Origin of the sequence: Streptomyces sp. 71268, from assembly GCF_029392895.1 — a bacterium.
Lineage (GTDB): Bacteria > Actinomycetota > Actinomycetes > Streptomycetales > Streptomycetaceae > Streptomyces.
The window spans coordinates 1-461,373 of record NZ_CP114200.1 but is presented as its reverse complement, the minus strand read 5'-3'; the positions used below and the strand labels follow the sequence as shown (position 1 = coordinate 461,373).

The following is a 461,373-nucleotide window of genomic DNA, read 5'->3' as shown; positions in this document are numbered from 1 at the left end:
CCCACCTTCCGGCTCCGCCGCACCCGCATGGTGCGGGCGTCGACGGCGACCAGGGTGGAACTCCCGCGGGCGCCGACGAACAGCGTCTCCTCGTCCGTGCTCAGGCAACTGCTCTCCGGTAGCTGCCCAGGCGTCACGAGGACCGGGGTAACCGCAGCGTCGTACGGCCTGACCAGGCTCACCGTGTGCGACAACAGACCGGTGACATAAGCCCGTTCACCGTCGCGGGTGAGGGAGAAGAGGTGGGTCTTCACCCCGTGTGTCGGCACCGCCCTGGTGGGCGCCCGGTCGGTGGCCGGATCGTCGAATCCGAGCAGCACCGCCTTCTCCTCGCTGAGCGCGTACAACCGGTCCCGGTCGTCGATGCCCATGCCGTGGACGCGGTTGTAGGGGCGGATGTCGATGGTCCGGGACAGGGACCGCTCGTGGAGGTCGACCACGAAGACGGCGGCGCCGCCCTCGCCGATGGTGGAGGCCATGCGGACGCCGTAGTGCCCGACGTAGGCGTAGCGCCGCCGCGAGTCGACGACCATCTCATGGGGGTAGTCGGGCAGTTGGACGGAGCCCAGGCGCCGGCCCGACGTGACGTCGTAGAAGCTGACCGCGTGGCTGCTCTTCTCCACCACCAGCAGCACGTCACTCCGGGCGGCGGTCCCGGAGGCGCCCGCGGCGGACTTCGGCAGGCCACTGGCGAGCGCGCCGCCGCCCGCCGCCTTGACCACCGTACGACGTGCCACCACGTCTCCACCTCGTTTCCTCGACTCCGAACACTGTGACCCCACCAGCCTCTGCGAGGACCCCGCTCCCCGTGGCGTGTGACGCAGGTCATATGTGCCACTCGATCGGTTCGCGCGACAACGCGAGGCATGGCGGGGGCATCGCCCGCGGACCCGGCCGCGTGCACGTGAGGGGCGACCGACCCGAGGCTGGGAGAGGTCGCCGCCAACGACCAGGCCGGCTCCCTCCGGGCTCGGTGTCAGTCGCCGTCGGTAGTGTCCCGCGTATGGACAACGTTGAACTGAGCGACGCCGTAGCGGACTTCGCGGGTCTCGTCGGTCGCGTCGAGGAGACCGGCGAGCGGGTGTGTGTCGTCGACGGCGGGGAGCCGACGAGTGTGCTCCTTCCGGCGGCGGAACTCGCCGAACTGGAACACTTCGCCCAACGGGACCACGGCGGAGCGCGACACCGACCCAGGTCCGGATCGGGACAGGGGCACCCGTTCGGGCCGGACCCGCAGGGCCCGTACATCCGGTACGTGCACGTCGACGGGGGGCGGATGACCTTCGTGCGGGACCGGGTGGTCGTGGCCGAGCTGAGGTCCGTGGCGGAGGTCGACTGGCTGGAGGACAGGGCGCGCATGGCCCGCCAGGGCTACATGCCCCCGAAGCAGGCGGCCGCGTTCGAGGAGTTCCTCGCCCGCCAGGGCCCGGTGGGCGACGGCATGGCGTGGATCGCCGGCAGTTGGCGCGAGCAACAGCCCTTCACGGAACTCGTCTTCATCAAGGGGTCGTCCGCCGAGGACGTCGCCCTCGCCTACGGGGCCGACGCGCAGGACGTAGCCGACGGGCTGCTGCTCCACCAGGTCGAGGAGCGCGACGCACGGGAGGGCACCGACGACCTCACCCGCGTGCTGGCCTTCGGGGAGGAGAACGGCTGGACGTGGCTGGGCTACCACGACTTCGACGATGCCTTTTCGCGCTCTCTCGACCCGCCCCCCGAGCAGGAGATCACGCTTCGCGCGACCATGGGCAAGGCCATCTACACCTTCGACTACCGCGAGGACGGGGTGTACCAGAACCCCTTGCCCGTCGAGGACGGCGCCGAAGACCAGCGGGACATGTACGAACTCATCTGGTACACCCCGGGCGAGGCGCCGTTCGCCCCGGAAGCGCCGCTGTCCTTCCTCAACCTTCACCTCCGCATCGCGGAGAAGGCGGGCAACTGGACGGACAACATCGCGCTGTTCTTCGAAGGCCTGGAGCGAGCCTTCGGCCTCACCCTGCCCCGAGACGCGATCACCTCCGGAAACGTACGCTGCGCCCGACCGGCCCGCCGCTGAACCCGGGACCCGAACCAGCGCCGTCGCGTTCCCTCGTGTCACGGACACTTCACGTACCTGCCAACTCATCCGGAGGGTAACGGGACAGGCAGACAGGCACTACGGGCCGCCGGCGTGGCCGTCACCGCGGCCACCGCGCTCGTGGCGGTACGTCAGTTACGACAACGGCGCGCACTGGAAGAAGCTGGCCGTCAGTGCCGGCAAGGTGTCGGTGAAGAACCCGGGCGCGGGCAAGACCGTCTCGTTCCGGGCCCAGGCCACCGACAAGCAGGGCAACACCGTGTGCCAGACCATCCACGAGGCGTACCGCACGCGGTAACCCCCTCCCACACGACGGCCCGCCGGTCAGCGTCACCCCGGTGGGCCGTCGCCGTACGCCCGCCCACGCCACCGACGCGGGCGAGGGCCAGGCAGCGGTCCACGGCAGAGGCCGGGTACCGGTACCGGCCGGGTCGGGCCGGGCGCGGAAGGAGCAACCGCCGGTGTCGCCCCGCCCCTGGCGCCCCCGATGCCTTTCGAGGAGCGAGGGTGGAGACATGGAACAGGAGACACTGGGCGGGATCTTCACCCGGAGGTTCGGACCCCCGCCGCGCGCGGGCGCCCCCGCCACGCTGCTGGTGCACGGGCTGGGGCTCTCGGGGCGCTACTTCGTGCCGCTCGCGGAGCGGTTGGCCGCGCACGGGAGGACGGTGCTCGTACCGGACCTGCCGGGCAACGCGCGGTCGCGGGACGCCGCGCGCGGCGCCTCCAGCCCGGAGCGGGCCGCCGCTGACCTGGCGCGCTGGCACCGGCGCCTGGCCCTGGGCCCGAGCCTGGTGGTGGCCAACTCGGTCGGCTGCCAGGTGGCCGCGGCCCTCGCCGCCCGCGCGCCCGGCCTGGTGCGCCACCTGGTGCTGACCGGCCCCGCGCTCGAACCGGGGACGTCCGGCTGGCGGCTGTGCGGCCGGCTGCTCGCCGACGCGCCACGGGAGCCCCTCTCGCTCCTCGTCGTGGCCGCGAGCGACTACCTGGTCACCGGCCCGCTGCGGATCGCCGGCTCCTTCCGGTACGCGCTGCGGGACGCCGCCGCGTCCTTCGAGGCCAATCTGCGCCGCGTCAGCGCGCCGACCCTGGTTCTGCGGGGCACGGGAGACACCATCGCCTCGGGCCCCTGGGCGCGGCACGTGGCCCGCACCGTGGTGGACGGGCGCGCGGTGGAGGTCCCGGGGGCCGCGCACGCGGCCCACTACAGCGCTCCGGACGCCGTCGCCGAGCGGATCGAATCCTTCACCACGGAGGTACGCGCGTGAAACCGTCGCGGGCGCCCGGCCCCTCGCCCTGGCTACGGCTGCTGCCCGACATCTCATCCGAGCGTCGCGGGTTCGTCCTGGCCTGGTGGGGCTTCGCCCTCACGTTCGGCGGAATGCGCCTGCTGACCTGGCTCATCCACATCGAGGTGGCCGGGCTCGGTGACGTACAGACCGGCGGGGTGCACATCCACCACTACGTGTGGGGCATTCTGCTGCTCGCGGTGGTGGGGGCAGCCGGCCTTGTCGCACGCTCGGCGCGGGCACGCGCCTGGATGGGACTCGCCTACGGGATCGGGCTGGCCCTCGTCGTGGACGAGGCGGCGCTGCTGCTCAGCCTGGAGGACGTGTACTGGGACACCACGGGCGGGATCAGCATCGCCCTGGCCATCGCCGTGATCGCCGTGGCGGGCAGCGTCCTCGCGGCGACGCGCGAGGGCCGCGACGCGGACGAGTCGGACGTCGGGTGAGCGAGCCGCGCCGGGCACCGCCCGCGACAGCCCTCAGTCGTGGCGGTGGTAGCGGGCGAACACCTTCTGGGGCGCCTTCGCCATGGCCAGGGCGATGGTGAAGAGGTCGAAGCCCGTACCGCCAGCTCGGGGAGAACGCGCGCGGGGTCGAGGATGCTGTGGTCGGCCGCCGCGGCGACCCGGCGCGGACTTCGGGTGTTTCGAGGCAGCCCGCACGGTCCGCGTCGGCCCGGACGTTGACGTACGCCATGGCGATCACGCAGCCGAGGCGGTGCCCCCCTTGGAGCGCGGAGCCGGTCGTGGAAGACCCGCTACTGCCGCAGCACAAGCGGCGCCGGGTGGAAGCCGCGCAGAAGGTCCTGCCGAAGGAGGCGAGGGTGGCCCGGTGACTCGGACACTCTTCGCTCGCGGTCACCCTCGGTTACTATGCTCACTTCATGCCGGAAGCGGGCAGCAAGGGGCGCGGCACCATCGACGGTCTGCTGGGGGAGCGGGAAAGGCCGGCTCGCCAGCCGAAACTCCCCAGAGCCTCCCCAGCCGTTGACCGGTGATTCCTGCCCTACGCCCCGGAGAAGTCGTCTGTGGATGCAAGGCTGAAGAGATGGGTGGCCTGGGAAAGTGTTGGAAGAGGTCGTAGCGACCCGCTATGTCACGCCCCTGCGTGAGGGTGGGTCGCTGCCCGGGATCGTCGAGGCCGACGATCTCGGTACGTACGTCATGAAGTTCACCGGCGCGGGGCAGGGGCGCAAGACGCTGATCGCCGAGGTCATCTGCGGCCAGCTCGGCAGGCGGCTCGGGCTGCGGGTGCCGGAACTGGTGCGGATGCAGCTTGACCCGGTGATCGGCCTGGGCGAGCCGGACGAGGAGGTGCAGGAACTCCTCAAGGCCAGTGGCGGACTGAACCTGGGCATGGACTACCTGCCCGGCTCGATCGGCTTCGACCCGCTCGCCTTCGCGGTCGACCCCCTGGACGCCGGGCGAGTGGTGTGGTTCGACGCGCTGATCAACAACGTCGACCGCTCCTGGCGCAACCCCAACCTGCTGGTCTGGCACGGCGAGCTGTGGCTCATCGACCACGGCGCGACCATGATCTGGCACCACAACTGGCCCACCGCCGCCCAGGCCGCTACCAGGCCGTACGACGCGTCCGACCACGTGCTCGCACCGTTCGACCCGGACATCGCGGCGGCGGCCAAGACGCTCGCCCCCAAGGTCACCCGGGAACTGCTGACCGAGGTCGCCGCGGACGTACCCGACGAGTGGCTGGTCGACGAGCCGGGGTTCGAGGGGCCGGACGGGCCCGATCGGCTGCGCGCCGCGTACGTGGAGCGACTGCTCGACCGGGTGGCTGCCACCCATGAGCGGATCAAGCTCGGCCCGCCCACGACGCAGCGCCCCACCCAGGCGCCCGCGTGGCTCCGGGTCTGGGCCGAGGGGAAGGCGGCGAAGTGAGCGGTCTGCACAACGGACGTGATGTCTTCGAGTACGCGGTGCTGCGCGTGGTGCCCAGGATGGAGCGCGGCGAGCTGATCAACGCGGGGGTGGTCCTGTACTGCCACGCGCGGTCGCTGGTCGCCGCGCGGACCCATCTCGACGAGGGCCGGCTGCGGGCGCTCGACCCGACGGCGGACGTGGCGGGCGTACGGGCCGCGCTCAACGCCGTCGAGGGCGTCTGCCACGGCGGCCCGGAGGCCGGACAGGCGGCGGGTGACGCGGCCGGGCGTCGGTTCCGGTGGCTGGTGGCCCCGCGCAGCACGGTGGTGCAGCCGGGCCCCGTACACACCGGGCTGACCACGGACGCGGAGGCGGAGGTCGAGCGGCTGCTCGACCTGCTGGTGCGTTGATCGTAGGTCCCGTTGACAGGTGGTGGCCCGGCTTCTAGCGTCTCGTCTGCTGAAGCTACTAAGCGGTTGCTCAGTCCTTGGTCGGGGTGCCGGCGCCGGACGCGGGCGACGCTTTCCGAAGGCGAGGAGAACCCGCATGTCCACCACCGAACAGCGCGTTGCCATCGTGACCGGCGCGGCTCGCGGCATCGGCGCGGCCACGGCCGTGCGGCTGGCCGCCGAGGGCCGCGCCGTCGCCGTGCTCGACCTGGACGAGGCGGCCTGTCAGGGCACCGTCGACGCCATCACGGCGGCGGGCGGCACGGCGCTCGCCGTGAGCTGTGACGTCGCCGACGCCGACCAGGTACGGGCCGCGGTGGCGCGGGTGGCCACGGAACTCGGCGCTCCGGTGATCCTGGTGAACAACGCGGGCGTGCTCCGGGACAACCTGTTGTTCAAGATGAGCGAGTCCGACTGGGACACGGTCGTCAACGTCCACCTGCGGGGGGCGTTCCTGATGTCGCGGGCGTGCCAGAAGCACATGGTGGACGCGGCGTTCGGGCGCATCGTCAACCTCTCCAGCAGCTCCGCGCTCGGCAACCGTGGCCAGGCCAACTACGCGGCGGTCAAGGCCGGCCTCCAGGGCTTCACCAAGACCCTCGCCATCGAGCTGGGCAAGTTCGGCGTCACCGCCAACGCCGTCGCCCCCGGCTTCATCGCCACCGACATGACCGCCGCGACGGCCGAGCGCGTGGGCATGGGTTTCGATGACTTCAAGGCCGCGGCGGCCTCGCAGATCCCGGTGCAGCGGGTGGGCGAGCCGGACGACATCGCCAACGCCATCGCCTTCTTCACCGGCGAGCAGGCCGGGTTCGTCTCGGGCCAGGTCCTGTACGTGGCCGGCGGCCCGCTCAACTGACGCGCAGGTGGCACCAGAACGCGAGGGAGGACAGCTCATGACGACAGCGAACAGCGAGAAGGTCGCCCTGATCACGGGCGGCAGCCGGGGCATCGGCTACGGCGTGGCCGAGGCTCTGGTGGCCCGCGGCCACCGGGTGTGCGTCACCGGGCGGGGCGAGGACGCGCTCACGGCGGCCGTGGAGGCGTTGAGCGCAGCGGCCCCCGACGGCGAGGGCCGGGTGATCGGCGTCGCCGGCAAGGCGCACGACGAGGCTCACCAGGCGGTGGCCGTTGAGCGTGTGATGGAGACGTTCGGCCGCGTCGACTTCCTGGTCAACAACGCCGGCACGAATCCGGTCTTCGGCCCCATCGCCGAACTGGACCTCGGGGTCGCGCGCAAGGTCTTCGAGACCAACGTGGTCTCGGCCCTCGGCTTCGCCCAGCGCACCTACCGGGCCTGGCAGAAGGAGAACGGCGGCGCGATCGTGAACATCGCCTCCATCGCCGGCGTCGCCCCCTCTCCCTTCATCGGCGCCTACGGCATGAGCAAGGCCGCGATGATCAACCTGACGGTGCAACTCGCGCACGAGATGGCACCGCTGGTGCGGGTGAACTCGATCGCCCCCGCGGTCGTCAAGACGAAGTTCGCCGCGAGCCTGTACGAGGGGCGCGAGGAGGAGGCCGCCGCGGCCTACCCGCTGGGCCGGCTCGGCGTACCACGGGACATCGGGGGCGCCGCCGCCTTCCTGCTGTCGGACGAGTCGGCGTGGATCACCGGCCAGAACCTGATCGTGGACGGCGGCCTGTTCCTGAACGCCGGCGTCTGACGCCCACGGCGTCCCGGGCGCGCCACCCGCGCGCCCGGGACGGCGGGTTGGGAGCACGGGGCGGCTCCACCGGCTCCGACGGCTCGCGTGGGGTCCGGCGGGGGCGCGACGGCTCGGGGACGGGCGCGGGGGCGTGCGGCGTGCGGCGGCCGTTGTCAGTGGTCGGGGGTACGTTCGTATCCGTCAAGCACGAACGGACCGGAGGAAGACCCAAGTGACCGACATGCTGCCCGAGTCCTGGCAGGACGCTCTGGGCGACGAACTGCACAAGCCGTACTTCGCGCGGCTCACCGAGTTCGTCGAGGAGGAGCGGGCCCGGGGCCCGGTGTACCCGCCGCGCGAGGAGGTCTTCGCGGCGCTGGACGCCACACCGTACGACCAGGTGAAGGTGCTGATACTCGGTCAGGACCCGTACCACGGCGAGGGCCAGGGACACGGGCTGTGCTTCTCGGTGCGGCCGGGCGTGAAGACCCCGCCCTCGCTGCGGAACATCTACAAGGAGATGCAGGCCGAGTTGGGCCACCCCGTTCCGGACAACGGCTATCTGATGCCCTGGGCCCGGCAGGGCGTGCTGCTGCTGAACGCGGTGTTGACGGTGCGCTCGGGTGAGGCCAACTCCCACAAGGGCCAGGGTTGGGAGACCTTCACGGACGCGGTGATCCGGGCCGTGGACGCCCGGCCGGACCCGGCCGTGTTCGTGCTGTGGGGGAACTACGCGAAGAAGAAGCTGCCGCTGATCGACACCGAGCGGCACGCGGTGGTGCAGGGCGCCCACCCGTCGCCGCTGTCGGCCCGGAAGTTCTTCGGCTCCCGACCCTTCACGCAGATCAACGACGCCGTCGCGGCGCAGGGTCACGAGCCGATCGACTGGCGGATACCCGACCTCGGCGCGTAGTCACGCCGGTCGGGCCCGCCGACGGGCGAGCCGGGGCGCGGCCGTCGGGAGGGGCGGGGCGCGACCGTCGGCGGAGGCGGGGGCAGGTCAGTGACTGTGTGCCCGCCTACCGGCCCGGCCAGGTCGTTGCGCCCGGGTGTCGCCCGGCCGGCCCGGGGTGGTTGCCCGGCCCCGCTACCGGCGGGCCGGGCCCCCGCCCCCCTCATCGCGAGCCGCGCGCCCGCGCGTCGTACGTTCGGCGCCGTGCCCGGGGCGTACGCCGCCCGGGTCGTATCCGGGCCGGTCCCGTCCGCCCGCTGGCGCCTGAGCCGTATTCCCGGTGGCTGCGGCTAGCGTCGGGGCCGACCAGGGGGACGGCGGAAGGACTGATGGGAGGCGGGCCATGGTGGCCAAGCGGCAGGAGGAGGCGTCGCCGGACGCCGTGCTGACCCGGATCGGACAGGCGGTCATGCTGCACCGGGGCGGAGACCGTGAGGAGGCGCGGAACCGGCTCGGGGAGCTGTGGCAGGAACTGGGTGTGGAGGACGACACGCTGCACCACTGCACGCTGGCGCACTACCTGGCCGACACCCAGGACGACCCGGCCGACGAGTTGGCCTGGGACCTGCGGGCCCTGGCCGTCGCCGACCGGCTGATGCGGGACCACGACGCATGGGCCGAGCACGACGGTGCGGCAGCCGAGCCGGTCGCGGAGGGTGCGGAGCGCGCGGCGCGATCCGGGCGGCCACCGCTACGGGAGCAGCCGTGTTCGCCGGGGGACGACGGCGAGGAGGCGGGGGAGCCGGGCGCCACCGAGGCCGCGGAGACCAGCCGGCGACGGGCGGTGGCGGCGGTGCGTGGCCTGTATCCGGCACTGCACCTCAACCTCGCGGCGGACTACGCCAAGCTCGGCCGCCCGGACGCGGCTCGCGCCCAGCTCGACCTGGCCAAGGCGACGTCCGGGGCGCTGAGCGACGACTCGTACGGCAAGGGGGTACGCACGGCGATCGGACGCCTGGCGCTGCGGCTGACGGACACCTCGGGCGAGCCCGCGCCGCCGCCCGGCCAGCACCCCTGGGCGTAGGGCACGCGGCGGCGACTTCGGGCCACCGGGCGCCGACGCGGCGGGCTGCCATGGCCGAGGCGACGCGGCCGGTCGGCGCTACTCGCCGGTGGCGCCGTCGATGCGCTCGCGGATGAGGTCCGCGTGGCCGTTGTGCCGGGCGTACTCCTCGATCATGTGGACGTAGATCCAACGCAGGCTGTACAGCTCCCCCCGGCGCTCCCCGGTGTCGTCGAGGGTGCGTCCGGCGGCCACCTCCCGGGCCCGCTCTATCTCGGCGCGCCAGGTGGCGATGTCGGTCGCGAAGTCGGCCTCGGTCAGGTCGAAGTCGCCGTCGTACTTCTCGTCGGTCCAGTACAGCGGCGGGGCGTCCGTCCCGCCGAGGACGCGGCGGAACCACGTGCGCTCGACGTCGGTCATGTGCCGCACGAGGCCGAGCAGCGAGAGGGGCGAGGGCGGCGTGGACGCCTCGCGCACCTGGGCCTCGGTCAGGCCCTCGCACTTCATGGCCAGCGTCTCGCGGTGGTAGTCGAGCCACGCTTCGAGCATGCGGCGCTCCTCCGCGATCAGCGGGGGTTCGCGACGGGTCGTCGCAGTGGCCACGGGGGCGGTGGAGGTGTTCTCGGGCAGGGTCATGGCGGACATCATGGTCCGCCCACTGGCCACGGGCCACGCATTATCCGGCTGCCGCGCTCCTGCAGGGGCCGCGCGGGCGAGGCAAGCCGCTGGTAAGCGTAGCGGCGCCGACACGTATGCTGCCCGCGCGGAGCAACAGACAGCTCAGACACAACAAGCGTCACAGACACACGGACATCAGAAACACCGCGAGCACCACAGACAGCACCGCACAGAGAGAACCGCACGAGCACCGCGCCGCCGCCGTGGCAGGCGGCCCCGGCACGCGGGCGCACACAAGGCGCGCGGTGGGCGCGCCAACGAGGAGGACCCGTGAAGGTCGGTTGCATTGGGCTGGGAGACATCGCGCGCAAGGCGTACCTGCCGGTCATCGCCGCCCAACCGGGCGTCGAACCGCACCTTTCGACGCGTACCCCGGCCACCCTGCACAGCGTCGGGGACGCGCTGCGCATCCCCGAGTCGCAGCGCCACACGGACCTCGACTCCCTGTTGGCCGCCGGCCTCGACGCGGCGTTCGTGCACGCTCCGACCGCCGCGCACGCCGAGATCGTCACACGCCTCGTCGACGCGGGCGTGCCCACATACGTGGACAAGCCGATCGCCTACGACCTGGCCGACTGCCAGCGGGTGGTCGAACTGGCGGCGGAGCGCGAGGTGAGCCTGATGGTGGGCTTCAACCGGCGGTACGCGCCCGGGTACGCGCAGTGCGTCGACCACCCGCGCGATCTGATCCTGATGCAGAAGAACCGGGTCGGCCTCGCCGAGGACCCGCGCACGCTGGTGTTCGACGACTTCGTCCACGTCGTCGACACGCTGCGGTTCCTGGCCCCCGGACCCATCGAGCACGTCGACGTCCGCGCGAAGATCCGCGACGGGCTGATGCACCACGTGCTGCTCCAGCTCTCCGGGGACGGCTTCTCGGCCGTCGGCACGATGAACCGGATGAGCGGCTCGACCGAGGAGATCCTGGAGATCTCCGGTCAGGGCGCCAAGCGCCAGGTGCTCAACCTGGCCGAGGTGATCGACCACAAGGGACAGCCCAGCGTGCGCCGCCGGGGTGACTGGGTGCCGGTGGCCCAGCAGCGGGGGATCGAGCAGATCACGCTGACCTTCCTGGACGCCGTACGCGAGGGGCGGCTGCTCGACGCGCAGGACGCCCTGCGCACGCACGAGTTGTGCGAGCGCGTGGTCACGGAAGTGCTCACCGCCTGACGCGCGCGGCGGGCCGGCTCTGCCCGACGCGTGCGGCGGGCCGGCTCCGCTGCCCCGCGTCGCGGGCCGACTCCGCCGACTGTCCTCCGCCGGCTCTGCCCCCGTCCTCGTCCTCGTCCCCGCCCCCGACCCCGGCTCCGACTGCGGGGCCGGCGCCCCGCCGACGCTCAGGAGCCCACCGGGCTGCCCCTGTCCCGGCGCTCGGGTGCCGGGTCCACGGAGCGACCGGCGCGGGTGCGCCGGTGGTGCGCCCGGCCGCCCGTTGCCACCGCGGCCACCAGCAGCGCCGCGACCGCCCCGTACGCCGGCCAGTCGCCGTACCGCACGTACGGACTGGTGCCCGAGGCCAGCGGGACGTCGTAGACGGCCGCCGCGCTGCGCCGGGTGCCGAGCCGGCCGCCGACGGGCGTGCCGCGCGGGCCGAAGACGGCGCTGACGCCGGTCAGCGTGGCGTGCGTGGTGGGGCGCCAGGTCTCGGCGGCGCGCAGCGCGGCCAGCGCGGCGTGCTGTTCGGGGGCCCAACTGTGCTGGAAGGAGGAGGTGGCGGACTGCGCGACCAGGAGCTGCGCCCCGTCGCGGACCAGTCGCCGGCTCATGTCGGGGAAGGCCGACTCGAAACACACCAGTGGCCCGAGCCGGAGCCCGCCGGCGCTCGAGGGAGCGGGCGCCGCGCCGGCTCCCGCGCCCGCGTGGCGGGCGGCTGGGCGCCCAGCGCTCACGCCCGGCACGCGCATCACCACCGAGCGCGCCCCGCGCCTGCGATCCTCGTTCGCCGCCTGGCCGATCGAGGTGGCCCAGCCGAGGACGGAACGGGCCGGGACGTACTCGCCGAAGGGGACCAGCCGCATCTTGTCGTAGCGGTCGCCGGTCGGCCCCCGCCGGCCCACCAGTACCGAACTCTTGTAGACGCCGGGCTGGCCGGCCTGCTTGGCGTCCACGTTGACCAGCAGCTCAGCGCCCACGTCACGGGACAGGGCCGCCAGCCGTCGCCGCAGGTCAGGCCGCTCGCGCAGGTCGCTGCCGACGCTTGACTCCCCCCATACGACCAGTCTTACGCCGCGCCCGGCCAACCCCCGGGTCAGTTCCTCCTGGCGGTCGAAGCGACGGTTGCTGCCGTCGATCATGCCGGGCTGCACGACGGCGACGCGTACCGTGCCCGCTGGCCGCGGCGCCGGCGACCAGGCCCACACCCCGGCGACGCCCGTGGCACAGCCGGCCAGCCCCGCGACGGCGACCCTGCGGGCCCCGGGCAGTGCCAGGAGGACGACCAGCCCGGTGTTCACCGCGACGACCAGCAGGCTGGCCAGCCAGACGCCGCCGATCGACACCAGCCGCAGCGCGGGCTCGACCTGCCACTGACTGGCCCCCAGCAACCCCCACGGCCCCCCGAGGTACTGCCAGGACCTGATCAGCTCCACCAGCAGCCAGCCGGCGGGCAGCAGCACCAGCGCGCCGGCCGCCCGCCGCCCGCCCGCCGCACCGGGGCCGAGCAGCCGGCGCACCAGCCACCCCCACGGCGCCCACAGCAACCCGAGCCCGACCGCCACGACCACGATGAACACGTGCAGGAGCGGCAGCAGCCAGTGGTGCACCGCCAGCAGGAAGCCGGCGCCGCCCAGCCAGCCCTCGCACGCCGCCCGGCGGCCCGTGGGCGCCGAACGGATGAGCAGCAGCCAGGGCACCAGGGCGCCGTAGGCCAGCCACCACAGACCGGGGGCGGGGAACGCCAGCGCGGGCAGCGCCCCGGCCGCCGGGGCCGCGACCGTACGGCCCCAACGCGAGGCGAGGAAGGAGTGTGCGCGGGCCCGTGGCATCAACACCTCGCGGGTCTCTCGTCCGGCCGGGGCACCAGTGTGCGCGCGGAGCCGGTCGCGCACCCGGCGAACGTCGCGCCCCTACCCGGCCCGGGGTGCGGAACCCGCACGGGCCGGACGGGCCCGGGCTCCGCCGGCGTCGAAGGCCCCGGTGCCGGTGAGGGGCGGGACGCCGCACGATGGCGGTACGGACCGGAACCGGTGCGCGGACGGGTGTCCGGGCGCCGCACAGGAGGGAGTTGACCGCATGTTGCCTCTCGAGGGCATCACCGTAGTCTCGCTCGAACAGGCGGTGGCCGCCCCGTACGCCACCCGGCAGTTGGCCGATCTGGGCGCCCGGGTGATCAAGGTGGAGCGGCCCGGCGGTGGGGACTTCGCGCGCGACTACGACCGCGAGGTCATGGGCCAGTCGGCGTACTTCGTGTGGTGCAACCGGGGCAAGGAGAGCGTGGTGCTCGACCTCAAGGACGCCACCGACCGGGCCCTGTTCGACCGGTTGCTGGAAGCCGCCGACATCTTCGTGCAGAACCTCGGGCCCGGCGCCGCCGACCGGCTCGGCCTCGGTGCCGACGCGCTCCGCGAGCGCTGGCCACGACTGATCGTCTGCGGCATCTCCGGCTACGGGGACCGTGGCCCCTACCGCGACCGGAAGGCGTTCGACCTGCTGGTGCAGTGCGAGACCGGGTTGGTGGCGGCGACCGGTACGGAGGCGGCGCCCGCCCGCGCCGGGATCTCCGTCGCCGACATCGCGGCGGCCATGTACGCGTACACCGGCGTGCTCACGGCGCTGTACGAGCGCGAGCGCACCGGCCGTGGCAGCGCCTTCGACGTCGCGATGCTCGACGCGCTCGGCGAGTGGATGGGGCAGCCGCTGTTCCACGGGACGTACGGGGCGGGCCCATTGCCGCGCAGCGGCGCCCGGCACCCCTCGATCGCCCCGTACGGGCCCTACCGGGCGGGCGACGGCCGCGAGGTGTTCCTGTGCGTGCAGAGCGACCGGGACTGGGTTGAGCTGTGCGCGCGGGTCCTGGGACGGCCCGACCTGACCCGCGATCCCAGGTTCACCGACAATCCGCTGCGCCGCGCGCACGACGCGGAGCTGACCGAGGTGCTGCACGCGGCCTTCGCCGACCTGACCGCCGACGAACTGCTGGCCCGGCTCGACGCGGCGGGCATCGCCAACGCGCGGTTGCGCGGCGTGCCCGAGTTCGCCGAGCACCCGCAGTTGGCCGCCCGCGACCGGTGGCGCGCCTTCGACACGCCGGCGGGGCCACTGCGCGGACTGCTGCCGCCGGTCACGGTGCGCGGACGGGAGGCGCGCATGGGCGCGGTGCCGGCGCTCGGCGCGCACACGGAGGCGGTCCGGGCGGAGTTCGGGCAGCGGTGAGCGCGGGGTCCGAGCGGGGCGGCGCGGGCGTACGTCGGGCGACCTCGGTGCGCCGCCCGGCGCCCGGGCGCGTCTCTTACCCTCGGTAGTACGCCAGGTAGTACCCCGACGCGTCGAGGGAGAGCCGCATGACCGAGCGCAAGCCACCCGGTGTCGACTTCGAGAGCTTTGTCGACAAGCAGATTCGGGAGGCCGCCGAACGGGGCGAGTTCGAGCGGTTGCCCGGCTTCGGCAAGCCCCTCGACCGTCCGGACGCGCCCTACGACGAGTCCTGGTGGATCAAGGAGAAGATGGCCCGCGAGCAGCTCTCGTTCCTGCCGCCGAGCCTGGCCCTGCGCAAGGAGGCCGAGGACGCGCGGGAGGCGGCGACGAAGGCACCATCCGAGCGGATGGCCCGGCGCATCGTCGAGGAGATCAACGAGAAGATCCGCGCGGCGCTGGCCCGCCCGCCGGAGGGCCCGCCGCTCAACCTCGTGCCGTACGACGTCGAGGACGTGGTGGCGAGCTGGCGCGCCGGGCGTGAGCACCGGACTCCCTGACCGCCGCGTTGCCGAACCGCCCGCGCCCCTCACCGCCCGTGCCCTCATCCCGTCGTGCGCCCGTACGGGCGCGGGCGCACGACGCCCCGTCCGCGGCCTGACGGCGCGGGCGGGGCGTGGGTGGAGCGGGCGGGAGGGGGACCTCGATACGGGCGTCGGACCCGGCCCCCACCGCTGGCCGCGGCCGGCTACGGCACCTAGTCGCCCGACTCGCCCGCGTGCGGGCTCAGGACGTCGAAGCCGACGAGGGCGAAGAGGACCAGGCCGAGCAGCACGCGGTAGTACACGAACGGCATGAAGCTCTTCGTCGAGATGAACCGCATGAACCAGGCGATGACCGCGTACCCCACGACGAACGCGATGACCGTCGCGAAGATCGTCGGGCCCCAGGACACGTGGCCCTGGCCGGCGTCCTTCAGCTCGAACGCGCCCGAGGCCAGCACGGCGGGGATGGCCAGCAGGAACGAGTAGCGGGCCGCGGCCTCGCGGGTGTAGCCGAGGAAGAGGCCACCGCTGATGGTCGCGCCGGACCGGGAGACGCCGGGCACCAGCGCCATGGCCTGGCAGATGCCGTACAGCAGGCCGTCCCGCGTGGTCAGCTCGTCCAGGCCCTTGCGGTGCTTGACCGCCCGGTGCCGGCCACCCGTCTCGTCACGGGCCGCCAGCCGGTCCGCTATGGCGAGCACGATGCCGAGCACCACCAGCGTCGTCGCGATCAGCCGCAGGTCGCGGAACGGGCCGTCGATCGCGTCCTGGAGCGTCAGGCCGAGCACGCCGATGGGGATCGATCCGACGATGACCAGCCAGCCCATCTTGGCGTCGTGGTCGGAGCGTAGCCGCTTGTTGAACAGCGACCGGCACCAGGCGGAGACGATCCGCGCGATGTCCTTGCGGAAGTAGATGATCACCGCGGCCTCGGTGCCGATCTGGGTGATCGCGGTGAAGGCCGGACCCGGATCGTTCCATCCGGCGAACGCCGCCGTCAGCCGCAGATGGGCACTGGAGGAGATCGGCAGAAACTCGGTCAAGCCCTGGACGAGTCCGAGGATGAAGGATTCAAACCAAGACATCGATATCTATGCCATCCAAATGCTGATCACGTTCTGACCAGCAAGGATGCGGGTCAAGGGCGGTTTCTGGGCAGGCGTGCGACGCGCGTGCGCGGGCGCGGTCATGCGGGCGTTGGTCTGGCCGGACTCATGCTGGCTTTCGCTGAGTGAGCTGACGGGACACCGGTGGGGCTGCGCGGCCGGCAGGGTCACGGCCCGACCACGATCATCCACCAGTCAGGGGGCAGCGTAGCGTCCGTTCATGAAGGCGTGGACAGAGCCCTCTGCTCCCCGCTCCCGCGAGCGGTCACGCGCCCGGCGCCGTGGCGGCCCTGGGCGCGTTCTCCCGCACCTCGCGGGCCTCCTCCCGCGCCGCGGACGCCTCGGGTGCCGGCGCGGGGCGGCCGCGCAGCTTCGCTCGCTTGCGCCAGGCGACCAGCACGGCGGCCAGCCCGGTGACGGCGATGAAGGCCATCGAGATGAGGAAGACGGGCGAGGTGGGCGTCGAGGCGCGGCTGCCCGCGATGACGTAGGCGGCCGTGTTCGGCACGCTGCCAAGCCCCGTCGCCAGCAGGAACGGCAGCCAGCCCATCCGGGAGATCGCCGCGCAGTAGTTCGCGGCGGCAAAAGGGACGCCCGGGAACAAGCGTAGCGCCAGCATCGAACGGAAGCCGTGGTCGCTCAGTTGCCGGTCGGCCATCGCCAACGGGCGGGCCCGCAGCAGTGGTCGTAGCGCCTCCTGTCCAAGGAGTCGGCCCAGGCCGAAGGCGATGCCCGCGCCGAGCACGGTCCCGGCCACCGCCGCCGGCAGCCCCGCCTGGCTGCCGAACAGGGCCCCGGCCGCGAGGTTCAGCAGCGGTCTCGGCACCAGGGCCGAGGTGCACAGCCCGTACGCGGCCGCGAACACCACCACGGCGGTCGCCCCCGACATATGGGGTGGCCAGCCGTCGCGTATCAGTCGCTGCGGTTCGAGGACGAGCACCGCCGTGCTCGCGCTGACCAGGAGCAGGATGAGCAGGCCGAGCCTGGCGCGCGGGGACAGCAACGCCCGGGCGCACCACGCGAGGCGGCGAGGAGACTGCGCGGCAGGTTCGAACACCGCTGGAGCGTAACCGACGTCGGTGTGTCCCGGGTGTCCCGTGAACGCCACCGAAGAAAACCCGAGGGGCCGGAACGACCCCGCGACCCGGCCCGCCATGGGGCGTCTGGGACACGAGGGCCGTCAGTTGTCAGCGAGGCCATCGGGGTGACGAGGGAACGGGGCCGGCAGTGCGAGGGGGCGGCGCGAGGGGCTGGGCGCCCGGGGGCCGCGGGGCGGCCCGGGCCCTCGGGGCCGCGGAACGCGGGATGTCCCCTTGGCCGCGCGGCCGAGCTGGGAAAACCGCTCGACCGGGCCCGGGGCGAGGGACATGATCAGGCCCATGGTCCGGTATGCCCCGCACGCGCTCGTGGCCGCAGCCGCGTACGTCGTCGGAGCTGCCCTCACCCCCCTCCCAGCCGCCCCGCCCACGCCCACGGGCGGCGTACGAAGCTGACCCTCCCCGACGATCTCTGTGGACCCCGCAGCGGGAGGGTTGGTCCGGCACAGGGGTCCGCGCCAGCCGACTGATCCGTCCGCCGCATCGCCAGCCCGCCTCCCGCGCCACGCCCGTCCCCGCCCGCCGCGCCCGGCACGCCTCGGGGCACGCCCGTGGCGCGGGCGCACGGGCCCAACGAACCGGTCGCGGGCCGCTTACGGCGTACCGCGTCGCTCCTCCCACCGGGCCCGACACCTCGGGCCCCCTCCGTTCCACGAAAGGAACCCATGTCCACGCAGACGCCCGTGCTCGCCAAGCCGCACCTCAACATCGCCACCCTGGGCCACGCCCGCCACGGCAAGACCACGCTCACCGAGGCCATCACGCGCGTGCTCGGCGCGCGGACCGCCTCCGACGTCGCACCGCCCGCGCGCAGCGACCGCGCGCTGGACGCCGCGGCGCGCGGCGCGCTCAAGAGCACGCGCGTCGAGTACGAGACCGGTACCCGCCACTACGCCCACCGGGACATGCCCGGCGAAGCCGCCGCCGTCGAGCACGTGATCAGCGGGGCGGCGCAGCTCGACGGGGCGATCCTCGTCGTCTCGGCCCTCGCCGGCGTCCAGGCCCAGACCGTCGAGCACGTGCTCATCGCCCGACAACTCGGCGTCGAACACCTCGTCGTCGCCCTCAGCCAGGTGGACGCCGGTGAGGAGGCGACGATGGAGCGCGCCGAGCGGGAGATCCGCGCGCTGTTGGACGCGCACGGCTACCCGGTCGGCACCACGCCCGTCATCCGGGTCTCGGCGCTCCGGGCGCTGGAGGGCGCCCCGAGGTGGATCGGCACCATCGAGGCGCTGCTGGACGCGGTGGACACCGTGGTGCCCACGCCGGAGCGCCACCCTGGCGAGCCGTTCCTGCTACCGGTGGACCACGCGCTGCCGCGCGCCGGCGAGGGCTCGGTGATCTCCGGGACCATCGAACGCGGCACGGTGCGCAGCGGGGACCGGGTGCAGGTCGTCGGCCCCGACGTCGAGATGGCGGTGGCCGGCCTGGAGATCTTCGGCAGACGGCTGAGCCGGGCCGAGGCGGGCGACCCCGTCGCGCTGTTGCTGCGCGGCGTCCCGCACGCCGTGCCGCGCCGGGGCGACCTGGCCGCCGCCCCCGGCAGCCTGACGCCGCGGCGCCGGTTCACGGCGCACGTCCACGTCCTCCCGGGGGCGCGCGGCGGGCGGGCCGAGCCGTTCGCGACCGGGTACCGCCCGGAGTTCTTCCTGCGGACGACCCACGTCCTCGGCGCGATCAACACGCCGGGAGCGCGCGCGGCCCGCCCCGGCGACACCCTCACGCTGGGGGTCGAGCTGAGCCGCGCCACCCCCGTCCAACCTGACCTGCGCTTCGTCATCCGGGACGGCGGCCGGACAGTGGGCGCGGGCACGGTGCTCACGATCGAGGGCTGAGCGCCGGCGCGCGGGCCGCCCACGCGCCGGCGCCCTCGGCCCCGCTCCGTGGTTCCACGGGCACCATGGCTCCGTCGTCCCCGTGAGCCACGGAGCGAGGCGCGCTGGTACGGGGCGGCGCGGGCACGGCCGCACAATGGGGGAGTGGACGACCGGATACCCGTGAGCCGTGCCGTGGACTTCGGCGCCGCCAAGCTGCTGCCCGACGTGGACCGCCCGCACGGCTGGCTGCTGACCGTGGACGACGCCCCGCAGTCGTACGTGGACCTCGCCGACCCGCTGCACCTGGAGTTCGAGTACGCGCGACGGCTCGGCCACGTGCTGGACACGGCCGGCCGGGGCGACGCGGAGCCGGCCGCCGCGCTGGACGTGCTGCACCTCGGTGGCGGGGCGCTGACGCTGCCGCGTTACGTCGCCGCCACCCGGCCCGGCTCGCGCCAGCGGGTGGTCGAGGCCGACCGGGCGCTGCTCGGTCTCGTCGCCGAGGTACTGCCGCTGGACCTGGACCACGCGGTCGAGGTGGTGGCGGCCGACGCGCGCGAGGCGCTCGAGCGGGCCGACGACGCGTCGGCCGACGTGATCGTCGCCGACGTCTTCGGCGGCTCGCGGGTGCCCGCGCACCTGACCTCCGTCGAGTACGCCCGGCAGGCCGCCCGCGTCCTGCGCCCCGACGGGCGGTACGCGGCCAACGTGGCGGACGGGGCACCGTTCGACTTCCTGCGCTCCCAGGTCGCGACGCTGGCCGCCGTCTTCGCTCACGTGTGCCTGATCGCCGAGCCCGGGGTGCTGCGGGGCCGTCGGTTCGGCAACGCGATCCTGGTGGCCGGCGACCGACCGCTGCCGCACGCCGCGCTCGCCCGCCGCGCCGCCGCCGACCCCTTTCCCGCGCGGGTCGCCGACGGCGCCGCGCTGGAGCGCCTGGTGGCCGGGGCCGAACCGGTGTGGGACGCGGCGGCGACGCCCTCGCCCGTGCCGCCGAGCGGGGCGTTCAGTATCAGTTGAGCGCCGGGCGCCCGTCCGCGCCCGCCCCCTCCGTACCCTGGTCCTCCGCCGGGCCGGCGACCGGGGTGGCGCCCGGTGGCATTGCCGGCGCGGGGGCCGTGGCGGCGGGCCGGGGAGCGTCGGTGCGGCGCTGGAGTCGGCGTACGTCCGGCACCAGGAGCACCGCGGCCGTCAGCAGCACGACCAGGGCCGCGCAACCCCACAGCGCGGCGGAGCGGCCGACCAGGTGCTCGGTCGGGCCGGCGAGCGCCGTGGCCACCGGGAGCATGGCCACCGACCCGAACCAGTCGTACGCCGAGACCCGCGAGAACCTGTCCTCCGGGATCTCCTGATGCAGCGTCATCATCCAGCAGACCCCGAAGACCTCCACGGTGACCCCGCTCAGAAACATGATCGAGGCAAGGCCCACCATCGGCAGCGGCACGGCAAGCGCGGCCGACGGCAGGGCGAGCGGAAAGACGCACACGGTGCCGACCAGCAGCATGCGACGCGGGCGCCAACGGGTCATCAGCAACCCGCCGACCAACGTGCCGGCCCCGAACGCGGCCAGCGCGACGCCCCAGGGCCTGGCCCCGCCCAGATGGTCCTCGGCGACCTGCGGTCCGTACACCGACTGCGCCGCCGCGACCACGGCGTTGACCACCGCGAACTGCCCCACGATGCTCCACAGCCACGGCCGTCCCGCGACCTCGCGCCACCCCTCGGCCAACTCGCGCAGCAGCCCGCCCCCGGGTGCGCGGGCGGGCGCGCCGCTGACGTCGAGGAACGCCCGCAGCGCGCCGGCGAGGGCGAACGCGGCGGCGTCGATGGCCAGCACCCACCCCGGTCCGACGGCGGTGATCAACACGCCGCCCAGCGCCGCGCCGCCGATGTTCGCGCCGTTGACGCCCATCCGGAAGAACGCGAACGCCCGGCTGGCCTGCTCCCCGGTGACCGAGCTGAGCACCATCCCCTCGGCCGCGGGGGCGAAGAACGCCTGGCCGGTGCCGCCCACTCCGGCGAGCACGGCCATCTGCCACAGTGCCGCGTCACCGGTCAGCACCAGGGCCGCGAAGGCGCCCTGGGACAGGCAGTTCAGGGTGTTCGCGGCCACCATCACCCGGTGCCGGGGCAGCCGGTCCGCGACGGCCCCGCCGATCAGCAGGAACAGCACGAGGGGGGCGGTACGGGCGGCGGCGACCAGACCCACGTCGGTGCCGTCGCCACCCGCGTCCAGAACCGCGAACGCCGCCGCGATGAGGGCCCCGGAGTTCCCGAGGCCCGTCACCACGGCGGCGGTCGTGAGGAGCGTGTAGTTGCGTCCGGTCCAGGCCGGGCGGCGGTGCGGGGTGGCGGGGGGAGTGGTCACAGGCGGACTATTCCCGGGGGTGGGTCCCCCTGCCAATCCGTTTACCGGCGACCCGTCGTACGGGCGCGGTCAGCCGTTCGACTTGAGCGGGCGCAGCGTGCTCTTGATCTTCTCGATGGTCTCGTTCGGCAACTCGTCCTTGACGCCGGTCGCGGCGTGCAGGACCCACAGCGCGTAGTCGCCGTTGACGTCGGTGTAGGCCACCGTGAAGGACTTGCCGTCACTGGAGCACTTGTCGGTCTTCTTCACGCCGGTGACCGTCGCGGAGGCGGCGTAACCCTTGAGCCCGTGGTCGCTCTGGAACGGCTTGGCCTTGGTGACCTTGCGCTGGCCGGTCTGCTTCTGGTCGTAGCCGGCGAACACCCAGTTCTCGGCCTCGATCTCGGCCGCGCTCGCCTCGCTCTTGGCGCCCAGCGCGCCCTTGGTGCCGACGCCGCCGAGGTCGCTGGTGTCCGGGCGGGTGCTGCCCTCGACCTTGACCGAGCACGCGTCCTGCTTGTACTTGGCCGGGCTGGACATGATGACGAGCGGCTTGCCCTTGTCGCTCTCGAAGCCGACCGACAGGCCCGCCGACTCGACCTTCCAGTCCGCGGTGTCCGGGACGTCGAAGGCCACGTGCCGCTTGGCGCTGATGACCGTCTTCCAACCCGGGATCACGGGCTTGGCGGCGGGGTCGCCGCTGCGCGGGTTGTCCGAGCCGCCACGCGGGTTGTCGGGCCCGCCGCTCGGCGCCTGTGAGCCCCCCGGCTGCTGGGACGGGGCGGAGGCCGACGGCTTGGGCGACTCCTTCGCGCTGTCCTTCTTGTCGTCCCCGTCGTCGCCGGAGAAGATCACCACGCCGGCGACGGCGGCGGCGGCCACCACGGCCAACGCCGTGACGATCGCGATGGCCTTCTTCCGCTTGTCACCGCCGCCCTGCGGGGGCTGCGGGGCGCCCGGCCCGGCCGGCGCGTTCCACGCCTGCGGCGGCGGGGTCTGCTGCGGATAGCCCGGCTGCTGGTAGGCGCCCTGGTGCGGGGCTCCGGGCGGCCCGGGTTGCGCGCCGGGCGGCGGCACCGGCTGCTGGTACGGGTTGGGTTGCCCCGGCGCCGGGGTCTGGTACGGACCCGGTTGCCCCGGCGGTCCGGTCTGCTGGTACCCCGGCTGTTGGTACGGGTTCTGGTCCTGCGGGTTCTGCTCGCCCCCGGGCGGCTGCTGTCCTGGCCACATGGCGAGTAACCATAGAGGGGCCGTCTGCGGGCTGCTACGTCCGCCCTTCCCACAAGTTCCTACCCGCTGGTAACTTTCGGGCATGTCAGAGACCATGCCGTCGATCGGCGAGATGCTCACGGCCAGCGTGCCGATGGTTCGTACGCTCCGTCTCGAATTCGTCGAGACGAGCGCCGAGCGCGCCGTCCTGCGCCTGCCGGACCAGCCCGACTACCACAACCACATCCAGGGGCCGCACGCCGGCGCGATGTTCACCCTGGCCGAGTCCGCGAGCGGGGCGATCGTGATGGCCGCCTTCGGCGACCAGCTCTCGCGTGCGGTGCCGCTCGCCGTACGGGCCGAGATCGGGTACAAGAAGGTCGCCAAGGGCGTCGTCACCGCGACCGCGGAGCTCGGACGCCCGATCGCCGACGTGGTCGCCGAGTTGGACGCCGGCGGGCGGCCCGAGTTCCCGGTGCGCGTCGAGATCACCCGCGAGGACGGCGCCGTCAGCGGCGAGATGTCGATCACCTGGACGCTCCGCCCGAACGCCTGATGGGCGCCCGCGACCGGGCCACCGCCAGCCAGCGGCGTGGCGGCGGCCCGGCACGCCGATACCGCGCGCCCCCTCAGCGCCCGCCCCGGGTGACGGTCGCTGACGCGCCCGGGACGCGCGCCGTCGCCAGCGCGAAGGCCAGGGCGACGATGGCGACCCCGCAGGCGACGGCGCACACGGTGCCCACGCCGGTGGGCAGGGTGGCGCCGCCGACCAGGGTGCCGAGGCCGATGCCCAGATAGATGCAGGAAGAGTTGAGCGAGACCGCCAGGGGCGCCTCTCTCGGGGCCGCCGCGATCAGGCGGCGCTGCTGCGCCGGGGTCTGGCACCACGTACTCGCCCCCCAGCCGACCATCACGAGGCCGACCAGGGCGGACGGCGGGGAGTGGGCCGAGGCCAGCCAGCCGAGCCCGCCCAGCGAGATCGCCATGGTGAGGTACCCGGCCGTCAGAACGCGGGTCGATCCCCAGCGGTCGGTGCCGAACCCGGAGGCGAAGTTGCCGAGCACCGCGCCGAGCCCGTACAGGAAGAGCATCCACACGTGCCGGGAGTCGGCCACGCCCACCGCGCCCAACGCCTCCACGCTGTACGCGTACACGGTGTAGCTGGCTCCCATGCCGAACACGGTCAGCGGCAGCACGGCCAGCACGGCGGGTTGGCGAAGGGCCGTCAGGCGGGCGCGGAGCGGGACCCGGGGGCTGCCGGGCAGCGACGGCATGATCCGGGCGACGCCGGCCGCGACCGCCAGGCACAGGGCGGCCACCAGGCCGAGCGCCCAGCGCCAGCCGAGCGCCCCGCTGGCCACCTGGCCCAGCGGCACGCCCAGGGCGGTGGCGACGGTGAGCCCGCCGACGACCACCGCCAGCGAACGGGCGCGGAGTTCGGGCCGCACCAGCGCCGCGCTGGCCGCGCCGGCGCCCGGCGTGTACGCGGCGGCGCCTGCGGCGGCCAGGACGCGGGAGAGGATCAGCGTCCGGAAGTCGGGGGCGAGCGAGGAGCCCAGATTGGCGAGGCCGAGCAGGATCAGGGCGCCGACCAGCAGGGTTCGCCGCGACAGCGGCGCGGTCAGCGTGGCCAGTACGGGCGACAGCACGGCGTAGGCGGCGGCGAACACCGTGATCGACTGTCCGGCGGTGGCCGTCGAGACGTGCAGCGAGCGGGCCATGTCCGGGAGGAAGCCGGCGACCACGAAGGCGTCGGTCCCGACGGCGAAGGTGCCGAGCGCCAGGACGAACGTGGCGGCGAGGCCGCCCCCGGCCCGCGTCGCCTCGGCGGCGGGCCTGCCCGCGGCCGTAACCGGGACATCAGACATCCAGATTCTCCCTGTGGGTGTGCGCCGCGCGACAGGTCGTCGGCGTGTGGCTGGGTGGTGGGTGGTGGCGGGTGGTTGGCGCCGTGGGCGGTTGGGCCGTCGGGTGCGGAACGTCGGCGCGGGTGGCGGTAGGGGCGTCGCGTGCCGCGATGCCTCCGGGTGCGGGGGTGGGGCGGCGAAACGGGGTGAGGGCGGGCGGAGTTGGCGGCCGCGAACGCCTCACCTCGCAACCTGGATATTACACATCCTGATTCGGCTGGGGTGTGGTTCCCGGAAGCTGGTGTGGTTCCCGGGGAGAGACGCCGCGTTGGCGTGTGTGGGTTCGAAGTGCGGGCCCATCGCTGGCGGGCCCGCGCTCCGGTCGGGTCAGGGTTGCTGGAAGAGCTGGCTGAGAACGCGTCGTGCCAGGGCTTCGAGGTCGCCATCCGTGGTGGTGGGCAGGGCGCCGCTGAGCCACAGGGCGGCGAAGCCGTGCGCGACGGACCACGCGGCGAGTTGGGTCGCCTCGGTGTCCTCGTCGCGCGGGTGGCTCGGGCGGGCCGAGAGGGCGGTGGTCAGCGCGCGGTCGGCCCGCTCGCGCGCGGCGGCCACCTCCGGGTCGTCGGGGTGGTACAGGCCGGGCTGGAACATGACCTCGAAGTGCGCCCGGTGCTCGATGGCGAAGCGCACATAGGCCACGCCGCTGTCCAGCAGGTCCCCGCCGGCGGCGCCGAGCGCGTCGGCCAACATGGCGTACCCCTCGGCGGCGAGTGCCGTGAGGAGCCCCGCCTTGTCGCCGAAGTGGTGCGCGGGCGCGGCGTGCGATACGCCCGCGCGGCGCGCCAGGTCGCGCAGGCTCAGCGCCGTCGGGCCCTTGTCGGCGATGGCCGCGGCGGTGGCCGTGAGCAGGGCGCGGCGCAGGTCTCCGTGGTGATACGACCGTTCCGTCATGTCCCCACCCTATCTTTCCATTGACAAGATGGGGTGCCCCGGACGCATCTTGACAGTGGAAAGTTCGACCGATGGAGGCCATCATGGAACCGTTCGTGGCCCTGGTCGTCGGGTTCTGCGCGGCGCGCCTGGCCGGCTTGCTCGGAGTGTCGGCGCTCGACGCCTGGTACCCCGCACTGTGCGTGGGGCTCGCGGTGATGTTCCTGTTCACCGCGCTCGCCCACTTCCACCCGGCGCCGCGGGCCGACCTCATCGCCATGGTCCCGCGCCCCGACCTGCTGGTCACGCTCACGGGTGGGCTGGAGATCGCCGGCGCGATCGGGCTGCTGGTCCCGGCGTTGTCGCGATGGGCGGCGGCCGGCCTCGCCCTGCTGATGATCGCCCTGTTCCCGGCCAACGTCTCCGCCGCCCGCCGCCAGGTGGCCCAGGGCGATCCGCTCGGCCGGCGCACCCTCTTCCAGGCCGTCTACGTCGGGGCCGCGACGCTCGTGGCGCTGTGAGGGACCCACGGGCGGGCAGCCCGACCGACGGCGTACGCCCCCGCGGGAGGGGGCGTACGCCGTCCGTCGGCCGAGCCACGGCGGCCCGCGCGTGCGCGAGGGACGACAGGCGGCCCGGGGGCCCGGCGGTCGCCGCCGTGGTGGTGGCGCGCTATCGGGCGGCGTCGGTGTCAGTGGGGGCGGGCCCACCCAGGGCGGCGGCGTGCTGGCGCGCGAGGTCGACGTACACCTCGGAGTTGGCCCGCATGCCCGCGCGCTCCTCGTCCGTCAGCGGGCGTCGGACCTTGGCCGGTACGCCGGCGACGAGCGAGCCGGGCGGCACCCGCATCCCCTGCGGGACCAGCGCCTGGGCGGCCACGAGAGAACCGGCGCCGACCACGGCCCCGTTCAGCACCGTGGCGCCCATGCCGATCAGGCAGTCGTCCTCGACGGTGCAGCCGTGCAGCACGGCGTTGTGGCCCACCGTCACGCGCTCGCCGACCGTCACCGGGAAGCCGGGGTCCACGTGCACGGTGCAGTTGTCCTGCACGTTGCTGCCCGCGCCCAGGGAGATGGGGCCGCAGTCGGCCCGCAGCACCGCGTTGTACCAGACGCTCGAACCGGCCCCCAGCGTCACCTCGCCCAGCACCACCGACGACGGCGCGACGAACACCTCCGCGCCCACCCGCGGTGCCTTGCCGCCGAACGCCGCGATCAGTGCCTGCTGTGCCATCGGGATCTCCTCCACGGGACTCGGTGCGCGAACACCGCACGGTATCCGCGCGCCGACGTGAAGATCCACGGGGCTGGGCGCTCCGCCGCGCGGGCTGCGGCGGAGCGTCGACCCGGGACGGGCGGCCTACGCGGGAGGGGCGTCCGGTGCGGTGGGGGTGGGCTCCTTCGGCCGGTCGCGGACCGAGGTGACCGTGAACAGCCCGCCGTCCGGGTCCCGCAGGGTCGCCTCGTACCCGTGCGCGCCGACCCGTGGCGGCTGCACCACCGAGCCGCCGCCGGCGACCGCGGCCTTCATCGACGTGTCCACGTCCGAGCAGGGGAAGTACACGTGCCAGCGGGGTCGGATGCTCGGGTCGGGGGCCTCCTCGATGGCGCCGCCGCGCAGCCCGGCCACGGCGTGCGTCCCGTCGCTGACCAGTACCTGGCCCTGCGTGTAGTCCACCTCGCACCCCGCCTCGCCGGGCACGGCCCAGCGCAACACCTCCCCGTAGAAGATGGCGGCCGCGAACGCGTCGCGAGTGCGTAGTTCGAGCCAGGCCGGGGCGCTGCCACGCCCCACCGCCCAGTGCAGGACCGTCCCCTCCCAGATCCCGAAGACCGCCCCGTCGAGGTCGGCGGCGAGCGCCGCGCGGCCGTGCGCGAAGCGCAGCGGGCCGACCGCGACCGTGGCCCCGCGCTCGCGGACGCGGGCCGTCACGTCGTCGGCGCTGGCGACCGCGAAGTACGGCGTCCAGGAGACGGGCACGTGCAGGGTGTGGGCGAGCGCGCCGAGCCCGGCGACCGGGCGGCCGTCGAACAGCGCGACCGAGAACTCGCCGCCCAGCATGCCGGGTTGGTACGTCCAGCCGAGGACGGCGCTGTAGAAGTCCTGGGCGGCTGTGAGGTCACGGGCCATCAGGCTCACCCAGCACGGGGCGCCCGGCACCGCGTGTCGGGCGGCCGGCTCGTGCGCGGAGACCGACATGAGATTCTCGCCTCACTCCCGTCCCCGATGGACCTGCCCCGGGGACCCGCTCGCTGTGACCATCGCCCGCCCCGTCGGTCACCTTGCCAGTTCGGCCCGGGGGACGCATGTCGGCTCGCCCGTACGCCGCAGCCGTCCCGCCGGCCCGCCACGGTGCCACCCGCCCTGGCGCCGGGACCCGGGCGCGGCGGCGCTCGGCGGGGGAGGTGAGCACGCCGCGCCCGGACCGCACGAGTGCCCCGGGGTGCCGGGTTCAGTCCGGCGGGCGCCGGCGAAACGAGCCGGGGCGCCGACGCCGGAGCGCGCGGGCGCGCGACCCACGGCGCGGGCGGGGCGCGCGCCGTGGCGGTGCCCCGCGCCGACGCCCGGCGGCCCGGCCCCGGACCCGGCCGCCGCGTCCGCGAAGCGTCGAGGGGGCCGGCCTGGGCACCGTCGCTACTGGTGAGTACGGTAGGCGGGTGCCCCTCCATCGACACGTGTTCTCCTCGCTCGACGCCTGGCGGCGCCGCGCGGCCTCACGCGCGGTGCACCGCGGCTGGCGCTGGATGCAGCAGACCGGCGCGGTGACCGCCGAGCGCCCCGGGCCCTACCGGTTCCGGCGGATCGGCCCCGGCACCCGGCTGGCGTTCCCGCTGGGCACGGTGTTCGGCGAGGGCTGGATCGAACTGGGCGACCACTGCGTCATCGGCGAGGGGGTCACCCTGGCCGCCGGCATGCTGCCGGGGCTCGACCTGGGCCCGGACCCGGTGCTGCGGGTGGGGCACGGCGTGGTGCTCGGACGGGGCACGCACGTGGTGGCGTCGGTGCCGGTGGAGTTCGGGCGGGACGTCTTCTGCGGCCCGTACGTCTACGTCACCAGCGACAACCACGCCTACGACGACCCCGCCCAGCCCATCGGCAAGCAGTGGCCGCGCAGCGCCCCGGTCAGCATCGGCGCCGGGAGTTGGCTCGGCGCCGGCGCCGTGGTCCTGCCCGGCGCCCGTCTCGGCCGCAACGTGGTGGTCGCGGCCGGCGCGGTGGTACGCGGCGAGGTGCCCGACCACGCGGTGGTGGCCGGCGCGCCGGCCAAGATCGTGCGCCGCTGGGACGCGGAGGCGGGCTGGCAGCCGCCGCTGCGCACACCGGCCCCGATGCCGGTCCCCGAGGGGGTTACGCACGAGCAACTGCTGGCGCTCGGCGTCCTGCCGCCGCAGCCCGCGCCGCCCGACGCACGGGACGTGCCGGCCGACCGCTGAGCGTCCGCCCGGCACCGACGGGCCGCCGGCCACCGGCTCGGCCCACCGGTGCGCGTCGGGGTCGGTCGCGGCATGAGGCGACCTGGGAGGGGCCGGGCTCCGCGCTCGGCGACGGGCTCGCTCTTCCGGGGCGGTCGACCGGGCGCGCGGTGGAGCGGGGGTGGCCGGGGTGGGTTCGCCGCCATCTGCCGCTGCCACGGGGGCTGTTAGCTTGATGCGCATGAGCATGCGCACGCCCCACGAGGCGTTCACCGAAGTCCGCCCCGCGACCGAATGTCTGGATCTGCTGGTGCCGCCCGTCGCCGACGCGGTGCGCGGCTGGAGCGGCCCGGTGCCCGTCGACGAGGTGCGATACGTGGACACCGACCCGGCCGTCGCCGACACGGCCACGCTCGTGGAGACCCACGGGCCCTGGCTCCTTGAGTTCTCCGCGAACTGCGTCATCGTGGCGGGCAAGCGCGGCGGGGCGGTCACGCTCGCCGCCTGCGTGGTGCCCTCCGCCACCCGCGTCGACGTCAACGGCGTCGCACGGCGGGAACTCGACGCGCGCAAGGCGTCCTTCGCCGCCCGGGAGACGGCGATCGGCGCGACGGGCATGGAGTTCGGCGGCATCACCCCGGTGGGGCTGCCCGCCGACTGGCCGCTTCTGGTGGACGCGGCCGTCGCCGACATCCCGTACGTGTTGCTGGGCAGCGGGAGCCGGCGGGGCAAGCTCATCGTGCCGGGCAAAGCGCTGCCCGGGCTGCCCGGCGCGCGGGTGCTGGAGGGGCTCGGCGGCTGAGCGCGAGGCGCGCGGGCCCGCGGCGGCACCGGCCCGGCGGGCCCGCCACCACGGTGCCCGCTCGGCCCGGCCCGGCGTCCCCGTACGCGCGCCGCCGCCCCGTACCAGGGAACCCGACCCGTACGCACGGTCCCCGCCCGTGCGCGCGCCGCCGCCCCCGCGCTCAGCTCAGCCGGGGGATCTCGATCGCCGGGCAGCGGTCCATGACCATGGCGAGGCCCGCGGCGCGCGTGCGCGCGTACGCCTCCGGGTCGATGACGCCGAGTTGGAACCAGACCGCCTTGGCGCCGATGGCCACCGCCTCGTCCGCGACCGGGCCCGCGAGCCGGGAGTTGACGAAGACGTCGACGACGTCGACCGGGAAGGGGATGTCGGCCAGCGTCGCGTACCCCCGCTCGCCGTGCACCGTCTCCGCCTTGGGGTGGACCGGAACCACGCGCTTGCCGAACCGCTGCAACACCCGGGCCACGCCGAAGGCCGCCCGGTCCTCGTTGGCGGACAGGCCCACCACGGCCCAGGTGTCGCCGGACTCCCGCAGGATCGTGCGAACCGTCTCATCGTCTGCGTACATGTCCGCTCAACCACCCCCACCCACCAGCCATTCCCCGGCCGCGCCCGCGCGCGCCGTCGCGGGGGCGCCCCCAGGCCGGGCGACCCCCGCGCGCGTCCGCCCGCCCCGGCGGGGGCGGACGGCGGGCGCGACATAGGCTGGCGAGATGGCTGAGCAGTACCGCACGGTGGCCCGCGAGGGCGTGCACGAGATCGAGATCAACAAGTCCCGCTTCCGCTGCGCGCTGGCGCCCGCGGCGACCGAGCGGGAGGCGCAGGAGTTCGTCGAGCGCGTCCGCCGCGAACACTCCACCGCCACCCACAACTGCTTCGCCTACGTCATCGGCGCCGACGGCGGTGTCCAGCGGGCCAGCGACGACGGGGAGCCGGGCGGCACCGCCGGCGTGCCGATGCTCCAGATGCTGGTGCGCCGCGAGGTGCGGTACGTCGCCGCCGTCGTCACCCGCTACTACGGCGGGGTCAAGCTGGGCGCCGGCGGGCTGATCCGGGCCTACGGCGGCGTGGTGGGGGAGGCCCTGGACGTTCTCGGCACCGTGGTGCGCCAGCGGTACCGACTCGTCACCGTCGTCACCGACCACCAGCGGGCCGGGAAGCTGGAGAACGACCTGCGCGCCATGGGGCGCGCGGTGCGCGAGGTGCGCTACGGCGAGGGCGTGACCATCGAGGTCGGGCTGCCGGGCGCCGATCTCGAGGCGTTCCGCGCCTGGCTCGCGGACAGCACGGCGGGCACCGCGCGCCTGGAGATCGGCGACGAGGTGTACGGCACGGCCCCCGGCGCCTGAACCGTCCCGGCCCCGGCCCCGCCGGCCCGTCCCGGCCCACCGTCCTGCCTCATCGGCCGCTCCCGCCCGCCGCCCCGCGCCACTCGCCCGCCCCGCACCCGCCGTCAGGCCGTACGCTTGCGGCTGCCCTCCCGGCACGCACGCCCGGCGCGGGTGAAAAGCTGAGCCCCGCAGGGAACCGGTGACCGGTCACGCGGCGTCGGTCACGCGGTGGCGCGATGGGGCCGCCGCCGGGTGGCGGAGCCGTACCGGGCCCGGGGCGGGGCGGACGAAGGGAACGAGATGCGGGGCGGGGCGAACACGTGAGAATGCTGCACACGTCGGACTGGCACCTGGGACGCTCCTTCCACCGCGTGAGCATGCTCCAGGCCCAGCGCGACTTCATCCAGCACCTGGTGCGCACCGTCCACGAGCGGGAGGTGGAGGCGGTCCTCGTCGCGGGGGACGTCTACGACCGCGCGGTGCCGCCACTGGCCGCGATCGAGCTGTTCGACGACGCGCTGCACCAGCTCGCCCACTGCGGCGTCCCCACCATCCTGATCTCCGGCAACCACGATTCCGCGCGCCGCCTCGGCGTCGCCTCCGGCCTGATCCGGCAGGCCGGCATCCACCTGCGCACCGACCCGGCGCAGTGCGGGACGCCCATCCTGCTGCCCGACGCGCACGGCGACGTCGCCTTCTACGGACTGCCCTACCTGGAGCCCCACCTCGCGCGCGCCGCCGTGGGCGCCGACCGAGCCCGGCACACGGCCGTGCTCGGCGCGGCCATGGACCGGGTACGCGCCGACCTGGCCACGCGCCCCGCCGGCACCCGCTCCGTCGTGCTCGCCCACGCCTTCGTCGCCGGCGGCGCGGGCAGCGACAGCGAGCGCGACATCACCGTCGGCGGCGTGGCCGCCGTGCCCACGGCAGTCTTCGACGGCGTGGACTACGTGGCCCTCGGCCACCTGCACGGCTGCCAGCGGATCACGGAGCGGGTGCGCTACTCGGGCTCCCCGCTGGCCTACTCGTTCTCCGAGGCCAACCACCGCAAGTCCATGTGGCTCATCGACCTCGACGCCGCCGGCGACGTACACGCCGAACGCCTCGACTGCCCGGTGCCGCGCCCGCTGGCCCGTATCGCCGGCCGCCTCGACGACCTGCTCACCGACCCCCGATACGAGCCGCACGAGGACTCCTGGGTGGAGGCCACCCTCACCGACCCGGCCCGTCCGCGCGAACCCATGGCCCGCCTCGCCCGCCGCTTCCCGCACGTCCTCAGCCTCGCCTTCGCGCCCGAGCGCACCGAGGAGGCGGCGCACGCCTCGTACGCCCAGCGGCTGCGTGGCCGCACCGACCAGCAGATCGCGGAGGACTTCGTGACCCATGTGCGCGCCGGCCGGGCCGTGGACCCCGAGGAGCGCGTGGTGCTCAGCGACGCGTTCGACGAGGTACGCGCGGCGGCCGGGCACGAGCACCCGGGCCCGGGTGCCGACGACGGCGCCCCCGACGACGGCGCCGGGGCCCACGGCCGGCGCCCCCGGGTGCCCGGCATGCGCGCGGCCGGCGCCGGGCGGACTCGCCCGGGCGGCGACGGGGCCGCGGAGGTCGCCCGATGAGGCTGCACCGGCTCTCCGTCACCGCCTTCGGTCCCTTCGGCGGCACCCACGAGGTCGACTTCGACGCCCTGTCGGCCGCCGGCCTGTTCCTGCTGCACGGGCCGACCGGCGCGGGCAAGACCTCGATCCTGGACGCCGTCTGCTACGCGCTGTACGGGGCCGTCCCCGGCGCCCGCCAGGGCAGCACGCTCAGCCTGCGCAGCCACCACGCCGACCCGCACACCCCCACCAGCGTGCTGCTCGAACTCACCGTCGCCGACCGGCGGTTGGAGATCACCCGGCACCCGGAGCAACTACGCCCGAAGAAGCGCGGCGACGGCATGACCCGGGACAAGGCGCAGACGCTCCTGCGCGAACAGGTCACGACCGGGCCCAACGGGCCGGAGTGGAAGGCGCTGAGCCGCTCCCACCAGGAGGTCGGCGAGGAGATCGGCCAGTTGCTCGGCATGAGCCGGGAACAGTTCTGCCAGGTGGTGCTGCTCCCGCAGGGCGACTTCGCGCGCTTCCTGCGCGCCGACGACCAGGCGCGCGGCCAGCTCCTCGGCAAGCTCTTCGACACCGGCCGCTTCGCCGCCGTCGAGGACCGACTCGCCGAACTGCGGCGCACCACCCAGCGGCGGGTGGTCAGCGGCGACGAGGACCTCCTGCGCCTCGCCCACCGGATCGCCCAGGAGGCCGGCGACAACCCCGACACCCGCGAGCGCCCGCTGCCCGACCTCACCCCCGGCGAACCCGGCCTCGCGGCCGCCGTGTTGGAGTGGGCCGCCATCGCCCGCAGTGGCGCCCGCGAGCGGCGGGACGTGGCGCTCGCGGCCGTACGCGCCGCCGAGGACGCGCACCAGGCGGCCGGCCGGCGTGCCGAGGAGGCCGCCGAACTCGACCGGCTCCAGCGCCGGTACGCGCGGGCCCGGGCCAGGGCCGCGGAGCTGGCCGAGCGGGCCCCCGAGCGCGAACAGGACCGCGAGCGACTGCGGCGCGCCCGCGACGCCGAGGTCGTGGCGCCCGCGCTGGACCTGTGCCAGGCCGCCGAGCGCGACCTGCGCGCGGCCCGCGGCGCCGAGGAGCGCTGCCGCGCCCCGCTCCCGCCCCACCTGGCCACCGCCGACCGTGACCAGCTCGCCGCGCTGGAGCGCGAACTACGCGAGGAACTGGGCCAGTTGGCGGCGGCGCGCCGAGTGGAGCGCCGGGTGCTGGACATCGACGCCGAACTGGCCGGGCTCGATCGGGACGCCCGGGCCGACGAGGACGCCATCGCCGAGGCGGCGGACTGGATCGCCGGCTGGAGCGAGCGCCGCCTCGCCCACCAGCGGCGCGTCGACGCCTGCCAGGAGGCCGCGGCCCGGGCCGACCAGCTCGCCGCGCGCGTCGAGCCCGCCGTACGCGCCCGCGACGCGGCCGAGCTGCGCGACCGGCTCACCGGGCGCGTCGAGGCGCTGCGCGCCGAACGGCTGCGCGCCGCCGAGCACTCCGCCGCCGCCCGCGACCACTGGCTCGACCTCAAGGAACGCCGGCTGCGCGGCATCGCCGCCGAACTCGCCGCCGCGCTGCGCCCCGGCCAGCCGTGCGCGGTCTGCGGCAGCAGCGCGCACCCCGCCCCGGCCCAGGCGGGCGACGACCACGTGGACCGGGCGGCCGAGGAGGCGGCGCAGGCCGCCCACCAGGAGGCCGAGGCGCTGCGTGAGGAGGCCGACGGCCAGCTCGGCGCGGCCCGCGCCGAGCTGGCCGCCGCCACCGCGAGCGCCGGCGACACCCCGGCCGCCGAACTCGCCCACGCCGTACGCGAACTCCAGGACGAGCACGCCACGGCGCGGGCGGTGGGCGCCGAGACGCACGCCGCGCGCGAGGAGTTGGCGCACGCGGAGCGCGAGTACGAGCGGCGCCGGGCCCAGCGTGAGGACGCCGAACGCCGGGTCGCGGCCCGCACCTCCCGCCGCGAGGCGCTGTCCGGCGAACTCGAATCATTGACGGCGCAGTTGACCGAGGCCACGCGCGGGGCGGCCTCCGTCGCCGCCCGCGCGGACCGCTTGGAGCGCCAGGTGACGCAGCTCGCCGACGCGGTGGAGGCGGCGGCCGCCAGTGAGTCGGCGGCGCGGCGGCTGAGCGAGGCGCGCGAGCGCCTGGCGGACGCCGCCCAGCGCGCGGGCTTCCCGACCCCACGGGAAGCGGCCGACGCCGTACTCGACGCCGCCCGGCGCGAGGCCCTGCAACGGGCGCTCGACCAGTGGCAGGCCGAGGAGACCGCGGTCACCGCCGAACTGGCCGACCCGGCACTCCAGGCCGCGGCCGGACGCCCGGCCGCCGACCTCGCGGAGGCCGAGGCCGCCGTCGAGGCGGCCACCCACACCCTGCGCGGCGCGTCCGCGCGCGAGACCGCGGCCCGCGAGCGGTGCGGTCAACTCGACCAGCTCTCCACCCAGGCGGCCCGCGCGGCCCGCGCCCTCGGCCCGCTGCGGGCCGAGTACGAGCGGGTGGCCGCGCTGGCCTCCCTCACCGCCGGCACCTCCGCGGAGAACGAGCGCAAGATGCGCCTGGAGTCCTACGTGCTCGCCGCCCGGCTGGAGCAGGTCGCCGCCGCGGCGAGCGCGCGCCTGGAGTACATGTCCGGCGGGCGCTACACGCTGGTGCACTCCGACGCCCGCACCAGCGGTCGCGGCCGGGCCGGGCTCGGCCTGCACGTCATCGACGCCTGGACGGGCCACGGCCGGGACACCGCGACCCTGTCGGGCGGCGAGACCTTCTTCGCCTCGCTGGCCTTGGCCCTGGGCCTGGCCGACGTGGTCACCGACGAGGCGGGCGGGGTGCGCCTGGACACCCTCTTCATCGACGAGGGGTTCGGCAGCCTGGACGAGCAGACCCTGGACGAGGTGCTCGACGTGCTCGACTCGCTCCGCGAGCGGGACCGCACGGTGGGCATCGTCAGCCACGTCGCCGACCTGCGCCAGCGCGTTCCGGCCCAACTGGAGGTCGTCAAGGGCCGCGCGGGCTCGGCCGTGCGGCACCGCCTCGGCGTCTAGGCGCCGTGACGCGCGGGCGGCCGGGCGCCGTCGGGCGCCCGGCCGCCCGCGCGTCGATCGCTCCCCACGTGGTCCGCCGCTCACCGCGCGTCGGGGGTCACGGTGCCGGCGGCACGCGGCTCACAGCGCGGACAGCTCGGCCACCAGGTCGTCCAGGCCGAGCGAGCCCTGGGACAGGGCCGCCATATGCCACTTCTTGGCGTCGAACGCGTCGCCGTGCGCCGCGCGGGCGGCGTCCCGGCCCTGGAGCCAGGCGCGCTCACCGAGCTTGTAGCCGATCGCCTGGCCCGGAATGCCGAGGTAGCGGACCAGCTCGCTCTCCACGAAGTCGGCCGGCCGGCCGCTGTGCAGCCCGAAGAACTCCTGGGCCAGCTCCGGGGTCCAGCGCTCACCCGGGTGGAACGGGGAGTGGTCCGGGATCTCCAGCTCCAGGTGCATGCCGATGTCCACGATGACCCGCGTCGAACGCATCATCTGCGCGTCCAGGTAGCCGAGCCGGCGCTCGGCGTCGGTCAGGTAGCCCAGCTCGTCCATCAGCCGCTCCGCGTACAGGGCCCAGCCCTCGCAGTTGGCGCTGACCTGCCCCACCGTGGCCTGGTAGCGCGAGAGCTGGTCGGCCACGTGGACCCACTGGGCCAACTGGAGGTGATGGCCCGGCACGCCCTCGTGGTACCAGGTGGTGACCAGGTCGTAGAGGGGGAACCGGGTCTCGCCCATGGTCGGCAGCCAGGTGCGCCCCGGGCGCGAGAAGTCCATGGAGGGCGCCGTGTAGTAGGGCGCGGCGGCGGAGCCGGGCGGCGCGAGCATCGACTCGACCCGCTTGATCCGGTCGGCCAGCTCGAAGTGGGTGCCGTCGAGGGCCGCGATGGTCTCGTCCATCAGCTCCTGCAACCACACCCGGGTCTCCTCGGGGCCCTCGATCGCCGCCCCGTGGGTGTCCAGGTGGCGCAGCGCCTCCCAGGGGGTGGCCCCGGGAAGGATCTTGGCCGCCTCGACGCGCATCTCCTCGTGGATGCGGTGGTACTCGGACCAGCCGTACGCGTACGCCTCGTCCAGGTCCAGGTCCGCGCCGTTCCACTGGCGTGACCAGCGCTGGTAGCGCTCGCGGCCCACGACGTTGGGCGCCCCCGCGATGCCCGGCTGGTACACGTCCCGCAGCCAGTCGCGCAGCACGACCAGCGCGCCGGTGGCCGCCGCCGCCGAGGCGTCCAACTCCGCGCGGAGCGCGGCCGGGCCCTTGCGGGTGAACTCGCTGAACCACCCGCCGTCGGTGCCGATCCACTCGCCCAGCTGGCCGATGACGGTGGAGACCTGGCGCGGCCCGCCGGGCAACTGCCGCTCGAGCCCGGTGGCGAGGGAGGTGCGGTAGCCCTCCAGGGCCTCCGGGACGACGCGCAGCCGGGCCGCGATGTCGGCCCAGTGTGCCTCGGTGTCGGTGGGCATCAGGGTGAAGCACTCGCGGACCGAGTGCAGCGGCGAGGAGAGGTTGCTGACGGCGCGCAGGTGCTCCTGGGCCTCGTGGACGGCGAGCCCCGCCGTCAGGCGCTCGCGCAGCAGCCGCCCGCAGCGGCGCTCCGCGTCGCTGTCGGCGCCGGGCCGGCGCTCGGCCTCGGCGAGGCGGGCCAGCGTGTCGCGGGCCAGCTCCGCCAGCGCCTCGTGGCCGGCCGGGGAGAAGTCGGGGAGCCGCGGGGCGCTCTCCGGCACACCGAGGTAGGTGCCGGTGATCGGGTCGAGAGCGACGAGGGCGTCGACGTAGGCGTCGGCGACCTGGCGCGGCAACGGTGAAGTGAGGATCTCGGACATGGGCTCATCCTCGTACGCCGAACGCCGCCGCGTCACTAGCGATCCGGGGAACGTTCCTGACCGGGAGGGCACCCGCGCCGGCCCCCCCGGTCCCACCCGCCTGCCCGGGCGGGCCGGGTCGAGCGGCGGCCCGGCACGCGGTGGCCGGGCCGCGCCGGGAGCTAGCCGCCCTCGCCGCGCGGGCCCGCGGACAGCGCCGCGGCGGCGAGCTGGGCCGTGATGACCAGCGTCCCCTCCTCGACCTGGTAGTCGAGCGGCAGCCCGAGGCCGCGCATGGCCGCGACCATTCCGGTGTTGGCCGCCTGGGTGACCGCGTAGACGTACGCGCAGTCGGTCTCGGCCGCCATCTCCACCAACTGCCGCAGCAGCCGGGCCCCGATGCCGCGGCGCTGCCAGGCGTCCTCCACGAGCAGCGCGACCTCGGTCTCCTCGCCGTCCCACAGCAGGTGCCCGAGGGCCACCAGGCGCCCGGAGGCGGTCTGCACGGCGAGCGTACGGCCGTAGCGCGGGCTGAGCAGGTGCTCCAGGTAGCGGTCGGCGTCGGCGACCGGGCCGTGGTAGCGCATGGCCAGCGTCGCGGGCGAGCACCGGTCGTGCAGCGCGCGGGCGGCCTCAAGGTCGCCGAGGTCGGCGCGGCGCACGGTGATCTCGTTGCCCTCGGGCAGCGTGACCACGTCCTGGCTGGGCGGGACGCGCGGGCCGAGCCGGGAGTCCAGCTCGATCAGTGCCCGGGCGCGGGCGAACTCCGTCGGCGTGAACGGCAGGTGCGGGCGCTCGATGGTGACCGAGCCACCCGACGGGTCGGGCAGTCGCATGAGGGTGTCCTCCAGCACGCCGTCGGCCGGTACCTCGTCCGCGGCCGAGCGCCGCCCGAACGGGGGGTTGGCCGGCTGCGAGCGGATGGTGCAGCGGCCCAGCAACTGCCGCAGCGCCACCGGCAGCTCCGCCGCGTCCAGGGCGGTCCGGGTGGCCAGGCCGAGGACCCGGGTCGGGCCGTCCACCAGGTCGTGCGCGTCCGCCCGCTCCACCCAGGTGTCGCGCCCGCCGCCGGCGCCGGCGGCGGCGCTGAGCACCTCCGCGCTCAGCCCGGCCGGCGTGCGCACCAACATCTCGTCCACGGTGCCGTCGGTGAGCGGGTGGGCCTGGAGCGAGAGGATGTCCACTCGTTGCGCGGCCAGCGCCGCGCACAGCGCCGCGAGGCTGCCGGGGCGGTCCCGTACGGTCGTGCGCATCCGCCACAGCGCCGTGGAGTCCCCGCCGTCCGCCGCGGAGCGGGACGGGGTGCCCTCCGGCGCCGTGGCGTCGGTATCGCTCGCGGGACCGGCGGGCGGGGCGTGACTATGCCGGGCGCGGCTCCAGGTCAGGTCGTGGCCGGCGACGCGCTCCGCCAGGCGCTGCCGCCACGTCCGCCGGGTCCGGGCACTCCTGGTCAAGGTCGTGTCACTCATAGCTCCACTCTGCGCGAGCGGTGTTGCGCGGTCACGAACGGTGTGTGACTGATGAGTTAAGGGCGGCTCTGGGCTGCTATCGCCCGATTCTGTCCACTGCTCAAACACCTGATGTCCCCGTCCGTCCCTCGTCGCTTTCCGCGCGTCGTCCCTGTGTCGTGCCGCCGCCGGTGGCGGGCCCTACTGTCCGACCCGGCCCGGCTGCAACACCTTGGTGAAGAGGACGGCGCCGCCCTCTTCCCGCAGCCGGACGGTCAGTTCCGCACTGCCGCCGTCGATCTCCACCTCGCCGTAATACTGACCGCCTTCGGCCGGCGAGACGTTCGGCTTGGCCGGAGCTTTGACGAAGGCTTGCTCGGGACCGAACGTGCCGTCCAGCCCGACGGCCGGGAAGCCGCCCGCGTGCAGCGGCCCGGACACGAACTCCCAGAACGGCTCGAAGTCCGTGAACGCGGCCCGCGTTGGTACGTACCGCTGCGCCGATGTGTAGTGAACGTCGGCCGTCAGCCACACAGTTCCCGTGACACGGCGGTGTTTGATGTACCGCAGCAACTCGGCGATCTGGAGCTCGCGACCCAGCGGAGCGCCCGGGTCGCCCTGCGCGACCGCCTCGAAGTTCGTCCCCCCGTCGGCGACCACGAGCCCCAGCGGCATGTCCGAGGCGATCACCTTCCAGACCGCGCGCGAGCGGGAGAGCTCGCGCTTGAGCCAGGCGAGCTGCTCGGCACCCAGGATGCCCACGGCGTCGTCGGGCTGCCGACCCGGCGAGTTGGCGTTGCGATAGGTGCGCATGTCCAGGACGAACACGTCGAGCAGCGGCCCGTGCCGCAGTACCCGGTAGACCCGGCCGGCCCCGTCCGGGCGCAGCGTCGAGATGGGGAAGTACTCGCTCCAGGCCCGCCGGGCCCGCGCGGCCAGCACGTCCACGTTCTTCTCGGTGTACCGGTCGTCGTCCAGGATCTGCCCCGGGTACCAGTTGTTGCGCACCTCGTGGTCGTCCCACTGGGTGATCGAGGGCACCTGCGCGTTGAAGTCCCGCAGGTGCGCGTCGAGCAGGTTGTACCGGAAGTTGCCCCGGTACTCCTTCAGCGTCTCGGCGACCTTCGACTTCTCCTCGGTGGTGATGTTCCGCCAGACGCGGCCGTCGGGCAGCGTGACGGTGGGCGGAATCGGGTTGTCCGCGTAGATGCTGTCGCCGCTGCACAGGAAGAAGTCCGGATCGAGCCGGCGCATCTCGGAGAAGATCGGGAAGCCGCCCCGGTCCGGGTTGATGCCCCAGCCCTGCCCGGCCAGGTCCCCCGACCACAGGAACCGCACGTCGCGGCGGCGCGCGGGGGCCGTGCGGAAGGTGCCGTGGATCGGCTCGCCGGTACGCCTGGGGTCGTGCGGGTCGGCGAGCGTGATCCGGTAGTGGATCTGCTCCCCGGGCGGCAGGCCGTGCAGCGCGGTGCGGCCGGTGAAGTCGGTGCCCGGGCCCACGAGCGGGCCGCGCCAGCGGCGCGTGCGCCGGAAGGAGCCGGTCGCCGAGGTCTCCACGATCATCCGAGCCGGACGGTCCGAGCGCACCCACACCAGGCCCGACGACGCCGTGACGTCCCCGACCTGCGTGCCCCAGCGGGCCTGCGGGCGGCCGGACCGTATCAGCGCCGGCGCCGCTGTCGCCGCCGATGCCGGCAGGGCCAGCGCGGCGGAGGCGACCGCCGATCCACGCAGCACCGTGCGGCGCCCGATCGCGTTCCCGGGGTCCCGGCTCATGCGTAACCTCCTGCTATTCCCAATCCGCGCGCACTTCACGCCTGTCACCGCAGTATCGCCCTCGGATTCCTGGGCAATACGGACGGAGCCCCAACGGGAGGTGAACAACTGGTCAGTCCATGGGGCGATGGCCGGCCACCGCCCCGCGACGCGCCCGACCCATTGGACCGCCCCGCGGCGGTCCGTGGGGCGCTGTGACAGGACGCGGACGGATCGCGTACCGAACCCGTACGCGGCGGCGCGCGGCTCCCGCGCCCACGGCGCGAACGGGGCGGGCCCGGTGGCGCCGGGCGCCGGTGTCGCGCGGGGCCCGGTGGCGTCAGCGCCCGGGGTGACGCAACTGCCGTACGGCGGCGGCGATCCGGCTCGGCGACAGGTGCGCGTAGCCGAGCACGAGGCGCACCCCGGGGCGGGCGTGCTGCTCCGGCGCGGTGCCACACGCGTACGCGTCCAACGGGGCGAGCGCCACCCCCGCGCGCTCGGCCCGGGCCAGGAACGACTCCTTGGGGCCGTACCGCTCGGGCAGGTGGGCGATGACGTGCAGCCCCGCCGCGATGCCGGTCACCCGGGTGCCGGGGAAGTGCTCGGCCAGCGCCGTCACCAGCGCGTCCCGCCGCTCCCGGTAGGCGCGTTGGCAGCGGCGCAGTTGCCGGTCGTAGTCGCCCCGTTCGATCAGATCGGCGAACAGCGCCTGGTCGAAGACGGGATGGCCGAGGTCCATCGTCCGCTTGCGCTCCACCACCTCGTCCACCAGCGGCCGTGGCACCACCATCCAACCGAGTCGCAGCCCCGGCGCCAGGGACTTGCTGACCGAACCGGTGTACACCACCCGCGCCGGGTCGAGCCCCTGAAGCGCGCCCACCGGCGCCCTGTCGTAGCGGAAGTCCCCGTCGTAGTCGTCCTCGACGAGCAATCCGTCGACGGTCCGGGCCCAGTCGAGCAGGCCGGACCGGCGGCGGGCCGAGTAGGCGATCCCGGAGGGGAACTGGTGCGAGGGCGTCAGGACCGCGCAGCGCGCCCCGGTGGCGGCCAGCTCTGCCGGGTCGATGCCCTCGGCTCCCACCGCCAACGGCACAACGTCCACCCCGACCGCCGCGAACAGCCCCCGATAGGCGGCGGTGCCCGGGTCCTCAAGGGCCACCCGCGGGCGGCCCCGGCCCCAAGCCGGGGTCTCGGCGGTGCCCCGTACGTCGCCCACCGCATCGGCGGCGGCCCCGGCCCACCGGTCGCCGCCCGCGCCGCCGCGAGCCGGGGCCGGCGCGGCGCCCGCCGCCAGCAGCGGGCCGTCACCCCGCCCCGCGAGCACCGCGCCGACCAGGGTCAACGCCTGCGCCACACCCGAACAGACGACGATCCGCTCCGGGTCGGCCACCACCCCTCGCCGCCGGGTGAGCAGCCCGGCCAGCGCCTCCCGCAACTCGGGCAGGCCGCGCGGGTCGGGGTAGCCGAGCGCCTCGTGCGGCAGCCTCGCCAACGCCCTGCGGTGCGCCGCCGTCCACGCCGCGCGCGGGAACAGCGACAGGTCGGGGGTGCCGGGCAGGAACCCGGTCGCCGGCTCACGGGCGTCGGCGGGCCGCTCCCGCCCGGCGGGCACGGCGCAGCGCACGGCCCCGCTGACCCAGGTGCCCGCCCCCTGGCCGCTGCGCAGATAGCCCTCGGCGGTCAACTGCTCGTACGCGGCGGTGATCAGACCGCGCGAGACCCCCAGGTCGGCGGCGAGCTCGCGGCTCGCCGGCAGCCGGGTGCCGCCCGCGATCCGCCCCGAGGTGATCGCCTCGCGCAGCGCGCGTTGCAGGGCCCGGCCGCGCTGCCGCGCCGGCAGAGCGACGCTGGGCAGCAACAACTCCCAGGCAGGCGTGGCCGTACGAGGGGCCCGGGCGGTGTCGGGGCCGGCGCCGCCTGAGGGCGCGGCGCGGTCGGCGGGCGCCCCGTGCGCGGTGGCGGGAGACGAAGTGGTCTGCGAATCACTCATCGGATTGGACCCTAAGACGTACCGCCGCACTGCCTAGCGTCGCCCCCATGGATCACAGCGACTCCGCACACCAGCGGCGCGGCGCCCTGCTCGCCGCCCTCGCCTGCACGCTGGTCGGCGCCTCCTTCACCGCCAACAGCGTGCTCAACGACTTCCCACACGCCGGCGGCCAGGCCATCCGCTACGGCCTCGCCAGCCTCCTGCTGTTCCCGCTCGTCGGGCGCCGTGGCCTCGCGCCGCTGCGGACGCTCGGCTGGCGCGGGTGGGGATGGCTGGCGGGGCTGGCCGGGGTCGGCATGGTCGGCTTCAACCTGGCGGTGCTCGCGGCCGAGCGCACCTCCGAACCCGCCGTGCCCGGCGTCTTCGTGGGCTGCGCCCCCGTGGTGATCGCCGTGATCGTCCCGGCGCTGGACGGCCGGCGCCCCGCCCGCGCGGTGCTGTGCGGCGCCCTGTTGGTCGCGGCGGGCGCCTTCACGGTCCAGGGCTGGGGCCGGGCGGACCTGCCGGGCATCGCCTGGTCGGTGGCGGCGCTCGGCGGCGAGGTGGTCTTCGCGCTCGCCGCGCTGCCGGTGCTGCGCACCGTGGGCCCCGTCCTGCTGTCGGCCGCCGCCTCGGCCATCGGGGCCGTGGAGGCCCTGGCGCTCGCGGTCCTCATGGACGGCCGGGGGTGGCTGCGGATGCCCGACGCGGGGGAGGGGGCGGCGCTGCTGTGGCAGACCCTGGTCGTCACGGTGATCGGCTTCGTCTGCTGGTACCGGGGGATGCAACGGATCGGCCCGGAGCGCGCCACCCTCTTCTCCGGCCTGATCCCGGTCGCCGCCGCGATCACGGCGCCGGCTGTGGGCGCCGGCGGTTACGGCCTCGCGCAGGCGGCCGGCAGCCTGCTCGTCGGCACCGGCGTCGCCGTCGGCTCCGGCGCCTTCGGCACACGGTCGCGCGGGCGGCGGCGCGAGCGGCTCGTCGCCTCCGGCGCGCCCGATACGCCCGACGTCGCGGCGGACGCCCCCGCGCCCGCGCGACCAGGTGCGGAGGGCGGCTCCGTCGGCACGGCCACCGGGCCGGAGCCGGGCCCGGCCGGCGCCCGTGCCAAGACCCCGCCACCCGGGCGCGTGCCCCGCGCCGCACAGCCCGGCCCGGCCGACGGCGCTCCGTGTGGCGCCGGCCCGCGCGAGGGCTGACCACCACCGGGGCGGCGGCCGGCCGCCGCACCTGCGGCGCGGCGTGCGCCGGGCCGCCCCGCGCGCCTCTGAGGAGCGAGCCCCGGCGTCAGGGCGCGGAACTCAACGCGCCGGCGCCACCCGCCGCTCGGCTGGCCGCCGCGTCCGTTGCGGGGGCACCGGCGGTGGCGGTCGCTGTGGCGGTGGCGGTGGCGTCCAGGATGACCCGGGAGACCAGCGCCGGATCGTCGTTCATCGGCACGTGACCGCAGCGTGGCAGGCGGATGAGCCGGGCCCCCGGGATGACGCGCTTGGCGCGGAGCCCCTGCTGGGGCAGCAGGACCCGGTCGGCGGTGCCCCAGGCGATGGTGACGGGTATGTCGGGCAGGTCGTCGGCGAAGCGCACCGCACGCCCGGCGGCCAGTGTGGGTGCGAACCCCGCGCCCTCGCGCATCGCCCGAGCCTCGGCTACCACGCGCTCCGGCGCGCGCTTGCCAGGTCGGGCGTAGACGGCGCCGACCAGCGCGGCCCGGCCCGCCGGCGTCCGCGCCACTCGGGCGACGAAGGAGTCCGACATGGCGCGGGCGCTGCGGTGCATCACGCGGAGCACGCCGAAGCCGTAGCGCCGCTCGGCCTCGTTCCAGAACCCGGCTGGGGAGAGCGCGGTGACGGTGCGCGCGTGGCCGATGCGGCCCAGTTCGAGCGCCATGAGCCCGCCCAGGGAGTTGCCCACCACGTGCGGTCGCTCCACGCCCAACTCCCGGAAGAGCTGGGCCAGCACGGGTACCACGCCGCCCAGGTCGTAGCCGACGCCGGCGGGCAGTGGCGCCGACGCGCCGAAGCCCGGCAGGTCGACGGCGATCACCTCGCGCTCCGCGGCGAGGATGCCGAGCACCGGCTCCCAGGCCTGCCAGTGGTGCGCGACTCCGTGCAGCAGGACCACCGGCGGCCCAGCGCCCCGCCGCTCGTACGAGATGTCGAGGGGCACGGTGCCGGTGGCGGTGTCATGGGCGAAGGAGATCGTTTCGGCCATGGGGACTCCGTTTCTTCCGCGGCGGGAGTTGCTGGACAGAATGTCAGCAAGGGTTACCGCTGGGTAGACCCCGGGCGGGTGGAATCGCCACCGCACCCCCACGGGCGCCACCGACCGGGGCCGTGGGCTGCCTCGGGGGCTCGTAGGGCCGGCCTCCACCGCCCGCGTGTCACGCGCGCCGTGCGGGGAACCCGAGCCGAACACGGGGGAAGACCCATCGCACAGCGCGACCCGGTCGGGCGTCCGTCGGACGCCGGGCCCCGAGGAAGCCTCATGAACGCTCACGAGAACAAGACCGGCCCGCTCCACGACGACGAGCTGAAGAAGCGCATGCAGGGCGAGCTGAAGGGCGGCCACTCCACTCGCGCCCAGGAGGAGCTCGAACCCGAGCCGCCGGGCGAGGACCAGCCCGCCGTCAGCCGCTCGCCGTACACCGCGCGCTCCGGGGCGACGCCGCCCGGCATGACCCCCGAGGACGTCGAACTCCGCACGGAACTGGCCCAGCACCTGGGGCGGAGCGTCTACCCGGCCGACCGCGCGAAGGTGCTCGACACGCTGCGCGAGCACCACGCGCCGGATCGACTCATCGACACGGCGGCCGAGCTGCCCGACGGCAAGCGGTACGGCAACGTCCAGGAGATCATGCGGACGCTCGGCCGCGCCGACGACTGACGGGCGACCAGGCCCCGGCAGGCCGCGAGGTCACAGCCCCCCGGCGACGCGCAGGACCGCACCACTGGTGTACGAGGCATCGGGCGAGAGCAGCCACGCGATGGCGCCGGCGATCTCGTCCGGTTCACCGGGGCGACCCATCGGCACCCGGTCCGCCGCGCGCCACGGCCGCTCCGGGTCGCCCATCGAGGCGTGGATGTCGGTGACGGTCATGCCCGGCTGTACGGAGTTGACCCGGATGCCCTCCGCGGCCAGTTCCTTGGACAGGCCCACCGTCATCGCGTCAACGGCGGCCTTGCTCGCCGCGTAGTGCACGTACTCGCCGGGGCTGCCCGTGGTGGCGCTGGATGAGGAGACGTTGACGATGGCACCGCCCGCGCCGCCGTGCCGGGTGGACATCTCGCGGGCGGCCCGGCGGGCGCACAGGAGCGCGCCGGTCACGTTGACGTCGATGACCCGTCGCATGGCCTCGGGCGATGTCTCCGTGAAGCGGCCGAGCAGGCCCGTGATTCCGGCGTTGTTCACCAGCCCGGTGACGGCGCCCAGCTCCGCGCGTGCCGTGTCGAACAGCGCGTCGACCTGCTCGGCGTCGCTCGTGTCGGCCCGTACGGTCACGCACCGCACGCCCTCCGCGCGGACCTTGGCCGCCGTCGCGTCGGCGGCGTCCGTGGCGCGCTCGAAGCCGATGGCGATGTGGTGCCCCGCCCGCGCCAGCCGTACGGCGACGGCCGCGCCGATGCCCCTGCTGCCGCCCGTTACCACCGTGACCTGGTCCATCGCTCGCTCCTTGGCTCAACTCCGCGCGCGCACCACCCCGCGCGGGAGGCCGTCGCGCACAGGCGTGCGCGGCGGCCCGGCGACGGGGCGATCCGGCCCGATCGGGCCGTGCGGTGCGATGATCCGACGCTACCCGAGGCCCGCCCCGGGGCCCGGCTCGGGGAGGCCGCCCAGGGTGCCGGCCGATCGCCGCCCCGGCCGCCCGGGGAGACACGGCGCGTCCGTAGGGGGCGGGGCGGGGCGTACGGGCGCGCTGTCGTTAGCTCTGAGAAACCTCTGAAACGCGCCGATCGGCCCCGTGCCGCCCGGTCGAGCCGGCACGGTGCGGGCATGCGATCACGGTGGAGACGACGGTGGCGGCCGACCCGGGGCAGCGCGACGGTGGCCGGCGCGGTGCTGGTCGGCGTGCTCTTGGTACTGGTCTACAGCCCGGTGGGCCGGTGGCTGGTGCGATGGACGTGCGGCCCCGAGTGGTCCCGCATGGACGGCGCCGCGCGGTCGGCGGCGCTCGGGCAGTTCCGGCTGGCCGCCGTCCAGAGCGTGGGGGTGCTCGGCGCCGGGGCGGCGTTGGTCTTCACCGGCTTCAGCTACCGGCTCTCCCGGCACGGTCAGGTCACCGACCGCTTCACCAAGGCCGTCGAACGGCTCGGGGCACCCGAGATCCACGTCCGCCTGGGCGGGGTGCTGGCGCTGGAGCGCTTCGTGCGGGACTCGCCGGCGGAGGCCGCCCACGCCGCGTCCATCCTCAACACCTTCATCCGCGAACGGGCCCCGCGTGTGCGGGCCCCCGAGGAGGGCGCCGCGGCCCTGCGGGCCACCCTCGGCCGCCGCCCGCCAGGCACCCTCGCCGCCCGACGGCTGCACGCGGCGCCGGAGGCCGACGTGCGGGCGGCGCTCACGGCGCTGACCCACCCCGCGTCCCGGCGCCACGTTCCGCCGGACACCGTGATCGACCTCAGCTACCTGAACCTCGCCTACGCCGACCTGCCGCACGCGGACCTCAGGGGCGCCCGGCTCGTACACACCGACCTCACCGGCGTCCGGGCGCCCGGCGCGAACCTCAACGGCGCCTGGTTGCCGCACGCCAAGCTCGCGGAGGCCGAACTCGACGGCGCGCGCCTGGACTACGCCCAACTCGACCACGCCGACCTCAGCGACGCCCGGCTCGACCGCGCCAACCTCGCCCACGCCTGGCTCCCCGGGGCCGACCTCAGCGGCGCCCGGCTCAACGACGCCGACCTCAGCCGTACCCAGTTGGTCAGAACCGACCTCACCGGCGCCGAGTTGAACGAGGCCGACCTGACGGGTGCCTATCTGCACGGGGCGCGGATGGCGGGAGCGAGGTTGTGGGACGCGAACCTCACCGGGGCCCAGGTGATCGGCGACCTCGCCCACGCCGTGCTGGGTGGCGCCAACCTCACCGACGCCGTGCTGTCCCACGTGGACCTGCGGAACACGTTGGTGGAGGCCGAGCAGGTCGTGGCGGCCCGCCCGCTCGACGTACGGCTGTCGCCGGAACTGGCCGCCGACCCGCGCGTCGCGGCTCGCCTGGCCACCGTGGCGACGTGGACCTACTCGTTCGTCCGCGGAAGTGTCACGGTCGACTGCCGTCCGGTTCCGTCGCGCCGCACGGCGGGCGCCACGGTCGGCAGCCGGTTGGCGTTCGAGCGGACCGTCCTCGGCGTCGAACTCTCCCCGTGAGCCGCCGGAGGGCGGGCCGAGCGCGAGGGGTGCCCCCGCCGTCGTCCCGCCCTCCGCTCGGTGGACCGCCCGGCTGGGCGCCGGGCGGTCCGCACGTGCTGCCGCTGGTCAGAAGATCTGCGCGTACTGGTTCCAGCCGGCGTTGCCGATCTTGGTCTTCTTCTGATACGGGGCGGACGCCTTGCCCGTGCCCTTGTACAGCCACAGGGCGCCGGCCGTGTCGCGGGCGAGCAGGTCGGTGCGACCGTCACCGTTGACGTCCCCGGTGGAGACGAGGTGGTTGAAGGCGTTCCAGCCGGGGCCGATCTTGCTGCGGGTGGCGAACGGCTTGGCGACGTCCCCCGTGCCCTTGTAGAGCCAGAGCCCGCCGGAGCGGTCACGGGCCACGATGTCGGGGCGGCCGTCACCGGTCAGGTCGTGCTGGCCGGCGAGCTGGGTGTACTGGTTCCAGCCCGGCCCGACCTTCTTGCGGGCGGACAGGGTGCCGTCGGACTTGGCCGGGTGCAGCCACAGCGTGCCGCCGCCGTCCCGGGTCAGGAGGTCCGACCGCGACGTGCCGCCGAGGTCGCCGGGCGAGAACAGGGCGTTGTACTTGTCCCAGCCCCGCCCGAGGTCGCGCTCGACGCCGTTGCTGTCGGAGTACACGAGCGTGCCGTCGTAGACCCGCGCGTACAGGCCGGCCGACGCGCCGTTGCTGTGCATGTCGACCTGGGAGGCGGCGTTGACACCCGCCCAGCTCTCCTCGAAGCGCTCGCGCGGGTCCAGGCCCCCGCGGCCGTTGGGCCAGTACCAGTACAGGACGCCGGACCGGGTGACGGCCGTCACCGGCAGCAACGGGGCGGCCGAGCGGGCGGCGCGGGCGGACGGCTTGGTGTCCGGGGCGGCGGCGACGGACGAGGTCGCCTCCTGGACCGCGGCGGGCACGGGCGCCGGGTCGTGGGTGGCCGCTGACGCGGTGGTGCCGGTCAGGGCGGTGGCCGTCAGCACGGTCGCGAGGCCCGTCAGGGCCCGACCGGCGCGATGGCCGAAGCGGTAGGTCACGTGGGCTTCCCCCCAAGGAAGGTGACAAGAGCCGAGGGCGCTGACGCCCTCGGCGGTTGCGATATCGCCTTGATCTTCACACGAAACCCACATGTGTCAACTTCTTAACGCCCAAGGAGGTTTCAAAGTGGCCATGTCCCACAAGGCGCGCTACATCGGCGAATTGGGCGTCCGAAGCAGGTGGCCGACGACCTCGTCGGCCTGGCGTACGACGTTGTTCAGGTGGTTGGCGAACGGGATGCGCAGGTGGGTGCCCACACCCACGATCCACACCCGCTCCGGCGCGGCGTCCGGGGCGGCGCGCACGTGGAGGTCGGCCGCGAGGTGGTCAAGGGCGGTGGCCGAGGCGGGCGGCGACTCCAGGTGCAGCGTGTTGGTGGCACCGTCCCAGTACGGCTGCGGCGGGTGGAAGCCGGTGGCGTTGACGACGTGGTCGTACTCCCGCACGGTGGAGTCGGGCCACCGCACGCGCCAGCGCCCGCCAGCGTACGAGACGGCGCGCGGGTAGCCGGCGGCCACGCGCAGCCGCCCGGCGTCGCAGTGCGCCACCAGCCGGCGGGCGTTGACCAGCGCCAGCGCGGTGACGTAGCGGTTGACGAACGGCGCGAAGCGGGCCATGAGCGCGCGCCGCCGCCCGTCGGACAGCGTGCCGCCCAGCGCGATGGCGGCGTCTATCAGCGGGGCACACACCCGAGCCCAGTGGCAGGCGCCGGCCTCGGCGAGCGCCGTCTCCTCGCGCAACCGCCGTACGGGGTCGGCGGCCGTGGAGGTCTGCCGTCGCCAGGGGAGCGGCGAGACCGACCGGACCGCCTCCACCGTGTGGCGCAGGAGCCGATCGCCCAGGAGCGGGTCGGCGGGGTCGAGGTCGGCGACCCGCTCCAGCGCCGGGAGGGCGTGCGGGGGAGCGGCCAGCGCGGTACGCACCGCGGGCAGTTGGCCCGACGGCGAGGTCAGCGTGGTCTGGTGGCCGTCCCGGCACAGCAGCAGCGCGGCGTCGACGGCGCTCTGGTGCGTGCCCAACACCAGGACCCGGCGCGGGCGCCGGCCCAGCGCCTCGCGCAGCCGGGTGCTCGGGTACGGGCTGTCCAGATAGCGGGGGTGGTCCTGCCAGGCGGCGAAGCCGTCCGGGACGCGGGGACGGCGCACGCCGGTGCAGATGACCACGTCGTCGGCGGGGACACTCCGGCCGTCGGACAGCAGCACCCGATAGCCGTCGGCCCGTACCTCCAGCGCGCGGGCCGTGGCCGACAACCGGTCCACGTCGACGCCGTGCGCGGCGGCCCGCGCGCGGGCCTCGGCCGAGCGGGCGTGGCAGTAGTCGGCCATCCACGACCTCGGCACGCACTCCTCGGCCCGCCCCGTCCAGCCGCGCTGCCGCAGGTGGTCCTCGAAGTCCCGCGGGCGCCGCGCGCGCACGGAGTTGAGGTCCACCGCGCTGTTGCACATCAGCAGCGGATCGCTGTCGCCGAAGGCCAACCCCCAGCCCATCGGGCGGGGGTCCACCACGCGTACGGACCGCACGGCACGCGCCCCGGCCCCACCCGAGACCGAGGCGCGCGAGAGCGCGTCGACCAACTGCACCAGCACGCTGGTGCCGGCCGCCCCGCCACCGACGATCACCACGTCCCGGCCGACGGACGAGTCCGCCCCGCGCCGGCCCACGCCGGCCGCCCCGACGTCAGGAACAACCGCGTCCACCGCTGGGCACTCCCTTCCACGCCGCTGACGCCGCGAGCGGAACGCCGGGCCGGTCGCCCGCCGCCGAACAGGCCACGGACCGTCCCCCGAGCCCCGTCCGGTCCGCCACCATCCTGCCCGGACGCCGTCTCGGGTGGGGCGCGGTGGACGGGTGTGGCGTGGAGTACGCGACCGGTTGGCCGACGAACGCCGGTGTTCCGGGGCCGGTCGGGCCGGGCGGGCCGCGTGGGCAGGAGGGATCGAGTGGGTCGGGTGGGTCGGACGGGCCGGGCGAGCGGATACGGGTCGGGCGGCGGAGCGGGCGGCGTGTCAACTGTCGTTGTGGTCCGTGGCGCTGGTGGGGCCACGCGCTCGGCTCCAGGGGCGTCCCGCGCGCGGGCCAGAGCTGTGAAGCAGCGGTGAAAGCCGTGTGGAGGCGGCGTCCCCGGTCTCGCTTATGCTGCGGACGGATGATCAGGCGGAGTCGGGGGGCGCGGCATGTTGGGCAAGCTGTTCGGCAGGAGCGCGGAGAGACCGGCGGATCCGCACGCCCTTCCCGCCCCGCGCGGGCGGCGGAGCCAGGTGTACACCCTGCGCGCGCTCGGGGACGCGCGCGTACTGGCCCTGGTGGAGGCGGCGCGGGCGGGGGACTGGCCGGCGCTTACGGCGACGCTGCCCCTCGTCGACCTCGGCCACAACCATCAGGTCCTCCTCGAACTGGCCCAGGTGGATGGCGTACAGGACTGGATCGGCCAGGCCATCGAGGACGACCCGGAACACCGCGCGTCGGCCCTGCTCATCGCCGGGGCGCGGTATGTCGCCTGGGGCTGGGAGGCACGCACCACCGACCTCGCCGTGAACGTCACGCCGGAACAGTGGCGTACCTTCGTCCGGCGGCTGCGTATCGCCGAGGAGTACCTCCTGGAAGCCGTCGGGTTACGGCCGGACTGGGTCACCCCCTGGGGCCGCCTCCTCGCCCTGGGGCGGGGAATGTCGCTGGGTGCCGAGGTCAACGGGGCCCGGCTGGCGGACGCCCTGCACCTCGACCCGCTGGACCTGGAGACCCACCTTGAGTGGCTGTCACACCTGCAACCCCGTTGGGGCGGCGCCCCCGGCCAGGCGCTGGCCTTCGCCCGTGACGCGCTCGCCCGTGCTCCGCGGGGGCACCGTCTCGGTTGCGTGATCGCCATGGCGCACATCCAGGACTGGGTCGAGGCGGACGACGGGAGGTGCCTCGAAACCCCCGAGATCCAGGACGAGTTGCGGCGCGCCGTCGACCACAGCATCCTCCACCCCGCCTACGCGTTCCGCCCGGGCTGGCAGTACGACTTCAACGTCTTCGCCATGGCCCTGGCGCTGGCTGACGAGCGGCACACCATCCGGCGCGTCTTCCGGACGCTCGACGGCGCCTACACGGTCCGGCCCTGGAGCTACCTTGCCGAGCCCGAGAAGGAGTTCACCCGCCACCACCGCCGCGCCTGACCAGCCGCCGTACCCCGTACCCCGAGCGCGGCATCTCGCAGCGCGGCGGCGCGATGTCGGCACGTACGGTCCGACCGTCACCCGAACGCACCCGCAACCGCTGCCAGGAGGCGGTCAGCCCGGCGTCGTAGGGCGGCCCCGCCCCGGTTTCCCAGGCGCCCCAGAGACGCGGCGGGACGCGGACCGGCCCCGGCGGCGGCGCCAGCGGCAGTGGTCGGCCACCGGCCCGCCGCCCAGTCCCCCGAACGGCGCAGCCCGCGAGGCGTCCCGCGCGGCATATGTCAGAGCGGAGGTATTTCCCCGACGGGCGAGAGGAGTCCTCGATGCGCTCCACCCAGGTGATCGGCCGGATGGCGGCTGACCTGCCGCGCAGGCCCCGCGCCGGGCCGCTCGGGGCCCCCGCGCCCGGCGCCCGTCCCGCCCCCGCCACGGGCGGCGCGCAGCGGGAGCGGGAGGGCGAGGACGATCCGTACGCCGTCGACGACGACGTGGTCGGGGCCGTCAACCGGGAGCTTGAGCGGCTGCTCGCGGCCGGCCTGGCCCGCTGCCGCGACCTGGACCCGGTCTTCGCCGACGACATCGCCGAGCGGGTCGCGCGCTTCACCACGCGGGGCGGGCGCCGCATCCGCTCCCGCCTCGTGTGGTGGGCCCTGCGCGCGTGCGGTGGCGGGGGAGCGGGGCGGGTGGGGGCGGGACTCCGGCTGGCCGCCGCGCTCGAACTCATCCAGACCTGCGCGCTCGTCCACGACGACCTGATGGACGCCGCCCCGGTGCGCCGCGGCCATCCCTCGCTCCACGCCGACGTGACGCACCAGTACGCGGGCGCCGCGCCGGGCCCCGCGGCGCGGCAACTCGGCGCGTCGGCCGCCGTGCTCGCCGGCGACCTGGCCCTGGTCTGGGCGGACGACACGGTCGCGGACCTCCTGCTGGACCCCCACCTCCCGCCGCACACCGCGCGCCGGCTGCACGACGTGTGGCGCGACATGCGCACCGAGATGGTGGCCGGCCAGTACCTGGACGTGCAGGGTCAGGCCACCGCCGCGCTCAGCCCGACCCGCGCGCTCCGCGCCGCCCGCCTCAAGAGCGCCCGGTACACCGTCGAACGCCCGCTGCACCTCGGCGCGGTCCTGGCCGGCGCGGACAACGCCACCACCCGGGCGCTGTGCCGCGCCGGACGCCGCGCCGGACTGGCCTTCCAGCTCCGGGACGATCTGGACGACCTGTTCGCCGACCCGCGCGCCACCGGAAAGCCGACCGGCGGCGACGTACGGCAGGGCAAGCCCACCTACCTGCTGGCCGTCGCCCACGCCCTGGCCGCCAGGGCCGGGGACCGCGCCGCGCTCGACCTGCTGGAGCACGCCGTGGGCCGCACCGACCTCACCGGTGCCGAACTGGACGGCCTGCGGGCACGGCTCGTCGCCATCGGCGCCCGCGACCTGGTCCAGGCGAAGATCACGCGGCTCGCCCGGCAGTCCCAGCGCCACCTGGGCGCGGCCGACCTGGAACCGTACGCGGCGGCCCGGTTGCGCCACCTGCTCGCCGAGACCACCGGCACCCCACCCGACGCCCCCGCACCACCGGACCGGCCGCCCGCGTCGCCCCCCGCCGACCCGGAGCAGCCGCCGCCCGCCGGCCAGGAACAGGAACCACCCACGGGCCAGGAGCAGGCACCACCCACGGGTCCGGAGCAGGAACCGCCCACGGGCCAGGAGCCGGCACCACCCACGGGCCCGGAGTAGGAGGGAACCCGGTGACCCGGACCATCGCCGGACCCACCGACCACCGAACCCACCGACCACGTTGTGGTGGCCGGCGCGGCCTGGCCGGCCTCGCCACCGCCCCGCACCCGCCGCACCCGGCCTACCGCGCCCGCTTCGCCGACGACGACACCCTCGACGTGCCCACCGACGCCGAGCCGATGGAGGCGGAGGTCGAACGGTTCGCCGGGCCGGCCGACGCGGCGGGTTGCCGGCGACGCCGCCAGTGACGGGAAAGTGCCACCACGCCGAGGGGCGCCGGGAGTTGAGGCCGACCGGGCGCTTCCCCGGCTGAACCGTCCGACACCGGCCGCCCGCGATGGCGGCAGCGGTGGCAGGCAGTGGAAACGGCAGTGACAGCGCCAGCGACGGTGCGAACGCGAGGCGGCCCGACTCGGCTCGGCTCGGCCCCTCCTGGCCGCGACGGGATGGCGCTCGAACGCCGCCCGTGGCTCACATCGTGGAACGCTCGGGGATTGGTCTTGACCAAGCCAGCCAGTCGTCCTATCGTCACACCCATACTGAAACAACCTTTAATAAAGAAGCGCGCATAACTTCGGCCCGCGAGACGGGCCGGCCGAGCCCGCGGGGCGGGGTGTCGGTTCGTAGGGCGGGGTGATCGCACCGCGGCGCGCTTGGCTCAGCGGGGACGCGCGGCCGGTGCGAGACCGGCCCGGACACGGCGAACGTGGAGGACAAGGGTGGGGACCACGCAGCTTGAGACGGTGCCGGAGCCGAAGTACTGGCACTTGAAGACGGTGCTGAGCAACGCGCTTGACTCGGAGTTCGCGGTGGGCGAGATCCTGCCCAACGAGCGCGACCTGGCGGCGCGGTTCGGCGTCGCGCGCGCCACGCTCCGACAGGCCCTGGAACAACTGGAGTTGGAGGGCCGCCTCCAGCGCCGCCGTGGCGTCGGCACCACCGTCGCCCCGCCCCGCATGGGCGTGGCCGTCGGCGACAGCCGGCACGCCTGGCCCGGCGCGGTCGCCGACCCGTGGCAGACGCTGGGCAGCGCGTCGGGCGACGTGCCCGCCGCCGTGGTGCGGCTGCTGGCGCCCGCGACGGGCGAGGCCGTGTACACGGTGCGGCGCGCGCTCACCACCGACGGCCAGCCCGTCGCGGCCGAGCTGCTGTACGTGCCGGCCAGCTCCGTCCCTGAGCTGACGGGCGACGAGAGCGCCGCGAGCGCGCCCGGTAGCCCGACGGCCCTCCCCGCCGGGGGCGCGGCCCGGGCGCGCTCGGTCCTCCGCGAGCTGCACCGGCTGGAACTCGACGGCCAGGAGCGCACGGTGGAACTCGGCTCGGCCCGCGCGGACGACGCCAGGGCTCTGGACCGGCTGCCCGGCGCCCCGGTCCTCGTCGTGACCACCCGGTACCTGTCGGCGGGCCGGACGGCGGCCGTCAGCGTGGCGACCTACCGCGCCGACACCTGCCGCCTGACCTTCGGCGACGCGACGCCCGACCTGCTGGCGAGCTGAACCCCGCGTCCCCGGCCGGCCGCCGCGACGGAGCCCGAGCGCCGCGCGCGGCCCGGCCGGCGACCGCGCGCGGGGCCACGCACGGCGTTGAGGTACCCGCGAGCGCTGATCCGTGGGCCGAGCTGACGTACCCGCGAAGGCTGACTCGTCGGCGGGCCTGACGCCCCGCACATCCGACGCGTACCCGGGGCCGGTTCCGGGGCCCGCACGGCTGGCCCCGCAACCGGGCCGCTAGCGACGGGCGGTGACCGTGCTCTCCACCGCGAACAGTTGCTCCTCCACATGGTCGAGCGCCAGCCGGAGCGCGCCCGTCGCGATAGCCGCCTCGCCGAGAATGGACTGTTCCACCAGGGGCGGGCGCAGGCAGTAGCGGGCGAGTTCCGTACGCAGCGGGTCCAGCACCCCGTCCAGCCCGGCGGCCCAGCCGCCCACCACGACCAGCTCCGGGTCGAGCGCGAGCACCAGCGCCGTCACGTCGTGCACCAGGCGCCGGATGAACCGCGACACGGCCGCCCGCGCCCCGGCGTCGCCCGCCCTGGCCAGCGCGAACACGCGGGCCACCTGCTCCTCGTCCAGCGGGTGCAGCGGCTCCCCGGTGGTGGACAGGACCTCCTCCGGCGGCGCCTCGCCGCCCAACAGGTGCAGCGCCCCGATCTCGCCGGCCGCGCCGCCGAAGCCGCGGTGCAGCCGGCCACCGATCAGCGCGCCGGCCCCGGGGCTCAGCCCGGCCAGGACGAAGACGACGTCGTCGGAGCGGGTCGCGGCGCCCTGCCAGTGCTCGGCGACGGCCGCCGTGTTCGCGTCGTTCTCCACCAGGACCGGGCAGCGGAACGAGCGGCGCAGCCGGTCGCCCAGCGGCAGCCCGGTCCAGCCGGGCAGCGCGGTGCTGAGCGCCACGTTGCCCTCGGCGTCCACGATGCCGGGGCTGCCCACGCCGACCGCGCGCAGCGAACTGCGCGCCACGCCCGCGCGCTTCAGCAGGTCGGCCACGGCCCCGCGCATCCGCTCCAGCCGCTCGTCGGCCGAGGCCGTCACGGTGACCTCCCGGGACACCGAGCCGAGCAGCCGGCCGTCGAGGTCGGACAGGAGCGCCGAGACGCGGTGCGGGCCGATCTCGATGCCGCACAGGTGCCCCGCCTCCGCGCGGAAGCGGAACCTGCGCGCCGGGCGTCCCTGCCGGCGGGCCTCGCCCTCCTCGGCGGGCGTCTCCACCACCAGACCGCTGTCCGTCAGCCCCTCGACCACTCCCTCGACCGTCGGGCGCGAAAGCCCGGTGACCCGAACCAGATCCGTGAGGGTCGCGGACTCCACGGTCCGCAGCGCGTGCAGCACCACGGCGGAGTTGATCCGCCGCAGCAGTGACGGGTCCCCGCCGGTGAGCCGCCCCAATCCGGTCTCCCTACCTGTGCGTGTTTGCCGGATCGTATCTGTTGACGCCTCTCCCGGCGACCTCTCCAGCGGCGCCACAATCAGCCATCTCACCCGCCACTGGGCCCACTCGCGTGCCAGGCGGCGGCCGGGGCGGCTCAACGCGGCGCGACGAACCCCGACTCGTACGCGGCGATCACCGCCTGGGTGCGGTCGCGGGCGCCGAGCTTGCCGAGCACCGCGCTGACGTGCGTCTTGACCGTCTCGATGCCCACCACCAGACGCCCGGCGATCTCCGCGTTGGACAGGCCGCGCGCCATCAGCCGCAGCACCTCCTCCTCGCGGGCCGTCAGCGCGGCGCGCTCCATGGTCGCGCGGGCGCGAGCGTTGCCGTGCGCCGCCGCCAGCGACCGCACGGCGGCGGGGAACAGCAGCGAGTCGCCCGCGGCCACCAGCCGCACCGCGTGCACGATCTCGGCCGGCCGGGCGCGCTTGAGCAGGAAGCCGTCGGCTCCCGCGCGCAGCGCCTCGTAGACGTACTCGTCGTTCTCGAACGTCGTCACCACGAGGATCTTCGGCGGATCCGGCACCGAGCGCAGCACGGCCCGCGTCGCCTCGATGCCGTCGAGCAGCGGCATCCGCACGTCCATCGCGACCACGTCCGGGCGCAACTCGCGCACCAGGGGCAGCACCGCGGCACCGTCCGCGGCCTCGCCGACCACCTCGATGTCCGGTTGCGCGCTGAGAATCGCGTGCAGCCCGGCCCGTACGAGCTGTTCGTCGTCGACGAGGAGGACGGTCACCGGCATGCGAACACCCTAGTCCGCGGGTTCGACCGACCCCGCTCGCCCCTCACGGGAGCCGGTCCAGCGGCAGCCGTACGTACACCCGCCACCGGCCGTCCGCCGGCCCGGTGTGCGCCTCGCCACCGAGCAGCGCGGCCCGCTCCCGGATGCCGCGCAGCCCGCTGCCGCCGCCCGAACCGCCGGTCCGGGCGGCGTCCGCCGCCGGCAGCGGGTTGCGGATGTCCAGTTCGAGTTCCGCGTCCCGGGCCGCGACGCGCAGCGCGACCGGCACCGGGCCGGCGTGCCGCAGCGCGTTGGTCAGCGCCTCCTGCACGATGCGGTAGCCCTCCCGCGACAGCGGCCCCGGCACCCGCTCGACGGCCCCGGTCACCTCGGCGTCCACCGGAGCGCCGGCCGCCCGGGCCGACTCGACGAGCCGCTCCAGCTCGGTGAGCGCCGGGCGGCGGGGCGCGTTCGCCGAGTCCGGGTCGTCCTGCCGCAGCAGCCGCAGCACCCGTTCCAGGTCCTCAAGGGCCCGCCGACCGGTGTCCTCGATGGCCGCGAGCGCGCGCTCGGTGAACTGTGCCGAGCCCGCCGCGCGCGCCGCCCCCGCCTGCACCACGGCGACGGTGAGCGCGTGGCCGATCGAGTCGTGCAACTCCCTGGCCAGCCGGTTGTGTTCCAGCAAGCGCTCCGTACGCTCCTCCAGCGCCGCCAGCCGCTCCTCGCTCGACGGCGCCAGCAGCCAGCGCGCCGCCTGCGCCACCGCGGCCCCCACGCCCACCACCAGCGCGGCCAGTGCGACCACCGGCAGTGGCGTCAACAGCACCCACCACCCACCTGGCCCGGTGACCAGCCGCACCGAAAGCCCCGGCAACCACACCGTCGCCACCAGCACCGCCGTCCCCGCCAACACCCGCACCAGCAGCCACAGCGCGGTGTGGCCGCGCTCGGCCCAACCGCGCGCGGGCGCCACCGAGATGCCCGGGTCGGCCGGCCCCGGCGCGCGCCGCCCGCCCGGCGAGTCCCGCCGCCCCGCCCCATCCCCGCTCCGGGAGCCGCCCTCGCCGGAGGTGGCCGACGGCCGGCCGGGGACGAGCATCAGCCGGGCCTGCAGGCCCTCGGCCGACCGCACCGCCGGGACCAGGCTCAGCGCGAGCAGGATCGGCACGGGCAGCACCAGGAAGCCGGCCCAGCTCAACGGGCCCGCCGCCGAGGTGCCGGGAAAGACGAACAGGCAGATGGACGCGAAGACCCCACTGACGAGCAGATGCAGCCAGCGCGTGTAGGTCTCGGCCCGCGCCAACGGCCTGAACAGGGCGTTCATCAGGTTCACCGGCACATCCTGCCAGCGCGAGGCGCCCGCCGAATCCCCCGCCAGGGGGAGGAGCGACCCGCGCGCGGGGGAGGCACCGGATGCCGCCCAGCCGGCAGCGTGGCGGCATGACCTCGATCGACGTACGGGACCTGCGCAAGGACTACGGCCCCATCCGCGCCGTGGACGACGTCACCTTCACCGTCCAACCCGGACGGGTCACCGGTTTCCTCGGGCCCAACGGCGCCGGCAAATCCACCACCCTGCGCATCGCCCTCGGCCTGGACCGGCCCACCGCTGGCCAGGTGACCATCGGCGGCCGGCCCTACCGCTCGGCGCCCAGGCCGCTGCGGCTGGCCGGCGCGCTGCTGGACGCCGGGGCCGCGCTCGGCGCCCGTACCGCCCGGGACCACCTGCGCTGCCTCGCGTACAGCAACGACATCCCGCACCGGCGGATCGCCGAGGTGCTCGCCGAGACCGGACTCGATGCCGTCGCGCGGCGCCGCGTGGGCACCTTCTCGCTCGGCATGCGGCAGCGGCTCGGAGTCGCCGCCGCGCTGCTCGGCGATCCGCCCGTGCTGATGCTGGACGAGCCGACCAACGGCCTCGACCCCGAGGGCATCGTGTGGATACGGGAGTTGCTGCGCCGCCTGGCCGCCGACGGGCGCACCGTGCTGGTCTCCAGCCATCTGATGGGGGAGACCGCCCGCACCGCGGACCACCTCGTCGTCCTCGGCCGCGGCCGGCTGCTCGCCGACACCCCGATGACCGCCTTCATCGCCGCGCACAGCAGCCCGCGGGCGTACCTGCGCACCACCGAACCCGAGCGGCTGCGCGACGTGTTGGCCTCGGTGGGGCTCGCCGGCGCGCCGGACGGCGACGGGCGCTGGTGTCTGCCGGACATCACGGCGGCCCGCGTCGGCGAACTCGCGGCGGCCGGCGGCGTACCGCTGCTCGAACTCACCGACGGACAGGTCTCGTTGGAAGAGGCGTACCTGCGTCTGACGGCCGACGCCACACAGTACGCCGCCGCCCGCAACCCCGCGACGGGAGGCTGAACCATGAACGTCACCTCGGTACTGCGCTCGGAATGGGCCAAGGTCCACACCGTGCGCGCCACCCTCATCGCCCTCGCCTGCGTCCCGCTGGCCACCGCCGGCTTCTCGGCCCTGGCGTGCGCCAGCCACGAACCGGGCGACGGCGCGGCCGACTTCGACCCGGTCCACTCCTCCTACTTCGGCCTGGGCTTCGGGCAACTGGCCGCGCTCTGCTTCGGCGTGCTGGTCGTCACGGGCGAGTACAAGGGCGGCGCCCTGCGGATGTCGTTGGCGGCGGTGCCGCGCCGCGGGCTGTTCTACGGCTGCAAGCTCGCCGTCGTCGGCGGTCTCGGGCTCGCGGTGGGCACCGCGACCGGCCTCGTCTCGTTCCTGGCCGGTCAGGCGCTGCTCGGCGAGTACGGAGTGGGCCTCGGCGCCCCGGGCGCGCTGCGCGCCGTCCTCGGCTGCGGGCTCTACCTCGGCCTGATCACCGTGCTGGCCACGGGCGTCGCCACCGTGCTCCGCGGCCCGGTGGCCGCCCTCGGCCTGCTGGTCCCGCTGCTCACCTTCGTCCAACCCGTGCTGGGCACCAGCTCGCCGGTGTTCCGGGTGACCCGGTTCCTGCCGGACGCGGCCGGCCAGGGCGTCCTACACACCACCCCCTGGGCGGGGCTCGGCCCCTGGTCGGGCCTCGCGGTCCTGGCCGGCTGGACCCTGCTCCTGGCGGCGGCGGGTTGGCGGGCCCTGGAGCGGCGGGACGCCTGAGCCCGCCCGGAGCGCGGCGTACGACAGCCGGCCGCGTGCCCCCGCTGACAGGTGGGCGGCGGGGCGCGGTCGGGCTCAGTCGCTCGCGGCGGCGCGCAGCCGGCCGTACTCCTCGGCCATGGTCTCCAGGCTCCAGTGCGCGTTCAGGCCACTCGGGTTGGGCAGCACCCACACCCGGGTGTCGCCCAACGAGGCGTCCTGCGGGCCGACTTGGGCCTTGCGGTCGTCGAAGGCCACCCGGTAGGCGGTGACGCCGACGACCGCGAGCCACGCCGGCCGCAGGCGGGCCACCTTCTCGCGCAGTATCCGCCCACCCTCGCGGTACTCGTCGGCGCCCAGCTCGTCGGCGCGCGCACTGGCCCGGGCCACCACGTTGGTGATGCCGAGCCCGTACGTCAGCAAGTCCCGCTCCTCGTCCGGGCGCAGCCGCCGTGGCGTGAACCCGGAGGCGTGCAGGACCGGCCAGAACCGGTTGCCCGGGCGGGCGAAGTGGTGGCCGGTCGCCGCCGACATCAGCCCCGGGTTGATGCCGCAGAACAGGACGCGCAGCCCCGGCGCGACCACGTCGGGCACGACGCGGTCGCGGGCGGCGGCCAACTCCTCGGGACTCACGCGGCGGCCGGCGGGGCTCAGAGGATCGACCCCGGCGCGTACCCGGCGGCCTCCGGGTACCGCCTGGTGATCTCCTCGACGCGGGCCACCACCGAGGCCACCTGGTCCGCGGCGGCACCGGTGAACGAGAGCTTGTCGGCCATCAGGGCGTCCAGCGCGGCCCGGTCCAGCGGAAGGCGCTCGTCCGCCGCGAGGGTGTCCAACAGCTCGTTGCGCTCGGCGCCCCGCTCGCGCATGGCCAGCGCCGCCGCCACCGCGTTCTCCTTGATCGCCTCGTGCGCCTCCTCACGGCCCACGCCCGCCCGCACGGCCCCCATCAGCACCTTGGTGGTGGCCAGGAAGGGCAGGTAGCGGTCGAGTTCGCGGGCGACGACGGCCGGGAAGGCGCCGAACTCGTCCAGCACCGTCAGGAACGTCTCCAGCAGGCCGTCCAGCGCGAAGAAGGCGTCCGGCAGCGCGACGCGGCGCACCACCGAGCACGACACGTCGCCCTCGTTCCACTGGTCGCCCGCCAGCTCGCCGGTCATCGACGCGTAGCCGCGCAGGATCACCGTCAGGCCGTTCACCCGCTCACAGGAGCGCGTGTTCATCTTGTGCGGCATCGCGGACGAGCCGACCTGGCCCGGCTTGAACCCCTCGGTGACCAGCTCGTGGCCGGCCATCAGCCGGATCGTCTTGGCGATCGACGAGGGGGCGGCGGCCACCTGCACCAGGGCCGTGACCACCTCGTAGTCCAGGGAGCGCGGGTAGACCTGGCCGACGGAGGTGAAGGCGCTCCCGAAGCCGAGGTGCCCGGCGATGCGCTGTTCGAGCTCGGCCAGCTTCGACGCGTCGCCGCCGAACAGGTCGAGCATGTCCTGCGCGGTGCCGACCGGGCCCTTGATGCCGCGCAGCGGGTAGCGGTCGAGCAACTCCGTGAGGCGCGCGAAGGCCACCAGGAGTTCGTCGGCGCCGGTGGCGAAGCGCTTGCCGAGCGTGGTGGCCTGCGCCGCGACGTTGTGCGAGCGACCGGCCATGACCAGCTCGGCGTGCTCGGCCGCCAGCGCGGCGAGCCGGGCGAGCACCGCGACCACGCGGTCGCGCACCAGCTCGAGCGAGAGCCTGACCTGCAACTGCTCGACGTTCTCGGTCAGGTCCCGGGACGTCATGCCCTTGTGCACCTGCTCGTGCCCGGCCAGCGCGTTGAACTCCTCGATCCGCGCCTTGACGTCGTGCCGCGTGACCTTCTCGCGCTCGGCGATCGACTCCAGGTCCACCTGCTCAAGGACCCGCTCGTAGTCGGCGATGGCGGCGTCCGGCACCTCGATGCCCAGGTCCTTCTGGGCGCGCAGCACGGCCAGCCACAGCCGCCTCTCCAGCACCACCTTGTGTTCGGGGGACCACAGGAGGGCCAGCTCCGCCGAGGCGTAGCGGCTGGCCAGGACGTTCGGGATGCGCGGCTTAGCAGTCACGGACGCACAGTCTACTGGCGGTATCCGCAGGCCAGCGCCGCGCCCTCGGCGGCCGGCATCCCACGCGGGGCGCGCCGTCGGGGCGCGTCGGGTCAGCCGCCCGGTGCCGAGCGGGCGTCGGGCGCGTCGCCCGCGCCGCGCACCGGCAGCGCGAGGGGCAGCAGCTCGCCCCGCTTGGGGGAGCGGCCGTCGCCCGACGAGCGGCCGGTCAGCCGCCGGCCGATCCAGGGCACCAGGTGCTGCCTGGCGAACCGCAGGTCAGCGCCGCGCCGGGAGCGCCAGCCGGGCAGCACCGGCGGCGGCAGCGGCTCGCGCCAGTCGTACGTGGCCGGCAGGCCGATCGCCTGCCAGACGGCCTCCGCGACCCGCCGGTGCCCCTCGGTGTTCAGGTGCAGCCGGTCGTCGGCCCACATCCGTGGATCGCCCAGTACCGGCGCCCCGAACAGATCCACGACCGCCGCCCCGTGCCGCGCGGCCAGGGTGTCGATGTGCGCGTACAGCCGCTCCATGCGTGAGCGACCCCGCTCGAGGAGCGGTCCGTGCCGGCCGGGGCTGTGCATCAGGACGAGCTGGCGGCACCGGGGGGCCAGCAGCTCGACGGCCTCCTCCAGGCGGGCGGCCACCAGCCCTATGTCGCACTTGGGGCGCAACACGTCGTTCAGCCCGCCGACCAGCGTCACCAGGTCGGCGTCCATCGCCGCGGCCGGCCGGGCCTGGTCGTCGACGATCTGGCCGATCAGCTTGCCGCGCACGGCGAGGTTGGCGTAACGGAAGTCCGGCACGCGGGACGCGAGCCGCGCCGCGAGGAGATCGGCCCAGCCGCGGTAGGTGCCGTCGGGCAGTTCGTCGGACATGCCCTCGGTGAAGGAGTCGCCGACCGCGACGAAACTGGAGTACGTGGCGTTCATCTGCATGGCGAGGGCGATCATATCGACAGGCCGGCAACGGTGACCGGGCCCGGTCACCGGTCACGGCCGACCCGCCAGTCCGCCTTCCTTCCGCTCGCGGCCCGGCCGCGCCGTCGGCGCGGCGGTGCCCCACAGACACAGGAGACCACCGGATGTCCGAGCGCCTGACCGCCGACCAGATCAGGGCCGACCAGCTTGACGCCCTCCACGAGCGCGCGGCACGCGCCGCCCGGCCCGCCCACGGCGCACCCGAGGCTGACTCTGCCGGGGCGGCCTCCGCCGGGGCGGCCGACGGCGCGCTGTGGGAGGCGGCCCGCGCGGCGGTGGCCTGGCTCGACGCGGCCAACACCACCCGCGACCGCGCCGAGGAGACCGCCCTGCGCCTGCTGAAGCTCACCGAGGAGACGGGCGAGGTGATGAACGCCTACACCGGGCTGACCGGCCACAACCCGCGCAAGGGCGTCACCCACGAGCGCGCGGACGTCGCGGCGGAGCTGTGCGACGTGATCCTCACGGCCGCCGTGATGCTGCACGAGTTCAGCGACGACCCGGCCGGCACGCTCGACGCGCACGTCCGCGGCGTCACCGAGCGCATGCGCGCGGGGGCCGACGAGCGCCCCTGAGCCGCCGGTCGCCGTGCCTGCCACACGGGCCGGACCGGTTCGGAATCCGGACCGGTCCGGCTGACGGGGCCGGCCCGGACCTCGCCGAGGCCCGGGCCGGCACCCGGCTACGTGCTGGGCGCCGGGCCCACCAGTTCCCGCAGCACGTCCTCCATGGTCACGAGCCCGGCCAGCCGGCTGTGCTCGTCGATGACGGCGGCCAGGTGCGTGCTCGTACCCCGCATGGCCGTCAGCACGTCGTCGAGCGGCGTCGCGGCCCGCACGCGGGCGATGGGCCGCAACTGCTCGGTGCGGAAGGCCACGTCCCGGGGACGGGCGTCCAGGGCGTCCTTCACGTGCAGGTAGCCCAAAATGCGCCCGCCCTCGTCGATGACGGGGAAGCGCGAGAACCCGGACTTGGCCGACAGGGTCTCCAACTGCTCGGGGGTGACCCCCAGCCGCGCCGTGACCACCCGGTCGACGGAGAGCACGACGTCCCGCACCGGCCGGCGGCCCAGCTCCAGCGCGTCGCGCAGCCGCTCGGTGGCCCGGTCGTCAAGCAGCCCGGCCTCACTGGAGTCCGCGACCATGCGCGCCAGGTCGGCGTCCGAGAACGACGCCGCCACCTCGTCCTTGGGCTCCACGCGCAACAGCTTGAGCAGCGCGTTCGCGAACGCGTTCACCGTGAAGATCACCGGCCGCAGCGCCCGCGACATGGCCACCAGCGGCGGGCCGAGCAGCAGCGCCGAGCGCACCGGCTCGGCCAGCGCGACGTTCTTCGGCACCATCTCGCCGAAGAGCATGTGCACGTACGTCGCCACCGCCAGCGCGATCACGAAGGCGATCGGGTGGGTCAGCCCGTCCGGCACGCCGACCGCGTGGAAGACCGGCTCCAGCAGGTGCGCGATGGCCGGCTCGGCGACGATGCCGAGCACCAGCGTGCACAGGGTGATGCCGAGCTGTGCCGCCGCCATCAGGGCCGACACGTGCTCAAGCCCCCACAGCACGCTGCGCGCCCGCCGGTCGCCCTGCTCGGCGTGCGGTTCGATCTGGCTGCGGCGCACCGAGATGAGGGCGAACTCGGCTCCCACGAAGTACGCGTTGACCACCAGCGTCAGCAGGCCGATCAAGAGTTGGACCGCGATCATCGACGGGTCTCCTTCCGCTGCCGCGTGGCGTCGAGGGACGCCGCACCGTGCCCGGGGCGCGTCCGGCGACCGGGGCCCTCGGCCGCGGCCGACTCCGCTGCCGTGTCCAGGGCGGTGGGCCGGTCGGCCCGGTCGGCGTGGTGGTCATGGTGGTGGCCGCCGGCGCGCCGCCAGCCGCGGTGCGGCCGGTCCCGGCCGCCGTCCGCGCCGCGCAGGCGGGAGCCGTCGTCGTCCGCGTCGGCCTCGTCGGTCGCGGAGGCCAGCGGCGCGCGCAGCCGCACGCTCGCGGCGCGGCGCCCGGAGGCGTCCGTCACCTCAAGCTCCCAGCCGGCCACGACCAGCTCGTCACCCCGGGCCGGGATGCGTCCCAGCTCGGTGGCGACCAGGCCGGCCAGCGTCTCGTACGGGCCTTCCGGCGCGCGCAGCCCGATGGTCCGCAACTGGTCGGTGCGGGCCGCGCCGTCCGCGTCGTACAGGGCCCGGCCCTCGGGGTCGGTGCCGCGTGCGGCCAGGTCGGGGGTCTCCAGCGGGTCGTGCTCGTCCCTGACCTCGCCCACGACCTCCTCGACGATGTCCTCCAGCGTGACCACGCCGGCCGTGCCGCCGTACTCGTCGATGACGACGGCCATGGTGCGCTTGCCGGAGAGGCGGTCCAGGAGCCGGTCCACGGTCAGCGACTCGGGCACCAGCAGCGGGTCGCGCAGCAGCGCGGACACCGGGTGGCGCGGCCGGCGCTCGGCCGGGATGGCCAGGACGTCCTTGATGTGGGCGACCCCGACGACGGTGTCGAGGTTGCCGCGGTAGACGGGGAAGCGGGACAGGCCGGTGGCCCGGGTGGCGTTGGCGACGTCCTCGGCGGTGGCCTGCACGTCGAGCGCCATGACCTGGACCCGGGGCGTCATCACGTTCTCCGCCGACAGCTCGGCCAGGTTCAGCGTGCGGACGAAGAGTTCCGCGGTGTCCCGGTCGAGTGCGCCCTGGCGGGCGGAGTGCCGGGCGAGCGCGACCAGCTCCTGCGGGCCGCGCGCCGACGCCAGCTCCTCGGCCGGCTCCAGCCCCATCCGGCGCACCATGCGGTTGGCCGTGTTGTTCAGGTGCGAGATCAGCGGGCGGAAGGCCGCGCTGAAGATCCGCTGCGGGGTGGCGACCCGCTTGGCCACCGGCAGCGGCTTGGAGATCGCCCAGTTCTTGGGGACCAGCTCGCCGACCACCATCAGCACCAGCGTGGACAGCACGGTGCCCAGCACCAGGGCGAAGGAGTTCACGGCCGACGAGGGCACCCCCACGGCCTCCAGGGGGCCGCCCAGCAGGGCCGCGATCGACGGCTTGGCCAGCATGCCGACGATCAGGTTGGTGACGGTGATGCCGAGCTGGGCGCCCGAGAGCTGGAAGGTGAGGCCGCGCACGGCCTGGAGGGCGCTGTGCGCGCCGCGCTCGCCGCGGTCCACGGCCCGCTCCAACTCGGCGCGCTCGACCGTGGTCAGCGAGAACTCCGCCGCGACGAAGGCTCCACAGGCCAGCGACAGGAGGAGCGCCACGGCCAAGAGCAGCACTTCGATCATCGGGTCACCTCCGTCCCATGGTCGGACAGGAACAGAGGGATCGCGCGACAGCGGCTACTGGGAGGCTCGCCCATGGGCGGACGCTCACACCTTTCGCAGGAGGGTTTTACGGACAGAGGATCGAACACCCATCGTAAAGGATCGGCAAAGCGGCAGACACGGGCCGTGATCAGTAACACCAGAGAAGCCCCCGCCACCCGCCACTCACCGTTCCCCGACCGACCGATCGACTCCGGGGCGCCGCGTGCTGCCGTACGGCCCCGAGCGGTCCGGGTACCCGCCCGGCCCGGCGCCATGCGAAGACCGGGCCGGGGCGGCGACGGGGGCACGGCCGACGGCGCGGGCCCACCGCGGCGCGGGCCCGCCCGGCGGCGTGGCGCCCGGGTGCGACGGGTGGGCCCGAGACGCCCGGGGCTCAGCCCTCGCGCAGCTCGGCGATGACCTTGCCGAACTCCTCCGCGTAGGGGTCGAGCACGGTGAAGTAGGTGAAGCCGAACCGCTCACGGTGGGCCCGTACCTGTTCGGCGATCTCCGCGACCGTGCCGGCCAGCAGCGCCGGGTGCTCCAGCACCTGGTCCTCGGTCAGGCCGCCCGTGTGCGGGGCCAGCGCCGCCGCGGCGGCGCGGCGGTCGTCGGTGATCACCACCTGCTGGACCAGGTAGTTCAGCTCGGCGGGCGCCTCCCGGTCGGCGGCGAACGAACGGTAGGCGGCCACCCGCTCCTCCAGCGCGTCGGCGCTGATCACCGACAGGGTGCCGGCGGGCGCGTCGGGGGCCTGGCTGGCACCGGTGAACGCCACGGTCTCGGCGTGCCGCGCGGCCAGTCGCAGGACACGGTTGCCGTTGCCGCCGAGCAGCACCGGCGGCCGGGGCGACTGCGCGGGGCGCGGCCGCTGCTCGGCGTCGGTCAGGAGCCGGTCCAGTTCGGTCAGGGTCCGCTCCAGGTGGTCCACGCGCTCGCGCGGGGAGCCCCACGGCAGGGCGGCGGCGTCGTTGACGTAGCCGGTGCCGAGCCCGAGCTCCAGCCGACCGCCGGTGAGCTGGTCGCAGGTGGCCACCTCGCGGGCGAGCAGCGCCGGGTTCCAGAACCCGGCGTTGAGCACGAAGGTGCCGACCCGCGGGCGTTCGGTGGCCTCGGCGGCGGCGATCAGGGCGGGGAAGGGGGCGGGCATGCCGAGGTGGTCGGGGACCAGCAGGACGTCGTAACCGAGCGCCTCGGCGCGTCGGCACTTGTCCCTCCACGCCTCGCCGGTCTCTATCGTGAGCATGTTGACGCCGAAGCGGAACGGGTGGGTCATCAGCGGCCTCCTCGATCACGGGCAGTGGGTACGTTTCTACCCCCGGTCGACTCCCGCTGACGCCCCGCACCCGCCGCGCCCGGCCGCGTACCGCGCCCGCCGCCCGCGCGACGGTCGGTCGGCCCGCGCCTGCCGCGCGGGCCGGCCGCCCCACCCCCTCGGGGAGCGCGCTCAGCCCGCGCGCTGACCGGGTGGCGGCCCGCCGCTGTCGCCCGGAGCACTCGGCGTACCCGGCGTACCCGGCCGTTCGTCGTCGGCGGGCAGCGCCGGCCGCCGGGCCACGCCCAGCACGCACGAGCTGGTCGGCAGGGGGAGGCCGCGCTCGGGCACGCGCAGCCGCCGTTGAATGTCGATCTCGAACCCGGCCCGGCGCACCTCGGCCACGATCTCGCGGCTGGTGTGGCAGCCACCGCACAGGGCCGGCCACACCGTACGGTCCAGCGCCCGCTGGGTCAGCGCCATGGCCCGCCCCCGGGCCCGGCCGTGCTCCAGGAAGCGCAGCTCACCGCCGGGGCGCAGCACGCGGCGCAACTCGCCCAACGACCGGCGCAGGTCCTGCACCGAGCAGAGCACCAGCGCCGTCACCGCCGCGTCGAACGCCTCGCTCTTGACCGGCAGTGCCTCCGCCCGCGCGGGCACCACGTCCACCGGGACGTGCGCGCGCAGCGCGGCCGTGACCGCGAGCCGGCGCAGGTGGCTCTCCGGTTCGATCGCCACCACCTCGGCGACCTGGCGTGGGTAGCGCGCGAAGTTCAGGCCGCTGCCCGCGCCGATCTCGATGACCCGTCCGGTGAGGCCGGCGAGCAGTTCGTCACGCAGCGCCCCGAGCCCCGCCCGCTCGTCGGCCAGCGGCGCGAGCCGCGCGTAGGAGCGGGCGAACAGCGGGTGGTGGACGGGTTGGTGACGGACGTCGCGGCTGCGTCCACGCATGGCGGTGATGTCCCTTCCTCTGTCTCCCCGGGCGGGTACACGGCCAGCGTGCCCCGGCAGCCCCGGCGCGCACCGCCGTGCGGCGAAGTGCACCCGCGCGGGCGCGGCTTGAGGGGCCCGAGCGCGGCGCGGTACGGGGTGACGCGCGGGAGGACAGGGGTGGGCGCGGACGTGACGCGCGGGCGAGTGCGCCGTGCCACGCGCCGGCAAGCCCCGCCCCGACGGCGGAAACCGGCCGCTTTCCGGCACGGGTGCGCTGGTCACACCGGTCGTACGTGATTCTTCCAACACCGCGTCAAGGGCTGGGCCGAGCTGTCCCGTTGTGACGATGCCTGATGAGATAGGACGGTGCCCGTCGATCCGGATCTCGTGTCGGCGGGCGGCCACCATCAGGGATCGCAGCACGACCTAGGAACGAGGGCAGCCATGAGCACCACGGAATCCACGACCGACGACCTGTGGGTCCGGCGCTTCCATCCCGTAGCCGACAGTCCGCACCGCGTGGTGCTCCTGCCGCACGCAGGAGGGTCCGCTTCCTTCTTCTTCCCCTTCTCCAAGGCGCTCGCCGAGACCACCGACGTGCTGTCGGTGCAGTACCCGGGCCGCCAGGACCGGCGTGCCGAACCGCCGTTGGAGAACGTGGGCGACCTGGTCGACGCGATCTACGCGGCGCTCGCGCCCTGGGCGGACCGCCCGCTGGTGCTCTTCGGCCACAGCATGGGCGCCGTGCTCGGCTTCGAGCTGGCGCGCCGCTTCGAGCGGGACGGCAACGTCCACCTGCGCGGCCTGATCGCCTCCGGGCGGCGGGCGCCGATCACCTTCCGGGACGAGAACGTCCACCAGCGGGGCGACGACGGGCTGATCGCCGAGATCCGCGCGCTCAGCGGGACCGACTCCGGACTGCTGGCCGACGAGGAGTTGCTGCGGATGGTGCTGCCGGCCATCCGCGCCGACTACACGGCCATCGAGACGTACCGGTGTGACGTGGACGGCAGCACGCCGGTGCTGCACTGCCCGATCAGCGTGCTCACCGGCGAGTCGGACCCGCGGGTCAACCTCGGCGAGGCCAAGGCGTGGGCGAAGCTGACCGACGGCGGCTTCACCCTCCGTACCTTCTCCGGCGGCCACTTCTTCATCACCCCGCAGCAGGAGCGGGTGGTGGCGGCCATCGCCGAGGACGTCGAGGCCTTCGCCAACCTGGCCGTTGGCTGACCCCGACCAACCCGCGAGGCGCCACGGCCGCCCGACCGGTTCGGACGGCGAAGCCGGCGGCGGCAGGTCGCGCCGGGCGGCGGCGGGGGCGACGCGCTCCCGCCGCCGCCCGGGCCGTACGTGACTGGCGCGTTGCCGCCAGCCGACGGGACGCTTCCGCCAGCGGAAACCGCGCATTGCGGGCGTATGCGGACGGCGGGTCGAGGGGACTTCATCAACGCGTTACACCGTCGAAGGCGTGGTGTCATAGTGATCGCAGAGGCTGACGTTACTGAACTGGCCCGGCCACGGCCGGGATAGACGGCGGCACTCTGCGCCATCCGGTCCTCCCCCCACGATCCGACCAGGACGGGACCACACAGATGCGGAACAACGTGACGCGCGGTCGCGCGTCTCTGGCTCGCACCACCGCGCGCCTCGCCCTCGACGGCCCGGGCGCGCTCGAAAGACCTGCCCCGGCGCCGCCCTGGCACGGACACCACCACCGCGCGCCGGACGCCGCGCGCCCGTCGCGCGCCGATCGGCTCCGGCCCACCCGCGGCGACAGACCCACCGCCCCCGCGGCCCCCAGACGCCGCCGGGGCTAGCGGCCCCGCGCCCACGCCGCGCCGCCGTCGACGGCCGTACGCGGCGCTCATCCGGTACCCACCGGGCCCCGGCCTCAGCTCGCCGCGCCCGTGCGGCGGGCCGGGCCACGCGCGCCCGGGGCGCCACGCAGCCACGCCATGCCCCGTGCGGGCAGGACCACCGCCCGCGCGGCGGCGGGGCGGTGCCCCGCTCGCCCTCGTCGTGCGGGACGAGGGCGCCAGCGCGGCACCACACCCCGTGCTCACGCCGTGGCGCGGTGGCGCGCGCCCGCGCGTGGGTGGCCGCCGGTCGAGCGCGTGCCGGCGTACGAGCCGTGTGACCCGTACGGCGCGCGGCCCGTACGCCCCACCGCGCACCCCGCCCGTCGCGGTTCGCGGCACGCCCACAGCACCACACCGTCGCAATCGTCCACGGAGGCGCGCGGCGGACCCGTCCACGCCAGCCGCCGCGCGGCCCGGCGTTCGCGACAGGACCGCGCGCCCCCTGGCAGGAAGGACACCCTCAGGTGCTCACTTCGCACCACCCCCACGCACCGGACGCACCACCGGCTCCGAACGGGACGCGGCAGGGCATACCCCGCCCCGGCGGGCACGTGCTGGCCGTCGGCATACCCGGGCAGCGTCTGGAACGGCTCACCCAGACGCTGCGGTCCACCGGTCACGAGGTGAGCCACGCCGAGCCGGGACAGGTCAGCGCCCGTCTCCAACAGGCCCCGCCGGACGCCATCGTCGCGCTCGACGACGAACGCGCGGGGCTCGCCGTGGTCCGCGAGGTGCGGTCCGCGCCCGCCGGCGGCGCACTGCCGCTGCTCGTCGTCACCGCCCACCCGGGACCGGCCGGCGTGGTGGACGTGCTGCGCCACGGGGCCGACGACTGTGTCGCCGAGACCTCCGACCCAGCGGAGCTGTCCGCGCGCATCGAGGCCAAGCTGCGCCGGGTGCCGGTGCCGGTCGAAAGCCTGCTGCTTGACCCGCGCACCGGCCTGTACTCAAGCCCGCACTTCCTCGACGAACTCGACCGGGAGCTGGGGCGCCCGGTGGCCGGGCGTCGGGCCGGGGTGCTGGCCGTGGTCGCCGTCGCCGAGATGCCCGCCCTGGAAGCACGCCTGGGTCAGCGCGTGCGACGCGAGGTCGCCGAGCGGCTGGCCGGCGTCGCCGAGCGCGCCGGCGGCCCCAGCGACCGACTTGGCTGGGACGACGACGGCCACCTGCTGATGCTGCTGCCCGGCGTTGACGAGGACACGGCGCGCGCCACCCTCCAGGACTTCGCCCGCCAGGTCGCCGGGACCCGCTTCATCGTCGCCGACGAGAACGTGCGCCTGACCCCGGCCGTCGGCTGGGCCCCGCTGGCCGACTGCGCGCGGCGCGAGCAGCCCGTCGAACGCGCCAAGGACGCGGTCGCCGAGGCCATCCGCCACCGCGACCTGCGACCGGTGCTTTACGCGCCGTGGATGCGGGCCACACCGGACCGGCACCGCCGCCCGCGCCGCTCGCTCGGCGCCGCCGTCAAGCTGCTGCTGAACACCCTGTCGCCGCTGCTCGTGCTGGCCCTCGGCGTCGGCGCTCCGTTCGTCTTCTACCAGCAGACCTACGCGCACGGCTGGGACGTGGGCTCCGTCGTGTACTGGATCGTGGTCGCCGGGCTGCTGGTCTCCGCCGCGCTGATCATCCTGGAGTGCCTGTACGCGCTGGACGCGACCCCGAGACCACAGCGACCGGCCCAGCCCTACCCGCCGGCCAGCGCCGTCATCGCCGCCTACCTCCCGAACGAGGCGGCGACCATCGTGGACACCGTCGAATCCTTCCTCCGACTCGACTACCCCGGCGAGTTGGAGATCGTCCTCGCGTACAACACCCCGCACCCGCTGCCCGTCGAGGAGACGCTGCGCGAGATCGCCCGCCGCGACCCGCGCCTGGTGCTGCTGCCGGTGGTCGGCAGCACCTCCAAGGCGCAGAACATCAACGCGGCCGTCACCCGGGTCCGCGGCGAGATGGTGGGCATCTTCGACGCCGACCACCACCCGGCCCGCGACGCCTTCCAACACGCCTGGCACTGGCTGTCCAACGGCTACGACGTGGTGCAGGGCCACTGCGTGATCCGCAACGGCGACAGCTCCTGGGTGGCCCGCCTGGTCGCCGTGGAGTTCGAGGCCATCTACGCCGTGAGCCACCCGGGGCGCACCCGCATGTACGGCTTCGGGGTCTTCGGCGGCTCCAACGGCTTCTGGCGCACCGACCTGCTGGCCCGTACCCGCATGCACGGCTCGATGCTCACCGAGGACATCGACTCCACGCTGCGCGCGCTCGGCGAGGGCGCCCGGTTCGCGATGGACCGCACCCTGATCTCCCGCGAGTTGGCCCCCACCCAACTCGGGCCGCTGTGGAACCAGCGCTCCCGCTGGGCGCAGGGCTGGCTCCAGGTCTCCCTCAAGCACCTGTGGCGCGCCCTGCGCTCACCCGTCTTCACCGCGCGGCAGAAGCTCGGCCTGACCGTCCTGCTCGGCTGGCGCGAGGTCCAACCCTGGCTGACCCTGCAGATCCTGCCCATCCTGCTGTACTCGATCTGGCGCGCCGGTGGCCCGGGCGAACTCGACTGGGCGGTGCCGATCTGCGTGCTCGCCATGCTGTTCACGCTGTCGGCCGGTGTGGTGCAGGCGTGCTTCGCCTGGCGACTCGCGGTGCCCGAACTGCGCCGCAGGCGCGCCTGGTTCTGGCGCTACCTGTTCGTGTCGACCTTCTTCTACTCCCACTTCAAGAACATCGTGGCCCGACAGGCGCACCTGAAGGAGGCGTTGGGGGACCGGCAGTGGCGCGTGACGCCGCGGGCCGCCGCGAAGGCGGTGGCCAGGCCGTGACCGCACCCTCGCCTTCCGCCGACCTGTCAGCCCGCATCCCGGCCCCCCGACGCGAGAGGGCCGCGCGCGGTGCGGACGCCGCCCCGGCCGAGGCCGCCGCTTCGGCCGAGGCCGCCGCCGCGCCCGCGCGCGCCGGCGCGACCGAGATCCAGAGCTTTCGCGGGATCGCCGCCCTCAGCACGGTCCTCTTCCACGTCTGGCAGCAGTACCACACCTACGACGCGCGGGGCTCCCACCCGCCGCTGGACAACCGCTTCCTCGGTGCCCTGATCTCCCTTGAGGTCATCGACTTCTTCTTCGTCCTGTCCGCGTACCTGCTCACCCTCTCCTACGCGCGCGCCGCGATCGACCAGGGCTCGGTGCGCCCGGCCCGGCTGTTCCTCTTCCGGCGCGCCATCCGCATCGTGCCGCTGTACTTCCTGGCCGTCCTGGTGGTGTGGGCCTCGCGCAACCCGTCCCTGCCGGGTGACTGGCGGGACCTGGTGGAGCACCTGACGTTCACGCACGTCTTCGACGGCGACCGCATCTTCTACACCCTCGGCCCCACCTGGTCGCTCTCGCTGGAGATCGTCTTCTATCTGACGCTGGTGGCCGTCGGACCGCTGGCGGTGCGCGCCTGCGGGAGGATCGGCACGCGCGGCGGGCGCGCGGCGCTGTGCGGCGCCGGCTGCACCGCCCTGTTCGCCGCCCCCCTGGCCTGGCTCGCCGTGGCCCGCTACGCGTGGGGCGTGCCGCACACCGACTGGGCGGCCTACTTCGGGCCGCAGGCCCGCTTCGGCGGCTTCGCGGCCGGCATGGGCCTGGCCGTGCTGACGGTGGCGCTCGACGGCCGGGGTAAGCTGCCCGGCTGGTGCTCGGCGGGCCTGTCGGCGGCATCGGCGGCCGGCCTCTGCGCGCTCTCGCTGTACTCCGCGCCGGAGAACTTCGTGTTCACCTTCTACCACCCCATCGCCAGCCTGCTGTGGGTCGTACTGCTCTACAGCACCCTGCATGCGGCGCGGCGGCTGCGCTGGCACCGACTGCTCCACACCCGCTGGCTCACCGGCGTCGGCCTGGTCAGCTACAGCCTCTTCATCTGGCACGAGCCGATCATGCTCCAGTTGCACAAGGTCGGCCTGCTGCCGCAGGGGCCGGAGGGCTTTCCGCTCGCGCTGCTCATCGTGCTGGCGGTGTCGATCCCCGTGGCGGTGGCGAGCTACTGGTTCATCGAGTACCCGTCGAGCCTGCTAGGCAGGTTGAAGGACTCCTCGGGCAAGCCGCGCGACTTCTACCCGGAGGTGGCCCGCTGACCGCCGGCCCGGCCGGCCAACCCCGGCCGGGCACCCGCCCGTTCCCGCGACCCGTCGAGGCGCACGACCCGCGAGCGTACGGAGGCCCGGCCGACCCGGAGGGCTGAGGTGGAGAACGCCGGCCGCCTCGGTGGGGCTACTCAGGACGATCGAGGTAGCCGCGCGAGTCGGCGGCGCTCAGGACGGGGGAGGCGGCGTGTGGCTCAGGCGTCGTGCCGGGCGTCGGGGGCGTCGGACCACCGCGCCGCAGCCACAGCGCGGCGCCGGCGAACAGCACGGTGCCGCCGAGCAGCCAGCGCGGCGGGCCCGCCGGGAGGAAGCCGATGACCAAGCCGGTCAGGGCCGCCGTCAGTTGCAGCGCGAGGGACTGGACGGACAGTGCCGTGGCCCGGCCCGCGCTGGCCACCCGGCGGTGCAGGAGGTCGTTCTCACTCGGCCCCGCCGCCCCGAGGCCGAGGTAGACCAGCGCGTAGCCGACGGCCGCGAGGACCGTGGAGCCCACCCCTGAGAACGCGGCGGTGGCGCCGAGCAGTAGCACGCCGCTCGCGCTCGCGCCGAGACTCACCAGGATCGCGCGTTCGGAACCGCCCGCGAGCCGGGCGGCCAGTGGGGCGAGGTGACTGCCGAGGGCGTGGCAGAGGAACCCGGCGCAGGCGAGGGCGGCGAAGAGGACCGCCCCCGACTCGGTCGTGCCCGTGAGGGCCGCGGCGCGGCCCGGCGTGAGCAACTCGATGGTGGCCAGCGCTCCGCCGGCGGCCCCCGCGCTGAGGAGCACGCGTCGGACCAGCCCGTCGCGGCTCGCGAGCCGCAGCCCGTCCAGCACCGTGGCCGGGACGCCGCGGAGTACGTCGCGCGCGCTGGCCGCCGGTCGGGGCGGCTCCCGCAGCGCGGCCAGCACGTACAGCACGAAGACGACCTCGACGGCCGCGCCCAGCAGCATCGGAACGGACAGCGGCAGCACCAACCCGGAGGTCGCCGTGCCCAGTCGTGCGCCGAGGTCGGGGCCGAGCCCGAGCAGCCAGGGAAGGGCGCCGCCGACGAGGGTGCCGGTGGCGAGCGCGGCCGAGGTCGCGGCGGCGCCGCGGGCCAGACCGGTGCGCAACTCGGCGTCGGGCCCGCAGTGCGCCTGGACGGTGTCCACGTACCAGGCTTCGGCCGGCCCGCTGGACAGGGCACGCCCCGCGCCCACCAGGGCCATGCCCAGGCCGAGCAGCCAGGGAGCGGAGCCCAGGCCCACCAGGACCAGGGCCACCATGTTGAGCAGGCCGGCGGTGGCCAGGACGGCGCGCCGTCCGAGGACGTCGGACAGCCCTCCGGTGGGCAGCTCCAGCGCGGCGGCGGTCAGGGAGTGCGCGGCGAAGAACCCCGCGATGGCCGCCATGGTCATGCCGCGCTCGGTGAACAGCAGGACCTGGGGAGCGATGGCCAGCCCCAGCGGCAGCCAGAACAGCACGCAGACCGTGCTGTAGCGGCGCCGCGCGGTGCGTATGACCGGCGGTTCCGTCATGACGCGTCGTCGGCGTGCGGCGCGGTGGGGGAGGGCGCGTCCGGCTCCGTGCCGTGGTCGCGGGGGGCCAGGGGCAGCCCGGCGGTCAGCAGGACGACCTGTGTGGCGCGCGGGTCGTGTGCGTCGCGGGTGGTCAGCTCCGCCAGTTTCCGGTCGAGCACCTCCCAGAGTTCGGTGAGCGACTCGGGGGTCAGCCGGGGCAGCAGGTCGTTGATCCCGGAAGGCTCCACCCACTCCTGTCCCAACCGCCCCTCGGCGACATCGGCCTCGTGCCGGGCGAGCGATGCCTCCAGGTGCTCGATCTGGGCCCTGCGCGACGCGTTGACGTAGGCGCGGCTGTTTGGTGAGGCTTCCATGGCCGCGTTGCTCCAGGAGGTCACGTCGTGCACGGCCCGCCAGCGGCGCTCCCGCCCGTCCCGGTGCTCGGCCTCGGCCACGAACGCGTACTTCGCCAGGACGCGCAGGTGGTAGCTGGTGGCGGCGGACGACTCCCCGGTCCTGGCGGCCAGCTCGCTCGCGGTGGCCGGACCGTCCTGGCGCAGCAGTCCCAGGAGCCGGATGCGCAACGGGTGCGTCAGCGCCTTCAGGGCCGCCGCGTCCCGCTCGGGGTCGAGCACACGTCGGTGCTGTTCGTCGTTCGGCATGACGGGAGGTTAGAGCGGTTCGGCAACTTTCCAAAAGTATTTTTGCAGAATTTATTTTGGGATGTCGCCGAGCGAGGCGGCGCCTCGTCCATGGGGGTGGGCGTGGGGCTGGCGTGGAGGTGGCGGGCCGCGCGGGAGTGGGCGGGCCGCGGGTTCGGGGTGTACGGGCCTGTCGACCGCCACTGTGGCGTGAACTCCCGCTGGACGGGGCTCAGTTGGCCGAGGGGTGCCCGTCCGGGACGTCCAGCGCCGGGGCGATGACCGCGAAGGCGTCGTCGAGCAACGCGATGGGGTCCTCGCGGCCGTCGCTGGCGCTCCAGCGGTGGAGGACGGTGTCGAAGGCGGTGAGGGCCATGCCGGCGGCCAGTCGCGGGTACAGCTCCGCGTCGGCGTCGAGCCCGAGTCGGCCCGCCAGTTCCCGCGTCAACTCCTCGCGCCACTGTGCCTGTCGCTCCAGGAAGCGTCCGAGCAGGGCCGGGGTGCGCAGGATGAGTTGGACCACGCCCAGCGCCCGGTCGACGTGGTCGCCGCAGGCGGCGATGGGAACCCGCACGGCGTGCAGCAGCGCGGCCGAGGGGCGTTCGTCGACGGGGCGGGCCGCCAGCTCGGTGCGCATGCCGTCGCCGAGGTCGGCCAGGAGCTGGACGACCACGTCCTCCTTCGACGCGAAGTAGCGGAAGAAGGTCCGCTTGGACACGCCCGCGGTGTTGGCGATCTCGTCGATGGTGACCGCGTCGAACCCCTCGCGCGCCAGCAGTTGCAGCGCCGCCTCGGTCAGCTCGTGCGCGACGAGCTGCCGCTTGCGCTCGGCCATGCTCACTTCGGGGCGGGTACTCACCCTGTCATCGTAACCCCATGCCTTACGTGTCACTCGGTGACAGCTTGACACCAAGTGACAGTGAGGGCAATCTGTGCCGCATGAAACAGCAGTGGAGCGCCGAGCAGATGCCGGACCAGAGCGGGCGGGTGTGCGTCGTGACCGGGGCCAACAGTGGTCTCGGCCTGGCCACGACCCGGGCCCTCGCCCGTCGGGGCGGGCACGTCGTACTCGCCGTACGGGACGAGGAGAAGGGGCGCCGGGCCGTCGCGCGGATCACCGCCGAGCAGCCGAACGCCAGCCTTGAGGTGCGCCCGCTCGACCTCGCCGACCTCGACTCGGTCCGCGCCTTCGCCGAGCGGTTGCGCGCCGACCACCCGCGGTTGGACCTGCTTCTCAACAACGCCGGCGTGATGGCGCCGCCCAGGTCGCTCAGCGCGCAGGGCCACGAGGTGCAGTTCGCCTGCAACCACCTCGGCCACTTCGCGCTGACCGGGCTCCTGTTGGACGCCCTGACCACGGGGCGCGATCCGCGCGTGGTGACGGTCAGCTCGATCAACCACCACAAGGCGCGCCTGCGCTTCGACGACATCCACGGCGAGCGCGGCTACGCGCCCATGGCGTTCTACAACCAGTCGAAGCTGGCCAACGCCGTCTTCGGGCGGGAGTTGCACCGCAGGCTGAGCGCGGCCCACAGCCCGGTGCGCAGCGTGCTCGCCCATCCCGGATACACGGCCACCAACCTGCAGAGCAGCGCGCCGGTCGGCCGTTGGCGGCTCCTGCTCGGCATCGCCACGCCGATCTTCGCCCAGCGCCCGGAGCGCGGCGCGCTGCCCCAGTTGTACGCGGCGACGGCGCCGGACGTGGCCGGCGGCGAGTTCATCGGGCCGGCCGGGCCGGGCGAACTGCGCGGCGCGCCGACCCGGGTCCGCCCGTCCGCCACGGCCGACGACGCGGCCGTCGGCCGCCGGCTGTGGGAGCTGTCGGAGCGCCTGACGGAGGTGCGCTACGCCCTGGTGAGCGCCGACTGAACCGGCCGCGCCGGCGCGCGGCCGAGCCCCGCGCGCCAACGCCGGCCGAGTCCCCGCCCAGCCCCGCGCGCCCAACGCGGACCGGCCCCGCCGAGCCGTGCGCTCGACGAGGCCGGTCCGCGCGAAGCGGGTTACGCCCCGTGCAGCGAGGCCGCGAACGTGGTGGCGTCCCAGGTGCCGGACAGGGCCGGGGACAGCCAACTGGCCGCCGCCGCGCGGAAGTCCGCCGGCGGCAGCGCGCCGGCGCCCTCGGGCAGGGCACCGACCAGCGGTGCGTCGGCCACCTCGGGCATGTCCGAGAGGTTGCAGCGGGTGGCGAGGTCGGGGGAGTGCGGGAAGCTGCCGAAGACGACGCCGAGACAGGTCAGGTCGCGCGAGCGCAGGGCCTCCGTGGTCAGCGCCGCGGCGTTGAGCGTGCCCAGACCCGCGCGCGCCACCACGAGCACCGGCGCGTCCAGCAGTTGGGCCACGTCCGCCAGCGTGGAGCCCGCGTCGTCAAGGCGTACGAGCAACCCGCCAGCGCCCTCGATCAGCACCAGGTCGTGGCTCTCGGCCAACTTCCGGGCCGCCCGCTCGACCTCGCGCGGGCGCACCGGCGCACGCCCGGCGCGGCGGGCCGCCGTGGCCGGGGCCAGCGGGTCGGGGAAGCGGGCCAACTCGGCCCCGGTCACGGCCTCGCCGGCTAGCCGCCGCACCTCGGCCACATCGCCCGGCTCACCCGTTTCCATACCGGTCTGCGCCGGCTTGAGCACGGCCACCGAGCGGCCGTGTGCCAGGGCCACGGCCGCCACCGCGGCCGTTGTCACGGTCTTGCCGATCTCCGTGTCCGTGCCGGTGACGATCACCGTGCTCATCGTGCGGTCCACGCCTTTCTGTTGTGCTCTCTCGTGCTCCCCCTCGGGGGCGCCGGATGGTGGCGCCCCCGAGGGAGGCGGTCAGTTTCCGCTCGCGTGCGCGGCGGCGAGCATGGCCGCCGTGATGCGGGCCAGGTCCGTGTCGTCGGTGACGTACGGCGGCATCGTGTAGATCAGGTCGCGGAAGGGGCGCAACCACACGCCGCTCCGTATCGCCGCCTGGGAGGCCGCCGCCATCCGCGCCTCGTCCAGCGGGCGCTCCAACTGGATGACGCCGATCGCGCCGAGCACCCGTACCGATGCCACGCCCGGCAGTTCGGCCGCCTCGGCCAGGCCCTCGCGCAGGCCGGCCTCGACGCGCTTGACCTCGGTCTGCCAGTCGCCGGACAGCAGCAGGTCGATGGAGGCGTTGGCGACCGCGGTGGCCAGCGGGTTGCCCATGAAGGTGGGCCCGTGCGCGAGCACCGGCACCTCGCCCTGGGATATGCCCTCGGCCACCCGCGGCGTGCACAGGGCGGCCGCCAGGGTGAGGTAGCCGCTGGTGAGCGCCTTGCCCACGCACATCACATCCGGGGTGACCCCCGCGTGGTCGGCCGCGAAGAGCGCGCCGGTGCGGCCGAAGCCGGTGGCGATCTCGTCGAAGACCAGCAGCACCCCGTACTCGTCGCACGCCGCCCGCAGCGCGCGCAGGTAGCCGGGGGAGTGGAAGCGCATGCCCCCCGCGTTCTGCACCACCGGCTCGACGATGACCGCCGCCAACTCCTCGGCGTGCTCGGCTATCAGCGCGCGCAGCGACTCGACGTAGCCGGCGTCGGGTTCGGCGTCGAAGCCGGCGGGCGGCTGGTCGGCGAAGACCTGCTGGGGCAGCACGCCCTGCCAGATCTGGTGCATGCCGCCGACCGGGTCGCACACCGACATCGGCTGCCAGGTGTCGCCGTGGTAGCCGCCGCGCCAGGTGAGCAGCCGCTGCTTAGCCGGCTTGCCGACCGAGCGCCAGTACTGGAGGCACATCTTGATCGCGACCTCGACCGACACCGAGCCGGAGTCGGCCAGGAAGACGTGCTCAAGCCCCTCGGGCGTGATCTCCACCAGCTTGCTGGCCAGCCGGATGGCGGGCTCGTGGGTGAGCCCGCCGAACATCACGTGGCTCATCCGGCCCAACTGGTCCCGGGCGGCCGCGTTGAGCACCGGGTGGTTGTAGCCGTGGATGGCCGACCACCAGGACGCCATCCCGTCGACCAGTTCGTCGACGCCGTCCACCGGCTCTGCCAACCGCAGCCTGACCCCGGACGCGGACTCCACCAGCAGCGGGCGCTGCCGCCCGGGCATCGGCCCGTACGGGTGCCACACGTGCCGCTGGTCCAGGTCGAGGAGGTGCGCGGGGCTCATCGGTTCAGGCATTGGGCGGCAGGTCCGTTCCCGCTCCCCGGCGGCGCACCGACACCAGGTCGGCGTGCGAGCCGTCGCCCGCCTTCGTGCCACCGGCCGTCGCGCCGACCGGCTCGGGCTGCCGCGCCGGGGCGTCGTCCGCGCCGCACGGGCCACAGCCACCGCCGTGCTCACCACCGCCGTGCCCGCCGCAACCGCCGGCCGTGCCGGTCTCGGTGGCCGGCGCGCCGTCGGCCTGGGTGGCGTGCGAGCCGCAGGAACCCGCGGCCAGCGCGTCGGCCCGGTGCCGCGGCAGCGTCGTCGTGCCCGCGTCCTCCACCTCGAACCCGGCGTCGGCGATCATCGCCAGGTCGTCCTTGCCCGCCTGGCCCTCGCTGGTCAGGTAGTCGCCGAGGAAGATCGAGTTGACCAGGTGCAGCGCCAGCGGCTGCAGCGTGCGCAGGTGCAACTCGCGCCCGCCGGCCAGCCGCACCTCCACGTCGGGGCAGACGAACCGCACCATCGCCAGGATGCGCAGGCAGCGCTGCGGGGTCAGGTGCCACTCCTTGGCCAGCGGCGTGCCCTCGAACGGGATCAGGAAGTTGACCGGCACCGAGTCCGGGTCGAGCTCGCGGAGCGAGAAGACCACGTCCACCAGGTCGGCGTCGCTCTCGCCCATGCCCGCGATGAGACCCGAGCAGGCTGACATCCCCGCCGCCTGCGCCTGTTGGACGGTTTCGACCCGGTCCGCGTAGGTGTGGGTGCTCGTGATGGCCCCGTAGGTCGCCTCAGAGGTGTTGAGGTTGTGGTTGTACGCGTCGGCGCCGGCCGCGCGCAGCCGCTCGGCCTGCCCGTCGGACAGCAGCCCCAGGCACGCGCACACCTCCACGCCCTCGTGTCGCTCTTTGATGGCCGCGATCGTCTTGGAGACCCGGTCCACGTCGCGGTCGGTGGGCCCGCGCCCACTGGCGACCAGACAGACCCGCTTGGCGCCGCCCGCCACGCCGGCGGCGGCGGCCTTCGACGCCTCGTCGGCGCCCAGCCAGGTGTACTTGAGGATCTCGGCCTTCGACCCGAGCCGCTGCGAGCAGTACGAACAGTCCTCGGGGCACAACCCCGACTTCAGGTTCACCAGGTAGTTGAGCTTCACCCGGCGCCCAAACCACTCGCGGCGCACGCGACCGGCGGCGGCCACCACGTCCATCAGCTCGTCGTCGGACGTCGCCAACACGGCGAGTGCCTCGTCCCGGGTGGGCATCTCGCGCCGCAACCCCTTGTCCACCAGCGTCTTCAGCAGATCCATGGCGTTGATCCTGTCTCATGGCGCCGCCCTCGGCCAAGGAGAGATCGCACAACGACGCCGGTTGGACGTGTGTGCATCACCACACCCTGTCCGGACGCGTGGCCGGATACGTTCTATGCGAACCCCACAGAACCCGAGGGATGGCCGATGTCTGAGCACGCTCCGCCCGCAGCCCAGGCCGAGGGCGCGTTCGGCTGGCTCGACGCGCGGCGCGCGGAGCGCGAGCGCGCCGGGCTCGTGCGCACCCTGCGGCCCCGGCAGGCCACTTCGCCCCTGCTCGACCTGGCCAGCAACGACTACCTCGGGCTGGCCAGGCACCCCGAGGTGACGGCCGCGGCCGCCGCGGCGGCCGAGCGCTGGGGCGCGGGCTCGACCGGCTCCCGCCTCGTCACCGGCACCACGGCGCTGCACGGGGAACTGGAGGCGGAACTGGCCGCCTTCTGCGGCTTCGAGGCGGCCCTGGTCTTCTCCTCCGGGTACGCGGCCAACCTCGCCGCCGTGACCGCGCTCAGCTCCCGCGAGTCGCTGATCGTCTCCGACGCCGACAACCACGCCTCGCTCATCGACGGCTGTCGGCTCTCCCGCGCCCACACCCTGGTCGCCCCGCACGCCGACCCGGCCGCCGTGCGCAAGCTCCTCGACCAGCCGCCCGGGCGCTACGCGTCGGCGCTTGCCGTCACCGACACCCTGTTCTCCGTGGACGGCGACGCCGCCCCGCTGCCCGACCTGGCCGCCGCCTGCCGCGAACACGGAGCGGGGTTGCTCATCGACGACGCCCACGGCCTGGGCGTGCTCGGCGCGCGGGGGCGCGGCGCGGCACACACCGCGGGGCTCGCCGGGGCGCCCGACGTGGTCGCCACCGTCACCCTCTCCAAGTCGCTCGGCAGCCAGGGCGGCGCGGTGCTCGGCCCGGCACGGGTCATCGAGCACCTGGTCAACGCGGCCCGCACCTTCATCTTCGACACCGGCCTCAACCCGGCCGCCACCGGCGCGGCCCTGGCGGCCCTGCGGCTGTTGCGCCGCGAACCGGAGCGCGCCGAGCGGGTGCGTGCCGTGGCCGGCGCGCTCTACCGCCGGCTGTCGGACGCGGGGCTCGCGGCCGTGCGCCCGGACGCCGCCGTGGTCTCCGTCCGCGCTCCGTCCCCGGACCAGGCGCTCGCCTGGGCCGCGCGGTGCCGCGCGGCGGGCCTGGTGGTGGGGTGCTTCCGGCCCCCGTCGGTGCCGGACGGCGTCTCCCGGTTGCGGCTCACCGCCCGCGCCGACCTGACGGACGAGCAGGTGGCCACGGCCGTCGCCACGATAGCGGCGACGGCCTGACGCCGGCGGCTCCCATTTATCGGTTCGACGGCCGAAATCCCCTGCCAGGCAAGAGAGTTCACCGCTTCGAGGGACAGATTTCCGAGTATCAACGGGGATGGCGGACCGCTCCGCCGCCGTGGGTGGCACCCTGACGCGCAGAGTCGTCGGAGGGCCGGTGCGACTCCGCGTACGGCGCGGGCGTCGGGGCGGGTCGTGCGGTGCGAAAGGGACATCGTCGCCATGGCAGATCACCAGGAAGCATCCGTCACCCTGCCGAGCGCGCCCGCGTCGGTCACCGCCGCCCGAAGATACGTCAGCACGGTGCTCGCGGACTGGGGGCTGCCGGTCGACACGGACACCGCCGACAAGGTGCGCCTGATCGTCTCCGAACTGGCCACCAACGCCGTGCAGCACACCCGCGGCATGTCGCCCACCTTCACCGTGGAGGTGGTGCTCGACCATGACGGGTTGTTACGCGTCGGCGTGACGGACAGCCACCCGCGCTTCCCGCGCCGGCTGCCGGCCGCAGTGCAGCAGGACAACGGCCGTGGCATGGTCATCATTCGCTGTCTGATGGCGGAGTCCGGCGGCCGGCTGTCGTTCGCGCGCACGCCCGAGGGCGGCAAGACGGTGTGGATCGCCCTGCCGTGGGCCGTGCCGGTGCGCTAGCGGGCTCCGGGCCCGCGAGATCCCTGGCCGTCTCCCGCGCGCGCCGCGTGCGCGGTTTCCTCGCGTGGGCGCCCGCGTCGCGTCGCGTCGGCGCCCGCGGCGGAGCGGGGGCGCGGTGGAGTCGGGCGCTGGGCGCCGGGCGTCGGTGGTGCTGGTTGGCTAACCCACCCGCCCGTAAGTGACGTTCTTGCTCCAGATCCGTTCGAGCCGCACCACCGCGCCGGTCTTGGGCGCGTGCCAGATCCGGTTGTGGCCCGCGTAGATGCCCACGTGGTAGACAGACTGGCCGGAGCGGAAGAAGACCAGGTCGCCCCGGGTGCGCGTGGTGGTGGGCACCTTCTGGGCCTCGTTGTACTGCCCGGCGGCGGTGCGCGGCAGCTTCTTGCCCGCCTGCTTGAACGCGTACTGGGTCAGTCCGGAACAGTCGAAGCGGTGCGGCCCCGAGGCGCCCCACCTGTACGGGGCGCCCTCCTTGGAGGCCGCGACGCGCAGGGCGTCCATGCCCGGCGACGCCGCCACCGCCTCCGGCGCCCACGGCGTCAGCAGGGACGCGCCAACGGCGGCGGCGGTGAGCGCCGACGCGGTGCCGAGCCGGGACAGTAGGGGAACCTTGGTCCGTTTGCGCGTGTTCATGCGCAACCCTTCGTCGGCCGCCCGCGAAGGGGGCCGCTGGCCCGAGCCCCGGCCGTGCGGCCCGGGGTTCCTCCGCCCCGCCGGTGTCCAGGTGTCGACCAGTCACCCGGAACGGCGGCGGGTTCAGGCGTCCGCCCGGGCCGCCCCGTCGCTGTCGGCGGGGGCTTGTCGTCCCAGGGATCGTCACGCACCGGGTCGGCGATTCCGAGCTGAAAAGGTGTCGTGTGATGTACGTCACTTATGGGCTGTTGGAGTGCTTCGTGTGCTTTTCGGCCGTCGCGCTCCCGCCGCCCCACCGCGCGGACCAGGCACGCGGCGGACGGGCGGCGGCGCCGGACGCGCAACTCGGGCCCACGGCTCACCGCGGCTCCCACTACGCCGTACGAAGGAGCCCAACCGGGGTGGGGTGTTGGAAACCCCGGCTCAGTGGGGCCGCTCCGGGGGCATGGTCACCTGTGCCGTGCGCCGCTCCCCGTCCAGCACCCGCAGGGCGCGCGCCAGCGTCGCGGCGTGCAACTCGCCCTCGCCCCGGTCGTGCATGAGCGTCAGCGCGTCGCGCAGCGCGCTCGCCTTGGCCACCAGCGCCTGCGCCGCGCGCAGGCTGCCGTAGGTGTCCCCGCCGCGCGCCGGGTTGATCCGTCCGAGCAGGTCCACCGCCTCCAGGTAGCGGTCGACGAGTTCGCCCTCCGCGCGCGTGAGGGCGGGCAGTGGGGGCAGCTCCGGTGGCAGCACGGTCGGTCACCGCAGGCCCAGCGGCACGCTGATGCGCTTGCGGCTGGTGGTGAGGCGGTCCACGAGTCCGTACTCCACGGCGCCCTGGGCGTCGAAGATCTTGTCGCGCTCGATGTCGTCGCGCACCCGCTCGACGGGCTGTCCCGTGTGCTCGGCCAGCATCTGTTCCAGCAGGTCCCGGGTGCGCAGCAGTTCGTTGGCGTGGATCTGGAGGTCCGAGGTCTCGCCCTGGATGGGCTGGCTCAGCGAGGGCTGGTGGATCAGCACCCGCGCGCCGGGCAGCGCGAGCCGCTTGCCGGGCGTGCCGGCGGCGAGCAGCACCGCGGCGGCCGACGCGGCCTGGCCCAGGCACACCGTCTCGACGTCGCACGTCACGAAGCGCATCGTGTCGTAGACGGCGGTCATCGCGGTGAAGGAGCCGCCGGGGGAGTTGATGTACAGCGAGATGTCCTGCTCGGGCGCCGCGTGCTCCAGGTGCATGAACTGGGCCATGAGGTCGTTGGCCGAGGTGTCGTCGATCGGCGTGCCGAGAAAGATGATGCGCTGCTCAAGGAGCTTGGAGTACGGGTCCATGGTGCGCACCCCGGTGCCGGTGCGCTCGGTGAACTCGGGCAGGACATAGCGGGCGGTGGGGTGGTCCATCGCGGTACCTCTCGTCGTCTCGTCCAGCGGCCTCGACGGGGCGGCCCGTACGTAAAAAATGTACAGGACGTACATCCCGTTAGAATGGGGAGCATGGCCTACGAGATTCCGGTGACGCAAGCCAGGGCAGAGCTCGCGGAGCTGATCAACCGCGTGGTGTACGGCGGTGAGCGGGTGGTCGTCACTCGGCACGGCAAGCCGCTCGTGGCCCTGGTATCCGCCGCTGACCTGCAACGACTCGAAGAACCCGAGGTGAGCGCGGACGAGCAGGTGATCAGCACCGTCTCCACGCTGCGCCCCGGCACGTCCGCTGCGGGCGAACGGCGCCGCTTCGGCATCGCGGCCGAACACCGGGGCGCGGAGGGCACCGGGCGACGGCCGGGCACCGAGGACTGAGGGCGGCACCGCCCACGTGCGCGACCAGGGGCGCGGTCGCGGTCCGACCCGGCTACGGCCTTCGGCGCCGGCCCGCGCCCTTCGACCCGTCCGCGCGCCTCAGCGCGAGCACACCCGCCGCTGCGGCTGGCCCGGCAGGTACAGACCCCGCTCGCGCGGACTGATCTCGCGGCCGACGGACCGGCAGATGACGTCGATGACGTGGGCCGGGCCGGGCAGCGTCACGTCCCACAGCCTCACCGCGCCGTCCTCGCTGCTGGTGGCCAGAGTGCGGCCGTCGGGGCTGTAGGCCAGCGACCGCAACGCCCTCGCGTCCCCGGCGAGCGTGGCCCTGGCCGTACCCGTGGCCAGGTCCCACAGCCGTACCGTGCCGTCGGTGCCGCTGCCCGTGGCCAGCGTCGCGCCACCCGGCCGGAGCGCCATCGCCCCCAGGAAGGACGTCCGGGTGGCGAACGTGAACCGGGCCCGGCCACCGCGCGTGTCCCACCGGCGCACGGTGCCGTCACCGCCGCCGACGACCAACTCCCGTCCGTCGGGGCGGAACGCCAGCGCCTCCACCGTCCGCGAACGCGCGGGCAGCCAGCCCCGGGGCCGCCCGGTGGCCGTGTCCCACAGCCGCACCCGCCCGTCGTCGCCGGCGCTGGCCAGCGTGCGCCCGTCCGGGCTGAACGCCACCGAGCGCACCCGCCGACCGTGCCCGGCCAGCGTGGCCAGAGCCCGGCCGGTGGCCACGTCCCACAGCCGCACGGTGCCGCGCGAGCCACCGGCGGCCAACGTGCGCCCGTCGGGGCTGAAGGCCACCGACCACACGGCCCACCCCCGCGCGCCGGCGAACCGCGCCACCCGCCGCCGCGTCCGCGCGTCCCACACCGACACCGTTCCGTCGTCGATGCCGCCACTGGCCAGCGACCGCCCGCCCGGGCCGTACGCGAGGGAGCCCACGCGGCCCGTGTGTCCGCGCAGTACCGAGTGCGGCCTGCCCACGGTGCGGTGCCACAGCCGTACCGTGCCGTCGTCACCGGCGCTGGCCAGGTTCCGGCCGCGCGGGTCGAAGGCCACCGCGCCCACCCCGCCGGTGTGCCCGCTGAGCGTGGTGCGCGAGTTGCCGCCGGCCACGTCCCACAACCGCACCGTGCCGTCCGCGCTGCCGCTGGCCAGCAGCCGCCCGCCCGGGGCGTACGCGACCGAGGTCACCTGTCCGGTGTGGCCGGGGAAGGTGGCCCTGGCCCGCGCGCCGGCCACGTCCCACACCCGTACGGTGCCGTCGGTGGCGCCGCTGGCCAGGTTGCGCCCGCCGGGGCCCAGTGCCACCGAGGTCACCCGGCCGGTGTGGCCGCGCAGCGTCGCGCGGGCCGGACCGCCGGCCGGTGGCCAGAGGCGGACCGTGCCGTCGTCGCTGCCGCTGGCCAGCGTGCGCCCGTCGGCGCTCGCGGCCACCGCCGCCACGGCGTCGGCGTGGCCGACCAGGCGTGCGCCGGGCGCGCTCCGCGCCAGGTCCCACAGGTGGAGGGCCCCGTGCTCGCCGGCGCCGACGAGCAGCTCGCCGTCCGCGCCGAACGCCACCGGCCCCGTGGGCGCGTCCCGCCCCGCCGGCCCGGCCAGCGGCGCCCCGCCCGCCACCCGCCACAGCCGCGCCGGGACCCGTGGCCCGCTGGTGGCCAGCGTGCGCCCGTCCGGGCTGAACGCCACCCACGCCGCGCCCGAGGTCGGGCCGGCCAACCGGGGGCGCGGGCGCTGGCCGCGCACGTCCCACAGGCGAACCGCCCCGCCGGCCCCGCAACCGGCGACCAGCGTGCGCCCGTCGGGGCTGAAGGCCACCGAGCGGGCGCCCGTGGCGGAGCCGGCGAGCGTGGCGCGGCGGCGCCCGCTGGCCACATCCCACAGCGTGACGGTGCCGTCCCGGCCGGCGACGGCCAGGGTGCGCCCGTCGGGCGCGAACGCCACCGCGACCACCGCGCGACCCACCGCGAGCCGGCGCCGCAGCGGCAGGTCGGCGGCGGCGTAGAGGCTGGCCTTCGCCTCCTCGGTGGGGCTGGTCCGGTAGGCGTGCACGGCGAGCAGGGCGGCCAGGTCGGGGTTGTCGCCGAGCAGGGTGGCCGACTGGGCCGCGAGTTGGCGGGAGAGGGCCAGCCGGCCGGCGTGCACGGCCCGCTCGCGTTCCCGCTCGCTGTCCCGGTACTGGTCCCAGGCGGTGAGCCCGGCCACCAGCGCCACCAGGAGCAACACGGAGACGGTGGCGGCGTACTGGCCGAGCCTGCGCGCGGTGCGCACCGCGGCGTGCCGCTCGCGGTCGCGGGCGGCGCGGCTGGCCGTGAGGAAGTCCCGCTCCAACGCGGTCAGGTCGGCCCGCGCGGCGGCGGACGCGAAGGCGTCCTCGGCGCCGCTCAGCCGGGCACCCCGGTACAGCGCCCCCGCGTCGCGGCCGAGTTCCTTCCACGCCGCGGCGTCCTGGGTCAGCCGGCGGTGGGTGGCCAGCCGCTCGCGGTCCTCCTCGACCCACCGCCGAAGCCGGGGCCAGGAGTCGATGAGCGCCTCGTGCGCCAGGCTCACGCAGTCCTCGTCCACGGTGATCAGGCGGGCGCGCGCCAACTCCTCCAGCGCCTCGGCCGCCGTCGCGCGGTCACCGGTGTCCAACTCCCGGCGCGCGACCGGCCGCCGGGTGTCCGGGCCGCCGACGCCCGGCGCGATCAGACGCAGCAGGATGCGGCGGACCACGGCGGCCTGCCGGGCCGGCAGCCGCGCGTACAGCTCCTCGGCGGTCTGGGTGAGCGCCCCCTGGACGCCGCCCGCGGCCTCGTACGCCTCCAGGGTCAGGGTGCGCCCGCGACGGCGGCGCCAGGTCTCCAGGAGGGCGTGCGAGAGCAGGGGCAGCGCGCCCACCTCGCCGGCGGCCTCCTTGACCAGCCGCGCCGTCAGGGCCCGTTCGACCACCAGCCCCTCCGCCGTGGCCGGGCCCACGATGGCCTCGCGCAACTCCTCCGGGCCCATCGGGCCGATCGGCAGCCCGGCGTCGTGTGCCGCCGCGGCCAGCGGCCCGTGTTCGAGGAAGCGGCCGTAGAAGTCCGCCCGCACCGCGAGGACCACGCGCAGCCCGCTGCCCGGCCGCCCGGCCGCCAGCAGCAGGTCGATGAACTCCGCCCGTTCCGCGGGGTCGGCGCACAGCGTGAAGACCTCCTCGAACTGATCGACCACGACCACCGTGTCCGGCGCCCGCGCCGGCCCCGTAGCCCGCGCGGTCAGCGCGCCGGCGTGGTCGCGCACCGGGTGCTCGCCGGGGGTCAGGACGCGGATCGCGGCGGGCCGCCCGCCGTCCGGGGCCGCCTGCCGCAGGCGCGGAATGAGGCCCGCGCGCAGCAGCGACGACTTGCCGCTGCCGGAGGGGCCGAAAACGGGGACCAACCGGTGTTCGGCCACCCGCCGCAGCAACTCGGCGGTCAACTGGTCCCGGCCGAAGAACCGGGTGTGGTCGCCGGGTTCGAAACGGGCCAGCCCACGGTAGGGCGAGCGGAGCGCGTCCGAGGCCGCCAGGCGGGCGCCCACCTCGGCCGACGCCGCGCGCCACCGCCGCTCCCACTGCCCGGCGTCGCCCCCGCAGGCCCGTACGTACGCCAGCGTCACCGGGAGCGAGGGGAACTGCTCGCCCCCGGCCGCCCGCGACATCGTCGACACCGAGAACCCGGCGCGCTCGGCCATGACCCGGTACGTCGGCTGGCCGGCCGAGGTGCGGAGCGCGCGCAGCGCCGCGGCGAACCGCTGGATTGGCCCCGCGCTCGGGTCCACCGGATTCTCACGACGGCCCACCCTCCGTCGCCCCCCTGTGCTCGCGTGACGCGGCCACTCCAGCACGCCGCCCGGCGCGGGGTAAGGCGCGGACCGGCCAAGCGCGGGGCGGCGGCGCGCGGTGGCCGTCGTCGGGACGGGGAACGCCACCGGGACGCGAGGAGGGCGGACGGCGGGAGGGCCGCCCGACGATGGGCGGCCCTCCCGGCTGTGCTGGTGCCCGCCGCCCACGCCGCGCGTGCGCCGGGGTGCCCGGCGGCGGGGGAGTGGGGCAGGCGCTGAGCCTCCACGGCGCGGTGGGCCAGGCGCTCAACGGGAGCGGGTCAGGCGCTCAGGTTCCACAGCGCGTGCGCGATGGCGTCACTGTTGTGGTCGAGCGCCGTGTCGTCCAGGTTCTTCGTGGTGTCACAGGAGGAGTGGTAGCACGGGTCGAAGGACTCGCCCGGCGTCCCGCCCCACTTCTCGGCCTGCTCCGCGGTCTTGGCGGCCTCGGCGCCGCTGAACAGGCCGCCGACGCGCACGCCGCGCTCCTTGAACGGCGCGTGGTCGGACCGCCCGTCGCCCTCGGTCTCCTGCTCCGTGACGATGTCCTTGCCCGCGTACCAGTCCTTGAAGACCTTCTCCAGCTCCGGGTCGTCGTCGTAGACGAAGTAGCCCGGGTTGGGCGAGCCGATCATGTCGAAGTTCAGATACGAGTCGATCTTCGACAGATCGCCCGAGCTCAGCTCGTTGACGTAGTGCGTGGAGCCGACCATGCCGTACTCCTCCGCGCCCCACCAGGCGAAGCGGAGCTTCTTGGCGGGCTTGAGGTCGGCCTTGGCCACGTTGAGGGCGACCTCGAGGATGCCGGCGGAGCCCGACCCGTTGTCGTTGATGCCGGCGCCGCGGCCGACCGAGTCCAGGTGCGCGCCGGCCATGACGACCTGCTCCGCGTCGCCTGCGGGCCAGTCGGCGACGAGGTTGTAGCCGGTGGAGCCGTTGAAGTCGAACTCCTGGAGGGAGGTGGTGAACCCGGCGGCGTCCAGCTTTCCCTTGATGAAGTCCACGGACGCCTTGTAGCCGGGCTGGCCGTGTGCCCGGTTTCCGCCGTTGCTGTCGGCTATGGACTGCAACTCGGTCAGATGCCCCTTGACGGCGGCGACATCGATGTCGGGCGCGGCGGCCCGGGTGGGGGAGGGGGCCGCCTGGGCGTCGGTGGCCCCGCCGAGCAGGGCCGTGGCGAGAGCGGTGCAGGTGGCTGCGGCGATGGCGCCGCGGCGCGGCGATACGTTTCGGTACACGAGGGCTCCGTTACAGATGTGGGGGGTGGTGCGGAGCGGATGACGCGGACATGAGAATTGATGCTTTCCTGTCCATCGTCAAGAGCGATTACCGGACGAGCATCTCCGAGGAGCGGTGTCACCGAAGCGCCCGACCCCTCCGGCCACCGCGCTGACGTGCGCGAAGACCACCGCCCCGGCGCGGGCCGCGGACGCCGAACGCCGCGCGGAACCCCGTCGCGACCCGCCCCGCCCGGCCGCCGCCTGACGCGCCACCAGCAGCCGCGCGCCCGGCCCAGGGCCACGCCACCACCGAGCGCGGCGCCCGCGCCACCCTCCCGTACGTCACCGGCCCCGCGCCCGTACGCCATCGAGCCCGCGCCCGTACGCCGAACGTGTGGTCCGCGCGGGGCCGGTGGCCGGTCGGCGGGGGTGGCGTACGGGACGGTGACGGGCGGCGTCGCGCGGCCCGGGACGGCCGGGACCGGCGCGGTCGTCCGCCGGTCCGGGGGGACCTGACGTCGCGACGGTAGGCCGTCTGCACCAGCCCGCGATGCAGCTTACGTCTTGGTAAAGAACACTTGTGTGACCTGTTCTGGTGGGTGAAGGAGACGTAAAGATCCTCCTGACCACCACCGCCGTCCTTCGACGGCGACCCAAGTAGGGGGAGTGCCTACGTGAAGAGAACAGCGATATTCGGTGCGGCCGGCACCGTGCTGACCGGCGTCCTCATCGCCGGGACCCTGGCCAGCCCGGTGGCCAGCGCGGGCGAGCGGCAGAGCCACCGCCCCGGGCTGTCCAAGGAGCAGCGCGCCGCCATCGGCGTCAAGATCGCCGCCGCGCGGGCCGCGCACACCGGCATCGACTGGAAGGACTGTCCGGCCGACTGGGGCCTGGAGAAGCCGATCCAGTGCGGGTACGTCACCGTCCCGGTCGACTACACCAAGCCGAACGGCCGCACCATCAAGATCGCGGTTGACCGCGTGGGCAACACCGGCACCGCCGACGAGCGACAGGGCGCGCTGCTGTACAACCCCGGCGGCCCCGGCGGCTCCGGGCTCCGCTTCCCCAAGCGCGTCACGACCAAGGCCCCGCTGTGGCAGAAGACCGCCAGGGCGTACGACTTCGTCGGCTTCGACCCGCGCGGCGTCGGTCGCTCCGCACCCATCTCCTGCGTCGACCCGCAGGAGTTCGTCAAGGCCCCCAAGCTCGACCCGGTGCCCGACAGCGAGGCCGACAAGCGCGCCCAGCGCAAGCTGGCCCGGCAGTACGCTCAGGGCTGCGCCGAGCGCAGCGGCGACATGCTGCCGCACATGACGACCCCGAACACCGCCCGCGACCTGGACGTCATCCGCGCCGCGCTCGGTGAGAAGAAGCTGAACTTCATCGGCGTCTCCTACGGCACCTACCTCGGCGGCGTCTACGCGACGCTCTTCCCCCAGCACGTGCGCCGCATGCTCGTGGACAGCGTGGTCAACCCCTCGCAGGAGAAGATCTGGTACCAGGCCAACCTGGACCAGGACGTCGCCTTCGAGACCCGGTGGAACGACTGGAAGAAGTGGGTCGCCCGCTACGACTCCGCGTACCACATCGGCGACACGCCCGAGAAGGTCCAGCGGCAGTGGGAGAAGCTGCGCGCCACCGCCAAGAAGAACCCCATCGGCGGCGTGGTCGGCCCGGCCGAACTGCTCGGCTTCTTCCAGAACGCCCCCTACTACGACTCGGCCTGGACCACCGTCGCCTCCGTGTGGAGCGCCTACCTCGCCGGTGACGCCAAGCCCCTGATCGAGGCCGCGGGCCCCGACCTGTCGGACGTCAAGGGCAACATCTCGGCGGAGAACGGCAACGCCGTGTACACGGCCGTCGAGTGCGCCGACGCCAAGTGGCCCACCAACTGGCGCACGTGGGACCGTGACAACACCCGGCTGCACCGCGACCACCCGTTCCTGACCTGGTCGAACGCGTGGATGAACCTGCCGTGCGCCACCTGGGAGGGCCCGCAGTACCAGCCCGTCAACGTCAAGTCCCACCGCGGCCTGCCGCCGGTGCTGATCGTGCAGAGCACCCGCGACGCCGCCACCCCGTACGAGGGCGCCGTCGAGCTGCACAAGCGGCTCAAGGGCTCGCGTCTGATCACCGAGCAGGGCGCCGGCTCGCACGGCGTCACCACCGAGCTGAACCCCTGCATCAACCAGCGGGTGGACGCCTACCTGCTGCGCGGCACGGTGGACGCGAAGGACGTGGTCTGCGGTCCGCACGCCACGCCCAAGCCGGAGCAGGCGAGCAAGACCAAGGCCACGCTGGCCGCCGACCGCCTCACCCCCTGACGACCGGGCCGGGGCGGTGACCGACCGCCCCGGCGCGAGGGGAACGGCTCACCACAGCGGAGGCCGCCGGGCCTGGCCCGGCGGCCTCCGCCGTCGCTTCCTCCGGCGAACCCCCGGGCCGTACGGCTCCGCTCGTCCGCCGGCCGGTCAGGCCGGGGCGACGGCGTGGCCCGGGCGCGGGCCGAACGCCGCGGCGAAGGCGGCCCGGGTGGGGGAGTCGGCGCGCCGGTCGAGCACCGCGAACACCACGTGGGCGAAGCGGCCGGCGAAGCGCCCGTCGCCCGTCAGCAGGGCCCGGAAGGCGCCGGCGACCTGGGCCGGGTCGTTGCGGAACACCCCGCAGCCCCAGGCGCCGAGCACCAGACGACGGTGGCCGTGCGCCGCGGCCACCTCCAACACCCGCTCCGCCCGCGAGGCCAGGGCCTTGGGAACGCGCGCCACCGCCGCCGGGTCGCGCTGGGCGATCACCCCGGCGTTGGGCGCGGCCGAGGTCAGGAACGCCACCCGGTACGGCTCGTCGAGCAGCGCGCCGCCGTCGTCGCGGAACACCGCGACGCCCGGCGAGTAGATGACCCGGTCGCTGTAGAACGGGCTGGGGTCGGCGCGGTGCGCGGCGTAGAACTCCGGGACCCGCCGCAGGCAGGCGTAGAGCGCGCTGCCCCGGCACAGCGCCTCCTCCTGCGCCTGCGCCCCGTTCAGGTAGCCGCCGCCCGGGTTGCGGGCCGAGGCGAAGTTGAGCACCGCGACGGTGCCGCCCGCCACGGCCGGCCCGGCCTCGTCCGTCCCCCGGGCGCCCGCGCCGTACGCCGCCCCGCCCCCGGTGCTCAGCCGACGGGCGGCGCCGAGGCTGCCCTCCGGTGTCACCTCGAACCGGGTACGCGACTCCGACCGATCGCCCGGAGCGGCCACCTCCTGTGCGACCTCCACCGGGCCCGGCCCGTACAGCCGCGTACCCTCGGCCGCCTCGGCCAGCCACGGTGCCAGCCGCACCGGGTGGCCGTCAGGCGACGCGTAGCCGCCCGCCGCCACGATCTGTTCCGTCTCCTTGGCGATGCCCCGCAACCGCGCGCTCATGTCCCCGCTCACCGTCCCCCGCCTACCGGGCCGCCGCCACGCTCGCGGCGCGGCCCCTGATCGGGGACGAGGCTACGGAGTGCCGTCGCGCGGCGCCACGGGTTTGCCCGCCGCCAGCCAGGCGTCCTCGGCGGCGTAGTCGAAGAGCAACGCGTAGGGCCCGACCATGCCGGGGAAGGCCGTGCGCCAGTCCTCGGCCGCCAGCTTCTCCGCGACCCACTCCACCGTGGTGGCCAGCGCCTCCTGGTAGGAGATCACCGGTCGGTACCCCAACTCCCGCTCGGCCGCCGACATGTCGTACACGACGGGGTGCGCCGCGCTCCACGGCGTCACCCCGACCCGCTCGGCCGCGGGGACCCCGTCCACCAGGACCAGTTCGCTCTCCACGCCGAGCACGGCGTCCACCGCGCGGGCGATCTCGGCGACGGTCGGCGCCTGCGGGTCGCCCGCGTTCAGCACCCGCGACCCCGGCGCCCGGGCGGCGAGCCGCACCAGCTCCGCGACGTTGTCCGCGTGGACGGGGTGGAAGCGGCTCTCGCCACGGTGCGCGAGCACCCGCACGGGCCGCCGGTCCAGCGCCCGCTGCACGAAGTGCAGCTCACGCGGCATGCGGCTGTGTCGGCCGTGGACGGCGCCGGCGCGCACCAGTGTGCTGGGCAGCCGGTCGCCGGCCGCCAGCAGCGCCTGCTCCAGGGCCACCTTGCGGGTGGCGTAGCTGCTCTCGCCGGGCGCCACCGTGCGGTGGGACTCGGGCACCGGGACGGGCAGCTCGGGGAAGCCGTCCGGCTCGTCCTGGGTGTCGAAGCTGCGCCCGCGCCCGTCCGCGTAGATGGCGCCGCTGGAGATGACGACGGCGGAGCCGATCCGGTCCGCGAGGGAGACCAACTGGTTGGCGTGCGCGGCGCCGTAGGCGACGCAGTCGAGCAGCACGTCGCAGCCCTCGCCGAGGGCCGCCGCCAGCGCGGCGTCGTCCTCCCGGTCCACGGCCAGCGGCGTCACCTCACGAGGCCACTCGGGGTCCCCGGCCCCGCTGAGCGAGGCCGCCCGCACCCGCCAGCCGTCGGCGGCCAGCGCGCGCACCGCCGCCCGGCCGATCTGCCCGCGCGCCCCGAGGACGAACGCGATCCCGCGCGCCCCGCTCGCAGCCGCCGCCCCGGTCTGCCCTGCCGCATCTGTGATCATGGTGCGACGCTAAGGCCCGGGCGCGACGCCCCCCAAGGCCCGTTCGCCGTGCGCTGATCCGCCGTCAGCGCAACGTCCTCGGCGTCAGGCTCCCGGCGCGGCAGCCGGGGTGAAGGCCGGCGGGTCACGCCAGCACGGCGAGGGCCGGGGGGGAGAGGCACGTGGCGGACCGTCGGGCTGGGCTCGCGCCACCGGCCGAGCCCGATGCGTCCGATCGGGTGGTCGCCCGGTGCGTCGCCTTGTCCCGGGCCGCCGGGTCGGGGTGCGCTGACGCTCGCGGCCCCGTCCGTCCGACAGCCATGACGGCCCTCGTGGTCGGCGTGGCCGGGGCGCGGCGCGCGGTGCCTCGTACGCCGTGTACCGCCGCGCCGGGCGAGCCGGTGGCCGCGCCCGGGCCTCGTCCGGCCCGGTCCCGAACCTGACCAGGAGGCCCCATGCACCGCCGCGCCCGTACCGCCCGCATCCTCGCCGCCGCCGCGCTCGCGGCCTGCGGCCTCGCCACCGCCCCCGTGGCTGACGCCGCCCAGAGGCCGCCGGCGGGCAGTCTCTTCCTCACCGTCTCGGGCGCCGACGGCGATCTGACCGGGATGGCGCGGCTGGAGTGTGACCCCGCCGGCGGATCGCACCCGAGGGCGGCCGAGGCCTGTACGGCGCTGCGCGCGGCGGACGGGAACCCCGATCGGCTCGTCGCACAGCGGCTGGTGTGCACCGAGGAGCACGCGCCCGTCACCGCGCGCGTCACGGGCGCCTGGCGCGGCACCCCGGTCAACTGGAGCCGGACCTACCCCAACGCCTGCCACCTGCGGGCCGCAACCGGCGCGCTCTTCCAGTTCCCCGCCGCCACCGGGGTCTGAGCCGCACCGGCGCGCCCGCTCACGTGCCCCGCGCGGCCATCACGCCCACGGTCAGCAGGCCGAGCACCACCCAGCCGAACCACAGCCAGCCGTTGCTGCCCAACGTCACGGTGTAGGCGGTCACCATCACCAGGCCGCCCACCGTGAGAATCGCCATCGCCTTCGCAGATCCGGGCATCCCCGCAACCTCCTCATGGCGGCCGGGGCGTGCGCCCCGACCACGGCCAGGGGGCCATCGTCCCCCGGAGCGGGGCGCCACCGCTAGCGCTCGGCCGCCGCTACCTGCTCTTGGCCTGCAAGGACGCCAGGTAGTCGTTGTAGGCGTTCAGCTCCTTGTCGCCGTCGCGGTCGGCGACCCGGTCCGAGCGGCGCGCGGTGCGCTGCTCGGACCGGTACCACTGGAAGACCAGCGCGATCAGCACCACCACGGACGGGATCTCGCTGAACGCCCAGGCGATGCCGCCCGCCGCGTTCTGGTCCGAGAGCGCGTCGATGCCCAGCGAGTCCGGCGGGTTCTTGTACGTGCCGATCATCGGCTCGGACGCCATCATCAGGGCGATGCCGAAGAAGGCGTGGAAGGGCATGCCGGCGAACAGCTCCAGCATCCGCATGACGTACCCGGGCCGGTGCGGGCCGGGGTCCACGCCCATGATCGGCCAGAAGAAGACCAGGCCGACCGCGAGGAAGTGCACCATCATCGCGATGTGCCCCGGCTTGGACTCCATCAGGAAGTCGAACAGCGGCGTGAAGTAGAGCGCGTACAGGCTCGCGATGAACAGCGGGATCGTGAACGCCGGGTGGGTGATGATCCGCACGTAGCGGCTGTGCAGCAGGGAGACGAGCACTTCGCGGGGGCCGGGGCCGCCGCGCCCGGCGCGCGCCCGCCCGGCCGGCAGCGCCCGCAGCGCCAGCGTCACCGGCGCGCCGAGTAGCAGCAGGATGGGCGAGAGCATGCTGATCACCATGTGCTGCACCATGTGCACGCTGAACATGACCATGCCGTAGTCGTTGAGCTTGGTGCACATCACCAGCGCGACGGTCAGCACGCCGACGGTGAAGGAGACGGTGCGCATCACGGGCCAGCCGTCACCGCGCTGGTGCAACCGCAGCGCGCCCCACCCGTACAGGGCCAGCGCCAGCAGGCAGCCGATCAGGAAGAACGGCTCGCTGCTGTACTCCAACCCGCGAGCCAGGGTGAACGGCGGCAGATTCATGTCCATGCCGTGTCCGCCGTGATCCATCCGCTCTCTCCTCAAATCGCCGCAAACGCTCGCACCAGAGTAGAACCGCCCCCGGCCACGTCGTGGGCCGGGGGCGGTCGGCGCGCCAGCCGGTGCGGAACCACCGGTGTGCGGGCGCGGGCGCCGGCGGGAGAGGGTTCAGCTCACAGCACGCACTCGGCCTCGGCGTACCGCTCCATGGGCACCGTCTTCAGGTGTTCCACCGCCTCGGCCAGCGGGGTCAGGACGATGTCGGTGCCGCGCAGCGCGGTCATCATGCCGAAGTCGCCCCGGTGCGCGGCCTCCACCGCGTGCCAGCCGAACCGGGTGGCGAGCACCCGGTCGTAGGCGGTGGGCGTGCCGCCGCGCTGCACGTGGCCGAGGATCACCGGCCGCGCCTCCTTGCCCAGGCGCTCCTCCAGTTCGACGGAGAGCTGCCGGGCGACGCCGGCGAACCGCTCGTGGCCGTAGACGTCCTTGCCTCCGACGTCGAACTCCATGGAGCCCTCGCGCGGCTTGGCGCCCTCCGCGACGACCACGATGGCGAACTTCTTGCCGGCCTGGAAGCGCTGGCCCACCACATCGGCCAGCTCACCGATGTCGAAGGGGCGCTCGGGTACGACGATGGCGTGCGCGCCGGCGGCCATGCCCGAGTGCAGCGCGATCCAACCGGTGTGCCGCCCCATCACCTCGACGATCAGCACCCGCTGGTGCGACTCGGCGGTGGTCTTGAGCCGGTCCAGGGCCTCGGTGGCCACGCCGACGGCGGTGTCGAAGCCGAACGTCACGTCGGTGGAGGCGATGTCGTTGTCGATGGTCTTGGGCACGCCGACGATGGGCAGCCCCGCGTCGGACAGGAGCCGGGCCGCCTTGAGCGTGCCCTCGCCGCCGATCGGGATGATCGCGTCGAGACCGAGGTCCGCGACGTGACCACGGGCCCGCTCGACGCCGTCCCGCAGGTGCTCGGGGCGCACCCGCGAGGAGCCGAGGATGGTGCCGCCCAGGGCCAGGATGCCGCCGACGGCGTCGAGGTCGAGCTTGCGGTAGTCGGCTTCGAGAAGGCCACGCCAACCGTCGTGGAACCCCACGACCTCGTCGCCGTGGTCGGCGACCGCGCGGTGCACGACCGACCGGATCACGGCGTTCAGACCGGGGCAGTCACCGCCGGAAGTGAGCACACCAATACGCATGGTTTGTGATACCTCTGCAACTCAACCGGACGACCGGACCCCGTCGTCCGGTTGGATCGCAGTCAGCCTACAAGCGCGTAGCACTCTCGCGGGGCGAGTGTCCGTCATGCGGTCTGCGTCGCCGCCGCCATCCGCTCGTTGCGCAGCGCCTCGTACCAGCGGTCGTCCACCGGCGGCAGCGCGTTCACGTCGAGCGCCAACTTCAGCAGCAGGTCGGCGATCTGCGGGTTACGGGCGAGCACCGGGCCGTGCATGTACGTGCCGAAGACGGTGTCGTTCCACGCGCCCTCGGTGCCGTCGCCGGTGCCGTTGCCCTTGCCGAGCCGGACCCGGGCGAAGGGGCGGGCGGTGGGGCCGAGGTGCGTGACGCCCTGGTGGTTCTCGAACCCCGTCAGCGGCGGCAGCCCGAGCCGCTCGTCGATGTCGCCGAGCACGTCGCCCACGCACCGCTCGCCCTCGCCACGGGTGCTGACCACGTCGAGGAGGCCGAGCCCGGGCTCGCGCTGCCCGAGGTCGTTGATGAACTCGTGCCCGAGGATCTGGTAGCCGGCGCAGACCGAGAAGACGATGGCGCCGTTCTCCACCGCGCGGTTGAGGCCGCCGTCGCGCCGCAGCCGCTCGGCCGCGAGCCGCTGCGGCCGGTCCTCGCCGCCGCCGATCAGGTAGATGTCACCGGAGGTGGGGATCTGCTGGTCGGAGCGTACGTCGACGCGGGAGACGTTCAGCCGGCGCTGGCGGGCGCGCCGCTCCACGACCAGCGCGTTGCCCTGGTCTCCGTACGTGCTCAGCAGGTCGGGGTAGACCCACACCAGGCGCAGGCTGTTCTGGCTCATCCTCGGCATCCTTCGTGCTTCAGCGGTTCGGGGGGCGGTGGCCGCGTCGGGGGCCGGCCCGCCGCGGTGGGTCGGCCCCCGACGCGGGAGTCGACGTCGCGCGGGGGCCGGGGGTCCGTCGTGGCCGGCGGCTAGTTGCCGACGCGGCGACGCAGGTCCTGGAAGGCGGTGTAGTTGGCGATGACCTCGATCCGGCCGGGCGGCGCCATGCGCACCGCCTCGTCCGCGTTCTCGCAGACCCGGAAGTCGAGTCCGGCCACCTCGAGGCGCACCGCGAGGTCCAGCTTGCGGTCGCCGATCACCATGATCGGGTGTCCGGCGAGCCGGGTGTAGTCCACGTCCCACAGCCACGAGGTGTCGGTGCCGTCCGCGCCGCGCGCGTTGACCGACAGGATCACCGGCGTGGGCGGCGGGTCGATCAGCGAGAACGTCTCCAGCCAGCCGGCCGGGTTCTTCGCGAGCAGCAGCCGGAGCTGGCGGTCCATGAAGGTGACGACGTCGTACCGGCCGGCGACCGCCTGCACCGCGTACATCCGCTCCAGCGCGACCTGCGGCGGCACCCCGAAGGTGGCGGCGACGGCGGCGGAGGTGGCCGCGTTGGCCTTGTTGGCCCGGCCGGGGAGCTGGAGGTGGATCGGCCACGCCGAACCCTGCGGGTCGAGCACGTAGTCGCCGTTGAGGGCCCAGGTGGGGCGGGGGCGGCGGAAGCCACAGTCGGCGCAGCCCCAGTCGTCGCCCGGGCGCTGGAGCACGCCACCGCAGGACGGGCAGGACCAGGCGTCGTCCTTCCACTCCTGGCCTGCCGCCACCCACACCACGTTCGGGCTGGACGAGGCCGCCCACACGATGAGCGGGTCGTCCGCGTTGGCGATGACCGTGGCCTTGCTGCCGGCCAGGCCTTCGCGCCACTTCTCGGCCAGCATCCGGGTCTCCGCGGCGCGGTCGAGCTGGTCGCGGGAGAGGTTCAGCAGCGCGATGGCCTTGGGCGTGGTGTCCCGGGCCACGCCGGCCAGGTACTTCTCGTCCACCTCGATGACGCCGTACCGGGCGTCGGAGCCGCCGGCGAGGGCGGAGGTGATGCCGGCGGGCATGTTGGCGCCCAGGGCGTTGGAGACGACCGGTCCGCTGGCGCGCAGCGCCTCGGCGATCAGCCGGGTGGTGGTGGTCTTGCCGTTCGTCGCGGAGACGAGGATCACGTCGAGATGCCGCGCCAGCCGGGCCAGCAGGTCCGGGTCGAGCCGAAGGGAGACCTTCCCCCCGATCACTGACCCGCTGCCGCGACCAGCGACCCGCGACACCGCCGCTGCTGCCCTGCCCGCCGTCACGGCCAGCTTGGCGCGCGGCGGCAGCGGCTCCGTGTTGCCTGCCATCGTCCTTGTTCCTCCTTGCGTCCGGCGCAGTGCCCGCCCCCGGGGCTGCCGGTCAAACGCCCCCTTGATGCCGAATCGCCAGCCGGGAGGCTTCGGTCGGGGTTCAGCCTATCGAGATCCGGACCCCGGCCCGAACCCCGCCACCTGCGCCGGGCCTCCCGGTCCGGTCGGCCAGGCCGCACCGGCCCGGCCGGACCGTACCCTGTTCCGCATGCGAACTGGCGCGATCCCCGGCAGCTCGGGACGGGTGCGGCCGCTTCGGCTGCTCGGCGACCCCCACTTGGCGGCCCCGTGCGCGGAGGTGACGGAGTTCGGCTTCGAGCTCGCCCGCCTGGTGGAGGACATGTACGCGACGATGTACGCGTCGGGGGGCGTCGGCCTCGCGGCCAATCAGATCGGCGTTCCGCTACGGGTGTTCGTCTACGACTGCCCCGACGACGAGGACCGCCGCCATCTGGGACACCTCGTCAACCCCCGCCTGGTGGAGGCCGACGGGCTGATCTTCCGCGGCCCGGAGGGCTGTCTGTCGCTGCCCGGCATCGAGGCCGGCACGCCGCGCTTCGACCGCGCGGTGGTGGAGGGCGTGAGCGTGGACGGCAGTCCGCTGCGCGTCGAGGGCAGCGGCTTCTTCGCGCGCTGCCTGCTGCACGAGTGCGACCACCTGGACGGCAAGCTGTTCACCGACCGGCTTGAGGGCCGCCGCCAGCGCCGGGCGCTGCGCGCGGCGGCCCGCGCCCCGTGGGCGACCGGGTCCACGGCGTAAGCACGGCGGGGGAGCGGGGGCCGCGCCTCCGCGTCGCGGGAGGCGCCCCGGGTGGCGGTGGCCTAGAAGGCCGGGCCGCCCTCCCGGTCGCCGGCGTCGGCCAGGCGTCCCCACAGCAGGTCGGTGAGGTGGCTGACGAGCTGCTCGCGGGGGCAGGGCCGGTCGCGCAGCCACCAGTCGCCCGCGGCGTGCATCATGCCGACGATGCCGTGGCCCCACACCCGGGCCTTCTCCGCGCCGTCCGGGCCGAGGTCCACCCGCTCGGCCACCACCTGGGCCAGCTCCTCGCCGAGCCGGCGCAGCAGCGGCGCCGCGTGCCGCCCGACGTCGAAGCCCTGCTCGGGCTGGCCCTCCGACTGGTCGTCGGCCGGGTGCATGAGGAAGCGGTAGACCTGGGGGCGGGCCTCGATCGCGGCGAGGTAGGTGTCCAACGTCGCCTCGACCCGGGCCCGGCGCTGGGCCGGGGCGTCCAGGGCCGCGCGCAGCGCGGCGAGCAGGGCGTCGGTGTGCCGGACGGCGAGCGCGCGGTAGAGGCCGCCCTTGTCGCCGAAGTGTCGGTAGAGGATGGGCTTGGTGATGCCCGCCTCGGCGGCGATGGCGTTCATCGAGGCGCCGGGCCCATCGCGGAGCACGACCCGGTCGGCGGCCTCGAGCAGCTCGCGTCTGCGCTCCTCGTGCGCGCGCTGCTGGCTGTCGCGCTGCGTGGTGTCCATGGTGTGCCTCCCACCCCGGTGTTCCGTGCGGCCCGCGCAACGTAACACCCCATGGCCTGCGGTCCCTCCGGCGACCAGGGAGTTGACAGCCCCTACTGGCGAGTAACAGACTCCTGTTACCGAAGGTAATGAGCGGCTGGAGGGGATCATGCCGGAGTTCTCTTTCGAACTCAACGAGGAGCAGAAGTCCGTACGGGACTGGATTCACGGATTCGCGCAGGACGTGATGCGCCCGGCCGCCGCGGAGTGGGACGAGCGGGAGGAGACCCCCTGGCCGATCATCCAGGAGGCGGCCAAGATCGGCCTGTACTCGCTGGACTTCTACGCCCAGCAGTTCTTCGACCCCACCGGGCTCGGCATCCCGATGACCATGGAGGAACTCTTCTGGGGCGACGCGGGCATCGCGCTGTCCATCGTGGGCACCGGGCTCGCCGCCGTGGGCGTGCTGGCCAACGGGACCGAGGAGCAGATCGGCACCTGGGTGCCGCAGATGTACGGCGACGCGAACGACGTGAAGGTCGCCGCCTTCTGCTCGTCCGAGCCCGACGCCGGCTCGGACGTGGCCGCCATGCGCACCCGCGCGGTCTACGACGAGGCCAAGGACGAGTGGGTGCTCAACGGCACCAAGACCTGGGCCACCAACGGCGGCATCGCCAGCGTCCACGTCGTGGTCGCCGTCGTGGACCCGGAACTCGGCTCCAAGGGGCACGCCTCCTTCATCATCCCGCCGGGCACGCCGGGCCTGTCTCAGGGCCAGAAGTTCCAGAAGCACGGCATCCGCGCCTCGCACACCGCCGAGGTGGTCCTGGAGGACGTCCGCGTCCCCGGTGACTGCCTGCTCGGCGGCAAGCCCAAGCTGGACGAGCGGCTGGCCCGCGCCCGCGAGCGTGGCGCCCAGAGCGCGGCGGGGGCCGAGCGTGTGAAGAACGCGGCCATGGCCACCTTCGAGGCGTCCCGGCCGGCGGTCGGCGCGATGGCCGTCGGTACGGCGCGCGCCGCGTACGAGGAGGCGCTGGAGTACGCGAAGACCCGCACCCAGTTCGGCCGCCCGATCATCGACAACCAGGGCGTGGCCTTCCAACTCGCCGACATGCGCACCCAGGTCGACGCGGCCCGGCTGCTGGTGTGGCGGGCCTCGTGGATGGCGGCGGCCGGTCGGCCGTTCACCGCCGCCGAGGGCTCGATGTCCAAGCTGTACGCCAGCGAGACGGCCAAGAAGGTCACCGCCCAGGCCATACAGATCCTCGGCGGCAACGGCTACACCCGCGAGTACCCGGTCGAGCGCATGCACCGGGACAGCGCCATCTACACCATCTTCGAGGGGACCAGCGAGATCCAGCGCCTGGTCATCGCCCGCACCCTGTCCGGGATGCCCATCCGCTGACCGCGCGCCGCGACCGCGCCAGGCCGCCCGCGTAGCACGACTCCCGCGCCGGGCGGCGCCCCCACCACGGGGCGCCGCCCGGCGTCGTCGTGCCCGCCCCGGCCCCCGGCCGCCGCGCCGGCACGGGCGTACGCGGACCCGCCCTCACCCGAATGGAGTACGCCCCAAATTCCCGGGCGAGGCCGGCGCAGCGCGCTCGTGCGGCCCCGGGACCGGTTCCGGAGCGGCGTCGCAGGCGGTGACGAGGGGCGCCAGCGGTCGCCGTGTGCTTGCGGGGCGCGCGCAATGGAAGGCGGAGCACGCCCAGCCGTGTCGGCGCGTGCTACGCGCGAAAGGAGACAGTGGCGATGACCGCACCTCAGGGCGACACCCCGCAGGAGCTGTCCGGCATGCACGTGGTCGACCCGGACGGCCAGAAGGTCGGGTCGGTGCAGCAGGTGTACAGCGACGACATCACTGGCGTACCGGAATGGATAACCGTTCGCACCGGGCTGTTCGGCATGAAGGAGACCTTCGTCCCCCTCGCCGGAGCCCAGCACTCGGGTGGTGACCTGCGCGTCCCGTACAGCAAGGACGAGATCAAGGACGCTCCGCGGATCGACGCCGCCGGGCACCTCTCGCCGGAGGAGGAGACGGAGCTCTACCGGCACTACGGCCTGCGCCAGCCCGGTCGGCAGACGACGGGGCGCGGACAGGGAACGGACGCGACGACCGGCGGCGACGCGAACACCACGCGCGGGGGCATGGCGGGCGCGGCCGGCGGTGCGGCGGGCGGCGGAGCCGCCGGGTACGCCGCGGGCCGCGAGTCCGGTCAGCGGACCGAGGCCGGCGGACCCAAGCTGGTCGGCGCGGGCGCCGGGCGCGGCGCCGAGACGGCCGACGCGTCGGCCAAGGAGACCCGTGAGATGGGCGCCGAACGCATGACCAAGGAGGGTCGAGGGAGGCACGCCGGTCGGACGGCCAAGGAGGGTGTCCAGGAGATGATCCTCTCCGAGGAGCAGCTCCGGGTCGGCACCGAGGAGCACGAGACGGGGCGCGCCCGGCTGCGCAAGCACGTGGTCACCGAGGACGTGACCCGCACCGTGCCCGTCAGCCACGAGGAGGTGCACCTCACGCGCGAGCCGATCACGGCGGACGACATGCGGCGACAGAGCCGCGACGCGCGGATCGAGGACGGCGAGGTGGAGGTCACGCTGCACGCGGAGCGCGCCGTCGTCCGCAAGGAGACCGTGCCGGTGGAGCGCGTACGCCTGGAGACCGAGCGGGTGACCGAGCAGGAGGAGGTCTCGGCGCGGGTGCGCAAGGAGCGCGTGGAGTACGAGGGCGCCGAAGGGGACGAGGGAACAGCCGGTGAACGAGGTCGCCGCGGCGGCCCCGGCGGCAGGAAGGGCCCCGAGGACGTGCGCTGACCCCGCCGTCACGCCGACCGCCACGGAGCACTCGACACGGAACGGAGCGGAACAGGGCCAGAAAGCCGAACAAGCCCAGACCCGACCAGGCCAGCCCAGGCCAGTGCCCGACCGGAGCAGGGCACGCCGGGGCGACGCCTCCAACCGGGACGACGTGGTCCCCGCCGCATCCGACAGCGGCGGGGACCACGTCGTGTCCGCGCGCGGGCACCCGCCCGCTACGCCTCGGGCAGCCGCCCGCGCCGCGCCGCGTCGAGGAGCGGCGCGAGTGGGTCATCGCCCCGCTCCTCGACGCGGGCCAGCACCTCCTCCGGGCCGAAGGTCAGGTCGGCCGGGTGCGCGCACCCGGCGACCTCGTCCCAGTCGACCGGCGTCGCCACGCCGGGGCGCTCGCGGACGCGCAGCGTGTACGGGGCGGCCGTGGTCTTCGCCGAGGCGTTCTGCGACCAGTCGATGAACACCTTGCCGTGCCGCGCGGCGCGCGCCATCGTCGCCACCGCGAGGTCGGGCAGCTCCGCCCGCATCCGCACCGCCAACCGCTTGGCGTAGGCCACCGCGGTCTCGGCGCGGGCGGGCTCCACCGCCACGTACAGGTGCAGGCCCTTGGAGCCGGAGGTGACCGCGCAGGCCGTCAGGCCGTCGGCGGCGAGCGCCGCGCGCAGCGGGAGCGCCACCCGGCAGCAGTCGGTGACGTCGGCGCCGGGGCCCGGGTCGAGGTCGAAGACGACCCGGTCGTGCGTCGCCGGCCCGGCGCCGGCCCGCCACTGCGGCACGTGCACCTCGTACGCCCCGAGGTTGGCCATCGCCACCAGCGCCGCGGTCGAGTCGACGACGACGTGCGGGGCCGGTTCCCCCTTGCCGGGCACGGAGGTGATGGTGACCCAGTCGGGGCAGCCGGGCGGCGGGTTCTTGGCGTACCAGCGCTCGCCGTCCACACCGTCCGGGGCGCGGACGAACGAGGCCGCCCGGTCGGTGGTGTGCGGCAGCATCAGCGGCGCGACGCGCGCGTAGTAGTGCAGGAGTTCGGCCTTGGTGTGCTCCGATGCGGGGAAGAGCGTCTTGCGCAGGTGGGTCAGGGCCAGTTGGTGGCCGTCCACCCGCACGGCCTGCCGGTCGGGGGCTGCGGACATGACACGGACGATGCCACGCGCCCGGCGTGCGCGCGCGGGCGGCGCGGCGAGCCGGCCCGACCCCGGCGCGCGGTTCGCCCGGGTGCGCGGCCCGTGGTGACGGAGCGCCGCCGACGCCCCGCGCGGGGCCGGCCGTAGGTGCGCGGCGAGGGCGGAAGGGGCTCGTGGGGGAGCGGTGAAGGCCGGAACACGTGGTGCTCGGGCGGGGGTGAGCGGGGCGAACCGGGGCCGGAACCCAGCGTTCCTCCGGTCACCGTAGGTCATATAACGTTAAAGAAATCGCTCTGACCACGTGCGTCCCAGGAGGCAACCATGGGCACACGGCGCACCACGCTGCCCGGTGTCGGTACCCAGTACGACTTCACGACGCACGCCGGACAGCACCTGTCCGTCGTCGTCCACCACGACGGCCGTCGCTTCATCGGCTTCTACTCCCAGGACGACCCCGACTCCTGTCAGGTGTCCATCTGCCTCGCGCCCGAGGAGGCGACCGCCGTCGCCCACCTCATCGATCCGGCGCCCATCGCCGCCGTCCGCACCGACGGCATCGACCTGGTCACCGAGCACATACCGGTCGGCAGCAGGTCCCCGTACGCGGGACGGCTGCTCGGCGACACCGGTGCCAGGACCCGTACCGGGGCGTCCATCGTCGCGGTGTTGCGCCGCACCAGCGCGCACCCCTCGCCCGGACCCGACTTCCGGTTCGCCATCGGCGACACGCTCGTCGCGGTCGGCACCCGAGAGGGCGTCGACGCGCTCTCCACCATCATCGCGGAGGGCTGAACCAGCGTGCATGACACCACAACACTCCTCATAGAGCTCGGGGCCGTCATCCTGGGCCTCGGGCTCATAGGGCGTCTGGCGCTGCGCTTCGGCCTGTCACCGATACCGCTCTACCTGCTGGCCGGCCTCGCCTTCGGGCAGGGCGGGCTGCTCCCGCTCAAGGCCAGTGAGGAGTTCGTCGGCGTCGGCGCTGAAATTGGCGTGATACTGCTGCTGCTCCTGCTCGGTCTGGAGTACAGCGCGTCAGAACTCGTCACCAGCCTGAAGACCCAGTACCCGTCCGGTGCGGTGGACTTCGTCCTCAACGCCGTCCCGGGGGCCGTCGCCGCCCTCCTCCTCGGCTGGGGTCCGGTCGGCGCCGTCGCCCTCGCCGGCGTCACCTGGATCTCCTCGTCGGGCGTCATCGCGAAGGTCCTCACCGACCTCGGACGCCTCGGCAACCGCGAGACACCGGTCATCCTGAGTGTCCTGGTCATCGAGGACCTGTCGATGGCCGTCTACCTGCCGCTGCTCACCGCGCTGTTGGCCGGCGCCGGGCTCGCGGGCGGCAGCCTGACCCTGCTCATCGCGCTCGGCACCGTCGGCATCGTGCTCTACCTCGCCCTGCGGCACGGCCGGTTGATCAGCCGGGCCGTCTCGTCGGACAACCCCGAGATGCTGCTGCTGGTCGTGCTGGGCCTGACCCTGCTGGTCGCCGGTGTCGCCCAGGAGCTCCAGGTCTCCGCGGCGGTGGGGGCGTTCCTGGTGGGCATCGCGCTCTCCGGCGAGGTGGCCGAGGGCGCGGAGCGGCTGCTGACGCCGCTGCGCGACCTGTTCGCGGCCGTCTTCTTCGTCTTCTTCGGCCTGTCCACCGACCCGACCGAGATCCCGCCGGTGCTGGTGCCCGCGCTGCTGCTCGCCGCGGTCACCACGGTGTCCAAGATCGGCACCGGCTGGTACGCGGCGCGCCGCGCCGGCATCGGGCCGCGCGGGCGGCTGCGCGCCGGAGGCACGCTCGTCGCGCGCGGCGAGTTCTCCATCGTCATCGCCGGGCTCGCGGTCAGCACGGAGCCCAGGATCGGGCCCATCGCCACGGCGTACGTGCTGATCCTGGTCATCGTCGGCCCGCTCGCCGCCCGCTACACCGAGCCCGCCGTACGCCGGCTGAACGAACGCCGCACCAGGGGCTCCACTGCCCGGGCGGCCGGCGACGCCTCGCCCCACTCCGTCGAGCCCGAGCCGGCGGGCGGGGTCACTACCGCCACCGACGCTCCGGCGCCGCCTCCGGAAGGCCCGGCCGAGGCCGCCGTGCCCGGCCCCGACGCGTCCGCGGCGCGGCTCCCGGAGCCCGAGCCGGACGCCGGTACGGAGCCGGAGGGCGAGCCGGGGCTGTCCACCCACCGGGGCGGCAAGCCGCTCCCGTAGGGGCGGCCGAACGCGGGGCGAACCCGCCGCCCCGAGCCGCGACCGGCTACGACGGCCGCGGCCCGCCCCTGGTGGGCGGGGCGGCGGGTCAGCTCGCTGCCGGCTTCCAGTCCTCGGCGAGCAGGCCGAGCAGCACCTCGTCCAGGAACTCGCCGAGGACCCAGGACGAGGAGCGCAGCACGCCCTCGCGGACGAAGCCGTTGCGTTCGGCGGAACGCAGCATCGCGGTGTTGTCCGCCAGCGTCTCGATCTGGAGCCGGTGCAGGCCGCGTACGACGAAGCCGTAGTGGCACAGCACGGCGACCACGTCGGCGCCGTAACCCTTGCCACGGGCGGCGGGCAGCAGGCCGAGCCCGATGTGCGCGGAGCGGTTGTGGGTGTCGATGCCCCACAGGTTGGCCATGCCGACCAGCGTGCCGCTCGCCAGGTCCACCACGGAGAACGGGACGCGCCCCTGCTCCGTGTCGTCCGTCACGAGCCGCGGGTCCTTCGTACCGGGTGTCACCGGCCGCCACGGCCCGCCCTCGGCCCGCGAGCCGTTGACCACGTCGTCGTAGAGTTCGGTCCGCAGGACCGGGATGTCGTCCTCGTGGCGGGCGCGCAGCCCGACCGTGTTGCCTTTGAGCATGGGCGCCTTCCTATCCGGCCGGGCTGGCCGGCGGCAACCCAATTAGAGATCGTCCGCGCCGTCGTGCGAGGTGCGCGCGGTGCTCGGGGCGGGTGGCGGCGCCGGCCGCGCGAGGTCGTACGCGTCGGGGCGGGCGCCGGAGCCTACGCCGACGGTCGAGCGGCGGGTCAGACCTTGCGCCAGCCGGGGACCCAGGCGCCGTCCTCGACGGTGTAGTCGCCGAACAGCGCCGGGGCCTCGCGGGTCAGCAACTCTCCGACCTTGCCGAACAGCAGCCGGATCTCCTCCTCGGCGCCCGGCGCCGTGCGGCTCTCGATGACGTGCCGCAGGGTGCGCACGTTGGCGGTCCACAACAGGCCGGTCGCCACCCCCTCCGGGGCGAACCGGCGCATGAACGAGGTCTTGGCCTTCTTCTCCGCGAACGGCACGCCCTCCTCGTCGAGCCCGAAGTGGCCGGCCATCCACTGTTGGAACTCCTCCATCCGCCCGAGCAGTTCCGTGGCCCGCTCCATCAGTTCCGGGTCGCCCTCGGCCCACCGGGGGAACCAGAACGGCAGGTCGTCCAGGCGCACGAAGCGCAGCGACTCCTGCGAGACGGCGGTGCCCGCGCGGTGGCGCACCAACTCGTGCGTGGCGACCCGGCTCACGTGGTGCAGCACCAGGGTGAAGCTCACGTGCTCGAGGACCGAGCCGTGCGCGCTGGCCAGGATGTTGCGCAGGTACTTCTCCTGGTCGGTGCGGATGCGGGTGACGTTGGGGTTCAGGCCCGGCTCCCAGGAGCGGTAGCAGACCCGCCCGGCGAACTCCGCCAGGTTCTGCGCGTCGTCCAGCTCGCCCCGGTCGATGCGCTCGAGCCACTTCTCACCGCCCACCTCGGCGAGGTACGCGGCGACCTCGTCGTAGTCCAACTGGGGGCGGGCGATGAGGCGGACCTCGGGTTCCACGCGACGCAACGTGACCATCCTTCGTAGCTTCGAGCACATGCGCTGGCCGAGTCTGCCACGTCCGCCCATCCGCTCCGCCGCGCGGTCCCGGCGGGCCAGGGCGGGGGCCGGACCTCCTCGCTGCCCGCGCTCGCGCCGCGCGGGCGGCGGCGTCGGCGGGTGATCGCCCGCGGGCACCGATCCGCGCCCGAGGGCGTCAGATGCCGCGTTCGATCATGTCGATGACGTGCTGACCCGCGTCGTCGGCCTGGGCGGGCGGGAGGCCGCGCAGGGGGCCGTCGATGAGCAGGACCGCGAGCCCGTGCACGGCGGACCAGGCGAGGAACTCGGCCCCCGGACGCCGGTCCGCGGCCAGCAGGCCGGCGTCCACGAGGCCGTCGAGGGCCTCGCCGAGCAGTTCGAAGGGGGTCCTGCCGGTGGCGCCCGCGGCGGTGTCGTCGGCGGCGTGGGCCATGTCGCCGGGGACGTGGAAGGCCGTGCGGAACAGGCCGGGCTCCTCGCGGGCGTAGCGGAGGTAGCCGGTGCCGACGGCGCGGAAGCGGGCCCGGGCGGCGGCCACCGGGTCCTCGGTCGGCGGCACGGCGGCCTGCTCGGCCTCCATGGTGCGGGCGACCTGGGCCATGGCCGCCTGGGAGACGGCGTGCAACAGGGCGTCGCGGTCGGCGAAGTGGCGGTAGGCGGCGTTGGGGACGACCCCGGCCTGCCGGGTGGCGGCGCGCAGCACGACGGCCTCCGGGCCGCCCTGGCGGGCGAGTTCGAGGGCGGCCTCGGTCAGGGCGTTGCGCAGGTCGCCGTGGCGGTAGGTGTCCCGCCTGGGCTTTCCGTTCCCGGCCGGGGACATGTCCGCCACCTCCAATGTGGACAGCATCCACTTAGGTCGTCTAGGCTCTCGTGTGATCACTCGGGGGACACGGACCACCGCACCCTCCGAATGTGGACATCGTACACAAGGGCGGTCGACGGCCGTCCGGACACCTGTCGACAAGGGGGCCCGGGACTCATGGGCAAGATCACGCACTTCGTGCACCAGTCGCTGGACGGCTTCATCGAGGGCCCGAAGGGGGAGTTCGACTGGCCCCGCATGGACCGCGAACTGTCCGCCTACTCGCAGTCCCTCACCGACAGCGCCGACATCTTCCTGTACGGCCGCGTGGTGTGGGACATGATGTCCGGTTACTGGCCCCGCGCCGAGGAGTTCTCCACCCACGAGCACGACCTCGCGTTCGCGCCCGTCTGGCGCGAGGCGTCCAAGGTGGTCGTCTCCTCGACGCTGACCGAGGCCGACTGGAACGCCCGCGTCATCGGCACCGACGTGGTTGAGCAGTTGACCGCCCTCAAGGACGGCGGGGCACACCTGGTGCTGTTCGGCGGCTCCACGCTGGCTGGCTTCCTCACCGAACACGGCCTGATCGACGAGTACCAGATCTTCGTCCACCCCGTGCTGCTCGGCGGCGGCAAGCCCGTCTTCACCCCCCAGCAGCGCGTCGACCTGTCCCTGGTCGAGACCCGGACGTTCGACTCCCAGGTGGTCCTGCTGCGCCACCAGCGCACCGCCTGACCCCCACCGCCACCACCCCACCACGCACAGACAAGGAACCCGCCATGACCGCACCCGTGAAGGGGCCCGCGAGCTACTTCCCCTCCATCGAGAAGAAGTACGGCCGCCCGATCGCCGAGTGGAAGGACCTCATCCACTCCTCGCCGCTGACCAAGCACATGGAACTCGTGACGTGGCTCAAGACCGAACACGGCCTGGGCCACGGCCACGCCAACGCCCTGGTCGCCCACACCCTCGCCGAGGCGAACGGCAGGTGAACCCCTCCCCGGGGAGCTGGGGAGCCGGGAACCCGGGTTGCCAGGTCGCCCGGGTCGCCCAGGTCGCTCGGGGAGGGGTTCGCGGCGGTCAGCGCACGGTGCCCGCCGCCACCGTGAGCACCGCGCGCACCTGCTCCGTGATGGCCTGTCGGGCGCGTACGAACTCCGGGTCGGTGACGGCGCCGGTGGCCGGGTCGGTGTTGCCCGGGCCGAACGCCAGGACCGGGGTGTGCAGGTGTCCGCCCGGCGCGTCGAGGCCGACCGCGTCGCGCAGCAGCGTCGCCCGGTAGGCGATCTCGTTGGACAGGTAGTCACCGCCGCCACCCGCGCGCGCCGCCGAGCCGGGCGTCGGCCCGTCGGGCCGCTCCACCGGCCTGTCACCGCCGGCCGGTATCTCGGTCACGGCCGTGTTGTCCCGCACCGGGAAGGGGCCGGTTGTCGCCTCGACGATCCGCTCGTACGGCAGCGAGGTCGTCGTCCACTGCGGCTGCTCGGTCGGCATCGGCACGCCCGGGGGTATGGGCACCAGGCCGGTGCGGGAGACATTGGCGTTGTCGCCGTAGCCGCCGCGCCAGGCCCCGTTGGTGCGCTCCACGTCGAAGTGGCCCGGGCGGCCCTGGCTGATGGTGGTGAACAGGTCCACCTGGCGCGGGCCCGGCCTGAAGTGCGGCAGCAGCGCCCGCTCGACCACGCCGGACGCGAACTCGTCCCAGCGCACGGGGAAGACGGCCGTCTCGATCCGCGCGGGGCCCGAGGGAGTGTTGATCGTGGTGCCGTCCAGTGCCAGGGCCGCCGCGCCGGACGGGTTGCTGCGCCGGGGGTCGGCGTCGAGCTGGAACGGGTCGAACCCGGTCACCACGATCCCCTTCACGCCCTTGCCCGCCGGCAGCCGCAGCGTGTCCTGGCCGCGCGACGAGCGCTCCAGGTGCGCCCGCAGCGCGGCCCGGCGCGCGTCGGACAGCGGGAAGTGCGGCCGCCACTCGGTCAGGGCCCGCGTCATGCCGAGCCGGGCCCAGTACAGCGGGCGGTCGTCGTCCCGGCTGAGGTCGCCGCCCGCGGGCCCGCGCCCCTGCGCCCGGTCCACCGCCCGCTCCCACAGGCGCTGCCCGTGCTGGGCCACCACCCGCTGGGCCGCGGCCGGCGAGCGCGCGCCCGCCAGCGCGCGGGCGAAGCGCGGCGCCACGTCGTCGAACCCGCCGCGCCGCAGGATCTCGCGGGGCACCGGCAGGTCGAGCCGCCGTTCCTCGACGGTGGGCCCGTCGGCGCGGGTGCTGCCGACCGGGCCGGGCGCCCCCGCCGGCGCGGCGGCGGACACCGGGGCGGCGACGGCCAACGGCGCGAGAGCGGCCACGGCGGTGGCGAGCCAGCCCAGGCGGGTGCGGAGGGATCTCATACGCGGTCCTTCGGTACGGGGGTGGCGACGGCGTCCGGCGGCGGGCGGGCCCGCCCGCCTGACGCACCCCGCGCGGTCGCATCCGGCGAGCCGCGCGGCGTGCCCGCCATGGAACCCGACCGCCGCCCGTCGCACCACCCCCCGCCGACCACGCGTTTCCGGCGGTGACCACCGACCCGTGCCATGGCCACCCACCGCCGTGCGGGAGACTGCCCGGACAGGGCCGCCGGTCGTCTCGTACCCGGTGGCGCCACCGACGACCGTACGGAGCCGACCGTGCCGACCGCGCCCGAATCCCCGTGGCTGCGCCGCCCAGCGCCCCGCCCCGCCGCCACCACGACCGTCCTGTGCCTGCCGCACGCGGGCGGCAACGCCGGGTTCTTCGCCCCTTGGGCGCGCATGCTGCCGCCTGAGCTCGAACTGCTCGCGGTGCAGTACCCGGGCCGTCAGGACCGCCTCCTTGAGGAGCCGTTGGTCGAGATGGCCGCGCTCGCCGACGCGTTGACCGCCGAGATACTGCGCACCCCGCTGCTCGGCGAACGCGGCCTGGTGCTCTTCGGGCACAGCATGGGCGCCTCCGTCGCCTGGGAGGTCGCGCTGCGCCTGGAGCGGGCCCGTGGCCCGCGCCCGCGGCGGCTGTACGTGTCCGGCCGGCCGGGCCCGCGCCACCAGCACCCCGCGGACACCTACCGGCTGGGCGAGCGGGAGTTCACCGACGAACTGCGCCGACTCGGCGGCACCAGCGAGGAACTCCTGGCCGACCCCGAGATGCGCGCGCTGCTGCTGCCCGCCATACGTGCCGACTACCAGATCGTCGGCACCTACGCCCCGGACCCCGACGCCCGGGTGAGCTGCCCGATCGAGGCGTTCACCGGCGACGCGGACCCGGAGGCCACGCCGGAGACGGTCGCCGACTGGGCCTCGGCCACCAGCGGCGACTTCGCCCTGACGGTGCTCCCCGGCGACCACTTCTTCCTCTGGCCGCAGGGGGAGCGGATGGTCGCGGCGCTGGGCGCGTCGGCGCTGCCGGCCCCACCGCGCTGACGCCGCCGGCGGTTACCGGACCCTATGCCTGAGTGACCGTCAGTAGGGTGCCGTACACGACGAGTTCGCGGCCGAACCGTCAGCGGGACAAGGCTGGTGAGAGGGGTGTGGTTGGCGCGCGGGGTGGCTCGCCGGCGGCGCCCCCTGTGCGCCCCCAGGGTCGAGTGCCGCGCCCCGGCCCTTCCTCGACCTGGAAACCGTTCCCACTTACCGTGGGGCGGGTTGGGGGCTTCGGCCGTGTCGGCCACGTGAGCGACGCGATCTCACGTCGTACCGGAGGGCGGGCGACCATGAGCGGCGGACGGTCGGGCGAGGCGGCGCGGGCGGACGGCGTCGTGTCCGGGCGCCACACGCCGCAGCGGGCCGCGGTGCTGCGGGTCATCGCCGACTCGGCGCGGTTCCTCTCGGCCCAGGAACTACACGCCCAACTGGGCGCCGACGGCGTGTCCATCGGGCTGACCACGGTCTACCGCAGCGTGCAGGTCCTGGCCCGGGACGGGTTGCTGGACGTCGTGCGCGACGCGGCCGGCGGCCGTCGGTACCGCCACCGCCCCGCCGCCGGACACCGGCACTACGTGCTCTGCCGCCGCTGCGGCCACAGCCAGCCGGTCGACGCCGACGTGGTGGAGGAGTGGGCGGACGGCGTGGCCGAGCGCACCGGGTTCTCGGCGGTGGAACACACCCTGGAACTCACCGGACTGTGCGCCACCTGCGCGACCGCGAGCTGAGGCCGCGCCCCCGCCCCGGTGGGGGCGGCCGAGGGGCGCCCGGCGCGGCCTCGCGCGCCGTGCCGCCGCCCGCCCCACCTCACCAGGCGATACGGCTAGTCCGCACGCTGCCAGGTAAGGATCTCGCCGCCCTCGCCCCGCATCAGCGAGCCCGGCATCACCCGCAGCCGCCACGGGGTCAGCCTGAGGGCCGTGAACCCGGGCGACTCGGGCGTCTGCCAGGCGGAGACGCCGATGCCACCGGGGTCGTAACCGAGCGGCTCCGGGGCCGACTTGAGCAGGTTCCACACCCGGGTGCGGGTTTCCACGTCGTCGGCCCACTCGGCCTCGCACTCGGCGACGCAGGTGTCCTGGTCGGGCGACCAGTAGTTCACCGACGCGTACGGGCTGTGCGCCAGGTGGGCGCGCTTGACGGGCGTCGGACTGGTGCCGACCCAGCCCGTCAGCCTGCCGTCCTCCCAGGTCCAGATCGGGTGGAGCACCCTGCTGCGCGGGCGGCCGGCGCCGTCCACGGTGGCCACGGAGGCCCATACGATGCGGTGCGCCATCTCGACGAAGGCGGGGGCGGTGGTGGCGAGGTCGGGCACGGGGCAACACGTCCTTCCGATCATGGAACGGTCCGCCCGCACCCTACCCGCGCCCGGCCGGCCACGGACCCGGCCCGTGCTCGCCCGGGGCCGGGCCCGCGCCCCGGGCTCAACCCAGGTGTGCCAGCACCCGGTCCGGCGTCATCGGCAGCTCCCGCAGCCGTACCCCCGTCGCGTGGTGCAGCGCGTTGCCGATCGCCGCCGCCGTGCCGACGATGCCGATCTCGCCGATCCCCTTGCTGCCCATCGGGTTGAGGTGCCGGTCGTCCTCGTCGATCCAGTGCGCCTCGACGGCGGGCACGTCGGCGCAACTGGGCACGTGGTACGAGGCCAGGTCGCGCTCCGCGAAGTCACCGAAGACCGGGTCCATGGTGCTGCCCTCAAGGAGCGCCATGCCCAGGCCCATCACCATCCCGCCGATGAACTGGCTGCGGCCCGTGCGGGAGTTGAGGACGTGGCCGGCGGCGAAGACGCCGAGCAGCCGGCGCACCCGCGTCTCGCCGGTGTCGGCGTCGACGGCGACCTCGGCGAAGTGCGCGCCGAACGCGTGCCGGGCGTAGTCCGAGGCGGCGTCCGCCTCGCCCGAGGTGTCGGCGAAGGCACGCAGCGTGGTGGAGGGCACCTCGTCGCCGCCCGCCTCCTCGACCAGCGCCCGCAGCCGCAGGCAGGCGCGGTGCACGGCCCAGCCCCAGGACGCGGTGCCCGACGAGCCGCCCGCGAGCGGTGCCGCCGGCAGGTCGCTGCACCCGATGTCGATCAGGACGTGGTCCACGGGCACGTCGAGCGCGTCCGCGGCGATCTGGGCGAGCACGGTGCGGGCGCCGGTGCCGATGTCGGTCGCGTTGATCCGCACCCGGTAGCCGCCGCCGGGCTCGGTGCACGCCTCGGCGGTCGACGGCGAGACCAGTACCGGATAGGTGGCCGAGGCGACGCCCGTGCCGATCAACTGCCGGCCCTCGCGCCGGCTCCGGGGACGCGGGTCGCGGTCCGCCCAGCCGAAGCGCCGCGCCCCCTCGCGCAGGCACTCCACCAGGTGCCGGCTGCTGAACGGCTTCCCGGTGTCCGGCTCGACGGCCGGGTCGTTGCGTACCCGCAGTTCGATCGGGTCCATGTCGAGCGCCACCGCCAACTCGTCCATGGCCGACTCCAGCGCGTACATCCCCGACGCCTCGCCCGGCGCGCGCATCCACGACGGGCTCGGCACGTCGAGCGCCGCCACGTGGTGCGTGGTGCGGCTGTTGGGCGAGGTGTACATCGTGCGCGAGGGGGTCGCGGCCTGTTCCACGAACTCCTTGACCGTGGAGGTGTGGGTGAGGATCTCGTGCCCCAGCGCGTCGATCCGGCCCTGGCGGTCCGCGCCGATCCGCAGCCGCTGGATGGTCGGGGCCCGGTGGCCGACGACGCCGGCCAGTTGCTGGCGGGGCAGCGCCAGCCTGACCGGGCGGTCCACGTGGCGGGCGGCCATCGCGGCCAGCACCGCCTGCGGGCGCGGCGTGCCCTTGGACCCGAACCCGCCACCCACGTGCTCGGTGACCACCGTCACCTGCTCCGGGCGCAGCCCGAACAGCGGCGCGAGCGCCTCCTTGACCTTGGTCGAGCCCTGGTTCGAGTCGTAGACCGTCAGCCCGCCGTCCACCCAGTGGGCCGTGCTGGCGTGCGGCTCCATCGGGTGGTTGTGCTCGGCCTCCATGGTGTACGTGGCGTCCACGCGCACCGCCGAGGCCGCGTACGCGGCGTCGAAGTCGCCGCTCTCGCGGCGGGCCGGATGCCCGCCGTTGGCCTGCTCCGGCTCGTACGATCTCGGGTGGCCGCTGACCAGGACGACATCGTGCGGCTCGGCCGCGTAGTCGATCTGGAGCGCGGCGGCCATCGCGCGGGCCACCTCCAGGGTTTCGGCCACGGCCAGCGCCACGTACCAGCCGCGGTGCGGCACGTGCGGGCGCTGCAGGACGCTGAGGGTGGGGTCGTCGGCGGGGCCGAGGCGCGGCGCGTTCTCGTGGCTGAGCACCGCGAGCGCGCCGGGCATGGCGAGCGCGTCCGTGGTGTGCACGGCCCGCACCTCGCCGCGCGCGACGGTCGCCGGCACCGGCCAGGCGTACGCCATCTCCGGCAGGGCGTACTCGACCGCGTACCGCGCGCTGCCGGTGACCTTGAGCGGGCCTTCGAGGCGGCGCAGCGGGGCCCCGGTCTCGGGTGGGCGCATGGACTGCTCCTCAACGTGCCGAAGGTGGCTGGTGGTGGGCGTCGGCGAGCGAGGTCAGGACCTGGGTGGCCAGGTTCCGGGCGAGCGGCACCTTGAAACCGTTGTCGCGCAGCGGCCTGGCGGCGGCCAACTCGGCGTCGGCGGCGCGACGGAAGGAGTCCTCGGTCGCCGGCGCCCCGTGCAACGCCTGCTCGGCGACCCTGGCCCGCCACGGCTTGGCCGCGAGGCCCCCGAAGGCGAGCCGCGCCTCGCGCACCACGCCCTCGCGCACGTCGAGCACGGCGGCGACGGAGGCCAGCGCGAAGGCGTAGGAGGCGCGGTCGCGGGCCTTGCGGTAGGCGGAGCGCCCCGGCGGCGGGGCGGGCAGTTCGACGGCCGTCACCAACTCGCCGTGGGCGATGACGGTGTCCCGCTCCGGCAGGTCGGCCGGCAGCCGGTGGAACTCGGTCAGCGCGACCCGGCGCTCGCCGTCCGGCCCGCGCAGCACGACGCTGGCGTCGAGCGCGGCGAGCGCGACCGCCAGGTCGGACGGGTGGGTGGCCACGCAGTGCTCGGAGTGGCCGAGGATTGCCAGGTCCCGGTGGACGCCCTCGCGCGCGGGGCAGCCACTGCCGGGGGAGCGCTTGTTGCACGGCTTGCTCACGTCCTGGAAGTACAGGCAGCGGGTGCGCTGGAGCAGGTTGCCGCCGGTGGTGGCGGCGTTGCGCAACTGCCCCGACGCGCCGGCCAACAGCGCCTGGGAGAGCGCCGGGAACCGGGAGCGGATGACCGGGTGCGCGGCCAGGTCGCTGTTGCGGACGTTGGCGCCGATCCGCCACCGGCCGTCACGGAGCGGGTCGATGCCGGTCAGCGGCAGCCGGCTGACGTCCACGAGGAGTTCCGGCCGCTCCACGCCCAGCTTCATCAGGTCCACCAGGTTGGTCCCGCCGCCCAGGAAGCGGGCGCCCGGCTCGGTGGCCACGGTCGCGATCGCCGTGTCGACGTCCTCGGCGCGCACGTAGCCGAACGGCTTCACGGAGCCACCTCCTCGATGGCGGCCACGATGTTCGGGTAGGCGCCGCAGCGGCACAGGTTGCCGCTCATCCGCTCGCGGATCTCGGCCGGCGTCAGCGGCACCGGGGAGCCCGGCGGTGGGGCGCCGGAGCCGGCCCCGGGCAGCGGCGTGACGTGCGAGGGGTGGCCGCCGGCCGCCTCGGCGAGCACGCCGACGGCCGAGCACACCTGACCCGGGGTGCAGTAGCCGCACTGGAACCCGTCGTGATCGAGGAAGGCGCGCTGCACGGGGTGCGGTTGCTCGCCGTCGCTCAGCCCCTCCACGGTGGTGATCTCCTCGCCGTCGGCCGCGACGGCGAGCAGGAGGCAACTGTTGGTACGGCGACCGCCGACGAGCACCGTGCACGCCCCGCACTGGCCGTGGTCGCACCCCTTCTTCGGGCCCGTGTGGTCCAGGTGTTCGCGCAGCGCGTCGAGCACGGTGGTGCGGTGGTCGACGGTCAGCCGGTGGCTGGCGCCGTTGACCCGCAGGGTGATCTCCGAGGAGGTCGGGCGGTGCTGGACGGTGGGTGTCGGGATCGTTGCCATGGCGTCACGGCCCTTCGCTGGTGTGCTGCGGCCCCGTGGTCGCGTCCCCTCCCCGCCCCGGGACAAACCAGAAAGTATCGGCCAGTCACCCGGGTGGCGCACCGCCGGCCGGCGTACGCGCGCCCCGCGCCGCCGGCCGGGCGACGCGAGGGCCCGCCCGCCGCCCGGCGCGGGAGTGGCGCGGCCCGGCGGGGGAGTGGTGGGGGCGGCCGGGCAGCCCGCCGGCGCCGTACGCGCGGAACCGCCGACGGGTGCGTCCGGGAGGAGGCCGTGCGCTCGCTGGGGGAGTGCGGCGGCCCGGGCCGTACACCCGCCCGGCCCGGGCCGCCACTCACCACCCGGTGGCCGCCACCACCTCCCGGGCGATGTCCACCACCGTCCTGCCGTCGGTCGCCACCCGCACCGAGTCCGGCGGCGCGTGCCGGGCCAGGTGACGGGCCATGTGCGCGCTGCGCCGTATGTGCGCCCGCGCCTGGGAGCCGATCTCGCGGCCCGTCAGGCGGTCGCGGGCGGTGGCGTCGTCCGCCGTCAGCAGCACCGACACGATCCGTAACTCCGCGCCCAGCACGCGGCGGAACATGGCGCCCTCCAGCACGCTGACCGTGTTGGTGTAGATCAGCCGCCGCTGGCCCAGCGCGGCGTAATTGGCCCAGACCGCCGCCAGGTTGCGCTCGGTGATAGCCGAGCGGTCCGGGTCGTCGGGTGGGGCCGGGTGCACCTGGTCCATGAGGTCGCCCTCGATCAGGCAGTGGGCCGTGCCCGCCGCCCGCAAAGCGGCGGAGACCTCCCAGGCCACGGTCGACTTGCCGACGCCGGAGCGGCCGGCGATGAGCAGAGCTTCGTTGCGTTCCCCGGTGTTCACGCGCGGACCCTCGCAGACCGCCCCGCCCCGGGGCATCCCGTTTTCGCGGGCCGCCGGGCGGGGCCGGGCCGGTGCCCCGCGAGATGGCCGGCGGTCGCGTCGGTTTCCCGCCACACCGGGTCGGCGGACACACGGGCCGTACGGGGGCAAGCCCGTCACATGTCCGGGGTGGGCCGGGCCCGGGCGCCGAGTGGCTCCCGCGCTCGGTGGTCGGAGCTGTTACCGTGCGGCCCGTCTCCCGCACCACCCGACGGGCCATCAGATGGCCACGAGAGGACGCGACATGAGCTTGGACCGGCGCGGCTTCCTGTTCGGCGCGGCGACCGTCACCGCGGGCGGGCTCCTGGGGTACGCGGGCGGGCATCCGGCCGCGGCGCGCGAGGTACCGCGCGCCGCGCCGACGCGCTCGCCCCGGCCCACCGGGGGCTGGCTCGCGGACCTGGCCGACGACACCCCGGTGGCCCGCCTGAGCCTGCCGGGCACCCAGCACTCCGCGGTGCGCTTCGGCGGGGCCCAGGTCGCCCGCCAGCGCCGTACCATCGCCGACCAACTGGACCTGGGCATCCGGTTCCTGGACATCGGCTGCCGGTCGTCCCACTCGGCCTTCGCCGTCCACCACGGGGCGGTCTTCCAGCGCGTGCTCTTCGGCGAGGTGCTGCTGGCCTGCGAGGCGTTCCTGCGCGCCCACCCCTCGGAGACCGTGCTGCTGCGGCTGCGGCAGGAGCACTCCACCGTGCCGGACGCCGAGTTCCGGCGCGTCTTCGACCTCTACCTGGCGGGCTTCCGCCGACTGCTGCGGCTCGACGCGACGCTGCCCACGCTCGGCCAGGCGCGCGGCCGGGTCGTCCTGCTCGCCGACCACCCCAGGCTGCCCGGCGTCCCGTACGGCGACGCCGCGCTGTTCGACGTGCAGGACGACGCGACGGCGGCCCCGGCCGTGAAGTACCAGAAGGTCGAGCGCCACCTGCGCAAGGCCGCCGCCCGGCCCGGCAAGCTGTACGTCAACTACGTCGGCACCGCCGTCCAGGGCTCCCCGCGCGCGAACGCCCGGTACCTCAACCCCCGGGTGCACCGCTTCCTGACCGGCCCGCACGGCCGCCGGCTGACCGGGCTCGGCGTGGTGGCCCTGGACTTCCCCGACGCCACGCCGGCGCTCGTGCACACCATCATCCGGCGCAACCAGCGGGCCGCCACGGCCGCCGGCGCCGCGTAGCGCCGCCGCCGGGGGCGGGGCGGGCGGCGGGGACGCCCGCCCCGACGCTTCCCCGCCCTCGCGTCCACGGGTCGCCGGGCCCGTGAGCCGCCGCGCCCCGCGCTGTGTCGGTGGGCCCCGCTGTCACACCCGTACGCGCGACGCGCCGGGAGCCGTCGGACGCGGCCATCGCCGAACATTTGAGGGGCCCGTACGGTCACACCGCGTACTTCATCGGTGAACTGTGCGTCGCTGAGGGTCTCTCGCGGGCCCGCCGCGCTAACTTGCGAGCATGGACGACGCCGCCCCCTCCGCGCCCGTCCCCGCCCCCTGGCGGGACCCATCGACCAGGACTGGCTGCCGCGACGGCCCTGGCCCCCGTGGCTGAGGATGTACCCCACCCGCCCCGGCGAGCCGTACCCGGCCGACCTCCCCGAACGGCTCGGCGCCTACCTCACCGACCTCGTGCTCTTCGGCCTGCTGACGTGCGTCACGGCGGTGCCGAGCCTGGTGGTGGACGGGCCCGTCGCCCCGGTCGCCGCCCTGACCGCCGCCGGACTGCTGTTCTGCTACTCGCCGCTCACCACCGCCCGCTGGGGCGGCTCCCCGGGAAAGCTGCTGTTCGGACTGCGCGTCGCGCACGCGCAGGACGGCGGCGCGCTGCCCTACCGGATCGCCCTCGGGCGGCACCTGACCCACGTCGGCATGATCGCGCTGTGCGGCGTCGACCAGCTCTGGTCCCTGCGGGACGAGCCGCTCCAGCAGTGCCTGCACGACCAGGCCGCCGGCACCGTCGTCGTCCGCCTGGAGGCGCCGGAGCCCTGGGTGCCGGGCGGGCTGTGACCCGGTGCCGCGCCGCGCGCCCCCGGAACGCGGGCCCGTGACAGCGCGATGGAGCCCCGGCCGCCTCGTGGCGACCGGGGCTCCATCCGTTTTTCACTCGTTTTCCACACGTTTCAACCGGGGCGTCGGCCCGCGCAGAGCGGACGCCACCAGCGGGGCCGCCCTGCCGTCAGGCGGCGGCCAGTTCGTCGCGCACCTCGCGGAAGGCGGTCACCGCGCGGTGTACGTCGTCGGTGGAGTGCGCCGCCGAGAGCTGCACGCGGATGCGGGCCTTGCCCTTGGGCACGACCGGGTAGGAGAAGGCGATCACGTAGATGCCGCGCTCCAGCAGCGCGGCGGCCATCCGCGCGGCCAGCGCCGCGTCGCCGATCATCACCGGGGTGATGGCGTGCTCGCCGGGCAGCACGTCGAAGCCGGCCGCCGTCATCTCCGAACGGAACAGCGCGGTGTTCGCGCGCAACTGCTCGCGCAGGTCGCCCGAGGCCGCCAGCAGGTCGAGCACCTTCAGCGAGGCACCGACGATGGAGGGGGCGAGGGAGTTGGAGAACAGGTACGGGCGCGAGCGCTGGCGCAGCAGCTCGACGATCTCCGCGCGGGCGGCCACGTAACCGCCGCTGGCGCCGCCGAGCGCCTTGCCGAGCGTGCCGGTGACGATGTCCACCCGGTCCCGCACGCCGTACAGCTCCGGCGTGCCGCCGCCGTTCTCGCCGACGAAGCCGACCGCGTGCGAGTCGTCCACCATGACCATGGCGCCGTACCGCTCGGCCAGGTCGCAGATCTCGTCCAGCGGGGCGATGTAGCCGTCCATGGAGAACACGCCGTCGGTGACCACCAGCGTGCGGCGCGCTCCGGCCGCCTCCTTCAGGCAGCGCTCCAGGTCGGCGAGGTCGCGGTTGCGGTAGCGGTAGCGGGCCGCCTTGGACAGCCGGATGCCGTCGATGATGCTGGCGTGGTTCAGCTCGTCGGAGATGACCGCGTCACCGTCGGCGAGCAGCGTCTCGAAGACGCCGCCGTTGGCGTCGAAGCACGAGCTGTACAGGATCGTGTCCTCGGTGCCGAGGAACTCCGAGATCCGCCGCTCCAGCTCCTTGTGCGGCGTCTGGGTGCCGCAGATGAAGCGCACCGACGCCATGCCGAAGCCCCAGTCGTCCAGGGCCTGCTTGGCCGCGGCGATCACCTCGGGGTGGTCGGCGAGGTCGAGGTAGTTGTTGGAGCAGAAGTTGACGACCGCGGCGTCGCCAACGCGGACGCTCGCGGACTGCGGGCTGGCGATCACGCGCTCGGACTTGTACAGGCCGGCGTCGCGGATCTCCTCCAACTCGGCACGCAGATCCTGGCGCACGCTGTCGAACACGGGGGCTCCTTCGGGACGGGTCGGTGGTTCGCGGTCGCGCTCGGGCCGGCTCTCCCGCGGCGCGGGCGACCCGAACGCGTGGGTCAGGCGAGGGTGGGACGGGTCCAGTCGATGATGACCTTGCCGCACGCGCCGGAGCGCGCGGTGGCGAACGCGTCCGTGTGCTGCTCGAAGCCGAACCGGTGGGTGATCACCGGCGAGATGTCCAGGCCGTTCTGGAGCAGCACCGACATGGCGTACCACGTCTCGTACATCTCCCGACCGTAGATGCCGCGCAGCGTCAGCATGCGGGTGACCACCGTGGCCATGTCCACGGGGACCTCCTCGGCGGGCAGGCCGAGCACCGCGATCCGGCCGCCGGGGCTCATGGTGGCGATCATGTCGCGCAGCGCGTCGGCGCGGCCCGACATCTCCAGGCCGACGTCGAAGCCCTCGTTCATGTCGAGGTCGGGCATCACGCTGGCGATGGAGCGGTCGCTGACGTCGAGGCTGAGCGTGGCGCCCATCTTGCGGGCGAGGTCGAGCCGGTACGGGCTGACGTCGGTGATCACCACGTTCCGGGCGCCCGCGTGGTGGGCGATGGCCGCGGCCATCATGCCGATCGGGCCCGCGCCCGTGACGAGCACGTCCTCGCCGAGCACCGGGAAGGACAGCGCGGTGTGCACGGCGTTGCCGAACGGGTCGAAGATCGCCGCCACGTCGAGGTCCACCTCGTGCCGGTGCACCCACACGTTGGACGCGGGCAACACCACGTACTCGGCGAACGCGCCGTCGGTGTGCACGCCGAGGCCGATCGTACGGATGCACAGGTGACGCCGGCCGGCCATGCAGTTGCGGCACTTGCCACACACGAGGTGGCCCTCGCCGCTGACGGTGTCGCCCGGCGCGATGTCCCTGACGCCGGCGCCGATCTCCACGACCTCGCCCACGAACTCGTGGCCGATGATCAGCGGCGCGCACACCGAGCGGGCCGCCCAGTCGTCCCAGGCCGCGATGTGCAGGTCGGTGCCGCAGATCCCGGTGCGCAGCACCCGGATGAGCACCTGGCCGTCCCCGGCGTGCGGGGTCGGCACCTCGGTCAGTTCGATGCCGGGCCCGGCGGCGGTCTTCACCAATGCCTTCATGGGCGCCCACTGTGGTGCGCGCACGCTGTGAAGTCCATCGGCATTTTCCCAGGTCGCCTGTGAAGGTGAGCTTCACAGGCGTGCCATACTGCCCCGGTGATCGACCCCAGAAGGCTGCGCGTCCTGCGCGCTCTCGCGGACCACGGCACCGTCACCGCCGCCGCGCAGGCGCTCTACCTCTCGCCATCGGCCGTCTCCCAGCAACTGGCGGCCCTGGAGGCCGAGGTGGGCCACGCGCTGTTGGAGCGGCGGGGGCGGGCCGTGCGGCTCACGGCGACCGGCACCGTGCTGGCCGGCCACGCCACCAAGATCGCCGCGCAGCTCGAACGCGCCGAGGCCGACGTGGCCGCCTGCGCGGCGGGGGTGACCGGGGAGGTCACCGTGGCCGCGTTCGCCACCGCGATCACCGAGGTGGTCGCCCCGACGCTGGTCGCGCTCCGCGAACTGGCTCCCGGCGTGCGGGTACGGGTCAAAGACGCCGAGGGCCGGGAGTGCCACCGGCTGCTGATCGCGGGGGAGGCCGACGTGGCGGTGGCCGTGGAGGACCGCGAGACGCTGGGGCGCTGGGACGACCGGATGCTGCGCGAGCCGCTGTATGCCGAGCCGTTCGACGTCGTCCTGCCTCCCGACCACCCGCTGGTCGGGGCGCCGGACGTGGACCTGGCCGCCCTGGCGGGTGACCCGTGGATCACGCCGTGGCCCGGGAACCCGGTCCACGACGCGGTGGTCCTGGCCTGTCAGGAGGCCCGGTTCCAACCCCGGGTGGCGTCCCTGTCCGACGACTTCCGTGCCGTGTGCGCGCTGGTCGCCGTCGGCGCGGGGGTCGCGCTCGTGCCACGCTCCGCGCTGCCGGGGGCGGTCGCCGAAGGCGTCGTGGTCCGCCCCGTGCGCGGCCGGGGCCCCATCCGCAAGGTGTTCACGGCGGTACGCGCGGGCACCGAGCACCATCCGCTGCTGCGCCAGGCGCTGGCCGGCCTGCGGGAGACCGTGGCGGCGCTGCCCGTGTGAGCCGGCGCCGTCCGCCGGCGCGCGGCATGGCGCCGGCCCGCGCCCGTGGGGACGGCGAGCGCGGGCCAAGTCGGGACAGCCAGCCCCGTGTCGGCTCTGGGGCGGCCAATCCCGGTGCGGTCAGCTCTGGGGGAGCAGGGAGCCGAGCGGGCCCAGGTCGAGGTTGAGGTCGGCCATGGTCAGCCCGTAGCGCTCGCACAGTTCGGCCATCCGCTCCTCCAGCGCCAGTAGCGTGCGGCCCACCTGTTCCTCCTGCTCCGGGCTGAGGTCGCCCTGGTCGGCGCGGTGCAGGGCGGTGCGCTCCATGAGCTGGCGCACCAACTCCACGATGGTGAGCACCAGGCGGATCAGGTCCCGCTCCACGGTCTGCGGGTCGGTGGCCAGCCGCCGCGCGCCGGCCGTGCTCCCGGGCGTGGCGGGGGCGACGGGAGAGGCGAACGGCGTGGCGGCCGGGTCGGGCGTGGTGGCCGGGTCGGGTTCGGCCGTGGTGTGGCCGGGCCGCTCGGGTGGGTGCTGTGTGGTGGGGCGTGGCTGGGGCACGGTTCGGCTCCCTTCTGGACCGCGCGCACGCCGGGGCGTGTCACGGCGCGCGGCGGCGTGGGTCGTGGCTCTCGCGGGCGGCGCGGGGGTCCGGTGGGCCGGTGCGTCACCAGGGGGCGGGGCTCTGTTCGGTGATCGAGCGAATGACGGCCCGCAGGTTCACGTGCACCAGGTCCACGTCCGCCACGGAGATCACCAGATCGCCGGTGATGACGGCGCCCCCGGTCAGCAGCCGGTCCAACAGGTCGATCAGCGCCACCTGCCGCCCGGCCAGGGCGTCGTCGCCGTCGGGCACGGCGCCGCCAGAGGGGACGGCGAGCCCGGTCGCGGGGGGCTCAGCTCTCATGGCCAAGCCCCTCGCCACCGGGTTCCGCCCCGGGTGGTGTGGCGAAGGAGTACGGGGCCCAGGGGCCCGTCAGCTCCACCCGTACGCCGGCGGCGCCGGCCGCGGCGTGGCGCACCGCGTCCTGGAACGCGTCGACGTGCTCGGCGGCGACCAAGTACGCGTCGTTGACGAGGTTCTCGCCACGGGAGGTGGCCAACTCGCCCTGCTGCGGGCGGTGGGCGACGCGATCGACCGCCCACTCGGCGGCCGTCGCCCGCACCCGCGCCACCACCTCGCGCGCCGTGCGGTCGGCGGCGCGCCGCGCCTCCCGGGCGGCCCGGCGCCGCTGGAGGTAGGCGCGCCCCGGCGTGTCGGCGCTCCCGTCGGCGGCCGGCGGCGGTGACGGGCCGGCGTCCGGTTCGGCGTACACCTTGACGCCCCACTCCGCGTGCCCCGTCAGCCGGTCGAGCGACTCGCGCAGCGCGGTGCCGTGCTCGCGCAGCATCTGGGCGACCCGCGAGGCGTCCTGGTAGACGGTGCCGAGTCGCAACGGCAGCACGGTGGTCACCGCGCTGGCGGCGGCCACCACCTCGTGGTGCGACCTGGCGATGACCGTCAGCCGCTCCAGGTCCTCCAACTGGGCGCGCAGCCCGGCCTCGCTGAACGCGTCCGGCGCCACCGCGCACACCAGCGCGCCGAGCCCGTCGGCCCACACGGCCCGCACGTCCGCCCCGTCCAGCCCCGACACGCCGGCCGCCGCGGCGGCCAGCTCCGGAGTATGGCGGCCGATGGCGAAGGCGTAGCACGGGCCGGTCTCGGGGCCCACGCCCGCGCCGTCGGCCGCCGGCAGGGGAGAGGGCGGGGCGGGGGCCTGGGGGGTGGCCTGGTCGCTCATCGGTTGCTCCCTTCGCCGCGTTCGTCGAGGTTCCGGCGTTCGTCGAGGCCAACGCGTTCGTCGCGCTCGCCGTGGTCGTCGCGCGGGGCCGCCGGGCCGGAGGCGGCCGACGCGCCGGCGCGCAACTGGGCGAGTTCGGCGCGCAACCGCGCGTTCTCCTCGACCAGTTCACGCCCCGCCGCCTCCCCGGCCGCGCCCGCCGCCCCGTCCGTGGTCGCCACGGGCACGGCGGGCGCGTCGGGTACGGGCGGCGCCGCTGGCGACGGGGCGGGGCGCTGGGCCAGTGAGGACAGCGAGGGGTCGCGTTCCCACCAGTCGATGCCCATCTCCTTCGCCTTGTCGACCGACGCGACGACGAGCCTGAGCTTGATCGTCAGCAGTTCGATGTCGAGCAGGTTGATCTGGATGTCGCCGGCGATGACCACGCCCTTGTCCAGGACGCGTTCCAGGATGTCGGCCAGGTTGGCGGACGGCTCCGCGCCACGGGGCGACAGGCCACTGGCGAGCCCCGGCCGGCTGGCGAGCGGATCAGACATGGCGGACACCTCCTTGGTTCGGCCGTGGTTCGGCCTCGGTTCGGCTCGGACCCGACCGGGGGTTGACCTCGGATCGGCCCGGGCCGGGGTGCGCGCCGGCGGTGCGCGGGCGCGGCCCGGTGCGCGGCGGCGCGCTACTGCTGCGCCGACCCGAGCTGGCGTTGGCGGTACTCGTACCACTCCAACTGGTCGAGCAGTTCGTCCTCCCGGCGGTCGAACTCCTCCTCGCCGATGTGGCCCGCGTCCCGCTCGGCCACCAGCGCGGCGAGCCGCTCACGCACCGGCTGCGGGTCGTACGCCTGCCGCTCGGCGGCGGTCACCACCTGGCCGATCACCCAGGCCGTGCCGCGCACGGGGGCGAAGGGCAGCGTCAGCAGCCCGGTCACCAGTCCCACGGTCCCTCCTCGGCTGGCCTTCCTCGGACATCTCCCCGCCGGCGCCCGCGCCGGCGGGTCGCTCACACGAAGCTGTACGGCGGCAGCGGCCCGTGCAGGCTGAGCACGTAGCCGGCGCCCTGGCGCTCGACCTCCTCGTCCACGGCCCGCGCGAACGCCGCCGCCTCGTCCCGCTTGACCAGGAACGACACGTTGAGGAAGTGGCTCGCGGTCGCCGAGCCCACGCGGTGGCCGAGCCCGGCGGGCGCCAGGTGGGTCACCACGCTGTCGGCCACCGCGTCCTGGCGCGTGCGTACCTCGCGCGCGATGAGTTCACCCAGCCGCAGCCGCTCGGTGTGGGCCTCCGGCCGCTGCCGGGTGACCTCGTTCAGTTCGCGGATCTCCGCCGATTCGGCGACGATCTCGCGGAGCATGTCGGCCTCGTCCCGCGAGACCTTCACGTGGTACTCGACGCACCCGTCGATCTCCTTGAGCCGCTGGCCGTACTCGTCCCGCCGCTCGTCAAGCGCCGCGAGCACCTGACCGTCGTCCGGCCCCACCAGCCCGAACCGCATGGGCAGCGCGGTGCCCTCGTCCAGCAGGCGGCTCAGCACGCTCTGATGAGCCATCAGATCACGCCGCTTGGCCCGCAGGTCTTCGGGGGCGTCGCTGACGACCGCCCCCAACGCGTCGGTCTTGAGGACACGCAGCTCACCGGCGGGGTCGCCCACCCCGTGCAACCCTTCGAGGCGCAACGGGTGGTCGACGGGCGTGATGGCGTACACGTACGTCGACATGGGTCACTCCCCCCGGGCCGTGGAGCGCCGGCTGGTGGTCTTCTTGCCGTCGCCGTCGGCGCTCTCGGGTTCGTCGTCCCCCTTGCGCCCACGCCCGAGGGTCTGGCCGACGGCCTCGACCGCGCCGGACAGGGCGCCCTTGGACTTGCCCTTGGCGCCGCTCTCGGTGGCCTCGCCGACGATGTCGGTGAGCTGGGTGGGGGCCTTGCGGCCGGACTCCAGGTCCAGCCGGTTGCACGCCTCGGCGAACCGCAGGTAGGTGTCCACGCTGGCGACCACCACGCGCACGTCCACCTTGAGGATCTCGATGCCGACGAGCGACACCCGGACGAACGCGTCGATGACCAGACCGCGGTCCAGGATCAGCTCCAGCACGTCGTACAGCGTTCCCGAGTTGCCGCCCTGGCTCGGCGCGGCCGTGGGGGATTGCGCCATCACTGACATGACGCCTCCTCTCTTCCTTCTTCGGTCGTTTCTCGCTTCTCGATCTGTGGGGGCATGGCTGAACTGCTCGTGGGCGTGCCCGTGAACAGGGCAGGGGAGAGCGGTGCGCTGGCGGGGGCGACGCGCGTACGCCGGGCGCGCGGGGGGTCCGCGCGGGGGCGGGTACGGGTCGGCCGGTGCCGCCGCGTCGTGCTGTATCGCGCTGTGACGCGCTGTGTAGTGGGTCGCTCGTGGGGTGTTAGCGGTCGAGTTGGCCGCGGGCGTAGCGGCGGGTGCGCTCGTAGCCGAGGAGGCGACCGCCCGGGTCCAGGTCCACGCGGTAGGAGGCCAGGATGCTGGTGGTGTCGGGCACCCGGGCCACCTCGACCACCTCGACGTCGGCCGTCCAACCGGCGTCCGTGGCCCGCAGCGCGGAGACCGCGCTCGGCTCGTCGCCCACCAGCTCGCCCAGTTGCCGGGCGGCGCTGCGCATCGCCTCGGCCGCGCTGAGACGGGTCTCCTGGTCGTCACCCCGCTGGTCGTGGTCCTGGTCGTCGGTCGTTCTCGCCATGTCCACTCCGTCCCTTTTCGCGCCGACGGTTCCGCCGACAGCCGCGTCTCTCGCTGCCGTGACCGGGTGCCCCGGCGCCGCCAACGTATGCACCGACCTTGCGCGTTGTCGGCCGCCTCACCGGCCGGTCAGGGCCCCGCGGGCGCCCCGGGACCGCCGAGCGGGAGTTCGCGCGACCCCGTCGGCAGCCACACCCGTACGGAGTGCGGCGTGACGTGTGCCCTGGCCGTCGCGCGCAGCGCGGCCGGGTCGAGCCCGTCGCGCGCCAACCCGACGAGCGACACCAGCACGTGGCCGCCGCCCGGATGCGCGCCCAGCCGGAGCGTGGGCGTCGCGGAGTGCGGGCCGTACGCGTTGGAGTGGGCTCCGCGCACCAGTTCCCCGGCGTCCTCGTCCCAGTGGAGTACGGCGACCAGGGCGCTGGTCAGCCCGTCGGCGGTGCGGGCCAGCGCCCAGCCGGGCCCCGTCTCGCCCACCGGCGGCAGGTCGGCGGCGACGGCGTACCCGCCCTCGCGCACCACCGTGCCGGCCGGTGCGTCGACCCGGTGCACCCGGATCTCCCACGGCCCGTCCGGCGCGCTGACCGTCTCCACCCGCGCGCCGCTCGGCCCGGCGCCCGCCAGCGCGACGGCGTGCCAGGAGGCGGCCACGCCCGCGGCGCAGCGCACCGGGTGGATGCGCGACCGCCGCGACGGCGCGCCCAGGCCCGGTGTGCTGACCCGGCTCGCGCCCGGTGTCGAGGCGTCACCCCGGTGGTTGGCCGGCGTGAAGAGCGCCACGTGCTGGTCCACCCGGTCCTCCGCCGTGTGCCCGGCCGTCTCGGGCGCGGTGGCCGTGGCGTAGGCGAACTTGGCGTAGTGCGGGTCGTCCCGCGGTCCGGCGGCCTCGTCCGCCGCGCTCGCCCCGGCGGCGCCGGGTGACCCGGCTGGGGCGGGCGGCTGGTGGTCGCTGCCGTGGTTGAGCAGGCGCACGATGCCGTCGCGCCGGGTGCCGTGCAGCAGCCAGCCCGGCGCGGGCAGCGCCGTGCGGAAGTCGGACTCCTCCACCGGCAGCGGGCGTTCGGTCCGCGTCCAGGCCGGGTGCTGGTCCGGCAGCAGCAGTCCGAGGAACGCCTTGCTGGCCCAGTACGGCGACGCGGGCCCGGAGTACGCCTGGGTGGCCGGCGGATATGTGCCGTACCAGCCGAGCGGCAGCAGTCCCCGGGCGTCGGGCGCCCCGCGCAGCGTGAAGTGCCGGACCGCGCCGGAGGCCAGGCGGCGGCTCTGGCCGGGCGCCAGCGGCGTGCAGCCCACCAGCTCGCCGAGCCAGGCCGGGGCCGCGGCGGCGTACCGGTAGGTCAGCGAGCGCCCCTGGTGGACGGGGGCGCCGTCGGCGCCGAAGAAGCGCGGGTAGTCGGCCAGGAACCGGCGCAGCCGCGCCCGGTAGACCGCGCCCCGGCCGCCGTCGCGGTCCGGGCCCGCCATGCGCGACCACAGCAGCGGGTACAGGTGCAGGGCCCAGGCGTTGTAGTAGTCGAAGTTCCGCCCGTCGCCGTCGCGGTACCAGCCGTCGCCCACGTACCAGTCCTCGACGCGGTCGAGCCCGTCGTCGATGGCCCGCTGCCGGTACGGGGCGCCGACCGAGGCCAGGAACTCCTCGGCCACCACCGGGAAGAGCCGCCAGTTGTTGTCCCAGGTGTGCCGGCCGGCGAAGCCGGAGAGCCAGGCCACCACCCGCTCCCGGACCCCGTCCGCGAGCAGGTCCCACAGCCAACGCCGGCTCTCCCACAGGCCGATGGCGATCGACGCGGCCTCCACCATCGGCTGCGAGCGGTCCGCGAGCGCCGGCCACGCCTCGCTACCGGCCGGGTCGGTTCCGGCGGCGAGCCCCGCCGCGTACCGCTCGACCAACGCGGGGGCCACCGCGCCACCCGCGCCCGCGACGCGGAAGGACGCCAGCAGGAACGAGCGCGCGAACCCTTCGAGGCCGTCCGAGTCCACTCCGGACGAACTCGCGCGGCCTGGCAGTTGGTACCGGGCCCAGCCGGGCGTCGCGTACGGCACGAGCGCGTCCAGCAGGTGGTCGGCCAGGGCCTCCCAGTGCGCCCGGGTCCAGCCGGTGTACGGGGACCGGGCGCGGTCGGCGGGCGGCAGCGACAGCCGGGGCGCGGGCACGGCGGCTAACGCCCGTCGGCGGGGGCGGCCCCCGCCGGCGTCGTGGGTGGCGCGGGGGAGGGCGGCGCGGTGGGCGCCGCGCGGGGGCCCGGGAGGGCGGGGCCGAAGCGCTGGCGGTACGCGGCGGGGCTCAGCCCCGTGGCGCGGCGGAGCTGGGCGCGCAGGTTGGCGCCGGTGCCCAGGCCGCTGAGCTGGGCCACGCGGTCCAGGCTGGGCTCCCCGCGCTCGATCAACCGGCAGGCCAGGGCGGTGCGTTCGGCGTTGAGCCAGCTCAGCGGCGTGGTGCCGAGCTGCGCGCGGAACCAGCGGTGCAGCGTCGCCTGGCTGACGGCCGCGCGGGCGGCCAGGTCCACGATGGTCAGCGGCTGGTCGAGGCGCTCCCGTGCCCAGTCGAGCACCGGCGCGAGACCGGTGTCCGGTGTCGCCGGCACCGGCACCCGCACGAACTGCCGCTGGCCGCCGTCGCGGTGCGCGGCGAACACCAGCCGCCGGCTGACCGCGTTGGCCACGGCGGCGCCGTGGTCCCGCCGGATCAGGTGCAGCCCGAGGTCGAGGGCGGCCGCGCTGCCGGCGGCGGTGAGCACGTCGCCGTCGTCCACGTACAGCACGTCGGGTTGCCAGCGCACCGCCGGGTAGCGCAGGGCGAACGCGTCGGCCCAGCGCCAGTGGGTGGCGGCCGGGCGCCCGTCGAGCACGCCGGCCGCGGCCAGCGTGGCGGCCCCGGTGCACAGGCTCACCAGTCGCGCCCCGCGCGCCGCCGCCCGCCGGACGGCGTCGAGCACGGCGGCGCTGGGCGGGGTTTCCGGGTCGGGTCGGTTCGGCACCACCACGGTGTTCGCCGCGTCGGCCACGCTCAGGTCGGCGACGCCGGACAGGGTGAAGAAGCCGGCGTGCATCCGCACGGACGGGGTGGCCGCGCACAGGGCGAACTCGTACCACGGCACGTCAAGTTCGGGCCGGCGCAGCCCGAACAGCTCGGTCATCACGCCCAGTTCGAAGGGGTTCGAGCCCTCGTCCACGATGACCGCCACCCGGTGCGACCGGTCGACGCCCCGCGACCGGGGCCCGGCCCCGCGTCGGCCGTCTTCCAACGCCCGACGCCCGCGCCCGTGCCGGCGCTCATGATGGCCCTCGGACTCGTGCTTGGGCTCGGGCTCAGGCTCGGGCTCGTGCGAGGATCCTTGCGGCATACGCGATTTCTAGCACTCCCGTGGCGCGGTGTCATGGACGCAGGATGGTCGGGTGAACGACGACACCTTCCTCCCCGACCAGTCCGAGCACGCCCCCGGTACCGCCCCCGGCGCCCCGTCGAGCGGCGAGGCCCGTACGGCGGACGCCCTCGCCGAGCCGCTGGCGCTCCGGTCCGCGCTGGCCACCTTCGACGCGCTGTGGAGTCCGCGCATCGTCGCCCACGTCAACGACTACGACGTACGGGTGGCCAAGATGAAGGGCGACTACATCTGGCACCTGCATACCGACACCGACGAGTTCTTCCTGGTCATCGACGGTGAGCTGGACCTCGGCCTGCGCGACGGGGCGCCGGCGACCCCCGGTGGTCCGCGCGGCGAGCGCGTGGTCACGCTCACTGCGGGGTCGGTGTTCGTGGTGCCGCGCGGCGTCGAGCACCGGCCCTCGTCGGCCGCCGGCGCGTCCGTCCTCCTCTTCGAGCCCACCGGCACGCTGACCGTCGGTGACCGGCACGAGTCGGTGCCCGACCACGTGGACGTCACGACGGGACACGCCCTGAACTGACGGGTACGCCGCCCGCTCCGGCGGCGGGCCCCGCGTCAGCGGTCGGGGAGTGCCCGGCCGACCGGGGCCGACCCGCTCGGCGCGCGGTCGTCAGGGCGCAGCGGCGGGCGGGTCGTCCGTGGGAGCGGTGACGTAGGCCGGGCGCCGGGGGCGGTCGCCCATCACCTGGTCGCACAGGTCGGAGCAGGTGCGGTTGATCAGGCGCGAGACGTGCATCTGCGATATGCCGAGCTGCTCGGCGATGCGGCTCTGCGTCATGTCGCAGAAGAACCGCAGGTACAGAATGCGCCGCTCCCTCTCCGGCAGCTTGCTGAGTACCGGCCGGACCGCCTCCCGGTCGATGACCTGGTCGAAGCCCGGCTCCTGGTCGGCGAGCGTGTCGACCAGCGAGTAGCCGTCCTCGGTGCCCGACAGCTCGGCGTCCAGCGACAGCGCCGCGTAGCAGTCCAGCGCCTGCATGCCGAGCCGTACGTCGGCCTGGCTGAGTCCGGTGTGCTCGGCGATCTCCGCCACGCCCGGAATCCGGTCCTCCAGCGTGGGGGAGAGGTCCCGGCACGCGGCGCGCACCTGGTTGCGCAGCTCCTGGACCCGGCGCGGCACGTGCAGCTCCCACATGTGGTCGCGGAAGTGCCGCTTGACCTCGCCGACCACGGTCGGCACGGCGAAGCTCTCGAAGGCGATCCCGCGCGTCGGGTCGTACCGGAGGACCGCCTTGACCAGGCCGAGGGCGGCCACCTGACGCAGATCCTCCAGGGCCTCGCCCCGATTGCGGAACTGCCGGGCGAGCCGGTCGGCCATGGGGATCCAGGCCACGATGATGCGTGTTCGCAGGGCCTCCTTCTCGGGCCCGTCCTCCAGCACGGACAGCCTGCGGAAGTCGGCGGCGGTGTCGGGCGCGTCATCGTGCGGATGTTTGGCGGAGCGTGTGGCGTGTACTCGTGCGGTCGTCATGGAAAACAGCTCCCGGAACGGCGGACGATTCTCCACCGGGGCGCACGCGTCGGCTCGACACGGTGCGGGGAGCAGACGCGACCGCCCCCGTGGTGCGTGCCTTCGGTCCGAAGCACGGTGCTGACTCGCCCGCGGGACCCCGGAGGCGCGCCCTGGCAGGGGCACGTACGTCCGTGAATCTGGACCAAGCGGGCATATCCCACCGTAGCCACTTCCCCGCCCGCACGCATCAGACGGGCCGCGCGGTGGGCGACGCGGCCGCCCCCGCCCGGGCGTTCGCGCCTGCCCGAGCGGGCCCCGCTCGGGCGCTGGGCGAGCCGCCCCCTTCCGGCGGCGCGACCCGCGCGCTACGGGTGCGACCCGCACGTCAGGGCGCGCCGCGGGTGCCTCGCGCGACGCCGCTGGCGCGCGTCAGGACACGCCGCGAGGGCGGAACTGCACGCTGATGCGCGGGCCCGTCGCCCTGGTCGACTTGGGGATGGCGTGGTCCCAGGTGCGCTGGCAGCTTCCGCCCATGACGATCAGATCGCCGTGCCCGAGTGGCCAGCGCAGCGTCGGGCCGCCGCCGTCGCGCGGGCGCAGCAGCAGCGGTCGCGGCTGGCCGACGGAGACGATCGCCACCATGGTGTCCTCGGCCGCGCCCCGCCCGAACCGGTCGCCGTGCCAGGCCACGCTGTCCCGTCCGTCCCGGTAGAAGCACAGCCCCGCGCTCACGAAGGGTTCGCCCAGCTCGGCCGCGTAGTGCGCGCTCAGTCGGGCGCGGGCCTCGTCGAGCGCGGGGTGCGGCAGGGGATCGCCGGCCCGGTAGGTGGCCAGCAGGCGCGGTACGTCGACGGTGCGCTCGTACATCCGCCGCCGCTCCGCTTGCCAGGGCACGGTTCGCGCCAGGTGGGTGAAGAGTGCGTCGGCGCCGGACAGCCAGCCGGGCAGGACGTCGATCCAGGCGCCGTGGGCGAGCGGGGTGCGCCGGACTCCCGTCAGTGGGCGCGGCGCGATCTCCTCCGTCGTGTCGAAGAGTGAACCCTGCAAGGAAACCGCCATGTGTCCCAGCATACGCCCGAAATAGAACAGGCGATCGAACGGGAGAGGGTTGGGAGGAGCCGACGGTCGGCAAAGTGCTGAATTATCGGGGAATGCACCGGTCGCCCCGCCCCCGCATCGATGCCAGCATGTGGCTATGGGTCGTTCCCGGTTCCCGTCGGCCTCCACCGCCACCGGTCGACGCCCACCCCGCCGCGACGGCCCCCGCACGCGCTCGCTGCTGAGCGCGCGCAGCATCGCCGGTCAGATCTTCCTGCTCCAACTGCTCATCGTCCTGCTGATCGTGGCCGCCGGTGTGGCGGCCCTCGTGCTCCAGGCCCGTCGCGACGACGAGGGCGAGGCGCGCCAGCGCGCGCTGGCCGTCGCCGAGGCGTTCGCCGAGGCGCCCGGCGTCGTCGAGGCCCTGGGCGCGAGCGACCCCACGGCGGTCCTCCAGCCGCGCGCCGAGGCGGCCAGGGCGGGCGCGGACATCGACTTCGTCGTCGTCATGCGCACCGACGGCACGCGCTACACCCACCCCGAGCCGGACCGCATCGGCCGAAGGTTCGTCGGCGACATCGGCCCCGCCCAGCGCGGCGAGTCCAGTACCGAGACCGTCGACGGCACCATCGGCGAGGTGGTCCAGGCGGTGGTGCCCGTCACCGACCGCGAGGGCGAGGTGGTGGGCCTCGTCTCGGCGGGCCTGCGCACCAGCCGCGTGAGCCAGTCGCTCCACGACGAACTGCCCATCCTGCTCGGCGGCGGCGCGGCGGGCCTGGCCCTGGCGCTCGGCGGCAGCGCGCTCGCGGGCCGGCGGCTGCGCCGCCAGACGCGCGGCCTCGACCCCGCGAAGCTCGCCCGGATGTACGAGCACCACGACGCGGTGCTGCACGCGGTCCGCGAGGGGGTGCTCATCGTCAGCGGTGAGCGCCGGCTGCTGCTCGCCAACGACGAGGCGCGCCGCCTGCTCGCGCTCCCCGCCGACGCGGAGGGCCGGCCCGTCACCGAGCTGGGCCTCGACGCCCCGCTCGCCGACGTGCTGGCCACCGGCCGCGCCACCACCGACGAGGTGATCCGCGCCGGGGACCGGCTGCTGGCCGTGAACAACCGACCCACCGACCGGCACGGCGGCCCGCCCGGCACCGTGGCCACCCTGCGCGACACGACCGAGCTGCACACCCTCACCGGCCGGGCCGAGACCGCGCGCACCCGCCTCCGGCTGCTGTACGACGCGGGTGTGGAGGTCGGCACCACGCTGGACGTGCGGCGCACGGCCGAGGAACTCGCCGAGGTCACGGCCGGCAGGCTCACCGACTTCACCACCGTCGACGTGGTCGACGCGGTGGTGCTCGGCGAGGAACCGCCGACGGCCGGCGCCTCGCAGATGCGCCGCGTCGCCGTGGCCGGCGTACGCGAGGACCACCCGCTCTACCCCGTCGAGGAGATCATCGACTTCGTTCCCTCCACGCCCCAGGCGCGCTGTATCGCGGACCGGTGCGCGCTGCTGGTGCCCCGGCTGAGCGAGGCGCCCGGCTGGCGGGCCCAGGACCCGCGGCGGGCCGCGGGCATCATCGACTACGGGGTGCACTCGCTGATCACCGTTCCGCTGCGGGCCCGTGGCGGGGTGCTCGGGGTCGCCAACTTCTGGCGCGCGACCGGGTCCCCGCCCTTCGACGAGGACGACCTGGCCCTCGCCGAGGAACTGGTCGCGCACGCGGCCGTCTGCCTGGACAACGCCCGCCGCTACACCCGCGAGCACGCCATGGCCGTCACCCTCCAGCAGAGCCTGCTGCCGCGCGGGCTGCCCGACCAGCGCGCCCTCGACGTGGCCTACCGCTACCTGCTGGCCCGCTCCGGGGTCGGCGGGGACTGGTTCGACGTGATCCCGCTGCCCGGGGCGCGGGTCGCGCTGGTGGTGGGCGACGTCGTCGGGCACGGGCTGCACGCGGCGGCCACCATGGGCAGGCTCCGTACCGCGGTGCACAACTTCTCCTCGCTGGACCTGCCCCCCGACGAGCTGCTCAGCCACCTGGACGAGCTGGTGAGCAGCATCGACCAGGACGAGACCACCGCCACCGGCGCCGCCACCGTCACCGGCGCGACCTGCCTGTACGCGATCTACGACCCGGTCGAGTGCCGCTGCGTCATGGCCCGCGCCGGCCACCCGCCGCCGGTCGTGGTGCGCCCGGACGGCGCGGTGCGCGTCCCGGACGTGCCGGCCGGGCTGCCGCTCGGCGTCACCGGCCTGCCGTTCGAGACGGCCGAGTTCGAGGTGCCCGAAGGCAGCCGCCTCGTGCTGTACACCAACGGGCTCATCGACCACGGCGGCCGGGACCTCGACACCGGGCTCGACCAGCTCACCGACGTGCTGCGCGGCCCCGACCGCACGCCCGAGGAGACCTGCCAGCGGGTCCTGGACGCGCTGCTCGGCGAGCACCCGGACGACGACGTGGCCCTCATCGTCGCCCGCACCCGCTCCGTGCCACGGGACCAGATCGCCACCTGGGAGGTGCCGTCCGACCCCGCGGCGGTGGCCGACGTACGCGCCAAGGTCAGCCGCCAACTCGCCGCGTGGCACGTGGGCGAGGAGGCGTTCACCACCGAGCTGATCCTCAGCGAGCTGATCACCAACGCCATCCGCTACACCGCGGGCCCGATCCGCGTCCGGCTCATCCGCGACACCGGCCTGATCTGCGAGGTCGCCGACTCCAGCAGCACCGCTCCGCACCTGCGGTACGCCGCCACCACCGACGAGGGCGGGCGCGGCCTGTTCCTGGTCGCCCAGTTCGCCGAGCGCTGGGGCACCCGCTACACGCCCACCGGCAAGGTCATCTGGACCGAACAGGCCCTGCCAGCACTGCCGGACCGCGAGCACGCCTGACCCCGTGCGCCGCCGCCTCCCCGCGACCGCCGCACAACCGTCACCCCGCACCGCCGGTAGCCCTACCGCCTGCCCCGGGCGTCACCGGCGGCGACGTCTCAGTCCCCGCCCGGGACCGCGCGGCCTCCAGATAGCCGTGCACGAGTGCGTCGGCCCGCCGGAAGAAGTCGCCGAGCAGGGCCAGTTCGGCGGGGGAGTAGCCGGCGTACAGCGCGGCCAGGCGCGCGTTGAGCGGCTCGTAGGCCGCGAACACGCGGGTCCGGGCGGCCGGTTCGGCCACGATGCGCACCCGCCGGCGGTCCTCGGGGTCGGCCTGGCGCGCGACGAACCCGGCGCGTTCGAGCCGGTTGAGGATGCCCGTCACGGCGCCGCTCGTCACCTGGGCCCGCTCGGCGAGGTCACCGGCGGTCAGCGGGTCGGTTCCCGCCTCCAGGACGTAGGTGAAGCAGGTCAGGTCGGCGGGGTTGAGCCCGAGCCGGCGCGCGATCTCCTGGTGGGCGAGGTGGCTGAGGCCGACGAAGTGGTCCATGGCCCGCTGTGCCTCCCGCGCGGTCGCAGCGGGGTACCTGTCTTCCAACCGCCAGCTCCTTAGCGTCCACACGTCGGTTCGCGGGGCGAAGCGCTTCCGCCGCCGACCCTACCGGCGCCGCGCGGCGCGGCCCCCGGGAGAAACGCGGGAGGGCACACGCTCGGCGGACCAGGGACGCTCCCGCCCGGCGGCTCAGGCGTCCTGCGGGTACCAGCGCAGCTCCACGGTGTTGCCGTCCGGGTCGGCCACGTACAGCGACTGGGCCACCCCACGGGCGCCGAACCGCTCGCCGGGACCGTCGAGGACCGTGAACTGGCCCGAGTCGATGACCTGCTGCCAGTCCAGCGGCTCGACGGTCAGGCAGATGTGGTCCACGTTGCTGCCCTGCGGGGCGTCCGCCGCGCGCCGTACGAGGTCGATGATGGTCGTCGGGCTCACCCGGACCGAGGGGAAGGGCGCCTGGCCCGCGCGCCACTCGTCGACGCGTACCGGGTCGAGGCCGAGCGGCCCGCAGTAGAACGCGAGCGAGCGCTCGATGTCGGCGACGGTCAGGACGAGGTGGTCAAAGGCGATCACGCGCATGGCTGCTCCGGGTGGTTCGGTCGAGGTCACTGGGGTCGCTGGGCGGGTGCCGGTGCGCGGACGACCACGGGCCGCCGCGCCGTGGCGCGCCGCTCCCGCACGTTCGTACGGGAGCACGACCGCCCCATCATGCCCCGTCCCACCCCGAGGTGATCACGCGTCCCCGCTCGTCCGTCCGGGGGTTCGCCGCGCGACGCGGCTCGGCGGCCCGGCAACCGTCGGCGGGCGACGCGGCAGGTTCCTGCGCCCGAGGACCTCATTTTGGTCTAGACCTTGACAGGTTCAGGTCGATTCGATTTGGTTCCCTCACCCCCAGGTGCCACCGGACCCCCGTTGGCCGTGCGAAGGAGTAAGCCCCTTGAGACAGCGCCTGTTCGCCCTGCTCGCCGCGTTGGCCTCGGCCGTCGCGTTCGCTCTCTTCATGCCAGGACCGACCGCCTCCGCCGCGACGGCCTGCGCCACGGGTTGGAACGCGTCCACCGTCTACACCGGCGGCAACTCCGTCTCCTACAACGGCCACAACTGGTCGGCCAAGTGGTGGACCCAGAACGAGAAGCCCGGCTCCTCGGACGTCTGGGCCGACAAGGGTGCCTGTGGCGACAGTGGTGAGCCGCCGACCCAGGAGGGCTTCGTGGTCAGTGAGGCCCAGTTCAACCAGATGTTCCCGAACCGGAACTCCTTCTACACCTACCGTGGCCTGACCGACGCGCTGAGCGCCTACCCGGCGTTCGCGAACACCGGCAGCGAGACCGTCAAGCGCCGCGAGGCCGCCGCCTTCCTCGCCAACGTCAGCCACGAGACGGGCGGCCTGGTCCACATCGTCGAGCAGAACCAGGCGAACTACCCGCACTACTGCGACCGCAACCAGCCCTACGGCTGCCCCGCCGGCCAGGACGCGTACTACGGCCGCGGCCCCATCCAGCTCAGCTGGAACTTCAACTACAAGGCCGCGGGTGACGCGCTCGGCATCGACCTGCTGCGCAACCCGTGGCTGGTGGAGAGGGACCCGGCCGTGGCGTGGAAGACCGCCCTGTGGTACTGGAACACCCAGTCCGGCCCCGGCACGATGACCCCGCACAACGCCATGGTCAACGGAGCGGGCTTCGGCGAGACGATCCGGGCCATCAACGGCACCCTGGAGTGCAACGGCGGCAACCCGAACCAGGTGCAGAGCCGCATCAACAACTACCAGCGCTTCGTGCAGGTCCTGGGCACCACGCCCGGTGACAAGCTGAGCTGCTGACGCTCCCGGAGCAGGGCCCCGGCCGACGCGTCACACCCGCGCCGGCCGGGGCCCGCGCCGTTCGGCCGACCGCCGGTCAGGGCCGGCCTACGGTTGCCCGTCGGCGAGTCCGGTGACGCGCAGCGTGATGTTCAGCCGCCCCGCGCTCAGGCCGGTGGCCGGGTCGGCAGTACCGGGCCGGACCCTGGGCACGCCGTGGTACGCGAAGCGCGAGGGTCCGCCGAAGACGAACAGGTCCCCCGAGCACAGCTCCACATCGGTGTACGGCCGGGTGCGGGTCTCGGTGTTGCCGAACCGGAAGACGCAGGTGTCGCCGATGCTGAGCGAGACGACGGGCGCGCTGGAGCGCTCGTCCTTGTCCTGGTGCATGCCCATTTTGGCCGCCGCGTCATAGAAGTTGATCAGCGCCGTGTCCGGGGTGTAGCCGGCCGCGGCCGACGGGTCGCCGTACGCGTCGGCCACCGCGCGCCGCCCCCACTCCACCAGCCACGCCGGAAGCGCCGCCACCCGCTCGCCGTTGACGTCTTCGGCGGTGCGCGTGTACGCGTACGGTTGCCAGTGCCAACCCAGACACACCGTCCGCACCGACATCGTTCCGCCCCTCGGCAGCCGGGTGTGCCGCATGGGCACGGGACCCACCGCCCACTGCCGGCAGGCGTCCACCAGCGCGCGCTGCTCGGCCACCGAGAGCCAGTCGGGTACGTGCACGGCCCCGGGGGCGAGGGTGGCGCGGGGCCGGGGGAGCAGGGCGTTCATGGCCGGACCTTCCTCATGGGCGGGGTGGGAGCGGGTGGAAGGTGATCCCACCCCGACGGACCTCCCAGTGTCCGCCGCTGGCCGAGCCGCCGCGCCCGTCGGGGTGCGCCGGGGGAGCGGCGGCGCCGTCGCGGCCCGTGCCGCCGGGCTCAGCCACGGCGCGCCGGGAGCGCGCCCTCGTGCGTCAACAGCGCCTCCTTGCGGTCCAGCCCGCCCGCGTAGCCGGTCAGCGCGCCGCTGGCGCCGATCACCCGGTGGCACGGGCGCAGAATGAGCAGCGGATTGGCGCCGATCGCGGTGCCGACCGCGCGCACCGCGGCGCGCGGGGCGCTGATCCGCTCGGCGATCGCGCCGTAGGTCGTGGTCGTGCCGTGCGGGATCTCCTCAAGGGCCGCCCAGACCCGCCGCTGGAAGTCCGATCCGCCGGCCGTGTACGTGAGGTCGAAGCCCGTCCGCTCGCCCGCGAAGTACGCCCTGACCTGCCGCGTCGCCTCGGCCAACGGCCGCGGGTCGGCCCGCCACCCGGGCTGGATCGTCGGCGCGTTGCGCTGCCCCGGCACGGACAGCGAGGTGACGGTGACGCCGTCGACGCCGCGGGGGTCCTCCTCGCCCGTCACCAGCAGCTCCCCCAGGGGGCTGTCGATGGTGGTGTAGACCGTCATCGGTCCGTCCTTCCCTCGTCCTGCGTGCGGTACGGGTACCAGCCTGTGCCACGTCAGGAACCCTGTCTGGCGGGATTCGGACGCGGCGCTCACACCCGCCGCCGCCCCGCGAAATCCGGCTGTCCGGCCCGGCCGAACCGTGGTCCAATCGGCCACCATGGACACCACACCGCCACCGCCGGCGGTCGAGCGCGACCTGCTGGCCCGCATGGAACGCAACCTGGCCGAACACGCCTGCTTCCCGCACCGCGACCTGCCCGGCGCCACCGTAACCGAGGCGCCCGACCTGCTGATCGCCGACAGCGGACTGCCCGACGACACCTTCAACATCGTCACCCTGGCCCGCTTCGACCCCGACCGCGCCGCCGCGCGGATCGCCGAGACCACCGAGACGCTGACCCGCACCGGGCGGCCCTTCTCCTGGTGGGTCGGCCCGCTCGCCGAGCCCGACGACCTGTCCCGGCACCTGACCGCCGGCGGCTGGCCAGCGTCGGAGCGGGAGACAGCGATGTGGGCCACCCTGGACGAACGCCTGCCGCGCCCGAGCGCCGACGACCTCACCCTCGTACGGGTCAGCACCCCGGCCCAGCTCGCCGACTACGCCTCGGTGCTGGCCTCCCTCTGGGACCCGCCGGCCGCCACCGTCGAGCGCTTCTACGAGCGGGCCCGCCCCTGGCTGCTCGGCGCGCACAGCCCGGCGCGCTACCTGGTGGGTTACGCGCGCGGCCAAGCCGTCTGCTCGGCGGAGGTCTTCCTGCACGCGGGCGTGGCCGGCATCTACAACATCGCCACCCTGGCCACCCACCGCAAGCGGGGTTACGGACGCGCCAGCACGCTGGCCGCGCTGCACACGGCGCGCGACGAGGGGCATCCCACGGTCGTGCTCCAGGCGTCCGCCGAGGGCGAGTCGGTCTACCGGAACCTGGGTTTCCGCGCCTGCGGCCACTTCACGGAGCACGCCCTGTCCCCGTGAGTCCCACCCCTCGCCCCGCGAACGGTCCCGCCCGGGCGTACGGGGAGGGCCGGCCCGTCCCACCCGGCCCGATAGACACGCAACCAGAAGGTTGCCTATCGTCCCGTCGGGGGTGACGATGGACGAGGTGTTCAAGGCGCTCGCCGACGCGAACCGCAGGCTGCTGCTGGACCGACTCGACCAACGCGGCGGCCAGAGCCTGCGCGAGCTGGGCGAGGGCCTGGCGATGAGCCGGCAGGCCGTGAGCAAACACCTGGCGGTGCTGGAGGCCGCGCGCCTGGTCAACACCGTCCGGCACGGCCGGGAGAAGCTGCACTACCTCAACCCGGTGCCGATCCGGGAACTGGCCGACCACTGGATCGGCCGGTACGACCACGGACGGCCAGCGACACTCTCCCACCCCCAGCAGACCCCGGAGGGACGCAGGATGAGCAAGCCCGCCCACGAGTACGTCATCTACATCCACAGCACGCCCGAAAAGATCTACCGCGCGCTGACCGACCCCGAACTCATCGCCGACTACATGGGCGGCACCGGTCCGCGCTCCGACTGGCAGGTCGGCTCCGCGGTGGAGTGGAAGATGGACCCGAACGGGGAGTTCCACGACTACGGGCAGCGCGTCCTGGCGGCGGAGCCCGGCAAGCGGCTGTCCTACACCTGGCACCGGCTCCAGCCGGAGCACCGCGAGATGGTGGGCATCACCTCCGACGAGGAGTTCGCCGAGGCGGCCAAGGAGCGCTCCCGGGTCACCTTCACCCTGGAGCCGGCCGAGGAGCCGGCGGCGGGCACCAAGCTGACCCTCGTTCACGACGAGTTCGACAGCCCCGACAGCGTCATGCTCGCGTCCGTCTCCGTCGGCTGGACGCTCATCCTGTCCGAGGTGAAGACCCTGCTGGAGGGCGGCCGGCGGTACGCCCCCGCGTCCTCGTCCCCCGCCTGACGCGCCGCCCGCGCGCCTCGCCCGTACGCCACGGCCCCGGGCGGGGCGGGCGACCGCCCACGACGGCGACCCGCCACCCGCCGCGGCGTCACCGGGCCCGGTGACGCCGCGCGCCACGCAGCGCCAGGGCGCGTTCCCGCTCGCCGACGCCGCCCCAGATGCCGTGTGTCTGCTCGGTGGCCATGGCCCAGTCCCGGCAGGCGCGGACCACCGGGCAGCGGGCGCACACGGCCTTGGCCTCCCGCTCCTGCTGGAGCGTGCGCGCGCTCGCGGCACCGACTGGGAAGAACAGCTCCGGGTCCTCGTACGCGCACGCGGCCCGCCGCCACCACTCCTCGCCCGGCTCCTGTGACCAGGCGGTGTGGGCCGAGCCCGCGACCGTCTCCTCGCGCGTCACGGCCATCAGTCCTCGCCCCGCACGATGTGCGACTCCGACGAGCCGTCAGCCAGGACGCGGCGCGCCTCGGCGCGCTCCCCGGGCGCCGTCACGCCCCGCCCGATGGCTCGCTCCGGCCGGCCGTGTGGCACGGCCCGGCCCCCGGCCGAGTCCGCCCGGAGCGACGGTGGCACTCCGGCGCCCGCTGGCTGGTCGACCTCCCGGCTCACGCGATAGGTCATGGCATGGCCTCCTCATCCCTCGATGGCTGGCTTCGCTCTCCGGCGGCGAGGGACGCGGCGACTGCCGCCCGCGCCCTGACCACCGAACCCTGATCGGGTCCCCAGACCCGCCACGGGTAAACGGCACGCACCCAGCGGGATGACCACCCCGTGTGCGCGTGCCGAGGGCCGGGCGCGCCTGACGGGGCGTCACCTACCAGAGGTGTACGGGGCGTTGCCGCGGGTCGGTCGCCGGGCCGACGGGCCGGGCGGGAGAGGGCACCGCTGTGGGCCGCGGGCCCGCGTCGTCGCCGTCAGGGCAGCGGGGGGCCGTTCATACCGGACGGCATGTCCTGCTCAGCCCAGACCACCTTGCCCGTCTCGGTGCGGCACGAGCCCCAGCGCCGGCACAGCATGTTGATCAGTTGCAGGCCCCGGCCGCCCTCGTCGCTCAGCGAGGCGTGCTGGATCTGTGGCAGGTCGGGGCCGGTGTCCGAGACCTCCACGAGGAGCCGGTCGTGACAGAGCAACCGCAGCTGGCCGGGGCCGTCGCCGTAGCGCAGCGCGTTGCCCACCAGCTCGCTGACGACCAGCTCCGTGACGTCCGCGAGGTCGTCCAGGTGCCAGAGGCCGAGCTGCTCGCGGACGTGCTTGCGGGCCGCGCCGGCCGCCGACCCGTCGGCCGGCAGGTCCCACACCCGCAGCCCGTTCGCCCGGGTCGCCGGCCGGGCCGCCGCCACCAGCAGCACCGCCTCGTCGAAGCGCTCGGTGCCGGCCGGCGCGAAGTCGCTCAGGGCCGCCGCGTCGAAATGCGCGAACCGCAACGCCGGCGCGGAGCCCAACAGCCGGTCCAACTGGACGTCGATGTCCCGCGTACGCGACTTGACCAGGCCGTCGGTGTACAGCACCAGGCGGCTGCCCGGCTCGACCGGGACCCGCAACGCGTCGTACGGGATGACGCCCGCGCCGATCGGGGCGCCGACCGGCACCTCCACGAACGAGGCCGAGCCGTCCGGGGCGATCAGCATCGGCAGCGGGTGCCCGGCACTGACCACGGTGAAGCTCGCGTCGGCCGGGTCGTAGACGGCGCACAGGCAGGTGGCGACCTGGTCCTCCTCCAGGTCGCGGGCGGCCAGGTCGAGGCGGGCCAGGACGCGGTCGGGGGCCATGTCCATCGCCATCAGGGTCCGCCCCACGGCGCGCAGCCGGCCCATCGTGGCGGCCGCCGAGAGGCCGTGCCCCATCACGTCGCCGACCACGAGCGCCGTGCGCCCGCCCGGCAGTGACGCGATGTCGTACCAGTCGCCGCCGACGCCGCTCGGGTCGGCCGTCGGCGCGTAGCAGTGGCTCACCGTCAGGCCCGGGGTGACCGGCGTGGCGCGCGGCAACAGGCTGCGCTGCAGGGCGACCACGTGCTCGCGCTCGCGTTCGTAGAGCCGCGCGTTGTCGACGAACAGGGCCGCCCTGGAGGCGAGTTGCGTGGCCAGTTCGAGGTCGGCCGCGCTGAAGGGCGCCCGGTCACCCACCCGGAGGAAGTCGGCCGCGCCGAGCAGCACGCCCCGCGCGATGAGCGGGACCACCAGATAGCTGTGCACGCCGGCGCGGCGCAGCAGCTCCGCGGCCCGGACGGTGGGGGCGATGCGCACGTACTCGTCGGGCTGGATGGGGCTGACGAGGATCGGCTTGCCGAGCGTCAGGCAGATGGTGGCGAACTGGTCCACGTTGACGGTGCTCAACTCACCCACCGGGTCCGGCTCCAGCGTGGTGAGCGCGTCGATGGCGGCGACCGCCATGGCCCGCGTGGCCGGGCGCCCCTGATAGCCGGGGTGCGCGCCCTCCTCGCCGTGCAGCACCGACTCCAGCAGGTCGACGGCTGCCGCGTCGGCGAAGCGGGGGACGGTGAAGTCGGCGAGCTCCTGCGAGGTGGAGACCAGGTCGAGGGTGGTCCCGATACGCACGCTGGCCTCATTAAGCCACCCGAGCTGACCGCTCGCCGTGTCCTCCTCGACGCCCTGCTCCACGTCCGTCTCCTCCTTGTCCACCGCGCCGTGAGCTGCCCGCCACGCGCTGTTGGGTCGCCGACTCTAGCCCCCAGCCGGCTCACCGCCCGGTACGACCTGGCATGTCGTCCGTTCCATGCCACCGCCGACGGCAAACGGCGCACCTCACCACGGCGGGCGAGGGGGAGCGGCGCTGGCGGGTGACCGGCGGGCGCGGGGCGCCGCAGCACGCACCGCGCGCCTGGGCGAGGGGAACGGGGCCGGCGGGCGCGAACCCCACTCCGGCCGTGGGCCGTTTCGTGGCGATGTCCGCACCGTCTCTCGCACCTTCGTTCCCCGCGCCGTGCTGGAGGGTCGGCGGCAGGCCGCACCCGGGCACCCCGCCCAGGGCTGTGCCACCGGCGGGACCCATCGCGCTCAGCCAGGTTCCCGCACGCCCTGGCGCTACCTTATGGGCGATCGGCCCGACCGGCACCCGGGCGTCAGCGGGTGATTCCCCCGGTCACGCCGGTGCGCCGGCCCCGCGCACCGCCCACGTGCCCGGAGCCGCACGCCGCATGGCTCACGCCTGGCGAAGGGCCTCGGGGGCCGGGACTGCGGCCGTCGCGTTCGTGGCCGAGGACAGCGCGTCGGCCACCACGGGGGGCAGCGGCGCCAGCCCGAGCAGGCCGCTGACCACCCGGGTGGTCAGCGAGTGCCAGGCCGCGGCCCGGCGCACCATGGCGTGCTCGCCGTCCGGCAGCAGCAGCGTGCAGGCGTCGGCGCCGGCCCGCCGGGCCCGTTCCGTCAACCGTCGCGAGTCGGCCGGCGCCGTGATCCGGTCCCGCTCGCCGTGCAGCAGGACCACCCGCTTGCCGGCGAGGTGGTCCACCGGCTCACCCTCCGGACACCACGGCGCGAGCCCCACCACGGCCTGCACCTGGGGCGCGGCGGCGGCCCGCAGCGCCGCACGGCCGCCCATGGAGTGCCCGACCAGCACCACGGGCACCGGCCCGTGCAGCGCCACCAGCTCGTCCAGGGCCCGCTGGGCGTCCTCGGCCGCGTCATCGCGCTCGCCGTTCCAGCCACGGTGCCGGTAGCGCACGCTCCCCAACGCCACCCGGTGCTCGGCGGTCGCCCGCGCGATGGACCGGGCGAAGGGCAGCATGCGCGCGCCGGGCAGGTTGAGCGCGGGCGGCGGCTCAAGGCCCTCCTCGCGCCCGCCGTGCAGCAGCACGACCGCCGCTCGCGGCGGCGTGGGCGACGGGCGCAGCACCAGCGCCGCCCCGGTCTCGCGGCTGAGGAACGAACGCGACATCACGGCCTCCCCCGGCCCCCGCCGAGCAGCCCCGCCACGGAGAGCGCGCCCCAGCCCACCGAGACGGCCACGGCCGCAAGGCGCCGGTCGCGCTCCGGCAGGGTCAGGCCGAGCAGCGCGGCGTCACCGAAGTCGGCGGCGATGCGCACGGCGGTGGCCGCTCGCAGGGCGGGGCCCTCCGGGGCCACCACCATGGCCAGCCCGCTGACCGCGTCCCGCCACGCCAGTGGCCGCAGCGAGACCCGCGTGTCGGGGGCCACCGTCCCGTCGGGCCCGGTCAGCCCGGAGGGCTTGGCCAACAGATCGGGCCGCGCCGTGACCGCGAGGCCGTAGAGCGCGGTGGCCGCGCCCACCGTCCGTAGCAGACCCACCCGCATCCTGCCCATCACCCTCTCCACGTCCCAGCTCGTCCGGCCGTGGTGGCCGCCCGGCCACGGCGCCATCGGCCGTCATCCCACACCGTACGCGGCGCCGGTCGCAGCGGGTGCGGGCGGCGTACGTACGCGGCGGCGAGACCCCCGGCAGCGCCCCCGCCGGGGCGTCGCGCCGGTGTCGAGCGGGCGGCCGTCCGCCCTGGCGGGCACGGCTGAGGAGTGGGGGAATAGGGCGGTGGGGCACCTGGTTGACGGGGATGGTTGAATATTGAACCAACGGCTCGGAGGATGGCCCCCGGGCAACGGAAGAGGTGGAGCGACATGCAGTTCGGGATCTTCACGGTCGGCGACGTCACCACGGACCCGACGAACGGGAGCACGCCGAGCGAGTACGAGCGGATCAAGGCGATGGTCGCCATCGCGCGCAAGGCCGAGGAGGTCGGCCTCGACGTCTTCGCGACCGGCGAGCACCACAACCCGCCCTTCGTCCCGTCCTCGCCGACCACCATGCTCGGCTACATCGCCGCCCAGACCGAGCGGCTGATCCTGTCCACCTCCACCACGCTGATCACCACGAACGACCCGGTGAAGATCGCCGAGGACTTCGCGATGCTCCAGCACCTGGCGGACGGCCGGGTCGACCTCATGCTCGGCCGCGGCAACACCGGCCCGGTCTACCCCTGGTTCGGCCAGGACATCCGGCAGGGCATCCCGCTGGCCATCGAGAACTACGCGCTGCTGCACCAGCTCTGGCGCGAGGACGTGGTCGACTGGGAGGGCAAGTTCCGTACCCCCTTGCAGGGCTTCACCTCCACGCCCCGCCCGCTGGACGGCGTCGCGCCGTTCGTCTGGCACGGCTCGATCCGCAGCCCGGAGATCGCCGAGCAGGCCGCGTACTACGGAGACGGCTTCTTCGCCAACAACATCTTCTGGCCCAAGGAGCACTTCATCCGGCTGATCGACCTCTACCGGCGGCGCTTCGCCCACTACGGTCACGGCACCCCGGAACAGGCCGTCGTCGGGCTCGGCGGGCAGGTGTTCATGCGCAAGAACTCGCAGGACGCCGTGCGCGAGTTCCGGCCCTACTTCGACAACGCGCCGGTGTACGGGCACGGTCCCTCGCTGGAGGAGTTCACCGAGCAGACGCCGCTGACCGTGGGCAGCCCGCAGGAGGTCATCGACAAGACGCTGACCTTCCGCGAGTCCTTCGGCGACTACCAGCGCCAGCTGTTCCTGATGGACCACGCCGGCCTGCCGCTGAAGACCGTCCTGGAACAGCTCGACCTGCTCGGCGAGGAAGTGGTCCCGGTGCTGCGCCGCGAGTTCGCCGCCGGCCGCCCCGCCGAGGTGCCGGACGGCCCGACGCACGCGGCCCTGGTCGCCCGGGCCACCGCCGAGGCCGACGGCGCGGCCAAGGCCGGCGAGCACACCGGGCGGCCCGGCACGGACACCCCGGCCTGACCACCACCGGACGCGGCGCCCGCCGGCGGGCTCACCCACAGCCCGCCTGCGGCGCCGCCCCCGGCACCCGCCGGTCCCGTACGCCCTCCGGCCCCACACCACCCCGCAACCCCACCCCAGGAGACACCACATGAAGCCCCTGCACCTGGTGGCCGTCACCGCCGGGCTGAGCCAGCCGTCCTCCACCCGGCTGCTGGCCGACCGGCTGGCCACGGCCGCCCAGCGACAGCTCGCGGACGCCGGCCGGCCGGTCGAGGTCCAGGTGGTCGAACTGCGTGAGCTGGCCACCGCCATCGCCCAGCACATGGTCACCGGCTTCCCGGGCACCGCGCTGCGCGCCGCCCTCGACGCGGTGACCCGCGCCGACGCGCTGATTGCGGTCACGCCCGTGTTCACCGCCTCCTACAGCGGCCTGTTCAAGTCGTTCTTCGACGTGCTGGACAACGAGGCGCTGGTCGACAAGCCCGTGCTGATCGCGGCGACCGGCGGCACGGCCCGCCACTCCCTGGTCCTCGACCACGCGCTGCGCCCGCTCTTCGGTTACCTGCGCGCCGTCACCGTGCCCACCGGCGTCTACGCCGCCTCCGAGGACTGGGGCGCGGCCGGGGACGGCCGTACCGACGGGCTGAGCGAGCGAATCGACCGCGCCGCACGCCAACTCGCCGGCCTGCTGGTCGACGCCCCGTCCGTGCCGCACCAGGACGACGACGAGGTCGTCCCCTTCGCCCAGCAACTGGCCGCGGTGCGCGGAGCCTGACGGCGCGCAGGCGCCGGGGCGCCGTACGCACGGATGCCGCCGACACGCCATGTGGCGTGTCGGCGGCATCCGTGGAGCCGATCGGCCGCCGTGGTTCACCTGCCGTGGTCCGGGGCGCTCCGCGTCCCGGGTTCAGCCCTCGGTTCAGCGCAGCAGGTCGAGCAGGTCACCGAGTGTGTCCGGGGCGAGCCTCGGCATGTCGGCGACCGCGTTGAGCGTGAAGAGGTGGTCGCCCTTGCGCACCGGCGACTTGCCGAAGGTCTTCTTGAGCAGCTTCTCGCCCTCGGGAGTCAGCGCGGTCCGCACGTTGACCGCCTTGACCTGCTTCTGCGTGACCTTCGCGTTCTCCCGCTTGATGGTGTAGGTCAGGAACCGCACCGGCTGCGCCTTGGCCCGGTTGACCGAGGCGTGCGCCTGGGTCCGCGAGGACTTGTTCACGTAGTTGTAGATCTTGGTGAGGTCGAGACGGTCGTCCTTGTCACGAAACGTGACACCGCCCTGCAACTTCGCGTAGTCCCTCGTGCCCTCGACCAGCGGGAGGGACACGCACTGGCGCTGCTTGCCGGTGATCCGAGCGGCCCCCGTGGCGGCCAGCGTGACCTTCGCCTTGGCAAGCTGCTTGGCGGCGGGCTTGCTCAGGCAGAACTCGGCCTTGCCGTTCTTGATGGGCTTGGCTGCCTCACCAGCCTGGGCCGGCGTCACCGCGCACGCCAGCGCCGCTGCGACGACGGCAACCCCCGTCATTCCTCGCATCATGACTCGTCCTCGTGGATCAGGCTGACCGTGATTCGGTCGGCACGTGAGGACAACGGGGATTGCTCCCTGCGGGTGACGTACTCGATGGCAACATCACTCGGCTTGGTGACATCGACCCGGAACCGGCCCGTAGGGCGGCTCTCGTCCCCACACCCCTCTCGTCCCAGGGTCGTGGGGTCGGGGCGCGGCGCGGCATCGCCCGCCCGGCGCCCCGACCCACCCGTCATGGTCAGCGGACGCGGCCGTACCAGACCTTGTTGGTCCAGATCTTCTCCAGCCGCACCGACTTGCCAGGCTTGGGCGCGTGCCAGATCTTGTTCTTCCCGGCGTAGATGCCCACGTGGTAGACGTTCCGCCCGGAGTGGAAGAAGACCAGGTCACCCGCCTTGCGCGAGCTCTTGGACAGGTGGCGGGTCTTGTTGTACTGGGCCGCCGCCGTGCGCGGCAGCTTCTTGCCCGCCTTCTTGAACGAGTAGAGCGTCAACCCCGAGCAGTCGAACCGGTGCGGGCCGACCGCCCCGTACTTGTAGGGTGCGCCCTTCTTGCCGGCGGCGATCTTGAGCGCCTTGCCGGAGGCCGTCGCCGCCTGCGCATCGGTCGTCAGGGCGGGGACGAACGAGGAACCGGCCAGCACCGTGGCGGTGAGGGCCGAAGCGGTGCCGATGCGCGTGGCGATCGAGGGTATGCGTGGCTGCGCGGACATACGAAAGCCCTTCGTCATCCGCCTGCGAAAGATGACCTGTCGGGTTCGGACTGGCGAAGTTGCCCGGCCACTCGCGTGGCTTCACCCCAAGGGCCACCGACTTCGTGGCCCGTCGTGCCTGGGTCTCCCGTTCCTGCCGATTTCGTGTTCTTCTCACTGGGCCCGCGCGGCGGCAGGACTCGGCGTCCGCCCGGACCGCCCCGCCGTGGTGACGGGGGCTTGGTGGTGTCGGATAGGGATACTGCGTCATCCACGGCCCGAATTCGCAGCCGAAAGGGCCGTATGTGAACTTCTTCACCTTCGCTGGTGACACAGAACCGCGGTCGGTCTCATCCCCCATACGAGTCGCGCAAACCCGCTCTGAACTGCGAAAACGCCGAACCGGACGCAGAGGTTCCAGGGCGTGACCAGGCTGTGGGCCAGGCAGCCGCCCACCACCCCCGGGTTCGCGGCGCGCGCGGCGGTGTGCCGTGACGCGACGTCAATCCGCGCGCACGGCCGGCCGTCGGCGACCCGGCGCCGCGCGACACCGGAGGCGCGGGGTGACGGTGGCGTGGTGTCACGGTGGCGGCGGGATGGCGATGACCGTGTGTCTCCGCCACCGCCGGCCGTTCCCGGCCCGCCGCCTGCGTCTGGGGCAAGCCGTCGAACGCGTGAGGCTAGTCGTCGAAGGGGCAGGTGCCGACGAAGGCCCGGAACTCCTCGCCGGGCACCAGGCGGCGGGAGCGCACCTGTGTGAAGCCCGCGTCCCGCATCTGCCCCAACAGCTCGGCCGGGCGCGGCAGCGGGCCGGCGAAGTCGGCGTACGCGCACCACAGGTTCAGCATCTCCATGCCCGGGCCGCCACCCTGGCAACTCGTCGTCAGGAGCAGCTTGCCGCCGGGCATCAGAAACGAGCGCGCCCGCTCCAGCACCTTGGTCCGCTCACCGTGGGGGAAGTAGTAGATGTTGTTGTGCAGCGTGACCAGGTCGAACTTCTGCTCCGTCGAGTACGTCCGCAGGTCGCTGCGGACGACCTCCACCCGGTCGGACAGGTTCCACTTGTCCAGGTTCGCCTGCGCCTGCGCCACCACCTCGTCCTGCAGGTCGATCGCCACGGCCGTCAGCCGAGGGTTGAGCGAGGCGGCGTGCCGTACGTAGGTGCCGCTGCCGCAGCCCACCTCCAGGAGCCGGACCGGTGAGTTCCGGTCGACCTGCTGCTCCACCACGCCCTGCACGGCGGGTTCGAGGACACGGGACGAGCGGGCGATGAGCGCGCCGTCCTGGTCGGCGATCGACACCCGACGCCCTTCGCGCAGCATGTCGGGGGCGTCCAGGAGCAGTGGGGCGTGGAAGCGCATGAGCTGTTCGAGCAGCGCCACGTAGGCGTCCGCCTCCGGCCGCGCCAGCGACTTGGCCAGGCGGCCGCGCAGCCGGTAGCGCCCGCCGCGCGAGCCGAGTTCTCCGAGCCGCACTCCCATGTCGAGCCAGACGCCGAGCAGTTGCTCCTCACCGTGCATGCCCAGCTCGTCGGCGAGCGCGGGCGCGTCGAGCGGTTGCCGCGCGAGATGGCGCAGCACGCCACTGTTGGCGGCCGCGGCCAGGAACGAGGCGCGGTACGCGGGGCCGGCGAGCTCCCGCGGCATCCGCATGGCCAGTGAGAGGTGATTGCTGCGCACCAGCTTGGTGAACGTTCGGATCTTCACGGGGAGTTCCTCATCTGTGCTGGGTGGTGGGCGGCGTACGCGCGAACGGCGCTGGGCCGGCGCGGAACGGGCCGGGGGACACACCCGCGCCCCGGGGTCCGGTGGCGCAGTGGCGGGTGGCACGCGGATCGGGCGGCTATCGCGGGTGAAGAGGATGGCGGCGGGCGTGCGCTGGGGGACTGACTGCCCAACGCCCCACGCGTCCACACGTCGCGCGCTGATCCGGCGCAGGGGACAGGTGTATCAGGGAATTCGCCGATCGCACTGCCCGCTGCGCGCCCGCCCTTCCGCTCCCGCGCGCCCCGGCGCACCGAACTCCGAGGTGATTGGCCTGCCCAAGGCGTCGGCGCGGCGTCGCGCCGCTGAACCCCTGGTCCACTCGTACGGGTGACATATAGTCCGGTCGCGTCCGGGTGCGCCGACTGGGGCACGGCCCATACGGCCCAAGGCAAAAGGCGGCATCCGCTCACCTGCCCCCCGAACGCCTGTTGGTGAGATCACCCCTCCGTTTCAGCGAGCTGCAAGGTTGCCCTAAGCCCGCTGCTGAACGGTGGTAGAGCCAGTGCATTGTTAAACCAACCGGCTCGCCGCTGGGGGAGAATATGACCACCGCACCACAAACGGACGCCGCCATGGGCGTGGCTCTGGAGCTCGACGTTCTGAACGCTCCGGACGAGGATCTCGTCGCGCTCAAGGAAAAGGTCTACCGGAACAAGATCGTGGTCTTGAAGGAGCAACACCTCTCGCCCGCCGAATTCGTCACCTTCGGGCGGCGGCTGGGTGAGGTCGAGACCTACTACCAGCCCATGTACCACCACCCGGAGCACAAGGAAATCTTCGTTTCCTCGAATGTGCGGGAATCCGGCCAGCAAATCGGCGTGCCGCAGACCGGCAAGTTCTGGCACCACGACTACTCGTTCATGGCCCGGCCGTTCGGGCTGACGCTCATCTACCCCCAGGTGGTACCCCGGGAAAACCGCGGCACCTACTTCATCGACATGGGCAAGGCGTACCAGAAGCTGCCCCGGGAGATGAAGAACGCCATCGCGGGGACGCGCAGCCGCAACAGCGTCCGGCGGTACTTCAAGATCCGCCCCGACGACGTGTACCGACCGATCACCGAGGTGCTCGCCGAGATCGAGGAGCAGACCCCGGCGGTCACCCACCCCACGGTCTTCCCGCACCCGGTCACCGGCGAGCCGCTGCTGTACATCAGCGAGGCGTTCACCTACGAACTCCAGCAGGCCGACGGCACGCCGCTGCCCGACGGGCTGCTGCGGGAACTGCTCGCCGCCGTCGGCCAGTCCGACCCGACCTTCCAGCACGAGAACATCCACCTGCAGACCTTTGACAAGGGCGACCTCCTCGTCTGGGACAACCGTAGCCTCGTGCACTGCGCCCGCCACACGGTCAAGCCCGAGCCCACCGTCTCGCACCGGGTCACCGTGCACGACGAGTACGAGTTCTACGCCGGCATCGGCGCCCAGCAGACGGCCGACGGTCGCTGAGGGGACGCAGTGGATCTCATGACCCCCGCCGCACCGCGGTCCGTCGAGTACGGCAGCGACGGGCGACTGCTTGAGCGGGTCCTCACCCCGTACAAACCCCACTGTCGATACCTCAAGAGTGCCACCGTCACGCGCCAGGGCGAACCCCGAGACGGTGGGCGGGTCAGCGCGCGCGGGGAATTCAGCATTCCCGAGTCGTGCTACATCGACGACACCGGTCACTTCAACTCGGTCGAGTTCAACCTGTGCTTCAACCAGCTCGTCTACTACCTGCTGGCGAAGTCCGTGAAAGAACGCGTCATGTGGCCGTTCAGCACCTGGACGCTCGACGAGTTCTGGGACAGGCAACTCCCCGACATCCTCATCGTCGACTTCCGCAGCACCTTTCGGCGTGCCATGCGCGGGCGCGGTTTCTGGGGAGAGATCGACGTCGTCGGAATCGACGAACGCGACGGCGACGACGGCTCGATCGCCCTCGTCAGCACGCTGTGCCGCTACGGCGAAGAGGAAATGCCCGCCTGTCACGGCGGCGTGCGGCTCGCCGTGCGGACGACGCGAACTCGGGCCGCGTAAATGCCCGGCACGGACTGTGTGAACTTCAGAGCAGGAGCCATGTCACCTCACGACACCGAAACGCGGGAACGCGCCACGAATTCCGACCCCGCGGCGCCCGGCACCGCACCCGAACCCATCGCCATCGTCGGCATCGGACTCCGCATTCCCGGCGGCAGCAACGCGCCGGACGAATTCGCCGAATTCCTGCGCACCGGCCAGTCCGGACTGCGCGAGCTGCCCACCGACCGGTGGGACCCGGAGGGCCTCACCTCCGACGACCCGGAGGCCAAGGGCGTCATCCGCTGCGAGCGCGGCGGGTTCCTGGACCGCATCGACCAGTTCGACGCGAAGTTCTACAACGTCTCGCCCAAGGAAGCCGACTACATCGACCCCCAGCAGCGGCTCACCCTGGAGACCGCCTGGGAGGCCCTGGAGGACGCCGGCATCGACCCCAGCCCGCTGCGCCACGGCCGTGGCGGGGTGTACGTCGCCGTCAGCAACACGGACTACGCGGGCGAGATGGGCGCGTACGCGCACGAGGAGCTGAACAGCTACATGCCCACCGGCGCGGCGCTCAGCGCCGTCTCCGGCCGGCTGTCCTACTTCCTCGGCTGGCGCGGGCCCTGCATGACCATCGACACCGCCTGCTCGGCCTCACTGGTCGCGGTGCACCTCGCGGCCCAGGGGCTGCGCCAGGACGAGACGGACGTGGCGCTGTGCGTCGGCGTCAACGCCATCGTGAACCCGCGCCCCTACATCCTGGCCAGCCAGTCGAACATGCTCGCCCCCGACGGCCGCTGCAAGACCTTCGACGAGTCGGCCAACGGCTACTGCCGCAGCGAGGGCGGCGGCGCGCTCGTCCTCAAGCGACTCTCCGACGCGCAGCGCGCCGGCGACCGGATCTACGCCCTGGTCCGCGGCTCCGCCGTCGGCTCCGACGGCGAGAGCAGCTCCCTGATGGTGCCCAACGGCACCGCGCAGGAGGGGCTGATGCGCAGGGCCCTTGAGGCGGCCGGGATGCGCCCGCACGACATCTCGTACATCGAGGCGCACGGCACCGGCACCCCGCTCGGCGACCCGATCGAGATCGGCGCGATCACCTCGGTCTTCAGCGAGTCGCACAGCCCCAGCGACCCGGTCACCATCGGTTCGCTGAAGACCAACATCGGGCACATGGAATCGGCGGCGGGCATCGGGGGACTCGTCAAGACCGCGCTCCAGATGCGCGAGTCCACCATCTTCCCGCACCTCAACTTCACCACGCCCTCCACCCGCATCCCCTGGGAGCGGGCGCCCGTCTCCGTGCCCACCAAGGCCCACCCGTGGACGGCCGAGACCAAGCGGGCCCTGGTCAACTCCTTCGGACTGACCGGCACCATCGCCTCCGTCGTCCTCGAAGAGGCCCCCGAGCCCGTGGAGCCCGAGGTCGCCGAGGACGACGGAGGCGGCCACGTCCTGACCCTGTCCGCCAAGTCCGCGCCCGCGCTGACCGGGCAGATCCAGCGCTACCAGCGGATGCTGCGCAACCAGCCCGACACCGACATCGGCGACCTGTGCTACACCAGCAACGTCGCCCGCGCGCACTTCCCGCTGCGGGTGGCCGGCGTCGTACGCGACCACGACGACGTCACCCGGCTGCTCGACCGCGCCCTGGCCAAGGCCGGCCAGAGCGGCCCCGCGGCCGGCGCGGCCCAGGTGGCGTTCCTCTTCTCCGGGGGCGGCACACAGTACGTGGGCATGGGACGGCCGCTCTACGAACGCTTCGCCGTCTTCCGCGACCACCTGGACGCGTGCGACCGGCTGTTCGCCCCGCACCTGGGCCGCTCGATCCGCGCCATGATTCTCGGCGAGACCGACGACGCCGAGCTGATCCACCAGATCAGCTACATGCAGCCGGCCCTGTTCGCGCTGGAGTACGCGGTGGCCAAGCTGTGGCTCTCGTGGGGGGTACGGCCCGCCGTGCTCGCGGGACACAGCATCGGTGAGATCGTCGCGGCCACCGTCGCCGGCCTGTTCACGCTGGAGGACGCCGTCACCCTGATGGCCGCCCGGGCCCGCCTGATGGACGCCTCACCGCCGGGTGCCATGGCCGCCGTCGAGGCATCCGTCGCCGAGGTCTCCGGCCTCCTCGAAGGCCACCCCGAGCTGTCGATCGCCGCCGTCAACGGAACCCGCCAACTCGTCCTGTCCGGCGACAAGGAGTCGCTGGCCTTCGTGGAGCGCCAGCTCACCGAGCGGGGCATCAAGAACCGCCGGCTCGCCGTCTCCTGCGCCTCGCACTCGCCTTTGATGGCCGAAGCGGCCCGCGAACTGCGCGAGGTCGTCTCCCAACTCACGTTCCACGAGCCGGAGTTCACGCTGATCTCCAACCTGACCGGCACGGTGGCCAACCCCGCGGAGATCTCAACGCCCGACTACTGGGCCCGCCACCTGCGCGAGGGCGTCAGGTTCGCCGACGGCATGCGGGCCATCGCCGAACGCGGCCGGCACGTCTTCCTCGAATGCGGCCCGGCCACCGAACTGATCGGCATGGGCAAGCAGTGCCTCGACGACGCGGCCGGCCACACCTGGCTCAACAGCCTGCACGCCGAGGACGCCGACGCCACCGTCACCCGCCAGGCGCTCGCCCAGCTCTACACCGCCGGCGCGCCCGTGGCCTGGGCCGAACACCACCGAGGGCGCGAGCGCCGCCGGATCACCCTGCCCACCTACGCGTTCGACCGGCGCCGCCACTGGCTGCCGGCCCCCGCCGCGCTGCCCACGGCCGGCGGCGGCTCGGGCGGTCACCCGCTGCTCGGCAAGGAGAGCTCCACGGCCGAGCAACGCGCGGCGGGCGTTCGCGAGTTCACCTCGCGCGTCAGCGGCGACCGGCCCGCCTACCTCGCCGACCACAAGGTGATGGGGAAGATCGTCTTCCCCGGCGCCGGATACGTCGAGATGCTGATCGCCCTCCAGGACGCCGTACTCGGCGAGAGCAACCTGCCCATCACCGGCGTCAGCCTGCACGAGGCGCTGCTCATCGCCGACGAGGGCAGCGTCGAGATGCGCACCCGGTGGACCCCGCGCCCCGACGGCACGGCCGACGTCGAGATCGTCAGCCTGCTGCCCGGCGAGGAGCCGAACACCGAGGCCATCGAGCGCCGCCACGTCACCGCCGTCCTCGGCGCGGAGCCCACCGACACCCTCGCCGGCACCGAGCGGCACCTGCGCGAGCTTGCCCAGCAGGACGGCGAGCCCCACACGCGACTCACCGCCGACGAGCTGTACGCCGACTTCGCCGAGATCGGCGTCGACTACGGGCCCCTCTTCCAGGGCCTCACCCAGGCCACCGCCCACGGCCCCGACCTGGCCATCGGTGAGCTGCGCGGACAGGACGAGGCCAGCCCCGAGTACCTGCCGCCCGCCATCCTCGACTGCGCCTTCCAGACGCTGGCCGCCCTGCGCGGCGACAGCGACGTGGTCGCCATGCCGGTGGGGATCAGGAGCTGCCGACTGCTGAAGAAGCCGCGCGGGGCCACGCTCCGCAGCGTGCTGCGCCTGGTGACGCCGGACCCCGAAGCGACGGCCGCGACGGCGGACGGCGACACGGCGCCCGAGCAGCCGCCCGGGCCCGTGCTCGACCTGCTCGTCCTGGAGGGCGACCGCCCCGTGTTCGTCATGGAGCGGCTGACCCTGCGCCAGGTCGCGGGCGCGACGGCGGACCGCGACCGCATGTACTCCGAGGTGCGCTGGGTCAAGCGCTCGCTGCGCGCGGCGGACCCCGAGCCCCGGCACGCGCTGCTCATCGGCCCGGGCCCGGACGGTGTCACCGAGCTGGCCGAGCCCGCCAAGGAACGCAACGTCACCCTCACGGTCGTGCCCAGCGCCGCCGAGGCCGGGAGGCCGCTGCGCGAGGGGCACCCCACCGACGTGTGCTGGTTCTGGCAGCCGCGCCGGGACCCGGACGAGTCGCTGCGCTCCGAGTGCGAGCGCAACTACCGCGACCTGCTCGCCCTGCGGGACGCCCTGGAGGAGGTCGGGTTCGGCCGCGACCAGCGGCTGTGGCTGGTCACCGAGGGCGGACAGTGGGTACCGGGGGACCGGCCGGAGCCGGGACAGGAGCACGAGACCTGGGCCTCGGCCACGCTCTGGGGCTTCGGCCACGTCATGTGGACCGAGTACCCCGCCCAGCGCGTCACCCTCGTCGACCTGCCACCGCGCTCCGCCGGGGGCTACGCGGCGCTGCTGGACGAGTGGGCCGCCAAGGACTCCACCGAGTACCAGGTGGCCTACCGTTCCGGGCTGCGCCACGTGCGCCGCGTCTACACCGGCGTCGGCGGCCCGACCAGCGACGACGTCGAGCTGGTCGTCAAGGAGTACGGCCAGTTCTCCGGGGTCGTCACCGCCCCGCTCCAGGAGGAGCCGCAGCCCCGGGGCAGCGAGATCAGGGTACGGGTGCGCGCGGCCGGGCTCTCGCTCAAGGACGTGTTCAACGTGCTCGGGCTGCACCGGGTCTTCGCCGAGGAGGCCGGCACCGGGCCACTGGAGCTGCCGCTCGGCCAGGAGTGCGCCGGCGAGGTCGTCGCGGCCGGGCCCGAGGCCTCCTTCGAGGTCGGCGACGAGGTCATGGTGGCCCACCTCGGTAGCCTGCGGCGTCAGGTGACCGTCGAATCGGCGCAGGCCACCCGCAAGCCCGTCGGCCTCACCCACGCCCAGGCGGCCGCGCTGCCCACGGCCTTCCTCGTCGCCCACCACGTGCTGCACCGCCTGGCCGGCGTCAGGAAGGGCGACCGCGTCCTCATCCACGCCGCGGCCGGCGGCGTCGGACAGGCCGCGGTGCGGCTCGCGCAACTCGCCGGGGCCGAGGTCTACGCCACCGCGAGCCCGCACAAGTGGCCGCTCCTGCGCGAACAGGGCGTCCGGCACGTGATGAACTCGCGCAGCCACGACTTCGCCGACCAGGTCCTCAGCGCCACCGGTGGCGAGGGCGTACACCTGCTGATCAACAACCTGGACAAGGACTTCGCCCAGGTGGGCCTGCGGGCCCTGGCGCCCGGCGGCCACTTCGTGGAACTCGGCAAGGTCGGCCTGCTCAGCGCGGACGAGGTCGCGCGGGCCAGGCCCGACGTGACGTACACCGACTACACCGACGTCTCGGCCGAGCGCACCGCTGAGCTGGCCAGGGAGGCGCTGGGCACCCTGGCCGAGCTGGTGGCCAGCGGGGAGTTCGCGCCGCTGCCCACCACCGTCTACACCCTCGACGAGATCGACGAGGCGCTGGGCGCCGTCAGTCGTGGCGCCCTCACCGGCAAGGCCGTCCTCGCCTTCGAGGACGAGCAACTCCCCGAGCCCCCACCGGCCGAGGTCGGCCCCGACCACACCTATCTGATCACCGGCGGCTTCGGCTCCCTGGGACAGCTCGCGGCGGAGAAGCTCGTCAGCCTCGGCGCACGCCACATCTCCCTGATGGGACGGCGCACGCCCGCCGAGGCCGAGCTCGCCCAGTTCCAGCGGCGGCTGGGCCCCGACGTCGAGGTCGTCGCCTACGCCGCCAACGTGAGCGTCGCCGACGACGTACGACGGGTCAGCGCGGCCCTGCGCGAGCGGCCCCAGCCGCTCGGCGGCATCGTGCACGCCGCCGGGGTGCTGGCCGACGCGCCGGTGACCGCGCAGACCTGGGAGAGCATCGACACCGTCTTCGGCGCCAAGGTCTACGGCACCCACCTGCTGCACCAGGAGGCGGCCTCACACCCCGAGCTGCGGTTCTTCATCGGATACTCGTCGCTGACCTCCGTGCTCGGCTCGCGCGGACAGGCCAACTACGCGGCGGGCAACGCCTACCTGGACACGCTGATGTGGCGGCGCCGCGCGGCGGGCCAGGTGGGCATGAGCGTCAACTGGGGCGCCTGGGGCGAGATCGGGCTCGCCGCCACCATGGACGAACAGCACATCGCCAACGTCGAACACCAGGGCTTCGGCTTCTTCAAGCCCACCGTCGGCATGCGCTCGCTGATCCGGCTGCTCGACCGGCCGCCGGCCCAGGTGACCATCGCCGAGGTCGACTGGGACCAGTGCGTGGCCACCAGGCCGCTGCCCAACGCCCTCTACCACCAGGTGGGCCGCGCCAAGCAGAACGCGGTCAGCGTCGACCTCGACGCGCTGCTCCAGCTCTCCCGGTCGGAGCGGCGCCAGGGGGTGTCGCTCGTGGTGCGCGGCGTCATCGCCGACCTGCTGCACTTCGACGGCGCCGACGACGTGCCACCCGACGCCCGGTTCTTCGAGGTCGGCCTCGACTCGCTGGCGGCCGTGGAGCTCAAGAACGCGCTGGAGCTGTGCTTCCGGCTGCCCCTCTCCGCCTCCAGCGTCTTCGACCACCCCTCGGTCTCGCTCCTCGGCGAGTTCATCGACGGCCAGCTCACCGCGGCCACGGAAGGAGAACGGCGATGAGCACAGCCGCCGCCGGCGAGCGCCCCCGTACCATCGCCGCGGCCTCGGCCCGACACGCCGAGATCCGGCCCGACCACCTCGCCATCGCCTGCGAGGGACGCACCGTCACCTACCGGGAGCTGCACCTGCGCAGCAACCGCACCGCCCACGCGCTGCTCGCGGCCGGCGCCGTCCAGGGCACCCGGATCGGCTACCTCGGCCACGACGGCGAGCACCTGTACGACCTGCTGCTGGCCTGCGCGAAGACCGGCGTCGTCCTCGTACCGGCCGATCCGCGGCTGACCGCGGGCGAGATCGAGCACGTGCTGCGGGACGCCCAGGCCGAGCTGCTGTTCACCGAGGAGCAGCACCTGCCGGCCATCGAGGGCGTCCGCTCCGGCCTGGACCGGCTGCGCCTGGTCGTGCCGCTGGAGAAGGGCGAGGCGGGCGACGGGTTCCCGGCCTGGACGGCCGCGCACCCCGACACCGACCCGGACACCTCGGCCGGCCCGCGACACCCACTGGCCCAGATGTACACCAGCGGCACCACGGGCGCGCCCAAGGGCGTCGTGCTCAGCCAGGCCAGCTTCTGGGCGATCAGCGACCTGCTGGCCCGCCACGAACTCGACTGGCTCGACTGGCGCGAGGACGACCGTAGCCTGAGCCTGCTGCCGGGCCACCACATCGGCGGGCCCTGGTGGTTCCTGCACGGCTACCGGGCCGGCTGCACCAACGTGCTCGTGCCCGGCTTCGACGCCAAGCGGACTATGGAGCTGATCCGCGACGGCGGGCTGACCACCGCGCTGATGGTGCCCTCGATGCTGCAGATCCTGCTCGCTGAGCCGGACGTGGGACCGGCCGACTTCGCGGGGCTGCGCAAGGTCGTCTACGGCGGTTCACCCATGCCCGAGTCGGTGCTCGCGCGCTGCATCGAGGTCATGGGCTGCGAGTTCGCGCAGATCTACGGCCTCACCGAGACCTGCGCCTCGGCCGTGTGCCTGCCGCCGGCCGACCACTACCCGGGCAGTCCACGGCTCGGCGCCGCCGGCCGCCCCTACCCGGGGGTCGCGGTGCAGGCCGTGGGCCCGGACGGGGCCGTCCTCGGGCCCGGCGAGATCGGCGAGCTGCGCATCGACACCCCGGCCGTGATGGAGGGCTACTGGCAGCGCCCCGAGGAGAGCCGGCGCACCCTGAACGACGGGTGGCTCTACACCGGCGACGCGGGCTACGTCGACGCGGATGGCTACGTGCACGTCTGCGACCGGATCAAGGACGTGATCCTGGTCGCCGGCGAGAACGTGTACCCGGCCGAGGTCGAGAACGCCCTGAGCAGACACCCCGGGGTCGCCGACGTCGCCGTGACCAGCGTGCCGCACCAGGTGCGGGGCGAGGCGGTGCACGCCTGTGTGGTGCCGCGCCAGGGGGAGCGGCCCAGCCCCCGGGACCTGTTGCTGTTCCTCAAGGGGCGGCTCGCCGACTACAAGATGCCGAGCAGTTACGAGTTCGTGGACGAGTTGCCCCGCAACGCCGGCGGCAAGGTCCTGCGGCGCGCGCTGCGCGAGAGGGCCTAGGGAGAACCGATGGAACAACGTACCGACGTCGTCGACCCGCGGGACCTGATGGACCTGCCGCTACCCCGGCCCGGCGAGTGTCCCTTCGGGCCGTCGCCCGACTTCGCCCGGCTGCGCGTCGAGGCGCCCGTCGTCCAGGTCAGGTGCCCCACCGGCATGCGGGCCTGGCTGGTCAGCCGCTACGCGGACGTGCGCGAGGTGCTCGGCGACGCGGAGCGGTTCAGCAGCCGCACCGGGCAGGTGCCGCACATGATGGGACACGCCGACCCGGGACGCCCGGTGCGCCCGGGCGAGTTCACCCGCATGGACGGGGCCGAGTACCAGCGCTTCCGCCGCCACATCGGCCCCGAGGTCGGCACCCCCAAGCGGCTGGCGGAGCTGCGCCCGCGGGTGGAGGCCATCGTCGACGAACGGATCGACGCGCTGGCCGCGGGCGGCCCGGGGGCCGACTTCTACGGGGACTTCACGGTCCCCGTCACGACCGCGGCGATCAGCGGCGTGGTCGGCGTGCCGTACGCCGACCGACACCTGTTCCACCACGCGGCGGCCGCGGTCTTCAGCGACGTCACGTCCGAGCCGGAGATGGCGGCGGCGATGCGGCCGCTGCACACCTACCTCTACCAACTGGTGCGCTCGCGCCGCGAGGACCCGCAGGACGACGGGGTCAGCCGGATCATCGCCCGCAGCGAGGCGGCCAACGAACCCTTCACCGAGGCGGAGTTGGTGTCGATGTGCGCGGTGATGCTGGTGGCGGGGTTCGACACCACCGCCACCGCCCTGGCCCACGGCATGTTCGCGCTCCTCGCCTACCGCGAGCAGTACGAACGGTTGCGGACCGATCCTTCACTCATCCCCAGCGCGGTGGAGGAGATCGTGCGCTGCTTCGGGGGCGCGGCCGGCATCGCGCGTCAGGTCACGCGGGACACCGAGATCGGTGGCACGCCGGTACGCGCGGGCGACTACGTGGTGGTGGCCATCCAGGCCGCCGACCGGGACCCCGCGGAGTTCGAGGACCCCGACAGGATCGACGTGGGGCGCCGGATGAGTGGCCACCTCGGCTTCGGCTACGGAACGCACCAGTGCTTCGGGCAGCAGACCGCCCGCCTGGAGCTGTCGGTGGTGCTGGAGAAACTCACCCGTCGCATTCCGTCCCTGCGCCTGGCCAGCGCCGTGGAAGAAGTGCCGTTCAAGAAGAACACGCCGGTGATCGGCCCCGCGGCCGTGCCGGTGACCTGGGACAAGGTTCTGCCGCGGGAGAGGGGGCGGGGCTGATGAAGGTCCGGGTCGACGGGGACGCGTGCGTGGCGTCGGGCATGTGCGCCTACCTGGCGCCCGCCGTGTTCGACCAGCGGGAGGACGACGGCGTCGTCGTCGTGTTGCGCGAGGTGCCGGACGAAGGGCAGTACGAGGCGGTGCAGGACGCCGTCCGTAACTGCCCGGCACGGGTGATCTCGGTCGAGGACGCGGACGACCCGACGGAGGGATGACGACCGTGGGCGGCTGGCTCGCGCACCCGCGCGGGCCGGCCGCCCGCACGCCGATCGCGTGGCTGGCCGGGCGGGCCGGGCCGTCGCTCGGCGACGTGCTCGGCGACGGCGGGAGGTACCGGGTGGGGCCGCACGGGCCGGCCCGGACAGCCGGCCCCTGGTCGGAAACGGTCCGATGGGCGGCGACGGTCAGATGGGCCGCCCGCTTAGGCGGTCGTCGCCGGCCAGGATGGCCTGGTGGAGGTCGCGCAGCGGGCGACAGGGTTCGAGGCCCAGCTCCTCGTTCAGCCGCCCGCAGGCGGCCCGGTAGACCATCAGGGCCTCCGCCTGGCGCTCGGAGCGGTACAGCGCCATCATCAGATAGCGGTAGAACGTCTCCCGTAGCGGATGGTCGCTGATCAGCGCGTAGAGCTGCCCCACGATCTCGCGGTGGCGCCCCAACGTGAGGTACTCCCCGATGAGCAGCTCCAGACACTGCAGCCGGGTCTCCTCGAGCCACGTCGCGCAGGCGTTGACGATCGGCCCGTCGCGGGCGTCGTCGAAGGCGGGCCCGCGCCACAGCGCGAGCGCGGACTCGAAGCAGCGCAGCGCCTGCTCGTGCCGCCCGAGGCGGACACGCTCCCGACCGTCGTCCACGAGTCGCTGGAAGTCGGCGCTGTCGAGTTCGTCGGAGCCAAGGCGCAGAAGGTAGCCCAGTGGCCGGGTGACGATGGACTGGCCGTTGTCCCCGGCGGCGCGCAGGAACTTGCGCACCTGGGAGACGTAGACGTGCAGCGCCGCGTGGGAGCGGCGGGGGGCTCGGTCTCCCCAGATCTCGTTGATGAGTTGCTCGGCGGTGACCACCTGGCCGGCCCTGGCGAGGAGCGTGGCCAGCAGGACCTCCGCCTTGTGCGCGGTGATGTACGACGTGTCCTCGGGGCCGATGACTCGGATAAGGCCCAGTAGTTCGTATCGCATAGGACTCCCCGTATGCCCTCCGTCGCGGTCATCGGGGGCGCCGGCAACATGCCCCAGTGGCATAACCGCTGACGCGTCGCGGGGGTACCTCCCATGGTGATCATCGTTGCCGGATCGATATGTTCCGGGCGGCGCGGCGAGTGGGCACGGGCGGATTCGCATGCCGTGGCCATCCCGTCGCGCCGGCGTGCGCCGGGGCTCGGGGCGTCGGGTCGCGGGCAGGCGCGCCGCGCGCTCGGGGGGCGTGAGGGCGTGGCAACGCGGGCGGCGCGCCCTCGGGCAACGCGAAGTACCGCGTCCGGTTGGCGCGTTGGGGTGACTTGCTGTGCACCGCGCCAGCGTGCGACAGGTCGTCGTTGGCGGGCGCCGTGGGCGTGGGCTTTCGGCCAGCCGGCGCATGTGGCCTGGGTGGGAGGCGAGTTGGTGGGTGACGCGATGTGACAGGGGCGGGGGCGTGACGCGTGCGGAGGGGAGGAGCAACCGGCTCAATGCCCGACAAGTGACGTGGCGTCAACAGCACCCGTATAGCCGCTCGTTGGCCGAGACGTCAACACGACGATTTCCGCTTTTAGGCCAGTGGAGCGGGATGTAGTGACACAGGGAAGACTAAGGTTTGGCTAACCTTAGTCGGGTGGTAAGTTCTCGGCGTTCCACGACGCCAACGACGGGCTGCTGGTGGCCTGTTCACCCGTCCGTCGGGAGCCGTCGTGCCTCGGTGCGCCCATGGGTGGCCGTGTCACGCCTGGGCCGCTTCCCATCCCTTCACCGGAACGGACGACCTTGCCCATGACCACGGGACCCGCACCCGTTCGCCAGCTCGATGACTCCGCCGTCACCGAACTCACCCAGGCCGCGCGGCGAATCCTCGCCGACTGCGGAACCTCCGCCACCTCGCCCGAACTGCTGCGCCGCGTCGCCGGTGCCGCGGCCCGCCTCAGCCAGGCCACCCGGGACCACTGTCGGCCGGTCGACACCGATCACGGGCTCTACGTCCTGCGCGGGCTGCCCGTCGACGACGTCGAGGTCGGCGCGACCCCCGAGAGCTGGGCCAAGGCCGGCGACTCGGGCGCCCTCTGGGACCTGGTGTTACTCCTGCTCGCCAGCGCGATGGGCAACCCCATCGCCTGGGAGGGGCAGCAGGAGGGCCGCTTCGTCCACAACATCGTTCCCGCGCCCGGCCACGAGCAGAAGCAGACCGGGGCCAGCAGCAACGTCCTGCTCAGCCCGCACACCGAGGACGCGTTCCACCCGGGGCGGGCCCATCTGCTGTTGCTCGGCTGCATGCGTAACCACGACCACATCGCCACCACCGCGGCCAGCGTCCGGCGCGTACGGCTCGCCGAGGCGGACATCGCGACCCTGTGCGAGGCCGAACTGCCCATCCTGCCCGACGACGCGTACACCCAGGCCCGCGACGTCTCCGGGAGCCAACCCGCCGTGCCCACGCTCTGGCGCGGCGAGCGCGGCCTCACCCTGCGCTTCGACCCCGCCTACACCCCGCTGGAGCGCGCCGGGGACGCCTACCGCGCCGCTTATGCGCGCCTTGAGGCCGAGTTGGAGCGGGTGTCGATGGCGGTGAGCCTGGACCCCGGCGAGGTGCTCGTGCTCGACAACGACCTCGTCGTGCACGGCAGGGTGCCGTTCCGGGCCCGCTACGACGGCACCGACCGCTGGCTCAAGCGGGCCTCGGTGCGCGTACCGGGGCGTCGTACCCGTCCGGTGGCCGAGAATCGCGAGGACGGGTACGGCCAGTCCGTCATCGAGGCGCATGCCGTCTAGTGTCCGGTGGCCCCCGTGGGGCGTTCCCGCCCGCATGAACCGCGTCAAATGCCCGAGCCGCCCGACTTGTCGGGCGGCTCGTTCGGTGTGCGCCCGCGCGCGCGGCGCGTAAACGGCGACAAGGCGCACGTGACGGGCCACCCCGCGCCCGGCGGGGTACGAACCCCCGTACGGATGCTTTCCGCCACCCCGGCGGAACGGACGGCAGACCAACAGACAGGGGACCCGATGACCGACTCCGCCACGACCTCCGCCACCACGGGCGGTACCGCCGGCGACGACACCACCCTGCGCGTACTCAGCACCTCGGACCTCGCGGGCCTGGAGATATCCCTCGCCGACGTCATAGCCACCGTCGAGGGCGCCTACCGCACCCTGCACGCCGGCGCGTCGGTCAACCCGCGCAAGCTCAGCGTCACGCCGGAGGACGGGCACTCGGTCTCCTACGCCATGCTCGGGCGCGACGGCTCGCGCGACGTCGTGGCCGTCAAGACCTCGTACAAACACGGCCTGGACAAGGGCCGCGCGGAGCAGCACTACTACACCACGCTCACCCTCTACGACGACGTGAGCGGCCTGCCGGTGGCGATGATGGACTGCGCCCGCATCGGCTCGCTGCGCACCCCGGCCGTCTCGGCGCTGCTGGCCCGCGAGTGCGTCGCGCCCGGCGCGCGCACCGCCCTGGTCATCGGCACCGGCACCCAGGGGCGGCTCGCGCTGCCGTTCCTGCTCACCGCGCTGCCCCAGCTCGACCGGCTGCTGCTGGCCGGCAGCCACCCGGCGGGCATCGCCGCCGTACGGCAGGAGCTGCGGGCGCACTTCCCGGGCCGAGAGGTCGAGTTGGTCACCGACCTGCGGGCCGCCGCCGGCGACGCCGACATCATCCTGGCCACCGCGGGCGGCCACACCCGGGCCGCCGTCGAGGCGGGCTGGCTGCGCCCCGGCGCCCTGACCATCCTCGTCGGCCACGGCCTCGCGCCCTCCACGCTGCACCGCGCCGACCGGATCGTCGCCACCAGCGAGGCCCAGATGCGCGTCACCGGCACCGACATGGCCGACGCGGCGGGCCACCTGCCCGCCGTCGACACCGAGTTACCGGCGGTCATCGCCGGTATCACGGCCGGCCGCCGCTCGCCGCAGGAGCGGATCTTCGCGTACAACAGCGGCCTGGTCGTCACCGACATCGCGCTGGGACACCGCTTCGCGCAGCTCGCGATAGCCGAGGGCCGTGGCGAGCGGGTGTCGCTGTGGCGGTGACCCCGATACGCCCGACGCCCGCCGCGTACGCGCCCGCCCTGCCCGTCCACGCCGACCCCGAGACCGACGCGCTGTGCGACAGCGGCCTGCCGCACGAGTTGGCGTACGCCTTCGGCGGCCCCTTCCACCTCCTGCTGCCGCACCGGTTCGACGCGAACGTCGCCGCGTTCCGCGCCGTGCTCGACGCGCTGGACGTGCGCGGCACGATCTACTACGCGAAGAAGGCCAACAAGGCCGCCGCCTGGATCGAACGCTGCGCGGCCGGCGGCGTCGGCGTCGACGTGGCCAGCGTCGGGGAGCTGAGCCAGGCGCTGGGTCACGGCGTACGCGGGCCCGACCTCGTGGTCACCGGGCCCGCCAAGGCTGACGAGCTGCTCCGCCTGGCGACCGCCCACCGGTGCCTGATCGCCGTGGACGCCCTGGACGAGCTCGACCGCCTGCTCGCCCACGCGCGGCGCGGCACCGCCCCCCGCCTCCTGCTGCGCGTCCTGCCCCCCGACGCGCCGGACAGCCGCTTCGGCATGACCGAGGCCGAGCTCGACACCGCGCTGGTCCGCTGCGCCCGGGCGGGCGACGGGGTGCGGATGGAGGGGTTCAGCTTCCACCTGTCGGGCTACGCGATCCGCCCGCGCGCGGTCCTGGCCGCCCGGCTGGTCGGGCTGTGCCGGCGCGCCCGGGGCCTGGGGCTGCCCGCCGACCGGATCAGCGTCGGCGGCGGCTTCGCCGTCGACTACCTGTCGCACGCCGACTGGCAGGACTTCCTCGCCACCCAGCGACCCGCGCACTACCACGCCGGCCGGACCTTCGCCGCGGCCGACTTCTACCCGTACCACTCACCGGTCGCCGGGGCACAAGCGCTGCGCGCGCTGCTGTCCACCGTGCCGCCGGGGCACCCGAGCACGGTGGCGAGCCTGCTGCGGGAGGCGGGCATCACCGTACTCCTGGAGCCCGGCCGGGCCCTGCTCGACCGGGCCGGCTGCACCGTCTTCCGGGTCCAGGGCGTCAAGGACCGAGGGCCGCGAGGCGCCGGCACCGGGGAACCAGGCGGCACCGAGCCCGCGCCGTCCGACGTCTCCGGGGCGTCCGCGAGCACCGGCGCGTACGGCATCCTCACCGTGGACGGCACCAGCCTCAGCCTGTCCGAGCAGTGGTTCAACAGCGAGTTCGCCCCCGACCCGACGCTGGTCACCCCCCGTGGGCGGGCCGTGCGGGGCCGGCCCTACCCGGCCTGCGTCGCGGGCGCGAGCTGTCTGGAGTCCGACGTGCTGACCTGGCGCAAGATCGTCTTCCCCGACCGGCCCGCCATCGGTGACCTGCTGGTCTACCGCAACACGGCCGGCTACCAGATGGACTCCAACGAGTCGCCGTTCCACGACCTGGCACTGCCCCCGAAGATCGTCATCGAGCCGGCCGACGGCCCGCCGCGCTGGCGCCTCGATCGCCGCCCGGCCGGTTGACCCACCCCGAACTCCAGGAGCCCCTCATGACCGAGGCACTCGTCCGCCCCGCCGTGGTCTCCCGCGTCTCCGACCTCATCGGGAACACGCCGCTGTTCGAGCTGTGCCGCACCGCGTCCGACAGCCGGCTGCTGCTCAAGCTGGAGATGTACAACCCCACCGGAACAGCCAAGATCCGCATGGCGCGGCAGATGGTGCTGGCCGCCGAGGAGAGCGGCCAACTGCGCCCCGGCGGCCGGATCGTCGAGTCCACCTCGGGCAACACTGGACTCGGCCTCGCCGTGCTGGCCGCGGAGCGCGGCTACACCTTCACCGCGGTGGTCGACCGCCACGCCTGCGCCGACAAGCTCCGCGGCATGCGGGCGCTGGGCGCCGAACTCGTCTACGTCATGGACGAGGAGAACGAGGAACTCGCCACCGCCGCCCGCGAGGAGTTGGCCGCGGAGCTCGCCCGTGGCCAGGACAACACGGTCTTCACCGAACAGCACAACAACCCGGCCAACGGGGTGGGCTACCACCGGCTCGCCCACGAACTGCGCGCCGCGCTCGGCGAGAGGATCGACGTGCTGATCGGCGCCGTCGGCACCGGCGGCGCGCTCTGCGGCACCGCCCGCGAACTGCGCGCGGCCGTGCCCGACTGCCGCACCGTCGGCGTGGAGCCCAAGGGCTCCATCGCCTTCGGCGGACCGGCCCACGCCTACTACCAGTCGGGCACCGGTACGCCCGAGGGCGCCGAGGTCGGCGCGCTCGTCGACTACGACCTGATCGACGAGGGGGTCAAGGTCGGCGACGTCGAGGCATTCGCCACCGCGCGCGTCGTCGCCCGGTCGACCGGACTGCTCATCGGCGGCTCGGCCGGCGGCGTGGTGCACGTGGCGCTGGGTCATCTGGCCAGCGCACCGCCCGGCACGACTATCGTCGCCCTGGTCAACGACGGCGGCGAGAAGTACCTGGACACCGTCTTCGACGACGACTGGATGCACGCCCGACACCTCATCGACCCCGCCGTGGAGCACGAGATCGACGCCACCCTCACCAAGCTCCGCGGGAACTGATACGCGATGTCGCTGACCACCGCGCTCCGGGACGGCCGGGCCCTGGCCACGCTCGCCGTCCCGCTGGCCCTCACCCAACTCGCCCAGGTCGCCCTGACCACCACCGACACCGTGATGATGGGGTTGCTCGGCACGACGGACCTGGCCGCTGGTGGCCTGGCCATCGTGATCTTCAACCAACTCCGCACCATGGGCGTCGGCCTGGTCACCTCCGTGGGCAACCAGGTCGCCGCCGCCGCGGCCCGTGCCGAAGCCGTCGGGGAGCCAGGAGGCGAGCGCGACCAGGCGGCCGGGCCGCCGCGCGCCGCGCGTACGGGACCCTCGCGCGAAGCGGCCGAGGTGCGGCGCATCGTCCAGGCCAGCCTGGTACTGGCCACGCTCGCCGGCGTGGCCGGGGCCCTGCTGATGGTCCTCATCGGGCAGGGCCTGACCTGGGTCGGGCAGGACGCGCGGGTCGTGGACCGGGCCCAGTCCATGCTGCTGGCCCTCGCGCCCGGCCTGCTGCCCTGCCTGTGGTTCCAGGCCATCCGCCAGTTCACGGTCGGGATGCGCAGGCCGCAGGCGCTGTTGCGGATCACCCTCGCCTCGGTGGCCGTCAACGCGGGCCTCAACTGGGTGCTCATCCACGGCACCTGGGGCCTGCCCGAACTCGGCCTGACCGGCGTGGGCGTGGCCACCTCCCTCGTCCACCTGCTGTCCTGCCTCGCCCTGCTCGCCGCCGCCAAGCGGGACCCCGTACTGGCCCCACTGATCACCTGGCGGACGCGCGGCGCCGACCGCGCGACGCTGCGCACCCTGACCGGACTCGGCGTGCCGATCGCGGCGACCTACGGCTCCGAGGCGGGCTTCTTCTCCGTCACCACCCTGATGGCCGGCAGCTTCGGCAGCGCGGCGCTCGCCGCCCACACCGCGATCAACCAACTCGTCTACATCGTCTTCCAGATCGCCGTCGGCCTCTCGCACGCCGCGTCCATCAACGTCAGCCGGGAGCTGGCACTCGGCCACACGCCCGCCGCCCGCCGGCTCAAGAACACCGCCCTGGGCTGCGCGGGCGCGGTGATGACCGTGGTCGCGCTCGTCTACCTCACCCTGCCCGACCTGGTGCTCAGCCCCTTCCTCGACGCCGGGTCGGCCGACGACGACGCGGCCCTGGACACCGCGCGCGACCTGCTGTTCGTGATCGCGGTGCTGCAGTTCTTCGACTGCGCCCAGAACATCGGGGTCGGCCTGCTGCGCGGCCTCGACGACACCAGGAGCGGCTTTCGGATCACCGTCGTCGGCTACTGGTTCGTGGGTCTGCCCGCGGCGGCACTGCTCGGGTACGTAGCCGGCGCGGAGACCCTCGGCATCTGGCTCGGCCTGCTCGTCGGCCTGGCGACGACGGCCGTCCTGCTGCTGGCCCGCTACCGCCGCGCCCTGGACACCCGCGAGCGACCGCTCCTTCCTGACAACCAGGCCGAAGTGACGTAGACCGCGACCGACTTCGGGGCCGCGCGTCGCCGGCCGTCCCCGCCTCGCGCGGCCGCCGCCCGGGTCGCCCGCCCGGGCGGCGGCCGTGCGTCGCGGACGGTCGGCGGTCCGCGGCGTGGCAGGCGAGTCGCGCCAAAGGTCCCCATACGGAGCGAGCCGCCCGCGGGGCTCCACCGAACCGGTTCACGGCGTTCACCTCTCCCGACCGTTCCCGTGCCACGCTGCCCTCGGCCGAACGACAGTTCGCCTGGGTGGACGCGGCGTACGGGATTGACGCGGCGGCCGCCCCGGCACCGGGGAGAGGACACCGACCATGCGCTACCGCCGAGTCACCCGCTGGCAGACGCTGCCCCTGCTGACCGGTGTGGCCCTCGCGGCCCTCGTCGCACAGAGCCCGGCCCTCGCTGCGGACTCTACGCGCGGTGACCGCCAGTCCACGCAGGTCACGACGGCGTACGGGGCGTACGACGACACGTACTACGAGGACGCCATAGGCAAGACCGGCGAATCCCTCAAGGCGGCGCTGCACCAGATCATCAGCAGCGACACCCAGAAGCTCTCCTACAGCCAGGTCTGGGACGCGCTCAAGGCCACCGACGAGGACCCGGCCAACCCCTCCAACGTCATCCTGCTCTACACCGGTCGCTCGCAGAGCAAGGACTCCAACGGCGGCGGTGCCGACCAGTGGAACCGCGAGCACGTGTGGGCCAAGTCGCACGGCGACTTCGGTACCGCCACCGGCCCTGGCACCGACATCCACCACCTGCGCCCGACCGACGTGTCGGTCAACAGCACCCGTGGCAACAAGGACTTCGACCTCGGCGGCAGCGAGGTCGACGAGGCGCCGGGCAACTTCACCGACGGGGACTCCTTCGAGCCGCGCGACGAGGTCAAGGGCGACGTGGCCCGCATGATCTTCTACATGGCCGTGCGCTACGAGGGTGACGACGGCTTCGCCGACCTGGAGGTCAACGACCAGGTGGGCAACGGCTCCAACCCGTTCCTGGGCCGGCTCTCCGTGCTCAGGAAGTGGAGCGCCGAGGACGCCCCGAGCGACTTCGAGAAGCGGCGCAACCAGGTCATATTCGACGAGTACCAGCACAACCGGAACCCGTTCATCGACCACCCCGAGTGGGTGAACGAGATCTGGAAGTGACCGGGTAGCACCGGCGCAGGCACCCTTCGCGGGCGGGCGCCCCGGCCACCGGTCGGGGCGCCTCGCGCGTGGTGGCGCGGGTCAGCCGAGTTCGAGGCTGGTGACCGCGTACGTAGCGGCCATCGCGGTCTGTGGCGCCGGCCCGGTGTACATCCGGGCGGTCGTCGAGTCCGGCCGCAGGCCACGGGCGGCAACCAGCGCGCCGGCCTCCGACCGCGGGTCCGGCACGTCCACGTGGACCGTCTCGCCCGGGGCGAGGTGGGAGGTGAGCGCGTCGAACAACGCCTCGGCGCCCCGCCGGCCGTCGGCGAACAGCGGCCCGACGCGCCACCCGTCGCGGGCGGGCCGGATCACCCCGTAACCGGCGACGTGCCCGCCGTCCAGCCAGACGTACGCGGCGTGCCCTTCGGCGGTCAACCAGCGCTCCACGAAGGCGCCGCGCTCGGTGGGGAAGCACTTGCGGTCGTAGCCGGTGATCGCCGCGAGGTGTTCGCGGCCGACCGGCACGACCCCGGCGCCGGGCACCTCCGCGCGCTCGGGCACGCCCGCGTAGCGGGTCGTTCGGTACACGGCGGTGAACCCCGAGCGCTGGTAGGTGGCCTCCTGCGCGGGCACCGCGTCCAGGCCGACCAGCCGGTTCCCGGCGTGCGGCATCGCGGCGCGCCAGGTGGCCAGGCCGAGCCCGCGGCCCCGGTGGTCGGGGTGGACCAGGTAGAAGCCGAGGAAGGCGTAGGCGTCGGAGTAGTTGACGACCGAGACCGCCGACACGAGCTCTCCGGCCAGGCGCCCGATGAAGAAGCCGGCCGGGTCGGTGGCGTGGAAGCAGTCCGCGTCCCGATGCCCCGGGTTCCACCCCTCGGCCGCCGCCCACTCGGCCACCTGGTACCAGTCCGCCAACGAGGCGCTGGCCACGCTCAGTCGGGCGACGTCGGGCGAGGCCGGCGCGGCCGCGCCCACCTGGCCAGGGCCCTGGGCGTCTTCGGGGGATGCTGTGTTGAGCGGGTCCATCGTGCTGGGTGTCCCTTCCCGTGGAGAGTCGGCCGTGCTGGGCGGTCGGTGGTCAGGCGGGTCAGATCAGGTCCATGGCGGCGACCTCGTCGGGGCGGCCGTAGCTGACCGGGCCCTGGAAGCGGCGGCGGGCACTGGCGAACCACCACACCGTAGCGATCAGTAGCACCACGGCGAGGGCGATGGGGGCGTAGTTGAAGGAAGTCGCCGTGATGGGGGAGGCGTGCGGCAGCATGAAGAGCACGCTGCTGATCACGATCCAGGTCACCGCGACCCGCCCGACGACCTTGCCCCACCGGCCCAGGTGCCAGGGCCCGGGCTGGAAGTCGTCGAGCCGCAGCCGCAGGAAGATCGGCACCGCGTAGGAGAGAAAGAGCCCGACCACGTTGACGCTGACGACCGCCGTGAAGGCGGTGTGCGACCACCAGCCGGGGATGACGAGGACCAGTGAGCAGGCGGCGGCCAGCCACACGGCCTTGACGGGGGTGCGGGTGCGCGGCGATACCGAGTGCCACCACCGGGAGCCGGGCATCGCGCCGTCCCGGGAGAACGCGAAGATCTGACGGGTGTTACTGGTCATGTTGGCCAGGCCACAGAAGAGCATCGCCCCGATCACGATGAGCAACAACACCTTGGCCGTGCCGGTGCCCAACGCGTCCACGAGAATCTGCACCGGCGGCGCCGCGGCCCCCGCCTCCTTGTCGTAGTCACGGATCGCGTACACCAGCGCGAGCATGAGGATCAGGCCGGTCACCGCGGAGTAGCCGATGGCCCGCATGATGCCCCGCGGCGCATTGACGGTCGCCTGCACCGTCTCCTCGGACATGTGGAAACTGCCGTCGAATCCGGTGAAGGTCCAACTGGTCACCAGCAGGCCGAGCATTCCGCCGTACAGCGCGTTGGTGAATCCCGTGTCGTTGACGAAATGCGTGACGAACGAGGCCGACTGGTGGTGCGAGGGCTCCACCGCGAGGACGACGACGATCACGACCATCCCGATCAGCAGCCACCACACCGAGATCCGGTTCATGACGGCCACGAGGTGCACCGTGTACGTGTTGGCCAGCGCCTGCACCAACAGGATGACGGCGGTGATCAACACCGTGCGCTGCTCCGTCACCTCGTACGAGGGCCACTGCATCGCCAGGAACGCCTGGATGAAGGTGGCCGCCGCGTACCCGGTCGCCGCGGTCCCGCCCACCTGGCCGACGAAGTTCAACCAGCCCGTGTACCAGGACCAGGCCCCGCGGTGGCGCTTGGCGAGCTTCCCCGCGGAGAAGTAGAGCGCGCCGCTCGTCGGATAGGCGGAGGCGATCTCGGCCATCGAGGCACCCACGAAGAGCACCATGACGGAAACCGCGATCCAGCCGAACACGAGAACGCGCGGACCACCGGCGGCCATGCCGAAACCGAATGACGAGAAGATGCCCGAGATGATGTTGATGATGGTGAACGATATAGCGAAGTTGTCGAAGGCCCGAAAGCGGCGAGTCAGTTTGCGCGGATATCCCATCGCGTGCAACGTCGCATCGTCGTCAAAGGGTTGTGAAGGTGCCGGGCGGTGCGTTTTCGTACGAGCGGGAAACGCGGGTTCTGACACAACAGCGACCTTTCTGGGGGAGAGGAGAAATACCTCGCCGCAAGGTGGGTGGTGCGCCGCGCGGCGAATGCGCCAGGGTCGCTCAGGGCGCGCCGGGCACCGGCAGGCCACAGTGCCGCCGGGCCCGGGTGAGGTGTGCTTCCGGATCGCCGAACAGGCTCCACGGCAGGCGCGAGGCGTAGGGCCCCATCGCCGTGAAGACGGCCCGGGCCTCGAACGCGCGCCCGGCCATGAAGAGCGCGTGGGCCAGGTAGGCCAGATCGAGGACGGGCGTGAAGCGGTAGGTCGCCGCGTGCGGGAACCAGTACTGGTAGACGCTGAGGGCGGTGGTCCGCCACTGCGGTTCCTCCCAGATCCGGTCTGCCAGCGGGGAGGCCGGGTCGTGCCCCTCCGCCAGGGTGACCAGCGGCAACAGGCGCAGCGCCGACGAGGCGGGCGCGCGTTGCCCGAGGAAGGCCGCCACGTCCCAGGCAGCGTTGGCCGAGCCGCCGTTGCGGGTGAAGAAGAAGGCCAGGAACCGGTGGTGGGCCTCGCGGTGCCAGGGGTCGAGCCGCAGGATGCGGGCGAACAGGTACCAGGGGCCCGGGGGAGCGGTGAGCAGGCCACGGGGTGCCGGGTCGCGCGCCCGGTGCAGGTGGGCGAGGCCCAGGAGGGCGGTCCAGGGCGTGGGGTCGTGCGGGGCCATCTCGGCGGCCCGCTCGCACGCGGCGGTGGCGATGTGGTCCAGTGCGATGGCCCTGCGATCGTTGCCGACGGCGGCCCGCGCGGCGCGTAAGACCGCCACCCGGGCCCACAGTAACGCCGCCTCGGGCCCGGGCTCCTCGGCCAGCCAGCGCTCCGTCAGGTCGGAGTCGGCCGCCTCGGAGGCCAGGACGAGCGAGCGGTGGGCGCGCAGCCCGAAGTCGTCACGGGCGTCCCTGAGCACCTCGCGCGCGCTCCAGTAGCGCCCCGCCCGAACATCCACACAGGCGCTGGCGAGTTCGCGGTCGTCGGCCGCCGGATGCCACACGTACTGCCCCTCGAACGCGCCCGCGGACATGCTCCCCTGCCGTTCCTCATCGACGACGCCACCCACCCGCTCCCCGCCGCTCGCGCCGAATTCGGACCCGAAATCGCACCGGTTCGGTGGGCGACAGAGGCCACACCTTACTCAGCATCACAACGGACGGAAACGGGTCACCGGAATGGGCTGGTTTCCCGCCAGTCACGGGCCGGTGAGGGGCAGTTGGTATGGGCCGATCCGGCTTAGCCGTCATAAGCTGACGCGAATTATGTGTTTGGCATATGCGACACGGTGTGGCTTTGTTGAAGGCCACACGTCTTACGCGCTCTTGACCGCCACGGCCCCGTCATTCGCCCGGGACCCCCACACATACCCGGTTCCCGACGGTCGCGAGCCCCGGGAGACGCGGCCGGAAACCGCGACCGGCCCCCGCCGTGCGAGGTCGGGCCGGGAACGGGCGGCGCGCGCCGCCACCTCCGGGGCCGGGCGCGACACCCGGGAACAGGCCGCGCGGCGCCGCGTCCGGGCGGGGCGGTGGCGGTGCCACCGGCAGCGGAACGGCCCGCCGACGCACGGGGCGCCGACGGGCCGTGGCCACGGGTTGCGTCAGCTTCCGGTCAAGTCCTGGAAACGGTCGAAGGTCTCGGTCGCCTCGCTGTCCCAGTCCACCGTGACCGTGTCGCCGTTGAGCGTGACATCGCCGCCGAGGCTCTTGTCCTGCTTGCCGCCGCGCTCACACAGCAGCGCGAGTCGCCAGGTCTTCCCCGGCGTGCGCTCCTCGCGCAACCCCTTGCACGACAGGTCACCCTTGACCAGCGCGGCACCGCCCCGGTTCGCACCGCTCTGGGTGCTCTTGGCCATGGCGAGCATCCGGCCGTCCCTGGACGAGCGCCAGACGCCCTCGATCCCCGTGCCCGCCGGGCTGAGGTCAGGGACGTCCGACGCGCTCGGGCTCGGGTAGGCGTCGTCGCTTGGCCGCGCGTCGGTCGGGGTGTCGGACGCCTCCGTGCTGGGCGTCGCGGTCGCCGTGGCGCCCGTACTGTGCTGCGCGACCGGCTTCTTCCCGTCGCCGTCGTCATCACGGGTGGCGAGGTAGACGCCACCGGATATCACCAGCAGCGCGGCGACCACCCCGCCGACGACCAGCGCCGTCCCGCGCCGGCCGCGCCCACCACCCGGCGGCGCCGGATAACCGCCGTACGGCTGCTGCGGTTGCCCGTACGGAGTGGGCTGCTGCGCGCCGTAGGGGCCCGCCTGTTGGTAGGGGCCGGGGACCTGCTGGGGCTGCCCGTACGGGCCCGGCTGCTGTGGCGCTCCGTAGGGCCCCGGCTGCTGCTGCCCGTACGGTGAGGCTGGGCCGCCCTGTGGTGGCTGGCCGTAGCCGGGCGGCTGGCCGTAGGCGGGGGCGCCCGGCGGTTGGCCGTGGGCGGGGTCCGGCTGCGGCGGTCGCGCGGTGGGTTGTTGAGGGGTTTGCCGGGGGTCCGGTGGCGGGGGAGGGGGCGCGCCGAAGCCGCCGTGCGGTGGCTCGTTGGGAGGCTGGGTCATCGGCGGGCTCCTCTGTGTGTGGACCGGCCAAGACTACCGCCGCCGGCCCGACCGCCCACGGGTTAGCCCCCGTCCGCACACGCGACGCGGGCGCCGGGACCCGGTCCCGCCGCCCGCGACCTCCGCGGTGGCTGTGTCACCCGCCGCGCGCCCGCTGAGGCCCCCTCACTCCTCGTCGCGGTTGAGCCACAGCAGCCCCACACACGTCGCCACCGCCAGCACCGCGCCCGTCAGCAGCAGCGTGGTCATCCCGAACGCGCCGGACAGCAGCGCGATCACGTACGGCGTGAACATCCCGACGTAGGCCGTGGTCCAGAAATACGCCGTGAGCCGCGCCAGCCGGTCGGGCGGGGCCAGGGCCGCGACCTCCGTCAGGGCGTAGGTGAGCGCGAGCCCGTACCCGGCGCCGAGCAGCGCGCCCGAGACCAGCGCGAGCGCGGGTTGCTCCAGGGCGGCGGCCGGCGCCGCCAGCGCCAGGCCCACCGTCGTGACCAGCATCCCGATGGCGGCGGTGGCCAGCCGACTGCGGGCGGCCAACCGCCGGGCCAGCGGCTGCACGACGAGCCCGGCGCCCGGTACGACGGCCGTCATGATGCCCGCGTACACCGTCTGCCAGCCCGACAGCCCGTCGTCCACCAGGCCGGGCAGCGTGGCGAAGCCGATGGCGGGTGCCGCGAACACCCAGGGCGCCAGCGGCACCACGGCGCGCAGGAACCGGCGCCCGTACGCGGACGGCGCGGGGGCGTTTGGCCCGCTGGCGGAGGTCGGGGCGGTCGCGGAGGGGCGCACGCGCTCGGTGGCCGTGGGGCGCGGCTGCCGTGACTCGGGGACGGGCAGCGCGGCGAGGCCGGCCGCGCTGGCCAGCACCAGGTGCGGCAGGTAGGCGGTCACCAGCGGGTGTGGCGCCCACTGCGCGATCACGGAGGCGACCAGGCCGCCGGAGGCGAAGCCCGCCGAGACGAACAGGCCCGCGCGTTTGGCCGCAGCGGCCGGCGCCGCGTCGGCGACGAACGGCGGGGACGACAACTCCTTGACCCACGCGCTGCCCGCCGCGAGGAGCGCCCCGGCACCCACACCGGTGAGGAACCGGCCCGGCAACAACAGCCAGTGCGCGGTGCTGCCGACCATGAGGAAGACGGACGAGGCCAGGTTCACCCCCAGCGCGACCAGCGCCACCGGACGGCGTCCGTGGCGGTCGGCGAGCGGCCCGCCGACGAGCAGCCCCGGCACCAGGCCGACGACGTACACGGCGAACAGGCCCGTCACGGTGGACTCGGACAGTCCCAGGTTGGAGCGGTAGGCGCCGAGCAGCGCGGAGAACTGGTTGGCGCTCCAGCCCGAGGCCATCATGACCCAGGCCGTACGCAGCCCATAGCGCGGCGCCCGGCCCGGCCGCGCGGGACGCGGCGACCGCCATCGGCCGCGCGTCTTGTCGTGATGTGTGGTGGCGCTCATGCGCTCAGTTGTACGGGTGCGCGTGCGTTCGCGCCGCCCGCCTTCACGAATGGTGAAGGCGGGTCGTCGCACGGACCGGGACCTCTCTATGGTTGCCGGTATGGACCTTCGCCTGCTGTCGTCGTTCCTGGCGGTTGTCGAGGAGGGACATTTCGGGCGGGCCGCGGCTCGGCTCTTTCTCTCCCCACCCGCCGTCACCCAGCACGTGCGGCGCCTGGAGAGCGAGGTGGGCACCCGGCTGCTGCACCGCAACCCGGTCTCCCTGACCCCGGCCGGCGCCCGGCTGGTCGGCCACGCCCGCGGGCTGCTCGCCGCGGCGAACGCCGCCATGGACGACATGGCCGAACTGGTCCAGGACAAGAAGGAGGCCGACGTCGTCCGCCCGCTCCGGGTGGGGATCATGGGGCACGGCTCGGCGGAGCTGACGCCGGCCGCGATCAACGCCTACCGGCGCGCCCGGCCCGAAGTCCCCGTCGAACTGCGGCAACTCGACTTCACCGAGCACGTCACGGCGCTGGTCGAGGACAGCGTGGACGTGGCGTTCGTACGCCCCATGCCGGACGACGAGCGGGTCACGGCCGACGTCCTGACCACCGAGCAGCGGATCGTGGTCGTCCCCGAGGCGTCACCGCTGGCGGACGCCCGCACCAGCGGCGTGCGCGTGGCGGACATCGCGGACCTGCCCTTCTTCCGGCTGCCGTCGCACACCCCGCGCCCCTTCGCCGACTACCTCTACTTCAACGACGAGGCGCAGCGCCGCAGCAGGGACTTCGCGCTCACCCCACAGGAGGTGCTGACCGGCGTCATCACCGGGCGCGCGGCCGGCTCGGGGCTCAAGTCGTTCGCGCGGTACTACGGATGGCCGGGCGCGGTGTACGTGCCGGTACTCGACGCGCCGTGGGAGAACAGTTGCCTCGCTGTCCGGTCCAACGACACCAACCCGGAGGTACGCGTCTTCCGTGCCCTCACCATCGCCCTGGCCCAGGAGCTGGGGCCCCTGGTCAACCGGTGAGCGCCCCGAGGACGCGGACGCTAGCGGTAGCCCAGTTCGCCGCAGCCGGCGGTGCGCTGCGGCGGAACCGGTCCCCGCGGCACGTAGGCGCGGGGGGCCGTGTGTACCAGCGGGCGTGCGGCGCGCTGCCGGGCGCGGGCCTGCGCGACGGCCAGGCGCAGCACGCGCACGTCGGCCAGCCGCCCACTGCCGTCCGGCAGCGAGAGCCACAGGGCACGGTGCCCGGCCGGCGGATGGCGCGGGTGGGGCATCACCAGCCAGTCGTCGTGGCTGAGCACCGTGACGGCCGGGTCGCCCCAGCGGTCGGCGCTGCCGAGGGCGACGGGGATGTAGACGAGCTGGCAGTCCAGATCGCACAGCAGCGGTACGCCCTCCAGGTCGGCGCGCTGCTCCGCGGTCAGCTCGTCGGCGGCCGCCGCGGCCAGCGTGCAGGGCACGGCGACGGCGTCCCAGCCGCAGCCGGCGGGCACCAGCGCGGTGTTCCGCGGCGGGCGCTGCCATTCGGCCGCGAGCCGTTCGGGGCGTGGATGCGAAGCGCTGATCCACCGTTCGGCTGCGTCGGCCCGTTCGGGGGTCAGCGCTGGTCGGCGCGGGTGGCCGCCCTGCGAGAACCAATGCGCCAGCCGCTCTCGGGCGGGATAGCGGGCCATGTGTCCTCCGGGAGCCTTCCCGTAGGCGGGTGGTCACTGCCGCTGGGGGAAGGCGCGTGAGTGGGTGAGCCCGTCCGGAACGGCGGGCGCGGGGCCTGGCGGGTGCGTGCGTCTCCATCTCGTGTGCTCCAGACCACCACCCACTATGGTGAGGGAAAAAGTCAGAATGCAAGTCCAGTTTGCAAATTGCAGTTCAGCGAGGAGGGACGGATTGGCCGCCGGCGATCCCCCAGAGGTGCTTCGACAGATCCTGGGAGCCCAGCTCAAGGAGCTCCGCGAGAGCGCGGGCAGGTCGTACCTGGAAGCGGCCAAGGCGGTGGGAGTCAGCGAGGCGACGATCCGGCGCATGGAGGCCGGCCAGGCCACGCGCTATCTGCGCGCGTCCCTGATGGCGCTCCTCGACTGCTACGGCGTGACCGCGCGCGAGAAGGCCGAGGCCGTCCAGCGCCTCGCGGACGAGGCCAGCCAGCCGAGCTGGTGGCACCCCTACCGGGACGTGGCCCCCGAGTGGCTGCGCACTCGCATCGGGCTCGACGAGGCCGCCCAGCTCATACGCGGCTACGCTCCGCAACACGTGCCCGACCTGCTCCAGACCGAGGAGTACGCCCGGGCCCTGCTGCACGCCGACGACCCGCTCACCGCGCCCGACCCGGAGCGCACCGAGCGCCGCGTGGAGCTGCGCATGCGACGGCAGGCGCTGCTGCGCCGCGCGGAACCCCCACGGCTGTGGATCGTGCTCGACGAGACCGTGCTGCGCTGGCCGGTCGGCGGCCCCAAGGTCATGGGCGACCAGGTCGCGCGCCTCCTCGAACTCTCCGCGCTACCCCACGTGACCCTGCAGCTCATGCCGTACGAACTCGGCCCGCACGTCGCCGCCGGGGCCGGGGCCTTCACCGTCTTCCGGGTCCGGGCGCGCGAGCTGCCCGACATCGTCTCCAGCGAGAACGGGCTCACCGCGCCGAGCATCGACACCAAGCGCGAGCACGTCGCGCGCTACCAGGCGGCCTTGGACCACCTGTGTGCCCAGGCCCTCCAGGCGAGTGCCTCGCGCGACCGGCTGGGGGAGCTTCACGCACACTGGAGCGACGCCCCCCACGGCCCTGGAGGATGACGGTGACGCACGAGCCGCCGCGGACCACCGAGCAGGACGCCCCGCCCGCTGCCGCCCCACCCGGCCACCAGGCCACGCCGGTCGCCGCGGCGGAGTCGGCGCTCGCCACCGAACAGGCGCCGCTGCCACCCCCCAAGGCCCCCGCCCCCCAGGGCCCCGGCGCCACCTACGGGCGGGCCCACGCGGCGCGGATGTACGACTACTTCCTCGGCGGCAAGGACAACTACCCGGCCGACTGGGAAGCGGCCGAGCGCGTCCTGGAGGTCCTGCCGACGGCCCGTACGATCGCCCGCACCAACCGGGCCTTCCTGCACCGGGCCGTCGAACACCTCACCCGGACGGCCGGCGTCACCCAGTTCCTCGACATCGGCACCGGCATCCCCACCGAGCCCAACCTGCACCAGGTCGCCCAGGGGGCGGTGCCCGAGGCACGGGTCGTCTACGTGGACAACGACCCCATCGTGCTGGCCCACGCGCACGCCCTGCTGCGCAGCACCCCGCAGGGACGCACCAGCTACCTCCACGGCGACCTGCGCGACCCCGCGGCCATCATGGCCTCCCAGGAGGTGCGCGAGACGCTCGACCTGACCCGGCCGGTGGCGCTGACGCTGATCTCCGTGCTGCACTTCCTGCCGCCGGGGCACGACCCGTACGCGATCGTGCGCGAGCTGCTGCGGCCCCTGCCCGCCGGTTCGTACCTGGCGCTGTCCTACGCGACCACGGACTTCGATCCCGCGCGGATGGCCCGCGCGGCCGAGGTCTACCGCCAGTCGGGCGTCGCCCTGCGGCAGGGCACCAAAGCCGATGCCGAGCGCTTCTTCGACGGGCTCGAACTGGTCGACCCCGGCGTGGCGCCGATCCACCGCTGGCGCCCCGACCCGGGCGCCGGCGCCCGGGTCCCGGACGCCGACGTGTCGATGTACGGCGCGGTGGCCCGCAAGCCCTGACGGCGCGGGGGCCGCTCGCGGGGCCTCCCCGCCGGCGAGGTGGGCCGTCAGCGGTCTTCGGCGGCGCTCAGATACACCCAGTGCCCGTCCTCGCGTACGAAGTGGCTCAGCTCGTGCTGGCTGTGGTCGTGGCCGCGCACCGTGAAGTGTGCCCGGAACTCGACGGTGCCGTCGGTGTGGAAGGCGGTGCCCCCCGTGGTGTGCAGGACCTCCAGGCCGGTCCACCGTTGGGCCGGCTCGAAGCTGATGTCGTCGGGACGGGTGCTGGAGTGCCAGCTCCGCAACAGGTACGCGGCGTCGCGCACGACGAACGCGCTGTAGCGCGAGCGCATCAGCCGCTCCGCGGTGGCGGCCGTGGTGCGCCCGGTGTGCAGGCTGCCGCAGCACGCGTCGTAGGAGGCGGCCAGCCCGCAGGGGCACGGGGACGCGGGTCCCACCCGGGGCTCGGTGTTCGGTCCGGTCGCCGGTCGCCGGCGCGCGCTCTTCTTGGCCATCCCCCCATTGTCGCCGCCCCGTCGCCCCGCCCGCCTCCGGCCCGGCGCGGGTGACTCGAAGCGCGAGCCCGCGCCTGGCGCCGCGCGGGGGTCGGGCCGGTCCCTTCGCGTAGCCTCGCACGGCCCGGCTTGCCCGAGCGCGTTGGCGCGGCCCGGTCGGCGCGGCGCCCGAGCGTTGTGCGCCTGGCCAGCGGCGTGGGCGGGTTCGGGAAGTGGGCGGCGCGAGGGGGTCGGTACGGGCCCGGGGCACGTCGTTTATGCGTCAACATGAGGCGACCCGTGCGTCACCTAACGAACGATCAGTCGCCGTCGTGGGGCTGGCCCCGGAGGTCGGGAGCGGACCGGGGCGTACCGGTTGGCGTGCGGAAATCTCCGCGAAGTCGGTGTGGTGGGCACGGTCTTCGCGTCGGCCGTGAAGCGGGCGCAAAGATTCAGCCGCCGGAGGACCCATCCGGATTGCCATGTGCACGACTCTTGTGGATGGTCTAGGCCAATGCGACCCTGCCTCTGAGTGACCTCCGGGAAGCCGCGACGTGCTGCGTCCCAGCGCGCCGCGCCCCCGGGGGCTGTGCGATGTCCCCTGCCTTAGATCGTTTTTCACTTGTGTTCCCCCCAAGTTGGAGAATGGAGCCCCCGATGTCCGCTCGACGCAAGGCCGCCTCCCTGGGCGCGGTCGGTGCCGCCTCCGCGCTGCTCGTGACCTTCACGCCCGGTCAGGCCAGTGCCCACGGCACGATGTTCGGCCCGGTCAGCCGCGTCGCCACCTGCTACGCCGAGGGCCCGGAAAACCCGAAGACGCAGGTGTGCAAGGACCTCGTCGCGACGAGCGGCACCCAGCCGCTCTACGACTGGAACGAGGTGAACATCGCCAACGCCAACGGCCAGCACCAGAAGCTGATCCCGGATGGCAAGTTGTGCTCGGCCAACCGTGAGAAGTACAAGGCGCTCGACTGGGCCCGTACCGACTGGCCCGCGACCCAGGTCTCCTCCGGGGCGATCAACTTCCGCTACCGCGTCACCGCCGCCCACCCCGGCACCATGACCGTGTACATCACCAAGCCGGGCTACGACCCCACCAAGCCCCTCAAGTGGTCTGACCTGGAGACCGCTCCGGTCGCCAAGGCCGGCACCGCCCGGACCGCGCCCAGTGGCTGGTACGAGTTCTCCGGCACCCTGCCCGAGCGCAGCGGCCGGCACATGCTCTACAAGGTCTGGCAGCGCAACGACAGCGCCGAGGCCTTCTACAGCTGCTCCGACGTCGTCTTCGGCAAGGCCGCGCAGGTCGCGGCCCAGGCGCCGACCCAGAAGGAGATCGACGCGGGTGCCGACAAGTCGACCGTGACCCACCACGGCCACGGCGGCGACCTGCCCGGCGAGCAGGCCGCGTCCAACAAGCTCGCCGCCCAGGACGGCAAGGTCGCCCTGAACGCCGAGAACACCGCCGCCGCGGCCGGCGACGACAGCGCGGTCCCGCAGACCATCGCGGGCGCGGCGGCCGTGGGCATCACGGCGGCCTGCTTCCTCATGTTCCGCCGCCGCAAGACGGCGGCCTGATCCCACCGGCCCGTCGGGCCCGGGGCCGGCGCGTCACCTCCTGCGCGCCGGCCCCGCCCGGGCGCGTCCAGCGCCCACCAGCCGCTGGCCGGACCGACGGCCGGCCAGCGGCGCGCGGCGTGAGCGATTGCCGCGGGCTCCGCCAGGGGGCGGGCGCCCGGCGCCGCGACCCGGCCCGCCCTGAGTGGCGGCCTCCCACGGGGCCGCCCCCGGGCCTCGCCGACGCGTCGGCCCTCGCCCCCTCCCGCGCGACGCGCGCTTGCCGGCCCATCGCCGGGCACGGCGCGCTCGCGCCCGACCGCCCCCGGGTCGGCGCCAGCCGCGATCACGCGCCGGACGCGGGGGCGGTCAGCTTCGCGGCCGGCTCAGGCGCTCTCGCCCGCCGGCCGCTCGTGCGCGTGCTTGAGCGCCATGCGCCCGGCCGGTACCCGCGGGCCGCTGAGCGTGGCCCAGAACGGATGCTGGCTCACCGTCGTGGCCAGCGCGAGCTCGCGCTCGCGCAACTCGGCCACCTCGGCACGCTCCTGCTCGGGCCAGCCCGGGGAGTCCGGCCGTTCGCGGGGGCGCCACAGGTCCTGGTCCTTGAAACCGGGCGCCGGCTCCACGGACCAGGGCAACCGCTCGTAGAGCGCCCGCAGCCGGGCACGGACCTGATGCAGCTCCTCCTGGGCTGCCAGAAGATCGTGAGGAAACTCAAACGTTTCGGCCATGTCGAGAATGATACGACTGTTCGAATGTGATCGACGCGAGCCGCGCCGAGCAGGGGAGACAATCCCGCCAGAGGGATGCCGTGAATCAGCGGGCCGGGCCTTTCCAGCCACTCGTGAAGGCGCGGCTCTGGGCGCCCGGGCCACGGCCCTCGCGGGTGGCACGCGCACGCGTGGGGCCCGGCCGCCCGCCGGGATGCGGGTGCTGGCGCGACATCGCAGGCTGGAGGCATGAACGAGACGAATGGGCGCGGGGCGCCGCGCGTGGTCGTGGACGCGCCGCTGGACGGGCGGCGCCGGGTGACGATCGACGGGCGCGACGTGGGGGTGGCGGTCGAGCCCGACGAGGTGGTGCGGATGATGCGCCGCGCCGGCCTGCCCGAGGACCGCGTCGCGCTGGACGACCCCGCGGTCGTCGAGTGGCACGGCGGGGGCCCCGACGCGTGGCTGGACGCGCCCCCGCGCTGAGGCCGGCGCCGCCCGCCGGCCCGTGCCCGCCGGGCACGGTGTGCGGTAGTGGTCGGTTCACGTGATCGCTTGGTTGTCGCTGGCGCGGCTGGGGGCCGGTCGTCGGCGCCTGCCGGTTCGGCTTCGTGGGGACGGGCTGGTCGCGGGGCCCGCTCGTCGGTGTGCGCGAGTGGCGAAGAGGCGGCACCGTGGAGGCATGACCGAACGTGATAGCCCGCACATCTCGGCCCCCCGTTTCGTCGTGCTGCCCGTGCAGCCGGGCAGCCCACCGTTCCGGTTGGTGGAGGTCGGCGGGGAGGTGGCCGGAACGGCCAGGTCGGTGGTGGACGTGATCGAGATCGCCCAGCAACTTGGCGTACGCCATCTCGACCTGGAGGACCCGGACGTCATCCGGTGGGTCGGCGGCGACCAGTTCACCTGGACCCTTCAGCACCTTATCTGACCCGCGACGACGGGCCCGCCGTCGCCGCGCGGGGCGGGTGTGGCTACCCCGTCCGCGCGGTCAGCTCCGACGCCACGCGGAGCGTGGCCCGCGCCGTCGCCGCGAGCCACTCCTCGTCGGCGCGGGACTTGGGCGCCGTGGCCACCAGGGCGGCGATGGCCCGGCCGGCGCGGTCGCGAATGGCCGCGCCCACCGCGCTCACGTCGTCCTCGCTCTCGGCGTGGTTGACCGCGTACCCGCACCCGCGCACCGCGTCGAGGTGGTCGCGCAGCGCCGTGCGGGTGGCGGGGGCGCGTTCGGTGGGGGCGTCGAGCTGCTCGCACGGGTAGAGCGCGACCAACTGCTCCTCGCTCAGCTCGGCCAGCATCACCTTGCCCGCCGCCGTGGCGTGCGCCGGCAGGCTCCAGCCGATCCGACTGCTGACCCGCACGGTCTGTTCGCTCTCGACGCTGTCGATGTACAGCATCTGCGTGCCGCGCCGCGTCGCCAGGTGCACCGTCTCGTCCGTCTCGTCCCGCAGTCGCACGAGCGAGCTGCGCGCCATCGTGCGGATGTCCATGTTCCGCACCACGGACAGGCCGATGTCCACGAGCGCGGGCCCCGGGCGGTACGCGCGCGAGTGCGTGTCCTGCTCGACGAACTCGTGGTAACCGAGCGTCGAGAGCAGGCGGTGCACGGTGGACCGGGAGAGCCCCATGTCGCGGCTGATCTGGTTGACGCGGATCACCTGGTGCTCCTCGAACAGGCGCAGCAGGCGCAGCACGTTGTCGACGGCCCCGATCAACCCCGCCGGACGGCTCGCCGCCGACTCCGACCCCCGCTCGCCGGCCGGCTCCAGGGTCTCCGCCTCCTCCGCGCTCATGGACTGCACCGTAGCGCAGGGGACCCCTGGTTCCGTAGGGCTGTGGACGGCCGAAGGCGCTCTTGCGACAGCCGTCAACATGTAGCAGTATCCGGGTCGGTGTTCCTCATCGTGACACGTAACGCGCCGATCTGTCCGAGCAGTTGAGTCCTCGTCGCCTCGCGGACCCCGGTCGACAGCCACCGGGCCGACCGGGTCAAAGGCGACGAGCCGGCGCGGGCCGGCGCCGGTCGCGACGCGGACCGCCAGGAGCGGTGGTGTGCCCGGCGTCCGACACGGGGCGGACGGTGGCGGCGCCACCCACGTGCCGGGTGCGCGCCCACGCGGGGGATGGACGCGCGCCCGGCCGCACGCCGGCTCGTCCTCCGCGCGAACCCCCGGCAACGGCGCCGGACGGCGTCCCGGGACGGCCAACGGGAGGTGGGAGTGGGCGTACGTGTGCCCTTTCTGATCATCGGCGGCGGCATCGGCGGCATGACCGCCGGCCTCTGCCTGGCCCGGGCGGGCTTCGACGTCCACATCGTGGAACAGGCCCCGGCGTTCGGCGAGTTGGGCGCCGGCATCCAACTCGCCCCGAACGCGCTGCGCGTGCTCACCGCGCTGGACCTCGGCCCCGACCTCGCCGCCGTGGCCGTCTACCCCCGCAACCTGGTCTTCCTCCACGCCGACTCCGGCCGCCGGCTGACCACCGTCGACCTCGGTGACGCCTTCCGGGCGCGCTACGGCCAGCCGTACACCGTGCTGCACCGGGGCGACCTCCTCGACATCCTGCTCGCCGCCTGCCGCGCCCACGGGCGCGTCACCCTGGAGTCGGGGCGGGAGGTCGTCGAGGTGCGCGACGCCGAGGGCGAGTCGGCGACCGTCCGGTTCGCCGACGGTGAGACGTACGCGTGCGAGGCGGTGATCGGCGCCGACGGCCTGTGGTCGCGCACCCGCGCGCTGGTGGCCGACGACGCGCCGCTGTGCTCGGGGTACGTCGCCTATCGCGGCACCGTCCCGGCCGACGACCTGCCCGACAGCGTGCGGCCCGACGACGAACTCGTCTGGATCGGACCAGGCAAGCACCTGGTGCAGTACCCCATACGACGCGGCGAGTTGCACAACCAGGTGGCCGTCTTCCGCAGCCGCCGCTACCGGCCCGAGATCGCGGCCAGCGACGACTGGGGCACCGCCGACGAACTGTGGGAGCACTTCGCCGACGGTGCCGAGCAGGTCCGCGCGGCGGTCGCCCTGCTCGGCACCCACCGCCGCTGGCCGATGTACGACCGCGCCCCGATCGACAACTGGACCACGGGCCGCGTCACCCTGCTCGGCGACGCGGCCCACCCCATGCTCCAGTACCTCGCCCAGGGCGCCTGCCAGGCCATCGAGGACGCCGAGTGCCTGGCCCGCCACCTGGTGGCGCACGACGGGAAGGCCCCCGCCGCGTTCGCCGCCTACCAGGCCGAGCGCATCCCCAGAACCGCGACCGTACAACGGCTGGCCCGCGCCTGGGGCGAGGTGTGGCACGACGACGGCCCGGTCATCCCGGCCTTGCGCGACCGCCTCTTCGCTCGCCGCGCCCCCGACGACTACACCGACCTGGACTGGCTCTACCAACCCACCGCCCGCTGAGCGCCCGCCCACGCCACCGGACCAGGCGATCCAGCGGGCGACCCCGCCGTGTTCCCCGCCGGCACCGACGGCGCGCCACCAGCGCCGGCCGCCGAGCACCGCCCCCGCCCACCCAGCGCAGGAGGCCCTATGACACCCGAGGAGCAACGCCTCTACCAGGACTTCGAACAGGCCGACCTGGTCCCGCTGTGGAGGGTCCGTGAGGGGCTGATGCCGCCGACACCCACCCCGCGCGCCGTCCCCCACCTGTGGCGCTGGGCGCGGCTGCACCCCCTGGCGGCACGCGCCGGCGACCTGGTCCCGGTCGGCCGAGGCGGTGAACGCCGCGCCATCGCCCTGGCCAACCCCGGCCTGGCCGGGCAGCCCTTCGCCACGCCGACCCTGTGGGCGGCCGTCCAGTACCTGGGGCCGCGCGAGGTGGCACCGCCGCACCGACACAGCCAGAGCGCGTTCCGCTTCGTCCTGGAGGGTGAGGGCGTGTGGACCGTCGTGGACGGTGACCCGGTCGCCATGCGCAGGGGCGACCTGCTGCTGACGCCCGGCATGTGCTTCCACGCCCATCACAACCCCCGCTCCACCCCCATGACCTGGCTGGACGGGCTCGACATCCCCTTCGTGCACCACCTGGACGCCGGGTTCTTCGAGTACGGGCCGGACGGCCTGGACGACTGCTCCACACCCGAGCGGTCCCGGGCCGAGCGGCTGTGGGCACACCCCGGACTGCGCCCCCTGGGCGTCCCGGCACCCGCGCACTCGCCGCTGACCGCCTACCGCTGGGCGCACACCGACGCCGCGCTCGCCGCCCAACTCGACCTGGCCGCCGGCGTGGAACCAGGGCACGCCGCGGTCCGCTTCACCAATCCCGCCACCGGCGGCGACGCCCTGGCCACCATCCGACTGGAGGCGCACCGGTTCGCCGCCGGAGCGCGCGGCGCGCCCACCCGCGAGGCGGGCTCCAGCGTCTGGCAGGTCTTCGCGGGCTCCGGCACCCTCACCCTGAACGGTCGACCCCACTCCGTCGCGCGCGGCGACCTGGTGGCCGTGCCCTCCTGGACCGAGCTGGCGATCGAGGTGGCCGACCCCCGCGAGTCGGGGGAGGCGGGAGGGAGCCTGGACCTCTTCCGCTTCAGCGACGCGCCCATCCTCGAACGCCTCGGCCTCGCCCGCGCCGCACCGCCCCCGCCAAGCACCGGCGTACGCCGGTGAGTCGAACTCCCTTCGGAGCACGGCACTTTCGCCACCTCGCGGTACATCGCGTCGCCTCGCGTGCATCGCTGGGCAACACGGCACATCGCGGGGCGTCGCCCGTCGCGTCGCGCGGGGCGCCGCGCGTTGACCGTCCCGACACGCTCATCCCTGAGCTACCTCCTGTGGGTGATCAACTGGTCGGCGTGTTGGTCAACTTGACGTAGATATCCGGCCAGGGAGGCGATTTTTTCCCTGCCTCCGTGTGAGCATCTGAAGGCAGAGAGTGATCACCCTGAAGGGTGGGGTGATCGCGGAGAGCTGGCAGCCGACCCCAGGAACCACCCGGCGCGCCACGGCGCGTGTGCCACGGGCCCGGGCTCGTCAGCCTCCACTCAAAGCACGGCGGGGGAGGGACGTTCAGTGACGGGCGGAGCGCAGGAAGAACCAGTCGCCGTCGTCGGACTGGCATGCAGGCTGCCCGGGGCGCCGGGGCCCGCGGCCTTCTGGCGATTGCTCACCGAGGGGCGACACGCGATCGGCGAGCCCCCCGTACGGCGGCGGCCCAGCCTCGCCGTCGCGCCCGGCCAGCGCGGGCCACTCGGCGGCTACCTGGACCAGGTGGACGCCTTCGACCCGGCCTTCTTCGGCATCTCACCGCGCGAGGCCGTGGCCATGGACCCCCAGCAGCGTCTCGTCCTCGAACTGGCCTGGGAGGCTTTGGAGGACGCCGCGATCGTCGCCGGCACGCTCCGCGGCAGCCCGACCGGGGTGTACGTCGGCGCCATGTGGAGCGACTACGCCAGCGTGCTGCACCACGGCGACCCCGAGGCCGTCTCCCGCCACTCCATGACCGGCACCCACCGCAGCCTCCTCGCCAACCGGGTGTCCTACCTCCTCGGCCTGCGCGGTCCGAGCCTCACCCTCGACGCAGGCCAGTCCTCCTCCCTGGTCGCCGCCCACCTGGCCGTCACCAGCCTGCGCACCGGCGAGTCGGAACTCGCGCTCGTCGGCGGCGTCAACCTCATCCTCACCAGCGACAGCACGGCGACGTCCGAGCGACTCGGCGCCCTCTCACCCGACGGCCGCTGCTACGTCTTCGACGCCCGGGCCAACGGTTACGTGCGCGGCGAGGGTGGTTGCGTCGCGGTCCTCAAACCACTGCGCCGCGCCGTCGCCGACGGCGACCGCGTCTACGGCGTCATCCGTGGCAGCGCCGTCAACAACGACGGCACCTCCACCGGTCTGACCGTGCCCAGCCGAGCCGCCCAGGAGCAGGTGCTCCGCCTGGCCTACGCCCGCGCGGGGCTGACCCCGGCCGACGCCCAGTACGTCGAGCTGCACGGCACGGGGACCCCCGTCGGCGACCCGATCGAGGCCGCGGCCCTCGGCGCCGCCCGCGCCGACGGGCCCTCCGCGCGGGCGCCGCTGCGCGTCGGCTCGGCCAAGACCAACGTGGGCCACCTGGAAGGCTCCGCGGGAATCGTCGGGCTGGTGAAGACGCTGCTCAGCCTCCACCACCGACGTCTCACGCCCAGCCTCAACTTCCGCACCCCGCACCCGGACATCCCGCTGGCCGAACTCGGCATCGCCGTCCAGCGCGAGGCGGAGCCGTGGCCCGCGCCGGACGGCCAACTGGTGGCCGGGGTGAGCGCCTTCGGCATGGGCGGCACCAACTGCCACGTGGTGCTCGGCGACGCGCCAACCGCCATCGCCCGCACCGCGCCGCCGCCCGCGACCGCCCGCCCGGCGGCAGCCTCGGCCGCCCGCTCCCGCGTGGCGCGCGAGACGGACGCGGTGCGCGAGACGGACGCGGCGCCGACGGCGCCGGCCTGGCTGCCCTGGGTGCTCTCCGGCCGCGACCCGCGCGCCCTGCGCGCGCAGGCCCGGCGGCTGGCCGACCGCGTCGCGGAGGATCCGGCGCCGCGCCCGTGCGACATCGGCTGGTCCCTCGCCACCGGGCGCACCCCCTTCGAACACCGGGCGGTCATCGTCGCCGCCGACCCCGCGCGCCGCGCCGCCGCCCTCGCCGGGCTGGCACGCGGCGAGTCGGCGCCGGACCTGGTCGAGCCCCCGGTGGGCGGCGCCGGACCGGCCGGCCAGCGGGTGGTCTTCGTCTTTCCCGGCCAGGGCTCGCAGTGGGCCGGCATGGCCACCGAACTCTGGGACCAGGCACCGACCTTCGCCCGTCGGATGGCCGAGTGCGCCGAGGCCCTCGCCGAGTTCGTGGACTGGGACCTGGAAGCCGTGCTGCGCCAGGCGCCTGGCGCGCCCCCGCTGACGCGCGTGGACGTCGTACAGCCCGCGCTGTTCGCCGTGATGGTCTCCCTGGCCTCCCTGTGGCAGGACCACGGCGTGGTCCCGTCGGCCGTCATCGGTGCCTCCCAGGGCGAGGCGGCCGCCGCCTGCGTGGCCGGCGCCCTCTCGCTGCGGGACGCGGCGCGCGTGGTGGCGCTGCGCTCGCAGGTCGTCGGCGCCATCGCCGGCGGTGGCGCCATGGTCTCCCTGGCGTTGAGCCCCGACGAGGCCACCGAGCGGATCGCCGCCTGGGACGGTCGGCTGTCGCTGGCCGCCGTCAACGGCCCCGCGTCCGTCGTCGTCTCCGGCGAGGCCGACGCGGCCACCGAACTCGTGGCCAGGTGCGTCGCCGACGGCGTGCGCGCCCGCTGCGTCCCGGTGGACTACGCGTCCCACTCGGCCCAGGTCGAACCCGTACGCGCGCGGTTGGTGAGGGCGCTGGCCGACATCGCACCGCGCCCGACGACGATCCCGCTCTACTCCACTGTCACGGCACGGCTCCTGCGCGGCACCGAACTGGACCCCCGGTACTGGTACGAGAACCTGCGCGGAACCGTCCACTTCGCGCAGACCATCGACGCGGTGCTCGACGCGGGCGACGCCGTGTTCGTCGAACTGTCACCGCACCCCGTGCTCGTGCACGGCATCGAGCAGAGCATCGAGGCACGCGGCGCCGAACACACGGCGGCCATCGGCTCCCTGCGCCGGGGCGAAAGCGGCCAGCACCGCTTCCTGACCTCGCTGGCCGAGGCGTACGTGCACGGCGTCACCGTCGACTGGACCGCTGCCTTCCGCGACACCGACGCCACCCGTACTGACCTGCCCACCTACCCCTTCCAGCGGCAGCGCTACTGGCCCGGCGGGCACAGCCACGAAGCGTACGAGACGCCCGAACCGGAAGACGCCGACGCCCCGCCGCGCGCCCAGCTCACCGCGCCAGCCGCGGACGACCGACGCCGCGCCGTGGCCGCCCTCATCCGCACCCAGGTCGCCCAGGTCCTGGCGTACGAACCGGACGACGTCGACGCCCGGCGGACCTTCAAGGACCTGGGCTTCGACTCGCTGGGCGCCATCGACCTGCGCAACCGGCTCGGCCGGGCCACCGGACTCCGGCTGCCCTCCTCGCTGCTGTTCGACCACCCCACCATCGAGCACCTGGAGCGCCACCTCAGCGCCGCCCTGGCCCCCGCCACGCGCGCCACCCCAACCGCCCCGGCCACCTCCCGCGACCGAACCGCCCCGGCCGCCGTGGACCGCGACGACATCGCCATCGTCGGCATGGCCTGCCGCTACCCCGGCGACGTCGCCTCGCCCGCCGACCTGTGGCGGCTGGTCGCCGATGGACGGGACGCGATCACGGGTTTCCCCACCGGGCGCGGCTGGGATGAGGGGCTGTACGACCCGGACCCGGAGCGGCCGGGCAAGAGCTACGCCAGGCAGGGCGGATTCCTGCACGACGCCGGCAGCTTCGACGCGGCCTTCTTCGGCATCTCGCCGCGTGAGGCGCGCGGCATGGACCCCCAGCAGCGGCTGCTGCTCGAAGTGGCCTGGGAGGCGGCCGAACGCACCGGCATCGACCCGACCGCACTGCGCTCCAGCGCCACCGGCGTCTTCGTCGGCGGCACCGCACTCGACTACGGACCGCGCATGCACGACGCCCCGCGGGGCGTCGAGGGGCACCTGCTCACCGGCGGCCACACCAGCGTCCTGTCCGGGCGCATCGCCTACCACCTGGGCCTGACCGGCCCCGCCGTCACGGTGGACACCGCCTGTTCCTCCTCGTTGGTCGCCCTCCACCTGGCGGTGCGCTCACTGCGCCAGGGCGAGACGGAACTCGCCCTGGCCGGCGGCGTGACCGTGATGGCGACGCCGGGCATGTTCCTGGAGTTCTCCCGACAGCGCGGCCTGTCGCCCGACGGGCGCTGCAAACCCTTCGGGGCCGATGCCGACGGCACCGGATGGGCCGAGGGCGTCGGACTCCTCATGCTCGAACGCGTACGGGACGCGCACCGCAACGGCCACCGCGTGCTCGCCGTCGTGCGCGGCACCGCGGTCAACCAGGACGGGGCGTCCAACGGCCTCACCGCGCCCCACGGGCCGGCCCAGCAGCGCGTCATCCACCAGGCACTCGCCGACGCCGGCCTGGGCACGGGCGACGTCGACGTGGTCGAGGCCCACGGCACCGGCACCGCGCTGGGCGACCCCATCGAGGCCGAGGCCGTGCTCGCCACCTACGGCCGCGACCGGCGCGACGCGGAACCCGTCTACCTGGGCTCCCTCAAGTCCAACCTCGGCCACACCCAGTCGGCCGCCGGCGTCGGCGGCATCATCAAGATGGTCGAGGCCATGCGGCACGGCCTGCTGCCCAGGACCCTGCACGCCCGCCAGCCCACGCCCCACGTCGACTGGGACACCGGAAGCGTGGCCCTGCTCACCGAGGCACGCGCGTGGCCACAGACCGACCGGCCGCGCCGGGCGGCCGTCTCGTCGTTCGGCATCAGCGGTACCAACGCCCACGTGGTGCTCGAAGAACCACCGCATGCCGCCCCCGACACCGGGACCAGCGCGGCGCCACCCACCCCGGCCGACGCCCCCGGGCGCGAGGCCGTCCCGCTGCCCTGGCTGATCTCGGCCCGCGACGACCGCGCCCTGCGCGAACAGGCGGCGCGACTGCGCAAGTTCCACGCCGACCACCCCGCCGCGACCCCGTCCGACGTGGGCTACTCGCTGGCCACGACCCGTACCGCCTTCGAACGGCGCGCGATCGTGTTCGGCGCGGCACCCGAGGAGTTCCACACCGGCCTCGAAGCCTTGGCCCGTGGCGAGAGCGCGCCGAACCTGGTGCGCGGCGACGCCTCCCACGCCGGCGCCACCGCCTTCCTGTTCACCGGCCAGGGAGCCCAACATCCCGGGATGGGACGGGAGCTGGCGGCAGCCCATCCGGTGTTCGCGCGGGCCCTGGACACCGTATGCGACGCGTTCGACGAGCACCTGGAGCGCCCACTGCGCGAGGTCATGTTCGCCCGCGACCACCCACCCGGGGCGACGCCCGGCGCCGGGCCCGCAACCGAACTGCACCAGACGGCGTACGCTCAGCCGGCCCTCTTCGCGCACGAGGTGGCCCTCTTCCACCTCCTTGAGCGGTACGGGCTCGTGCCCGACGCGCTCGCCGGGCACTCCGTCGGCGAACTCGCCGCCGCTCACCTCGCCGGCGTCCTCTCGCTCGCCGACGCCGCGACGCTGGTCGCGGCCCGGGGCCGACTCATGCAGGCGGCCCGCCCGGGGGGCGCGATGATCGCCGTGCAGGCGACCGAGGAGGAGGTGGTGCGGTCGCTGGCCGAGCACGCCGACCGGGTGTCCCTGGCCGCCGTCAACGGGCCCGACGCCGTGGTGATCTCCGGAGACGCGGAGACCGCCACCGAGGTCGCCGACCGCTGGCGCGCGCGGGGCCGCAAGACCCGCCGCCTGCGCGTCAGCCACGCCTTCCACTCCCCACACATGGACCCGGCACTCGCCCCCTTCCGTGACGTGCTCACCCGCCTCGACCTGCGTCCGCCGAGCCGCCCCCTCGTCTCCACGCTCACTGGGCGACTCGCGACGGCGGCGGAACTGACCTCGCCCGACTACTGGGTACGCCAGGTGCGCGAGCCCGTACGGTTCCTCGACGCCATCCGCACCCTCGAAGGGCGCGGCACCACCGTCTTCGTCGAGGTGGGCCCCGACGCGGCCCTCACGGCCATGGCAGCCGAGTCGTTCCGTAACCAGTCGTCCACCGCCCACGCCCTGCTGCGCGCCGGGCGGCCGGAGGCCGAAACGCTCGTCGCCGGCCTCGGGCGCGCGCACGCGCACGGCGCGCCGCTGGACCTGACCGCGTTCTTCCCCGGCGCGCGGCGGGTGGAGTTGCCCACCTACGCGTTCCAGCGCGACCACTACTGGCTCGCCCAGCAGCCCCGCACGGACCCGCGCGGCCTCGGGTTGGAGAGCGCGGAGCACCTCTGGCTGTCGGCCGCGGTGCCGCTCGCCGACCGGAACGAGGCCGTGCTCACCGGCCGCATCTCGCTCGCCGCCCACCCCTGGCTGGCCGACCACACCGTCGGCGAGTCCGCCATCGTCCCCGGCGCCGCCTTCCTGGAGCTGGCCCAGGCCACGGCCCGGCACGTCGGGGCCGGGCAGGTCGTCGACCTCAGCTTGGAGACCCCGTTGCCGCTGCCGGCCAACGGCGCGCTCCAGATCCAGGTCACCGTCGGCGCCCCGGACGCCTGCGACCAGCGCTCGCTGACCCTGCACGCCCGCGCGGACCCGCCCGACGGCGAGCCGGGCCCGTGGACGCGCCACGCCTCGGGCGCGCTCGGCCCCCAGGCCCCGGAGCCCCGGGACCAGAACAGTGCCGACCAGCCGGCCGCCTGGCCGCCCGCCGATGCCACGCCCGACGCGGTGCCCGACGTGTACGCCCAACTGGCCGAGCGGGGGTACGACTACGGCCCGGCCTTCCGTAACCTCACGGCCTGCTGGCGACACGGTGAGGACCGCTACGTCGAGGTGCGGCTCCCGGCGGAACAGTCCGCGGTCGCCGAACGGTGCGCGATCCACCCCGCGCTGCTGGACGCCGTACTTCACCCGCTGGCCGCGGACGCCACGCGCGGGGGAGACCCCGACGAGGTCTGGCTCCCGTTCGCCTGGGCCGGCGTCACGGTGCACGCCACCGGAGCGACCGAACTCCGCGCCCGCCTCCACCCCACCGGCCCGGACGCCGTGGCCCTGACGGTCACGGACCTGACCGGAGCGCCGGTGGTCTCCGTACGATCCCTCACCCTGCGGCCCGTACGCATCGCCAAGCTCGCCGCCGCCGGGCGCGACCAGGGGAGCGGTCCGCTGCCGCTGTACACCGTCGCCTGGGAGCCGCTGCCCGCCCCCGCCGCCGACGCACCCGCACCCGCGATGGTGGAGCTCACGGTGTCGGGCGAAGCGTCGGCTCCGGACGTCACGCCGAACGTCGAGGTGGTGCTTGCCAGGGTGGTGGCCGCGCCCGGCGAAGCCGACCCGGTGCAGGCGGCGCACCGCACGGCGGAGCGCGTGTTGGAACTCGTCCAGGGGTTCCTGAGCGACGACCGCCTCGTGCAGGCGCGGCTGGTGGTCGCGACCCGGGGGGCCGTCGCGACCCGCCCGGGCGAGGACGTGCCGGCGCTCGCCGCCGCCCCGCTGTGGGGCCTCCTCCGTAGCGCGCAGACCGAACACCCGGGCCGTGTCACCCTGGTCGACCTCGACCCGGCCGGCGACGACTCCCTCCTGTCCGTGGCCATCGCAAGCGGCGAACCGCAGCTCGCGGTGCGGGCCGGCCACCTCCTCGTACCGCGCCTGGCACACCTGCCGCAGGCGGGGGTCGCGGCGGGGCCGCCGGTCGCCGCGCCTCCGCCCCCGCGCGGTGCCGCCGGCGACGACGCCGACCTCCGAGCGGGTGACGAGGCGGTGGCGGGCAGCGCGGCACGTGTCGCCGGCGCGGCCCCGGCGGGCGCGGTGGCCGCCGGCGGTGTCGCGGTCGCGCTCGATCCGCACGGGACCGTCCTCGTCACGGGCGGGACCGGCGGGTTGGGTTCGCTGGTGGCCCGCCATCTGGTGGCCGCGCACGGGGTGCGGCACCTGTTGTTGCTCAGCCGTCGCGGCCCGGAGGCGCCCGGCGCGCGCGGGCTCACGGCCGAACTCGCCGCGCACGGCGCGCGGGTGACCGTCTCGTCCGTGGACGCCGCGGACGAAGAGGCGCTCGCCCGGCTGCTGGCCACCCTTCCGAGCGCCCACCCGCTGACCGCCGTGGTGCACGCGGCCGGTGTCGTCGACGACGGCACCCTCGACGCGCTCACCCCCGAGCGACTCGCGGCGGTGCTGCGGCCCAAAACGGACGCCGCCTGGAACCTGCACCGGCTGACCGAGAACTGTCCGCTGGCCGCGTTCGTACTCTTCTCCTCGCTGTCGGGCCTGACCGGGGGCGCGGGACAGGCCAACTACGCGGCGGGCAACACCTTCCTCGACGCGCTGGCCGCACACCGCGCGGCCCGGGGGCTCCCCGCGACATCCCTCGCCTGGGGCCTGTGGGACGCGCCGCGCGGCATGGGCGGCGCGCTCACCAACGCCGACCGCACGCGATGGGCCCGCGCCGGGGTCGCCCCGCTCGCGGCGGAGCGCGGCCTCGCCCTCCTCGACGCGGCGCTCGCCAACCCGCGAGCCCTCCTCGTCCCGGCGGCGCTCCACCTCGCCAGGTTCCGGGCCCACCCCGAGGAGGCGCCCGCCATGCTGCGCGGTCTGGTCGGCACCCCGGCGCGACGGCCCGGCCCGGGCGGCGCGCGCGAGGGCCGAGCGCCCGAGGCCTGGGCCGACCGGTTCGCCGCGCTACCCGAGGAACAACGGGCGGAGGCCGCCCGCGCGTTGGTGCGCGACGTGACCGCCGCCGTTCTCGGCCACACCGACTCGGCCGCCATCGATCCCGAGCACGGCTTCAAGGAGATCGGGTTCGACTCACTGGCCGGGGTGGAGCTGCGTAACCAACTGCACATCGCCACCGGCGTACGGCTGCCCGCCACGGCCACCTTCGAGCACCCCACGCCGGCGGCGCTCGCCTCCCACCTCCTGCGCGCGCTCAGCACCCACACCGAGGACACCGCGACACCGGACCCCATCGCGGAGCGGCTCGCCGCGCTGCGGCCGGCGGTCGCGGCGGCGGCCTCGGAGCCGGAGGGGTACGAGCGGGTCACGGCCCAGCTCCGCGCGCTGCTGTCCACTGCCCATACGGCGGGGATGGACACGGCTGCCGCCTGGGCGAGCGGCGAGACCGTGACGGACGAGGAGTTGTTCGCGCTGTTCGACCAGCGCGAATGAGCGACATGCGCTTGAGACTGCCCCATCTGCAGCGACGGCACGCCACGGAGGCCGGCCCCCCGTACGGCACCCCGGCGGGCGCGCCTCGGCTGCGTGGGTCAGGGGCCCGGACAACGTGGGGCCGGCGGCCACCGGTGGGATCGGTGGCCGCCGGCCGGGGGAGGAGCGGCGACGCGCTGGTTGCCGAAGGGGCGGCGCCGGGTCTGCCGCGCCCGCCGGGTACCGCGCCGGGATGACGTCGGGCCGGCGCCGCCGGCGGCGGGCGCGTCGGCGAGGTGTACGACTGTGGTCAGGCGGTCAGGTGCTCAAGGGGGCAGACGCTCAATCAGGCAGACAGCCAGGCAGGCAGACAGACAGCCAGGCGGGCAGACGAGCAGGCGATCAGGCGGGCAGCGGGATCGGGAGTTCCAGGCGGTCGTCCGAGGTGAGGATGGCCTGTTGGAGTGCCTGGAGGTCGCGGCATGGTTCGAGGCCCAGCTCCTCGTTGAGCGTCTTGCGGGCCGACTGGTAGACGTGCAGCGCGTCGGCGCGCCGCCCGGAGCGGTAGAGCGCCAGCATCAGTTGGCGGTGCAGGGCCTCCCTGAGCGGGTGCTCCGTTGCCAACTGGTAGAGGTCGCTGACGAGTTCGCGGTGTCGTCCCAGCATGAGTCGGGCGTCCATCAGCATCTCGACGCACTCCAACCTGGCCTCGTACAGCCAGGTCTGGAAACCCTCCAGGATCGGTCCGCAACACACGTCGTCGAGCAGCGGTCCGCGCCACAGGGCGAGGGCGCTCTCGAAGCTGTGGGCCGCCTGTCCGTAGCGGTGCGCTCGGGAGTGGTGGCGCCCGTCGTTCACCAGGCGCTCGAAGTGTCGGATGTCCAACTCGTCGGAGCCCAGGCGCAGGACGTAGCCGGGCGGGCGCGTGAGCACCGGGCTCTCGTCGCGGTCGGGGCGGTTGAGGAACTTGCGGATCTGCGAGACGTACACGTGGAGCCCGGCGATGACACGGCGCGGGGGCTCCTCGCCCCAGATCTCCGTGATGAGGTGGTCGACGGGGACCACCTGGTCCGAGCGGACGAGGAGAACGGTGAGTAACACCTCTATCTTCCGCGCCCTGATGGAAGACTTTTCCTCTCCATCGACCACGCGGAGAGGCCCCATGATTTCATATCGCACGGCGTGTCCCAGTCGCTGAAAGCGGTGAATTGTCGTATTCCGTAGACGGACTCTTTGCGGTGTGCGAGCGGGTGCCAACCCTGGTTGACGTACGGATCGTGGGACCGTAACGGGCACCTGCCCGCAAGTCGGCCCTTTTGGCCTCACAGGGCCGTTTCCGTTGGTTTACGTCGTGCGACACCGAGGCCACATATCCCCCGTCTCTATGGCGGTTCCCTCGACGGACCGGGCGGCAATGCGAAGCGGGTTCTCGCAGGTTACTGAAACGCCTCTGCGAGTTATTCCGTTCGCTTGCTGAGAATCGGAAAACCGCACCCGTCGGGCGCTGTCTCCAGGAATGACGATACGCCGCTCGCCTACGCCGGACAGGTTAATGCACCCCTGTTCCGTCAGACCCCTGCCCCAGTTGCCAACTCCGCACCCCCTAGGGGCGGAACGGGGTGTTCGCGGGAGTGCCGGGCACCCTGCGCGACCGACGGGTGGTCCGGGCCGCGGGCCTGGTGGGGGTGGTCGGCGGCCGGGGGTGCTGGTGCCACCGCGGGTGCTGGTGCGACGCGTGTGGTGCCGCGCGTGATGCCTGGTCAGCCCGGACTCGGGCCGGCTGTTGGGGGCGCTAGGGGGGTGGCCTTCGGCGCCGACACGTCGGGTGCCGGCGCCGAAGGTCGGGTCCCTGGCCGCGCCGCACTCGGGGCCGGTGGGGCGGCGGTGCGGCCTGGTAGGGGTGTCTCAGGGCTTGTGCGCGACCACGATCACACATCCGGCGCTCGGCACCGTCGGCAGCGCCTCCTTGGCCGCGTCGAACACCTCCTGGACCGAGATCCCGTGCGTGGCCTCGAAGTCCTTGCGGCAGCGCAGGATGCCGTCGATCATCCGGTTGGCCGTGTCCTTGGTGTTCTCGGTGACGTCCTTGACCTCGTCGAGGACCAGCCCGGCGGCGGCGATCAGCTCCGGCCAGTCCTCCAGCCTGACCAGCGAGGAGACGACGGACGGGTCGGTGGGCTCCTGGTAGCTGCCGTCCTCGGGCGGGGTCACGTCGGTCAGTACCACCCGACCGCCCGGCACCAGCACCCGCGTCATCTCGCGCAGCGCCGTCAGCCGTTCCATGTGGTTGATCGACTCGAAGGCCAGCACGGCCTCGAAGGACTCCGCGTCGAAGGGCATCGCCATGGCGTCCGCGAACTGGAACTTCACCTGCTCCGACCTGCCCGCGGCCGCCGCCCGTTCAAGGCCCTGCTTGACCTGCTGCTCGCTGATGGTGATGCCCAGTACGTCGGCCCCGGTCGAGGTCGCCACGCGCATCGCCGGCTTGCCGATCCCGCAGCCCACGTCGAGCACCCGGTCGCCCGGCCCCACGCGGAGCCGTTCGATGAGCAGGTCGGTGAACCGGTCGGTGGCCTCCTCGACGGTGGCCGTGTCCTCGGCGTTCTCCCAGTACCCGAAGTGGAAGTTGTCGTCCCACGCCATCTGGAGCAGCGGGCCCAACGAGCTGTAGTAGTCGGACACCTGGCCGCTCGGCGGAACGGACGCTTGGGGCATGACTCTCCTCCTGTGTGCTCGGCGACCGGGCTGGCCGTCAAGGGGCCACCACGGGGCCCACTCGTGAACTGATGGTCCAGTGGCGCGATAACACCGGGCTAAAGTCACCGGCCGCGACCTGTTTGGCGTGCCTTTAGAGAGGCAGACCACGCTGGCGACGTGCTCGCACCGATCACTCAAGTCCGGAGCGGAGTGCCGCCAATGACCCATGACGACCGGAAGTCTTTTCCTGCTGAGCTCCGTACGAGGCGTGATGGCTAGCACCGATCCCACCCGGTCACCCCGGTCCGTAACTCCCATCGCCGTCGTGGGCCTTGCCTGCCGATTTCCGCGGGCGGCGAGTCCCCGTGAATTCTGGCGACTGTTACGCGATGGTGAAAGCGCCATTTCCGCGATGCCCGACGACCGCCGACGCGCGGAAAGCGTCGACGCGGCGAGCGGAGCGACCGACGAGGCCCGTTCCATTCACTGGGGCGGATTCCTGGACCGCGTGGACACATTCGACGCCGAATTCTTCGGCATCGCGCCGCGCGAGGCGCTCGCCATGGACCCCCAGCAGCGACTGATGCTGGAGCTGGCCTGGGAGGCGCTGGAGGACGCTGGCACCCTCCCCGAGACCCTGGCGGGCAGCCGCACCGGCGTCTTCGTGGGCGCCATGTGGGACGAGTACGCCGCCCTGCTGCGCCGGCACGGCGCGCTCGCGGACAACCGGTACCCGATGACCGGCCTGCACCGCAGCGCCATCGCCAACCGCGTCTCCTACGGACTCGGACTGCGCGGTCCCAGCCTGGCCGTCGACGCGGCCCAGTCCTCCGCGCTGGTGGCCGTACACCTGGCCTGCGAGAGCCTGCGCCGTGGCGAGTGCACCCGGGCACTGGCGGCCGGCGTCAACCTGATCCTCGGCGAGGACAGCATGGACGCGGCCACCGCCCAGTTCGGCGGGCTCTCCCCGGACGGCAGGTGCCACACCTTCGACGCCCGGGCGAACGGGTTCGTACGGGGCGAAGGCGGCGGCGCGGTGCTGCTGCGGCCCCTGGAGGCGGCGCTGCGCGACGGCGACCCGGTCTACTGCGTCATCCGGGCCAGCGCCGTCAACAACGACGGCGCCACCGACGGGCTCACCGCACCCAGCCAGGGCGCCCAGGAAGAGGTGCTGCGCCGCGCCTACGAGCAGGCCGAGGTGGCCGCCGCCGACGTCCAGTACGTGGAGCTGCACGGCACCGGCACACCCGTCGGCGACCCGATCGAGGCCGCGGCCCTCGGGGCCGCGCTGGGCCGGGACCGGTCGGCCGGGGCGCCGTTGCGGGTGGGCTCCGCGAAGACGAACGTCGGTCACCTGGAGTCAGCCGCCGGAATCGTCGGGCTGCTCAAGGTGGCGCTCTCCCTCACGCACCGCGCGCTGCCGCCGAGCCTGAACTACGCCACACCCAACCCGCGCATCCCGCTGGCCACCCTGGGACTTGAGGTGCAGCGGGAACTGGGCCAGTGGCCGAGGCCCGACCAACCCCTGGTCGCCGGCGTCAGCGCCTTCGGCATGGGCGGCACCAACGCCCACCTGGTGCTCACCGAGGCACCCGACCTCGAGCCGACCCCGTCGTCACCCACCGCCGAGTCCGCCCCGGCGCGCCGCGCCCACCCGAGCCCCGCCCCCGTCGCCTGGACGCTGTCGGCCAAGACCGAGCAGGCGCTGCGCGCCCAGGCCGCGCGGCTGCGCGCACACCTGGCCGAGGAGCCCGACGCGGACCCGGCGGCCGTCGGGTACGCGCTCGCCACTCGCCGGACGGCCTTCGCTCACCGCGCCGTGTTGCACGGACACGGGCGGGACGAGCTGCTGGCCCTGTTGGACGCGGCCGAGCGGGGCGCGGACGCCCCGGGGCTGGCCCGTGGCCGGGCCACCGGCGGAAAGGTCGCGCTGCTCTTCAGCGGCCAGGGCAGCCAGCGGCTGGACATGGGCCGCGAGCTGTACGACACCTACCCGGTCTTCGCCGCCGCCCTGGACGCGGCCATCGACCACCTCGACCGCCACCTGGACCGGCCGCTGCGCGAGGTCCTGTTCACCACACCGGACGCGCCAGCCGTCCCGGCCGCGCCAGAGGCTCCGCACGTACCCGATGCGCCAGCCGCGTCGCCCAGCGCGCTCGACCAGACCGCGTACACCCAGGCCGCCCTGTTCGCTATCGAGGTCGCCCTCTACCGGCTGGTCGAGTCCTGGGGCCTGAGGCCGGACTACCTGCTGGGTCACTCGGTGGGCGAGATCGCCGCCGCCCACGTCGCCGGGGTGTTCTCGCTCGCCGACGCCGCCGCGCTCGTCGCGGCCCGCGGGCGGCTGATGCAGGCCGTCACGGAACCGGGCGCGATGGCCGCCTGGCAGGCCGGCGAGGACGAGGCGGCCGAACTCCTCGCGCGGTACGCGGGTCGGCTCGGCGTCGCCGCCGTCAACGGACCCGCGTCGCTCGTGGTCTCCGGCGACGCGGACGCCGTGGACGAGGCGACCGCCGCCTGGCGCGCCCGTGGGCGCAAGGCGTCCCGGCTGCGCGTCAGCCACGCCTTCCACTCCCACCACATGGACGGCATGCTCGACGCGCTACGGGCCGTCGCCGCCGGCCTGACGTTCGCCACGCCGACCATCGACGTCATCTCGAACGTGACCGGCGAGGTGGCCACCGCGCGGCAACTCGGCTCGCCCGACTACTGGGCCGAACACGCCCGCGGCGCCGTCCGGTTCATGACCGGCGTGCACACCCTGCACGCGGCCGGCGTCGACACGTTCCTCGAAATCGGCCCCGACGCCCCGCTGACCGTCATGGCCCGCGAGTGCTTCACCTCCATGCCCGAGGCCGGACGAGGCGGCGCCGACCGACCTCGGCCCGCCGCCCTGGCCACCCTCCGCCGCCAGCGCCCCGAGGCCACCACCCTCACCTCCGCCGTGGCCCAGGCGTACGTACGGGGCGTGCCGCTGCGCTGGGAGCGGACCTTCGACGGGGCCGGCCACCCTCGGGTGACCCTGCCGACCTACGCCTTCCAACGGCAGCGCTTCTGGCCGGCGGCCGAGCCCGGGCCGGCGGGCGCGCGGCGAACCGGACACGGTGGCACCCACATCCCGGCCCGCGTCAACGGCACGGCCCTGCCCGGACCCGCCCCCGACGCGCCCACCCCGCCCGAACCCGCCGCCTCACCCCTGCGGAGCAGGCTGGGCGGGCTGACCGACGCCGAGCGCGACCAGGTACTGCTGGACCTGGTACGGGCCAAGGCGGCGCTGGTCCTCGGCCACGCGACGGGCAGCGCCGTCGACCCGCACCTGACGTTCAAGGAACTCGGCTTCGACTCGATGGCCGCGGCCGAGCTGAGCGAACAGCTCAGCGACGCGGCCGGGCTGCCACTGCCCGCCACGCTGACGTTCGACCACCCCACGCCCACGGCCGTGGCGGCCGAACTGCGCGCCCAGACCGGCGACGGTCCCGGCGCCTCGTCCGAGCCGCACCGGTCGGCGCCCGCCGTGGCCGGCACCGACGAGCCCATCGCCATCGTCGCCATGAGCTGCCGCTACCCGGGAGGCGCCAGCACCCCCGAGGAGCTGTGGCGCCTGGTGGCCGGACAGGTCGACGCCGTGGGCCCCTTCCCCACCGACCGGGGCTGGGACCTGGCGGGCCTCTACCACCCCGACGCCGACCACCCCGGCACCAGCTACGCCCGCGAGGGCGGCTTCCTCTACGACGCGGCCGAGTTCGACGCCGCCTTCTTCGGGATCAGCCCGCGCGAGGCACTGGCGATCGAACCGCAGCAGCGCCTGCTCCTGGAGGCCGCCTGGGAGGCGTTCGAGCGCGCCGGCATCGACGGCCCGGCGCTGCGCGGCAGCGACACCGGCGTGTTCGTGGGCGCCACCGCGCAGGACTACGGCCCGCGACTGCACCAGGCCGCCGGCGGCATCGATGCCCACCTGCTCACCGGCGTCACGCCCAGCGTGGCCTCCGGCCGGGTGGCCTTCACCTTCGGCCTCGAAGGGCCCGCCGTCACCATCGACACGGCCTGCTCATCGTCCCTGGTAGCCCTGCACCTGGCGGCCCAGTCGCTGCGACAGGGCGAGTGCGCGCTGGCGCTGGCGGGCGGCGTCACGCTGATGGCCTCACCCGGCATGTTCACCGGCTTCTCCCGCCAGCGCGGCTTGGCCCCCGACGGCCGGTGCAAGCCGTTCGCCGCCGCGGCCGACGGGACCGGCTGGGCCGAAGGCGTGGGGCTGGTCCTCCTGGAGCGGCTCTCGGACGCCCGGCGCAACGGGCACGAGGTGCTCGCCGTCGTCCGTGGCTCGGCCATCAACCAGGACGGTGCCAGCAACGGCCTGGCCGCGCCCAACGGCCCCGCCCAGCAGCGCGTCATCCGCCAGGCACTGGTCAACGCCGGGATCGCCGCGACCGAGGTGGACGCCGTGGAGGCCCACGGCACCGGCACCACCCTCGGCGACCCGATCGAGGCACAGGCCCTGCTCGCCACCTACGGCCAGGGCCGGCCCGACGACCAGCCCCTGTGGCTGGGCTCGGTCAAGTCCAACATCGGGCACACCCAGGCAGCCGCCGGCGTCGCCGGCGTGATCAAGATGGTGATGGCGCTGCGCCACGCGGAGCTGCCGCCGTCGCTGCACGCCAACGAGCCCAGCCCGCACGTGAACTGGGCCGCCGGCGGCGTACGCCTGCTGACCGAGCCCGTGCCGTGGCAGGCGGGCGAGCGCCCGCGCCGGGCCGCCGTCTCCTCGTTCGGCATCAGCGGCACCAACGCCCACCTCATCGTGGAGCAGGCCCCCGCCGCACAAGACGCGGAACGCCCGAACCAGGGCGGCCAGGACGCGCCGACGCCGGCCGCCGTCACCGTCGGCGGCGTCGTGCCCTGGGTGCTCTCGGCGCGTGGCCCGCAGGCGCTGCGCGGCCAGGCCAAGGCGCTGGTCGAGCGGCTGCCGGCCGCCCTGGAGGCCGGCGCCACGCTCGCCGATATCGGCTTCTCGCTGGCGACCCGACGGACGGTGTTCGAGCACCGGGCCGTGGTGCTCGGCCAGGACCGGGACGAACTGCTGGTCGGCCTGGAGGCGCTCGCGGCCGGCGAGACCTATCCCGGCGTGGTGGGCCCCGCCGCGCCCCCGACCGGCAACAGCGCGCGCGGCCCCGTCCTCGTCTTCCCGGGTCAGGGTTCGCAGTGGGTGGGGATGGGCGCGGGGTTGTTGGAGTCCTCGTCGGTGTTCGCGGCGCGGGTGGGTGAGTGTGAGCGGGCGCTGGCGCCGTACGTGGAATGGTCGTTGACCGAGGTGCTGCGCGGTGGTGTGGGCGCGGCTGATCTGGGTCGGGTTGATGTGGTGCAGCCGGTGTTGTGGGCGGTGATGGTGTCGTTGGCCGCGGTGTGGGCTGATCAGGGTGTGAAGCCTGCCGCTGTGGTGGGTCACAGTCAGGGTGAGATCGCGGCCGCTGTCGTCGCCGGTGCGCTGTCGTTGGAGGACGGCGCGAAGGTGGTGGCGCTGCGGAGCAGGGCACTGCGCCGCCTCGCCGGTGGCGGTGCCATGGCCTCGCTCGGCATGAGCCAGGCTGAGGCGACGCCGTGGCTGGCCGGGTTGGGTGAGGCGGCGTCGGCGGTCGTCGTGGCGGCCGTCAACGGCCCGGGCTCCGTGGTCGTCTCCGGCCCGCCCGAGCAGGTACGGCACGCGGTGGAAGGCTGGCAGCGCACCGGCGGCCGGGCCCGCCTGATCGACGTGGACTACGCCTCGCACAGCCCCCAGGTCGACGTGATCGCCGACGAGTTGACCGAACTCCTCGCGGGCGTCGAGCCGACCGGTTCCGACGTCGCCTTCTACTCGACCGTCACCGCCGAGCGGCTGGACACGAGAGAGCTGACCGCCGCGTACTGGGTGACCAACCTGCGGGAGCGCGTACGCTTCGCCGACGCCGTGCGTCGGCTGCTCGAAGCGGGCCACCGGGTGTTCATCGAGGCCAGCACCCACCCCGTGCTCACCGTGGGATTGCAGGAGTCCTTCGACGAGGCGGCGGTGGCGGCCGTGACCGTGCCCACGCTCCGGCGCGAGCAGGGCGGCCCGGCACAGTTGGCGCAGTCGGTGGCGCAGGCGTTCGCCGCCGGAGTCGCGGTGGACTGGTCCCGGTGGTTCGCCGCCGAACCCGCGCCCCGCGTCGTGGACCTGCCGACGTACGCCTTCCAACGCGAGCGGTACTGGCTCGCCCCGGCCGGCGGAGGCGCCGGCAACCCGGCCGACCTCGGGCTCACCACCTCCGGACACCCGCTGCTCGGCGCCGCCGTCGAGGTCGCCGACGGCACCACCCACGTGCTCACCGGACGGCTGTCGACGCGGACCCACGCCTGGCTCGCGGAGCACGAGGTGGCCGGCGTCACCCTGGTGCCGGGCACGGTGCTGCTGGAGTGGGCGCTGCGCGCCGCCGACGAGGTGGGCGGCGCGGGCGTGGACGAACTGGCCCTCCAGGTGCCCCTGGTGCTTCCCGCCACGGGCGCGCTGCGCGTCCAGGTCGTGGTGGGCGAGGCCACCGCCGACGGCCGCCGCGACGTACGGATCTACTCACGCGCCGACGAGCCCCAACCGTCCAGCCTGCCCTGGCTGTGCCACGCGGAAGGCGTACTGGCTCCGCCGCGGACCGAGGCCACCGAGCCCGACCAGCCGATCGGAGCCTGGCCGCCGCCCGCCGCCGAGCCCGTGGACCTGGCCGAGTTCACCGCCCACAACACCGCCGACGGCTACGGCTACGGGCCCGCCTTCCAGGGCCTGCGCGCCCTGTGGCGACACGGGGACGAGGTGCTCGCCGAGGTCGCGCTGCCCAAGGCGGCGGGCGACCACGAGGGTTACGGCATCCACCCGGCCCTGCTGGACGCGGCGCTCCAGCCCGCGCGCCTGGTCCCCACCCCCACGGCGGACGAGGACATCGACGGGCGGGTGTGGATGCCGTTCAGTTGGACCGGGGTGACGCTGTGGGCCGGTGAGGCGCGCAGCGTCCGGGTCCGGCTCAGCCCGCGTCAGGACGTGGCGGAGGGGGAGCGGGCGCTGCGCGTCACGGTCACCGACGGAACCGGCGCGCCCGTGCTTACCGCCGACGCGCTGGTGACCCGCCCCGCCGACGGGAACCACCTGCGCGCCGTGGCCAGCCGGGGCGTGGAGGGCCTGTTCACGCTGGACTGGGCCCAACTCGCCACGGCGCGCGGGACCGACACGCCCGCCGACGCGGACTGGGCACTGCTCGGCGACGACCGGCTCGGCCTGACCGAGCCCGGCACCGGCGGCCCGCACGGCCCCACCCGCCACCCCGACGTGGCGACGCTGGTGGCATCGGCCGCCGACGGCGCGCCCGTACCCGCGACCGTGCTGACCCAGGCACTCGGTAGCGACACACCGACCGACACCCAGGCCGACGCGCTGCGCCTCGCCGAGAACCTGTCGCGCCAGGTGCGCGACTGGCTGGCCCGCCCCACCCTGGCCGACAGCCGGCTCGTCGTCATCACCCGTGGCGCCGTGGCCACCGACGACGGCGAACCCGTCCGCGACCTGGCCGGCGCCACCGCATGGGGGCTGGTCGGCGCCCTCCAGGCCGCGCACCCGGGGCGGCTGCTGCTGCTCGACACCGACGAGGACACCGCCGTACTGCCCTCGGTGGCGCTGCGGGCCGGCGAGTTCGACGAGCCTCGGCTCGCGGTACGGGCCGGCCGGGTGCTGGCACCGCGCCTCACCCGGGCCACCGCCCCCGCCGAACCAGCCACCGACGGGACCGACGCGCTCGACTCGGACGGCACCGTCCTGGTCACCGGCGGCGACGGGCCGCTGGGCGAGCTGATCGCCGAGCACCTGGCACGTACGGGACAGGCCAAGCACCTCCTGCTCGTCAGTCCACCCGGCGCGGGCGACGACGGGACGGGCGAACTCGCGGACCGGCTCGACGCGTTGGGCGCCACGCCACGGTTCGCGTCCGCCGACCTCGCCGACCCCGAGGCGGTGGCCGCGCTCGTCGCCGCTGTCGACCCCAAACACCCGCTCACCGCCGTCATCCACACCTCGGGCGGTCACCCGGCGGCGCGGACGGCCACGGACGGGCCCACGTCCGCTGGTGAGGGCACCGTGGACGCCACCGGACACCTGGCCCGGTTGTGGGCCACCCGGGCCGGCGCCGTCGCGCACCTGCACGCGGCCACCGCCGGGTTGCCCCTCACGCTGTTCGCGACGTTCGCGTCGGCCGCCGGCACCCTCGGCGTCGCCGGGCGACCCGAGGACGCGGCGGCCGACGCGTACGGCGCCGCGCTGGCGACCCACCGGCGCACGCTCGGCCTGCCCGGCCTCGCGGTGGCCTGGGGGCCCTGGGCCGCGGACGGGGCCGCGCCAGCGCCGCGTTCCGGCATCGAGGCGCTCCCCACCGAGCAGGCGCTCACCCTCTGGGACGCCTCCCGCCGCCACGGCGGCAGCCACCTGGTGGCCGCGGCCATCGACCCCCGCGCACTGGCGGCACTCCCCGTCGACACGGTGCCGGCCGCCCTGCGCGGCCTGCTCACGGTCGGCGTACGCGGACGGCGCAGCGCGGCCGAGGCCGGTGCGGGACGGCCGGTGGACTGGGTGGCACAGCTCGCCGGACTCTCCGCCGACGAGCGCCACCGAACCCTGCTGACCCTGGTCCGGGGGCACGCGGCCACGGTGCTCGGGCACGCCGACGCCGACGCGGTCCAGGTGGACGCGAGCTTCAAGGACCTCGGCTTCGACTCGTTCACGGCCGTGGAACTGCGCAACCGACTCGCCGCCGCCACCGGGCTGCGCCTGCCGGCCGCCCTCATCTTCCGCCACCCGACACCGGAGGGCATCGCCACGCACCTGCTCCAGCGGATCGTGCCCGACGAGACACAACCCCCGGCGCACGGCACCGCCGAACTGGCGCTCACCGACCTCACCCGGCTGGAGAACACCCTGACCAACGCGGCGCTGGCGGACAGCGACGCCGGCGCCGTGCTGTCCCGACTGGAAAGCCTGCTGACCCGGCTCAAGGCGGAACACAAGCCGGCAAGCGAAGGCAGCGCCGCGCAACGACTGGAATCCGCGTCCGCGGACCAGGTTCTCGACTTTATCCACAACGAACTCGGGGTGTCCTGAATGCGCCGGACGCCACCATCGCCGAAGGCCGGGTGACTCCCATGGTGAACGAAGAGAAGCTGGTCGAGTACCTCAAGCGCGTCTCCGCCGAACTGCACGACACGCGTCAGCGGTTGCGCGAGGTCGAGGAGCGGTCCCAGGAGCCGATCGCCGTGGTGGGCATGGCTTGCCAGTTCCCCGGTGGGGCCCGCACGCCCGAGGAGTACTGGGAACTCATCGTCTCCGGTGTGGACGCGATCGGCGACTTCCCGACCGACCGAGGGTGGGACCTGGAGAACCTCTACCACCCGGACCCGGGCCACTACGGAACCAGCTCGGTCAACCAGGGCGGGTTCCTCTACGACATGGACCGGTTCGACGCCGCCTTCTTCGGCATCAGCCCGCGCGAGGCGCTGGCCATGGACCCGCAGCAACGCCTCCTGCTGCACACCGCGTGGGAAGCGCTGGAGCGGGCCGGAATCGACCCGTTCACGCTCAAGGGGACGCGGACGGGCGTCTACGCCGGCATATCCGGCCAGGACTACCTGTCCCGCACCATGCGCATCCCCGAGGGCTTCGAGGGTTACGCCACCACGGGCGTACTGCCCAGCCTGCTGACCGGCCGCGTCGCGTACACCCTGGGCCTGGAGGGCCCGGCCGTCACCGTCGACACCGCCTGCTCCGCATCGCTGGTCGCCATGCACCTCGCCTGCCAGGCGCTGCGCCAGGGTGAGTGCACCCTCGCCCTGGCCGGCGGGGTCAACGCCATGGCCACACCGCTGATGTTCACCGAGTTCTCCCGCCAGCGCGCCCTCGCCCCCGACGGGCGCTGCAAGTCCTTCGACGCGGCCGCCGACGGCACCGGCTTCTCCGAGGGCGTCGGTCTGGTCGTCCTGGAACGGCTCTCTGAGGCGCAGCGCAACGGCCACCGCGTGCTCGCCGTCATCCGTGGCTCGGCCATCAACCAGGACGGCGCCAGCAACGGCCTCACCGCGCCCAGCGACGTCGCCCAGGAGCGCGTCATCGGCCAGGCGCTGGCCAACGCCCGGCTGGGCCCGTCCGACGTGGACGCCGTCGAGGCGCACGGCACCGGCACGGCCCTCGGCGACCCCATCGAGGCCGAGGCGCTCATGGCCACCTACGGGCAGGAACGGCACCCCGACCGCCCGCTCTGGCTGGGCTCCGTCAAGACACACATCGGCCACACCCACGCGGCAGCCGGTGTCGCCGGCGTCATCAAGATGGTGATGGCCCTGCGTCACGGCCTGCTGCCGGGCAACCTCCACCTCCACCAGCCCACCCCGCACGTCGAATGGGACGACACGGCGGTCCGGCTGCTGACCGAACACGTCCCGTGGGAGCAGCACGGCCGCCCGCGCCGGGCCGGCGTCTCCTCGTTCGGCATCTCCGGTACGAACGCCCACCTCATCCTGGAGCAGGCACCCGAGCCGACACCCGCGACGGACCCGACGCCCGAGCCGACCACTTCGACGGTCCCCGACGCCCCGCTGCCCTGGGTGCTCTCGGCCCGCACCGCCGACGCCCTCCGCGACCAGGCCGCGGCACTGCTGCGCAGGGTGACCGCCGCCCCCGACCTCTCCCCGCGCGACGTGGGGTGGTCCCTGGTGACCACACGCGCGGCCTTCGAGCACCGGGCCACCGCCGTGGCCCCCGACCGCGAATCCCTCATCGCGGCCCTGACCGCCCTGGCCTCCGGCGACACCCATCCCCAGCTCATCCACCCCTCGCACCCCACCGTCGGCGGTGTGGGCCCGGTGTTGGTCTTCCCGGGGCAGGGTTCGCAGTGGGTGGGGATGGGTGCGGGGTTGTTGGAGTCGTCTGCGGTGTTCGCGGCGCGGGTGGGTAAGTGTGAGCGGGCGCTCGCGCCCTACGTGGACTGGTCGCTGACCGAGGTATTGCGGGGTGGGGTAGACGCGGCTGACCTGGGTCGGGTTGATGTGGTGCAGCCGGTGTTGTGGGCGGTGATGGTGTCGTTGGCCGCGGTGTGGGCTGATCAGGGTGTGAAGCCTGCTGCTGTGGTGGGTCATAGTCAGGGTGAGATAGCGGCTGCTGTGGTTGCTGGTGCGCTGTCGTTGGAGGACGGTGCGAAGGTGGTGGCGCTGCGGAGCAAGGCACTACGCCGCCTTGCCGGTGGCGGCGCCATGGCCTCGCTCGCGTTGAGCCAAGACAAGGCCGAAGAGTTCCTGACCGGCCTCGGCGACGACGCGGCGGGTGTGGGTATCGCGGCCGTCAACGGGCCGGGGTCGGCGGTGGTTTCCGGTCCACCTGAGCTGGTTCAGCGTGCCGTTTCCGCGCTGGAGGCGTCAGGTGGGCGGGCTCGCCTGATTGACGTGGACTACGCCTCGCACAGTCCACAAGTTGACGAGATCGCCGATGAACTCCACGAGGTGTTGGCGGGTATCAGCCCGTCCCAGGGTGAGGTGGCGTTCTACTCCACCGTCACTGCCGAACGTATCGACACCACCACCCTGGACACCGCCTACTGGGTGACCAACCTGCGCGAGCAGGTCCGCTTCGCCGACGCCGTACGCCAGCTCCTGGCCGACGGCCACCGCGTCTTCATCGAGGCCAGCACCCACCCTGTCCTGACCGTCGGGCTCCAGGAATCCTTCGACGAAGCCGGAGTCGAAGCCGCCGCCGTACCGACTCTCCGCCGCGAGCACGGCGGATTGGAGCAGTTGGCGCACTCCGTGGCACACGCGTACGCGGCCGGCGTGGCTGTGGACTGGACCCGCTGGTTCGCGGGTGAACCCGCGCCGAGCGTGGTGGATCTGCCGACGTACGCGTTCCAGCGGGAGCGGTTCTGGCTGGACGGGCACAGCGGGGAGACCGGGCGCGGTGGCGACCCGGCCGATCTGGGGTTGGCCTCGGCCGGGCACCCGTTGCTCGGGGCGGCCGTGGAACTGGCCGACGAGAGTTCCCGCCTGTTGACCGGACGGCTGTCCGCACAGTCGCCGTCGTGGCTGGCCGAACATGTCGTGGCCGGCAGCGTGTTGGTGCCCGGGGTGGCGCTGGTGGAGTGGGCGCTGCGGGCCGCGGACGAGGTGGGCAGCGGTGGGTTGGACGAGCTGGCGCTCCAGGTGCCCCTGGTGTTGCCCGCCTCCGGTGGCGTTCGGGTGCAGGTCGTGGTGGGGGAGGCCGGCGCGGACGCGCGGCGTGACGTACGGATCTACTCGCGTTCGGACGGGGAGTCCGCCGACCCCTGGCTGTGCCATGCCGAGGGCGTGCTCGGCCCGCCGGCGGACGCGGCGACGCGGGGCGAGGGGCTGGGTGGTGTCTGGCCGCCGGCCGGCGCTGAACCGGTGGACCTGACCGACTTCTACGAGCGGTCGGCGGCGGCCGGTTACGCCTACGGCCCGGCGTTCCAGGGGGTGCGAGCCGCCTGGCGCCTCGGCGAGGACGTGTACGCGGAGGTGGAGCTGCCCGAGGCGGCGGGGGAGCGGGACGGGTTCGCGATTCACCCGGCGCTGCTCGACGCCGTCATGCAGCCGACTCTTCTGTTCGACGCCACCGATACCGCCACCGGTACCGCCGACCCGGCTGCCGGTGAGGGCCAGGTGTGGATGCCCTTCTCCTGGAGCGCGGCGTCCCTGTGGGCCGCCGAGGCCAGCTCCGTACGGGTGCGCCTCTCGCCGCGTCCCGGCGGGGCGGCGGGGGAGCGGTCGCTGGGCCTGACCGTGGCCGACGCCGTGGGCGCGCCCGTGCTCAGCGCCGACTCCGTGGTGCTGCGACGCGCCGACGTCGGTCAGGTGCGCGCCGCGCGTGGGCGCGGCGCGGACGACCTGTACGCGCTGGAGTGGACGCCGCTGTCGGTACCGGCGGCTGGGACGCGGCCGGCCGCTCCCGCGCTGGCGGTACTCGGTGACGACCCGTACCAACTCGCCAGTTCGCGCTTGCCCGACGGCGGGTCGCCCGTGGTGTACGACGACATCGCGGCGTTGGTGGCGCGGTGTGAGGCCGGCGCGCCGGCGCCCACGGTCGCGCTGCTGAGCGTCCCCGCCTCCGGCGCGGAGGGCGCGGAACTCGCCGCCGCGGGGCTGGCCGCGACGCGCCGGGTCCTTGAGGTCGCGCAGGAGTGGCTGGCCGCGCCGCGGCTCGCCGACGCGCACCTGGTCGTGGTGACGCGGGGCGCGGTCGCCGAGGGCGAGCCGGGTGGCGGCAGTGGGGCCGTGGACGAGCGGTGGGTGGACGCGGCCGGCGCCGCCGTGTGGGGCCTGGTGCGCAGCGCGCAGGCCGAGAACCCCGGCCGGCTGGTCTTGCTCGACCTGGCCCCGAACGCCGTGGTGACCCCGGACGCCGTGGCGGGCGCCGCCCGGGACGCGGTGGCCGCTGGCGAGTGGCAGGTGGCGCTGCGCGCCGGGCGCGTGCTCGTACCCCGCCTCGTACGGGCCGACGCGGCCAGCGAGCTGGTACCGCCAGCCGGCGAGCGGGCCTGGCGGCTGGCCGCCCACTCCACCGGCACGGTGGAGCACGTGACGGCGGCGGCCTGCCCCGAGGCGTTGGCGCCGCTCGCGCCGGGACAGGTACGCGTTGACGTACGCGCCGCCGGCGTCAACTTCCGGGACGCGCTGATCGCGCTGGGCATGTACCCCGGCGGCGCGACCTTCGCGGGCAGCGAGGGCGCGGGCGTCGTGGTCGAGGTCGGCGACGATGCCACCGGGTTGGCCGTGGGTGACAGGGTGTTCGGCCTGTTCGAGGGCGCGTTCGGTTCGCTGGCCGTGGCGGACTCCCGCATGGTGGCGGCCGTTCCCGACGAGTGGGGCTTCACGCAGGCGGCCTCGGTGCCGGTCGCGTTCCTCACGGCCTGGTACGGGTTGGTGGAGTTGGGTGGGTTGGTCGCGGGTGAGTCGGTGTTGGTGCACGCGGCGGCTGGTGGTGTGGGGATGGCGGCGGTGCAGGTGGCGCGGCATGTGGGGGCGGAGGTGTACGCGACGGCCAGCCCCGGCAAGCACGAGGTGTTGGAAGGGCTGGGGATCGACGCGGCGCACCGGGCCAACTCGCGTGAAGTGGGTTTCGAGGCGGCGGTTAGAGACGCCACGGGCGGCCGTGGCGTGGATGTGGTCCTGAACAGCCTGGCCGGTGAGTTCGTGGACGCGTCGCTGCGGCTGCTCGCCGACGGCGGCCGGTTCGTGGAGATGGGCAAGACCGACCTTCGTGACCCCGAGCGGCTCGCCGTGGACCACCCGGGCGTGCGCTACACCCCCTTCGACCTGCTTGCCGACGCGGGACCGGACCGCATCGCCGCCATGCTCGGCACCCTGCGCAAGCTGTTCGCCGACGGCGTGTTGGCCCCGTTGCCGTCGCGGGTGTGGCCGTTAGCGCGGGCGCGGCAGGCGTTGCGGCATCTGAGTCAGGCCAGGCACACGGGCAAGCTGGTGCTGGACGTGCCGGCAACCCTCGACCCCGAGGGCACCATCCTGATCACCGGCGGCACCGGCACCCTCGGCGCGCACGTCGCGGAGCACCTGGCGCGCACGGGGCGGGTTCGGCATCTGTTGCTGGTCAGCCGCAGTGGCCCGCAGGCACCGGGTGCGGGCGAACTGGTGGAGCGGTTGGCCTCCGCCGGTGCCTCGGCCCAGGTGGTGGCGGCCGACGTCACGGACCTGGCAACCGTCCAGGACCTCGTCACCGGCATCGACCCGGCCCACCCCCTCACCGGCGTCATCCACACCGCGGGCGTCCTCGACGACGCGATGTTCCCCTCCCAGGACGCGGAGCGACTGGCCCGCGTCTGGGACGCCAAGGCCACGGCCGCGGCCCACCTGCACGCCGCGGCCAGGGACCTGCGGCTGGGCATGTTCGTCCTCTTCTCCTCCTTCGCCTCCGCCCTGGGCACACCCGGGCAGGCCAACTACGCCGCCGCCAACGCCTTCTGTGACGCGCTGGCCGCCCACCGCAGGGCCATCGGGCTGCCGGGCCTCTCGCTCGCCTGGGGGCTGTGGGCCGACACCAGTGGGCTGACCGCCCGGCTCGCCGCCGCCGATTACGCCAGGATCGGCCGCCTCGGCATCAGGGCCAACAGCACCGAGCAGGGGTTGGCCATGCTGGACGCCGCCTGCGCGCACGGGCAGCCGCAGCTCCTCGCGCTCCGCCTGGACCGGCGGGCCCTGGCCGGCCAGCCGACCGAGGGGCTGCCGGCCCCGCTGCGGGCCCTGGCCGCGGCCGGCGCCGGCGCCCCGCGCCGGATCGCCGCCGCTGCCCACGGCTCCGCCGACCTGGCCGGCCAGCTCCGTGGACTGCCCGCCAGCGAACAGCACCGCACCCTGCTCGGCCTGGTCCGTACGCACGCCGCCACGGTCCTCGGGCACGCCGACTCCGGGACGGTGCAACCGGACACCTCCTTCAAGGAGTTGGGCTTCGACTCGCTGACCGCCGTGGAGCTACGTAACCGCCTGTCGGCCGCCACCGGCCTGCGGCTGCCCGCCGCCCTCGTCTTCGACCACCCCGAGCCCGCCGCGCTGGCTCGCCACCTGCTCGACCAACTCGACCTGGGCGGCGCGCCACCCACCTCCGGTGACACGGGCGGTCCGCTGTTCGCCGAACTCGCCCGACTGGAGGGCGCGTTGACCGGTGACGCTGTCGCTGGGTTGGACGCGGGCGCGGTCACGGCCCGCCTGGAGACGCTGCTGGCGAAGTGGAAGGCCAGGAGCGCCCCGGTCGAAGAGGAGGCCGCGGCGGACATGCTGCACACCGCGTCGGCGGACGAGTTGGTGAGCTTCATCGACAACGAACTTGGCCTGTCATGAATTACTTGGGCGCGCATATCGCTGAAAGCCGGGTGACCCTCCGTGGTGAATGAAGAGAAGCTGGTCGACTACCTGCGCCGGGTGACCAGTGACCTGCACAGCACGCGCACTCGCCTGCGCGAGGTGGAGGAGCGGTCCCAGGAGCCGGTGGCCGTGGTCAGCATGGCCTGCCGCTATCCGGGCGGGGTCGCGTCACCGGAGGACCTGTGGCGCCTCGTGCACGCCGCGGAGAACGCGATCGGGGATTTCCCCACCGACCGTGGCTGGGACCTGGACGGCCTCTTCCACCCGGACCCGGACCACGCCGGCACGAGCTACGCCAGGCAGGGCGGATTCCTCTACGACGCGGCCGCGTTCGACCCGGAGTTCTTCGGCATCAGCCCGCGCGAGGCCCTCGCCATCGACCCGCAGCAGCGGCTGCTGCTGGAAACGACGTGGGAGCTGTTCGAGCGGGCCGGCATCGACCCGCAGACGCTGAAGGGCTCACCCACCGGCGTGTACGCGGGCGTCGCCCTGCCCGGCTTCGGCACCCCGCACATCGAGAAGGACGCCGAGGGCTACCTCGTCACCGGCAACGCGCCGAGCGTGCTGTCCGGGCGGGTCGCCTACACGCTGGGCCTCGAAGGTCCCGCGGTGACGGTGGACACCGCCTGTTCCTCGTCGTTGGTGGCCATGCACTTGGCGGCGCAGGCGCTGCGACAGGGCGAGTGCGCCCTCGCGCTGGCCGGCGGCGTCACGGTGATGAGCATCCCCAACGTGTTCACCGAGTTCGCCCGGCAGCGCGGCCTGGCCGCCGACAGCCGCTGCAAGGCGTTCGCCGCCGCCGCCGACGGCACCGCGTTCTCCGAGGGCGTGGGTCTGGTGCTCCTTGAGCGGCTCTCGGACGCCCGGCGCAACGGGCACGAGGTGCTCGCCGTCATCCGCGGCTCCGCCGTCAACCAGGACGGGGCGAGCAACGGGCTCACCGCCCCCAACGGGCCGTCCCAGCAGCGCGTCATCAGCCAGGCGCTGACCAACGCCAGGCTGGCTCCGGAGGACATCGACGCGGTGGAGGCGCACGGCACCGGCACCCGCCTCGGCGACCCCATCGAGGCCCACGCCCTGCTCACCACCTACGGGCCCGACCGCCCCGCTGACCGGCCCCTGTGGCTGGGCTCGGTCAAGTCCAACATCGGACACACCCAGGGCGCGGCCGGCGCCGCCGGCGTCATCAAGATGATCATGGCGATGCGACACGAGGAGCTTCCCCGCACCCTGCACGTCGACGCGCCCACGCCGCACGTGGACTGGTCCGGCGACGCCGTACGCCTGCTCACCGAGCCCGTGCCGTGGCCGCGTGGCGAACGCCCGCGCCGGGCGGCCGTCTCCTCCTTCGGCATCTCGGGCACCAACGCCCACCTGATCCTGGAACAGCCACCCGCCGCCGAGCCCGCCGAACCCCCGGCCGCCCCCACCGCGCCCCGGCCCGAGGGCACCCCGCTGGCCTGGACGCTCTCCGGCCGCACCGAACAAGCCCTGCGCGACCAGGCCCGGGCGCTGGCCGACCACCTCGCCGCCCACCCCGACCTGTCCGCGTCCGACATCGGCTGGTCGCTGGCCACCACCCGCTCCGCCTTCGAGCACCGGGCCGTGCTCATCGACGTACACCGCGAGCAGCTCACCGAGGCCCTGCACGCGCTCGCCGACGGCCGCCCACACCCCGGCCTGCTCCGAGCGGAGTCACCCGCGCGGCCCGGTGGAACCGCCTTCCTGTTCACCGGGCAGGGAAGCCAGTACCCGGGCATGGGACGCGAACTCTACGACCGCTACCCGGTGTTCGCCGCCGCCGTCGACGAGGCGTGCGCCCACTTCGACCCGCTGCTCGACCGGCCGCTGCGCGCCGCCCTGTTCGCCGACGAGACACCCGCCGGCCCCGAGGGCGACGACACCCAGGACCACCCCCTGCACCAGACGGGCATCACCCAGGCGGCCCTGTTCACCCTGGAAACCGCGCTGTACCGGCTCGTCACCTCCTTCGGCGTCACCCCCGACTACCTCACCGGGCACTCCGTGGGCGAGCTGGTCGCCGCGCACGTCGCGGGCGTTCTGTCGCTGGCCGACGCCTGCACCCTGGTCGCCGCCAGGGGACGGCTGATGCAGGCGCTGCCGGCCGGCGGCGCGATGATCGCCGTCGAGGCCACCGAGGAGCAGGTGAGCGAACTGCTCGCCGGGCGCACCGACCGGGCCGCGCTGGCCGCGGTCAACGGCCCCACCGCCGTCGTCGTCTCCGGCGATCTGGAGGTCGTCCACGAGATCGCCGAAACGCTGCGCGAGCGGGGCCACAAGACCAAGCGGCTGCGCGTCAGCCACGCCTTCCACTCGCCCCGCCTGGACCCGATGCTCGCCGACTTCCGCGCGGTCGCCAGCGGCCTGACGTACCACGCCCCGCAGATCCCGGTGATCTCCAACCTGACCGGGGAACTCGTCGGCGCCCAGCACCTGACCGACCCCGATTACTGGGTGCGCCACGTGCGCGAGCCCGTACGGTTCCATGACGGCCTGCGCACCCTCCAGGGCGAGGGCGTCGTCCGCTACCTCGAACTGGGCCCCGACGCCGTCCTCGGCACCATGGCCCGGGCCGCCATCGACGGCGAGGCGGGCCAGGGCGAGCCCGCGTTCGCCGCCGTGCTGCGCAAGGGCCGCGACGAGCCGCGCACCCTGCTCACCGCGCTCGCCCACACCCACATCGACGGCGCCACCGTCGACTTCGGCGCCACCGTGCCCGGCGGTGGCCGCACGGTGCCCCTGCCCACCTACCGCTTCCAGCGGCAGCGCTACTGGCGGCCGACGCCCGCCGCCACCGGTGACGTGCGCGCCGCCGGCCTCGGTAGCACCGCGCACCCCCTGCTCGGCGCCCTGGTCGAGCCCGCCGACGGCGGCCTCCTGCTCACCGGGCGGCTCTCCCTGCACACCCACCCCTGGCTGGCCGACCACGCCATCCAGGACACGGTCCCCCTGCCAGGCACCGCCTTCCTCGAACTGGCCCTGCTGGCCGCCGCGCAGGCGGGCTGTGACCTGGTCGAGGACCTCACCCTGGAGTCGCCGCTGATCCTGCCCGCCACCGGTGCGGTGCAGGTCCAACTCGCCGTCGGCGCCCCGGACGCCACCGGGCGCCGCACGGTCACCATCCACTCCCGGCCGGCCGACGACGACGCCACCGGCGGCAGCGGCCCCGGCTCCTGGCACCAGCACGCCGCCGGCCTCATCGCCGACGCGGCCAGCGCCACCCCGACCCACCCCGCGCCGACCGGCACCAGCCCGGCCGAGCCGTGGCCACCCACCGGCGCCGAACCCATCGACGTGGCCGGCCTGTACGCCCGCCTGACCGACCAGGGTTACGCCTACGGGCCCGCGTTCCGTGGCCTGCACGCGGCCTGGCGGGACGGTGACGACATCGTCGCCGACGTGCGCCTGAGCACCGGGCAGCGCGCCGACGCCACCGGGTACGGACTGCACCCCGCCCTCCTGGACAGCGTGCTGCACCCGCTGGAAGAGCTGTGGGGCACCGACCGGGACCAGACCACCGACCCCACCCAGGAGCAGTCGCCGCGCACCGTGCGCCTGCCCTTCACCTTCGGCGGCGTACGACTGCACGCAGCCGGCGCCACCCGGCTGCGGGTACGCATCACCCAGACCGCCGCCGACCAGGTCAGCCTGGAGCTGACCGACACCGGCGGCGCCCCCGTCGCCACCGTGCGCCACCTCGGCGTGCGGGAGATCCCCGCCGAGCAGTGGCGGGCCCACCGCGCCGCCGTCGACGACACGCTCTACCGACTCGACTGGCAGGCCCACGCACCGGCCGCCGACCAAGGCGAGGCGACCGGCCGCTGGGCCGTCGTCGGAGCGACCGACCTCGGCCTGCCCGGCGCGGCCGGCGCGGCCAGCGTCAGCACCTACCGCGACCTGGCCGAGCTGCGCGCCGCCGTCGCCGCCGGCGCCGCCGCCCCGGCCACGATCGTGCTCGCCACCCTCGACCGGGCCGACGGCGACGACGTACCCACCCAGGTGCGTGACAGCGCCCACCGCCTGCTCGCCGACCTCCAGGGCTGGCTCGCCGACGACGCGCTGGCCGCCACCCGGCTCGCCATCGTCACCCGTGGCGCGGTCAGCACCGACGCCAGCGAACCGCCCGCCGACCTGGCCGGCGCCGCGCTGTGGGGCCTGGCCCGCTCCGCGCAGGCCGAACACCCCGGCCGCGTCCTGCTGCTCGACATCGATGACAGCCCAGCGTCCCAGCGGGCGCTGCCCGCCGCCGTGGCCACCGCACTGGCGGGCGACGAGGAGGAACTCGCCCTGCGCACCGGCACGTCGTGCGTGCCGCGACTGGCCAGGTTCCGGCCCGACCCGCAGGCCACCGCGCCGGCGCTCGACCCGCTGGGCACCGTACTCATCACCGGCGGCACCGGCGCGCTCGGCCGCCAGATCGCCCGGCACCTGCTCACCACCCACCGGGCCCGGCACCTCCTGCTGGTCAGCCGGGCCGGCCGGGAAGCCCCCGGCGCCGCCGAACTCGCCGCCGAGCTGACCGACCTCGCCGAGCGGGCCGGGCACCCGGCCCAGATCACCATCGCCGCCTGCGACACCAGCGACCCGCGAGCCCTGGCGGCCCTGCTCGACGCCATCCCGCCGGCCCATCCGCTGACCGGCGTCATCCACACCGCCGGCGTCCTGGACGACGGTGTGGTCAGCGCCCTGACCTCCGCCAGGCTCGACGCCGTACTCGCCCCCAAGCTGGACGCCGCCTGGCACCTGCACCAGCTCACCCGCGAGCTGGACCTCGCCGTCTTCGCCGTCTTCTCCTCCGCCGCCTCCCTGGTCCGCAGCGCCGGCCAGGCCAACTACGCGGCGGCCAACGCGTTCCTGAACGCGCTCGCCGAACACCGCCGCGCCCAGGGCCGGGCCGCCACCTCCCTCGCCTGGGGCCTGTGGGGCCACTCCGGCGGCATGACCGACCACCTCAGCGACGCCGACCTGGCCCGCATGACCCGCTCCGGCGTCGCCCCCGTCCCCCCGGACCAGGCGCTCGCCCTGTTCGACGCGGGGCTCGCCGCTCCGTACGCCACCGTGCTCCCCGCCCGCTTCGACCTGGCCGTACTGCGCGCCCAGGCCCACGCCGGACCGCTGCCGCCCGCGCTGCGCCGCCTGGTGCCGGCCGCGCCCCGCGTCGGGCAGGCGCCGGCCGACACCGCCGCCTGGAGCACCCGTCTGGCCGGGATGCCGCCGGCCGAACAGGAGGCCGCGGTCGCCGACCTGGTACGGGAGCAGGTCGGCACGGTCATCGCGCACCCCGCGCCGGAGACCATCGACCTCGGCCGGGCCTTCCAGGACCTGGGCTTCGACTCGCTCACCGCGCTCGACCTGCGCAACCGGCTCAGCGCCAGCACCGGAATCCGGGTCCCGGCCACCGTCATCTTCGACTACCCGACCCCCGACGCCCTCGTCCGCCACCTGCGCGACGAACTCATCGGCGCGGCCCCGCGACGCCAGACCCCCGCCCCGGCGCCGGCCGCCACCGACGACGACCCGATCGTCATCGTCGGCATGGCCTGCCAGTACCCGGGCGGCGTCGGCTCGCCCGACGACCTGTGGGACCTGGTCTCCTCCGGCACCGACGCCATCGGCGCCTTCCCCACCGGCCGTGGCTGGCCACTGGGCGAACTCTTCGACCCCGACCCCGACCACGTCGGCACCAGCTACGCCAGCGAGGGCGGCTTCCTGCACGACGCCGACCGCTTCGACGCCGCGTTCTTCGGCATCAGCCCGCGCGAGGCCGTCGCCACCGACCCCCAGCAACGGCTGCTCCTGGAGACCGCCTGGCAGACCTTCGAGTCCGCCGGCATCGACCCCGCCAGCGTGCGCGGCAGCCGGTGCGCGGTCATCACCGGCGTGATGTACGACGACTACGGCAGCCGCTTCCTCGGCCGCACCCCCGAGGGCGTCGAGGGGCGGCTGATGACCGGCAGCACCCCGAGCATCGCCTCCGGGCGCGTCGCCTTCACCTTCGGCCTCGAAGGCCCGGCGCTGACCGTGGACACCGCCTGCTCGTCCTCGCTTGTGGCCATGCACCTGGCCGCCCAGGCGCTGCGCCAGGGTGAGTGCACCCTGGCCCTTGCCGGCGGCGTCACCGTCATGGCCACCCCCAACACCTTCGTCGAGTTCTCCCGGCAGCGCGGCCTGGCCGCCGACGGCCGCTGCAAGCCCTTCTCCGCTGCCGCCGACGGCACCGGCTGGGGCGAGGGCGTGGGCCTGCTCCTGCTGGAACGACTCTCGGACGCCCGGCGCAACGGGCACCGTCCGCTGGCCGTCGTGCGCGGCTCGGCCATCAACCAGGACGGCGCCAGCAACGGGCTCACCGCCCCCAACGGCCCCGCCCAACAACGCGTCATTGCCCAGGCGCTGGCCAGCGCCGGCCTGACCACCGCCGACGTGGACGCCGTCGAGGCACACGGCACCGGCACCACCCTCGGCGACCCGATCGAGGCACAGGCCCTGCTCGCCACGTACGGCCAGGACCGGCCCGACGACCAACCCCTGTGGCTGGGCTCGGTCAAGTCCAACATCGGGCACACCCAGGCAGCCGCCGGCGTCGCCGGCGTGATCAAGATGGTGCAGGCCATGCGGCACGGGGTGCTGCCCGCCTCGCTGCACGTCGACACCCCGACGCCGCACGTCGACTGGGAGTCCGGCAGCGTCCGCGTGCTGACCGAACAGGTCGAGTGGCCCGGCCGGGAACGCCCGCGCCGCGCGGGCGTGTCGTCCTTCGGCATCAGCGGCACCAACGCCCACATCATCCTGGAGCAGGCACCACCGGAGGCGCCGCGACAGCCCACCGAGCCCGACCCCGCCGGCGGAACCGGCCAGGCCCAGGCCCCCACCGAGGCCATCGTGCCCTGGGCCGTCTCGGCCCGTGGCCCGCGGGCACTGCGCGACCAGGCCGCCGCACTCGCCCGCCGGGTGATCGCCGACCCCGAACTCGACCTGGCCGACATCGGCTGGTCGCTGGCGACCACCCGCGCGCTCTTCGAGCACCGTGCCGTCGTCGTCGGCCAGGACCGCGACGAACTCCTGGTCGGCCTGCAGGCACTGGCCGCCGGCGAGACCTACCCCGGCGTCATCGGCCCCGACACACCCCCGACCGGTGCCACCGCCGGCGGCCCCGTACTCGTCTTCCCGGGCCAGGGTTCGCAGTGGGTGGGCATGGGCGCCGGGTTGCTGGAGTCCTCACCGGTGTTCGCGGCCCGGGTGGCCGAGTGTGAACGGGCTCTCGCCCCGTACGTGGACTGGTCGCTGACCGAGGTACTACGGGGCGGCGTGGACGCGGCCGACCTGGGCCGGGTGGACGTGGTGCAGCCCGTGCTGTGGGCCGTGATGGTCTCCCTCGCCGCGGTCTGGGCCGACCAGGGTGTGACCCCCGCGGCCGTGGTGGGCCACAGCCAGGGTGAGATCGCGGCGGCCGTCGTCGCCGGCGCGCTGTCCCTGGAGGACGGCGCGAAGGTGGTGGCGCTGCGCAGCGGGGCGCTGCGCCGCCTCGCCGGTGGCGGGGCGATGGCCTCGCTCGCGCTGCGCGAGGACGCGGTCGTCGAACTGCTGGCCGACCTGGGCGAGGCGACGGCGGGCGTGGGTGTCGCCGCCGTCAACGGCCCCGGCTCCGTCGTCATCTCCGGCCCCGCCGAACAGGTACGGCACGCCGTCACCCACTGCGAGGAGAGCGGCGGCAGGGCGCGCCTGATCGACGTGGACTACGCCTCGCACAGCCCACAGGTCGACGAGATCGCCGACGAACTCCGCGACCTGCTCGCCGGTGTCGAGCCCGGCCCGGCCAACGTGCCGTTCTACTCGACCGTCAGCGCGGAACGCCTGGACACGACGGAGCTGACCGCCGCGTACTGGGTGACCAACCTCCGCGAACGGGTCCGCTTCGCCGACACCACGGCAAGGCTCCTCGCGGCGGGCCACCGGGTGTTCATCGAGGCCAGCACCCACCCCGTCCTCACCGTCGGGCTCCAGGAAGCCTTCGAGGAGGCCGGCCTGGCGGGCGTCACGGTCCCCACACTCCGCCGCGACCAGGGCGGCCCCGCCCAACTCGTGCGCGCGGTCGGACAGGCGTTCACGGCCGGTGTCGCCGTGGACTGGACCCGCTGGTTCGCCACCGACCCCGCGCCGCGCGTCGTGAGCCTGCCCACGTACGCCTTCCAGCGCGAACGGTACTGGCTCGACGGCGACACCGGCCGCGGCGCCGACCCCACCGACCTGGGCCTGACCACCGCGGACCACCCCCTGCTCGGCGCGGCCATGGAACTCGCCGACGGCAGCACCCACGTGCTGACCGGCCGCGTCACCGCCCACGCGCACCCCTGGCTGGCCGAGCACGTGGTGGCCGGCGCCGTCCTGGTGCCGGGCGCCGCGCTGGCCGAGTGGGCGCTGCGCGCCGCCGACGAAGCGGGCTGCGCCGGCGTCGAGGAGTTGACGCTCCAGGCGCCGCTGGTACTCCCCGCCGACGGCGGCGTCCGGGTCCAGGTCGTCATCGACGCCCCGGCGGACGACGGCCGGCGCGAGGTACGGGTCTACGCACAAGCCGACCACGACGCCGGCACCTGGACCCGCCACGCCGAGGGCGTCCTCGGCCCGGCGGCCCCCGCCGGCCCGGACCTCGGCACGAACTGGCCCCCGGCCGGCGCCGAACCCGTGCTCGTCGACGCCTTCTACGAGCAGGTCAACGCGGCCGGTTACGCCTACGGGCCGGCGTTCCAGGGGCTGCGGGCCGCCTGGCGGCACGGGCCCGACGTGCTCGCCGAGGTCGCCCTGCCCGACGCGGCCGGTGCCCCCGACGGCTTCGGACTCCACCCGGCCCTCCTCGACGCAGCCCTGCACCCCGCCCGACTCCTCACCTGGCCCACCGAGACCCCGGACGCGGAGGCCGACCCGGCCGACCAACTGTGGCTGCCCTTCTCCTGGCAGGGCCTCGCCCTGTGGGCCGCCGACGCCCGCACGCTCCGGGTCCGGCTCACCCCGCTCCCGTCACACGGCGCGGGCGAACGCGCGCTGCGGGTCGCGGTGGCCGACGCGGCGGGCCAACCCGTGCTGAGCGCCGACGCACTCGTGCTGCGCCCCGCCCGCACGGACCAACTCCGCGCCGCCGACGCCCCCGGCGCCGACGGCCTCTACACGCTGGAGTGGACGCCCGTACCCACGCCGGCCGACGCCGACGCCCCCACCCGGCGGTCGGCCGCCGGCGGCTGGGCCGTACTCGGTGACGACGTCTTCCAACTCGCCGGGCTCCCGGTACCGGACGGCTCCACCGTCGCCAGCTACCCGGACGTCGCCGCGCTGACAGCCGCCCTGGACGCGGGCGCGCCCGCCCCGACCACCGCCCTGCTCAGCGTCGTACGCACCGGGCCCGGGGCCGGGACGCCCGACGACGACCCGGCCGGCGCCGGCCTCGCCCTGGCCCAGCACGTGCTGGACGTGGCGCGCGACTGGCTGGCCGAGCCCCGTACCGACGACGCCCGACTCATCGTCGTCACCCGTGGTGCCGTCACCACCGACGACGCCGACCCCGGCAGCGCGGGAGCCGAACCGGCCACCCGCGCCACCGACGTGGCCGCGGCCGGCGTGTGGGGCCTGATCCGCAGCGCGCAGGCCGAGAACCCGGGCCGCTTCGTCCTCCTCGACCTCGACCCCGCGCCGGAGCGGCCCGCCAAGGCCCCGGTGGAGAGCGTGCTGCGCGCCGTGGACCTGGACGAGCCGCAGCTCGCGGTGCGCGCGGGCCGCGTCCTGGTACCCCGCATGCGACGGGCCGGCGCCCTCGGCGCCGAACTCGTCGCCCCGGTCGCCGCCCCCGCCTGGCGGCTGGCCTCCGAGGGCACCGCCACCCTCGACAGCGTCGTCCCCCGCCCCTGCCCGGAGGCGCTGGAACCGCTCGCCGAGGGCCAGGTACGCATCGAGGTGCACACCGCGGGCATCAACTTCCGCGACGTACTGATCGCCCTCGGCATGTATCCGGGCAACGGTGTCTTCCGCGGCAGCGAGGGCGCCGGAGTCGTACGGGAAGTCGGCCCCGGGGTGACCGAACTGGCACCGGGCGACACCGTGTTCGGCCTCTTCGAAGGCGCCTTCGGGCCGGTTGCCATCGCCGACGCCCGCCTCGTCACCCCGCTGCCGGAGGGGCTCGACCCGCGCGAACTCGCGGCCGTGCCCACCGTCTTCCTCACCGCCTGGTACGGCCTGGTGGACCTGGGTGGCCTGGCCCCGGGCGAGTCGGTACTCGTCCACGCGGCCACCGGCGGCGTGGGCATGGCCGCCGTGCAGATCGCACGCCACCTGGGCGCCGAGGTGTACGCGACGGCCAGCCCTGGCAAGCACGGCGTGCTGGAGGAGATGGGCATCGACGCGGCCCACCGGGCCAACTCCCGCGACCTGGACTTCGAGGCGATGATCCGGGAAGCCACCGGCGGGCGGGGCGTCGACGTCGTACTCAACAGCCTGGCCGGCGAGTTCGTGGACGCCTCGCTGCGCCTGCTCGGCGACGGCGGACGGTTCGTCGAGATGGGCAAGACCGACATCCGCGACCAGGACGCCATCGCCGCCGCCCACCCGGGCGTGCGCTACCAGGCGTTCGACCTGGTACCCGACGCGGGCCCCGACCGCGTCGGGCAGATCCTGCGCACCGTACGCGACCTGCTGGTCTCCCACGACCTGCGCCCCGCCCCGGTCCGTGGGTGGCCACTGGCCCGGGCCCGGCAGGCGTTGCGCCACCTGAGCCAGGCCAGGCACACCGGCAAACTGGTCCTCGACGTACCCGCCGCGGTGGACCCCGACGGCACGGTCCTGATCACCGGCGGCACCGGAACCCTCGGCGCCCTGGTCGCCGAACACCTGGTACGGGCCTGGGGCCTGCGCCACCTGCTCCTGGTGAGCCGCCGTGGGGCCGAGGCGCCCGGCGCCGACGAACTCGTCGACCGCCTCGCCGGCCTCGGCGCCGACGTGCGCGTGGTCGGCGCCGACGTCACCGACGCGGCAGCCGTCCGCGACCTCGTCACCGGCATCGACCCGGTCCACCCACTCACCGGCGTCATCCACGCCACCGGGGTCCTGGACGACGCCGTACTCGCCGCCCAGACACCGCGGCGGCTGGCCAGGGTGTGGCAGGCCAAGGCGACGGGCGCCGCCCACCTGCACGCCGCGACGAAGGACCTGCGACTCGGCATGTTCGTCGTCTTCTCCTCGGCCGCGGGCACCCTGGGCGGCCCCGGCCAGGCCAACTACTCGGCCGCCAACGCCTTCTGCGACGCGCTCGTCGCCCACCGCCGTGACCTCGGCCTGCCCGGCGTGTCCATCGCCTGGGGCCTGTGGGCCGACGCCAGCGGCATGACCGGCCACCTCGACAGCGCGGACCTGGCCCGCATGGCACGCTCGGGCGTGGGCGCCCTCACCACCGCCCACGGCCTCACCCTCCTCGATGCCGCCACCCAACACGGCGCACCCCACCTGATCGCCGCGGACCTCGACCCGCGCACCCTGTCGGCCCAGCCGAGCGACACCCTGGCCGCCCCCCTGCGCGGCCTGACCAGCCAGGCCACGACGGGCCGCCGACAGCGGCGCACGGCCAGCGCCACCAGCGAGCCACACACCGTCGACTGGACCACCCGCCTCGCCGGGCTGACCGCGGCCGAAGCGCACCGCACGCTGCTCACCCTGGTCCGTACGCACGCCGCGACCGTGCTCGGCCACCCCGACGTGGACGCGGTGCCCGCCGACGCCAGCTTCAAGGAACTGGGCTTCGACTCGCTGACCGCGGTGGAACTACGCAACCGCCTGTCGGCCGCCACCGGCCTACGACTGCCCGCCGCCCTCGTCTTCGACTACCCCGAGGCGACCGTGCTCGCGGACCACCTGCTGCAACGCCTCGCCCCCGGCGAGGCCGAGGCCCCCGGGCCGGACGCGGCAGACCCCGTACTGGGCGAACTGGCCCGACTGGAACACACCCTCGCCGCACTGACCCTGGACGACGAGGGCCGCCAACGCGTCGCCAAGCGCCTGACCGGGCTGCTCAGCAAGGTCAACGAACGGACCAGCGAGCGCACCGGCGGACACGACTTCAGCGACCTCGACACCGCGTCGGACGACGAGATGTTCGCCCTGATCGACCGCGAACTGCCCTGATGGAGGAGCAAGAACTGATGTCGGACACGGAAGACAAGCTCCGCCAGTACCTGAAGCGGGTCACGGTCGACCTGGGCGAGACCCGGCAGCGGCTGCGCGACGTGGAGGAGCGCCTCAACGAGCCGATCGCCGTGGTCAGCATGGCCTGCCGCTTCCCGGGCGGCATCGACTCGCCGGAGGACTTCTGGGAGCTGGTCGCCACGGGCGGCGACGCCATCGGCGAGTTCCCCACCAACCGGGGCTGGGACCTGGAAAGCCTGTACCACCCCGACCCCGACCACCCCGGCACCAGCTACGTCCGCCGCGGCGGCTTCCTGGACGGCGCCGACCAGTTCGACGCCCCCTTCTTCGGCATCAGCCCGCGCGAGGCCCTGGCCATGGATCCCCAGCAACGACTGCTGCTGGAGGTCGCCTGGGAAACCCTGGAACGCGCCGGCATCGACGCCGCCACGCTCAAGGGCACGCCCACCGGCGTGTACGCCGGCGCCGGCATCCTCGGCTTCGGCACCCCGCACATCGAGCGCAGCGCCGAGGGCTACCTGCTCACCGGCAACACACTCAGCGTCGTATCGGGCCGGGTCGCCTTCACCCTGGGCCTCGAGGGCCCCGCCGTCACCGTGGACACGGCCTGCTCCTCGTCCCTGGTGGCCATGCACCTGGCGGCCCAGTCGCTACGCCAGGGGGAGTGCACGCTCGCGCTGGCCGGCGGCGTCACGGTCATGCCCAACGCCAACCTGTTCACCGAGTTCTCGCGCCAGCGCGGCCTGGCCCCCGACGGCCGGTGCAAGCCGTTCGCTGCCTCCGCCGACGGCACCGGCTTCTCCGAGGGCGCCGGCATGGTGCTCCTGGAACGGCTGTCCGACGCCCGCCGCAACGGCCACCGCGTCCTGGCCGTACTGCGCGGCTCGGCGGTCAACCAGGACGGCGCCAGCAACGGACTCACCGCCCCCAACGGGCCGTCCCAGCAGCGCGTCATCCGCCAGGCGCTGGCCAACGCCGAACTCTCCACCTCCGAGGTGGACGCCGTCGAGGCACACGGCACCGGCACCACGCTCGGCGACCCCATCGAGGCCGACGCCCTGCTCGCCACCTACGGCCAGGACCGCCCGGACGACCAGCCGCTGTGGCTCGGCTCGGCCAAGTCCAACATCGGACACACCCAGGGCGCGTCCGGCGTCGCCAGCGTCATCAAGATGGTGCTGGCCATGCAACACGGCCTCCTCCCGGCCTCGCTGCACATCGACGCGCCCACCCCGCACGTCGACTGGAGCGGCGGCGGCGTACGCCTGCTGACCGAGCCCGTCGACTGGAACCCCGGGCGCCCCCGCCGGGCCGGCGTCTCCGCCTTCGGCATCTCCGGCACCAACGCCCACCTCATCCTGGAACAGGCCCCCGAGCCCGAGCCCGCACACGACGACCCCGCGCCCACCCCGGCCGACGCGGCGCCGACCGCCAACACCGTGGTGCCATGGGTGATCTCAGCCCACAGCGACGACGCGCTACGCGCCCAGGCCCGGGCCCTGATCGCCCGCCTGGCAGCACAGCCCGACCTGACCCCCACCGACGTGGGCTGGTCCCTGACCACCACCCGCACCACACTCGACCGCCGCGCCGTCGTGACCGGCCGAACCCGCGACGACCTCTTCGCCGGCCTCACCTCCTTGGCCGCCGCCGAACCCCACGCCCAGGTCGTGGACCCCGGCCGCCCCACCACACCGACCGGTGTGGGCCCGGTGTTGGTCTTCCCGGGTCAGGGTTCGCAGTGGGTGGGGATGGGTGCGGGGTTGTTGGAGTCCTCGTCGGTGTTCGCGGCGCGGGTGGGTGAGTGTGAGCGGGCGTTGGCGCCGTACGTGGACTGGTCGCTTGCCGAGGTGTTGCGGGGCGGGGTGGACGCGGCTGACCTTGGGCGAGTCGATGTGGTGCAGCCGGTGCTCTGGGCCGTGATGGTGTCCCTCGCGGCGGTGTGGGCTGATCAGGGGGTTAAGCCTGCCGCTGTGGTGGGTCATAGCCAGGGTGAGATCGCCGCGGCCGTGGTCGCTGGTGCGCTGTCCTTGGAGGATGGCGCGAAGGTGGTGGCGCTGCGGAGCAAGGCACTGCGCCGCCTTGCCGGTGGCGGGGCGATGGCCTCGCTGGCGTTGGGCCAGGACAAGGCTGAGGAGTTCTTGGCCGGGCTTGGTGAGGGTGCGGCGGGTGTGGGTATCGCGGCCGTGAATGGGCCGGGGTCGGCGGTGGTTTCCGGGCCGCCCGAGCAGGTTCAGCACGCCGTTTCCGCGCTGGAGGCGTCAGGCGGCCGGGCTCGGCTGATCGATGTGGACTACGCCTCGCACAGTCCGCAGGTTGACGAGATCGCCGGCGAGCTGCACGAGGTGTTGGCGGGTATCAGCCCGTCCCAGGGCGAGGTGGCGTTCTACTCCACCGTCACCGCCGAACGTATCGACACCACCACCCTGGACACCACCTACTGGGTCACTAACCTGCGCGAGCAGGTCCGTTTCGCGGATGCCGTACGCCAGCTCCTGGCCGACGGCCACCGCGTCTTCATCGAAGCCAGCACCCACCCCGTCCTGACCGTCGGACTCCAGGAAGCCTTCGACGAAGCCGGGGTCGAAGCCGCCGCCGTACCGACTCTTCGCCGCGAGCACGGCGGGTTGGAGCAGTTGGTGCTGTCCGTGGCGGCGGCCTTCGCCGCCGGGGCCACGGTGGACTGGACGCGCTGGTTCCCCAGTGACCCCACGCCCCGCGTCGTGGACCTGCCCACGTACGCCTTCCAACGCCAGCGTTACTGGCTGAACGGAACCGGTGGCCATGGCGGCGATCCCGCCCACCTGGGGTTGACCGCGGCGGGCCATCCGCTGCTCGGGGCCGCGGTCGAGCTGGCCGACGGCAGCGTGCACCTGCTCACCGGGCGGCTGTCCGCCCAGTCGCACTCCTGGCTCGCGGAGCACGTGGTGGGCGGCACGATCCTGGTGCCGGGTGCGGCGCTGGTGGAGTGGGCGCTGCGGGCGGCCGACGAGGTGGGCAGCGGTGGCGTCGAGGAGCTGGCGCTCCAGGTGCCGCTGGTGTTGCCAGCGTCCGGGGCGGTACGCGTACAGGTGGTGGTCGGGGCCGCGAGCGACGACGGGCGGCGCGACGTGCGGGTCTACTCACACCCGGAGCGGGACGCGGCCGACGAGGACTGGGTGTGCCATGCCGAAGGCGTGCTGAGCCCGCCCGGGACGGACGCCGAGCGGGCCGAGGAACTCTCCGGCACCTGGCCACCGGCCGGGGCTGACCCGGTTGACCTGACGGAGTTCTACGACCGGACCACCGCCGCCGGCTACGGATACGGCCCGGCCTTCCAGGGGCTGCGGGCGGCTTGGCGGCAGGGCTCCGATGTGTACGCCGAGGTGGAGTTGCCCGACGCGGCGGGGGAGCGGTCCGGCTACGGCATCCACCCCACCCTGCTCGACGCGGCCCTACAGCCGGCGCTGCTGTTGACGGACCCCGACCCCGACCCCGCCGCCGGCGAGGGACAGGTGTGGCTGCCGTTCGCGTGGAACGGGGTGGCGCTGTGGGCCGCCGAGGCCGGCACGGTCCGGGTCAGGCTCTCCGCGTACCAGCAGGAAGCCGCCGACGAGCGCGCCGTGCGGCTGACCGTGGCCGACGCTGTCGGAGCCCCCGTACTCACGGTGGACTCGGTGGTCACCCGGCCGGCCTCGGCCGACCAGTTGGGTGCCGCCGAGCGCGCGGCCGACGGGTTGTTCACCATGGAGTGGGTCCCGGCGCCCGATGGCGTACGGGACGCCGAGCCGGCCGACTGGGCGGTCGTGGGCCCCGACGTGTGGGGACTGGCCGACGCGTTGCCGGGCTCGGGTCGGGTGTGGAGCGACCTCGGCGCGCTGGTGGCGTCGGTGGGGGAGGGCGGCCCGGTGCCGTCGGCGGTACTGGTGGGCGTGCGGCCGGAGGGCGACGGGGGGCTGGCGGCCGCCGGGTTGCGGGCGGTCGAGGATGTGCTGGGGTTGGCGCGGGGTTGGTTGGCGGAGCCGAGGTTGGCGGACGCGCGGCTGGTGGTGGTGACGCGCGGCGCGGTGGCGGCCGGCGAAGCCGCCGCGACGGACGGGCCGGGTGTGGACGTGGCGGCCTCCGGCGCGGGGGTGTGGGGCCTGGTCCGCAGCGCCGAGTCCGAGAACCCGGGGCGCTTCCTCCTGCTCGACCTGGAGCCGACGGACACCGAGCCGGACACCGAGCCGGATGTCGGGAGCGTGGCGGACGGGCTGCGCGCGGCGCTGGCCGTCGACGAGGCACAGGTCGCCCTGCGGGGCGGCCGGGTGCTGGTGCCGCGGCTGGCGCGGGCGCGGGGCGAGGCACGGACAGCGGCTCGGTCCCCGCTCGACCCCGAGGGCACGGTCGTGGTCGTCGGCGGCACCGGGATGCTGGGTGGTCTGGTGGCCGAGCACCTGGTACGGAACTGGCGGGTCGGCCATCTCGTACTCGCCAGCCGGCGCGGCACCGAGGCCCCCGGTGCCGAGGGACTCGCCGCCCGGCTCGCCGAGTTGGGTGCGACCGTACGTATCGTCGCCTGCGACGTGACCCGCGCCGACGACGTGGCCGAACTGATCGCCGGTGTGGACCCCGAGCACCCGTTGACCGGTGTGGTGCACGCGGCGGGCGTCCTGGACGATGCCGTGCTGACCTCGTTGACGCCGGAGCGGTTGGCGCCGGTGTGGGCGGCGAAGGCCGCGGTCGCGGCACATCTGCACGCCGCCACCAAGGGGCTGGACCTGGGCCTGTTCGTCACCTTCTCCTCGGCCGCCGCCGCCTTCGGCAGCGCCGGGCAGGGGAACTACGCGGCGGCCAACGCGTTCTGCGACGCGCTGGCCGCGCACCGCCGCGCCCGCGGCCTGCCCGGCGTGTCCATCGCCTGGGGCCTGTGGGCCGACGCCAGCGGCATGACCGGCCACCTGACCGAGGCCGACCTGGCGCGCATGACGCGCTCCGGCATCCGCGCGATGGCCAGCGAGCACGCGCTGCGACTCTTCGACGCGGCCTGCGGCCTCGCCGACCCGCAGCCGGTCGCCGTGGACCTGGACCTCGGCGCGCTCTCCCGAGCCGACGACGTGCCCTCCGTGCTGCGCAAGCTGGTCGCCCGCACCCGACGCAGGGCGACCGACGCCGACGCCCAGGGGCCGGCCCTGGCGTCGCGGCTGGCTGGCCTGGACGAGGCCGAGCGGCTCGACGCGGTGGTGGGTGTGGTCCGCGAGGCCGTCGCGGTGGTCCTGGGCTTCGCGTCGGCGTCCGACGTACGGGCCGGGGCGACGTTCAAGGAGCTGGGCTTCGACTCGCTGACGGCGGTGGAGCTGCGCAACCGCCTGTCGACGGCCAGCGGCTTGCGGCTGCCGGCGACGATGGTCTTCGACTACCCGACGCCGCGCGTGCTGGCGGAGTTCCTCCTCACACGGCTCGGCGGCGAGTCGGCCGGACCAGCACGGGTGTTGGACGTGACGGGCTCGGACGAACCGGTGGCCATCGTCGCGATGGCGTGCCGCTTCCCGGGAGGCGCGAACTCGCCGGAGGGCCTGTGGGACGTGGTGGCCGGCGGGCGCGCGGTGCTGGGAGAGTTCCCGGAGACCCGGGGCTGGGACCTGGCCGGGCTGTTCCACTCGGACCCGGACCACCCGGGGACGAGCTACGCGCGGCAGGGCGCGTTCCTGTACGACGCGGACCGCTTCGACGCGGGGTTCTTCGGCGTGAACCCGCGAGAAGCCCTGGCCACCGACCCGCAACAGCGGTTGCTCCTTGAGGCGTCCTGGGAGGTGCTGGAGCGGGCCGGCATCGACCCGGTGTCGCTCAAGGGCTCCGCGACGGGTGTGTACGCGGGTGTCATGTACCACGACTACGCCGCGGGCCTGTCGAGCGCGGGAGACGCCAAGCTGGAGGGTTACGCGATGCTGGCCGGCTCGGGCAGCGTCGTCTCGGGCCGCGTCGCCTACGCGCTGGGCCTTGAGGGGCCGGCCGTGACCGTCGACACCGCGTGCTCGTCGTCGCTGGTGGCGATGCACCTGGCCGCCCAGGCACTGCGCCAGGGCGAGTGCACCCTGGCGCTGGCGGGCGGCGTGACGGTGATGGCGACCCCGGATGTGTTCACGGGCTTCTCGCGACAGCGCGGCCTGGCCCCCGACGGCCGGTGCAAGCCGTTCGCAGCGGCGGCCGACGGCACGGGCTGGGGTGAGGGCGTCGGGGTGCTGCTGCTGGAGCGGTTGTCGGACGCGCGACGCAACGGGCACCGTGTCCTCGCGGTGGTACGGGGCTCCGCGGTCAACCAGGACGGCGCCTCCAACGGCCTGACCGCCCCCAACGGCCCCTCCCAACAGCGTGTCATTCTCCAGGCGTTGGCCAACGCGGGTGTCTCCCCGGCCGAGGTGGACGCCGTGGAGGCACACGGCACGGGGACCACCCTCGGCGACCCGATCGAGGCACAGGCACTCCTGGCGACCTACGGACAGGAGCGCCAGGGAAGCGAACCGCTGTGGCTGGGCTCGGTGAAGTCGAACATCGGACACACCCAGGCGGCTGCCGGTGTGGCCGGCGTCATCAAGATGGTCAAGGCCATGCAACACGGCGTGCTCCCGCCGTCCTTGCACATCGACGAGCCCACGCCCCACGTGGACTGGGAAGCCGGCGCCGTACGACTGCTCACGGAGCCGGTGCGGTGGCCGCGGAACGCCCACCCGCGGCGGGTCGGCGTATCGTCCTTCGGCGCCTCGGGCACCAACGCCCACGTCATCCTGGAGCAGGCTCCCGACCTGCCGGAACCTGTTTCCGGACCGGAAGCCGAGAGCCCGCTGCCCTGGGTGCTGTCGGCCCGCGACCCCGAGGCGTTGCGCGGCCAGGCGGCGGCCCTCGCCGACCGCCTGACGGCCACACCCGACCTCACCCCGACCGAAGTGGGTTGGTCCCTGCTGACCACCCGCACGCTCTTCGAGCATCGGGCGGTTGTCGTGGGTGACGACCGTGACGGGCTCCTGGCCAGCCTGCGCGCGCTGGCCGAGGGTGGGACCCACCCCGCGCTCATCACCCCCACCACCAGGCCCACCACCGGCGACACGGTGTTCCTCTTCAGCGGCCAGGGCAGCCAGCGTGCGGGGATGGGCCGCGAGCTGTATGACCGCTTCCCCCTCTACGCCCAGGCCTTCGACCAGGTCTGCGACCTCCTCGACCCCTACCTCGACCACCCCCTGCGCGACACGGTCTTCACCGGCGGGCCCGACGGCGGTCTTCTGGATCACACCACCTACGCGCAGGCCGGTCTGTTCGCCCTCCAGGTCGCCATGGCACGACTACTGGAATCCCTGGGCGTGCGACCCGACGCGGTGATCGGCCACTCCATCGGCGAAATCGCCGCAGCCCACATCGCCGGCATCCTCGACCTCCCCGACGCCTGCCACCTGGTCGCCCAACGCGCCACCCTCATGGGCAGCCTGCCCCCCGGTGGTGCCATGGCCACCATTAACGCCACCCCCGAAGAACTCCAACCCCACCTCGACCAACACGACGGCCAGGTCAGCATCGCGGCCCTGAACACCCCCGGCAACACCGTCATCTCCGGGCCCACCGAAGCCGTCGAAACCATCCGCACCCACTGGGCCCAACAAGGCCGTAAGGCACGGTCGCTGACCGTCAGCCACGCCTTCCACTCACCCCAGATGGACCCCATCCTCGACCCCTTCACCCAAACCCTCACCACCCTCACCTTCCACGCGCCGACCATTCCGCTGATCAGCAACCTCACCGGGTTGCCAGCCGACCCGGACTTCATCACCACCCCGACCTACTGGGCGCAGCACATCCGTCAGCCCGTCCACTTCCACCAGGCCATCACCCACACCGCCCCCACCACCCACACCTACCTCGAAATAGGACCCGACCCCACCCTCACCACCGCCACCCAACACACCCTGGACCAGCGGGACGGCGAGGCGGACGCGGCGACGGGTGGTGCGCAACCGCTGACCGTCGCGGCGCTGTCCCGCAAGCAACCGGAGGCGCGGGCGTTCGCCCAGGCGCTGGGCAGGCTGCACGTCGCGGGGGGCGAGGTGGACTGGGCGCACTGGTTCCCGGCTGACCCGCCGCCGCGGACGGTCGAGCTGCCGACGTACGCCTTCCAGGGCGAGCGCTACTGGCTGGTCCTCGGCGACAGGGTCGGGGACGTGGGGGCCGCTGGCCTACAGCGTGTCGAGCACGCGTTGCTGCCCGCCGCCGTGGCGTTGGCCGACGGCGGGCTGCTGCTGACCGGGCGGCTCGCGCCGGGGGCCGCCGATCGGGACTGGTTGGCGCAGCACGTGGTGGCCGGGTCGGCGTTGCTGCCGGGCGCGGCGTTGGCCGAGTGGGCGCTGCGCGCCGCCGACGAGGCGGGTTGCGCGGGTGTGGAGGAGTTGTCGCTCCAGGTGCCGCTGGTGCTGCCGGCCAGTGGTGGCCTGCGCGTCCAGCTCACCGTCAGCGCGGCCTTCGACGACGGGCGCCGCGACGTACGGATCTACTCCCGGCCCGATCGCGACGCCGACCTCGGCGCTGACGCGGACTGGGTGTGCCATGCGGAGGGTGTGCTGAGCCCGCCACCGCAGGACGCCGAGCAGCCCGCCGGGCTGGGTGGTGTCTGGCCGCCGGCCGGCGCGGAGCCGGTGGACGTCGGAGGGTTCTACGCGCGGGTGGGCGCGGAGGGTTACGCCTACGGCCCGGCGTTCCAGGGGTTGCGGGCCGCCTGGCGCGATGGCGAGGACGTGTACGCGGAGGTGGAGCTGCCCGAGGCGGCGGGGGAGCGGGACGGGTTCGGCATTCACCCCGCCCTTCTCGACGCGTCGCTGCACGCGGCGCTGTTGCTCGCACCGGACTCGCGGCCCGAGGCCGAGGCCGAGCGCGTCTGGCTGCCGTACGCCTGGCACGGCGTGACCCTGTGGGCCGCGCGGGCAGCCACCGTACGCGTGCGCATCTCGCCGAACCCGCAGACGGCCACGGACGAACGAGGCCTGCGGGTGACCGTGGTCGACGCGGTCGGCGCCCCGGTGTTGACGGTGGAGTCGCTGGCGATGCGGGCCGCCACCGCCGATCAGTTGCGGGCCGTGGGTGGCCAGGGCGCGGACGGCCTGTTCGCGCTGGAGTGGACCAGCCTGGCGGCGCCCGCGTCCGACGCGACCGACGGCACCTGGGCCGTGCTGGGGCAGGACGATCCGTACGGGTTGCGCGAGGCGAGCGTCTCCGAAGGTGCCCCGGAGCACTTCGCTGATGTGGCAGCGCTGGCCACCGCCCTGGACGCCGGCGCGCCGGTGCCCTCCGTCGCGCTGCTCCCGGTGGTGGGCGGCGACGCGGAGGAGGACGCGGCCGACGCGGGGCGCGTCGTGGCGCAGCGGTTGCTGCGCCAGGCACAGGAGTGGCTGGCCGAACCGCGGCTGGCCGACGCCAGGCTCGTCGTCGTCACCCGAGGGGCCGTCCCGGCGGCCGAGCTGCCCGACGACGGCGCCGTCACCGACGCCTGGGTGCGGCTGCCGGCCGCCGGCGCGTGGGGCCTGATCCGCAGCGCGCAGGCGGAGAACCCCGGACGCTTCCTGCTGCTCGACCTCGACCCCGTGGCCGAGAGCGCGGACGCGCCGGCACCCGACGGCACCGACGTCGCGCGGGCCGTGGCGCTGGCCGTCGCGGCTGACGAACCGCAGGTGGCGCTGCGCGCCGGACGCGTCCTGGTGCCCCGCCTGGTGCGTTCGGGCGCGGACGGCGGCGGGATCGTCGGGCCGGCCGGGGAGCGGGCCTGGCGCCTTGAGCTCCAGGGCGCGGCCACCGTCGACAACGTCGTTCCGGTGCCCTGCCCGGAGGTCCTTGAGCCGCTGGCCCCCGGACAGGTGCGCGTCGAGGTGCGCGCCGCCGGCCTCAACTTCCGGGACGCCCTGCTGAGCCTGGGCATGGTCCCGGGCCAGGTGGGGCTCGGTGGCGAGGGCGCGGGCATCGTGACGGCCGTCGGTGCCGGTGTCACCCACGTCGCCGTCGGCGACCGGGCGCTGGGCATCTTCGACCGCGCCTTCGGGCCGATCGCCCTGACCGACGCCCGCATGGTGGCGCCGGTGCCCGAGGGTTGGACCTTCCACGAGGCGGCTGCCGTCCCCACCGTCTTCCTCACCGCCTGGTACGGGTTGGTGGAGTTGGGTGGGTTGGTCGCGGGTGAGTCGGTGTTGGTGCACGCGGCGGCTGGTGGTGTGGGGATGGCGGCGGTGCAGGTGGCGCGGCACGTGGGGGCGGAGGTGTACGCGACGGCCAGCCCCGGCAAGCACGAGGTGCTGGCGGGCATGGGTATCGACGCGGCGCACCGTGCCAACTCGCGGTCGTTGGACTTCGAGTCCACCATCCGGGACGCGACGGGTGGCCGTGGTGTGGATGTCGTCCTGAACAGCCTGGCCGGTGAGTTCGTGGACGCGTCGCTGCGGCTGCTCGCCGACGGCGGGCGGCTGCTGGAGATGGGCAAGACCGACATCCGCGACCCGGAGGCCGTCTCGGCCGCGTACCCCGGAACCCGCTACCAGGTCTACGACCTGGTCACCGACGCGGGCCCGGAGCTGATCGGGCAGATGCTGGCCACCCTCGGTGACCTCTTCAACCGTGGCGTGTTGACTCCGCTGCCGTCGCGGGTGTGGCCGTTGGCGCGGGCGCGGCAGGCGTTGCGGCATCTGAGTCAGGCCAGGCACACGGGCAAGCTGGTGCTGGACGTGCCGGCCACCCTCAACCCCGAGGGCACAATCCTGATCACCGGTGGCACCGGCACCCTCGGTGCCCTCGTCGCGGAGCATCTGGCGCGTACGGGGCGGGTGCGGCATCTGTTGCTGGTCAGCCGCAGTGGTCCGCAGGCGCCGGGCGCGGGTGAACTGGTCGAGCGGTTGGCCGCCGCCGGAGCATCGGCCCAGGTGGTGGCGGCCGACGTCACGGACCTGGCAACCGTCCAGGGCCTCATCGCCGGCATCGACCCGGCCCACCCCCTCACCGGCGTCATCCACACCGCGGGCGTCCTCGACGACGCGGTCCTCACCTCGCAGACCCCGGACGGACTGGCCCGGGTGTGGGCGGCCAAGGCCACGGCCGCGGCCCACCTGCACGCCGCGACCCGGGACCTGCGGCTGGGCATGTTCGTCCTCTTTTCCTCGTCGGCCGCCACCCTCGGCAGCCCCGGGCAGGCCAACTACGCCGCCGCCAACGCGTTCTGTGACGCGCTGGCCGCCCACCGACAGGCACTCGGTCTGCCCGGCGTCTCCATCGCCTGGGGGCTGTGGGCCAACGCCAGCGGCATGACCGGCAACCTGGCCGAAGCGGACCTGGCCCGCATGGCCCGCTCCGGCATCGGCGCCATGACCAGCGAACACGCCCTGAGCCTGCTGGACGCGGCCCTCCAACACGGCGGCCACCACCTGGTAGCCGCCGACATCAACCCCCGAGCGCTCGCCGCGCAACCCACCGACACCCTGCCCGCCTCGCTGCGCGCCCTGGCCGCCACCAGCGGCGGCGGCACCCGCGCCCGGCGCACCGCGACGGCCGGCGCCGGCCAACCCGAGAACTGGGCGAGCCGACTGGCCGGACTCTCCCCCGACGAGCGGCTCCGCACCCTGGTTGCCCTGGTCCGTGACAACGCGGCCACCGTGCTCGGGCACGCCGACGCGGACGCGGTCCACGCCGAGGCCAACTTCAAGGACCTGGGCTTCGACTCGCTCACGGCGGTGGAACTACGCAACCGCCTGTCGGCCGTCACCGGCCTACGGCTGCCCGCCGCCCTCGTCTTCGACCACCCCGAGCCCACCGCGCTGGCGCGGTTCCTGCTCCAGCGGATCGCGCCCGCGGACGGACCCGCCAGCGGACCGGACGCCGTCGATCCGGTGCTCAACGATTTGGCCCGGCTTGAGAGCACCTTGATACAGCTTGATCTGGAGGACGGCGATTCCGGCGCGGTGACGGCTCGGCTGGAGAGTCTGCTGGCGAAGTGGAAGGCGGCACGCAAGCCCGCGCACGAGGGCAGCGCCGTGGAGCGACTGGACTCCGCGTCAGCGGACCAGGTCCTCGACTTTATCGACAACGAACTTGGCGTGTCCTGAATGCACGGGACCACACCATCGCTCAGGCCGGGAGATACCTCATGGTGAACGAAGAGAAGCTGGTCGAGTATCTCAAGCGCGTCTCCAAGGACCTGCACGAAACGCGGCTGCGCCTGCGCGAGGTGGAGGAGCGCTCCCAGGAGCCGGTGGCCGTGGTCAGCATGGCCTGCCGGTTCCCGGGCGGCGTCGCCTCGCCCGAGCAGTTGTGGGAACTGGTCACCTCCCGCACCGACGCGATCGGCGACTTCCCCACCGACCGGGGCTGGGACCTGGACGGCCTGTACCACCCGGACCCGGACCACCCGGGCACCAGCTACGTCACCCAGGGCGGGTTCCTCTACGACGCCGACCAGTTCGACCCCGCCTTCTTCGGGATAAGCCCGCGCGAGGCACTCGCCACCGGCCCCCAACAGCGCCTCCTCCTGGAGACCGCGTGGGAGGCCATCGAACGCGCCGGCATCGACCCGGTCTCCCTCAAGGGCAGCCAGACCGGGGTGTACGCCGGCACCGCCACCACCGGGGGCACCTCACAGGGCGAGGCCCCACAGCAGGGCTCGGAGGGTTACGCGGGCAACGCGCCCAGCCTGCTGTCCGGCCGGGTCTCCTACACCCTCGGCCTCGAAGGCCCGGCCGTCACGGTGGAGACCGCCTGCTCCTCGTCGCTGGTCGCCCTGCACCTCGCGGCCCAGGCACTGCGCCAGGGCGAATGCTCACTGGCCCTGGCCGGCGGCGTCACCGTCATGGCCAGCCCCGAGGTCTTCACCGGCTTCTCCCGGCAGCGCGGCCTCTCTCCCGACGGCCGCTGCAAGGCGTTCGCGGCCGAGGCCGACGGCACCGGCTGGGGCGAGGGCGTCGGGCTCGTCCTGTTGGAACGCCTGTCGGACGCGCGGCGCAACGGGCACCAGGTGCTCGCGGTGCTCCGGGGCTCAGCCATCAACCAGGACGGCGCCAGCAACGGCTTCGCGGCCCCCAACGGGCCGTCCCAGCAGCGCGTGATCCGGCAGGCCCTGGCCAACGCCCGGCTGTCGCCATCCGAGGTGGACGCGGTCGAGGCACACGGCACCGGCACCCGGCTCGGCGACCCCATCGAGGCCGACGCACTCCTTGCCACCTACGGCCAGGACCGGGCCGAAGACCAGCCGCTGTGGCTGGGCTCGGTCAAGTCCAACATCGGCCACACCCAGGGCGCCGCCGGCGTGGCCGGTGTCATCAAGATGGTGATGGCGCTCCAACGCCAACACCTGCCGGCCTCCCTGCACCTGGCCGAGCCCACCCCGCACGTGGACTGGAGCAGCGGCGGCGTCCGGTTGCTGACCGACCCCGTGCCCTGGCGGGCCGGTGCCCGTACCCGGCGCGCGGGCGTCTCGTCGTTCGGGATCTCGGGAACCAACGCGCACGTCATCATCGAAGAGGCACCGGCGCCCGCGGACGACGCACAGCCCGCGACCCAGCCGCCGCGACGCCCCGCAGACCAACAGGCCCCCACCGCCCCCCACGTGCTGCCCTGGGTGGTCTCCGGCCGCAGCGCGGACGCGCTGCGCGCCCAGGCGGCGGCCCTGCTCGCCCACCTCACCGACGCCCCCCGCCACTCACCCACCGAGATCGGCTGGTCCCTGGTGACCACCCGCTCCACCTTCGAGCACCGCGCCGTCGTCGTCGGCCGGGGCGAGGACGAACTACTGGGCGGTCTGCGGGCGTTGGCGGAAGACGAGGCCCACCCGCACGTCATTTCCCCGGGCACCCCCGCCGCCGCGACCACCGGCCCCGGCGGCGTCGGCCCGGTGTTGGTCTTCCCGGGTCAGGGTTCGCAGTGGGTGGGGATGGGTGCGGGGTTGTTGGAGTCCTCGCCGGTGTTCGCGGCGCGGGTGGGTGAGTGTGAGCGGGCGTTGGCGCCGTACGTGGATTGGTCGCTTGCTGAGGTGTTGCGGGGTGGTGTGGACGCGGCTGACCTGGGCCGGGTTGATGTCGTGCAGCCGGTGCTCTGGGCCGTGATGGTGTCGTTGGCCGCCGTGTGGGCTGATCAGGGTGTGAAGCCTGCCGCTGTGGTGGGTCACAGTCAGGGTGAGATCGCGGCCGCTGTCGTCGCCGGTGCGCTGTCCTTGGAGGATGGCGCGAAGGTGGTAGCGCTGCGGAGCAAGGCGCTGCGCAGGCTGGCCGGCGGCGGGGCGATGGCCTCGTTGGCGATGCGCGAGGAGGAGGTGGCCGCGTTCCTGGCCGGCCTGGGTGAGGCCGCCACGGGTGTGGGCATCGCCGCGGTCAACGGGCCCGGCTCTGTGGTGGTCTCCGGACCGCCGGAGCAGGTGCGACACGCCGTGGCGGCCCACGAGGAGGCCGGCGGGCGGGCCCGGCTGATCGACGTGGACTACGCCTCGCACAGCCCCCAGGTCGACGAGATCGCCGACGAGCTGCACCAGGTACTCGCCGGAATCGAGCCCGCCCGAGCTCAGGTGGCCTTCTACTCCACGGTGACGGCCGAGCGCATCGACACGGCCACCCTCGGCACCCCGTACTGGGTGACCAACCTGCGCGAACGCGTGCGCTTCGCCGACACCATGGGCCGTCTCCTGGCCGACGGGCACCGCGTCTTCATCGAGGCCAGCACCCACCCCGTCCTCACCGTGGGCATGCAGGAATCCTTCGACGAGGCCGGCATCCAGGCGACCGCGGTGCCGACCCTGCGTCGGGAGCACGGCGGGTTGGAGCAGTTGGCGCAGTCCGTCGCGCTGGCGTTCACCGCCGGCGCCGACGTGGACTGGGCCCGCTGGTTCCCGAGCGACCCCACGCCCGGCGTGGTGGACCTGCCCACGTACGCCTTCCAACGCCAGCGCTACTGGCCCGCGCCGAGCACTGCCGTGGGCGACGTCGGTGCGGCCGGCCTGCAACGGGTGGAGCACGCGCTGCTCCCCGCGGCCGTCGGGCTCGCGGACGGCGGCCTGTTGCTGACCGGTCGCGTCACGGCACAGGCGCAACCCTGGCTCGCCGAGCACGTGGTGGGCGGCACGACCATCGCGCCCGGCGCCGCCCTCGTGGAGTGGGCGCTGCGCGCGGCCGACGAGGTGGGTTGCGGCGGCGTCGAGGAGCTGACGCTCCAGGTGCCGCTCGCGCTGCTCGCGACCGGTGGCGTACGCGCCCAGGTCGTCGTCGGCGCTGCCGCCGAGGACGGCCGGCGTGCCCTGCACGTCTACTCGCGGCCCGACCACGACGCCGACCTCGGCGCCGACGCCGGCTGGGTGTGCCACGCGGAGGGCACCCTGAGCCCGCCCACCCCTCACCCCGACGCGCCCGGGCCACTCGACGGCACCTGGCCGCCCGCCGGGGCCCAGGCCGTGGACCTCACCGGGTTCTACGAGCGGGCCACGGAGGCGGGATACGGGTACGGTCCGGCCTTCCAGGGGCTCAAGGCCGCCTGGCGGCACGGCTCCCACGTCTACGCCGAACTCGAACTCCCCCAGGCCGCCGGAGACCGTGAAGGGTTCGGCATCCACCCCGCGCTGCTCGACGCCGCCCTCCACCCGGCGCTGCTGACCGAGGAGCCCATTGCGGCGTCCGACGCGGAACAGGTGTGGCTGCCCTTCGCCTGGAGTGGCGTCGCGCTGTGGGCCGCCGAGGCCGGCTCCGTCCGCGTCCGCGTCTCCGCAGACCAGGCCGCCACCAGCGGAGAGCGCTCGCTCCAGGTCACGGTGGCCGACGCCGTCGGCGCCCCGGTGCTCACGGCCGATGCCGTCACCATGCGTCCCGCCTCCGCAGAGCAGCTCAAGGCCGCCGGAAGCGGGGCGGCCGGACTGTACGCGGTGGAGTGGGCACCGCTGACCGGCACCACGCCGGGCAGCGGTGAGGCCGCGGAAGCGGCCGACTGGGCGGTGCTGGGTGCGGACGTGTGGAACCTGGCCGAAGAGTTGCCGGGTTCGAGGCGTGTCTTCGCCGATGTGGACGCGCTACTGGAGGCGGTGGGCGAGGACGGCGAGGTGCCGCCGGTGGTGTTGCTGGGCGTCGCGCCCCCCGACGGCGAGGGCGCGGGGCTGGCGGAGGCTGGCCTGAGCGCGACCGTGGGCGTGTTGGGCGTGGTGCGGGACTGGTTGGCACAGGAGCGGTTGGCCTCCTCGCGGCTGGTGGTCGTGACGCGCGGCGCGGTGGCCACCGAAGGCGCGGACGTGGCGGTGCCGGGCGCCGGCGTGTGGGGCCTGGTCCGCAGCGCCGAGTCGGAGAACCCGGGACGCTTCCTCCTGCTGGACCTCGACGCGGCGGCCCAGCCGCCGTCCGGCGGACTGACGGCCGGGGTGCTGGCGGCCCTCGCGGCCGACGAGTCGCAGGTGGCGCTCCGGGACGAGCGCGCGCTGGTGCCCCGGCTCGTACGGGCCCCGGCCACCACACCCGACAGCCAGTCGGGCGCACCGGGCCAGGAGGGCGAGACGGGCGCGCTCGACCCGGACGGCACGGTGCTCATCGTGGGTGGCACCGGCATGCTGGGCGCCCTGGTGGCGACACACCTCGTACGGACGTGGCAGGTCAGGCACCTGGTACTGGCCAGCAGGCGCGGCCCGGAAGCGCCGGGGGCCGCCGAACTCGTCGAGCGGCTCGGCGCGGCCGGCGCCCGGGTGCGCGTCGTCGCCGCGGACGTCACGAACGCGGAGGCAGCCGGCGAACTCGTCGCGGGCATCGACCCGGAACACCCGCTCACGGGCGTGGTGCACGCGGCAGGCGTGCTGGACGACGGCGTTGTGACCTCCCAGACGGCGGAGCAGGTGGCGCGGGCCTGGGCGGCCAAGGCCACCGTCGCGGCGCACCTGCACGCCGCTACGGCAGGCCTGGACCTGCGCGTGTTCCTCATGTTCTCCTCGGCCGCCGGCGTCGTGGGCAACGCGGGCCAGGCCGGCTACGCGGCGGCCAACGCGTTCGTCGACGCCCTGGTCGCCCACCGGCGCGGCCTCGGCCTCCCGGGGCAGTCGGTGGCCTGGGGCCTGTGGGAACAGGCCAGCGAGATGACCGGCCACATGGGCCAGGCCGAGCTGGCCCGACTACGCGGCATGCGCCCGCTCACGGCCGAGCGCGGCCTCAGCCTCCTGGACGCCGCCCGCCGGTCACCGCGACCCCTGCTCGTCGCCGTCGACCTCGACGTACTCGGCCTCGCCGGCGCCACCGACCTGCCGCCCGTGCTGCGCGGCCTCGCCGGCCGCACGCGGCGCAGGGCGGCCGACGCCGACGCCTCGGGCGCGGCGGGCCTGACGGCGCGGCTGTCCGGCCTGGACGCGGACGGGCGGCAGGCCGAGGTCCTCGACGTCGTGCGCGGCAGCGTGGCCGCCGTGCTCGGCTTCCCCTCGGCCGCCGATGTGCGACCCGACTCCGCGTTCAAGGAGCTGGGCTTCGACTCGCTGACGGCGGTGGAACTGCGGAACCGCCTGTCGACGGTGAGCGGTCTACGACTGCCGGCGACACTGGTCTTCGACTACCCGACACCGCGCCTGCTGGCGGCCTACGTACTGTCACGCTGGAGCGGCGACGCGGGCGCGGGCGCCGCGCGCACCTCGCAGCGGGCCTCGGTGGGTGTGGGAGCGGACGAGCCGGTGGCGATCGTCGGCATGGCCTGCCGGTTCCCCGGGGGCGCCGTATCGCCGGAGGGCCTGTGGGACCTGGTGGCCAGCGGGCGGGCGGTGCTGGGCGAGTTCCCCACCACGCGAGGCTGGGACGTGGACGGCCTCTTCCACGCGGACCCGGACCACTCGGGGACGAGCTACGCGCGTGAGGGGGCTTTCCTGTACGACGCGGACCAGTTCGACGCGGGGTTCTTCGGCGTCAACCCACGCGAGGCGCTGGCGACGGATCCGCAGCAACGACTGTTGCTGGAGGCGTCGTGGGAGGCGCTGGAACGGGCCGGAATCGACCCGGTCTCGCTGCGGGGCACGGCGACGGGCGTGTACGCGGGCGTGATGTACCACGACTACGCGGCGGGCCTTTCGCGCGGTGGCGACCCGAAACTGGAGGGTTACGCGATGCTGGCCGGCTCGGGCAGCGTCGTCTCCGGCCGCGTGGCGTACACGCTGGGCCTGGAAGGCCCGGCGGTGACGGTCGACACCGCGTGCTCCTCGTCGCTGGTGGCCATGCACCTGGCGGCACAGGCACTGCGCTCGGGCGAATGCACGTTGGCGCTGGCCGGCGGGGTGACGGTGATGGCCACCCCGGACGTGTTCACGGGATTCTCGCGACAGCGCGGCCTGGCACCGGACGGGCGCTGCAAGCCCTTCGCGGCGGCGGCCGACGGCACCGGATGGGGCGAGGGCGTGGGGGTGCTGCTCCTTGAGCGGCTCTCGGACGCCAGGCGCCACGGACATCGGGTGCTCGCGCTGGTACGCGGCTCGGCCGTGAACCAGGACGGCGCGTCCAACGGAATGACGGCCCCCAACGGGCCCTCGCAACAGCGCGTGATCCGGCAGGCGTTGGCCAACGCGGGGATCAGTGCCGCCGAGGTGGACGCGGTGGAGGGCCACGGGACGGGAACGCGGCTGGGCGACCCGATCGAGGCACAGGCGCTGATCGCCACGTACGGGCAGGAGCGCGAGGAGAACGCCCCGCTGTGGCTGGGTTCGGTGAAGTCGAACATCGGCCATACGCAGGCCGCCGCGGGAGTGGCGGGCGTCATCAAGATGGTGCAGGCCATGCACCACGGCGTACTGCCTCAGTCCCTGCACATCGACGAACCGACGCCCCATGTGGACTGGGACGCGGGAGCGGTACGACTGCTGTCGGAAGCGGTGGAATGGCCGCGGAAAGACCGCCCCAGGCGAGCGGGCATCTCCTCCTTCGGCGCCTCGGGCACGAACGCGCACGTGATCCTTGAGCAGGCTCCGGAGGTCTCCGAGAACGCCGAGGCTTCCGAGGGTACGGCGGGCTCTGCGGCTCCTGCGGGGTCCGAGCCGGGCGGCGTGGTGCCGTGGGTGTTGTCGGGACGCGGTGGCGAGGCGTTGCGCGGACAGGCGATGGCGCTGGCGGAATGGGTGGAAAGCCGGCCCGGGTTGTCGTTGGGCGACGTGGGTTGGTCGTTGGTGAGGACGCGCTCGTTGTTCGAGCGGCGTGCGGTGGTGGTGGGACACGATCGGGAGTCGCTCCAGGCGGGGTTGTTGGCCTTGGGGGCGGGCGAGGCGCATCCGGGTGTGGTGACAACGGACGCGGCTCCGGGGCTCGATGGTGACGGCCCGGTGTTGGTCTTCCCGGGGCAGGGTTCGCAGTGGGTGGGGATGGGTGCGGGGTTGTTGGAGTCGTCTGCGGTGTTCGCGGCGCGGGTGGCCGAGTGTGAGCGGGCACTGGCGCCGTACGTGGAGTGGTCGCTTGCCGAGGTGTTGCGGGGTGGTGTGGGCGCGGCTGACCTGGGTCGGGTTGATGTGGTGCAGCCGGTGTTGTGGGCGGTGATGGTGTCGTTGGCTGCGGTGTGGGCTGATCAGGGTGTGAAGCCTGCCGCTGTGGTGGGTCACAGTCAGGGTGAGATCGCGGCTGCTGTGGTCGCTGGTGCGCTGTCGTTGGAGGATGGCGCGAAGGTGGTGGCGCTGCGGAGCAAGGCGTTGCGCCGGCTTGCCGGTGGTGGCGCCATGGCCTCGCTCGCGCTGAGTCAGGACAAGGCCGAAGAGTTCCTGGCTGGCCTCGGCGACGAGGCGGTGGGCGTAGGCATCGCGGCCGTCAACGGGCCGGGGTCGGCGGTGGTCTCCGGGCCTCCTGGGCAGGTTCAACACGCCGTTTCCGCGCTGGAGGCGTCAGGCGGCCGGGCTCGCCTGATTGACGTGGACTACGCCTCCCACAGTTCACAAGTTGACGAGATCGCTGACGAGCTGCACGAGGTGTTGGCGGGTATCACGCCCACCGGAGCCGAGGTGGCGTTCTACTCCACCGTCACCGCCCAGCGCATCGACACCACCACCCTGGACACCGCCTACTGGGTGACCAACCTGCGCGAGCAGGTCCGTTTCGCGGATGCCGTACGCCAACTCCTGGCCGACGGCCACCGTGTCTTCATCGAGGCCAGCACCCACCCCGTCCTGACCGTCGGGCTCCAGGAAGCCTTCGATGAGGTCGGAGTCGAAGCCGCCGCCGTACCGACTCTTCGCCGCGAGCACGGCGGGTTGGAGCAGTTGGCGCTGTCCGTGGCACAGGCGTTCACCGCCGGCGTCAGCGTGGACTGGACCCGCTGGTACCCCAACAACCCCGCGCCCCGCGCCGTGGACCTGCCCACTTACGCCTTCCAACGTGAGCCGTACTGGCTGGTCTCACAGAGCGGTGTCGGTGACGTGGGTGCCGCGGGGTTGCAGCAGGTCGCGCACGCGTTGTTGCCGGCCGCCGTGGAGCTGGCCGACGGTGGGCTGTTGCTGACCGGGCGGCTTTCGGCGGGGAGCGGCCGGGGCTGGCTGGCCGAACATGCGGTGGCGGGCTCGGCGTTGTTGCCGGGCGCGGCTTTGGCCGAGTGGGCGTTGCGGGCCGCCGACGAAGCCGGCTGCGCGGGCGTGGAGGAGTTGGCGCTCCAGGTGCCGTTGGAACTTCCGTCCTCCGGGGCGCTGCGCGTCCAGGTGGTTGTCGGGGCGCCCGCGGCTGACGGTTCGCGGGACGTCCAGATCCACTCGCGCCCCGAGGACGAGCCCGGTGCGGACGCCACCTGGGTGTGTCACGCGGAGGGTGTGTTGAGCCCGCCGTCCGGTGCGGCCGAGCAGCCTGCCGGCCTGTTGGGCACCTGGCCCCCGGCGGGGGCCGAGGCCGTGGACGTCGCCGGGTTCTACGCGCGGGCCGCCGCCGAGGGGTACGGCTACGGCCCGGCGTTCCAGGGGTTGCGCGCCGTGTGGCGGCAGGGCGAGGACGTGTACGCCGAGGTGGAGTTGCCGGAGGCGGCGGGGGAGCGGGACGGGTACGGCATCCACCCCGCCCTCCTCGACGCGGCGCTGCACCCGGCGCTCCTGGTCGACCAGGCCGGTGCCGAGGCCGCTGCCCCCGACGCCGACACCGAGGCCAGCGGTGCGGACCACGCCGCCGGCGAGGGCGTCGCGGGGGCCGGGGCACGGTCGTCGGCTTCCCGGGCGGACCGCGTATGGCTGCCCTTCGCGTGGAACGGCGTGTCGCTGTGGGCCACCCAGGCTGGCAGCGTGCGGGTCCGCATCTCTCCCGGGCCGCGAGGCGGCGACGACGAGCGAGCGCTGCGGCTCACCGTGGCCGACGCCGTGGGCGCGCCCGTGCTCACGGTCGACGCGGTGGCGATGCGTGCCGCCGCCCCCGACCAGTTGCGCGCCGCCGGCGGTCGTGGGGTGGACGGACTGTTCGCGCTCGACTGGACCCCGCTGCCCCAGCCTGTCGTCGGCAACGCTGGTGAGGCGGCGGACGACGCGGGTGGCTGGGCCGTGCTCGGCCAGGACCCGTTCCACCTCGGCGGGTTGGAGCTTCCGGGCGGCGCGAACCCCGAGTCGTACGCCAGCGTGTCCGCGCTGGTCGAAGCGCTGGACACCGGAGCCGCGGTGCCCGCCGTCGCGTGCGTCGGCGTGTCACCCACGGTCGCCGGCGAAGGAAACACGGCGGGCGAAGGGTTGGCGGACACCGGCCGGCGCGCCGTCGAGTACGTGCTCGATCTGGTACGAAGCTGGCTGGCCGAACCGAGGCTGGCCGCGAGCCGGCTGGTGGTCGTCACCCGGGGCGCGGTCGCGGCCGGCGAGGGTGAGGACGGCACGGTGGAGCTAACCGGAGCCGGCGTGTGGGGTCTGCTGCGGAGCGCGGAGTCCGAGAACCCCGACCGCTTCCTCCTGTTCGACCTCGACCCGGACGCCGCGACCGACGCCGCTCACCCGGGTCTCGCGACCGGCGTACCACGGGCGATCGGCGCGACGGAGACGCAGGTGGCGCTGCGCGGCGGCCAACTCCTCGTCCCCCGGTTGGTGCGCGGCGGGACCGAGGTCGGCGGCGTGGTCGGCCCGGACGGGCGCTCCGCCTGGCGTCTGGACACCGACGGCAGCGGCACCCTCGAAGGCGTCGCCCCCGTGCCGTGCCCGGAGGTCATGGAGCCGCTCGCCGAGGGGCAGATCCGGGTCCAGGTGCGTGCGGCGGGCGTCAACTTCCGGGACGTGGTCGTCAGCCTCGGCATGGTGCCCGGGCAGAGCGGGCTCGGCGGCGAGGGAGCGGGCACCGTCGTGGCGGTGGGGCCCGGAGTGAGCACGGTGTCCGTCGGCGACCGGGTGATGGGTGTCCTCGACCGCGCCTTCGGGCCGATCACACAGACCGACGCCCGGCTCGTCACCCCCGTCCCCGAGGGTTGGACCGACCAGCAGGCCGCAGCCGTACCGATCGCCTACCTCACCGCCTGGTACGGGCTCGTCGAACTCGGCCGCGTACGGGAGGGCGAGCGGGTGCTCATCCACGCGGCCACCGGCGGCGTCGGCACAGCCGCCGTCCAGATCGCCCGCCACCTGGGCGCCGAGGTGTACGCCACGGCCAGCCCGGGCAAGCACCCCGTCCTCGGCGAGTTGGGCATCGACCAGGCACACCGGGCCAACTCCCGGGACCTGGACTTCGAGGCGGCGATCCGGGAGGCGACCGGAGGCCGTGGTGTGGACGTCGTCCTCAACAGCCTCTCCGGCCCGTTCGTGGACGCCTCGATGCGCCTGCTCGGCAAGGGCGGCCGGTTCCTGGAGATGGGCAAGACCGACATCCGGGACGCCGACCACCTGGCCACCGTCTACCCGGGCGTCAGCTACCAGGCGTACGACCTGATCACCCATGCCGGGGCCGACCGGATCGGCGAGATGCTCGCCACCCTGCGGGAGATGTTCCGCGCCGGCACGCTGCAACCGCCACCCGTACGGAGCTGGCCGCTGGCCCGGGCCCGGCAGGCGCTGCGCCACCTCAGCCAGGCCAAGCACACCGGCAAGCTCGTCCTCGACGTGCCCGGCACGGTGGACGCGAACGGCACGGTCCTGATCACCGGCGGCACCGGCGCCCTCGGCGGCCACGTCGCCGAACACCTCGCACGCACCTGGGGCGTACGGCACCTGGTGCTGGTCAGCCGGCGTGGCGCAAAGGCACCCGGCGCGGACGAACTGCTGGCACGACTGGCCGACGCGGGGGCCGACGCGCGCGTCGTCGCGGCCGATGTCACCGACGGGGCCGCCGTCGCCGACCTGGTCGCGGGCATCGACCCCGCGCACCCGCTCACCGGCGTCGTCCACGCCGCGGGTGTACTCGACGACGCCGTGGTCACCTCCCAGTCCGCTGAGCGGCTGGCGCCCGTGTGGGCGGCCAAGGCCAGCGCCGCGGCCCACCTGCACGCCGCGACGAAGGACCTGCGGCTCGGGATGTTCGTCCTCTTCTCCTCCGCGGCCGCCACCCTCGGCAGCCCGGGACAGTCGAACTACGCGGCGGCCAACGCCTTCTGCGACGCCCTGGCCGCCCACCGCCGTGCGCTCGGCCTGCCCGGCGTGTCCATCGCCTGGGGCCTGTGGGCCGACGCGAGCGGCATGACCGGCCACCTCGACGCGGCGGACCTGGCCCGGATGAGTCGCTCGGGCATCAAGGCCATGCCGAACGAACACGCTCTGCGCCTGCTGGACGCCGCCTGCCGGCACGGCCACGCCCAACTCGCCGCCGCCCACCTGGACCTGCGCGCGCTGGGCGCGCAACCCGCCGACGCCCTACCCGCGCAGCTCCGAGCACTGGTCAGCACCGCCACCGCGCGCCGCGGCGCGGCCACCGACCAGGCGGCGGCCACCCACTGGGCCAGCCAACTCGCCGTGCTGCCCCCCGAGGAGCAGCAGCGCACGCTGCTCAACCTCGTACGCGGCAACGCGGCGGCCGTCCTCGGCCACGCCGACCCCAACGCGGTGCACAGCGACGCCCCGTTCAAGGACCTCGGGTTCGACTCGCTGACCGCCGTCGAACTGCGTAACCGGCTCTCGGCCGCCACCGGGCTGCGGCTGCCCGCCACCTTCATCTTCACCTACCCCACCCCGGCGGCCATCGCCGAGGAACTGCGCGAACAACTCTGCCCCGCGGCGGCCGACCCGGCGGCGCCCCTCTTCGAGGAGTTGGAGAGGTTGGAGGCGGCGATGACCCGGATCGACGCCGGCGGCGACGCGCGCGGCAAGCTCACCAAGCGGCTGGAGACGCTGCTGTGGCGCCTCAACGACAGCGGGCCGGACCACGACACGCCCGACACGGAGAGCGCGGACAGCACCGCGGTCGACGCGGCGTCGGACGACGAGCTGTTCGCCCTCATCGACCGCGAACTGCCTTCCTGATCAGGAGCGAGAACTGATGTCGGACACCGAAGAGAAGCTCCGCCAGTATCTGAAGCGGGTCACGGTGGACCTCGGCCAGGCGCGCCAGCGGCTGCGCGAGGTGACGGAGCGGTCCCAGGAGCCGGTGGCCGTCGTCGGCATGGCCTGCCGCTACCCGGGCGGCGTGCGAGGCCCCGAGGACCTGTGGAACCTCGTCGCCTCGGGCACCGACGCCATCACGCCGTTCCCCACCGACCGCGGCTGGGACCTGGAGAGTCTGTACCACCCGGACCCGGACCACCCCGGGACCAGCTACGTGCGCGACGGTGGCTTCCTCGACGGAGCCGACCGGTTCGACGCGGAGTTCTTCGGGATCAGCCCGCGCGAGGCGCTGGCCATGGACCCACAACAGCGCCTGCTCCTCGAAGTCGCCTGGGAACTCCTCGAACGGGCCGGCCTCGACCCCGCCCAGCTCAGGGGCTCGGCCACCGGCGTGTACGCGGGAGTGTCCAGCCAGGACTACCTGTCGCGCACCCCGCGCATTCCCGAGGGCTTCGAGGGGTACGCGACCACCGGCAGCCTCACCAGCGTGATCTCGGGACGCGTCGCGTACACCTTCGGGTTCGAGGGGCCCGCGGTGACCGTGGACACGGCCTGCTCGTCGTCCTTGGTGGCCATGCACCTGGCGGCCCAGGCCCTGCGCCAGGGCGAGTGCGCGATGGCGTTGGCCGGCGGCGTCACCTCGCTCACCACCCCGACCGCCTACGCGGAGTTCTCCCGCCAGCGCGGCCTGGCCCCCGACGGCCGGTGCAAGTCCTTCGCGGCCTCCGCCGACGGCACCGGCTTCTCCGAGGGCGTCGGCCTGGTGCTCCTGGAACGCCTCTCGGACGCCAGGCGCAACGGCCATCGCGTGCTCGCCGTCATCCGTGGCTCGGCCATCAACCAGGACGGCGCCAGCAACGGCCTCACCGCCCCCAACGACGCGGCCCAGGAGCGGGTGATCAGGCAGGCGCTGGAGAACGCGCGCCTCGCCCCCGACCAGGTGGACGCCGTGGAGGCGCACGGCACCGGCACCTCGTTGGGTGACCCGATCGAGGCACAGGCGCTGCTCGCGACCTACGGCCAGGACCGGCCCGACGACCAGCCGCTGTGGCTGGGTTCCATCAAGTCCAACATCGGCCACACCCAGGCCGCCGCAGGCGTGGGCGGCGTCATCAAGATGATCATGGCGCTGCAACGTGAGACGCTCCCCGCGACCCTGCACGTCGGCCGCCCCACCCCGCACGTGGACTGGGAGGCCGGCGCCGTACGCCTGCTCACCGAGCCGGTCACCTGGCCCAGCGGCGAACGCCCCCGCAGGGCGGGGATCTCCTCCTTCGGCATCTCGGGTACGAACGCGCACGTGATCCTGGAGCAGGCGCCGGAGGTGCCCGTCGAGGAGTCGGCGCCCGCCGCGCCCGAGGCCGTGACGGCTACGGGCAGCTATGTCCCGTGGGTGCTGTCGGCTCGCAGTCACGCCGCGTTGCGTGGTCAGGCCCAGGCGTTGATCGAGCACCTGGCGACGGCTGTTCCGGCCGCCTCGATCACCGACATCGGCTGGTCCCTGACCACCACCCGCACCACCTTCGACCACCGAGTCGTCCTCACCGCCCAAAACCACGACGAACTCCTCGCGGGCCTCCACGCACTGGCCACCGACACCACCCACCCCACCCTCACCAACCCCGGCACCCCCACACTCCCCACCGACCTCGGCCCCGTCCTGGTCTTCCCCGGGCAAGGGTCACAGTGGGTGGGCATGGGCGCGGGGTTGTTGGAGTCCTCGCCGGTGTTCGCGGCACGGGTGGCAGAGTGCGAGCGGGCGCTGGCGCCGTACGTGGACTGGTCGCTTGCCGAGGTGCTGCGCGGCGGGGTGGACGCCGCTGACCTGGGCCGGGTTGATGTGGTCCAGCCGGTGCTGTGGGCAGTGATGGTGTCGTTGGCCGCCGTGTGGGCGGACCAGGGGGTCAAGCCTGCCGCTGTCGTGGGGCACAGTCAGGGTGAGATCGCGGCCGCTGTCGTCGCTGGCGCGCTGTCCTTGGAGGACGGCGCCAAGGTGGTGGCGCTGCGGAGCAAGGCACTACGCCGCCTTGCCAGCGGCGGCGCCATGGCCTCGCTGGCGTTGAGTCAGGACAAGGCTGAGGAGTTCCTGGCCGGGCTGGGTGAGAGCGCGGCGGGTGTGGGCATCGCGGCCGTCAACGGTCCCGGCTCCGCCGTGGTCTCCGGACCGCCCGAGCAGGTTCAACACGCCGTCTCCGCTCTGGAGGCATCAGGCGGCCGGGCCCGGCTGATCGACGTGGACTACGCCTCACACAGCCCACAAGTCGACGAGATCGCCGACGAACTGCACGAGGTGTTGGCCGGTATCACGCCCACCGGAGCCGAGGTGGCGTTCTACTCCACCGTCACTGCCGAACGTATCGACACCACCACCCTGGACACCGCCTACTGGGTCACCAACCTGCGCGAACAAGTCCGCTTCGCCGATGCCGTACGCCAGCTCCTGGCCGACGGCCACCGCGTCTTCATCGAAGCCAGCACCCACCCCGTCCTGACCGTCGGACTCCAAGAAGCCTTCGACGAAGCCGGGATCGAAGCCGCCGCCGTACCCACCCTCCGCCGCGAACACGGCGGATTGGAGCAGTTGGCACAGTCCGTAGCACAAGCCTTCACCGCCGGTGTGAACGTGGACTGGACCCGCTGGTACCCCAGCAACCCCACACCCCACGTCGTGGACCTCCCCACCTACGCCTTCCAACGACAGCGCTACTGGCTCCCCGACATGCTGCCCGATCTTGCCGCTCCCAGCGGTCAGGAGGGCGAAGCCGCGTTCTGGGGCGCTGTTGAGCAGCAGGATCTGGGGGCGCTCGCGGAGACGCTGCGGGTTGGCGATGGTGGGGGCGCGGCCGGTGAGGGTGCGCGCGCCTCGCTCGGCGCGGTGTTGCCGCTGTTGTCGGCGTGGCGGCAGGCGGGGCGTGAGCGGTCGATCGCGGACGGCTGGCGGTACCGGGTGGAGTGGCATCGGCGTACCGACCTCGGGACGCTGTCGGAATCGGCCGAATCGTGGCTCGTGGTGTGCCCGTCGGGGGCCGCTGACGAGTGGGTCGAGCTGTGCATCCGTACGTTGGGGGCAGGCGGTGACCGGGTGCGCCGGCTGGTGGTGGGGGAGTCCTACGGGCGTGCTGAGCTGGCCGCCGCGCTGCGGGACACGTACGCGGACGAGGCCACCGCGCCGACCCGTGTTCTCTCGCTCCTCGGGCTCGACGAACACCCGCACGCTGATCACGAGGGCCTGGTCGACGGCGTCGCCGGGACGCTCGCGCTGGTGCAGGCGCTGGTCGACGCCGAGGTGCGGAGCCCCCTGTGGTGTGCCACCCGTGGCGCGGTCGCCGTCTCGGCCGACGAGAGCGTGGACTCGCCCACGCAGGCCCAGATCTGGGGGCTCGGTCGGGTGGCGGCGTTGGAACACCCCGCGCTGTGGGGTGGGATCGTGGACCTGCCGCCCGCGCCGGATGACGTCGACCCCGGCCCGCTGCGCGCCGTTCTCGGCGGAGCGTCCGGCGAGGACCAGGTGGCGCTGCGCGGGGGCGGGGTGTGGGGGCGCCGTCTCGTGTCGGCGGGGCTGGGCGAACGAGAGCCGGAGCGGCCCTGGCAGCCTCGTGGCACCGTGCTGATCACCGGTGACGCCGACGGGCCCGCCGCGTACACCGCCCGCTGGGCGGCCGAGCGCGGTGCCGAGCGGGTGTTGTTGCTGGGACGAGGCGGAGCCGAAGCGGCCGGTGTCGCGGAGCTGACGGCCGAACTGGACACGCTCGGGGCCGTTCTGGAGGTGGCTGACTGTGCGCCGATCGACCGGACGGCCGTCGCGCGCCTCGCGGCGCGCCTGGCCGACGAGGGTGCCCGGATCGGCACGGTCATCCACACCTCGGTCACCGGGGAGCTGGCGCCGCTGACCGACCTCTCGCCCGCTGACCTCGCCGAGGCCGTCGCCGCCAACCTGGTGGACGACGGGCCTCATCTGGACGAGCTGTGCGGCCTGGGCCCGGAGGACACGGTGGTGTTCTTCTCCACGGTGGCCGCCTCCTGGGGCAGCAAGGACCACGGCGCCTACGCCGCGGCCGCCGCCCACCTGGACTCGCTCGCGCGGCAACGCCGGTCCGCGGGTCGTCGGGCGACGTCGGTGACCTGGGGACTCTGGGACCTTGCCGCGCCCGGGGCGGCTGCCGGGCCGGACTCGGAACTCGGTCAGCACACGGAGCGGCTGCGCCGGCAGGGGCTGACCCCACTCGATCCCGGGCTCGCCACGGCCGCCCTCGGTCGGCTGCTCGACCACGACGACCCGCACCTGGCCGTGGCCGACGTCGCGTGGGACCGGTTCGCGCCGCTGTTCACCATGGCTCGGCCGAGCCCGCTGCTCGACGGCGTGCCGCAGGCCCGGCGCGCGCTCGACGCCGCCCGCGAACCGGACGCCGGCGCACCGGGCGACGGCGCGGCCGCCCTACGAGAGGAGTTGGCCGCCCTGCCCGCGCCGGACCGCACCGAACGGCTGCTGACGGTCGTACGCGCCCAAGTGGCCTCCGTACTGCACTATCCGTCACAGGACGCGGTGGACCCCGACCGCCCCTTCAAGGAGCTGGGGTTCGATTCCATCGCGGCCGTGGAACTACGCAACCGGCTGCGCGGCGCGACGGGACTCACCCTGTCCACGACGCTGGTCTTCGACTACCCGACTCCCAGCACGCTGACCGAGTACCTGCTCACCCAACTCCTGCCCTCCGGCGCGGACCAGGCACACCCGGCTCTGGGTCGCATCGACGAGGTGGAGGCCGCGCTCGCCGAGCTGCCCGCGGCCGACCCGCGCCGTACGGGTCTGGTGAACCGGCTCCAGGCGCTGCTGTGGAAGTACTCCGCCGCGACGACCGACACGGCGCCCCAGGGCGGGACCGACGAGGACCTCACCGACGCCACGGCCGACGAGGTGTTCGCCCTCATCGAGGAGTTGGGCGCGTAGTAGCCCTCGCCGCCCCTGCCGTCGGTGACAACCGTTGCTCGGCGCCGCCGTCCGGTGTCCGGGTGATGCGGCGGCAGGGGGCGGGGGCGTGGGTCCCTGTTCCCAGCGTGGTCGATGGCCGTGGACGGAACAGCCAGTCAGGCGAACGCGTGCAGTTCGGTCACGGCGAGGGTTTGCTCCGCGCCATGGGCCTCGAACGTGCCGACGGGCTGGAAGCCGAGGCGGGTGGCGAGCCGGCGGGAACGCTCGTTGGCCGTCTGGGTGACCACCAGGACCGGTTGGTCGGGCAGCTCGTCGGCGACGGCACGCAACAGGCCCGTAGCGGCCTCGAACGCCAGCCCCGCTCCCCAGCCGCGCCGCCGGAGCAGGTAGGTGAGCTCCAGCTCCCCGCCTTCCTCGGTGACGTGGCCGGGGAGGTCCGCGGCGCGCCGGTCGAGTACCAGCGTCCCGAGGCACGCGTCGGAATCCCGGTCGGCGATGACGTACGCGCCGGCCTTGTCCGCGACGGCGCCGACGCCGTTCGCGGCGAAGTACCGTTCGACGGCGTCGCGGGGCCGCGCACCACCGAGATGCGCACGGACCTGCGGATCGGTCTGAAGATCGATCAGACCGTCGATATCCGCGTCGTGTGCCTTGCGCAGCCGGAGGCGAGTGGTGGGGATCTCCGGAGCGGAGATCGTGGGCCATGCGTTCATGCGCTTCATTGTCCCGATGACCGAACACGACGAGGCGACGGCCGTCCCGCCGTTGACACGGGCCTGGGTCCGCCGGCACCTGGGGCCGGGGGAGTGGATCGCCGGGGCCGAGGCACTGCACGGCGGCATCACCGCTGCTGATGCCGCAGCCGGCGGGCCGGACCGTCCTCGCTGATGAGGGGGGCTCCAACCTCGCACTCCTGCACGGACCAGCGTAGGGTGCGCGGTTGGCCGAGGCGTACGACGCCCGGATGCCCTGCTCGCGGCGGGCCCTGCGCTGTGTCGTGAAGGCGTCGTGGCTGTTGCCCTTGCGCGTCAGCGTGGAAGTTCCGGCTGCCGGTCAGGCCGGCGGGACGGGGGTGTGTCTGGCGAGCATCGTCTGGACGGCCTCTTCGACGGCGTTGTGGATGTCGGAGGTCGCGGGGTTCCAGTCGGTCAGCAACATGCGCGGCCACAGGACGTAGTTGGCGATCATGCCGAGGAACTGGTTCGCGGCGCTCTCGGCGTCGGGCACATAGGCGTTGCCGGCCTCGTGCTCGGACTCCAGGTAGTGCTGAACGGAGGCGAAGTAGGGCAGCTTGCCGAGCTGGAACTGGGTCCGTCCCAGCTCGGGGAAGCGAGGTAGTTCGGCGATGACGATGCGGAACAGGTCCGCCATGCGGGGCTGGCCGATCAGGTCGGCGTAGCGGTGGCCGATGGCTGTCAGCCCGGAGCGCAGGTCCCCCGCCTGTGGCCGCGCGGCGGCGTCGCCGGCGTCGCGCTGCCAGGACTCGGTGACGATGGCCTCGAAAAGGGCCGCCTTGGTGGGGAACTGCTTGAACAGGGTGGACTTCGAGACCCCGGCCGCTTCGGCGATCCGCGCGAGGGAGGTGCCGTCGTAGCCACGGTCCAGGAACAGTTCCGTGGCCGCGGAGATGATCGCCTCGCGCTTCTGCTGGGCGAGCCCGCGGTGGTACGCGGTGAGTTCTGCTGGCATGCGAAGAGTATGCCGTAGCTCCGAGGCGAGTCACTTGACTCACATCAGAGGGTCCGCCTACGGTGCGCCAGTAAGGCGAGTCGAGTGACTCGCATCTGGTCTGGGGGCGCCTGGGCGCATCCTGGTTGTCGCACGGTGGAGGACGTTCATGACGATCGACAAGGTCGCTCTGGTGACCGGTGCAAATCGCGGCCTCGGCCGCAGCGCGGCCGTCGCCCTGGCCGCACGCGGGGTGCGGGTCGTGGTCACCCACCGCGGTGATGTGGCCGGGGCCGAAGTGACGGTGGAGCGGGTGCGCGCCGTGGGTGGGACCGCCGCTGTGCTCCGGCTCGACATCAGCGACGTCTCCTCCTTCGCGTCCTTCACCTCCGAACTGAACGCGCGGCTGGAGAGTTGGGGTACCTCGCGGCTCGACATCCTGGTCAACAACGCGGGAGTGGGGGTCTTCGGGCCGCTGGAGGCTGTCACGGTCGACGACTTCGACACGGTGATGGGCACCAACGTCCGGGGCACGTTCTTCCTCATACAGTCGCTCGTGCCGCTGCTGGCCCGGGGCGGCCAGGTCATCAACGTCTCGTCGTCGCTGACCCGCCACACCAGCCCCGCCACCTCGGTCTACTCCGCCTCGAAGGCCGCCGTCGAAGCTCTGGGTCGTACCCTCGCCGCGGAACTCGGCCCGCGCGGCATCCGCGTCAACTCCATCGCCCCGGGGCCGACCGCCACCGACTTCAACGGTGGAGCGATGCGGGACGACGCCGGAATGCGCCAGGTTCTGGCCGGGCAGACCGCGCTCGGCCGCGTCGGCGAACCCGAGGAAATCGGCGACGCCATCGCCACGCTGGCCTCCGACGGCCTGCGCTGGGTCACCGCCCAGCGCGTCGAGGTCTCCGGGGGCGCCTTCCTGTGACCGGTGCCCCTCCACGGGCATGTCCAGGCCCGGCCCGGCTTGTCCTCACCGGCCGCGGGTCCCGGTCGGGCCCGCCGCCGGCTCATCCCGCGCCGCGTGCCAACTCCAGGAGATCCGCCGCCACTTGTCCGGGGCGCTGTACGTGCAGGTCGTGCTCGGAGTCGGGGTACTCGCGCAGGGTGGCGTGGCGTAGGGGGGCCGTGGTGTTCCGCACGCGGGTGCGGATGCGGTCCGCGAGCGGGGGCAACGCGCCCTTGGGGATGGCGACCATCAGCAGCGTGGGCACGTCGACGTCCGCGTACCAGGGCACCGGGGGCTCGTCCCAGATGCTGCGCAGGATCGACATGTGCTGGTCGTGCGTCATGCGCTGGGTGAGCGTGCCGTCCGGGTGGACGCGCATGGTGGCGACGGCCGCGTCGATCGCCGCCGGCGACCAGTCGGGGTGGATGGTGCGGAAGTACGCGCTGATGCTGTCCACGGTGGCGCCGTCGAGCGCGCCGGGGCGCAGGGCCGCCACGAACGCCTCCCAGGAGGCGAACGCCGCCGACGGTTCGAGCCAGCCGCCGTCCACCAGGGCGAGGGCGGAGACCAGCTGTGGGTTCTCGGCGGCGAAGCGCACCGAGACGTTGCCGCCCCACGAGTGTCCCGCGACCACCACCCGCTCCAACCCCAGGAACGCGCAGGAGGCGACCAGGTCGGCGACGGCGGTGCGGGTGTCGTAGCCGGTTTCGGGCGTGTCGGATTCGCCGTGGCCGCGCAGGTCCACCGCGTACACCGGGTGGTCCGCGGCGGCCAGGTGGTCGGCGACCTCGTCCCAGAGCTGCGCGTTGGAGGCCATGCCGTGCACCAGGAGGAACGCCGTGGCCGCGGTTCCCGGCCGGTGCCGGAAATGCAATTTCACGTCATCGGTTACGGGGACGGAGAGATCCATGGCGAAAAGCCTAGCGCGTGAACAGGTCGCCATCCGAGCCCTGTTGATATTACGGTTCCCTAAATTGCCGGCAAATTAGCCGCACTTAAGCGAGAGGGGCGATGCTGTTCCGTGCTGGACCACCTGAACGCAGCAGGTTCCGTGACGACGGTGCAAGTGGCTCCACCCGGAGTCTATCGGAATCCTCAACCGCAGACATAGTGTCGGCATTTCCCTTCCCGAGTGCCCGGAAAGCAAGGCAGGGCTTTCCGGTCGGAGCGATGACGTCGCAGTGCGATTCCCCGCTTGCGGCGATTTCATGGTTTCCGGCGACTTTCTTTGCGAGCGGTGCGTGCGCGCCGTAGGCAGGGAAAACGCGCCCCTCTTCCGCGCGAGCTGGTCGTCCTTCCCCCGACCTTTCACTTCGCGCGAAACGAGGCGCCATGTACCCACCCGTCTCCAGGTTCGACGACGTCACCAAGATCAACCTCACGGACCTCGCCTTCTGGTCGCAGCCGTTCGGTGATCGCGACGCGGCCTTCGCCGCGCTGCGCAGGGCGCCGGGCCCGATGCACTTCCGTGAGCCCGCGATGCCCGGGTATCCGCACGGGTCCGGCTATTACGCGCTGGTGCACCACGCCGACATCGCCGAGGTGAGTCGACGGCCGCAGGACTTCTGCTCCGCGCCGACCGGGATCAGCATCGTGGACCTGCCGCAGGAGTTCAACAACTTCTTCGGCTCGATGATCAACATGGACAATCCGCAGCACGCGCGACTGCGCCGGATCGTCTCCCGCGCCTTCGGGCGCGGCATGGCGGCGGAGTTCGAGGCGGCGTCGCGGAAGGCGGCCCGGCAGATCGTCGACGACCTCATAGCGACCGGCCCGTGTGACTTCGTACGCCAGGCCGCCGCCATCATGCCGATAGCCGTACTGAGCGGAATGATGGGCATTCCCCCCAGTGACTACGAGTTCATCTACGACCGCTCGAACATCATCGTCGGCACCTTCGACCCGGAGTACGTGCCCCGCCTCGACCAGGCGACGCCGGCCCTGTTGCGCACCTCGCGCGAGCTGGGCGACTACATCGCCCGGCTCGCCGCCGACCGGATGAAGAATCCCACCGACGACCTCATCACCCGCCTGGTGCACGCCGAGATCGACGGCGAGCGGCTGACCCCCGAGGAACTGTCCTCCTTCTTCATCCTCCTGGTCATCGCGGGCATGGAGACCACCCGCAACGCGCTCTCCCGTGGTCTGGTGCTGCTGACCGAACACCCGGAGCAGCGGGAGTTGCTGCTCTCCGACTTCGACGCGTACGCGCCGCGCGCCGTCGAGGAGATCCTGCGCATGGCGACCCCCATCAACTGGATGCGCCGGACGGCGGCCCGCGAGTGCGAGGTGGGCGGACACACCTTCGCCAAGGGCGACAAGGTCCTGCTCTTCTACTGCTCGGCCAACAGGGACGAGAAGGTGTTCGCGGACCCGTACACGTTCGACATCACCCGGGACCCCAACCCGCACCTGACCTTCGGCTCCGTCGGGCCGCACTTCTGCCTCGGCGCCCACCTGGCCCGCATGGAGGTCACCGTCTTCTTCCGCGAACTCTTCGGACGGTTGCCGCACATCCGCAGCGAAGGCGAGCCCAGGCGGCTGGTCGCCAGTTTCGTGGAGGCCATCAAGCACGTGCGGTGCGTGTTCTAGGCGACAGGGCCGCCTGCTAGGCGACAGGGCCGCCCGCTGTGCGGCAGTGCCGCCGCACGGGCCCGGCGCCGGGTGACGGCGCCGGGTGCGTGCCGGTCAACCCGTGGCGGGCGGGACCCTGGCCTCGCTGAGCGCCTGATGGAGGTCGGCGACGCAGGCGGCGACGTCGCGACCGGCGGTGTCGAGCACGAGGTGCTCGCGGTGCCAGGGTTCGTACGGGCGGTGCGTGATGGCGTCCCAGTCCGGGAGGGGCAGGTCGGGGATGTCGACCGCGCGGTGTTCGGCCCGGCGGCGATGTTCGGTCGGGTCGGAACAGACGATCTCGGCCTCGACCACGGGGGTAGCGGTGCGCTCGGCGACGCTCCGCCAGGCGTCGCGGGTGACAGCCAGCGGGCTCACGGACTCGGCGATCACGGTGAGCCCCTGTCGCAGGTGCTCCTCGGCCAGGGCGTAGGCGACGGCGTATCCGGCCGGGCCCACGGGGTGGGCGGCCAGCCCGGAACGGACGATCGCCTGCTCGATGGTGTCCACGCGCACGTGAACGGCGCCGATCTGGCGGGCCAGGGTTCGGGCCAGGGTTGTCTTCCCCGTCGCGGGCAGGCCACAGACGATCACGAGCATGGGCTCATCCTGCCCCATGGCCGTGGGCTCTGGAACAGGACCCCGATAGACGTCTCACCTCCCGGTGGGAGCGGGCGACGTCCGCGGGGTCAGGGCGCGCTCTCGCCGCCCAGCAACTGGTCCGCGAGCGGCGTGCGCCGGTACAGCACCTGCCGTCCGTGCCGGGCCCGGGTGACGAGTCCCGTCGCGAAGAGGACGCGCAGGTGCTGGGAGACCGCGCTCGGCGTGACCTGGAAGCGGCGCGCGATCTCCACGGTGGCCAGCGGCTCGGCCAACTGCGCGAGCAGCCGCGCCCGCACCGCCCCGACCAGCTCCGCGAGCGCCCCCGGCGGCGCGGCTGACGGCGCCTCGGCCCACAGCGTCGCCACCCCGCGACTGGGGTAGGCCAACGCCGGCGCGACGTGCTCCGTCACGGGCGGCGCGGGCTTGTGCGCGAACACCAGGGGGACCAGCAACAGCCCCCGCCCGGCGGCCCGGGTACGGAAGCCGTCGCCGATCATCCCGCGCATCTCCAGCGCGCCGTCCCGCCACCGCACGTCGGGGTGGAGGTCGGCGAACAACAGCCGCGCCCCACCGGTGGCCAGTTGGCGCGCCCGGTAGGTCATGTCAGCCTCCAGCACGAGGCGGATCCGCGGCCACCACGGCTCGACGGCCGCGCTCCAGTAGCCATCGAGCAGGTCGCAGACGGCCTCGCGGAGGGCGACCACCTCCGCGTCGGTGCCGTCCGCCGCGGCCCGTAGCGGCGCCGGCAGCGGATCGGGTGCGTGCGTGTCGCGCAGGTCGCGGCGTACGAGCGCGGGGGGAGTGCGGCGCACGACGGCCAGTTCCTCGGCGAAGGACGCGAAGTGGGTGGTCGGTCGCGGGGTGAGGAAGTCCGGCAGGGTGTGCCGCCGCGCGACCAGCGACAGCAGCAACTCCGTGTCCAGCGCGCCCAACCCGCCGATGACCGCTCGGCGCCAGGGCAGGTGCAGCGCGGACAGCCCGGGCTCGCGCAGCACGCGCAGGCTGCACACCGTCTCGGCCAGCGGCGACAGCGCGAACCGGGTGTCGGCGAGGTCCTCGACCCCCATCACGAAGCTGATCATTAAGGCATACGCTACGTCGTTTCCGCCCGCTCCCACAGGGCCGTGGAATGCCTGGCATGACAGCAGCGCCACCACCAGCCCCACCCGGTCCCGCCCTGAGCCGGCGGTTCCTCCTCCTGCTCGCGCTCACCTGCGCCGTGGCCGTGGGCAACCTCTACTTCGCGCAGGCCCTGACCCCGCTCGCGGCCGAGGGGCTCGGCGTCTCCACGGGCGCCGCGACGCTCGCGGTCACCGCCACCCAGGTGGGTTACGCGGCCGGCAACTACCTCCTCGTACCGCTGGGCGACCGGTTCCCGCACCGACGCCTGCTGACGGTCCTGCTCTGCCTGACCGGCCTCGGGCTGCTCGTGGCGGGCCTCGCCCCCGGGCTGCCGGTGCTCGTCACCGCCTCCGCCGCCGTGGGCCTGACCAGCGTCGCCGCGTCCGTGGTGGGCCCGCTCGCCGCGGGGTTGGTCGCGCCCGGCCGGCGCGGCGAGGTGTCCGGGATGCTGGCCAGCGGTGCCATCGGCGGGATGCTGTTGTCGCGCGCGTTCGGCGGTTCGCTCGCCGAGGCGTGGGGCTGGCGGGCCCCCTACCTGGTCGCCGCGGCCGTGATGCTGCTGCTGGCCTGGGTGCTCGCGGCGGCGCTTCCCGTCCGGCCCGCCCCGGCGGCCGGCCGGCCGTACCGCGCCCTGCTCGCCGAACCGCTGCGGCTGCTGCGCACCGAGCCGGAGCTGCGGCGCTCGAGCTTCTACCAGGCGACGGTGTTCGCCGGGTTCTCGGCGGTGTGGACGGGCGTCGTGCTGCTGCTGACCGGCCCGGCGTACGGGCTCGGCGCCCCGGCCGCGGGCCTGCTCGCCCTGGTGGGGGCGGCCACCATGGTGTGTACGCCGCTGGCCGGCCGGCTCACCGACCGGCGCGGCCCCGACCTGGTCAACCTGGTCTGCCTGGTGGGAACGCTCGCCTCCGCCGTGGTGCTGGCGGTCGGGGCGCTGGGTGGGGCGGCGGGCATGGCGGCGCTCGTCGTCGGCACGCTGCTGCTCGACGTGGCGATGCAGTGCGGGATGGTCGCCAACACGACCCGCGTCTACGCGCTGCGCGCCGACGCCCGCAGCCGCCTCACCACGGCCTACATGACCTGCGCCTACCTGGGTGGCAGCGCCGGGTCCTGGCTGGGCGCGCGGGCCTTCGACGCGGCGGGCTGGCCTGGGGTGTGCGCGCTGCTGGCGCTGTGCGCGGTGGCGGCCCTGGCCCGGCATCTGGCGGCTGTCGCGCGGCAGCGGACCGGCCCGCGCGCCGGACGGGCCGACTCGCCCGCACCCGGCGCCGGCCCGAAGAGCTGGCGGGGGACCCGTTGACGGCAGGGCGCCACCACACCTCGCCGCGCGCCCATCCATCAGCGAGCGGGCGTACCAGGTTGGCTGTGCCACTTTCACGGGGAGTCATTTGAAGGTGACTTGGGGAGTCGTTTCTCGGCGTCAGGCAAGATCGCTGTCAGCGGCTTTTGATGTCACTCCCGGCTGTCAGTGCCGGGTGGAAGACTGCCCGGCATGATCGAACCGAACCCGAAAGCGGACCTTCTCCGATACCTGCGAGAGGCGCGTGATGCCCTGGTGTGGAAGCTCGATGGGCTCTCGGAGCACGACATCCGCCGTCCGCTGACCCCCACGGGCACGAACCTGTTGGGGCTGGTCAAACATGTCGCCGGCGTGGAACTGGGGTATCTCGGTGACACGTTCGGGCGGCCGTTCTTCGACGAGGAGCCGCCGACCTGGTGGTATACCGAGGAAACAGAACCCAACTCAGACATGTGGGCCACCGCAGACGAGTCGCGCGAAGACATCGTCGAGCTGTATCGGCAGGCATGGAAGCACTCCGACAGCACGATCGCGACGCTCACGCTGGATGCGATCGGCCGTGTCCCGTGGTGGCCTGAGGAACGTCGAGAGGTGACACTGCACCACATCCTGGTGCGCGTGATCTCAGATACTCAGCGGCATGCCGGTCACGCGGACATCGTGCGAGAGCTCATCGACGGATCTGTCGGGTATTTGCAGGGCAAGGGCAACATGCCGCCAGGTGATCAGGCATGGTGGGAGGGCCACCGGCTCCGATTGGAGCGCGTGGCGCGGGAAGTCAACGGCTGATCTTGCCCAACTGCCGACCCCGCTGGCTCCGGGGTCGGCCCTGCGGCGCCGTTCAGCCGGCCTGGGTCTGTTCGGCCAGGGTTTTGGTGTGGACGAGGCGGTAGGACTCGGTGCCGGTCTGGATGATGGCGCTGTTGAAGGTCAGGCGGTCGACGATGGCCGCGCAGAGCCGCGGATCGGTGCATGTCTTCGTCCACCCGCTGAAACTCTCGTTCGAAGCGATCGCGACACTACCCATTCGCAGGTGGCGAGGGACTGCGAGTTACCCATGAGGCCCCCCGTGGGAGAAGCGCACCCACGGTCCCACCGCAAGCCCTCAAGTGACTTCAAAACAAACTGACATCGCTAACTCGGTCAGGTGGTGACTCCCATAGTCACATCGAAACGGCTCCCGCGGCCAGGCACATAACCCCCAGGTCCAGCCGGCCGGCTCGTGGCACGGCGCCGCACCGGGGCCTGAAGAGACCCCGGTGCGGCGTGGACGCGACCGTCAGCCGGCTGTGCGGCGCCTGCCCGTATCCGTGCGCGCGGGCCGTGCGGGGTGCGTGCCCACCCGGCTACTCGGCGGCGGTGCCGGCGGGGGCCGCGTCGCCCTCGGCCACCGCCGCGAACGCCTCGGCCAGGTAGTGGCCCAGGGTGGCCGGGGTCGGGTACTCCAGGACGGCGACGAGGGGGATCTCCACGTCGGTGAGCGTCATCAGGTTGCGGGTCAGCTCCAGCGCGGTGAGCGAGGTGAGCCCGCTCTCCAGGAAGTTGCTGTCGTCCTCGATGGTGGCCTCGGGCAGGATGCTCGCGAGCTGGGCGCGCACCGTCTCGCGCAACAGCGCCTCGCGCTGCTCGGGGGTGGCGGCGGCGAGGTCCTCGCGGAGCTTGGCGCCGTCGAGGTTGGCCTCGCTGTTTTCGGTGTCCATCACTTTCTCCCGTCTCGTTGGGGCTTCGGTACGCGGCCGTCGGCGGCGCCGACGGCGGTGAGCGTGCCGGAGAACTCGTGGCCGGCGGCGGTCCGCCGTGGACCGCGCGCACCCGGGCGGCGGCGGTCCGTGCCCCCTCGCGCGGACCGGGCCCGGGCCGGCATGGCGTACGGCGTCACGACGACCCCGGCGCGAGTGCGGCGGGTTGCGTGGGTGGGGCCGCCCGGTCGGTGGGCCGGAACTCCGGGAGGTCGGCGAAGAGGCGCCGTACGCCCAACTCCGTCGCGTGGCCGGCCACCCACGCCCAGTCGATGTCCGTGACCACCGCAGCCGGCGCCTGGGCCGCCACGGCGTCGCGGAGGGCCTGGACCACCGCCTGCCCGGGCAGCGCCGTCACCCCGTTGCCCCGCAACTGCTTGGCGGCGCCGACAGCGGCATCCGGTTCGCCGACGGGCCCCAGGGCCAGCGACACGGCGGGCACACCCCGTGCCCGGCACCGCTGGGCGAGGGCGCTCACGTAGGCGTGCGTCGGAGCCTGGTTGCCGAGCCCCGGGCCACGGCAGATTCCGGCGACCGACGAACACAGCACCAGGGCCGTCAGCTCGTGCCGCTCGGCCAGCGCGCACATCTGGCGCGCCGCGGCCACCGCGTCCGCGCCCTCGCCGCGCAGCCGCTCGGCGTCCAACGGTCCCGCCTCGTAACCGAGTCCGCAGCCGAGGTGGACCACGGCGGTCAGCGGAAGCTCGGGCGCGATGGTCGCTGCGATCCGGTCGAGTTCGTCCGGGACGGCCACGTCGGCGACGGCGGTGGCCACGCGCACGCCGGTCGCGGACAACTCCGCCGCCAGCGCCTCGTCCGGCGCCGTCGCGTCCACCAGCAGCACCTGCTCGGCGCCGGCCTCGGCCGCCCAGCGGGCCGCGTGCGCGCCGGCACCGGTGTTCGCGCCGCTGATCAGCGCCGTGCCGCGCAGGATGCCACCGTCGGCCGTGCCGGCCGCCACATCCCGCACCAGGCGCCGGGCGAACGCGCCGTCAGGGCGTACGGCCACCTCGCTCTCGCCCTCGTCGGCGAGCAGCGCCGCGGTGAGCCGGCGCCACGTCCGGGCGCCGCACCGGGCCGGCAGGTCGATCAGGCCACCCCAGCGGTCCTGTCGCTCTGCGGCCAACGCCCCGGCCAGGCCCCAGAGCTGGGCCTGTTCGGGACGCGGGGCGGCGTCGCCGACGCCGATGCTGACCGCGCCCTGGGTGACCACCCACAACGGAGCCTCGATCCGGGCCCGCTCCAAGGCGTCGGCCAGCGCGACCGTCGGCGCCAGCGCCGACGTGCCGTCCTCGCCCGGCGCGGCGTCCCCGCCATTCGCCGGGCGCGGCCCGGACAGGGCCAGCAGCGACACCACACCGACCACCGGTCGCCCGGCGCTCGCCCGTGCCAGCCGCTCGGACAGCGGCGCGTCCGACCCGGCGGCCGGCTCCGCGTTCACCGGCACGACCTCGGCGCCCCGCGCGCGCAGCGCCGCGACCACCGCCGACGCGCCGCTCGCGGCCCCGTCCCGCGCCGGTCGCGCGTCCGCCGCCGCCGTGGAAGCCGGGAGGGGGTCGGCCACCACCAGCCAGCGCCCGGACAGCCGGGGCTCGCCCGCCTCGGCGACGGGCCGCCACCCCACCCGGTACCGCAACTGGCGCTGCCGCCGCCACGCCGTCAGGGCCGGCAGCACCTCGCGGAGCAGCGCGCCGCGCTCGCCGCCGACCCCGATGGCGCGGGCCACCGCGTCCGGGTCCGCGCGCTCCACGGCCGCCCAGAACTCGGTGTCGGCCCGCGACTCGACGGCCGGCGCGTCGGGCGCCGGCTCGTTCTCCATCCAGTAGCGACGCCGCTGGAAGGCGTACGTCGGCAGTCGTACGGTGCTCGGCGCCGGGCCGCCGGCGAAGAAGGCCCGCCAGTCAACGCCCGGGCCGCCAGCCAGGTGCAGCCGCGCCACGGCGTGCGTGAGCGCGCGCACCTCGGGCTGCCCGGGGATCACGGCCGACACCGTCAGCGGCGCCCGCCCGGCCGGCTCCGCGGCGAGCAGCGCGTCGGGCCCGAACTCCACCCAGGTGCTCGCGCCGGCCGCGGCGCCGGCGACACCACCGGCTGCCCCACCCTGGCCGCGCTCGGCCCAGTACGCGGCACTGGCCAGCGACTCGTCCACGGGTTCACCGGTGCGCGCGCTCAGCACCGGCAGGTCGGGCCGTCGTACGTCCAGTTCGCCGGCCACCTGCCGTACCCGTTCCGGGCCGGCGGCGTCGGCGAGGACCAGCGCGCACGCGTCGGGCAGCGGCAACGCCCCGGCCACGTGCGCGGCGGCGATCTCCCCGCCGTCCGCGCCGATGACCGCACCGGCCTTGACGCCAAGGTCGCGCACCAGCGCGGCCAGCGCGACGTGCCCCGCGAACCGGACCGCGGCGGCCTCGGGCGCCGCCAGCGAGACCGCCCCGCCGGCCGGCGCGGCATCGAACGCCAACTCCCGCAACGGACGGTCGAGCCGCCCGTCGAACGCCTCCGCCACCGCGTCGAAGGCCGCGGCGTAGACCGGGAAGCGCGCGTACAGCTCCGAGCCGAACCCCGGGGGCCGCTCGCCGCCGCCGAAGGCGAACACCGTGGTGCCCGCGGTGACCGTGGCCGCCCCGGGCCGCAGCACGGCCGGCCCCACCACGGCCGGGTGCGCCCGGCCAGCGGCCAGCGCCGCCAAGCCGTCCGCCAACTCCGCGCGGTCCACCCCGACCACCACCGCCTGGTGCTCGAAGGGCGACCGCGTCGTCACCAGCGACCACCCCACATCGGTGGGCGTTCCCTCACCGCCCCCGTCCAGGTGGTCGAGCAACGCACGCGCCTGACCCGCCAACGCCCCCTCACCGCGCGCCGAGACCAACCACGGCACCGCCGCACCCGCCGCACCCGTCGCGGACGAACCGGCGGCCGGCGTCGACCCCCGCGCCCCGGCCGGCCGCGCGGGCGCCGGAGGCTGCTCCACGATCAGGTGCGCGTTGGTGCCGCTCGCGCTGAACGAGGAGACCGCGGCCCGCAGCGGGCGCTCCCGCGCCGGCCACGGGGTGCGCTCGGTGACCAGCCGCACCGCGCCCGACCGCCAGCTCACCAACCGGGTGGGCCGGTCCACGTGCAGCGACGCCGGGAGGCTGCGGTGGCGCATCGCCGCCACCATCTTGATGACACTGGCGACCCCGGCCGCCGCCTGGGTGTGCCCGATGTTGGACTTCACGCAGCCGAGCAGCAGCGGATCGTCCGCCGGCCGGTCCTTGCCGTACGTGGACAGCAGCGCCTGCAACTCGATGGAGTCCCCGAACGCGGTGCCCGTACCGTGCGCCTCCACCGCGTCCACGTCGGAGGGCGAGAGGCGGGCCTGCGCCAGCGCGTCGCGGATCAACTGCTGCTGTGCCGGGCCGTTCGGCGCGGCCATCCCGGTGCTCGCGCCGTCCTGGTTGATCGCCGAGCCACGGATGACCCCGAGCACCTGGTGCCCGGCCCGCCGCGCGTCCGAGAGACGCTCCAACAGGACCAGGCCCACCCCCTCGGCGTACACCATGCCGTCGGCCGCGTCGGCGAACGACTTGCAGCGCGCGTCGGGCGCCAACTGCCGCTGGCTGGAGGCGACCTGGAAGGCGCTGGCGGTGTAGTTGATCGCCGCGCCGCCGGCCAACGCGAGCGAGCACTCACCCTGGCGCAGCGCGCGGGCGGCCAGGTGCATGGCCACCAGCGACGAGGAGCACGCGGTGTCCAGCGCGACGGCCGCGCCCTGCAGGCCCAGGGTGTAGGCCACCCGGCCCGGGGCGAGGCTGGCCGCGTTGCCGTTGCCGACGTAACCCAGCATGCCCTCGGGAATCCGGTCCAGCCGCGAGGCGTAGTCGTGGTACATCACACCCGCGTACACGCTGGTGTCCGAGCCGCGCAGGGTGTGTGGCGCGATGCCCGCGCTCTCCACCGCCTCCCAGGCCACTTCGAGCAGCAACCGCTGCTGCGGCTCCATCGCCGGAGCCTCGCGGTCGCTGATGTCGAAGAACGCCGCGTCGAAGTCCGCCGCGTCGTGGACGAACCCACCCGAGCGCACGTACGAGGTGCCGTGGTGGTCAGGATCGGGGTGGTACAGACTCTCCAGGTCCCAGCCGCGGTCGGTGGGGAAACCCGAGATGACGTCACGCTCGTCGGCGACCACGTCCCACAACTGCTCCGGCGTCCGCACGCCCCCGGGGAAGCGGCACCCCATCCCCACGATGGCGATGGGCTCCGGCCGCTGCTCCTTGAGGTCCTGCAACTGCTGCCGCGTCTGGTGAAGCTCGGCCGTAGTCCACTTGAGGTAGTCGACGAGCTTTTCTTCGTTCGTCATGAAAGAGCGGGCCTTTCTCGCCTGAGCCGTCGTGCCTGAGCCGTCGTGGTGGGCCGGGCCGGGTGCGGTGCCGACTAGCGGGAGACACCCTTGACGCCCGCCAGGCCGCTCGGGCTCAGCTTCACCAGGGACAGCTCGTCCGGGGTCAAGGGGGGTGCCGTCAACTCCGGCAGCATCCGGTCCTGGTGCATGAGCGACAGGAAGCGGTTGGAGGCCAGCTCCGACTGCGGCGCCGTCAGGCTGATGACGTCGGTGACCACGTCGCACACCGCCGACGACCTGATCGCCCGGTCGGCGATCAGATCGGAGAACCGCTGGCGCGCCGTGGCCCCGCCCGTCAGGCGCGGGTCCTTGGCGTTCATCCGGCAACCCACGTACTCCACGTCCTTGGACGCCGCCATGATCCACGGATCGTCGACAGACGCGCTGATCGCCCGCTGGACGCGGCGCGCCGACCCCACCTCGTCCACGCCCAGCGCCAACTGCTCGTCCAGCGCGCTGGCGGCGCGGGCGGCGGCGCTCATGCCGTGCCCGTAGATCGGGTTGAACGCGGCCAGCGCGTCACCGACGACGACCAGCCCCTCCGGCCACCGCTCAAGGCGCTCCGGGTAGAGCCTGCGGTTGGCACCCACCCGGGACACGGCGACCGGCGTCAGCGGCTCGGCCCCGCTGATCAGGTCCGCGACCAGCGGGTGCCGCAGGGTCCTGGCGTACGGCAGGAACTCCTCCTCGGTCGTCGGCAGCCCCGCGCCCCGCGTGCAGGACAGCGTCACCATCCACGTACCGTCCTCCTGCGGGTAGACCACCCCGAAGCGGCCCGGCTCGCGCACCCGGTGGTCGGCGGCCACGTTGACGGCGGGGAAGCCCTCGGTCGCCCCGGGCGGCGCCTGATAGATCCGGGTGGAGTAGGCGATGCCCGCGTCCACGACGTCCTCCTCGACCGGCGGCAGGTCCAACGCCGACAGCCAGTGCCGCAGCCGCGAACCGCGCCCCGAGGCGTCCACCACCAGATCGGCGCCCAGCGTCTCGGTGTCGCCGCTGTCCATGTCGCGCACCCGCACCCCACGGACCCGGGCCCCGTCGCCGACCAGGTCGAGGATCTCCGTGCGCTGGCGCACCGTGATCCGCCCACCGGCCAGGATCTGGTCGCGCACGTGCCAGTCCAGGAACGGCCTGGTGCACATGAGGGCGTACTGCCGGGGCGGGAAGCGGTGCTGCCAGCCGTGCGAGGTCAACGTCACCAGGTCCTGGTGGAAGTTGACCTTACGGGCCCCCGCCTTCAACAGCCGCTCGACCATGCCGGGCAACAGCCCGTCGATGAGCCGCGCCCCGCTGGACCACAGCACGTGCACGTGGCGACCCTGCGGCGAACCCTTGCGGTGCCGCGGCGCGTCGGGCAGCACGTCGCGCTCGATGACGGTGACGGTCTCCGCGTGGCGGGCCAGCACGTGGGCCGCCAGCATTCCGGCCCAGCCGCCGCCCAGAACGATTCCATGTTTCGGTGTGGTCATGGTGATGCTTTCGTCCCTTCCCCGGGCCCGGCTCGCGGTGGCCCGCCCGCGCTGAGCGCGAGGGGGCCACGGCGCGAGCGGCCGACGGGAGAGTTGTGAGGGCGGCGAACACGTGGGGGAGGGACCCCGGCGCCCGGCCCGGCCGGCGCCCGCTACGCGCGAACCCCGGCCGGAGGTAGGCCCCGGGCCGTTGGTACGACGCGGAAGTCCCCGGCTTCCCTGACGATCGACGCGGGCCGGCTGCCGGTCCGCCCGGCACCGCGCCAGGCACGACGCGGCGACGCTGCGATGATGTCCGGCACCGCTTAAGTCGGGCTAGGGCTGCCCTTGGCCTGCACCATCTTGGCGAGGTTTTGGGTCACGGCCATGAAGTGCGCCACGCCGGACAGCTCCGGACCGTCGCCGACCTTGGTGTCGGTGATGCCCCAGTAGGCCCGCGCGTGCCGCACCAGATCGTCGTCGCCCAGCTCGATGATGCCGACGATCTGGAACGTCAGCTTGGTCGGCGCGTACACCGTCACCGTCGTCGGCACGGCCACGCTCCTGCCGTCCATCGAGACCACGGGCCGGCCCGGCTCCTCGTGCACCTGGCACTCGATGGACCAGGCGATGTGCCCGCGCAGCGCCTCCTTGCCGATCAGCGGCGGCGCGCCCACCGGGTCCTCGAAGACGATGTCGTCCGAGAAGAGTTCCAGCACGGCCTCGACATCGCCGGCGTTCATGCGCCGGGCGTACTCCAGCGCCAGGTGTTTCAGGGTCGCCTCATCGGCCATGGGTGTCTCCTCGGGGGGTGCGGGCGAGCGGGGGATCAGTCCGTGACGGCAAGGTCCGACCTCCCCCACAGGGCCTTCAGCTCCGTGATGGCCCCGCCCTTGCCGGTACGCAGCATCAGCACGTAGTTCCAGGTGATGCGCTTGCCCGCGGGGTCGTCCGGGGCCGTGATCCAGCCCCGCTCGGCGAACCCCGGGCCCTTGGGCAGGTAGTCCATGACGGCGCTGGCCGGGGCCAGTACGTGCTTGCCGTCCTGTCCCGCCACCGGGTCGCCGAGGGTCTCCCGCACCCCGGCCCGGGCGAACTCCTCGAAGTGCGCGCGCAGCGCCTCGCGGCCCGACCGCTGGTCGGCGCCGACCGGGTCCTCGAAGGTGACCTCGTCCGCGTACAGGCCAAGGAGCCCGTCGACGTCCGCGGCGTTCAGCAGGCGGCTGTGTTCCACCATGAGCTTCTTGCGGCTTCGCTCGTCAATCAACGCGTGCTCCCCATGTGCTCTCCGTTGTCGCTCCGGCCCAGGTCCTGGTCGATGAACTGGAAGATCTCGTCAGCGGTGGCCCCCTGGATCTTGCCGCTGACCGCCGCCTCGGCCGCGGGGTCCGTCGGCTCCGCCGAGCCGCCGCCCAGCGCCTCCAGCCTGGTCAGGGTGGTGCGCAGCCGCTCGTGCAGCGCCTCGCGCGCCGCCGCGTCCCGCGCGAGGGCCAGCAGCGCGTCCTCCATCCGCTCCAACTCGCCGAGCAGCGGCGGCAGCGGGTCCGCGGCGGGTGGCGCCAGCTCGGCGTGCAGGTGCGCGGCCAGCGCCACCGGGTTCGGGTGGTCGAAGATGAGCGTGGTCGGCAGCCGTAGCCCGGTCACGCTGCCCAACCGGTTGCGCAGCTCGATCGCGGTCAGCGAGTCGAACCCGACTTCGAGGAAGCCGCGCTCGACGTGCAGCCGACCGGGATCGGCGTGGCCGAGCGCGGCGGCCGCGTGCGTGAGCACCAGGTTGAGCAACACCCGGTGCTGCTCGTCCACCGGCAGCGTCGCCAGGTGCCCGGCCCAGTCCGTCAGCGGCTGGCCGGCCGCCGCGGTACGGCGCGCGGGCCCGCCCGCGGTGAGGCCGCGCAGCGGGGCGGGCAGCGTCAGCGCCGGCTGGCCGGCCAGCGCGCGCACGTCCAGGTCCATGGCGACCAGGTGCGGCGCCCCGTGGCGTACGGCGGCGTCCAGCAGGTCAAGCCCTTGTTCGGCGGCCATCGGGTGGATGCCCGAGCGGGCCATGCGCTCCAGCGCCGCCTCGTCCAGGTGCCCGGTCATGCCACTCGCGTCACCCCACAGGCCCCACGCGATGGACACCCCCGGCAACCCGAGCGCCTGCCGGTGCGCCGCCAGCGCGTCGCAGAAGGAGTTCGCCGCCGCGTAGTTGGCCTGCCCCGAGGAGCCCAGCGTGGCCGCCGTCGAGGAGAACATGGCGAACAGCCCCAGGTCGAGCCCCGAGGTCGCCGCGTGCAACACCACCGCGGCCCCCGCCTTCGGGCCCCACACCCGGGCCAGCCGATCCGCGGACTGCGAGGTGAGCACCGCGTCCTCCAGCACGCCGGCCGCGTGCACCACGCCGGTCAACGGGTGCTCGGGCGCCACCCTCGCGAGCAGGGTGGCAACGGCCTCCGGGTCGGCCACGTCGGCCGCCACGATCCGCACCCGCGCGCCCAACCTCGTCAGTCGTGCGGCGAGTTCGTCCGCGCCCGCCGCCCGCGGCCCGCTGCGGCTGACCAACAGCAGGTGCCCGCTCTGTCCCGTACGCACCAGGTGCTCGGCCACCAGGGCCCCCAGCGTTCCGGTGCCACCCGTGATGAGAACCGTGCCGTCGGGGTCGAGCCGCCCCACCACACCCTCGTCCGCCGAGGCCCCGCCCCGCGCCCGCGCGAGCCTCGGCGCCAACACGCGCCCCGCCCGCAACGCGAGCTGCGGCTCACCCAGCTCCACGCCCCGGGCCACGGCCTGCGGCAACTCCGCCACAGCCTCCGGTTCCACGTCCGCGTCCACGTCGAGCAGGAGGAAACGCCCGGGGTTCTCCGACTGCGCGCTGCGCAGCAACCCCCAGGCGCCGGCCCCGGCGAGATCCAGCTCGGCCGCCGCACCACCGGTGTGTACGGCGCCCCGCGTGACGACCACGAGATGGGCGTCGGCCAGCGCCGGACGCAGCAACCAACTCTGCACCAAACCCAGCAACTCCTGCGCCACCCGCAACCCGTCGTCAGCCGAGCCCACGGCCTCGGTCAGCACCACCGACGGAGCGGGCTCGCCCTCGTCCAACGCGGTGACCAGCGCCTCCAGATCCGCGTACCGCACCGGCCGCGACCCGTCTGCCCCTGGCACCGACAGTTCGCCGAGGGCGAGCGTGTCGGCACCGAGCACGGCCCAACCGCCGTCGCCGAGCACGGCCTGCGCCGACCGCGTGGCGGCCGGGGCCGGCAACGCGGTCCACTCCGGGACGAACAACCCGTCCACGCCCCGCGCGGCGGTCGCCGCCTGGAGCTGCCCACTCTCGGCGGGCCGGGTCACCAACGAGTCCACGGTGAGCACCGGCGCGCCCACGGCATCGGCCACCGTCAGGCGCAGGGCGTCCCGTTCCGCGTCCCGCCCGACCCGGACCCGCACCGTGCTGGCCTCGGCCGCCCACAGACGCACCCCGGTCCACGCGAACGGCAGCCGAAGTCCGCCGTCCGCCCCGTCGGGCTGCTCCATCAACAGCGAGGGCTGCAACGCGGCGTCGAGCAGGGCCGGGTGAATGCCGTACCCGTCGCGCTTGCCAGCCGCCTCCGGCAGCGTGATCTCCGCGAACACCTCGGTCCCTTGCCGCCAAGCCGCCTCCAGCCCCTGGAACGCGGGCCCGTAGCCGTACCCGGCCGCCTCGGCCTGGGCGTAGAACTCCGTGACGTCCACCGGCTTCGCACCGGCCGGCGGCCAGGCGCCCGCGAGCCCGCCGACCGGCTCGTCACCCGCCGACGGCGGGCTGAGCACCCCGACGGCGTGTGTCACCCAGGGAGCGTCCTCCTCCTGCTCGGGCCGCGAGAAGACCCGCACCTCGCGCCGGCCGTCCGCACCCGCGGCGGCCACCGCCACCTGCACCCGCAACCCACCGGAGGCGGGCAACACCAGCGGTGCCTGGAGCGCCAGCTCGTCCAACCCACCACTGCCCACCTCGTCCGCGGCCCGCAGCGCCCACTCCACCAGCGCGGCACCCGGCAGCAGCGCCGTACCCGCCACGACATGCTCGGCCAGCCACGGCTGGGACGCGACAGACAGCCGCCCCGTCAGCAACCGGCCCCCACCATCGGCCAGCTCCACGGCGGCTCCGAGCAGCGGATGCCCGGCAGCCGTCAACCCCAGCTGCGTGGCATCGCCGCCCCGCCCGCTGGTGTCCTCCAACCAGTACCGCTCCCGCTGGAAGGCGTAGGTGGGGAGGTCCACGACGTGGGGTGTGGGGTTGTTGGGGTACCAGCGGGTCCAGTCCACGTTCACGCCGGCGGTGAAGGCTTGTGCTACGGACTGTGCCAACTGCTCCAATCCGCCGTGTTCGCGGCGAAGGGTCGGTACGGCGGCGGCTTCGACTCCGACCTCGTCGAAGGCTTCTTGGAGTCCGACGGTCAGGACGGGGTGGGTGCTGGCCTCGATGAAGACGCGGTGGCCGTCGGCCAGGAGTTGGCGTACGGCGTCGGCGAAGCGGACTTGTTCGCGCAGGTTGGTGACCCAGTAGGCGGTGTCCAGGGTGGTGGTGTCGATGCGTTCGGCGGTGACGGTGGAGTAGAACGCCACCTCGCCCTGGGTCGGGCTGATGCCGGCCAACACCTCGTGGAGCTCGTCGGCGATCTCATCGACTTGTGGGCTGTGGGAGGCGTAGTCCACGTCGATCAGCCGAGCCCGGCCGCCTGAAGCTTCCAGCGCGGAGACGGCGTGTTGAACCTGCTCGGGCGGTCCGGAGACCACGGCGGAGCCGGGCCCGTTGACGGCCGCGATGCCCACACCCGCCGCGCTGTCACCCAGCCCGGTCAGGAACTCTTCGGCCTTGTCCTGACTCAGCGCGAGCGAGGCCATGGCGCCACCACCGGCAAGGCGGCGTAGTGCCTTGCTCCGTAGCGCCACCACCTTCGCACCGTCCTCCAAGGACAGTGCACCGGCGACGACAGCGGCCGCGATCTCACCCTGGCTATGACCCACCACAGCCGCCGGCTTCACACCCTGGTCAGCCCACACCGCCGCGAGGGAGACCATCACGGCCCACAACACCGGCTGGACCACATCCACGCGGCCCAGGTCAGCCGCGCCCACACCACCCCGCAACACCTCGGCAAGCGACCAGTCCACGTACGGCGCCAGTGCGCGCTCACACTCGGCTACCCGCGCCGCGAACACCGGCGAGGACTCCAACAACCCCGCACCCATTCCCACCCACTGTGACCCTTGTCCCGGGAAGACCAGGACGGGGCCGAGGTCGCCGGTCAGTGTGGGGGTGCCGGGGTTGGTGAGGGTGGGGTGGGTGGTGTCGGTGGCCAGTGCTTGGAGGCCGGCGAGGAATGTGTCTTGGTCTTGGCCGGTGAGGACGGCTCGGTGGTCGAAGGTGGTGCGGGTGGTGGTCAGGGACCAGCCGATGTCGGTGATCGAAGCGGCCGAAGCAGTCGTCGCCAGGTGCTCGATCAACGCTTGGGCCTGACCACGCAACGCGGCGTGACTGCGAGCCGACAGCACCCACGGGACATAGCCCCCCGTAACCGTCGCAGCCTCGGGAGCGGCGGGTGCCGGCTCCTCGGCGGGCGCCTCCGGCGCCTGCTCCAGGATGAGGTGGGCGTTGGTGCCCGAGACGCCGAAGGAGGAGACGCCGGCGCGCAGCGGGTGCCCGTTGGGTGCCCAGTCGACCTGTTCGGTCAGCAGCCGTACCGCGCCCGCGTCCCAGTCCACGTGCGGCGTCGGCGCGTCGATGTGGAGCGAGGCGGGCAGTACGCCGTGGCGCATGGCCTGCACCATCTTGATGACGCTGGCGACGCCTGCGGCGGCCTGGGTGTGGCCGATGTTGGACTTGACGGAACCCAGCCACAGCGGCCGGTCGTCGGGCCGGTCCTGACCGTAGGTCGCGAGCAGCGCCTGTGCCTCGATCGGGTCACCCAGTGAGGTGCCGGTGCCGTGCGCCTCCACGGCGTCCACCTCGGCCGGGGCGAGCCGCGCGTTGGCCAGTGCCTGGCGGATGACGCGCTGCTGGGACGGCCCGTTGGGGGCGGTGAGCCCGTTGCTCGCGCCGTCCTGGTTGACCGCCGAGCCACGGATCACGGCGAGCACCCGACGGCCGTTGCGCTGCGCGTCCGACAGCCGCTCCAGCAGGACGAGGCCCGAGCCCTCGGAGAAGCCGGTGCCGTCGGCGGCGGCCGCGAACGCCTTGCAGCGCCCGTCCGGCGACAGCGCGCCCTGTCGCGAGAACTCGGTGAACCCGCCGGGCGTGGCCATCACCGTCACCCCGCCGGCCAGCGCCAGCGAGCACTCGTCCTGCCGCAGCGCCTGGCAGGCCAGGTGCATGGCGACCAGGGACGAGGAGCACGCCGTGTCCACCGTCACCGCGGGCCCCTCAAGGCCGAACGAGTACGAGATCCGGCCGGAGACCACGCTGCCCAGGTTGCCGGTGGCCACGTACCCCGCCGACTCGTCGGTCGTCTCACCGATCAGCGACAGGTAGTGGTAGGAGTCCACGCCGGCGAACACGCCCGTAGCGCTGCCGACCAGGGACTCACGGTCGATGCCGGCCCGCTCGAACGCCTCCCAGGCGTTCTCCAGGAGCAGCCGCTGCTGCGGGTCCATGGCCAGCGCCTCGCGCGGGCTGATCCCGAAGAAGTCGGCGTCGAAGTCGGCGACGTTCTCCAGGAAACCGCCTTCGCGGGCGCTGCTGGTGCCCGCGTTGCCCGGGTCGGGGTGGTAGAGCTTCTCCAGGTCCCAGCCACGGTCGTCGGGGAAGCCGGAGATGACGTCCGCGCCGTCGGTGACCAGTTGCCACAGCCGCTCCGGGGTCGTCGCGTGGCCGGGGAAGTCGCAGGCCATGGCGACGATGGCGATGGGCTCCCGCGCGCGGTCCGCCGTCTCGCGCAACTGCCGCTTCGCCGTGCGCAGGTCGGCGGTCGCGCGCTTCAGATAGCTGCGTAGCTTCTCGTCGTCCGTCATGTCACATCCACCCGATCGTTGCGGCCTTCGTGGTTCACAGGGCGTACGGAGTGCGCGGGGGCGCTCACCGGAGCCCGCCGTCCGTGGGGACGTTGAGCTCGTTGTCGAGCACGTCGAACAGTTCCTCGTCGGTCGCCGAGTCCAGGTCCCCGGCGTCGTCCGCCGCGTCCGCGCCGCCCACCGTGCGCAGCAGTTCCTGGAGGCGCGCGGCGATTCGTGCGCGCTGCTCGCGGTCCGCGATGGCCGCGGGCAGGGCGGCGCCCACCCGGTCGAGGTCGGCGAGGACCGCCCCGGAGGGCGTCGCGCCCTCCGCGGCCCCCTCCGGGACCAGCAGGTCCCGCAGCAGGTGGACGACCGCCGCCGGTGTCGGGTGGTCGAAGACCAACGTGGCGGGGAGCCGTACGCCGGTCGCGGCCGAGAGCCGGTTGCGTAGTTCGACGGCGGTCAGCGAGTCGAACCCGAGCTCACGGAAGTTCTGGGTTGCCTGCACCGCGTCGCCCGCCTCGTGCCCGAGGACCGTCCCCACATGGGAACGCACCAGGTCGAGCAGGGCCTGCTGCCGGTCCTCCTCGGTGAGTTCGGCCAGGGTGGCGGCCAGCGCGGGCGCCGACGCGTCGGGCACGCCGGCCGCGGCCTGCGGCGCGGCGGCGCGCACCAGGCCGCGCAGGAGGGCGGGCGGGTCGGCGTCGCCGGCCCGGGCCCGGCGCCGCATCGACGCCAGGTCGAGCGGGATCGGTGCCAGCAGCGGCTGCCCGCTGCCCAGCGCGACGTCGAGCAGTGCCATGCCCTGCTCGGTCTCCAGGGCCACCATGCCGGCGCGCTCCACCCGGGCCCGGTCGGCGTCGGTCATCGCCCCCGTCATGCCGGTCGCCTGTGCCCAGTACCCCCAGGCCAGCGACGTGGCGGGCAACCCGTGCGCCTGCCGGTGCTGGGCCAGCGCGTCCAGGAACGTGTTGCCCGCCGCGTAGTTGCCCTGGCCCGCGCCACCGAGCAGCCCGGCCGCCGCGGAGAACAGCACGAACGCCGACAACTCCGCGTCGCGGGTCAGCTCGTGCAGGTGCCAGGCCGCGTCGGCCTTGACCCGCAGCACCTCGGCGACCTGCTCGGGGGTGAGCGCCTGCACCGTCGCGTCCCGCAGCAATCCCGCCGCGTGCACCACGGCCGTCAGCGGATGCTCCGCCGGTACGGAACGCAGCAGCTCGGCCAGCTCTGCCCGGTCGCCCGCGTCACACGCGGCGACGCGTACGCGCGCTCCGAGCGCGGTCAGCTCGTCGACCAGCCGGCCGGCCCCGGGAGCCTCCACGCCGCGCCGACTGACCAGCAGCAACCGTCGTACGCCGTGCGCGGTGACCAGGTGTCGGGCGGTGGCGGCGCCCAGCGTGCCGGTGCCGCCGGTGATCAGGACCGTGCCGTCGGGGACGAGCGCGGCCGGCAGGGACAGGACGATCTTGCCGATGTGGCGGGCCTGGCTGAAGAACCGGAACGCCTCGGGCGCGCGACGGATGTCCCAGACGGTGGTCGGCAAGGGCTGTAGCGCCCCGCTGTCGAACAGCGCCGACAGGTCGGCCAGCATCTCCCCGATACGGTCCGGGCCCGCTCCGGTCACCAGGTCGAAGGCCCGGTACGTCACACCGGGGTGCGCGGCGCTGACCTCGGCGGGGTCGCGGATGTCGGTCCGCCCCATGTCGATGAAGCGACCGCCCGGCGTCAGCAGCCGTAGCGAGGCGTCCACGAAGTCGGCTGCCAGCGAGTTGAGCACCACGTCGACCGAACCGGCCGCCGCCCGCACGCGCTCCTCGAAGTCCAGCGAGCGCGAGGACGCGATGTGCCGCTCGTCGAAACCCCGCTCGCGCAGCGCGTGCCACTTGCCGGGGCTCGCCGTCGCGTACACCTCCGCGCCCCAGTGCCGGGCCAACTGCACGGCCGCCAACCCGACACCACCCGTAGCCGCGTGCAACAGCAACCGCTCGCCGGCCCGCAGCCCCGCCAGGTCGGCGAGGCCGTAGTACGCGGTCAGGAACGCCGACGGCACGGTCGCCGCCTGTGCGAACGTCCACCCCTCCGGAATCCGGGTGATCATGCGCTGGTCCGTGATGACCTGTGGCCCGGTCCCGTTGAACAGGCCAAGCACCCGGTCGCCCACCGCGTACCCGGACACGCCGTCACCCACCTCGGTGACCACGCCGGCTCCGTCGCCGCCGAGCGGACGCGGGTCGTCGACCATGCCGAGCGCCACCACCACGTCGTGGAAGTTCACGCCACCGGCCCGCAGCCGCACTCGCACCTCGCCCGGGCCCAACGGCCGCCCGTTCTCCGGCGCCTCGACCAGGGCCAGGTTCTCCAGGCTGCCGCTGCCCACCAAACCCAGCCGCCACGCGTCCCCCGCGCCCGTCGGCGGGGTGAGCTGCCTGGCACCGTCCTCGTGCGCGAGCCGTGGCACGTACGCCTGCCCGTCGCGCAGCGCCACCTGCGGCTCGTCCAGCGCGAGCGCCGCCGCCACGGACCCGAACGAGGCGTCCCGCCCGTCGACGTCGAGCAGCACACACCGCCCGGGGTTCTCGGACTGCGCGCTGCGCGCCAGGCCCCACACGGCCGCACCCGGCAACGACGCGACGTCTTCGTGGCCGGAGGCGGCGACGGCCCGCCGCGTGACCACGACCAGCCGGCTGTCGGCGAATTCAGGGGCGGCCAGGAACTCCTGCAACAGGGCGAGCAGGGCGCCGGTCGTCTCGTGCGTCTCCGCCACCGTGTCACCAGGTTCGGCGCCGGTCGCCCCGCCCCGACCCGCGCCGACGGGCGAGGTGAAGCAGGCCAGCACCGTGTCGGGGGCGACGCCCCCGGAGGCCACCATCGCCCGCAACCCCACCAGCCCCACGTACTGATCGGCCCCGGGCAACGCGTCGGCCAGCGCGGCGGCTGCCACCTCATCGCCCAACGCGACGATCGCCCGCCCGACAGGCGACACCTCCCGCTCCAGCGCGACCTGCGGCCACGCGAGCTGGAACAGCGCGTTCCGCCCGGCGGAGCGGGCCCGGCCGAGCTGGTCACCCGCGACGGGCCGCAGGATCAGGTCCGCCACCGTGGCCACCGGGGCGCCCGTCGGGTCGGCCACCGTCAACGCCAACCGATCGGCAGCGGTGGGCACGATCCGCACGCGCAGCGCACTCGCGCCCGTCGCGTGCAACCGCACCCCCGCCCAGGCGAACGGCAACAACACCCGCTCCGCCTCGTCCGACCCGGGAGCCACCGCCAGCGCACGGGCGTGCAGGGCGGCGTCGAGCAACGCGGGGTGAACGCCGTAGTCAACCGCCCGTTCCCGCTCCTGGTCGGGCAGCACCACCTCGGCATAGATCGCGTCACCGAGCCGCCACGCCGCCGTGAGCCCCCGGAACGCCGGGCCGTACCGGTAACCATGCTCGGACAACTGCGCGTAGAAGCCCTTGACCGGCAGGCTGCTGGCACCGGGCGGCGGCCACGCGCCACGCAGCGCCTCGGGCTCGGACGTGGCGGACACCTCCAGCGCACCGGTGGCGTGCCGCGTCCAGGCCACGTCCGCGTCACCGGCCGGACGCGAGTGGACCGTCACGGGCCGCTGCCCCGTGGCATCGGGCCCCGCGACGGCGACCTGCACGTCCACGGCCGCGCCGTCCGGAATGACCAGCGGCGCGTGCAGGGTCAGCTCGACCAGGTGGTCACAGCCCACCCGCCGCCCCGCGTGCAACACCCACTCGGCGAACGCGGTACCCGGCAGCAGCACCGTGTCCAACACCGTGTGATCCGCCAACCACCCCTGCGTACGCGACGAAAGCCGCCCGGTCAGCAGGTAAGAGCCCCCCTCGGCCAACTCCACGGCCGCCCCGAGCAGCGGATGCCCAGCAGCCACGAGCCCCAACCCGGCCGGATCACCATCCTGCCCACCGCTGCCCTCGACCCAGTAGCGCTGGCGTTGGAAGGCGTAGGTGGGGAGGTCTACGACGTGGGGTGTGGGGTTGTTGGGGTACCAGCGGGTCCAGTCCACGCTGACGCCGGCGGTGAACGCCTGTGCCACGGACAGCGCCAACTGCTCCAACCCGCCGTGCTCGCGGCGAAGGGTCGGTACGGCGGCGGCTTCGACCGCCGCTTCGTCGAAGGCTTCTTGGAGTCCGACGGTCAGGACGGGGTGGGTGCTGGCCTCGATGAACACGCGGTGACCGTCGGCCAGAAGCTGACGTACGGCATCCGCGAAACGAACCTGCTCGCGCAGGTTGGTCACCCAGTACGCGGTGCCCAGGGTGCTGGTGTCGATGCGTTCGGCGGTGACGGTGGAGTAGAACGCCACCTCGCCCTGGGAGGGGCTGATGCCGGCCAAGACCTCGTGGAGTTCGTCGGCGATCTCGTCAACTTGTGGGCTGTGGGAGGCGTAGTCCACGTCGATCAGCCGAGCCCGGCTGCCTGAAGCCTCCAGCGCGGAAACGGCGTGTTGAACCTGTTCGGGCGGCCCGGAGACCACCGCCGACCCCGGCCCGTTGACGGCCGCGATGCCCACACCCGCCGCGCTGTCACCGAGGCCGGCCAGGAACTCTTCGGCCTTGTCCTGACTCAACGCCAGCGAAGCCATCGCCCCACCACCGGCCAGGCGACGTAGTGCCTTGCTCCGCAATGCCACCACCTTGGCGCCGTCCTCCAAGGACAGCGCACCGGCGACGACGGCCGCGGCGATCTCACCCTGGCTATGGCCTACCACGGCCGCCGGCTTAACCCCCTGGTCAGCCCACACCGCAGCCAACGACACCATCACGGCCCAGAGCACCGGCTGCACCACATCGACTCGCCCCAGGTCAGCCGCGTCCGCCCCGCCACGCAGCACCTCGGCAAGCGACCAGTCCACGTACGGCGCCAACGCCCGCTCACACTCCGCCACCCGCGCCGCGAACACCGCAGACGACTCCAACAACCCCGCCCCCATCCCCACCCACTGCGAACCCTGACCCGGGAAGACAAGGGTGGGGTGGGGGTTGCTGGGGAGGGCTGTGGTGGTGTGGGTGAGGGCGGGGTGGGGCTGGGAGGTGGCGAGGGACTTCAGAGCGGTGTGGAGGGTCTCGGGGGAGGTGGCGGTGATGACGGCTCGGTGGTCGAAGGTGGTGCGGGTGGTGGCGAGGGACCAACCCACGTCGACGGGGGAGAGGTCGGGGCGCTCGGCGAGGTGGTCGGCCAGGGCCTGGGCCTGGGCCCGCAGGGCCTGGGGGGTACGGGCCGACACCACGTAGGGCAGCAGGCCGGCGTGGTCCGGCGTGGGCGGGGTGGCCTCGGTCTCGGGTGCCTCCTCCAGCACCAGGTGGGCGTTGGTCCCGGAGATGCCGAACCCGGAGACGCCCGCCCGGCGCGGTCGGTCCGGGCGCGGCCACGCGGTCGTCTCGGTGAGCAGCCGCACCTCCCCGGCGGTCCAGTCGACGTGCGGGCTGGGCTCGTCGATGTGCAGGGACTCCGGCAGCTCCCCGTGCCGCATGGCCATCACCATCTTGATGACGCTCGCGGCGCCGGCGGCGGCCTGGGTGTGTCCGATGTTCGACTTGATGGACCCCAGCCACAGCGGCCGGCCGTCGGGCCGCCCCTGGCCGTAGGTGGCGAGCAGCGCCTGTGCCTCGATCGGGTCGCCGAGGGTGGTGCCGGTGCCGTGCCCCTCCACCACGTCCACGTCCGCCGCGGACAGTCGCGAGTTGGCCAGCGCCTGGCGGATGACGCGCTGCTGGGACGGCCCGTTGGGGGCGGTGAGCCCGTTGCTCGCCCCGTCCTGGTTGACGGCCGAGCCACGGATGACGCCGAGGATCGTGCGGCCGTTGCGCTGTGCCTCCGACAAGCGCTCCAGCACCACCAGGCCCGCGCCCTCGCCCCAGCCCGTGCCGTCGGCCGCCGCGGCGAACGGCTTGCACCGGCCGTTCGGCGCGATCCCCCGTTGCCGGGAGAACTCGATGAACGCGCCAGGCGTGGCCATCACGGCGACCCCACCCGCGAGCGCGAGATCGCACTCGTTCTGGCGCAGGGCCTGGGCCGCGAGGTGCATCGCCACCAGCGACGACGAACACGCGGTGTCCACCGTGACGGCCGGCCCCTCGAGCCCCAGGGCGTACGCCACCCGGCCCGACACCACGCTGCCCAGGTTGCCGGCGCCGACGTACCCTTCCACGTCGCTGGTGATGTTCCCGATGACCGACAGGTAGTCGTGTGCGCCGACCCCGGCGAAGACGCCGGTGTTGCTGCCGCTCAGTGCCGCGCGGCTGAGCCCGGCGCGCTCGAACGCCTCCCAGGCTGTCTCCAGGAGCAGGCGTTGTTGCGGGTCCATGGCCAGCGCCTCGCGCGGGCTGATGTCGAAGAAGGCCGCGTCGAAGGAGGTCGCGTCGTAGCAGAAACTTCCCTGGTCCACGTACGACTTGCCGTACGCGTCCGGGTCCGGGTCGAACAACTCGTCGGTGTTCCAGCCACGGTCGGTGGGGAAACCGGAGATGGCGTCGCCACCACCGCGTACGAGCTCCCACAGGTCCTCGGGTGACCGCACGCCGCCCGGATAGCGGCAGGCCATGCCCACGATGGCGATCGGTTCCGGCTCGGCGGACTCCGCCGCGCGCAGCCGCTGGCGCGTCTCGCGCAGTTCCGCGGTCACCCACTTCAGGTGGTCGAGCAGCTTTTCCTCGTTCGACATCTGGCTCAGGCTCCTTGGCACGGCACGGAGAAGGGGGTCATCGGGCTCACGACTTTCCGAACTCGTCGGAGATGAGGTCGAAGATGTCTTCCGCGGACGCGGCCTCCAGATCGCTGTGTGCCGTCGAGCGGTCCGTCTCCCGCCCGGTGTCGCTCCACTTCGCCAGCAGCAGTTGCAGTCGGCCGGTGATGCGACGCCTGGCGGCCTCGTCCACGTCGGCCGATTCGGACGCCGCGTCCCAGCGGTCCAGCTCCGTCAGCAACCGGCCCTCGGACGCCACGTCCTCGTCGGCGAGCTGCTCGCGGAGGAAGTCGGCCAGCTCCTTGGGCGTGGGGTGGTCGAAGATGAGCGCGGGGGTCAGGTCGAGCCCCGTGGAGCTGGCGAGCTGGTTCCGGAGTTCCACGGCCGTCAGCGAGTCGAACCCGAGGTCCTGGAAGGGTTGGGTGGCCGGGACGGCGTCGATGCTGGCGTGGCCGAGGATCTGCGCGGCCGTGGTCTGGATGTGGTGCAGCACGATCTGCTGCTGTTGGCCCGGCGTGCTGTCGGCGAGCTGTCGCGCCAGGGCGCTGGTCGCGACGGGTTGGCCGCTGGTCACCTCGGCCGGCGCGGTGGGGGCGGGGGCGAGGTGGGCGAGGAGGGGGCTGGGGCGTTGGGCGGTGAAGCTGGCGGGGAACTTGTGCCAGTCGATGTCGGCGATGGTGATGGTGGTGTCGTTGTGGGTGAGTGCCTGGTGCAGGGCCTTGACGGCCAGTTCCGGGAGCAGCGGGTTCATGCCGCGGCGACTGTAGTACGCGCGAGCTGCGTCGTCCGCCGCCATGCCGGACTCCGCCCAGGGGGCCCAGGCGATGCTGGTGGCGGGGAGGCCGTGGGCGCGGCGGTGTTCGGCGAGTGCGTCGAGGTAGGTGTTGGCGGCGGCGTAGGCGCCCTGGTGGCTGCCGCCCCAGGTGGCGGCACCGGAGGAGAAGAGGACGAAGGCGCTGAGGCTGCTCATCTCCCGCGTCAACTCGTGCAGGTGCAGGGCTCCCAGGGACTTCGGCCGCAGCACGGCATCGAGGTGCGGCAGGTCCAACTCGTCAAACGGCGTGTTCTCCGCGATGCCTGCGGTGTGGATGATGGTGGTGAGTGGTTGGTGGGTGGGGATGGTGTTGAGGAGTTGTTGGAGTTGGTTGCGGTTGGTGATGTCGCAGGTGGTGATGGTGAGGGTGGTGTTGAGGTGGTTGAGTTCTTGGGTGAGGGTTTGGGTGTGGGGTGCGTTGGGTCCGGTGCGGCTGGCGAGGATGATGTGGGGTGCGTTTTGGTGGGCGAGCCAGCGGGTGATGTGGGTGGCGAGGGCGCCGGTGCCGCCGGTGATGAGGGTGGTTCCGGTGGGTTTCCAGGGTGTGGGGGTGTGTTGTTGGGGGTTGGTGTGGGTGTGTGGTGGAGGCGGCGGGTGAGGGGGGGTGTTGCGGATGGCTGTTTGGTCGTGGGTGGGTGTGGTGTGGTGGTGGGTCTGGGTGAGGAGGGTGGCGAGGTGGTGGGTGGTGTGGTGATTGGGGTTGGTGGGGAGGTCGATGAGTCCGGCGTGTTGGTGGGGGTGTTCGAGTGCTGCGACGCGTCCGAGTCCCCAGGTGTGTGCTTGGTGGGGGTTGGGGAGGGGGTCGGTGGTGTGGGTGGTGGTGGCTCCTTGGGTGAGGGTCCATAGGGGTGCGGTGATGGTGGTGTTGGTCAGGGCTTGGATGAGGGTGGTGGTGGCGGCGAGTCCGGTGGGTACGGCGGGGTAGTCGGGGTGAGGTTCCTCGTCCAACGCCAACAAACTCACCACACCGTCCAGTGAACCGGCGGTGTCGGCCGCCCGCTCCAACTGATCGGCCACCCCGAGTCGTTCGGCCACCGCACAGTCGATCACCACGTCGGTACGCGACGCCCCGTGGTCGTCCAGCGCCTCGCGTGCCAGCCGTACGGCCGGATGCTCCTCGAATCCCGCCGGCAGCACCAGCAACCACGGGCCGGCCAGAACGGGGGGAGCGGCTTCCGGAATCGGCTCCCAACTGATCCCGTACCGCCAGGAGTCGATGGTCGACTGCTCGCGGTGCTCACGGCGCCAGGAGGAGAGGACAGGGAGCGCGGGCAGCAGGGCCTCGACGGTGGGACTGTCCCGCCGGACGTTCAGGGTGCTGCTCAACGTGTCAACGTCGCGCTCCTCGATCGCCTGCCACAGCCGCTCCTCGACCACATCCCCACCGGCTCCACCGCTCGCTCGTGGCACCGGCGGCTCGACCCAGAACCGCTGCCGCTGGAAGGCGTACGTCGGTAGCGCGACCACCCGCGGCTTCGGAACGACCGGGAACCACTCGGCCCACTCCACCCGCATCCCGCTCGCGTGCAACTGCCCCAGCGCACGCCCGAAGCCCTGCACGTCCGTCTGCTTCCGGGACAGCGTCGCGATGGTCAGCGGCTGGGCATCGAGCTTCGGCTCCGCCTCGTTGGTGAGGTGGTGGAGGGTGTGTTGGGTGGCGGTGGTGAGGGTGGGGTCGGGTCCTATTTCGAGGTAGGTGTGGGTGGTGGGGGCGGTGTGGGTGATGGCCTGGTGGAAGTGGACGGGCTGGCGAATGTGCTGCGCCCAGTAGGTGGGGGTGGTGATGAAGTCCGGATCGGCTGGCAGCCCGGTGAGGTTGCTGGTCAGCGGGATGGTGGGTGGGTGGAAGGTCAGCGTGGCGAGGGTTTGGGTGAAGGGGTCGAGGATGGGGTCCATCTGGGGTGAGTGGAAGGCGTGGCTGACGGTCAGCGACCGTGCCTTGCGGCCTTGTTCGGCCCAGTGGGTGCGGATGGTTTCGACGGCTTCGGTGGGTCCGGAGATGACGGTGTTGCCGGGTGTGTTCAGGGCCGCGATGCTGACCTGACCGTGGTGTTGGTCGAGGTGGGGTTGGAGTTCTTCGGGGGTGGCGTTGATGGTGGCCATGGCGCCGCCGGGTGGGAGGCTGCCCATGAGGGTGGCGCGTTGGGCGACCAGGTGGCAGGCGTCGGGGAGGTCGAGGATGCCGGCGATGTGGGCTGCGGCGACTTCGCCGATGGAGTGGCCGATGACCGCGTCGGGTCGTACTCCCAGGGATTCCAGTAGTCGTGCCATGGCGACCTGGAGGGCGAAGAGGCCAGCCTGTGCGTAGGTGGTGTGGTTCAGCAGGTCTTCGGGTCCGCCGGTGAAGACCACCTCGCGTAGGGGGTGGTCGAGGTAGGGGTCGAGGAGGTCGCAGACCTGGTCGAAGACCTGGGCGTAGAGGGGGAAGCGGTCGTACAGCTCGTGTCCCATCCCCGCACGCTGACTGCCCTGGCCGCTGAAGAGGAACACCGTGTCACCCGTACCAGCGGTCGCGGTCGCTGGTGCGGGGCTGACCAGGGCGCGGTGGGTCTCGCCGTGGGCCAGTGCGGTGAGCCCGGCGAGCAACTCCTCGCGGTCGTCGCCCACCACCACGGCCCGGTGCTCGAACGACGTACGCGCGGTGAGGAGCGTCCAGCCGACGTCGACGGGGGAGAGGTCCGGGTCGGCCGACAGGCGTTCAACCAGGGCCGTGGCCTGCCCGCGCAGTGCCGCGTCACCGCGGGCCGACACCAGCCACGGCACGGCGCCGCCCGCCTCGTGCCGGGCCGGCTCGGGTGGCTGCGGTGGCTGTTCCAGGATCAGGTGGGCGTTGGTACCGCTGATGCCGAACGAGGAGATACCGGCCCGGCGCGGGCGGTCCGCCTGAGGCCATGCGGTTGGCTCAGCCAGCAGGCGTACGTCTCCGAGACCCCAGTCCACCTTCGTGGACGGCGCGTCGATGTGGAGCGAGGCGGGCAGTACGCCGTGGCGCATGGCCTGCACCATCTTGATGACGCTGGCGACGCCTGCGGCGGCCTGGGTGTGGCCGATGTTGGACTTGACGGAACCCAGCCACAGCGGCTGGCCCTCGGGTCGGTCCTGGCCGTAGGTGGCGAGCAGGGCCTGGGCCTCGATCGGGTCGCCGAGGGTCGTACCGGTGCCGTGCGCCTCCACTGCGTCCACCTCGGACGCCGCAAGCCGGGCGTTGGCCAGCGCCTGCCGGATCACCCGCTGCTGCGACGGGCCGTTCGGTGCGGAGAGCCCGTTGCTCGTACCGTCCTGGTTGACGGCGGAGCCACGTACCACCGCGAGCACCTCGTGCCCGTTACGCCGCGCGTCCGACAGCCGCTCCAGCAGCACCAGGCCCGCGCCCTCGCCCCACACCATGCCGTCGGCGGCGTCCGCGAACGGCTTGCACCGGGCGTTGGCCGCCAACCCGCGCTGCCGCGAGAACTCGATGAAGGCACCGGGCGTGGCCATGACGGTGACGCCACCGGCGAGGGCCAACGAGCATTCACCCTGGCGCAGGGCCTGGGCCGCGAGGTGCATGGCCACCAGCGACGACGAGCACGCCGTGTCCACCGTCATCGCCGGGCCCTCAAGCCCGAACGAGTACGCGACGCGCCCCGAGACGACGCTGCCGATGTTGCCCGTGGCCACGTACCCCTCGACGTCACTGGCCGTGTCGCCGGTCAGCGACAGGTAGTCCTGTGACGTGACACCGGCGAACACGCCCGTGTCGCTGCCGTTGAGCGCGTCTCGGTCGAGGCCGGCGCTCTCGAAGGCCTCCCAGGCTGTCTCCAGGAGCAGGCGCTGTTGCGGGTCCATGGCCAGCGCCTCGCGCGGGCTGATCCCGAAGAAGGCCGCGTCGAACTCGGGCGCATCGTGCAGGAAGCCACCCTCGCGCACGTAGCTGGTGCCTTGGTGGTCGGGGTCCGGGTGGAAGAGTGCCCCCAGGTCCCAGTTGCGGTTGGTCGGCATCTCGCTGATGGCGTCCCGCTGTGCCATCACGAGGTCCCACAGCCCCTGCGGAGTGTCGACGTCGCCCGGATAACGGCAGGCCATGCCCACGATCGCAATCGGCTCGTCCTGTGCCACCGCCGTGACCGCCGGAGCGTCCGCCGTCTCCTGGCGCCCGGTGAGCTCGGCCCGCAGGTAGCGGGCAAGAGCGGTCGGCGTCGGGTGGTCGAAGACGAGTGAGGGCGGCAGGTTGAGACCGGTGGAGCTGGCGAGCTGGTTCCTCAGCTCGACCGCCGTCAACGAGTCGAACCCCATCTCCTGGAACGGCTGGGCCGCCGGGATGGCCTCCGCGTGCGAGTGTCCCAGGATGGCCGCGGCCAGCGACTGCACGTGCTGGACGAGCACCTGCTGTTGCTCACTGGGTGGCGTGTCGGCGAGCTGCCGTGCCAGGGCGCTGGTGGCGGAAGCGGGCTGGTCACCGGTCGGATCGGCCGCGCCGGCAGGCGTGAGGTCGGCCAGCAGGGGGCTGGGGCGTTGGGCGGTGAAGCTGGCGGGGAACTTGTGCCAGTCGATGTCGGCGATGGTGATGGTGGTGTCGTTGTGGGTGAGTGCCTGGTGTAGTGCCTTGACGGCCAGTTCCGGGGGCAGCGGGTTCATGCCACGGCGGCTGTAGAAGTCGACCGCCGTGTCGTCCGCCGCCATGCCGGCCTCACCCCACGGGCCCCAGGCGATGCTGGTGGCGGGGAGGCCGTGGGCGCGGCGGTGTTCGGCGAGTGCGTCGAGGTAGGTGTTGGCGGCGGCGTAGGCGCCCTGGTGGCTACCGCCCCAGGTGGCGGCACCGGAGGAGAAGAGGACGAAGGCGCTGAGGCTGCTCATCTCCCGCGTCAGCTCGTGCAAGTGCAGTGCGCCGAGCGCCTTGGGCCGCAACACGTGCTGCAACCGATCCGGGCTCAGGTCAGCGATGTACTCGGTGTCCGTCGCCCCTGCGGTGTGGATGATGGTGGTGAGTGGTTGGTGGGTGGGGATGGTGTTGAGGAGTTGTTGGAGTTGGTTGCGGTTGGTGATGTCGCAGGTGGTGATGGTGAGGGTGGTGTTGAGGTGGTTGAGTTCTTGGGTGAGTGTTTGGGTGTGGGGTGCGTTGGGTCCGGTGCGGCTGGCGAGGATGATGTGGGGTGCGTTTTGGTGGGCGAGCCAGCGGGTGATGTGGGTGGCGAGGGCGCCGGTGCCGCCGGTGATGAGGGTGGTTCCGGTGGGTTTCCAGGGTGTGGGGGGTGTGTTGTTGGGGGTTGGTGTGGGTGTGTGGTGGAGGCGGCGGGTGAGGGGGGTGTTGCGGATGGCTGTTTGGTCGTGGGTGGGTGTGGTGTGGTGGTGGGTTTGGGTGAGGAGGGTGGCGAGGTGGTGGGTGGTGTGGTGGTTGGGGTTGGTGGGGAGGTCGATGAGTCCGGCGTGTTGGTGGGGGTGTTCGAGTGCTGCGACGCGTCCGAGTCCCCAGGTGTGTGCTTGGTGGGGGTTGGGGAGGGGGTCGGTGGTGTGGGTGGTGGTGGCTCCTTGGGTGAGGGTCCATAGGGGTGCGGTGATGGTGGTGTTGGTCAGGGCTTGGATGAGGGTGGTGGTGGCGGCGAGTCCGGTGGGTACGGCGGGGTAGTCGGGGTGAGGTTCCTCGTCCAACGCCAACAAACTCACCACACCGGAGAACGTCACGCCCGCGGCCAACTCATCGAGGCCATCGGTTACTTCCTCGCGTTCGCTCGTGCCCGTCACGAGGTAGCGCACCACGCTGGCGCCGTACCCGGACAAGGCCTGGGTGGCGATGTGCGTGGCTGGGTGCTCCTCGAAACCAGCAGGCACCACGAGCAACCACGAGCCGTCCAACGCCGCTGGCGGAAGATCCGTGATCGGCGTCCACACGGCTCGGTACCGCCAGGAGTCGATGACCGACCGCTCGCGGTGCTGCCGTCGCCAGGCGGAAAGCGTCGGCAGAACGGCGTCGAGCATCGGTTGCTGCTCTTCGGGCGAGTCCAGCGTCCTGGCCAGCGCCGCCAGGTCCCCGCGCTCCACCGCGTCCCACAGCTCGACCTCCGCCGCACTCTGCCCAGCCCCACCCACGGCTTCGACCGGGTCGGCCGCGGCCAGCCAGAACCGCCGGTGCTGGAAGGCGTACGTCGGCAACTCCACCACCCGAGGCGCCGGGCTCACCGGGAACCAGCCCGTCCAGTCCACCCGTACGCCGTGGGCGTGCAGTGTCCCCAACGCCTGGGCGAACGCCTGCGCCTCGGGCTTCTTACGGGACAGCGTCGCGGCCACCACCGGTGCGGGCCGCTCGGTGTCCTCGTCGACGACGGCCTGGGCTTGGAGATGGTGGAGGGTGTGTTGGGTGGCGGTGGTGAGGGTGGGGTCGGGTCCGATTTCGAGGTAGGTGTGGGTGGCGGGGGCGGTGTGGGTGATGGCCTGGTGGAAGTGGACGGGCTGGCGAATGTGCTGCGCCCAGTAGGTGGGGGTGGTGATGAAGTCCGGGTCGGCTGGCAGCCCTGTGAGGTTGCTGATCAGCGGGATGGTGGGTGGGTGGAAGGTCAGGGTGGTGAGGGTTTGGGTGAAGGGGTCGAGGATGGGGCCCATCTGGGGTGAGTGGAAGGCGTGGCTGACGGTCAGCGACCGTGTTTTGCGGCCTTGTTCGGTCCAGTGGGTGCGGATGGTTTCGACGGCTTCGGTGGGTCCGGAGATGACGGTGTTCTCCGGGGTGTTCAGGGCCGCGATGCTGACCTGGCCGTGGTGTTGGTCGAGGTGGGGTTGGAGTTCTTCGGGGGTGGCGTTGATGGTGGCCATGGCACCGCCGGGTGGGAGGCTGCCCATGAGGGTGGCGCGTTGGGCCACCAGGTGGCAGGCATCAGGAAGGTCCAGGATGCCGGCGATGTGGGCTGCGGCGACTTCGCCGATGGAGTGGCCGATGACCGCGTCGGGTCGCACTCCCAGGGATTCCAGTAGTCGTGCCATGGCGACCTGGAGCGCGAACAGGCCGGCCTGTGCGTAGGTGGTGTGATCCAGGAGACCGCCGTCGGGCCCCCCGGTGAAGACCACCTCCCGCAATGGGTGGTCCAGGTAGGGGTCGAGGAGGTCGCAGACCTGGTCGAAGACCTGGGCGTAGCGGGGGAAGCGGTCGTACAGCTCGCGTCCCATCCCCGCACGCTGACTGCCCTGACCACTGAAGAGGAACACCGTGTCATCCGTACCGGCGGTGGCTTCCGTGCCCGGGTGGGTGAGGTGGGAGTGGGTTTCGCCGTTGGCCAGTGCGGTGAGGGCTCCGAGGAGTTGTTCGTGGTTCTCGCCGACGGCTACGGCCCGGTGTTCGAAGTGGGCCCGGGTGGTGGCCAGCGACCAGCCGATGTCGACGGGTGACTGGTCAGGGTCGGCCGTGACGTGGTCGGCCAGGGCCTTGGCCTGTGCTCGCAACGCAGCCGCGCTGCGGGCCGAGACGAGCCACGGCACGGGCCCACCCACCGTGGCGGCCCCAGCGGCCGACTCCTCCGCCACGGGCTCGGGTGACGGGAGCGCGGCCGGCTCCGGTGCGGCCGGCGGTTGCTCCAGGATCAGGTGGGCGTTGGTACCGCTGATGCCGAACGAGGAGACGCCGGCCCGGCGCGGACGGTCGGCCTGCGGCCACGCGGCCCGCTCGGTCAGCAGCCGCACCTCTCCCGCGTCCCAGTCGACGTGCGGCGTCGGCGCGTCGATGTGCAGCGAGGCGGGCAGCACCCCGTGCCGCATGGCCTCGACCATCTTGATGACACCCGCCACACCGGAGGCGGCCTGGGTGTGGCCGATGTTGGACTTGACGGAACCCAGCCACAGCGGCCGGCCCTCGGGCCGGTCCTGGCCGTACGTGGCGAGGAGGGCCTGGGCCTCGATCGGGTCGCCGAGGGTCGTACCGGTGCCGTGCGCCTCCACCGCGTCCACCTCTGCGGGGGAGAGCCGGGCATTGGCCAGCGCCTGGCCGATGACGCGCTGCTGCGATGGCCCGTTCGGCGCCGTCAGCCCGTTGCTCGTACCGTCCTGGTTGATCGCCGAGCCGCGCAGCACCGCGAGGACCCGGTGACCGTTGCGCCGCGCGTCCGACAGCCGCTCCAGCAGCACCAGGCCCGCGCCCTCGCCCCAGCCGGTGCCGTCGGCCGCCGCGGCGAAAGGCTTGCAGCGCCCGTCGGCGGCCAGGCCGCGCTGGCGGGAGAACTCCACGAACGTCGTGGGTGTGGCCATGACGGTGACGCCGCCGGCGAGGGCCAGCGAGCATTCACCCTGGCGCAGGGACTGGGCCGCGAGGTGCATGGCCACCAGCGACGACGAGCACGCCGTGTCCACCGTCATCGCCGGGCCCTCAAGCCCGAAGGAGTACGCGAGCCGACCGGACAGCACACTCGGTGTGCCGCCCGCCAGCAGGTACCCCTCGACCTCCTGTGCGGAGGCGGTGCCGGTGGCGCCGTAACCCTGGAACGTGCCCCCGGCGAACACGCCCGTGTCGCTGCCGTTGAGCGCCTCGCGGTCGAGGCCGGCGCTCTCGAAGGTCTCCCAGGCTGTCTCCAGCAGCAGGCGTTGTTGCGGGTCCATGGCCAGCGCCTCGCGCGGGCTGATCCCGAAGAAGGCCGCGTCGAACTCGGCCGCCTCGTAGAGGAATCCGCCCTCGTTGGCGTAGCTGGTGCCCAGGTGCTCCGGGTCGGGGTGGAACAGGGTGTCGAGGTCCCAGTTCCGGTCGGTCGGCATGCCCGCGATGGCGTCCCGGCCCTCGACGACCAGCTCCCACAGGTCCCGTGGCGAGCGGACGCCACCGGGGTAGCGGCAGGCCATACCGACGATGGCGATGGGCTCGTCGCTGCCGACCACGCTCGCCGGCTGTGCGGCGGCCGCCGTCCGCTGTCCGGTGAGCTGGCCGCGCAGGTACGTCGCGACGGCGTGCGGGGTCGGGTGGTCGAAGACCAGCGTCGGGGCGATGGTGATGCCGGTGCTCGTGGCGAGCTGGTTGCGCAGCTCGACGGCGGTGATCGAGTCGAACCCCAGCTCCTGGAAGGGCACCGTGGGGGAGACCGCGTCCGGGCTCGGATGTCCGAGGATGGTCGCGGCGTGGCGTTGCACGTGCTCCAGCAGGATCCGGTGCTGGTCGGCCGGCGTCCCCTCCGCGAGTCGCTGCCGCAGCGGGCTGGCGGCCATGGCGTCCACGGCTTCGGCCGCCGCCGGTGCCGTGGGGGCCACGTCGCTCAGCAACGGGCTCGGCCGCTGGGCCGTGAAGCCGGTGGTGAACTTCTCCCAGTCGACGTCGGCCACCGTGATGGTCGTGTCGCCGCGCCCCAGCGCCGCCTGGAGCGACGCGATGCCGAGACGCGGATCGAGCGGGGAGAGGCCGCGCCGCTTGAGATAGGCGATCCCGGCCTCGTCGGCGGCCATCCCGGTCCCACCCCACGGGCCCCAGGCGATGCTGGTGGCGGGCAGGCCGTGGGCGCGGCGGTGTGCGGCGAGTGCGTCGAGGTAGGCGTTGGCGGCGGCGTAACCGGCCTGCCGCCCGCTGCCCCAGGTGGCCGCGTTGGACGAGAACAGCACGAACGCGCTCAGGTCCAGGTCACGCGTCAGCTCGTGCAGGTGTGCCGCGGCCACGGCCTTGGCGCCCAGCATCCGGTCCAACGCCGCCAGGTCCAGTTCCGCGAGCGTGTCCACCTCCAGTACGCCGGCCGTGTGCACGACGGCGGACAGCGGCTGGTCGGCGGGGATGTCGGCGAGCAGGCGCTGAAGCTGGTCACGGTCCGCGACGTCGCAGGAGACGACGTCGACCGCCGCGCCGAGGGCCGTGAGTTCCGAGGCGAGTTCGCCGGCCCCGGCGGCGTCCGGACCGCTGCGGCTGGCCAGCAGCAGCCGGGGCGCGCCGTTCTCGGCGAGCCAGCGGGCTACCCGGGCCCCGAGTCCCCCCGTGCCGCCGGTGATCAGGGTGGTGCCGGTGGGCTGCCAGGGGGCGTCGTCAGAGGCCCCGGGCGCCTGGCGAAGCCGGCGTGCGAACACCGCGCCGCGGATGGCCACCTGGTCCTCGACCTGGCCTGGCGCGAGGAGGGTGGCGAGACGGCGTGCGGTGTGGTGATCGATGGTCGTCGGGAGGTCGATGAGCCCGCCCCACCGATCGGCGTGCTCCAGGGCCGCCACGCGTCCGAGCCCCCACACCTGTGCCTGCCGCGGGTGGAGGAGCGGGTCGGCGGCGCCGGTGGCCACCGCGCCCTGGGTCAGGCACCACAGGGGAGCCGACACCGCCACGTCCCCGAGCGCCCGCACCAGCGCGATGGTCGCCGCCAGCCCGGCCGGCACGCCAGGGTGCGCCGGATGAGCTGCTTCGTCGAGCGCCAACAGGCTGAGTATGCCGGTTAGTTGGCTGTCCCCGGCCCGCTCTCCGATCTCGTCTGCCAACCCAGAGCGATCCGCGTCGCCCGCCTCCACCACCAGGTGGTCGACGACGCTGGCACCGTGCCCCGTCAGGGCCTGCGCGGCGGTCTGTACGGCAGGGTGGTCCGCGAACCCGGCGGGCACCACCAGCAGCCAGGCGCCAGACAGCGCGGCCGGAGCCGCGTCGGCCAGCCGCTTCCAAACGACCTCGTAACGCCAGGAATCCACCACGGACCGCTCGCGGTGCTGCCGCCGCCAGGCGGACAACACCGGCAGCGCGGGCAGCAACGCGTCGAAGCCCGGACTACCCTGGTCCAGCTTGAGGGTGTGGGAGAGTGCCTCGACATCCAACTCCTCGATCGCGTGCCACAACTGGCTCTCCGCGCCGTCCGCCCCACCGCCACCCACACGCCGATGCACCGGGGTCTCCAGCCAGAACCGCTGGTGCTGGAAGGCGTACGTCGGCAGCCCGACCACCCGCGGCGCCGGTTCGGCCGGAAACCAGCCGGCCCAGTTCAACGGCGCCCCGGCCGTGTGGAGCTGGGCCAGGGCACGCGTGAACGCGTGCACGTCACCCTGCTTGCGCCGCAGACCCGCCACCACCAGCGGCGCGGGCCGCTCCGGCTCCGCCTCACCCTCGAAGGAACCTTCCCCAGCAACACCCTCCGCTACGTCCCCTGCTGCCTGGCCCTCGGGGTTGTCGGCGGGTTGGGCGGCGGGGTGGTTTTGGAGGTGATGGAGGGTGTGTTGGGTGGCGGTGGTGAGGGTGGGGTCGGGTCCGATTTCGAGGTAGGTGTGGGTGGTGGGGGCGGTGTGGGTGATGGCCTGGTGGAAGTGGACGGGCTGGCGGATGTGCTGCGCCCAGTAGGTGGGGGTGGTGATGAAGTCCGGATCGGCCGGCTGTCCGGTGAGGTTGCTGATCAGCGGGATGGTCGGCGCGTTGAAGGTCAGCGTGGCGAGGGCTTGGGTGAAGGCGTCGAGGATGGGGTCCATCTGGGGTGAGTGGAAGGCGTGGCTGACGGACAGCGACCGTGCCTTGCGGCCTTGTTCGGCCCAGTGGGTGCGGATGGTTTCGACGGCTTCGGTGGGTCCGGAGATGACCGTGTTCTCGGGTGTGTTCAGGGCCGCGATGCTGACCTGACCGTGGTGTTGGTCGAGGTGGGGTTGGAGTTCTTCGGGGGTGGCGTTGATGGTGGCCATGGCACCACCGGGGGGCAGGCTGCCCATGAGCGTGGCGCGTTGGGCCACCAGGTGGCAGGCATCAGGAAGGTCCAGGATGCCGGCGATGTGGGCTGCGGCGACCTCGCCGATGGAGTGGCCGATGACCGCGTCGGGTCGCACTCCCAGGGATTCCAGTAGTCGTGCCATGGCGACCTGGAGCGCGAAGAGGCCCGCCTGTGCGTAGGTGGTGTGGTTCAGCAGGTCTTCGGGTCCGCCGGTGAAGACCACCTCGCGTAGGGGGTGGTCCAGGTAGGGGTCGAGGAGGTCGCAGACCTGGTCGAAGACCTGGGCGTAGCGGGGGAAGCGGTCGTACAGCTCGCGTCCCATCCCCGCACGCTGGCTGCCCTGGCCGCTGAAGAGGAAGACCGTGTCGCCGGTGGTGGGCCTGGTGGTGGGGGTGATGAGCGCGGGGTGGGTCTCACCCTCGGCGAGCGCGCGCAGGCTGGCCAGGAACCCGTCACGGTCGTCACCCACGACAACCGCCCGATGCTCGAAGTGGGCTCGGGTGGTGGCCAGTGACCAGCCGATGTCCAGCGGCGACAGGTCGGGGTCAGCCGTGACGTGGTCGGCCAGGGCCTTGGCCTGTGCCCGCAACGCGGCCGCGCTGCGGGCCGAGACGAGCCACGGCACGGGCCCACCCACCGCGCCCTCAGCGGTCGCCCCTTCCGTAACAGCCCGGGCCTCCGTGTCGGCCACCCTGCCTTCGGCCGGCTCGCCGTCCGCCGCGTCGGCGTCGTCGGGTTGGACCTCCGCCAGCGGAGGCGCCTGCTCCAGGACCACGTGGGCGTTGGTGCCGCTGATACCGAAGGAGGACACGCCCGCCCGACGCGGGTGGTCGGCCTCGGGCCAGGCGACCGCCTCGGTCAGGAGCTGAATGGCCCCCGACGACCAGTCGACGTGCCGCGTCGGCTCGTCGATGTGGAGGGAGGCCGGCAGCGTCTGGTGCCGCATCGCCAGCACCATCTTGATGACGCCGGCCGCGCCGGCTGCCATCTGCGAGTGCCCGATGTTCGACTTGATGGAGCCCAGCCACAGCGGCCGGCCCTCGGGCCGGTCCTGGCCGTACGTGGCGAGCAGTGCCTGTGCCTCGATCGGGTCGCCGAGGGCGGTGCCGGTGCCGTGGGCCTCCACCGCGTCCACCTCGGACGCCGTAAGCCGGGCGTTGGCCAGCGCCTGCCGGATCACGCGCTGCTGCGCGGGCCCGTTCGGCGCGGTCAGGCCGTTGCTCGCGCCGTCCTGGTTGACCGCCGTGCCCCGGATGACGGCGAGCACCTGGTGCCCGTTGCGCCGGGCGTCCGACAGCCGCTCCAGCAACAGCACGCCGACACCCTCGGCCATCGAGATGCCGTCGGCGCTCTGGGAGAAGGGCTTGGACCGGCCGTCGGGAGCCAGCCCGCGCAGCTCGCTGAAGCCGATGAACGGCGCCGTGGACGACATGACGGCCGCCCCACCCGCCAGCGCCATGTCGCACTCACCCTGCCGGATCGCCTGGCAGGCCAGGTGCATGGCCACGAGCGACGAGGAGCACGCCGTGTCCACCGTGACGGCGGCGCCCTCAAGCCCCAGCGTGTAGGCGACGCGGCCGGAGACGACGCTCGCCGAGTTGCCGATGGTGAAGTACCCGGCCGAACCCTCGGGGACCTGCGACTCGTCCGAGACGTAGTCCAGGTGGTCGCAGCCGATGAAGGTGCCGGTCTGGCTGCCGCGCAGCGACTCTGGGTTGATTCCGGCGTGCTCGATGGCCTCCCACGACGCTTCGAGCGCCAACCGCTGCTGCGGCGCCATGCCCAGGGCCTCGCGGGGGCTGATGCCGAAGAACGCGGCGTCGAACCCCGCCGCGTCGTCCAGGAACCCACCCTCGCGCGCGTAGCTGGTGCCCGGGTGCTCCGGGTCGGGGTCGTAGAAGTGGTCTAGGTCCCAGTTGCGGTCGGTCGGCACTTCGGAGACAGCGTCCCGACCCTCGGCCACCAGCTCCCACAGCTCCTCGGGGGAGCGCACACCGCCGGGGAAGCGGCAGGCCATGCCCACGATCGCCACCGGCTCGTGGCTGGCGGACTCCACGTCCTTGAGGCGGCGCTGGGTCTGTCGCAGATCCGCCGTCACGCGCTTGAGGTAGTCGAGAAGTTTCTCTTCATTGTTCGCCATTGGCGGCGTACCCACTTCCCTCGGCGATCACCGGCGGCCTGCTTTCGCTGAACACGACGGGCACCAGGTGCGAACGGCTGAGGGGGAGGAGAAGGGCGGCTTCGCCCAATCCAGAAGATCGTGCTGGGCGTCGTTCGCTGGCCCCGCCTGGTTGCCAGCGTCGTGGACGACACTAAAGTCGACCTAATCCAGCGACGCGCCGACTACGCGCCCCTGTCGCGACATCACGCGCCCGACCGGACCGGTAACTCGCCCTCCGCGCGATCTCCGCGCCTTACGGCCACCGTACGCAATGCGAATACGGCGCGGGCGCACAACGCGACGTACCGGCCCGGCCGTTATGGGAAGGCCGAACCGGTACGCGGCACAAAGCGCCAGAGCGGTTTATGCGCGGCGACAGTCGTACGTGCCCTTCAAAACCGTGCCGTCCGAGAACGTCATGGTCTGATGGTTGGTGAAGTGGTTCTTGTTCACCACCTGGTAATCGTCGTGCAGGCTGATCGGGACGCCCGTGGTCTCCCCGCTGGGATCGGGCTTCACCACCTGGCTGAGCGAGCCAGTGAAGATGAGGTGCCCGTCCTTCCAGGGAGCGGCGGCGTAGTTCCCGTTGCTGCCCCAGTTGTCGTGGTACTGGTTGATGAACTTCTTCGCCACCGGGTCCCAGCCGAACGTCGCTCGGCCGACCACGTCACCGGGCTGCATCGTGGCGTCGGTATAGAGGTAGTGCCCGCCCATGGCGCGCTTCGTGGTCATCGTCATCGTCGCCGGCTTGGAGCCGGGCGGCGGCGCGTAGTCGCACGTGAACCTGCCGAGCAGGAAGTCAAGGCCCCGGATCTGCGGAGGCGCGGGCAGGGTGCGCGGCTTGTGCGGCCTGGTGTGCTGCTGCGGCGCGGAGTCGGCCGCGTTCCGGGGCGCCGGCTCCGCGCCCACCGGTGCGACGGCGAACAGGGCCAGGCCCAGCGCCGACGCGCCGGCTATGCCGAGCGGGGCGCCTCGCCACCGCACCGGGGCCAGCCGGCGCCGCTCCCGCCCCTCTGGTTTCTGGGTACTCACACTCAACTCCTGCGGTTCGTACGTTGACCCGCGGCTCACGCGACGGGCGGCCCACCGGTCGGCGTGGCGACGCGGTGGTCGCCGGGCGCCGAATCCGCTGCGGGCTGGGCGTCCGGACCGGCCGTGTGCGCCACCCTCCGGGCAGGCATGCGCCGCCCATCGTTCGCGTCGGCGCTAAAGGTGGGCTAAGGCGTGGCGTGAACCATGCGCTGCCACGGGCCTCCGTCCGCGCCGCGAACTCCGAGGCCCCTGCCGGGCGGGGCGGCCGGCGGGTGGGCGGCGTACGAGTGCCGCCGGCGGGAGCGTACGAGGCCGGGGCGTACGTCAGGCGCGCGGCGTCGCGTCGGGCCGCGCCGCGTTGGCCAACTCGTCCGCGACGAGCCGGATGACCTCGCCACTGCGCTCGCTGAGGTAGAAGTGCCCACCCGGGAAGACGCGCAGGTCAAGCGGGCCGGTGGTGTGCTCGGACCAGGCCCTGGCCTCGTCCAGCGTCACCTGCGGGTCGCTGTCGCCGACAAGGACACTGAGCGGGGCGTGCACGGTGGAGCCCGGGGTCGCGCGGTAGGTCTCGATCGCGCGGTAGTCGCCGCGGATCGCGGGCAGGATCATCGCCCGCGTTTCCGGGTCGTCCAACAACCCCGCGTCCGTCCCGCTCAACCGCTGGAGTTCGGCCACGATCCCCTGGTCGTCCCGCTCGTGCACCGACTCGGCGCGCACCCGCGAGGGCGCCCGCCGCCCCGAGACGAACAGCCTGACCAGCGGCGGCGCACCGGCCGCGGCCAGCCGCAGGGCCACCTCGTACGCCACGACCGCGCCCATGCTGTGCCCGAAGAACGCCAACGGACGGTCGGCCAGCGGGCGCAGTGCGGGAACGAGCGCGTCGGCCAGTCGGTGCAGGTCGTCGATGGTGGGCTCGGCACGGCGGTCCTGCCGGCCCGGGTACTGCACGGCGCGCACGTCCACGGCGGGGGAGAGCTGGGCCGAGACCGGGAAGTAGAAGCTCGCCGAGCCGCCCGCGTGCGGAAAGCACACGAGTCGCACGGCGTCGTCCGCCGCCGGGTGAAATTGCCTGATCCAGGTCCGCGGGTCGGTCGTCGGTGCTGTCATCGCGCTGAGCCATCCCTTCGGCCGCTCGGCCTCGCCTGTCGGTCGGCGTTCCGCCGACCCTCGCTTCCGGTTCTGGTTCCGCCTCTGCTTCCGGTCCGGCACCAGCTTCCGCGACGGGGCGGGCGCGTGCCCGCCGTCCCGTCCGTCGTTCGAAAACGCACGCGCTGCTTTTGACGTGTCGCGTGCTCTCCTCGCGCGTTCCTGTTCGCGACGGTGCGCGGCGCGGTTCAATCCCGGAGCGGTCCCGTCTGAACGTAGCACCGACTCCTTTGCGTCCAGGGCCTTTTCGGGCACCCGAGTCGCCTTAGTTCAGCTTTAGTCGCATCGCGCACCATGAGCCGAACGCGGAGTCGGCGCGCCCCAGCAGCGTGGTGCCGGTGCTTTTCAGTGGATGTTCGTGACAAGGAGGATGATGATGGGCGAGGTTAACGAAGTTGGGGAGTCCTCTCTCACGAGCAACTGGTCCGCGGTGGAGAAGTATTTCGAGCAGGCGCCCACCTCGCGGGAGATGATGGGCTGGATCGAGCACATCTACAACCAGGGAATTCGGCGGGCCGGATATCCGGCCGACAGTTGGATCGAGGAATGGGCCGCCGAACAGTTCCGACAGACGGGCCTCGACGATGTCCGGCTCGAACCGCTGAACACCCCCATCTGGCGCCCCAAGTCGGCGCACTTCGAGATCTGGCCCACCGGCAAGCCCGACGAGGTCACCCGCTTCTCCGGCCTGGCCCTGCCGTACTCGACCCCCACCGAGGGGACCGAGGGGCGGCTGGCGCGCATGGAGGACGGTGAGGTGAGCGGCGGGATCGCGGTGCAGGAGATCGCCTTCTCGCAGGTGCCGCAGTCGCAGATGGCCGAGCGCGCCACGGACTCGTACGACCCGGAGGGCGTGCTGCCCGACCTCGTGCAGACCGTGCCCTTCGACCTGCCGCACGTGCTCGACTTCGACGTCGCGGCCAAGAACGGCGCCACCGCCTACGTCGGCCTGCTGACCGGCGTGCCCTGGGAGACCAGCGACTTCTACTGGCCCTACGACGCGGAGCGACGCCCCATCCCCGGCATCTGGCTCAGCGGCAACGACGGCCGCACGGTCCGCGAGCTGATGGCCTCCGGCGACTGCGAGGGCCGCATCGTCTCCGACGCCACCCTCACCGAGGAGACCACCCACAACGTCGTCGGCACCCTGCCCGGCGCCTCCGACCACTGGGTGATCATCGGCTCACACCACGACGGCCCGTGGGCCTCGGCGGTCGAGGACGCCTCCGGCGTCTCGCTGGTCCTGGCACAGGCCAAGTTCTGGGCGTCGGTGCCACGGGAACTGCGCCCGCACAACATGCTGTTCCTGCTGACGTCCGGACACATGGCAGGGGCGGCGGGAACCCAGGCGTTCATCGCGGACCACCAGGATCTGTTCCCGAAGGTCGTCCTGGAGATGCACCTGGAGCACGTCGCCCGCCGCGCCGACGTGATCGACGGCGAGGTCGTTCCCAGCGACGACCCCGAGGTGCGCTGGTGGTTCGCGACCCAGGCACCCGCGCTGGAACACCTGGTACTCGACTCGCTCGCCGCGGAGGACATCAAGCGCTCCTGGCTGCTGTCCCCGACCGCGCTCGCCCCCAACCCGGCGACGGACGGCGCGTACTTCTACTACACGGGCGTCCCGCTCGTGCAGTACATCTGCACCCCGATCTACATCTTCGACCCGCGGGACACCCCCGACAAGGTGGACGAGCCGAGCCTGGTGCCGCTCTCCAAGGCGGCGGCCCGCATCATCGCCGGCACCGCCGGCTGCGACCCGGACACGCTGCGCGTCCCGCTGGAGAACGCGGCGGCGACCACCCCGAGCGAGGCCGACGCGGCGGCACAGGAGAGCTGACAGCCACGTTCCCGCGAACGGGTCACCACCCCGCGTCGGCGCTTCGAGCGCGGCGCGGGGTGGCGCGGTCGTACGGCGGCGACGCCACTCAGCGAGGCCCCAGCTCCAGCACTCCCACGGTCTGGTCCCCGCTGGTCTCGCCGGTGGGGCGGAAGCCTAGTCCCAGGTAGAAGGCCGCCGGTCCGTCCGGCCCCGGGTGCCAGGTGGTCGTCATACGGGTGCCACCGCGACGCCGGACCTCGGCGGCCACGGACGCCACCGCGAACCGCCCGTACCCCCGCCCCTGCTGGCCGGCGGCGATGTTGAGCCGCCAGAGCCCGGAGCGCAGATCCGTGCCGTCGCCGGTCCAGTCCACGTCGAAGAAGCCCATGAGGAAGCCAACGGCTGCCTCCCCCGCGTAGATGAGCCGCGGCCAGGCAATGCCGGGATGGACGTACGCCTCGGCGAGGGACTTCACCACCGGGGCCACCAGACGCTCCTGGTCGGGGCGGACCCGCAGGCCGAGCGCGGCGTCGATGTTGTCCGGGGTGATCTCTCGTAGACGCGGTGAGCCAACCATGGCCGCACCTTACGTGGGCCCGCCGGCCGACTCCCACGGTGGCCGGCCCGGCCCAGCCAGCCAACCCAGCCGAATCCGTTCCGACGGGAACCGACGGGCGTGGCGCGGGTGTCGGCTGCGTGGTGTGCGGCCGTGGGCCGGCTACGGTGCTGGGGTGCGACTGTTGCTGACCTCGGACACCCATCTGCCCCGGCGCGCCAAGGCGCTGCCGCCACCGCTGCTCGACGAGGTGGAACGCGCGGACGTCGTCATCCACGCCGGGGACTGGGTCGACGTCGCCACGCTCGACCTGCTGGAGGAACGCGCCGAGCGGCTGGTCGGCGTCTGGGGCAACAACGACGGGCCGGCGCTGCGGGAGAGGCTGCCCGAGGTGGCGTACGCGGAACTCGGCGGGTTGCGGTTCGGGGTGGTGCACGAGACCGGGCCGGCCCAGGGGCGCGAGCGTCGCTGCGCCGAGCGCTTTCCCGACCTCGACGTGCTGGTCTTCGGGCACAGCCACATCCCGTGGGACAGCGTGAGCGCGGACGGCCGGCTGCGGTTGCTCAACCCGGGCTCACCGACCGACCGGCGACGACAGCCCTACTGCACCTACCTGACGGCGACCGCGTCGGCCGGCCGGCTCACCGACGTGGAGCTGCACCGCCTGCCCAGGAACCGATGACACCGGGCAGATGCCCACGCCCGCCCCGGTGGGGCGGCGCCCCCGCCACGGGTGTGTCGTGGCGGGGGTACCGCTTCGTGCGGGCGGGGCGGGATCAGCCGCTCACGGTGATCTGCGACCCGGGGTCGGTCACGTCGGTGACCAGGTAGGTGGCGTTGAACGTGGAGCTGGTGGAACTGGTCGGGCAGCCGAACCCGCCCTCCACCTTGACCGGCACCGCCGCGTTGGTGAACGCCAGCCGGGAGGGCGCGCCGTTGGTCCACGCGCCGGAGATCGACGCTTCGGCGGTGGGAGCGGCGGTGACCGTGCACGTGGCCAGGCCGCTGGTCTTGAGGACGAAGCCACCCGTCGGCATGGTGAGCTTGGCGCTCACCGCGGTCCCGTGCTGCACCGCGATGCCCCAGGACCCGGAGGTGGCGATGGTGGCGCTGACGCCGGGCATGCTGGTGGTGCAGGAGCTGTAGGTGGGTGGGTTGAGCGGCCCGCCGACCGGCCCGGCGGGGTTGGTGTTGTTGGGCGCGGCCGGCACCTGGTTGGCGGCGCCACTCGCCGGGGCCGTTGGCTGTGTGGTGGAGACCGCACAGGTGACCGTCACGGACCCGGCCTTGAAGGTGGCCTTGCCGGAGAGAGCGGCTTTGAAGTAGTGACCGGCCGGGGTCACCGTCGTCGGGCCCGCCGCGACGTCGGGGCGGGCGTTCGCCGTTCCGGCGAACGAGAGGGCGGCGACGCTGGCGAGCCCGGCGCTCGCCGCGAGGACGGCGCGCAGGGGCATGGATCGGTGCATCGTGCGGCTCCTTGTGTGGGAGGAATCGATGACATCGTGCGTGTGCTGTGCACCGCGAACCACGGTGCCGGGTAAGGGTGTTGAGGGTTGGGACCGGAGAACCGGCGACCGTGGTCCTGCGGGTGCGGGTGCGGGTGCGGGTGCGGGTGCGGGTGTGCGCGGTGCGACGGCGACGCGTCGCGCGCTACGGCGTCGACGGGTCGGCGGCCGGTCCCTGGGCGCCGGCCGTGCCGCCCGCCTCCGCCAGCCGGCCCGCGACACGCGGGGGTGTGGTGTTCGCGTCGCGGCTGACGGGAGCGTCGTACGTACGGGGTGAAGCCGACCCGTCGGGTTCGGCTCCGGGGTCGCCGTCCGGCGTGGCGTCGGGCTCGGCCGGCGGGTCCGACCGTGTCGCGGGCGGCAGGGGCTGCCAGGCGAAGATGAGGCTGCCACCCACGACCCCGACGATCGTGCCGACGAAGAACCCGCCGAGGTTGGACAGGACCAGGGCGCCGGCCGCGACCAGCACGGCCAGGACGCCCGCGAGGCCGCGGTAGTAGGGCGCGAACCAGGCGCTGAGTCCCATCACCACCAGGACGAGCCCCATCATGACGGACACCACGCCGGTGACGCCCTGGAGCACCATGACCTTCATGGGTGCCAGCGGAATCGCGGCGATCTCCGCCCCCGCGGCGACGGTGATCAGCCCACCCCAGAACGGCCGGCCCCTGCGCCATCTCCGGAAGGTCAGAAGCATTCCTTCTTGCCCTTGCTGATCTTCATGCTCAGCCCGTTGAGCTTGAAGGTGCCCGCGGTGGTGGCCCAGGCGACCGTGCGGAGCTTGGCGATGCGAATGTCGTCGGCCTGCTGGGAGAACGCGTCCTGCATGCCCTGCGCGCCGTCCGGCCCCTTGTCGAGCGTGGAGGCGTCGCGACCGATCTCGATGTTGTTGAAGCTCGCGTCTCCGGCGATGTCGGTGGCGTCCATGTACAGGTCCGTGGCCTGGACCGGCTTGGAGCCCGTGCCCGCCGAGAGCTTGAGCGAGATCGACCCGACGATCGGCAGCTTGGTGACCACCGACTGGCACAGGTTGCTGATCTCGGCCTTCTTGATGGCCGTCACCGCCACCGGCAGCAGGTCGCCGCGCGCGTTGGTGTCCACGCTGCCGTACTGGGCGAAGCCGTCCCCCTTGAGGTCGTCGGCCGCCACCTTGAACTGCTGGCCGGAGACGGCGAAGGACGCGGCGAGCGCGCCGTTGGCCAGGGCGACGGCCAGCGCGGTCGTCACGGCGAACCCCGGCACCGAGAGCACGGCGAATCTTCGCCATCTCACCCGGCCTACTACATGTCTTCCTTGCTCATCTCTCATGGCGATATATCCCCTTCGAAGAGCAGGGCGGCGCGCACGGCGACGTGCGGGAGAGGAACGGGCTCGGGGTCCCCAGCGGCTCGGCCTGACGCCCCGCATGCATGACCCGTGCATGCCAACTTCACTTTGGCTTACTAGAGAGTAAGTAAGCTCCGTCGCACTGACAAGATGCCGAGCGGCGCGCGTTTTCGCGAGTTTCGCGGCCCGTACTCGGCCACCCCGGCCCGGCCGCGCCAGCGGTCAAGGCCCCGCGCGGGAAGGCCCGTTGACGCCGCGCGGGCCGGACGCCATCGGGTGAAGGCCCCGCCCGGACGCCCGGCGTGCGGGTCCCGGGGCGGGGCCCCGCCGGCAACCGCCTCCGGGGCCGGCGCCCGCCACACCCCGGCCGGCGCACCCGACGCGCCCGCGCGCCGGCCGCCGTCCGCGAGTGCGGGGCGGCGGGTGTGCGGGCGAGGCTCAGCGCTTGGCGAAGGCGAGCACGGCGACGAGGGTGTGTGGCTGGCGGGTCGAGAGGTACAGGTACGGGGCGCGGTAGTCGGGCGCCGTGATCTCGATACGCAGCGCCGTCGGCACGTGGCTGCGCAGCAGCATCAGCGCGTGGGCGTCGGCCCGCCGGGTACGCCAGGCCAGCGCCTCCTCCCGGTCCAGGATCTCGGGCATGCCGAGCACGTCGATGGGTAGCCGGATCTTGCCCGCGGTGAGGGACCCGATGGTCACCTTGATGCGGGAGCGGCCGTACGCGTACGTCCCGGCCGCCGCCGCGCACGAGACCAGCAGCAGCGCGCCGAGCGCTGCCGGCACTCCGAGGGGGAGCAGCACCAACGCCAGGGCGAGGCCGGGCAACGGCACCCACAGCCACCAGGCGGGGGGCACGCTCAGCCGCTCGTCGTAAAGAGACATGGACCCAGAATGACAGTTCCGAGCCGCCCGATGATCTCCGGGCCGCCGGTGTGGCGGCGCCGTGTCCGCACGGCCCGCGCGTGGCGTACGGCGGCGCCGGTCGCGGCGACGTGCCGTACCACCGCGACATGCCGTGGCCCGGCTCGGGCGCATGATGGAAGGAGCGGGTCCCCATCCCCACCGGCGAGCGCGACAGCAATCCGACAGCACACGTGGAGGAAGCATGAGCGACGAGATGGCGGATGACGTGTACCAGCCCACGGGCGGCAACGAGGAGCAGGAGGACGCCGCGCCGCTGGACACGCAGAACGCGCTCGGCGGGCGGAGCTACGACGAGACCCTCGACGAGGGCTACTCGCCGCCTGAGAAACCGCTGGGCGTCAACAAGGTCGGCACGACGGCCGAGGAGCAGTACCACGGGGAGACCCTGGACGAACGGCTGCGGCAGGAGGTCTCCGACGTCGGCGTCCCGGAGGGTGACGGCCGTGGAGACCTGGCCGGCGGCGACGGCGAGCTGATCGACGACGAGGTGGGTGACGACCGCGCGGGGCGCCTGCTGGCCCCCGACGAGGGCGCCCACCCCGACCGGACCAAGGACCTGACCGCCCGCGACGTGGGCATCGACGGCGGCGCGGCCGGGGCCGAGGAGGCCGCCGTGCACCTCGTGGAGCCGGAGGAGTACGCCGACGAGGAACCGGACACCGACGCCCGGCCCTGAGCGCCCCGCGGCCCCTGCCCGTCACCCGTTCGCCGGAGTCCCGGCCGCCCGCCACGGCACGTGTCGGCCCGGGCCGGTCGCAGCGCACGCGGCGTGGCACGCCAGGCCCGCTCGTGGGTGGCTTGTCAGCCGGCCCGCTGGGTGGGTCCGAGGCCGCCCCGACGCGCCGTAACCCTTCGGGCCGAGCGGCCTCGCGGAGGGTTGGGGAGTACGGGTGCCGCGCGGGGGCGGCCTGGGCCCGCCGGGTCGTGCCGCCAGGCTGACTCAGCCGGAGGGTGTGATGCCCCAGGCAGCGGCCTGGGCAGCGGCGGCGGCGCGGTTGGGGAGGTCGAGCTTGGCGAGGATGTGCTCGATGTGCGTCCCGACCGTGCGCGGCGTGACGTACAGCCGCTCGGCGATCTCCCGGTTGGTGCGGCCGGTGGTGAGGTGGGCCAGCACTTCGAGCTCCCGTGGTGAGAGCCCGCCGGGACGCTCCGGACGCGCCGTGCCTCGCCCCGGCGGCTCGTCGAGGTGGGGCACGGCGACGGCCGCGGCCAGCGCCTCGGCGAGCAGGGTGACCGCGGCGCGCGCCGCGTCGGGCACGGGCCGCGGCCGGCGGGTGCTCAGGTTGAGCATGCCGACGTAGCGGCCGTCGGCCGCGAACAGACACTGGGCCACGCCACCCTCGATGCCGAGCGGACGCAGCACCTCCCGGAAGCCCGGGGAGGCGGCCAGCAGGTGCCAGGGCACCTCCCCGAGCCACAGACCGCCCCGGTCCGGGTCGCGCAGCACGGAGAAGACCGGGTCGCGGTGGAGGCGGGTCTCGATGTACGCCGTGGCGTCGGCCGGGTAGCAGCCGGCCAGGGTGGTGTGGCGTTCGCGGAGCGGATCCCACCGGGCCAGCGACGCGTGGTCGTACTCCGCCACCCGCGACAGCGCTGCCAGGACCGTGTCGACGCCGGTCGCGCCCCGCGCCGCGCTCCTGGCGGCCCGGCGTACCTGGACGGCCGCGTTCAGGATGTCCGCCGTGCTCCGCTCCGCTGCCACCCCGCAAGCATGATCACGCGCCAGGAGTACGTCAATCGCCGAGGGTGTCGTGCACGACCCGGCCGTCCACCACGGTGAGGGTGACCGGGAGGTGCGGGATGTCGTGCGGGTCCACGGCGAGCAGGTCTCCGTCGACCACACACAGGTCGGCGACCTTGCCCGTCTCCAGGGAACCCTTCCAACCGTCGGCGAAGTCCTGCCAGGCGGCGTCGATGGTGTACGTACGGATCGCCTCGGCCAGGCTGATGCGCTGTTCGGGACCGCTGACCCGACCGGCGGCCTTCGACTCGCGCAGCACCATGGTGGCGATGCCCTGGCGCCAGTCCGGGGCCGTGACGGGGGCGTCAGACCCGCTCGCTACCCGCACGCCGGCGTCGATGGCGGAGCGGTAGGGCCACGCGTACGCGGCACGGTCCACGCCGACGAACTCCTCCTCCAGGTCGGCGACGGTCCACTTGATGGTGGGGTTCATGTTGACGCCGAAACCGTGCGTGGCCAGCACCCTCATGCTGTGGTCGGTGAGGAAGTCGCCGTGGATGAGGTAGTGCCGGGCGTCGGGCCGCGGGTGTTCGGCGACGGCCGCGGCGAAGGCGTCCGCGACGGTGTCGATGGCCCGGTCACCGGTGACGTGCACGCCCAGTTGGTGCCCCGCGGCGTGGGCGTGCCGGATCATGACGCCGAGTTCGGCGGCCCGCTCGTGGTCGGTTTCACCACCGACGCACAGCGAGCCGCAGCCGCCGCCGACGTACGGCTCGTTCATCCAGGCCGTCTTGTTGGGGACGACGCCGTCGGCGAAGAGTTTGATCCCGTGGATCGCCAGGCGGCGCGGATCGGCGTCGTACGGGCCGTCGATGGCGGCGAGGTTGTGGGCGAACTCCTCGGCGGTGCTCGCCATGCCCGTGGGCAGCAGCAGGACGCCGACCCGGGCAGTGAGTTCGCCGTCAGCCAGCAGCTCGCGGTAGACGTCGAGGGTCGCCGCCCCGAGCGCACCGCGCATGATGCCGTCCCCGCCGGGGCCGAGCCCGGGCTCGGTGTAGCTGGTCACACCCAGGCGGGCGAGCGTGGCGAGGGTGGACCTGATCGCGTCGGCCCGCTCCTGCCGGCTGAGCGGCGGCAGCGCGTTCTGGACCAGGGCCTGGGCCCCCTCGTGGAGCAGCCCGGTCGGCTCACCGGCCTCGTCCACGACGATGGTTCCGCCGGGCGGCGCTTCGGTGTGCCGGTCGATCCCGATGAGTTGCAGCGCCCTGGAGTTGACCCAGGTGGCGTGCCCGGAGAAGGAGTACAGGACGACGGGGTGGTCGGGGCTGACGGCATCGAGGTCGTGCCGCGAGGGCAGCCGCGACACGTCGCGCAGGCACTCGTCCAGGTATCCGGTGTCCCAGCCGTGCCCGGTGATCCACTGCCCGTCCGGCACCCGCCCGACGGCCTCGCCCACCGCCTGTGCCACCTCGGCGAGTGAGGCGACGGTGGGATGGCCCAGGTCCAGGGAGAGCGGCGGCGTCGCCATGCCGAAGGCGCATCCGTGCAGGTGGGAGTCGTTGATACCGGGGAGCAGCGTGGCTCCCCGGTAGTCGATGACCCGGGTGTCGGGCCCGACGAGCGGTGTGACGTCATCGCGCCCACCCACGGCACTGATGGTCCCGCCGGTCACCGCCAGGGCCGAGGCGACGGAGAACTCCGCGTCCACCGTGACCACTCGCCCACCGACGAACACCAGGTCCGCATACGTGTCCACACACATGTCCTCTCGGGAGTCGGGCGCGCCACGGCCGCCCGCGAACGATCTCCCCGGACTATCTCCGCCCCGCCACCCCTGGCGCATCGGTCATCCCACCGATACGCGCTCCGCGCCGCGCGGAAGGCGACCCCGCCACACCCGCGACCCGGCCCCGCCCGCCTGAACCGCGGCGGACCCGGAGGGGCTGCCACCATCGTCGGATGATCGATGACCCACGTACCCACCCTTCCAAGGTGGCCGACGACCGCGCGTCGCTGACGGCGTTCCTCGACTACCAACGCGCCACGCTGGCCATGAAGTGTGCCGGCCTGTCAGGTGCGCAACTGCGGCGACGGGCGATACCGACCTCGGACCTGACCCTGCTCGGGCTGGTCCGGCACGCCGTCGAGGTCGAGCGGAGTTGGTTCCAGACGGTGCTGGGCGGGAAATCCCTCCCCGCCCTGTGGCCGCGCGTGAACGGCGTATTCGGCGAATGGCAGGTAGCGGACGCCGATGCCGACGAGGCGTTTACGTTGTGGCGCGCGACATGCGAGGACTCCCGGGCGGTGGTGAACGCGTTTCCGACACTGGATGCCCGGGTGGAATTCAGGGGCGAGAGCATCTCGCTGCGCTATGTCCTCACCCACATGATTGAGGAATACGCGCGCCACAACGGCCACGCCGACCTCCTGCGGGAAGCGATCGACGGCACGGTGGGGGAGTAGGCGCGGGAGGGCGGGCGGCGGCGCGGAGTGCCCCGCCCGGGGCGCGCGGCCTCCCCGGCCGGGCCACCGGAGCGTGGTCGCGCCCGTCACGCCGGACCCAGCCACCGACGATCGCCCGCGGCAACCCGGAGCAACCCACGGCAACCCCGCAGCCCCCAGTCACCTACGGCGCACAGGGTGCCCCCTGGAGCGTGTACCGCTGGCCCTGCGTGTACGCCCCGCAGGCGGCGGCCGTGCGTGGACCCCGGGGGGTGAGGCGCAGGACCACCAGGGTCTTGTCCCGGGGCGGGGCGTTGCTGCCGGAGGCGTAGTGGACCGAGCCGGTCGCCCCGTCGAAGGAGATGCCGGACCTGAGGGCGGTGGTGACCGCGCTCCTGCCCACACTGTGGTCCGCCCGGGCCAGGTCAACCGCCTGGGACAGGACGTGCAGGGCGTCGTAGGTGACGGCCGCCTGGCCGTCGTCGCGCCACGGGTCCCGGCCCCGCTCGCTGGCGACGAAGGCGTTGTAGGCGGCCACGAACTGCTGGGTCTTGCGGCTCGCCAGCGGGTCGGCGTCGGGCAGCCGGTGCGCCACGTAGTACAGCCGCAACCAGCCCCTGCCCTCAAACTCGCCGGTCTGGGCCACGTTCGTCAGCTCGTTGCCGGCCAGTACGGTGACGGCGCGCTGGTCACATGCGTTCCGCGCGTCCAACGCGTCCACGAAGGCCGCGAAGTCCCGGGTCCGGCCGGCCCAGTAGACCACCGTACGGCTGTCGCCGCCCAACACCTCGCACACCTTGTCGGCGAGGTCGCGCGGGCGCGAGTAGCCGAACACCCCGGGGTCGGAGTGGTCGAAGTCGCCCTCCTGGGAGAAGTTGACCAACTCCGCCGCGCCGTCCGGTCCGTCGCCTCCGGAGCCGCTGACGAAGTTGCCCCTGAACAGGCTGGCCAGGCTGCGGCTGTAGAGGTCGCCCGGGCTCTGCACCACGATCGCGCGCCGGGCCGGGGTGCACCCGGCGCCGCTCGGCCGCGCCACCAGCCGCTTGGTGCGGGCGAAGGAGGCCACCACCCGCGCCTCGGTGCTGTTGACCGGAGTGAGGGGCCAGTAGTAGTCGCCGACCTGCATCTCGTCGGCGGTCGCCGTCGTCCCCACGGCCGGGATGCGCGCCCGCGCCAGGACGCGCAGGGCCTCGCGGGTCGAGTCGCGGCTCTGCGCGAATCCCAGGACACCCACGACCTCCCGGGCGCCCGTACGATCACCGGCCGCCACCTCCGCGACCAGCTTGCGGGCCTCATCGGCGGCGCGTACGAAGTCGCGCCCGGTGTTGCGCACCTCCACCCGCAGCGGCACCCGCGAATCGTCCGAGAACGCCTCGCTGTTGAGCCGCCGCTGCCACAGGGTGATGCCGCGCAGCTCCGGCACGATCCCGTCGAACAGCGTGCCCGCCGCGCCCTCCGGGCCCGCGGAGGCGAAGTAGACGATGGTGCGCACCGTCCGGCCGCGCGCGGCGAGTTCCTCCGCCCGCCGGTTCTCCGCGTCGATCGCCCGCAGCGCGGTCCGGTACCACTCCACGGGGTGCACCTCGCCGGGCGCGGCGCGGTTCGGCGCGGTGCTGTCCCCCGCCACACAGCCGGTCGCGGGGGCGGGTTCGAGCCAGGTGCCGCCGCACGACACGCCACCCAGGGTGAGGGCCAGGGCCGTGGTGCCGGAGGCCAGCGCGGTCTGGGTGCGCCAGTGCAGCCGGTAGCGACGCGGCGGCCGGCAGCGGACGGGCAGCCCACGTCGTTCGAACGGCTCCTCCTGGAGGTCGACCAGGACCGGCCGGTCGGCGCCGGTCCGTAGCGCCCGCCCCGCCTGGGCCGCGTCCAGGCGCTCCGGGTCGAGTTCGCCCACAAGCGCCTCCGAGAAGCGGCCCACGGCGATCACCAGCGGGCCGAGCGTGGGCGACTGCGCCTGAGCCTTGGCGTACACGCGCAGGAAGCGCTCCGCGGCCCGCGCTCCCGGCTCGTCCGGGTGCGGTACGTGCACGAGCAGCACCGGGCGGGCGGTGCGTCGGCGCCGCTTGGGCAGCAACCCGCCCACCCGGGGCAGTGCGAGGTCGGCCAGCAGGGCCAGGGTCAGGAGCTGTTCCAGGACCGTGCGGGCGTCCTCGCGCTGCCGCTTGCCCTCCCGCAGCCGGAGCCGGCTGACCTGCCGGTCCGCGACCCCGTCCATCACCTGGAACAGATCCTCCCGCCCCCGCGCCACGTTCAACTCGGCGCCGAGCCAGCCTCGTCTGCCGCCGACCCGCCGGCGCGGGCGCCGGATCAGTCTGCGCGTGACCCGGCGGGCCCACCACCAGCGCGGCAGCGTGTGCGTGAAGGACAGCCAGAACGTGCGCAACAGCCAGCCGCCGAACCCCGCGTTGTCCGGTACCCCCTTGCCACCCAGCGCCCACAGCAGCTTCGGCAACCCACCCCGGTGCACCCGCCGCTCGTACGCGTGGTTCCGCAGGGCCACCGCGTCGTCGGGGGCGGGTGTGGGCACGCCCACCGGGCCCTGGGACGCCGTGTCCGCGGCGTCGGCCTCCGCGCGCGCCGTGGCCTGGGGCCCGTCGGCGGGCGTCGTCTCGGCGCGCGCTCGGATCGCGGTGACCAGGTCCCGCATGAGCGCGACGTCGGCGAACCGGTCCGGGGTCATCCGGGACGGGATGCCGAAGGCGAGTTCCTGGCTCGCGTGCTCGGCGACGAGGTCGTCGTCGGCGGTGGGGTGCGCCACGGCATGGGGGACGAGCTTCTCGCCCTGGCCCTCCAGCGGTTCCCGCAGCGCCGCCACCACGCGCCCCACCTGTGCGCGGTACGTCGCCACCGTCGCCGTGCCCTGCTGTCGGCCCGGCACCTGGAGCAACAGCAAGGGGAGCCCGATCGCCAACTGGCCCCGCCGGGCGGGAACGAGAGCCGCCGGATATTCGCGGGCGAAGTCGTCTGCTCCCAGATCGTCGGGAAATGTCGAATCGACCATGGCGTCCCCCCGAACCGAATGCGCCACTCGCAATAACGGGAAACCAGGCTACACCCGGCACTTCGGGACCGCTCCCGGGGAATTCGCGTGCGGTAATTGCCGAGGCGGGAGTTCGGCTCCCTGCTGGTCAAAGTGGGAAAGATGTGGTTCCCGGTGTGTCGTGAATTCTCGGCCCACATTCCGTATGCGGGAAAACTCTGCATTCTGGGCGTGGCCTCTCGGGGCGGGTGCGGGCCTCGTGGAGGCTCGTCAGACGCTACGAGCGCTCTGATGTGAGGCGGGTGTGACGTTTCTGGATCTTGGAGTTCTCCGCGCTTCAAGATCCGTAACGCTGCTGGGTCCCTCGTTTCCTCACCCGGCTCCCTGCGGCTACGGGTGGCGCGGCCTCCCGTGCGACCGCCGGTTCGCGGGCGGGTTCCCCGGGGCCCTGGCCGGTCGGCCGGGGTGCTCGGTCGGTCGCCCGGGGTTCGGCCGCCCGGCCGTGCTCGACTCCTCGGGGGCCCGGCCCGGGGGCGGGCGGCGGCACGGGCGCCGCCGGGCCGCGTCGTCCGCATCGCCGCGGTCGTGTCGTGTCCGACGCGTGTCCGGCGTCAAGTGTCCGTTCGGTGAACGCTGTTGGAGGGCGGGAGTCTGGGGTGCTCGTTCGCCGCCCGGGAGTGATTCCCGTGTCCGTCGAGAGGGTGGTGCGAGGGCCGTTGGGGCCCGCCGTCTTCTGGTCCTCCTCTCCGGCCGCCGGGCAGGGGCGTGCCCTTATCGCAACGGCCGGCACTTTCAAACCTCGCGGCACTCCATAACCATGTAAATAATGCGTCCACTTAACGAGACGCTTAGTGACGCTGGCGCGAACGGATCTCCGAACCAGTCATTCCGGATTGATGTCCGATTCATTTGCATTCACTCGGTTGGGTGGGACTTGTCCAATGGTTTTGCATTAATGGTCTTGACCAATGCCCAACAGGCTTGGCATGCTTCCAATGGCCGTAACCGGTAATGCGCTCTCGTAGTGCGAGGCGTTCCATCGGGTATGTGCCGCATCTTGACGCCGGTAGTTCACGTCATTCGTCTCGCGATATGAGAACGCATCAACCCTGGTTGTAGGGAAGCTCCAAACCCCGTATGGGGAGCTTTATCACCACCCATGGTATGCCCTCACATTCCCCCATGGTGCACGAAGGTCCGCAACATCAGTGCGGAGGGCGCTGCCTGCCTTCATGCGTATTCCGTGGGCTGTCAGAGAACAGGAGGTCTGCGTCAGACGTGCCAGGAAACCTGATAAAACAAAAAGCCGCATCCGTCGCATACGCGCCCGAGCGCGAATCCTCGGTCCGCACCGTTGACCTGTGGGCCCGCGTGGCCCTGCCGGCGGCGTTACCCGAACCGCCCGCCGGGCCCGTGGTCGCGCCCGGCCTCCGCCTCGCCCTGTCCCTGCTGGAAGAGGGCGTGCTGACCAGCCGCGCCAACCGGTCCTGCGGGTCGTACGTCGCGCGGGCGGTGCCGTCGGCCGGGGCCGTGTACCCGTACGAATTCGCCGTCCTCACTCTGGAGGACGGCCACCCGACGGCGTTTCGCATTGACGCCGATCGCCGCACCTGCGCCCGACTGGCCGTCGGTCCCCGCGTCGCCGCCGCCCTTCGCGCGTCCCTGTTGTCCATTCCGGAAGGCGGCGGAGCGCTGGTGGTCACGCTCACCCGCCCCTGGCTTTCGATGCGCAAGTACGGCGACCGCGGCTATCTCTACACCCAGCTCGACGCGGGACACGCGGCCGGGAACCTCATGCTGGCCGTCGCCGGCCGTGGCGCCACGGGGGCGCTACGGCTGCGCTTCCCGAGGGAATCCCTGTCGGAATTGCTGGAGGCCGGCGAGAATTGCCGCGAAATTCACTCCGCGGTTCTCGTGCCGGTCAGCTCCACGGACGATTCCTGGGCCCGCTGGACCGTGCACGACGACACCGACCGGGAACGGCGCGGGGCCACCTGGCGGTCGTGGCTGGAAGGCGCCTGCTGGGACTCGCTCGCCGGCTGGTCCGCGCACTCCGGCTCGCCCTTCCTGCCGGCCGCGCCAGCGCCGCTCGCCCACGTGCACGCGAACCACCAACGCGTGGCCGCCGAAGCGGGGTTGGGGGACCCGTCCGGCTGGGCGGAGCTGATCGGGACGCGCGTGTCCAGCAAGGCGTTCACGGGCGAACCGGTCTCCGCCGCCGCCGTCTGGAAGGCGGTCTCGGCCCTGTGCACACCGCTGGAGACCGACCTCCCCGCCGCCTCGCCCCTGGCCGCCACCCTGGTCCTGCGCTCGACGACCGAGCCCGCGCAGGACGCGGTCTACCGGCTGCGCACCGGCGAACGGCAATCGGTGCCGCTGCCCTCCACCGACGAGGTCGCCCGGGCCTGCATGCAGCAGCGCTCCCTCGCCGGGGCCGCCGCCATCGTGCTGCTGCACGTGCCGCGCGCCTCGCTCGCCGGGGCCGGCTCGGCCGGCGACGCCGAGAGCCTGCGTGAACTCGCCTTCCGGTGCGGTGCGTTGGGGCAGCTCCTCTACCTGGGGGCAAACCGCGCGGGGATCGGGGTGACCGCCATCGGCGGCTTCGACTCGCCGCTGTGGCGCACGCTGGCGGGGCTGCCGGAGGGTGACGAGACCCTGTACGCCCTGCTGCTCGGCCGCCCGGACGACTCGGGCATCAAGTTCGACCGGCTTGCCATGGCGCACGCCCAGAACGAACGGTGAGCCCGATGCGCGCTGTCCTCCCCGAACTCCTCACCGACGTTCTCACCCGACACGGCGAGCGCGTCGCGGTCAGCGACGCGGCCGGTTCGCTCGGGTACGCCGAACTCCTCCAGCGGGCCCGCGCCGCGGCGGACACGCTGGCCCGGCACGAGGTGCCTGGCGAGCGGCTTCGGGTGGCCCTGTACGCCACCAACTCCGTGGACTACGTGGTCAGTTACCTGGCGACGCTGTTCGCCGGCGGGGTTCCCTTCCTGGTCGACTCGGCCTTCAGCCCGTTCGACCTCTCCCGCATCGCCGAGGACTGCGGGCTTGACCTGCTGGTCCACGCCCCGGACGCCGATACGCACACCATCGCGGACCAGGCCCACGCGGCGGGCGGCGAGTTCGGCGCCCTCGCCGTCAGCCGGGTACGGCCGTTCGACACCCCCCGCCCGCACCTGTTGGACGCCACCGAGGTGTGCCGCTTCACCTCCGGCTCCACCGGCCGGCCCAACTGCATCGAGTTCTCCGGCGCCGCCGTCTCCGCCGCGGCCGCCAACTGGGCCAAGGGGACCGGGCTTTCGGCGGACGACCGCATCGCCTGCTTCGCCGCGCTCTCCAACGGACTGGCCTTCAACACCTCCCTCCTCGCGGCCTTCCTGCCCGGCGCGTCCCTGCACCTGTCGAGCGGGCTGCCCACCGCCTCCCGCGTGGTGCGACTCCTGGAGAGCACCGAGGCCACCCGCCTCGTGGCGTTCCCGGCGCTCTACGAGTCGATCGTGCGACGCGCCCCGAAGGAGGGGTTCGCCGCCGTCCGCACCGCCATCTCCTCCGGCGCCCCGCTGCGCGAGACCGTACGCGAGGAGTTCACCCGGCTCACCGGCGTACCGATCCACAACTACTACGGCGTCGCCGAGGCCGGACCCCTGACGTACGCCGCGGACAGGGCGGGCAGCGGGCTCGGCGCCCCCCTGCCCGGTGTGCACCTGCTCGCCACGGAGCGGGGCATCCGGGTCAGGAGCGAGTCGATGGGCTCGCGCTACCTCAACGCCCCCGGCGTGTTCGAGGAGCGCGTCGACGCCGAGGGTTACTACCACACCGGTGACCAGGGCCACCTGCGCGACGGCACGCTCCACCTGACCGGGCGTACCAGCCGGCTGGTCAACGTGGGCGGGCGCAAGATCGACCCGATCGAGATCGCGGACGTGCTGCGCACGGCCCCGGGAGTGCTGGACGCGGTCGCCTTCGAGGCCGACAACCAGCACGGCGATCCCACCCTGGCCGCCGTCGTCGCCGTCGAGGCCGGCGTGAGCGCGCGGTCCCTGCGCACCCACTGCGCGGCGACGCTCCCGTCGTTCAAGGTGCCCGGCATCCTCCGCCTGGTGGACCGGATTCCGGCGAACTCGATCGGCAAGCCGTCCATCGAACGCCTGCGGCGCCTGCTCAGCGAGCCCCAGAGCACCAGCGACACCCAGAGCAACTGACCCTCTTCGAGACACAGGACTCCCCATGGACAGCAACGCTCTTCGTACCAAGATCCTCGACCTGGCCATCGCGGCGGGCGACGGCAGTGTCACGGCCGACGAACTCGCCAGCGCCAACTACTCGCTGCGTGAGGTCGGCTACTCCTCACTCTCCTACATGCGCCTGATCGACAGCATCGAGAACGAGGTCGGCGTCTACCTGGACCCCGAGGCCGCCACCGAGCACTACGAGACCATCGACTCCGTCACGGCCCTGGTGGTCGCCAGCGGAATCGGTGCCGATGCCTGAGACACCGACCAGCGGCGGCCCGACGATCGGGATCGTGGGCCTGGGGCGGCTCGGTTCCGCGGTGCGGGCGGCCTGCCAGGCGAGCGGCGCGAGGGTCACCCTCACCGCCTCCCGCCGCGGCGGCTGGTCCGTCGACGCGGTCCCCGACGTGCTCGTCGACGCCAGTGCGCCCGAGGCACACCCGACCGTCCTCGACTACTGCGCCACGCACCGGCTGCCGCTGGTCGCCTGCGTCTCCAACCTGTCGGACACCCAGTGGAAGGCGCTGGAGGAGTTGGCGGAAGGGGTGCCGGTGGTACGCGCCACCAACCTCTCCTTCGCCCACTACCTCCAGGTGCGCATCGCCGAGTTCACCGCCGCCCACGCCACCGGCCGCTTCGACGCGACCACCACCGTCCGCGAACGACACCCGCTCGGCAAGGCGCACCGCCCGAGCGCCACCGCGCTGGCACTGGCGGAGACCTGGCACCGGGCGAGCGGCCGAGCCGTGGCCGACATCGCCGACGAACGCGCCGGGCTGCCGGTCAGCGAACACGAGATGACCCACACCTGGGACGGCGAGGCACTGCACGTGCGCCACCACGTCGGCAGTTGGACGGTGCCCGCCCGCGGCGCGCTGACGGCCGCCGACTGGGCCCGTACCGCCACACCCGGACTGGTCACCATGCGGACCGTCTACGACGACCTGACAGCCAGGAGAGTGACATGAGTACCGACGAAGCACAGCCGCTGAACCCGGCCGAGCGCCGGCTCGTGCTCCAGGTGGCGATCGGCGCCCGGATGCTGTCCCTCGACGGGCACGACGACTTCAACCAGGGCCAGATCTCGGCCCGGATACCCGGTCGCGAGGAGTTTTTCATCAAGGGCGCGCTGGTCGGCTTCGACGAGGCGACCCCGGCGGACGTGGTCCGCTGCGCGGTGGACCACACCCTGCCCGCGCCGTCGCTCGCGCCGCCGGAGCTGCCGCTGCACCAGGCCATCTACCGGGCCCGCCCCGACGTCAACGGCATCGTGCACAGCCACGCCCCGCACACCCTGCTGTTCGGCGCCACCGACCTGCCGATGCGGCCGATCTCACACGACGGCGCCTACTTCCGCGACCGGATCGGCCTGTTCACCGAGACCAGCAACACCGTCCTGGACATCGAGACCGGCGAGCACATCGCCAAGGACCTCGGGGAGCACCCGGCCGTCCTGCTGCGCAACCACGGCGGCGTCATCGTCGGCAAGAGCGTGCGACACGCCGCCGTCTTCGCCCAGGTCCTGGAGCGGGCCTGCCGGCTCCAGCTCGCGGCCGAGGCCACCGGCGTCCCGTACGCCTACTCCACCGACCAGGACGTGGCGGCCAAGCAGGACTTCATCTACGCCGACCTCTCCGTCCGCTCGTACTGGGACTACGCCGTCCGCCGGGTCGAGAGGCACTGGCCGCAGGCCGCCGACTGGGGACGCGGCTGACCGCGCCCACCGCGCGGTCCGCGCACCGGAACACCCCTCGCCACCCAGCCCCACCGCACTCACGGAGGTCGTCCGATGAAGGTCCAGCGCATCCTGCCCACGGAGGAGGCGGCCGAGCTACTCGGCCTGGTCCGCGAGATCGCGACCGGCGAACTCGCCCCCAGGGTCGCCCAGTTCGAGGCGGACCACGAGTTCCCCCGGGAGGTCGTGCGCACCCTGGGCAAGGCCGGGCTGCTGAGCCTGCCCTACCCCGAGGAGTACGGCGGTGGTGGTCAGCCGTACGAGGTCTACCTCCAGGCGCTGGAAGAGATCGCCTACCACTGGTTCGCGGTGGCCGAGGCCGTCAACGTGCACAACCTGGCCTGCTTCGGGACCGCCACCTACGGCACCCGGGCCCAGCGCGAGGAGTTGCTGCCCGGCATGCTGGGCGGCGAACTCCTCGGCGCGTACTGCCTCTCCGAGGCGGAGGCCGGCTCGGACGCGGCCTCGCTCACCACCCGCGCGGTGCGCGAGGGTGACGACTACCGGATCACGGGCACCAAGTCCTGGGTCACCCACGCCGGCCACGCCGACTTCTACAACGTCTTCAGCCGCACCGGCGGGCCCGGCGCCCGTGGGCTGTCCTGTCTGGTGGTCCCCAGCGGCACGCCGGGCATGGTGGTGCACGAGCCGGAGCGCAAGCTGGGTGTCTGGTCCAACCCCACCGCGCAGGTCGGCTTCGAGGACGTCAGGGTGCCGGCCGAGCGGCTGATCGGCCGCGAGGGCAAGGGCTTCCTGATCGCCATGGGCGCCCTCGACTGCGGCCGGCTCGGCATCGCCGCCTGCGCGGTCGGCATCGCCCAGGCCGCCGCCGACTACGCGGTGCGGTACGCGAAGGAACGGCGCCAGTTCGGCCAGCGGATCATCTCCTTCCAGGGCGTCGGCTTCCTGCTTGCCGACATGGCCACCCAGATCGCCGCGGCACGGGCGCTCACCCTGGCAGCCGCCCGGCTCAAGGACGCGGGCCTGCCGTACTCGCTGGAGGCGGCGAAGGCCAAGCTGTTCGCCACCGACATGGCGATGAAGGTGACCACCGACGCGGTGCAGGTGCTCGGCGGCGCCGGCTACGTCGCCGACCACCCGGTCGAGCGCTGGATGCGCGAGGCCAAGCTGTTGCAGATCGTCGAGGGCACCAACCAGATCCAACGCCTGGTCATCTCGCAGGGCCTGGACTAGCCAATCCGCCGCGGCAGCAGGGCGAGTCGCCGCAGGCGTCGTACGAGGCAACCGAAGGGAAAGTGGGAAACACGATGACCACGGTCGAGGAGCGGACCATCACACTGGAGTCCGCGCGGGCGGGGACGGGCCCGGCCACCTGGGGGCAGCGGGCGATCTGGGGGGTCGTCACCCGACTCGGCGACGACGCCCCCCGCTACAACCTGCGGCTCGACCTCCCCCTCAACCCGCCGCGCCCCGCCGCCCGGGTACTGGCGGACCTGACGGAGCTGCTGCGGATGCACGACAGCCTGCACACCAGGCTGCTGCCCGACGGCGCGGACGGCCTGGAACAGGTCGTGGACGGGACCGGCGAGCTGCCCGTCGCGGTACGGACGTGCCAGGTGGAGCAGGCGCCCGAGGTCGGCGCGGCGCTGATGGAGGAGTTGGCGGGTCGCTCCTTCGACCACGCGCGCGAGTGGCCGTTCCGGGTCGGCCTCGTGGAGTGCCAGGACCAGGTCCACCGGCTCGTACTGGCGGCGTCGCACACCGCGATGGACCTGTGGGGTGAGGGCCGCATGCTGCGCGACCTGGAGTTGATCTCAGCGGGCGAGACCGCCGAGGCCCTGCTCAAGGCCCGCCCCGCGCTCCAGCCCCTGGAAGCCGCGGCACACCAGGCGTCCGCGCTCGGCCGGCGCAAGGACGCCGGAGCCCGGCGCTACTGGTGCGAGCGCCTGGCCGCCGGCCCCCGACGCATCTTCCGCGACCCCGCGGCGCCGGAACTGGCGAGGACCGAGCCGGGCCGGCTGTTCCCCAACGCGCTGCTGCGCTCGCCCGCGCTGGCGGTCGCCGCCGAGCGGGTCGCGACGGAGCTGGGGGTGAGCGACGCCGCCGTGCTGCTGGGAGCGGCCTCCCACCAGTTGGCCAGGGTGTCGGGCAGCAGCGACGTGCTCTTCCAGGTGGTGGTGAGCAACCGCTTCCAGCCGGCCGCCGCCGAGTCGGTCAGCACCATGGCGCAGGAGGCCGTGTTCCTGCTGACCGACGCGGACAAGGACTTCGAGGAGGCGGTACGGCGGACGCGGTCCGTGTCGTTCAGCGCGTTCCGGCACGCCGGGTACGACAAGTGGGCGCTGGACCGGGAGGTGGCGGCAATGGTCGAGCGGGGCGAGGCGGGCGACCACTCGTGCTGGTGGAACGACACCCGGGACCCGAGCGACGGACCGTTCGACACGGTGGAGCGCCCGTCGGCCCCGCTGCGCGAACTGCTCGACCAGACGGAACTGACGTGGCCGACCGAGTTCCTGCCCCGGGTGAACGTCTCGATCGCGGTGGACGCGCTGACCGCCCCCGGCGCCCTGGAACTCGCCATGACCGCCGACCCGGCGGTCATCTCCCGCGAGGGGATGGAACGCTTCCTGCGGGGGGTCGAGGAGCTGGTGGTCGCCGAGGCGATAGCACGGGGTGAGGGATGAGCACGCGGTACGCGGGGATCGCCTGGGCGGGCACGGGCTACCAGGTGGAGGTCCTGGACGGGGCCGGGCGACGGGTGGTCGAGCCGAGCGACTGGGGAGCCGCCCAGGTCGCGCGGCTCATGGCCTGGCTGACGGAGCTGGGCGAGGAAGCGCCCGTGGCCGTGGTCCTGGAGAGCACCAACGGCCTGCTCGACGGGCCGATGACGGCGGCCGGCCTCGACGTCTACCGCGCCGACCCCTGGCTGCTCCCGGCCCGGCCGTCGTTCGGTTCCGTCACGGCCAGGGAACTGGCGGAGCGGGCCCGCAGCGCACCCGACGCGCTGGCCCGGGTGACCGCGGAGGGCGGCAGCCTGACCGGCCGCGCCGAGGAGTACGACGACGGCGTGCGGCGCAGCGAGCCGATGCGGGCGGCGCTGGTGGCCTCCGGACGCTGCGTCGAGCACGGCCGCCGGGACGCCCCGCGCGTCGCGCTCACCTTCGACGACGGACCCGACCCGGTCTACACCCGCCAGGTCCTGGAGATCCTGGCACGGTACGACGCCCGGGCGACCTTCTTCTGCGTGGGGCACCACGTCGCGGCGCTGCCCGACGAGGTGCGCCGGATCGCCGACGCCGGCCACGAGGTGGGCAACCACTCCTGGTCACACCCCTTCCTCCCGGACCTCACCCCGGACCAACTGCGCGAGCAACTCGACCGGACGGCGACCGAGGTGGCCCGGGTGACCGGCCAGGCCCCGACCCACTTCCGACCCCCGTACGGCGGCCTCAGCCCGGAGGTGCTGGCCACCCTGGCCGACCACCCGACCACCCTCACGCTGTGGGACGTGGACTCCCGCGACTGGTCCAGGCCCGGTCCGGAGCGGATCACCGAGTCCGTCCTGGCGACCGCCCGGCCGGGCTCGGTGGTGCTCATGCACGAGGGCGCCGGCGACCGCAGCCAGACCGTACGGGCCCTTCCCTCGCTCATCGAGGGCCTGCTGGACCGCGGCCTGGAGCCGGTCACCCTGCACGACCTGTTCACGCCACCCACCCAGGCCGAGGTCAGCCGACCGTCGGCGGCCGGCCGCGCCTGACCCGCGCCGATCGTCCCCGACGGCCCGCCTCCCTCGACCACGACGACCCACGCCCGATCACGAAGACCACGAAGACCACGAGACACGAACTACGGCTGGAGAACTGAAGAGTCATGAAAGATCGCTCGGCAGACCACACTGCGGCGGGTACGTCTTCGCAGACCCAGGACCGGCCCGCCGAGGCGCCGCAGGCCGGGGAACCGGCGATCTGGACCCGTAACTTCCAGTTCTACTTCACCGCCCGCAGCGCGGGCCTCCTCGGCTGGGCCATGCTCCCCGTCGCGGTCACGGCCGGACTGCTCAGCTCCGACTACAGCCTGAGCACCGCCGGGTACGCGATGGCCTTCCTGGTGGGCCCCTTCGCCGGCCTGGTCATCTTCGGCGGCGTGCTGGCCGACCGCTTCACCGCGCGCCGCATGATGATCGCCGCCGACCTGTCCAACCTGACCGCCCACGTACTGCTCGCCCTCCTCTTCGCCTACGGCATCGACCACCTGTGGCACCTGTACACGCTGCTGGTGGTGGCCGGCGTCGCCAACGCGATGTTCCAGCCGGGCGCCTCGTCGACCGTCCCGCTGGTCTCCCGCGACGTGCAGGGCGCCAACGGCGTGCTGCGCATCTCCGAGGCGTTCACCGCGCTGGGCGGCCCGGCTCTGGCCGGTGTGCTGGTGGGCACCGCCGCCACTGAGTGGGTGATGGTGATATCCGCCGTCGCCTACGGCACCAGCGCGTGCTGCCTGTTCGCGCTCCGGCTCGGGGTGGTGCCCGCCCCGCCGGCCGACGAGAGCTTCGGCCGCAACCTCGTGGTCGGCTGGCAGGAGTTCCGCTCCCGTAACTGGCTGTGGGGCGTGATCGCGATCTGGATGTTCTTCGCCGTGCTCTCCTGGGGCCCGCAACTGTCCATCGCCGCCGGCGTGATCGTGCCCGAGCACGGCGCCACCGCCTTCGGCCTGCTCAACTGCGCCTTCGGCGCGGGCACCGTGGCCGGCGGCGTGCTGGCGATGCGCTACAAGCCCGACCGGCCGCTGGCCGCCGGCGCCGTGGCGATGCTGGCCTACCCGCTCTACCCGCTCGGCATCGTGCTCGACTGGCCGGTCTGGCTGTTGGCCGTCGCCCAGGTCGCGGTCGGTATCGGCATCACCTTCTGGGGCGTGATGTGGGCCACCAGCGTGCAGACCCAGGTGCCGGGCGAGGTGCTCAACCGGGTGCACGCCTACGAGGTCGCGGGCTCCGTCGGCATGTTCCCGGTCGGCAGCGCGTTGGCCGGCCCGGCCGTGGGGGCGTTCGGCACCGACGAGGTGCTCCTGGTGGGTGTCGTGGTCGCCCTGCTGACCGCGGCGGCCCTCCTGGCGGCGCGCCCGATCCGCACCCTGGGCCGGGTGCCGGGCCGCGCCTGAGCCCGGGGCGGGGCGGACGGGGCCGACGCGGTGGGTACGCGCCGGCCCCGCGCGCGTTTGGGCCCCGCGCTCAACCCGCCCGGCAACCCACCGACTCGGCGAGCCGTCAAGTCGGCAAGCCGCTGACCCGGCGACCCGCCGCCCCGCCCCTCAGACCGCTCACGGCAACGTGCGGGTGAGCCAGGCCACCTTGCCGTTCTTCTCCATGGTGACGCGGTCCCGCTCGAACCCGAGCTTCTCCAGAACGCGGAGCGAGGGGGCGTTCCACGTGCCGACCGTCGACCAGAGCCTTTTCCGCCCGGTCGCCGCCGCCGCGTCGAGCACCGCCCGGGCCGCCTCGGTGGCGTAGCCGTGCCCGTGCACGCGCTGGAACAGCTCGTACGCGATCTCGGGCTCCTCCAACGTGGTGCGGCCGATGATCAGCCCGCAGTAGCCGATGAAGTCGCCCTCGGCGCGGCGTTGGATGGGCAGCAGGGCGATGCCCGTGGTCGCCGTCGCGGCGAGTTGCTCGGCGATGTCCGCCCGCACGTACTCAACCGTGTGTGTCCCCGTGCCGCGTTCGGAGTGCAGGGCGCGGAGCTCGGCGGCGTCCGACTCCTCCCACGGCCGCAGTACCAGTCGCTCGGTCTCCAGGTGGAACGGCATCGTCTCGTACGTAGTCATGTCCCCACCCTGCCGCATCGACCGGCGCCGGCCACGGCCGGAGTACCCCCACATGCCCGCTGGGCCGAGGGTCCGCCGGGCTGGTCGTCGTTCCCGGCCGCGAGGCGGTCGGCCGGGGCCTCAGGCGCGGTCGGGCTTGCGGGCTTCGATGAGGGTTCGGGAGGAGTGGGCGATGAACGGGCCGTCGGCCTCGATCCGCTGGTGCAGGGCGCGCAACCGGTCGCGGTAGCGGTCGACGGTGAAGCCGGGCACCGTCCACACCACCTTGCGGAGGAAGTAGACGACGGCGCCGACGTCGAAGAACTCCATCCGCAGCCGCTCCGCGCGCACGTCCACGACCTCCAGTCCGGCGGTCCGCGCCGCGGCGCTCTCGTCATCGGGGTGACGCGCGCGGCGCGCCTTCGGCTGTGGCCCGAGGAAGTACTCCACCAGCTCCCACACGCTGGCGGGCCCGACGTGCTGGGCGAGGTAGGTGCCGCCAGGGCGTAGCACCCGGGCGATCTCCGCCCAGTACACGGTGGTGGGATGGCGGCTGGTCACCAGGTCGAACGCGTCGTCGGCGAACGGCAGCGGCGGCTCGTCCGGGACGGCGACGAGCACCACCCCACGTGGGTGCAGCAGCCTGGTCGCCTTGGCCGCGTTGGGAGGCCAGGACTCGGTGGCCGCCATCGTGGGGGGCAACGTCTCCGCCTCGGCCAGCACCTCACCGCCGCCGGTCTGCACGTCCAACCCCGCCGACACGGTCGCCAGCCGCCGGCTCATCAACCGCTGGTACCCCCACGACGGGCGCTCCTCGCTGGCCCGCCCCGTTAGCCAGGAGAAGTCCCACCCGTCCACGGACACGGACGCGGCCTCGGCGACAAGATCCTCAAAGGAACGCGGCATACCCGCATTGTGCCGTCAGAGGGCACGCGCGGCGCGCAGGGTGCTCCCGTGGCCGGCGTGGCGAGGCCCCGCGAGATGGGGGAGGCGGGCCAGGGACTCGCCAGTCGAGCGCGCTACCGACCGCGCGCGGCGGCCTCGGTTTCGCTGGGCGCCTGGCCGATGGTGACGGCCGCGACGACCAGCCCACCGCGTACGTGCCACCGCCCGGACATGCGGGTGAGCGGAGCCCCCGCGACCACGGGGCCGGTCTGCCGCAGTTCGGCGGTGAAGCCGTCGGAGGCCGGGTCGAACGTGAGCCGCGCCTCCTGGAAACCGAGCCACCGCCGCGCCAGCGGATACCACGCCTTGTAGACGGCCTCCTTGGCGCTGAAGAGGAGCCGGTCCCAGTGGACCTCGGGGCGCGCGGCCGCCAGCCGCGCCAGGTGTGGCACCTCGTCGGGGTGGGCGACCTTCGTGAGCAACCCTTCGGGGAGGGGAGCGTGCGGCTCGGCGTCGATGCCGATCGAGGCGTGATGGGCGTCGAAGCCCAGCGCGGCGGCCCGATAGCCCGCGCAGTGCGTCATGCTGCCCACGACCCCGGACGGCCACAGCGGTTCACGCCGAGCGCCGGACAGGATGGGGACGACAGGTATCCCCAGGTCCCTCATGGCCCGCCGGGCGAGGTGGCGAACGGTGGTGTACTCGCGACGCCGCCTGTCGATGGCGCTGCGCACCCCCGCCTCCTCCTCAGGAAGCAGTCGGGCGTCCGGGAGGTCGCCGAAGGAGTCCGCCACGGCCACCCCCGCCGGCACGATGTCGCCGATCATCGGGCCAGCCTACGCAAGACGCCACCCGGCGAGGTAGGCCCCGGAAGCCGGCGCCTGACCGCCGACCGGCGGCGGGGCGGCCGTGGCCGGTGGGAGAGCGCGGGCCGGATCGACGGACAGGCTGCCCTCCAGCCACCGCTGATGCATGAGTATGCGGAGGGGCGCTCGGCGGTGGGCGCGCGAGACGGCGAGGATTGTATGGAACAGCGACCACGCGTACGGCTCCTGGTCTTCTCTTGGTTCGGGAAAAGAACTCGACTGGAGGCATGTTCATGCGTCCGAGTGCATAAGATGTAACTCGGTCGACCCGCCGTGCACACTCGGACGAGAGGACGCGAAGCCATGTCGTCACCCAGCCCACGGGGTTTTCGTAGTCGTACAGCGGCACTGGGGATCAAGGACGAGGCGGACGACTTCGCCGTCGTCGTCTCCGACGTGCCCGCCGCCGTGTCGGCGGTCTTCACGCGGTCCCGGTTCGTCGGGCCCAGCGTCACGCTCAGCCGTGAGTCGGCGGCGACGGGTCGGGCCCGCGGGATCGTGACCATCGCCCGGAACGCCAACGTCGCCACCGGGGCCCAGGGCATGGCCAACGCGCGCGAGGTGCGCGCCCTGGTGGCCGAGGCGGCCGGGTTCGCGCCCGAGGAACTGCTGATCGCCTCCACGGGGGTCATCGGTCGGCAGTACCCGATGGACAGGGTCAGGTCCGGGCTCGCGCGGCTCGGCTGGCCGCTGCCGGAGGCGGACCTGGAGGCCGCCGCGCGGGCGATCATGACCACCGACACCGTCGCCAAGCACGTGGCGCTCCCGTGCGGCGACGCGACCATCGCCGCCATCGCCAAGGGCGTGGGCATGATCGAGCCGAACATGGCGACACTGTTGGTCTTCTTCTTCACCGACGCCGAGGTGGAACAGCCGGTGTTGGACCGGGTGTTCCGCCGGGTGGTCGACCGGACGTTCAACGCGCTGAGCATCGACACCGACACCTCGACCAGTGACAGCGCGGCGATCTTCGCCAACGGCCTGGCGGGGCCGGTGGCCGAAGCCGAGTTCGAGGCCGTGCTGAACCAGGCGGCCCTGCACCTGGTGCGCTCGATCGCCGCCGACGGCGAGGGCGCCGGCAAGCTGATCGAGGTGCGGGTGACCGGCGCCCGCGACGACGCGCAGGCCAAGCGGGTCGGCAAGACCGTCGTCAACTCGCCCCTGGTGAAGACCGCCGTGCACGGCGCCGATCCCAACTGGGGCCGGGTCGCGATGGCGATCGGCAAGTGCGAGGACGACCTGGACATCGACCCGGCCAGGGTGGCGATCCACTTCGGGGACGTGGAGACCTACCCGGCCCCCGTCACCGACGAGACGCTGGCCGCCGCCACCACCCACCTGGAAGGCGACGAGGTCGTGATCGCCGTCGACCTCGGCATCGCCTCCGGGACCTTCACCGTCTACGGCTGCGACCTCACCGACGGCTACATCAGGATCAACGCCGACTACACCACCTGACGCGCGCCCCGCCGCGTCCGGCGGGGCACGGCGCTAACGCGGCAGGGGCAGCCCCGTGTAGTTGTCCGCGAGGTCGGCCGCGGCGTGCGGCGAGGTGACCATCCGTGCCAACTGCGCGAGTTGCAGACGGGTGTCGAAGGGCGAGTGGGCCGGGTCGGTGTGCAGCGTGGTGGTCATGAGGTACGAGAAGTGCTCGGCCCTCCACACCCGACGCAGGCACGTGTCGGAGTAGGCGTCCAACAGGTCGGTGGAGCCGGTCTCGCGCTGGTGGATCAACGCCCGGGCCAGGACGGTCACGTCGGCCGCCGCGAGGTTGAGGCCCTTGGCGCCCGTCGGCGGGACGATGTGCGCCGCGTCCCCGGCCAGGAAGAGGCGGCCGTGGCGCATGGGCTCCGTCACGTGGCTGCGCATCGGCAACACCGCCTTGGCGGTGACCGGACCGCGCTCCAGCCTCCAGCCGGGGTCGTCGTCCACGGCGAACCGGGCGTCCAACTCGTCCCAGACGCGCTCGTCGGGCCACGCGGCCGGATCGGTGCCGTTGGGCACCTGGAGGTAGAGCCTGCTGACGGTGGGGGAGCGCACGCTCGCCAGGGCGAAGCCGCGCGCCGAGTGGGCGTAGATCAGCTCCTCGTACACCGGCGCGGCCTGGGCCAGGATGCCGAGCCAGGAGTACGGGTAGTCGCGCTCGTAGGTGGTACGCACGCTCGCCGGTATGGTCCCGCGCGCCACGCCGTGGAAGCCGTCGCAGCCCACCACGTAGTCGCAGGTCAGGCTCCGGTCCTCGGCGCCGTGCCGGTAGTGGATGACCGGCCGGTCGGTGGTGACGCCCTCGACGGCGCGTACCTCGGCGTCGAAGCACAGCGGGCCGCCGTCGGCGAGCCGCAGCGCGATCAGGTCCTTGACCACCTCGGTCTGCGCGTACACCACCACCCCCCGGCCGCCGGTGAGCGAGGGGAAGTCGACGCGGTGGGCGCCCCGGTCGAAGCGCAGCTCGATGCCGTGGTGCACCAGCCCCTCGCGGTCCATGCGCGCGCCCGCGCCCGCCGCGCGCAGCGTGTCCGCGGTCTGCTGCTCCAGGATGCCCGCCCGCTGGCGCTGCTCGACGTACGCGCGGTCGCGGCGCTCAAGCACCACGTTGTCGATGCCCGCGTTGTCTAGCAGCCGCCCCAGCAGCAGTCCTGCCGGGCCGCCGCCGATGATGCCGACGGTGGTACGCATCAGGGGGTCTCCTCGTCGTCGCCGAAGGCCCTGGCCTCCGGGCCCGCGGGTGGCGCGGGGCGTGGGGTGGGCGTGCCGGCCCACTCCTCGGCCAGCACGCGGTCGGCCACCTTGAAGGCCGAGTTGGCGGCGGGCACGCCGCAGTAGACGGCCGTCTGCAACAGCACCGCGCCGATCTCCTCGGGGCTGAGGCCGTTGCGCAGCGCGGCGCGGACGTGCATGGCCAGCTCCTCGTCGTGGCCGCCGGCCACCAGTGCGGTGAGCGTGACGCAGCTTCGGGTGCGGCGGTCCAGCGCGTCGCTGGTCCAGATCTCGCCCCAGGCGTAGCGGGTGATGAAGTCCTGGAAGCGGGCGGTGAAGGCGGTGGTGTGCGCGATGGCGCGGTCCACGTGCGCGTCGCCGAGCACGGCGCGGCGTACGGCCATGGCCTCGGCGCGCGAGAACGCCCCCGAGCTGTCGCCGGCCCGTTCTCGGGCCGGGGGTGGCTCGCCCGGGTCGGCGGCCAGGTGGGCCCGCAGGGCGGCGAGCACCGCTCGGGGCCGCTCGACGCAGGCCAGGTGGCCGGCGCGGGCGATCTCGACCAGGTGCGCGTCGGGGATGCCGTCCGCGAGCGCGCGGGCGTGCGCCGGCGGGGTCGCGGCGTCGTCCCGGCCGCCGATGACGAGGGTGGGTGCGGTGATCCGGGCCAGCTCGGCCCGCAGGTCGAGGCGGGCGATCAGCTCGCAACACGCCGCGTACGCCGCCGGGTTGACCGCGCGGTGGTCGGCCACCAGCGCGGCCACGGTCTCGGCGTGGCCGGCGGCGAAGCCGGGCGCGAACCAGCGGCCCGGGGCGCCGTCGGCCAGCGGGCCGACGCCGCGGGCGCGCACCGTGTCGGCCCGCTCGTGCCACGCCTCGGGCGGGCCGAACCGGGCCGAGGTGCACAGCAGGGCCAGCGCGCTGACGCGGCGCGGGTGGTGGGCGGCGAGCCAGGCGCCGACCGCGCCGCCGAGCGAGACGCCGGCGTAGGCGAACGTGTCGATGGCGAGCGCGTCGGCGAGGGCGATGACCTGTTCGGCCAGGTCGGCCACGGTCGGTTCGGCGGGCAGCGCGTCGGCGGGCGAACCGCCGTGGCCCGGCAGGTCCCAGCGGACCACCCGGTGGTCGTGGGCCAGCGCGGCGGCCTGCCGGTCCCAGACGGACAGGGAGGTGCCGAGCGAGGGGCCGAGGAGGAGGGCGGGGGCGTGCGCCGGGCCTTCGACGCGGTGGTGGAGGAGGGTCATCGGGGGTCCTGCCCAGGGTGCGGGGAGCGGGGGGTGCGCCGGAGCGCGCGGTCGGTGAGGGCGCCGGCCGAGCCCAGGTAGTCGGTGGGTTCGGCGAGTTCGCGCAGCCGGGCCGCCGGGAGCGCGCCGGTCACCTCGGGCTCGGCGCGCAGCGCCTCGAACAGGTCGGTGCCCTCCTCGGTGGCCCGCCGCGCGGCCCGGGTGAGCGCCGCCTTGGCCGGGCCACGGCCCAGGTACGGGGCCAGCTCGGCGGCCAGCCGTTCGCTGAGCAGCGCGCCGCCGGTCAGCCCGAGGTTGGCGCGCATCCGGTCGGCGTTGACCGTCAGCGACGCGCCGAGTTCGGCCGCCGTGTGCGCGGCCCCGCCCAGCAGGCGCAGGGCGTCGCGCAGCGGCTGCCACTCGGCGTGCCAGGGCCCGGCCGCCCGCTCGTCCGGCGCGGCCAGCGCGCCCAGCAGTACGCCGGCGAGCGCCGGCACCTGTCGGGCCGCCGCCGCGACGAGCGTGGCCCGCACCGGGTTGGCCTTGTGCGGCATGGCCGACGAGCCGCCGCCCGAGCCCTCGGTCACCTCGCCGATCTCGGTACGGGCCAGCACCAGCACGTCGCCGGCGACCTTGCCGAGGGCGCCCGCGCCGAAGGCGAGCGCGGCGCCGGTGTCGGCGATCGGGGTGCGCAGCGTGTGCCAGGGCAACTCGGGCGCGGCCAGGCCCAGTTCGTCGGCGTACGCGGCGACCAGGGCCAGGCCCGGATCGCCGCCTGCGGGCTCCGGCGTGGCGCTCGGCGCATCGGCGTAGGCGTGGAAGGCGGCCAGCGTGCCGGCCGCGCCGCCGAGTTGCACCGGCAGCGCGGCGCGCACGCGGGTGATCCGCTCGTACGCGTCCAGCACCAGCGCGCGCCATCCGGCCACCTTGAGCCCCACGGTGGTGGGCACCGCGTGCTGGGTCAGCGTGCGGCCGGCCAGCGGCGTGTCGCGGTGCCGGGCGGCCAGCGCGCCGAACGCGTCGGCCGTCCGCCCGAGGTCGGCGGCGATCAGGTCCAGGCTCGCGGCGGTAACCAGCATGCAGGCCGTGTCCATGATGTCCTGGCTGGTGGGCCCGCGGTGGACGTACGCCGCGTGCTCGGCGTGGGCGCCCGCCACCGCCCGGGTGAGGTCGGCGACCAGCGGGATGACCGGGTTGCCGCCCGCGCGGGCGCGGTCGGCAAGCGATGCCAGGTCGAACCGGTCCGCGCGGGCCACGGCCGTGACGGTGGCCGCGGCCTCCGGTGGTGCGAGCCCCACGGCGGCCTGGGCCCGGGTCACGGCGGCCTCGGCGTCGAGCATCGCCTGCGTGAAGGCGTGGTCGCTGGTGACCTCGTCGACGGGGCTCGCCGCCCGCACCGGGGCCAACAGGCCGACGTCGCGCTGGTGCGCGGGGTACGGGCCGCTCGCGGTCGCCGGATCGGGGCCGGGGGCCGGCTCGGTGCGCGGCTGGGAGGCGGGGGCGGGGTGGGGCCGGCCGGGGTCAGCGGGCGAAGTCAAGGAAGACCGTCTCCTTCTCCCCCTGGAGGTGGATGTCGAACCGGTGCACGCCCGCGCCCTCGTCGCGGGCGACCAGCGTCGCCCTGCGCTCCGCCGGCAGCGCGTCGAGCAGCGCGTCGGCGGCCGGCTCGGCCAGGTAGGCGCGGGTGTACAGATGGTGCATCAGCCCGCGGGCGAACACGCACACCGACAGGTACGGCGCGCTGGCCGGCGGCCGCAGGGTGTGCACGCGCCAGTGGCCGTCCGCGTCGGTGGGCACCCGCGCGAAGCCGGTGAAGTGCACGCCGTCGCGGCCCAGGAAGCCGCCGGTGACCGGGTCGCGGCGCAGCGAGCCGGGGTGGCCGTCGAGCGAGCCGTCCGGGGCGGCCTGCCACAACTCCAGCAGCGCGTCGGGTATGGGCTGACCCGCCCCGTCGCGCACCACGCCGTGCAGCGTGAGCGCGTGCGGGTGGCCGGGGGGCGCGGGGCGCGCGCCGTCGGTGAAGGGCAGCGCGTAGCCGTAGAAGGGGCCGACGGTCTGCGAGGGGGTGGGGCGCGGCATCAGGAGCCCTCCTCGGGGTCGGGGAGCGTGGCGGCCGGGCCGTCGAGCACGATGTCCCAGCGGTAGCCCAGCGACCACTCGGGCACCGACAGCGCGTGGTCGTACGCGGCGACCAGTCGCTCGCGCGCGGCCTGGTCGGTGACCGACTGGAGGATCGGGTCGTACGGGAAGAGCGGGTCGCCGGGGAAGTACATCTGGGTCACCAGGCGCTGCGTGAAGGCCGTGCCGAACAGCGAGAAGTGGATGTGCGCGGGCCGCCAGGCGTTGTCGTGGTTGCGCCAGGGGTAGGCGCCCGGCTTGATGGTGGTGAAGCGGTACCGGCCCAGGTCGTCGGTCAGGCACCGGCCGACGCCGGTGAAGTGCGGGTCGAGCGGCGCCGGGTGCTGGTCGCGCTGGTGCGCGTACCGGCCGGAGGCGTTGGCCTGCCAGATCTCCACCAGTTGGCCGCGCACCGGCCGGCCGGCCCGGTCGGTGACCCGGCCGCTGACGGTGATGCGCTCACCGAGCGGCTCGCCCAGGTGTTGCCGGGTGAGGTCGGCGTCGGTCTCGGTGACGTCGGTGACGCCGAAGACCGGGCCGCGCAACTCGGCGGCCTCCGGGTCGCCGACGCTCACCAGCGGGTGGCGCGGGTGGCGCCAGACGCTGCTGCGGTACGGGGCGAAGTCGCGCGGGGGATGGTCGGGCGGGGCCGCGCCGGCGGCCACGGCCGCGGCGGCGCGGGCGTGCGCGGCGGCGATCTCCGCGCTGATGTCCCGCTGGGTGGGCGGGGCCGCCGGCGCCGTGCCGGGGCCGGCCGGCCGCGGGTTCGGGGCGGCGTCGCCGGTGCGCTGGGACGGTAGGGACGCGGGGGACATGGGACGGATTACCTCTCCAGGACGAGGGCCAGGCCCTGACCGACGCCGATGCACAGCGCGGCCAGGCCGGTTCCGGAGCCCGCGGCGGCGAGCTGGTGGGCGACGGCTCCGGCGACGCGGGCACCGGAGGCACCGAGCGGGTGCCCGATGGCGATGGCGCCGCCGTACGGGTTGACCACGGCCGGGTCCAGGTCCGGCCACTGGCCGAGACAGGCCAACGCCTGGGCGGCGAACGCCTCGTTGAGCTCGACGGTGCGCAGCCCGGCCAGGTCGCGGCCGGCCCGGTCAAGGGCCCGCTCCACCGCCGTGACGGGGCCGATGCCGAAGTACTGCGGCTCCACGCCCGTGACGGCCGAGGCGGCGATCCGGGCCAGCGGCTGGCGCCCGGTGGCCCGTAGCCCCGCCTCGTCGGTGAGCAGCAGCGCCGCCGCGCCGTCGTTGAGCGGCGAGGAGTTGCCGGCCGTCACGGTGCCGTCCGTACGGAAGGCGGGCTTGAGCCGTGCCAACGCGGCGGCGCTGGTGTCGGGGCGGATGGTCTCGTCACGGTCGAGTTCGACGCCGGCCACCGGGACGACCTCGGCGTCGTAGTGCCCCTGTTGCCAGGCGCGCGCCGCCTTCTCGTGGCTGGCCAGCGCGAACGCGTCCTGCGCGGCGCGGTCGACGCCGTACCGGTCGGCGACCAGCTCGGCGCCCTCGCCCAGCGCGACCGTCCACTCCTTGGGCATCCGCGGGTTGACCATCCGCCAGCCCAGCGTCGTGGAGTACAGCTCCTGGTGGCCGGCGGGGAAGGCACGGGAGGGCTTGGGCAGCACCCAGGGGGCGCGGCTCATCGACTCGACGCCGCCGGCCACCGCGATCGACGCGTCGCCGACCGCCACGGCGCGGGCCGCCTGGATGACGGCCTCCATGCCCGAGCCACACAGCCGGTTGACCGTCGTGCCCGGCACGGTGACCGGCAACCCGGCCAGCAGTACGGCCATGCGGGCCACGTCGCGGTTCTCCTCGCCGGCGCCGTTGGCGTTGCCGAGGAACACGTCGTCGATGCGGGCCGGGTCCAGGTCGGGCGCGCGGTCGACGAGGGCCCGCAGCACCGTCGCGGCGAGGTCGTCAGGGCGTACGCCGGACAGGGCGCCGCCGTACTTGCCGATCGGGGTGCGCACGGCGTCGACGACGTACACGTCGCGCAGGCGGTCGGTCATGTCAGCTCCTGGTACGAACGGCCGGCGGGCACGGGCGCCGGCGCGGCGGGCGGGTGGTCACGGTGCGGTGGCGGGTACATGCACGGGCGCGGCCGTGTGGCGCACGATCTCCGCCGTGGTGACGCCGGGCGCGGTCTCCACCAGGACCAGGCCCGCGTCGGTCACGTCGAGCACGCCGAGGTCGGTGATGACGCGGTGCACGCACCGCGCGCCGGTCAGCGGCAGGGTGCAGCGCTCGACGATCTTCGGGCTGCCGTCCTTGGCGAGGTGGTCGGTCAGCGCGATGACCCGGCGGGCGCCGTGCACCAGGTCCATCGCCCCGCCCATGCCCTTGACCAGCTTGCCGGGGACCGACCAGTTGGCCAGGTCGCCCGCGGCCGAGACCTGCATGGCGCCGAGCACGGCCACGTCGATGTGCCCGCCCCGGATCATGCCGAAGGAGAGCGCGGAGTCGAAGAAGGCGGCGCCCGGCAACACCGTCACCGTCTCCTTGCCCGCGTTGACCAGGTCGGGGTCGACGTCGTCGGGGGCGGGGTAGGGGCCCACGCCCAGGATGCCGTTCTCCGAGTGGATCACCACGTCCACGCCGGCCGGCAACAGGCCGGGGATGAGCGTGGGCAGCCCGATCCCGAGGTTGACGTACGCCCCGTCACTCAGCTCGGCGGCGGCCCGCGCCGCCATCTGTTCGCGCGTCCAGGCCATGCGCCTCACACCGTCCCTCGCGTCACCGGCGCGGAGGTGGTGCGCCGCTCGATCCCCTTGGCCGCCGCCTGTTCGGGCGTCAGCTCCAGCACGCGCTGGACGAACACGCCGGGCACGTGCACCGCGTCCGGGTCCAGCACGCCGGGCTCGACCAGCTCCTCCACCTCGGCGATGGTGATCCGGCCGGCCATCGCCGCCAGCGGGTTGAAGTTACGGGCCGCGCGGCGGAAGACCAGGTTGCCGTGCCGGTCCCCACGGGCGGCCCGTACCAGCGCGAAGTCCGTCTGGATGCCGCGTTCGAGCACGTAGTCCCGTCCGTCGAAGGCGCGCACCTCCTTGGCCGGCGAGGGCAGCGCCACCGCGCGGGAGCCGGCCTCGGGCGCGCCGGGGTCGGCCGGCGGCGCGTACCGCCACGGCAGGCCGCCGTCGGCGACCTGGGTGCCGACGCCGGCCGGCGTGTAGAAGGCGGGGATGCCGCAGCCGCCGGCGCGCAGCCGCTCCGCGAGCGTGCCCTGCGGTACCAACTCCACCTCCAGCTCGCCGCCGAGGTACTGGCGGGCGAACTCGCGGTTGTCACCGATGTAGGAGCCGGTGACCCGGGCGATGCGGCCCGCGGCGAGCAGGACGCCGAGTCCGCCGCCGTCCACGCCGCAGTTGTTGGAGACCACGCTGAGGCCGCCGACGCCGCGCGCGTGCACCGCCTCGATCAGCACGTTCGGCACGCCGCTGAGCCCGAAGCCGCCCACCGCCAGGGAGGCGTTGTCCGCGATGTCCGCGACCGCGTCGGCGGCGGTCGCGCTGACTTTGTCCATACAGGGCTTCCTTGTCCCGAGCTGGCGCCACGACGGGAACACCGGGCTCCGGGCCTCGGTCTCGCTCGCGTTCGCCAGATGAACTAAAGTTCATTGATGTGGCGACAGCTTGCATCCCCCCGCCACGCCTGTCAACGCCCCCGCCACCCCCGATCGCCCCGGACGCGGCTACGCTCCGCTACCGCACCCGCCACCCCGGCGCCCGCCCCGCGCGGGCGCGCGACCACCACCCCGATCCGCCCGGAGAACCCGATGCCAGCCCAGCACCCCACCGGCCCGACCGACCCCGCGCCGCCAGCCGAGGCGGTCGGACCGCTGCTGCGGGGCATCGCCGTGTTGCGCGCCGTCAGCGACGCGGGCGGCCGGCTGAGCCTTGGCGAACTGGCCCGCGTCACCGGCCTCGCCCGCTCCACCGTCGACCGCGTCGCGGCCACCCTGGCCCGCATGGGCTACCTGCGCCTGGACCAGTACGCGGCCGCCCTCGCCCCGCGCCTGATGGAACTCGGCAACGCCTACCTGGCCGCCACCGGGCTGCCGGGACCGCTCGGCCCGCTGGCCGAGCGACTGGCCGAGGAGCTGGACGAGTCGGTCTCGCTCGCCGTGCCCGACGGTGACGGCATCCGCTTCGTGCACCAGACCACCCGCCGCCGCGCCATGTCGCTCACCTTCCGCATCGGCGACCTGCTGCCGGTCGAGCGCACCGCGCCCGGGCCGCTGTTCGCCGCCGAGTGGTCCGCCGAGCGCTGGGCCGACTGGCGAGCGGCCCGGGCGGCCGGCGACCACGGCGCCGACTTCCCCGCGGTGCTCCCGCCCCGGGCCGGGGACCAGGACGAGCACCCGACGTTCGAGGAGCGCGCCGCCCACGCCGGCCGGTGCGGCTGGGCCGAGGACGACCAGCGCATCGAGCCCGGCCTGATCGCGCTCGGCCTGCTGGTACGCGCCCCGGACGGGCGGCCCGCCTGCGCGCTCAGCGTCGTCAGCCACACCAGCCGGCACAGCGTCGCCTCGCTGCGCCGCGCGGTGCTGCCGCGCGCCCGCGCCACGGCCCGGGCCATGGAGCGGGCGCTCCGCGAGGCGCCGCACACCCCGGCCGCCCCGGCCGCCGGCCTCGCCGACTGGACGCACGCGTCCAAGCAGGAACTCGGCGCCGGGTTCGTCGAGTCCCTGGCCCGCGGGCTGACCGTCCTCACCGCCTTCGACCAGGGCCGGGACGAGTTGACGCTGGCCGCCATCGCGGGCGCCACCGGCCTCGCGCGCGCCACCGCCCGGCGCGCGCTGATCACCCTGGAACACCTGGGCTACGTCGCCTCGGAGGCCGGCCGGTTCCGCCCCACCCCCCGCGTGCTGGCCCTCGGCTACCCGCCGCTCTCGCGCACCACCCTCGCCGAGATCGCCGCGCCGCACCTGAAGACCCTCGTACGGCGCGTGCACGACTCGACGTCGCTGGCCGTCCTCGACGGCGACGACATCCGCTACACGGCCCGGGTCGCCACCGGCCGCGTGATGAGCGTGAACATCACCCTGGGCACCCGGTTCCCGGCGTACGCCACCTCCATGGGGCGCGTGCTGCTCGCCGACCTGCCGGCCGACGAGCGCCACGGCCACCTCGCCCGCGCCCGTCCCCGGGCCCTGACCCCGCACACCCTCACCGATCCGGCCGACCTGGCCGCGTGCCTGGAACAGGTGGCGCGCGTGGGGTACGCGCTGGTCAGCGAGGAGTTGGAGGAGGGGCTGCGCTCGCTGGCCGTGCCGGTGCGCGATCGGGCCGGCCGGGCGGTGGCCGCGGTCAACGTCGGCATGCACACCAGCCGTCGCACCCCGGACGCCTGCCTGGAGGAGGTCCTGCCCGCGCTGCGCGCGACGGCGCACGCCATCGAGGCCGACCTGCACGTCGCCGAGCGCTTCGTCCGCGTCCCCGCGCTGTGAGCCACCCCCGCCGCGCCACCGGCCGGGGGCGCGGCGTGCGGGCGGCCCCACCGAAGCGGCGCGCGGGCGGCCCCACCGGCATGGGACCGCCCGCGCTCGTTCGCACACCTTAGATCGGGTAGGTGGCCTCCTGCGCGCGCACCGTGATCCAGCGCGTCTCGGTGAACGCCGCAAGGCTGGCCGTGCCGCCGAACCGGACGCCGGTGCCGGAGGCGCCGACGCCGCCCATGGGGGCGAGCGCCTCGTCGTTGACCGTCTGGTCGTTGATGTGCACCAGACCGGCCGGGACGCGTTCGGCCACCTCCAACCCCCGCATCACGTCCCGGGTCAGGACGCTCAGCGCGAGCCCGTACGTGCTCGCCGTGGCCAGCGCCACCGCCTCGTCCACGTCGGAGAACGCGCGGATCGGGGCGACCGGGCCGAAGACCTCCTCGGTGTACGCGGGGGAGGCGTCGGTGACCTCGGTGAGGACCGTGGGCCGGTAGAACAGCTCCTCGTGGGTGCCGCCGGCGGCCAGCCGGGCGCCGCCCCGCACGCTCGCCGTCACCAGGGCGTGGATCTTGTCGCGCTGCGGGGCGTCGATGATCGGCCCGAGGGCCACCTCCTCCCGGGCCGGGTCGCCGACGGTGAGTTGCTCCGCCTTGTGCGCCAGGCGCTCGGCGTACTCGTCGGCGATCGAGGCGTGCACCAGGTGGCGCCCGGTGGTCATGCAGATCTGGCCCTGGTGGAAGTAGGAGCCGAAGGCGGCGGTGGACACCGCCCGCTCCAGGTCGGCGTCGGGCAGCACGATCATGGCGGAGTTGCCGCCCAGCTCCAGGTGCACCCGCTTGAGGTGCTCCGCCGCCGTCGCCCCGACCTTGCGGCCGGCCGCGGTCGAGCCGGTGAACGAGACGACCTGGGTGTGCGGGTCGACGACGAGTTGGTGGCCGGCGTCGGCGCCACCGGGCACCAGCGCCAACACGCCCTCGGGCAGCCCGGCCTCCTCGAAGACCCGCATCACCGCCACGCCGCCACACACCGCCGTGCGCGGGTCCGGCTTGAGGACCACGGCGTTTCCGAGGGCCAGTGCCGGCGCCACCGAGCGGGTGGCCAGCACCAGGGGTGCGTTGAACGGCGCGATGACGCCCACCACCCCGGCCGGCAGGCGCCGGGCCATGCTCAGCCGTGGCTCGGCCGAGGGCAGCAGCTCACCGAGCGGACGGGAGGCGAGCGCGGCCGCCTCGTAGCACTCCTGGGCCGCGAGGTTGGTCTCGAACGAGGCCTTTCCCGGTACGCAACCCGCCTCGCGGATCAGCCAGTGGTGGATCTCGTCGGCGTGCCGGGTGAACAGGTCGCCCGCCCGGCGCAGCACCGCGGCCCGCTCGGTGTAGGGCGTCCGGGCCCACTGGCGCTGGGCCGCGGCGGCGCGCTCACTCGCGCGCGCGACGTCCTCGGGGCTGGCGGAGCCGACGCGCTCCAGGGTTTCGCCGGTGGCCGGCTCGACGACGGAGGTCTGGCCGCCGGCGGCTGGGCTCCAGCCGCCGATGCCGACCTTGCCGGACCAGAGGGACGGGTCGAGAAGGGACATCACAGTCTCCAAGCTGAGCGGTCGAGTGCGGGGGTGGGACAGGTGGGCCTCACGGCTGGAAGGCCGTCTCGGCTTCGACGGCGACCTCCAGGACGAGCGGCTCCGTGCGCGTCTCGAACGTGGTGACCAGGGAGCCCAGCTCGCTGACCAACTCGTCGTAACGGGTGATCCGGCGAGCGGGGCAGCCCAGGGACTCGGCGAGCGAGCAGACGCTGACCTGGTCGAACGCGGGCCAGGGTGCCTTGCCACCATGCTTTTCGGCAAGCCTGTCCATCACCGCGTACCGGCCGTTGGCCAGCACGACGAAGACGGCGCCGACCTCGTAGTGCACGGCCGTCCACAGCGCCTGAATCTGGTAGAGCGAGGAGCCGTCGCCGACGACGGCCACCACCGGGCGCTTCGGCGCGGCCATCCGGATGCCGATGGCGGCGGGCAGCGCGAACCCCAGGCCCCCCATGGCGGCGCTGACGAAGTCGAGCGGCTGCCGGGCCGGCACCAGCGCGTGCAGCTCCGGGCGGCTCGACGGGGTCTCCTCGACCACCACCGCGTCGGCGGGCAGGCGCTCGGCGAGGGCGGAGAGCACGTGCGCGGCCCGCAGTGCCTCGTCCGGCCGCGGCGGCGCGGGCCGCTCGACCCGCGCGGGAATGGCCGGGGCCTGCGCGCGGGCCGGGACCCGCTCGGCAAGGGCCGCGCAGAACGCCGGCAGCGGGCCCAGGACCGCCAGTTCGACCGGCGCGCGGTGGGCCTCGTCGGTGTCGTCGGTCAGCAGCGCCAGCCGGGTTCCGGCCGGCGCCAACGGCCCCTCCATGTAGGCGTACTGGCGCAGCACCGGGGCGCCCACCGCGAGCACCAGGTCGTACGGCGCGAGGGTCTCCCGCAGCCGGGCGCGGTCGCCGGGCAGGTGGCCGGCGAACAGCCGGTGGTCCTGGGGGAAGCCGGCGCGCGCGCCGAAGGACTCCTGCCACACCGGGCAGTTCAGCCGCTCGGCCAGCGCGGTGAGCGCGGCCCAGCCCGCCTCGGTGTCGGCGGCGGACCCGGCGATCAACGCGGGGGAGCGCGCCTCCGCCAGCAGGTCGGCCAGGTGCGCCACCGCCTCCGGGTCGGCTCCGGTGGCCTGCCGGAGGGTGGCCGGCGCGGGCACCGGGAGGTCCTCGGCCGGCTCGGCCCAGTCGTTCATGGGCACGATCACCAGGGCCGGACCGCGCCGGGTGGTCGCGGCGTGCGCGGCCCGGCCGATGGCGCCCGGCACGTCCTGGGCCCGGATCGGGGTCTCCACGCGCACCGGATACTCGCCGCACAGCCCCGCCAGGTTGCCGGCGAGAAAGGGTTCCTGGGCCAGGTGGCGGCGGTCCTGCTGGCCTACCAGCACCACCAGAGGCGCGCGGTTGACCCGCGCGGTGGCCAGGGCCCCCACGGCGTTGCCGAGCCCGGCGGTGGTGTGCAGCAGGACCAGCGCGGGCCGCTCGCGCGCGATCGCCCAGCCGGTGGCGGCGCCGACCACCGAGCCCTCGTGGAGGGCGAGGACGAACGCGAGGTCGTCGGGGAGGTCGGCGAGCAGGGCCACCTCGGTCGAGCCCGGGTTGGCGAAGAGGGTCGTCAGGCCGTGCTGACGCATGACGTCGAAGGCGGCGTCGCGGACGGTGCGCATCGTGAGGGTTCCTTCGTTCTGTGAGGGTGGTTCGCGGGCGTCGCCCGCCGGTGCCCGGCGCCGGGTTGTCGCTCGCGGAGGCGGGGCGTTTCGGGCGGGGCGAGGCGGGCGGCCCGGCGGGGGAGCGGGGTTACGGGGGTGTGGGGCGCCGGGAGCGGACGCCGACCAGCAGGCAGAACCCGACGGCGACGATCGCCGCGTCGAGCCACACGGCCGCGGTCCAACTCCCGGTGGAGTCACGCAGCACGCCGCCCACGGCCGGCGAGAGCACGGCGCCCGTCTCGCCGATGAGGTTCTGCATGCCGAAGGCGGAGCCGCGCAGCTCCGGCGGCGCCAGGTCGGCGGTGAGCGCGTGGCCCACCGGTTGCAGGGCGTTGAAGAACAGGCTGGCGAAGAAGAGCAGCACGCCCATCACCCACAGCGAGGGCCGGTCGGTCGCGCTGAGGTACCAGGCGAACGCGACGGTGAGCAGCGCTTGGACGCCGGTGAACGTGAGCATGATCGACTTCCGGCTCCAGCCGCGCCGCACGCCGTGGTCCGAGAGCCAGCCGCCCGCGGGGAAGCCGAGGATGCCGGCGCCCGCGTTGAACCCCGCGGTGAGCGCGGCGCTCGCGAACGAGGAGTGCGCGGCGCCCGCGACGATCGACACGGACCAGAAGCTGAAGAACCACAGGTTCCACAGGATCGCGATGTTGGCGAGGTAGATGAGGAACAGGTCGCGGTCCCTGAGTACCGGGCCGAGTTCCGCGCCCTTGCGGGTCAGTGCGAACAGGACGAGTCCGGCGGCGAGTACGACCTCAAGCAGCGCGATCCACAGGTCCGACAGGCCGGAGCGGTCGCCGATCAGGTAGACGGCCATGATCAGCACCAGGGACACCGACGCGTACGCGCCCAGGTGCGCGGTCGCCCGGCACACGGTGCGCCACTGGAGGTGGGCACGGAAGTACCAGGTGGTGGCGATGCCGACGAGCAGTGTCGCGACCCCGAGGATCCAGAAGGCCATCCGCCAGGCGTCGACGTCGGGCAGGAACACCTTGCCCACGTCGATGAAGTGCGGAGTGCCGACGATGGCGATGGTGATGCCGAAGGCGAGCCCGGTGATGACCACGCCCATGCCCAGGCTGCGGTCCCGCTCCGGCGTCGCGGCGGTGATCAGGGTGCGGTCGTTGGAGTAGAACGCGCCCTCGCCGAGCCCGGTCACCACGCGCACGACGATGAACGCGATCAGCCCGCCGAGGAAGCCGGTCAGGATGGTGGCGACGCCGGCCCACAGCAGGCTCACCACGATCAGCGTGCGGTGTCCGTAGCGGTCGCCGAGGTAGCCGCCGGGGAACTGGGTGAGCATGTAACCCGCGAAGAAGAGACCGCCGATGAGCCCGCCCAGGGCGTGCGGGTTGTCCGCCTCGGCGAGGAAGCCCACACCGTTGTCGATCATCCAGGAGACCACGGGCCCGGTGACGGCGCGGTCGGCCGCGCTGACGGTCCAACCCAGCAGCAACAGGAACCACAGGGTGTGCCAGGGCCGCAGCCGCCCCCGCGTCACCTCCGTATCCGGCTCGGCCCCCGCACCCACCACCGGGCCCGGGGCCTCGTCCGGTACAGCCTTCATGGGATCTCCTTGGCTCAAGGGGCGGGCCACGGCCGCGTGCGCGATGCTCGGGGCGCTCGGGCCCGGCCGTGCCGCCCCGCGCGTACGGTGCTCGCCGAAGCGCCGTGGGGCTCGTGCCCCGCGGTCCGTTCCGTACGGCGGTACGCGCGCCCACCGTGACCTCGGCCGCCTCCGCGGGGCCAGGAGCCTCAATGTAGGCAAGTGATCTGTAGAGCGGAATGGTTGAAGGCATGTGTTCTGCTATGCGGAATCTCTGGTTTCCGTGGGGCGGACGGTCGGCCTCCGCGGTGTGGTGCACGCGGGCCACGCGGTCACCTGTCGGCGGACTCGCGCGCGAAGACGATCTCCCCGTCGAGGACGGTCAGGTCGATGGGCAGGTCGACGATGTCGTGCGGGTCGGTGGCGCGCAGGTCGCCGCCCACGACGCACAGGTCGGCGACCTTGCCCGGCTCGATCGTGCCCTTCCACTCCTCGGCGAAGTCCTGCCTGGCCGGGTTGACGGTGTAGGCGCGTAGCGCCGTCTCCAGCGAGACCCGCTGGTCGGGGCCGCTCACCCGGCCGGTGGCCTTGGACTCGCGGAGCAGCATCGCGGCGACGCCCTGCCGCCAGTTGGGCATCGTGATCGGCGCGTCGGAGCCCACGCACACGGCGATCCCCGCCTCGGCCGCCGAGCGCACCGGCCACTGGTAGTCCGACCGCTCGCGGCCGACGACGTCGTCCATCAGGTCCGCGATGGTCCACTTGATGGCGGGGTTCATGTTGATGCCGTAGCCGTGCGCGGCGAGCTTGGCCAGGCTCCCGGGCGAGGCGAAGTCGCCGTGGATGACGTAGTGCCGCGCGTCCGGGCGCGGATGCGCCCGCTGGGCGGCCACGAAGGCGTCGACCACGGCGTCGATCGCCCGGTCGCCGGTGACGTGCACCCCCAGTTGGTACCCGGCCGTGTGCGCCACCCGGATCATCTCGGCGAGTTCGGCCTGCTTGAGGCCGGCGTCGGCGCCGTGTACGCACAGCGCCCCGTGGCCACCCCCCGGGTAGGGCTCGTGCATCCAGGCCGTCTCGTTCGGCGGCACCCCGTCGGCGAACACCTTGACCCCGATGGCGGCCAGCCGCCGCTCGTCCACGTCCTGTGGCAGCGCGAGCCCGCGCAGGCCGGCGGTCACGTCGGCCGCCGAGCCGCCCATGGGCGCGGGCAGCAACAACACCCGTACCCGCGCGGCCAGTTGGCCGGCCCGGGCCAGCTCCACGTAGGCGTGCAGGGTGCCGGTGTCGAGTCCGCCGCCGAGGATCTCGGCGCCGCCAGGCCCGAGGCCGGGCTCCGTGAAGCTGGTGATGCCCTCGGCGTGCAGCGCCGCGACGGCCGACCGGATCGCCTCCTTGCGCTGGGCCACCGTCGCGGGTGGCACCAGCCGCTGTACGAGCGCCTGCGCTGTTTCCTTCAGGATGCCGGTGGGCTCCCCCACGGCGTCGGTCTCGATCACCCCGCCCGAGGGTGACCGGGTCTCGCGGGCGATCCCGGCGAGTTCGAGCGCCGCTGAGTTCACCCAGACCATGTGGCCGGAGAAGTCGGTCAGGCAGACAGGGTGCTCGGGGGCGGCCTCGTCCAGGTCGCTCCGGTGCGGTCGGCGGGCCTGGTCGGCCAGGCACTCCGCCAGGTAGCCGACGTCCCAGCCGAGGCCGGTGATCCACTCGCCGCGGGGGGTGCGGGCCGCGGCCTCCCGGACCGCCCCGGTGACGTCGTGGATCGAGCGCACGGTGGGGTGGCCCACGTCCAGCGCGAACGGCGGCCTGGTCAGCGCCCACGCCGCGGCGTGCAGATGGGAGTCGTTGATACCCGGCAGCACGGTCCGGCCGGCCAGGTCGATGACCCGCGTGCCGGGCCCGGCGAGCGCGGTGATCTCCGCGTCGGTGCCGACGGCGACGACGCGATCGGCCGTGACGGCGACCGCCTGGGCGACGGTGAACGCGTCGTCCATGGTCAGCACGGAGCCGCCGGTCAGGATGAGGTCCGCTGTCTCCGGCATCGATGGCCTTTCTGGCTGGTGGTCGGTGGGGTGGGGTTCGCGGGGGGGAGTGTGCGAGGGCGGGCCGGCGTATCTCGTTTGAGGCCAAACCTTATGTTTCGGCGTGCGGGCCCGACAAGGGCTCCGTGGTGGGGTGCGGTCGCCGCCCGTGCCAGGGCGCCGGAGCGACGCCGCGCCTCAGCGGTCGAGCACGCGGCGTAGCCAGGACAGGCGGGTGGCCAGCGCGGCCCGTGTCACCTCGTGGTCCGGGGCGAAGACGTCGAAGCCGTGGAAAGCGCCCTGCCAGATGTGCAGCTCCGCCTGGCCGCCCGCCGCCCAGATCCGGGACGCGTACGCCACGTCCTCGTCCCGGAACAGCTCGGCGCTGCCGGCCTCGACGAAGGCCGGCGGCAGGTTCGACAGGTCGCGGGCCCGGGCCGGGGCGGCGTAGGGCGACACCCGCGCCGCCGTGCCGCCCGTCCGGTCGCCGAGCAGGGCCCGCCACCCCAGCAGGTTCATCGACCGCTGCCAGGTGCCGCTGCCGTCGTACTGGTGGCTGGAGACCGTCGTGTTGCGGTCGTCGAGCATCGGGCACAGCAGCAACTGCCCCGCCAGGGGCGGCCCGCCGCGGTCCCGGGCGAGCAGCGCGACCCCGGCCGCCAGGCCGCCGCCGGCGCTGCCGCCCATGACGACGACGCGGCCCGGGTCGACGCCCAGCTCCGCGGCGCCGCGCGCCATCCACACCAGGCCCGCGTAGCAGTCCTCCACCGGCGCTGGGTCCGGGTGCTCCGGCGCGAGCCGGTACTCGACGCTGACGGCGACCGCCCCCAACTCCTCCACCAGGTCGGCCAGGCGGGCCGCGTCCTGGTGGCGATGGCCGCTGATCATGCCGCCGCCGTGCATGTTGTACAGGCCCGGGGCCGGCACCACCTGGCGGCGCGGGCGCAGCACGGTGACGGCGAGGTCGGGCGCGCCGCCGGGGCCGGGAACCGTCAGCTCCTCGGCGTCGATGTCCCGGTCGCCGATGACCTCGGCGATCGGCGGCGTGGGGAAGGCCGTCGCGGCCTCGCGCAGCTTCGGAACGTCCGCCAGGGACAACTCCGGGCCAGCGGGACGGGGCAGCGCGTCGAGCACCGCGCTCAGCGTGGGGTCGAAGGGGACGGGGAAAACGCGCATGGTGCTCCCTCACGGGTGGTCGGTTGGGTGGCGAGGGTGGCCAGTCACCGAGGCTTGGCGAACGCGAGGGCGCGCGCCGGGTTCTCGACCATGATCGTGTGCAGCGTGTGCTCGCTGACGCCCAGCCGGCGCAGGGCGGGCAGGAAGTGGCGTGGGATGTAGTCGTAACCCTGCCCGCCGTACCGCTTGAGCTGGATCTTCTGGCACACGTCGTGGCCGAGCAGGAGTTGGCGCGCGAACCCGCGCTCGACGAGTTCGGCGATGCCCCGGGCCACCTTGTGGTCGCTGGTCAGGACGAGGTGCCCCCACGGGCTGCCGGGTGAGGCGAGGAAGTCGAACTCCACGAACACGCCGCGCGCCAACACGCGTTCGCCCAGCGACGGGTTGGTGATGACCTCCATGGCGTGGCCCAGGATGACGTTGGACGCGGCCACACCCTCCTCGGCGAGGATGTCGAGCACCCGGAGCTTGTCCTCGCCGACGCCGCCGACGTGAAAGGTGACCGGCGCCCCAGTCACCCTGCTCGCCCGGCCGCTCGCGCGCACGCTCTTGAGTTCGTTCTCCGTCAACGGCGCGCTCTCCGCGCCCACTTCGCCGATGACGCCCGAGCGGATGCCGGTGTCGCCGACCCCGACGACGATGTCGCGCACGATGGTGTCGGCCAACGCGTCGACACCGCGCTCGGCCATGTCCGCCGGGTGGAAGGTGGGGGTGTACCAGCCGCCCCCCATGACGATGTGCAGCCCGCTGGCCCGGGACAGCCGCAGCAGCGACTCGGGGTCCCGGCCCAACCCCATGGGGGAGACCTCGACCACCGTGCCGCCCCCGGCGTGGGCGAAGGCGCTCACCTCCGCCAGCATCTCGTCGAAGTCGGCCAACCGGTCGTTGTCGGCGTTGGGGTGGCCGTGCCGGGTGCGGGCCAGGTTGGCGAGGGTGAGCGGCTCGGCGGCCTCGGACGAGTCCTCGCCGGGTCGGTGGAAGCCGGGCGGCCGTCGCAGGTCCACGAAGATGTGCTCGTGCATCAGCGTCTGGCCGAGGACCGACGGGTCCACGGGCCCCGCGACGGTGAGCACCTTGCCGGCGATGTCCGGGATCTCGAACGGGTAGCGGCTCACGACGCGGCCCTCCGGTGGGTGAGGGTGAGCAGGCGCCGGGGGTTGTCCACGGTGAGCGTGGTGACGAGCGCGTCGTCGGCGCCGAGCATTCTCAGGTACGGCACGAACTGCGTCAGGACGAAGCCGTAACCGCCCCCGCCGTAGGCGAGCAACTGCGCCTTGGTGCTCACGTCCTGGGAGAGCAGGACGCGCTCGGCGTGACCTCGCCGGGCGAGTTCGAGCACGGCCGCGGCGACGTCCTGGTCGTCACTGACGCTGTGCACCGACGGCAGCCGGCCGAGCTGGTCGAACTGCGCGAACACCCCGCGTTCCAGCAGGGGTTCGAGGTCGTCCGGGCGCGGCGCGAGCCCGTCGCAGCGTCCGACGGCGACCCGCGCGAGGTCCGCGCCCTCGGCCGCGAGCACGTCGAGCACCCGTTGCTGGGTGGTGGCGTCGGCGGAGCGGCTGAGCGAGATCGCGGCGCCCGTGGCCGCCGACGCCCGTGCCGCCGCGACCAGGACGGCGCGCTCGGCGGGGGCGGTGGGGTCGAGCGCGGCCAGGTGACCGATGACGCCCGCCCGGACCCCGCGCACCCCCTCGGTGAGATCACAGACGATCTCCTCGGTCAGGCGCTCGGCGCTCAGGTCGGCCGGTCCCGCGGGCCACGCCGGGTGGTAGCGGCCCGAGCCCATGACCAGGTGCAGGCCGCTCGCCTCGGCGATGCGGCGCAGCGCCGCCGGCCGCCGCCCCAGGCCCGGCGCCGTGGCGTCCACCAGGGTGCCGCCGCCGGCGCGCCGCAGCGCGGCGGCCTCCGCCGTGGCCAACTCCTCGTCGTCGAGCCGCCAGTTGTCCCGGTTGGCGGCGCCCAGGCCGACGTCGCCGAGCAACTCCATCGTCAGCGGCGCCTGGTAGGGCTGCCAGCTCGCGGCCGTGGGACGGGAGCGCCCGACGGCCGCCCAGGACTCCGCCGTGTCGTGCGGCGTGGCGTAGTCGCTCAGAAGGTGTTCGTGGGGGAGGACCGCGCCGAGCGCGGCCGGCGAGACCTCGCCGGTGACGGTGACGACGGTGCCCCCGGATTCCCGCGCGGCCTCGGCCGCGCCGACCGCACCCGCAGTCGAGTCGGTGGTGGACATGCGACTCAACCTAACAGGTGAGATACCTGATCGTATACGATCGCGCGCCAGGGATTCCGGACGACTGAGCACGGTGAGAAGGGGCGACCGGGCGTGGACGCGGTCAGTAGACGATCGACACGATCTGGCAGACCGCTTCGGCCAGCTCGCGGTCGCCCTCGACATCGGCCCGGGCCAGGGCGGCCTCGGGTTGGATGTCACGGACGCACAGGCGCCAGGCGGTGTCCGCGTCCAGGCGTACGACCGAGGCGGGGCGTCCCGCGTCCGGCTCGGCGAGCGACCAGCGCGGGCCGGTGGCCGTAGCGGTCCAGGTGCCCCCGGCGGGGCCGTTGACCCGCACCCGGACCTGCGTGCCCACCGGGGCCGCGACCTCGCGCAGGGTGTGCGGCAGGGCCCGTAGGAAGGTGTCCAGGACCACGGCGAGCGAGGCGGGGTCGGGGTCCACGGCCTGGCCGACGGCGCGGCGGATCTGCTGGCGGTGGGTCCAGAACTCGGTGAGGTCGCGGGCGCTGTCCAGCCACGTCGGGGCCGGGTCCACGCCGGCCCAGGACACGCCGAGCGACGGTGCGTGCGGGTCGCTGGTGGCGAAGAGGCGCACGATCTGCGGGCCGATCAGGTCGAGGGTGTCGGTGAGCGCTGCGGGGCTCACCCGCGAGAAGGCGGTCACCCACTCCCGGTTGACGCGGTGGATGAAGGTCTCCAACGTCTCGCCCGGCGCGGGGGCGGGCCCCTCCCGGTGGCCGTCGCGGTCGCGGGCGAGGCGCCCGTAGAAGTCACCCAGGACGTGCGCGGCGAGATCGCGCACGGTCCACCCCGGCACCGCCTCCCGGTCCCAGTCGGCGGGCGCGAGCCCGCGCAACGTGGCCATCAGCGCGGCCTGTTCCGGGGCGAACAGCGGGCGGGCGTCGATCGGGTCGCCGAGCCAGGAGAGGCCGGGCACGTCGTGGGGCTGCGAGTCCATGGCGCAAGCCTGCCAAGCCAACGTCTTGCCCACTACCGGTTATCCGCCCCCGGGCGAGCGCGCGCCCCCGGGCCCGGCAGGGCGCCGTAGGGTCCTGCCGGGCCGGGGCGCGTCTCAGGGCGCGGTCTGTGCCTGGCGCAGCGCGTCGGCCGTGGCGATCTTGTGGGCGCAGGCGACTCGCTCGATCTCCTCGGGCCGCGCGCCCGCCTCGATCAGCTCCAGCATCCGCTCGTGCTCCGCGACGGAGCGCCGGGCCCGCCCGGGGACGTAGCTGAAGGTCGAGCGACGCATGTGGTCAAGGCGGGCCCACTCGGCCTCCAGCAGGGCGACCAGGTGCGCGTCGGGACAGTGCGCGTAGAGGGAGAAGTGGAACTCCCGGTTGAGCGCGGTGAAGGCGGTGGGGTCGAAGTCCTCCAACGCCTTGGTCATACGGGCGTTGACCTGCCGGGACCGCTCCACGTCCGGGGCCGACATGTGGGCGGCGGAGATCGCGGTGGCGTACCCCTCCAGGCGGGCCAGGACCTGGAGCGAGTGCTCGACCTGCGTGGCGTCGAAGACCGCCACCCGGGCGCCGATGTTGCGCACGACCTCCACCAGCCCGTCGGACTGGAGCCTGCGCAACGCCTCGCGCAGCGGGATCGTGCTGACCCCGGCCTCCCGCGCGAGCTGGCTGAGGACCAGCCGGTAGCCGGGCCCGTAGGTGCCGTCGAGGATGCGCGAGCGCAGCAGGTCGTAGCTCAGCTCGGCCTTCGACCCCGTACCGCCCGACCGCTTCTCCGTCGTACTCATGGCTGCTTCCCTACCCCGGGCCGGTCGGTCGCACCGCGACCCCGGCTGTCCACTCCCACGTTCACCCCGCGAGCACTTCCAGGACTGTACGGCGGAACGCGTCCCCGGCGAGAACCCCCTGGTGGTCGCCCGGGACCGAGACCAGTCGCGCCCCGTCCACCGACCGGGCGACCTGCTCTATGCCACGGGTCATCACGTCGTCCGTCCCGGCGACGAAGACCGGTGGCGTGGCGCCGGCCCAGGACCGGGGAGCGAAGGGCGTGGCGCGCAGCCCTTCCACGCAGCGGGCCAGGCCGGTGGCCCGGGGCCCGTGGGCGCGCACCATGCCGGCGATCATCGCGGTGAACGGGTCGGCGGGCTCGATGCCGTCGGCGACCGCGCGGCGCAGCGCCGTCACGTCCACCGCCGCGAACGGCTCGGCGGGGCTCAGCCCGCCGAGCACCGCCCGGCCCAGCCGGCCGGGCGCCGCCGAGGGCAACTCCCAGGCGAGCCGGGCGCCCAGTGAGTACCCGACCACGTCGAACGCCTCCGCGCCCGCCTCGTCCACCACGGTGACCAGGTCGGCGACCAGGGCCGGCACGGCGACCTCGGCGACGGTCGCGGGGGCCGGGCTCTCCCCGTGGCCGCGCAGGTCGGGCGCGATCACCACGCGCCCGGCCGCGGTCAGCGCCCGGGCGATGCCGGTGTCGATCCAGTCCCGGCCGCTGTCCGAGCCGAAGCCGTGCACGAGGAGCACGGGCGGCTGACCGGCGGTCTGGGCGGGGGCGAACGTTCGGACCGTCAGACCGGTTCGACTCTGCATCGGTCGCACATCCTCACTTCGGGTGTCGGCGGTGAACTTCGATCCTGTACGCGAACCAGTGGTCCGCTGGCGCGCGGCCGGGCGGGTCGCGCCCTCGCCGCTGGCGGTGCGCACCATCTTCCCAGACCCGCCATGCATGATATCGTATACGATTATTCCACCGTGGTACCTGCCCGGTCGTCTCAGCAAGGCCGCCGCGGTCCGTGCCGGGCCTCCTCGCCACCGCCCGCGCGGACAGCCGCCCCTCCTCCTCGACCAGCGCCTCGCGCCGCACACGCCCAGGAGAACTCCCATGCCGCATCCGCTGGGAACCCAGCCCTCGAAGATCATCGCCGTCCACCTCAACTACCCCTGCCGGGCCAGGGAACGCGGACGCGTCCCCGACCAGCCGTCCTACTTCCTCAAGCCCCCCTCCTCGCTGGCCGGCACGGGCGACGCCATCGCGCGGCCCAGCGGCTGTGAACTGATGTCCTTCGAGGGCGAGATCGCCCTGGTCATCGGCCGCCGCGCGCACCGCGTCAGCCCGGAGCTGGGGTGGAGCCACGTCGCCTGGGTGACGGCGGCCAACGACGCCGGCGCGTACGACCTGCGCTACGCCGACCGCGGCTCCAACCTCCGCTCCAAGGGCGCCGACGGCTTCACCCCCATCGGCCCCCGGCTCCTGGACGCCACCGCGCTCGACCCCGCCGCCCTGCGACTGCGCACCTGGGTGGGCGGCGAACTGGTGCAGGACGCCGACACCGCGACCCTGCTCTTCCCGTTCGGCACCCTGATAGCCGACCTGTCGCGGCTGGTCACCCTGGAGCCCGGGGACGTGATCCTCACCGGCACCCCGGCCGGCGCCTCCGTGGTATCGCCCGGCGACACCGTCGAGGTCGAGGTCAGCGCCCCGGACCAGGGACTGACCAGCGGCCGGTTGCGCAACCAGGTCACCGACGCGGAACACCCGTTGGCGGAATGGGGCGCCATGCCGCGCGTGGACGCCGCGCTGCGGGCCGACGCCTGGGGCCCGGCCCACCGTGAGGAGGCCACTCTCGACAAGGCGATCGCCGACGCGCTGCGCGGCCTGGCCACCGCCACCCTCAGCTCCCAGTTGCGCAAGCGCGGCTTCCAGCACATGACGATCGACGGACTGCGCGCCACCAAGCCGGGCGGCAAGCTCGTCGGCACCGCACACACCCTGCGCTACCTGCCGCTGCGCGAGGACCTGTTCGCGCGGTACGGCAACGGCATGAACGCGCAGAAACGCGCCGTCGAGGAACTGCGCCCGGGCCAGGTGCTGGTGATGGACGCGCGCCGCGACCCCACCTCCGGCACCATCGGCGACATCCTGGCGCTGCGGGCCCAGGTGCGCGGCGCGGCCGGCATCGTCACCGACGGCGGCCTGCGCGACAGCGCCGCGGTGGCCGACCTGGACCTTCCCACGTACTACGCCGCCGAGCACCCCGCCGTCCTCGGGCGCCGGCACGTCCCCTGGGACACCGGCGTGCCCATCGCCTGCGGCGGGGCGCTCGTACAGCCCGGCGACATCCTCGTCGGCGACGCCGACGGCGTCGTCGTCGTCCCGCCCGACCTGGCCGGCGAACTCGTCGCCGACAGCGTCGAACAGGAAGCGCGGGAGCGGTTCATCGCCGAGCGGGTGGCGGCGGGCGAGGCCATCGAGGGCCTGTACCCGCTCGGCCCCACCTGGCAGGCGGCCTACCAGCAGTGGCGCGACACCCGACCGTGAAACCGCCCGCACCCACCCACCCACGGAGCACCCCATGAAGTTCCGCACCGACCCCGCCACCATCCGCGGGTCCATCGCCCCCCTGGTCACGCCGTTCACCGCGGACGGCGCGGTGGACCACGACAGCCTGCGGGGCCTGGTCCGCTGGCAGTTGGAGTCCGGCTCACACGGCATCTCGCTGGGCGGTTCGACCGGCGAACCCTCCGCGCAGAGCGCCGCCGAGCGCATCGCCGCCATGCGCACCGCCGCCGCCGAGATCGGCGACCGGGTGCCGTTCCTGCCCGGCACCGGCTCGCACAAGCTGGACGAGACGCTGGAGATCACCGCGGCGGCCAGGGAACTGGGCGCCGACGCCGCCCTGGTCATCACCCCGTACTACGCGCGCCCCACCCAGGAGGCGCTGTACCAGTGGTACGCCACCGTGGCCCGCGAGTTCCCCGACCTGCCGCTGGTCGCCTACAACGTGCCCTCGCGCACCGCCGTGGACATCGCGCCGGACACGGTGCGGCGGCTGTTCACCGACTTCGACAACTTCGTCGGCGTCAAGGAGACCACCAAGGACTTCGAGCACTTCTCCCGCGTCCTGCACGCCTGCGGCCGCGAACTGCTCGTGTGGTCCGGCATCGAGTTGCTGTGCCTGCCGCTGCTCGCGCTCGGCGGGGCCGGCTTCGTCTCCGCCGTCGCCAACCTGGCGCCCACCGCCGTGGCCCGGATGTACGAGCTGTGGGAGGCCGGCGACCACGAGGCCGCGCGGGAGCTGCACTACCGCCTGCACCCCCTGGTCGACCTGCTGTTCGTCGAGACCAACCCGGCCCCGGCCAAGTGGGTACTGGAGCAGCAGGGCCGCATCGCCTCACACCACGTACGTCCCCCGCTCACCCCGCCCACCGAGGGCGGCCTCGCCCGCATCCGCGCCCTGCTCGCCGAGGGCGGCGACCTCACCCAGCAGCTCTGACCCTCCGCTACGGGAAGAGACACCCATGTCCACGAACACCACCCCGAGCCGCCCGGCCGACCTGCCCACCCGGATCCGCCACTGGATCGGCGGCGAACTCACCGACAGCGCCGACGGCCGCACGTTCCCCGTCAGCGACCCCGTCTCCAACGCCCCCTACGCCACCGCCGCGGCCGGCGCCAGCGACGACGTGGACCGCGCCGTCGCCGCCGCCTCGGCCGCCTTCCCCGCCTGGTCGAAGCTGGGCAACCGGGAGCGCGCCCGCCTCCTGTACCGGATCGCCGACGGCGTCGAGGCGCGCGAGGAGCGCCTCGCCGCCTTCGAGACCTTCGACTCCGGGCTGCCCATCACCCAGGCCCGCGGCCAGGCCCGGCGGGCGGCGGAGAACTTCCGCTACTTCGCCGACGTCATCGTCGCCATCGGCGAGGAGGCGTTCCGGGCCGGTGACCAGCAGATCAACTACGTCGTGCGCACCCCCGTCGGCGTCGCCGGCCTGATCACCCCCTGGAACACCCCGTTCATGCTGGAGAGCTGGAAGCTGGCCCCGGCGCTGGCCTCCGGCTGCACCCTGGTCCTCAAGCCCGCCGAGTGGACCCCGCTGTCCGCGAGCCTGTGGCCGGAGATCCTGGACGAGGCCGGCGTGCCCTCCGGCGTGGTCAACATCGTGCACGGCATCGGCGAGGAGGCCGGCCAGGCGCTGGTGGACCACCCCGGGGTCCCGCTGATCTCCTTCACCGGCTCAACCGACACCGGCCGGCACATCGTCCGCAGCTCCGCGACGCACCTGAAGACCACGTCGATGGAGCTGGGCGGCAAGTCCCCGGTCGTCCTCTTCGCCGACGCCGACCTGGACGCGGCGCTGGACTCGGTCGTCTTCGGCGTCTTCTCGCTCAACGGGGAGCGCTGCACCGCCGGCTCCCGCGTCCTGGTGGAGCGCCCGATCTACGAGGAGTTCACCCGCCGGCTGGCCGAGCGCGCCGAGCGCGTGAAGGTCGGCCTCCCGGCGGACCCGGCCACCGAGGTCGGCGCCCTGGTCCACGCCGAGCACTACGCGCGCGTCCTCGGCTACGTCGAGATCGGGCAGCAGGAGGCGAAGCTGGTGGCCGGCGGCGGACGCCCCGCGCACCTGCCGGAGGGCAACTACCTCCAGCCCACCGTCTTCGCCGACGTCCCGCGCGACGCCCGCATCTTCCAGGAGGAGATCTTCGGCCCGGTCGTGGCCGTGGCCCCCTTCGACGACGAGGCCGAGGCCGTGGAGCTGGCCAACGCCACCGAGTACGGGCTCGCCGCCTACGTGTGGACCTCCGACCTCAAGCGCGGGCACCGCGTCGCCCACGCCGTCGAGTCCGGCATGGTGTGGATCAACTCCCACAACGTCCGTGACCTGCGCACTCCCTTCGGCGGGGTCAAGTCATCCGGCCTTGGCCGCGAGGGCGGTGCGCATAGTATCGACTTCTACACCGAGTCGAAGATCGTGCACGTCATGCTCGACCAGGCCCACACCCCCCGCTTCGGCGCGTGACCGTCAAGGAGCGACCTGCCATGACCCTCACACCTCCTGACGTCGTCCGCTCCGCGTACGCCCAGCTCGCCGTCACCGACCTGGCCAGGGCCCGCTGGTTCTGGGTCGACATGCTCGGCTTCCACTCCCAGTACGAGGACGAGTCCCTGCTGTGCCTGCGCGGCACCGACGAACTCACCCACCACTCCCTGGTGCTGCGCAAGGGTGAGACGGCGGCCCTGGACCACATCTCCTACCGGGTGCGCACCAGCGAGGACGTCGACCGCGCCGAGGCGTACTTCACCGCGCTCGGCCGGCCCGTGCGTCGCGTGCCCAAGGGAGCGGGCACGCCGGGGGTCGGCGACGCCGTGCGCGTCATCGACCCGCTCGGCTTCCCGGTGGAGTTCTTCCACGACATCGAGCGCGCCGAGCGCCTCATCCAGCGCTACGACCTGCGCCGCGGCGCCGAGATAGCCCGCCTGGACCACTTCAACATCTGCACCCCCGACATCCCCGCCGCCTACGCCCACTACGAGGCGCTCGGCTTCGGCTGCTCGGAGACGATCGAGGGCGACGAGCACGAGCTGTACGCGGCCTGGATGTACCGCAAGCAGACCGTCCACGACGTGGCCTTCACCGGGGGCGCCGGCCCGCGCCTGCACCACGTGGGCGTGGCCACCCACGAGTCGCACCAGGTGCTGCGCACCGCCGACCTCTTCGGCTCGCTGCGCCAGGAGCACCACATCGAGCGGGGTCCGGGCCGGCACGGCGTCTCCAACGCCTTCTACCTCTACCTGCGCGACCCGGACGGCCACCGGGTGGAGATCTACACCTCCGACTACTACACCGGCGACCCGGACCACGAGACCTACCGGTGGAACGTCCGCGACGACCGCCGCCGGGACTTCTGGGGCAACGCGGTGATCGAGTCCTGGTACAAGGAGGCGTCCCCGGTCCTCGACCTGGACGGCCGCCCGGTGCCCGTCACCGAGTCCGTCCTGGACGAGTCCGCCGTCCAGGTCGGCGCCGACGGCCTCGGGATCGTCGAGCCGGCCCCGCAGGACGACTGACGAGCACCGGCTGACCCACCACCGGGTGACGGCTTCGGCCGTCACCCGGTTTCGTCCGTTCCCCGTCGACGGAGCGCCTCCCGGTCCGGTCCGGGTAGCGGCCGGTCGCCGCCCAGGGCCCGGGCCGCGACACACGAGAGCCGCCGCCGGCGAGGTGCTGGCGGCGGCTCTGGCACGTACGAGGGGGCGTACGCGGGGGTGAATCAGCGCGAGGCGATCAGCGCGGGGTGCTCAGCGCAGGGCGCCGTGGGCCGCCCCGGCGTCGTCGGCCCGGTGCTCGCCGGTGGCGGGGGCCTCCTGGGAGCGCCGCAGGCGGGGGCGGACCGTGGCCCACACCAGGACGCAGGCGAGGGTGGTGGCGACGGCCATGGTGCAGGCCATGGTCAGCTCCGGATCGCCGCCGAGCGCGACGAGCGGGGCGACGACCGGACCGACGGCGAAGCTCGACATGCCGAGCAGGGCCGCCGCGGTCCCGGCCCGCTCCCCGTGGCCCGTGAGCGCGAGGGTCGAACTGTTCGGGCTGATCACGCCGTAGCAGAACAACACCAGCGCGAGGACGACGAGCAGCGGGCCGAGGCCGAGCCCGAGGAGGACCGTGCCGAGCAGGGCCAGGGCGGCGACCGCCGTCGCCGTCGTGCCCAGCACGTACATGCGCGCGGGGCCGGCCCGGCGTACGACGGCGCGGTTGGACAGCGACCCGAACACCGCGACGATCGCGTTCATCGCGAAGACCAGGCCGAACGCCTGCGGGCTGAGGTGGAAGCCGTCCTGCAGGACGAAGCTGATGGACGCCAGGTAGGTGAAGAACGCCGTACCGGTGCACGCCCCCACCAGCAGGTAGCAGACGAACAGCCGGTCGCGCAGGACCACGCCGAAGCGGCGGCCCGTCTCGGCGAACCCGCCCGCGTGCCGCAGCGTGGGCGGCAGGGTCTCGGGCAGCAGCGTGGCCGAGATGACCAGCAGGGCCACGCCCACGCCGGCCAGCACCACGAACAGGCCCCGCCAGTCGAGGAAGGCCGCGAGCTGTCCGCCGGCCACCGGGGCCAGGATCGGGGCCAGCGCCCCGACCAGGCCGAGCAGGCTGAGCAGCCGCGCCAGCTCGGCGCCGGAGGCGATGTCCCGGGCCGCGGCGAGCGCGATGACGACGCCGGCCGACCCGGCGACGCCCTGCAGGAACCGCAGGACGAGCAGGATCTCGATGGTCGGCGCGAACGCGCACAGCAGCGAGAACACCGTGAACAGCGCGACGCCCCACAGCAGGGGCCGCCGCCTGCCGAACCGGTCGCTGAGCGGGCCCGTCACGAGCTGCCCGAGCGCCAGCCCGAGCATGCACACCGACATGGACGCCTGGGCGAGGCTGTCGCTGGTGTCCAGGTCCCTGGCGAGGTGCGGCAGCAGCGGCATGGACAGGTCCATCGACAGCGGCCCGAACACCTCGAGCGAGCCCAGCACGAACGCGGCGCGGCGCGCGCTCATCACCCGCGCGCCGCGCGGCGCGGCCGCCGTCACCGCGACCGGCCGGCGCCCAGGACGCGCCGCATCCACGACGCGCGGGCGGCCGCCGCGGCCCGGGAGACCTCGGCGTCCGGCGAGAAGCCCGTGAAGCCGTGGTACGCGCCGGCCCACACGTGCAGTTCGGCCTGGCCGCCGGTGGCCCAGACGCGGGTGGCGTACTCGATGGCCTCGTCGCGGAAGACCTCGGCCGCGCCGACCGTGACGAAGGCGGGCGGCAGCCCGGACAGGTCGGCCGCGCGCGCGGGCGCCGCGTAGGGTGAGACGCCGTCGGTGCCCCGGTCCGCGCCCAGCACGGCGTTCCAGGCGGTGTCGTTGTTGTGCCGGTCCCAGATGCCGATGCCGTCGTACTGCCGGCTGGAGACCGACTCGTTGCGGTCGTCCAGCATCGGGCAGTCCAGGAGCTGCCCGGCCAGGGCGGGGCCGCCGCGGTCGCGGGCCATCAGCGCGACCGCGGCGCTCAGGCCACCGCCCGCGCTCGCGCCGCCGACCAGGACGCGGGACGGGTCGACGCCCAGGTCGCGGGCGTGTTCGGCGAACCAGACCAACCCGGCGTAGCAGTCCTCGGCGGCGGCGGGCGCGGGGTGTTCGGGCGCGAGCCGGTACTCGACGGTCGCGACGACGGCGCCGTAGCGCACCACGTCGTCGACCAACCCGGCCGCGCCGAAGAACCGGTTGCCCAGGATCATGCCGCCCCCGTGGATGGCGTAGATCCCGGGCGCCCCGCGCACCCCGCCCCGGGGCCGCAGGACGGTCAGCTCCACCTCCGGCGCGCCCGCCGGGCCGGCCACGGTGACGTGTTCGAAGTCCACCGGGCTGGCGCCGATCGCCGTCTCCAGCGGCGGCACGAGCGTGGCGAAGTGGGCGCGGTTGGCGTGGATGGTGTGGGACCGCAACGGGATGCCCTCGATGAGCTGCCGGCACGCGGCCAGGCCAGGTTCCAGGCTCGGGTCGTAGGGGACGGGGCTCGGATGTGGCATGCCGGTCACCACCACGGGCCCGGACGCGGGCGCGTGAGCCGCCGCGCGCGTACGGGCCGGCCGTCGGCGGACGCGGCGGTGCCGGCACCCGCGCCACGGGCAACGGGTCCGCCGCGCGGGTCGGTTATGCGGGTCACCGGTCGCTCCTGGTTCGGTCTGCGGGGCGGGGCCGTCATCGGTCAGGGGCCTTCCGGGTCGACGATGCCGCGGTCCACCCAGAACGGCTCGACCAGGGAGCGCAGTTCGTCGGCGCCGACCCGCTCCAGCAGGTCCAGGGCCTCGATGTTCTGCCGCACCTGCGCCAGCTTGGTGGCGCCGACCAGCGTCGTGGCGTTGGCCGGGTGGCTGAGCGTGAACGCGATCGCGAGCTGGGCCGGCGTGGCGCCCAGCTTCTCGGCCAGTTCGGTGACGGCCGGTACGGTCGCCACGATGGCCTCGCGGATCGCGCCGGGGTCGCGGCCGATCTCCCGGTCGGGTGAGGTCCGGCCGGCCAGGATGCCGCCCTCCAGGACGTCCGACGACTGCATGCTCAGCCCGGAGTCGAACAGTTCGGCGAAGGGCGCCCCGTCGGGGATGGACCGGCGCGCGAGGCTGTACTTGAGCTGCGCGATCTGTGGCCCGGGCACGCCGCGCTCGGCGGCGATGCGGCGCAGGGCGTGGATGGTGGACGCCGACCAGTTGTTGACGCCCCAGGCGCGGATCAGCCCGGCCTCGGTGAGCGCCGCGAGGTCGCCGACCAGGTCCTCCAGGCGTACGTCGTCGCGTCGCAGGTCGCCGAGGATCACCAGGTCCGCGTGGTCGAGGCCGGTGCGCAGGAACGCGTTCTCCAACTGGGGCGTGAAGCCCCGCGCGTCGAAGCCCTCGATCCACAGCTTCACCGAGGCCAGGTAGGCGTCCCGGGGAACCCCGACCGCGCGCATGACGGCGCCCCACAGCACGTCGGTGAAGACGGGGGGTTGGCCCGGCAGGCCGTAGACGCCCACGTCGAACAGGTTGAGGCCACGGTCGAGCGCGTAGCGGACCAGGTCCACCGCGTCGGCGAAGTCCATCCGGTCGAAGGTGTGCCACGAGCCGAGGGACAGCGCCGACGCCGCGAGGTCGCTGGTGCCGATGGGGTGCCGGGGGAGCAGTGTGGTGGTCACGTGTCGTTCCTCAATCTCTGGGTCTGTCCGGGTGTCTCCGGATGTCACCGGGTATCACGCGGTGCCCACGGATGTGCCCGGTCGCTCAGGCGAGCCGGGGGTCGATGACGGCCTTGATCTCCTCGTGCCGGCTCATCGCGGCGATGCGCGCGGAGGCCGACGAGAGCCCGACGGGCGTGCCGAAGAGGCGGTCCCAGGGCATGCGGTCGGCGAAGGAGGTGAAGAAGCCGATCGCGTCGTGGTAGTCGGCGATGTCGCCGTTGAGCGAGCCGACGATGGTCAGCTCCTTGCCCATCACCGTGCCGAGCGCCAGCGGTTCGGCCGTCGGCCCGGTGGAGCCCACGACGACGACGCGCCCGCGCTGCGCGGCCATCTCCACGGCCTCCCGGCCGACCGAGGGGGCGCCGGCGAAGTCGAGTACCAGGTCGGCACCCTGACCTGCGGTCAGCTCGCGGACCCGGGCGACGGTGGCCTCGGACCCGTGGGCGATGTCCACCGTCTCCGTGGCGCCGAAGGCGTGGGCCAGCTCCAGGCGCGCCGGCGGAGCGCCGACGGTGATCACCGAGCCCGCGCCGCTGAGGTGGGCGACCGCGGTCGCGAAGAGGCCGAGCGCCCCCGAGCCCTGTACGACCACGCGCGAGCCGGGGCGTACGCCGCCGACGCGGGAGAACGCCCGCAGGACGGTCTTGGCCGCGCAGCCGGCCATCGCGGCCCAGGTGTCGGGGACGGCCTCGGGCAGCAGGAGTTTGGCCGCGCCCGGGACCACGTAGGCGTACTCGCACAGACCCGCCGTGGCGTACGGGGGCACGTCCGCGCGCTGCAGGAAGCCGTAGCCACGGGTGGAGCAGGCGACCGGCTCGCGCAGCACCGTGCAGCCGTGGCAGGCACCGCACGTCGACTCGGACCAGCCGATGCGGTCGCCGACGGACAGCTCGCGTCCGAGGGCGTCACGGGTGCCCTCGCCGATGGCGACGATCTCGCCGATCATCTCGTGGCCGAGCACCATCGGCAGCATGCCGGGAAAGGTCATCTTGCCCGACCAGATCTCGATGTCGGTGCCACACAGCGTCGTGCACACGATGCGCACCACGGCCGCGCCCGGCTCGGCTTTCGCCGGAAGCGGCAGGTCAGTGAGGTCAAGTCCGGCGCCGTGGGTGCTGAGGACGGCGGCGCGGGTCGAGGAGGGGAAGTCCATCGAAGCTCCTTCGATTCGAGCTCAACGGGGGCTCGATGATGCGTTAGTCTACGGACGTTGACTCAAATGTCGAGACCCTGAGAGCGACGAGGAGCACCCGTGCGCACAGTCGACGGCGACGCCCGCAACGCATCGGCCGACCTGATCCTGCGAGGCGGTGTGGTCCACGCCCTGTGCCCGGGAGGCGGGGGAGTGACCGCGATCGCGCTGCGCGCCGGACACGTCGCCCGCATCGGCGACGAGCGCGAGGTGATGGCACTGGCCGGACCCGCGACCCGCGTCCTCGACCTCGCCGGACGCGCCGTCCTGCCGGGCATCAACGACGCCCACCTGCACGCCACCTGGCTCGGCGCCATGTGGCCCGACACGCTCTTCGGCGGCCAGGCCGCCCCCGGCCCCGCGCCGCAACGCCCGCTGCTCGACGCCACCGAGCGCCGCCGCGCGATCCTGCGCGCCGGCGAACTCGTCGCCTCGCTCGGCATCACCAGCTACACCGAACCGGGCCTCGGCCCCGGCGAGGACCACGGCGCGACCGGCGCCTTCGGTACCTCGGTCGCCGAGCAGTACCGCGCACTGGCCGCCGAAGGGCTGCTCAGAGCCAGGGTCACCGCCCTGTGGCTGTTCGGCGAACTGGACGGGCCGAGCGACCTGGAGAGCTTCCTCACCGGCCTCGCCGCCACCGACGGCACGACCAGCGACCCGCGCTGGCTCCGCTTCGCCGGCGTCAAGATATTCGCCGACGGCATCCCGCCGATGCGCTCGGCCTACACACACCACTGCTACGCCGACGGCGTCAGCCCATCCCTCCTGGTGGCCGGCGCCGACGACGCCGAGCGCGAGGCGAACCTCACCCAGATGATCATCGCCGCGCACCGCGCGGGCCACCAGGTCGGCGTACACGCCACCGGCGACCGGTCCATCGACATCACGCTCGACGCCGTCGAACGCGCCCGCGCCGAGCACGACACCGACCTGGGCCACTACGTCATCCACGGCGACCTGGTGACCCGGCCGCAACTGCGTCGGATGGCCGCCCTCGGAGTGGGCCTGGACACCCAGCCGGAGATCGCGGTCCGCACCCGCACCCTGGTGGACGACGCCCTCGGCCCGGGATCGGCGGCAGCGGCGTGGCCCCTGCAGGCGGCGCTCGACGAGGGCGTGCCCCTGTGCCTGACCTCCGACGCGCCCGTGCTCTCCCCGGACTGGCGCCGCCAGATCGCGGCCGCCGACGAGTGGATGGGACCCGCGCCCGACCCGCGCCGCCGGATGGGCCGCCTGCTGCGCTGCTACACGGTCGAGCCCGCCCGCCAGGACCACGCCCTGGCCTGGAAGGGCACCCTCGCCCCGGGCATGGTCGCCGACCTGTGCGTGCTCGAAGCCGATCCGCTGGCCGTGACCCCGGCCGAACTGCCGGACGTCAACGTGGACCTCACCGTGGTCGACGGCGAGATCGTCTACGACCGCGACGCGCGGCGCGCGGTCGCGGAGACGGCCTGAGGTAACCGAACCCACCCGGTCCGCCAACGCGCACCGGCCGAGGCGGACCGACCACGGGCACGGGTCACCGGAGCGAACCGGCCCACGGCGTACGGCCAGGCCCTCGGTGACGCACACCCGTGGCCTGGACCCGGCTACCCCGCCGCCACCGTCACCGGCCGCCGCCGCAGCGCCCAGGCCGCGCTGAGCGCCGCGCACGGCGCCGCGACCAGCACGCACGCGCCCGTGACCAGGGCGACAGGACGCCAGGGCACGATCAGCGGCGCGTCCACCGCGAGCATCGCCAAGCCGGCGTGCATGGTGCCGAGTTGGACGCCGGCCACCGCGCAACCCAGCACCGCGCCCACCGCCACCACCAGCACCGACTCGGCGGTCACCAGGCGGATCACCTGCGCCCGGGTGGCGCCGGCCAGCCGCAGCTGGGCCAGTTCGCGACGCCGGTCGACGGTCGCCATCGCAAGGGTGTTGGCCAGCGCGATCCCCGTGTACACCAGGGCCAGGCCCAGGACCAACACGGTGCGCAGCCAGGCCACGCGGCTGGCGGCGGGGGCGGTGGCCGCCAACCACTCCTCGCGGGTGTCGACGCGCACCTCGAACCGGGCGGCCGCGGCGTCCAGCCGCCGCACCGTGGTGGCGTCGGCCGCGCCGGTCAGCCTGATCTCGACGCGGTCGACGCGGGCGCCTGGACCGTTGGGCGGCGTGACGTACAGGCCGTTGTCGCCCAGGCCGTCGCGCAGCACGGCGGCCACCCGCAGCGTCACCCGGCTGCCGTCCGCGCGGATCACCGGCACCGGGTCCCCGACGCTGGTGCGCCCCCACTCCTCGGGCAACACGATGCCGCCGTCGTCCAGCACCGACACCGACCCCGCGCGCACCGGCAGCCGCGCCAGCGCCGCCAGGGCGGCCGGCTCGGCGGTCCTGGCCTCGGAGTCCACCACCGTGCCGTCCGGCTCGACCAGCGACAGCGGGGTCGGCGCCGTCGCCGAGACGGTGACCCCCGGCACCGCGCGCAGCGCGTCGACCAGGGCCTCGGAGGAGGCGGCGCGGGGCACGACGACAAAGTCGGCGGCGGTCCGGGAGCGGGCCTCGGCGGTACGGGCCGCGCTCACCGTCTCCAGCGCCCCGGCCAGCGAGCCCGCCAGCGCCACCGCCACCAGCACGGGCGCGGCCACGGCTCCCGTGCGGCGCACCGCGGCCGACGCGTTCGCCCGCACCAGACGCCCGGCGTACCCGGTACGCCGGGCCGGCCACCAGGTCAGGGCGCGCAGCAGGGGCGGCACCAGAACGGGCGCCAGCAGCCCGCAGGCGGAGATCAGCACCATCGGGCGCACGGTGTACGCCTTGCGGCGCAGCAGTTCCGCGGGGTCGGTGCACAGGGCCGCGCCTACCAGGACGGCCGCGGCGGTGAGCAACCCAAGGCCCCACAGCCAACGACCGGCGGTCATCACCCCGGTGTCCACCTCGGCACCGCGCAGCGCGTCCAGCGGACCCAGCCGCCCCGCCCGCCGGGCGGCCACCGCCACCCCGCCCAGGGCCACCAACAGGCCGGTCCAGAAGGCGGCGTAAAGGGGCCAGTGCTGCGAACCGAGCGCGAGGTCGCGCGGCGCCATGTCGACGTCACCGAGCCAGCGCACCATCGAGGGCGCCGCGAGCCGGCCGAGCAGGCACCCCACGGCCGAGGCCGCGACGCCCAGGATCAGGGCCTCGGCCAGAACGGCCCGGCGCACCTGCGCCCGGGTGGCCCCGGCGAGGCGCAGCAGGCCCAGCTCGCGCCGGCGCTGCGCCACCGCGTACGAGAAGGTGGAGGCGACGACGAACGCCGACACGAAGGCGCTCACCCCGCCCGCCGTGCCGAGCGCCGCCACCAGCGACACCACGGCCTCCCCGCCGGGCAACGCCAGGGCGGTGGCCAGCCCGAGCAGCATCACGGTCGTCATCGCGACGCCGAGCGCCAGGGCCGTGAACGCCCCGATGAGACCAACCCAGCGGGCCCGTAGGGACTTCCAAGCAATCGGCAACATCCTCATGCCGCAAGCCAACCGGCCGGAGCGCGCCCGATCAGTGGGGCACGGGTCACCGTGTGGGGTAGGGCCCGCCCTACCGCGCCCGGCGGGAACGGCGCCTAGGGTGGGTCGGCTGGCTGACTCGGTGGCTGGCTGGCTGGGTCGGGTCGGGTTGGACGAGCGGGGCGAGAGGGCTGGGCGGATGGGGGGGGGCGGCGTGTGGCGCGCGATGCTGCGTCCGGGGTTCGCGTGTTCGGCGCTGCCGTGGCGGGCGGCCGGCTACCTGCTGGTGAGCGGGGTGACGGGGGCCCTGCTGTGCGCGGGGTTGCTGGTGGCCGTGGTGGTCTTCGGAGCGCTGGCCGTGGTGCTCGTGGGGTTGCCACTGCTGGCGGCGTTGGGGCTGGTGGGGGTGGCGTACGCGCCCTGGGAGCGCGGGTTGCTGCGGCTGCTCGACGGCGCGCGGGTGGCCAACCCGCACCAGGTCCCGGCCCGCCCCGGCCTGCCCGCCTGGCTGCGGCTGCGCTACCGGGAACAGGCGACTTGGCGGGAGCTGGGCTTCACCGTGCTGGCCGCCTTCCTGCTGTGGCCGGTGGACCTGATCGTGGTGGGTGGCGCGCTGGTGGTGCCGGCCTACCTGCTGGGCGCGCTGCCGCTGCTGCTGGCCGACGGCGAGCAGGTCAACGTCCTCAAGGTGTGGGTGGTCCACTCGCCGGCCGTGGCCGGCGCGCTGGGCGTCGCGGGCCTCGCGGCGGCGGCGCTGTGCGCGTATCCGCTGACCGCGGTGGCGGCCGGCCGCGCCGCGCTGGCCAGGCTGCTGCTGTCACCGACCGGCCAGGAGGTACGGATCGGTGAACTGGTCAGCTCCCGGGCCCGCCTCGTGGACGCCTTCGAGGCCGAGCGGCGCCGGATCGAGCGCGACCTGCACGACGGCGCCCAGCAGCGCCTGGTGGCCCTGTCGATGGCGCTCGGGCTGGCCCGCCTGGACGCCCCGGCCGGCAGCGCGCTCGCCACCCAACTGGCCGCGGCGCAGCGCGAGGCGGGGGCGGCCCTCGCCGAGCTGCGCGAGTTGATCAACGGCATCCACCCCCAGGTGCTGACCGACCGCGGCCTGCCCGACGCCTGCGCGGACGCCGCCGACCGCTCACCCGTACCCGTCGAGGTCCGCCTCGACCTGCCGGGACGGTTCGCGCCCGCGGTCGAGTCGGCAGGCTACTTCGCCGTCTGTGAGGCGCTGGCCAACATCGCCCGGCACAGTGGCGCCGAGTCCGCCCGGATCGAGGGACGCTACGCTGACGGGCTGTTGACCATCGACGTGTGGGACGACGGGGGCGGCGGCGCCGATCCGGCGGGCGGCACCGGCCTGACCGGGCTGGCCGACCGGGTCTCGGTGGTGGACGGCGCCCTGACGCTGAACAGCCCACCCGGCGGCCCGACCCTGTTGCGCGTGGAGATCCCTTGCACCCCGCTGAGCCCGACCCCACCAAGACCGAACCGCTGCGCATAGTCCTGGCCGAGGACAGCGTGCTGCTGCGCGAGGGGCTGATCGGCCTGCTCGCCCGCTTCGGCCACCAGGTGGTGGCCGCGGTGGGGGACGCCGAGGCCCTGCACGCCGCCGTCGCCGCACACGCGCCGGACATCGTCATCACCGACGTACGGATGCCACCGGGTCAGACGGACGAGGGGCTGCGGGCCGCCGTCGCGCTGCGCGAGGAGCGCCCCGGCCTACCGGTGCTGGTCCTCAGCCAGTACGTGCAGCGCTCCTACGCCGCGGACATGCTGGACTCCGGGGACGGCTCGGGCGTCGGCTACCTGCTCAAGGACCGGATCGGCCAGGTCGACGACTTCGTCGCGGCGGTCGACGCCGTGGCGGCCGGCGGCACGGTGGTCGACCCGGAGGTGGTACGCCAGTTGCTGCGCCGCCGCCGCGACCCGCTGGAGCGGCTGACCCCGCGCGAGCGCGAGGTGTTGGCGCTGATGGCCGAGGGACGCTCCAACGCGGCGATCTGCCGCGCGCTGGTGGTCTCGGAGGCCGCGGTGGGCAAGCACGTCGGCAACATCCTGATGAAGCTGGACCTGCCACCGGCCGCTGAGACCCACCGCCGGGTGATGGCGGTCCTTGAGTTCCTGCGCACCTGACCCCGCCCACCACGGGCCACCGGGCCGGGGTGGCCGCGGGCCAGGAGGCTCAGCCGTACGCGGAGCAGGGCCCCGGCCCAGTACGTGCGGCCGGGACCCCTCCGGTCAGTCGCCCGGGTGACTCGCCCAAACCCCCGCCGTCACACCCTCCATGGCGCGCCCCACGTGCGTGGGCGCGGCGCACACCGCGCACCGCGTCCAGGCACGTCACGGGAGGCGAGCCCGTGGCAGGCCGTTCAGACTGCCGGAGCCGGCGTCGACGCGGTCGGCGCTGTGAGCGCGAGGGTCAGCAGGCCCGCCACGAGGAGATTCGGTCGTTGGCCGTCGGGCCGATGTTGGGCCGTGACTCCCCGGGGCTCACGATGGCTAACACGGAGCCGCCGTAGTTGGAGTGGTCGTAGAAGCACACCCGCGAACCAGTGCGGTTCCACAGGGCGGTGGTCAGGTCGTTCATGTGGTCGCCCACGTTCGACCGGGAGGTGCCGGGTACGAACAGGAAGCGCCCTTCGTAGTTACTGTCACCCCACACGCACACGTAACCGCCGGGGCAGTCGTTGGGGTTGGCGCTGGCCTGGGTGGCTCCGGCGAGGACGGTGGTAGCGGCCATACAGGTCGCCGCCACGGCGCCGGCGACAAGGGACTTCTTCATGACGTCATGCCTTTCTCTCGTCGAGTTGTCGCGCATCGGATATCGCGCGCCAGGTTCTGTGCGTCGCTTTCCGTACGGTTGACCCACACGCCGAACACGCGCGCCGATCTCGTGTGTCGAAGTCACATGGCGAATCCACATGTTGTTCCGCGCGTGGAATCCGTGCGGCGAAGTCGGGTGCCTCTCGTGCCCGTCGGCGTGGGTGTCCAGCGTGGAGCGGGTGGTGCGTCGATGACCGGCCGCACCGTGACCGTTTCGGATGCCCGCCAAGGGCTCTCGGGCGTCCGTGTGCTGTGGCTGGCCATAGCCGTATGTTTCCGGACTTCAGCCACCAATTCCGTTTCCGAGGTACGTGCACAAGCTTGGCACACTGGTTCGGACTATCGACGTGCCAACTCCGACTTATCCGTCAAATCTCCCTGGGGCGCGCCCGTTGCCGCTCTCTGGCGGCCCGAGCGATGCGGTTTTGGCGCCCCACGTGTGCAGGTGGAAAGAGTGCGACGAGCCTGGAGCGGGAGGTTCCGTGTCCGAGTGGGAGCGGAACGTGCCCGAGCGGGCCCGAGTGACGGGGGCGGCGTGGGGCCGGGGCCCGGTGCCCTGGAGCCGGAAGCCCGGAAGGGGTTCCCAACAGGCCGACTCGCAGGCTGAGTTACCTCGGCGGACGCCCGGCCGGGGCCGACGGCCCCGGCATGTGCCGGTCTCCTGGCCCGATCCTGGGGTGACGTGGGCCTGCCGGGCGCGCCGCCCTTCCGTACGGGGACGACGCGCCCACGTGGCTAGGTCAGCAGTTGCCCGCCGTCCACCGGCAGGCTGGTACCGGTGATGTGTGCCGCCGCGCCGCTGGCGAGGAAGACGGTCGCCGCGGCGACGTCGTCCACGGCGGCCAGCCTGCGCAGCGGGATGCGTTCCTGCCACGCCTGTCGTTGCGGTGAGCCCTCGGGCATGCCGGCGGCCAGCATCTCGGTGAGGACGGGGCCGGGCGCGACGGCGTTGACGCGTATGCCGTGCTCGGCGAGTTCGATCGCGGCCCAGCGGGTGACCGCGTCCACGGCCGCCTTGCTGCTCTCGTAGCCGCCCATGCCCGGCGTGGGTTGCCTGCCGCCGATCGAGGAGATGTTCACGATCGTGCCGGCGACCTGGGCCGCGACCATGCGGCGCGCGACGTGCTGGGTCATCAGGAAGGTGCCCACCACGTTGGTGCGCAGGATGGTGTCCAGATCGCTGCCGGGCAGCTCCATCAGCGTGCCGTGCACGGTGAGCAGGCCGGCGTTGTTCACCAGCACCTCGACGGGGCCCAACTCGGCCTGGAGGGCGTCGAGTTCGCGCTCGATGGACGCCTCGTCGGTGATGTCGAGGACCCCGCCGCGCACGTTCAGGGCCCGGGCCGTCCGCGTGACGCGCTCGGCGTCCCGGTCGACGATCGCCACGGTGTCGCCCGCGGCGGCGAACGCCGCGGCCACCGCTCGACCGATTCCCCCGGCTCCGCCGGTGACGAGGACGGTACGTGTGCGACTCATCTTCACTCCCCTCACGCCGAGACCCCTGTGCCGCGGCGTGGCCGTATAGTATACAAGCGTAGACGAAAAGCCGAGGCTTCCGGGAGGAGCTTTGAGCACTACGCAGTCCGTGCCCCGCCGTCGGTTGGGGCCTGGTGGTCCCGACGTACCGGTGCTGGCACTGGGGTCCTGGAACACCTGGGACCGAATGGAATTCGATGACGCGGTGTCGCTGATCGCCCGGGCCGCGGAGCTCGACTGCGCCTTCTTCGACGTCGCGCACTACAACATGGGACCGCACGCGGAGAACGCGCGCACCGACCTGATCTTCGGCCGCGCCGTGCGCGAGGCCGGACTCGCCCGCTCCGACTGGCAGTTCTGCGGCAAGCTCTGGCTCTGGGACTACCCCGACACCGGGTTCACCCAGCAGATGGAGACGTCCCTGGAGCGGGTGGGTGTCGAGCGGGCCGACATGGTGGTCGTGGGTGACTACCTCGGCGACCTGGACGTCGAGCGCGTCGTCACCGACGTCGCCGAGCAGATCGACGCCGGCCGGTTCGCCACCTGGGGTGTGAACAACTGGCGGTACGCGGACCTGCGCGCAGCGCTCGACATCGCCCGCGAGCGGAACCTCGTACCGCCCTCGTTCGCGCAGCTCAAGTACGGCCTGGCACGCAGGTCCATGGCCGAGGGCCGCTACTACGCGCCCCTGTTCGACTCCGGGGAGCTGGCCCTCCAGGCGTCCGACGTCTTCGAGGGCGGCCTGCTGGTCGGCAACCTCCGCCCGAACCGCAAGATCGGCGCCGACGTCGGCGGCATCCGTGAGCGCATCGCCGCCTCGTACGACCAAGTGCGCCGCGCCGCCGAGGAGTTGGGCGCCACGCCCGCCCAGTTGGGTATCGCCTTCTGCCTGGCCAACCCCGGCACCGCGAACGTGCTGGTCGGCGTGAGCCGGCGGGCGCAGTGGGAGGACAACCTCAGCGCGATCGCCCTGCTCGACCGGGTGGGATCGGCGACCCTGCGCGCGGCGGTGGCCGACCTGTGGGTCGATCGCGACGTGGCCGCGGACGGCACCTGGTGAGGCGCGGCACCGCCCCCGGGCGGGCGCGCACCCGTTCAACAGTCGTACGACAACCCCTCAGGAGGACACCATGACCACACCCAGCACGCCCGCCTCGCCCGACCGCATCGTGGAGATCGCCACCGGCTACATGGGCGCCAAGCAGCTCTTCGCCGCCGCGCGCGTCGGACTCTTCCGGGCCCTGGCCGAGGGCGAGCGCGACGTGGCCGAACTGGCCTCGGCGACCGGTGTCAGCGAGCGCATGGCGCGGATACTCGCCGACGCCATGAACGGTCTCGGACTGCTTGAGCGCCGGGCGGGCCGCTACGCCCTGGCGCCGGACGCCGCCGCCCATCTGACCGGCGAGGGTGACCTCGACCTCCACCCCTTCCTCGCCTTCCTGAACGAGATCAGCTACGGCCACTGGCTCCAGTTCGACACCACCGTCGATACGACCAAGCCCGGCGAGTTGGCGATGGACGAGGACCGTTGGAAGTCGTTCATGGCGGGCGTGATGCGCTACAACGCGCTGCACGCCGCCATGCTCGCCAGGTCCTTCGACTTCGGCCCCTACCGCGACCTGCTCGACCTCGGCGGGCTCTCCCCGGCCTTCGCCATCGGCGCCCTCCAGGCCAACCCGGAGCTTTCGGCGCGCTTCGTCTTCGACCCGCAGTCGTCGCAGGCCATCGCCGAGGCGCTGGCGACGGCCGGCCTGACCGACCGGGCCCGAATCGATCCCGCAGCCACCGCCGAGGCCGACCCGGGCGGGGAGCACGACCTGGTCATGGTCAACCACGTGATCCACCGCTTCACCGCCGAGCAGAACCGCGCCATCCTGGCCAACGCCCGGGCCGCCGCTCGCACCGGTGCCACCCTGCTGCTGCTCGACTTCCTGCTGGACGACGACGACCGCCAGCGCCCGATCGACGCGCTGCACGCGGGGGAGTACCTGGTCATCGACGGTACGGTCGTCTACCCGGAGTCCGAGGTCACGGCCTGGCTCACGGCGGCCGGCTGGCGTCAGCGCGAGGTGCTGGCCCTGCCCGGAAGCCCCCGCGTCATCGTCGCCGAGGCCGTCTGACCGGCCCCTTTCCACCGTCCTCGGCACCTGGCCGAACAGCGGCCCCGCCCCTGCCAAATTGGCTGTGGCGGGGCCATTGCCTTTTTTGCCGACGACCGTAGACTAACGGCCACGACACGTGAGATGGCGGGCAGGGGAACTCCTTCACGCACCCGCCCCCGTCTTTGGGCCGAGCGTTGCGACGGCCAAGAGGACCCGCGGTTTCCTCTCCCGGCTCGATCTGGCATCAGCGCCCCTCTTACTCGAGAGAAGATTCCATGCAGAGGATCTGGAGAGCCACACTTGTCGCGGTCGTCGCCCTCGCGCTGGCCGCCTGTACGAACGCCGGAGCCAGCTCCGGCGACGGACCCGTCGAGAAGATCAGGATCGGCACCCTCCTCGACGTCACCTCCTGGGACCCGGCACAGGCCGACATCGGCTTCGACGGTCCCTACCTGTCAGCCGTCTACGACCCGCTGGTCGCCCTGGACGAGAAGTCCCAGCCCATCCCGGCGCTCGCCACCTCCTGGACGTACTCCCCGGACCGCCTGACGCTCACCATGCGGCTACGCTCCGAAGTCACCTTCTCCGACGGCCAACCCTTCGACGCCGCGGCCGCGGTGGCCAACCTCAACCACCTCAAGGCCGGCGTCCGCTCCGGTCAGACCTACGCCAACGTCGCCGCCGTACGCCAGGTCAACGCGGACACCATCGCCCTTCGCCTGAAGAAGAAGGACGACGCCCTGCTGTACAACATGGGCCTGGGACGCAGTTGGATGGCGTCCCCGGCCGCGATCAAGGCCAAGTCGCTCGTCGCCCGGCCCGTCGGATCGGGCCCGTACACCTACGACCAGGGCGACTCGACCCCCGGATCGCAGTACACCTTCACCCGCAAGCCGCGACACTGGGACCGCCGCACCTACCCGTTCGAGTCCGTGCGCGTCCTGCCCATCGCCGACCCGACCGCCAGCTTCAACGCCATGCTCTCGGGACAACTGGACGTCGCCTACGCCAACGCCGCGGACACCCCGCACGCCAAGCGCAACGGCTGGAACATCGCCTCCAAGGTCGCCACCTGGGTGGGCATCCAGTTCACCGACCGCACGGGCAAACAGCTCAAGCCGCTGGGTGACGTGCGGGTGCGGCGCGCCATCAACCACGCCTTCGACGGCGCGGCCATCCTCAAGTCAGTGGGCCAGGGCGCGGGGGTGGCCACCAACCAGGTCTTCCCCGCCGGCGACCCGGCCTACGACGCCTCGCTCAACGACCGGTACGCCTTCGACCTGGACAAGGCCAAACAACTCATGGCCGAGGCGGGCTACGCCGACGGCTTCCGCGTCACCATGCCGATGTCGTCGATCTTCCAACCCTGGCAGCCCGCCGTCCAGCAGATCCTCGGCCAGATCGGCATCAAGGTGACCTGGAAGAACCTGTCACCCGCCGACTACCAGAAGAACGCCGCCACCTACCCGATGTTCGTCGCGGTCGTGGCCCTGGACTCCAACGCCGCGGCCTCGGTCGACGGCCGGATCGCCTCCCAGCAGTGGTTCAACCCCAACCCCTCGACCGAGGCGTTCCCGAGGCTCCACGGGCTGCTCGGCGAGATCGGCGACACCACCGGCAAGGAGCAGCTCGCGGCGATCCGCCGGCTCAACGCGGAAGTCACCGACCAGGCATGGCAGGACGTCTGGTACCAGGCGGACAACACCTACTTCAGCAAGAAGGGCATCACGGTGACCCCCATCACCGGGATGATGTTCCCGACCCTGCGGTTCCTCCAGCGCGGCTAGTTCCCGTTCCGGCGGCGGACGCCCGGCGCGCGGGCGACGCCGCCCCCAGAGGGGTCTTCACATGATCAGATTCACGCTTCGGCGCCTGCTGTCAGGGGCCGTCCTCCTGGTGGTCGTCACGTCCGCCTCCTTCTTCCTGGCCCACCTGGCCATCGGCGATCCCACCCCCGGCCTGCTCGGCGACAGCGCCACCCCCGCCCAGCGGGCGGCGCTGCGCGAGCAACTCGGCCTGGACCGCCCGCTCATGACACAGTTCTGGGACTGGCTCTCGCACGCGGTGCGCGGCGACTTCGGGACCTCGTGGCGCAACTTCCAACCCGTCTCGGACCAGATCGAACTGCGCGTGCCCGTCACCCTGTCGATCGTGGTCGCCGCCACCCTGCTCGCGGCCGTCGTCGGGCTCGTCGTGGGTGTGGCCACCGGGCTCAACCCCGGCGGCGTCCTCGCCCGCGTCCTCAAGCTCGCCTCGGTGGTCCTGTTCGCCCTCCCCGGCTTCTGGGTGAGCCTCATGCTCGTCATGGCCTTCGCGATCAAGCTCCAGTGGTTCCCCGCCGTCGGCTACGTGCCACTGTCCCACTCCGGCACCCAGTGGCTGCGCTCCATCACCCTGCCCTCGATCGCCCTGGCGCTCGGCGCGATCGTGATGATCGCCGAACAGCTCCGCAACGGCTTCCAGGAGGTCAACAACCAGGACTTCGTCCGCACGCTGCGGGCCCGCGGCCTCTCCGCCCGGCGCGTGACCGTGCACGTACTGCGCAACGCCTCGCCCGCGGCGCTCACCGTGCTCGCGGTGATGTTCGTGGGACTGCTCGGCGGCGCCATCGTCGTCGAGATCATCTTCAACCTGCCGGGCATCGGCAGCCTCACCCAGTCGGCCTCCCAGATCGGTGACATACCGGTCCTGCTCGGGCTGACCGTCGTGACGGTCGTGTTCGTCGTCGTCGTCAACTTCCTACTCGACCTCGTGCTCGGGTGGGTCAACCCGAAGGTGCGCGAGAAATGATCGATGCCGTAACCCCCACCGAGGGGACCGCGCCCACCCCGGCCGGGCGGGGACTGTGGTCGCGCTACCTGCGCCGCCCCGTCGGGGTCGCCGCGCTGGCGGTCTTCCTCCTGGTCGTCCTCGCCGGACTGCTGGCCCCGCTGCTGGCCCCGCACGACCCCAACTTCGTCGACTTCGCCCTCACCCAGGCACCGCCCGACTCCAGCCACTGGATGGGCGGCGACTCGGCCGGCCGGGACATCCTCAGCCGACTGCTGTTCGGGGCACGCACGACCCTGTACGGGGCGGCCGTGGCCTGCCTGACGGGGATCGCGCTCGGGGTGCCGGCCGGAGTGGCGGCCGGCTACTTCGGCGGCCTGGCCGACCGGGTCTTCTCCTGGATCAGCGACGGCGTGCAGTCCGTACCCGGCATGATCGTGCTGCTCATCGTCGCCGCCGGCACGGGAGCTGACTTCACGGTGCTGATGGTGACGGTCGGCGCGTTCATGGCGCCCGGCTACTACCGCATCTCCCGCTCCAGGGCCCTGGCCGTGCGCAAGGAGCCCTACATCGACGCCGCCCGGGTCGCCGGGCTCACCCACGTCAAGATCCTCCATGCCCACGTGCTGCGGGCCGTGCACGCGCCGGTGATCATCCAGTCCGCCCTGACCGCCGGCATCGCCATGGGCATGCAGACCGGCCTGCAGTTCCTCGGCATCGGCACCGCGTCGGAGGCCAACTGGGGCCAGATGATGAACGACGGGTTCCGCACCATGCTGACCCACCCGCTCATCCTGCTGTGGCCGTCGGCGGCGCTGGGCATCACGATCGCCGCCCTCGCCTTCATGGGCTCGACCCTCGCCGACCTGGTGAGCGTACGCGGCGAACCGGCACCCCGCCGCCGGCGCCCGGCCGAGCAGACGCCCGAGGAGACCACCGACAAGACCGGCGAACTGGTGCACCCCATCGAGGCCAGCGCGCTGCGCATCGACAACCTCCGGGTCAGCTACCGCACACCACACGGCGACAAGCGGGTCGTACGCGGCGTCTGCCTGGACGTCGCCCCCGGAGAGGTGCTCGGCATCGTCGGCGAGTCGGGTTCGGGCAAGTCACAGACCGTCTTCTCCGCCCTCGACCTGCTCCCGGCCGACGGCCGGGCCGTGGCCGACGGCATGTGGATCGGCGGTCAGCCGGTCGGCGACCTGTCACGGGCCGGCCGACACGCGCTGCTCGGCACCCGGATCGGCTACGTGCCCCAGGAGCCGATGAGCAACCTCGACCCCTGCTACACCGTCGGCCACCAACTCACGGAGCCCCTGCGGGCGGTGCACAAGCTGACCAGGGCACAGGCCCGGGAACGGGCCCGCGAGGTGCTGCTGCGGGTCGGCATCACCGACCCCGACCGCGTACTGGCCTGCCACCCGCACCAGATCTCCGGCGGCATGGCCCAGCGCGTGCTGATCGCGGGAGCCGTCGCGGGCAACCCCAGCCTGCTGGTCGCCGACGAACCCACCACGGCGCTCGACGTCACGGTCCAGGCCGAGGTGCTCGAACTCCTCCGCGAGCTACAGCGGGAGTACGGAATGGCACTCGTCATCGTCACCCACAACTTCGGCGTGGTCGCCGACATCTGCGACCGGGTCGCCGTCATGAAGGACGGCCGGGTCATCGAGACCGGCACGGTCGAGCAGATCTTCGCCCACCCCGGCGACCCGTACACCGCCGAGCTGATCAAAGCCTCGCAGGACGACACCGAGAGCCGCGCCGAACTGGACGCGGCCTGGAACAAGGCCGGACGGACGGTGCGCGCGTGAACACGGACACCAACAGCGACGCCCCGCTGCTCGACGTGGCCGACCTGGTCGTGGACTACCGACGCGGGCGCACCACCTTCCGCGCGCTCAAGGGTGTCTCGATGACCATCGCGCCCGGCGAGTGCGTCGGGCTGGTCGGCGAGAGCGGATCGGGCAAGTCCACCCTCGGCAAGGCCATCCTGGGCCTGGCCGACGTCACCTCCGGTCGCATCACGTTCGCCGGCGGCGACATCACCCACGCCAAGGGCGCCGCCCGGCGCAGGCTCGCCGCCGACCTCCAGGTCGTCTTCCAGGACCCCTACGGCTCGCTGGACCCGACGCTGACCGTCGGACAGATCCTCGCCGAACCACTCACGGCCTCCGGCACCAGCCGCACCGCCGCGCGGACCGCGGTGGCCGAGATGCTCGACCACGTCCGGCTGCCCGCCGACACCGTGACGCGCTACCCCAGCGAGTTCTCCGGCGGCCAGCGCCAGCGCATCGCCATCGCCCGCGCGCTGGTGCGCCGGCCGCGCCTGATCGTCTGCGACGAACCGGTCAGCGCACTCGACCTGACCACCCAGGCCGCGGTGATCGACCTGTTCATCGACATCCAGCGCGAGACCGGCGTCTCCTACCTCTTCGTCTCGCACGACCTGGGCGTGGTGCGCCGCATCTGCCACCGCGTCTCGGTGATGTACCAGGGGGAGTGCGTGGAGAGCGGGCCGAACGAGACGATCACCCGCAACCCCGGACACACCTACACCCAGCGGCTGCTGCTGGCCTCCCCGGTGGCCGATCCGGCCCGCCAGGCCGAGCGCCGGCGGAGCTGGCTCGGGCTTCGTACGGCGGCTGGATCGCCAGTACCGTAGGGACAACTATGCCGAAGATTATCGACCACGATCAGCGACGGCGAGAGATCGTCGCCGTCGCGAAGAAGCTCATCATCCAGGGCGGCTTCGAGGCCGCGACCATGAGGAGCATCGTCGCTGAGGCGGGATTCGCCAACGGGGCGCTCAAGCGCTACTTCCCCAGCAAGGACAGCATCGTGGCCGCCACGTTCCAGAGCGTGCTCGCGGAGATGAACGAGCGGATCAACGACGGAGATCCCTCGCTCGACCCGAAGGAGGCGCTGCGGCACGACATCGAGGTGACGCTGCCGCTGGACACGTACCGCATCGACTCCGCCCGTGTGCTGCTCTCCCTGTGGGAGCACTCGGTGGCCAACGCGGAACTCGCCACCCTCTACCGCGAGCACCTCACGGAGTGGCGCAGGCGGCTCGCCGTACGGATCGCCGAGGCACGAGGCAGGGGCGAGTCGCCCGAGGCGCCGGCCGTGACGGCGCTGGCCGGCGAGGTCATCAGCATGTCCATCGGGGCCAACGTCACCTGCCTGATGTTCCCCAGCGGCGAGCTGATCCCCGAACACCGCGCCCATGTCGACCGCCTGATGCGGAACATCATCGACTGATCCACCTCCCGCGGGCGCGCCTGTGGGGCGCGCCCCAGGTCAAGAAAAGGATCTCTTATGGATGTGCGAGGCCGGCTCTTCATAGCGGGCGAGTGGACGGCCGCCGCCGACGGGGCGGAGTTCACCACTCTGGACCCCGCCACCGGATCGGTCATCGGAACCTGCGCCGAGGCCACCGAGGCGGACGTGGACGCGGCGGTGGGGGCCGCACGGCAGGCGCTGGCGGACCCCGCGTGGGCCAGGCTGCCCGCCGCCGAACGCGCCAAGCTGCTCTGGCGGGTCGCCGAGTTGATCGACCGTGACGCGACGCTGCTCGCGGAGCTGGAGACCCGCGACCAGGGCCAGCCGCTGGGGGTGGCCCGTACGGTCAGCGTCGCGGGGGCCGCGGAGCACTTCCGCTACTACGCGGGCTGGGTCACCAAGATCGAGGGAGCGGTCAGCCCCGTCTCCTTCCCGGACACCACGCACTTCACGCGGCGCGAGCCGGTCGGGGTATGCGCGCTGATCACCCCCTGGAACTTCCCGCTCATGATCGCGGCGTGGAAGCTGGCACCGGCGCTGGCCTGTGGGAACACCGTGATCCTCAAGCCGGCCGAGCAGACGCCGCTGACCAGCCTGCACCTGGCGCGGCTGTGCGACGAGGCCGGGTTCCCGCCGGGTGTGGTGAACGTGCTCACCGGCGGCCCCGCCACCGGCCGAGCCCTGGTGGAACACCCGCGGGTGGACAAGGTCTCCTTCACCGGCTCCACCGAGGTGGGCCAGGGCATCGTCCGGGCCTCGGCCAACGACCTCAAGCGGGTCACCCTGGAACTGGGTGGCAAGGCGCCCAGCATCATCGCCAGGGACGCCGACATCGACGCCGCCGTACGGGGCAACGTGCAGGGCGCCCTGCTCAACAGCGGACAGGTCTGCGCCGCCTACGCGCGCTTCTACGTGGACCGGCGGCGGGTCGAGGAGTTCACCGAGAAGCTCGCGGCGGCCGTCGCCGCCCTGCGCCTGGGGCCCGGCATGGCCCCGGAGACCGAGCTGGGTCCGCTGGTGAGCGACGAGCACCTGCGTCGGGTGGACGCCATGGTCAAGGAAGGCGTGGCCGAGGGGGCCGAACTGGTCACCGGCGGGGCGCGCGCCGACGGTGACCTGGAGAGCGGCCACTTCTACCGGCCCACCGTCTTCGCCGGCGTACGCGACGAGATGACCGTCGCCCGGCAGGAGGTCTTCGGCCCCGTGCTGCCGGTGCTCAGCTACGAGGACGAGGACGAGTTGGCGGCGCGGGCCAACGACACCCGGTACGGGCTGGCGGCGGCGATCTGGTCCAGGGACCTGTCCACGGCCCACCGGCTCGCGGCGGACATCCGCGCCGGCGCCGTGTTCGTCAACATGCCGCCGGTCCCCGACCCCGCCGCGCCCTGGGGCGGCTTCGGGGCCAGCGGGTGGGGGCGGGAGATGGGCGCGCAGGCGCTGGACGTGTTCACCGAGACCAAGGGCGTGTGGATGCACCACGGCTGATCCCGCCAACCCGCCAACCCGTCACCCCCATGAGGAGAGTCAGATGAGTCAGCGCAGGACAGCCCACGACGACGTGCGGGCCGCGGTGGAGGCGTACGTGTCGGCGGTGCGCGCCGCCGACCCGAAGGCCGTGCGGGCCGCCTTCCGCGCGGACGCGCACATGTGGGGCTACCTCGGCGAGCAGTTCGTCTCCGCGCCGATCGAGGCGTTCAGCGAGGTCGTCGCGGCCGACGAGGACGCCCCCAGGTGGTCCCGCGACTACACGTACAGCATCCGCGCGGTGGAGGTCAGCGGCGACGTGGCGGTGGCCGTGCTCGACGAGTACGGCTACCAGGGCCACGACTTCACCAACCACTTCTCGCTGGTGCGCCAGGACGGCGCGTGGCTGATCGCCAGCAAGACGTTCTTCCGCCGCGACCCGGAGCGAGCGGCCTCGGCTGGAGCGGCGCGCCCCGATGCCGGGCCCGGTGGCCAGTCGTCACGCTGAGGCGCCCCCGCCCACACAGTCGGCCCCGCGGGCACGCCCGCGGGGCCGAACGTCGTTCGTGTCGCTGATCAGGCCAGGGTGACGTCGATGGGCAGGCGCTTGATGCCGTTGACGAAGTTGGAGCGCACCCGGGGGACCTCGCCGGCCAGTCGCACGTCCGCCAGGCGCGGGATCAGCTCCTCGAACAGGATGCGGATCTCGGTGCGGGCCAACTGGTTGCCCAGGCACAGGTGCGGGCCGCCCTTGCCGAAGGTGAGGTGGTCGTTGTCCCGGCGGGCCACGTCGAAGGCGTACGGGTCGCCGAAGACCTCCTCGTCGCGGTTGCCGGAGGCGAACCACATGACGACCTTCTCCCCGGCCCTAACCCGCTTGCCACCCAGCTCGGTGTCGCGGGTGGCGGTGCGGCGGAAGTGGTAGACGGGCGAGGCCCAGCGCAGGAACTCCTCGACCGCCGTCGGGATGAGGGAGGGATCGTCGCGCAGCCGGGCGAGTTGGTCGGGGTGCTGGAGGAGGGCCAGCATCGAGTGGCTGATGGTGTGCCGGGTGGTCTCGTTGCCGGCGACGACCAGCAGCAGGAAGTAGTTGTCGAAGTCCCGGTCGGAGACCGGCACCCCGTCCCGTGGCACCTCGTTGACCAGCCGGGAGACCAGGTCGGTGCCCGCGCCGCCACGCCGCTGGCGGGCCAGCTCCCTGCCGTACGCGAAGACTTCGAGCGACGCGGGGGAGCGGAAGGGGAGGTCGCGGTACCGCTCGCTCTCCGCGCTGTCCAGGAGGACGTCGGCGTAGTCGGGGTCGGTGTGGCCGATGATGCGGTTGCCCCAGCCGATGAGCCGCTGGTTGTCCTCGGGCGGTACGTCGAGCAGGCGGGCGAGGACGTTGATGGGGAAGTCGGCTGCCACCTCCTCGACGAAGTCGAAGGTGCCCCTGGCCAGGGCCGCGTCCAGGGTGGTGGCGGTCAGGCCGCGCAGGAAGTCGACGTAGCCGCTGATGACGCGCGCGCCGAACTGGCGCTGCAGCAGTCCGCGCAGGGCCCGGTGGCGCAGGCCGTCGAGTTCGAGCAGGGAGGCGCGCCGCCTGATCTGGTCGTCGTCGACCTCCTCCAGGTTGACGAACCTGGTGGAGGTGAACGTCTCGGGATCGCGGTCCACGCGGGCGATGTCGGCGTGCCGGGTCACCGCCCAGAAGCCGGAGTTCGGCGCGTCCTCCGGCTGCCAGTGGACGGGGTCCTGGTGGCGCAGGGTGTGGAACATCCGCCAGGGTGTGACGCCGTCGGTGAACCGGTCCAGGTCGGCGAGGTCCACCTCGGCCAGGGGCATCGGTTCGCGCGCGGCTTCGGTGGTGGCTGGCGGGGATGGCACGCGGCTCATGGCTGTCGCCTCCTCGGCGTCACAGGTGGTAGGCGTACTCGGTGAACTCCCAGTCGGTCACGTGCCGTTGGAAGCGGTTGACCTCGTCGCGCTTGTAGGCGAGGTAGGAAGCGGTGAAGTCCTTGCCCAGCGTCTCGGTCAGCGCGGTGTCCGCCTCCAGCGCGTCGAGGGCGGCGGACAGGGTCGCCGGTAGCGGCTCGGCCCGCGCGGCGTCGTAGCCGTAACCCTCCAGCGGGGCCGGCGGCTCCTCGCGGGCCAGGATGCCGAGCAGGGCGGCGGCCAGGGTGGCGGCGATCAGCAGGTACGGGTTGGCGCTCGCGTCACCGAGGCGCAGTTCGAGGCGGGAGGCCGCGCCGCGCTCGGGCGGAACGCGCACCATGGCGCTGCGGTTGTCCAATCCCCAGTCGATCAGCCAGGGTGCCAGGGTGTCGGGTCCGATCCGCTTGTAGGAGTTGACCGTCGGGTTGGCCAGGGCGCTGAGGGCCGGCGCGTGCGCGAGGAGGCCCGCCAGCGCGTGCCGCGCGGTGGCCGAGAGGCCGTACGGCGCGGCGGGGTCGGCGAAGACGTTCGCGCCCCGCGCGTCCACGCAGGACAGGTGGAGGTGGAAGCCGGAGCCGCCGGCGTCGTTGAAGGGCTTGGCCATGAAGGTGGCCAGGCGCCCCTCCGCGCGGGCCAGCTCCTTGATGGCGGACTTGAAGCGGAAGGCGCGGTCGGCGGCGCGCGCGGCGTCGCCGTGGGTCAGGTTGATCTCGAACTGGGACCCGTCGTACTCGTGGTTGCCGCCGCTGACGCCGATGTCCAGGTCGCGCAGCAGGCGCAGGGTGCGCAGCAGGTGGTTGTCCCGGTCCGCGCGCAGCCCGGCCGTGTAGACGACGCCGTCGGCGTCGCTGTAGCGGCGCCAACCCTGCGGGTGGTCGGGCGCCGCGTCACACAGGAAGTACTCCAACTCCGGGCCCACCACGGGCTGGAGGCCGTGTTCGGCGCACCGGTCGAGGACGGCCCGCAGCAGGTCGCGGGGTGACTCCGGCGCGGGCAGCCCGGTGGCCGGGTCGGTGACGTCGCCCAGACAGGTGGCGACCCCTGGCTCCCACGGCAGCGCCGTCAGGGTGTCCAGGTCCGGGGTGACGCGGATGTCGGGCAGGCCGGCGTCGAGGCCGCCGGCGACATCGACCGTGTCGCCCTGGGGGCTGGTGTGGTAGACGGCGCGGCAGAAGGCCAGGCCGTGGTCGCAGGCCGCGGGGAGGTGGTCCAGGAGGACGTCCCGGGCCCGCTCGGTGCCGATGAGGTCGGGATAGGTCACCCGGACCACGTCGATGCCGGCGGCGGCCAACTGTTCCACGCGCCGGTGGACGGGTGAGGTGTCGGATGCGCTCACCGGTGTCTCCTCTGGGGAAGGGGGCGCCTCCCAGGGCCGCGAGGCGCGAGAGGAAGGGCCAGGGGGAGGGGGCCAGGGGGAGGGAATGCCAGGGGCGGCGCCTCGTACCGCGATAGCGGGAGGCGTTGTTGTTTGACGTCAAACGGTAGGGAGGTCGCCGACCGCCGGCAAGGGGTTGGCGGTAGAAATTTATCCATCCGGATAGCTATTGACCCCGGGGTGGCCGCTTCCTATCTTGTTTGAAGCCAAACGAGTTACGGTGTGCCCGCCGTCCCGCTGGCCGGGGCCCGATCCCTCCGGTCGGGCCCCTCACCTCCCCTCCGACGCCCCCTCACGTACCCGTACAGGAGGACCGGCCATGAAGGTCGTCGTCGACATGAACAAGTGCCAGGACCACGGCCAGTGCGTCTTCGCCGCGCCCGAGGTCTTCCGCTTCGATGACGCCGGGCGCCTGACCCACCTTCCGAACCCCGACGACGCGTTGAGCGACGCGGTGGAAGAGGCGGCCGACGTCTGCCCGTTGCAGGCCATCCGGATCGAGCACTGAGCCGTGCGCGCCCCCATCGTCGTGGTCGGCGCGTCCCTGGCCGGCCTGCGCGCCGCCGAGCAACTGCGCGCCGTCGGCTGGGAAGGGCCGATCACCCTCGTCGGGGACGAGCCCCACCCGCCGTACAACCGACCGCCGTTGTCCAAGGCGTTCCTCGCCGGCACGGCGTCTCCTGCCTCCCTCACCCTGCGGCCGCGAGCCAGCCTGGCCGACGCGACCTGGCTGCTGGGCACCCGAGCCGTCCGGGCCGACCTCGACCGCCGCACTGTCGACCTGGCCGACGGCCGGGTGCTGCCCTACCGCGCTCTGGTCATCGCCACCGGCACCCGCCCACGCCGGCTGACCTGCCCCGGTCCGTCGGTCGGCCGACACACCCTGCGCACCATCGCCGACGCGCGGCGGCTGCGCGCCGCACTGGCCGAGCCGGGCGCGCGCGTCGTCGTAGTGGGGGCCGGGTTCATCGGCTGCGAGGTCGCCGCCACCGTCAGCACGCTCGGCGCGGCCGACGTCACGGTCGTCGACCCGCTGCCGCTGCCCATGCTCGGCCCCCTGGGTGAGTCGCTCGCCACGGAGCTACGCCACCGCCACGAGCGGCGCGGCGTACGCTTCGCCCTCGGCAGGCACGTGACCGGCTTCGCGGGCCGGGATCGCGTCACCGGCGTACGCCTGGACGACGGCAGCACGCTGGCCGCGGACGTGGTGGTGGAGTCGGTGGGTTCGCTCGCCAACACCGAGTGGCTGGCCGGCAACGGGCTCGACCTGACCGACGGCGTGCTCACCGACACGCACCTGCGGGTCGGCGGGCGGCCCGATGTGGTCGCCGTCGGCGACATCGCCCGCTTCCCGGGCCTGCGCTACGACGGCGTGCCCCGCCGCGTCGAGCACTGGTCGATCCCCACCGACACCGCCAGGCACGCCGCCAGGGTGCTCGCCGCCCACCTCGCCGACGCCGAAGCCGGGGCCCCAGCCGGCGCCGGGCCCGTCCGAGCCAACAACGGTGCCGGAGCGGACCTCGCGACCAGAACCGACATGGGGACCGCCGTTGGCGGCGAGTTGGCGCCCTTCGCGCCCCTGCCGACCTTCTGGAGCGACCAGCACGACTTCCGCCTGCAGTCCTTCGGCGCCCCGGCCCTCGGCACAGCGGACGCCAGGGTCCTGTACGGCGAACCCAGCCGGGACGTCGTCGGCTACCACCAGGGTGGCCGACTGGTCGGTGTGGTCGCCCTCGGGGGTCAGGCGGCCGTCGCGGTCGCGGCCCGACACCGCGCCACCCTCCTCCAGCAGTCCCCGACCACCTAGCCCCATGGAGAGCCAAGTGACCGTGACCAGGGTGCGTGGATACTTCCACCCCAAGACCGCGACGGGCGACGCGTCGCTGATCCCCCCGCCGCCGTGGCGCTACTCGGGTGACCTGCTGACCGTCGAGTACCGCACCGACCCCGCCCGGGTGCGCGAGCTGCTGCCCCAGCCGCTGGAGCTCGCCGACGACGACCCCGGCGCGGTGGCGCTGATCTGGGCCGACTGGCAGTCCTGCGCCGCCTCGGGGCGGGAGCTGCTCGACCCGGTGCTTGCCCAGTACAAGGAGGCGTTCGCCGTCGTCCGCTGCAAGTACGGCGAGCGGACCTACACCCGCTGCGTCTACATCTGGGTCGACAAGGACTTCGCCATCGCCCGTGGGCTGCACCAGGGTTACCCGAAGAAGCTCGGCTCCATCCACCAGACCCGCCCGCACCCCTACGGACCCGCCCCGCGGATAGAGGCCGGCGCCCGGTTCGGCGCCACCCTGGCCGCCGCGGACCGGCGCCTGGCCCAGGCCGTCGTCACCCTGCGCGAACCCTCCCCGACGAACGGGTTCGTCAACGGCCACCCGATGGCCCACCACCGCTGGCTGCCCTCCATCGAGAAGGGCGGCGGCCTGGCCCTGGACGAGTTGGTCGAGTCCGGCGCCGCCGCCTTCGAGGGCGGGCAACCCTGGGTGGGGGAGGCCGAACTGGAGCTGTTCGACGCGCCCACCGAGGAACTGGCCCGCCTGGAGATCCACGAGCCGATCGCCGCCTACTACCAGCAGGTCGGCGTGGTCTGGGACGGCGGCCGACTCCTGGCCTCCCACACCTCGGGCGCCCAGTGACCGCGCCCCGCCCCACCCACGTCCTGACCGTCAGGAGCCACAGGCCATGAGCGAACACCGCACCACCGTCGCCGGGGTCACCGTCGACACCCGGCACTGGATCGGCGGCCAGCGGGTCGCCTCGCCCCGTACCTTCACCGACGCCTCACCCATCGACGGCGCCCCCATCGGGGAGATCTCCCGGGGCACCGCCACCGAGGCCGGCGCGGCCGTGGCCGCCGCCAAGGTGGCCTTCCCCGGCTGGGCCGCGACATCGCGCGCCGAACGCGCCCGTATCCTGCACGCCATCGCCGACGGCGTGGAGAAGCGCCTCGAAGAGTTGGCCAACGTCGAAACCGTGGACAACGGCGCACTGCTGCGCTCCCACCGGCGCGGCGTCATGCCACGCGTCGCCCACAACTTCCGCTTCTTCGCGGACTGGCTGCTCACCCTGGAGCACGAGGACTTCGCCACCCGTGGCCACACCAACCACGTCACCTGGGACCCGGCGGGCCCGTGCGTGCTGATCACCCCCTGGAACGCGCCGCTGATGCTGGCGACCTGGAAGGTGGCCCCCGCCCTGGCCGCCGGCAACACGGTCGTGCTCAAGCCCGCCGAGTGGTCACCGCTGACCGCCTCGCTGCTCGCCGACATCACCGCCGAGGCCGGCCTGCCGGCGGGCGTGCTCAACATCGTGCAGGGTTACGGCTCGGAGATCGGCGACGCGCTGACCAGCCACCCGGACGTGCGTCGCATCAGCTTCACGGGCTCTGTGCCCACCGCCCGGCACATCGCCGCCGCGGCCGCCGCGAACCTCACCCCGCTCAGCCTCGAACTCGGCGGCAAGTCCCCACTGCTGGTCTTCGCCGACGCGGACCTGGACCTGGCCGTCGATCTCGCCGTCGAGCAGTACGACAACGCCGGCCAGGTGTGCCTGGCGGCCACCCGCCTCCTGGTGGAGGAGGCCGTGGCCGAGGAGTTCACCCGCCGCTTCGTCGCCAGGGCCTCCCGGCTGAGGCAGGGCGACCCCCGGGAGGAGTCCACCGACATCGGGCCCACCATCCACCCCCGTCAGGTCGCGAAGATCGACGGCTTCGTACGGCGGGCCCTGGCGGCCGGCGCCCGTGCCGTCATCGGCGGGCACCCGGGCGAGGGCCAGTACTACGCGCCCACGCTGCTGACCGACGTGCGGCAGGACTCCGAGATCGTGCAGGAAGAGGTCTTCGGCCCGGTCCTGACCCTGCAGACCTTCAGCGGCGAGGACGAGGCCGTCCACCTGGCCAACGACACCCGCTTCGGCCTGGCCGCCACGCTCGCCACCGGCGACCCCGAGCGCGCCGAACGGGTCACCGCCCGTCTGGTCGCCGGCACCGTCTGGGTCAACTGCTTCTTCGTCCGCGACCTCAAGGCGCCCTTCGGCGGCTCCCGCCACTCCGGCATCGGCCGCGAGGGTGGCACCTGGAGCTTCGACTTCTACTGCGACCTCAAGAACACGGTCACCGCGCCGAAGGGCTGGAGGCACCATGGGTGAGATCGTCGGGGCGGGCCTGCTCGCCCACGTGCCCACCATCGTGCTCCCCCGAAAGACCCGGCTCGAACTCAACGAGGGCAAGGAGGTCACCCTCGTCACCGGGCTCCAGCAGCTTCGCCGGGACGTCTTCGAGCGGGACGACTACGACACCGTCCTGGTGATGGACTCGCACTGGGCCACCACCGTCGAGTTCGTGGTGGCCGCCCAGCACCGTCGGGCCGGCCTGTTCACCTCCGAGGAGCTGCCGCGCGGCATGTGCCGGATGCCGTACGACTTCCCCGGCGACCCCGAACTCGCCCACCACATCGCCTCGTTCGCCGACAAGCACGGCACCTGGATCACCCCGATCGAGGACGTGCACCTGCCGATCTACTACGCCACCATCAACCTGTGGAAGTACCTCGGCGAAGGGTTGCCGCACAAGCGCTGGCTGTCCATCGGCGTGTGCCAGACCGGCGACATGGAGGACCACCTGCGCCTCGGCCGCGCGGTGGCCGACGGCATCGCCGCGACCCCGGGCCGACGCGTCCTGCTGATCGCCTCCGGCGCCCTCTCCCACACCTTCTGGCCGCTGCGCGAACTCCGTGACCACGAGGCCAGCGACCCGGCGCACATCTTCTCGCCGCGGGCGCGGGCGGCCGACCTGGAGCGCATCGACTGGCTCAGCCAGGGCCGGCACGACCGGGTCATCGACACCATGGACGCGTTCTGGCAGGTCAAGCCGGAGGCGAAGTTCTTCCACTACCTGATGATGGCCGGCGCCATCGGCGAACGGGCGTGCACCGCCAGGGGACGCCAGTACGGCGAGTACGAGAACTCGGTGGGCACCGGACAGGCACACCTCTGGTTCGACCGCCCCGCCGACGGCTGGACCGGCGCCGGCCGCCCCACCTCAACCGCCGCACCCCGCCCCGCCTAGAGAGGCCACCCACCATGCCCGAGTACCGCCGCATCCTCCTCGACGGCGCAGCCGTGCAGGCCGTCCGCGACGGCGACGAACTGGTCGCCGGCGACGGCCGCCGCGTCAGCGTCGAGGACGCCCACCACCTCCCGCCGGTCACCCCCTCCAAGGTGATCGCGGTCCACCTCAACCACCGCAGCCGGGTCGATGAGTTCCAACTCGACCTGCCCGACACCCCCACCTACTTCCACAAGCCCACCTCGGCGCTCAACAGCCACCGGGGCGCGGTCGTGCGACCCGAGGGTTGCGCCTGGCTCAACTACGAGGGCGAGGTCGCCATCGTCATCGGGAAGACCGCCCGCAACATCGCGCCGGCGCAGGCGAGCGACCACATCGCCGGCTACACCGTGGCCAACGACTACGGCCTGCACGACTTCCGGGACACCGACGCGGGCTCCATGCTGCGGGTGAAGGGTTCCGACACCCTGTGCCCGCTGGGCCCCGGCCTGGTCACCGACTGGGACTTCCACGGCAAGCGGCTGCGGACCCGGGTGAACGGAGAGGTCGTCCAGGACGGCTCCACCGACGAGATGACCTGGGACATGCACTACCTCGTCGCCGACATCGCCCGCACCATCACCCTCTACCCCGGTGACGTGCTGCTCTCCGGCACCCCGGCCAACTCCCGCCCGGTGCGACCCGGCGACGTCGTCGAGGTGGAGGTCGAGGGACTTGGCTGCCTCACCAACCACATCGTCACCGGCCCCACCGCCGTGCGCACCGACGTGGGAGCCCAGCCGACCGAGTCCGAGGAGGTGCTGTCCACCGCGCTCGGCGGGGACTGGGAGTTCCGTGGCATCAGGCCGCCACGGCGCTGACCAGCCGGCCGCGGGTAGGGTCGATGCCATGAGCGACCCCGCCCGACCCGCCGACGACTGCGGCCCCCGCAAGCGCGTGACGAACTACGGGACGGGCCGGATCGCCCTGCTGGACGCGGCCGTACGCGTGGTGGCGCGCGGCGGTCTGCGCAAGCTGACGTACCGGGCCGTCGCCGAGGAGGCCGGCGTCACCCACGGGCTCGTCGTCCACCACTTCGGCTCTCGCGACGCGCTCATCGAGGAGTCCGTCAACCACGCCATCCGCTCCTCGCTGCGCGTCAACGCCCTCAACACCGGCACCGGCACGGCCCGGGACTTCGCCGCCGACCTCGGGGCGATGGTGGCCTCGGGACCGGACGTCCAGGCGTTCCAGTACGAACTGCTGCTGGAGGCCAGGCGGCGGCCGGAGCTGATGCCCCAGTTGCGCGCCCTGTACGAGGAGTACTTCGACGCCGCGCGGCGCGAACTCTCCCGAGTTCTGGCCCGCCCGGTGGACCGAGGGCTGTCCCGACTGGTCTTCGCCGCGCTCGAAGGGCTCGTACTCCACCAACTCGTCTTCGGCGAACGAGAGGTCACCGAAGAGGCGCTGACGGAGCTTCGAGCGCTGCTGGCCAGGCTCAGCGACGAGGACACCGACCACCCAGCCGAAAGCTGACCCACCCGCCCACGGCCACCCCCGGACATCGCGCCCGGACAACCGAGACCCGCACCACCCAGCCGCCGCCCGGCCCCGCCCCCACACGCTGGTCCCACCCGCGTACGCCAAGGCCCCGGCCGGCGCGCGCCGTACGCACCACCCAGCCGCACGCCCATGCCGGCGCACACCCACGCCGCCAGCCACCCCGCCGTGCGGCCCGCCCCCACCCCGCGCACTCTCCACGAAACGAGGACCCACGGTGGACGCCACCCACGACGACTGGATACGCCGCGCGCAGACGCTCGACCTGCCCGGTACGCACCACATCGACGGCTCCCCACACGCGGGAGGCGGCGCGTTCACCGTGGTGTCGCCGCGGGACGGCCGGCCGCTGGCCGAGGTGGCCGACGGGGGAGCGGCCGAGGTGGACCTGGCCGTAGCCGCCGCCCGCCGGGCCTTCGACAGCGGCCCGTGGCCGCGCCTCGCACCCGCCGAACGCGGCCGCGTCCTGCTGCGCGTCGCCGACCTCATCGAAGCCGAGCGGGCGGACCTCGCCCTCACCGTGAGCCTGGAGATGGGCAAGCCCATCACCGACGCGTACGACATCGAACTGCGCGCCCTGACCAACACCTTCCGCTGGTACGGCCAACTGGCCGACAAGCTCACCGACGAGTCCCCGCACACCGCCCCCGACGCCCTCGCCCTCGTCACCCGCGAGCCGGCCGGCGTCGTGGGAGCCGTCGTGCCGTGGAACTTCCCCCTCACGCTGGCCGGCTGGAAGGTCGCCCCCGCGCTCGCGGCCGGCTGCACGGTCGTCCTCAAGCCCGCGGAGAACTCGCCCCTGTCCGCCCTGCGGCTGGCCAGGATCGCCAGCGCCGCCGGCCTGCCGCCCGGCGTCCTGAACGTGGTCAGCGGCAGCGGCCCGGTCGCCGGACGCGCCCTCGGCCTCCACCCCGACGTCGATGTCCTCGCCTTCACCGGCTCCACCGCCGTGGGCCGCCACTTCCTGCGTTACGCCGCCGACTCCAACCTCAAGCGCGTCTGGCTCGAACTGGGCGGCAAGTCACCCAACATCATCCTCCCCGACGCCCCCGACCTCGACCGGGCCGCCGCCACCGCTGCCTGGGGCATCTTCTTCAACCAGGGTGAGATGTGCACCGCCCCCTCCCGGCTGCTCGTCCACTCCTCCGTCGCCGACCGAGTCACCGAGGCCGTCGTCGACCGGGCCCGCGTCCTGCGCGTCGGCGACCCGCTCGACCCCGCCACCGCGATGGGCCCGCTGGTCAGCGGCGACCACCTGGACCGGGTGCTGGGCCACGTCCACGCCGCCATCGACACCGGCGCCCGGCTGCGCACCGGTGGCGAGCGTGTCCTGACCCAGACCGGGGGCACCTACCTCCAACCCACCGTCTTCGACCGCGTGGACCCGGGCTCCGCACTGGCGCGCGACGAGGTCTTCGGGCCCGTCCTGTCCGTCTTCACCTTCGACGACCTCGACGAGGCGGTGGCCCTCGCCAACGCCACCGACTACGGGCTGGCCGCGGGCGTGTGGACCGCCGACCTGTCCACGGCCCACCAGGTCTCGCGCGCCCTGCGCGCTGGCACCGTCTGGGTCAACTGCTACGAGGAGGGCGACCTCACGGTGCCCTTCGGCGGCATGAAGCAGTCCGGCAACGGACGCGACAAGTCCGCCCACGCGCTGGAGAAGTACACCGAACTCAAGACCACCTGGATTCAGCTGTGACCCGCGCCCGCGACCGCCGCCCCCTGATCGCCGTCCCCGCCCGCTTCGCCGCCACCACCTCCGCGCTGCGCCACGCCGCCGAGGTCAACGCCCGGGCGCTGGTCGAGGCGGTCTGGCGGGCGGGCGGCGAACCCGCCACCATCCACCCGCACGCCCCCGCCGGCGTCTGCGATCCGGCCGAGACCGCCACCCGCCTCGCCCGCTTCGACGGCGTCCTGCTCCCCGGCGGCGGCGACCTCGCACCGCACCGCTACGGGGCCGACGAGGCACACGAGGCGGTGTACGACGTGGACCACGAACAGGACGCGTTCGACCTCGAAGTCGCCCACCAGGCAAGGAGGCTGGGGCTGCCCCTGCTGGCCGTCTGCCGCGGCCTACAGGTCGTCAACACGGCGTTGGGCGGCACCCTCCACCAGGACATGGGAGGGCCGGGCCGTGAACACCGGCACGTGCGACACCCCGTCTCCCTCACCCCGGGGTCCGCCGTCGCGCTCGCCACCGGGGCCACCACCGTCGACGCCTCCTGCTTCCACCACCAGCACGTTGACCGGCTGGGCGAGGGTCTGACCGTCACCGCGCGCGCCGCCGACGGCACGGTCGAGGCCGTCGAGGCGACCGGGGGAGCCGGCTGGTTCCTGGCCGTGCAGTGGCACCCCGAGGACACCGCCCGCGGCGACCCGGCCCAGCAACGCCTGTTCGACGCCCTCGTGCGCGCCGCGTCCGCGCCGGGCTGAGCCGGGCACGGCCGGCTCAGCCCTTGGGCCGCCGGCCGCTGCGCCGGGGCGCGGGCTCCGCACCGTTCAGCAGCGTCCTGCGACGTTCCTCGCCGTGCTGTTCCACCTGGAGGACCACGCGCCGCAACCCGTCCGCGAGCGTGCGGCACTCGGCCTCGCTCAACTGCGAGGTCACGAACACCTCCTCCTCGTTGAACTCGGGGAAGACGCGCCGCATGAACTCCTCGCCCCGCTCCGTCACGGACAGCAGCACGAGCCGGCCGTCGGTGGGGTGGCCGGCGCGGCGCAACAGCCCCCGGGACTCCAGGGTGCGGGCGACGCCGGTCAGCGTCCCCTTCGAGATGCCGGCCTCCTCCGCGACGTGGCGGGTCTCCGACTCGCCCCCGACCCACACCACCCACAGCACGACGAACGCCGTCCACGTCAGGTCCGAGCTGCGCAGCACGGAGTTCTCCAGGTGGTGCCGCACGGTGGAGGCGGCCCGGTGGATGTTGGCCACGGCCACCATCTGCTCCCGCCGGATGGGTATCCCACCCAGCTTCGCCTCCGCGAGCTTCTCCGCTTCTGTGATGGACCGCTGGCCGGGCAAGAGTGCTCCCAATGTCGCCGGTACGGACCCGGACGGCCCGACGGCCCCTCCGGTCGTTCGGGACCAGATTGTACGGGCGGGGCCTCGTCTCACCGGCCCTGAAGCCCGGATGACCCCAGCTCACCGGCCCCGCCGGCGCGGACGGGAACGCCACCTGGCGCCGCCCCGTCCGCTCCGGCGGACCGGGCGACCGGACCACGACACACAACAGTACTTCTACATTCCAGAACATCGACGCCTAAGCTTTCCGCTATGCCGAATTCAATGGATGACGACGTCTACGGTGCGAGCTCTGTCGCGAACGCGCTGCGCACGCTGGTCTACCTGGGAGGCCGGGACACCGTCCGGGTGACGGACGTGAGCGAGTACCTCGGAGTGGCACGCTCGACCGCCCACCGACTGCTCTCCACGCTGCGCGGCCACGGCTTCGTGGAACAGGTTCCCGACGGTCGGCAGTACCGCCTCGGGCCCGCACTCCTCGGCCTGGCCCACGGCCGGGCCGCGGTGGAGTCGCGCAGACGCATCGGCACCCGCGAACTCGTCCGCATCGCCCACCCCCACCTGGAGCGGCTGCGCGACGCGGCGGCCGAGACCAGCAACCTGCTCCAACTCGACGGCCCCGACGCGGTGTTCCTGGACGGCGTCGAGGGCCCGCACCCGCTGCGGGTCGCGCCCCGGACGGGGGACCGGCTGCCCGCGTACACCACCGCCGGCGGCAAGGCGCAGTTGGCGGAGCTGCCCTGGGAGACGGTGCGCATGACCTACGCCCAGGGCCTGGAACAGCTCACCCCCACGACGGTGCGCGACCTGCCGGCGCTGGAGCGGGACCTCGCCGCGTGTCGCGGGCGCGGCTACGCGCTCAACATCGACGAGAGCGTGACCGACGTGCACGGCATCGGGGTGGGCGTGCGGGACCGGGACGGCGTCTGCGTGGCCGCCGTGACGATCTCCGCCCCCAGCACCCGCCTCGGCGCCGCCCGCGCCGCCGACCTGGCCCCCCTGCTCCACACGGCGGCCGAGGCCATCGGCGCCGAGCTCTAGCGGCACGGGTCCGTACCCGGCCGGGCCCGCGCCGGCCAGACTGCGCCGGGCCGTCCGGGTACGGGCCACGGATGGCGGTGCGGTCAATGCGCCGGGACGCGTCGGTGGCGGCGCAGGATGGCGATGCGTCGCACCGGACCGGTGGGGCCGGTGCGTGTGGTGACGCCGGCGCGGGTACCCGGGCCGCGCCCCGCGACCGCGCGCGGTCACCCGTCGGTCCGCACGCCGCCGGGCGGGCGTCGATGTCAGGTGGCGGCGCACGGCCGCGACGCCGGCCACCCGTCGGGGTCCGGCCCCACCCGGCGGGCGAGCGACCAGGAGAGGCGAGATGGGCGAGAACGAGAACGAGCAGGGCAACAGCGCGTACGGCAGGAAGCCGTTCCGGCGCTCGCCGAGCCACTTCACCGACCGCGTCACCGCGGACGGAGCCGACGGCTGGCCCGTCGAGGCCGGCCGCTACCGGCTGATCGCCAGCCGCGCCTGCCCGTGGGCCAGCCGGGCGGTGATCGCCCGCAGGCTGCTCGGCCTGGAAGACGCCCTGTCCCTGGGCATCCCCGACCCCCTGCAGGACGACCGCAGTTGGCGGTTCACGCTCGACCCCGACGGGCGCGACCCGGTGCTCGGCATCCGCTTCCTCAGCCAGGCGTACGACGCCCGCGCCAGCGAGTACCCCGGCGGGGTGAGCGTGCCCGCGCTGGTCGACGTGCCCAGCGGCCAACTGGTCACCAACGACTACCAGCAGCTCACGCTCGACCTGGCCACCGAGTGGACGGCGCTGCACCGCCCAGGCGCCCCCGACCTCTACCCCGCCGCGCTGCGCGCCGAGATGGACCAGCTCATGGCCACCATCGGCCGCGACCTGAACAACGGCGTCTACAAGGCCGGCTTCGCCACCGAGCAGGCCGACTACGAACGCGCCTGCCGGGCGCTCTTCCAGTGCTGGGAACAGGTGTCACAGCGGCTCGCCGACCGCCGCTACCTCATGGGCGACACCATCACCGAGGCCGACATCCGGCTGTTCACCACGCTGGTGCGGTTCGACGTCGTCTACCACGGCCACTTCAAGTGCAACCGTTGGAAGCTGGCCGAGGACCCGGTGCTGTGGGCCTACGCCCGTGACCTGTTCCAGACCCCCGGGTTCGGCGACACGGTCGACTTCGACCACATCAAGCGCCACTACTACCAGGTGCACACCGGCATCAACCCCACCCGCGTCGTCGCGCTCGGGCCCGACCTCGCCGACTGGCTGACGCCACACCACCGCGAGGAGCTGGGCGGCCGGCCCTTCGGCGACGGCACGCCCCCGGGCCCGGTGCCCGCCGGCGAGGAGGTCAGCCCGGCGGGCCGGCCCTGACCACGACCCACCGGGGCCCCGACGACCCCGGTCCACGCCACGGCCGCCAGCCGTCGCCCCCGGCGCGAGCACGGGCGCATACGGCGCCCGCGCGCGCCGATCCGTGCACCCCGGCGCACACGTGGGACCCGAGCATGCAACACCCGGGCAACCGGTCACGTGCCCGCCGGTCCGAGCGGCGCCGCCGAGCCCCCACCCGGCCGCGCTCGACGGCTCGACCGCTGGTGGCGGGCGCCGCCCCCGACCGCCGCGCCACCCCGCGCACTCGGCACGGGGCCGGCGGGGCGGGCCCCGTCCGCGTGTCCGACCGCCCGTGCGCGCGGCTGGGGCGCAGACAACCGAGCGGCCCGGGTGGCACCCTGACGTGGCGGGCCGGGGCGGCACGGCAGGAGACCCCGGCACGCCCCCGTACGACGCAGCGCCAGCCGGGCCAGCCCCCGCGCGTCCACCGGGCCCCGGCGACTTCGAGCCCGCCCCCGAGCCCACCGCCCCCGCCGTACGCCGCCCGCCACCGGGCCCGCACGCCGCGCCACCGCAACCAGCATCCCCGCGTTGAAGGGACTCACGACGGCCATGGCCGACCACGACGCCGCACCCGACGCCGACACCACCGCCCCCGCGACCACCACCCCCGACCAGCCCGCCGCGCCGACCCCCGACGAGGTCGGCGCGATGTACGACGAGTTCGGCGACATGCTCGCCATGACGCTCGGCGGGGCCGCCGTCCACGTGGGCATGTTGGTACCGCACGACACACCCGTCCGCCGGCCCTCGCTGGTCGACCTGGCCGACCTCGCGCAGGACCGGCAGACGGACTTCTACATCGACACCCTCGATGCCGCCGGCGCCACCGCCCTGCTCGACATCGGCTGCGGCACCGGCGGGCCGGCCGTGCGCCTGGCCCAGCGCACCGGCGCGCGCGTCACGGGAATCACCGTCAGCCAACGACAACTGGCCCAGGGCAGAGAGCGGGCGAGCGCCGCGAACCTGAGTGAGCGGGTCACGTTCGAACGCGGCAACGCCATGGACCTGACGTACGCCGACGCCTCGTTCGACGCCGCCTGGTCCATCGACTGCTTCGCCCACCTCTCCGACCGACCGGCCGGCCTGCGCGAGGCACGGCGCGTGATCCGCCCGGGCGGGCGCTTCCTGCTCACCGAGTTCACCCGCCGCGGCACGCCCCCGGCCGACGAGGAGGCCGCCTTCACCCGGCTGTGGGCCAGCCCGCCCCCGACGACGTTCAGCACCCTGCTCACCGAGGTGGAGGAGGCGGGTTACGAGGTCCTCAAGGTGGAGGACATGACGCCGAACTCCGTGCTCGCCGGCGAGTTGATGTGCCTCCTCTACCAGGACCGGCGCACGGAACTCGAAGAGCGGTACGGCAAGGAACTGATGGACCAGACGGACGCGCTCATCGGCCCCTACCGTCGCTTCTGTCGTACCTACCTGGAGCACCACATGCTCGTGCTGCGCACCCCCGAGGCGTGAGGCCACCCGCCCACCGAGTGGGCCGGCCGGCCACGACACGGCCGGCCCGCGTCCGGCACGATCTCGCCGCGCGGCCCCCGCCGGGAGCGCCGGGCCGTCACGGGCCGCCGGTCTCTACCCTGGACGGCGTACCGGCCCCGACCACGTGGTGAGGCGAGCGCTGATGGACCACGAGCCCTACGACTACAGCCCCATCGTCGACCGTGAGCCGATCCGCTGGCCGGCGGGCGCCCGCGTCGCCTTCTACGTCGGCCTGAACGTCGAGCACTATCCCGTGGACCGCTCCGGGCTCAGCATCGTGCCCCACACCGTGGGCCTGTCTCCCGACCCGCCCAACCACGGCTGGCGCGACTACGGGCCACGGGTGGGCATCTGGCGCATGATGGACTGCCTCGACCAGCTCGGCCTGCGCGCCAGCGTCATGCTGAACTCCGACGTCTGCGCGCGCTATCCGCGGATCGTCGAGGCCGGCCGGGCCCGGGACTGGGCATGGGTCGCGCACGGCAAGGACAACTCCCGCTACCAGGCCGACATGGAGCCCGACGTGGAGCTGGCCTACGTGCGCGAGATCGTCGACACCATCGAGCGGGCCACGGGACGCCGGCCACGCGGCTGGTTGGGCCCGGCGCTCACCGAGACCTTCCACACCCCGTACGTGCTGGCCGAACTGGGACTGGACTACGTCCTCGACTGGGCCAACGACGACCAGCCGTACTGGCTGAACGTGCCGGGGATGATGAGCGTCCCCTATCCCATCGAGGTCAACGACATCACCCTGTTCGTCGGCAAGAGCCTGAGCGGCCCGGAGTTCGTGCGGATCGTCAGGGACCAGCTCGACCAGCTCTACGCCGAGTCGGCGACCAGCGGGCGAGTGATGTCGCTGGCCCTGCACCCCTTCGTGGCCAACCAGCCCTTCCGCCACAGGTACGTGGCCCAGGCGTTGGAGTACGTCGCACGCCACCCGGGCGTCTGGCTGACGACCACCGACGAGATCGCCGCCCACTACGCACGCCACCACGCGCCCGGCCCGGCCTGACCCCGGGCCCGGCTCCGGTGCGGTCGGCCGGGGCCCGGGACGCGCCGGAGCGCGACGGACGCCAACCGGCCCGGCCGCGCGTGCGCGCGACCGGGCCGGCCTCCTGCCGAGCGGGACCCACCCGCTCCCGCGAGGGCGGTCCCGCGCGCTACTGGTGCGCGCACGCGGGCTCGCCCTCGGAGGCGTGCGGCGGGCCGGAGCCCGCCGTCGCTACTGCAGTCCCTTGTCGATGGCGGACATGAGACTGCCGTTGGGAGTGTCACCCGACATCTCCCAGATCATGGCCCCCAGCAGGTTCTTCGACTTCATCCAGGCGGTCTTCTTCTGGATCGACCAGGCGTCGTCGAAGGACCACCACTGGCCGCCCGGCCCCGTGTAGCCATAGGTGGAGATGGACTGTTCGTCGTGGTAGACGGTCATGTTGGGCACGCTGGCCAACATGTTCTGGTAGCCGCGTATACCGGCCTCCTCGGCGAACTGCCCCGGCGCCGCGCCGTTCGCCGACTGCCACTCACCCTTCTTCCCGCCGTCGGCCACGCCCTGCCAGCCACGGCCGTAGAACGGGAAGCCGATAGTGAGCTTGCGTGGGTTGACCCCGGCATCGGTGTAGATCTTGAGGGCGCTCTCGATGCTGAAGTGCGTCGGGTAGGGGTCGTCGGTGTCGGTGTAGAGGTTGCCCTGGTGGCCGGTGCGGTTGGGCTCCCAGGAGTTGTCGCTGCCCGAGCCGTGGAAGTCGTAGCCCTGGATGTTGGCGAAGTCCAGGTAGTTGAAGATCTTCGACAGGTCCCAGCCCTGCTCGACCTTGACCGGGTCGGCAGGCGTGAACGCGGTCAGCAGCTTGCGCTCGCCGCCAGTGGCGTCGAGCTGCTTGCGGAACTCGGCGAGCAGCGCCGTCAGGTTGTCCTTGTCCTTGGCGCTGTAGTGGTTGCCCGGGTGGCCGTCGGGCGAGCCGGGCCACTCCCAGTCCAGGTCGATGCCGTCGAAGACGCCGGCACCCGTGCCCGGGCCGCCCGCGCCGTTGTAGGCGGGCAGGTCACCCTTGATCCACACGTCGATGCAGGACTTGACCAGCTTCTCCCGCGACTCCGGGGTGGCCGCCGCGTCCGAGAAGAACTTCGAGAACGTCCAACCGCCAAGGGAAACCAGGACCTTGAGGTGCGGATGCTTGGCCTTGAGCTTCTTGATCTGGTTGAAGTTGCCGCGCAGCTTGCCCCAGCCGTCGTCGGCAACGCCGTCCACCGACTGGGCGGCCGACATGGGCCGGGCGTAGTCGGCGTCCGCGTCCCCGGCGCCGGTGCCCTGGTCCGGGTCCTGCGGGTTGCTGGTGGTCCCCTTGGTGACCCCGGCCATGCAGGTCAGGTTCTTCGGGTCGAGGTTCTCGAAGGCGTAGTTGATGACGTCCAGCTTGGCGGCGGCGCCCGAGGTGTCCAGGTTCTTGACGAAGTACTGGCGCCCGTAGATGCCCCACTGGACGAAGTAGCCGACGTTCAGGTGCTTGCCCGAGCCGGCCAGGTCGTCGGTGGTGACCTTCACGGCGCCGGAGGCGGGGGAGGAGTTCTCCGCCGCGTCGCGGGCCTTGACGGTGAAGGTGTACTCGGTGACGGGGGACAGGCCGCTGATCACCGCCGTCGTGGTGTCGGCGGCGACGGTCTTGGCCAGCGTGCCGTCCCGGTAGACGTCGTACGCGGCGACGCCGACGTTGTCCGTCGCCTTCTCCCAGGCCAGGCTGACCGTGGAGGCGGTCTTGGCGGTGGAGCGCAGCCCGCCCGGGGCCGTCGGCGGGGTCGGGTCGGTGGCCGGGTCCACGGTGGTGGCGCTGACCGGCGCGCTGAGCGGGCTGAGGTTGCCCCGCGTGTCCTTGGCCCGCACCGCGAACTGGTACGTGGTGGCCGGGGTGAGCCCGGTGATCGTCGCGGACGTGGTGTCCGTCGTGGCCACCGTGGCCCCGTCGCTGACCACCTCGTAGGACTTCACGGGGTAGTCACCCGCCGTGGCGGCGGTCCAGTTCAGCGAGATGCTGCGGGCCGTGGCGGTGGTGACCTTGGGGGTGCCGGGCGTGGTCGGCGGCACGTCCGGGGTGCCGTCGCACTTGTCGCCGTTGATGGTGCACGTCGTCGGCGCCTTCGCCGGCCCGTTGCCGATGAACCAGTAACTGAACGGGTCGCTCGTGCCGCCGGCCCTGACGGTGCCGTTGTAGTGGGCGTTCTTGACCGACACGTGGTTGCCGGTGACGGTGGCGTCGCCGTAGTAGTGTCCGTTGGTCGTCGTGCCCGCCGGCAGGTCGAACTCCAACTGCCAGCCGGTCACGTCGGTTGAGCCGCTGTTGTGCAGCGTGTAAGTACCCTTCCACCAGGAGCCGTTGTCCTGGATGGAGAAGGTCGCGGTCAGCTTTCCGGCCGCCTGGGCAGAGCTCGACAGGCCCGTCAACAGGGCGAGTGGCAGGAGGAGTGCGGTGAGCAGAGCCGCGGCTCTGCCCCTGAATCTGCGGTGGTGTCGAAACATGGCTCTCTCCCTGTGGGGGGTTGTACAGGGGAAGTGCGGAACCGTGCACGCGTGCGCATCACCTGGGGGCCGTGGTGCGCGGAGACTGGGGCTCGGCGGCCAGGAGCAGTCGTACGGTAAATGGTCTGGACCAAGCCGTCAACGGTTCGCGACGCGCCGGCGCCGACCGGCCGCGCGGATGGACTCCGGGCCCACGAGGCCGCCGGGCGGCGGTAGTTGCCGCGCCCCGCGCCCGGATTTCCACCCCGTCTTTGCGCGCTCTGTCGGCCCCGCTCGGGTGGACGGACCGGGCGGGTTGGGGTAGCCGGGTCAGCCTCGCGAGGCCCACGGCCGCGACCGCGCCGTCGATACGCCGAGCCGCCGACCACGGCGGTCGCACGCGCGTCGTGGCGGTCGCGCGAGCCGTCGGCCGTGCGGGCGTCGCTCGGTCGTTCCCGTCCGATACCGGCCCGTCGCCCGGCAGAGCGGCACCCGGCCGACCTGGGGAAGCGTGGCCTGGCCCGGCGGGGTGTGGGACAGGCACGAACCCGGTGAGTCAGGGGCTTCCTTGCGCGGAGCGGGGCGGTCGGGCGCGCGCTGAGGCGCGCGAGGGGCGAAGCCTGCGTCCGGGGCGGACCGTTTCGGAGGGCAAGGGTGAACGGTTTTGATCGAGTGCGATCGAGGCGGTTTCGAGTTTTGCAGAAGCGAATATTCGAGAACCGCAAGCGGCCCATTAACGGACCGTAGTGATGGTGATCGTATGAGTGAACGGGTAGCGTCGCGCACGCCACGGAGGTCCCGGCCCGGCGCCAACCATAAACCGGGACCGTCCGCTGTCAACTGACCCATACGATCGGGGAGGGCGCGATGCCTCCTGACCATGTCCGCGACCAGGTCGCGATCAGCGACCGCCCGCGGGAGTCCGAAATTAGCATCCCGCACGGCCGGGGGATCGAAACCCGCGAATGGCTTGACGCCCTTGGCAACAAGCGCGAACTACCGTCCCCTGTAGCCCTCTTGGCGCGCCTCGTGTCACGGCGACTCGCTGACGCGGACGGCGGGGCGGTCGCTCGCGATCCCCGGCCGACGCCCGCCGAGCGCCGCCGGCTCCCGCGCCACCGGCGCCTTCGTGTCTCCCGTCCGCCCCGGCCGTCCGTCGCTCGTTGTTGACAGCCGCGCGAACCGCGTCGGTGTGGCCACCACGCGTCCCCTCGCGCGGCCCCGGCCAGCCGGAAATTTCCACCCCGCGACACGGGAAACTCCCCGTTTCCGTACCGGATTTCCTCCCGCACACCCCCGAAAGGGCGACTCGACATGACCACGAAGGCGTCGGGCAGCAGCCTGCCCTGTCCCAACCCCGGCTGCCCCAACATCGTTGACCAGAGCGCCGGCGTCGGCCGCCCGCGCCAGTACTGCAGCCAGGCGTGCGGCCGTGCCTATCGCAAACTCCGCAGCAGCCAGCCGGAGACCGCCGAGATCGACGACTACGCCGTACAGGTCGCCGAACAGGCGGCCCACCACCTGCAGGACATCGTCCGGCTGGTGCGCGACGGCCAGGCCCTGAACGTCCTGGAGAAGATCACGGAGAGTCAGCTGATCACGAGCGATCTGACCGCGGCCGTCGTCCAGCAGGCCCGCGCCCGCAAGCACAAGGCCGCCGACATCGCCGGCGCGATGAGCATCAGCGTCGACAAGCTCAGCCGTGACTACTCCGCCGAGGCGTGCGCCCGGCGCCAGGACCGCCGGCAGCTCAAGGCCGCACCCAGCGCCCCCCGCCCTCGCAAGCCCCCCTCGCCGCGGGGGAAGCCGGGCGGCAGGGGGCGTGCCGGCGGGGCTGACGGACGCGCCGGATTAGCCGCACCGGACGACCCCGGAACCACGCTGGCCAACGCCCTGGCCCACCTGCACCGCGCCAGCGGCAAGACCCTGCGCGTCGCCGGCGGGGAGAGCCACGTCACCGCCTCGTACCTGTGCCGCGTCCTGGCCGGCGAGCGCCTGCCGTCGTGGACGGTCACCCACCGGCTCGGGCTGGCCTACGGCGCCGACCCGGCGGCCCTGCGCCCCCTGTGGGAGGCGGCGCGCGGCTACGAGATGACGGCGCCGCCCACCCTGCACGCCGCGCTGCGCGGCCTCCACCTCTCCGCTGCCTGCCCGACCTACTCCGCCATCCGCACGCTCAGCCGCGACGGCCTCTCCGTGGCGGACATCCGTGGCATGCTGGACGGCTCCCGGGTGCCCGAATGGGAGCGGGTGGGCCAACTGGTCGAGGCGCTGCGCGGGCGCGCGGAGACCATCCGCCCCCTGTGGCACACGGCCAAGCTCACCGCCGACGCCGGCCGCCCCCCGCACGCGCCCGCGTCCACCGCCCCGCACCGACTGCCGGCCCAGGCGTTCGGGTGACCGTGTCCGCGTCCTGGTGCCCCGCCCGCCGCGCGCGAGGGGCCGTGGTCTTCGAGGGCTTCCGCACCCTGTACGCGGGCCCCTACCTCGCGTACGCCCGCGTGCACCTGGGGCCACGACGTGGCCCGGACGCCGTGGACCGGACCTTCGGCGCGCTCGTACGTCACTGGTTGAAGGTCGTCGGCAGCAGCAACCCGGCGGTGGCCGCCTGGGAGCAGTTGGTCACGCACACCGGCAGCCGCCTCCGGCCGCTGCCGCTGGCTGCGCGCTCGCCCCTGGAGTACGACGCGGTCGTGCTGCACCACCTCCTCGGCTACAGCGTCGCGCGGACCGCCGACATCACCGGCCACCACCCCAGCAAGATCGGCTACCTGGCCCGCACCCGCCCCTCGGTAGCCGCACGCCTGGCGCGGCCCACCGTCGGACCGGTGCCCGACGAGCTGCCACCCGGCGATCCCTGACCCGGCGGGGCCGCGGGTCAGCCCCTGCGCCGTGGCCGCAGGGCGGCGGGGTCGGGGGCCGGGCGCGCGTCTCCGGGCGTGTGCCCGAAGTGGTCCCGGAAGACCCGGGTGAAGTGCGCCTGACTCGCGAAGCCCCACTGGTGGGCGACGTCGGCGACCGTCAGGTGGCGGGACCGAGGGTCGGCGAGCTGCTCGCGGGCCCGCGCCAGCCGCTGTTCCAGGATGTACCGCGACGGGCTGACCCCCGTCGTGGCGAAGATGCGGCTCAGGTGGCGGGTGGAGACCCCGACCGCGTCGGCGACGTGCTCGGCGCACAGTCGCGGGTCGCTCAGGTGGCGGGTGACGTACTCCTTGGCCACCATCAACTGCGACGGCCTGGCCGGCGCCAGGCCCTGGCCGTCGATACGGGGCGCGGCCAGCGACCTGACCAGGTCCAACACGGTGGCCTCGGCGCTCACCGGGTCGCCGCTCCCGCGCCCGGCGGTCCAGTCGGTCAGGACCGAGCGCAGCGTGGAGACCAGCGCCCCCTCGGTCGCCGACCCCCGGCCGAACAGGAGCGGCGTCGCCACCCCGCCGGCGGCGCAGTGCTCGCTGAACGTCCGGCTGGGAATGTCCACCAGGAGTTGCCGCATGGTGGAGGGGAAACCGAACAGGTACGACTGGCGCGTGTCGTAGAGCACCAGGTCACCGGCGCGCACGCTGAGACAGCCACCCGCGTGGAAGAAGACGGCCTGCCCCGCGGTGAGGAGGGTGGCGAACACCGAGTCCTTCGGCAGCGCGCGACACGTGCGCGGGGTGCGCTCTATCACGTGCTCGTTGCCGGCGATGTCGGCGAGCCGCAGGCCGCGCAACTGGACGTTGGTCTGCGAGGCCAGCAGTCCCTGCTCGGAGTAGGGGGAGCAGGTCAGGCCGACGAGGGCCTTGCGGTTGTACTCCTCCCAGAAGTCGACCCGGTCGGCGGGGTCGACGCACCGCGTGGAGACGTGGGAGGCCGCGGGGGCGGCGGGTGTGGTCATCTGAGCCTCCTTGCCGGTGGGCGTACCCGTGGCGGGGAAAGGTATCGGCATCCGCTGGGTTGCGCTACGGCTGGGGGCCCGACCAGGGGCTGGCTCGTCGTGGGGGAGGGCGGGCGGCCCCGGCAGACGCGGGCGCGTGGCACCCGTCTATGCCACGGCCCGGCGTCAGCGTGCCGATGGGCGCAGCGTACCTCCGTGTGCCCGGCGACCGAAGGGGTGAGTGGGGTCGGGGTCAGACGGCCAGGTAGCCCCCGTCCACCGGGACGACGGCCCCGTTGACGTACGTCGCGGCCGGCGAGCACAGGAAGGCGATGGCCGCCGCGATCTCGGCCGGCCGGCCCAGTCGGCCGAGCGGGACCCGGGCCAGCACCGAGCGGGTGGCGGCCGGGTCGTCGAGGATGCCCCGGGCCAGCGAGGTGGTGACGAAGCCGGGGGCCACCGCGTTGACGCGGATGCCGTCGGCCGCGTACTCGGCCGCCAGCGACCGGGTCAACTGGGCGATGCCACCCTTGCTCGCGCTGTACGCCGGCCGGTCGCGGCTGCCGAAGAAGCCGAACATCGACGAGACGGTGACGATGCTGCCGCCGCCCCGGGCCAGCACGGGCCGCGCCGCCTGGCAGGCCACCATCGTGGCGGTGAGGTTGACCGCCAGTACGTGTTCCCAGCTCGCCGGCTCGTACTCGGCCCGGTCCCGGCTCAGGCCGGCACAGGTGACCAGGTGGTCGAGCGGGCCGGCCTGGGTGATCTGGTGGGTGAGCCCGGCGTGGTTGGTGACGTCGAGTTCGGTGACCGTCACCCGGGGGTGTCGGGGCAACTCCTCGCTCTGGACCGGCGGCAGGCCGAGCGCGTGCACCTCGGCGCCGAGCTCCGCGAGCAGGGTGGCCGTCGCGGCGCCGATGCCGGAGGTCCCTCCGGTGATCACGACGGTGTGTCCGGCGAAGGCGTCGGGGGCGAAACCAGTGGTCACCGGGTGGCCTCCGCTCGGTGGGTGGTTGGCGCGGTGGCGACCGGGCCCGGTGTGGGGTCCACCAGCACCTTGATCTGCTCGCTTCCGCCCAGCAGCGCCTCGAAACCCTGGTCCACCACGTCCCGGAGGGCCACCGTCGAGGTGACCACGGGCCGCAGGTCCACGCCCTCGTCGGCGACGAGCCGGATCAGCTCCGGGTAGGTGTCGCGGTAGCCGACGGTGGAGATGATCGACTGCTCGTTGTTGACGAGGGCGAAGGCGTCGAGGCGCACCTGCTGGGCCAGCCCGACCAGGACCACCCGCCCGCCGCGCCGGGTCGCCCCCAGACAGGTGTCCAGGGCGGCCTGGGAGCCCACCGCCTCGAACGCCACGTCGACCCCCTCGCCGCCGGTCAGTCCACGGACCGCCGCCACCGCGTCGGCCCCGCCCGAGGCGTCCACCAGGTCGGTGGCGCCGAGCCGGGCCGCGATCTCCAACCGGGCCGGTGCGACGTCCACGGCGATGATCCGGGTGGCGCCGCGCCGCGCGGCGAGCAGGACGGCCAGCAGGCCGATGGGCCCGAGCCCGACGACCGCGAGCGTCCCGTGCAGGGGTTCGGCGCGCCGCAGCGCGTGCAGGGCGACCGAGGCCGGCTCGAACAACGCGGCCTGTTCCAGCGGTACGCCGGCGGGCAGTCGGTGCGCCATGTAGCGCGGGACCGCCGCGTACTCGGCCAGCCCGCCGTGCCCCATCAGGCCGGCGAAGCCGAAGTGGCGGCAGATGTGGTAGTCACCGGCCTGACAGCGCGGGCAGGTGCCGCAGCGGTAGTTCGGCTCGATGGCCACCGGGTCGCCCACGGCGAGATCGGCGACCGAGGACCCGAGCGCGGCCACGGTCCCGCAGAACTCGTGCCCCAGGACCAGAGGCGCCGTGACCCCCGAGGCCGGGTGTGGGGTGGTGGTCGGGATGGCGTGCGGCCCGTTCGCGTACTCATGCAGGTCGCTGCCGCAGATCCCGCAGTACGCCACCCGTACCAAAACCTCGTCGGGCCCGGGGGTGGGCACGTCGGTCTCCGCTACGCGCACGTCGCGGGCTCCGTGCCAGACGGCGGCCTTCATCGGGTTGCTCCTGCCTTGGTCGGGGTGGGGGCGGCGGTGCGCTCGGCCCGGCGTCGCAGGACCCTCGGGGCGGTCTCGCGCAGGCCGAAGGCGAGCAGGACGACGGCGACGGCGCCACCGGCGGAGATGTACATGGCCGTCTCCAACCCCCAGGTGTCGGAGGCCCAGCCGGCGGCCAGCGGGGCGAGGACGCCACCGGTCAACTCGCCGACGCCCATGACCAGGCCGAGCGCGGTGGCCAGCGCACCCCGGGGTACGGTCTCGGCGGGAATGGTGGCCATGATGAGGGTGAAGCAGCCAAGACCGGTGTACGTGAGGACGATGACGCCCCCGAGCAGTACCGGGTTGTCCACGTACACCACCGCGAGCGGGCACAGCACGGCGACCGAGGTGAAGGCGATCATGGTGGTGCGGCGGCCGATGCGGTCCGAGATCGCCGGAGTGAGGAACCCCCACAGCACCCAGGCGACGCCGAAGCAGGTCATCACGGCACTCATGGTGCCGGAGGAGAAGCCCTTCTCGTCCTTGAGGTAGACGGGGGTGAAGGTGATGATGACGACGAACCAGGTGAGGTAGCAGCAGGCCGCGAGCGTGCACAGGACGATGTTGCGGTGCGCCCACACCTCCCGCAGCGGCGTCGAGGCGCCGGCGGCCGCGGCCGCGACCCTGCCCCTGTCCGGGCCGCGCTCCACCCCCGGCGGCACCTCACGCACCGACCTGGCCATCCAGGCAGCGATGAGCAGACCGGGCACGATGGTCAGGAGCAGGACCGTGCGCCAGCCGAACTGTTCGGCCACCCACACCACCACCAGCGGGGCGGCGATCCCACCCAGCAGGCCGGCGGCCGAGCCCTGCAACAAACCCATGTTCAGGCCGCGGCGGTGTTCCTGGGACGCCTCCACCATCAGGGACTGGGACAGGGGCAGCACCGCCCCCTCCGCCACTCCCATCAGCGCCCGGGCGGCGAGCAACCCGAAGAACCCGGTCATCAACCCGCCCGCCGCGGAGAAGACGGAGAAGAGGACGACGGCGCCGATCAGCAGCGGCTTGCGCCGCCCCAGCCGGTCCGAGACGCGTCCGATGACCATCCCGGACAGCGCCCAGGTGAACGCCAACGCGCCGGAGAGCACGCCGAGTTCGGTGTTGGACAGGTCGAAGTCGTCGTCGATGAACGGTGCGAGGAAGGACAGTGCCTGACGGTCGAAGAAGACGAATCCGAAGGCCAGGAAGAGGATCAGCAACAGCCGGTTCTCGTACGCGAGCGCCGCGTCGCTGACGGGGGCCGGTGGCGGCGTACTGGGCTGGGTGGGTGGCTCGGTCATGGGGACCTCGGGTCGGTGCGATGGGCCAAGGTCAGCGGAACAGGGAGTTGACGTAGTCGGCGCCGATGCCCACCTTCTCGTAGTGCTCGCGACACATCTCGATGTAGTCGTGGACGTCGAAGTAGCCGGCCGTCTCGCCGTTCTCGTCGAGCCAGATCAGCGGTCCCTTGACGATGAAGAACGTCTTCATCGGCTCGCCGCTGTCGTACGCCACCAGGGTGTGCCCCTCGCCCGGCGCCTCGTAGACGAAGTCGCCCGCGCTCGCCGTCCAGGGCCGCTCCAGGTAGCCCCACTTTCCGGAGATCGTGTACGCGAACACCTCGTGCGGGTGGTAGTGGCGATTGACCAGCCCCGCCTCCTTGGCGCGCAGGATGTCGGCCCAGGAGTTGTCCTTGACGTTGATCCACAGCGGGCGCGAGCCCACGGTCTCGGTGAACGGCACGTAGTACCGGTCGTCGTCGGTGGCCACCTGGGAGAGGTAGACCTCGGGCAGGGCGTCGGGCTTGAAGGAGTTCTGGATCGGCTTGAGGGTCTTCCAGAACTCGCTGTTGGCTGCCTCGGGCATCGTCGGGCTCCCTTGCGTTGGTAGGTGGCCGCAGTGAACCCCGGGGCGCCGACGCGCGTCTTTCCCAGGGCGGACGTCGCGCTTTGCCCGTTTCGGACACGCCCCGCCCACAGAGACGGCGCCCGGCGCGCCCCCGCGAGCCAGCCCCGCGCGCCAGGGACCGCCGACCGGATCGGTCAGCGGTCCCTGGCGCGCGGGCGTACGGCTCGTGAGGTGGCGGCGGCCGTGGACCTACGGGCCGGCGAGGGTGACGCGGGCGCACTCACGACAGGCGCGCGCCGAGGCGGCGATCCGGGTGTGGAAGGCGATGGTCACGACGCCCGCGAGGGTGCTCAGCGGCCAGTTCGTCGCGAGGACCGAGGCCAGCGTGAGGGTGAGCGCGCTGACGGCGAGGGCGACCGCGGCCGTCGTGCCCGTCCAGGCGACAAGCAGCGGCAGTTGGTGCGGGGTGGGCAGCCAGCGCGCGAGTGCGCCGGTGGCGGCCAGCGCCGCCCCCGCGAGGAAGGCGGCCGACGCCGCGATGCCCCCCAGATGCGCCACGAACAACTGGACCAGATCGGGTAGTTGATGACCCGTCGAGCCGTCCCACGTCTCCGCCAGATGCCAGCACAGGAACAGGAAGGGGACGATCAGCATCACCGCACGGGCGGTGTGCCGGGCCTGGGCGATGGTGAGTTCGCGCTGGAAGCTCGGGGCGATCTCGGCGACCGTGCCGAACTCGCGCACCGCCTGCCGCGCGGCATGGTGGTCCGGCTCGCGCCCGTGCGACAGGTCCCGGGCCGCGTCGATGAGGCCCTCGCGCAGGTCCATCACCATCCGGGACTTGACCCGGACGGGGCCGTGCAGCGCGGCCGACAGGTCCGCGACGTGGGCCTCGATGGGGTCCGCCTCGGTGGTGGGCGCGCTCATGTCGCCTGGCCGGGCCGGGGTGCCGGCTCCAACACGGCGCCGATCGCCGTCGTGAACTCGCGCCACACCGACCGCTCGGCCGCCAGGCTGCGCCGGCCGGCGTCGGTCAACTCGTAACACCGCCGCCGCCGTTCGCCTTCGGACTCCCAGACGCTGCGCAGCAGTCCGAGCCGCTCCAGCTTGTTCAACGCCGGGTAGATCGTGCCCTTGCGCAGCTCCAGAACCCCGTTGCTGCGTTCCTGTACCGCGGTGATGACCGCGTATCCGTGCAGCGGGCCGGATTCCAGTACGGACAGCAAGAGCCCGTCCAGATGCCCGCGTACCGCGCTCGCCTTCATGGTTAGGCAGCCTACCCAAAGGGCGCGCGAACGTGCTACCTATAGTTCGACAGCCAACCTATTGGCAGCCAACCCAGAAGGGCTTCGCGGTGACGAAATTCCTGCTGTCCGTGCACGTCTTGGCGGCGATCCTGGCGATCGGACCGATCACGGTCGCGGCCTCGATGTTCCCCCGCTACGTCCGCTCCCCAGCGGCCGACGGCGACGGCTCGGACGACGCCCGGACGGCGGCGCTCCTGCACCGCGTGTGTCGCGGGTACACCGTCGTCGGCATAGCGGTCCCGGTCTTCGGGGTGGCCACGGGAGCCCAACTCGGCGTGCTCACGGACGCCTGGCTGCTGACCTCGATCGTGCTGACCGCCGCCGCGGCCGCGCTGCTGTTGCTGGCGATCCTGCCCGGACAGCAGCGCCTGCTCGCCCAGCCGGCGGGCGCGGCCCTGGGTGGGCACGCGGGTGCGGACGCGAACCCGGGCGCCGGTGTCGCGGAGGCGGCCCGCTCGGCCGCCGCGCGCCTGGCCATGGTCACGGGCACGTTCAACCTGCTGTGGGCGGTGGTCGTCGTCCTGATGATCGTGCGTCCCGGCTCCACGACGGGGGCCTGAGCATCGTGCGCGCACTCCGCATCGCGGCCGCGGTCGAAGCCGTATCCCTGGTCTTCCTGCTGGTCAACGTCTTCACCGTGCACGTCGGCGTGATCACCTCGCTCGGTGGCCCGACGCACGGAACGGCCTACCTGGTCATCATCGTCATCGCCTGGCGCACCCCGCCGGCCCTGGCCCCGGGCGCCCGCCCGCGCGCCCTCGTCCCCGGCATCGGCGGGTTGCTCGTACTGCGGCGCATGCGCCAGGGGGCGCCGGCGACCCGGCGGCCCCGCCTCGCCAGGGAGGAGTGAGGCGCGGAGCACGCGCCGGCCCGACGCGTCCGACCACGTCGTCCCCGACTCCGCGCCCTCGGCGCCCCGGAGTCGGGGACGGGTGTGTGCCCGGGCTACTGGTGCAGGGCGATGAGCCGCGCGAGGTGTTTGCCCGCGATCTGCAGCGGCTCCTTGCTCTGGGCGACCTGGGCGGCCAGCTCGGCGCCCTCCAGCGTGCTGATCACGGTGTGGGCCAGGTCGTGCGCGTCGCTCTCGCTCATCCCGGAGGCGCGCAACCTGTCGTGCACCAGTCCGCGCCAGCGGGCGAACGCCTGCGCCGCGGCCGTCTGGATGTCGGGGGCGCGGCCGGCCGTGCCGAGCGAGGTCGTGGTGATGGGGCAGCCGTCCACCCACCGTGAGGCGTGCAGGCCGTCGGCGAGTTCGTGACACAGGTCGGCGATGGCCCGCGCGGTGTCCTCCTCGCGCTCCAGCGCGTCGCGCAGCACCTCGAAGAACTCCTGGTCACCGTGGTGGATGGCGGCGACGGCCAGCTCCTGCTTGCCGCCGGGGAAGAAGTGGTACACGGAGCCGAGCGTGGCCCGCGCCTCCTGGGCGATCTGCTTGATCCCGGTGCCGTCGTAACCCTGTCGCTGCATCAGCAGGGACGCCGCGCGAACGATGCGGGTGCGGGTGTCGGGGGTGGCCTCGGTGTTCGTCTCCGTGTTCACGCGGGCCAGCCTATCGGATAGAGCGTTCGTTCCAGCGGTGTGCTACGTTGCGTCGCAGCGCTAAATAGAGCGTTCGTTTTAGAGAGTTGTGGAGGGATTCTGATGAGTGCGAACGGACGATCGGTGACGGTGATCGGTCTGGGCCCGATGGGGCGCGCGATGGTGCGCGCGTACCTGGCGCGGGACTACGAGGTGACCGTGTGGAACCGGACCGCGAGCAGGGCCGACGACCTGGTCGCCGCCGGCGCGCGGCTGGCTCCCTCGGTCGAGGAGGCCCTGGGCGCGAACGAGTTGGTGATCCTCAGCCTGACGGACTACGCCGCGATGTACGCGCTCCTCGAACCGGTGACGGCCGCGTTGTCGGGCAGGGTCCTCGCCAACCTCAGCTCCGACACCCCGGAGCGGGCGCGCGAGGCGGCGGCATGGGCGGCCCGACACGGGGCGCGCTACCTCACCGCCGGGGTGGCGGTCTCCCCGGACCTGGTGGGGACGCCGGACGGTTTCACGTACTACAGCGGTTCCAAGGACCTCGTCGAGGAGCACCGGGACGCCCTGGAAGTGATCAGCAGGGTCGAGTACCGGGGCGAGGACCCGGGGCTCGCGGCGCTGTACTACCAGCTCCAGATGGACCTGTTCTGGACGAGCCTGACTGCCTGGCTGCACTCGGTGGCCGTGGCCGAGGCGCACGGCATCTCGGTCGAGGAGATCCTGCCCTACTCGGTGGACGTGGCCGACTCGCTGTCGACCTTCTTCCGGTTCTACGCGCCACGGCTCAGCACCGGGGACGACACGGGTGACGTGGACCGGCTCGCCATGGGGGTGGCCAGCATGGAGCACGTGGTGGACACGGTGCGGGCGGGGGGAGTGGACGCGGGTCTGCCCGAGGCCGTGCTGGACGTGTTCCGGCGCGGTGTCGCGGCGGGCCACGCGAACGACAGCCTCACCAGCCTGCGCGCCATCCTGCGGGCGGGCAGCGTCCCGGCCTGACGCGCGAACGCGGGCCGAGCCACGCGACCCCGGTACGGCGCGGTGCCCGCAGCCGTGGGAAACCTCCCACGGCTGCGGGCCGTACCGCGCACTCCTTCGTCCACTTCGTGGAGGCGACGCGCCGCGCCTGGTGTCGCGCGGGGAGCGCGTGGGGCGGTCAGCGCTGTGGGGTCGGGAAGGCCACCGGGCTGCGTAGCCCCGCGCGGCTGACCGCGCGGACGCCGAAGAACACGTTGTCCTTGGACAGGTCGACGGTGTGGCGGGTGGTGTCACCCACCAGCCTCGCGTGGGTCCACCGCGCCGCGGTGGTTTCGCGCCAGACCACCTCGTAGCCCGCCAGGTCCGGCTCGGGGCCCCGCTCCCACACCAGTTCCGTCTCGTTGGTCAGGGCCGCGGTGAGGATCTTCGCGCCGCGCGGCGTGCCGGGGGCCTGGGCCAGGCTCCACAGGGCCGCGGCGTTGACGCGGGCGACGCGCGCGATGAAGGGGAAGTCGCAGAACTCGGGCAGGTCCCCGTACTGCCTGCCGTCGACGACGCGCACGTCCTGATGCTGGTGTGCGTAGTCCTCGGCGGGCTCGGTGAACCGGGCCGCGGGGTAGGCGCGCTCAAGGAACGGAATGTGGTCGCCGCCGCGCAGATAGCGGTCCCTGCGGTAGATGACACGGACCTTCATGCCGGTCACCCCGGGCCCCGCGACGTCCTCGACGAACCGGGCGAGCTGCCGCGAGGGCGAGTCGTTCTCGCCGCCCACGGAGCGCCGCACCTCACCCTCCTGCGGGGTCTCGGAGGTGGGCACGCCTTCCGCGAACAGCCTGAGGGTGTGGGGGTCGCGGGTGCCGTCGTCGGCGGTGGGGCTGCCGACGATGTCGTTGGTGAACATCCCCTGTACGTCGGCCTGTCGCTCCCGGTAGCTCTGGGCGAGGTGGGCCGCGCCGTACAGGCCCTGCTCCTCGCCCGCCACGGCGGCGAAGACCAGCGTGGCGCCGGTGCGCCGGGTGGCCATGACGCGGGCCAGCTCCATCGCGACGGCCACCCCGGAGGCGTCGTCGTCGGCTCCCGGGGCGTCGCTGGTGTGGTCCATGACGTCACTGGCGCGGGAGTCGTAGTGCCCGGAGACGACGTAGACGCGGTCGGGCGAGGTCGTGCCGCGCAGGGTGGCGACGATGTTGGAGATCCGCGTCGGGACGGGGATACGGGGTGCCGGCTGCTGCACGTACGACTGGAGCTCGACCGTCATCCGGCCGCCGGAGGCCCGCGCGTACTCGCGCATCCGCGCCAGGATCCAGTCGCGGGCGGCGCCGATGCCGCGCTCGGGGTCGTCCTGGGCGGAGAGGGTGTGCCGGGTGCCGAAGGCGGCCAGGCGCCGCACGGTCGCCTCGATCCGGCGGTGGTCGATCTCCTGGAGCAAGGCCCGCAGTTCCCGCGGGGGAGGCTGTGAGGCGAGCCGGCCCGGCTCGCCCGCGGCCGCCACGCCGGTGGACGTGGCGGCCGCGGCGGCGGTGGCCGCGGTGGTAGCGAGCAGGGTGCGCCGGGAGGCGCCCGTCGGATTCACCATGCGCGTATCGTCATGCACGCAACAACCGGCTCGCAAGACACGTACACCCCGCACATGCCCGAGGTCGCCCTCCCCGACCACCTCGCCCGGCGCGTCCGGCCGGCCCCCGGTACCGGTCGGAGCCGGTCAGAACGTGGGGTCCTGGGTCTGGGACGTCACCATCTCCACGGCCTCCTCGTGGGTGGAGACCGAGGGCTGGGAGCCCTCCAGGGGCTGGCGGGCCGTCTCCTTGATGAACGCCACGGCGACCAGGCCGACCGAGGCCGCCACGATCGCGTACACGGCGGGCATCATGTCGCTGCCGGTCAGGCTGATCAGACCGGTGATGACCAGCGGCGTCGTGCCGCCGAACAGAGACGCGGCGAGGTTGTAGCCGATGGACAGCGAGCCGTAGCGCACGTTCGTCGCGAACAGGGCCGGCAGGACGGCGGACATCGTGCCCAGCAGGCAGACGAGGGGCAGGCCCAGCATCAGCATGCCGCCGGTGACAGCCGCGAAGCTGCCCTCCTGGAGCAGCCAGAAGGCGGGGACGGAGAGCAGGATGAAGCCGCCCATGCCCGCCGCGAGCAGCGGTTTGCGGCCGATCCGGTCGTTGAGCCGGCCGACCTGGTTGACCAGACACATCAGCACGACCATGGTGCCCACCAGGATGAGCAGACCGTGCGAGTCGTCGTAGTCCAGCTCGTCCGTGAGATAGGTGGGCATGTACGAGAGCAGCATGTAGTGGCAGATGTTGTACGCCGCCACGAGCACCACGCACAGCAGCAGGCGCTGCCACTGCGCCACGAAGATCTCCTTGAGCTCGGTGCCCTCGCTCGTGATGTGCTCGTCCGCCGTCTCCTCCTCAAGCCGCTGGAAGGCGGGCGTCTCCTCCAGCTTGAGCCGCAGGTACAGGCCCACAAGGCCCAGCGGCCCGGCGACCAGGAACGGCACCCGCCAGCCCCAGTCCTCCATCGTGCCGTCACCCAGCCACTCGGTCAGCGCGACCACCAGGGCCGCGGCGCTCGCGTAACCGGCCAGGGTGCCGAGTTCCAGGAAGCTGCCGAAGTAGCCGCGCTTCTTGTCGGGCGCGTACTCGGCGATGAAGGTCGAGGCGCCCCCGTACTCGCCACCCGTCGAGAAGCCCTGCAGCAGCCGGAAGAGGATCAGCAGCACCGGCGCCCAGAAGCCGATCGAGGCGTACGAGGGGATGAGCCCGATGCAGAAGGTGCCGAGCGCCATCAGGATCATGGTGAGCGCGAGCACCTTCTTGCGGCCCACCCGGTCGCCGAGCGGCCCGAAGTAGAGCCCGCCGAGCGGCCGTACCAGGAAGGCCACGGCGAAGGTCGCGAACGACGACAGGAGCTGCATCGTGTCGTTGCCGGACGGGAAGAAGACGTGCCCGATGGTGACGGCCAGGTAGCTGTAGATGCCGAAGTCGAACCACTCCATGGCGTTACCGAGCGCCGCCGCCTTCACCGCGCGCCGCACGGTCTTCTCGTCGGTGACCGTGATGTCGGACCGCCGCAGCCTGGGGTTCTTCCGGCGGGCGATGGCTCGGAACAGCGGCCGGTGGCGTCTGACGGCCTCGGGGTCCAGCGCGGCGTCATCGGGGGGTGTGCCAGTGGACACGACTCGCCCTTCCCTTCGTGTGTTGCGAACCGCGTGGGGAGCGGTCTCGTACGAGTCAAGCTGCTGCGCCCGATCACGGGTGATCAAACCTCCTCTGGCGGATATGAGGAGATTGCTCACACCCGGCGAGCCGTCCGGGTGCGCGCCGCCCACCCTCGGCCGGAGCGTGCCACCCACCTCTGACGCGGTGCGTGACGCCCCCGACCCGGCGCGCGTGCCACCACCCGCCCGGTGCGCAAGGGATTCCTGGTGTGCCGGTGTCCTCCTCGTGGCCGAGAGACGGTCTCGATCGCGTACCCCGAAACGCCCATCCTTCGCGCGCGACCCCTCATTCGCGCGGCGACGCGCGGGCGAGGCGTCCACGCGGGACGCGGCGGCCCTGCCGGCCGGCCGTGCGCACGGCGACGAGGCGGTCACAGCGGCGAGGCGTCCTCCAGCACCATGTCAACCTGCTCCCGCCCCCGCTGTTCGGCGAGGCCGATGAGGAACGCCGAGCGGCTGTCGTCCAGCGAGACGAGGGTCATACGGAGGTAGAGGGTGCCGCAGTCTGAGTGGGTGACCTTCAGTACCGCCGTGTGTGCGGGCCGGTCGCCCACCGTCGTCGCCTTGGACTCCTGGGGCGTCGACTTCCCGTCCGGGCAGAAGAACTCGGCGTTCGAGGAGGCCGCGCGCTCTGCCTCGTACCGCAGCCTGGACTGCGGTACGCCGCCGGCCCGGCCGGCCATGACCGAGCCGCCCTTGCCATCCGCGCTCTTCTCGCCGGCCGCCGAGGTGAAGGCGTCGATCAGGCCGCCCTTGTCGCGCTCCCAGCCCTCGGGTATCGCGTAGGAGATCCCGGCCTTCTCGTCCGTGACCCGAGGCTGGTCGGCCAGCGCGGAGCGGTCCTCGTCGCGCGTCAGCCACCATGCGGTGGCCCCGCCGACGAGGAGGAGGGCCAGCGTGAGAAGACCGGCGACCACCGCCCGGCGCCTCCCCGGCCGCCGGGCCGGGGGAGGGGTGGGAAAGCCGGGTCCGGGAGGGTGTGGAGAGCCGTACCCGGGGTTGCTCGCGGGAGGCGCGTGTTCCGGGCCGAACGCGGAGGTGTTCCCGTGCTGGGCGGGTTCGGGCTGGTACGGCGGCGGTCCGGTGGGAGGTGGCGTCGTCATGATCCCAGCCTTTCGGGGCCGCCCGGTCCTGTCCTGAGTAGGCGTACTCAGATGGCCACCCACCGTGTTCGGTCACGCAGCGCCACCGACTCGGGACAGGGCCGTGGAGTGATCGCGGGCGCACCCACTGGCCGGTTCAGGACGCGGGCGAGATGGAGAAGAGCTGGGCTCCGCCCCCGTCGCACGGCTGCTTCACCGCTGGTGCCCCGGCGGACCTCCCCGACCCGCTGATGGCCACACAGCCACCGCCGACCACACGCAGCACGTACCGATCGTCACCACCGGATGCCGAGGGGTCGACGTAAAACCTGCTCGTCTTCCCGCAGTCCTCCCACGGTTCCAGCAGCGCGGCACCGGTAGGAGCGGTCACCACGTTCAGGCAGCCCTCGCCGTGGTCGGGGTGGTACCACCGCACCCGGAACGTGCCATTCGCGGCCGGCACCAGTTCGGTCTCCTGCGGCGCGACGTCACGGCAGGGACGCTGCACCGCCACCAGCGAGTCGTAGCCCTCGACACGCCCGTCGGTCAGACACATGTTGTCCGCCAGGACCGGTCGGATCCGCACCGGGCCTCGCGGCAGAACGGCCCCTTCCCCCGAGGGCGCGGACGCGTCCCCTCCGCCACCACCGGAACCGCCCGACTCGCCAACGAGGCTCACGCCCCATACGGTGGCGCCCCCGATGATCACCGCGGCGACCCCCAGCAGCAGTGCGGGCTTGCGGCGCTGCCCCACCCCGCGCCGTGTGCGCTGAGCCGGCGTCGCTGCCGCTGCCGCACTGTCAGCCTGACTCCTCCCCTTACTCAGGGCCCTCTCCCGTGCCCGTAGCCACTCACCCACCCGGTCCCCGTCCCCACAGACTCGTACGAACGCGGCCACGAGCTCGGGACGTGGCGCGACCTTTCCGCTGAGTACGTCCGCCAGCGTGCTGCGGGCCAGCACCTCGCCGTGCTCGGCGGCACGCTTCTCGATCTGTCGGTACGTCAGGCCGGAGCGCTCCTTGAGCTGTCGCATGGCGGCCGTGAACTCGCCTGGGTCTCCGGCCTGGTGCGGCTGAACATCCCCCACATTCGCCATGCCGACATCGTGAGCCATCCCGCGACACGCGGACAATACCGGTGCCCGCCCCCGTCACCACCGGTCCCGGACAGCGTCCGGACACGTCCGTGACCAGCCCGGACAGCCCCCTCCTGTCCGGGACAGTGGGTCGCCATTGCCTCGGCCCGTCCGCGGCCAGCAGTCTCGAAGGGCAAGCAAGGCGCGAACCGCCACACGCAACCACGGAGTGTTCTCATGCGAAAGACCGCAAGGCCGGCACACCTCACCTCCCTCGCGCTCGCCGCCGTCGTCGTCGGCGGCCTGACGGCCACCACGGCCGTCCCGGCCCAGGCGCACACCGAAACCCGGGCCTCCGCCAAGGTGACCGACGCCCACTACCTGCGCTTCGACAAGGGCTCGGTCACGAACTCCCGTCTGGAGCTGGTCAAGCGCACCGCCGGCCGCGACAAGGTGCTCAAGAAGTACAAGGCGGGCTCGGGCCAGACCAAGAACACCTGCGCCGTCGGCAAGGGCTGGCTGCCCAACGCGGAGAAGAAGCCCTATGCCGTCGAGTGGCACCGCAAGAACTTCGACGGCATCATCAACGGCCTCGTCATCAAGCTCTCCGACCGCAAGTGCCACAACGGCACCAAGCGCACCGAGCTGTTCATTCACAGCGAGATGAAGCCCAACGGCAAGCAGGGCACCATCGAGTCCGAGCGGTGGACCAACAGCAACCCCAACGACTACTACTCCAACGGCTGCATCAAGCTCAACCCGACCGACATCAGGGACCTCTTCAAGCGCCTCGACCGCATCGGCTGGCCGAAGAAGCTGTACGTGGTGAGCTGACCGGCACCAGTTCCCCGCGCGGCGCCCGAAAGGCCCGACGTGGCTTGAGGGCCAGGTCACCGCGCCGCCTGCCGGGCACGACCGGCCCCCCGCCCGAGCCTCGTGGGAAGAGGTGAGGGTGCGGGGGCCGTCCCTCGCTCCACCGGAGCGCTCCACTCTCGGTTGGTGGTGGCGGCCGGGGGTCACACCATGAGCGCACCCGCCACGGTCGTCGCCGCACACAGCGACGACAACCCGATGGCGAATGCGACGGACCTGGCCCGGGAGCGCCGCGAAGCGTCGAGGTCCAGGGTGAAGACCTCGGGGTGGTCGGGCGCGTAGTGGACGGTGACCACGCGGCCGTACGCACGCGAGGGGCGCGCCAGTGGGGGGTGCGGGCGGGCGGTGACGAGCGTTCCCTCGCGGGTGGTGAAGGTGAGCACCGGGGCGTGACTGGTCCACTGGGACTCGCCGTCATCGTGAGCGGTCTCCTGCACCGCGACCACGCGCCCCGGAACGCCGACCGCCCTGGCCAGGCGAGCCGCCTCGCGGCGGACCAGCCTGACCTCGTGGCGCAGGACGAAGGCCGTCAGCACGGTCAGCGGCCCGCCCGCACAGAGCAGCGCCCACGGGTAGCCGTGCCGCAGAGCCAACTCGGTGACCAACCCGGCGTACGACAGGAAGGCGGCGAAGTGGGGCCAGGCCAACCCGTACCGGCCGTCCGTGAGGTCGTAGGTGACCTGGAACCGCTGTGGCTGGCCGGGCGGGTGGACCACGGCGACCTCGCGCCCGGCCCAGACCGTGTCCAACTGCCGGCCACCTTCGGCCGTGTACGGCAGGGCGTGCTCCTGCCCGGTGGCGGGATCGGGGAAGGCGATCACCACGGGTATCCCGGCCGTGCCCGGATCACCGTGCGCGGGGGTCCGTACCGAGGCGATCCGCCCCCACACCCGCACCGCCCGCTGCGCCCGGGTGGCTCCGGCCAGCGACCATCCGTACCCGACCAGCGCCCAACCGGCGCACGCCGCGCACCACAGCAGCAGAAGCCTGTGCCAGTCCACGCCCGCGCCCCTCCCGTCGTCCCAGCCTCTCGCGCCCGACGTCCCGCCCCCGGCGGCCAGTGGTCGCGCGGACGGGCCTCACCCAGTGGGTGGGTGGGTGGTCAGCCGTCGGTACGGCCTCGCCGTACGGCCTCCCCGGCGCGGCGCCGGCCTCGTGACCCACCCGCTGGCCGCTGCCCGGGGTTGGTCACACCCGGGTGGTTGCCTGGTGGCGGATGGTGGCGTCGGCCAGCCGGCCCGGCTCGAAGACGGCCGCCGCCACGCGGAGTTCGGGGGTCAGCGCGCCCCAGAGTTCTTCCAGGAGTTGGCCCCGGTCGGCGGCGGTGGTACGTACTTCGAGGAAGGGTTCGCCGGTCGCGACCGTGTGCCCGTCGGAGCGGTACGTGGTCATCAGCACGGCGTCCCCGGGGTCCAGGTCCCGGACCGCGAGCGTCAGCACGTTGGCCGTCGAACGCGCGCCGCGGCTGCGTCGCGCGGCACCCAGCCACGCGTCCCGCCCGGAACGAAGGTCCGCCACCACGGTGATGCGGGGGGTGAAGATGGGCGGGTCGGGTTCGTACTCCAACCCACCCAGCGCCGCGACGGCGCTCTGGCGCTGCCGCAGCCGGTCCGAGACCACGGCGACCTGCTCCCCGTTGCCGAAGACCAGCCACCCATTCCGCTCGCGGGCCGCGACGTAGTGCCGCAGCGGATCGTGCTCGAACTCGCCGGTGGGGGAGACGATCAGCTCCCCGTCGCCCCGCCGTACGGCCCGGGACCGGGAAGCGGCGCTGCGCCCGGTGAGGAAGTAGCCGCCACACAGCGCGCCATCGAGCGTCCTCGCCCACACCACGCCCCGCCCCGGATAGCGGTTCCCCGCCACGGCCTCGTGCACGTGTTCTTCCACCGGGCCGCACGCCCTCCTCGTCGCTCCAACGCCTTGCTCGGACCCGCCGGCCGCCCGTCCCGTCGCGGTGGCGACACCACCGGGGTCAGGTGAGACGGCATTCCACCGAGTCGTCGATCCGCAGCGTCTCCAACGTGCCGAACCACTTTTCGACGACCGTCTCGGGTTGGACGCATTCGGCGCCGCCCTTGGTGTCGCCGATCCAGATGGTCTCGTGGCGTGTGTTGATGACCTGGAAGGGGGCGGGCAGCCGTTCCGGCAGGTACTGCCAGGGGGTCACCTCGTGGTACTCGTAGACGACCTCGCCGTCCTTGACGAAGCAGACGGAGGGGTAGTCGCACGGCGCCGCGGGCGTCGGCGGGTTCGTCGGCTCGGCCTGTGCCGTGGCGGTGGCCCCGCCGAGCAGGAGCAGCGTGGCCGCCAGTACGGCCATGACGCCTCGTGGGCCGGAAGCCGCCTTCATGTGAACCCCCCTTGTCGGCAAGGTGTGATCGAACACCCCTTGATGCGCACACTATCTCCATAGGTCGCGAGCCTGGTCAAGACTCAACCACCGCGACCACGGCCGCGTTTGGCACCGTCGCGCGGGTTGGTCGACCGCCGCCGCCCGGGCCACACGCCGCCACGGCGCCGCGGGTTGCCCGGTTGGGGGCGGGGCGACGTTGCCCGAGCCGGGCCTCGCGACACACCCTGGCGTCATGGCCCGGAGCTCCGGGGCTCCCCGTGGGTGGTGCCACCAGGCCGTGGTGGTTCAGCCGGCGGAGGGGGGTTTGTCCGGCAGCGTCCTAGGTTCTGTCGTCAAATGTCACGCCCACATCAGGAGTGATGCGAGGGTGACGGCTGCTTCGTAGGACTGGGCGGTCTTGTCGTATCGGGTGGCGATGCCGCGCCACTGTTTCAGGCGGTTGAAGCACCGTTCCACGACGTTGCGGTGCTTGTAGACCTCGCGGTCGAAGGCCGGCGGGCGGCCTCCGCGGCTGCCGCGCCGGGACCGGTTGCGGACCTGGTCGGCCCGCTCGGGAATCGTGTGCGGGATGCCGCGGCGACGGAGCCAGGTACGGATCGCTTTCGAGCTGTAGCCCTTGTCGCCCATGACATGATCGGGTCGGGTGCGGGGTCGACCGGGTCGGATCCGGGGCACCCGGATCGCTTCCATCACGGCGGTGAACTGGGCACAGTCGTTGGTGTTCCCGCCCGTCACGAGGAAGGCGAGAGGACGGCCCCGACCGTCGCAGGCCAGGTGAATCTTGCTGGTCAAACCGCCTCGGGAGCGGCCGAGTGCCGGGTCTTGGAGCCCCCTTTTCGGGCCCCGGCCGCGTGCTGGTGTGCCCGGACGATGGTGGAGTCGACCGACACCAGCCACTCGATGTCACCCGCCGCGTCCGCCTTGGCCTGGGCGGCCCGCAGCATCCGGTCGAACGTCCCGTCCGCCGCCCACCTGCGAAAACGCGTATGCAGCGTTGCCCACGGACCATAGCGCTCGGGCACATCCCGCCAGGCCGTCCCGGTCCGGAACTTCCACACGATCCCGTTCAGGACCCTGCGGTCGTCCAGCCGCTTGCGTCCCCGCAACGACTCGGGCAGCAGCGGCCGGACGAACTCCCACTCGGCATCGGACAGTTCATGGCGACGTATCACGACACCATGATCCACCAGACAAGATCATTTGAAGACACCGCCTAGGCCGTTTCGTTTGGATCATCGGGCGGACCAGAGGAAGATGCCGGCGATGTGGAGTCCGGCCAGGTAGAAGGTGGCGGTCTTCTCGTAGCGGGTGGCGATGCCGCGCCATTGCTGGAGGCGGGTGATGCACCGCTCGACGGTGTTGCGCTGCTTGTATGCCTGGCGGTCGAAGGCTGGCGGTCTGCCGCCCGCTTGTCCGCGCTGCCGTCGGTTGGCCTGCTGGTCGGCGCGTTCTGGAATCACCGCGCGGATGCCACGTCTGCGCAGGTGATCGCGGATCGCGCGGGAGGAGTACGCCTTGTCGCCCAGGACCAGGTCCGGCCTGGTCCTGGGCCGTCCAAAAGGGCGGGGAACGCGCAGGCGGGACATGAGGTGCGTGAAGGCGGGTGCGTCGCCGGCCTGACCGGCGGTGAGGAAGAACGCCAGGGGCCGGCACCGACCATCGGCCGCGAGGTGGATCTTCGTGGTCAGTCCGCCGCGGGAGCGGCCGATGGCGTGGTCGTCGGGTTCGCCGGCCGGAGCCCCTTTTTGCGTGCCCTGGCCGCGTGCTGGTGTGCGCGCACGATGGTGGAGTCGACCGAGACGGCCCAGTTGAGGTCTTCGCCGGCGTCTGCCTGCGCGACCAGCGCAGTGAACACCCGCTCCCATGTGCCGTCGACGGCCCACATGCGCAACCGGTTGTAGACGTCCCGCCAGTTGCTATATTTCTCTGGCAGGTGCACCCACTGAGTACCGGTCTGGAACTTGAAGGCGATCGCGTCGATCACCTCCCGATGATCACGCCAGCGCCCGCCCCGCTTCGGCGTCCGATCCGGGAGTAACGGCTCGATCCGCGCCCATTGCGCATCAGTCAACGACACTCCCAGACCAACGACCCTCTGATCCAAACGAAACGGCCTAGGCGGTGTCTTCAAATGATCTTGTCTGGTGGATCATGGTGTCGTGATACGTCGCCATGAACTGTCCGATGCCGAGTGGGAGTTCGTCCGGCCGCTGCTGCCCGAGTCGTTGCGGGGACGCAAGCGGCTGGACGACCGCAGGGTCCTGAATGGGATCGTGTGGAAGTTCCGGACCGGGACGGCCTGGCGGGATGTGCCCGAGCGCTATGGTCCGTGGGCGACGCTGCATACGCGTTTTCGCAGGTGGGCGGCGGACGGGACGTTCGACCGGATGCTGCGGGCCGCCCAGGCCAAGGCGGACGCGGCGGGTGACATCGAGTGGCTGGTGTCGGTCGACTCCACCATCGTCCGGGCACACCAGCACGCGGCCGGGGCCCGAAAAGGGGGCTCCAAGACCCGGCACTCGGCCGCTCCCGAGGCGGTTTGACCAGCAAGATTCACCTGGCCTGCGACGGTCGGGGCCGTCCTCTCGCCTTCCTCGTGACGGGCGGGAACACCAACGACTGCGCCCAGTTCACCGCCGTGATGGAAGCGATCCGGGTGCCCCGGATCCGACCCGGTCGACCCCGCACCCGACCCGATCATGTCATGGGCGACAAGGGCTACAGCTCGAAAGCGATCCGTACCTGGCTCCGTCGCCGCGGCATCCCGCACACGATTCCCGAGCGGGCCGACCAGGTCCGCAACCGGTCCCGGCGCGGCAGCCGCGGAGGCCGCCCGCCGGCCTTCGACCGCGAGGTCTACAAGCACCGCAACGTCGTGGAACGGTGCTTCAACCGCCTGAAACAGTGGCGCGGCATCGCCACCCGATACGACAAGACCGCCCAGTCCTACGAAGCAGCCGTCACCCTCGCATCACTCCTGATGTGGGCGTGACATTTGACGACAGAACCTAGGGGCTGTGTGGAGTTCGGATCTTCGTAAGGCTCGCTGGTGTGAGGGGTTGGGCTGGTAGAACTCGGTTTGTGGCGCGCTTTGATGTAACGGATGCCGAGTGGGCTTTGATCGAGAGATGTCTGCCGGTGGCGGCAACGGGTCCGCTGCCTCGTCGGGTGCGGGACCATTTCAACGGCGTGTTGTGGCGGTTTCGCACCGGCTGCGGCTGGCGTGACGTGCCGGACCGTTATGGTCCCTGGTCGACGGTGTACTCGCGGTTCAACATGTGGGCGAAGGCGGGGGTGTTCGAGGCATTGATGGATGCCTTGATCGCGGAGGCTGCGGCGCGAGGGCGGGTCGGTCTGGAACTGGTCAGTGTGGATTCCACGGTCGTGCGCGCCCATCACGAGTCGTCCGGCCTGGCGATCGCCGGAGAGACTCTGGACGCTCTTGAACAGGCTCTGACCGAGGAAAAGGGGGTTCCGCTGCCGGAGCAGGGGCCGGTCCTGCGGGTGACGCACCGCAGGCCAGCGCAGGTGCGGGCCTTGCACAGGAGACGGACGGGGACCGCTTTGCGACGCGTCGGCGTCGCCGAGCGCGCGCGAAAGCGGCCGGAGTCGGCCGGTCCCGAGGCGGACTGAGCAGCAAGATCCATGCTGCGGTCGACACTGCGGGACTGCCGCTGGTGTTCGTCCTAACCCCACGTCAGGCCGCGGACAGCCCGCAGTTCCAGACGGTGCTGGGACAGACCCGGGTCCCAGGCTCGCTTGGCCGGCCACGCACCCGCCCTGGGGCGGTGGCCGCGGACAAGGCCTACTCGTCCAAGGCGAACCGCGCCTACCTGCGCAGACGCGGGATCACCGCCGTGATCCCGGAGGAGGTCGACCAGGCCGCCAACCGGCGGAGGAAGGGCTCGGCCGGCGGTCGCCCCCTCGCCTTCGACGTGGACCGCTACCGGCAGCGCAACACCGTGGAACGCTGCTTCCAGAGACTCAAGACCTGGCGCGGAATCGCCACCCGCTACGGCAAGTCCCCTCAGAGCTACACAGCAGGGCTCCACCCCCGAGGATCGATCATGTGGCTGAAGCGCATCACCACAGCCCCATGATCCGAACTCCAAACAGCTCCTAGTACTGCAACGGTGTTTGCCGTGACTGCTGACCAGGTCGGTCGTTGATGTGGTCATGGGTGGGGGCCTTGCTGAGGTCAGGTTGTGGGCTGGGGAACTGAGTGCTCTGCATGAGCGGTTCGTGCACCGGTTCAATCGGGAGGAGCCGCGGCAGTCGGCGCTTGCCTATATGCGGGGGCTGATCGCTCCGCTGGAGCGGAAGAACGGTTGGACGCTGGCGGAGAAAGCCGGGCACGTCGGTCCCGATCGCATCCACCGGTTACTGAATTGGATCGAGTGGGACGCCGATGAGGTCCTGGCCGATGTACGTGACTACGTCGTGGAACACCTCGGAGACCAGGATGCCGTTCTGATCGTCGATGACACCGGCTTTCTCAAAAAGGGCGTGCGTTCAGCCGGGGTGCAAAGGCAGTACTGCGGCACAGCAGGCCGCACTGAGAACTGCCAGGTCGGAGTGTTCCTCGCCTATGCCACGAGCCTTGGACGCACGCTGATCGACCGCCGCCTGTATCTGCCCACGTCCTGGACGGATGACCGGGAACGCTGCCGGCGGGCGAGCATCGAGGACACCGTGGGCTTCGAGACGAAGGTGACCATGGCTAAGGCAATGGTCCGAAAGGCCATCGCCGACAGGATCCCGTTCCGGTGGGTGACGGCGGACGCCGCTTACGGCTATAGCAAGGACTGGCGGTCCGAGCTGGAGCAGGCCGATGTCTTCCACGTCATGGCCACCACCCGCCACGACACCGTCGTCACCCGCTGGGCACTCGACCACCCCGTTCACGACCTGTTTCCCGGCCTGCCACGGCAGAAGTGGAAACGCCGCTCCTGCGGCGACGGCGCCCACGGACATCGGATCTACCACTGGGCCCGCGTCGAAGTGCGGCCCTGGCACCGCGAGGACCGCCGGCACTGGATTCTCGCCCGCCGCAGCGTGAGTCGACCCCAGGAGATCTCCTACTACATCGCCTACTGCCCCACCGAGACGACCCTGGAGAAGCTGATCCGCATCGCGGGCAGCCGCTGGGCGGTGGAGGAATGCTTCCAGACCGCGAAGCAGGAGCGCGGTCTGGACGACTACCAAGTCCGCCGCTATCCCGGCTGGCACCGCCACATGACCCTGGCCATGGCCACCCACGCCTGCCTCACCGTCCTGCGAGCACGCGAGCTGGATGCCGGGAAAGCAGAAACGGATCCTCCCCGCTCGTCCACCTCAGCCTCGCCGAGATCAGACGCCTGATCACCCGACTCACCCCACGCTGTCCCGCCCCAGCCGACCACATCCCGCACTGGTCGACATGGCGCCGCAGACGGCAATATCAAGCTCGGCTCAGCCACTACAAACGCCGTGGACACAGCCCCTGAAAACTGCCCAGCACTCAGAACGAGCACCGTTGCAGTTACTAGCGCGGAGGGAGGGTGAGGGCCGCCCTCAATGCCGCTGTACCGTCCTCGAGAGTGGACCACTGGCAGGGGGCGGGATGAGTCAGCTTGAGTTCAGTTGGGAACTCAGTGGTAGTGGTTGGGCAACCTGCCGTATCGCGGATGGCGTATCGGGGCGGAAAGACTTCGTGAGCTACTGCACGGACGCCCTTGCGGACGTGCTTCACGGTGTCGCAGGTCTGTACGGTCGCACCTTCGTTCAGCGGTTCTCTTTTGATCTTGAGCCAGCCGAAGTGAGGTGGGTTCTCCGTCGCAGAGGCTCAGACGTTCACGTCGCGATCTACTGGTTTCCGGACATGTCCACGAGCTTCGACGCGCCGGACCAGACAGGCACACTCTCGTGGACCTCCACTCAGCCCCTTAGCCTCCTCGGGCACGTCGTCTTGGAAGCTGCTCAATCGGTGGTCCAGCTGCACGGAGAGGACGGCTACAGGGCGAAGTGGGTACAGCACCCATTCCCCGTTGCTGCGCTGCAAGACCTTCGTCGACTGCACTTGCAGTACGACAGATGCGAACGCCAGCACGGCGGGTTGTCCATGTAGTGCGTGGTCGGACGCAAGCGTGCTCTTCTTTGATCTGCGAGTCTCTCCCGTGCCCCTGCGGTGGTTACTCGATGGCTTCGCTGGTGCGGGCGGTGATCTGTGTGAGGCTGGGTAGGCCCAGGAAGATGGGGGACTGCTTCTTCTCCTGCTGGGCCGCGATCTGGGTGGTGTGGTTGTGTTGTTCGGTGCGTATGCTACTTGGCGGCAATTGCGGGTTAGTCAGGCTGGTTTACGTGCTACTCAGGAAGGTTATGTCACTGACCGGTTCAGTACGGCCGTCGATCAGTTGGGCAGTGACAAGTTGGAGACACGTATTGGTGGGCTCCATGCGCTGTGGCGAATCGCGGAGCACTCCGCTCGCGATCGTGAGGCTGTTATCTCTATTCAGGCCGCATACCTGCGTACGCACCTGCCGTGGCCGCCCACCGCGCCGGAAGCTCCAGCGAGGGAGGCGCCCATCAATGATGTCGTGCCGCTGGAGGTGCGCGCTGCCGATGCCCAGGTGGCGCTGACCGGGCTCGGCGTGCTGTTGCTGCAACCTCGACAGCAGTCGTGGATTAACCTCAGTGTGACGGATCTGCGTCGGGCCGACTGTGATGGGCTGTGGCTGCATGAGGTCAACCTTGACCGTTCCTGTATGGAGGCGGCGGGCCTGTACCACGCCAACCTCACGCAGGCCTCTCTCGTCTCGGTCAATCTGCGGCACGCCGACCTCAAGACGGCGATCCTGCGCCGGGCGCGCTGCGTTCTGGCTGACCTGAGGGGTGCACGGCTGGTCGAGACCGACTTGCGTGCCGCGGACTTCACCGAGGCCGACCTGCGCGAGGCGAATCTACGTAAGGCTGACGCGGGCGGCGCTGTCTTCCGTCGCGCCGACCTGCGCCTGGCGGACCTGCGGGGCGCCGACTTGAGCACGGCCGATCTCCTTCAGGCACGTCTGACCGGTGCGCTGGCTAGCGAGCACACTCGCTGGCCAGATGGTTTCGACCACGCGGCGGCCGGTGTCGTGGTTACCGAGGACCCTGGCCCCGAACCTCCGCCACTGCTCCAGCCCTCAGGGATAACGACACAACACCCGCCCCTACGGTCCATATCGTGACTGAGGAGCCTGAGTGAGGGCCATGGTGCGTGCAGACCCGAGCCGATGCGATTCTTTCGTTGGTGCGGTGAGGGTTGGTGGTGGGCGGTGACGGTCTGTTCGTCAGCTCGCCCGGTGGGGCTGGAGGAGCGGGCGGTGTGGTGGCCGAGGGGCCCCGAGAGGTCTTGTTTTCGGTAGGCCAGGCGCATGCGTTGCACCGTGGTGTGCGGTCCTCGGGCGAGGTCGAGCGCGGTAGCTCCTCCGCCTTGGCTTGCTCCCGCTCGGCCAGCGTGTGCCGCTGCGGGTCGTACGGCGACCGGGCCACTCCTTCGCTCCCGGGCCCGCTGGCAAGCTCGCACTCGACTTCCCGCGTGTGCCGCCGCCAGGCAAACGCCTTCTCGCGTGCCGCGGCGGGGGCGGGCTCGAACAGGCCCTACTGTGAAGCTGCTTAGGGCACGTCGGTTCCGATGACGGTGAAGTCGGGGTCGGTGAACAGGTGCTCGGCGAGTACGGCCTGGCCGCCACCGTTCGGACTGACGAGGTGGATCTCCTGTCTCGAAAGGGCGACTACCTGCCACGTCACGCCACAGAACCGGACCCGAGTACCAACCCTCCACGGCCAGCCGGGCACCCCGCCGCGCGCTCGCCCGGCACCTCTCTTCGTGCCCGGGTCGCTCCAGCCCTGCGGGCCGACGAGGATGCGTTCGTACAGTGGCGTGTCCAGATCAGCCGTCAACCGGCCGTGCCACAGGGCGTGGAAGACGCAGGGAAGGACTTCGATCGGGTCGCCGGCCGCTGCGGTGCCCTCTATCAGTGGTCGCGGCCGCGTGAACGCCCCGACGACCACCACTATCAGCTTCGGGCGGCCGGCGTTGCGAGGATGGCAGTACCCGGCCAGCCATTTCAGGTTGGCGGCCAGGACGTCGTCGAGCGGTGGGATGCGCCGGTAGATCCAGCCGATGTCTGCGCATGCCTGCGTCACCGCCTCAGAAGCCTTCACCGCGCGTTCGCCGCCGGAATGGCCGGGACAGTCGGCGAGCGGCGCGGCGCCGTCGGAACGGCGGGCGAAGAGCTGCGGCGCCCAGGAACGCACCTGGCCGCGGCGATTACGCCACAGCAGCCGCCCCGGCCGACCCGTCACGTCAGGGTCGCGGTCCAGGACCATCAGCTGGGCACGCATCGGCTGCGTAGGTCAGAAGCAGGAAGGGTTGTCGGTAGGTTCTGAGAACGACCGCGGGCCGGCAGCCCTGAAGGTGTCGGTGAGAAGTAGGAACGGCTGGCGTCCTTGTCTCGCGGTCTTGGTGCCGGATTCCGGGACCGCCGGTTTCGTCCATGAGGGATGATCCCCTGATGGACAGGGTTGTTGATCTCGACGAGGTGGCTGCGGTTGTGGCTGGCCGGACGGTGGGCTGGAGGTCGGCCGGCCTCGAAGTGGGCGAGGTGAACTGGAGGGATGCCGAGGCGTCGTGGCCCCAGCCTTTGGAGACCGACAGGGCTCGGATGCATGATCCCGACTCGGTCGGCGTGGTCATCTCTGGCCCGGGAGAGGCCGAGCTGTCGGTTGTGCTGTTCCGGGGTGGCTGGGCCGATGTGGACTTCATCGCCGGCCTCGACGACGCGGGTTCCCTCCCGGCCTCGGGCATCGTCTCAGCCTCGGACTTCGAGGCCCGGATGAATCAGTGGGTCGCTCGTGTCTTCGGGGTCTGCGGCGGTGCTCATTGAGTGGTGGTCCGTCTCAGTTCAGCTGACCGGCTGGTGCTCGGCGCGTGCTCGGGCGGTGGCGAGGCGGTAGGAGTCGGTGCCAGTCTCGATGGTGTTGCCGCCGAAGGTGAGACGGTCGACGACGGCCGCGCAAGGCGAGGGGTGGTGAAGGTCTTGGTCCAGCCAGAGCCGGCTCCGTCCCGCTGCTGGGTCGCCCTGCGGGCGCCGGGCGCCTGTGAGTGTTCGTTCTGGAGGGCTTAGCCAGCCCCACAGTGACAGCGAACCCACCGTGCACCGTTGTACCGGGCCCGGGGGCGCGCCTGGTGGGTGCGACACTCGAGGACACCCGTTCGTGTGACTCTGCCCCCGGCCGCCGCGCTGTATCCCCCTGGCCGTGCCCGCTGCTGCGTGCCGCCTCCGCTCCGGCCAGGGTGGCGGGGGAGTGGCCTCTCCCCGGCCGCTGCTCGCCGTTCGGTTGTACGCTCGCGCCGCGTCGTGCGCCCTCCGCTGGGGCCGTCGGGGCCGTCGGGGCCGTCGGGGCCGTTCCAGCCGGGATGCCGGGTCTTCCCTGGCCGTGCTCGCCGCTCGCCCCTATCCCCGCTCCTGCTGCCGTCCTTGCTGTCTAGTGCTGTGACCGGGAACGTTCGCCGGGGTCAGCTCGGTCAGTCCGGTCGTGCTGCTTTCCACCTCCATGAGGTTTGGCGAGGGAGGCCGTCGAGTTCTCCGCGGCCGGTGCACCAGAGGAGTACTTGTGTGGGGCCTCCGGGCGGGGCGGTGGGGAAGAGCCGGTTGAGTACTGCTGCGCTCAGCGGTGCTGGTGGCAGCCAGTCCACGGACAGTCCCTGCGTGATGTCGTAGGTGTGCAGCAGGGTTTCGGCAACGCCCATCGCCGCGAACCCTTCGGGGTCGCACGGGCCCCAGTGCCAGGCCCTCAGGGTTGGGTTGGCTGTGGCCAGGGCGCTGCTGAGCAGTCCGCCGCAGGCGGTGACGGCCTGGAGTACTTCGGTCGGCGAGGCAGTGGGGCGAACGTACAGGTCGATGGGAAGGTAGGCGTCGGCAGGTTGTGCTGCCAGCTGCGCTGCGTAGGCCAGTAGGTCGTGGCCGATGTGGGCTGCTGTTTGCCAGCAGGTCCATTCGAGGGGCCCCGCCGGCACCGTCCAGTCCTCGGCGGTATGGGGGCCGAGCACCCGCAGCATCTCCGCCACGGCGGCGTCGACGTCCTGGTGGTCCATGCAGAGCTCCTCGCGGTCCGTGTTGTGGGACTGGGCTATACCGGTTGTCGATCCTTCACGCCGCTGGACTTCTGGCACGTCTGCCCCAGCGGATGCCTTTCTCGCTGCGGATGCGGGCGCGTTCTCGGCGTTGTGCGGCGAGTACGGCGGGGTGGCGGGCGTTGGCGTTGTGCCATCGCAGGTAGCGGTGATGCAGGGCCCGGGTCTGCGCGGGATGGCTGCGATGGTGGGAGTTGGCCAGGGTGAACTGCCGCAACGGGCCGAAGTGGGCCTCGATCGGGTTGGCCCAGGAGGCGTAGGTCGGGGTGAAGCTCAGCTCGACCTTGTTCTTCTTAGCCCAGCGGCGAATGTCCGTACCGGTGTGGGCGGAGAGGTTGTCCGAGATGATGTAGATCGGGGCGCCGTCGGGTCGGGCGGCGCGGATCGACTTCAGCGCCGCCAGGGTGTTGGCGGTGCCTTTGCGGTCGCGGTTGCCCCCACAGACGGTCGTCGCCGACGGAGTAGCAGCCGTGGAAGTAGGTGACACCGTGGGTGCGGCGGTAGGTCGCCGGCAGCCGGTCGGGCTTGCCCTGTTTCGCCCAGCAGGAGCCTGCGGTGGGCCGAATGCCCAGGGGCCCGAATTCGGCGAAGGCGAAGACCCGGTCCGGGGAATGTTCCAGCACGTGCTCGATCCGGTCGAGCTTGGCGTCACGCTCGGGGTCGGGCGACTCCTTCCAGGTCTTGGTGTGCTGGAAGGTGATCCCGCGGCGGGGAGCAGGCACCGTAAGGCTTCCCGGCCGATGCGGATGACACCTCCGTGCACTTTCCGCAGGTAGGCGGCGAGTTTCCGGATCGACCATCGGGTGAAGAACTGCCCGAGTCTGATGGGGCGAGTGGTGGCCGTCCGGATGACGAAGTCCTCGTCGTCAGGGGTGAGCAGGCGGGGACGGCCTCCCGCCCGCTGAGGGTCCAGGCAGGCCAGACCGATCTCGTTGAACCGGTGGATCACATCGCGCACGGTGTCCTCGTCGGCCTGCACCAGCTGGGCGATCACCGGCACACGGTTCCCGCCCGCCGAGGCCAGCAGCATCATCGCGCGCCGATAGCGCACCGAACTCGTGCTGCCCGGCGCACGATCTGCTGCAGCTTCTGCCCTTCCTGGTCAGTCAGTCTGCGTGCACGGACAGACTCAGCCACCGCGCCTCCAGCGGTCGAATGGACGTCATCGCACATCCAACCGTCGCGACCACCAACCCGGCGAACCTACGCGGTCACAGCACTAGCTCGTACGCTGACAGCAGGCCCTATGCGCATTGCGAATATTTCATGTCGATGTGGAATAGTCGCAGTACGCTGCGTACATGAGCCTTTCCACATCCGACACGTTGCGCGCCACCGTCGCCGCCCTGATGCGCCTGGCAGGCGAGACCCAGCATGACCTGGCCGCCGGCATGGGCCTGGGTCAGGCCGCCGTCAGCAAGAAGCTCTCCGGCCGCGTCGCCTTCTCGCTCGCGGACGTGGACGCCTTGGCCGCGCATTACGGCATTCCTGTCCCTGACCTCCTCGCGGGACCCACGCACGCCACCGCCAAGCTCCCCATCGCCCGCCTGACGCAGGTTGTCGGCGGGCACCAGGCCACGATCCCCACCTCGTAGCCTGTGCCGCCGATCGCTCGCACTTACGTTTTACTATCGAAATACTCCCGAAGAGGCCTCGACAGGCTTACGTTTCGGCTACGATATGGGCATGGGTGGTGACATGTTCAAGGGCGTGGAAGACCTTCTCGCCCTCGCTACCGGCTCCGACCTGCCTCCTCCTGCGGAGCGTGCTCGCCTGCGTCGTGCTGCTGGGCTGAGTCAAGAGCAGGTGGCCCGCGCGCTGGGCCTCAAGCGCGCCGTGACCGTCTCAGACTGGGAACGCGGGACGAGTGAGCCGCGCCCGCCGCGCCGCACCGCCTACCGCCAGCTCCTGAATGAGCTGGCGAAGCGCTTCCCCGCCCCGGCGGGTTCGGTACCGGTCGCGGAAGTCGAGACGCCGCCCGCGTCCCCGCCGTCCGTGCCCGCGTCGCCGGCGCCCGCCACCAGGTCGACGTCGACCTCGCGGCGCCCGGCCGCGAAGAAGGCCGCTCCGGCGAACACCCCAGTCCCGGCCCCGGCGCCATCCGGCGCGTACGGCAACGGCCCGTTGCTGGTCCTGGACGCGGACGCCGAGCAGGTGAGCGGCTACGGCATCGGCGGTCTGGTCCTAGACGTGCCCGTCAAGTCGCTGCCCGCGCTGGTGGAGTGGACGCTGACCGAAGCGCACCTTGGCTCGGGCAAGCTGCACCCCTCGGGCAAGGACGGCGACCCGCTGCTCGTGCTCACCGAGGCTGCGTGCGAACGCTTCGACCTGCCCGTGGCGCTCACAGACGACGAGCGCCTAACCGGGCGGCTCCCGAAGGACCACAAGGCCATCAAGCAGCTCACCCGAGCGGGCTGGAAGTTGACCAGGCGCGGCCTTGGCCCGTGGGCGAGGATCTACCGCCCGGCCCAAGGGCGCGAGCGGCAGTGCGTGCAGGTGTGCCTGCCCTCCTGGGGGGCGCTGGATGCTCGCTCGTGGAACGGGGCCGCGCGGCTGGCTCCGGCCGAGTTGGCCCGCGTGCTGGGCATCTACGCGCAGCGGGTCATGACGCCGGTCGGCTCCACCGCCGTGACCGGTCTGGAACTGATGACCGCCCTGAACCCCCCGACCCGGGCCAGCAAACCGGACCAGGCCGGTAAGCGGCACTCCGAGCACCGGCCCGGATCGCTGGGCACGGAACCGGTGGACCCGGCGCCGTGCGAAGCACCCGACGGCCACCCCCTGTTGGCCGACCTGCCCCGCTTCCACGTACGCGGCCCCCAGGAGATGCTGGTGGAGGAGGCGTACGACTGGGCGCGCGACCTCACCGACGCCGAGTGCATGAAGCACCACCTGGTCGGCATCGATGTGAACCTGGCGTTCGGCGCCGCCGCCAACGGCGCGGTCGTAGGGCTCGCGACGCCACCCAAGCACGTCACCAACCCCACCTTCGATCCGTCGGTGCCTGGCTCGTGGCTGGTCGACCTCTCCCACGTCAACCTCTGTCGGGTCAAGGTCGCCAAGCAGTGGCACGACCTGGACGGCGACCTGCTGCCCAGCCCGTTCACGCCCACCGGCGAGCGCCCCACCGGCCCCGCCTGGTACGCCACCCCCACCGTCGCCTACGCCACGGAACTCGGGTACGACGTCGCCCCGCTGGAGGCGTGGCTGCGCCCCGTCAGCGGCCGGTTCCTGGACCCCTGGTACCAGCGGCTGCGCGACGCGTACGTGACCACCATGGGCGACCTCGGCGTCGCCGAGAAGCTGACGCCCCAGCAGTTCCTGGACGCGATGCGCGGCCACAAGCAGCGCGACCCCGAGATGGGCATCGTCTTGGACGCCATCAAGATGACCACCAAGGGCGGGGTGGGAAAGCTGCGGGAGAAGGCCCGCGGTGGCGGGTGGCGCCCCGGCCAGCCGTGGCCGGCCCTGGCCCGCCCGACCTGGCGTCCGGACATCCGCGCCACCGTCATCTCCCGGGCCCGCATCAACATGCACCGCAAGATGCTCGCGCTCGCCGCCGCCACCGGCCGTTACCCCGTCGCGATCCTCTCCGACTGCGCGGTCTACGCCGCCGACGGCCCCAGCCCCTTGGACGTGCTGCCCTACGACGACGCCGGCAAGACCATCCCCGGCAGCTTCCGGCTGGGGGTCTCGCCCGGCATGGTCAAGCACGAAGGCAGCCAGCCCATGTGGTGGGGCGCGGAGATCTACGAGCGCCTGGCGGACCCCACCGGCAAGAAGGTCGCCAACCTGGCCCGCTACATCAAGACCGGCGAAGTCACCGCCAAGGACACCGGAGAGTAGGGGACACCCCGTGGTCGACAGCATCGGAGAAGGGCTCGACGCGGCCCTCCGCGGCGCGTTCACACGCCCCATCCCCAAGAGCGCCAGCGCCCAAATGCGCTACCTGGTCAAGCAGCACAAGGGCAGCACCGCGCAGGTAGCGCTGTTGCTCGGCATCTCCCAGCGCACGGTCGAGCGCTACGTCAAAGACCAGATCAAGCGCCCCCCGGCCAGCCCTCGCGCAAGCCCTGGCCGACCAGGTCCGCAAACGCTGGCAACCCCAGATCCGCCAACAAGCCATCAAGCGCGCGGCCACCAGCAGCGGCCTAATGGTCGACGTCCGCGCCCGGTTCGGCTTCACCGCCGCACCCGGCACCACCGACGACGCCAGACTGCGCCACCTCACCCTCCCCCTGCCCCCCGAGCACGCCGCCCGCCTCCTCACCGCCCGCCAGGCCGGCGCCAGCGAAGCCGAACTCCGCCAGGCCGCCGCCGAAGCCCTCGGAGACGTCTACTTCCGCGACGCCGGCCGCCGCGCCCACGGCCTGGAGGTAGAACTCGCCGACCTCGAACACATCGAGTTCGACCTGTAGGGGCGCATGCAGGCGAGAAGCCAGTGGGGCCGAACAGGTTCACCCTGTCCGGCCCCACTGCTCGTTTCCTGGCTGTTCACTGGCTGAGGTGGATGCGCGGCCCCCATGCGGCCTCAAGGTCATCCAGGAACACGGTTTCCAGCTCCGCTTCCCACCGGGCGCGCAGCAGGAACGGCGCGGCCTCTCATCCTCTCCAGGACGATCAGGGTTTCGGGCTGCCCGATCAGCGCGTACCGGCCCCGCGCGGCGGGCGCACTGCCCGGCCCGTACGCCCGCAGCAACTCCTCCAGGCGCTCGCGGTGGCGCTCCACGAACGCCTCCAGGCGCTCGGCGTACCCCTCGTGTTCCCCAGGGCGCACCGCGCTCAAGGCGACGTCCAGGAACTCCCCGTCCGGCCAGTGCCGCTCGCCCGCAGCGGCCACGGCCCACGGGTGTCGTCCCGCTACCGCCAGGACGTCCCTCGCCTCCCACCCCCGCCCCGCCGCCGACCCCGACGCCGGCCCCGGGACGGGTTCGACGTCGGGCTGCTCGACGCTCACGCTGCCCACTCCAGCCCCAGGGCGGCCAACGCGGCGATGTCCAGGGGCGGTTTTTCTGATCAGTGGGTGGTGGGCTGGCCTGGGGTGATCAGTTCGGTGTTGGGGCCGATAGGGCTCCGAGGCCGAGCTTTAACGGCTTGGTGATGGGGGACCGGGGTTTCAGTTCTCTGTGTTGAGCTGCTGTTTTGTCAGGTGGAGCGGGCGTTGGTCAGGTGTGGGCATCTTCCGGGCGTGTTGATCAGATTCGTTGAGTGCTGCTATGCGGTCATCCAGTACAGGGCGGTGTCGATGTCGCGTGGGGTCCAGGTGCGGATTGGGGCTGGGGCGGCTGCGAGGAGTTGGTCGATCGTTGCTATGTAGCGGCTGTAGCGGCCGGGTGCGTGGCTGAGGGCGATGCCGAGGGTGCGCAGTCCGTTGTGGGCTCGCCGGTCGTAGATGGCCATGCGGTCTGGTGCGGCCGCGGTGAGGACGGCGGAGGCGAGGGCGTCACCAGTGCGGAAGCCTGGTAGGTGGGCGAGGGCGGCGCGGCCGGCTAGTGCTCCCGTGCAGCGGCTGAGGGTGGTGTCCTGGGCGGTGGTCGTGGCTGCGGCGGTTGCGCGGCGTACGTCGGTGTCTGCGAGCGCCATGAGTTCGGCCACCCAGGGGGTGTCGGCTCTGAGCCGTTTCCACATCAGCAGTGCTCCGATGTCCGCTTTGCCGATGCTTCCGCTGGTGCATGCACGTCGTGTCACTTCTTGCAGGGTCTCGTCGTAGTACGGGCTGACGGTGTCGGTGTAGACCTGGCGGGCGGCAGCGAGGCGCTGCCATTGCTCGAGTGTGAGGGCGAGCGGATTGTCTGTCACGGCTTGCTAGTCCCTCTTGTCGGGAGGTGTGGAGCGGGTGATCGTCAGCCGCTGCTCGGGGCGTTGCCGCGGTGTTCGCGCAGTGCTTGCAGGATGCGCGCTCGGTGTTCGTCCTGGGAGCTGTGGGGGTCTGCTGCGGGTGTGTCGAGGAGCGGGCCGAGGCGGCTGTACAGCGCTTCGAGGCCGATGAGTGCGTCGAGGCTTTGCAGGGTGGCGTCGTCGATGACAGGGAAGGGCGCCCGGTCGGGCGGGAGGAGCAGAGCGAGGAGGTCGAGCGGGGGCCATGTCTCGTCGAACTGCTGGTTGATCCAGACCCGGGTGGCTTCGGATGCGGTGTGGCACCATGCCCAGATGAGGGTGGTCTCCGGCTCGGTGAGTTCGTCGACAGGACGGCTTGCGGCTGGGGCGAGGTGCCGTGCGATCTCGTGGCTGATCAGTGAGCGGGCCTCACCTATCCAGTCGGGGGTGACCGCTGCCTGTGTGTGGTCCGGGGGGTCGGAGTCGTTGCGGGCGGTGACGCGTTGGAGGGTGCGAGCAGCCAGGACGGCTCCGTCAGGGGTCTCGGCCATGGTCTTGAGGATCGCGGGCCGGCCGTGATCGGCAACATCGGTCAGGAGGTCTTTCGCGAGGACGTCCATGGCGCGGTCCGCAGTGAACAGGCCGAGGGCCCCTTGAGGGGCAGCGGTGAGGTGACCGTAGTGCGGGGCTGCGGCTTTGAGGAGTGCTGCCGCCGGTAGGGGAGTGCCAGCGGCGCGTTTGTAACCGATGCGGCGGGTGATGCGCTGGGTGTCGTCGCGCAGGCGCAGAAGCAGTTCGTCTGCTTCAGCACCCGGGGTGTCGTCGGCCAGTTGCTGCAGGGCGGTGTCGAAGGTGTGCTCGGGAAGGTCGTCGTCGGGGATGCCGAAGACCATGTACCGGTCGAAGTAGTCAATGCTGCCGATGCCGCGCCGTAGCGCGATGGCCTGGAAGTTGGCGCCGTAGCCGAGAGCCTGCCGAAGCGGGGCGAACAGCATGCCCATCAGGCCGATTACGCCGTCCAGGTGCTGTTCGGCGACGCCCGCGTCCCGCAGCGTGGTGCGCCAGCGGTCGATGCGCTGTTCGGGCCGCTCGTCGCGGCGCGAGGGCAGGTCGACGCTGGTGCCCGTGAGCTCGGCTCGGTGCTGCCACAGCAACTGGTAGGCGCGGGGTTCGCTGGTACGCAGGAAGGTGACGAGCAGGAAGTCGACGATGTCGACGTTGCCGGTGAGTTGGCCGAGGGTGGCGTCTACCTGGCCGAAGAACCGCTTGATGGCCCGCGGGGTACGCAGCCGGGCCTGCAGGTACTGGAAGTAGGCCTCGGAGACCCTTTCCTGCTCGCCGGGCGTCAGGGTCAGGTTGTGCGAGGCGAGAACTGTGGAGAGGGAGCGGTCGACCAGGGCGTCGGCGTCGCGCTCACGGAACGCGGGAAGATCCATCCGGACCTGGATGATCTTTTCCAGGAAGTCGCGTGCACGAGGCTCGCTGTTGCCGACCAGCTCACTGCGTTGCAGGACGTCCAGAAGGGTCCGTTCGTCGAAGCTGATCAGGTAGTACACATTGGGCAGATGGCCTACCAGGCGTACCAGCTTGAAGACGACGAGGAGTTCCTCGGGGGTGAGGCGGTCCAGGTCGTCCATGACGACGAGGACCGGGTGGCCCGCTTTCCGCAGGGCTTCCTCGGCTTTGTGTTTGGCGGCGGATGCGCTCGTGTCGCCGCTGATGCGGTTGCTGACCTCCTGGATCAGCCCCTCGGAGTCCAGGCCGAAGAGAGCAGTGACCTTCCCCAGAGGACTGATGGCCTTGCCGAATCCGCCGATCTTCTCCCGCGCATCTGACCACCGCCCGTCATTCGGAAGGGCTTCGCGGATCTCGCTGAACAGCGCCAGCGTCAACGACTCCAGATCGGAGTAAAGCCATGGATTGAGTTCCGCGATCAGCCAGCCCTCATCGTCGGCCGTATCCCGTAGACGGCGTGTCACCTTGCCAAGGACGCTGGACTTTCCTGAGCCCCAGGGGCCGATCAGCGCGAGGACTCCGGTTTCAGTTTGGGCTCGTACCCGGTCCAGCAGGCTGATCACATGCTCGGCGTACTGTCCGTGCCCGAGGAGATCAGGCCCTTCCTCGTGGTCGAGGAAGGGCTCGTCGTTGAAGAAGCGCGCGTCGGCCATCTGCTCATTCTCGGGGGCACGCATCGGCTCGGGTATGCGCGTTAGCGAATCAGGAGGGCGATGCCGATGCTGACCAGGAGGTGTTGCTGGTCGGGGTGGAGGAGTAGCCAGCCGCGTTGCTGGTTGTGGAGCCAGTGGCGGGCTGTCGGGTGGCGGGGGTGGGTGTGGGCGTGGTGGTAGGCGCGTTGCCACAGGATGGGCCAGGGAGGGTTCCACCAGGGGTCGATCGTGGTCAGTGTCTGCTGGGTGGGGGAGGGACTGCCGCGTTTCTTGGCGAGTTCGCGCTGGCGATTGAGCCATTCGCCGAGGGGGAAGCCGTCGTGGACGGTCTTGATCGGCGGGCAGAGGTGGCCGTGTTCGCCGGCCCAGGTACGGGCGTGCGTGAGGGCTTCGGCGTGGGGCCGGGGGCGGGGGCTGGGCGGCCACTGTCTGGCGGTATGAGCGGTGATGCCGATCGTGTTGAGCAGGTGCTGCTGGTCAGGGTGGAGCTGGTCGTACTGGAGGCACGCCCGGGTGATCCAGCTGCCCAGGACGGTGCTCGGTGCAGGGATGCGGGCGGCAGGGTCGAAGGGTTCGCCAGCTTTGATGTGGTTGAGGGCGCGGTAGTAGTTGCGCTGCCAGTGCAGGTCCCAGGGCGGGTTCCACCAGGGGTCGATCGCGGCGAGCTCGGCCAGGTGGGGTGAGGGCGGCAGTCCGGCTCGGGCGCGCTGTTTCGCGCGGTTGCGTTGGCTGAACAGCCACATGCCCAGGGCGTAGCCGTCGTGCCGGGTGTCGCGGGGAGCTGCGAGATGGCCGTACTCAGCGTGCCAAGCCCGGGCGTGAGCCAGTGCTGTCTCGAAGCCTGGCCTCAGGTCGGGGCGGTGTCCCAGGCGGCTGCGGGGCTCGCGGGGACGCTTCGGTTCGGCGGCACGCCGTGCGCGACGCGGACCCGTGGGAGCTGCAGGAACTGCAGCTCTTCTGGCCTGGCTGGTCTTGTCTTTTGTCTCCGGAGCCGTGGCGGCAGCCGGTGCTTTCGGGGCCGTACGTGCGTGTTCCCGGGCTGTGCGGGCTACGTCGGTGGTGATGCCGATGTCGGCGAGGAGTTGCCGCTGCTCGGGGTGGAGTTCGTCGTATGTGGCGCACTGTCGCCACAACCAGTCGGCGGCACCAGAGCCAGCGAGGCCATTGAAGCCGTTCTCGGCTTGGAGGAGGCGGCCGGCTGCGGCGTCGCGGGAGTGGTAGTAGTGACGCTGCCACGTCAGGTGCCAAGGCGGGTTCCACCAGGGATCGATGTCCTCGAGGGCCCGAGCCCGGTCGGCGGGCATGGGCCGGCGGTGGGAGCGCCGGTGATTGCGCTGGTTGGCCAGCCACTGACCCAGTGGGTAGCCGTCGTGCACGGCCGTGTGGGAGACGACGGCGAGGTTGCCGTGGACGTCTGCGAATGCGCGGGCATGCGCCAGTCCTGCCTGGAAGCGTTCTGCGTAGCTGCGTCGTCTGGGGCGGGCGGCGGCCGCCGCAACGGCGGTGATGCCGATCTCGGCCAGGAGGCGTTGCTGTTCGGGGTGGAGAGTGGGGTAGCGGGTGCACTGCAGGTACAGCCATTCGCCGAGGCTGTAGCTGGTGGTGGGAAAGCCGCTGGCGGGTTCGAGCGGGCCGTGGGCTTCGGCGTGATCGCGGGTCTGGTGCCAGGTGCGCTGCCACAGCGTGCTCCAAGGCGCGTTCCACCAGGGGTAGATGCCGTTCAGGGCGGCGGCTTGGTGTGTGGGCATCCTGGTGTGGCTCGTACGCAGGTTGGCGATCCACTGGCCCAGTGGGTAGCTGTTGGGGATGTCTTCCTTCGGCACGGCCAGGTGGCCGTGCCGCTGGTGGTAGGCGTGGGCCTGGGCCAGGCCTGTTTGGAACGCTTGCTCGGCTTGGAGGCTGTGGCCGCGCAGCCGCTTGATCACGTGTGGCGCGGGCTGCTGGTCAGCGGCCGTTCTCTGTGGAAGGAGATCGCTGAGGGGGCGGGGCCGGTGCGATGAGTGCACCTTCCACAGCGTTCGCTGCGCCGCGGGTGCCGGGGCGGCGCGGGTGCGTACCAGGGAGTGGGCCCAGGTGAACAGTGGTCCGTGGATGACTTTGGTGAGGTGATGGGCGAGCCATGGCCGGCCGAGCCGGTCGGCGATGGCAGTCAACAACTGGGGCAGTTCGCCCAGCTGGTAGGGGAGATGGCCGTCCGATTCGGCAACGGTGTGCTGCTGCAGGGGACGGCAGGCCAGCAGCTGCGCGAGGGCAACAGCCTCGGGGTAGGTGACCAGGTCGCGGGCGGCCACCTTCCACCAGCCGGGGTCGGCGTCGGCGGGACGCGTCGTCTCAAGGCGGGCCGGCCACTGCTGTTCCTCGTCCGGCCAGGACTGTTCCCACCAGGAGTTGGTGACGGCACGGGCGACCTCGAAAGCCTGCCCTGCGGTGGGGGAGCGGTGCAGCAGCCGGACGTGTCGCCGCTGGGCCTCGATCACCTCCGGGCAGCGGCCCAGGGGTACAGGCAGCCCGCTGGTCGCGGGCAGGTAGAGGAGCCAGTACCGGTGGCGTGCGCAGACCCGCTGCTCGGGTGCCAGGTACCGGCGGGCGGGCACGTCGCGTCCGGTGCGGGCGGCGGTGCAGACGGGGCAGGCTGGCCCCCAGGCGGCGACGGCCTCCTCGCCGCGCAGCAGCCGCCCGGCCGGGCCGGTGCCGTATTTTCCGCTCGGATCTTCCCTCGTCCATGCGGGCAGTGCCTGCTCGAGCACGTGCTGTGGGACGTGGCAGAGGACGGAAACGCGGGCGCGGGCCTGGGCGTTGAGGTGGATCTCGCTGTCCGGGTACAGCATCCCGGTGAGGTTGCGCAGGCCGCCGACATCGGTGACGGCGGCCAGCACGTCACGGATGCCGAGGTGGTAGCGGGCGGCGATCCTGGTCAGGAACGACAGCGTCAGCTCCCCGCTCAGCGGAGCGATGCGTCCTGCCGCGCCGCCACTCATGATGGGCACGATCCCGCCGGATGCTGCCCGTTCACGTCCCGTCGACCTGCCCCGGGGCAGACGGACGGGGGCGGGCGTGCTGGGCCGGTGCGCCATTCGCGGATGCCCTACCGCTTTTGTCGTGCGGGCCGGGCTGGCCGGGCCTGGGTTTCGGCGGCTGCGTCGAGTTCGACCTCCGCGAGCAGCTGCTTGGTGATCCGTTCGGTGCCCTCGGTGAGGGCGATCAGGGCGGCTTCGCGGACGAGGTGGGAGAGGCTGCCGATCCGCCCTGCGGTGCGGGCGTGGAGGTAGGCGGCTTGCTTGACCAGGGTTCCGGTCCGGTGCGCGCGCAGCCGCAGCAGGTCTTCCATGGCCCGCACGAGGTCGTCCCAGACCGCCCGGTCCTGCTCGGTGGCATACGCCAGCGGGCGGTGGCGGAAGATCTTGAAGCGGCCGGCGATCTGCGCGCCGCGTACTCCGCTGAGCAGCGAGGAGGTCTCGATGTTGATGGCGGAGTAGACGAAGGTGGCTGGGATGCGTTCGCCGAGGTACTTGAGCTGGTCGGAGGTTTCTGCGCCGGCGCGCCGCTGGGTGTCCAGGAGGTGGACGTCGTCGATGAGGACCAGCTGGGTGCCCAGTTCGCACAGCAGGTCGCACACGGCGCCGGTGATCTGGGTCTGGTTGAGGCGGTCGGTGACGGGCATGCCGAGGAACCGGGCGAACTCGCTGACGAGCATCTTCGGGGTGGCGGCCGGGGGCACGCTGATGAACAGCACCGGTCTTCTGCTGTCCTGGCCGGGGTGCTGGCGGGCGTCGGCCAGTTGGAAGGACCGCCCCAGCGCCATCATCGTGGTGGTCTTACCCGTCGTGGCCGGACCGGAGATGATCAGACCGCGCCGGGCACCGGCCTGCTGACGGCGGTTGACCAGCAGCAGCCGCCGCACGGCGGTGAAGACGCTGTCCATGGCCGGGGTGCGCATGACGGCGAGTTCGGAGTGGTAGTCCTCCCGCTCCGTCTGCGACCAGGCGGAATCCGCGGCGTCGCGTGCGGGCGCCGGAGCCCGGTGGACGAAGGCGTCCCAGCCCTGCCAGAGGGTCGGAGCGGCCAGGGGAGCGAACCCGGCGGCGTCATTGGAGAAGGCGCTCACCACCGCAGCGACTCCTCAAAGGGGTCGTAGACCGTGACGCAGGAATCACGCGCCGGACGTGCCTGGCCGTCGTTGTCCCCAGTCCCAGTCCCAGTCCCAGCCCCAGCCTCGGCCGGGCCAAGAGGCTGGCGCTCACCGGCGGCGTCGGCTTCCTCCGTCTCCGCTTCCGCGTCTTCGGCGAAGGCCTCCTCACCGTGGTCGAAGCCGTCGTCCTGGTCGGACCTGCCGCCTGCGGCCGGCGGTGGCTGGCCGTACAGGATCCCCCACACCGCACCGTCCTCGTTCGCGGCGGCGTGGGCGCGGGCCCGGGCGGCGACGACCTTGTCCCGGCGGCTGCCGTGTCCGCCGGCGGCGCGTTCCAGGAGCTCGCGCAGGGCGAGGGCCAGGTCGTGTTCGTGGCTCACGCGGCTGCCGCGCTGGTCGACGGTGCTCCTGACGTGCTGCCAGGTGAAGTCGGTGAACGGGGCGCTGACCAGGGTGCGGTGGATCCACGGCACCGCCTCCCACCCGTACCCCCGCGGTCGGCCGGGTTGGGGCAGGCGCACCCATACCTCGTGGGGAGCGTGCGGGTTGTAGTGGATCTCCCACAGGCCGTCCGCCGCCGGCGAGCGTTCGCCGCGGTAGGGGTTGAGGACCCGGTGGTCGTAGGTGCGGTAGTCGATGCGGATGCCGTAGTCGTTGATCTTCTGTCGTTTGACGGGCATCAGCTCGATGTAGTCCTCGCGCCCCAGCGGCACCGGCACGTACCCGCAGACGGCGACCAGCGCCGCCCACATCTCGTTCGGCGACAGAGCGCGGCGGGGCATCATCGGGTGCCGCAGGCCGTCGTGCTCGCGCTCCTGCCACCCGCAGATGATCCACTCCTGCAGCAGGTCGTCCAGCTGGGCGAGCGTCCATACCGCCTCGCCTTGCGCGTTCCGGCCGCGCTCGCCGGTGTGGGAACCGGTATAGCCGGCCACGTGCTGGGCGAACAGCGTGTTGATCGAGGAGAACGTGCGCTCCACATGCCCTTTGGCCGGCCCGTTGCCCGGCGGCGCCGGCTGCAGGGAAATGCCCAGCGACCCGCAGGCGGCGACGAACGAGGACGAGACGAACACCTTGCCCTGGTCGACCACGACGGTCCGCGGGGTGATGACCGGCCGCGCCGCGGCCCCTTCCAGACGGGCGTCCACGCTCAGCAGCCGCTCGTAGGGGATCACCGAGCGTTGCATCGCCAGTACCTCGGGCCACGCGGGCCGCATCGGCGCGGGCACCATCATCTGCGCCAGCAACTGCGCCGCGTCCACACTGCGGGTCCCCTTCGGCCGCAGCACGGCCGCGCAGATGCTGCGGGTCGCCACATCCAGCGCGATGGTCAGCTCGGGCCGCTCCACCACCCCGTCGTCGAGCACCACGAAGACATCCAGCAGGGTGCTGTCCATCATCACGAGCTCACCGGGCGCCATCACCGTCGTCGGCACGAACGGGGGAGCCGGCCGCGCCGAGCGCCAGCGGCGCTGGCGCGCACTGCCCAGCAGCCCGCGCCCGTCGGCCAGGGCGTGCATCAGCCGGTTGAACGTCGCCGTCGACGGCAGCGGCACCGCCCCGGGGCCGTGCCGCTCGGCCAGCAGCCGCTCGGTATACACACGAAGCCGCCCCAGCGTCCCGCTGGAGCGTTCCCGCCCCGCCTCCAGCACCTCCCGCAGGGCGGCCACGACCCGCTCGTCCGCACGCCCCAGCGCCGACCGGGGCCGCACGGTCCGCTGATCCACCAGTCCCCACACCCCGCCGTCGCGGTAGCGGGCCCGCATCCGCCGCACCGTCACCGCGCTGGTCGGCACCCCCGCCGCCGACAGCTCCGCCGCCTTCGCCTCCTCCCGCTGCGTCAGCGTCCGCACATCCGGGTCGTACTCAGCCCGTGGAGGACCAACCGCACAGGATCCGCCCGGGTGCCCCGTTTCCACCTCCCGCACATGCAGTTCCCACGCCAGGGCCCGCTCCCGCACCGCCTCGGGCAACGACTCCAGCAAGCCCAGCGGCGGCACCCGGCAGACGGCCGGCGCAGCCACAACCTCGAACCCCTCGTCGGCGAACAACAGCGACAGCAGCAGCGCCGCCATCTCGCCGTTCTCGGCGATCAGCCGCGCCTGCCCGCCGGCGAGGGCCGCTACCGTCCAGGCTCGCCCCTCGAACCGCACCCGGGACCCCACCTCGACCACCGGCCCGCCGGCCCCCGGCCCCGTGCCCCCATCACGCCGCTCGCGCCCACACCGGCATCCGCTCATGCATCGGAGCGCCCAGATCCGCGGACAGCTGCCCCGCCCACAGAGCATGGAACAGCGCGGGAAGGACCACCATCGGATCCCCGGTCCGGCGCACGCCCTCCCACAGCGGCGTACGGCTTGCGAACGACTCCCGCAACGCCGCCGCCAGCTGCTGTCCTGCGCGGTACCGCGGATGCCGGTATCCGGCCAGCCAGGTCACGTTGCGCCGGTAGACCGGATCGACCGGACCCAGCACCCAGTACCGCCAGCCCACCGCCGCACACACCTCACCGACCACCGCCGCGAGGGACCGCTGCCGCCCAGAAAGCTCCCCTGCGGCGGTGCAGTCCGCCAAGACCCCCTGGCCGTCGGTGAGCCGGAGCATCACCTGCGGGACATGCGTCCGCATGCCCTCCGGCGCACGCCACCGCAGTTCCAGCGGCCGGCTGGACAGGCCTTGGACGCGTGGATCGCGGTCGAGGAGCATCAGATGCAGCCGCATCGCCCCAGACCCGTAGTGCACGAGCCCCCCGGTGGTCGCCGACCACCACCATCCCGGCGCCGTGCGCTTGCCCTTGCGGACTGGAAACGGCCTCAGAGGCGGACACCGCTCGAAGGCCACTTCGGCGGCCGCCGCCGACCACGGCGAACTCTCCGTCGCCCCGCCCGCAGCCAGGAACCGTACGTCCACAGCCCCGACATCGGCCGGCCCGGCCCCTGCCGCATCCCATTCCGCGCTCCGCACAAAGAGCCAAACGCCTTATCAGCTCATCCGGTAATGGGCATAACAAGCCAACGGCACACGCCTGCTGTCAGCCGCGCCCGGACTGCTCTACGGCCCAGGCGTAGCCCAGCTCAGCGAAAGCTGCTCGCTGCTCCGCATCCAGACGGTCGCGCCTGGCCTTCTGGTTACTCAGAAACACACCCAGCCTGACCATCGAACCGTCCGGCAGTTCTTCGACGTGTGTCCGTCCAACGACGGTTCTGCCTTCGCGGGCGATGTACTGGGCGAGGGCCTGCACTCCGCGCTGGAAGGCTGACGCCTTCCCGGCCCCCTTGGCCGCCGAGGCCGCTGCGGGCTGTTCGGCGGGTGTGACGCCCAGCGCCGCCAGTCTCCGCTGCTGCTCCTCGGAGAGCTGGAACCAGTCGCGGGACTGTCGGTGGAGCCATCGTCCAAGGTCGTCGCCTTCGAAGAGCACTCCGGGCTGGATGTCGGGGAGGGTGCTGTCGGGTTCGTCGGCGGCGAGGTCGGTGAGGACGCGGTGGTGGCGTTGCCAGTCCAGTGGCCAGGGGCAGTTCCAGTCGGGGTCGATCGCGGTCAACTGCGCCGCCCGCACCGCGGCGCGGGCGGGGTTCTTGCCGAGGCCATGGGGGCGGCGGAGGTTGGCCATATGCTCCCCGACCGGCACCAGTTCACTGTCGGCGTTGCCCCATACGGCGTCGCGTCTGGGGGCGAGGTGGCCGTGCGCCCGCCGGTAGGAGCGCAGGACAGCGAGTTTGGTCTCCCAGGCTTCCTCGCCGGGTTCCCACACCATTCCGGCATCGTCGAGGAGTTCCTTGCGGTGGTCGTCGAGTTCGCCGGCGCGGTAGGTGCGCCGCTGCTGGTGGACCCAGCGTCCCAGGGGGAACGCCTTGGTGACGCCGGCCTCGGTCTCGGTGTCGTACGGGACGGCGTACAGGCCGGTGATTCCGTTCTCCTTGCGCCAGCGGAGCAGGGCCTGGTAGCCCTCCAGCCACACCAGCGATTCGGGCCGGTAGACCCTGGTGCGCAGGAACGCGGCGATCGTGGCGGCGTCCCGGGGAGAGGAGAAGTGCAGCAGCGCGGATTCGGCGGCGCCGGCGTCGTCCTGTCCCTGGTCTTCGCCCGCCTCACCGCCGGCCCCGACGATCCGCCCGTCCTCGTCGCGCCGAATGTGTACCTTGCGCTGCCCGCTGGTCAGCGCCCGGCTGGCGAGCTGTTCGACGAGGCGTTCGGAGTGGGAGCGCAGGCCTTGGAGGACGGCTACGAGGGGTGCGAAGGAGGCGGAGGCGACCATGTCGGTCGGGTCCTCGCTGGGCTTCAGGAAGACGGGCACGATGATGCGGGCGGTCTTGGCCGTGCCGTCGGGGTTGGGGCGCAGGGCGCGGCCGATGTTCTGGACGATCTCGACCTGGGAGCCGCGGGTGTCGGCGAAACACACCGCCTCGACGCCCCGCTCGCCGACGATGTCGACGCCTTCGCCGAGCACCCGAACGGAGGCGAGGAAGGCCCGGTGTACGCGGCGGCCCGTGGCGTCGATGCCGCCTGCGAACTGCCGTAGGGCTTCGCGTCGTTCGGCGACGAGGTGGTCGCCGCACAGCCATGCCGACCACACCCGGTCCGGGGGTACGTGGCGGCCGGCTTCCAGCTGGTAGAACTCCGCGTCGATCGACGACTTCGGCAGGGCGTCCGCGTCGGCCAGGGCCTCGTCGGAGACCTCGGCCGCGTACAACTCGGCGGCTGTCTGCGGCATCTTCTCCGCGAACGCCATCGCCTCCTCCACCCGCTGGTGGAAGGTCATGACCGTGCGCAGGTTCAGCGCGGCGGCGTGCTCCAGGAGCGCAGTCTGCAGCAGCGCCAGCCGCCGGCCCCGCTGCGCCTCCTCTGATACTTCCTGGACGGGGGAGGGGTCGTGGATCTCCAGCACGTCGATCTCGAACCCGGCGAGGATGCCGCGCTCGATCGCCTCGGACAGTTCGAGCTCGTAGATCCACTCGCCATACAGGCCTTCCGGGTCGGACGCCATGGTGGCGATCTCCAGCTCCCGGCCGTCAGCGCCCTTCTGCGGCCGGGGCGAGGCGAGGATGCGGGGGGTGGCGGTCAGGTAAAGCCGGAAGTCCGCCGGGATGCGGGTGTTGTCGTGGATCGCCGCCCACGGCCGACCAAGATCACCGGCGGTTGAGTGGGCCTCGTCGACGACAGCGAGGTCGAACGGGGCCATTGTCTGTCCGTACAGCCGCTCCCCGCCCGCCAGAGCAGCCTCCAGCGGCCCGCGTACCTTCGCCCGGCCCGTGACGTCCTCGGGATCCTCGCGGTCCACGAGCGAGGCGTACGTCGCGAACACCACCGCCGGCCCGTGCCCCGCCCACAGCGCCAACTGGATCGCGTTCGTGGTGGTCCGCACGCCCAGCCGCTCCAGGACCTCGTCCTTCTCCAGCGAGCACACCGCGACCATCGGCCCCGTGTGACCGACCCTCCGCCACGCCTGGGCGGTCTGCACGAGCAGATCGAGGGTGGGGACCATGACGAGGATCCGCCCGCCACGGAAGCACTCCAGCGCAGCCCACGCGGCCGTGATCGTCTTTCCGGAGCCGGTCGCGGAGATCACCGTGCCACGCAGCCCTTGGGCGGGCGCAGACGCGCGTACGGGGAAGCCCGCCCACGCGCGGATCTGCGAGACGGCCTCCGCCTGGTGTTCCCGAAGACTGATCACGACGCATCTCCCGCCTGGCCGGCAGGCTCGGGGCTGTCCTGCTGCTCCGGGCTCTGGGGCGGCGGCTGCTGTAGCGGGGGAGTCTGCTGCTTGCGGCGCCGACGCAGTTCGCGCTGCGCTTGGGCACGGGCGCACTCGCGGGTGCAGTACTTGATGCCGCTGGTGCGGTTCTGCCCGTACTCGGCGCGCCCGCGCTGGCGTACGAAGCTGCGGCGGCAGGTCTCATTCGCGCACTCGCGGATGGTGGCGTCCTCGGCGAGGTGGTTGTAGAGCTGGAGGAACGCCACGGCGAGGATGGTGGGGTAGCGGTCGTCCAGGCCGCCGATGCCGATGCTGAACCGCTTCAGCGCGGCGTTCAGCTCACTCTCCAATTGCATGATCCTGAATTCCAGGGTGAGCTCGCGCAGGTGGTCCAGGTCCCGAGGCCATACCTCCTCCTGGTGTGTGTTCTCGGCACGCCACTGGGCCAGTTGTTCCTCGGAGACCTCGGGCTCGACGAGCGCGTCGAGCCCGCCCTCGCGGCGCAGGGCCAGCCAGGTGGTGATGGCGGCCTGTGCCTCCGTCATGTAGAGCGTGGCCAGTTCGCCGTGCAGGGCGAACGGCGCGCGGGGGTGTTCGCGCTCGGTGAGTTCCTTGAGCCGCTCGTACTCGTCTTCGTCCCAACTGCCGGTGTTGATGCTGCCGCCGAGATGTCCGTAAGTGCGCATCAAGGCGGCTACGGCGTCGAGGTCCTCGGGGTCGACCTCCATGAACTCGCGCAGGTAGAAGTCCTCCGGCACGGGGACCGTGTGCGGACGGGAACGGGCCTGCGGGGTCCAAACGATCCATTCACCGTCGGCCCGCGCCTCGTGAAGAGGCATCAACTCCGGTGTCGGCACGGGCGTTCCAGGCCACAGAGTGGGACGAAACCGTGGGTCAACGTATGCCGCCATGAGGAGCATCATAGCGTCCAGGAGGGTAGGACGAACTAGGAATCCTTCGTATCACGCACAGGGATCGCGGAACTCAACCGAAGGGGAAACAGGGTGACGCAGTGGCAGGACCGCCAGGCCATAGGCGACATGCACGAACGTCGGGTGGCAGCCGCGCTGCGCGCCCGCGGCTGGACCGTCCAGCCCTGCGGACAAGGCACCTACCCGCCCGCCATACGGGAAGCCCTGCGCCGGACCCGCTCCGCCCTGCGGCACTTCCCCGACCTCATCGCCGCCCGCGGCGCCGACCTCGTCACCATCGACGCCAAAGACCGCATGCCCAGCACCGACACCGACCGCTACGCCGTCAGCGCCGACACCGTGACCGCCGGCCTCTTCTTCACCGCGGCCCACGCCCCGACCCCCCTGTACTACGTCTTTGGCGACCTCAAGGTCCTCACTCCGGCCGAAGTCGTCCACTACACCGCCCACGCCCTGCGCCACCGCAGCGGCGCGTTCCACCTCGTACGCACAGAGCAGGCGCACCGCTTCGACGACGTCTTCGGATCGGCCGGCGCAGCGGCAGCGGCATGACACAAGTGGTCCTGCCCGACCTGCGGGCACGCCGTCTACCCCCCGAGGCCGGCATCGCCACCGGCAGCGAGTGCCGCCCCTGCCTCAACGATCGCGAGCGTGCCGCCGCAGCATCCGTTCAGGCCCAGGACGGGAAACCGCCGACCGGCAACCGCCTCTTCCGACGCCCCCGCTCCTGACCGCACACCGTGACGGCCGCAATCCCGCAACCATGACGCCGTACCGTCACCACCGGTCCGGCACATGCTGGTTCAGTCGTCCGGTGTCCCGGACACGCCTGTCGTACCGGGGGAAGGTGTCACAGCGGTTTCCTCCCCTTTTGTTGCCGGGGCAAGGTTGCCTCCGCTCGCGAGAGGCGGGCCTATCAGGCGTTCGGGGTGTGCGTAGAAGTCGGCGATCTGTTGCACAAGGTCCCGTAGTTCTGGATCGTGCTCGGCCGCGTGAATGAACGCGGCGTGCTGCTCGCGCTGTTCCTGTTCCAGCTCCTGCTCCACGGCCCGCACCGCTTCTAGAGCGCGCGCTTCGATGGCCTGTGGGGGGACGCCACCCACCAGAGCCGCTCCGGACAAGTGGAGGTCGAGAGCTCCGCCTGGCAGCTTTCTGATGGCACTCCCGATGTACTCCTTTCCCTTCACCGGAACCGGGGATATGGCCTGGCTCTGGGTGAAGTCAACTTCGTCCAGGTGCTCCAGGGCGTCTCGTACGTCCCTCAGGAAGGGGTCTTCCTTACGAGGTTCCTGTCCGCGCTCGCGGCGTAGACGGGTATCCCACCGTTCAAGCTGGTGCGCGGCCCAGACGAGTTGGTGTTCCTCGGCCCACTGGGCGCGAAAGTTCTCCTCGAGCACTTCCATCGGGGGGCTCCAGTCCTCCATCCGCTCGTAATTGCGGTCGTCCTGACCTGCCTTGCGCCGTATCGCCTGGGCTCGCTCAGCCTGCCGCAGCACCGCTTCGGCCCACGTGCGGACGAAGAAACGAACCTGCTCCTCGTTGTTGTTCACCCGCTGATGCTAGAGCTCATGACGGTCGACCGTGCGTGCCTCGGCGGGATGGTCGCTCGGACACACCCTCCAGCCCGGCGCCCCACCCGCCTACTGCTCATCTCAGCGGATGCGTAATCGGTGCGCGCGCAGCGGGTGTGACCCGTTGTGGTCGGAATCGTGGTGGCCGTGGTCGGCCCTGCGCAATCTCCCATTGCGCGGGCATATCTCCGCGACGGCGGACGCCGCGCCCACGGCCTGAAGTCGAATTCACCGACGTAGAACACATCCAATTCGACATTTAAGTGTTCCGCCCGGTGGCCGGTTTCCTGGAATGAGAGAACCGGCCATCGGGCTATTCCCGGGCCAGCATGTGGTCACTGCGAGTGTGTCTCATCGGGTGTGAATGCTGACGAGTCAGTACCGATACCCAAGACGCGGCGCCCGGCCAGACGCGCGGGCTTGGCCGCGGCTGTCGTGGTGGTGGGGAGGCGTTCGGCAGCGAGTTGGGCGCGTGGCGCGGGCAGCGGCTCGGGGTCTCGCGTGTCGTGGGCGTCGGCTTGCCGTGGTCCGGTGCCCAGCGGGCGGCGGTCGATCGTCACAGCGGCGATTGTCCCGCCCGCCAGGCCGACCAACTACCTCACGGCTCGCCTGGCCCCGAAAAACGATCTTGCACCAGGTGCACCACGTTGGTGAGCTCGACGGGATACCCAGCGCTCCGCAGACGCGGTTGTCTCAAGGTTGCGGGGCTAACCCCCGCGCCGAAGACCATGGCGCGGCCATTCCGGGCCGCCCTGTTCATGGCCTTTTGTCTGTTGGCAATTCGCGGTCGGGCCGATTGACAACAGCTGCTTCAACTCCGACAGGTCCAACCGGTGCTGGCATGGAACCACGCAACCGCTGCTCCACCGCCCAAGTACCCGCATGCCCCACCCGGGCGTGCCCGATCCCCAGGGAGAACTCGTTCGTGTCCACGCTCGCTCTGCTTGTCGCGCTGCTCCTGGTCGTCGTCGTGGCGCTGCTCGCGGCTGGCGCCGCCTACGTCGTGCACTGCCACCCGACCTGGAGCCAGCCCCTTGGCGCCGCGTTCGGCGCGGTCACGGTCATGGTCGCGCTGGTCGGCGTGATCCTCGCCCGGTGAACCGCACGCCCGTGCGTGGTCGGGGCACCGGGGAGCCCCGACCACGCACGGTCTGGAACGTGCCGCCGCGGAAGCGGCTAGTCACCGGTCGGCCGAGCATTCGAACCGGCAGACCCTCGCGGACGCCGTCGACGACCAGAACGACGCGTCCGTCATCGACGGCCTGCCGCTAGATCCCACACCCCCAGGTTGGGCAGTCCCTCGACAAGCAGCGCAACCGTCCGTGCTCTGGCCTGGAGTCAACTGGCCGAGAGGAAGCCTCATATGGCGCTCCCGCCGCCGTTTAGCCCTCCCAGGGGTTTCGGGGTAGGGGGCGGCCTGTTAGGCCGCCAGATCGCCGCCCAGGCCCTCCTGCGGGCAACGGAGGTCTAGCGGTCACTCGATGAGACCGCTCTTCTCGCTCAGGTGGATCATGAGTGTCGTTGTGGCAGCGAACGTTGCCGCTGCCCAGATGACTGGTTCAGCAGCGCCTTCCGCCACGTGGGTGCCGATGATGTAGGCGCCGAAGGCTGAAGCGATACCTGTCACGACAGCCAGGAGCACTACCAGCACCTTGACTTTGGTGCTCTGAGGCTGCGGCACGGGGACGGGAGTGGACAGGGGCAGCTCACTGCTCCCGTTGCGATCCGTTCCACAGTTGCCGGCCCGCTCGGGCTGCTCGTCGATGTGTACCGTCATGGATAGGCCCTCCAGGGTCTAGGGGCCTGCCTGCCACGATCCGCCAAAGACCGACGGGCAGGCCCCGCTTCGTTCCTCGGCCTGGAGCGGCCGAGGCTGCCGTTCACGCCCCGCCGCCTGCTGAGACGGCCTGACGGGTGCGTACTCCGCTCAGGGAGTGCAGCGACATTAACCCCAGACGCGCCGTCAATTTCGGTCGCCCACAACGGGACTTACCGGTGGGTTAACTAATACTCGGTCATAGGGTGTGCGCGCGTGCGTAGGCGCGCGAGGGTGACGCAGTTCACTTCCGCGGACGTTTTCGGCGCTTCCCAGAGCCCTTCTTCAGGTGCTTTTGAGGGACGCTACGGGGGGTCTGCTGGCGCCTACGCCCCCTCCCTCGCCGGGCGGATTGGCGGTTGGGCCGGCGACCCTGCGGCCACAAGCCGTACCGACGCAGAACCTTCCTGCGTCGGTAGTCAGCCTCGACAAGCCACTGGTCATACTCTGTTTCCGAGAGATGTTGGGGAGGTCGGCTTCCCTTGCCTCGCCGGATGGCGATCAGCTCCCGCTGGCGCTGGGCTTGCTCCAAGGAACGACGAACCGATGCAAACCACTTCGTTACTCGTGGCTTGGTGTAACCAGTCAGGAGAGCGAACTCGTCAACCGCAACGCCTGCGGCCATAGCCTTTCGAACAAGCGCCTTAGCCCGGGCGGAGATCTCCAGGTCTCTCTGAACCATCCGGCGACGCTGTTGATCAATGAACTCAAGTCGGCACTGAGCGGTATCGACCGGGACGACTCGAGCTCTTTTTTTCTGCTTGTTCAGCCAACGCATCACGGTCTCGAGCTTGTATCCGGTCGTCGCGGCGGTCTTCTCGATACTGATTCCGGCTGCCACTGCCTCCGCAATGCGTTTCCGCACGTCACGCAAATTGTTAGCGCCAGCCAACTGTAAGCGTTTACGGCGTCGAGAAATGCGAACCAGATGC

The 461,373-nt window shown here is 73.3% G+C and carries 330 protein-coding genes, 8 pseudogenes and 1 riboswitch (1 of these 339 only partly in view); of the genes and pseudogenes, 152 read left to right on the top strand and 186 right to left on the bottom strand.

All coding sequences use genetic code 11. The features are described from left to right. A protein-coding gene (locus OYE22_RS01690; RefSeq protein WP_277318716.1) for a YncE family protein crosses the window boundary here: on the bottom strand, window positions 1–737 show its 5' portion. The gene continues 298 nt to the left of window position 1, outside the view; only the first 737 of its 1,035 coding nucleotides appear in the window; it begins with the start codon at window positions 735–737; its stop codon lies off the left edge, out of view. A gap of 266 nt (window positions 738–1,003) precedes the next feature. Between OYE22_RS01690 and OYE22_RS01685 the strand changes: the two genes are divergently transcribed. The 9 genes from OYE22_RS01685 (at window position 1,004) to OYE22_RS01645 (ending at window position 9,323) form a co-directional block, all read left to right on the top strand. After that, entirely contained in the window at window positions 1,004–2,059 is a 1,056-nt protein-coding gene (locus tag OYE22_RS01685; protein ID WP_277318715.1) for a type II toxin-antitoxin system Phd/YefM family antitoxin, read from the top strand. A gap of 536 nt (window positions 2,060–2,595) precedes the next feature. After that, complete coding sequence (locus OYE22_RS01680; RefSeq protein WP_277318714.1) at window positions 2,596–3,348, top strand: alpha/beta hydrolase; 753 nt, start codon at window positions 2,596–2,598, stop codon at window positions 3,346–3,348. Next, window positions 3,345–3,815: a hypothetical protein gene (locus OYE22_RS01675; protein WP_277318713.1), complete on the top strand. Its 471-nt coding sequence runs from the start codon at window positions 3,345–3,347 to the stop codon at window positions 3,813–3,815. The genes OYE22_RS01680 and OYE22_RS01675 overlap by 4 nt, the downstream gene beginning before the upstream one ends. A gap of 618 nt (window positions 3,816–4,433) precedes the next feature. After that, window positions 4,434–5,267 carry a HipA family kinase gene (locus OYE22_RS01670; RefSeq protein WP_277318712.1) on the top strand — a complete coding sequence of 278 codons (834 nt, stop codon included), beginning with the start codon at window positions 4,434–4,436 and terminating at the stop codon, window positions 5,265–5,267. Next, window positions 5,264–5,659, top strand: a complete 396-nt coding sequence (locus tag OYE22_RS01665; protein ID WP_176165502.1) for a DUF3037 domain-containing protein — start codon at window positions 5,264–5,266, stop codon at window positions 5,657–5,659. Before OYE22_RS01670 ends, OYE22_RS01665 begins: the two co-directional genes overlap by 4 nt. Window positions 5,660–5,795: 136 nt before the next feature. Beyond that, complete coding sequence (gene fabG / locus OYE22_RS01660) at window positions 5,796–6,557, top strand: 3-oxoacyl-ACP reductase FabG (protein ID WP_277318711.1); 762 nt, start codon at window positions 5,796–5,798, stop codon at window positions 6,555–6,557. A 37-nt stretch (window positions 6,558–6,594) separates the two neighbouring features. Further along, a complete protein-coding gene (locus OYE22_RS01655; protein ID WP_277318710.1) occupies window positions 6,595–7,365 on the top strand; it encodes an SDR family oxidoreductase in 771 nt (256 codons plus the stop codon). A gap of 214 nt (window positions 7,366–7,579) precedes the next feature. After that, window positions 7,580–8,260, top strand: a complete 681-nt coding sequence (gene ung / locus OYE22_RS01650; protein WP_277318709.1) for a uracil-DNA glycosylase — start codon at window positions 7,580–7,582, stop codon at window positions 8,258–8,260. A 382-nt stretch (window positions 8,261–8,642) separates the two neighbouring features. After that, on the top strand, window positions 8,643–9,323 hold the full coding sequence (locus OYE22_RS01645; RefSeq protein ID WP_277318708.1) for a hypothetical protein: 681 nt from the start codon (window positions 8,643–8,645) through the stop codon (window positions 9,321–9,323). Window positions 9,324–9,401: 78 nt separating this feature from the next. Here the strand turns inward: OYE22_RS01645 and OYE22_RS01640 are convergent, their stop codons facing one another. Then, complete coding sequence (locus OYE22_RS01640; protein WP_277323940.1) at window positions 9,402–9,851, bottom strand: DinB family protein; 450 nt, start codon at window positions 9,849–9,851, stop codon at window positions 9,402–9,404. 399 nt (window positions 9,852–10,250) lie between these two features. Here OYE22_RS01640 and OYE22_RS01635 point away from each other — a divergent pair, with 399 nt between their 5' ends. After that, a complete protein-coding gene (locus OYE22_RS01635; protein WP_277318707.1) occupies window positions 10,251–11,150 on the top strand; it encodes a Gfo/Idh/MocA family oxidoreductase in 900 nt (299 codons plus the stop codon). Window positions 11,151–11,317: 167 nt separating this feature from the next. Here OYE22_RS01635 and lnt read toward each other — a convergent pair whose 3' ends face one another. Continuing rightward, window positions 11,318–12,964: an apolipoprotein N-acyltransferase gene (gene lnt / locus OYE22_RS01630; protein ID WP_277323939.1), complete on the bottom strand. Its 1,647-nt coding sequence runs from the start codon at window positions 12,962–12,964 to the stop codon at window positions 11,318–11,320. 247 nt (window positions 12,965–13,211) lie between these two features. Between lnt and OYE22_RS01625 the strand changes: the two genes are divergently transcribed. After that, window positions 13,212–14,351, top strand: coding sequence for a CaiB/BaiF CoA-transferase family protein (locus tag OYE22_RS01625; protein ID WP_277318706.1), 1,140 nt, complete (start codon window positions 13,212–13,214; stop codon window positions 14,349–14,351). Between the two features lie 128 nt (window positions 14,352–14,479). After that, entirely contained in the window at window positions 14,480–14,890 is a 411-nt protein-coding gene (locus OYE22_RS01620) for a DUF1992 domain-containing protein (protein ID WP_277318705.1), read from the top strand. Between the two features lie 197 nt (window positions 14,891–15,087). On the opposite strand, the gene OYE22_RS01615 is transcribed toward OYE22_RS01620, so the two are convergent. Next, a complete protein-coding gene (locus OYE22_RS01615) occupies window positions 15,088–15,960 on the bottom strand; it encodes an undecaprenyl-diphosphate phosphatase (protein WP_277318704.1) in 873 nt (290 codons plus the stop codon). 286 nt (window positions 15,961–16,246) lie between these two features. Beyond that, on the bottom strand, window positions 16,247–17,038 hold the full coding sequence (locus tag OYE22_RS01610) for a TVP38/TMEM64 family protein (protein WP_277318703.1): 792 nt from the start codon (window positions 17,036–17,038) through the stop codon (window positions 16,247–16,249). A 705-nt stretch (window positions 17,039–17,743) separates the two neighbouring features. On the opposite strand from OYE22_RS01610, the gene OYE22_RS01605 reads away from it, so the two are divergent. Both OYE22_RS01605 and OYE22_RS01600 read left to right on the top strand, forming a co-directional pair. Beyond that, window positions 17,744–18,913 carry a GTP-binding protein gene (locus OYE22_RS01605; RefSeq protein ID WP_277318702.1) on the top strand — a complete coding sequence of 390 codons (1,170 nt, stop codon included), beginning with the start codon at window positions 17,744–17,746 and terminating at the stop codon, window positions 18,911–18,913. A 144-nt stretch (window positions 18,914–19,057) separates the two neighbouring features. Next, the gene (locus OYE22_RS01600; RefSeq protein WP_277318701.1) at window positions 19,058–19,915 is read left to right on the top strand and encodes a fused MFS/spermidine synthase; all 858 of its coding nucleotides are present in this window, start codon (window positions 19,058–19,060) and stop codon (window positions 19,913–19,915) included. On the opposite strand, the gene OYE22_RS01595 is transcribed toward OYE22_RS01600, so the two are convergent. Then, a complete protein-coding gene (locus OYE22_RS01595; protein WP_277318700.1) occupies window positions 19,908–21,263 on the bottom strand; it encodes an MFS transporter in 1,356 nt (451 codons plus the stop codon). The genes OYE22_RS01600 and OYE22_RS01595 overlap by 8 nt on opposite strands. A gap of 69 nt (window positions 21,264–21,332) precedes the next feature. Next, window positions 21,333–22,472, bottom strand: coding sequence for a hypothetical protein (locus tag OYE22_RS01590; RefSeq protein WP_277318699.1), 1,140 nt, complete (start codon window positions 22,470–22,472; stop codon window positions 21,333–21,335). A gap of 82 nt (window positions 22,473–22,554) precedes the next feature. Between OYE22_RS01590 and OYE22_RS01585 the strand changes: the two genes are divergently transcribed. After that, a complete protein-coding gene (locus tag OYE22_RS01585) occupies window positions 22,555–23,007 on the top strand; it encodes a DUF4442 domain-containing protein (RefSeq protein ID WP_277318698.1) in 453 nt (150 codons plus the stop codon). 73 nt (window positions 23,008–23,080) lie between these two features. Here the strand turns inward: OYE22_RS01585 and OYE22_RS01580 are convergent, their stop codons facing one another. After that, a complete protein-coding gene (locus OYE22_RS01580) occupies window positions 23,081–24,319 on the bottom strand; it encodes an MFS transporter (protein WP_277318697.1) in 1,239 nt (412 codons plus the stop codon). 366 nt (window positions 24,320–24,685) lie between these two features. Then, window positions 24,686–25,249, bottom strand: a complete 564-nt coding sequence (locus OYE22_RS01575) for a TetR/AcrR family transcriptional regulator (protein WP_277318696.1) — start codon at window positions 25,247–25,249, stop codon at window positions 24,686–24,688. 83 nt (window positions 25,250–25,332) lie between these two features. On the opposite strand from OYE22_RS01575, the gene OYE22_RS01570 reads away from it, so the two are divergent. After that, entirely contained in the window at window positions 25,333–25,749 is a 417-nt protein-coding gene (locus OYE22_RS01570) for a DoxX family protein (RefSeq protein WP_277318695.1), read from the top strand. Between the two features lie 151 nt (window positions 25,750–25,900). Here OYE22_RS01570 and OYE22_RS01565 read toward each other — a convergent pair whose 3' ends face one another. Together OYE22_RS01565 and OYE22_RS01560 are read right to left on the bottom strand one after the other, a co-directional pair. Next, entirely contained in the window at window positions 25,901–26,461 is a 561-nt protein-coding gene (locus OYE22_RS01565; protein ID WP_277318694.1) for a gamma carbonic anhydrase family protein, read from the bottom strand. A 126-nt stretch (window positions 26,462–26,587) separates the two neighbouring features. Next, window positions 26,588–27,427, bottom strand: coding sequence for a VOC family protein (locus OYE22_RS01560; protein ID WP_277318693.1), 840 nt, complete (start codon window positions 27,425–27,427; stop codon window positions 26,588–26,590). A 458-nt stretch (window positions 27,428–27,885) separates the two neighbouring features. Here OYE22_RS01560 and OYE22_RS01555 point away from each other — a divergent pair, with 458 nt between their 5' ends. Beyond that, a complete protein-coding gene (locus OYE22_RS01555) occupies window positions 27,886–28,662 on the top strand; it encodes an acyltransferase (protein ID WP_277318692.1) in 777 nt (258 codons plus the stop codon). Window positions 28,663–28,888: 226 nt separating this feature from the next. Then, on the top strand, window positions 28,889–29,443 hold the full coding sequence (locus tag OYE22_RS01550) for a YbaK/EbsC family protein (RefSeq protein WP_277323938.1): 555 nt from the start codon (window positions 28,889–28,891) through the stop codon (window positions 29,441–29,443). 163 nt (window positions 29,444–29,606) lie between these two features. On the opposite strand, the gene OYE22_RS01545 is transcribed toward OYE22_RS01550, so the two are convergent. After that, entirely contained in the window at window positions 29,607–30,014 is a 408-nt protein-coding gene (locus OYE22_RS01545; RefSeq protein ID WP_277318691.1) for a CoA-binding protein, read from the bottom strand. 145 nt (window positions 30,015–30,159) lie between these two features. On the opposite strand from OYE22_RS01545, the gene OYE22_RS01540 reads away from it, so the two are divergent. The 3 genes from OYE22_RS01540 (at window position 30,160) to OYE22_RS01530 (ending at window position 35,407) form a co-directional block, all read left to right on the top strand. Beyond that, window positions 30,160–30,795, top strand: a complete 636-nt coding sequence (locus OYE22_RS01540) for a YigZ family protein (protein ID WP_277318690.1) — start codon at window positions 30,160–30,162, stop codon at window positions 30,793–30,795. Window positions 30,796–31,097: 302 nt separating this feature from the next. Further along, window positions 31,098–32,393, top strand: coding sequence for an exonuclease SbcCD subunit D (locus OYE22_RS01535; protein WP_277318689.1), 1,296 nt, complete (start codon window positions 31,098–31,100; stop codon window positions 32,391–32,393). Then, window positions 32,390–35,407, top strand: coding sequence for an SMC family ATPase (locus OYE22_RS01530; RefSeq protein ID WP_277318688.1), 3,018 nt, complete (start codon window positions 32,390–32,392; stop codon window positions 35,405–35,407). The genes OYE22_RS01535 and OYE22_RS01530 overlap by 4 nt, the downstream gene beginning before the upstream one ends. Window positions 35,408–35,527: 120 nt before the next feature. Here the strand turns inward: OYE22_RS01530 and OYE22_RS01525 are convergent, their stop codons facing one another. From OYE22_RS01525 to OYE22_RS01510, 4 genes are all read right to left on the bottom strand, one after another. Then, window positions 35,528–37,210: a DUF885 domain-containing protein gene (locus OYE22_RS01525; RefSeq protein WP_277318687.1), complete on the bottom strand. Its 1,683-nt coding sequence runs from the start codon at window positions 37,208–37,210 to the stop codon at window positions 35,528–35,530. Window positions 37,211–37,371: 161 nt separating this feature from the next. After that, the gene (locus tag OYE22_RS01520; protein WP_277318686.1) at window positions 37,372–38,658 is read right to left on the bottom strand and encodes a GNAT family N-acetyltransferase; all 1,287 of its coding nucleotides are present in this window, start codon (window positions 38,656–38,658) and stop codon (window positions 37,372–37,374) included. Window positions 38,659–38,838: 180 nt separating this feature from the next. Then, window positions 38,839–40,413 carry an alkaline phosphatase D family protein gene (locus OYE22_RS01515; RefSeq protein WP_277318685.1) on the bottom strand — a complete coding sequence of 525 codons (1,575 nt, stop codon included), beginning with the start codon at window positions 40,411–40,413 and terminating at the stop codon, window positions 38,839–38,841. A 319-nt stretch (window positions 40,414–40,732) separates the two neighbouring features. Continuing rightward, the gene (locus tag OYE22_RS01510) at window positions 40,733–42,385 is read right to left on the bottom strand and encodes a PLP-dependent aminotransferase family protein (RefSeq protein WP_277318684.1); all 1,653 of its coding nucleotides are present in this window, start codon (window positions 42,383–42,385) and stop codon (window positions 40,733–40,735) included. A 47-nt stretch (window positions 42,386–42,432) separates the two neighbouring features. Here OYE22_RS01510 and OYE22_RS01505 point away from each other — a divergent pair, with 47 nt between their 5' ends. Further along, window positions 42,433–43,563 carry a DMT family transporter gene (locus tag OYE22_RS01505; protein WP_277318683.1) on the top strand — a complete coding sequence of 377 codons (1,131 nt, stop codon included), beginning with the start codon at window positions 42,433–42,435 and terminating at the stop codon, window positions 43,561–43,563. Window positions 43,564–43,651: 88 nt separating this feature from the next. Here the strand turns inward: OYE22_RS01505 and OYE22_RS01500 are convergent, their stop codons facing one another. Beyond that, window positions 43,652–44,575 carry an alpha/beta hydrolase gene (locus OYE22_RS01500; RefSeq protein WP_277318682.1) on the bottom strand — a complete coding sequence of 308 codons (924 nt, stop codon included), beginning with the start codon at window positions 44,573–44,575 and terminating at the stop codon, window positions 43,652–43,654. 273 nt (window positions 44,576–44,848) lie between these two features. On the opposite strand from OYE22_RS01500, the gene OYE22_RS01495 reads away from it, so the two are divergent. Further along, complete coding sequence (locus OYE22_RS01495; protein ID WP_277318681.1) at window positions 44,849–45,247, top strand: DUF2795 domain-containing protein; 399 nt, start codon at window positions 44,849–44,851, stop codon at window positions 45,245–45,247. A 30-nt stretch (window positions 45,248–45,277) separates the two neighbouring features. Here OYE22_RS01495 and OYE22_RS01490 read toward each other — a convergent pair whose 3' ends face one another. Then, the gene (locus OYE22_RS01490) at window positions 45,278–46,024 is read right to left on the bottom strand and encodes an SDR family oxidoreductase (RefSeq protein WP_277318680.1); all 747 of its coding nucleotides are present in this window, start codon (window positions 46,022–46,024) and stop codon (window positions 45,278–45,280) included. 330 nt (window positions 46,025–46,354) lie between these two features. Here OYE22_RS01490 and OYE22_RS01485 point away from each other — a divergent pair, with 330 nt between their 5' ends. Next, entirely contained in the window at window positions 46,355–47,725 is a 1,371-nt protein-coding gene (locus OYE22_RS01485) for a pentapeptide repeat-containing protein (RefSeq protein WP_277318679.1), read from the top strand. A gap of 108 nt (window positions 47,726–47,833) precedes the next feature. Here OYE22_RS01485 and OYE22_RS01480 read toward each other — a convergent pair whose 3' ends face one another. Together OYE22_RS01480 and OYE22_RS01475 are read right to left on the bottom strand one after the other, a co-directional pair. Continuing rightward, window positions 47,834–48,766, bottom strand: coding sequence for a VCBS repeat-containing protein (locus OYE22_RS01480; protein ID WP_277318678.1), 933 nt, complete (start codon window positions 48,764–48,766; stop codon window positions 47,834–47,836). A 150-nt stretch (window positions 48,767–48,916) separates the two neighbouring features. Continuing rightward, the gene (locus OYE22_RS01475; RefSeq protein WP_277318677.1) at window positions 48,917–50,464 is read right to left on the bottom strand and encodes an FAD/NAD(P)-binding protein; all 1,548 of its coding nucleotides are present in this window, start codon (window positions 50,462–50,464) and stop codon (window positions 48,917–48,919) included. 477 nt (window positions 50,465–50,941) lie between these two features. Here OYE22_RS01475 and OYE22_RS01470 point away from each other — a divergent pair, with 477 nt between their 5' ends. The 4 genes from OYE22_RS01470 to OYE22_RS01455 all read left to right on the top strand — a co-directional run bounded on the left by OYE22_RS01470 (window position 50,942) and on the right by OYE22_RS01455 (window position 55,160). Continuing rightward, complete coding sequence (locus OYE22_RS01470; protein ID WP_277318676.1) at window positions 50,942–51,925, top strand: hypothetical protein; 984 nt, start codon at window positions 50,942–50,944, stop codon at window positions 51,923–51,925. Between the two features lie 323 nt (window positions 51,926–52,248). Beyond that, complete coding sequence (locus OYE22_RS01465; RefSeq protein ID WP_277318675.1) at window positions 52,249–53,664, top strand: polyprenyl synthetase family protein; 1,416 nt, start codon at window positions 52,249–52,251, stop codon at window positions 53,662–53,664. Between the two features lie 11 nt (window positions 53,665–53,675). After that, complete coding sequence (locus OYE22_RS01460; RefSeq protein WP_277318674.1) at window positions 53,676–53,912, top strand: hypothetical protein; 237 nt, start codon at window positions 53,676–53,678, stop codon at window positions 53,910–53,912. Between the two features lie 471 nt (window positions 53,913–54,383). Then, window positions 54,384–55,160 (top strand): GntR family transcriptional regulator, encoded by a 777-nt coding sequence (locus OYE22_RS01455; RefSeq protein WP_277318673.1) that lies wholly within the window; start codon window positions 54,384–54,386, stop codon window positions 55,158–55,160. A 231-nt stretch (window positions 55,161–55,391) separates the two neighbouring features. Here OYE22_RS01455 and OYE22_RS01450 read toward each other — a convergent pair whose 3' ends face one another. From OYE22_RS01450 to OYE22_RS01440, 3 genes are all read right to left on the bottom strand, one after another. Then, entirely contained in the window at window positions 55,392–56,549 is a 1,158-nt protein-coding gene (locus OYE22_RS01450; protein ID WP_277318672.1) for an ROK family transcriptional regulator, read from the bottom strand. Window positions 56,550–56,686: 137 nt separating this feature from the next. Then, window positions 56,687–57,337: a response regulator transcription factor gene (locus tag OYE22_RS01445; RefSeq protein ID WP_277318671.1), complete on the bottom strand. Its 651-nt coding sequence runs from the start codon at window positions 57,335–57,337 to the stop codon at window positions 56,687–56,689. Between the two features lie 43 nt (window positions 57,338–57,380). Next, window positions 57,381–58,640 (bottom strand): histidine kinase, encoded by a 1,260-nt coding sequence (locus OYE22_RS01440; RefSeq protein ID WP_277323937.1) that lies wholly within the window; start codon window positions 58,638–58,640, stop codon window positions 57,381–57,383. Between the two features lie 116 nt (window positions 58,641–58,756). On the opposite strand from OYE22_RS01440, the gene OYE22_RS01435 reads away from it, so the two are divergent. Beyond that, complete coding sequence (locus tag OYE22_RS01435; protein ID WP_277318670.1) at window positions 58,757–59,686, top strand: ATP-binding cassette domain-containing protein; 930 nt, start codon at window positions 58,757–58,759, stop codon at window positions 59,684–59,686. Between the two features lie 3 nt (window positions 59,687–59,689). Next, window positions 59,690–60,430 (top strand): ABC transporter permease, encoded by a 741-nt coding sequence (locus OYE22_RS01430; protein WP_277318669.1) that lies wholly within the window; start codon window positions 59,690–59,692, stop codon window positions 60,428–60,430. Between the two features lie 75 nt (window positions 60,431–60,505). Here the strand turns inward: OYE22_RS01430 and mug are convergent, their stop codons facing one another. From mug to OYE22_RS01415, 3 genes are all read right to left on the bottom strand, one after another. Then, on the bottom strand, window positions 60,506–61,042 hold the full coding sequence (mug, locus tag OYE22_RS01425) for a G/U mismatch-specific DNA glycosylase (protein WP_277318668.1): 537 nt from the start codon (window positions 61,040–61,042) through the stop codon (window positions 60,506–60,508). Between the two features lie 17 nt (window positions 61,043–61,059). Further along, the gene (gene purB, locus OYE22_RS01420; RefSeq protein ID WP_277318667.1) at window positions 61,060–62,493 is read right to left on the bottom strand and encodes an adenylosuccinate lyase; all 1,434 of its coding nucleotides are present in this window, start codon (window positions 62,491–62,493) and stop codon (window positions 61,060–61,062) included. A gap of 92 nt (window positions 62,494–62,585) precedes the next feature. Further along, entirely contained in the window at window positions 62,586–63,407 is an 822-nt protein-coding gene (locus tag OYE22_RS01415; RefSeq protein ID WP_277323936.1) for an SGNH/GDSL hydrolase family protein, read from the bottom strand. A 146-nt stretch (window positions 63,408–63,553) separates the two neighbouring features. Here OYE22_RS01415 and OYE22_RS01410 point away from each other — a divergent pair, with 146 nt between their 5' ends. Further along, window positions 63,554–64,024, top strand: coding sequence for a MazG-like family protein (locus tag OYE22_RS01410; RefSeq protein ID WP_277318666.1), 471 nt, complete (start codon window positions 63,554–63,556; stop codon window positions 64,022–64,024). A 107-nt stretch (window positions 64,025–64,131) separates the two neighbouring features. Here the strand turns inward: OYE22_RS01410 and OYE22_RS01405 are convergent, their stop codons facing one another. The 4 genes from OYE22_RS01405 to OYE22_RS01390 all read right to left on the bottom strand — a co-directional run bounded on the left by OYE22_RS01405 (window position 64,132) and on the right by OYE22_RS01390 (window position 68,940). Continuing rightward, window positions 64,132–65,151 (bottom strand): hemolysin family protein, encoded by a 1,020-nt coding sequence (locus OYE22_RS01405; protein WP_277318665.1) that lies wholly within the window; start codon window positions 65,149–65,151, stop codon window positions 64,132–64,134. After that, entirely contained in the window at window positions 65,148–66,713 is a 1,566-nt protein-coding gene (locus OYE22_RS01400) for a hemolysin family protein (RefSeq protein WP_277318664.1), read from the bottom strand. Before OYE22_RS01400 ends, OYE22_RS01405 begins: the two co-directional genes overlap by 4 nt. A gap of 415 nt (window positions 66,714–67,128) precedes the next feature. After that, window positions 67,129–68,010 (bottom strand): LLM class F420-dependent oxidoreductase, encoded by an 882-nt coding sequence (locus OYE22_RS01395; RefSeq protein WP_277318663.1) that lies wholly within the window; start codon window positions 68,008–68,010, stop codon window positions 67,129–67,131. Window positions 68,011–68,181: 171 nt separating this feature from the next. Further along, window positions 68,182–68,940: a class I SAM-dependent methyltransferase gene (locus tag OYE22_RS01390; RefSeq protein ID WP_277318662.1), complete on the bottom strand. Its 759-nt coding sequence runs from the start codon at window positions 68,938–68,940 to the stop codon at window positions 68,182–68,184. Window positions 68,941–69,366: 426 nt separating this feature from the next. Between OYE22_RS01390 and OYE22_RS01385 the strand changes: the two genes are divergently transcribed. The 3 genes from OYE22_RS01385 (at window position 69,367) to OYE22_RS01375 (ending at window position 74,883) form a co-directional block, all read left to right on the top strand. Further along, entirely contained in the window at window positions 69,367–70,152 is a 786-nt protein-coding gene (locus OYE22_RS01385) for an alpha/beta fold hydrolase (RefSeq protein WP_277318661.1), read from the top strand. 1,093 nt (window positions 70,153–71,245) lie between these two features. Continuing rightward, window positions 71,246–73,594, top strand: coding sequence for a glycosyltransferase (locus OYE22_RS01380; RefSeq protein WP_277318660.1), 2,349 nt, complete (start codon window positions 71,246–71,248; stop codon window positions 73,592–73,594). After that, window positions 73,591–74,883 carry an acyltransferase gene (locus OYE22_RS01375; RefSeq protein ID WP_277318659.1) on the top strand — a complete coding sequence of 431 codons (1,293 nt, stop codon included), beginning with the start codon at window positions 73,591–73,593 and terminating at the stop codon, window positions 74,881–74,883. The genes OYE22_RS01380 and OYE22_RS01375 overlap by 4 nt, the downstream gene beginning before the upstream one ends. A 136-nt stretch (window positions 74,884–75,019) precedes the next feature. Here OYE22_RS01375 and OYE22_RS01370 read toward each other — a convergent pair whose 3' ends face one another. The 3 genes from OYE22_RS01370 to OYE22_RS01360 all read right to left on the bottom strand — a co-directional run bounded on the left by OYE22_RS01370 (window position 75,020) and on the right by OYE22_RS01360 (window position 77,848). Next, window positions 75,020–76,390: an MFS transporter gene (locus OYE22_RS01370; protein WP_277318658.1), complete on the bottom strand. Its 1,371-nt coding sequence runs from the start codon at window positions 76,388–76,390 to the stop codon at window positions 75,020–75,022. After that, the gene (locus OYE22_RS01365) at window positions 76,387–77,034 is read right to left on the bottom strand and encodes a winged helix-turn-helix domain-containing protein (protein ID WP_277318657.1); all 648 of its coding nucleotides are present in this window, start codon (window positions 77,032–77,034) and stop codon (window positions 76,387–76,389) included. Before OYE22_RS01365 ends, OYE22_RS01370 begins: the two co-directional genes overlap by 4 nt. A gap of 211 nt (window positions 77,035–77,245) precedes the next feature. Next, a complete protein-coding gene (locus OYE22_RS01360; RefSeq protein ID WP_277323935.1) occupies window positions 77,246–77,848 on the bottom strand; it encodes a TetR family transcriptional regulator in 603 nt (200 codons plus the stop codon). A 104-nt stretch (window positions 77,849–77,952) separates the two neighbouring features. Between OYE22_RS01360 and OYE22_RS01355 the strand changes: the two genes are divergently transcribed. Then, window positions 77,953–78,882, top strand: coding sequence for an oxidoreductase (locus OYE22_RS01355; RefSeq protein ID WP_277318656.1), 930 nt, complete (start codon window positions 77,953–77,955; stop codon window positions 78,880–78,882). A 131-nt stretch (window positions 78,883–79,013) separates the two neighbouring features. Here OYE22_RS01355 and bioD read toward each other — a convergent pair whose 3' ends face one another. From bioD to bioB, 3 genes are all read right to left on the bottom strand, one after another. After that, on the bottom strand, window positions 79,014–79,736 hold the full coding sequence (gene bioD, locus OYE22_RS01350) for a dethiobiotin synthase (protein WP_277318655.1): 723 nt from the start codon (window positions 79,734–79,736) through the stop codon (window positions 79,014–79,016). A gap of 81 nt (window positions 79,737–79,817) precedes the next feature. Beyond that, entirely contained in the window at window positions 79,818–81,137 is a 1,320-nt protein-coding gene (locus OYE22_RS01345) for an adenosylmethionine--8-amino-7-oxononanoate transaminase (protein WP_277318654.1), read from the bottom strand. After that, window positions 81,130–82,407, bottom strand: a complete 1,278-nt coding sequence (gene bioB / locus OYE22_RS01340) for a biotin synthase BioB (RefSeq protein WP_277318653.1) — start codon at window positions 82,405–82,407, stop codon at window positions 81,130–81,132. Before bioB ends, OYE22_RS01345 begins: the two co-directional genes overlap by 8 nt. A gap of 147 nt (window positions 82,408–82,554) precedes the next feature. Between bioB and OYE22_RS01335 the strand changes: the two genes are divergently transcribed. Beyond that, complete coding sequence (locus OYE22_RS01335) at window positions 82,555–83,724, top strand: 8-amino-7-oxononanoate synthase (protein ID WP_277318652.1); 1,170 nt, start codon at window positions 82,555–82,557, stop codon at window positions 83,722–83,724. Window positions 83,725–83,946: 222 nt separating this feature from the next. Further along, window positions 83,947–84,375: an ATP-binding protein gene (locus OYE22_RS01330; RefSeq protein WP_277318651.1), complete on the top strand. Its 429-nt coding sequence runs from the start codon at window positions 83,947–83,949 to the stop codon at window positions 84,373–84,375. A gap of 159 nt (window positions 84,376–84,534) precedes the next feature. Here the strand turns inward: OYE22_RS01330 and OYE22_RS01325 are convergent, their stop codons facing one another. The 3 genes from OYE22_RS01325 to OYE22_RS01315 form a co-directional block, all read right to left on the bottom strand. After that, window positions 84,535–85,008 (bottom strand): C40 family peptidase, encoded by a 474-nt coding sequence (locus tag OYE22_RS01325; protein WP_277318650.1) that lies wholly within the window; start codon window positions 85,006–85,008, stop codon window positions 84,535–84,537. Between the two features lie 423 nt (window positions 85,009–85,431). Then, the gene (locus tag OYE22_RS01320) at window positions 85,432–85,740 is read right to left on the bottom strand and encodes a hypothetical protein (RefSeq protein WP_277318649.1); all 309 of its coding nucleotides are present in this window, start codon (window positions 85,738–85,740) and stop codon (window positions 85,432–85,434) included. 6 nt (window positions 85,741–85,746) lie between these two features. Further along, window positions 85,747–86,382 (bottom strand): ATP-dependent Clp protease proteolytic subunit, encoded by a 636-nt coding sequence (locus OYE22_RS01315; protein ID WP_277318648.1) that lies wholly within the window; start codon window positions 86,380–86,382, stop codon window positions 85,747–85,749. Window positions 86,383–86,475: 93 nt separating this feature from the next. Here OYE22_RS01315 and OYE22_RS01310 point away from each other — a divergent pair, with 93 nt between their 5' ends. Further along, window positions 86,476–86,778 carry a type II toxin-antitoxin system Phd/YefM family antitoxin gene (locus tag OYE22_RS01310; protein WP_277318647.1) on the top strand — a complete coding sequence of 101 codons (303 nt, stop codon included), beginning with the start codon at window positions 86,476–86,478 and terminating at the stop codon, window positions 86,776–86,778. Window positions 86,779–86,877: 99 nt separating this feature from the next. On the opposite strand, the gene OYE22_RS01305 is transcribed toward OYE22_RS01310, so the two are convergent. Both OYE22_RS01305 and OYE22_RS01300 read right to left on the bottom strand, forming a co-directional pair. Beyond that, window positions 86,878–90,579, bottom strand: a complete 3,702-nt coding sequence (locus tag OYE22_RS01305; RefSeq protein ID WP_348652174.1) for a hypothetical protein — start codon at window positions 90,577–90,579, stop codon at window positions 86,878–86,880. Between the two features lie 302 nt (window positions 90,580–90,881). Next, window positions 90,882–91,838: a M28 family metallopeptidase gene (locus OYE22_RS01300; RefSeq protein WP_277318646.1), complete on the bottom strand. Its 957-nt coding sequence runs from the start codon at window positions 91,836–91,838 to the stop codon at window positions 90,882–90,884. Between the two features lie 656 nt (window positions 91,839–92,494). Between OYE22_RS01300 and OYE22_RS01295 the strand changes: the two genes are divergently transcribed. After that, on the top strand, window positions 92,495–94,144 hold the full coding sequence (locus OYE22_RS01295) for an alpha/beta hydrolase (RefSeq protein ID WP_277318645.1): 1,650 nt from the start codon (window positions 92,495–92,497) through the stop codon (window positions 94,142–94,144). 147 nt (window positions 94,145–94,291) lie between these two features. On the opposite strand, the gene OYE22_RS01290 is transcribed toward OYE22_RS01295, so the two are convergent. Then, window positions 94,292–95,218 carry a TIGR02452 family protein gene (locus OYE22_RS01290; RefSeq protein WP_277318644.1) on the bottom strand — a complete coding sequence of 309 codons (927 nt, stop codon included), beginning with the start codon at window positions 95,216–95,218 and terminating at the stop codon, window positions 94,292–94,294. Window positions 95,219–95,290: 72 nt separating this feature from the next. Next, window positions 95,291–96,400 (bottom strand): NAD(P)-dependent oxidoreductase, encoded by a 1,110-nt coding sequence (locus OYE22_RS01285; RefSeq protein ID WP_277318643.1) that lies wholly within the window; start codon window positions 96,398–96,400, stop codon window positions 95,291–95,293. A 434-nt stretch (window positions 96,401–96,834) separates the two neighbouring features. Between OYE22_RS01285 and OYE22_RS01280 the strand changes: the two genes are divergently transcribed. Further along, entirely contained in the window at window positions 96,835–97,254 is a 420-nt protein-coding gene (locus OYE22_RS01280; protein ID WP_277318642.1) for an SSI family serine proteinase inhibitor, read from the top strand. A gap of 19 nt (window positions 97,255–97,273) precedes the next feature. On the opposite strand, the gene OYE22_RS01275 is transcribed toward OYE22_RS01280, so the two are convergent. The 5 genes from OYE22_RS01275 to OYE22_RS01255 form a co-directional block, all read right to left on the bottom strand. Continuing rightward, complete coding sequence (locus OYE22_RS01275; protein ID WP_277318641.1) at window positions 97,274–97,432, bottom strand: hypothetical protein; 159 nt, start codon at window positions 97,430–97,432, stop codon at window positions 97,274–97,276. 100 nt (window positions 97,433–97,532) lie between these two features. Continuing rightward, on the bottom strand, window positions 97,533–98,495 hold the full coding sequence (locus OYE22_RS01270; RefSeq protein ID WP_277318640.1) for a cytochrome c oxidase assembly protein: 963 nt from the start codon (window positions 98,493–98,495) through the stop codon (window positions 97,533–97,535). A gap of 143 nt (window positions 98,496–98,638) precedes the next feature. Continuing rightward, complete coding sequence (locus OYE22_RS01265; RefSeq protein ID WP_277318639.1) at window positions 98,639–99,664, bottom strand: 6-phosphofructokinase; 1,026 nt, start codon at window positions 99,662–99,664, stop codon at window positions 98,639–98,641. 104 nt (window positions 99,665–99,768) lie between these two features. Continuing rightward, entirely contained in the window at window positions 99,769–100,497 is a 729-nt protein-coding gene (locus OYE22_RS01260) for a glutamine amidotransferase (protein WP_176165569.1), read from the bottom strand. Window positions 100,498–100,628: 131 nt separating this feature from the next. Next, window positions 100,629–101,867 carry a MurT ligase domain-containing protein gene (locus OYE22_RS01255; RefSeq protein WP_176165570.1) on the bottom strand — a complete coding sequence of 413 codons (1,239 nt, stop codon included), beginning with the start codon at window positions 101,865–101,867 and terminating at the stop codon, window positions 100,629–100,631. 211 nt (window positions 101,868–102,078) lie between these two features. Here OYE22_RS01255 and def point away from each other — a divergent pair, with 211 nt between their 5' ends. Next, entirely contained in the window at window positions 102,079–102,630 is a 552-nt protein-coding gene (gene def / locus OYE22_RS01250; RefSeq protein WP_277318638.1) for a peptide deformylase, read from the top strand. A gap of 62 nt (window positions 102,631–102,692) precedes the next feature. Here the strand turns inward: def and OYE22_RS01245 are convergent, their stop codons facing one another. Continuing rightward, window positions 102,693–103,343, bottom strand: coding sequence for a TetR family transcriptional regulator (locus OYE22_RS01245; protein WP_187061664.1), 651 nt, complete (start codon window positions 103,341–103,343; stop codon window positions 102,693–102,695). A gap of 148 nt (window positions 103,344–103,491) precedes the next feature. Here OYE22_RS01245 and OYE22_RS01240 point away from each other — a divergent pair, with 148 nt between their 5' ends. Further along, window positions 103,492–104,727 carry an acyl-CoA dehydrogenase family protein gene (locus tag OYE22_RS01240; RefSeq protein ID WP_277318637.1) on the top strand — a complete coding sequence of 412 codons (1,236 nt, stop codon included), beginning with the start codon at window positions 103,492–103,494 and terminating at the stop codon, window positions 104,725–104,727. 347 nt (window positions 104,728–105,074) lie between these two features. After that, window positions 105,075–106,136 (top strand): PRC and DUF2382 domain-containing protein, encoded by a 1,062-nt coding sequence (locus OYE22_RS01235; RefSeq protein WP_277318636.1) that lies wholly within the window; start codon window positions 105,075–105,077, stop codon window positions 106,134–106,136. A gap of 218 nt (window positions 106,137–106,354) precedes the next feature. Here OYE22_RS01235 and ligD read toward each other — a convergent pair whose 3' ends face one another. Further along, window positions 106,355–107,266 (bottom strand): non-homologous end-joining DNA ligase, encoded by a 912-nt coding sequence (ligD, locus tag OYE22_RS01230; protein WP_277318635.1) that lies wholly within the window; start codon window positions 107,264–107,266, stop codon window positions 106,355–106,357. A 312-nt stretch (window positions 107,267–107,578) separates the two neighbouring features. Between ligD and OYE22_RS01225 the strand changes: the two genes are divergently transcribed. Then, the gene (locus OYE22_RS01225; RefSeq protein ID WP_187065177.1) at window positions 107,579–108,049 is read left to right on the top strand and encodes a cation:proton antiporter regulatory subunit; all 471 of its coding nucleotides are present in this window, start codon (window positions 107,579–107,581) and stop codon (window positions 108,047–108,049) included. A gap of 6 nt (window positions 108,050–108,055) precedes the next feature. Further along, window positions 108,056–109,453, top strand: coding sequence for a cation:proton antiporter (locus tag OYE22_RS01220; RefSeq protein WP_277318634.1), 1,398 nt, complete (start codon window positions 108,056–108,058; stop codon window positions 109,451–109,453). An 88-nt stretch (window positions 109,454–109,541) separates the two neighbouring features. Here the strand turns inward: OYE22_RS01220 and OYE22_RS01215 are convergent, their stop codons facing one another. The 3 genes from OYE22_RS01215 to OYE22_RS01205 all read right to left on the bottom strand — a co-directional run bounded on the left by OYE22_RS01215 (window position 109,542) and on the right by OYE22_RS01205 (window position 111,893). Continuing rightward, window positions 109,542–110,081 (bottom strand): GNAT family protein, encoded by a 540-nt coding sequence (locus OYE22_RS01215; protein ID WP_277318633.1) that lies wholly within the window; start codon window positions 110,079–110,081, stop codon window positions 109,542–109,544. Window positions 110,082–110,248: 167 nt separating this feature from the next. Then, complete coding sequence (thyX, locus tag OYE22_RS01210; RefSeq protein WP_277318632.1) at window positions 110,249–111,025, bottom strand: FAD-dependent thymidylate synthase; 777 nt, start codon at window positions 111,023–111,025, stop codon at window positions 110,249–110,251. A gap of 196 nt (window positions 111,026–111,221) precedes the next feature. Then, window positions 111,222–111,893: a TetR/AcrR family transcriptional regulator gene (locus OYE22_RS01205; RefSeq protein WP_277318631.1), complete on the bottom strand. Its 672-nt coding sequence runs from the start codon at window positions 111,891–111,893 to the stop codon at window positions 111,222–111,224. Window positions 111,894–112,025: 132 nt separating this feature from the next. Here OYE22_RS01205 and OYE22_RS01200 point away from each other — a divergent pair, with 132 nt between their 5' ends. Next, complete coding sequence (locus OYE22_RS01200; protein ID WP_277318630.1) at window positions 112,026–112,583, top strand: dihydrofolate reductase family protein; 558 nt, start codon at window positions 112,026–112,028, stop codon at window positions 112,581–112,583. A 44-nt stretch (window positions 112,584–112,627) separates the two neighbouring features. Continuing rightward, complete coding sequence (locus tag OYE22_RS01195; protein ID WP_277318629.1) at window positions 112,628–112,840, top strand: DUF4287 domain-containing protein; 213 nt, start codon at window positions 112,628–112,630, stop codon at window positions 112,838–112,840. Window positions 112,841–112,928: 88 nt separating this feature from the next. Here OYE22_RS01195 and OYE22_RS01190 read toward each other — a convergent pair whose 3' ends face one another. Further along, the gene (locus tag OYE22_RS01190) at window positions 112,929–114,233 is read right to left on the bottom strand and encodes a pyroglutamyl peptidase (RefSeq protein WP_277318628.1); all 1,305 of its coding nucleotides are present in this window, start codon (window positions 114,231–114,233) and stop codon (window positions 112,929–112,931) included. Between the two features lie 276 nt (window positions 114,234–114,509). Between OYE22_RS01190 and OYE22_RS01185 the strand changes: the two genes are divergently transcribed. Both OYE22_RS01185 and OYE22_RS01180 read left to right on the top strand, forming a co-directional pair. Then, window positions 114,510–115,277: an alpha/beta fold hydrolase gene (locus OYE22_RS01185; protein ID WP_277318627.1), complete on the top strand. Its 768-nt coding sequence runs from the start codon at window positions 114,510–114,512 to the stop codon at window positions 115,275–115,277. Between the two features lie 290 nt (window positions 115,278–115,567). After that, window positions 115,568–116,005, top strand: a complete 438-nt coding sequence (locus OYE22_RS01180) for a transcriptional repressor (protein WP_277318626.1) — start codon at window positions 115,568–115,570, stop codon at window positions 116,003–116,005. Between the two features lie 95 nt (window positions 116,006–116,100). Here OYE22_RS01180 and OYE22_RS01175 read toward each other — a convergent pair whose 3' ends face one another. The 5 genes from OYE22_RS01175 to OYE22_RS01155 form a co-directional block, all read right to left on the bottom strand. After that, a complete protein-coding gene (locus tag OYE22_RS01175) occupies window positions 116,101–116,592 on the bottom strand; it encodes a pyridoxamine 5'-phosphate oxidase family protein (protein ID WP_277318625.1) in 492 nt (163 codons plus the stop codon). 109 nt (window positions 116,593–116,701) lie between these two features. Then, window positions 116,702–118,795, bottom strand: a complete 2,094-nt coding sequence (locus OYE22_RS01170; RefSeq protein WP_277318624.1) for a xanthine dehydrogenase family protein molybdopterin-binding subunit — start codon at window positions 118,793–118,795, stop codon at window positions 116,702–116,704. Between the two features lie 10 nt (window positions 118,796–118,805). Beyond that, window positions 118,806–119,810, bottom strand: a complete 1,005-nt coding sequence (locus OYE22_RS01165) for a xanthine dehydrogenase family protein subunit M (RefSeq protein WP_277318623.1) — start codon at window positions 119,808–119,810, stop codon at window positions 118,806–118,808. Then, window positions 119,807–120,376: a 2Fe-2S iron-sulfur cluster-binding protein gene (locus OYE22_RS01160; RefSeq protein ID WP_277318622.1), complete on the bottom strand. Its 570-nt coding sequence runs from the start codon at window positions 120,374–120,376 to the stop codon at window positions 119,807–119,809. Before OYE22_RS01160 ends, OYE22_RS01165 begins: the two co-directional genes overlap by 4 nt. 331 nt (window positions 120,377–120,707) lie before the next feature. Beyond that, window positions 120,708–121,238: an AAA family ATPase gene (locus OYE22_RS01155; RefSeq protein ID WP_277318621.1), complete on the bottom strand. Its 531-nt coding sequence runs from the start codon at window positions 121,236–121,238 to the stop codon at window positions 120,708–120,710. A 283-nt stretch (window positions 121,239–121,521) separates the two neighbouring features. Here OYE22_RS01155 and OYE22_RS01150 point away from each other — a divergent pair, with 283 nt between their 5' ends. Together OYE22_RS01150 and OYE22_RS01145 are read left to right on the top strand one after the other, a co-directional pair. Then, complete coding sequence (locus tag OYE22_RS01150) at window positions 121,522–122,451, top strand: phosphatidylinositol-specific phospholipase C (protein ID WP_277318620.1); 930 nt, start codon at window positions 121,522–121,524, stop codon at window positions 122,449–122,451. Window positions 122,452–122,820: 369 nt separating this feature from the next. Beyond that, complete coding sequence (locus OYE22_RS01145) at window positions 122,821–123,273, top strand: RDD family protein (protein ID WP_277318619.1); 453 nt, start codon at window positions 122,821–122,823, stop codon at window positions 123,271–123,273. A gap of 169 nt (window positions 123,274–123,442) precedes the next feature. On the opposite strand, the gene OYE22_RS01140 is transcribed toward OYE22_RS01145, so the two are convergent. Both OYE22_RS01140 and tdh read right to left on the bottom strand, forming a co-directional pair. Continuing rightward, window positions 123,443–124,627 carry a glycine C-acetyltransferase gene (locus OYE22_RS01140; RefSeq protein ID WP_277318618.1) on the bottom strand — a complete coding sequence of 395 codons (1,185 nt, stop codon included), beginning with the start codon at window positions 124,625–124,627 and terminating at the stop codon, window positions 123,443–123,445. Between the two features lie 83 nt (window positions 124,628–124,710). Continuing rightward, window positions 124,711–125,751 carry an L-threonine 3-dehydrogenase gene (tdh, locus tag OYE22_RS01135; protein WP_277318617.1) on the bottom strand — a complete coding sequence of 347 codons (1,041 nt, stop codon included), beginning with the start codon at window positions 125,749–125,751 and terminating at the stop codon, window positions 124,711–124,713. Window positions 125,752–125,847: 96 nt separating this feature from the next. Here tdh and OYE22_RS01130 point away from each other — a divergent pair, with 96 nt between their 5' ends. Continuing rightward, window positions 125,848–126,759, top strand: coding sequence for a LysR family transcriptional regulator (locus OYE22_RS01130; protein ID WP_277318616.1), 912 nt, complete (start codon window positions 125,848–125,850; stop codon window positions 126,757–126,759). Window positions 126,760–126,879: 120 nt separating this feature from the next. Here OYE22_RS01130 and gvpK read toward each other — a convergent pair whose 3' ends face one another. The 10 genes from gvpK to OYE22_RS01080 form a co-directional block, all read right to left on the bottom strand. Further along, the gene (gvpK, locus tag OYE22_RS01125; protein WP_277318615.1) at window positions 126,880–127,299 is read right to left on the bottom strand and encodes a gas vesicle protein GvpK; all 420 of its coding nucleotides are present in this window, start codon (window positions 127,297–127,299) and stop codon (window positions 126,880–126,882) included. Window positions 127,300–127,405: 106 nt separating this feature from the next. Then, window positions 127,406–127,645, bottom strand: a complete 240-nt coding sequence (locus OYE22_RS01120) for a gas vesicle protein (RefSeq protein ID WP_348652173.1) — start codon at window positions 127,643–127,645, stop codon at window positions 127,406–127,408. Next, complete coding sequence (locus OYE22_RS01115; RefSeq protein WP_277318614.1) at window positions 127,635–128,519, bottom strand: GvpL/GvpF family gas vesicle protein; 885 nt, start codon at window positions 128,517–128,519, stop codon at window positions 127,635–127,637. The genes OYE22_RS01120 and OYE22_RS01115 overlap by 11 nt, the downstream gene beginning before the upstream one ends. Continuing rightward, complete coding sequence (locus tag OYE22_RS01110; protein ID WP_277318613.1) at window positions 128,516–129,055, bottom strand: gas vesicle protein; 540 nt, start codon at window positions 129,053–129,055, stop codon at window positions 128,516–128,518. Before OYE22_RS01110 ends, OYE22_RS01115 begins: the two co-directional genes overlap by 4 nt. Window positions 129,056–129,189: 134 nt before the next feature. Next, window positions 129,190–129,450, bottom strand: coding sequence for a gas vesicle protein GvpG (locus OYE22_RS01105; protein ID WP_277318612.1), 261 nt, complete (start codon window positions 129,448–129,450; stop codon window positions 129,190–129,192). Between the two features lie 62 nt (window positions 129,451–129,512). Continuing rightward, window positions 129,513–130,226, bottom strand: coding sequence for a GvpL/GvpF family gas vesicle protein (locus OYE22_RS01100; protein ID WP_277318611.1), 714 nt, complete (start codon window positions 130,224–130,226; stop codon window positions 129,513–129,515). Window positions 130,227–130,229: 3 nt separating this feature from the next. Beyond that, window positions 130,230–130,670 carry a gas vesicle protein GvpJ gene (gene gvpJ, locus OYE22_RS01095; protein WP_277318610.1) on the bottom strand — a complete coding sequence of 147 codons (441 nt, stop codon included), beginning with the start codon at window positions 130,668–130,670 and terminating at the stop codon, window positions 130,230–130,232. A 238-nt stretch (window positions 130,671–130,908) separates the two neighbouring features. Then, entirely contained in the window at window positions 130,909–131,220 is a 312-nt protein-coding gene (locus OYE22_RS01090) for a gas vesicle protein (protein ID WP_277318609.1), read from the bottom strand. 128 nt (window positions 131,221–131,348) lie between these two features. Continuing rightward, window positions 131,349–133,373, bottom strand: a complete 2,025-nt coding sequence (locus OYE22_RS01085) for a DUF2264 domain-containing protein (RefSeq protein ID WP_277318608.1) — start codon at window positions 133,371–133,373, stop codon at window positions 131,349–131,351. 5 nt (window positions 133,374–133,378) lie between these two features. After that, on the bottom strand, window positions 133,379–134,563 hold the full coding sequence (locus OYE22_RS01080; protein ID WP_277318607.1) for a helix-turn-helix domain-containing protein: 1,185 nt from the start codon (window positions 134,561–134,563) through the stop codon (window positions 133,379–133,381). A gap of 160 nt (window positions 134,564–134,723) precedes the next feature. On the opposite strand from OYE22_RS01080, the gene OYE22_RS01075 reads away from it, so the two are divergent. Continuing rightward, on the top strand, window positions 134,724–135,125 hold the full coding sequence (locus OYE22_RS01075; RefSeq protein WP_277323932.1) for a cupin domain-containing protein: 402 nt from the start codon (window positions 134,724–134,726) through the stop codon (window positions 135,123–135,125). 90 nt (window positions 135,126–135,215) lie between these two features. Here the strand turns inward: OYE22_RS01075 and OYE22_RS01070 are convergent, their stop codons facing one another. Both OYE22_RS01070 and OYE22_RS01065 read right to left on the bottom strand, forming a co-directional pair. Continuing rightward, window positions 135,216–136,076: a SigB/SigF/SigG family RNA polymerase sigma factor gene (locus tag OYE22_RS01070; protein WP_277318606.1), complete on the bottom strand. Its 861-nt coding sequence runs from the start codon at window positions 136,074–136,076 to the stop codon at window positions 135,216–135,218. A gap of 411 nt (window positions 136,077–136,487) precedes the next feature. Next, a complete protein-coding gene (locus OYE22_RS01065) occupies window positions 136,488–137,117 on the bottom strand; it encodes an alpha-ketoglutarate-dependent dioxygenase AlkB (RefSeq protein WP_277318605.1) in 630 nt (209 codons plus the stop codon). Window positions 137,118–137,253: 136 nt separating this feature from the next. Here OYE22_RS01065 and OYE22_RS01060 point away from each other — a divergent pair, with 136 nt between their 5' ends. Then, window positions 137,254–139,977, top strand: a complete 2,724-nt coding sequence (locus OYE22_RS01060; RefSeq protein WP_277318604.1) for a SpoIIE family protein phosphatase/ATP-binding protein — start codon at window positions 137,254–137,256, stop codon at window positions 139,975–139,977. 40 nt (window positions 139,978–140,017) lie between these two features. On the opposite strand, the gene OYE22_RS01055 is transcribed toward OYE22_RS01060, so the two are convergent. Continuing rightward, window positions 140,018–140,506, bottom strand: coding sequence for a MarR family transcriptional regulator (locus OYE22_RS01055; protein WP_277323931.1), 489 nt, complete (start codon window positions 140,504–140,506; stop codon window positions 140,018–140,020). Window positions 140,507–140,698: 192 nt separating this feature from the next. After that, the gene (locus OYE22_RS01050; protein ID WP_277318603.1) at window positions 140,699–141,088 is read right to left on the bottom strand and encodes a VOC family protein; all 390 of its coding nucleotides are present in this window, start codon (window positions 141,086–141,088) and stop codon (window positions 140,699–140,701) included. A 358-nt stretch (window positions 141,089–141,446) separates the two neighbouring features. Between OYE22_RS01050 and OYE22_RS01045 the strand changes: the two genes are divergently transcribed. Further along, the gene (locus tag OYE22_RS01045; RefSeq protein ID WP_277318602.1) at window positions 141,447–142,331 is read left to right on the top strand and encodes a glycoside hydrolase family 19 protein; all 885 of its coding nucleotides are present in this window, start codon (window positions 141,447–141,449) and stop codon (window positions 142,329–142,331) included. Window positions 142,332–142,418: 87 nt separating this feature from the next. Here the strand turns inward: OYE22_RS01045 and OYE22_RS01040 are convergent, their stop codons facing one another. Together OYE22_RS01040 and OYE22_RS01035 are read right to left on the bottom strand one after the other, a co-directional pair. Then, on the bottom strand, window positions 142,419–143,087 hold the full coding sequence (locus OYE22_RS01040; protein WP_277318601.1) for an alpha-ketoglutarate-dependent dioxygenase AlkB: 669 nt from the start codon (window positions 143,085–143,087) through the stop codon (window positions 142,419–142,421). Window positions 143,088–143,236: 149 nt separating this feature from the next. Beyond that, on the bottom strand, window positions 143,237–143,749 hold the full coding sequence (locus tag OYE22_RS01035) for a methylated-DNA--[protein]-cysteine S-methyltransferase (protein ID WP_277318600.1): 513 nt from the start codon (window positions 143,747–143,749) through the stop codon (window positions 143,237–143,239). A 208-nt stretch (window positions 143,750–143,957) separates the two neighbouring features. Between OYE22_RS01035 and OYE22_RS01030 the strand changes: the two genes are divergently transcribed. Beyond that, the gene (locus OYE22_RS01030; RefSeq protein ID WP_277323930.1) at window positions 143,958–144,722 is read left to right on the top strand and encodes a GNAT family N-acetyltransferase; all 765 of its coding nucleotides are present in this window, start codon (window positions 143,958–143,960) and stop codon (window positions 144,720–144,722) included. 118 nt (window positions 144,723–144,840) lie between these two features. Beyond that, window positions 144,841–145,662 carry a metalloregulator ArsR/SmtB family transcription factor gene (locus tag OYE22_RS01025; RefSeq protein ID WP_277323929.1) on the top strand — a complete coding sequence of 274 codons (822 nt, stop codon included), beginning with the start codon at window positions 144,841–144,843 and terminating at the stop codon, window positions 145,660–145,662. Between the two features lie 88 nt (window positions 145,663–145,750). Here OYE22_RS01025 and OYE22_RS01020 read toward each other — a convergent pair whose 3' ends face one another. From OYE22_RS01020 to OYE22_RS01000, 5 genes are all read right to left on the bottom strand, one after another. Beyond that, a complete protein-coding gene (locus tag OYE22_RS01020; protein ID WP_277318599.1) occupies window positions 145,751–146,065 on the bottom strand; it encodes a WhiB family transcriptional regulator in 315 nt (104 codons plus the stop codon). After that, window positions 146,065–146,280, bottom strand: a complete 216-nt coding sequence (locus tag OYE22_RS01015) for a hypothetical protein (protein ID WP_277318598.1) — start codon at window positions 146,278–146,280, stop codon at window positions 146,065–146,067. Before OYE22_RS01015 ends, OYE22_RS01020 begins: the two co-directional genes overlap by 1 nt. 293 nt (window positions 146,281–146,573) lie before the next feature. Further along, a complete protein-coding gene (locus OYE22_RS01010; protein WP_277318597.1) occupies window positions 146,574–148,301 on the bottom strand; it encodes a SpoIIE family protein phosphatase in 1,728 nt (575 codons plus the stop codon). A gap of 520 nt (window positions 148,302–148,821) precedes the next feature. Continuing rightward, window positions 148,822–149,556 (bottom strand): alpha/beta fold hydrolase, encoded by a 735-nt coding sequence (locus OYE22_RS01005; protein WP_277318596.1) that lies wholly within the window; start codon window positions 149,554–149,556, stop codon window positions 148,822–148,824. Continuing rightward, the gene (locus tag OYE22_RS01000) at window positions 149,556–149,933 is read right to left on the bottom strand and encodes a hypothetical protein (protein WP_277323928.1); all 378 of its coding nucleotides are present in this window, start codon (window positions 149,931–149,933) and stop codon (window positions 149,556–149,558) included. Before OYE22_RS01000 ends, OYE22_RS01005 begins: the two co-directional genes overlap by 1 nt. A gap of 318 nt (window positions 149,934–150,251) precedes the next feature. Here OYE22_RS01000 and OYE22_RS00995 point away from each other — a divergent pair, with 318 nt between their 5' ends. Continuing rightward, window positions 150,252–151,391 carry an LLM class flavin-dependent oxidoreductase gene (locus OYE22_RS00995; RefSeq protein ID WP_277318595.1) on the top strand — a complete coding sequence of 380 codons (1,140 nt, stop codon included), beginning with the start codon at window positions 150,252–150,254 and terminating at the stop codon, window positions 151,389–151,391. A gap of 130 nt (window positions 151,392–151,521) precedes the next feature. Next, window positions 151,522–152,148: an FMN reductase gene (locus OYE22_RS00990; RefSeq protein WP_277318594.1), complete on the top strand. Its 627-nt coding sequence runs from the start codon at window positions 151,522–151,524 to the stop codon at window positions 152,146–152,148. A 144-nt stretch (window positions 152,149–152,292) separates the two neighbouring features. Here OYE22_RS00990 and OYE22_RS00985 read toward each other — a convergent pair whose 3' ends face one another. From OYE22_RS00985 to OYE22_RS00975, 3 genes are all read right to left on the bottom strand, one after another. Beyond that, a complete protein-coding gene (locus tag OYE22_RS00985; RefSeq protein ID WP_277318593.1) occupies window positions 152,293–152,892 on the bottom strand; it encodes a hypothetical protein in 600 nt (199 codons plus the stop codon). A 241-nt stretch (window positions 152,893–153,133) separates the two neighbouring features. Beyond that, complete coding sequence (locus OYE22_RS00980) at window positions 153,134–153,607, bottom strand: C40 family peptidase (protein ID WP_277318592.1); 474 nt, start codon at window positions 153,605–153,607, stop codon at window positions 153,134–153,136. 3 nt (window positions 153,608–153,610) lie between these two features. Next, a riboswitch (cyclic di-AMP (ydaO/yuaA leader) is annotated at window positions 153,611–153,764 on the bottom strand. A 502-nt stretch (window positions 153,765–154,266) separates the two neighbouring features. Next, entirely contained in the window at window positions 154,267–155,292 is a 1,026-nt protein-coding gene (locus tag OYE22_RS00975; protein WP_277318591.1) for a class I SAM-dependent methyltransferase, read from the bottom strand. 632 nt (window positions 155,293–155,924) lie between these two features. Here OYE22_RS00975 and OYE22_RS00970 point away from each other — a divergent pair. The 6 genes from OYE22_RS00970 to OYE22_RS00945 are packed head-to-tail and all read left to right on the top strand — an operon-like array spanning window position 155,925 to window position 166,818. Beyond that, the gene (locus tag OYE22_RS00970; protein WP_277323927.1) at window positions 155,925–156,800 is read left to right on the top strand and encodes a TauD/TfdA family dioxygenase; all 876 of its coding nucleotides are present in this window, start codon (window positions 155,925–155,927) and stop codon (window positions 156,798–156,800) included. An 18-nt stretch (window positions 156,801–156,818) separates the two neighbouring features. Continuing rightward, complete coding sequence (locus OYE22_RS00965) at window positions 156,819–157,373, top strand: FcoT family thioesterase (protein ID WP_277318590.1); 555 nt, start codon at window positions 156,819–156,821, stop codon at window positions 157,371–157,373. 39 nt (window positions 157,374–157,412) lie between these two features. Continuing rightward, window positions 157,413–163,781, top strand: a complete 6,369-nt coding sequence (locus OYE22_RS00960) for a type I polyketide synthase (protein ID WP_277318589.1) — start codon at window positions 157,413–157,415, stop codon at window positions 163,779–163,781. Further along, complete coding sequence (locus OYE22_RS00955; RefSeq protein WP_277318588.1) at window positions 163,778–165,331, top strand: long-chain-fatty-acid--CoA ligase; 1,554 nt, start codon at window positions 163,778–163,780, stop codon at window positions 165,329–165,331. Before OYE22_RS00960 ends, OYE22_RS00955 begins: the two co-directional genes overlap by 4 nt. 9 nt (window positions 165,332–165,340) lie before the next feature. Further along, a complete protein-coding gene (locus OYE22_RS00950; protein WP_277318587.1) occupies window positions 165,341–166,603 on the top strand; it encodes a cytochrome P450 in 1,263 nt (420 codons plus the stop codon). Beyond that, window positions 166,603–166,818 (top strand): ferredoxin, encoded by a 216-nt coding sequence (locus tag OYE22_RS00945; protein WP_277318586.1) that lies wholly within the window; start codon window positions 166,603–166,605, stop codon window positions 166,816–166,818. The genes OYE22_RS00950 and OYE22_RS00945 overlap by 1 nt, the downstream gene beginning before the upstream one ends. A gap of 189 nt (window positions 166,819–167,007) precedes the next feature. Here OYE22_RS00945 and OYE22_RS00940 read toward each other — a convergent pair whose 3' ends face one another. Further along, window positions 167,008–167,775 (bottom strand): AfsR/SARP family transcriptional regulator, encoded by a 768-nt coding sequence (locus tag OYE22_RS00940; RefSeq protein WP_277318585.1) that lies wholly within the window; start codon window positions 167,773–167,775, stop codon window positions 167,008–167,010. A gap of 786 nt (window positions 167,776–168,561) precedes the next feature. Here OYE22_RS00940 and OYE22_RS00935 point away from each other — a divergent pair. From OYE22_RS00935 to OYE22_RS00910, 6 genes are all read left to right on the top strand, one after another. After that, window positions 168,562–169,554 carry a TauD/TfdA family dioxygenase gene (locus OYE22_RS00935; protein WP_277318584.1) on the top strand — a complete coding sequence of 331 codons (993 nt, stop codon included), beginning with the start codon at window positions 168,562–168,564 and terminating at the stop codon, window positions 169,552–169,554. A 228-nt stretch (window positions 169,555–169,782) separates the two neighbouring features. After that, window positions 169,783–170,811, top strand: a complete 1,029-nt coding sequence (locus tag OYE22_RS00930) for an ornithine cyclodeaminase family protein (RefSeq protein ID WP_277318583.1) — start codon at window positions 169,783–169,785, stop codon at window positions 170,809–170,811. After that, complete coding sequence (locus OYE22_RS00925; protein WP_277318582.1) at window positions 170,808–172,268, top strand: alanine racemase; 1,461 nt, start codon at window positions 170,808–170,810, stop codon at window positions 172,266–172,268. Before OYE22_RS00930 ends, OYE22_RS00925 begins: the two co-directional genes overlap by 4 nt. A 26-nt stretch (window positions 172,269–172,294) precedes the next feature. Then, on the top strand, window positions 172,295–173,323 hold the full coding sequence (locus OYE22_RS00920; protein ID WP_277318581.1) for a cysteine synthase family protein: 1,029 nt from the start codon (window positions 172,295–172,297) through the stop codon (window positions 173,321–173,323). 6 nt (window positions 173,324–173,329) lie between these two features. After that, window positions 173,330–174,793, top strand: a complete 1,464-nt coding sequence (locus OYE22_RS00915; RefSeq protein ID WP_277318580.1) for an MATE family efflux transporter — start codon at window positions 173,330–173,332, stop codon at window positions 174,791–174,793. Between the two features lie 313 nt (window positions 174,794–175,106). Beyond that, window positions 175,107–175,949, top strand: coding sequence for an endonuclease (locus OYE22_RS00910; protein ID WP_277318579.1), 843 nt, complete (start codon window positions 175,107–175,109; stop codon window positions 175,947–175,949). A gap of 81 nt (window positions 175,950–176,030) precedes the next feature. Here OYE22_RS00910 and OYE22_RS00905 read toward each other — a convergent pair whose 3' ends face one another. The 5 genes from OYE22_RS00905 to OYE22_RS00885 all read right to left on the bottom strand — a co-directional run bounded on the left by OYE22_RS00905 (window position 176,031) and on the right by OYE22_RS00885 (window position 182,560). After that, entirely contained in the window at window positions 176,031–176,957 is a 927-nt protein-coding gene (locus tag OYE22_RS00905; protein ID WP_277318578.1) for a GNAT family N-acetyltransferase, read from the bottom strand. Window positions 176,958–177,018: 61 nt separating this feature from the next. Beyond that, window positions 177,019–178,470 (bottom strand): amino acid permease, encoded by a 1,452-nt coding sequence (locus tag OYE22_RS00900; RefSeq protein WP_277318577.1) that lies wholly within the window; start codon window positions 178,468–178,470, stop codon window positions 177,019–177,021. 169 nt (window positions 178,471–178,639) lie between these two features. Further along, complete coding sequence (locus OYE22_RS00895) at window positions 178,640–179,596, bottom strand: hypothetical protein (protein ID WP_277318576.1); 957 nt, start codon at window positions 179,594–179,596, stop codon at window positions 178,640–178,642. Between the two features lie 570 nt (window positions 179,597–180,166). Continuing rightward, window positions 180,167–181,105: a hypothetical protein gene (locus tag OYE22_RS33370; protein ID WP_348652172.1), complete on the bottom strand. Its 939-nt coding sequence runs from the start codon at window positions 181,103–181,105 to the stop codon at window positions 180,167–180,169. A gap of 165 nt (window positions 181,106–181,270) precedes the next feature. Then, entirely contained in the window at window positions 181,271–182,560 is a 1,290-nt protein-coding gene (locus OYE22_RS00885) for an MFS transporter (RefSeq protein ID WP_277318575.1), read from the bottom strand. Between the two features lie 100 nt (window positions 182,561–182,660). Here OYE22_RS00885 and OYE22_RS00880 point away from each other — a divergent pair, with 100 nt between their 5' ends. Continuing rightward, window positions 182,661–183,572, top strand: coding sequence for a LysR family transcriptional regulator (locus OYE22_RS00880; RefSeq protein WP_277318574.1), 912 nt, complete (start codon window positions 182,661–182,663; stop codon window positions 183,570–183,572). 20 nt (window positions 183,573–183,592) lie between these two features. On the opposite strand, the gene OYE22_RS00875 is transcribed toward OYE22_RS00880, so the two are convergent. Continuing rightward, complete coding sequence (locus OYE22_RS00875) at window positions 183,593–184,222, bottom strand: hypothetical protein (RefSeq protein WP_176165632.1); 630 nt, start codon at window positions 184,220–184,222, stop codon at window positions 183,593–183,595. 235 nt (window positions 184,223–184,457) lie between these two features. On the opposite strand from OYE22_RS00875, the gene OYE22_RS00870 reads away from it, so the two are divergent. Continuing rightward, on the top strand, window positions 184,458–185,333 hold the full coding sequence (locus OYE22_RS00870; protein WP_277318573.1) for a helix-turn-helix transcriptional regulator: 876 nt from the start codon (window positions 184,458–184,460) through the stop codon (window positions 185,331–185,333). Between the two features lie 2 nt (window positions 185,334–185,335). Beyond that, window positions 185,336–186,280: an SAM-dependent methyltransferase gene (locus tag OYE22_RS00865; RefSeq protein WP_277318572.1), complete on the top strand. Its 945-nt coding sequence runs from the start codon at window positions 185,336–185,338 to the stop codon at window positions 186,278–186,280. Window positions 186,281–186,327: 47 nt separating this feature from the next. On the opposite strand, the gene OYE22_RS00860 is transcribed toward OYE22_RS00865, so the two are convergent. Beyond that, complete coding sequence (locus tag OYE22_RS00860; RefSeq protein WP_277318571.1) at window positions 186,328–186,774, bottom strand: YchJ family metal-binding protein; 447 nt, start codon at window positions 186,772–186,774, stop codon at window positions 186,328–186,330. A gap of 636 nt (window positions 186,775–187,410) precedes the next feature. On the opposite strand from OYE22_RS00860, the gene OYE22_RS00855 reads away from it, so the two are divergent. Then, window positions 187,411–188,328 (top strand): lytic polysaccharide monooxygenase, encoded by a 918-nt coding sequence (locus OYE22_RS00855; RefSeq protein ID WP_277318570.1) that lies wholly within the window; start codon window positions 187,411–187,413, stop codon window positions 188,326–188,328. A 365-nt stretch (window positions 188,329–188,693) separates the two neighbouring features. Here the strand turns inward: OYE22_RS00855 and OYE22_RS00850 are convergent, their stop codons facing one another. Continuing rightward, the gene (locus OYE22_RS00850) at window positions 188,694–189,038 is read right to left on the bottom strand and encodes a hypothetical protein (RefSeq protein ID WP_277318569.1); all 345 of its coding nucleotides are present in this window, start codon (window positions 189,036–189,038) and stop codon (window positions 188,694–188,696) included. 228 nt (window positions 189,039–189,266) lie between these two features. Between OYE22_RS00850 and OYE22_RS00845 the strand changes: the two genes are divergently transcribed. Further along, window positions 189,267–189,503, top strand: coding sequence for a hypothetical protein (locus OYE22_RS00845; protein WP_277318568.1), 237 nt, complete (start codon window positions 189,267–189,269; stop codon window positions 189,501–189,503). A 196-nt stretch (window positions 189,504–189,699) separates the two neighbouring features. Next, window positions 189,700–189,945: a hypothetical protein gene (locus tag OYE22_RS00840; protein WP_277318567.1), complete on the top strand. Its 246-nt coding sequence runs from the start codon at window positions 189,700–189,702 to the stop codon at window positions 189,943–189,945. Window positions 189,946–189,988: 43 nt separating this feature from the next. Here the strand turns inward: OYE22_RS00840 and OYE22_RS00835 are convergent, their stop codons facing one another. After that, window positions 189,989–190,807, bottom strand: coding sequence for an IclR family transcriptional regulator (locus OYE22_RS00835; protein WP_277318566.1), 819 nt, complete (start codon window positions 190,805–190,807; stop codon window positions 189,989–189,991). Window positions 190,808–191,245: 438 nt separating this feature from the next. Here OYE22_RS00835 and OYE22_RS00830 point away from each other — a divergent pair, with 438 nt between their 5' ends. From OYE22_RS00830 to OYE22_RS00820, 3 genes are all read left to right on the top strand, one after another. Beyond that, window positions 191,246–192,421: an FAD-dependent monooxygenase gene (locus tag OYE22_RS00830; RefSeq protein WP_277318565.1), complete on the top strand. Its 1,176-nt coding sequence runs from the start codon at window positions 191,246–191,248 to the stop codon at window positions 192,419–192,421. A gap of 129 nt (window positions 192,422–192,550) precedes the next feature. Then, on the top strand, window positions 192,551–193,627 hold the full coding sequence (locus tag OYE22_RS00825; RefSeq protein ID WP_277318564.1) for a cupin domain-containing protein: 1,077 nt from the start codon (window positions 192,551–192,553) through the stop codon (window positions 193,625–193,627). A gap of 402 nt (window positions 193,628–194,029) precedes the next feature. After that, window positions 194,030–202,771, top strand: coding sequence for a type I polyketide synthase (locus OYE22_RS00820; protein WP_277318563.1), 8,742 nt, complete (start codon window positions 194,030–194,032; stop codon window positions 202,769–202,771). Between the two features lie 381 nt (window positions 202,772–203,152). Here OYE22_RS00820 and OYE22_RS00815 read toward each other — a convergent pair whose 3' ends face one another. Next, window positions 203,153–203,929 carry an AfsR/SARP family transcriptional regulator gene (locus tag OYE22_RS00815; protein ID WP_277318562.1) on the bottom strand — a complete coding sequence of 259 codons (777 nt, stop codon included), beginning with the start codon at window positions 203,927–203,929 and terminating at the stop codon, window positions 203,153–203,155. Between the two features lie 726 nt (window positions 203,930–204,655). Continuing rightward, window positions 204,656–205,465 carry a methyltransferase domain-containing protein gene (locus OYE22_RS00810; RefSeq protein ID WP_277318561.1) on the bottom strand — a complete coding sequence of 270 codons (810 nt, stop codon included), beginning with the start codon at window positions 205,463–205,465 and terminating at the stop codon, window positions 204,656–204,658. Between the two features lie 253 nt (window positions 205,466–205,718). Between OYE22_RS00810 and OYE22_RS00805 the strand changes: the two genes are divergently transcribed. The 6 genes from OYE22_RS00805 to OYE22_RS00780 are packed head-to-tail and all read left to right on the top strand — an operon-like array spanning window position 205,719 to window position 262,911. Next, window positions 205,719–214,589: a type I polyketide synthase gene (locus OYE22_RS00805; protein WP_277318560.1), complete on the top strand. Its 8,871-nt coding sequence runs from the start codon at window positions 205,719–205,721 to the stop codon at window positions 214,587–214,589. Between the two features lie 41 nt (window positions 214,590–214,630). Further along, complete coding sequence (locus OYE22_RS00800) at window positions 214,631–221,335, top strand: type I polyketide synthase (protein WP_277318559.1); 6,705 nt, start codon at window positions 214,631–214,633, stop codon at window positions 221,333–221,335. 42 nt (window positions 221,336–221,377) lie between these two features. Further along, window positions 221,378–233,536, top strand: a complete 12,159-nt coding sequence (locus OYE22_RS00795) for a type I polyketide synthase (protein WP_277318558.1) — start codon at window positions 221,378–221,380, stop codon at window positions 233,534–233,536. A 17-nt stretch (window positions 233,537–233,553) separates the two neighbouring features. After that, window positions 233,554–245,634 carry a type I polyketide synthase gene (locus OYE22_RS00790; RefSeq protein WP_277318557.1) on the top strand — a complete coding sequence of 4,027 codons (12,081 nt, stop codon included), beginning with the start codon at window positions 233,554–233,556 and terminating at the stop codon, window positions 245,632–245,634. A 41-nt stretch (window positions 245,635–245,675) separates the two neighbouring features. After that, window positions 245,676–257,882, top strand: a complete 12,207-nt coding sequence (locus OYE22_RS00785) for a type I polyketide synthase (RefSeq protein ID WP_277318556.1) — start codon at window positions 245,676–245,678, stop codon at window positions 257,880–257,882. A 16-nt stretch (window positions 257,883–257,898) separates the two neighbouring features. After that, a complete protein-coding gene (locus tag OYE22_RS00780) occupies window positions 257,899–262,911 on the top strand; it encodes a type I polyketide synthase (protein WP_277318554.1) in 5,013 nt (1,670 codons plus the stop codon). A 137-nt stretch (window positions 262,912–263,048) separates the two neighbouring features. Here OYE22_RS00780 and OYE22_RS00775 read toward each other — a convergent pair whose 3' ends face one another. After that, entirely contained in the window at window positions 263,049–263,606 is a 558-nt protein-coding gene (locus OYE22_RS00775; protein ID WP_277318553.1) for a GNAT family N-acetyltransferase, read from the bottom strand. Window positions 263,607–263,622: 16 nt separating this feature from the next. Between OYE22_RS00775 and OYE22_RS00770 the strand changes: the two genes are divergently transcribed. Then, the gene (locus OYE22_RS00770; RefSeq protein WP_348652171.1) at window positions 263,623–263,781 is read left to right on the top strand and encodes a hypothetical protein; all 159 of its coding nucleotides are present in this window, start codon (window positions 263,623–263,625) and stop codon (window positions 263,779–263,781) included. A gap of 165 nt (window positions 263,782–263,946) precedes the next feature. Here the strand turns inward: OYE22_RS00770 and OYE22_RS00765 are convergent, their stop codons facing one another. Next, complete coding sequence (locus OYE22_RS00765; RefSeq protein WP_277318552.1) at window positions 263,947–264,582, bottom strand: TetR/AcrR family transcriptional regulator; 636 nt, start codon at window positions 264,580–264,582, stop codon at window positions 263,947–263,949. A gap of 148 nt (window positions 264,583–264,730) precedes the next feature. On the opposite strand from OYE22_RS00765, the gene OYE22_RS00760 reads away from it, so the two are divergent. Then, window positions 264,731–265,489: an SDR family oxidoreductase gene (locus OYE22_RS00760; protein ID WP_277318551.1), complete on the top strand. Its 759-nt coding sequence runs from the start codon at window positions 264,731–264,733 to the stop codon at window positions 265,487–265,489. Between the two features lie 82 nt (window positions 265,490–265,571). Here the strand turns inward: OYE22_RS00760 and OYE22_RS00755 are convergent, their stop codons facing one another. Further along, window positions 265,572–266,420: an alpha/beta hydrolase gene (locus tag OYE22_RS00755; RefSeq protein WP_277318550.1), complete on the bottom strand. Its 849-nt coding sequence runs from the start codon at window positions 266,418–266,420 to the stop codon at window positions 265,572–265,574. A gap of 422 nt (window positions 266,421–266,842) precedes the next feature. Here OYE22_RS00755 and OYE22_RS00750 point away from each other — a divergent pair, with 422 nt between their 5' ends. Next, window positions 266,843–268,102 (top strand): cytochrome P450, encoded by a 1,260-nt coding sequence (locus OYE22_RS00750; RefSeq protein ID WP_277318549.1) that lies wholly within the window; start codon window positions 266,843–266,845, stop codon window positions 268,100–268,102. Between the two features lie 96 nt (window positions 268,103–268,198). On the opposite strand, the gene OYE22_RS00745 is transcribed toward OYE22_RS00750, so the two are convergent. Next, window positions 268,199–268,723 (bottom strand): AAA family ATPase, encoded by a 525-nt coding sequence (locus OYE22_RS00745; protein ID WP_277318548.1) that lies wholly within the window; start codon window positions 268,721–268,723, stop codon window positions 268,199–268,201. Between the two features lie 89 nt (window positions 268,724–268,812). Beyond that, window positions 268,813–269,808 carry a helix-turn-helix domain-containing protein gene (locus tag OYE22_RS00740; RefSeq protein WP_277318547.1) on the bottom strand — a complete coding sequence of 332 codons (996 nt, stop codon included), beginning with the start codon at window positions 269,806–269,808 and terminating at the stop codon, window positions 268,813–268,815. Between the two features lie 56 nt (window positions 269,809–269,864). Between OYE22_RS00740 and OYE22_RS00735 the strand changes: the two genes are divergently transcribed. Beyond that, window positions 269,865–271,145 carry an MFS transporter gene (locus tag OYE22_RS00735; protein ID WP_277318546.1) on the top strand — a complete coding sequence of 427 codons (1,281 nt, stop codon included), beginning with the start codon at window positions 269,865–269,867 and terminating at the stop codon, window positions 271,143–271,145. A gap of 192 nt (window positions 271,146–271,337) precedes the next feature. Beyond that, on the top strand, window positions 271,338–271,934 hold the full coding sequence (locus OYE22_RS00730; RefSeq protein WP_277318545.1) for a DinB family protein: 597 nt from the start codon (window positions 271,338–271,340) through the stop codon (window positions 271,932–271,934). A 52-nt stretch (window positions 271,935–271,986) separates the two neighbouring features. Here OYE22_RS00730 and OYE22_RS00725 read toward each other — a convergent pair. The 11 genes and pseudogenes from OYE22_RS00725 to OYE22_RS00675 form a co-directional block, all read right to left on the bottom strand. Further along, window positions 271,987–272,166 (bottom strand): annotated as a pseudogene (locus OYE22_RS00725) (ATP-binding protein); the annotation flags it as partial. Window positions 272,167–272,491: 325 nt separating this feature from the next. Then, window positions 272,492–272,845 (bottom strand): acyl carrier protein, encoded by a 354-nt coding sequence (locus OYE22_RS00720; RefSeq protein ID WP_277318544.1) that lies wholly within the window; start codon window positions 272,843–272,845, stop codon window positions 272,492–272,494. 175 nt (window positions 272,846–273,020) lie between these two features. Beyond that, the gene (locus OYE22_RS00715; RefSeq protein WP_277318543.1) at window positions 273,021–277,223 is read right to left on the bottom strand and encodes a beta-ketoacyl synthase N-terminal-like domain-containing protein; all 4,203 of its coding nucleotides are present in this window, start codon (window positions 277,221–277,223) and stop codon (window positions 273,021–273,023) included. 74 nt (window positions 277,224–277,297) lie between these two features. Continuing rightward, window positions 277,298–278,734 carry an FAD-dependent monooxygenase gene (locus OYE22_RS00710; RefSeq protein ID WP_277318542.1) on the bottom strand — a complete coding sequence of 479 codons (1,437 nt, stop codon included), beginning with the start codon at window positions 278,732–278,734 and terminating at the stop codon, window positions 277,298–277,300. 305 nt (window positions 278,735–279,039) lie between these two features. Next, window positions 279,040–279,507 (bottom strand): nuclear transport factor 2 family protein, encoded by a 468-nt coding sequence (locus tag OYE22_RS00705; RefSeq protein WP_277318541.1) that lies wholly within the window; start codon window positions 279,505–279,507, stop codon window positions 279,040–279,042. 35 nt (window positions 279,508–279,542) lie between these two features. Next, window positions 279,543–279,980, bottom strand: coding sequence for a nuclear transport factor 2 family protein (locus tag OYE22_RS00700; protein ID WP_277318540.1), 438 nt, complete (start codon window positions 279,978–279,980; stop codon window positions 279,543–279,545). Beyond that, a complete protein-coding gene (locus OYE22_RS00695; protein WP_277318539.1) occupies window positions 279,977–285,682 on the bottom strand; it encodes a type I polyketide synthase in 5,706 nt (1,901 codons plus the stop codon). The genes OYE22_RS00700 and OYE22_RS00695 overlap by 4 nt, the downstream gene beginning before the upstream one ends. Window positions 285,683–285,746: 64 nt before the next feature. Beyond that, window positions 285,747–292,358 carry a type I polyketide synthase gene (locus OYE22_RS00690; RefSeq protein ID WP_277318538.1) on the bottom strand — a complete coding sequence of 2,204 codons (6,612 nt, stop codon included), beginning with the start codon at window positions 292,356–292,358 and terminating at the stop codon, window positions 285,747–285,749. Between the two features lie 46 nt (window positions 292,359–292,404). Further along, entirely contained in the window at window positions 292,405–306,921 is a 14,517-nt protein-coding gene (locus OYE22_RS00685) for a type I polyketide synthase (RefSeq protein WP_277318537.1), read from the bottom strand. A 384-nt stretch (window positions 306,922–307,305) separates the two neighbouring features. Then, on the bottom strand, window positions 307,306–307,974 hold the full coding sequence (locus tag OYE22_RS00680; RefSeq protein ID WP_277318536.1) for a DUF1579 family protein: 669 nt from the start codon (window positions 307,972–307,974) through the stop codon (window positions 307,306–307,308). A gap of 324 nt (window positions 307,975–308,298) precedes the next feature. Continuing rightward, the gene (locus OYE22_RS00675) at window positions 308,299–309,081 is read right to left on the bottom strand and encodes an alpha/beta fold hydrolase (protein WP_277318535.1); all 783 of its coding nucleotides are present in this window, start codon (window positions 309,079–309,081) and stop codon (window positions 308,299–308,301) included. A gap of 415 nt (window positions 309,082–309,496) precedes the next feature. Here OYE22_RS00675 and OYE22_RS00670 point away from each other — a divergent pair, with 415 nt between their 5' ends. Then, window positions 309,497–310,960 (top strand): M28 family peptidase, encoded by a 1,464-nt coding sequence (locus tag OYE22_RS00670; RefSeq protein ID WP_277318534.1) that lies wholly within the window; start codon window positions 309,497–309,499, stop codon window positions 310,958–310,960. An 88-nt stretch (window positions 310,961–311,048) separates the two neighbouring features. On the opposite strand, the gene OYE22_RS00665 is transcribed toward OYE22_RS00670, so the two are convergent. Next, window positions 311,049–311,519 (bottom strand): GNAT family N-acetyltransferase, encoded by a 471-nt coding sequence (locus tag OYE22_RS00665; protein WP_277318533.1) that lies wholly within the window; start codon window positions 311,517–311,519, stop codon window positions 311,049–311,051. 154 nt (window positions 311,520–311,673) lie between these two features. On the opposite strand from OYE22_RS00665, the gene OYE22_RS00660 reads away from it, so the two are divergent. Then, a complete protein-coding gene (locus OYE22_RS00660) occupies window positions 311,674–312,180 on the top strand; it encodes a metallophosphoesterase (protein ID WP_277318532.1) in 507 nt (168 codons plus the stop codon). A 94-nt stretch (window positions 312,181–312,274) separates the two neighbouring features. On the opposite strand, the gene OYE22_RS00655 is transcribed toward OYE22_RS00660, so the two are convergent. From OYE22_RS00655 to OYE22_RS00640, 4 genes are all read right to left on the bottom strand, one after another. Beyond that, entirely contained in the window at window positions 312,275–312,964 is a 690-nt protein-coding gene (locus OYE22_RS00655; protein WP_277318531.1) for a hypothetical protein, read from the bottom strand. 184 nt (window positions 312,965–313,148) lie between these two features. Then, window positions 313,149–313,700: a DUF6114 domain-containing protein gene (locus OYE22_RS00650; RefSeq protein ID WP_277318530.1), complete on the bottom strand. Its 552-nt coding sequence runs from the start codon at window positions 313,698–313,700 to the stop codon at window positions 313,149–313,151. Then, window positions 313,691–314,311: a DUF6230 family protein gene (locus tag OYE22_RS00645; protein ID WP_277318529.1), complete on the bottom strand. Its 621-nt coding sequence runs from the start codon at window positions 314,309–314,311 to the stop codon at window positions 313,691–313,693. The genes OYE22_RS00650 and OYE22_RS00645 overlap by 10 nt, the downstream gene beginning before the upstream one ends. A 456-nt stretch (window positions 314,312–314,767) precedes the next feature. Beyond that, on the bottom strand, window positions 314,768–315,211 hold the full coding sequence (locus tag OYE22_RS00640) for a DUF3093 family protein (protein WP_277318528.1): 444 nt from the start codon (window positions 315,209–315,211) through the stop codon (window positions 314,768–314,770). A 223-nt stretch (window positions 315,212–315,434) separates the two neighbouring features. Between OYE22_RS00640 and OYE22_RS00635 the strand changes: the two genes are divergently transcribed. After that, a complete protein-coding gene (locus tag OYE22_RS00635) occupies window positions 315,435–315,929 on the top strand; it encodes a DUF5709 domain-containing protein (protein ID WP_277318527.1) in 495 nt (164 codons plus the stop codon). A gap of 264 nt (window positions 315,930–316,193) precedes the next feature. Here OYE22_RS00635 and OYE22_RS00630 read toward each other — a convergent pair whose 3' ends face one another. Together OYE22_RS00630 and OYE22_RS00625 are read right to left on the bottom strand one after the other, a co-directional pair. Beyond that, entirely contained in the window at window positions 316,194–316,955 is a 762-nt protein-coding gene (locus OYE22_RS00630) for a LuxR C-terminal-related transcriptional regulator (protein ID WP_277318526.1), read from the bottom strand. 31 nt (window positions 316,956–316,986) lie between these two features. Then, window positions 316,987–318,696: an amidohydrolase gene (locus tag OYE22_RS00625; protein WP_277318525.1), complete on the bottom strand. Its 1,710-nt coding sequence runs from the start codon at window positions 318,694–318,696 to the stop codon at window positions 316,987–316,989. A gap of 197 nt (window positions 318,697–318,893) precedes the next feature. On the opposite strand from OYE22_RS00625, the gene OYE22_RS00620 reads away from it, so the two are divergent. Next, on the top strand, window positions 318,894–319,397 hold the full coding sequence (locus tag OYE22_RS00620; RefSeq protein WP_277318524.1) for a DinB family protein: 504 nt from the start codon (window positions 318,894–318,896) through the stop codon (window positions 319,395–319,397). A 163-nt stretch (window positions 319,398–319,560) separates the two neighbouring features. Here the strand turns inward: OYE22_RS00620 and OYE22_RS00615 are convergent, their stop codons facing one another. Next, window positions 319,561–322,377 carry an ABC transporter substrate-binding protein gene (locus OYE22_RS00615; RefSeq protein ID WP_277318523.1) on the bottom strand — a complete coding sequence of 939 codons (2,817 nt, stop codon included), beginning with the start codon at window positions 322,375–322,377 and terminating at the stop codon, window positions 319,561–319,563. A gap of 1,257 nt (window positions 322,378–323,634) precedes the next feature. Between OYE22_RS00615 and OYE22_RS00610 the strand changes: the two genes are divergently transcribed. The 9 genes from OYE22_RS00610 (at window position 323,635) to OYE22_RS00570 (ending at window position 333,441) form a co-directional block, all read left to right on the top strand. Further along, window positions 323,635–325,098, top strand: coding sequence for a nitroreductase family protein (locus tag OYE22_RS00610; RefSeq protein WP_277318522.1), 1,464 nt, complete (start codon window positions 323,635–323,637; stop codon window positions 325,096–325,098). A gap of 5 nt (window positions 325,099–325,103) precedes the next feature. Then, window positions 325,104–326,561 (top strand): class I adenylate-forming enzyme family protein, encoded by a 1,458-nt coding sequence (locus OYE22_RS00605; protein WP_277318521.1) that lies wholly within the window; start codon window positions 325,104–325,106, stop codon window positions 326,559–326,561. 25 nt (window positions 326,562–326,586) lie between these two features. Continuing rightward, a complete protein-coding gene (locus OYE22_RS00600; protein WP_277318520.1) occupies window positions 326,587–326,850 on the top strand; it encodes a phosphopantetheine-binding protein in 264 nt (87 codons plus the stop codon). Next, on the top strand, window positions 326,843–327,559 hold the full coding sequence (locus tag OYE22_RS00595) for a dihydrodipicolinate reductase C-terminal domain-containing protein (protein ID WP_277318519.1): 717 nt from the start codon (window positions 326,843–326,845) through the stop codon (window positions 327,557–327,559). Before OYE22_RS00600 ends, OYE22_RS00595 begins: the two co-directional genes overlap by 8 nt. Continuing rightward, window positions 327,556–328,305: a class II aldolase/adducin family protein gene (locus tag OYE22_RS00590; protein ID WP_277318518.1), complete on the top strand. Its 750-nt coding sequence runs from the start codon at window positions 327,556–327,558 to the stop codon at window positions 328,303–328,305. The genes OYE22_RS00595 and OYE22_RS00590 overlap by 4 nt, the downstream gene beginning before the upstream one ends. Window positions 328,306–328,380: 75 nt before the next feature. After that, on the top strand, window positions 328,381–329,520 hold the full coding sequence (locus OYE22_RS00585; protein WP_277318517.1) for an acyl-CoA dehydrogenase family protein: 1,140 nt from the start codon (window positions 328,381–328,383) through the stop codon (window positions 329,518–329,520). Window positions 329,521–329,594: 74 nt separating this feature from the next. After that, entirely contained in the window at window positions 329,595–330,971 is a 1,377-nt protein-coding gene (locus tag OYE22_RS00580; RefSeq protein ID WP_277318516.1) for a condensation domain-containing protein, read from the top strand. Next, window positions 330,968–332,044, top strand: coding sequence for a polysaccharide deacetylase family protein (locus OYE22_RS00575; RefSeq protein WP_277318515.1), 1,077 nt, complete (start codon window positions 330,968–330,970; stop codon window positions 332,042–332,044). The genes OYE22_RS00580 and OYE22_RS00575 overlap by 4 nt, the downstream gene beginning before the upstream one ends. Window positions 332,045–332,157: 113 nt before the next feature. Next, a complete protein-coding gene (locus OYE22_RS00570) occupies window positions 332,158–333,441 on the top strand; it encodes an MFS transporter (RefSeq protein WP_277318514.1) in 1,284 nt (427 codons plus the stop codon). A gap of 159 nt (window positions 333,442–333,600) precedes the next feature. On the opposite strand, the gene OYE22_RS00565 is transcribed toward OYE22_RS00570, so the two are convergent. From OYE22_RS00565 to OYE22_RS00555, 3 genes are all read right to left on the bottom strand, one after another. Continuing rightward, window positions 333,601–334,104, bottom strand: coding sequence for a GNAT family N-acetyltransferase (locus tag OYE22_RS00565; RefSeq protein ID WP_277318513.1), 504 nt, complete (start codon window positions 334,102–334,104; stop codon window positions 333,601–333,603). Window positions 334,105–334,224: 120 nt separating this feature from the next. Continuing rightward, window positions 334,225–334,989 carry a class I SAM-dependent methyltransferase gene (locus tag OYE22_RS00560; RefSeq protein ID WP_277318512.1) on the bottom strand — a complete coding sequence of 255 codons (765 nt, stop codon included), beginning with the start codon at window positions 334,987–334,989 and terminating at the stop codon, window positions 334,225–334,227. 113 nt (window positions 334,990–335,102) lie between these two features. Then, the gene (locus OYE22_RS00555; protein ID WP_277318511.1) at window positions 335,103–335,795 is read right to left on the bottom strand and encodes a 4'-phosphopantetheinyl transferase superfamily protein; all 693 of its coding nucleotides are present in this window, start codon (window positions 335,793–335,795) and stop codon (window positions 335,103–335,105) included. A 342-nt stretch (window positions 335,796–336,137) separates the two neighbouring features. Between OYE22_RS00555 and argJ the strand changes: the two genes are divergently transcribed. Then, on the top strand, window positions 336,138–337,292 hold the full coding sequence (gene argJ / locus OYE22_RS00550; protein ID WP_277318510.1) for a bifunctional glutamate N-acetyltransferase/amino-acid acetyltransferase ArgJ: 1,155 nt from the start codon (window positions 336,138–336,140) through the stop codon (window positions 337,290–337,292). Between the two features lie 33 nt (window positions 337,293–337,325). Here argJ and OYE22_RS00545 read toward each other — a convergent pair whose 3' ends face one another. The 8 genes from OYE22_RS00545 to OYE22_RS00510 all read right to left on the bottom strand — a co-directional run bounded on the left by OYE22_RS00545 (window position 337,326) and on the right by OYE22_RS00510 (window position 345,397). Further along, window positions 337,326–338,510, bottom strand: a complete 1,185-nt coding sequence (locus OYE22_RS00545) for a 4-hydroxybenzoate 3-monooxygenase (protein ID WP_277318509.1) — start codon at window positions 338,508–338,510, stop codon at window positions 337,326–337,328. After that, on the bottom strand, window positions 338,510–339,772 hold the full coding sequence (gene pcaD, locus OYE22_RS00540) for a 3-oxoadipate enol-lactonase (protein ID WP_277318508.1): 1,263 nt from the start codon (window positions 339,770–339,772) through the stop codon (window positions 338,510–338,512). Before pcaD ends, OYE22_RS00545 begins: the two co-directional genes overlap by 1 nt. Next, entirely contained in the window at window positions 339,769–341,160 is a 1,392-nt protein-coding gene (gene pcaB / locus OYE22_RS00535) for a 3-carboxy-cis,cis-muconate cycloisomerase (RefSeq protein WP_277323926.1), read from the bottom strand. The genes pcaD and pcaB overlap by 4 nt, the downstream gene beginning before the upstream one ends. A gap of 112 nt (window positions 341,161–341,272) precedes the next feature. After that, entirely contained in the window at window positions 341,273–341,830 is a 558-nt protein-coding gene (gene pcaG, locus OYE22_RS00530) for a protocatechuate 3,4-dioxygenase subunit alpha (protein WP_277318507.1), read from the bottom strand. Beyond that, window positions 341,830–342,684, bottom strand: coding sequence for a protocatechuate 3,4-dioxygenase subunit beta (pcaH, locus tag OYE22_RS00525; RefSeq protein WP_277318506.1), 855 nt, complete (start codon window positions 342,682–342,684; stop codon window positions 341,830–341,832). Before pcaH ends, pcaG begins: the two co-directional genes overlap by 1 nt. Window positions 342,685–342,692: 8 nt before the next feature. Beyond that, window positions 342,693–343,883: an acetyl-CoA C-acyltransferase gene (locus tag OYE22_RS00520; RefSeq protein WP_277318505.1), complete on the bottom strand. Its 1,191-nt coding sequence runs from the start codon at window positions 343,881–343,883 to the stop codon at window positions 342,693–342,695. 57 nt (window positions 343,884–343,940) lie between these two features. After that, a complete protein-coding gene (locus OYE22_RS00515) occupies window positions 343,941–344,585 on the bottom strand; it encodes a CoA transferase subunit B (RefSeq protein ID WP_277318504.1) in 645 nt (214 codons plus the stop codon). Between the two features lie 5 nt (window positions 344,586–344,590). Continuing rightward, window positions 344,591–345,397, bottom strand: coding sequence for a CoA transferase subunit A (locus OYE22_RS00510; protein ID WP_277318503.1), 807 nt, complete (start codon window positions 345,395–345,397; stop codon window positions 344,591–344,593). A gap of 252 nt (window positions 345,398–345,649) precedes the next feature. On the opposite strand from OYE22_RS00510, the gene OYE22_RS00505 reads away from it, so the two are divergent. Next, on the top strand, window positions 345,650–347,323 hold the full coding sequence (locus OYE22_RS00505) for an IclR family transcriptional regulator C-terminal domain-containing protein (protein WP_277318502.1): 1,674 nt from the start codon (window positions 345,650–345,652) through the stop codon (window positions 347,321–347,323). A gap of 109 nt (window positions 347,324–347,432) precedes the next feature. On the opposite strand, the gene OYE22_RS00500 is transcribed toward OYE22_RS00505, so the two are convergent. From OYE22_RS00500 to OYE22_RS00455, 10 genes are all read right to left on the bottom strand, one after another. Further along, on the bottom strand, window positions 347,433–348,890 hold the full coding sequence (locus tag OYE22_RS00500) for a benzaldehyde dehydrogenase (RefSeq protein ID WP_277318501.1): 1,458 nt from the start codon (window positions 348,888–348,890) through the stop codon (window positions 347,433–347,435). A 49-nt stretch (window positions 348,891–348,939) separates the two neighbouring features. Then, window positions 348,940–350,538: a thiamine pyrophosphate-dependent enzyme gene (locus tag OYE22_RS00495; RefSeq protein WP_277318500.1), complete on the bottom strand. Its 1,599-nt coding sequence runs from the start codon at window positions 350,536–350,538 to the stop codon at window positions 348,940–348,942. A 130-nt stretch (window positions 350,539–350,668) separates the two neighbouring features. Further along, on the bottom strand, window positions 350,669–352,147 hold the full coding sequence (locus tag OYE22_RS00490) for an MFS transporter (RefSeq protein ID WP_277318499.1): 1,479 nt from the start codon (window positions 352,145–352,147) through the stop codon (window positions 350,669–350,671). A gap of 311 nt (window positions 352,148–352,458) precedes the next feature. Continuing rightward, window positions 352,459–354,168 (bottom strand): amidohydrolase, encoded by a 1,710-nt coding sequence (locus tag OYE22_RS00485; protein WP_277318498.1) that lies wholly within the window; start codon window positions 354,166–354,168, stop codon window positions 352,459–352,461. A 177-nt stretch (window positions 354,169–354,345) separates the two neighbouring features. Next, entirely contained in the window at window positions 354,346–355,323 is a 978-nt protein-coding gene (locus OYE22_RS00480) for an alpha/beta hydrolase (protein ID WP_277318497.1), read from the bottom strand. A 44-nt stretch (window positions 355,324–355,367) separates the two neighbouring features. Next, complete coding sequence (locus tag OYE22_RS00475; RefSeq protein ID WP_277318496.1) at window positions 355,368–356,438, bottom strand: aryldialkylphosphatase; 1,071 nt, start codon at window positions 356,436–356,438, stop codon at window positions 355,368–355,370. Further along, window positions 356,435–357,550 (bottom strand): phosphotriesterase, encoded by a 1,116-nt coding sequence (locus OYE22_RS00470; RefSeq protein WP_277318495.1) that lies wholly within the window; start codon window positions 357,548–357,550, stop codon window positions 356,435–356,437. Before OYE22_RS00470 ends, OYE22_RS00475 begins: the two co-directional genes overlap by 4 nt. Window positions 357,551–357,653: 103 nt before the next feature. Further along, window positions 357,654–358,511: a maleylpyruvate isomerase family mycothiol-dependent enzyme gene (locus OYE22_RS00465; RefSeq protein WP_277318494.1), complete on the bottom strand. Its 858-nt coding sequence runs from the start codon at window positions 358,509–358,511 to the stop codon at window positions 357,654–357,656. A gap of 114 nt (window positions 358,512–358,625) precedes the next feature. Beyond that, window positions 358,626–359,300, bottom strand: coding sequence for a GntR family transcriptional regulator (locus OYE22_RS00460; protein WP_277318493.1), 675 nt, complete (start codon window positions 359,298–359,300; stop codon window positions 358,626–358,628). 61 nt (window positions 359,301–359,361) lie between these two features. Beyond that, window positions 359,362–360,102 (bottom strand): alpha/beta fold hydrolase, encoded by a 741-nt coding sequence (locus tag OYE22_RS00455; protein ID WP_277318492.1) that lies wholly within the window; start codon window positions 360,100–360,102, stop codon window positions 359,362–359,364. Between the two features lie 292 nt (window positions 360,103–360,394). Here OYE22_RS00455 and OYE22_RS00450 point away from each other — a divergent pair, with 292 nt between their 5' ends. From OYE22_RS00450 to hpaD, 4 genes are read left to right on the top strand one after another with little or no spacing between them, the layout of a single operon-like run. Further along, entirely contained in the window at window positions 360,395–361,831 is a 1,437-nt protein-coding gene (locus tag OYE22_RS00450; protein WP_277318491.1) for a fumarylacetoacetate hydrolase family protein, read from the top strand. A gap of 34 nt (window positions 361,832–361,865) precedes the next feature. Continuing rightward, window positions 361,866–362,786, top strand: coding sequence for a 4-hydroxy-tetrahydrodipicolinate synthase (gene dapA / locus OYE22_RS00445; protein ID WP_277318490.1), 921 nt, complete (start codon window positions 361,866–361,868; stop codon window positions 362,784–362,786). A 25-nt stretch (window positions 362,787–362,811) separates the two neighbouring features. After that, window positions 362,812–364,308, top strand: coding sequence for a 5-carboxymethyl-2-hydroxymuconate semialdehyde dehydrogenase (gene hpaE, locus OYE22_RS00440; RefSeq protein WP_277318489.1), 1,497 nt, complete (start codon window positions 362,812–362,814; stop codon window positions 364,306–364,308). 20 nt (window positions 364,309–364,328) lie between these two features. Further along, on the top strand, window positions 364,329–365,357 hold the full coding sequence (gene hpaD / locus OYE22_RS00435; protein ID WP_277318488.1) for a 3,4-dihydroxyphenylacetate 2,3-dioxygenase: 1,029 nt from the start codon (window positions 364,329–364,331) through the stop codon (window positions 365,355–365,357). Window positions 365,358–365,588: 231 nt separating this feature from the next. On the opposite strand, the gene OYE22_RS00430 is transcribed toward hpaD, so the two are convergent. The 4 genes from OYE22_RS00430 to OYE22_RS00415 form a co-directional block, all read right to left on the bottom strand. Then, on the bottom strand, window positions 365,589–366,833 hold the full coding sequence (locus OYE22_RS00430) for a multidrug effflux MFS transporter (protein WP_277318487.1): 1,245 nt from the start codon (window positions 366,831–366,833) through the stop codon (window positions 365,589–365,591). Between the two features lie 29 nt (window positions 366,834–366,862). Further along, window positions 366,863–367,849, bottom strand: coding sequence for an alpha/beta hydrolase fold domain-containing protein (locus OYE22_RS00425; RefSeq protein WP_277318486.1), 987 nt, complete (start codon window positions 367,847–367,849; stop codon window positions 366,863–366,865). Between the two features lie 179 nt (window positions 367,850–368,028). Beyond that, window positions 368,029–368,991, bottom strand: a complete 963-nt coding sequence (locus OYE22_RS00420; protein ID WP_277318485.1) for an aldo/keto reductase — start codon at window positions 368,989–368,991, stop codon at window positions 368,029–368,031. Window positions 368,992–369,076: 85 nt separating this feature from the next. Continuing rightward, window positions 369,077–370,186: a zinc-binding dehydrogenase gene (locus OYE22_RS00415; protein ID WP_277318484.1), complete on the bottom strand. Its 1,110-nt coding sequence runs from the start codon at window positions 370,184–370,186 to the stop codon at window positions 369,077–369,079. A 99-nt stretch (window positions 370,187–370,285) separates the two neighbouring features. Here OYE22_RS00415 and OYE22_RS00410 point away from each other — a divergent pair, with 99 nt between their 5' ends. Next, window positions 370,286–371,683, top strand: a complete 1,398-nt coding sequence (locus OYE22_RS00410; protein WP_277318483.1) for an amidohydrolase family protein — start codon at window positions 370,286–370,288, stop codon at window positions 371,681–371,683. Window positions 371,684–371,817: 134 nt separating this feature from the next. Here OYE22_RS00410 and OYE22_RS00405 read toward each other — a convergent pair whose 3' ends face one another. Beyond that, window positions 371,818–373,710, bottom strand: a complete 1,893-nt coding sequence (locus OYE22_RS00405; protein ID WP_277318482.1) for an ABC transporter permease — start codon at window positions 373,708–373,710, stop codon at window positions 371,818–371,820. Window positions 373,711–373,915: 205 nt separating this feature from the next. Here OYE22_RS00405 and OYE22_RS00400 point away from each other — a divergent pair, with 205 nt between their 5' ends. Next, a complete protein-coding gene (locus OYE22_RS00400; protein ID WP_277318481.1) occupies window positions 373,916–375,190 on the top strand; it encodes a sensor histidine kinase in 1,275 nt (424 codons plus the stop codon). Next, entirely contained in the window at window positions 375,142–375,822 is a 681-nt protein-coding gene (locus tag OYE22_RS00395; protein WP_277318480.1) for a response regulator transcription factor, read from the top strand. The genes OYE22_RS00400 and OYE22_RS00395 overlap by 49 nt, the downstream gene beginning before the upstream one ends. Window positions 375,823–376,108: 286 nt before the next feature. Here OYE22_RS00395 and OYE22_RS00390 read toward each other — a convergent pair whose 3' ends face one another. Together OYE22_RS00390 and OYE22_RS00385 are read right to left on the bottom strand one after the other, a co-directional pair. Next, window positions 376,109–376,471, bottom strand: a complete 363-nt coding sequence (locus OYE22_RS00390) for a peptidase inhibitor family I36 protein (RefSeq protein ID WP_277318479.1) — start codon at window positions 376,469–376,471, stop codon at window positions 376,109–376,111. 776 nt (window positions 376,472–377,247) lie between these two features. Further along, window positions 377,248–377,988: an SDR family NAD(P)-dependent oxidoreductase gene (locus tag OYE22_RS00385; protein WP_277318478.1), complete on the bottom strand. Its 741-nt coding sequence runs from the start codon at window positions 377,986–377,988 to the stop codon at window positions 377,248–377,250. 91 nt (window positions 377,989–378,079) lie between these two features. On the opposite strand from OYE22_RS00385, the gene OYE22_RS00380 reads away from it, so the two are divergent. From OYE22_RS00380 to OYE22_RS00340, 9 genes are all read left to right on the top strand, one after another. Continuing rightward, complete coding sequence (locus tag OYE22_RS00380) at window positions 378,080–379,048, top strand: aldo/keto reductase (protein WP_277318477.1); 969 nt, start codon at window positions 378,080–378,082, stop codon at window positions 379,046–379,048. Window positions 379,049–379,118: 70 nt separating this feature from the next. Further along, complete coding sequence (locus OYE22_RS00375) at window positions 379,119–380,108, top strand: methyltransferase (protein WP_277318476.1); 990 nt, start codon at window positions 379,119–379,121, stop codon at window positions 380,106–380,108. Between the two features lie 257 nt (window positions 380,109–380,365). Then, window positions 380,366–381,877: an ABC transporter substrate-binding protein gene (locus tag OYE22_RS00370; protein WP_277318475.1), complete on the top strand. Its 1,512-nt coding sequence runs from the start codon at window positions 380,366–380,368 to the stop codon at window positions 381,875–381,877. A 61-nt stretch (window positions 381,878–381,938) separates the two neighbouring features. Continuing rightward, window positions 381,939–382,880, top strand: a complete 942-nt coding sequence (locus tag OYE22_RS00365; protein WP_176165722.1) for an ABC transporter permease — start codon at window positions 381,939–381,941, stop codon at window positions 382,878–382,880. Next, the gene (locus OYE22_RS00360) at window positions 382,877–384,673 is read left to right on the top strand and encodes a dipeptide/oligopeptide/nickel ABC transporter permease/ATP-binding protein (RefSeq protein WP_277318474.1); all 1,797 of its coding nucleotides are present in this window, start codon (window positions 382,877–382,879) and stop codon (window positions 384,671–384,673) included. The genes OYE22_RS00365 and OYE22_RS00360 overlap by 4 nt, the downstream gene beginning before the upstream one ends. Next, on the top strand, window positions 384,670–385,524 hold the full coding sequence (locus tag OYE22_RS00355; protein ID WP_277318473.1) for an ATP-binding cassette domain-containing protein: 855 nt from the start codon (window positions 384,670–384,672) through the stop codon (window positions 385,522–385,524). The genes OYE22_RS00360 and OYE22_RS00355 overlap by 4 nt, the downstream gene beginning before the upstream one ends. 8 nt (window positions 385,525–385,532) lie before the next feature. Next, on the top strand, window positions 385,533–386,123 hold the full coding sequence (locus OYE22_RS00350; RefSeq protein WP_277318472.1) for a TetR/AcrR family transcriptional regulator: 591 nt from the start codon (window positions 385,533–385,535) through the stop codon (window positions 386,121–386,123). A gap of 57 nt (window positions 386,124–386,180) precedes the next feature. Beyond that, window positions 386,181–387,629, top strand: a complete 1,449-nt coding sequence (locus OYE22_RS00345) for an aldehyde dehydrogenase family protein (protein WP_277318471.1) — start codon at window positions 386,181–386,183, stop codon at window positions 387,627–387,629. A 43-nt stretch (window positions 387,630–387,672) separates the two neighbouring features. After that, complete coding sequence (locus tag OYE22_RS00340) at window positions 387,673–388,116, top strand: nuclear transport factor 2 family protein (RefSeq protein ID WP_277318470.1); 444 nt, start codon at window positions 387,673–387,675, stop codon at window positions 388,114–388,116. A 68-nt stretch (window positions 388,117–388,184) separates the two neighbouring features. Here the strand turns inward: OYE22_RS00340 and OYE22_RS00335 are convergent, their stop codons facing one another. Both OYE22_RS00335 and OYE22_RS00330 read right to left on the bottom strand, forming a co-directional pair. Then, window positions 388,185–389,483, bottom strand: coding sequence for a cytochrome P450 (locus OYE22_RS00335; protein WP_277318469.1), 1,299 nt, complete (start codon window positions 389,481–389,483; stop codon window positions 388,185–388,187). Window positions 389,484–389,502: 19 nt separating this feature from the next. After that, the gene (locus OYE22_RS00330; protein ID WP_277318468.1) at window positions 389,503–390,858 is read right to left on the bottom strand and encodes a glutamine synthetase family protein; all 1,356 of its coding nucleotides are present in this window, start codon (window positions 390,856–390,858) and stop codon (window positions 389,503–389,505) included. 358 nt (window positions 390,859–391,216) lie between these two features. Between OYE22_RS00330 and OYE22_RS00325 the strand changes: the two genes are divergently transcribed. The 9 genes from OYE22_RS00325 to OYE22_RS00285 all read left to right on the top strand — a co-directional run bounded on the left by OYE22_RS00325 (window position 391,217) and on the right by OYE22_RS00285 (window position 399,937). After that, a complete protein-coding gene (locus tag OYE22_RS00325) occupies window positions 391,217–391,405 on the top strand; it encodes a ferredoxin (protein WP_277318467.1) in 189 nt (62 codons plus the stop codon). 3 nt (window positions 391,406–391,408) lie between these two features. Next, window positions 391,409–392,704 carry an FAD-dependent oxidoreductase gene (locus OYE22_RS00320; protein ID WP_277318466.1) on the top strand — a complete coding sequence of 432 codons (1,296 nt, stop codon included), beginning with the start codon at window positions 391,409–391,411 and terminating at the stop codon, window positions 392,702–392,704. 22 nt (window positions 392,705–392,726) lie between these two features. Then, window positions 392,727–393,533, top strand: coding sequence for an acetoacetate decarboxylase family protein (locus tag OYE22_RS00315; protein WP_277323925.1), 807 nt, complete (start codon window positions 392,727–392,729; stop codon window positions 393,531–393,533). A 46-nt stretch (window positions 393,534–393,579) separates the two neighbouring features. Next, window positions 393,580–395,043 carry an aldehyde dehydrogenase gene (locus tag OYE22_RS00310; protein ID WP_277318465.1) on the top strand — a complete coding sequence of 488 codons (1,464 nt, stop codon included), beginning with the start codon at window positions 393,580–393,582 and terminating at the stop codon, window positions 395,041–395,043. After that, on the top strand, window positions 395,036–395,962 hold the full coding sequence (locus tag OYE22_RS00305; protein WP_277318464.1) for a catechol 1,2-dioxygenase: 927 nt from the start codon (window positions 395,036–395,038) through the stop codon (window positions 395,960–395,962). The genes OYE22_RS00310 and OYE22_RS00305 overlap by 8 nt, the downstream gene beginning before the upstream one ends. Before the next feature lie 14 nt (window positions 395,963–395,976). Beyond that, the gene (locus tag OYE22_RS00300; RefSeq protein ID WP_277318463.1) at window positions 395,977–396,822 is read left to right on the top strand and encodes a fumarylacetoacetate hydrolase family protein; all 846 of its coding nucleotides are present in this window, start codon (window positions 395,977–395,979) and stop codon (window positions 396,820–396,822) included. Window positions 396,823–396,850: 28 nt separating this feature from the next. Beyond that, window positions 396,851–397,477: a TetR family transcriptional regulator gene (locus tag OYE22_RS00295; RefSeq protein ID WP_277318462.1), complete on the top strand. Its 627-nt coding sequence runs from the start codon at window positions 396,851–396,853 to the stop codon at window positions 397,475–397,477. Between the two features lie 241 nt (window positions 397,478–397,718). After that, complete coding sequence (locus tag OYE22_RS00290) at window positions 397,719–399,203, top strand: aldehyde dehydrogenase (protein WP_277318461.1); 1,485 nt, start codon at window positions 397,719–397,721, stop codon at window positions 399,201–399,203. Next, a complete protein-coding gene (locus tag OYE22_RS00285) occupies window positions 399,200–399,937 on the top strand; it encodes a gamma-glutamyl-gamma-aminobutyrate hydrolase family protein (protein ID WP_277318460.1) in 738 nt (245 codons plus the stop codon). The genes OYE22_RS00290 and OYE22_RS00285 overlap by 4 nt, the downstream gene beginning before the upstream one ends. A 16-nt stretch (window positions 399,938–399,953) precedes the next feature. Here OYE22_RS00285 and OYE22_RS00280 read toward each other — a convergent pair whose 3' ends face one another. Next, entirely contained in the window at window positions 399,954–400,526 is a 573-nt protein-coding gene (locus OYE22_RS00280; RefSeq protein WP_277318459.1) for a MarR family transcriptional regulator, read from the bottom strand. Between the two features lie 252 nt (window positions 400,527–400,778). Between OYE22_RS00280 and OYE22_RS00275 the strand changes: the two genes are divergently transcribed. From OYE22_RS00275 to OYE22_RS00260, 4 genes are all read left to right on the top strand, one after another. After that, on the top strand, window positions 400,779–401,567 hold the full coding sequence (locus OYE22_RS00275; RefSeq protein ID WP_277318458.1) for an IclR family transcriptional regulator: 789 nt from the start codon (window positions 400,779–400,781) through the stop codon (window positions 401,565–401,567). A gap of 328 nt (window positions 401,568–401,895) precedes the next feature. Beyond that, a complete protein-coding gene (locus OYE22_RS00270; protein ID WP_277318457.1) occupies window positions 401,896–402,921 on the top strand; it encodes a glutathione S-transferase C-terminal domain-containing protein in 1,026 nt (341 codons plus the stop codon). Window positions 402,922–403,473: 552 nt separating this feature from the next. Continuing rightward, window positions 403,474–404,409 carry a class I SAM-dependent methyltransferase gene (locus OYE22_RS00265; RefSeq protein ID WP_277318456.1) on the top strand — a complete coding sequence of 312 codons (936 nt, stop codon included), beginning with the start codon at window positions 403,474–403,476 and terminating at the stop codon, window positions 404,407–404,409. A 163-nt stretch (window positions 404,410–404,572) separates the two neighbouring features. After that, a complete protein-coding gene (locus tag OYE22_RS00260; protein WP_277318455.1) occupies window positions 404,573–405,445 on the top strand; it encodes a polysaccharide deacetylase family protein in 873 nt (290 codons plus the stop codon). A gap of 210 nt (window positions 405,446–405,655) precedes the next feature. Here the strand turns inward: OYE22_RS00260 and OYE22_RS00255 are convergent, their stop codons facing one another. Continuing rightward, complete coding sequence (locus tag OYE22_RS00255) at window positions 405,656–407,947, bottom strand: glycosyl hydrolase family 18 protein (protein WP_277318454.1); 2,292 nt, start codon at window positions 407,945–407,947, stop codon at window positions 405,656–405,658. Window positions 407,948–409,240: 1,293 nt separating this feature from the next. Here OYE22_RS00255 and OYE22_RS00250 point away from each other — a divergent pair. After that, window positions 409,241–410,326: a helix-turn-helix transcriptional regulator gene (locus OYE22_RS00250; RefSeq protein WP_277318453.1), complete on the top strand. Its 1,086-nt coding sequence runs from the start codon at window positions 409,241–409,243 to the stop codon at window positions 410,324–410,326. Next, complete coding sequence (locus OYE22_RS00245; protein ID WP_277318452.1) at window positions 410,323–410,787, top strand: hypothetical protein; 465 nt, start codon at window positions 410,323–410,325, stop codon at window positions 410,785–410,787. The genes OYE22_RS00250 and OYE22_RS00245 overlap by 4 nt, the downstream gene beginning before the upstream one ends. Before the next feature lie 17 nt (window positions 410,788–410,804). On the opposite strand, the gene OYE22_RS00240 is transcribed toward OYE22_RS00245, so the two are convergent. From OYE22_RS00240 to OYE22_RS00210, 7 genes are all read right to left on the bottom strand, one after another. Then, window positions 410,805–411,803 (bottom strand): helix-turn-helix domain-containing protein, encoded by a 999-nt coding sequence (locus OYE22_RS00240; protein WP_277318451.1) that lies wholly within the window; start codon window positions 411,801–411,803, stop codon window positions 410,805–410,807. Window positions 411,804–412,035: 232 nt separating this feature from the next. After that, window positions 412,036–412,770 (bottom strand): SDR family NAD(P)-dependent oxidoreductase, encoded by a 735-nt coding sequence (locus tag OYE22_RS00235; RefSeq protein WP_277318450.1) that lies wholly within the window; start codon window positions 412,768–412,770, stop codon window positions 412,036–412,038. Continuing rightward, window positions 412,767–413,867, bottom strand: a complete 1,101-nt coding sequence (locus OYE22_RS00230; protein ID WP_277318449.1) for a 2,3-butanediol dehydrogenase — start codon at window positions 413,865–413,867, stop codon at window positions 412,767–412,769. Before OYE22_RS00230 ends, OYE22_RS00235 begins: the two co-directional genes overlap by 4 nt. Then, window positions 413,864–415,189: an MFS transporter gene (locus OYE22_RS00225; RefSeq protein WP_277318448.1), complete on the bottom strand. Its 1,326-nt coding sequence runs from the start codon at window positions 415,187–415,189 to the stop codon at window positions 413,864–413,866. Before OYE22_RS00225 ends, OYE22_RS00230 begins: the two co-directional genes overlap by 4 nt. Before the next feature lie 31 nt (window positions 415,190–415,220). Beyond that, a complete protein-coding gene (locus OYE22_RS00220; RefSeq protein ID WP_277318447.1) occupies window positions 415,221–415,754 on the bottom strand; it encodes a 2,4'-dihydroxyacetophenone dioxygenase family protein in 534 nt (177 codons plus the stop codon). 231 nt (window positions 415,755–415,985) lie between these two features. Continuing rightward, entirely contained in the window at window positions 415,986–416,663 is a 678-nt protein-coding gene (locus OYE22_RS00215; RefSeq protein ID WP_277318446.1) for a hypothetical protein, read from the bottom strand. After that, window positions 416,660–417,001 (bottom strand): helix-turn-helix transcriptional regulator, encoded by a 342-nt coding sequence (locus tag OYE22_RS00210; protein ID WP_277318445.1) that lies wholly within the window; start codon window positions 416,999–417,001, stop codon window positions 416,660–416,662. The genes OYE22_RS00215 and OYE22_RS00210 overlap by 4 nt, the downstream gene beginning before the upstream one ends. An 89-nt stretch (window positions 417,002–417,090) precedes the next feature. On the opposite strand from OYE22_RS00210, the gene OYE22_RS00205 reads away from it, so the two are divergent. After that, the gene (locus tag OYE22_RS00205; protein WP_277318444.1) at window positions 417,091–417,603 is read left to right on the top strand and encodes a hypothetical protein; all 513 of its coding nucleotides are present in this window, start codon (window positions 417,091–417,093) and stop codon (window positions 417,601–417,603) included. A gap of 5 nt (window positions 417,604–417,608) precedes the next feature. Continuing rightward, the gene (locus OYE22_RS00200) at window positions 417,609–417,893 is read left to right on the top strand and encodes a hypothetical protein (protein WP_277318443.1); all 285 of its coding nucleotides are present in this window, start codon (window positions 417,609–417,611) and stop codon (window positions 417,891–417,893) included. 95 nt (window positions 417,894–417,988) lie between these two features. On the opposite strand, the gene OYE22_RS00195 is transcribed toward OYE22_RS00200, so the two are convergent. Further along, window positions 417,989–418,582, bottom strand: coding sequence for a TetR/AcrR family transcriptional regulator (locus tag OYE22_RS00195; protein ID WP_277318442.1), 594 nt, complete (start codon window positions 418,580–418,582; stop codon window positions 417,989–417,991). 102 nt (window positions 418,583–418,684) lie between these two features. Here OYE22_RS00195 and OYE22_RS00190 point away from each other — a divergent pair, with 102 nt between their 5' ends. Continuing rightward, window positions 418,685–419,569: an NAD(P)-binding domain-containing protein gene (locus tag OYE22_RS00190; RefSeq protein ID WP_277318441.1), complete on the top strand. Its 885-nt coding sequence runs from the start codon at window positions 418,685–418,687 to the stop codon at window positions 419,567–419,569. Between the two features lie 157 nt (window positions 419,570–419,726). Here OYE22_RS00190 and OYE22_RS00185 read toward each other — a convergent pair whose 3' ends face one another. From OYE22_RS00185 to OYE22_RS00170, 4 genes are all read right to left on the bottom strand, one after another. Continuing rightward, window positions 419,727–421,124: a M20/M25/M40 family metallo-hydrolase gene (locus tag OYE22_RS00185; protein WP_277318440.1), complete on the bottom strand. Its 1,398-nt coding sequence runs from the start codon at window positions 421,122–421,124 to the stop codon at window positions 419,727–419,729. A gap of 126 nt (window positions 421,125–421,250) precedes the next feature. Next, window positions 421,251–422,735 (bottom strand): MFS transporter, encoded by a 1,485-nt coding sequence (locus OYE22_RS00180; RefSeq protein ID WP_277318439.1) that lies wholly within the window; start codon window positions 422,733–422,735, stop codon window positions 421,251–421,253. A gap of 413 nt (window positions 422,736–423,148) precedes the next feature. After that, window positions 423,149–423,694: a hypothetical protein gene (locus OYE22_RS00175; protein WP_277318438.1), complete on the bottom strand. Its 546-nt coding sequence runs from the start codon at window positions 423,692–423,694 to the stop codon at window positions 423,149–423,151. 322 nt (window positions 423,695–424,016) lie between these two features. After that, window positions 424,017–424,955, bottom strand: a complete 939-nt coding sequence (locus tag OYE22_RS00170; protein ID WP_277318437.1) for a helix-turn-helix domain-containing protein — start codon at window positions 424,953–424,955, stop codon at window positions 424,017–424,019. Between the two features lie 216 nt (window positions 424,956–425,171). On the opposite strand from OYE22_RS00170, the gene OYE22_RS00165 reads away from it, so the two are divergent. Then, the gene (locus OYE22_RS00165) at window positions 425,172–425,768 is read left to right on the top strand and encodes a hypothetical protein (RefSeq protein ID WP_277318436.1); all 597 of its coding nucleotides are present in this window, start codon (window positions 425,172–425,174) and stop codon (window positions 425,766–425,768) included. Between the two features lie 182 nt (window positions 425,769–425,950). Here the strand turns inward: OYE22_RS00165 and OYE22_RS00160 are convergent, their stop codons facing one another. The 5 genes and pseudogenes from OYE22_RS00160 to OYE22_RS00140 form a co-directional block, all read right to left on the bottom strand. Beyond that, a complete protein-coding gene (locus OYE22_RS00160) occupies window positions 425,951–426,808 on the bottom strand; it encodes a DUF3592 domain-containing protein (RefSeq protein WP_277318435.1) in 858 nt (285 codons plus the stop codon). Between the two features lie 187 nt (window positions 426,809–426,995). Then, the gene (locus OYE22_RS00155) at window positions 426,996–427,694 is read right to left on the bottom strand and encodes an IMP cyclohydrolase (RefSeq protein WP_277318434.1); all 699 of its coding nucleotides are present in this window, start codon (window positions 427,692–427,694) and stop codon (window positions 426,996–426,998) included. A gap of 85 nt (window positions 427,695–427,779) precedes the next feature. Continuing rightward, window positions 427,780–428,157, bottom strand: coding sequence for a hypothetical protein (locus OYE22_RS00150; protein WP_277318433.1), 378 nt, complete (start codon window positions 428,155–428,157; stop codon window positions 427,780–427,782). A gap of 342 nt (window positions 428,158–428,499) precedes the next feature. After that, window positions 428,500–429,332, bottom strand: a pseudogene (locus OYE22_RS00145) (IS5 family transposase). Between the two features lie 60 nt (window positions 429,333–429,392). Continuing rightward, window positions 429,393–430,237: pseudogene (locus OYE22_RS00140) on the bottom strand (IS5 family transposase). An 85-nt stretch (window positions 430,238–430,322) separates the two neighbouring features. Here OYE22_RS00140 and OYE22_RS00135 point away from each other — a divergent pair. From OYE22_RS00135 to OYE22_RS00125, 3 genes and pseudogenes are all read left to right on the top strand, one after another. After that, window positions 430,323–431,152 (top strand): annotated as a pseudogene (locus OYE22_RS00135) (IS5 family transposase). An 89-nt stretch (window positions 431,153–431,241) separates the two neighbouring features. Next, window positions 431,242–432,260 (top strand): annotated as a pseudogene (locus OYE22_RS00130) (IS5 family transposase). A 76-nt stretch (window positions 432,261–432,336) separates the two neighbouring features. Beyond that, complete coding sequence (locus OYE22_RS00125; RefSeq protein ID WP_277318432.1) at window positions 432,337–433,521, top strand: IS701 family transposase; 1,185 nt, start codon at window positions 432,337–432,339, stop codon at window positions 433,519–433,521. An 809-nt stretch (window positions 433,522–434,330) separates the two neighbouring features. Here the strand turns inward: OYE22_RS00125 and OYE22_RS00120 are convergent. Further along, on the bottom strand, window positions 434,331–434,474 hold the full coding sequence (locus OYE22_RS00120) for a hypothetical protein (protein WP_277318431.1): 144 nt from the start codon (window positions 434,472–434,474) through the stop codon (window positions 434,331–434,333). Window positions 434,475–434,735: 261 nt separating this feature from the next. Between OYE22_RS00120 and OYE22_RS00115 the strand changes: the two genes are divergently transcribed. Then, window positions 434,736–435,365: a pentapeptide repeat-containing protein gene (locus tag OYE22_RS00115; RefSeq protein WP_277318430.1), complete on the top strand. Its 630-nt coding sequence runs from the start codon at window positions 434,736–434,738 to the stop codon at window positions 435,363–435,365. Between the two features lie 427 nt (window positions 435,366–435,792). Here the strand turns inward: OYE22_RS00115 and OYE22_RS00110 are convergent, their stop codons facing one another. Then, window positions 435,793–436,524, bottom strand: a complete 732-nt coding sequence (locus OYE22_RS00110) for a TnsA-like heteromeric transposase endonuclease subunit (RefSeq protein WP_277318429.1) — start codon at window positions 436,522–436,524, stop codon at window positions 435,793–435,795. Window positions 436,525–436,694: 170 nt separating this feature from the next. Here OYE22_RS00110 and OYE22_RS00105 point away from each other — a divergent pair, with 170 nt between their 5' ends. Beyond that, a complete protein-coding gene (locus OYE22_RS00105; protein WP_277318428.1) occupies window positions 436,695–437,066 on the top strand; it encodes a hypothetical protein in 372 nt (123 codons plus the stop codon). A gap of 18 nt (window positions 437,067–437,084) precedes the next feature. Here OYE22_RS00105 and OYE22_RS00100 read toward each other — a convergent pair. The 3 genes and pseudogenes from OYE22_RS00100 to OYE22_RS00090 form a co-directional block, all read right to left on the bottom strand. Next, window positions 437,085–437,230 (bottom strand): annotated as a pseudogene (locus tag OYE22_RS00100) (AAA family ATPase); the annotation flags it as partial. Between the two features lie 477 nt (window positions 437,231–437,707). Next, window positions 437,708–438,277 carry a maleylpyruvate isomerase N-terminal domain-containing protein gene (locus OYE22_RS00095; RefSeq protein ID WP_277318427.1) on the bottom strand — a complete coding sequence of 190 codons (570 nt, stop codon included), beginning with the start codon at window positions 438,275–438,277 and terminating at the stop codon, window positions 437,708–437,710. A gap of 55 nt (window positions 438,278–438,332) precedes the next feature. After that, window positions 438,333–439,453, bottom strand: a pseudogene (locus OYE22_RS00090) (IS630 family transposase). A gap of 164 nt (window positions 439,454–439,617) precedes the next feature. On the opposite strand from OYE22_RS00090, the gene OYE22_RS00085 reads away from it, so the two are divergent. The 3 genes and pseudogenes from OYE22_RS00085 to OYE22_RS00075 all read left to right on the top strand — a co-directional run bounded on the left by OYE22_RS00085 (window position 439,618) and on the right by OYE22_RS00075 (window position 442,734). Beyond that, on the top strand, window positions 439,618–439,911 hold the full coding sequence (locus OYE22_RS00085) for a helix-turn-helix transcriptional regulator (RefSeq protein WP_277318426.1): 294 nt from the start codon (window positions 439,618–439,620) through the stop codon (window positions 439,909–439,911). Between the two features lie 91 nt (window positions 439,912–440,002). Next, window positions 440,003–442,162 (top strand): helix-turn-helix transcriptional regulator, encoded by a 2,160-nt coding sequence (locus OYE22_RS00080; RefSeq protein ID WP_277318425.1) that lies wholly within the window; start codon window positions 440,003–440,005, stop codon window positions 442,160–442,162. A 10-nt stretch (window positions 442,163–442,172) separates the two neighbouring features. Next, window positions 442,173–442,734, top strand: a pseudogene (locus OYE22_RS00075) (XRE family transcriptional regulator). Window positions 442,735–442,853: 119 nt separating this feature from the next. Here OYE22_RS00075 and OYE22_RS00070 read toward each other — a convergent pair. The 9 genes from OYE22_RS00070 to OYE22_RS00030 all read right to left on the bottom strand — a co-directional run bounded on the left by OYE22_RS00070 (window position 442,854) and on the right by OYE22_RS00030 (window position 456,961). Further along, window positions 442,854–443,273: a hypothetical protein gene (locus OYE22_RS00070; RefSeq protein ID WP_277318424.1), complete on the bottom strand. Its 420-nt coding sequence runs from the start codon at window positions 443,271–443,273 to the stop codon at window positions 442,854–442,856. 257 nt (window positions 443,274–443,530) lie between these two features. Next, on the bottom strand, window positions 443,531–444,115 hold the full coding sequence (locus OYE22_RS00065; protein ID WP_277318423.1) for a hypothetical protein: 585 nt from the start codon (window positions 444,113–444,115) through the stop codon (window positions 443,531–443,533). 44 nt (window positions 444,116–444,159) lie between these two features. After that, window positions 444,160–446,301, bottom strand: a complete 2,142-nt coding sequence (locus tag OYE22_RS00060; RefSeq protein WP_277318422.1) for a P-loop NTPase fold protein — start codon at window positions 446,299–446,301, stop codon at window positions 444,160–444,162. 41 nt (window positions 446,302–446,342) lie between these two features. Continuing rightward, a complete protein-coding gene (locus OYE22_RS00055) occupies window positions 446,343–449,279 on the bottom strand; it encodes a helicase associated domain-containing protein (RefSeq protein ID WP_277318421.1) in 2,937 nt (978 codons plus the stop codon). 107 nt (window positions 449,280–449,386) lie between these two features. Next, complete coding sequence (locus OYE22_RS00050; RefSeq protein WP_277318420.1) at window positions 449,387–450,406, bottom strand: ATP-binding protein; 1,020 nt, start codon at window positions 450,404–450,406, stop codon at window positions 449,387–449,389. Then, on the bottom strand, window positions 450,403–452,583 hold the full coding sequence (locus OYE22_RS00045) for a Mu transposase C-terminal domain-containing protein (RefSeq protein WP_277318419.1): 2,181 nt from the start codon (window positions 452,581–452,583) through the stop codon (window positions 450,403–450,405). The genes OYE22_RS00050 and OYE22_RS00045 overlap by 4 nt, the downstream gene beginning before the upstream one ends. Window positions 452,584–452,635: 52 nt before the next feature. Further along, window positions 452,636–453,340: a TnsA-like heteromeric transposase endonuclease subunit gene (locus OYE22_RS00040; RefSeq protein ID WP_277318418.1), complete on the bottom strand. Its 705-nt coding sequence runs from the start codon at window positions 453,338–453,340 to the stop codon at window positions 452,636–452,638. 121 nt (window positions 453,341–453,461) lie between these two features. After that, window positions 453,462–456,101 (bottom strand): DEAD/DEAH box helicase, encoded by a 2,640-nt coding sequence (locus OYE22_RS00035; RefSeq protein ID WP_277318417.1) that lies wholly within the window; start codon window positions 456,099–456,101, stop codon window positions 453,462–453,464. Then, window positions 456,098–456,961: a hypothetical protein gene (locus OYE22_RS00030; protein ID WP_277318416.1), complete on the bottom strand. Its 864-nt coding sequence runs from the start codon at window positions 456,959–456,961 to the stop codon at window positions 456,098–456,100. Before OYE22_RS00030 ends, OYE22_RS00035 begins: the two co-directional genes overlap by 4 nt. 165 nt (window positions 456,962–457,126) lie before the next feature. On the opposite strand from OYE22_RS00030, the gene OYE22_RS00025 reads away from it, so the two are divergent. Next, the gene (locus OYE22_RS00025) at window positions 457,127–457,606 is read left to right on the top strand and encodes a hypothetical protein (protein WP_086691266.1); all 480 of its coding nucleotides are present in this window, start codon (window positions 457,127–457,129) and stop codon (window positions 457,604–457,606) included. Further along, entirely contained in the window at window positions 457,603–457,785 is a 183-nt protein-coding gene (locus OYE22_RS00020) for a hypothetical protein (protein WP_277318415.1), read from the top strand. Before OYE22_RS00025 ends, OYE22_RS00020 begins: the two co-directional genes overlap by 4 nt. A gap of 72 nt (window positions 457,786–457,857) precedes the next feature. Here the strand turns inward: OYE22_RS00020 and OYE22_RS00015 are convergent, their stop codons facing one another. Beyond that, the gene (locus OYE22_RS00015; protein ID WP_277318414.1) at window positions 457,858–458,604 is read right to left on the bottom strand and encodes a hypothetical protein; all 747 of its coding nucleotides are present in this window, start codon (window positions 458,602–458,604) and stop codon (window positions 457,858–457,860) included. Between the two features lie 946 nt (window positions 458,605–459,550). On the opposite strand from OYE22_RS00015, the gene OYE22_RS00010 reads away from it, so the two are divergent. Then, entirely contained in the window at window positions 459,551–459,724 is a 174-nt protein-coding gene (locus OYE22_RS00010; RefSeq protein WP_277318413.1) for a hypothetical protein, read from the top strand. 375 nt (window positions 459,725–460,099) lie between these two features. Here the strand turns inward: OYE22_RS00010 and OYE22_RS00005 are convergent, their stop codons facing one another. Further along, entirely contained in the window at window positions 460,100–460,402 is a 303-nt protein-coding gene (locus OYE22_RS00005) for a hypothetical protein (protein WP_277318412.1), read from the bottom strand. Between the last annotated feature and the right edge of the window lie 971 nt (window positions 460,403–461,373).

Bases quoted from the DNA above. Each gene is read 5' to 3' on its own strand.
- OYE22_RS01685 (WP_277318715.1), top strand. From the start codon at position 1,004: ATGGACAACGTTGAACTGAGCGACGCCGTAGCGGACTTCGCGGGTCTC.
- OYE22_RS01680 (WP_277318714.1), top strand. From the start codon at position 2,596: ATGGAACAGGAGACACTGGGCGGGATCTTCACCCGGAGGTTCGGACCC.
- fabG (WP_277318711.1), top strand. From the start codon at position 5,796: ATGTCCACCACCGAACAGCGCGTTGCCATCGTGACCGGCGCGGCTCGC.
- OYE22_RS01655 (WP_277318710.1), top strand. From the start codon at position 6,595: ATGACGACAGCGAACAGCGAGAAGGTCGCCCTGATCACGGGCGGCAGC.
- OYE22_RS01645 (WP_277318708.1), top strand. From the start codon at position 8,643: ATGGTGGCCAAGCGGCAGGAGGAGGCGTCGCCGGACGCCGTGCTGACC.
- OYE22_RS01640 (WP_277323940.1), bottom strand. From the start codon at position 9,851: ATGCTCGAAGCGTGGCTCGACTACCACCGCGAGACGCTGGCCATGAAG.
- lnt (WP_277323939.1), bottom strand. From the start codon at position 12,964: ATGCCACGGGCCCGCGCACACTCCTTCCTCGCCTCGCGTTGGGGCCGT.
- OYE22_RS01625 (WP_277318706.1), top strand. From the start codon at position 13,212: ATGTTGCCTCTCGAGGGCATCACCGTAGTCTCGCTCGAACAGGCGGTG.
- OYE22_RS01620 (WP_277318705.1), top strand. From the start codon at position 14,480: ATGACCGAGCGCAAGCCACCCGGTGTCGACTTCGAGAGCTTTGTCGAC.
- OYE22_RS01615 (WP_277318704.1), bottom strand. From the start codon at position 15,960: ATGTCTTGGTTTGAATCCTTCATCCTCGGACTCGTCCAGGGCTTGACC.
- OYE22_RS01605 (WP_277318702.1), top strand. From the start codon at position 17,744: ATGTCCACGCAGACGCCCGTGCTCGCCAAGCCGCACCTCAACATCGCC.
- OYE22_RS01590 (WP_277318699.1), bottom strand. From the start codon at position 22,472: ATGTGGCCAGGACAGCAGCCGCCCGGGGGCGAGCAGAACCCGCAGGAC.
- OYE22_RS01585 (WP_277318698.1), top strand. From the start codon at position 22,555: ATGTCAGAGACCATGCCGTCGATCGGCGAGATGCTCACGGCCAGCGTG.
- OYE22_RS01580 (WP_277318697.1), bottom strand. From the start codon at position 24,319: ATGTCTGATGTCCCGGTTACGGCCGCGGGCAGGCCCGCCGCCGAGGCG.
- OYE22_RS01575 (WP_277318696.1), bottom strand. From the start codon at position 25,249: ATGACGGAACGGTCGTATCACCACGGAGACCTGCGCCGCGCCCTGCTC.
- OYE22_RS01570 (WP_277318695.1), top strand. From the start codon at position 25,333: ATGGAACCGTTCGTGGCCCTGGTCGTCGGGTTCTGCGCGGCGCGCCTG.
- OYE22_RS01565 (WP_277318694.1), bottom strand. From the start codon at position 26,461: ATGGCACAGCAGGCACTGATCGCGGCGTTCGGCGGCAAGGCACCGCGG.
- OYE22_RS01560 (WP_277318693.1), bottom strand. From the start codon at position 27,427: ATGTCGGTCTCCGCGCACGAGCCGGCCGCCCGACACGCGGTGCCGGGC.
- OYE22_RS01550 (WP_277323938.1), top strand. From the start codon at position 28,889: ATGCGCACGCCCCACGAGGCGTTCACCGAAGTCCGCCCCGCGACCGAA.
- OYE22_RS01545 (WP_277318691.1), bottom strand. From the start codon at position 30,014: ATGTACGCAGACGATGAGACGGTTCGCACGATCCTGCGGGAGTCCGGC.
- OYE22_RS01540 (WP_277318690.1), top strand. From the start codon at position 30,160: ATGGCTGAGCAGTACCGCACGGTGGCCCGCGAGGGCGTGCACGAGATC.
- OYE22_RS01530 (WP_277318688.1), top strand. From the start codon at position 32,390: ATGAGGCTGCACCGGCTCTCCGTCACCGCCTTCGGTCCCTTCGGCGGC.
- OYE22_RS01525 (WP_277318687.1), bottom strand. From the start codon at position 37,210: ATGTCCGAGATCCTCACTTCACCGTTGCCGCGCCAGGTCGCCGACGCC.
- OYE22_RS01520 (WP_277318686.1), bottom strand. From the start codon at position 38,658: ATGAGTGACACGACCTTGACCAGGAGTGCCCGGACCCGGCGGACGTGG.
- OYE22_RS01515 (WP_277318685.1), bottom strand. From the start codon at position 40,413: ATGAGCCGGGACCCCGGGAACGCGATCGGGCGCCGCACGGTGCTGCGT.
- OYE22_RS01510 (WP_277318684.1), bottom strand. From the start codon at position 42,385: ATGAGTGATTCGCAGACCACTTCGTCTCCCGCCACCGCGCACGGGGCG.
- OYE22_RS01505 (WP_277318683.1), top strand. From the start codon at position 42,433: ATGGATCACAGCGACTCCGCACACCAGCGGCGCGGCGCCCTGCTCGCC.
- OYE22_RS01500 (WP_277318682.1), bottom strand. From the start codon at position 44,575: ATGGCCGAAACGATCTCCTTCGCCCATGACACCGCCACCGGCACCGTG.
- OYE22_RS01495 (WP_277318681.1), top strand. From the start codon at position 44,849: ATGAACGCTCACGAGAACAAGACCGGCCCGCTCCACGACGACGAGCTG.
- OYE22_RS01490 (WP_277318680.1), bottom strand. From the start codon at position 46,024: ATGGACCAGGTCACGGTGGTAACGGGCGGCAGCAGGGGCATCGGCGCG.
- OYE22_RS01485 (WP_277318679.1), top strand. From the start codon at position 46,355: ATGCGATCACGGTGGAGACGACGGTGGCGGCCGACCCGGGGCAGCGCG.
- OYE22_RS01470 (WP_277318676.1), top strand. From the start codon at position 50,942: ATGTTGGGCAAGCTGTTCGGCAGGAGCGCGGAGAGACCGGCGGATCCG.
- OYE22_RS01465 (WP_277318675.1), top strand. From the start codon at position 52,249: ATGCGCTCCACCCAGGTGATCGGCCGGATGGCGGCTGACCTGCCGCGC.
- OYE22_RS01445 (WP_277318671.1), bottom strand. From the start codon at position 57,337: ATGCCGGTGACCGTCCTCCTCGTCGACGACGAACAGCTCGTACGGGCC.
- OYE22_RS01440 (WP_277323937.1), bottom strand. From the start codon at position 58,640: ATGAACGCCCTGTTCAGGCCGTTGGCGCGGGCCGAGACCTACACGCGC.
- OYE22_RS01435 (WP_277318670.1), top strand. From the start codon at position 58,757: ATGACCTCGATCGACGTACGGGACCTGCGCAAGGACTACGGCCCCATC.
- OYE22_RS01430 (WP_277318669.1), top strand. From the start codon at position 59,690: ATGAACGTCACCTCGGTACTGCGCTCGGAATGGGCCAAGGTCCACACC.
- OYE22_RS01415 (WP_277323936.1), bottom strand. From the start codon at position 63,407: ATGCAGATGAACGCCACGTACTCCAGTTTCGTCGCGGTCGGCGACTCC.
- OYE22_RS01410 (WP_277318666.1), top strand. From the start codon at position 63,554: ATGTCCGAGCGCCTGACCGCCGACCAGATCAGGGCCGACCAGCTTGAC.
- OYE22_RS01405 (WP_277318665.1), bottom strand. From the start codon at position 65,151: ATGATCGCGGTCCAACTCTTGATCGGCCTGCTGACGCTGGTGGTCAAC.
- OYE22_RS01400 (WP_277318664.1), bottom strand. From the start codon at position 66,713: ATGATCGAAGTGCTGCTCTTGGCCGTGGCGCTCCTCCTGTCGCTGGCC.
- OYE22_RS01395 (WP_277318663.1), bottom strand. From the start codon at position 68,010: ATGACCCACCCGTTCCGCTTCGGCGTCAACATGCTCACGATAGAGACC.
- OYE22_RS01390 (WP_277318662.1), bottom strand. From the start codon at position 68,940: ATGCGTGGACGCAGCCGCGACGTCCGTCACCAACCCGTCCACCACCCG.
- OYE22_RS01385 (WP_277318661.1), top strand. From the start codon at position 69,367: ATGAGCACCACGGAATCCACGACCGACGACCTGTGGGTCCGGCGCTTC.
- OYE22_RS01370 (WP_277318658.1), bottom strand. From the start codon at position 76,390: ATGACGGAACCGCCGGTCATACGCACCGCGCGGCGCCGCTACAGCACG.
- OYE22_RS01365 (WP_277318657.1), bottom strand. From the start codon at position 77,034: ATGCCGAACGACGAACAGCACCGACGTGTGCTCGACCCCGAGCGGGAC.
- OYE22_RS01360 (WP_277323935.1), bottom strand. From the start codon at position 77,848: ATGGCCGAGCGCAAGCGGCAGCTCGTCGCGCACGAGCTGACCGAGGCG.
- OYE22_RS01355 (WP_277318656.1), top strand. From the start codon at position 77,953: ATGAAACAGCAGTGGAGCGCCGAGCAGATGCCGGACCAGAGCGGGCGG.
- bioD (WP_277318655.1), bottom strand. From the start codon at position 79,736: ATGAGCACGGTGATCGTCACCGGCACGGACACGGAGATCGGCAAGACC.
- OYE22_RS01345 (WP_277318654.1), bottom strand. From the start codon at position 81,137: ATGCCTGAACCGATGAGCCCCGCGCACCTCCTCGACCTGGACCAGCGG.
- bioB (WP_277318653.1), bottom strand. From the start codon at position 82,407: ATGGATCTGCTGAAGACGCTGGTGGACAAGGGGTTGCGGCGCGAGATG.
- OYE22_RS01335 (WP_277318652.1), top strand. From the start codon at position 82,555: ATGTCTGAGCACGCTCCGCCCGCAGCCCAGGCCGAGGGCGCGTTCGGC.
- OYE22_RS01330 (WP_277318651.1), top strand. From the start codon at position 83,947: ATGGCAGATCACCAGGAAGCATCCGTCACCCTGCCGAGCGCGCCCGCG.
- OYE22_RS01325 (WP_277318650.1), bottom strand. From the start codon at position 85,008: ATGAACACGCGCAAACGGACCAAGGTTCCCCTACTGTCCCGGCTCGGC.
- OYE22_RS01315 (WP_277318648.1), bottom strand. From the start codon at position 86,382: ATGGACCACCCCACCGCCCGCTATGTCCTGCCCGAGTTCACCGAGCGC.
- OYE22_RS01310 (WP_277318647.1), top strand. From the start codon at position 86,476: ATGGCCTACGAGATTCCGGTGACGCAAGCCAGGGCAGAGCTCGCGGAG.
- OYE22_RS01290 (WP_277318644.1), bottom strand. From the start codon at position 95,218: ATGAGCGCGCGGTTGCGGGGCATCGCCAAGGAGACGGAACAGATCGTG.
- OYE22_RS01285 (WP_277318643.1), bottom strand. From the start codon at position 96,400: ATGATCACAGATGCGGCAGGGCAGACCGGGGCGGCGGCTGCGAGCGGG.
- OYE22_RS01280 (WP_277318642.1), top strand. From the start codon at position 96,835: ATGCACCGCCGCGCCCGTACCGCCCGCATCCTCGCCGCCGCCGCGCTC.
- OYE22_RS01275 (WP_277318641.1), bottom strand. From the start codon at position 97,432: ATGCCCGGATCTGCGAAGGCGATGGCGATTCTCACGGTGGGCGGCCTG.
- OYE22_RS01270 (WP_277318640.1), bottom strand. From the start codon at position 98,495: ATGGATCACGGCGGACACGGCATGGACATGAATCTGCCGCCGTTCACC.
- OYE22_RS01265 (WP_277318639.1), bottom strand. From the start codon at position 99,664: ATGCGTATTGGTGTGCTCACTTCCGGCGGTGACTGCCCCGGTCTGAAC.
- OYE22_RS01260 (WP_176165569.1), bottom strand. From the start codon at position 100,497: ATGAGCCAGAACAGCCTGCGCCTGGTGTGGGTCTACCCCGACCTGCTG.
- OYE22_RS01255 (WP_176165570.1), bottom strand. From the start codon at position 101,867: ATGGCAGGCAACACGGAGCCGCTGCCGCCGCGCGCCAAGCTGGCCGTG.
- def (WP_277318638.1), top strand. From the start codon at position 102,079: ATGCGAACTGGCGCGATCCCCGGCAGCTCGGGACGGGTGCGGCCGCTT.
- OYE22_RS01245 (WP_187061664.1), bottom strand. From the start codon at position 103,343: ATGGACACCACGCAGCGCGACAGCCAGCAGCGCGCGCACGAGGAGCGC.
- OYE22_RS01240 (WP_277318637.1), top strand. From the start codon at position 103,492: ATGCCGGAGTTCTCTTTCGAACTCAACGAGGAGCAGAAGTCCGTACGG.
- OYE22_RS01235 (WP_277318636.1), top strand. From the start codon at position 105,075: ATGACCGCACCTCAGGGCGACACCCCGCAGGAGCTGTCCGGCATGCAC.
- ligD (WP_277318635.1), bottom strand. From the start codon at position 107,266: ATGTCCGCAGCCCCCGACCGGCAGGCCGTGCGGGTGGACGGCCACCAA.
- OYE22_RS01225 (WP_187065177.1), top strand. From the start codon at position 107,579: ATGGGCACACGGCGCACCACGCTGCCCGGTGTCGGTACCCAGTACGAC.
- OYE22_RS01215 (WP_277318633.1), bottom strand. From the start codon at position 110,081: ATGCTCAAAGGCAACACGGTCGGGCTGCGCGCCCGCCACGAGGACGAC.
- OYE22_RS01205 (WP_277318631.1), bottom strand. From the start codon at position 111,893: ATGCTGTCCACATTGGAGGTGGCGGACATGTCCCCGGCCGGGAACGGA.
- OYE22_RS01200 (WP_277318630.1), top strand. From the start codon at position 112,026: ATGGGCAAGATCACGCACTTCGTGCACCAGTCGCTGGACGGCTTCATC.
- OYE22_RS01195 (WP_277318629.1), top strand. From the start codon at position 112,628: ATGACCGCACCCGTGAAGGGGCCCGCGAGCTACTTCCCCTCCATCGAG.
- OYE22_RS01190 (WP_277318628.1), bottom strand. From the start codon at position 114,233: ATGAGATCCCTCCGCACCCGCCTGGGCTGGCTCGCCACCGCCGTGGCC.
- OYE22_RS01180 (WP_277318626.1), top strand. From the start codon at position 115,568: ATGAGCGGCGGACGGTCGGGCGAGGCGGCGCGGGCGGACGGCGTCGTG.
- OYE22_RS01170 (WP_277318624.1), bottom strand. From the start codon at position 118,795: ATGCGCCCACCCGAGACCGGGGCCCCGCTGCGCCGCCTCGAAGGCCCG.
- OYE22_RS01160 (WP_277318622.1), bottom strand. From the start codon at position 120,376: ATGGCAACGATCCCGACACCCACCGTCCAGCACCGCCCGACCTCCTCG.
- OYE22_RS01150 (WP_277318620.1), top strand. From the start codon at position 121,522: ATGAGCTTGGACCGGCGCGGCTTCCTGTTCGGCGCGGCGACCGTCACC.
- OYE22_RS01145 (WP_277318619.1), top strand. From the start codon at position 122,821: ATGTACCCCACCCGCCCCGGCGAGCCGTACCCGGCCGACCTCCCCGAA.
- tdh (WP_277318617.1), bottom strand. From the start codon at position 125,751: ATGAAGGCATTGGTGAAGACCGCCGCCGGGCCCGGCATCGAACTGACC.
- OYE22_RS01120 (WP_348652173.1), bottom strand. From the start codon at position 127,645: ATGAGAGCTGAGCCCCCCGCGACCGGGCTCGCCGTCCCCTCTGGCGGC.
- OYE22_RS01115 (WP_277318614.1), bottom strand. From the start codon at position 128,519: ATGAGCGACCAGGCCACCCCCCAGGCCCCCGCCCCGCCCTCTCCCCTG.
- OYE22_RS01110 (WP_277318613.1), bottom strand. From the start codon at position 129,055: ATGTCTGATCCGCTCGCCAGCCGGCCGGGGCTCGCCAGTGGCCTGTCG.
- OYE22_RS01100 (WP_277318611.1), bottom strand. From the start codon at position 130,226: ATGTCGACGTACGTGTACGCCATCACGCCCGTCGACCACCCGTTGCGC.
- gvpJ (WP_277318610.1), bottom strand. From the start codon at position 130,670: ATGTCAGTGATGGCGCAATCCCCCACGGCCGCGCCGAGCCAGGGCGGC.
- OYE22_RS01090 (WP_277318609.1), bottom strand. From the start codon at position 131,220: ATGGCGAGAACGACCGACGACCAGGACCACGACCAGCGGGGTGACGAC.
- OYE22_RS01080 (WP_277318607.1), bottom strand. From the start codon at position 134,563: ATGCCGCAAGGATCCTCGCACGAGCCCGAGCCTGAGCCCGAGCCCAAG.
- OYE22_RS01070 (WP_277318606.1), bottom strand. From the start codon at position 136,076: ATGACGACCGCACGAGTACACGCCACACGCTCCGCCAAACATCCGCAC.
- OYE22_RS01065 (WP_277318605.1), bottom strand. From the start codon at position 137,117: ATGGCGGTTTCCTTGCAGGGTTCACTCTTCGACACGACGGAGGAGATC.
- OYE22_RS01060 (WP_277318604.1), top strand. From the start codon at position 137,254: ATGGGTCGTTCCCGGTTCCCGTCGGCCTCCACCGCCACCGGTCGACGC.
- OYE22_RS01055 (WP_277323931.1), bottom strand. From the start codon at position 140,506: ATGGACCACTTCGTCGGCCTCAGCCACCTCGCCCACCAGGAGATCGCG.
- OYE22_RS01050 (WP_277318603.1), bottom strand. From the start codon at position 141,088: ATGCGCGTGATCGCCTTTGACCACCTCGTCCTGACCGTCGCCGACATC.
- OYE22_RS01040 (WP_277318601.1), bottom strand. From the start codon at position 143,087: ATGAACGCCCTGCTCCCCCGGCCCCGCGCCACCCTCGCCCCCGGGGCC.
- OYE22_RS01035 (WP_277318600.1), bottom strand. From the start codon at position 143,749: ATGACGGTCTACACCACCATCGACAGCCCCCTGGGGGAGCTGCTGGTG.
- OYE22_RS01030 (WP_277323930.1), top strand. From the start codon at position 143,958: ATGGAACGCAACCTGGCCGAACACGCCTGCTTCCCGCACCGCGACCTG.
- OYE22_RS01025 (WP_277323929.1), top strand. From the start codon at position 144,841: ATGGACGAGGTGTTCAAGGCGCTCGCCGACGCGAACCGCAGGCTGCTG.
- OYE22_RS01020 (WP_277318599.1), bottom strand. From the start codon at position 146,065: ATGGCCGTGACGCGCGAGGAGACGGTCGCGGGCTCGGCCCACACCGCC.
- OYE22_RS01015 (WP_277318598.1), bottom strand. From the start codon at position 146,280: ATGACCTATCGCGTGAGCCGGGAGGTCGACCAGCCAGCGGGCGCCGGA.
- OYE22_RS01005 (WP_277318596.1), bottom strand. From the start codon at position 149,556: ATGTCGCGTTCGTTCCTCAGCCGCGAGACCGGGGCGGCGCTGGTGCTG.
- OYE22_RS01000 (WP_277323928.1), bottom strand. From the start codon at position 149,933: ATGCGGGTGGGTCTGCTACGGACGGTGGGCGCGGCCACCGCGCTCTAC.
- OYE22_RS00995 (WP_277318595.1), top strand. From the start codon at position 150,252: ATGCAGTTCGGGATCTTCACGGTCGGCGACGTCACCACGGACCCGACG.
- OYE22_RS00990 (WP_277318594.1), top strand. From the start codon at position 151,522: ATGAAGCCCCTGCACCTGGTGGCCGTCACCGCCGGGCTGAGCCAGCCG.
- OYE22_RS00985 (WP_277318593.1), bottom strand. From the start codon at position 152,892: ATGACGGGGGTTGCCGTCGTCGCAGCGGCGCTGGCGTGCGCGGTGACG.
- OYE22_RS00980 (WP_277318592.1), bottom strand. From the start codon at position 153,607: ATGTCCGCGCAGCCACGCATACCCTCGATCGCCACGCGCATCGGCACC.
- OYE22_RS00970 (WP_277323927.1), top strand. From the start codon at position 155,925: ATGGGCGTGGCTCTGGAGCTCGACGTTCTGAACGCTCCGGACGAGGAT.
- OYE22_RS00965 (WP_277318590.1), top strand. From the start codon at position 156,819: ATGACCCCCGCCGCACCGCGGTCCGTCGAGTACGGCAGCGACGGGCGA.
- OYE22_RS00960 (WP_277318589.1), top strand. From the start codon at position 157,413: ATGTCACCTCACGACACCGAAACGCGGGAACGCGCCACGAATTCCGAC.
- OYE22_RS00955 (WP_277318588.1), top strand. From the start codon at position 163,778: ATGAGCACAGCCGCCGCCGGCGAGCGCCCCCGTACCATCGCCGCGGCC.
- OYE22_RS00950 (WP_277318587.1), top strand. From the start codon at position 165,341: ATGGAACAACGTACCGACGTCGTCGACCCGCGGGACCTGATGGACCTG.
- OYE22_RS00945 (WP_277318586.1), top strand. From the start codon at position 166,603: ATGAAGGTCCGGGTCGACGGGGACGCGTGCGTGGCGTCGGGCATGTGC.
- OYE22_RS00940 (WP_277318585.1), bottom strand. From the start codon at position 167,775: ATGCGATACGAACTACTGGGCCTTATCCGAGTCATCGGCCCCGAGGAC.
- OYE22_RS00935 (WP_277318584.1), top strand. From the start codon at position 168,562: ATGACCACGGGACCCGCACCCGTTCGCCAGCTCGATGACTCCGCCGTC.
- OYE22_RS00930 (WP_277318583.1), top strand. From the start codon at position 169,783: ATGACCGACTCCGCCACGACCTCCGCCACCACGGGCGGTACCGCCGGC.
- OYE22_RS00920 (WP_277318581.1), top strand. From the start codon at position 172,295: ATGACCGAGGCACTCGTCCGCCCCGCCGTGGTCTCCCGCGTCTCCGAC.
- OYE22_RS00915 (WP_277318580.1), top strand. From the start codon at position 173,330: ATGTCGCTGACCACCGCGCTCCGGGACGGCCGGGCCCTGGCCACGCTC.
- OYE22_RS00910 (WP_277318579.1), top strand. From the start codon at position 175,107: ATGCGCTACCGCCGAGTCACCCGCTGGCAGACGCTGCCCCTGCTGACC.
- OYE22_RS00905 (WP_277318578.1), bottom strand. From the start codon at position 176,957: ATGGACCCGCTCAACACAGCATCCCCCGAAGACGCCCAGGGCCCTGGC.
- OYE22_RS00900 (WP_277318577.1), bottom strand. From the start codon at position 178,470: ATGGGATATCCGCGCAAACTGACTCGCCGCTTTCGGGCCTTCGACAAC.
- OYE22_RS00895 (WP_277318576.1), bottom strand. From the start codon at position 179,596: ATGTCCGCGGGCGCGTTCGAGGGGCAGTACGTGTGGCATCCGGCGGCC.
- OYE22_RS33370 (WP_348652172.1), bottom strand. From the start codon at position 181,105: ATGACCCAGCCTCCCAACGAGCCACCGCACGGCGGCTTCGGCGCGCCC.
- OYE22_RS00885 (WP_277318575.1), bottom strand. From the start codon at position 182,560: ATGAGCGCCACCACACATCACGACAAGACGCGCGGCCGATGGCGGTCG.
- OYE22_RS00880 (WP_277318574.1), top strand. From the start codon at position 182,661: ATGGACCTTCGCCTGCTGTCGTCGTTCCTGGCGGTTGTCGAGGAGGGA.
- OYE22_RS00875 (WP_176165632.1), bottom strand. From the start codon at position 184,222: ATGGCCCGCTATCCCGCCCGAGAGCGGCTGGCGCATTGGTTCTCGCAG.
- OYE22_RS00860 (WP_277318571.1), bottom strand. From the start codon at position 186,774: ATGGCCAAGAAGAGCGCGCGCCGGCGACCGGCGACCGGACCGAACACC.
- OYE22_RS00855 (WP_277318570.1), top strand. From the start codon at position 187,411: ATGTCCGCTCGACGCAAGGCCGCCTCCCTGGGCGCGGTCGGTGCCGCC.
- OYE22_RS00850 (WP_277318569.1), bottom strand. From the start codon at position 189,038: ATGGCCGAAACGTTTGAGTTTCCTCACGATCTTCTGGCAGCCCAGGAG.
- OYE22_RS00845 (WP_277318568.1), top strand. From the start codon at position 189,267: ATGAACGAGACGAATGGGCGCGGGGCGCCGCGCGTGGTCGTGGACGCG.
- OYE22_RS00840 (WP_277318567.1), top strand. From the start codon at position 189,700: ATGACCGAACGTGATAGCCCGCACATCTCGGCCCCCCGTTTCGTCGTG.
- OYE22_RS00835 (WP_277318566.1), bottom strand. From the start codon at position 190,807: ATGAGCGCGGAGGAGGCGGAGACCCTGGAGCCGGCCGGCGAGCGGGGG.
- OYE22_RS00825 (WP_277318564.1), top strand. From the start codon at position 192,551: ATGACACCCGAGGAGCAACGCCTCTACCAGGACTTCGAACAGGCCGAC.
- OYE22_RS00810 (WP_277318561.1), bottom strand. From the start codon at position 205,465: ATGCCCCAAGCGTCCGTTCCGCCGAGCGGCCAGGTGTCCGACTACTAC.
- OYE22_RS00805 (WP_277318560.1), top strand. From the start codon at position 205,719: ATGGCTAGCACCGATCCCACCCGGTCACCCCGGTCCGTAACTCCCATC.
- OYE22_RS00800 (WP_277318559.1), top strand. From the start codon at position 214,631: ATGGTGAACGAAGAGAAGCTGGTCGAGTACCTCAAGCGCGTCTCCGCC.
- OYE22_RS00790 (WP_277318557.1), top strand. From the start codon at position 233,554: ATGTCGGACACGGAAGACAAGCTCCGCCAGTACCTGAAGCGGGTCACG.
- OYE22_RS00785 (WP_277318556.1), top strand. From the start codon at position 245,676: ATGGTGAACGAAGAGAAGCTGGTCGAGTATCTCAAGCGCGTCTCCAAG.
- OYE22_RS00780 (WP_277318554.1), top strand. From the start codon at position 257,899: ATGTCGGACACCGAAGAGAAGCTCCGCCAGTATCTGAAGCGGGTCACG.
- OYE22_RS00775 (WP_277318553.1), bottom strand. From the start codon at position 263,606: ATGAACGCATGGCCCACGATCTCCGCTCCGGAGATCCCCACCACTCGC.
- OYE22_RS00770 (WP_348652171.1), top strand. From the start codon at position 263,623: ATGACCGAACACGACGAGGCGACGGCCGTCCCGCCGTTGACACGGGCC.
- OYE22_RS00765 (WP_277318552.1), bottom strand. From the start codon at position 264,582: ATGCCAGCAGAACTCACCGCGTACCACCGCGGGCTCGCCCAGCAGAAG.
- OYE22_RS00760 (WP_277318551.1), top strand. From the start codon at position 264,731: ATGACGATCGACAAGGTCGCTCTGGTGACCGGTGCAAATCGCGGCCTC.
- OYE22_RS00755 (WP_277318550.1), bottom strand. From the start codon at position 266,420: ATGGATCTCTCCGTCCCCGTAACCGATGACGTGAAATTGCATTTCCGG.
- OYE22_RS00750 (WP_277318549.1), top strand. From the start codon at position 266,843: ATGTACCCACCCGTCTCCAGGTTCGACGACGTCACCAAGATCAACCTC.
- OYE22_RS00745 (WP_277318548.1), bottom strand. From the start codon at position 268,723: ATGCTCGTGATCGTCTGTGGCCTGCCCGCGACGGGGAAGACAACCCTG.
- OYE22_RS00740 (WP_277318547.1), bottom strand. From the start codon at position 269,808: ATGATCAGCTTCGTGATGGGGGTCGAGGACCTCGCCGACACCCGGTTC.
- OYE22_RS00735 (WP_277318546.1), top strand. From the start codon at position 269,865: ATGACAGCAGCGCCACCACCAGCCCCACCCGGTCCCGCCCTGAGCCGG.
- OYE22_RS00730 (WP_277318545.1), top strand. From the start codon at position 271,338: ATGATCGAACCGAACCCGAAAGCGGACCTTCTCCGATACCTGCGAGAG.
- OYE22_RS00720 (WP_277318544.1), bottom strand. From the start codon at position 272,845: ATGGACACCGAAAACAGCGAGGCCAACCTCGACGGCGCCAAGCTCCGC.
- OYE22_RS00715 (WP_277318543.1), bottom strand. From the start codon at position 277,223: ATGACGAACGAAGAAAAGCTCGTCGACTACCTCAAGTGGACTACGGCC.
- OYE22_RS00710 (WP_277318542.1), bottom strand. From the start codon at position 278,734: ATGACCACACCGAAACATGGAATCGTTCTGGGCGGCGGCTGGGCCGGA.
- OYE22_RS00705 (WP_277318541.1), bottom strand. From the start codon at position 279,507: ATGGCCGATGAGGCGACCCTGAAACACCTGGCGCTGGAGTACGCCCGG.
- OYE22_RS00695 (WP_277318539.1), bottom strand. From the start codon at position 285,682: ATGACGGACGACGAGAAGCTACGCAGCTATCTGAAGCGCGCGACCGCC.
- OYE22_RS00690 (WP_277318538.1), bottom strand. From the start codon at position 292,358: ATGTCGAACGAGGAAAAGCTGCTCGACCACCTGAAGTGGGTGACCGCG.
- OYE22_RS00685 (WP_277318537.1), bottom strand. From the start codon at position 306,921: ATGGCGAACAATGAAGAGAAACTTCTCGACTACCTCAAGCGCGTGACG.
- OYE22_RS00675 (WP_277318535.1), bottom strand. From the start codon at position 309,081: ATGACAGCACCGACGACCGACCCGCGGACCTGGATCAGGCAATTTCAC.
- OYE22_RS00670 (WP_277318534.1), top strand. From the start codon at position 309,497: ATGGGCGAGGTTAACGAAGTTGGGGAGTCCTCTCTCACGAGCAACTGG.
- OYE22_RS00665 (WP_277318533.1), bottom strand. From the start codon at position 311,519: ATGGTTGGCTCACCGCGTCTACGAGAGATCACCCCGGACAACATCGAC.
- OYE22_RS00655 (WP_277318531.1), bottom strand. From the start codon at position 312,964: ATGCACCGATCCATGCCCCTGCGCGCCGTCCTCGCGGCGAGCGCCGGG.
- OYE22_RS00650 (WP_277318530.1), bottom strand. From the start codon at position 313,700: ATGCTTCTGACCTTCCGGAGATGGCGCAGGGGCCGGCCGTTCTGGGGT.
- OYE22_RS00645 (WP_277318529.1), bottom strand. From the start codon at position 314,311: ATGAGAGATGAGCAAGGAAGACATGTAGTAGGCCGGGTGAGATGGCGA.
- OYE22_RS00640 (WP_277318528.1), bottom strand. From the start codon at position 315,211: ATGTCTCTTTACGACGAGCGGCTGAGCGTGCCCCCCGCCTGGTGGCTG.
- OYE22_RS00635 (WP_277318527.1), top strand. From the start codon at position 315,435: ATGAGCGACGAGATGGCGGATGACGTGTACCAGCCCACGGGCGGCAAC.
- OYE22_RS00625 (WP_277318525.1), bottom strand. From the start codon at position 318,696: ATGTGTGTGGACACGTATGCGGACCTGGTGTTCGTCGGTGGGCGAGTG.
- OYE22_RS00620 (WP_277318524.1), top strand. From the start codon at position 318,894: ATGATCGATGACCCACGTACCCACCCTTCCAAGGTGGCCGACGACCGC.
- OYE22_RS00615 (WP_277318523.1), bottom strand. From the start codon at position 322,377: ATGGTCGATTCGACATTTCCCGACGATCTGGGAGCAGACGACTTCGCC.
- OYE22_RS00605 (WP_277318521.1), top strand. From the start codon at position 325,104: ATGCGCGCTGTCCTCCCCGAACTCCTCACCGACGTTCTCACCCGACAC.
- OYE22_RS00600 (WP_277318520.1), top strand. From the start codon at position 326,587: ATGGACAGCAACGCTCTTCGTACCAAGATCCTCGACCTGGCCATCGCG.
- OYE22_RS00595 (WP_277318519.1), top strand. From the start codon at position 326,843: ATGCCTGAGACACCGACCAGCGGCGGCCCGACGATCGGGATCGTGGGC.
- OYE22_RS00590 (WP_277318518.1), top strand. From the start codon at position 327,556: ATGAGTACCGACGAAGCACAGCCGCTGAACCCGGCCGAGCGCCGGCTC.
- OYE22_RS00585 (WP_277318517.1), top strand. From the start codon at position 328,381: ATGAAGGTCCAGCGCATCCTGCCCACGGAGGAGGCGGCCGAGCTACTC.
- OYE22_RS00580 (WP_277318516.1), top strand. From the start codon at position 329,595: ATGACCACGGTCGAGGAGCGGACCATCACACTGGAGTCCGCGCGGGCG.
- OYE22_RS00575 (WP_277318515.1), top strand. From the start codon at position 330,968: ATGAGCACGCGGTACGCGGGGATCGCCTGGGCGGGCACGGGCTACCAG.
- OYE22_RS00570 (WP_277318514.1), top strand. From the start codon at position 332,158: ATGAAAGATCGCTCGGCAGACCACACTGCGGCGGGTACGTCTTCGCAG.
- OYE22_RS00565 (WP_277318513.1), bottom strand. From the start codon at position 334,104: ATGACTACGTACGAGACGATGCCGTTCCACCTGGAGACCGAGCGACTG.
- OYE22_RS00560 (WP_277318512.1), bottom strand. From the start codon at position 334,989: ATGCCGCGTTCCTTTGAGGATCTTGTCGCCGAGGCCGCGTCCGTGTCC.
- OYE22_RS00555 (WP_277318511.1), bottom strand. From the start codon at position 335,795: ATGATCGGCGACATCGTGCCGGCGGGGGTGGCCGTGGCGGACTCCTTC.
- argJ (WP_277318510.1), top strand. From the start codon at position 336,138: ATGTCGTCACCCAGCCCACGGGGTTTTCGTAGTCGTACAGCGGCACTG.
- OYE22_RS00545 (WP_277318509.1), bottom strand. From the start codon at position 338,510: ATGCGTACCACCGTCGGCATCATCGGCGGCGGCCCGGCAGGACTGCTG.
- pcaD (WP_277318508.1), bottom strand. From the start codon at position 339,772: ATGACCCTCCTCCACCACCGCGTCGAAGGCCCGGCGCACGCCCCCGCC.
- pcaG (WP_277318507.1), bottom strand. From the start codon at position 341,830: ATGCCGCGCCCCACCCCCTCGCAGACCGTCGGCCCCTTCTACGGCTAC.
- pcaH (WP_277318506.1), bottom strand. From the start codon at position 342,684: ATGTCCCCCGCGTCCCTACCGTCCCAGCGCACCGGCGACGCCGCCCCG.
- OYE22_RS00520 (WP_277318505.1), bottom strand. From the start codon at position 343,883: ATGACCGACCGCCTGCGCGACGTGTACGTCGTCGACGCCGTGCGCACC.
- OYE22_RS00515 (WP_277318504.1), bottom strand. From the start codon at position 344,585: ATGGCCTGGACGCGCGAACAGATGGCGGCGCGGGCCGCCGCCGAGCTG.
- OYE22_RS00510 (WP_277318503.1), bottom strand. From the start codon at position 345,397: ATGGACAAAGTCAGCGCGACCGCCGCCGACGCGGTCGCGGACATCGCG.
- OYE22_RS00505 (WP_277318502.1), top strand. From the start codon at position 345,650: ATGCCAGCCCAGCACCCCACCGGCCCGACCGACCCCGCGCCGCCAGCC.
- OYE22_RS00500 (WP_277318501.1), bottom strand. From the start codon at position 348,890: ATGTCCCTTCTCGACCCGTCCCTCTGGTCCGGCAAGGTCGGCATCGGC.
- OYE22_RS00495 (WP_277318500.1), bottom strand. From the start codon at position 350,538: ATGCGCACCGTCCGCGACGCCGCCTTCGACGTCATGCGTCAGCACGGC.
- OYE22_RS00490 (WP_277318499.1), bottom strand. From the start codon at position 352,147: ATGAAGGCTGTACCGGACGAGGCCCCGGGCCCGGTGGTGGGTGCGGGG.
- OYE22_RS00485 (WP_277318498.1), bottom strand. From the start codon at position 354,168: ATGCCGGAGACAGCGGACCTCATCCTGACCGGCGGCTCCGTGCTGACC.
- OYE22_RS00480 (WP_277318497.1), bottom strand. From the start codon at position 355,323: ATGCGCGTTTTCCCCGTCCCCTTCGACCCCACGCTGAGCGCGGTGCTC.
- OYE22_RS00470 (WP_277318495.1), bottom strand. From the start codon at position 357,550: ATGTCCACCACCGACTCGACTGCGGGTGCGGTCGGCGCGGCCGAGGCC.
- OYE22_RS00465 (WP_277318494.1), bottom strand. From the start codon at position 358,511: ATGGACTCGCAGCCCCACGACGTGCCCGGCCTCTCCTGGCTCGGCGAC.
- OYE22_RS00460 (WP_277318493.1), bottom strand. From the start codon at position 359,300: ATGAGTACGACGGAGAAGCGGTCGGGCGGTACGGGGTCGAAGGCCGAG.
- OYE22_RS00455 (WP_277318492.1), bottom strand. From the start codon at position 360,102: ATGCAGAGTCGAACCGGTCTGACGGTCCGAACGTTCGCCCCCGCCCAG.
- OYE22_RS00450 (WP_277318491.1), top strand. From the start codon at position 360,395: ATGCCGCATCCGCTGGGAACCCAGCCCTCGAAGATCATCGCCGTCCAC.
- dapA (WP_277318490.1), top strand. From the start codon at position 361,866: ATGAAGTTCCGCACCGACCCCGCCACCATCCGCGGGTCCATCGCCCCC.
- hpaE (WP_277318489.1), top strand. From the start codon at position 362,812: ATGTCCACGAACACCACCCCGAGCCGCCCGGCCGACCTGCCCACCCGG.
- hpaD (WP_277318488.1), top strand. From the start codon at position 364,329: ATGACCCTCACACCTCCTGACGTCGTCCGCTCCGCGTACGCCCAGCTC.
- OYE22_RS00430 (WP_277318487.1), bottom strand. From the start codon at position 366,833: ATGAGCGCGCGCCGCGCCGCGTTCGTGCTGGGCTCGCTCGAGGTGTTC.
- OYE22_RS00425 (WP_277318486.1), bottom strand. From the start codon at position 367,849: ATGCCACATCCGAGCCCCGTCCCCTACGACCCGAGCCTGGAACCTGGC.
- OYE22_RS00415 (WP_277318484.1), bottom strand. From the start codon at position 370,186: ATGGACTTCCCCTCCTCGACCCGCGCCGCCGTCCTCAGCACCCACGGC.
- OYE22_RS00405 (WP_277318482.1), bottom strand. From the start codon at position 373,710: ATGAGGATGTTGCCGATTGCTTGGAAGTCCCTACGGGCCCGCTGGGTT.
- OYE22_RS00400 (WP_277318481.1), top strand. From the start codon at position 373,916: ATGCTGCGTCCGGGGTTCGCGTGTTCGGCGCTGCCGTGGCGGGCGGCC.
- OYE22_RS00390 (WP_277318479.1), bottom strand. From the start codon at position 376,471: ATGAAGAAGTCCCTTGTCGCCGGCGCCGTGGCGGCGACCTGTATGGCC.
- OYE22_RS00385 (WP_277318478.1), bottom strand. From the start codon at position 377,988: ATGAGTCGCACACGTACCGTCCTCGTCACCGGCGGAGCCGGGGGAATC.
- OYE22_RS00375 (WP_277318476.1), top strand. From the start codon at position 379,119: ATGACCACACCCAGCACGCCCGCCTCGCCCGACCGCATCGTGGAGATC.
- OYE22_RS00370 (WP_277318475.1), top strand. From the start codon at position 380,366: ATGCAGAGGATCTGGAGAGCCACACTTGTCGCGGTCGTCGCCCTCGCG.
- OYE22_RS00365 (WP_176165722.1), top strand. From the start codon at position 381,939: ATGATCAGATTCACGCTTCGGCGCCTGCTGTCAGGGGCCGTCCTCCTG.
- OYE22_RS00360 (WP_277318474.1), top strand. From the start codon at position 382,877: ATGATCGATGCCGTAACCCCCACCGAGGGGACCGCGCCCACCCCGGCC.
- OYE22_RS00350 (WP_277318472.1), top strand. From the start codon at position 385,533: ATGCCGAAGATTATCGACCACGATCAGCGACGGCGAGAGATCGTCGCC.
- OYE22_RS00345 (WP_277318471.1), top strand. From the start codon at position 386,181: ATGGATGTGCGAGGCCGGCTCTTCATAGCGGGCGAGTGGACGGCCGCC.
- OYE22_RS00340 (WP_277318470.1), top strand. From the start codon at position 387,673: ATGAGTCAGCGCAGGACAGCCCACGACGACGTGCGGGCCGCGGTGGAG.
- OYE22_RS00335 (WP_277318469.1), bottom strand. From the start codon at position 389,483: ATGAGCCGCGTGCCATCCCCGCCAGCCACCACCGAAGCCGCGCGCGAA.
- OYE22_RS00325 (WP_277318467.1), top strand. From the start codon at position 391,217: ATGAAGGTCGTCGTCGACATGAACAAGTGCCAGGACCACGGCCAGTGC.
- OYE22_RS00310 (WP_277318465.1), top strand. From the start codon at position 393,580: ATGAGCGAACACCGCACCACCGTCGCCGGGGTCACCGTCGACACCCGG.
- OYE22_RS00305 (WP_277318464.1), top strand. From the start codon at position 395,036: ATGGGTGAGATCGTCGGGGCGGGCCTGCTCGCCCACGTGCCCACCATC.
- OYE22_RS00300 (WP_277318463.1), top strand. From the start codon at position 395,977: ATGCCCGAGTACCGCCGCATCCTCCTCGACGGCGCAGCCGTGCAGGCC.
- OYE22_RS00295 (WP_277318462.1), top strand. From the start codon at position 396,851: ATGAGCGACCCCGCCCGACCCGCCGACGACTGCGGCCCCCGCAAGCGC.
- OYE22_RS00275 (WP_277318458.1), top strand. From the start codon at position 400,779: ATGCCGAATTCAATGGATGACGACGTCTACGGTGCGAGCTCTGTCGCG.
- OYE22_RS00270 (WP_277318457.1), top strand. From the start codon at position 401,896: ATGGGCGAGAACGAGAACGAGCAGGGCAACAGCGCGTACGGCAGGAAG.
- OYE22_RS00260 (WP_277318455.1), top strand. From the start codon at position 404,573: ATGGACCACGAGCCCTACGACTACAGCCCCATCGTCGACCGTGAGCCG.
- OYE22_RS00255 (WP_277318454.1), bottom strand. From the start codon at position 407,947: ATGTTTCGACACCACCGCAGATTCAGGGGCAGAGCCGCGGCTCTGCTC.
- OYE22_RS00250 (WP_277318453.1), top strand. From the start codon at position 409,241: ATGACCACGAAGGCGTCGGGCAGCAGCCTGCCCTGTCCCAACCCCGGC.
- OYE22_RS00240 (WP_277318451.1), bottom strand. From the start codon at position 411,803: ATGACCACACCCGCCGCCCCCGCGGCCTCCCACGTCTCCACGCGGTGC.
- OYE22_RS00230 (WP_277318449.1), bottom strand. From the start codon at position 413,867: ATGAAGGCCGCCGTCTGGCACGGAGCCCGCGACGTGCGCGTAGCGGAG.
- OYE22_RS00225 (WP_277318448.1), bottom strand. From the start codon at position 415,189: ATGACCGAGCCACCCACCCAGCCCAGTACGCCGCCACCGGCCCCCGTC.
- OYE22_RS00220 (WP_277318447.1), bottom strand. From the start codon at position 415,754: ATGCCCGAGGCAGCCAACAGCGAGTTCTGGAAGACCCTCAAGCCGATC.
- OYE22_RS00215 (WP_277318446.1), bottom strand. From the start codon at position 416,663: ATGAGCGCGCCCACCACCGAGGCGGACCCCATCGAGGCCCACGTCGCG.
- OYE22_RS00210 (WP_277318445.1), bottom strand. From the start codon at position 417,001: ATGAAGGCGAGCGCGGTACGCGGGCATCTGGACGGGCTCTTGCTGTCC.
- OYE22_RS00190 (WP_277318441.1), top strand. From the start codon at position 418,685: ATGAGTGCGAACGGACGATCGGTGACGGTGATCGGTCTGGGCCCGATG.
- OYE22_RS00185 (WP_277318440.1), bottom strand. From the start codon at position 421,124: ATGGTGAATCCGACGGGCGCCTCCCGGCGCACCCTGCTCGCTACCACC.
- OYE22_RS00170 (WP_277318437.1), bottom strand. From the start codon at position 424,955: ATGGCGAATGTGGGGGATGTTCAGCCGCACCAGGCCGGAGACCCAGGC.
- OYE22_RS00165 (WP_277318436.1), top strand. From the start codon at position 425,172: ATGCGAAAGACCGCAAGGCCGGCACACCTCACCTCCCTCGCGCTCGCC.
- OYE22_RS00150 (WP_277318433.1), bottom strand. From the start codon at position 428,157: ATGAAGGCGGCTTCCGGCCCACGAGGCGTCATGGCCGTACTGGCGGCC.
- OYE22_RS00125 (WP_277318432.1), top strand. From the start codon at position 432,337: ATGGGTGGGGGCCTTGCTGAGGTCAGGTTGTGGGCTGGGGAACTGAGT.
- OYE22_RS00110 (WP_277318429.1), bottom strand. From the start codon at position 436,524: ATGCGTGCCCAGCTGATGGTCCTGGACCGCGACCCTGACGTGACGGGT.
- OYE22_RS00105 (WP_277318428.1), top strand. From the start codon at position 436,695: ATGGACAGGGTTGTTGATCTCGACGAGGTGGCTGCGGTTGTGGCTGGC.
- OYE22_RS00095 (WP_277318427.1), bottom strand. From the start codon at position 438,277: ATGGACCACCAGGACGTCGACGCCGCCGTGGCGGAGATGCTGCGGGTG.
- OYE22_RS00085 (WP_277318426.1), top strand. From the start codon at position 439,618: ATGAGCCTTTCCACATCCGACACGTTGCGCGCCACCGTCGCCGCCCTG.
- OYE22_RS00080 (WP_277318425.1), top strand. From the start codon at position 440,003: ATGGGTGGTGACATGTTCAAGGGCGTGGAAGACCTTCTCGCCCTCGCT.
- OYE22_RS00060 (WP_277318422.1), bottom strand. From the start codon at position 446,301: ATGGCCGACGCGCGCTTCTTCAACGACGAGCCCTTCCTCGACCACGAG.
- OYE22_RS00055 (WP_277318421.1), bottom strand. From the start codon at position 449,279: ATGAGTGGCGGCGCGGCAGGACGCATCGCTCCGCTGAGCGGGGAGCTG.
- OYE22_RS00030 (WP_277318416.1), bottom strand. From the start codon at position 456,961: ATGCCTCTTCACGAGGCGCGGGCCGACGGTGAATGGATCGTTTGGACC.
- OYE22_RS00020 (WP_277318415.1), top strand. From the start codon at position 457,603: ATGACACAAGTGGTCCTGCCCGACCTGCGGGCACGCCGTCTACCCCCC.
- OYE22_RS00005 (WP_277318412.1), bottom strand. From the start codon at position 460,402: ATGACGGTACACATCGACGAGCAGCCCGAGCGGGCCGGCAACTGTGGA.